The 397048-nt window shown below is 55.5% G+C and carries 345 protein-coding genes, 2 tRNA genes and 2 pseudogenes (1 of these 349 running past the window's edge); 169 read left to right on the top strand and 180 right to left on the bottom strand.

Going from position 1 to position 397048, the window contains the following annotated elements:
• Positions 1-496: 496 nt before the first annotated feature.
• From DNI29_RS15870 to rpmH, 9 genes are all read right to left on the bottom strand, one after another.
• Complete coding sequence (locus DNI29_RS15870; RefSeq protein ID WP_110979098.1) at positions 497-1801, bottom strand: serine hydrolase; 1305 nt, start codon at positions 1799-1801, stop codon at positions 497-499.
• Positions 1802-1899: 98 nt separating this feature from the next.
• Positions 1900-3111 (bottom strand): hypothetical protein, encoded by a 1212-nt coding sequence (locus DNI29_RS15865; protein ID WP_123823279.1) that lies wholly within the window; start codon positions 3109-3111, stop codon positions 1900-1902.
• A 65-nt stretch (positions 3112-3176) separates the two neighbouring features.
• Positions 3177-4007, bottom strand: a complete 831-nt coding sequence (locus tag DNI29_RS15860) for an ion transporter (RefSeq protein ID WP_110979096.1) — start codon at positions 4005-4007, stop codon at positions 3177-3179.
• An 8-nt stretch (positions 4008-4015) separates the two neighbouring features.
• Positions 4016-5350: an APC family permease gene (locus DNI29_RS15855; protein ID WP_110979095.1), complete on the bottom strand. Its 1335-nt coding sequence runs from the start codon at positions 5348-5350 to the stop codon at positions 4016-4018.
• A gap of 149 nt (positions 5351-5499) precedes the next feature.
• Positions 5500-6018, bottom strand: coding sequence for a DUF2480 family protein (locus tag DNI29_RS15850; protein WP_110979094.1), 519 nt, complete (start codon positions 6016-6018; stop codon positions 5500-5502).
• A gap of 63 nt (positions 6019-6081) precedes the next feature.
• Positions 6082-6789 (bottom strand): tRNA (adenosine(37)-N6)-threonylcarbamoyltransferase complex dimerization subunit type 1 TsaB, encoded by a 708-nt coding sequence (gene tsaB / locus DNI29_RS15845; RefSeq protein WP_110979093.1) that lies wholly within the window; start codon positions 6787-6789, stop codon positions 6082-6084.
• Between the two features lie 159 nt (positions 6790-6948).
• Positions 6949-8658 carry a S41 family peptidase gene (locus DNI29_RS15840; RefSeq protein WP_110979092.1) on the bottom strand — a complete coding sequence of 570 codons (1710 nt, stop codon included), beginning with the start codon at positions 8656-8658 and terminating at the stop codon, positions 6949-6951.
• 95 nt (positions 8659-8753) lie between these two features.
• Positions 8754-9179 (bottom strand): ribonuclease P protein component, encoded by a 426-nt coding sequence (locus DNI29_RS15835; protein ID WP_238388118.1) that lies wholly within the window; start codon positions 9177-9179, stop codon positions 8754-8756.
• Positions 9180-9219: 40 nt separating this feature from the next.
• Positions 9220-9378, bottom strand: a complete 159-nt coding sequence (rpmH, locus tag DNI29_RS15830) for a 50S ribosomal protein L34 (RefSeq protein WP_045689549.1) — start codon at positions 9376-9378, stop codon at positions 9220-9222.
• A gap of 233 nt (positions 9379-9611) precedes the next feature.
• Here rpmH and DNI29_RS15825 point away from each other — a divergent pair, with 233 nt between their 5' ends.
• Together DNI29_RS15825 and DNI29_RS15820 are read left to right on the top strand one after the other, a co-directional pair.
• Positions 9612-11345, top strand: a complete 1734-nt coding sequence (locus tag DNI29_RS15825; protein WP_110979091.1) for a M61 family metallopeptidase — start codon at positions 9612-9614, stop codon at positions 11343-11345.
• A 238-nt stretch (positions 11346-11583) separates the two neighbouring features.
• Complete coding sequence (locus tag DNI29_RS15820) at positions 11584-12390, top strand: TolB-like translocation protein (RefSeq protein ID WP_110979090.1); 807 nt, start codon at positions 11584-11586, stop codon at positions 12388-12390.
• A gap of 75 nt (positions 12391-12465) precedes the next feature.
• Here DNI29_RS15820 and DNI29_RS15815 read toward each other — a convergent pair whose 3' ends face one another.
• The 3 genes from DNI29_RS15815 to DNI29_RS15805 form a co-directional block, all read right to left on the bottom strand.
• Positions 12466-12735 carry a hypothetical protein gene (locus tag DNI29_RS15815; RefSeq protein ID WP_110979089.1) on the bottom strand — a complete coding sequence of 90 codons (270 nt, stop codon included), beginning with the start codon at positions 12733-12735 and terminating at the stop codon, positions 12466-12468.
• Positions 12736-12868: 133 nt separating this feature from the next.
• Positions 12869-13804, bottom strand: a complete 936-nt coding sequence (locus tag DNI29_RS15810) for a PfkB family carbohydrate kinase (protein ID WP_110979088.1) — start codon at positions 13802-13804, stop codon at positions 12869-12871.
• Positions 13805-13961: 157 nt separating this feature from the next.
• Positions 13962-14035: transfer RNA gene (locus DNI29_RS15805), tRNA-His, on the bottom strand.
• Positions 14036-14256: 221 nt separating this feature from the next.
• On the opposite strand from DNI29_RS15805, the gene DNI29_RS15800 reads away from it, so the two are divergent.
• Positions 14257-15687: a DEAD/DEAH box helicase gene (locus DNI29_RS15800; protein WP_110979087.1), complete on the top strand. Its 1431-nt coding sequence runs from the start codon at positions 14257-14259 to the stop codon at positions 15685-15687.
• Positions 15688-15867: 180 nt separating this feature from the next.
• Here the strand turns inward: DNI29_RS15800 and DNI29_RS15795 are convergent, their stop codons facing one another.
• The 3 genes from DNI29_RS15795 to DNI29_RS15785 all read right to left on the bottom strand — a co-directional run bounded on the left by DNI29_RS15795 (position 15868) and on the right by DNI29_RS15785 (position 18111).
• A complete protein-coding gene (locus DNI29_RS15795) occupies positions 15868-16326 on the bottom strand; it encodes a hypothetical protein (protein WP_110979086.1) in 459 nt (152 codons plus the stop codon).
• A gap of 121 nt (positions 16327-16447) precedes the next feature.
• Positions 16448-17086, bottom strand: a complete 639-nt coding sequence (gene upp, locus DNI29_RS15790; protein ID WP_438834629.1) for a uracil phosphoribosyltransferase — start codon at positions 17084-17086, stop codon at positions 16448-16450.
• Between the two features lie 62 nt (positions 17087-17148).
• Positions 17149-18111, bottom strand: a complete 963-nt coding sequence (locus DNI29_RS15785; protein WP_110979084.1) for a GNAT family N-acetyltransferase — start codon at positions 18109-18111, stop codon at positions 17149-17151.
• 120 nt (positions 18112-18231) lie between these two features.
• Between DNI29_RS15785 and DNI29_RS15780 the strand changes: the two genes are divergently transcribed.
• The 8 genes and pseudogenes from DNI29_RS15780 to DNI29_RS25350 form a co-directional block, all read left to right on the top strand.
• Positions 18232-20115: a hypothetical protein gene (locus DNI29_RS15780; RefSeq protein ID WP_110979083.1), complete on the top strand. Its 1884-nt coding sequence runs from the start codon at positions 18232-18234 to the stop codon at positions 20113-20115.
• Between the two features lie 95 nt (positions 20116-20210).
• On the top strand, positions 20211-20570 hold the full coding sequence (locus tag DNI29_RS15775; protein WP_110979082.1) for an ADP-ribosylation/crystallin J1: 360 nt from the start codon (positions 20211-20213) through the stop codon (positions 20568-20570).
• 183 nt (positions 20571-20753) lie between these two features.
• A complete protein-coding gene (locus DNI29_RS15770; RefSeq protein ID WP_110979081.1) occupies positions 20754-22601 on the top strand; it encodes an ABC transporter ATP-binding protein in 1848 nt (615 codons plus the stop codon).
• Between the two features lie 288 nt (positions 22602-22889).
• Complete coding sequence (locus tag DNI29_RS15765; RefSeq protein WP_110979080.1) at positions 22890-23330, top strand: hypothetical protein; 441 nt, start codon at positions 22890-22892, stop codon at positions 23328-23330.
• A gap of 12 nt (positions 23331-23342) precedes the next feature.
• Complete coding sequence (gene lpcA, locus DNI29_RS15760; RefSeq protein WP_110979079.1) at positions 23343-23930, top strand: D-sedoheptulose 7-phosphate isomerase; 588 nt, start codon at positions 23343-23345, stop codon at positions 23928-23930.
• 170 nt (positions 23931-24100) lie between these two features.
• Entirely contained in the window at positions 24101-25639 is a 1539-nt protein-coding gene (locus DNI29_RS15755) for a YifB family Mg chelatase-like AAA ATPase (protein WP_110979078.1), read from the top strand.
• Between the two features lie 144 nt (positions 25640-25783).
• Positions 25784-26818 (top strand): quinone-dependent dihydroorotate dehydrogenase, encoded by a 1035-nt coding sequence (locus DNI29_RS15750; protein ID WP_110979077.1) that lies wholly within the window; start codon positions 25784-25786, stop codon positions 26816-26818.
• Between the two features lie 78 nt (positions 26819-26896).
• A pseudogene (locus tag DNI29_RS25350) lies at positions 26897-27001 on the top strand (30S ribosomal protein THX); the annotation flags it as partial.
• 60 nt (positions 27002-27061) lie between these two features.
• On the opposite strand, the gene DNI29_RS15740 reads toward DNI29_RS25350, so the two are convergent.
• Positions 27062-28159, bottom strand: coding sequence for an acyloxyacyl hydrolase (locus tag DNI29_RS15740; protein ID WP_110979076.1), 1098 nt, complete (start codon positions 28157-28159; stop codon positions 27062-27064).
• A gap of 275 nt (positions 28160-28434) precedes the next feature.
• On the opposite strand from DNI29_RS15740, the gene DNI29_RS15735 reads away from it, so the two are divergent.
• The 3 genes from DNI29_RS15735 (at position 28435) to DNI29_RS15725 (ending at position 30867) form a co-directional block, all read left to right on the top strand.
• Positions 28435-29184 carry a porin family protein gene (locus tag DNI29_RS15735; protein WP_110979075.1) on the top strand — a complete coding sequence of 250 codons (750 nt, stop codon included), beginning with the start codon at positions 28435-28437 and terminating at the stop codon, positions 29182-29184.
• 264 nt (positions 29185-29448) lie between these two features.
• Positions 29449-30153, top strand: coding sequence for a porin family protein (locus DNI29_RS15730; RefSeq protein WP_110979074.1), 705 nt, complete (start codon positions 29449-29451; stop codon positions 30151-30153).
• A 111-nt stretch (positions 30154-30264) separates the two neighbouring features.
• The gene (locus tag DNI29_RS15725; RefSeq protein ID WP_110979073.1) at positions 30265-30867 is read left to right on the top strand and encodes a porin family protein; all 603 of its coding nucleotides are present in this window, start codon (positions 30265-30267) and stop codon (positions 30865-30867) included.
• A gap of 108 nt (positions 30868-30975) precedes the next feature.
• Here the strand turns inward: DNI29_RS15725 and DNI29_RS15720 are convergent, their stop codons facing one another.
• The 5 genes from DNI29_RS15720 to prmA form a co-directional block, all read right to left on the bottom strand.
• Positions 30976-32337 (bottom strand): dipeptidase, encoded by a 1362-nt coding sequence (locus DNI29_RS15720; RefSeq protein ID WP_110979072.1) that lies wholly within the window; start codon positions 32335-32337, stop codon positions 30976-30978.
• 98 nt (positions 32338-32435) lie between these two features.
• Positions 32436-32975, bottom strand: a complete 540-nt coding sequence (locus DNI29_RS24185; protein ID WP_123823278.1) for a hypothetical protein — start codon at positions 32973-32975, stop codon at positions 32436-32438.
• A gap of 11 nt (positions 32976-32986) precedes the next feature.
• Positions 32987-33628 carry a glycerol-3-phosphate 1-O-acyltransferase PlsY gene (plsY, locus tag DNI29_RS15715; RefSeq protein WP_110979071.1) on the bottom strand — a complete coding sequence of 214 codons (642 nt, stop codon included), beginning with the start codon at positions 33626-33628 and terminating at the stop codon, positions 32987-32989.
• A 189-nt stretch (positions 33629-33817) separates the two neighbouring features.
• Positions 33818-39022 (bottom strand): DUF2059 domain-containing protein, encoded by a 5205-nt coding sequence (locus DNI29_RS15710; protein WP_123823277.1) that lies wholly within the window; start codon positions 39020-39022, stop codon positions 33818-33820.
• Between the two features lie 248 nt (positions 39023-39270).
• Positions 39271-40107: a 50S ribosomal protein L11 methyltransferase gene (gene prmA / locus DNI29_RS15705; protein ID WP_110979116.1), complete on the bottom strand. Its 837-nt coding sequence runs from the start codon at positions 40105-40107 to the stop codon at positions 39271-39273.
• Positions 40108-40281: 174 nt separating this feature from the next.
• Here prmA and DNI29_RS15700 point away from each other — a divergent pair, with 174 nt between their 5' ends.
• Together DNI29_RS15700 and DNI29_RS15695 are read left to right on the top strand one after the other, a co-directional pair.
• Positions 40282-40992: a hypothetical protein gene (locus tag DNI29_RS15700; protein WP_110979069.1), complete on the top strand. Its 711-nt coding sequence runs from the start codon at positions 40282-40284 to the stop codon at positions 40990-40992.
• A gap of 14 nt (positions 40993-41006) precedes the next feature.
• Positions 41007-41333: an OmpA family protein gene (locus DNI29_RS15695; protein ID WP_110979068.1), complete on the top strand. Its 327-nt coding sequence runs from the start codon at positions 41007-41009 to the stop codon at positions 41331-41333.
• A gap of 78 nt (positions 41334-41411) precedes the next feature.
• Here DNI29_RS15695 and DNI29_RS15690 read toward each other — a convergent pair whose 3' ends face one another.
• The 4 genes from DNI29_RS15690 to uvrA (DNI29_RS15675) form a co-directional block, all read right to left on the bottom strand.
• Positions 41412-41792 carry a 7(1) septoil knot domain-containing protein gene (locus DNI29_RS15690; RefSeq protein ID WP_110979067.1) on the bottom strand — a complete coding sequence of 127 codons (381 nt, stop codon included), beginning with the start codon at positions 41790-41792 and terminating at the stop codon, positions 41412-41414.
• Positions 41793-41894: 102 nt separating this feature from the next.
• Entirely contained in the window at positions 41895-42659 is a 765-nt protein-coding gene (gene tpiA / locus DNI29_RS15685) for a triose-phosphate isomerase (RefSeq protein ID WP_110979066.1), read from the bottom strand.
• Positions 42660-42722: 63 nt separating this feature from the next.
• Entirely contained in the window at positions 42723-43535 is an 813-nt protein-coding gene (locus tag DNI29_RS15680) for a TspO-related membrane protein (RefSeq protein ID WP_110979065.1), read from the bottom strand.
• A 155-nt stretch (positions 43536-43690) separates the two neighbouring features.
• Positions 43691-46525: an excinuclease ABC subunit UvrA gene (gene uvrA / locus DNI29_RS15675; protein ID WP_110979064.1), complete on the bottom strand. Its 2835-nt coding sequence runs from the start codon at positions 46523-46525 to the stop codon at positions 43691-43693.
• Positions 46526-46686: 161 nt separating this feature from the next.
• Between uvrA (DNI29_RS15675) and DNI29_RS15670 the strand changes: the two genes are divergently transcribed.
• Positions 46687-47664 carry a hypothetical protein gene (locus tag DNI29_RS15670; RefSeq protein WP_110979063.1) on the top strand — a complete coding sequence of 326 codons (978 nt, stop codon included), beginning with the start codon at positions 46687-46689 and terminating at the stop codon, positions 47662-47664.
• 4 nt (positions 47665-47668) lie between these two features.
• On the opposite strand, the gene DNI29_RS15665 is transcribed toward DNI29_RS15670, so the two are convergent.
• Positions 47669-48352 carry an SGNH/GDSL hydrolase family protein gene (locus DNI29_RS15665; RefSeq protein WP_110979062.1) on the bottom strand — a complete coding sequence of 228 codons (684 nt, stop codon included), beginning with the start codon at positions 48350-48352 and terminating at the stop codon, positions 47669-47671.
• A 344-nt stretch (positions 48353-48696) separates the two neighbouring features.
• On the opposite strand from DNI29_RS15665, the gene DNI29_RS15660 reads away from it, so the two are divergent.
• From DNI29_RS15660 to DNI29_RS15650, 3 genes are all read left to right on the top strand, one after another.
• Positions 48697-50187, top strand: coding sequence for an alpha/beta hydrolase family protein (locus tag DNI29_RS15660; protein WP_110979061.1), 1491 nt, complete (start codon positions 48697-48699; stop codon positions 50185-50187).
• 89 nt (positions 50188-50276) lie between these two features.
• Positions 50277-50885 (top strand): hypothetical protein, encoded by a 609-nt coding sequence (locus DNI29_RS15655; RefSeq protein WP_110979060.1) that lies wholly within the window; start codon positions 50277-50279, stop codon positions 50883-50885.
• A 156-nt stretch (positions 50886-51041) separates the two neighbouring features.
• The gene (locus tag DNI29_RS15650; RefSeq protein WP_110979059.1) at positions 51042-51788 is read left to right on the top strand and encodes a copper resistance protein NlpE N-terminal domain-containing protein; all 747 of its coding nucleotides are present in this window, start codon (positions 51042-51044) and stop codon (positions 51786-51788) included.
• 83 nt (positions 51789-51871) lie between these two features.
• On the opposite strand, the gene DNI29_RS15645 is transcribed toward DNI29_RS15650, so the two are convergent.
• A complete protein-coding gene (locus DNI29_RS15645; protein WP_110979058.1) occupies positions 51872-53155 on the bottom strand; it encodes an MFS transporter in 1284 nt (427 codons plus the stop codon).
• A gap of 205 nt (positions 53156-53360) precedes the next feature.
• Between DNI29_RS15645 and DNI29_RS15640 the strand changes: the two genes are divergently transcribed.
• The 5 genes from DNI29_RS15640 (at position 53361) to nth (ending at position 56411) form a co-directional block, all read left to right on the top strand.
• On the top strand, positions 53361-53789 hold the full coding sequence (locus tag DNI29_RS15640; protein WP_110979057.1) for a hypothetical protein: 429 nt from the start codon (positions 53361-53363) through the stop codon (positions 53787-53789).
• Positions 53790-53881: 92 nt separating this feature from the next.
• Positions 53882-54457 (top strand): DUF6799 domain-containing protein, encoded by a 576-nt coding sequence (locus tag DNI29_RS15635; RefSeq protein ID WP_110979056.1) that lies wholly within the window; start codon positions 53882-53884, stop codon positions 54455-54457.
• A 319-nt stretch (positions 54458-54776) separates the two neighbouring features.
• Positions 54777-55412, top strand: coding sequence for an RNA polymerase sigma factor (locus DNI29_RS15630; protein ID WP_110979055.1), 636 nt, complete (start codon positions 54777-54779; stop codon positions 55410-55412).
• Positions 55351-55581: an anti-sigma factor gene (locus tag DNI29_RS15625; protein WP_110979054.1), complete on the top strand. Its 231-nt coding sequence runs from the start codon at positions 55351-55353 to the stop codon at positions 55579-55581. The genes DNI29_RS15630 and DNI29_RS15625 overlap by 62 nt, the downstream gene beginning before the upstream one ends.
• Positions 55582-55691: 110 nt before the next feature.
• The gene (gene nth, locus DNI29_RS15620; protein WP_110979053.1) at positions 55692-56411 is read left to right on the top strand and encodes an endonuclease III; all 720 of its coding nucleotides are present in this window, start codon (positions 55692-55694) and stop codon (positions 56409-56411) included.
• 35 nt (positions 56412-56446) lie between these two features.
• Here the strand turns inward: nth and DNI29_RS15615 are convergent, their stop codons facing one another.
• Positions 56447-57649 carry a glycosyltransferase family 4 protein gene (locus tag DNI29_RS15615; RefSeq protein ID WP_110979052.1) on the bottom strand — a complete coding sequence of 401 codons (1203 nt, stop codon included), beginning with the start codon at positions 57647-57649 and terminating at the stop codon, positions 56447-56449.
• Between the two features lie 2 nt (positions 57650-57651).
• Positions 57652-58662, bottom strand: coding sequence for a gliding motility lipoprotein GldB (gene gldB / locus DNI29_RS15610; RefSeq protein ID WP_110979051.1), 1011 nt, complete (start codon positions 58660-58662; stop codon positions 57652-57654).
• A gap of 109 nt (positions 58663-58771) precedes the next feature.
• On the opposite strand from gldB, the gene DNI29_RS15605 reads away from it, so the two are divergent.
• The gene (locus tag DNI29_RS15605; RefSeq protein WP_110979050.1) at positions 58772-59446 is read left to right on the top strand and encodes a porin family protein; all 675 of its coding nucleotides are present in this window, start codon (positions 58772-58774) and stop codon (positions 59444-59446) included.
• A 55-nt stretch (positions 59447-59501) separates the two neighbouring features.
• Here the strand turns inward: DNI29_RS15605 and DNI29_RS15600 are convergent, their stop codons facing one another.
• The 4 genes from DNI29_RS15600 to DNI29_RS15585 form a co-directional block, all read right to left on the bottom strand.
• On the bottom strand, positions 59502-61838 hold the full coding sequence (locus DNI29_RS15600; protein ID WP_110979049.1) for a hybrid sensor histidine kinase/response regulator: 2337 nt from the start codon (positions 61836-61838) through the stop codon (positions 59502-59504).
• Between the two features lie 224 nt (positions 61839-62062).
• On the bottom strand, positions 62063-63670 hold the full coding sequence (locus tag DNI29_RS15595; RefSeq protein ID WP_110979048.1) for an Rne/Rng family ribonuclease: 1608 nt from the start codon (positions 63668-63670) through the stop codon (positions 62063-62065).
• A 332-nt stretch (positions 63671-64002) separates the two neighbouring features.
• Complete coding sequence (locus tag DNI29_RS15590) at positions 64003-64902, bottom strand: tetratricopeptide repeat protein (RefSeq protein ID WP_238388116.1); 900 nt, start codon at positions 64900-64902, stop codon at positions 64003-64005.
• 83 nt (positions 64903-64985) lie between these two features.
• Positions 64986-65288 carry an HU family DNA-binding protein gene (locus DNI29_RS15585; RefSeq protein ID WP_110979047.1) on the bottom strand — a complete coding sequence of 101 codons (303 nt, stop codon included), beginning with the start codon at positions 65286-65288 and terminating at the stop codon, positions 64986-64988.
• A 198-nt stretch (positions 65289-65486) separates the two neighbouring features.
• Here DNI29_RS15585 and mutY point away from each other — a divergent pair, with 198 nt between their 5' ends.
• The 4 genes from mutY (at position 65487) to recG (ending at position 70011) form a co-directional block, all read left to right on the top strand.
• Entirely contained in the window at positions 65487-66578 is a 1092-nt protein-coding gene (gene mutY / locus DNI29_RS15580) for an A/G-specific adenine glycosylase (protein ID WP_238388115.1), read from the top strand.
• A 96-nt stretch (positions 66579-66674) separates the two neighbouring features.
• Positions 66675-67100, top strand: coding sequence for a single-stranded DNA-binding protein (locus DNI29_RS15575; protein WP_110979046.1), 426 nt, complete (start codon positions 66675-66677; stop codon positions 67098-67100).
• A gap of 139 nt (positions 67101-67239) precedes the next feature.
• The gene (gene gldD, locus DNI29_RS15570; protein ID WP_110979045.1) at positions 67240-67836 is read left to right on the top strand and encodes a gliding motility lipoprotein GldD; all 597 of its coding nucleotides are present in this window, start codon (positions 67240-67242) and stop codon (positions 67834-67836) included.
• Positions 67837-67911: 75 nt separating this feature from the next.
• The gene (recG, locus tag DNI29_RS15565) at positions 67912-70011 is read left to right on the top strand and encodes an ATP-dependent DNA helicase RecG (RefSeq protein WP_110979044.1); all 2100 of its coding nucleotides are present in this window, start codon (positions 67912-67914) and stop codon (positions 70009-70011) included.
• A 134-nt stretch (positions 70012-70145) separates the two neighbouring features.
• On the opposite strand, the gene DNI29_RS15560 is transcribed toward recG, so the two are convergent.
• Positions 70146-70361 (bottom strand): hypothetical protein, encoded by a 216-nt coding sequence (locus DNI29_RS15560; protein WP_110979043.1) that lies wholly within the window; start codon positions 70359-70361, stop codon positions 70146-70148.
• A 446-nt stretch (positions 70362-70807) separates the two neighbouring features.
• Between DNI29_RS15560 and DNI29_RS15555 the strand changes: the two genes are divergently transcribed.
• Positions 70808-72250, top strand: a complete 1443-nt coding sequence (locus DNI29_RS15555) for a hypothetical protein (protein WP_110979042.1) — start codon at positions 70808-70810, stop codon at positions 72248-72250.
• Between the two features lie 83 nt (positions 72251-72333).
• Here the strand turns inward: DNI29_RS15555 and DNI29_RS15550 are convergent, their stop codons facing one another.
• The 6 genes from DNI29_RS15550 to DNI29_RS15525 form a co-directional block, all read right to left on the bottom strand.
• Positions 72334-73758 (bottom strand): Glu/Leu/Phe/Val family dehydrogenase, encoded by a 1425-nt coding sequence (locus DNI29_RS15550; RefSeq protein ID WP_110979041.1) that lies wholly within the window; start codon positions 73756-73758, stop codon positions 72334-72336.
• A gap of 162 nt (positions 73759-73920) precedes the next feature.
• Positions 73921-75708 carry an acyl-CoA dehydrogenase FadE gene (locus DNI29_RS15545; protein WP_110979040.1) on the bottom strand — a complete coding sequence of 596 codons (1788 nt, stop codon included), beginning with the start codon at positions 75706-75708 and terminating at the stop codon, positions 73921-73923.
• A 330-nt stretch (positions 75709-76038) separates the two neighbouring features.
• Positions 76039-77217 carry an acetyl-CoA C-acyltransferase gene (locus tag DNI29_RS15540; RefSeq protein WP_110979039.1) on the bottom strand — a complete coding sequence of 393 codons (1179 nt, stop codon included), beginning with the start codon at positions 77215-77217 and terminating at the stop codon, positions 76039-76041.
• A gap of 167 nt (positions 77218-77384) precedes the next feature.
• Entirely contained in the window at positions 77385-79793 is a 2409-nt protein-coding gene (locus DNI29_RS15535; protein WP_110979038.1) for a 3-hydroxyacyl-CoA dehydrogenase/enoyl-CoA hydratase family protein, read from the bottom strand.
• 144 nt (positions 79794-79937) lie between these two features.
• A complete protein-coding gene (locus DNI29_RS15530) occupies positions 79938-80414 on the bottom strand; it encodes a MarR family winged helix-turn-helix transcriptional regulator (protein ID WP_088845435.1) in 477 nt (158 codons plus the stop codon).
• A 190-nt stretch (positions 80415-80604) separates the two neighbouring features.
• The gene (locus DNI29_RS15525) at positions 80605-82401 is read right to left on the bottom strand and encodes an AMP-dependent synthetase/ligase (protein WP_317048758.1); all 1797 of its coding nucleotides are present in this window, start codon (positions 82399-82401) and stop codon (positions 80605-80607) included.
• A 186-nt stretch (positions 82402-82587) separates the two neighbouring features.
• On the opposite strand from DNI29_RS15525, the gene DNI29_RS15520 reads away from it, so the two are divergent.
• From DNI29_RS15520 to DNI29_RS15505, 4 genes are all read left to right on the top strand, one after another.
• Positions 82588-83736, top strand: a complete 1149-nt coding sequence (locus tag DNI29_RS15520) for a formimidoylglutamase (protein ID WP_110979036.1) — start codon at positions 82588-82590, stop codon at positions 83734-83736.
• 36 nt (positions 83737-83772) lie between these two features.
• Complete coding sequence (locus DNI29_RS15515) at positions 83773-84027, top strand: cytochrome b5 domain-containing protein (protein ID WP_110979035.1); 255 nt, start codon at positions 83773-83775, stop codon at positions 84025-84027.
• A gap of 78 nt (positions 84028-84105) precedes the next feature.
• Positions 84106-84903: an N-acetylmuramic acid 6-phosphate etherase gene (murQ, locus tag DNI29_RS15510; RefSeq protein WP_110979034.1), complete on the top strand. Its 798-nt coding sequence runs from the start codon at positions 84106-84108 to the stop codon at positions 84901-84903.
• A 167-nt stretch (positions 84904-85070) separates the two neighbouring features.
• Positions 85071-85637, top strand: coding sequence for a hypothetical protein (locus tag DNI29_RS15505; protein ID WP_110979033.1), 567 nt, complete (start codon positions 85071-85073; stop codon positions 85635-85637).
• Positions 85638-85655: 18 nt separating this feature from the next.
• Here DNI29_RS15505 and DNI29_RS24495 read toward each other — a convergent pair whose 3' ends face one another.
• The 4 genes from DNI29_RS24495 to era all read right to left on the bottom strand — a co-directional run bounded on the left by DNI29_RS24495 (position 85656) and on the right by era (position 88816).
• Complete coding sequence (locus DNI29_RS24495) at positions 85656-85829, bottom strand: hypothetical protein (protein ID WP_162303632.1); 174 nt, start codon at positions 85827-85829, stop codon at positions 85656-85658.
• A gap of 142 nt (positions 85830-85971) precedes the next feature.
• Positions 85972-86208, bottom strand: coding sequence for a hypothetical protein (locus tag DNI29_RS15500; protein ID WP_110979032.1), 237 nt, complete (start codon positions 86206-86208; stop codon positions 85972-85974).
• Between the two features lie 219 nt (positions 86209-86427).
• Positions 86428-87750 (bottom strand): ribosome biogenesis GTPase Der, encoded by a 1323-nt coding sequence (der, locus tag DNI29_RS15495; RefSeq protein WP_110979031.1) that lies wholly within the window; start codon positions 87748-87750, stop codon positions 86428-86430.
• A gap of 166 nt (positions 87751-87916) precedes the next feature.
• Positions 87917-88816: a GTPase Era gene (gene era, locus DNI29_RS15490; protein WP_110979030.1), complete on the bottom strand. Its 900-nt coding sequence runs from the start codon at positions 88814-88816 to the stop codon at positions 87917-87919.
• Positions 88817-89124: 308 nt separating this feature from the next.
• Here era and DNI29_RS15485 point away from each other — a divergent pair, with 308 nt between their 5' ends.
• Positions 89125-89346: a hypothetical protein gene (locus tag DNI29_RS15485; protein WP_110979029.1), complete on the top strand. Its 222-nt coding sequence runs from the start codon at positions 89125-89127 to the stop codon at positions 89344-89346.
• A 279-nt stretch (positions 89347-89625) separates the two neighbouring features.
• Positions 89626-90672 (top strand): ferrochelatase, encoded by a 1047-nt coding sequence (hemH, locus tag DNI29_RS15480; RefSeq protein ID WP_110979028.1) that lies wholly within the window; start codon positions 89626-89628, stop codon positions 90670-90672.
• 70 nt (positions 90673-90742) lie between these two features.
• Here hemH and DNI29_RS15475 read toward each other — a convergent pair whose 3' ends face one another.
• Positions 90743-91228 (bottom strand): PRC-barrel domain-containing protein, encoded by a 486-nt coding sequence (locus DNI29_RS15475; RefSeq protein WP_110979027.1) that lies wholly within the window; start codon positions 91226-91228, stop codon positions 90743-90745.
• 27 nt (positions 91229-91255) lie between these two features.
• Positions 91256-91909 carry a hypothetical protein gene (locus DNI29_RS15470; RefSeq protein WP_110979026.1) on the bottom strand — a complete coding sequence of 218 codons (654 nt, stop codon included), beginning with the start codon at positions 91907-91909 and terminating at the stop codon, positions 91256-91258.
• Between the two features lie 155 nt (positions 91910-92064).
• On the opposite strand from DNI29_RS15470, the gene DNI29_RS25260 reads away from it, so the two are divergent.
• From DNI29_RS25260 to DNI29_RS24950, 7 genes are all read left to right on the top strand, one after another.
• Positions 92065-92529, top strand: coding sequence for a response regulator transcription factor (locus DNI29_RS25260; RefSeq protein ID WP_110979025.1), 465 nt, complete (start codon positions 92065-92067; stop codon positions 92527-92529).
• Between the two features lie 74 nt (positions 92530-92603).
• Positions 92604-92831 (top strand): hypothetical protein, encoded by a 228-nt coding sequence (locus DNI29_RS24180; protein WP_123823276.1) that lies wholly within the window; start codon positions 92604-92606, stop codon positions 92829-92831.
• A gap of 23 nt (positions 92832-92854) precedes the next feature.
• Entirely contained in the window at positions 92855-93025 is a 171-nt protein-coding gene (locus DNI29_RS24490) for a hypothetical protein (protein WP_162303631.1), read from the top strand.
• 847 nt (positions 93026-93872) lie between these two features.
• The gene (locus tag DNI29_RS15455) at positions 93873-95021 is read left to right on the top strand and encodes an HlyD family secretion protein (protein WP_110979023.1); all 1149 of its coding nucleotides are present in this window, start codon (positions 93873-93875) and stop codon (positions 95019-95021) included.
• A 54-nt stretch (positions 95022-95075) separates the two neighbouring features.
• Positions 95076-97283 (top strand): peptidase domain-containing ABC transporter, encoded by a 2208-nt coding sequence (locus tag DNI29_RS15450; protein ID WP_110979022.1) that lies wholly within the window; start codon positions 95076-95078, stop codon positions 97281-97283.
• A gap of 237 nt (positions 97284-97520) precedes the next feature.
• Positions 97521-98078, top strand: coding sequence for a hypothetical protein (locus tag DNI29_RS24955; RefSeq protein ID WP_238388113.1), 558 nt, complete (start codon positions 97521-97523; stop codon positions 98076-98078).
• Positions 97964-98410: a DUF389 domain-containing protein gene (locus tag DNI29_RS24950; protein ID WP_369073973.1), complete on the top strand. Its 447-nt coding sequence runs from the start codon at positions 97964-97966 to the stop codon at positions 98408-98410. Before DNI29_RS24955 ends, DNI29_RS24950 begins: the two co-directional genes overlap by 115 nt.
• A 73-nt stretch (positions 98411-98483) precedes the next feature.
• Here DNI29_RS24950 and DNI29_RS15440 read toward each other — a convergent pair whose 3' ends face one another.
• Positions 98484-99632: a cysteine desulfurase family protein gene (locus DNI29_RS15440; RefSeq protein WP_110979020.1), complete on the bottom strand. Its 1149-nt coding sequence runs from the start codon at positions 99630-99632 to the stop codon at positions 98484-98486.
• Between the two features lie 188 nt (positions 99633-99820).
• A complete protein-coding gene (gene glmM, locus DNI29_RS15435) occupies positions 99821-101209 on the bottom strand; it encodes a phosphoglucosamine mutase (RefSeq protein WP_110979019.1) in 1389 nt (462 codons plus the stop codon).
• Positions 101210-101373: 164 nt separating this feature from the next.
• Between glmM and mazG the strand changes: the two genes are divergently transcribed.
• The 8 genes from mazG (at position 101374) to DNI29_RS15395 (ending at position 109532) form a co-directional block, all read left to right on the top strand.
• Positions 101374-102213: a nucleoside triphosphate pyrophosphohydrolase gene (gene mazG, locus DNI29_RS15430; protein WP_110979018.1), complete on the top strand. Its 840-nt coding sequence runs from the start codon at positions 101374-101376 to the stop codon at positions 102211-102213.
• Between the two features lie 278 nt (positions 102214-102491).
• Complete coding sequence (locus DNI29_RS15425) at positions 102492-103352, top strand: MotA/TolQ/ExbB proton channel family protein (RefSeq protein WP_202910485.1); 861 nt, start codon at positions 102492-102494, stop codon at positions 103350-103352.
• Between the two features lie 94 nt (positions 103353-103446).
• The gene (locus DNI29_RS15420; RefSeq protein ID WP_238388111.1) at positions 103447-104049 is read left to right on the top strand and encodes an ExbD/TolR family protein; all 603 of its coding nucleotides are present in this window, start codon (positions 103447-103449) and stop codon (positions 104047-104049) included.
• Positions 104050-104060: 11 nt separating this feature from the next.
• The gene (locus tag DNI29_RS15415; protein WP_110979015.1) at positions 104061-104582 is read left to right on the top strand and encodes an ExbD/TolR family protein; all 522 of its coding nucleotides are present in this window, start codon (positions 104061-104063) and stop codon (positions 104580-104582) included.
• Positions 104579-105412 carry an energy transducer TonB gene (locus DNI29_RS15410; RefSeq protein ID WP_238388110.1) on the top strand — a complete coding sequence of 278 codons (834 nt, stop codon included), beginning with the start codon at positions 104579-104581 and terminating at the stop codon, positions 105410-105412. Before DNI29_RS15415 ends, DNI29_RS15410 begins: the two co-directional genes overlap by 4 nt.
• Positions 105413-105643: 231 nt before the next feature.
• Complete coding sequence (locus DNI29_RS15405) at positions 105644-106474, top strand: energy transducer TonB (RefSeq protein ID WP_110979013.1); 831 nt, start codon at positions 105644-105646, stop codon at positions 106472-106474.
• A gap of 368 nt (positions 106475-106842) precedes the next feature.
• Positions 106843-107853 (top strand): PstS family phosphate ABC transporter substrate-binding protein, encoded by a 1011-nt coding sequence (locus DNI29_RS15400; protein WP_238388109.1) that lies wholly within the window; start codon positions 106843-106845, stop codon positions 107851-107853.
• Between the two features lie 56 nt (positions 107854-107909).
• Positions 107910-109532: a tetratricopeptide repeat protein gene (locus DNI29_RS15395; RefSeq protein ID WP_110979012.1), complete on the top strand. Its 1623-nt coding sequence runs from the start codon at positions 107910-107912 to the stop codon at positions 109530-109532.
• 69 nt (positions 109533-109601) lie between these two features.
• Here DNI29_RS15395 and DNI29_RS15390 read toward each other — a convergent pair whose 3' ends face one another.
• The 14 genes from DNI29_RS15390 to DNI29_RS15325 form a co-directional block, all read right to left on the bottom strand.
• A complete protein-coding gene (locus DNI29_RS15390; protein ID WP_110979011.1) occupies positions 109602-110729 on the bottom strand; it encodes an RluA family pseudouridine synthase in 1128 nt (375 codons plus the stop codon).
• 152 nt (positions 110730-110881) lie between these two features.
• Positions 110882-111517, bottom strand: coding sequence for an OmpH/Skp family outer membrane protein (locus DNI29_RS15385; protein ID WP_238388108.1), 636 nt, complete (start codon positions 111515-111517; stop codon positions 110882-110884).
• A gap of 45 nt (positions 111518-111562) precedes the next feature.
• The gene (locus DNI29_RS15380; RefSeq protein ID WP_110979009.1) at positions 111563-112249 is read right to left on the bottom strand and encodes an OmpH/Skp family outer membrane protein; all 687 of its coding nucleotides are present in this window, start codon (positions 112247-112249) and stop codon (positions 111563-111565) included.
• A 42-nt stretch (positions 112250-112291) separates the two neighbouring features.
• The gene (bamA, locus tag DNI29_RS15375; protein WP_110979008.1) at positions 112292-114820 is read right to left on the bottom strand and encodes an outer membrane protein assembly factor BamA; all 2529 of its coding nucleotides are present in this window, start codon (positions 114818-114820) and stop codon (positions 112292-112294) included.
• A gap of 9 nt (positions 114821-114829) precedes the next feature.
• Complete coding sequence (gene uppS / locus DNI29_RS15370; protein WP_110979007.1) at positions 114830-115576, bottom strand: undecaprenyl pyrophosphate synthase; 747 nt, start codon at positions 115574-115576, stop codon at positions 114830-114832.
• Between the two features lie 146 nt (positions 115577-115722).
• Complete coding sequence (gene porG / locus DNI29_RS15365) at positions 115723-116475, bottom strand: type IX secretion system protein PorG (RefSeq protein ID WP_110979006.1); 753 nt, start codon at positions 116473-116475, stop codon at positions 115723-115725.
• A 40-nt stretch (positions 116476-116515) separates the two neighbouring features.
• Positions 116516-117397 (bottom strand): DUF6089 family protein, encoded by an 882-nt coding sequence (locus DNI29_RS15360; protein WP_110979005.1) that lies wholly within the window; start codon positions 117395-117397, stop codon positions 116516-116518.
• A 124-nt stretch (positions 117398-117521) separates the two neighbouring features.
• Positions 117522-118415: an NAD kinase gene (locus tag DNI29_RS15355; protein ID WP_110979004.1), complete on the bottom strand. Its 894-nt coding sequence runs from the start codon at positions 118413-118415 to the stop codon at positions 117522-117524.
• A 37-nt stretch (positions 118416-118452) separates the two neighbouring features.
• Positions 118453-119784: a POTRA domain-containing protein gene (locus DNI29_RS15350; RefSeq protein ID WP_123823275.1), complete on the bottom strand. Its 1332-nt coding sequence runs from the start codon at positions 119782-119784 to the stop codon at positions 118453-118455.
• A 145-nt stretch (positions 119785-119929) separates the two neighbouring features.
• Entirely contained in the window at positions 119930-120607 is a 678-nt protein-coding gene (locus DNI29_RS15345; protein WP_110979002.1) for a CBS domain-containing protein, read from the bottom strand.
• A 142-nt stretch (positions 120608-120749) separates the two neighbouring features.
• Complete coding sequence (locus tag DNI29_RS15340; protein WP_110979001.1) at positions 120750-121529, bottom strand: alpha/beta fold hydrolase; 780 nt, start codon at positions 121527-121529, stop codon at positions 120750-120752.
• A gap of 20 nt (positions 121530-121549) precedes the next feature.
• Positions 121550-122152, bottom strand: coding sequence for an anthranilate synthase component II (locus DNI29_RS15335; RefSeq protein ID WP_110979000.1), 603 nt, complete (start codon positions 122150-122152; stop codon positions 121550-121552).
• A 71-nt stretch (positions 122153-122223) separates the two neighbouring features.
• On the bottom strand, positions 122224-122745 hold the full coding sequence (locus DNI29_RS15330) for a CvpA family protein (RefSeq protein ID WP_110978999.1): 522 nt from the start codon (positions 122743-122745) through the stop codon (positions 122224-122226).
• Between the two features lie 110 nt (positions 122746-122855).
• The gene (locus DNI29_RS15325) at positions 122856-123320 is read right to left on the bottom strand and encodes a GatB/YqeY domain-containing protein (protein ID WP_110978998.1); all 465 of its coding nucleotides are present in this window, start codon (positions 123318-123320) and stop codon (positions 122856-122858) included.
• A 275-nt stretch (positions 123321-123595) separates the two neighbouring features.
• On the opposite strand from DNI29_RS15325, the gene DNI29_RS15320 reads away from it, so the two are divergent.
• The 7 genes from DNI29_RS15320 (at position 123596) to DNI29_RS15290 (ending at position 130751) form a co-directional block, all read left to right on the top strand.
• A complete protein-coding gene (locus DNI29_RS15320; RefSeq protein WP_110978997.1) occupies positions 123596-124309 on the top strand; it encodes a pyridoxine 5'-phosphate synthase in 714 nt (237 codons plus the stop codon).
• Positions 124310-124364: 55 nt separating this feature from the next.
• On the top strand, positions 124365-125423 hold the full coding sequence (gene mnmH / locus DNI29_RS15315) for a tRNA 2-selenouridine(34) synthase MnmH (protein WP_110978996.1): 1059 nt from the start codon (positions 124365-124367) through the stop codon (positions 125421-125423).
• 40 nt (positions 125424-125463) lie between these two features.
• Positions 125464-126522, top strand: coding sequence for a selenide, water dikinase SelD (gene selD, locus DNI29_RS15310; protein ID WP_110978995.1), 1059 nt, complete (start codon positions 125464-125466; stop codon positions 126520-126522).
• Positions 126523-126533: 11 nt separating this feature from the next.
• A complete protein-coding gene (locus DNI29_RS15305; RefSeq protein ID WP_123823274.1) occupies positions 126534-127127 on the top strand; it encodes a PH domain-containing protein in 594 nt (197 codons plus the stop codon).
• Between the two features lie 172 nt (positions 127128-127299).
• The gene (locus DNI29_RS15300; protein ID WP_110978993.1) at positions 127300-129201 is read left to right on the top strand and encodes a sensor histidine kinase; all 1902 of its coding nucleotides are present in this window, start codon (positions 127300-127302) and stop codon (positions 129199-129201) included.
• A 49-nt stretch (positions 129202-129250) separates the two neighbouring features.
• Complete coding sequence (locus DNI29_RS15295; protein ID WP_110978992.1) at positions 129251-130030, top strand: alpha/beta fold hydrolase; 780 nt, start codon at positions 129251-129253, stop codon at positions 130028-130030.
• Between the two features lie 13 nt (positions 130031-130043).
• Entirely contained in the window at positions 130044-130751 is a 708-nt protein-coding gene (locus DNI29_RS15290; protein WP_110978991.1) for an SAM-dependent methyltransferase, read from the top strand.
• A 65-nt stretch (positions 130752-130816) separates the two neighbouring features.
• Here the strand turns inward: DNI29_RS15290 and feoB are convergent, their stop codons facing one another.
• Together feoB and DNI29_RS15280 are read right to left on the bottom strand one after the other, a co-directional pair.
• Positions 130817-133000, bottom strand: coding sequence for a ferrous iron transport protein B (gene feoB / locus DNI29_RS15285; protein ID WP_110978990.1), 2184 nt, complete (start codon positions 132998-133000; stop codon positions 130817-130819).
• 9 nt (positions 133001-133009) lie between these two features.
• Positions 133010-133228: a FeoA family protein gene (locus DNI29_RS15280; protein ID WP_238388107.1), complete on the bottom strand. Its 219-nt coding sequence runs from the start codon at positions 133226-133228 to the stop codon at positions 133010-133012.
• Positions 133229-133538: 310 nt separating this feature from the next.
• Here DNI29_RS15280 and DNI29_RS15275 point away from each other — a divergent pair, with 310 nt between their 5' ends.
• Complete coding sequence (locus DNI29_RS15275; protein WP_162303627.1) at positions 133539-134405, top strand: carboxypeptidase-like regulatory domain-containing protein; 867 nt, start codon at positions 133539-133541, stop codon at positions 134403-134405.
• A gap of 131 nt (positions 134406-134536) precedes the next feature.
• Here DNI29_RS15275 and DNI29_RS15270 read toward each other — a convergent pair whose 3' ends face one another.
• Positions 134537-135187, bottom strand: coding sequence for an OmpA family protein (locus DNI29_RS15270; protein ID WP_110978987.1), 651 nt, complete (start codon positions 135185-135187; stop codon positions 134537-134539).
• A gap of 101 nt (positions 135188-135288) precedes the next feature.
• Complete coding sequence (locus DNI29_RS15265) at positions 135289-137805, bottom strand: bifunctional UDP-N-acetylmuramoyl-tripeptide:D-alanyl-D-alanine ligase/alanine racemase (protein ID WP_110978986.1); 2517 nt, start codon at positions 137803-137805, stop codon at positions 135289-135291.
• Positions 137806-138110: 305 nt separating this feature from the next.
• On the opposite strand from DNI29_RS15265, the gene DNI29_RS15260 reads away from it, so the two are divergent.
• The 3 genes from DNI29_RS15260 (at position 138111) to DNI29_RS15250 (ending at position 142833) form a co-directional block, all read left to right on the top strand.
• Entirely contained in the window at positions 138111-139016 is a 906-nt protein-coding gene (locus tag DNI29_RS15260; protein WP_162303626.1) for an EamA family transporter, read from the top strand.
• 74 nt (positions 139017-139090) lie between these two features.
• Entirely contained in the window at positions 139091-141664 is a 2574-nt protein-coding gene (locus DNI29_RS15255) for a YfhO family protein (protein ID WP_110978984.1), read from the top strand.
• 257 nt (positions 141665-141921) lie between these two features.
• On the top strand, positions 141922-142833 hold the full coding sequence (locus DNI29_RS15250; protein WP_110978983.1) for a 1-aminocyclopropane-1-carboxylate deaminase/D-cysteine desulfhydrase: 912 nt from the start codon (positions 141922-141924) through the stop codon (positions 142831-142833).
• Between the two features lie 7 nt (positions 142834-142840).
• On the opposite strand, the gene DNI29_RS15245 is transcribed toward DNI29_RS15250, so the two are convergent.
• A complete protein-coding gene (locus DNI29_RS15245; RefSeq protein ID WP_123823273.1) occupies positions 142841-144076 on the bottom strand; it encodes a hypothetical protein in 1236 nt (411 codons plus the stop codon).
• Between the two features lie 109 nt (positions 144077-144185).
• Between DNI29_RS15245 and DNI29_RS15240 the strand changes: the two genes are divergently transcribed.
• Positions 144186-144821: a DUF4230 domain-containing protein gene (locus DNI29_RS15240; protein WP_110978981.1), complete on the top strand. Its 636-nt coding sequence runs from the start codon at positions 144186-144188 to the stop codon at positions 144819-144821.
• A 3-nt stretch (positions 144822-144824) separates the two neighbouring features.
• On the opposite strand, the gene DNI29_RS15235 is transcribed toward DNI29_RS15240, so the two are convergent.
• Positions 144825-145328 carry a regulatory protein RecX gene (locus tag DNI29_RS15235; RefSeq protein ID WP_110978980.1) on the bottom strand — a complete coding sequence of 168 codons (504 nt, stop codon included), beginning with the start codon at positions 145326-145328 and terminating at the stop codon, positions 144825-144827.
• A gap of 231 nt (positions 145329-145559) precedes the next feature.
• On the opposite strand from DNI29_RS15235, the gene DNI29_RS15230 reads away from it, so the two are divergent.
• Positions 145560-148220, top strand: coding sequence for a DUF5686 and carboxypeptidase regulatory-like domain-containing protein (locus tag DNI29_RS15230; protein WP_123823272.1), 2661 nt, complete (start codon positions 145560-145562; stop codon positions 148218-148220).
• Between the two features lie 75 nt (positions 148221-148295).
• Here the strand turns inward: DNI29_RS15230 and DNI29_RS15225 are convergent, their stop codons facing one another.
• Together DNI29_RS15225 and DNI29_RS15220 are read right to left on the bottom strand one after the other, a co-directional pair.
• Positions 148296-148577 (bottom strand): DUF4834 family protein, encoded by a 282-nt coding sequence (locus DNI29_RS15225; RefSeq protein ID WP_110978978.1) that lies wholly within the window; start codon positions 148575-148577, stop codon positions 148296-148298.
• Positions 148577-149353 (bottom strand): FkbM family methyltransferase, encoded by a 777-nt coding sequence (locus tag DNI29_RS15220; RefSeq protein WP_110978977.1) that lies wholly within the window; start codon positions 149351-149353, stop codon positions 148577-148579. Before DNI29_RS15220 ends, DNI29_RS15225 begins: the two co-directional genes overlap by 1 nt.
• Before the next feature lie 91 nt (positions 149354-149444).
• Here DNI29_RS15220 and DNI29_RS15215 point away from each other — a divergent pair, with 91 nt between their 5' ends.
• Positions 149445-150101, top strand: a complete 657-nt coding sequence (locus tag DNI29_RS15215; protein WP_110978976.1) for a hypothetical protein — start codon at positions 149445-149447, stop codon at positions 150099-150101.
• Here DNI29_RS15215 and DNI29_RS15210 read toward each other — a convergent pair.
• On the bottom strand, positions 150098-150580 hold the full coding sequence (locus DNI29_RS15210; RefSeq protein WP_110978975.1) for a hypothetical protein: 483 nt from the start codon (positions 150578-150580) through the stop codon (positions 150098-150100). The two genes, DNI29_RS15215 and DNI29_RS15210, sit on opposite strands and share 4 nt — an antisense overlap.
• A 119-nt stretch (positions 150581-150699) precedes the next feature.
• Between DNI29_RS15210 and DNI29_RS15205 the strand changes: the two genes are divergently transcribed.
• Positions 150700-150772, top strand: a tRNA-Thr gene (locus tag DNI29_RS15205).
• A gap of 120 nt (positions 150773-150892) precedes the next feature.
• On the opposite strand, the gene DNI29_RS15200 is transcribed toward DNI29_RS15205, so the two are convergent.
• A complete protein-coding gene (locus DNI29_RS15200; protein ID WP_110978974.1) occupies positions 150893-151414 on the bottom strand; it encodes a hypothetical protein in 522 nt (173 codons plus the stop codon).
• A 126-nt stretch (positions 151415-151540) separates the two neighbouring features.
• A complete protein-coding gene (locus DNI29_RS15195; RefSeq protein WP_238388106.1) occupies positions 151541-151936 on the bottom strand; it encodes a hypothetical protein in 396 nt (131 codons plus the stop codon).
• 282 nt (positions 151937-152218) lie between these two features.
• On the opposite strand from DNI29_RS15195, the gene DNI29_RS15190 reads away from it, so the two are divergent.
• Together DNI29_RS15190 and DNI29_RS25255 are read left to right on the top strand one after the other, a co-directional pair.
• On the top strand, positions 152219-152815 hold the full coding sequence (locus DNI29_RS15190) for a C40 family peptidase (protein WP_110978973.1): 597 nt from the start codon (positions 152219-152221) through the stop codon (positions 152813-152815).
• A gap of 126 nt (positions 152816-152941) precedes the next feature.
• A pseudogene (locus tag DNI29_RS25255) lies at positions 152942-153334 on the top strand (YkvA family protein); the annotation flags it as partial.
• A gap of 492 nt (positions 153335-153826) precedes the next feature.
• Here the strand turns inward: DNI29_RS25255 and DNI29_RS15180 are convergent.
• The 5 genes from DNI29_RS15180 to DNI29_RS15160 form a co-directional block, all read right to left on the bottom strand.
• Positions 153827-154087 (bottom strand): acyl carrier protein, encoded by a 261-nt coding sequence (locus tag DNI29_RS15180; RefSeq protein WP_110979111.1) that lies wholly within the window; start codon positions 154085-154087, stop codon positions 153827-153829.
• A 173-nt stretch (positions 154088-154260) separates the two neighbouring features.
• Positions 154261-157674: an efflux RND transporter permease subunit gene (locus DNI29_RS15175; RefSeq protein ID WP_110978972.1), complete on the bottom strand. Its 3414-nt coding sequence runs from the start codon at positions 157672-157674 to the stop codon at positions 154261-154263.
• 78 nt (positions 157675-157752) lie between these two features.
• The gene (locus tag DNI29_RS15170; RefSeq protein ID WP_110978971.1) at positions 157753-158874 is read right to left on the bottom strand and encodes an efflux RND transporter periplasmic adaptor subunit; all 1122 of its coding nucleotides are present in this window, start codon (positions 158872-158874) and stop codon (positions 157753-157755) included.
• A gap of 98 nt (positions 158875-158972) precedes the next feature.
• A complete protein-coding gene (locus DNI29_RS15165) occupies positions 158973-160664 on the bottom strand; it encodes a TolC family protein (protein WP_110978970.1) in 1692 nt (563 codons plus the stop codon).
• 23 nt (positions 160665-160687) lie between these two features.
• Positions 160688-161302, bottom strand: coding sequence for a TetR/AcrR family transcriptional regulator (locus tag DNI29_RS15160; RefSeq protein ID WP_110978969.1), 615 nt, complete (start codon positions 161300-161302; stop codon positions 160688-160690).
• A 228-nt stretch (positions 161303-161530) separates the two neighbouring features.
• Between DNI29_RS15160 and ispF the strand changes: the two genes are divergently transcribed.
• Both ispF and DNI29_RS15150 read left to right on the top strand, forming a co-directional pair.
• Positions 161531-162010: a 2-C-methyl-D-erythritol 2,4-cyclodiphosphate synthase gene (gene ispF / locus DNI29_RS15155; protein WP_110978968.1), complete on the top strand. Its 480-nt coding sequence runs from the start codon at positions 161531-161533 to the stop codon at positions 162008-162010.
• A gap of 226 nt (positions 162011-162236) precedes the next feature.
• Complete coding sequence (locus tag DNI29_RS15150) at positions 162237-163934, top strand: M28 family peptidase (RefSeq protein ID WP_110978967.1); 1698 nt, start codon at positions 162237-162239, stop codon at positions 163932-163934.
• A gap of 8 nt (positions 163935-163942) precedes the next feature.
• On the opposite strand, the gene DNI29_RS15145 is transcribed toward DNI29_RS15150, so the two are convergent.
• A complete protein-coding gene (locus DNI29_RS15145; RefSeq protein ID WP_110978966.1) occupies positions 163943-164326 on the bottom strand; it encodes a hypothetical protein in 384 nt (127 codons plus the stop codon).
• A gap of 44 nt (positions 164327-164370) precedes the next feature.
• Here DNI29_RS15145 and DNI29_RS15140 point away from each other — a divergent pair, with 44 nt between their 5' ends.
• Together DNI29_RS15140 and DNI29_RS15135 are read left to right on the top strand one after the other, a co-directional pair.
• Positions 164371-165753, top strand: a complete 1383-nt coding sequence (locus DNI29_RS15140) for a LutB/LldF family L-lactate oxidation iron-sulfur protein (RefSeq protein ID WP_238388105.1) — start codon at positions 164371-164373, stop codon at positions 165751-165753.
• A 78-nt stretch (positions 165754-165831) separates the two neighbouring features.
• Positions 165832-166881, top strand: coding sequence for a hypothetical protein (locus DNI29_RS15135; protein WP_110978964.1), 1050 nt, complete (start codon positions 165832-165834; stop codon positions 166879-166881).
• 35 nt (positions 166882-166916) lie between these two features.
• Here DNI29_RS15135 and sdaAA read toward each other — a convergent pair whose 3' ends face one another.
• Positions 166917-167822, bottom strand: coding sequence for an L-serine ammonia-lyase, iron-sulfur-dependent, subunit alpha (sdaAA, locus tag DNI29_RS15130; RefSeq protein ID WP_110978963.1), 906 nt, complete (start codon positions 167820-167822; stop codon positions 166917-166919).
• A 134-nt stretch (positions 167823-167956) separates the two neighbouring features.
• Here sdaAA and DNI29_RS15125 point away from each other — a divergent pair, with 134 nt between their 5' ends.
• The gene (locus tag DNI29_RS15125; protein WP_110978962.1) at positions 167957-168409 is read left to right on the top strand and encodes a hypothetical protein; all 453 of its coding nucleotides are present in this window, start codon (positions 167957-167959) and stop codon (positions 168407-168409) included.
• Positions 168410-168488: 79 nt separating this feature from the next.
• Here the strand turns inward: DNI29_RS15125 and msrB are convergent, their stop codons facing one another.
• Together msrB and DNI29_RS15115 are read right to left on the bottom strand one after the other, a co-directional pair.
• Positions 168489-168947 (bottom strand): peptide-methionine (R)-S-oxide reductase MsrB, encoded by a 459-nt coding sequence (msrB, locus tag DNI29_RS15120; RefSeq protein WP_110978961.1) that lies wholly within the window; start codon positions 168945-168947, stop codon positions 168489-168491.
• Positions 168948-169037: 90 nt separating this feature from the next.
• The gene (locus tag DNI29_RS15115) at positions 169038-169832 is read right to left on the bottom strand and encodes a M949_RS01915 family surface polysaccharide biosynthesis protein (RefSeq protein WP_123823271.1); all 795 of its coding nucleotides are present in this window, start codon (positions 169830-169832) and stop codon (positions 169038-169040) included.
• A gap of 39 nt (positions 169833-169871) precedes the next feature.
• Between DNI29_RS15115 and DNI29_RS15110 the strand changes: the two genes are divergently transcribed.
• Positions 169872-171398 carry an NAD(P)H-hydrate dehydratase gene (locus DNI29_RS15110; protein WP_110978959.1) on the top strand — a complete coding sequence of 509 codons (1527 nt, stop codon included), beginning with the start codon at positions 169872-169874 and terminating at the stop codon, positions 171396-171398.
• Positions 171399-171412: 14 nt separating this feature from the next.
• Here DNI29_RS15110 and DNI29_RS15105 read toward each other — a convergent pair whose 3' ends face one another.
• The 4 genes from DNI29_RS15105 to pafA form a co-directional block, all read right to left on the bottom strand.
• Positions 171413-172303, bottom strand: a complete 891-nt coding sequence (locus DNI29_RS15105; RefSeq protein WP_110978958.1) for a UbiA family prenyltransferase — start codon at positions 172301-172303, stop codon at positions 171413-171415.
• A 61-nt stretch (positions 172304-172364) separates the two neighbouring features.
• The gene (locus tag DNI29_RS15100; protein WP_110978957.1) at positions 172365-173048 is read right to left on the bottom strand and encodes a DUF6766 family protein; all 684 of its coding nucleotides are present in this window, start codon (positions 173046-173048) and stop codon (positions 172365-172367) included.
• A 140-nt stretch (positions 173049-173188) separates the two neighbouring features.
• Positions 173189-173770 carry an inorganic diphosphatase gene (locus tag DNI29_RS15095; RefSeq protein WP_110978956.1) on the bottom strand — a complete coding sequence of 194 codons (582 nt, stop codon included), beginning with the start codon at positions 173768-173770 and terminating at the stop codon, positions 173189-173191.
• 131 nt (positions 173771-173901) lie between these two features.
• Entirely contained in the window at positions 173902-175614 is a 1713-nt protein-coding gene (gene pafA / locus DNI29_RS15090) for an alkaline phosphatase PafA (protein ID WP_110978955.1), read from the bottom strand.
• Positions 175615-175844: 230 nt separating this feature from the next.
• On the opposite strand from pafA, the gene DNI29_RS15085 reads away from it, so the two are divergent.
• On the top strand, positions 175845-176573 hold the full coding sequence (locus tag DNI29_RS15085) for an HAD family hydrolase (RefSeq protein ID WP_162303625.1): 729 nt from the start codon (positions 175845-175847) through the stop codon (positions 176571-176573).
• A gap of 84 nt (positions 176574-176657) precedes the next feature.
• Here the strand turns inward: DNI29_RS15085 and atpG are convergent, their stop codons facing one another.
• From atpG to DNI29_RS15045, 8 genes are all read right to left on the bottom strand, one after another.
• Entirely contained in the window at positions 176658-177548 is an 891-nt protein-coding gene (atpG, locus tag DNI29_RS15080; RefSeq protein WP_110978953.1) for an ATP synthase F1 subunit gamma, read from the bottom strand.
• Between the two features lie 104 nt (positions 177549-177652).
• Entirely contained in the window at positions 177653-179236 is a 1584-nt protein-coding gene (gene atpA, locus DNI29_RS15075) for a F0F1 ATP synthase subunit alpha (protein WP_110978952.1), read from the bottom strand.
• A gap of 6 nt (positions 179237-179242) precedes the next feature.
• The gene (atpH, locus tag DNI29_RS15070; RefSeq protein ID WP_110978951.1) at positions 179243-179803 is read right to left on the bottom strand and encodes an ATP synthase F1 subunit delta; all 561 of its coding nucleotides are present in this window, start codon (positions 179801-179803) and stop codon (positions 179243-179245) included.
• Positions 179804-179893: 90 nt separating this feature from the next.
• Entirely contained in the window at positions 179894-180388 is a 495-nt protein-coding gene (locus DNI29_RS15065) for a F0F1 ATP synthase subunit B (protein WP_110978950.1), read from the bottom strand.
• A 164-nt stretch (positions 180389-180552) separates the two neighbouring features.
• The gene (gene atpE, locus DNI29_RS15060; protein ID WP_110978949.1) at positions 180553-180813 is read right to left on the bottom strand and encodes an ATP synthase F0 subunit C; all 261 of its coding nucleotides are present in this window, start codon (positions 180811-180813) and stop codon (positions 180553-180555) included.
• A gap of 54 nt (positions 180814-180867) precedes the next feature.
• Positions 180868-181938 carry a F0F1 ATP synthase subunit A gene (atpB, locus tag DNI29_RS15055; protein WP_110978948.1) on the bottom strand — a complete coding sequence of 357 codons (1071 nt, stop codon included), beginning with the start codon at positions 181936-181938 and terminating at the stop codon, positions 180868-180870.
• 33 nt (positions 181939-181971) lie between these two features.
• On the bottom strand, positions 181972-182379 hold the full coding sequence (locus DNI29_RS15050; RefSeq protein ID WP_110978947.1) for a hypothetical protein: 408 nt from the start codon (positions 182377-182379) through the stop codon (positions 181972-181974).
• A 35-nt stretch (positions 182380-182414) separates the two neighbouring features.
• On the bottom strand, positions 182415-182663 hold the full coding sequence (locus DNI29_RS15045; RefSeq protein ID WP_110978946.1) for an AtpZ/AtpI family protein: 249 nt from the start codon (positions 182661-182663) through the stop codon (positions 182415-182417).
• 200 nt (positions 182664-182863) lie between these two features.
• Here DNI29_RS15045 and porW point away from each other — a divergent pair, with 200 nt between their 5' ends.
• The 3 genes from porW (at position 182864) to uvrC (ending at position 190444) form a co-directional block, all read left to right on the top strand.
• On the top strand, positions 182864-186019 hold the full coding sequence (gene porW, locus DNI29_RS15040) for a type IX secretion system periplasmic lipoprotein PorW/SprE (protein WP_123823270.1): 3156 nt from the start codon (positions 182864-182866) through the stop codon (positions 186017-186019).
• A gap of 89 nt (positions 186020-186108) precedes the next feature.
• Entirely contained in the window at positions 186109-188451 is a 2343-nt protein-coding gene (locus DNI29_RS15035; protein WP_110978944.1) for a transglycosylase domain-containing protein, read from the top strand.
• 166 nt (positions 188452-188617) lie between these two features.
• Positions 188618-190444: an excinuclease ABC subunit UvrC gene (gene uvrC, locus DNI29_RS15030; RefSeq protein WP_110978943.1), complete on the top strand. Its 1827-nt coding sequence runs from the start codon at positions 188618-188620 to the stop codon at positions 190442-190444.
• Positions 190445-190537: 93 nt separating this feature from the next.
• On the opposite strand, the gene porN is transcribed toward uvrC, so the two are convergent.
• From porN to lipB, 10 genes are all read right to left on the bottom strand, one after another.
• Entirely contained in the window at positions 190538-191440 is a 903-nt protein-coding gene (gene porN / locus DNI29_RS15025; protein WP_110978942.1) for a type IX secretion system ring subunit PorN/GldN, read from the bottom strand.
• A 47-nt stretch (positions 191441-191487) separates the two neighbouring features.
• Complete coding sequence (porM, locus tag DNI29_RS15020) at positions 191488-193077, bottom strand: type IX secretion system motor protein PorM/GldM (protein WP_110978941.1); 1590 nt, start codon at positions 193075-193077, stop codon at positions 191488-191490.
• 84 nt (positions 193078-193161) lie between these two features.
• Positions 193162-193977, bottom strand: a complete 816-nt coding sequence (gene porL, locus DNI29_RS15015; RefSeq protein WP_110978940.1) for a type IX secretion system motor protein PorL/GldL — start codon at positions 193975-193977, stop codon at positions 193162-193164.
• Between the two features lie 87 nt (positions 193978-194064).
• A complete protein-coding gene (porK, locus tag DNI29_RS15010; protein WP_110978939.1) occupies positions 194065-195084 on the bottom strand; it encodes a T9SS ring complex lipoprotein PorK/GldK in 1020 nt (339 codons plus the stop codon).
• 238 nt (positions 195085-195322) lie between these two features.
• Positions 195323-196330: a PorP/SprF family type IX secretion system membrane protein gene (locus tag DNI29_RS15005; RefSeq protein ID WP_238388103.1), complete on the bottom strand. Its 1008-nt coding sequence runs from the start codon at positions 196328-196330 to the stop codon at positions 195323-195325.
• A gap of 129 nt (positions 196331-196459) precedes the next feature.
• On the bottom strand, positions 196460-197278 hold the full coding sequence (locus tag DNI29_RS15000; RefSeq protein WP_110978937.1) for a uroporphyrinogen-III synthase: 819 nt from the start codon (positions 197276-197278) through the stop codon (positions 196460-196462).
• A gap of 76 nt (positions 197279-197354) precedes the next feature.
• Entirely contained in the window at positions 197355-198242 is an 888-nt protein-coding gene (locus DNI29_RS14995; RefSeq protein ID WP_162303624.1) for a DUF4271 domain-containing protein, read from the bottom strand.
• 308 nt (positions 198243-198550) lie between these two features.
• Complete coding sequence (locus DNI29_RS14990; RefSeq protein ID WP_238388102.1) at positions 198551-199621, bottom strand: MraY family glycosyltransferase; 1071 nt, start codon at positions 199619-199621, stop codon at positions 198551-198553.
• 67 nt (positions 199622-199688) lie between these two features.
• The gene (locus DNI29_RS14985) at positions 199689-200105 is read right to left on the bottom strand and encodes a hypothetical protein (protein WP_110978935.1); all 417 of its coding nucleotides are present in this window, start codon (positions 200103-200105) and stop codon (positions 199689-199691) included.
• Positions 200106-200108: 3 nt separating this feature from the next.
• Positions 200109-200918: a lipoyl(octanoyl) transferase LipB gene (gene lipB / locus DNI29_RS14980; protein ID WP_110978934.1), complete on the bottom strand. Its 810-nt coding sequence runs from the start codon at positions 200916-200918 to the stop codon at positions 200109-200111.
• Between the two features lie 234 nt (positions 200919-201152).
• On the opposite strand from lipB, the gene DNI29_RS14975 reads away from it, so the two are divergent.
• Positions 201153-201512, top strand: a complete 360-nt coding sequence (locus DNI29_RS14975) for a YraN family protein (protein ID WP_110978933.1) — start codon at positions 201153-201155, stop codon at positions 201510-201512.
• 177 nt (positions 201513-201689) lie between these two features.
• Here the strand turns inward: DNI29_RS14975 and DNI29_RS14970 are convergent, their stop codons facing one another.
• The 4 genes from DNI29_RS14970 to DNI29_RS14955 form a co-directional block, all read right to left on the bottom strand.
• Positions 201690-202643, bottom strand: a complete 954-nt coding sequence (locus DNI29_RS14970; RefSeq protein WP_123823269.1) for a toxin-antitoxin system YwqK family antitoxin — start codon at positions 202641-202643, stop codon at positions 201690-201692.
• A 180-nt stretch (positions 202644-202823) separates the two neighbouring features.
• Positions 202824-204656, bottom strand: a complete 1833-nt coding sequence (gene htpG / locus DNI29_RS14965; protein WP_110978931.1) for a molecular chaperone HtpG — start codon at positions 204654-204656, stop codon at positions 202824-202826.
• 142 nt (positions 204657-204798) lie between these two features.
• Positions 204799-205191 carry a hypothetical protein gene (locus tag DNI29_RS14960; protein WP_110978930.1) on the bottom strand — a complete coding sequence of 131 codons (393 nt, stop codon included), beginning with the start codon at positions 205189-205191 and terminating at the stop codon, positions 204799-204801.
• Between the two features lie 366 nt (positions 205192-205557).
• On the bottom strand, positions 205558-206010 hold the full coding sequence (locus DNI29_RS14955; RefSeq protein ID WP_110978929.1) for a hypothetical protein: 453 nt from the start codon (positions 206008-206010) through the stop codon (positions 205558-205560).
• 472 nt (positions 206011-206482) lie between these two features.
• On the opposite strand from DNI29_RS14955, the gene DNI29_RS14950 reads away from it, so the two are divergent.
• The 8 genes from DNI29_RS14950 (at position 206483) to DNI29_RS14915 (ending at position 216238) form a co-directional block, all read left to right on the top strand.
• On the top strand, positions 206483-206827 hold the full coding sequence (locus tag DNI29_RS14950) for a hypothetical protein (protein WP_110978928.1): 345 nt from the start codon (positions 206483-206485) through the stop codon (positions 206825-206827).
• A gap of 159 nt (positions 206828-206986) precedes the next feature.
• The gene (locus DNI29_RS14945; RefSeq protein ID WP_110978927.1) at positions 206987-209413 is read left to right on the top strand and encodes a TonB-dependent receptor; all 2427 of its coding nucleotides are present in this window, start codon (positions 206987-206989) and stop codon (positions 209411-209413) included.
• A 42-nt stretch (positions 209414-209455) separates the two neighbouring features.
• Positions 209456-210019 carry a hypothetical protein gene (locus tag DNI29_RS14940; protein WP_110978926.1) on the top strand — a complete coding sequence of 188 codons (564 nt, stop codon included), beginning with the start codon at positions 209456-209458 and terminating at the stop codon, positions 210017-210019.
• Positions 210020-210203: 184 nt separating this feature from the next.
• The gene (locus DNI29_RS14935; RefSeq protein WP_110978925.1) at positions 210204-212654 is read left to right on the top strand and encodes a TonB-dependent receptor; all 2451 of its coding nucleotides are present in this window, start codon (positions 210204-210206) and stop codon (positions 212652-212654) included.
• 85 nt (positions 212655-212739) lie between these two features.
• Positions 212740-213672: a cation diffusion facilitator family transporter gene (locus DNI29_RS14930; RefSeq protein ID WP_110978924.1), complete on the top strand. Its 933-nt coding sequence runs from the start codon at positions 212740-212742 to the stop codon at positions 213670-213672.
• Between the two features lie 192 nt (positions 213673-213864).
• The gene (locus tag DNI29_RS14925; protein ID WP_110978923.1) at positions 213865-215130 is read left to right on the top strand and encodes an MFS transporter; all 1266 of its coding nucleotides are present in this window, start codon (positions 213865-213867) and stop codon (positions 215128-215130) included.
• Between the two features lie 233 nt (positions 215131-215363).
• Positions 215364-215813 (top strand): DUF6526 family protein, encoded by a 450-nt coding sequence (locus DNI29_RS14920; RefSeq protein WP_110978922.1) that lies wholly within the window; start codon positions 215364-215366, stop codon positions 215811-215813.
• Between the two features lie 122 nt (positions 215814-215935).
• Positions 215936-216238 (top strand): DUF4286 family protein, encoded by a 303-nt coding sequence (locus DNI29_RS14915; RefSeq protein ID WP_110978921.1) that lies wholly within the window; start codon positions 215936-215938, stop codon positions 216236-216238.
• A gap of 181 nt (positions 216239-216419) precedes the next feature.
• On the opposite strand, the gene DNI29_RS14910 is transcribed toward DNI29_RS14915, so the two are convergent.
• From DNI29_RS14910 to DNI29_RS14855, 13 genes are all read right to left on the bottom strand, one after another.
• The gene (locus tag DNI29_RS14910; protein WP_110978920.1) at positions 216420-216911 is read right to left on the bottom strand and encodes a GNAT family N-acetyltransferase; all 492 of its coding nucleotides are present in this window, start codon (positions 216909-216911) and stop codon (positions 216420-216422) included.
• Between the two features lie 134 nt (positions 216912-217045).
• Complete coding sequence (locus DNI29_RS14905; protein ID WP_110978919.1) at positions 217046-217279, bottom strand: hypothetical protein; 234 nt, start codon at positions 217277-217279, stop codon at positions 217046-217048.
• 151 nt (positions 217280-217430) lie between these two features.
• The gene (locus DNI29_RS14900) at positions 217431-219620 is read right to left on the bottom strand and encodes a prolyl oligopeptidase family serine peptidase (RefSeq protein WP_110978918.1); all 2190 of its coding nucleotides are present in this window, start codon (positions 219618-219620) and stop codon (positions 217431-217433) included.
• Positions 219621-219753: 133 nt separating this feature from the next.
• Entirely contained in the window at positions 219754-220428 is a 675-nt protein-coding gene (locus DNI29_RS14895) for a hypothetical protein (RefSeq protein ID WP_110978917.1), read from the bottom strand.
• 20 nt (positions 220429-220448) lie between these two features.
• The gene (locus DNI29_RS24175) at positions 220449-220919 is read right to left on the bottom strand and encodes a hypothetical protein (RefSeq protein WP_123823268.1); all 471 of its coding nucleotides are present in this window, start codon (positions 220917-220919) and stop codon (positions 220449-220451) included.
• A gap of 78 nt (positions 220920-220997) precedes the next feature.
• Complete coding sequence (locus DNI29_RS14890) at positions 220998-222458, bottom strand: hypothetical protein (protein WP_110978916.1); 1461 nt, start codon at positions 222456-222458, stop codon at positions 220998-221000.
• 177 nt (positions 222459-222635) lie between these two features.
• On the bottom strand, positions 222636-224117 hold the full coding sequence (locus DNI29_RS14885; protein ID WP_110978915.1) for a hypothetical protein: 1482 nt from the start codon (positions 224115-224117) through the stop codon (positions 222636-222638).
• A 235-nt stretch (positions 224118-224352) separates the two neighbouring features.
• Positions 224353-227820: an acetate and sugar kinases/Hsc70/actin family protein gene (locus DNI29_RS14880; protein ID WP_110978914.1), complete on the bottom strand. Its 3468-nt coding sequence runs from the start codon at positions 227818-227820 to the stop codon at positions 224353-224355.
• 43 nt (positions 227821-227863) lie between these two features.
• Entirely contained in the window at positions 227864-228382 is a 519-nt protein-coding gene (locus DNI29_RS14875) for a hypothetical protein (RefSeq protein WP_110978913.1), read from the bottom strand.
• 26 nt (positions 228383-228408) lie between these two features.
• Positions 228409-229857 carry a hypothetical protein gene (locus DNI29_RS14870; protein ID WP_110978912.1) on the bottom strand — a complete coding sequence of 483 codons (1449 nt, stop codon included), beginning with the start codon at positions 229855-229857 and terminating at the stop codon, positions 228409-228411.
• A 92-nt stretch (positions 229858-229949) separates the two neighbouring features.
• Entirely contained in the window at positions 229950-230342 is a 393-nt protein-coding gene (locus DNI29_RS14865; protein WP_110978911.1) for a hypothetical protein, read from the bottom strand.
• 188 nt (positions 230343-230530) lie between these two features.
• Entirely contained in the window at positions 230531-231886 is a 1356-nt protein-coding gene (locus DNI29_RS14860) for a hypothetical protein (RefSeq protein WP_110978910.1), read from the bottom strand.
• A 236-nt stretch (positions 231887-232122) separates the two neighbouring features.
• The gene (locus DNI29_RS14855; protein WP_110978909.1) at positions 232123-233124 is read right to left on the bottom strand and encodes a sugar phosphate nucleotidyltransferase; all 1002 of its coding nucleotides are present in this window, start codon (positions 233122-233124) and stop codon (positions 232123-232125) included.
• A 221-nt stretch (positions 233125-233345) separates the two neighbouring features.
• Here DNI29_RS14855 and DNI29_RS14850 point away from each other — a divergent pair, with 221 nt between their 5' ends.
• The 3 genes from DNI29_RS14850 (at position 233346) to DNI29_RS14840 (ending at position 235349) form a co-directional block, all read left to right on the top strand.
• On the top strand, positions 233346-233924 hold the full coding sequence (locus DNI29_RS14850) for a LemA family protein (protein WP_110978908.1): 579 nt from the start codon (positions 233346-233348) through the stop codon (positions 233922-233924).
• Between the two features lie 121 nt (positions 233925-234045).
• The gene (locus DNI29_RS14845; protein WP_110978907.1) at positions 234046-234507 is read left to right on the top strand and encodes a TPM domain-containing protein; all 462 of its coding nucleotides are present in this window, start codon (positions 234046-234048) and stop codon (positions 234505-234507) included.
• Complete coding sequence (locus DNI29_RS14840) at positions 234504-235349, top strand: TPM domain-containing protein (RefSeq protein WP_110978906.1); 846 nt, start codon at positions 234504-234506, stop codon at positions 235347-235349. The genes DNI29_RS14845 and DNI29_RS14840 overlap by 4 nt, the downstream gene beginning before the upstream one ends.
• A gap of 160 nt (positions 235350-235509) precedes the next feature.
• Here the strand turns inward: DNI29_RS14840 and DNI29_RS14835 are convergent, their stop codons facing one another.
• The 3 genes from DNI29_RS14835 to DNI29_RS14825 all read right to left on the bottom strand — a co-directional run bounded on the left by DNI29_RS14835 (position 235510) and on the right by DNI29_RS14825 (position 237689).
• The gene (locus DNI29_RS14835) at positions 235510-236145 is read right to left on the bottom strand and encodes a hypothetical protein (protein WP_110978905.1); all 636 of its coding nucleotides are present in this window, start codon (positions 236143-236145) and stop codon (positions 235510-235512) included.
• A gap of 188 nt (positions 236146-236333) precedes the next feature.
• Positions 236334-236930 (bottom strand): DUF1684 domain-containing protein, encoded by a 597-nt coding sequence (locus tag DNI29_RS14830; protein WP_202910473.1) that lies wholly within the window; start codon positions 236928-236930, stop codon positions 236334-236336.
• A 159-nt stretch (positions 236931-237089) separates the two neighbouring features.
• Positions 237090-237689 carry a 3'-5' exonuclease gene (locus tag DNI29_RS14825; protein ID WP_110978903.1) on the bottom strand — a complete coding sequence of 200 codons (600 nt, stop codon included), beginning with the start codon at positions 237687-237689 and terminating at the stop codon, positions 237090-237092.
• A gap of 237 nt (positions 237690-237926) precedes the next feature.
• Here DNI29_RS14825 and polA point away from each other — a divergent pair, with 237 nt between their 5' ends.
• Positions 237927-240821: a DNA polymerase I gene (gene polA / locus DNI29_RS14820; protein WP_110978902.1), complete on the top strand. Its 2895-nt coding sequence runs from the start codon at positions 237927-237929 to the stop codon at positions 240819-240821.
• Positions 240822-240905: 84 nt separating this feature from the next.
• Here the strand turns inward: polA and DNI29_RS14815 are convergent, their stop codons facing one another.
• Positions 240906-241400: a hypothetical protein gene (locus DNI29_RS14815; protein ID WP_123823266.1), complete on the bottom strand. Its 495-nt coding sequence runs from the start codon at positions 241398-241400 to the stop codon at positions 240906-240908.
• 255 nt (positions 241401-241655) lie between these two features.
• Here DNI29_RS14815 and DNI29_RS14810 point away from each other — a divergent pair, with 255 nt between their 5' ends.
• Entirely contained in the window at positions 241656-242081 is a 426-nt protein-coding gene (locus DNI29_RS14810; RefSeq protein WP_110978900.1) for a DoxX family protein, read from the top strand.
• 277 nt (positions 242082-242358) lie between these two features.
• Here DNI29_RS14810 and DNI29_RS14805 read toward each other — a convergent pair whose 3' ends face one another.
• Complete coding sequence (locus DNI29_RS14805; protein WP_110978899.1) at positions 242359-242850, bottom strand: hypothetical protein; 492 nt, start codon at positions 242848-242850, stop codon at positions 242359-242361.
• Between the two features lie 159 nt (positions 242851-243009).
• On the opposite strand from DNI29_RS14805, the gene DNI29_RS14800 reads away from it, so the two are divergent.
• Positions 243010-244047 carry a YpdA family putative bacillithiol disulfide reductase gene (locus DNI29_RS14800; RefSeq protein WP_238388101.1) on the top strand — a complete coding sequence of 346 codons (1038 nt, stop codon included), beginning with the start codon at positions 243010-243012 and terminating at the stop codon, positions 244045-244047.
• A gap of 65 nt (positions 244048-244112) precedes the next feature.
• Here DNI29_RS14800 and DNI29_RS14795 read toward each other — a convergent pair whose 3' ends face one another.
• From DNI29_RS14795 to DNI29_RS14785, 3 genes are all read right to left on the bottom strand, one after another.
• The gene (locus tag DNI29_RS14795) at positions 244113-245603 is read right to left on the bottom strand and encodes an SGNH/GDSL hydrolase family protein (protein ID WP_110978897.1); all 1491 of its coding nucleotides are present in this window, start codon (positions 245601-245603) and stop codon (positions 244113-244115) included.
• Between the two features lie 18 nt (positions 245604-245621).
• The gene (locus DNI29_RS14790; RefSeq protein ID WP_110978896.1) at positions 245622-246917 is read right to left on the bottom strand and encodes an OmpP1/FadL family transporter; all 1296 of its coding nucleotides are present in this window, start codon (positions 246915-246917) and stop codon (positions 245622-245624) included.
• 195 nt (positions 246918-247112) lie between these two features.
• The gene (locus DNI29_RS14785; protein WP_110978895.1) at positions 247113-247934 is read right to left on the bottom strand and encodes a cyanophycinase; all 822 of its coding nucleotides are present in this window, start codon (positions 247932-247934) and stop codon (positions 247113-247115) included.
• Between the two features lie 270 nt (positions 247935-248204).
• On the opposite strand from DNI29_RS14785, the gene mgtE reads away from it, so the two are divergent.
• The 3 genes from mgtE to DNI29_RS14770 all read left to right on the top strand — a co-directional run bounded on the left by mgtE (position 248205) and on the right by DNI29_RS14770 (position 250808).
• On the top strand, positions 248205-249590 hold the full coding sequence (mgtE, locus tag DNI29_RS14780; protein WP_110978894.1) for a magnesium transporter: 1386 nt from the start codon (positions 248205-248207) through the stop codon (positions 249588-249590).
• A 21-nt stretch (positions 249591-249611) separates the two neighbouring features.
• Positions 249612-250319 (top strand): hypothetical protein, encoded by a 708-nt coding sequence (locus DNI29_RS14775; RefSeq protein WP_110978893.1) that lies wholly within the window; start codon positions 249612-249614, stop codon positions 250317-250319.
• Between the two features lie 69 nt (positions 250320-250388).
• A complete protein-coding gene (locus DNI29_RS14770) occupies positions 250389-250808 on the top strand; it encodes an STAS/SEC14 domain-containing protein (protein WP_110978892.1) in 420 nt (139 codons plus the stop codon).
• Between the two features lie 41 nt (positions 250809-250849).
• Here the strand turns inward: DNI29_RS14770 and arfB are convergent, their stop codons facing one another.
• Both arfB and DNI29_RS14760 read right to left on the bottom strand, forming a co-directional pair.
• On the bottom strand, positions 250850-251257 hold the full coding sequence (arfB, locus tag DNI29_RS14765) for an alternative ribosome rescue aminoacyl-tRNA hydrolase ArfB (RefSeq protein ID WP_110978891.1): 408 nt from the start codon (positions 251255-251257) through the stop codon (positions 250850-250852).
• Between the two features lie 43 nt (positions 251258-251300).
• Positions 251301-251756, bottom strand: a complete 456-nt coding sequence (locus DNI29_RS14760) for a hypothetical protein (protein ID WP_110978890.1) — start codon at positions 251754-251756, stop codon at positions 251301-251303.
• 100 nt (positions 251757-251856) lie between these two features.
• Here DNI29_RS14760 and DNI29_RS14755 point away from each other — a divergent pair, with 100 nt between their 5' ends.
• Complete coding sequence (locus tag DNI29_RS14755; protein WP_110979109.1) at positions 251857-253914, top strand: M13 family metallopeptidase; 2058 nt, start codon at positions 251857-251859, stop codon at positions 253912-253914.
• A 299-nt stretch (positions 253915-254213) separates the two neighbouring features.
• Positions 254214-254921: a head GIN domain-containing protein gene (locus tag DNI29_RS14750; protein ID WP_162303622.1), complete on the top strand. Its 708-nt coding sequence runs from the start codon at positions 254214-254216 to the stop codon at positions 254919-254921.
• Positions 254922-255010: 89 nt separating this feature from the next.
• Here the strand turns inward: DNI29_RS14750 and DNI29_RS14745 are convergent, their stop codons facing one another.
• Both DNI29_RS14745 and DNI29_RS14740 read right to left on the bottom strand, forming a co-directional pair.
• Positions 255011-257899 (bottom strand): PA14 domain-containing protein, encoded by a 2889-nt coding sequence (locus tag DNI29_RS14745; RefSeq protein ID WP_110978888.1) that lies wholly within the window; start codon positions 257897-257899, stop codon positions 255011-255013.
• A 408-nt stretch (positions 257900-258307) separates the two neighbouring features.
• Positions 258308-258883 (bottom strand): hypothetical protein, encoded by a 576-nt coding sequence (locus DNI29_RS14740; RefSeq protein ID WP_202910471.1) that lies wholly within the window; start codon positions 258881-258883, stop codon positions 258308-258310.
• A 160-nt stretch (positions 258884-259043) separates the two neighbouring features.
• Here DNI29_RS14740 and DNI29_RS14735 point away from each other — a divergent pair, with 160 nt between their 5' ends.
• On the top strand, positions 259044-259991 hold the full coding sequence (locus DNI29_RS14735; RefSeq protein WP_110978887.1) for a 3-oxoacyl-ACP synthase III family protein: 948 nt from the start codon (positions 259044-259046) through the stop codon (positions 259989-259991).
• A gap of 96 nt (positions 259992-260087) precedes the next feature.
• Here the strand turns inward: DNI29_RS14735 and DNI29_RS14730 are convergent, their stop codons facing one another.
• Entirely contained in the window at positions 260088-262202 is a 2115-nt protein-coding gene (locus tag DNI29_RS14730) for a matrixin family metalloprotease (RefSeq protein ID WP_110978886.1), read from the bottom strand.
• Positions 262203-262358: 156 nt separating this feature from the next.
• Between DNI29_RS14730 and DNI29_RS14725 the strand changes: the two genes are divergently transcribed.
• Positions 262359-263024: a hypothetical protein gene (locus tag DNI29_RS14725; RefSeq protein WP_110978885.1), complete on the top strand. Its 666-nt coding sequence runs from the start codon at positions 262359-262361 to the stop codon at positions 263022-263024.
• 47 nt (positions 263025-263071) lie between these two features.
• On the opposite strand, the gene DNI29_RS14720 is transcribed toward DNI29_RS14725, so the two are convergent.
• Complete coding sequence (locus DNI29_RS14720) at positions 263072-263986, bottom strand: DUF72 domain-containing protein (protein WP_110978884.1); 915 nt, start codon at positions 263984-263986, stop codon at positions 263072-263074.
• Between the two features lie 563 nt (positions 263987-264549).
• Between DNI29_RS14720 and DNI29_RS14715 the strand changes: the two genes are divergently transcribed.
• From DNI29_RS14715 to DNI29_RS14700, 4 genes are all read left to right on the top strand, one after another.
• Positions 264550-265368 (top strand): septal ring lytic transglycosylase RlpA family protein, encoded by an 819-nt coding sequence (locus DNI29_RS14715; protein WP_123823265.1) that lies wholly within the window; start codon positions 264550-264552, stop codon positions 265366-265368.
• A 124-nt stretch (positions 265369-265492) separates the two neighbouring features.
• Positions 265493-266143 carry a hypothetical protein gene (locus tag DNI29_RS14710; RefSeq protein WP_123823264.1) on the top strand — a complete coding sequence of 217 codons (651 nt, stop codon included), beginning with the start codon at positions 265493-265495 and terminating at the stop codon, positions 266141-266143.
• Positions 266144-266218: 75 nt separating this feature from the next.
• Entirely contained in the window at positions 266219-268678 is a 2460-nt protein-coding gene (locus DNI29_RS14705; RefSeq protein ID WP_110978881.1) for a penicillin acylase family protein, read from the top strand.
• A 49-nt stretch (positions 268679-268727) separates the two neighbouring features.
• Positions 268728-269108, top strand: a complete 381-nt coding sequence (locus DNI29_RS14700; protein WP_110978880.1) for a hypothetical protein — start codon at positions 268728-268730, stop codon at positions 269106-269108.
• A 71-nt stretch (positions 269109-269179) separates the two neighbouring features.
• Here the strand turns inward: DNI29_RS14700 and DNI29_RS14695 are convergent, their stop codons facing one another.
• Positions 269180-270400: an alpha/beta hydrolase family protein gene (locus DNI29_RS14695; protein ID WP_110978879.1), complete on the bottom strand. Its 1221-nt coding sequence runs from the start codon at positions 270398-270400 to the stop codon at positions 269180-269182.
• Positions 270401-270589: 189 nt separating this feature from the next.
• Between DNI29_RS14695 and DNI29_RS14690 the strand changes: the two genes are divergently transcribed.
• From DNI29_RS14690 to DNI29_RS14670, 5 genes are all read left to right on the top strand, one after another.
• A complete protein-coding gene (locus DNI29_RS14690; protein ID WP_110978878.1) occupies positions 270590-271015 on the top strand; it encodes a BlaI/MecI/CopY family transcriptional regulator in 426 nt (141 codons plus the stop codon).
• Positions 270978-272387, top strand: coding sequence for a TonB family protein (locus DNI29_RS14685; protein ID WP_162303621.1), 1410 nt, complete (start codon positions 270978-270980; stop codon positions 272385-272387). Before DNI29_RS14690 ends, DNI29_RS14685 begins: the two co-directional genes overlap by 38 nt.
• 160 nt (positions 272388-272547) lie before the next feature.
• The gene (locus DNI29_RS14680; RefSeq protein ID WP_123823263.1) at positions 272548-273555 is read left to right on the top strand and encodes a hypothetical protein; all 1008 of its coding nucleotides are present in this window, start codon (positions 272548-272550) and stop codon (positions 273553-273555) included.
• 199 nt (positions 273556-273754) lie between these two features.
• A complete protein-coding gene (locus DNI29_RS14675; protein ID WP_238388100.1) occupies positions 273755-274720 on the top strand; it encodes a hypothetical protein in 966 nt (321 codons plus the stop codon).
• 131 nt (positions 274721-274851) lie between these two features.
• Entirely contained in the window at positions 274852-275550 is a 699-nt protein-coding gene (locus tag DNI29_RS14670) for a hypothetical protein (protein ID WP_110978875.1), read from the top strand.
• A gap of 115 nt (positions 275551-275665) precedes the next feature.
• Here DNI29_RS14670 and DNI29_RS14665 read toward each other — a convergent pair whose 3' ends face one another.
• The 4 genes from DNI29_RS14665 to DNI29_RS14650 form a co-directional block, all read right to left on the bottom strand.
• Positions 275666-277237, bottom strand: coding sequence for a DHA2 family efflux MFS transporter permease subunit (locus DNI29_RS14665; protein WP_110978874.1), 1572 nt, complete (start codon positions 277235-277237; stop codon positions 275666-275668).
• A gap of 84 nt (positions 277238-277321) precedes the next feature.
• Positions 277322-278425 (bottom strand): HlyD family secretion protein, encoded by a 1104-nt coding sequence (locus DNI29_RS14660; protein ID WP_110978873.1) that lies wholly within the window; start codon positions 278423-278425, stop codon positions 277322-277324.
• Positions 278426-278506: 81 nt separating this feature from the next.
• Positions 278507-278932 carry a universal stress protein gene (locus DNI29_RS14655; protein ID WP_110978872.1) on the bottom strand — a complete coding sequence of 142 codons (426 nt, stop codon included), beginning with the start codon at positions 278930-278932 and terminating at the stop codon, positions 278507-278509.
• A 98-nt stretch (positions 278933-279030) separates the two neighbouring features.
• Positions 279031-280365: a TolC family protein gene (locus tag DNI29_RS14650; RefSeq protein WP_110978871.1), complete on the bottom strand. Its 1335-nt coding sequence runs from the start codon at positions 280363-280365 to the stop codon at positions 279031-279033.
• Positions 280366-280612: 247 nt separating this feature from the next.
• On the opposite strand from DNI29_RS14650, the gene DNI29_RS14645 reads away from it, so the two are divergent.
• The 8 genes from DNI29_RS14645 to DNI29_RS14610 all read left to right on the top strand — a co-directional run bounded on the left by DNI29_RS14645 (position 280613) and on the right by DNI29_RS14610 (position 292871).
• Entirely contained in the window at positions 280613-282718 is a 2106-nt protein-coding gene (locus DNI29_RS14645; RefSeq protein ID WP_110978870.1) for a sigma 54-interacting transcriptional regulator, read from the top strand.
• 236 nt (positions 282719-282954) lie between these two features.
• A complete protein-coding gene (locus DNI29_RS14640; RefSeq protein ID WP_162303620.1) occupies positions 282955-284316 on the top strand; it encodes an AAA family ATPase in 1362 nt (453 codons plus the stop codon).
• An 8-nt stretch (positions 284317-284324) separates the two neighbouring features.
• Positions 284325-285356, top strand: coding sequence for a 5-methylcytosine restriction system specificity protein McrC (locus DNI29_RS14635; protein WP_110978869.1), 1032 nt, complete (start codon positions 284325-284327; stop codon positions 285354-285356).
• Between the two features lie 141 nt (positions 285357-285497).
• Positions 285498-287147, top strand: coding sequence for a TldD/PmbA family protein (locus DNI29_RS14630; protein WP_110979106.1), 1650 nt, complete (start codon positions 285498-285500; stop codon positions 287145-287147).
• A 57-nt stretch (positions 287148-287204) separates the two neighbouring features.
• Positions 287205-288539, top strand: coding sequence for a TldD/PmbA family protein (locus DNI29_RS14625; RefSeq protein ID WP_110978868.1), 1335 nt, complete (start codon positions 287205-287207; stop codon positions 288537-288539).
• A gap of 126 nt (positions 288540-288665) precedes the next feature.
• Complete coding sequence (locus DNI29_RS14620) at positions 288666-289856, top strand: carboxypeptidase-like regulatory domain-containing protein (RefSeq protein ID WP_110978867.1); 1191 nt, start codon at positions 288666-288668, stop codon at positions 289854-289856.
• Between the two features lie 36 nt (positions 289857-289892).
• Entirely contained in the window at positions 289893-291542 is a 1650-nt protein-coding gene (locus DNI29_RS14615; protein ID WP_110978866.1) for a TldD/PmbA family protein, read from the top strand.
• A gap of 3 nt (positions 291543-291545) precedes the next feature.
• Positions 291546-292871: a TldD/PmbA family protein gene (locus tag DNI29_RS14610; protein WP_110978865.1), complete on the top strand. Its 1326-nt coding sequence runs from the start codon at positions 291546-291548 to the stop codon at positions 292869-292871.
• A 70-nt stretch (positions 292872-292941) separates the two neighbouring features.
• Here the strand turns inward: DNI29_RS14610 and DNI29_RS14605 are convergent, their stop codons facing one another.
• Entirely contained in the window at positions 292942-293874 is a 933-nt protein-coding gene (locus DNI29_RS14605) for a glycosyltransferase family 2 protein (protein WP_110978864.1), read from the bottom strand.
• Positions 293875-294096: 222 nt separating this feature from the next.
• Here DNI29_RS14605 and DNI29_RS14600 point away from each other — a divergent pair, with 222 nt between their 5' ends.
• Positions 294097-294825 carry a class I SAM-dependent methyltransferase gene (locus tag DNI29_RS14600; RefSeq protein ID WP_110978863.1) on the top strand — a complete coding sequence of 243 codons (729 nt, stop codon included), beginning with the start codon at positions 294097-294099 and terminating at the stop codon, positions 294823-294825.
• A gap of 26 nt (positions 294826-294851) precedes the next feature.
• On the opposite strand, the gene DNI29_RS14595 is transcribed toward DNI29_RS14600, so the two are convergent.
• On the bottom strand, positions 294852-295445 hold the full coding sequence (locus tag DNI29_RS14595; protein WP_110978862.1) for a porin family protein: 594 nt from the start codon (positions 295443-295445) through the stop codon (positions 294852-294854).
• A gap of 252 nt (positions 295446-295697) precedes the next feature.
• On the opposite strand from DNI29_RS14595, the gene DNI29_RS14590 reads away from it, so the two are divergent.
• Positions 295698-296321 carry a DUF4159 domain-containing protein gene (locus tag DNI29_RS14590; RefSeq protein ID WP_110978861.1) on the top strand — a complete coding sequence of 208 codons (624 nt, stop codon included), beginning with the start codon at positions 295698-295700 and terminating at the stop codon, positions 296319-296321.
• On the opposite strand, the gene DNI29_RS14585 is transcribed toward DNI29_RS14590, so the two are convergent.
• The gene (locus tag DNI29_RS14585) at positions 296310-296864 is read right to left on the bottom strand and encodes a hypothetical protein (RefSeq protein WP_123823262.1); all 555 of its coding nucleotides are present in this window, start codon (positions 296862-296864) and stop codon (positions 296310-296312) included. The genes DNI29_RS14590 and DNI29_RS14585 overlap by 12 nt on opposite strands.
• 280 nt (positions 296865-297144) lie before the next feature.
• On the opposite strand from DNI29_RS14585, the gene DNI29_RS14580 reads away from it, so the two are divergent.
• The 5 genes from DNI29_RS14580 (at position 297145) to DNI29_RS14560 (ending at position 305108) form a co-directional block, all read left to right on the top strand.
• The gene (locus DNI29_RS14580; protein WP_110978859.1) at positions 297145-298122 is read left to right on the top strand and encodes an AAA family ATPase; all 978 of its coding nucleotides are present in this window, start codon (positions 297145-297147) and stop codon (positions 298120-298122) included.
• 104 nt (positions 298123-298226) lie between these two features.
• Complete coding sequence (locus DNI29_RS14575; protein WP_110978858.1) at positions 298227-299099, top strand: DUF58 domain-containing protein; 873 nt, start codon at positions 298227-298229, stop codon at positions 299097-299099.
• Positions 299100-299359: 260 nt separating this feature from the next.
• On the top strand, positions 299360-300931 hold the full coding sequence (locus DNI29_RS14570; protein WP_110978857.1) for a BatA domain-containing protein: 1572 nt from the start codon (positions 299360-299362) through the stop codon (positions 300929-300931).
• 34 nt (positions 300932-300965) lie between these two features.
• A complete protein-coding gene (locus tag DNI29_RS14565; RefSeq protein WP_110978856.1) occupies positions 300966-303260 on the top strand; it encodes a DUF4175 family protein in 2295 nt (764 codons plus the stop codon).
• An 81-nt stretch (positions 303261-303341) separates the two neighbouring features.
• Positions 303342-305108 carry a hypothetical protein gene (locus tag DNI29_RS14560; protein ID WP_110978855.1) on the top strand — a complete coding sequence of 589 codons (1767 nt, stop codon included), beginning with the start codon at positions 303342-303344 and terminating at the stop codon, positions 305106-305108.
• A gap of 111 nt (positions 305109-305219) precedes the next feature.
• Here the strand turns inward: DNI29_RS14560 and DNI29_RS14555 are convergent, their stop codons facing one another.
• Positions 305220-305471 (bottom strand): hypothetical protein, encoded by a 252-nt coding sequence (locus DNI29_RS14555; RefSeq protein ID WP_123823261.1) that lies wholly within the window; start codon positions 305469-305471, stop codon positions 305220-305222.
• 134 nt (positions 305472-305605) lie between these two features.
• Between DNI29_RS14555 and DNI29_RS14550 the strand changes: the two genes are divergently transcribed.
• The 4 genes from DNI29_RS14550 to DNI29_RS14535 all read left to right on the top strand — a co-directional run bounded on the left by DNI29_RS14550 (position 305606) and on the right by DNI29_RS14535 (position 308277).
• The gene (locus tag DNI29_RS14550; protein WP_110978853.1) at positions 305606-306190 is read left to right on the top strand and encodes an RNA polymerase sigma factor; all 585 of its coding nucleotides are present in this window, start codon (positions 305606-305608) and stop codon (positions 306188-306190) included.
• 72 nt (positions 306191-306262) lie between these two features.
• Positions 306263-307450 carry a trypsin-like peptidase domain-containing protein gene (locus DNI29_RS14545; protein ID WP_110978852.1) on the top strand — a complete coding sequence of 396 codons (1188 nt, stop codon included), beginning with the start codon at positions 306263-306265 and terminating at the stop codon, positions 307448-307450.
• A 220-nt stretch (positions 307451-307670) separates the two neighbouring features.
• Positions 307671-307928 (top strand): hypothetical protein, encoded by a 258-nt coding sequence (locus DNI29_RS14540; protein ID WP_110978851.1) that lies wholly within the window; start codon positions 307671-307673, stop codon positions 307926-307928.
• 130 nt (positions 307929-308058) lie between these two features.
• The gene (locus DNI29_RS14535; protein WP_110978850.1) at positions 308059-308277 is read left to right on the top strand and encodes a hypothetical protein; all 219 of its coding nucleotides are present in this window, start codon (positions 308059-308061) and stop codon (positions 308275-308277) included.
• A gap of 409 nt (positions 308278-308686) precedes the next feature.
• Here the strand turns inward: DNI29_RS14535 and DNI29_RS14530 are convergent, their stop codons facing one another.
• From DNI29_RS14530 to DNI29_RS14515, 4 genes are all read right to left on the bottom strand, one after another.
• A complete protein-coding gene (locus DNI29_RS14530) occupies positions 308687-309355 on the bottom strand; it encodes an SOS response-associated peptidase (RefSeq protein WP_110978849.1) in 669 nt (222 codons plus the stop codon).
• A 136-nt stretch (positions 309356-309491) separates the two neighbouring features.
• A complete protein-coding gene (locus tag DNI29_RS14525; RefSeq protein ID WP_110978848.1) occupies positions 309492-311675 on the bottom strand; it encodes an Ig-like domain-containing protein in 2184 nt (727 codons plus the stop codon).
• Positions 311676-312402: 727 nt separating this feature from the next.
• Complete coding sequence (locus DNI29_RS14520; protein WP_110978847.1) at positions 312403-313500, bottom strand: sensor histidine kinase; 1098 nt, start codon at positions 313498-313500, stop codon at positions 312403-312405.
• A gap of 138 nt (positions 313501-313638) precedes the next feature.
• Positions 313639-314610: a cation diffusion facilitator family transporter gene (locus tag DNI29_RS14515; protein ID WP_110978846.1), complete on the bottom strand. Its 972-nt coding sequence runs from the start codon at positions 314608-314610 to the stop codon at positions 313639-313641.
• A gap of 227 nt (positions 314611-314837) precedes the next feature.
• On the opposite strand from DNI29_RS14515, the gene DNI29_RS14510 reads away from it, so the two are divergent.
• On the top strand, positions 314838-315773 hold the full coding sequence (locus DNI29_RS14510; protein WP_110978845.1) for an SMP-30/gluconolactonase/LRE family protein: 936 nt from the start codon (positions 314838-314840) through the stop codon (positions 315771-315773).
• Positions 315774-315795: 22 nt separating this feature from the next.
• Here DNI29_RS14510 and DNI29_RS14505 read toward each other — a convergent pair whose 3' ends face one another.
• Together DNI29_RS14505 and DNI29_RS14500 are read right to left on the bottom strand one after the other, a co-directional pair.
• Positions 315796-316197 (bottom strand): hypothetical protein, encoded by a 402-nt coding sequence (locus DNI29_RS14505; protein ID WP_110978844.1) that lies wholly within the window; start codon positions 316195-316197, stop codon positions 315796-315798.
• Between the two features lie 183 nt (positions 316198-316380).
• A complete protein-coding gene (locus DNI29_RS14500; protein WP_110978843.1) occupies positions 316381-316938 on the bottom strand; it encodes a helix-turn-helix domain-containing protein in 558 nt (185 codons plus the stop codon).
• A 586-nt stretch (positions 316939-317524) separates the two neighbouring features.
• Between DNI29_RS14500 and DNI29_RS14495 the strand changes: the two genes are divergently transcribed.
• On the top strand, positions 317525-317974 hold the full coding sequence (locus DNI29_RS14495; protein ID WP_110978842.1) for a carboxypeptidase-like regulatory domain-containing protein: 450 nt from the start codon (positions 317525-317527) through the stop codon (positions 317972-317974).
• A gap of 253 nt (positions 317975-318227) precedes the next feature.
• Positions 318228-318614, top strand: a complete 387-nt coding sequence (locus DNI29_RS14490) for a hypothetical protein (protein ID WP_110978841.1) — start codon at positions 318228-318230, stop codon at positions 318612-318614.
• 117 nt (positions 318615-318731) lie between these two features.
• Here DNI29_RS14490 and DNI29_RS14485 read toward each other — a convergent pair whose 3' ends face one another.
• Positions 318732-319715: a GlxA family transcriptional regulator gene (locus tag DNI29_RS14485; protein WP_110978840.1), complete on the bottom strand. Its 984-nt coding sequence runs from the start codon at positions 319713-319715 to the stop codon at positions 318732-318734.
• A gap of 192 nt (positions 319716-319907) precedes the next feature.
• Between DNI29_RS14485 and DNI29_RS14480 the strand changes: the two genes are divergently transcribed.
• The 5 genes from DNI29_RS14480 to DNI29_RS14460 all read left to right on the top strand — a co-directional run bounded on the left by DNI29_RS14480 (position 319908) and on the right by DNI29_RS14460 (position 322342).
• Positions 319908-320330 (top strand): VOC family protein, encoded by a 423-nt coding sequence (locus DNI29_RS14480; RefSeq protein WP_202910469.1) that lies wholly within the window; start codon positions 319908-319910, stop codon positions 320328-320330.
• Positions 320331-320378: 48 nt separating this feature from the next.
• Entirely contained in the window at positions 320379-320777 is a 399-nt protein-coding gene (locus tag DNI29_RS14475) for a DoxX family protein (protein WP_110978839.1), read from the top strand.
• Between the two features lie 39 nt (positions 320778-320816).
• Positions 320817-321374 carry a dihydrofolate reductase family protein gene (locus DNI29_RS14470; protein WP_110978838.1) on the top strand — a complete coding sequence of 186 codons (558 nt, stop codon included), beginning with the start codon at positions 320817-320819 and terminating at the stop codon, positions 321372-321374.
• A 68-nt stretch (positions 321375-321442) separates the two neighbouring features.
• Positions 321443-321667, top strand: coding sequence for a hypothetical protein (locus tag DNI29_RS14465; protein WP_110978837.1), 225 nt, complete (start codon positions 321443-321445; stop codon positions 321665-321667).
• Positions 321668-321814: 147 nt separating this feature from the next.
• Complete coding sequence (locus DNI29_RS14460; RefSeq protein ID WP_110979104.1) at positions 321815-322342, top strand: inorganic diphosphatase; 528 nt, start codon at positions 321815-321817, stop codon at positions 322340-322342.
• A 164-nt stretch (positions 322343-322506) separates the two neighbouring features.
• Here DNI29_RS14460 and DNI29_RS14455 read toward each other — a convergent pair whose 3' ends face one another.
• Together DNI29_RS14455 and ettA are read right to left on the bottom strand one after the other, a co-directional pair.
• Positions 322507-323472: an HNH endonuclease gene (locus tag DNI29_RS14455; RefSeq protein WP_123823260.1), complete on the bottom strand. Its 966-nt coding sequence runs from the start codon at positions 323470-323472 to the stop codon at positions 322507-322509.
• A 128-nt stretch (positions 323473-323600) separates the two neighbouring features.
• Complete coding sequence (gene ettA / locus DNI29_RS14450) at positions 323601-325268, bottom strand: energy-dependent translational throttle protein EttA (RefSeq protein WP_110978835.1); 1668 nt, start codon at positions 325266-325268, stop codon at positions 323601-323603.
• 426 nt (positions 325269-325694) lie between these two features.
• Here ettA and DNI29_RS14445 point away from each other — a divergent pair, with 426 nt between their 5' ends.
• The 3 genes from DNI29_RS14445 (at position 325695) to DNI29_RS14435 (ending at position 328196) form a co-directional block, all read left to right on the top strand.
• Positions 325695-327002, top strand: coding sequence for a DUF349 domain-containing protein (locus tag DNI29_RS14445; protein ID WP_110979103.1), 1308 nt, complete (start codon positions 325695-325697; stop codon positions 327000-327002).
• A 141-nt stretch (positions 327003-327143) separates the two neighbouring features.
• Positions 327144-327365: a DUF2795 domain-containing protein gene (locus tag DNI29_RS14440; RefSeq protein WP_019948259.1), complete on the top strand. Its 222-nt coding sequence runs from the start codon at positions 327144-327146 to the stop codon at positions 327363-327365.
• Between the two features lie 87 nt (positions 327366-327452).
• Positions 327453-328196 carry an ABC transporter ATP-binding protein gene (locus DNI29_RS14435; protein WP_238388099.1) on the top strand — a complete coding sequence of 248 codons (744 nt, stop codon included), beginning with the start codon at positions 327453-327455 and terminating at the stop codon, positions 328194-328196.
• 17 nt (positions 328197-328213) lie between these two features.
• Here the strand turns inward: DNI29_RS14435 and DNI29_RS14430 are convergent, their stop codons facing one another.
• The 3 genes from DNI29_RS14430 to DNI29_RS14420 form a co-directional block, all read right to left on the bottom strand.
• The gene (locus DNI29_RS14430; RefSeq protein ID WP_162303619.1) at positions 328214-329422 is read right to left on the bottom strand and encodes a lycopene cyclase family protein; all 1209 of its coding nucleotides are present in this window, start codon (positions 329420-329422) and stop codon (positions 328214-328216) included.
• 176 nt (positions 329423-329598) lie between these two features.
• Positions 329599-330462, bottom strand: coding sequence for an LOG family protein (locus DNI29_RS14425; RefSeq protein WP_110978833.1), 864 nt, complete (start codon positions 330460-330462; stop codon positions 329599-329601).
• A gap of 243 nt (positions 330463-330705) precedes the next feature.
• Positions 330706-331968, bottom strand: a complete 1263-nt coding sequence (locus DNI29_RS14420) for an ABC transporter permease (RefSeq protein ID WP_110978832.1) — start codon at positions 331966-331968, stop codon at positions 330706-330708.
• Positions 331969-332109: 141 nt separating this feature from the next.
• On the opposite strand from DNI29_RS14420, the gene queA reads away from it, so the two are divergent.
• Both queA and DNI29_RS14410 read left to right on the top strand, forming a co-directional pair.
• The gene (gene queA, locus DNI29_RS14415; protein ID WP_110978831.1) at positions 332110-333159 is read left to right on the top strand and encodes a tRNA preQ1(34) S-adenosylmethionine ribosyltransferase-isomerase QueA; all 1050 of its coding nucleotides are present in this window, start codon (positions 332110-332112) and stop codon (positions 333157-333159) included.
• An 84-nt stretch (positions 333160-333243) separates the two neighbouring features.
• On the top strand, positions 333244-333957 hold the full coding sequence (locus DNI29_RS14410) for a 2-C-methyl-D-erythritol 4-phosphate cytidylyltransferase (RefSeq protein WP_110978830.1): 714 nt from the start codon (positions 333244-333246) through the stop codon (positions 333955-333957).
• Positions 333958-334052: 95 nt separating this feature from the next.
• Here DNI29_RS14410 and DNI29_RS24170 read toward each other — a convergent pair whose 3' ends face one another.
• Positions 334053-334475, bottom strand: a complete 423-nt coding sequence (locus DNI29_RS24170) for a hypothetical protein (protein ID WP_123823259.1) — start codon at positions 334473-334475, stop codon at positions 334053-334055.
• Between the two features lie 542 nt (positions 334476-335017).
• On the opposite strand from DNI29_RS24170, the gene DNI29_RS14400 reads away from it, so the two are divergent.
• The 3 genes from DNI29_RS14400 to DNI29_RS14390 are packed head-to-tail and all read left to right on the top strand — an operon-like array spanning position 335018 to position 336588.
• Complete coding sequence (locus DNI29_RS14400) at positions 335018-335596, top strand: DUF4142 domain-containing protein (RefSeq protein WP_110978828.1); 579 nt, start codon at positions 335018-335020, stop codon at positions 335594-335596.
• 38 nt (positions 335597-335634) lie between these two features.
• A complete protein-coding gene (locus DNI29_RS14395; RefSeq protein WP_110978827.1) occupies positions 335635-335874 on the top strand; it encodes a hypothetical protein in 240 nt (79 codons plus the stop codon).
• A gap of 57 nt (positions 335875-335931) precedes the next feature.
• Entirely contained in the window at positions 335932-336588 is a 657-nt protein-coding gene (locus tag DNI29_RS14390) for a DUF4142 domain-containing protein (protein WP_110978826.1), read from the top strand.
• Between the two features lie 276 nt (positions 336589-336864).
• On the opposite strand, the gene uvrA (DNI29_RS14385) is transcribed toward DNI29_RS14390, so the two are convergent.
• Positions 336865-339990, bottom strand: a complete 3126-nt coding sequence (uvrA, locus tag DNI29_RS14385) for an excinuclease ABC subunit UvrA (RefSeq protein ID WP_110978825.1) — start codon at positions 339988-339990, stop codon at positions 336865-336867.
• A 261-nt stretch (positions 339991-340251) separates the two neighbouring features.
• On the opposite strand from uvrA (DNI29_RS14385), the gene DNI29_RS14380 reads away from it, so the two are divergent.
• The 8 genes from DNI29_RS14380 (at position 340252) to DNI29_RS14350 (ending at position 348235) form a co-directional block, all read left to right on the top strand.
• Entirely contained in the window at positions 340252-340989 is a 738-nt protein-coding gene (locus tag DNI29_RS14380) for a hypothetical protein (protein WP_110978824.1), read from the top strand.
• A 185-nt stretch (positions 340990-341174) separates the two neighbouring features.
• Positions 341175-341630, top strand: a complete 456-nt coding sequence (locus DNI29_RS14375; RefSeq protein WP_123823258.1) for a hypothetical protein — start codon at positions 341175-341177, stop codon at positions 341628-341630.
• Positions 341631-341861: 231 nt separating this feature from the next.
• Entirely contained in the window at positions 341862-342104 is a 243-nt protein-coding gene (locus DNI29_RS24165; RefSeq protein WP_123823257.1) for a hypothetical protein, read from the top strand.
• Between the two features lie 60 nt (positions 342105-342164).
• The gene (locus DNI29_RS14370) at positions 342165-342416 is read left to right on the top strand and encodes a hypothetical protein (protein WP_110978822.1); all 252 of its coding nucleotides are present in this window, start codon (positions 342165-342167) and stop codon (positions 342414-342416) included.
• Between the two features lie 140 nt (positions 342417-342556).
• Positions 342557-343882, top strand: coding sequence for an alginate O-acetyltransferase AlgX-related protein (locus DNI29_RS14365; RefSeq protein WP_110978821.1), 1326 nt, complete (start codon positions 342557-342559; stop codon positions 343880-343882).
• Positions 343883-344079: 197 nt separating this feature from the next.
• The gene (locus DNI29_RS14360; protein ID WP_110978820.1) at positions 344080-345399 is read left to right on the top strand and encodes an alginate O-acetyltransferase AlgX-related protein; all 1320 of its coding nucleotides are present in this window, start codon (positions 344080-344082) and stop codon (positions 345397-345399) included.
• 83 nt (positions 345400-345482) lie between these two features.
• Positions 345483-346901 (top strand): MBOAT family O-acyltransferase, encoded by a 1419-nt coding sequence (locus tag DNI29_RS14355; protein WP_110978819.1) that lies wholly within the window; start codon positions 345483-345485, stop codon positions 346899-346901.
• A gap of 23 nt (positions 346902-346924) precedes the next feature.
• Positions 346925-348235, top strand: a complete 1311-nt coding sequence (locus tag DNI29_RS14350; RefSeq protein WP_110978818.1) for an alginate O-acetyltransferase AlgX-related protein — start codon at positions 346925-346927, stop codon at positions 348233-348235.
• A gap of 137 nt (positions 348236-348372) precedes the next feature.
• Here DNI29_RS14350 and asnS read toward each other — a convergent pair whose 3' ends face one another.
• Positions 348373-349779 carry an asparagine--tRNA ligase gene (gene asnS, locus DNI29_RS14345; protein ID WP_110978817.1) on the bottom strand — a complete coding sequence of 469 codons (1407 nt, stop codon included), beginning with the start codon at positions 349777-349779 and terminating at the stop codon, positions 348373-348375.
• Between the two features lie 262 nt (positions 349780-350041).
• Here asnS and rpoN point away from each other — a divergent pair, with 262 nt between their 5' ends.
• The 3 genes from rpoN (at position 350042) to DNI29_RS14330 (ending at position 356085) form a co-directional block, all read left to right on the top strand.
• Entirely contained in the window at positions 350042-351631 is a 1590-nt protein-coding gene (gene rpoN / locus DNI29_RS14340; RefSeq protein WP_238388098.1) for an RNA polymerase factor sigma-54, read from the top strand.
• A gap of 105 nt (positions 351632-351736) precedes the next feature.
• Positions 351737-352366 (top strand): hypothetical protein, encoded by a 630-nt coding sequence (locus DNI29_RS14335; protein WP_110978815.1) that lies wholly within the window; start codon positions 351737-351739, stop codon positions 352364-352366.
• Between the two features lie 110 nt (positions 352367-352476).
• Positions 352477-356085 (top strand): PAS domain S-box protein, encoded by a 3609-nt coding sequence (locus tag DNI29_RS14330; protein WP_123823256.1) that lies wholly within the window; start codon positions 352477-352479, stop codon positions 356083-356085.
• 92 nt (positions 356086-356177) lie between these two features.
• On the opposite strand, the gene DNI29_RS14325 is transcribed toward DNI29_RS14330, so the two are convergent.
• Together DNI29_RS14325 and DNI29_RS14320 are read right to left on the bottom strand one after the other, a co-directional pair.
• On the bottom strand, positions 356178-356912 hold the full coding sequence (locus DNI29_RS14325; RefSeq protein WP_123823255.1) for a LytR/AlgR family response regulator transcription factor: 735 nt from the start codon (positions 356910-356912) through the stop codon (positions 356178-356180).
• Positions 356913-357211: 299 nt separating this feature from the next.
• Positions 357212-358588: an FAD-dependent oxidoreductase gene (locus DNI29_RS14320; RefSeq protein WP_110978812.1), complete on the bottom strand. Its 1377-nt coding sequence runs from the start codon at positions 358586-358588 to the stop codon at positions 357212-357214.
• A gap of 525 nt (positions 358589-359113) precedes the next feature.
• Between DNI29_RS14320 and DNI29_RS14310 the strand changes: the two genes are divergently transcribed.
• Positions 359114-361897 (top strand): TonB-dependent receptor, encoded by a 2784-nt coding sequence (locus DNI29_RS14310; protein WP_110978810.1) that lies wholly within the window; start codon positions 359114-359116, stop codon positions 361895-361897.
• Between the two features lie 518 nt (positions 361898-362415).
• Here the strand turns inward: DNI29_RS14310 and DNI29_RS24160 are convergent.
• The 7 genes from DNI29_RS24160 to DNI29_RS14280 form a co-directional block, all read right to left on the bottom strand.
• On the bottom strand, positions 362416-362733 hold the full coding sequence (locus tag DNI29_RS24160) for a hypothetical protein (protein ID WP_162303617.1): 318 nt from the start codon (positions 362731-362733) through the stop codon (positions 362416-362418).
• Positions 362734-362954: 221 nt separating this feature from the next.
• A complete protein-coding gene (locus DNI29_RS14305; RefSeq protein ID WP_110978809.1) occupies positions 362955-363548 on the bottom strand; it encodes an alpha-ketoglutarate-dependent dioxygenase AlkB family protein in 594 nt (197 codons plus the stop codon).
• Positions 363549-363560: 12 nt separating this feature from the next.
• On the bottom strand, positions 363561-364241 hold the full coding sequence (locus DNI29_RS14300; protein WP_110978808.1) for a hypothetical protein: 681 nt from the start codon (positions 364239-364241) through the stop codon (positions 363561-363563).
• A gap of 101 nt (positions 364242-364342) precedes the next feature.
• Entirely contained in the window at positions 364343-365626 is a 1284-nt protein-coding gene (gene kynU, locus DNI29_RS14295) for a kynureninase (protein ID WP_110978807.1), read from the bottom strand.
• 78 nt (positions 365627-365704) lie between these two features.
• Entirely contained in the window at positions 365705-366715 is a 1011-nt protein-coding gene (locus DNI29_RS14290; protein ID WP_110978806.1) for an amidohydrolase family protein, read from the bottom strand.
• An 18-nt stretch (positions 366716-366733) separates the two neighbouring features.
• Positions 366734-368062 carry a hypothetical protein gene (locus tag DNI29_RS14285; RefSeq protein WP_110978805.1) on the bottom strand — a complete coding sequence of 443 codons (1329 nt, stop codon included), beginning with the start codon at positions 368060-368062 and terminating at the stop codon, positions 366734-366736.
• A gap of 20 nt (positions 368063-368082) precedes the next feature.
• Positions 368083-368607 carry a 3-hydroxyanthranilate 3,4-dioxygenase gene (locus DNI29_RS14280; RefSeq protein WP_110978804.1) on the bottom strand — a complete coding sequence of 175 codons (525 nt, stop codon included), beginning with the start codon at positions 368605-368607 and terminating at the stop codon, positions 368083-368085.
• A 276-nt stretch (positions 368608-368883) separates the two neighbouring features.
• Between DNI29_RS14280 and DNI29_RS14275 the strand changes: the two genes are divergently transcribed.
• The 3 genes from DNI29_RS14275 (at position 368884) to DNI29_RS14265 (ending at position 372470) form a co-directional block, all read left to right on the top strand.
• Entirely contained in the window at positions 368884-369675 is a 792-nt protein-coding gene (locus DNI29_RS14275; protein ID WP_110978803.1) for an SDR family oxidoreductase, read from the top strand.
• Positions 369676-369845: 170 nt separating this feature from the next.
• The gene (locus tag DNI29_RS14270) at positions 369846-370568 is read left to right on the top strand and encodes a glycosyltransferase family 2 protein (protein WP_110978802.1); all 723 of its coding nucleotides are present in this window, start codon (positions 369846-369848) and stop codon (positions 370566-370568) included.
• Between the two features lie 66 nt (positions 370569-370634).
• Positions 370635-372470, top strand: a complete 1836-nt coding sequence (locus DNI29_RS14265; RefSeq protein WP_123823253.1) for a hypothetical protein — start codon at positions 370635-370637, stop codon at positions 372468-372470.
• 1 nt (position 372471) lies between these two features.
• Here DNI29_RS14265 and DNI29_RS14260 read toward each other — a convergent pair whose 3' ends face one another.
• The 4 genes from DNI29_RS14260 to DNI29_RS14245 form a co-directional block, all read right to left on the bottom strand.
• Positions 372472-373026, bottom strand: coding sequence for a carbohydrate binding domain-containing protein (locus tag DNI29_RS14260; protein ID WP_110978800.1), 555 nt, complete (start codon positions 373024-373026; stop codon positions 372472-372474).
• A 91-nt stretch (positions 373027-373117) separates the two neighbouring features.
• The gene (locus DNI29_RS14255; protein WP_123823252.1) at positions 373118-374461 is read right to left on the bottom strand and encodes a hypothetical protein; all 1344 of its coding nucleotides are present in this window, start codon (positions 374459-374461) and stop codon (positions 373118-373120) included.
• Positions 374462-374552: 91 nt separating this feature from the next.
• Complete coding sequence (locus tag DNI29_RS14250; protein ID WP_110978798.1) at positions 374553-376001, bottom strand: hypothetical protein; 1449 nt, start codon at positions 375999-376001, stop codon at positions 374553-374555.
• Positions 376002-376113: 112 nt separating this feature from the next.
• Complete coding sequence (locus DNI29_RS14245) at positions 376114-376653, bottom strand: hypothetical protein (protein ID WP_110978797.1); 540 nt, start codon at positions 376651-376653, stop codon at positions 376114-376116.
• 217 nt (positions 376654-376870) lie between these two features.
• Here DNI29_RS14245 and DNI29_RS14240 point away from each other — a divergent pair, with 217 nt between their 5' ends.
• Positions 376871-377824 (top strand): glycosyltransferase family 2 protein, encoded by a 954-nt coding sequence (locus DNI29_RS14240; protein ID WP_110978796.1) that lies wholly within the window; start codon positions 376871-376873, stop codon positions 377822-377824.
• Between the two features lie 84 nt (positions 377825-377908).
• Here the strand turns inward: DNI29_RS14240 and DNI29_RS14235 are convergent, their stop codons facing one another.
• Positions 377909-379363, bottom strand: coding sequence for an energy transducer TonB (locus DNI29_RS14235; protein WP_162303616.1), 1455 nt, complete (start codon positions 379361-379363; stop codon positions 377909-377911).
• 162 nt (positions 379364-379525) lie between these two features.
• Between DNI29_RS14235 and DNI29_RS14230 the strand changes: the two genes are divergently transcribed.
• Together DNI29_RS14230 and DNI29_RS14225 are read left to right on the top strand one after the other, a co-directional pair.
• A complete protein-coding gene (locus DNI29_RS14230) occupies positions 379526-380446 on the top strand; it encodes a pirin family protein (RefSeq protein ID WP_110978794.1) in 921 nt (306 codons plus the stop codon).
• A 150-nt stretch (positions 380447-380596) separates the two neighbouring features.
• Positions 380597-380857 (top strand): hypothetical protein, encoded by a 261-nt coding sequence (locus tag DNI29_RS14225; RefSeq protein WP_110978793.1) that lies wholly within the window; start codon positions 380597-380599, stop codon positions 380855-380857.
• Positions 380858-380915: 58 nt separating this feature from the next.
• On the opposite strand, the gene map is transcribed toward DNI29_RS14225, so the two are convergent.
• Both map and DNI29_RS14215 read right to left on the bottom strand, forming a co-directional pair.
• On the bottom strand, positions 380916-381680 hold the full coding sequence (gene map, locus DNI29_RS14220) for a type I methionyl aminopeptidase (protein ID WP_110978792.1): 765 nt from the start codon (positions 381678-381680) through the stop codon (positions 380916-380918).
• 198 nt (positions 381681-381878) lie between these two features.
• Entirely contained in the window at positions 381879-384104 is a 2226-nt protein-coding gene (locus DNI29_RS14215) for a S9 family peptidase (protein ID WP_110978791.1), read from the bottom strand.
• A gap of 154 nt (positions 384105-384258) precedes the next feature.
• Here DNI29_RS14215 and DNI29_RS14210 point away from each other — a divergent pair, with 154 nt between their 5' ends.
• Positions 384259-385200 carry a hypothetical protein gene (locus DNI29_RS14210; RefSeq protein WP_110978790.1) on the top strand — a complete coding sequence of 314 codons (942 nt, stop codon included), beginning with the start codon at positions 384259-384261 and terminating at the stop codon, positions 385198-385200.
• Between the two features lie 83 nt (positions 385201-385283).
• On the opposite strand, the gene DNI29_RS14205 is transcribed toward DNI29_RS14210, so the two are convergent.
• Both DNI29_RS14205 and DNI29_RS14200 read right to left on the bottom strand, forming a co-directional pair.
• Positions 385284-386780 carry an OmpP1/FadL family transporter gene (locus tag DNI29_RS14205; protein ID WP_110978789.1) on the bottom strand — a complete coding sequence of 499 codons (1497 nt, stop codon included), beginning with the start codon at positions 386778-386780 and terminating at the stop codon, positions 385284-385286.
• 80 nt (positions 386781-386860) lie between these two features.
• The gene (locus tag DNI29_RS14200; protein WP_123823251.1) at positions 386861-388168 is read right to left on the bottom strand and encodes a hypothetical protein; all 1308 of its coding nucleotides are present in this window, start codon (positions 388166-388168) and stop codon (positions 386861-386863) included.
• Between the two features lie 189 nt (positions 388169-388357).
• On the opposite strand from DNI29_RS14200, the gene proS reads away from it, so the two are divergent.
• The gene (proS, locus tag DNI29_RS14195; RefSeq protein WP_110978787.1) at positions 388358-389833 is read left to right on the top strand and encodes a proline--tRNA ligase; all 1476 of its coding nucleotides are present in this window, start codon (positions 388358-388360) and stop codon (positions 389831-389833) included.
• A gap of 87 nt (positions 389834-389920) precedes the next feature.
• Here the strand turns inward: proS and DNI29_RS14190 are convergent, their stop codons facing one another.
• Positions 389921-390166, bottom strand: a complete 246-nt coding sequence (locus DNI29_RS14190) for a hypothetical protein (RefSeq protein ID WP_238388097.1) — start codon at positions 390164-390166, stop codon at positions 389921-389923.
• A 53-nt stretch (positions 390167-390219) separates the two neighbouring features.
• A complete protein-coding gene (locus DNI29_RS14185; protein WP_110978785.1) occupies positions 390220-390738 on the bottom strand; it encodes a GreA/GreB family elongation factor in 519 nt (172 codons plus the stop codon).
• Positions 390739-390848: 110 nt separating this feature from the next.
• Between DNI29_RS14185 and DNI29_RS14180 the strand changes: the two genes are divergently transcribed.
• Positions 390849-391316: an NfeD family protein gene (locus DNI29_RS14180; protein WP_110978784.1), complete on the top strand. Its 468-nt coding sequence runs from the start codon at positions 390849-390851 to the stop codon at positions 391314-391316.
• Between the two features lie 81 nt (positions 391317-391397).
• Positions 391398-392399: a flotillin-like protein FloA gene (gene floA, locus DNI29_RS14175; RefSeq protein WP_110978783.1), complete on the top strand. Its 1002-nt coding sequence runs from the start codon at positions 391398-391400 to the stop codon at positions 392397-392399.
• Between the two features lie 123 nt (positions 392400-392522).
• Here floA and DNI29_RS14170 read toward each other — a convergent pair whose 3' ends face one another.
• Positions 392523-394565 carry an OmpA family protein gene (locus tag DNI29_RS14170; protein ID WP_162303615.1) on the bottom strand — a complete coding sequence of 681 codons (2043 nt, stop codon included), beginning with the start codon at positions 394563-394565 and terminating at the stop codon, positions 392523-392525.
• A gap of 407 nt (positions 394566-394972) precedes the next feature.
• Here DNI29_RS14170 and DNI29_RS14165 point away from each other — a divergent pair, with 407 nt between their 5' ends.
• Together DNI29_RS14165 and chrA are read left to right on the top strand one after the other, a co-directional pair.
• Positions 394973-395950: an isopenicillin N synthase family dioxygenase gene (locus tag DNI29_RS14165; RefSeq protein ID WP_110978781.1), complete on the top strand. Its 978-nt coding sequence runs from the start codon at positions 394973-394975 to the stop codon at positions 395948-395950.
• Between the two features lie 144 nt (positions 395951-396094).
• Positions 396095-397048 carry the 5' portion of a chromate efflux transporter gene (gene chrA, locus DNI29_RS14160; RefSeq protein ID WP_110978780.1) on the top strand. The gene runs 276 nt beyond the window's last position, so 954 of the gene's 1230 nt are visible here — the first part of the coding sequence; it begins with the start codon at positions 396095-396097; the stop codon falls past the right edge of the window.

Below are 397048 nucleotides of genomic sequence, written 5' to 3'. Positions count from 1 at the left end.
TTTTTCGAAGCGTTTTCTTCTCAGTACTTAGTGCCGGCTTCCGATTGAAGCGGGCTGCAAAGGTAAACAGCTTTTTGCTTTTTCCAAGTTCCAGACCAAAAAACTTTTTTTGCTTTTTGGCACCCTGGTGGCCGGCTACCCCGCTTTTACCGCTATCTAAGCAGCAAGGGGTGGGGTGCTGGTTCTTGGCTTTTCCCAAGTCCCCTCGCGGGCGTGGGCTCCGCTTCCGGCTGAATCGGGGTGCAAAGGTAGCACACCTCGTTTCACTTTCGCAAGCCCGCAAGCAAACTTTTTTTCAGCTGCCGGCTAGAGCACTGTCCGCTGGCCACTGGCCCCCTCCGCGTTTCGGATTGGGAGTGCAAAAGTGCACCGTGCCGCCCGCTTTTCCAAACCCTCTCCCACCTTTTTTCGTTTCAGGCACCGCTACAGGCAGCATAAGGATAATTTCGGGCACATATTCAGAGACTTACGCTTCTATCAATTCTTGCGCGATTCTTTATTTTATGGTCTCAAGATCAAAATCCTTCTCAAGAGTAGGCATAACAGACCGTGGTCGGGAGGTTTCGTACCGCGTTATAACTTCTCCTAAGGCTTTAAGAAAAGGTAAGCCGATAGACTCATACTCGTAAACCCCATCGTTCAGAACCCCATCCTTGTTCACGTATACCACGGCGCTCAGCATGAATTCTGTATGCTGGGAGGCATCTGCGAAGTAAGCCACGTCGGCCAGATAGCCGTGAGACATGCCTACTATATTATAGATGCGTAGGGTAGGGTTAGTAGGAACAGTGCGGTTGCGACCATAGTAGAGGTACTTCTTATAAGCATCGAAATAGTGTGAAGGTGTATATAGGCTGTATCCAGAGCTATGGGGAGTATGATGCAGATAATATCGAAGGAAAGCGTAGTCGTTTTGGGTAAGCTGAAAGCGCTTGGCTGTAGATACAGCTTGGGGGAAGAGGACGGACTTTAAGATATCGGTGATATCCTGGAGAGGTAGGTAATTAGCCGTAGTGAAATTATAGGGCCTCTGAATGAATTTGCCGCCAGCCTGATAAGCTCGTCCTTTGGCAACATGGCCTAACGGAAAGGTATATGGCTGCTGATTTACAGCTGCCGCCTGTTGGTAGCTGGGTTTACCGGTTGCTGGATTACGGAATTCGATAGGATTAGTATGCCGATTGGCAGTAGTATCACAGGGCGCAAAACGACGAATGACACGAGCTGTAGGATAGCCAAGCTGAGTAAGACGACTGTTGATGCTTTCCTGCCCTAGAAACTCATACAACCGATTATATGCTTGATTATCGCTGACGAGCAGCATACGCTTGATGTAGTTGCCAACTGTATTAATTCGATCAGAATCGGGGGAGGTGACATATGGAGACACGGTCTGACATTGAAAACTTGCTCCAGTGGCCATGGGTGAACGGCGAGTTAGCCCCGGCCGCTGGAGCCGATTTAGTTTCTCGAGGGCTAATGCGGCAATGGGTAGCTTAACCAGACTTGCCGGATTGAAATACTGACGGGCATTGAGGCGAAAGTTGTGCTGATTAAAGTGTGGCCGTTGCTCGGCGTCGCGGTTGATTTGTGTGTAGATAATTTGAACTTCATACTGAGCCGCATGCTGCACTACAGTAGCCAAGCGTGCATCGGAGTGAAGTAAACTATCCAGCAGCGGACTGTCGGGCGGGGATATAGCCTCTGTAACCTGCCTTTCCTGACCGCTCAGGTATGAGCTACTACAGAACAGCATACTTACCAGAACAAGTGCACGGGCAATAAGACGACACGGTTTCATACTGGATCAGGATTGCAGTTCTGTTTTACCTCGTATTGACAAGAAGAGCCGCACCAAAGTGGCGCGGCTCTTCTTTTATACAACGTACTTGAAAAAGGTTATTGTGCGGTGCTAGCGCGGCGGGCCAATAGCAAGTTTGACTCATTAGCGCGCCAGTTGTAGCCGGTGCCAAATGGTAGCGGGCGGGCAGGATTGGCTGAATCCGTGTAAGCTTTGGTAAGCGCCGGTTGATAATGTTTAGCGAACAGGTTAATAGGCCGTTTGTACGTTCCGTAAAAAGTGAACTGCCAGTTGGCGGGCCGGAAATACTTCATAGCAATGCCCGAATCGTCCTGGAGCAGATAGTTACTACGTTCTAAGACCAAGTTGCGGACCTTGCTAAAGTAGCTTTTGTGCATGAGGTAGGTAGCTGACTTCACATAGGTGGTCAGCGGCCCCAAGGAGCGGACGTATTGCAAGGCAGCCTCCTTCGTAGTTCCCAACTTCCAGTCACTGAGGTCAGCGGAGAAGTACAGGACGGTTTTCTCCTGGCCCTGCGCAGTGCGCAGCTTCATTTCAACCCCAGGCACCGTTTTGAGGCTAGGCTTGCGGATGAGGGCAGTATCAGCTTCGGTAAGTTGGCCTTCGGGCGTCAGTTGGACGTAGCGAACTGCTTCTACCTGATGATTGGTACGAGCTGCAAATAGCATCATGAGCGGCAGGGCACCATCCAGCTCCACTGACTTAAGATCCACAGCCATATCGTTGGTGCGGAAGAAACTGAAGTTGAGCACTGACCAAAGTGAGGCTTTGAGGGCGCTAAACAGCTTCGGATTTTCCAGGGTATTCTGGCTAGGTACAGTACCTACCGGCTCCAGACCCATGAGCACATAGGTTTGACTGTGCGGGAACATGGTAGTAACGTTCAGAAGATCGGGGCCGCTAAAGGGGTAGAAGATGGTAGGGCTGGCGGCACGCGCGGAATCCAGCTCAGTTTGGGCCCAAGCTTCAATTTTAGCGGTACGCGTGGCGTGGTAGTTCGTCCAGCTTTTCGCGCCGTCGGTGGCGTAGGCTTGCCAGGCAGGCTGGTTGGTGAGTGGCCGCAAACTACTGGCCTGACTTACGGGCAAACCGGCGAGGTAGGCGGCTACATCGTGGGTAGCGGAAGTATCGGGAGCGACGGGCTTTGGTGCGGGCGCAGATACAGCAGCTGTATCGGTGGGGGCAGAAGCAGCTTGTTCGGTGGGCTTCGACTTTTGCTCGGAATCAGAACAGGCCGCCAGGGCCATTAGCGTGACCGGCAAGAGGAGCCGGACGGCAGGAAAACGCATAAAGGTTAAAGTTTGGAGGAGAGAGCTGCAAGGTAGAAAATACGGGCCTACCCCCTCTTGGCTGCTTAAAGCTTCTCACCACAACGCCAGCAGAACTCGGCTTCAGGTCGGTGTTCGGTGGCTTGGCAAACGTGACAAATTACTTGCTTATAGCTAGGTGAAGGGGTAGACGGCGTAGCCATTTGGGCCGAAACAATACCGGTAGGAACCGCAATAATGGCGTAACCCAAAATCATCAGGACAGAGGCCAGTGTTTGCCCCAGCACCGTAACGGGCGAAATGTCGCCATAGCCTACAGTCGTCAGCGTGACGATGGCCCAGTAAATACTTTTCGGGATGCTGGTAAACCCGTTTTTGCCACCTTCTACCACGTACATCAGCGTACCAATGACGATGACGAGCGTCAGCACAGCGGTCAGGAATACCAGAATTTTGAAGCGGCTGGCTTTTAGGGCACGCACAATAAACTCTCCCTCGCCCACGAAACGGCCCAGCTTAAAAATGCGGAAGACACGCAGCAGTCGTAGCGTTCTGATAACAATCAGATACTGGCTGCCCGACAGAACCAGACTAACCAGGGTAGGCGCAATAGCCAGAAAATCGATAATACCCAGCAAGCTGAATGCATACGTCAGGGGGCGCCGCACTACTACCAGCCGGGCTAGGTACTCAAGTAGAAACAGGGAAGTGAATATCCACTCCACTATCCGGAGGTAAGGGCCATACTGGGCATTTATACTCCGGACGCTCTCCAGCATTACCACCAGCACGCTCAACACAATAGCCCACAGCAACCCTATATCGAAGTTTCGACCGGCGGGCGTATCTGCTTCAAAGATGACGCTGTAGGCTTTTTTCTTCCAAGTGAGGCCTGGCGGAGGGGCTGGTTTTTCCATACCGTAGATTACGGCTGTGAAGAAGGTTGCGGTTGACTCCATAACCGCTGGCTTACAAAATACACCAACAACCCTGCGGCCAAGGTGGCTAATCCGTATAGTGTTTCAACAGGCTTGCTTCGGCCAATAAACCATAGCGTCCAGCCATTGAGCAGCAAAAACAGCAGAGGCGTAAATGGGTAACCCCAGGCCCGGTACGGCCGTGGCAACTGAGGCTGGCGGAACCGCAATACAAACAGGCCTAGTACCGACAGGAAAGTAAACAAACTGAGCACGAATCCGGCATACAGCAAAACCTGCTCGAAAGTAGCCGTCAGGATGAAGAGCAGCGTCAGGGCCGTTTGAAAGATGGTAGCCCGCACCGGAATACCGTTTACGCTCAACTTTGCCAGTGGCCGGAGGGTAGGCAGGTCCTCCCCCATCACCTGCACAATGCGCGGTCCGGCAAATATCATGGAGCTGACCGTGGAAATCAGCAGTACCGCAATAGCCCCACCCATCAATCGGCCGGCTGCAGGCCCAAACAGTTCGGTGGCTACCACGAACCCTACCTCCAGTTGTCCGCTCAACTTACTTATGGGTGTTGAATAGAGAAAGACAAAGTTGAGGCCTACAAATAATAGGAGTACCATGCCGGTACCCAGCAGCAGAATTCGGGGCAGGTTACGTTGGGGCTGATCCACTTCGCCAGTAAGGTACACGGCCGCATTCCAGCCCGAATAGGCATAGGATACATACACCAACGACACGGCAAAAGCTGGGCTTAGCAATTGCTGCCAGTCGGAGGCACCGCGCGGCACAAACTCAATGGCCTGGGGTTTTGCCACCAGTAGTCCGGCCCCAATAAAGCCCGCCAGCACCAGCACCTTGATGGCCGTTACCAACACTTGAAACTTGCTGCCGGCCTGCCGGCTACTACTGTGTACCAATGCCAATGCTAGTACTACCCCTACTGACAGCGCCGAAGGTGACACCTCAGGCCACAAACTTTGCGCGTAGCGCCCCAGGGCCATGGCGGCCAATGCGGTAGGCGCGGCAAATCCCACCGTAGCGGAAACCCACCCCGATAGAAACCCGACGGCCGGATGATAAATGCGCGACAGATAGTGGTATTCGCCGCCGGAGCGGGGCAGTGCAGCCGCGAGTTCCCCATAGCTCAGGGCTCCACACAAGGCAATGACACCCCCTACCCCCCACAACATCAGCAAGGCAAAACCGCTCCTAATATCTACTACCTGAAAACCCAGGCTGGTAAAAACGCCGGTTCCTACCATGTTCGCCACTACAATAGCTACTCCTGTCAGGAGACTGATTTTATAAGTAGAACCGCTTGATGAAGCCATGCAGGAAAAGATTGGAGGACTAAAGATGCAGATGTTCCTCTCAAAAACTGCCGGGCTGTATATAGCAAAGAGCCTTGCGGCACTGGCTCAGACGGTTATTATAACCGGGAAACCAGCACCGCAAGGCTCTTTATTCTTATCTCCTGCGGCTAAGCCTGCGCTACCTTCGGGCGCTTGTAGAGGGGTACTGTGCTGCAGGGCTCGCCATACATAATGCTGCTCGTGACGGGTAGCAGCTTCTGCATGATGGCCACGTAAGCATACGTAGGCACTGGCTTTTCGCCACAGCCCTTCACCACCACCTTCGCGTCGCGGTATTGCTCAACCTCGATGGCAGCAATGGCTTCGTGGAACAGCTCCTGCTCTAGTGCTTCCAAATTGCCGAAAACATAGCGGTGAGCATGGTTCTGGAGTTTGGATGCCAACAGCATGTAAGCCCAAGTAGGCACAATGGCATCGGTGGAGCAGATGATGGCTACGTTCTTTCCGTCGTACTGGCTCCAGTCATGGGTTTTGATGAACTCGCGGAAGTCCTTTTCGCGCAGCATCAAGCCATGGAACAGGTTCTCTTTGATATCATATACTACCCGCTCGCCCGGATGGATAAACTCTTCCAGGTTCAGGGTAGTGAGGGCGCTTTGCGCCACGCGGTTGACAAACTCTTCCATAATGAGCGCCAATGGTTGATTAGCGAATTAGTAAACGATACCCCTGCGCAGCTCGGCAGCAACTTACAGGTTTGGCTTGCTCTTCGGGGTAGTAGTGTGTACTTCTTTGAGGTAAAAAGGCTCGTAGTATGCCACGCTCCTGAATTCCTGCCGATGATACGCCGCTACCCCCAGCGCCCCAACCGATATAGCCGAAGGCTCGATGCCAGCCAAGAAACCAGCATGCGGATTTCCGACAACCCAGGGTTGAAACTTTGCCGCTCCGCTACCAAAGAATAACAACGAATGGTGGGTCAAATGTTCGGACAGTGTGGCTTCGTCCAGAATCAAAGGGGTAGGCGCCAGCACCTCAGTACCATCGTGGCGGTAGATGGCCGCGTACACTTCCATCCTACGGGCGTCGAGCATGGGACAGTAGAGGTAGCGCTCTGATGCAGCCGTGCCGGCGGCCACCTGATGAGCCATACTTTGCAGCGTGCTTATGGCCAGCAACGGAATATCCAGCGCATAGCAGAGGCCCTTGGCTGCAGCAGCCCCAATGCGAAGCCCCGTGTAAGAGCCTGGCCCATCTGACACTGCTACCCCTGCCAGATCAGCCAAGGTGTGCAGGCTATTTTCCAACAGCTGGTTCACCAGCACGCTCAAATGAGAGGAGTGCGACTTCTCCAGCCGCAACTCCGACTGGCCTATCAGCTTGCCATCATCAATACGATGTAAAGCGACCGAGCAAACTGGTGAGGACGTTTCAAGGGAAAGCAGCAACTTCGACATGGTGCAAAGGTACGGCTGCTGCGGGTAAGCTTGGTATAGCTGTTAGAAGTGCTTTGCCTAGCAACAGCAGAGGCAGGAAACAGCGCCCTGTAGCTACCAGAGAATAGAAAAAGCAGCCCCAAAATGAGGCTGCTTTCTAGCATTTTCAATTCTCAGTTATTATTTCCCGCCGGCGGTGCTTCGCTTTGCCTCGGGGCGAGTTTTGGCTTCTAATGTGCCGGTCTTGAGCAGAGAGGTATAACGGGGCTGGTCATTCAGCACGTTTACGGCCATCAGAATGTTAGGGTCATCGTCGAAGCTGGCTTCTACGCTTCCCTTTTGGAAGTAGTAGCGTGACACAATTTCCTGCTCTAACAGCTCCCTAATTTCAGGTTTAAAGCGCATCAGGTCGTTAGCCTTATTGGTCGTTACCTTTTTGCGCATGCCTTCTAGTTCTGCCTTCACGTCATCGTAGTGCTTTTCCTCCTTCACTTTTTTGGTGAGGTCGGCCAAGGCTTTCTCAGCGTCGGTGCTGTAGCTGATGTCTTTGCCCTTGAGGTAGTCCATGAACTTCTGATAGTCGGCATCAGTGATTTTGAACTGCCGGGCTGGCACGATAGACGCATGTTCGGCTCGGTAACGGGTAGCGTAATCAAACAGGTAGCTTTTCTGCAGCAGCACCCGCGTGATATCGGCAATTTCACGGTCCTGCACTTCCACATCAGGTGCTACGCCGCCGCCGTCGTATACAGTACGGCCCGCCTGGGTTTTGAAGGCTGTCCGCAAGGAGTCGGGCACTTTACCCAGCGTGCCGTCGTCGGCCCGGTGGGTATAGTCGATTTCCTGAATGCAACGGCCGCTCGGAATATAGTACTTGGCGGTAGTCACTTTCAACTGGGAGTTGTAGCTCAATGGGCGGGTAGCCTGCACCAAGCCCTTCCCAAAGGTCCGTTCTCCTACCAGCACGGCACGGTCGTAGTCCTGCAGCACACCCGACACGATTTCGGAGGCCGACGCCGAGCGGTTACTGGTAATTACTACGATGGGAATCTGGGTATCCAGTGGAGCGTCTAGGGCTTTATAGGTCTTGTTCCAGTCGGATACCTTGCCCTTGGTGCTGACAATATCCTTACCCTTGTCAACGAACAGGTTAGAGATATTCACAGCCTCATTGAGCAAACCGCCAGGATTATCCCGAATATCAAACACTAGCTTTTTAGCACCCTGCTCTTTCAGCTTCGACACAGCCAGCCGGACTTCCTTGCCAGCATCTACAGTGAAGCCCGACAGCTGGAAGTAACCAATTTCCGGCGTCAGCATGCCGTAGTACGGCACGTTGTCTACCTGAATCTTGTCGCGGGTGATGTTGATTTCAACGGGTGCATCCTGGCCGTAGCGCGTCACCATCAGCTTTACCAGGGAGTTAGCTTGTCCCTTAAGCAACTTGCTGATATCGGAGTTAGACTTTTTGTCTACTGCCACCCCGTTGATGCTCAGAATCTCATCACCAGGCAACAGACCTGCCTTTTGGGCCGGGTAACCTTCGTAAGCCGACTGCACCACCGTACGGCCGTTGCGCTTCTGCACTACGGCTCCAATGCCGCCGTACTGCCCCGTCGTCATGGTACGGAAGTCTTCGATATCGTCCTCCGGGATGTAATTAGTGTACGGGTCCAGCGACTTGAGCATCGCATCAATACCCGTCTTCACCATTTTTGCTGGCGGCACCTCATCAACATAGTAGGTGTTCACCTCCTTGAAGAGGGTAGCGAAAATGTCGAGGTTCTTAGCTATTTCGAAATACCGCTCGTTGTCGGAAGCCGAGCGGAAGGATACGAGCAGAGCAGCTCCGCCGAGTAAGGCAACGGCTGCCAAGGATTTTTTGCGCATAAACGGGGCTGAAAACAACTAAACGACCCAACCGTTTGCCTCGTTCCCGGTCTTCATCTTCTAAATGAAAAAGCCGGACCACGAGCCATTCGTACCTAAGAACCGGCACCTCCCGCAGGAGTTGCACGGGCTTCAGCAAGCAAACGCTCTAGCCCTGAAATTAATTTTTTTTCAACCAGCGTGAAAGGCTTTTTTTCCTTCCCGGTGTAGATAATTGCCAGCCTCCCGACACAATGCCCATCGGCTGCTTCCAAGAGGCGGTACTTATTCAGGCGGTATGCCTCGCGCATTAGGCGCTTAAGGTAATTGCGGTCAACGGCGCGCTTGAAACTACGCTTACTAACGCTGACTAACACCTGCGGCGGCGCAGTACTAGGCTCCGGAGTGGGTAGCCACACCAGACGCAGGGGGTATAAACCAAAAGAAGAACCCCGGCCAAAAAGCTCTTCTATGAGCTTTTTACGACACAGATGTTCTTCTTTCGGAAACGAATAGGAGCGCACGCCCGGCATGGAGTTCATCGGACCGGAAAGCGGCGACTGCACAGAAGCCGGCAGCGGCTTAGCGCTTATGACGACCTTCGTCGGATACGGTCAGGCGCTTGCGGCCTTTGGCACGACGACGAGCGATTACGCTGCGGCCGTTAGCGGTTTCCATACGCGAGCGGAAACCGTGCTTGTTGCGGCGCTTGCGCTGCGAGGGCTGAAAAGTACGTTTCATGGTATTGTTAAGTGACTCAGTGACAGGTAAGGCCGGCAAAGGTAACGGTATGATTTGGAAAAGGCAATGCCTCTACCTGCTTTTTACTGTCCGGCTATTCGAATTCTGCGCTACCTGTGTCACAAAACTACAGTTCTTTTCCGGTGATGGCCGTATGAAAAGCCGGGGTACAGGCCCCGCAAATTCGTAGCTTTACGTCCAGGTTTACCGGCCCTTGCCGCTCCCGCGCATCCATGATTCACTACCACGTCTCATTCGAGAATCCGCTTACCTTCTACGTTCAGATTCAGATGACCTTCGAAGTAGCTACGGCAGCTACCGAAGCCCTGGAGTTGCAGTTGCCCGCCTGGCGTCCGGGCCGTTATGAACTGCAGAACTTTGCTCAGAAGCTACAGCATGTAGTAATTGAAGATGCGGCCTCCGGCGAGGCACTAACTGCGCGCAAAATCACCAAAGACCGGTGGCGTGTAACTAACGCGGCCGGCCGGACAGTGCGGGTCCGCTACAACTTTTACGCTCATCAGATGGATGCCGGGGGCTCCTGGCTCGATGAAAGCCAACTGTACTTAAACCCGGTGCAGGCCTTCATGTATATTGAAGGGCGGCAGCAGGAAACCTGTCAGCTACTATTAGAGTTGCCGGAGGGCTGGCAAATTGCTTGCGGTCTACCCCAGAGCGGCCCTAATACCCTACAGGCGCAGAGCTTTGACCACCTGGCTGACTCGCCGCTGATAGCCAGCCCTACCCTGCAGTACCGCAACTATGAGGTAAACGGTCTGCCTTTTTACATCTGGATTCAGGGAGAGTGCCCGGTAAACTGGGGGCGGCTGGTAGAGGATTTTCGGGCTTTCAGTGCCGAGCAACTGGCCTTATTTGGTTCGTTCCCGGCGCAGGATTATCATTTCCTGAACCAGATTCTGCCGTACGCACACTACCACGGGGTAGAACACCTGAACTCTACGGTTATTACCCTGGGCCCAGCTGAGCTTCTCATGACAGAAGGCCTCTACAAGGAGCTACTGGGCGTAAGCTGCCACGAACTCTTCCACTCCTGGAATATTAAGAGTATTCGGCCGGTTGAAATGCAGCCCTATGATTATGCCCGGGAAAACTACTTCCGTACTTGCTTTATTGCGGAGGGCATTACCACCTACTACGGCGAATATCTGCTGGCCCGTGCCAACGTCCGTACTGCGGAGCAATATTTCCAAGAGCTGAACACGGTACTCCGCAAACATTACGACGACTACGGCCGCTACCACCTCTCCGTGGCTGATGCCAGCATGGACCTGTGGCTGGATGGCTACAAACCTGGCGTTCCGGACCGTAAAGTATCGGTGTATCACAAAGGTGCCTTAGTGTCGCTGCTGCTGGACCTCACGCTGCGGCAGCTTTCGGGCCACAAGCGTAGCCTCGATGATGTGATGCGCCGCTTGTGGGAAGAATTTGGCAAGACTGGTGTGGGCTATACTGAGGAAGACTACCTCGGCCTTGTGAATGAAGTAGCTGGTCGCGACATGCAGGCCTACTTCGACAAGTTTATTTACGGTACCGCCCCGCTGGAAGAGCCCCTGAACCGGGTACTTGGCTTTGTAGGCTGCCGCTTGCGCATAGATGAGAATCCGTCGGTGGCAGAAGGGACCTATGGCTTTCGGGCAGTGGTGAAAAAAGAGCGCACAGAAGTAGCGGACATTCTGCCTGATTCGCCGGCTTCGCTCAGCCTGACCGTGGACGACGAGATAATCGCGGTGAATGGTCGCCAGGTAGAGATGAACCTGCAAACGCTGCTCAACGACGGCGCCGACCATCACGAACTGACCGTATTCCGTCAGCAACGCCTGCTCACGGTGCCCCTGGTGGCTGATCCGGCTCACCGCTTCTGGCAAAAGATTACCGTGGAAAAACTCGCGGCTGCTACTCTTGAGCAACAAGCCAGCTTCCGCCAGTGGCTGAAGCAAGAGTTTTAGCCCCTCGCTAACCACTTTTGTTGGCTACATCGGGTCTTTGCGTTTTCATCGTCTCTACTAACGCTACCCACCAGTTCAGGGGTAGCGACAATCATTTTCGCTCATCAAGGCTTCCTCACCTTATCCTACGAGTAGAAATTCTGCGTATTTTCTGATACGCAGAACTTTTTGCCGGCATTTTTCTTTTCGCTCCCGGTCCACCAGACGCCGCGTATTTCGATTCAACTCTACCCCTATCATGTTCCGGTTCCGAACCGTGGCGGCCGTTCTGCCGCTGGCAATGGCTATGCCTGCCTGCTCACTGCGGATGCAGCCGGCAGAAAAGGCGCGGCCGGGCGTGAGCGTACAGCCTCTGCCGGCACCAAAGCCCCCGCGTATCTACCGGCTCGAACATTTGGACACGTTGGTGCAGGTACCGGGGCGGGTGTTAAGGATTTACCCAGCGGCGCGGCCAGTCTATGAGCGGTTGCCCAGTCCTGAGTGGGTAGCGAGCAAACCAGCTTCAGCGGAGGAGGAAGATTCTTTCTTGGATTTTGCGGCTCAGGAAAAGCGCCGCCTTATGCATGCGGGCCCCCGGGTAATGCGCACCGGACGGGCACTGCGGTTGCGCCCCACAGCCGCACCCGAAGTACGCTTGGTGAACAACCCGGTGGAAGATGAGCGAAATGTAGCCTACGAATACCTTGCTACCCTCCCTGAAATCAAGCAATGGCTGGTTTCGGTGCACCTCTACGAGGGTGGGTACTATATGCTGGTAGATCAGCGTACTGGCCATCGGACTCAGCTTATGGCCCCGCCGGTTATTTCGCCCGATGGGCAGCATTTTGTGTGCGGCAATTCCGACGTACTTGCTCGCTTCGAGCCCAGCGGTCTGCAGCTTTGGACGATAGATGGGGGTAGGCCCAGGCTGCTTTGGGAACGGCAGACCGAGTGGGGCTGCACCCAACCACGCTGGCTCGACAACAAGACCATTCTATTTGAGCAAGACTTTTTTGACAAAGGTGACGTGGATACCCGGGTAGTACGCCTGAAAGTCGTGCCATAGCTTTTTCAAACGAGTCATATCCAAAAAAAGCCCTTCTGAAGAAAATCAGAAGGGCTTTTTTGTGGGGAGGGCAATCTACTTAAGTTTCTGCTGGCTTGGGTTTGGGTTGTGCCGGGGCTTGTTAGCCTGCGAAGTACGCTGCTGTTCACTATCGCCGCCGCCGGGGGCATTGTTTCGGGTATGGTTGCCGGCTTGGTTTAGGCCGTTTTGGTTGTCGTTCTGTACGTGCGTGCCACTACCCCGCGTATCGGGGTCAACCGAAGGTGCATGTTGCAAGGCATCGGGGCCCATAACCGAGTCGCTTTTTTGATTCGAAATCGGAGAATCTTTTTTATGCTTAGACATGGCAGTAGAGGCTTAAGGATGAGAAATGTATTCTCTTTTACCCCGTAGCTTTCTACAAGGTTGCCAAAAAGAAAGGGCCCTTGCCTCTGAAAAAGCTCAGAGGCAAAGGCCCTTCCGCAGAACGCCGGAAAACTTACACGTTTTGCACGGCAGTAGCGGGCACTACCGCTACCAAGTCGGCAAACTGCTGCTCACGAGCTTCAATTTCATCCTGAGTCAGGTTCAGCAGACGCTCCGTTCCGAACTTCTCTACGCAGAAAGAAGCCATGGCCGAGCCGTGAATGACGGCGCGCTTCATGTTCTCGAAGCTGATATCGTCGGTAGCGGCGAGGTAGCCAATGAAGCCACCCGCAAAGGTGTCGCCGGCGCCGGTGGGGTCAAATACTTCCTCCAAGGGCAAAGCGGGTGCATAGAATACTTTGTTCTTGTGGAATAGCAGGGCGCCGTGCTCCCCTTTCTTGATGATGAGGTACTTCGGCCCCATCGCCATGATGATTTTGGCTGCTTTCACCAATGAGTGCTGGCCGGAAAGCTGCCGGGCTTCTTCGTCATTGATGCTGAGCACATCCACCATTTCGATGGTAGTTTTCAGCTCATCCAAGGCCACATCCATCCAGAAATTCATTGTGTCCATTACAATGAGCTTAGGACGGTTAATGAGGCGCTGAATTACCAGCCGCTGAATCTGGGGCGTGAGGTTACCCAGCATCAGGTATTTGCAATCCTGGTAAGAATCAGGAATGATGGGGTCGAAATCAGCCAGCACGTTTAGCTCCGTTACCAACGTTTCGCGCGAGTTAAGGTCGTTAGCGTACTTGCCCGACCAGAAGAAGGACTTCTCCCCTTGCTTGATCTGCAGGCCTTCGGTATCTACGCCGTGCTCCTGAAGCAGCAGAATATCCGACTGCGGAAAATCGTCGCCTACTACCGCTACAACCTTTACCGGTTTCACGGAATAGGAGGCCGACAGGCCGATGTAGGTAGCAGCGCCGCCTACAATTTTGTCGGTTTTGCCGAAGGGCGTTTCCAGGGCGTCGAAGGCCACTGTGCCGATAACAACCAGACTCATAGATCAGAGGGGGAAAAGTGGTTCATGTTCTATTATTACTGCCCCGCAACACAGCGGAAGCCCAAATCCTTCCGAACGGAGCCGAAAAAGAGTAAAAATGGACCAGCAGGGGCAAAGAAAAAGGCCTCATACGTTACGTCTGAGGCCTTTCGAGGTGGGTAAGTAATGGGGTTCGAACCCACGACCTTCGGAATCACAATCCGACGCTCTAACCAGCTGAGCTATACCTACCGTGTTGAGTATTGGAGCCACAAAAGTAGCGGGCGGCAGGTTATTTGCAAATATTTGACCGAGTTTTTTTCTAACAGCGAGGATAACTATCTGGTAGGCTGAGAGCAAAGCTGGTTGCATTTCGCCTGATTTTCAGGCCCTGATCAGACGTTACATCCTTGCTGCTCGCCGCGAGCTGCCTGTATTCCCCGTACCTTTGTGGTTTACAATACGCTTTTGCCATGTCTGAGACGCCCCAGCCGCTGTCCTTCGCCGATTTCAAGCTCAACAAACAACTCCTGATGGCCGTGGAGGAGGCCGGTTTCGAGCAGCCTACCCCCGTGCAGGAGCAGACTATTCCGCTGCTGCTGGCTGGCCACGACGTGCTGGGCATTGCCCAGACCGGGACAGGTAAAACCGCCGCTTTCGGCCTACCCTTGCTCATGAAGGTAAAGTATGCCCAAGGTATTTATCCGCGGGCCTTGGTGCTGGCTCCTACCCGGGAGCTGGCCATGCAGCTGGAAACTCACCTACAGCGCCTAGCCAAGTACACCGACCTGCGCATCTTCGCTATCTATGGCGGCTTGGGCCCGAAAACCCAGATTGAAACCATTGCCAAAGGCGTGGATATTCTGATTGCTACCCCTGGCCGCCTCATGGAGCTATACTTGAAGGGTGACCTGGTGCTAAAAGAGTTGAAGACGCTGGTGCTGGATGAGGCCGATAAAATGATGGATATGGGCTTTATGCCCCAGATCCGGCGCATTCTGGAAGTAATTCCGCGCAAGCGTCAGAACATTTTGTTCTCGGCCACGATGCCCGAGAAAGTAACCACCCTGAGCGAAGAATTCCTGGAGTTTCCGGTGCGGGTAGAGGTTACGCCGGCTGCTACCTCGGCCCAAAACGTAAGCCAAAGTCTGTACGAGGTGCCGAACTTGGTCACCAAAATCAACTTGCTGGAATACCTGTTCCTGGACTGGGATACGTTCCACCGGGTTATGATTTTCACCCGCACCAAGGAGCATGCTGAAAACGTAGCCAGCTTTCTACAGCGCAAAGCGCACGGCGAGGTGCGGGCCATACACGGCAACAAGGGCCAGAACGTGCGCATCAACGCCATGGAAGCCTTCAAAGCCGGCGAGGTGCGGTTTCTGGTAGCTACCGACGTAGCAGCCCGCGGCATTGACGTGCCCCAGGTTTCGCACGTAATCAACTTCGATGTGCCGCTGGTGTACGACGACTACGTGCACCGCATTGGCCGTACGGGCCGGGCCCAGCACACCGGCGCGGCCATCACCTTCGCCAACGAAGCGGAAATGCACCACATGCACCGCATTGAGGAGCTGATCCGGCAGCAGATTCCGGTGCTACCCCTCCCGCCGGAGGTAGAGGTTGCTAAGACCAGCTTTGATGAGCAACAGAGCATGGACCGCGAGAAAGATGAGCGCCGCAAACGCGAGGACCCGACCTTCCAAGGTGCTTTCCATGAGCGCAAGGAGTGGATCAAGCCCGGCGTAACGATTGACAAGCGCACCGGACGCGAGTTTGTAGCCGGCCCTAACCGCAGCCAGAAAGGCAAAAAAGTCAACCCTTCTAAAGGCAAGGCCTCCTCCCCCGCCGCCAAAGCGGCCAAGGCGGCCAAAGGTCGCGCCGAGCACCGGCGGAAGCGGTAGTGAAGTGGGCAGGATGGATGGGCTCAATGAGGTTATTCGTCCTTGCTTCTAACAAACGACAAGCCCCTACTTCCTTATTTGGAAGTAGGGGCTTTTGCTGTATCAAGGGGGTAGGAAGTGAGCCGGGGAAAAATATTTTTTCTAGCCCTCTCTCCTCTCGCTCTTCGCTCAGTTACCAACTCACCGATAGTGGTCGAAGATGGGAAGGTGACTGAACTTAACGGCTAGCAGTGTGAAGGTGATGCCCCATAAAGCCGCGCTCCAGAGCATGTGCAGCATAATGCGCCAGCGGGGTACGTGCAATTGGGTGGCAATAACGGTTCCGCCTACCGGGCTAAACAGAATGGGCGTCAGGAACGCAATGCCTACCATGCCAAAGCGCCGATAGATGCTCACCACGGTCCGGCTGCGGCGGCTGAACAGGGGTTTGCCTTTCTCCTCGCGCCTGCGCCGCTGGTGCAGGGCCCAGCTCCGGCCCAAGCCCGAAATCAGAACTACCGTCGTCATCATTCCCGCCACCGACAAACTCCAGATCAGGACCACCGGCAAACCTGCCGCTACCCCGGCAATGGGTGCAGCCACGAACTTAAACATGCCAATGGCAAAAACGGAGGCGTATTTGAGCAGGGCAGGTAACACGGTTGAAAACAGGTAGGCGAGAAAAGAAACGTGCCAGCAGGCACCTGTGAAGATAACAGGTTTACACCACTGGGAGGTTTTCGGAGCGTTACGGATTCGCTATCAAAAGTCGCTGACAGCCCTACAGTTTGCTGCCATACGACAGGTCGCCGGCGTCGCCGAGGCCCGGGATAATGTAGGCTTGCTCGTTAAGGCCCTGGTCGATGGCGGCAACCCAGAGGGTAGCCTCAGGAATTTCGCGGGTCACGTACTCTACCCCCTGCGGCGAGGCAATAACGGCGGCAATATGTACTTGACGAGGCGTACCGAAGCGGAGCATAGCCCGATACGTTTGCACCAGCGACTTGCCAGAAGCCAGCATAGGGTCAGCCAGAATGAGCACCCGCTCATCGAGGCTGGGGGCCGAGAGGTAATCTACTTGCACTTGCACCTGGGCCGTGCCCTCAATGCGGTAAGCGGCGGCGAAGGCAGAAGGCGACTGGTCGAAGTAGTTGAGGAACCCTTGGTGAAACGGCAGGCCGGCCCGCAGCACGGTGGCCAGCACCGGAAAATCGTGGAGGAGTTTGCCGCTGGATTCGCCGAGCGGAGTACGCACGGTCTGGTCGGTGTAGCTGAGGTGGGAGCTGATGCGGTAAGCAATAATTTCGCCGAGGCGCTGTAGGTTGCGGCGGAAGCGCAGGGAGTCCTGCTGCACCGTCACGTCGCGCAGTTCAGCCAAGAAGTGGTTGGCAACGGAAGGCTCGGCGCACACCACATGCACGCGGCTGAGGTCGGAGGTAGCGGCCGAGGCAGCAGTAGCAGAAGAATCGGTGGAAGGGGGCGTCAGCGCATCCATTTCAGATACCAAGGGCGTTGGGTGAACGATAAGGCCGCGTAGGGTACGGGCTCGGCCCCGAAATTGGCGAAAAAACGGGCAATTGACGGTATCATGCCGCCTTCAAAATCCAGAATCAGTCCAGGCGTACCCGCATGACGCTGAATCACGTCGTCGAGTAAGAGCAATGGAGCTGCTGCCTTTTTCCCTTCCAAAGAAGCCGCCGCAAACAGATAAATCAACCGCGTACGGTAGCGCACAAACAGTGCCCCAGCTAGTAGCACCTCCGTGCCAGGCTCTCGAACCTCCAGAATTTCCAGCATCTGGCGCTCCTGCATAACGGTTACAAGGCGGCGCAGCTTAGTGTAGTGTTGATGCCGCAAGCCGGCTTCCGGGCCTTTGGTTTCCTGAAACAGCCGCAGCAGAGGTTCCGCCGCGCCAACTTTCTGAACTACCAGGGGGGTAGGGACCGCTCCGTTGAGGCGCAGGCGGCGGCGGTAATCGGGAGCGTAAGCAGCCTGAAGCTGCTCGTAAGGTTTTGTCAGGGGCAGATGGTAGGTTTGGCGTTTGTCAACTACAATGCCCGAGGCTGGTTGCAGCGCGGAAGAATACGCTACTTCATTCCCATCGTTGAGTTGAGTATAGAAGCGGGGGTAGCGCGGCAGCAGCCTCACTGCATCCAGTATCTGCAAGACTGACTCACCATACTCATCGCGTGTCAGGAGGCCCAGTTGCTGGGTGAAAGGAGGCTGATAGATTTCCTTACCCCAGGGCCGGCGCTTTGCGGGTAGCGGCCACACAGCTAGGTAACGGCCGGTGCCTTCCTCTAGCACTACCAGTGCATCCCAGCGGCCGGCTGTAGCCTGCAGCCACCACGAGCAGGCATAGGGCACCACCTGCCGGGCCGAACCAACGCAAGCATCCCAGGCGGCAAGGTCAATTTCAGGGTAGCGGAGCAAACGCGTGGGCATAGGGCAAAGGTACTGCAGCGTAACTTGCGGCGTTATACCCCGTGCTACCGCGTCCAATGCTGCGCAAACTCCGTAGGTTTGCCCACCCGAGCGCCAGCCCCGGCGTAAACGGCTCTGCTTATGAGAAAATCCTACCTTCTACTCCTGGCATTTACCGGCCTGCTGGCTACCTCCGCGGCGGCCCAGGACACCCCTACCCGCCCCACCGATGGCAAAGGCACCTGGCTCGATTACTCGGGGGCGCCCAAGCCCTACCGGCCCGCCGCCTGGAACCTAGACTCCGATGAGCCGGCTAAATCTACAATGGGTACTACTTATGTACCCTTGGATGCCGACGTGTACCGGCTGATTGACCGCTATGCCATTCTGCACGGCGCCGATTCATTGGTGCGACTGCACACAGGTATCCGGCCTTACACCCGCGCCGATGTAGCCCGGTTGGCCGAGCGTATGCTGCAAGACTCTACTGCCGGCCTCTCGCGCCAAGACCGTTTCAACATCCGCTACCTGCTGCGCGACAATTGGCACGATGCCCGCCTAGATTCAGCTACCAATCTGCGCGAGCAACCCATTCTCAAGTACTTCTACGAGCGCCGCTCCGACCTCTATAGCGTTGAAACGCCCGATTTCTCGCTGCGCGTGAATCCGGTGTTGGCCCTGAGCTTAGGCAACTCCGATGGCAGCAAGAGCTACAGCTTCCTGAACACGCGCGGCGTGCAGGTAGAAGGCACTATTGATAAGCGCCTGGGCTTCTACACCTTCTTGGCCGATAACCAGATGGCCGTGCCACTCTACGTGCAGGAACGTATAGCTCGCGACAGTGCCGTGGCACATGAGGGGTTCTGGAAGCCGTTTAAGAACACGCCCGGCCAGTATGATTTTCTCTCGGCACGCGGCTACCTCTCGTATGCGGCCGGCAAGCACGTAAGCCTGCAGCTGGGCCACGACCGAAACCAGATCGGTAACGGCTACCGCAGCCTGATTTTGTCGGATTACGCGGCGCCCTACCTCTTCCTGAAGATCAACACCCGCATCTGGAAGTTTCACTACCAGAACCTATTTGCCCAGATGGTGGCCGATAACCCGGCCCTTGACCGGGACTACCAGCGCAAGTACTTAGCCTTCCATCACCTGAGCTTCGATATCAAGCCTAACCTGAACGTAGGCGTGTTCGAAAGTGTGATGTATAGCGGCTATCAAACGGTGACCGACTATGTAGGACCCAATAAAACTCCGGAAAACCGAGAGCGTCGCCGCGGGTTGGAGCTACAGTACCTGAACCCCATCATCTTCTACCGGGCGGTGGAGCAGAGTGCCGGCTCCGAGGACAACGCCTTGCTTGGGGCTGACTTTAAGTGGAATATCCGGAACCGGGTGCAGCTCTACGGCCAACTGATTCTGGATGAGTTTGTGCTGAGCGAAATTCGGAATGGCAACGGCTGGTGGGCCAACAAGCAGGCTGTGCAGCTGGGAGCTAAATACCTCAACGTGGCAGGTATCCGCAATTTCGACCTGCAGGGCGAGTTCAATTTCATCCGTCCTTTCACTTACCAGCATGAGGACCGCTTTCGCGCTTACCAGCACGCGGCTCAGCCCCTGGCCCACCCCATGGGTGCCAACCTGTGGGAACTGATTGGCATTGCCAGCTATCAGCCCCTACCCCGCCTGAATATGGTAGCCAAAGGTTTCCTGGTGAAGCAGGGCCTCGACCCGGCCGGGTCTAACTCCGCTCCTACCAACTACGGCAACAACGTGCTGCGCTCCTACAACACTCGCCCCACTGAGTATGGCTACAAAGTAGGCGCTGGCCTCACCTCCTATCTCTTCCACGGCGACCTGACCGGTACCTGGCAAGCCGCCCACAACCTCTGGCTCGATGGCAAGCTGGTGTACCGGCACCGCACCTTCGACGGACCCGTAGCCCCCAACTTCACCGCCGACGGTGGTGTGCTGGCTTCCGTGGCCCTACGCTGGAACATTGCCCAGCGCCTGCATGAGTTTTAATTTTTAAGGTGATAAAGTGATGTGATGATAAAATCACGGAAAAACTGCCCCATTCACCTCATCACAGTTCACGTCCATCACTTCACCCCAACAGAATGCGCCACGAGCCAGCAGCCAGGCTACTCTACCGCCCCGTAAACCAAGCCGAACTAGACCTGATTGCGGCTTCGGGTTGGCTGGCGTTTCCGCCGCGTCTGCCGGAGCAGCCTATCTTTTATCCGGTCCTGAATGAACAGTACGCTGCCCAAATTGCCCGCGACTGGAACGTACCTTACTATGGCGTAGGCTATGTACTCCGCTTTGCTGTAGAAGCTGACTACGCCGACCAGTTTCCGGTGCAGAATGTCGGCGGCCGGGAACATGACGAACTGTGGGTTCCGGCGGAAGAATTGGCTGAATTCAACCAGCACATCATAGGCCAAATTGAGGTAGTGGGCGTGTTCAAAGCCGAATAAGATTTTCGTCCTTGACTTGAGGTAACTCGCACAAAAGCCCTGCTCCGGAAATGGAGACAGGGCTTTTGGCTTTTCAAGGGGTAGGGTATTGAGTCGCCACTGGCGGTAGGCCTCCCGCCGCAGGAGGCCATCTGGCTCTGCACCGTTTGGAGCCACACTGAATGCCATACCTTTGTCTTTCCGATGAAGACCTACCTCCGAATTCTGCAGTACGCCCGGCCGTGGGCCGTATTTCTGCCTCAATACCTGCTGTACACCGTGCTGACTATCATTTTCAGCATTGCCAACTTCACCCTCATCATTCCGCTGCTGAAGGTGCTGTTTGACAAGACTGGCACCGTTGAAATGCAGGCTCCTGACCGTATTCCTGCCTTTCGGCCTACCATCCAGTGGGTGACGGACACCTTCAACTATTTCTTCGCCGATGTGCTGGCCGACCGGGGCAAGCTGGGCGCCTTGGCTTTTGTGTGCCTGGTGGTGGTAGGCTCGGTGCTGCTCAGCAACGTGTTTCGCTACCTGAGTTTGCGGCTGCTGGCCAAAGTGCGCGCCCGCGTCATTCGGAACCTGCGCCGCGACTTGTACCACCGCATTATTGGGCTACAGCTGGGCTTTTTCAGCGGGGAGCGGAAAGGCGACCTGATGTCGCGCTTTACCTCAGATGTGCAGGAGGTGGAAACTTCCGTGGTAAATACGATGACGGCCGTTATCAAAGAGCCGCTGACTATTATTGCCTACTTCGCAGTGCTATTTCACATTTCGCTGCCACTAACCTTGTTCACGCTAATTCTGCTGCCTATTTCGGGCGGCATTATTGCCACGGTAGCCAAGCGCCTGCGCACCCAGGCCAAGCAAAGCCAGAGTACGCTGGGCACTATGCTGTCGGTGATTGACGAAACCCTGGGTGGTATACGGGTTATTAAGGCGTTTAATGCCCAGGACTACATCAAAGGCAAATTTGAAGACCAGAACGACCGGTACGCCCGCACTTCCCGCGCTATCGACAACACCCGCGACCTAGCCTCGCCGTTTTCGGAGTTTGCCGGTGTTTCGGTGGTAGCCGGCTTGCTGTACTTCGGTGGCACACTGATTCTGGGCGGACAGTCGGACCTGAACGGAGAAACGTTTATCGGCTACGTGATTCTGTTTTCGCAGGTACTCACGCCGGCTAAGGCCCTATCATCCTCCTTTGGCAACATTCAGCGCGGACTGGTGGCCGGTGAGCGGGTGCTGAGCATTATCGATACCGAGCCGCTGATTCGGGACAAGCCAGAAGCGCGGGTCCTACCCCCTTTCGAGCAGCAAATCGAGCTGCGTAACCTGCAGTTCAGCTACGGCGACACGCCCGTGCTGCAGGATATCAACCTGACAATTCCGAAGGGAAAAACTGTGGCGCTGGTAGGCCCCAGCGGTGGTGGCAAAAGCACCCTAGCCGACTTGCTACCCCGCTTCTACGACCCAACAGGCGGTCAGCTCCTCATCGACGGCCAAGACGTGCGCGACTGCACTATTCACTCCGTGCGCGACCAGATGGGCATCGTAACTCAGGAAAGCATCCTGTTCAACGACACCATTTTCAACAACATTCGCTTCAATACCCAAGCCACCGAGCAGGAGGTGATGGAAGCGGCCCGTATTGCCAACGCCCACGACTTCATCATGGCCTCGCCAGAGGGCTACCAGACGGTAATTGGTGACCGGGGCAGCCGGCTTTCCGGGGGGCAGCGGCAGCGCCTGAGCATTGCCCGCGCTATTCTGCGCAACCCTCCCATTCTAATTCTGGACGAGGCCACCTCGGCCCTCGACACGGAAAGCGAGAAACTAGTGCAGGAAGCCCTGACGCGCCTCATGCAGAACCGCACCTCCCTGGTAATTGCCCACCGCCTCAGTACTGTGCAGCACGCCGATGAAATTATTGTGCTCCAGCACGGTCGCATTGTGGAGCGAGGCACCCACGAGCAGCTCCAACGCCGCGAAGGGGGCCTCTACCAGCGCCTAAGCCTAATGCAAACCAGCAACGCAGCCTTGGTATAGCTAAGGAATACAGGATTGCAAAACAGAATGGGACATCTGAAGCAGCACTGCTTCGGATGTCCCATTCTGTTTTGCAATGGAAACCGTTCCTTCCCTGCCACTTACCCACCAAGCTCCTACCCCCTTTCGGGTGAAAAAGCCGACGCAGAAATGCGCCTGCCAGTTGCTGGCGTCGGCAAGCTGAACCGCAGGCCCTATTTCCATCGTGGAAAGCCTATATTTAGTCCGTGAATTGGGCTGCTCCGTATGAGGGCTAGTTCTGTACTCCACCACAACCTGCAACTACTCATGCTCGCTCTCAAACGTCTGGTTACAATTTTGGTGATGGTATTCCTGCTGTTAGCGCTGCTGGTACTGCTGTTGCCCTCGGTGCGCGCCAGCTTTGTAGGCATGGCCGGCACCCCGGAAGCCCTCTACTTTGCCTTACTCATTGCGGCCGTAATTCTGCTAGGACTGCAGCTCATCACTGAAAACCTGGATAGCGTTCTGCTGCGCCGCGAAGTGACGGCCCGCGACGCGAAAATTAATGAGCTGAAAGCCCGCCTCTATGACTACCAGATGGAGCAACGGACTACTGCCGAGCGGGCCCCTGGTGCCCCCCGTACCGGCACCACTACCTACCCCGATGGGGAGCCCCGCTCTGGTTATTCCTCTGCTGACCCTGGCCTGAGCAATGCCCCGCGCCCTACCCCCCTCTCACCGCCCGATGCTCCGAACCGGCCAGCCTAGTATCTTTGAGGCGTGACTCAACTCCCGCTTTCTGACCTCATTCGGGCCGAACTGACCGAAGCGCAGTCGGTGCTCGACCGTTTTCTGCAAGACCCCGCCAACCTCCAGGCCATTGAACAGGCAGCCCGCCTGATGGCTGCTTCCCTGGACCAGGGCGGTAAAATCCTGACTTGCGGCAACGGCGGCTCCCTCTGCGACGCCCAGCATTTCGCCGAAGAACTAACCGGCCGCTACCGCCAAGACCGACGGGCCCTGGCTGCCATTGCCCTCACCGAAGCTTCGCACATGAGCTGCGTGGCCAATGACTTTGGCTACGACCGGGTATTCAGTCGTTTCGTGGAAGCCCTGGGCCGCCCCAATGATGTACTGCTAGCCATCAGCACCAGCGGCAACTCGCCCAACGTGTTGCTGGCTGCCGAAGCCGCCCGCGCTGCCGGTATGCAGGTAGTTAGCCTCACCGGCAAGGACGGCGGTAAGCTAGCTTGTCTCAGCGACGTGGAAATCCGGGCTCCTCACTCCGGCTACGCCGACCGGATTCAGGAAATCCACATCAAGGCCATTCATATCATGATTATGCTCATTGAGCAGTTGGTGAAGTAACACTCAGCAGCTTTAGAATAGACCAGGGCCTCATGGGTCTGCTCGCGTTGCCTTCCTCATACTCAAGGGGGTAGGGCACGGGCGGAACTGTGAGGCCCTGCGGCATTTTATAGGACGCTAGCCGGCGGAGCATTATCTTCACCGACCTTTTATTTAGCTTACTCTATTCTATGCTTACCAAGGCCTACGGCTCGGCCGTTCAGGGAGTTAACGCCAATACCATCACCATTGAAGTTGTAGTATCGCAGGGCACGGGGTTCTTCGTGGTGGGCCTGCCTGATAACGCTATCAAGGAAAGTCAGCAGCGGGTAGAAGCGGCCCTCAAGTTCCGGGGCTACCGTATGCCGCGTACCAAAGTGGTGGTGAACATGGCGCCCGCCGATATCCGCAAGGAAGGCTCAGCCTACGATTTGCCTATTGGCCTTGGTATTCTGCATGCCTCCCAACAGCTCACAACGGAGCGCTTGGGAGAGTACATCATCATGGGTGAGTTGGCGCTGGATGGCGAGCTGCGCCCGATTCGGGGAGTGCTACCCATTGCTATTCAGGCCCGCAAAGAGGGGTTTAAGGGCTTTATCTTGCCCCGCGGCAATGCTCAGGAGGCGGCCATTGTGAACAACCTCGACGTAATTCCGGTGGACACCATGCAGGAAGCCGTCGATTTTCTGGAGGGCCGGCTGGAAATTACGCCTGTAACAGTGGATACGCGCAACGTATTTCAGCACACCGCCAACCAGTACGCCGCCGATTTTGCCGATGTGCAGGGCCAGGAGAACATCAAACGGGCCTTGGAAATTGCGGCGGCCGGCGGCCACAACGTCATTATGATTGGCCCACCGGGTGCTGGCAAAACCATGTTGGCCAAGCGTCTGCCCAGCATCTTACCCCCGCTAAACATGCAGGAGGCGCTGGAAACCACCAAAATCCACTCGGTGGCGGGCAAGCTGGGCGCCAATGCTTCTTTGCTGAATACTCGCCCATTCCGCTCCCCGCACCACACTATTTCCGATGTAGCGTTAGTAGGTGGCGGAGGTAATCCGCAGCCTGGAGAAATATCACTGGCTCACAATGGCGTGCTGTTCCTCGATGAATTGCCGGAGTTTAAGCGCACGGTGTTGGAAGTGATGCGCCAGCCGCTGGAAGAGCGCCGCGTGACCATCTCAAGGGCTAAAATCAGCATAGATTTCCCAGCGAATTTTATGCTCATCGCCTCGATGAACCCGTGCCCCTGTGGGTACTATAATCACCCGGAAAAAGAGTGCGTGTGCGGACCGGGGGTAGTGCAGCGCTACCTGAATAAAGTGAGCGGACCATTGCTGGACCGCATCGACCTGCACGTAGAGGTTACACCCGTTACCTTCGACCAAATGACGGAAAGACGACGAGCCGAGGACAGCCGCTCGATTCAGGAGCGGGTAGAGAAGGCCCGGCAGCGCCAGGCCGAGCGGTTCCGAGAGTTTCCGGACATCCACTCCAACGCCATGATGCCCTCTCAGATGGTGAAGGACATTTGTCGGGTTGATGCGGCAGGGCTGGCCCTACTCAAAACGGCTATGGAACGCCTCGGCCTCTCGGCCCGCGCCTACGACCGAATTCTCAAAGTAGCCCGCACCATTGCTGACCTGGCTGGCACCGACGACATCCAGCTTCCACATCTGGCCGAAGCCATCCAGTACCGCAGCCTCGACCGGGAAGGCTGGGCGGGGTAGCGCAAGGGTGGTGGTTAAGTAGCTGCCAGCAGTAGTCGTCCGGCTAGTGTTGCCAAGTAGCTCTAGCGGGGCTAACCGCTAAAGCTAACTAAACCCCACTTTACCAGCTACTCATTCACAATCTCTCGCCACCTTTGTGGTACCATGTATAAAGCGCTGCTCAAACCGCTCTTCTTTCGGCTCGATGCGGAGGAAGCTCACCATCTGGTATTCAACAACCTGAAGCGGGCCCACCGCCTGCCGGGCGCGGCCGCCTTGCTGCGCAGCCTCTATGACTACCAGCACCCGAGCCTGGAGCGGGAAGTATTTGGGCTTCCTTTCCGCAATCCAGTAGGCATTGCCGCCGGGTTCGATAAAAACGCGGAGCTGACGGATGAGCTGGCGGCCCTGGGCTTTGGCTTTGTGGAAATAGGAACCGTTACGCCCCGGCCCCAGGCTGGCAACCCCCAGCCGCGCCTGTTCCGCCTGCCGCAGGACGAGGCCCTAGTAAACCGAATGGGCTTCAATAACCAAGGCGCCGAAGCGGCTGCTGCCCGCTTGCGCAAGCGCAGCAACCGGGACCTGATTATTGGGGGCAACATTGGTAAGAACAAGGACACGCCCAATGAGCTGGCGGCCCAGGACTACGTGGCCTGTGTAGAGGCCTTGCACGAGGTAGTAGATTACTTCGTGGTGAACGTATCATCGCCGAATACCCCTAACCTGCGGCAGCTGCAGGAGCGCGAACCCCTAATTGCCTTGCTGCAGCAGGTGCAGGAGCGCAACCAGACCCTGCCCACCCCGCGCCCCTTACTGCTTAAAATTGCTCCTGACCTCACCGACTCCCAGCTCGATGACATTTTGCTGATTGCCCGGGAAGCCGAGCTGAGCGGGCTGGTAGCTACCAATACTACCATCAGCCGGGCCGGGCTTACTACCCCCGAGGCGCAGGTAAATGCCCTAGGGGCAGGTGGCCTGAGTGGGCGGCCTCTGCGCCAGCGAGCCACGGAGGTAATTCGCTACCTCAGCCGCCAGAGCCGGGGTCAGATGCCCATTATCGGCGTAGGCGGCATTCACTCAGCCCAGGATGCCCAGGAGAAGCTAGCCGCCGGCGCTGCATTGGTTCAGCTGTACTCGGGTTTCATTTACGAAGGGCCTGCTCTAGTAAAGCAAATCAACCGTACTCTAGCAGTTTCCTGATACAATCAGCCTGTTGCTTCAGCGTAAAAAACGGCTAGTTTTCACCTTCTAACCGTACGTAGCACCACGGGTAAAGGCGACATCAAAACTAAGCGCGGCAAGCGCAACAACGACAGCTTTGGCGTGCATCGTAAAAAGAAACAAGCCACCAAAAGCACCGCTAAGCCTTCCGACAAAAAGTAACTTCTGAAGCCCTGGGCGCCTGCTCAGGGCTTTTTTCTGCGAGCCAGCCAAGCGCCCTACCTAGAGCTTTACGCCCAATCGGCACTCAATCACATCGGCGGCGCCGCGGTGCACCTTTAGGTCCACGTTGCCGAATAGGCGCTCGGTGAAGTGATATTTCAGCCCAAGTCGCTCGTAGTAGAACTTGTTGGACTTGTAAGGATTATAGAGGTAGAAACCCAGGTGCGACACGAAAGCCAGCCGACCGAACAGCAGCTCGTGCCCCACGTACACGCCGGCCTTCTTCACGTCGGGTAAGTTGTCATCTACGCGGGCAGTATCGCGCAACTGGGCCTGCAGGCTACGGTCGTAGAAGCCCTCCACACCCGCCACTAGGGTACTTTTCCGATTCAGGCGCCTGCCCACCGCCAGTGTTACCGAGTTGACGAGGTAACGCCGCGAATCGGTTTCGTTGCGCTGCTTCCAGCCCACCGAGGAGCTCAGGTTCAGGAAGGTGTGGCCTACATCGGCGGGCAACGGTTCCGGCGGAGTATTAAGGGGGCGCACGGGGCGCTGCTGGTGGTAGTTAAGGCCTAGCAGCACGGTTGGCAGGTTAATGCCGAAATTGGGCTTGGTGGTAGCACCGTTGGAGTAATGGTTCAGCCCTACCCCCACCAGCAGCCCCAAGTGCTCAGTCAAGGCCACATCGTACTCCAGCCGGGTTTGAATGGTGGCGTTGAGCCGAGAGCTGATGATGGTGTTCTTGTGGTTAGTATCCTGGTCATATCGGCTGGGGAAGTATCCTACCCCTGTCCCGATACGAAAGCTAACTTCTTGGCGGTGAGTCCGCCAAAAGGCTTTATTGATGTACGCAGTGGCTGCGTATGATTTGCCCAGCACTGGATTGTGGTAATCGTAATACACGAGGGCCAAACCTACTTTGGGGTAGCGGTACCAAGCATGCCAGGGCTCAGAGCCGTTGGTTTGCCGTTGCATATTTAGCTCGAAACCAGTGGGATGCGAAACGGCCAGGTGCTTTACGGCCGGCGTGTGCGCAATAATGAAGCTCCCCTGCGCGTAGGCTCCCACCACCAGCGGGCTAGGCCCCAGTGCCTGCGCACTTCCTACCCCCGGGCTCGCCAGCAACGCAGCCAGCAGCAGTCCGTCCCGAATTCTCATAAAATGCAGCTTTCAAAGGCCGGCCTAAAGTACTAAAACCGGCTGTGCTTCCCGGAAACTTAGCGAAGAAGCCGGGCCGGTAAGATGCTTCTACTGTTGGCGTTTGCTGGAAACGAACAAGTTATCCTTTCTTTATTTCTAAAGAAAAGCCCGCTCGTCCGCAACCTTGGGGAGCGAATTTGCGCTAATAGGCCCAGAAATCCACACTGCGCGTGGTAGTTGCGTCTGACATTGTGTTGTTGACCGCGTCCCCTAACTCCTTCTCCTCTTTTGTTATGAAAAAACTTGCAGCCCTCTCGCTTGCACTCGTATCAGCCGCTTCTGTTGCTCAGGCACAGGATGCCGGTGGCTTCCGTATCGGCGTAAAAGTTGGCGGAACCTACTCTAATATTTCCGGCGACAACGTAAGCCAAATCACTGGTCCCGGCTACAGCACCGACCTCGGCGACTACAAACTGGGCTACAACGCCGGCATCGGGCTGAGCATTCCGCTGAGCAGCGACGGATTCTTCTCCTTCGCGCCGGAACTGCTTTATAACCGCAAAGGCTACGAAATCCAATCGAAGCAAAACGGCAATTTCCCTGCTGGTTCTAACATTGAGAGCATAGAAGTGGAGCAAAAGCGTGTGTTGCACTACTTAGATGTGCCGCTGCTCGCTAAAATCAACGCAGGAGGCTTGTTCTTCGAACTAGGCCCGCAGGTAAGCTACCTGTTTGGCTCGAAGAACAAGCAGCAGACGACCACCAAGTTTAGCAACGGCACCAAAGACAAAGTTGATAACGACAGCGGTTTCCGTGACTACACGGGCATCAGCCGTGACGAAGCCTATAAGTCTGACCTAGCGCAGTTTGACATCAGCGGTGTAGCTGGCGTTGGCTATATGACCGATGGCGGTATCAGCCTGGGCCTGCGCTATGCCCGCGGCTTCAACTCTCTGATTGACACGAAAGACCAAGACAACGAGCCGAAAGCGTTCAACAATGCCTTCACTCTGCAACTGGGCTACCTGATTCCGACCAAGTAATCCACTTCAGGTCACCTTCACAAAAGGCTACCTCCGTACATATCGGGGGTAGCCTTTTTGTTTTAGCACCGGCTACCAACATATAAAGTTATACTCTAAAGCACTATGTAATCAGAACTAACCCAAATACATATAACTAAAATTCAACTACTTATTCATCTAAAACTACAAAGACGGGAACTTTTTCAGAAAATCAGGATAAGGCTGGCACACTTTTCGAGCGTAGCCTAACAGTGCAACTTTCCACTCAATCCTATTTGCACCATGAAAAAGACCGTCTTTTTTGCCGCTGCCCTGTTGGGTGTAGCCGCTGTTTCCTCTTCTTCTTACGCCCAGGGCGTGCGTCTGGGTCTGCGCGCCGGCGCCAACTACTCCAACCTAGCTGGCAACATTCGCAACGAGAACACCTTCAATAACAAGTTCGGCTTTATAGGCGGTGTAATGCTCAACGCCGATGTAACCGGCGACGGGTTCTTCTCCATTCAGCCTGAAATCCTCTACTCCCAAAAAGGCTTCGAAAACAAGCCTACTGAATATACCAACACCGTACTGGGGGTAGGCTACACCGAGAAACGGGAAGGCAAGGTGAACTACAACTACCTTGATGTACCTGTGCTGCTGAAGGTGAATGCCGGCGGCCTGATTGTAGAGGCAGGTCCGCAGTACTCCTACCTGCTCAGCGCCAACGATGAAACCCAGATAACCCGCACGCGCCAACCCAACGGCACGCCTCAGGTAACCGAGGTTCAGAATAAAAAGGACGTCAGCGGCTTCAAGCGGAGCGAGTTGGGCTACGTAGCGGGGGTAGGCTACCAAGCCGACAATGGCCTCAGCCTAAACCTACGCTATACCGGCGCCTTCAGCGACTTTGTAAAGAGCGACAATGGCAGCTACTTCAACGGCGACCTAGCCAATGCCCGTCACTCGGCGTTTCAGCTTTCCCTGGGCTACCTGATTCCCAATAAATAAGTACCTGTCTCACCTCAGAAGCTAGGCCCTAGTTGCCCCGTTGTGGGTAGCTGGGGCTTCTTTCTTCTAGATTCACCCTACTTTTGCCCTATCGTTCATATTATCTTCCATATGAAAAAGGCTCTTCTTTCAGCGATGTTGGTGGCTGGCGTAACTGGTTTAGTGCAGGCACAGTCGGTGCGGGTAGGCATCAAGGCGGGAGCTACTTTAGCCAAAATCAACGGCGACGATGTTGTTCAGGATTATAAGAATAAAGTAGGCCTCAACGCCGGCATAATGATGCAGTTTGGGTTAGAGCCGAAAAACTTCATTGCCTTACAACCGGAAATACTGTACTCGCAGAAAGGCGCGCGTACGGAAAATGGGGCAGATGAATCAAAAACCACGCTGCACTATATTGATGTGCCCGTGCTGCTGCGTATTAATGCCGATGGTCCTTTCTTCGAGTTGGGTCCGCAAGTGGGTGTTTTAGCGGGCGTAAAGTACGAACTGAAAGATGGTACCGGCGCTGTGATTGGCAATGATAAAAGCCTCTATAACACAGTGGACTTCGGTGGTGTAGCCGGGGTAGGCTACCAGTTCCGGGGTGGTCCTAGCATTGGTGTCCGCTACAACATGGGCTGGGCTTCCATTTACAAAGACGTGGCTGGCATCAAGACTAAGCAATATAACTCGGCGTTCCAGTTTCAGCTGGGCTATATGATTGGGCAGTAATTCGCTATGCCGCCTAAAAAATATTTAGTGACAAATAACCCACTTGAGCACATAAAAAAGGACCGTTTCTGGCATCAGAAACGGTCCTTTTTTATGTGCTCAAGTGGGTTACTTCGCGGCGGCCGCGTAGTTGCGGTAGAAGTGCGGAATGGTTTCGATGCCTTTCAGAAAGTTGAACACACCATAGTGCTCGTTGGGCGAGTGGATGGCGTCGGAGTCGAGCCCGAAGCCGAGCAGCACTGAATCCAGGCCCAGCTCCGTCTTGAACATGGCCACAATCGGGATGGAGCCACCACCACGAGTCGGGATAGGGCGCTTGCCGAAGGTGGTCTCCATGGCATCGGCTGCAGCTTTGTAGGCCACCGAGTCGGTAGGGGTAACCACCGGCTCGCCACCGTGGTGGGGCTTCACTATTACCGTTACGCCGGCGGGGGCGATGCTTTCGAAGTGCTTCTGGAAGATTTCCGTGATTTCGTCGGAGGTCTGGTGGGGCACTAGGCGCATGGAAATCTTGGCGTAGGCTTTGGAGGCAATTACGGTTTTGGCGCCCTCACCGGTATAGCCACCCCAGATGCCGTTCACGTCTAGCGTAGGCCGGATACCGATGCGCTCCACGGTGGTGTAGCCTTCCTCGCCGTAGGTAGCGGGCAGGCCGATGCTCTGCTTAAATTCCTCGTCGGAGTGGGGCACGCGGTTCAGTTCGGCGCGCTCCTCTTCGCTCAGTACCGCTACCTTGTCGTAGAAGCCGGGAATGGTAATGTGGTTGTTCTCGTCGTGCAGGGAGGCAATCATTTTGCAGAGCACGTTGATGGGGTTGGCCACGGCGCCACCGTAGAGGCCGGAGTGCAGGTCGCGGTTGGGGCCTGTTACTTCTACTTCGTGGTAGCTCAGGCCACGCAGGCCTACCTCAATGCTGGGCTGGTCGTTGGCGAGGATGCCGGTGTCGGAAATCAGGATGACATCGGCCTTGAGCTTCTCGCGGTTGTTGCGCACGAAGATGCTCAGGTTGTTGGAGCCGATTTCTTCCTCGCCCTCAATCATCACCTTCACGTTGCAGGGCACGCCGCCTTCCTGGTTCATTACTTCTAGGGCCTTTACGTGCATATACACTTGGCCTTTGTCGTCGCAGGCGCCGCGTGCGTAAATATTGCCGTCTTTGATAACGGGCTCAAATGGTCCCGAATCCCAGAGTTCGTAGGGGTCGGCGGGCTGCACGTCGTAGTGGCCGTACACGAGTACCGTGGGCAGCGCGGGGTCAATGATTTTCTCGCCGTACACAATGGGGTTGCCGGCCGTGGGGCACAGCTCCACGTTCTGAAGGCCTACTTCTTCAAAACGGGTTTTCAGGTACTCGGCGGCGCGCAGCACGTCGCCATGAAACTTGGGGTCGGCGGATACGGAGGGGATGCGGAGCCAGTCAATCAGCTCACTCAGGAAACGCTCTTGGTTCTGCTCAAGGTAGGAAGCCATGCGGCGGTGGGGTTGGTTGGAAATGTGGGGGTAAAAGTAGTAGGCCTTACACGAACACTATAATTCAGCTAAACTGTTTTCTATACACTGACTGCGTCTTATTCAAAACGCATTGTCAGTAAATTGTAGAACAAGATTTTTCTTTTAGCAGCTACCCTAGGATCTAGTTCGGGTGTAATACAAACCCTTACCTTCTTGGAATTAACGTATTCTACACCGCAAGCCCTCTCAGTTGAAGTGACGCTTCGGGAAAAAGATGAAATAGGGAAAGGGCTAAAGTCTTTGAGCGAATAGCTTCGGCCTAGCATTCCTCTGGGGCCATAAGCAACAAACATATTGACCCCACGTCCCACAGAACCCCAATTGTCCAGTGCTATGATGGAACTACCGTCTGGGGCTACAACTGCACTTGCAGGCGCTTCTTTATTCAGAAGATTTCGCTGCCATTTTAGCGCTACAGCTTTTGCTCTGTTTTCATATACTTTCACATAGCAAGCAGTGGCACGGTTTGCTGGAATGACATCGGCAAAATATGCACGATTAGAGGAATAATAGCGCTTCTTCTGTAGTTCCGGCCACTCGTCGGCGAAGCTGTATAATGATAAACAACACCAAAATAGACATAGGCTAATCTTCATATTGCTGGCTTTTACTTCTTATCCCACGGCATGGGCACGCGGCTTTCAGTGCCGGCGCGCAGGCGGCCAATGTTGGCGCGGTGAGTGTACACGAGCAGAGCGGCCAGCACAAAGCCAAACCAGAGCAGCAACGAGTTATCGGGCTGGAACTGGGGTAGCAGCTGGAGCAGGGCAAACACGATTCCGGCCGTCATGGAGGACAGGGACACGTAGCGCGAAATCAGCAGCACTGTGATGAACACCAGAATGCACACACCTACCGTAGCGGGAGCAATGGCCAGCATCATGCCCAACACGGTGGCCACCCCCTTCCCGCCCCGGAACCCGGCCCAGATGGGGTAAATGTGCCCTACTACCGCCAGTACGCCGCAGGCCAGTTGGTAATACAGTAGCTGATCGGGTAGGATGGCACCTTGGTTGAGCATGACCTGAGCTAGGGAGGTAGCGGCCCACCCTTTGAGCACATCCACGGCCATTACGAAGGAACCGGGCTTCTTGCCCAGCACCCGGAAGGTATTGGTGGCCCCGGAGTTGCCCGACCCATGCTCCCGGATATCGAGCCCGAAAAACGCCCGGCCTACCCATAAAGCCGTTGGGATGGAGCCAATGAGGTAAGCGGCCACCAACAGGCCAAGCACTAAGGGGAGATTCATGGAAGGAGCGGGTAGCAGTTCGTCGATATAGGCAAAGATACGAGCGGAGTAGGGTGATGTTTGTTAAGTTAGATAGGGAGTATAATCTGAGCGGGATGAGCGGAAGCACAGCCGGTCCCCAAGGCCCTATATCCCCTACTCCTCGGTTCAGCAAAAAGCCCCGGCAGAAAATCTGCCGGGGCTTTCAGGTTATTCGTCGCCGAAGGGGTCGTTGGCGTCTTTCTTCTTTTTCTTTTTCGACTCCTTTTTGGGGTCTTCGGCGGGGGCGGTATCAGCAGGAGGGGTGGCTTCTACTGCCTCATCCTTTTTCTTCTTTTTCTTGCCGGTGTCCTCGGCCGGAGCTTCGGTAGGCGCGGGGGCCGTTTCTACGGGCTCGTCTTTCTTCTTCTTTTTCTTGGAAGAGGGTTCTTCCTCCGCCGGAGGGGTAGCATTTGGGTCGGATTGGAGCGCCTCTTCTACCGCGTCTTTCTTCTTCTTTTTCTTTTTGGAGCCTTCCTCCATGAAATCGAAGTTTCCGGTGCTCTGGGGTTGGGTGGTGTTTACTTTCCGTTTGCCACTCTCCTTGAGGTAGTCTTTGCGGAAGTGGTTGAGGAAGGTTTGCACCTCCATGTCGTCGCCGAGGTAGAAGCCGTATTCCGTGGCTGTGTTGTAGTCGCCTTTGGCTTTCAGACCAATGATTTCATCAAAGGAACCATGCTGTGCCTTGGCCAGCACCACATTGTTGGAGTACTTGATGTAGTACCAGGTTTGCGGTTCAGCTTCTAGGTACAGTTCCACGGCGTCGCCGGTGCTTTCCTTCTTGATTTCGATGTAGCCGTCAATCAGGGCGTTGATATCCTTTTTGCCTACGCTCACCAAACCAATTTTCCCTACCGAGTGCCAAGCCTTGAACTTCTCGTTCCAGCGCAGATTCACTTGGTTGAGCACTACCGTGTGCAGGAACTTAGCCGATACCTTCTGGAGCGGCATGTACCCACCCTTGCGGGTGCTATAGTCTTGCACCACTTTGCTGCCCACAAACTCGCCCATTTTGTAGAGCTGTGCTGGCGAGCCATCTAAGGCTTCCGGCGCGCCTTTGGCGTTGGTTGCCAAGTCGGCAGCCATAGCTTCCACAGCTTTATCCGGCAGGTTAATGTCGAAGGCCAGGAAGGTGTTCAGGTCGTAGATGGCGCTATCGGGCTTGGCGTAGCCCAGGCCAGCGGCCGTGAGGGTGTAGTCTTTGTTGGAGTTGATGAGGTTGAGCTTGCCCCGGAAGTCCAGTGCGCCCGTTGAGTCAGTCAGCGTCATCACAGCCCCCTCGTACACATCGGGGTTGGCAGGGTCGTGGCGACTGATGGTGTACTGGCCGCGTTTCTGGTTGAAGCGCAGGTCACCATCTACCTCGAACAAGTTCATATCAGTTACGCCGGGCTTGGTAGCCACAAACAGCGGATACACCTTGCCCGTACCTTCAGAGAGGAACAGGCCTGACAACATCGGCGTACCATCCTCCGCTTTCGGCTCGTTGAGCTTAATGCGGATGCCTTTGGGGTCGATGGTATCCTGCACGGCAAACCAATCGGAGGCCGTCGTTGATTTCACGAAATTCAGCTTGGCCTGCCCATCAAAGGTGAAGCCCTTCTTCTTGGAGTTCATGGTCACGCCACCACGGTAGGCAATGCGCGGAGCCAAGTGAAACTTATCGGTAGCCTGCAGGGTAGCTACGGCAATGGTCGGCGGCGAAGCCAAAGGCTCATCGTCAGCAGGACCGCGCTTCAGCAGGCTTTTCACCCCGCCTTTACCACCTCCGTTTTTACCCAACGAAGCCGTTAGGGTCGCCGCCGAATCGACGTGGAAGTTGCTGAACTTAATGGCGAATGAGTCGGCGGAGGCGTTTTTGTAGTTGTAGAGGGCGTTGCCTGAGAAAGCCAGGCGCGAAAGTACCCGCACCTCACCCTTATACAACTGGTGATAGCGGTGCAGGGTGTCCATCACGATACCAGCGTTCTGGAAGGCACGCATCTCGGCATTGGGCAGGATGTACACTTTACTGGAGTCAGGCGTAATCCAGGCATCGGCAGCGGAAATACGCGGTACGCCGCCGGCTACTAGCCGGTAGCGGCTCAGGTCGTACTGGCCGGTAGCAGCCTGAAACTTGAGGCCTTTCTGCTCGGGCTTGGTGCTGTAGAAGAAGGAGCGCGAAGAGTCGGCGCCGGGGGCCACGCGCAACTGCACCAGCTTCTTCTTGAAGTCCCACTTACCCCCCGAAAGCGTAGTGCGGTACTGCGAGTAGGGCAGCTCAATGCTCGACTTGTTGTCGCCTTCTTCGCGGGCAAAATCCGTGTTGCCGGCCTTCAGATCGTAGGTAAAGTTTACGTTGTTGGCCGTTAGGGCCGGCTTGTTCACTTCAGCCGACTTAATATTTAGAGTGGCCTTTTTGCCGGTGTAGCGGGTAGGCTTGAAGGCAAACTGCGTGGAGCGGATAAACGACTGCGGGCCATCCATACGGCCGTCGCCGTAGAGGCCGCCGGGTGCATAAGTGAGCGTGCCCTTGAAGCCGTTAACGTTGTCATAGAGCTTAAACGACTCGCCCTGGGCCTGGGAGGTCAGGTACATAGAGTCCTGCTTCACGGCCCACTTCATCTGGTAGCCCGGCAACAAGGTTACTTTAGCAAACTCGGTCCCATTAAGCGGCCCTGGCAAAATAGTACCGGTTTTGCCTACCGTCACCACCGAGTCGCGGTAGAACACGAATTGCTCGCTATTAAAGTCGCCGGTTAGGTATTTGATGTTTCCTACCCCCTGGAGACCTTGGTTGTTCATGCGCACCTTGTTGTAGAGGCGACCTTTGCCCCCGTACACCGGAAAGCCCTCTTTCGGGACGTTGTACATGAAACCCAGCGAGCCGTCTTCCTGCATACTGAGCTTGGTCTGGAAATCGGGCATAATGCCGCCCGAAACGAACGTGCCTTTAAAGCCTACTGCTACCCGGTTTTTGTTGTTCAGGGAGTCCAGCTTGAAAGGCGGAATGTCGAAGTACATGGTGGTGTCGTAAGCACCGCCCAGCACTTCAGGCTTATCGAAGTACACGTAAGCACCGGTACTAGCGTCGAAGGTGGGGTAGGCCCCCAGTTTCTTGCGGCCCGACTTATTGTTGGGCGCGTTGATGTAGAGGCGGCCGGCCGAGTTCTTTTTCTTGTTGGTCAGGGTCCAGTCCACATCCTTGCGGGCCCGCATCACGGAGCCCTTCGAGCCTTTGCCCTTTACAATAATGGAGTCAATCTTGACCAGATCAATATAGAAGCCGTCGTAATCAAACTTAAACTCCTTGCCCTTGAACACGAAGGCTGAGGCCACTACCGTACCATTGAACAGTACGCCGCGGTTTTTCTGAATCCGGATGATGCTGGAGTCAGGCTTCACGAACACCGTTACAGAGTCATCGGAGAAGTTAAAGCGGTCCACGCCCCGCACAATCAGGTCGTTGGAGTTTAGGTCGAGGGTAGCGTTTTTTCCTGAGGGCGAAAGGCTCTTGATAGCAATGTGGTCGTAGTCCTTCTTGCCGCGCGAGGAATTAACGTAGTGCAGGGCTTTCGGCAGCAACACTACCTGGTCAGTTTGTGGGTACCATGCCACGTAGCCGTCGCGGGCTAGGCCAGCCACAGCAGTTCGCACGTTATCGGGCTTGAGCTGGCGGAAGATGGCTACCTCCTGAATGGTGAACAGCTTTTTATTGCCATTCTCCATGCTGTAGCCCACCACCATTTGCAGGGGGTGGAGCTTGTTGATGGCCTTGATCTGCTGGTAGCGGGTGTTGGTGTAAAATTCTTTGGACTCGAAGTTGGCGGTTACCTGGTTCTTGGCCGTCAGAATAGAGAAGTCGATGTAGGGCGTGCGCACGGGCCAGGTCAGCAGCTCGGCCGTCACTTCCATCTGGTGGTAGGAGTCGTAGAAGGGCGTTGTTTTGTAGAGGCCACTTTCGCGAGCCAGCTGCAGCACCTGGTTGTTTTTGGTGTAGCGCAACTTTACACCGGGGTGAGTGAGCGAGTCCTGCTTATCCTGGTAGATGGTTACTGCGGCGTGAGCAGCCGTAATGGTAGAGTCGCCCAGTTCATACACCCGCGAGGCTGCCCGGAACTTGGGCTTGCCGTCTACATCCACAATAATGCGCGACAGGGCCCCGTCCAGCGACGATGATAAGGCGCGGTTACCGGACAGCGAGAAGCCCCCAAAGTAGCGGATGTTCTCGCCGATGTTTTTCACCCGCGCGTCGTTGGTATTGGAGATAAAGCGGGGATAGCCGGTGTCGGTGGTAGGGGTTTTGCGCTTCACGCTCCGATAAGCCAGCCAGCCCTGCACGGGTTGCTCCAGCACTGCGGGGTAGGAAAGCGTAACTGGCTGGGCCGTAAACTCTGGTCGGGTTATATCGAAATTATAAGTTGTTAGATCAACGGTAGCGGGGTTGGTGCCCACCTGCCAGGCAAACTGGCCGCCATAGCCCACAAACTGGTTGCGGGTAGGCACCACTGCCCCACTGGTTTTGCGGATATATACCGAGTCGCCGGAGGAAGCCAAGAATAAGTCGGCGTCTTTCAGCACCAGCACTGGGCCCTTGGTAGAAGGCGCAACGTACGTGTTGTAGGAGGGCGCTTGGTCGGCCCAGCCATTGTCGGCGGGCTTAGCGGCAGTACCCGCTGCTTTTTTGGGCGTATCCCAGCCGTTGTCGGAGCCCCAGGGGTCTTCATCACCCCAACCACTGTTTTTCTTGGTGGCTTTGGTGTCCAGCTTCTTGGTAGAAACCGTAGCCGGGGTTGGCGCTACCGGAGCCGCAGGGGCGGGCGGGGCCATAGAGGGCATATCTGTTTCGTTGTAGGCAAAGCTGAAAGTACCGCCTACCACCCGCAGGGTACTGTAGCGCGAGCGGTATAGGAATTTGCCCTCCAGAAACTGCGCGGCGCTAGCCAGAAACTTCTCGGCATCGGCTACCTGCTCTTTCTCCAAGGCTTTGCCCGCTACACTCAGAAACTCCGTCATCTGCTGATCAGAGAAGTTCTGGGTCAGGGTGCCAGCGGCAATGGCCGTGTAAAAGTGCTCGAAGTGGGGTTTGGGCCGGAACTTACGGGCCAGCATATACTGGCTCAGCGACACTATGTAGCGCTGCTGGGTAGCCGTGAGCCGGTTACTAGCCCACACCTGCAGCAGGCGGTTGCCAGTGGCACGAGCTGTACCGCTGTTGGTGCTGGCCATCATGGCTTGCACATCCAGCATAAACTGCTGGGGCTCCGAGCTGAGCTTGCCCGTCCATTTTGGAGGGGCAGCCGCCGTGCCGGCAGGTTGTGGCTTCTGCTGGGCCCAGGCCGGAGCGCTCAATCCCAACAGCAGCGCGCAAACCCACCCAAAAAGAGTACGCTTCATATCAAATTCGTCAAAGCCTAATTATTCGCCTACAATTTCGACAAAACCCCGCACTTTTCGCGCCGGATTTCCCCTCCCCCCGTCACAATCATAAGGCACCCTTTTTTTGTACCATTCTGAGGCTCAAGCAGCTTCAAGGCAGCTACTCCAGGCCCAGGTGCAGGCGGGGCAAAACCTAAAAACGACGCCGCCCGAGCAAAATTGCTGCTCAGGCGGCGGTACGAAATAGCAGGAAGGAACCGAGCTACTTAGGCTGGCTGCCGGAACACGGCCGATACCCAGTGGTTTTGGGTGCGGTGGCTTTCGTAGCGAAAACCGGCTTTTTCAGCGGCCTCCTGAATCAAAGGCAGGTCATCTTCATAAAATCCCGAAAACAGAATGGGGCCGCCAGGCTTAAGGTAGCGGGCGTAGGCGCCCATGTCCTCCAGAAGCACGTTACGGTTGATGTTGGCCAGGATAATATCGAAGGGCTCCTCCCCTTTCAGAGCGGTTACATCGCCGAGGCGCGCTTCCACTTTATCCTGCACGTTGTTTTCAGCAGCATTGTCGGCGGCGTTTTCAGCGGTCCAGGGCTCCACGTCCACGGCCAGTACGTAGTCGGCGCCTAGGTGCACAGCCATTACGGCCAGAATGCCGGTGCCACAGCCCATATCTAGCACGCGCTTGCCCTGGTGGTCGATGCCAAGCTGGTTGGTAATCATGAGGGCGGTGGTATCGTGGTGGCCGGTGCCGAAGGACATGCGCGGCATAATCACGATTTCATACTCCAGGTCGGGGCGCGCCTCATGAAAAGGAGCCCGTACGGATACTTTATCGGCAATAACCAGGGGCTGGAAGTTCTTTTCCCACTCGGCGTTCCAGTTCTGACGGGTAATTACGCGGTGCGAAAACTCTAGCTCACCCAGGGCCTCGTAGCGGCTCATCACCTCGGCCACGGTATCATTAGAGAACTGGTCTTCGTCGATGTAAGCACAGAAGCCTTCGTCATTATCCTCGAAGGTATTGTAGCCTACCTCGGCTAGTTCGGCCACTAAAATATCCGCCAACTCGCGGGGCGCTTGCACGCGCAGTTCAACGTAATCCATCAGATCTGAGCAGTTAGGGTTGAGGTACCGGGCAAACCGGGCCTGCAAAGGTTGCAGGAAAACGCGGGGCTTGCGCGGACTACCCGCAAAAGGATAATAACATATGCTATGTTTAATATTTGAATATTTGCTTCATTTACTCCCTTATTCGCTCAACCCTACCCCCTCCTTTCCATGAAACGAACTTTCCGTTTGGTAGCCTCGGCTATTGCCTTTGGTAGTCTGCTTACTGCCTGCTCTTCGAAGGACGCTGCCACTGAGCAATCTGCCAGCAACCCTACCAGCGAAACCACTGCTCCTGCTGCTTCTGCCCCTACCCCCTCCTCGGAGGCAAACCAGTCGGAAGCTCCAGCAACTACAACTGCCAGCAGCTTCGACATCAACGAGATTCCGGTTTCTACTTCCAACCTGGGCCAGTTCCCCTACTTCGGCCCTCTGAAGGGCTACGAAATACGGTACGACTCTGACAGTGTGGCCTACGAGTTTGACCGCTCTTACCTGTATGATGGACAGGCCCTGGCTAGCGTAGAAGGCCGGGTGCTGCGGCGCAAATACCATCCCGCTGATAAGCAGAAACAGGCTTCGGACCTGATGATCCGGCGCAACTACGAGAACCTGATAACCGGCCTGGGCGGCGTGAAAGTATTCTCGGGTGAAATCCCGGATGAGGCCATCAAGAAAGTAGGCAGCAGCACCGCCGAAAAAGGAGGCATTACGGGCTACTCCGGCGAGTATGACATCTACGTGATTCGCCAGAAAGACAAAGAAATATGGGTGCAGGTGCAGAAGCCTAGCATCGACAGTTACTACTTGAGCGTGACGGAGAAAGCCGCCATGCCCCAGCAGGTTTCGGTTATCCCGGCCACGGAGTTAAAAAAAAACTAGATACGGAAGGCCGCGTGGCCCTCTACGTGAACTTCGACACCGACAAGGCAACCATCCGGCCTGAGTCGGAGCCCACGGTGGCGGAGGTGCTTACGCTGCTGCAGCAGAATCCCAAGCTGCGCTTAGCCGTGCAAGGCCACACCGATAACGCCGGCACCAGCCAACACAATCAGCAGCTTTCCGAAGCACGGGCAGCGGCGGTGGTAGCATCTCTCAGCAAAGCGGGCATTGCCGCTACCCGTCTGCAAGCCGCCGGGTTCGGCCAAAGCAAGCCGCTGGCCGATAACTCTACTGAAGAAGGCAAAGCTAAAAACCGCCGCGTGGAGCTCGTGAAGCTATAAACTCCCTCCCCCCTCAATCAACAAAAAGCCCTTCTGCTACTAAGCAGAAGGGCTTTTTGTAGGTGCAGCCGCTTAACCCTACTGCTTCCGGCAGCCGGCAAAGGAGCGCACTTTGGTGTAGTGAAAAGAGAAGTCAGCCAGGTTGCGGTTGTCCGTTACCAGCAGTATGTAATCGGCGAAGTCACGGGAGTCGGTCAGGTACCACAGGCCAGCCTTATCGGCGAAGAGCTTATTCGTTTCCTGATACACCAGCACATCGGCAAAAGCCTCGTCGGGCTCTTGGTACACTACCCCAAATGCCTGGCTACGGCGCCGTGGGTCGGTTTCCAGATACACCGAGCCATAGAGGCGGCACGGGTCCACCGAGCCCAGTGCCACAGGCGTGGCCAATGGCACTGTCGGCACCGACCGAAACGGATTCAGGGCAAGTAGGCCGGAGAGAAGTAAGGTAGTAAGCATGAACGCTTGACGCTGGCAAATCAAAAAACGTTTGTCATCCTGAACATGAGGCTTAATTCGCCAAACGCTCAGGATGACAAGAGCAAACTTGCTGCCGGATACTTAAAACGACTTGATAATCTCAGTAAAGTCGCGCGATTTGAGGGAAGCACCACCGATAAGGCCGCCATCTACGTCGGGCTGGCTAAACAGCTCACGCGCGTTCTGGGCGTTAGCCGAACCACCGTACAGGATGGTAGTGTTGTCGGCAGCTTCTGCGTCGTAGGCGCGGGCAATCTGCTCCCGGATGAAGGCGTGCACTTCCTGGGCCTGGGCGCTGGTAGCCGTTTTGCCGGTCCCGATGGCCCAGATGGGCTCATAGGCTATTACTACCTGGTCGAACTCCTCGTTGGAGAGGTGGAACAGACCATCTTTCAGCTGCTTGCTGATGAAGTTGAAAGTCTCGTCGGCTTCGCGGGTTTCCAGGCTTTCGCCCACACAGAAAATGGGCTTTAGGCCAGCGGCTAGGGCAGCTTTCAGCTTCTGGCTCAGCAACTCGTCATCCTCGCGGAAGTACTGACGGCGCTCCGAGTGACCCAAAATCACGTATTCAGCGCCTACCGACTGCAGCATCTTGGCCGATACTTCGCCGGTGAAAGCACCGGTTTCCTTTTGGTGGCAATTCTGAGCGCCAAGGTGGAAGCGGCCACCTTCGGGCAGTTGCTTGCCGATGGCCGACAAAAACGGAAAGGGCGGGCATACGACTACCTCTACCTGGGAGCCGGTTACTTCGTCCTGCACCATGTTCACGATTTCGGAAATCAGCGCCTGGCCATCCTGGAGGGTGGTATTCATCTTCCAGTTACCGGCCACAATATTCTTACGCATAGCGGAAAGGATTGAGGTTGGGAGTTGAGCCGCAAGTTAGCAGGAAGGGCAGTAGCACGGCTCCTACTTCGTTACTGCTTGCCGCCTACCCCACCATGCCAGCCCAAGCCCTGCCACCGCTACTAGGCCGGCGGCGGCCAAAGCCATCCAGGCTAACACAACGGTATCGGTTTCAAAGCGGCGGGCGGCCCAGATACCCATCAGCCCCCAGGCTACGGTGGCGGGGTAGGCCAACTCCCGGAAACGGCGGGTTACGTTTAGGGCCAAGCCAGCCGTGATGCCCACCAGCACAATGGCTATTTCGATGCTTTCCTCGGGGCCAGGCTGCCACTGGGTGCCCAGGGTTAGCGTGGTATTGACTACCGTTGCCACCGAAATCCAGCCCAGATACAGGCCAAACGGCACGCTAGTGTACCAAGGCGCTTCTTGGCGCCGCACAAAGTGGCGGGCCCTTCCGTACACCACCGCCAGACTAACCAGAATCAGCAGCATTACTACTGCACTCGGCACCAGCAATTCGTAGGCAAATACCACCAGCCATAAGCCCGTTAGCAGGTTAGCAAGTACCAGAGGCCGTGCTACCGCGTCGGGCAAGGGGTTTTGGCGCTGATTAGGCAGCAGCTGCCACACGGCATAGAATAGCAGACTCAGAAAAATCAGCCCCCAGATGCTGAAGGTATAGCCCGCAGGCGTCAGCACCGTTGGATATTTGTAAGATACCTGAGCGTTAGTCTGCCCATTGAAGGGGTAGCGCTGCGACACATAGTTCAGCGCAATGTTGCCGACAATAGCCGCCGAAGCAGCCCAGCGCCACATCCGGCTCTCCGTAGGAGCAGTCAGGACGTTGAAGGTTTCTTGAGGGGTAGCAAAGTTCATAGGGCGAATAACTGGGAAATACCCGATTCTTCCCTTTACGAAGTCACAATGGTTTTGACGGTTGAGCTTACCTGTTTTCCTACCCCCCGCTTACAACACAAAGCCCGATTACGCCAAGAAAGCATAATCGGGCTTTATAAGAGGTTAGGCTGCGCTTACAGCTTCTCTGCCAGGAAGCGGGCAGTGTGGTTGGTATCCTTGAGTTTCACCATTTCCTCAGGGGTGCCTTCAAACAGCAAGTGGCCGCCGTTGATGCCGCCCTCGGGGCCAAGGTCAATAATCCAGTCGGCGCACTTGATGATGTCCATGTTGTGCTCAATGATGAGCACAGAGTTGCCTTGCTCCACCAGCGCATTCAGGGCCGTCATCAGCTTATTAATGTCGTGGAAGTGCAGGCCAGTGCTGGGCTCATCGAAGATGAACAGGATTTTATCGTTCTGCAGGGTGTTGCCTTTGGTCAGGAAGGAGGCCAGCTTCACGCGCTGAGCCTCGCCGCCGGAAAGCGTATTGGCCGACTGCCCCAGACGGATATAGCCCAGCCCTACGTCGTCCAGAGGCTTCAACCGCTCCACTATTTTGGGCTGGTCCTTGAAGAACTCGATGCTATCCTCAATGGTCATTTCCAGCACCTCGTTGATGCTCTTCTCCTTGTACTGCACGTCCAGGATATCCTGCTTGAACTTGCGGCCTTCACAGGCTTCACAGGTCAGGTAGATATCGGCCATGAACTGCATTTCAATCTTTACCTGGCCTTCGCCCTGGCACACCTCGCAGCGGCCCCCATCAATATTGAAGGAGAAATGTGAGGGTTTGAAACCGCGCGCTTTGGCCAGCTGCTGATCGGCGAAGAGAGTTCTGATGGCGTCGTAGGCCTTCACATACGTAACCGGGTTCGAGCGGCTGCTCTTGCCGATGGGGTTCTGGTCCACGAACTCGACGTGCGTTACCTGCCCGTTCACACCCATGAGGCGGTCGAACTTGCCAGTAGCTTCGCCCGCGCCGCCACCAAGCTGCTTGAGCAGGGCCGGAGCCAGAATCCGCCGGATCAGGGTAGACTTGCCCGAGCCGGATACGCCCGTTACCACCGTCATCACGTTCAGCGGAAACTTCACCGATACGTTTTTGAGGTTATTTTCGCGGGCACCGGTTAGCTCCAGGGCGTTACGCCAGGGGCGTCGTGTTTTGGGCACAGCTACCTCCATACGGCCGCTCAAGTATTGGCCGGTATAGGTGTCGGAGGTCAGGACCTCGGCATAGGTGCCCTGAAACTGCAGGGTACCACCGCCGCTGCCGGCCTCGGGCCCGATGTCGATGATCTGGTCGGCCTGCTCCATCATCTTGTCCTCGTGCTCCACCACAATAACGGTGTTGCCGAGTTGCTGCAAGGAGCGTAGCACGCCAATAAGCTGCTCTGCATCCTTGGGGTGCAAGCCAATGCTGGGCTCGTCGAGAATGTACATGGAGCCTACCAGCGCCGAACCCAGCGAGGTAGCCAACGAAATTCGCTGGCTTTCCCCACCCGACAGGGTGCTGCTTAGGCGGTTCAGGGTGAGGTAGCCCAACCCTACCCGGTTCAGATACTCTAAGCGGTTGGTAACTTCCGTCACAAGGCGCTCGGCTACCTTGGCTTCGTGTTCAGGCAGGTCAAGGTTCTGAAAAAACTCCAGGGCCCGGCTCACGGGTAGTAGCACCAAGTCAGTGATGCTCTGGTCCTGAATCTTGACGTACTGGGCGTCTTTGCGCAGGCGCGTACCACGACAATCGGGGCAGGTAGTGCGGCCGCGGTAGCGGCTCTGAAGCACCCTGTACTGGATTTTGTGCGTTTGTGTTGATACCCAATTGAAGTAGGCATCGAGGCCGTCGAAGTACTTATTGCCTTTCCATAGCAACGTCCGCTCAGCCTCGCTTAGCTCGTTGTAGGGCCGATGAATAGGGAAATCGAAGCGGATGCCATTTTTGAGCAGGGGCTTGAGCCATTCGCTCTGCTTGTCGGTGCGCCAGGGGGCAATAGCGCCTTCGTACACCGTCAGGCTCTTGTCCGGAATAACCAGGTCCTCGTCGATACCCAGCACTGAGCCGAACCCCTCGCAGGTTTGGCAGGCACCGTAGGGGTTATTGAAGGAGAAAAAGTTGACACTGGGCTCCTCGAACACCATGTCGTCTAGCTCAAACCGGTCGGAGAATGTGCGGGTCTCCTCATCTAGCTTCACCAGGCAAGTGCCGTGGCCCTCAAAAAAGGCCGTTTGCACCGAGTCCGACAAACGGAACATCAAATCCTCGTCGCCGGGCTGAATTACGGCCCGGTCAATCATGATGTACACATCACCCTGCACCTCAGGCTGGCCTTCGGCAATCAGCTCTTCAATAAAAGCCGTTTCGCCATTCACTACCACCCGGCTGTAGCCTTTCTGTAGCAATAGATCCAGCTCCTTACTCATGGGCCGCCCATCTTCGGCGGGCAGCAGAGGCGAGAGTAGCATCACGCGGGTGCCTTCGGGCAACTTCATGAGGTAGTCCACCACATCGGCCACATTATCCTTGCGCACCTGCTCCCCACTTACGGGCGAGTACGTGCGGCCTACCCGCGCGAAGAGTAGCTTGAGGTAATCGTAAATCTCCGTGCTGGTGCCTACCGTAGAGCGGTTGTTCTTGATGCTAACTTTCTGCTCAATGGCAATGGCTGGCGAAATGCCCCGGATGTAGTCCACATCGGGCTTGTCCATGCGGCCCAAAAACTGGCGGGCGTAGGAGCTCAGGCTTTCCACATACATGCGCTGCCCCTCGGCATACAGCGTGTCGAACGCCAATGAAGACTTACCCGAGCCCGACAGGCCCGTGACAACAATAAACTTATTGCGCGGCAACGCTACACTCAGGTTCTTAAGGTTATGAACCCGGGCATTTTTTATCAGGATGAACTCGCGCGGGTCGAGCTGGTCAATGGGGTCTGCTGCGGGGGCAGCTACTTGCAAAGCGGAGTTATCGGCCATAGGTTGGTAAACAACGACGGCCGGGGGTTTGGTTTCCGGCTGCTGCGGTTTGAATTAGCGAAGGTACGGCAGATGGGTGGGGTAGGAAACCGCAGACCCAGGTACTACTCGTTGCTGCCCGCAAATTCATAACATTGCAGGGCCGCTTATTTATCAGCTCAATGCCTTTTTCTAGTCCGTTAGCTTCGCTCTATACCGTTCTTCAATCCGTTTGCGCCAGTGCGGAAACCAACGCCGCCTTACTTCGCAAAAACGAAGCTGCTACCCGCGCCGCCCTCATTGACCCAGTACTGCGTGCGCTGGGCTGGGATACGGCCAATGTTCGGATGGTGGAGCCGGAAAGAACGATAGGAGGCGAGTTACGGGTAGATTATTTGCTGCATAACGCCGCCGGCAACCCTCAAGTAGTTGTGGAAGCCAAATGCCTGGGGGCCAGCCTCGACAAGCACGGCTACGTGAGCAAGGTGCTGGGATATGCGCTCGGATTCAAAGTACAAACCGTCTTTATTACCGACGGCCTGCAATGGCATTGCTACTCCAACCTACACAAAGGCAACACGGAGGCAACTACTTTTTCCTTGGCTGAGGGTGACTTACTCCCAGCTGCGCTACAACTGGTTCAGTGGCTGGATGCAGCTCAAAGCGGTCATGGAATCGTAGAATCTCCTCCCCCTCTTCCCGCTGCAAACCACATAGTAAAACAACTTCACAAGCCGCTGAAGAAAGCTGTTAGTAAGCCCTTAAAATCTGTTAGCTCTGATCAGGAGAATTTTATTGAGCTAACCCAAATCAACACGCTGCAACTAGAGCCAAATCAGAAGCCTAAGCGGCTGCGGCTGCCGAATGGCTCTGTCAGAAATATCAAGTCGTGGAAGGATATTTTACTAGAAGCTTGTCATTTGCTCCTCCAGAAAAACACGAATATTTCATTGCCATTACCGGATAAATCAGGTAAAAAAACTGCCTTATTTTCTCGGCAGAAACCACATAAAGGAAGTAGCCACACCGTTACTTACCAAGGCCAGCCGCTCTACATATACACTAACTATAGCGCACCATCCTGCCTGGCTAATGCGCTGTATGTGTTCAATAAGTTGCCCGATCATGAAAAGCAATACGCTCCGGCGGTAGACTTTTAGCGCTCTACCTCCCCAACGCCTTCCCTACTACCCCCTTCCATACCTCATAACCGGCCGGGGTCATATGCAGACTGTCCGAGACGTAGAACTGCGGGCGAGGCCGGCCATTAGGCCCGAGCAAAGGGGTAGCCGTGTCCACGTAGCGTAGGCGCTTGGGGTGCTGCTCAATGTACTCCCGAATAAGGCGGTTGGCTTCCTGCACTTTGGGGTACAGCGCCCAACGTGAAGGACTAGGCTTGATAGCCAGAAACACGACCGGAACCTTTGGCAACTTCTGTTGCATCAGCTTTTCGAAGGCAAGGAACGAATGGAACACTTCCTGGGGGGTAGCGCCGGAGCCAATGTCGTTGTCGCCCTCATAGAGTACTACCTGCCGGGGCTGGTAGGCCACCACCAGCTTATCGAAGAAATACAGAGCATCGGGGAAGCGGGAGCCGCCAAAACCCCGATTCAGGACCGGGCGGCCAGGAAAGTCCTGCTGCAAGGTTTCCCACTTCCGAATAGAGGAGCTACCATAGAACAAAATGGGCCGCTTGGGCGGAGGCGTAAGGCTGTCTTGGCGGGCAAAAGCACGCAGCTCGCCGGTCCACTGAGCGGGGTTGATGGCCGGTGCCTGGGCATGCGCAGCAAAGCCGGCAACCAGTGCTAGCAGGCTTGCCCCAAGTCGGCGAAGGAGAGAACAGATCATAGAAACGGAGTAAGGCAGATGGCAAGGTAGCAGACCTCACCCAAAAACTCTTTTCAGAAACTTCAAACAACACTTCCCAACAGGATGCTTCCGGTAGCTATAGTGTCTCCTATAATCAACCGAATTTCTGCCGTCCATCGGTAATCTACCATATATGGCCTACATTATATATAAAAGCTGATCAGTAGACCGTAATGATTGAAAAATATTAGCCGTTACCGCAGCCATACGAGCAGTTCTGAGGTTATACGTGTAACTCTGAGTGGCATGTATGCGTCAAGTTTGATATTTTCATTCTTGGCCTGCCTTCAATACGGTAGAATACCGGTTCATAATTTCATTTTATGAAGAAAACCTTACCCGCGTTTTTCCTGCTCTGGCTGCTATATTGGTTACCATCCGTAGTATTTGCGGCAGGTGATCAGCCGACTGCTCTGAATGGACAGTGGAAAGGGCCACTTAAGGTTCCGGGGGGCCAGCTGACCCTAATTATTACCCTGGTTCCGCTCTCCAACGGCAGTTACTATGCAGCCCTCGATGCGCCTCAGCAACGCATCAGCCGCATGCCAGCTGAAGTGACGCTCAAAGGCGCTGACCTTACCATTAGTATAGAGCAGGCCGGCAGCAAGTTTATAGGGAAGGTGAAAGACGGTGGGGCTACCCTGCAGGGCACCTGGACCCAGCCAGGTTTGAAGGCTCCGCTCGTGCTTACCCGCATGAAACCGTCGCAAACACCCGTAGCGGCTGGCAAGCCTCGCCTTGCACCGCCCTACCGTGAGGAGGAAATCAAGTTTCTGAATACCCAAGCCAACATTGCCCTAGCCGGTACTCTCACTACGCCAGCTGGCCCAGGGCCTTTCCCGGCCGTAGTGCTCCTTTCCGACAATGGCCCCCAAAACCGTGACGTAGATCAGCAGGACTACCGCATGTTCGGGGCCCTGGCCGACCACCTAACGCGCCGGGGCATTGCCGTGCTTCGGTTTGATGACCGGGGGGTAGGCAAGTCACAGGGTAACCACTTTACCGCCACCACTGCCGACTTAGTAGGCGACGCGCAGGCTGCTATGGTGTATCTGCGCGCAAAACCACTCATTGATCAGCGCTATATAGGTTTGGTGGGCCACGGTGAAGGTGGTAACGTGGCTCTGCTGGCCGCCGCTGAGCAACAGCCCGCAACTCCAGCCTTCGTGGTATCCTTGTCGGGCTATGGTGTTCCGGGGCGCGATGTTATTATGCGCCAGCAAATGGAAATTATGCGCCTTATTGGCTCAAACCCGGCGCAGGTGAAGGCAGCTCTGGAGCTGCACAAGGAGATGGTGGAAATCATTCGGCAGACGCCCAACGACAACCAGGCCCGCGGTAAGGTGGCCGCCACTCTCCGCTTCAACAATACTGACCTGGACCCGCACATGGCCCGCGCCCGTGCCGTGCAGCTTACCTCGCCCTGGTCGCGCTACTTCCTCGATTTCGATCCGACTCGGAGTTTGCCGGCCGTAAAATGCCCGGTGCTGCTGCTGGGGGGCGGCAACGACTTGCAGGTGGACCCAGCCCAGAACATGGCCCCACTGAAAAAAGCCCTGAGAAATGCTTCTGTACGCTCGCAGAAGCTAGCCGGTGTAAATCACTGGTATCAGCCGGAGATGAAAGAATGGCCCCTCGTTAATGGTGAACAGCAGCCCGTTTTTTCGCCCAAAGCACTAACAGCAATCCGGGAGTGGATTTTCGATAACACCGAGCGGCCCCGCCCCCTACCCACCTCCTCTGATGTAAAGGCCGCAGCTACCTCTTCTCGAGGCTTTAAAAAAACCGCCAGCTCGCCTCAGGCCAGCCGCTAGCATCTTACCAGTTCAAAAGAAAGCGCCGGGGCTCAGCTTCGGCGCTTTTCTTTTGAACCTCTCCCACTGGTTTGCACTTATAGTCCAGTATGCTGCCCCTGCGCACCGACCTGCACGATATTATTTCCTTTGGAATGCTGAGCCGCCACACGCTCGATATTCTGCGGCATAAGCATGGCGTAAGTGAAGGCGAGCTGTTTTCGGCGCTCATGCAGGTGCTGCGCGAGCAACGGGCCGGGCGTGAGCAAGCCAGCAGCCCACCGGTTTCCGGCCAATTGATTTGCGGAGCCGATGAGCACATTTGCCGGCACTGCGGAGAAATCCTGCGCAAACGCGACGCCATGAAGCACCTTTGGCAGGCCCATGACCTGGTAGTCCGCCACGCACCAGAAGCGCACTACACCTCCGATGTGCGCCTAGCAGCCCTCTACCGGGAGGCGCGAGTTGCCGGCACCGATCCGCAGCCGCTGGTAGCGGCCTGGGCTACGTCGGAGCAGTTTGATAGCCAGTTTGCGGTGCTTCAAAAGCCAGGTCTGCGGCGGTATTTGGTGCGGCGCCGCGGTTATACGATGCTAATGGTAAGTAGCACTTCACTGAATGGGGCCTACCATCGGCAGGATCTGAACCGGGATAGTCAGCGCCAGGGTTTTACCCGTTGTCTGCAGGGGACTTTTATTCTGGTCCCGATGCGAGCCTGAGCTAGCATTGACTTGAGTGTGGAAATTGTGCATAAGCATAGGGTTATCCACATACTTATCCACAATTATCAAAGCAGGCCGGGTTTGGTTGCGGTTTCTGTATCTAATGGAAAGCGAGCTGCGTAGGAATTTCACCTCCTCTATGAATCTCCTACTATGACCTTTTTCCGCTCGTTTCTGCCTATTGCCTCTGGGTTGTGTCTGCTTGCCGCCTGCCAGGGGCGGGAGCAGGGCTTCAACACCGGCTCTGAAAATAATGCCCCCGATAAAGATGCCGGAGCGGCTACCCTACCCCTAGCTGGCGTGTACGCCGATACCGTGCCTTGTAATGACTGCCAAGGCATTGCCACCCGCCTGATCCTCAAACCTGATAGCCTGTATGAAATGCAGGAAACGTATCTGGGCCGTCCCTCGCCTGCTAACTATCGGCGTGGCCCCTGGCGGGTACGTGGGCAGGTAGTTACCCTGGAGCCGAGCGGGAATGACCCCGTACGGCGCTACTCCGTAGAAGCCAATCAGTCGTTGCGGTTGTTGGATGCCACGGGCAAGCCTATGTCCGACGGCGCGCAGGACTATACCCTAAACCGCACCTCGGATAGCAACCTAAGCGAGGTAGGTACGCGCCGGGAGTTCACAGGTAAATACACCTATCAGGCTAATGCGGCCAGCTTTGTGGAATGCGGCACCGATAAGCGCTACACTATTGCTCCAACCAGTCTCAACGCCGACTTAGAGCGGCGCTACGGCACTACGCGTAAGCAGGAGGGCCAGGCCGTTTTCGTACGAGTGGAAGGGGTTTTGCAAAACGCGGGGGGTAGCGAAGCCCTGGCTGTGGAGAAGCTCTTAGAAATGAAACCGGACCCTATTTGCCCACAAAACCAGAAGCAAGCTTTTCAGAAGTAATACTTCACAATATAAACGCTAAGCCGAAGGCCCCTGAAAATCTGGTTTTCAGGGGCCTTCGGCTTAGCGTTTATATTGTATTCTTAAGCTTTCTGCTTTTCTGGGGTCATGTCTAGCCGGCGCAGCTTGTCGGCCAGCACGGCGGTTATTCCTACCACCCCGATGGTCATGAACCCGCCGAATATCACGGAGTTGACTACCCCTAGCACCCGCGCGGCTACCCCCGATTCGAAGGAGCCAATTTCGTTCGATGAACCAATGAAGATGTTGTTTACTGCCGACACGCGGCCCTTCATGTGCTCCGGGGTGAAGGTATGTAGCAGCGTGGAGCGTACGATCACCGACACGGAATCGAACATGCCGGTAAGGAACAGCAGGAACAGAGAAATCCAGAAGGTATCGGACAAGGCAAACAGGATGGTAGCTGCCCCGAACCCAGCCACGGCCCACAGCAGCTTGCGGCCCGCATGCCGCCGTAGCGGAAAATACGTCAGCAGCGTCGCCATCAGCACGGAGCCAATAGCCGGCGCCGACTCCAAATGGCCTAACCCAGCAGCTCCTACCTTCAGAATATCCACGGCAAACACCGGCAGCAAAGCCACCGCTCCGCCAAAGAGCACTGCAAACAAATCAAGGGAAAGCGCGGCCAGCACCAACTGGTTGCCCCAGATAAAGCGCAAACCACTTAAAATACTTTCCTGCAACCCAAGCTTGTCGCCCTCAATGGGGGGTAGGGGCCGGGAGGCAATAGCCGCGAACTGTACCAGCGCCACAATTAGTAGCACCGTGGCTACCGTGTAGGAGTTTGCTACCCCCAGATGCGCCACCAAGTAGCCCCCAATGGCCGGCCCCAGCACAGCAGCGGCTTGGTAAGTAGTGCTATTCCAGGTTACGGCGTTGGCCAACTTCTCCCGGTCGGCTATCAGCTGGGGCATAAACGAAAATAGCGCCGGCCCCAGAAAGCCGCGGGCAATTCCGCTCACGAAAATGACCGTGTAAAGCGGCAGCGTATACCAGGTTTCTCGCGTGAGCAATTGCAGCCCCACCGGCGAGGCCAGCAACGCCAGCGCCACCGCACACAACACCTGAGCCGCCACCGTGGCTACAATAATATTTTTGCGCCGCACTGAGTCAGCTACGTGGCCGGCATATAGCGAAACGCCAATACTCGGAATTGCTTCGGCTAGCCCAATCAGGCCCAGCGCCAGCGGGTCGCCGGTAAGCCGGAAAATCTGCCAGCCTACCACCAGTCCCTGAATTCGGGTAGCAACGGTCAGGCACACGCGGGCGGAAATCAGCCGCCGAAAGTCCGGAATCCGAAGAGCAGCGTAAGGGTCATGGCGAGGGGTAGCAGAAGAAGCAGACATAGAGCGGGGTGCCGGAAATACACGGGCCCGCAAAGGTAGCCGCTGATTATGGGCTGGGCAGACCAACCTCCGTACTTTTGCAACTGCCCCAGGCCCGGCCCCTCCTACGCAAGCCCTTTTCGCTTCGTTACCGTATGCCCAGGTAGGGACCACATTCGCCGTATTTTCCGCCTTCCTAAGCGGCAGCTTTTTCCAACGACTCGCCATGCCTGCCTCCGTTCCTGCCCCTACCCCCGAGTTTCTGGAGTTTCAGCGCCGCGACGAGCAAGGAGTGCTGGTAGTGCGCTGGACACGGCCGGTTTCGCCCTTAGAGCTGCAGCAGAGCTACGCAGCCACACTTGCGCAAGCGCAGGCAACTCGCACTCGCTTTTGGCTGGTTGACTTGCGGGGCCGTGGCTCAGCCAGTGAAGACGACACCCATTGGGTACTTTCAGAGTTTGTACCACAAGCCTTTAAAAAGCTAAAAGGACGTGTGTACTGGGCTTTCCTGGTTCCAGCGGGCCAGCTCGGCCCCGAGGAGCAACAAGCCGGCTCGCCCATGGTCATGAACGAAATGGCGCACGTCCGGCTGTTTGGAACCGAAGAAGGCGCTCTGCATTGGCTTACCGGCCGCCAGCACCACGACAGTGTTTAAGCGGGCACTACCTACTTAGGCGTAGCCACAACGAGGGCTTCTGCGTATGCTGCTATGCGTTTCGGTTTTTTCCTCCGTAGCAGCTTTTCTCTATGCCACATCTTACTACCTACGCCCGCTCGATTGCGGTAGCTGCATTGCTGGGCTTAACCAGCTTACCTGTTCTCGCTCAAACCAAACCACGTACCGCTACAACAGCTCCTACCCTCAAGGATGGTGCTTTCCGGCGTAATGGTAAACTATACCGGCTGCAGGCTGGCAAAGCCTCACCGCTGACTGCATCTGTACGCTTCAATAATGGCTCTACGCTGCTCTCTAATGGCACGCTGGTCAGCAAATCTGGCGCCCGCCGCCAGTTGGGCGAGGGCAAAGCCGTAAACATGCAGGGTGATATAGTCATTTACCGCGACGACATGATGACGGCCCAGGCTATTGAGCAACATGATGAGGTAACGACGGGTGCCAAGCCCACAGTAGTAGAAATACCGGTTGCCACCAACCTCACAGCCCTGAATACAGAGCTGCAGCGCACCAGCCAGCGGCTGGAGCAACTGCGGCAACTTACGAACCTGCTTTCAGAGCGAGCTGCCGCAACAGCCGCCGGCACCACAACCTCTGCTGCCACGGAACAACAGATTCAGTCGCTTAGCCAGCAACTCAGACCCTAAGCACTAAAATTAGTTTACCGTTATTCCTTGTGCCGAAGTTCTTCTTATCTTAGAAGGGCTTCGGCTTCGCTTTTATGGCATAACTCCAAGCCGGCCCGATATACTGTACCATAGCTCATTTGGTATATTATATATCCTAGTTTCACGATGGGGTGAAAAAATTTTGGCTTTTGCTTGGCTTAGGCATTGTGTTTGGGCCGGCGGTTCTCTACATTTGATTTCACTAGGTTCTTCATCTTCCCTTCACCTCTCCTACCCCTTCACCGGCAACTGCACTCTATGGCCTAAAGCTCTACGTCCCCTAACTCTCGTAGTCTTTATGGAAACCATGCAGCCGAGCGACTCCGCTCTTATTTCGCTCTATATTGCCGGCCAGGAAGAAGCCTTTGCTCAATTGCTTGAGCGGCACAAAGCCCGCGTCTTTACCACCATCATGCTGATTGTGCGTGATGAGGACGTGGCCGAAGACCTCCTGCAGGATACGTTTATCAAGGCCATTCATACCATGAAGGGCGGCCGCTATAACGAAGAAGGCAAATTCTCGTCCTGGATCTGCCGGATTGCGCATAATCTGGCCATTGACTGCTTCCGTCGCGAAAAACGCAGTCCTTTATTAAATCTTGATACAACAAGTCACGCCTTTAATTCGTTGTCGTTGGCAGAAGAAGGTGCTGAAGCTGCGCTAACCCGTGAGGAAACTCATGCGCGGCTTCGGGAGCTGATTCAGGAGCTGCCCGCGGCGCAGAAAGAAGTCCTGATCATGCGTCATTATGGCGACATGAGCTTTCAGGAAATTGCCGATGCAACGGGGGTCAGCATTAATACAGCGCTAGGGCGGATGCGTTACGCGCTGATTAACTTGCGGAAAAAGATGGCCGCGCAACCCGTTTTCTATGATCAAAACCTTTACCCACGAGAAGCTGCTCCGGTACGTGTACAACGAATTGCCGGCTAATGAACAGCAAGAAGTAGAACAGGCCCTGGTGCACGACGCCGACTTGGCCGCTACCTGCGCCGACCTGCTGCTGGCCCAGCGCGCCCTCAATGGGGCTCGTCGCACTCCCAGCAAGCGCACCACCGATTCTATTTTGCAGTACTCCCGCACCTTTCTTAAGGCCGGGTAAGCAGTTTCTTAGGGGAAAAGTATAGTCCTTGCGTGCAGGAGCTTCTGGCAGCTTCTGCACGCAAGGACATTTTTTTGCCTGTACTTTGCAGAGCACTTCACCTTTGCCGTATGCGTAAGCCCGAGCGGTTCCGCCACTTCCTCGATTATTTCACGACCAATTTTCCGGAACCGAAAACGGAACTGGTATACTCCAACCCCTACGAGCTGATTGTGGCCGTGGTGCTCAGTGCCCAATGCACCGATAAGCGCGTAAATCAGATTATGCCGGCACTGTTGGAGCAATTTCCTACCCCCGCGCACCTAGCAGCCGCATCTGCCGAGGAGATATTCCCCTTCATCCGCAGTGTCTCCTACCCCAACAACAAGGCGAAACACTTGGCAGGGCTCGGCCGCCTGCTGATGCAGGAGTTCGGGGGCGAAATACCCAGCACTATTGAGGAGTTGCAACGCCTTCCAGGGGTAGGCCGCAAAACGGCTAACGTAGTGGTGTCGGTTATCTATAACCAGCCAGCTATGGCTGTGGATACGCACGTTTTCCGGGTGTCGCACCGGCTAGGACTGGTGCCGCGCTCAGCCACTACCCCCTTAGCTGTGGAGAAAGAGTTGGTGCGTTACATTCCGCAGGAGTTGGTGCCGAAAGCCCACCACTGGCTGATTCTGCACGGCCGTTACATCTGCGTAGCTCGAAATCCAAAGTGCAGTATCTGTCCGCTTAAAAGCTGGTGCAAGTATTACACTGATGTGGTATCGAAACAGGAGCTTACCCCTGATAAAAAACCTGTTAAACAGCGTCAAGCCCCACATTTGCCAGGCAAAAGCACAACTTAGTACATAAGTAGCACTAAGAAGTATATACACCAAAATCATTGATTCGCGGCACCTTCCAGAACCCTCTGAATTGTCGCCCCAATATGCAGTCGGTTGAACTGCGCCTCCGCTACTTTCAGGCCGACGGCTCCTGCCGCTAGCAACTGGTCCGGATGCTTTAGCAGATCAGCTAGTAGCTGGCTCATTTTAGCAGGCTCACTGGCCGGGGTAAACCAGCCGCAGCCGTGCTGCTCCACCAAGGCTTTCGTCCAGCCCTGATTCGTGACGATAACCGGTGTACCCACGGCTAGGCTGTCATAGAACTTAGCCGGAGAGTTGGCATCGAGCACGGGCAGCCCCAAAAAGGAAACTACTGCTACATCGGCCAGACGGAACCAGGTGAAGACGGCGTGACGTGGCTGAGCTGGTACCAGCCGGATAGCAGGACAGCGTACAGCTGCAGCTCTCAACAAAGGCTCATCATACCCATGCCCCATAAACAGCCAGATTGCCTCGGGATGCTGCTGGCTCAACTGTTCGGCAGCGGCTATTAAGGTAGGAATATCATTGGCCCGCCCAAATGTACCCGCGTACAAAATCACGCGCCGCCCTACCAAGCCATGCTGCTGCCGTAGGGCCATCACAGCCTCTTCCGTGGCCCTAGCGGCCAGATCCAGGTCTGTGCCGTTGAGCACGGTCGTCAGCTTCTCAGCGGGTAAGCCTAGTTGCCGCACGTAGGAGGTCATGTCTGGCGAGAGGGGTAAGACATGGCGGGCCGATTGGTACAAATTTTTCTCCAAGGCGTAGAGCTGACGTTGAGCCAGCTTGCTAGGGACGGCCCCCATGGCAATCGGGAAGGAAGGCCACAAATCCTGCACCTCAAATACCCACGGCACCCGACGCAGACGTGCAACCTGAGCCGCGGCCCAGGCCGCCGTTAAGGGGGTGCTGATGCCCCAGATGACGTCGGGTTTATCAATGCGCAGCCCTTCTCGTAGGGCATAGGCAGCATACCGGCCAAAGGATAATACCCGCCGCGCTACCCCCATTTTATTTTCATACGGTACCGCAGCAGCCCGCATTTCTACGCCCTCTGGTAGCCAGGGAAATGCCTGCGTTAGGCGTTGCGTCTCCCAGGTGCGGGTAGTAATTAAGGTAACCCTGTGCTTTTGGGCCATCTGCGCCAGCAGCGAGTAGTGCCGACTGGTGGCAGGGCAGTCGGGGTTTGTGTGATACTGGCTGAAGACGGCAATGTGCATGGCTAGCTGAGGCGGCCCCGGTTCTGCTTAGGCCGGTAGCGCGACTCGTTCAGAATGCGCTGGGCATTTTTTTCAGCCATCAACTGCTTTAGAGTCACATTGGGATGCTCGGCCATGTATTTGCGCACAATCTGCCAGCCAATCCAGGCCCCTACCCTACCCGGGCACGTCTTGTCAATCTCCGGAATGTTGGGCCGCTCTCCAATGTATTTCTGAATAGTGAAGGGAGCCGTGTTGTAGAGCAGATTTTTATCAATGAAGTGAGCCCAGATTTTGCCTTCGTTAAAGACTACTCCGGCCATTTCTCTATCGGTATAGCCCATAATTAGCGAATCGGCGGTGCAGGGCAGCACCTTTTCCGCGAAGTACAGCGACTTACCGAACTGCACCATTTCGCTTAGCATGGTTTGGTTGGTGATCTGCTTCTGGTTGTACTTACTGCTGATGGCCAGCGCGGCGGTAGGTAGCACATGCTCCTTGGTGTAGCGGCGCTGAATGTAAACCGGCACATTAGGACGGTAAGCTGCTTTCGGACCCACAAAAAAGTCGGTACTGATAACCAGCAAGCTGTCATTCACAAATAAATCCTGGCTCAGCCCACTGACAAACGTCTTTACCGGGGGGACCCGGAAATCGGGAAAGTAGTAGCGGATATGCTGGAACATGGGCTGCAGTTGCTGCTGCAGCTGTTCTGTGCGGAAGGTAGTATCGGCCTGGGCACCCAGCTTCTGAAGACCGGCATTGGTAGCCAAGCGCGCCAGGGTAGCACTAAGCACACTGGCCGGGTATTGACCGCTCTGCAAAAACTGCCGCGCAAAAAGCCCATGCTCTCGCAGGAAGCGTTCCGCATCAACAGGGTTTTTAATCTGGAAAAACGGCTTCTCCAGGCGCTCCACCGTTACCGGAGCCGAAACCTTGGCAACTTCAGGGTCCAGTTCACAGCTTTCTTGGCCGCGGGAACAGGCACTTAGGCCTAGTCCGGCTACCAGCAGGGTCGCGAGGAGGGCCCGCATACGGGCAGGAATGTGCATCACGGTTCTATCTTTAAGGCGAAATTAGCCAAAACGGAACGGCCAACCGCCGTGGCATCGTGTTTCCCCTACTTGTAATTCCGTAACTGCCATGAAAAAAGCTTTGCTTGCCCTTGTTATCAGCGGCGCCACCATTGGTGCTGCCTCCGCTCAGGTTGAAATTGGGTTGAAAGTTTCGCCTTCCATTACCCACCTCCGCGCCAACTCGCTGGAGAACGGGTTGCAAAACGAAAAAGCCAAGCTCGGCATTGGTGGTGGCATCATCGTCGATTACTTTTTCGGTGAGAACTATGCCTTCAGCACTGGCTTAGAGCTCACCGGCAAAGGCGGCACCGTGAGTTACTTCGACCCTACCCTGAACCCGCAGCGGCGGGCGGAGCAGAAAATCGGGCTGCAGTACCTGCAGGTACCCGTCACGGTGAAGCTATTCACGAACGACATTGCTACCGACACGAAGCTCTATTTCCAGCTTGGTGGCTCTCTGAATGCTGCCATTGCCGGCCGCATAGGCGGCGACAAGTATTACACCGACCCCGCTACACTGGAAAAAACCAAAGCTGCCAAGCACGTTATTATTCCGGATGTAGGCCTGCGGGCCGGGTTTGGGGTAGAGCGTCAGTTGGGTAAAAGCACCCGTGTACTAGCGGGTTTGAGCTACCACCGTGGCCTGCTCAACATCGACAACTACTTCGAGGATGAGCGCGGCTTCAAAGATGTAGAACTGAAAAACAGCGAATTCGCCTTGGACCTCGGTATGAAGTTCTAGCTCGCCACGTAATGAACAAGGCCCGCGCATCCTTTATGCGTGGGCCTTGTTGTTGCTATCCTATATCACGAGTAGCAGGCAATTCCTGCGGTAGTTCATGCAGGGCCTGTTGGAGCCGGGCAGCTACTTGGGCTACGGCCGCGCGCCGGGCCGGCTCCGTAAACTCAGCATTCTGCTGCTCTAGCTGCTGCATCAGGGGTAGTACTTCGCGTATGCCCAACGACTCAACTCCAGGCTTGATATGGTGAATGATGGTCGCTACCTGAGACCAGTCGTTGGCGGCAGCGGCAGCATTCAGTTGGGTCAAGCTAGCGGGCATGTTGGTCAGAAACGACCGGATGATCTTTACCACAAAAGCATCGCGACCATGCGCCAGGCTCCGCAGTTTGGTTAGGTCGTAGCTGGCAGGAGCGGTAGAAGTTGCCTCTGCTAGCAAGCTTTCGAGGTGTTGATAGAGGTCCGCTTCTTCGAAGGGTTTCGTCAGGCAGGCATTCATACCGGCGGCTAAGTAGCGGGCATTATCGGCCCGAAAGGCGTTGGCCGTGAGAGCCAGAATGGGCACGTTAGCGCGAGCCGGGTCCGGTAGCTGCCGGATGACGGCTGTAGCCTCCAGCCCGCTCATGCCCGGCATCTGAATGTCCATGAGCACGGCATCGTAAAGTTGGTGCTGTAGCATTTCTACCCCTACCTGCCCGTTTTCGGCTTCATCTACCTCAACTCCCCACTCTTCTAACAGCATACGGGCTACGTCGCGGTTGATTTCGTTATCTTCTACTAGGAGCACCCGACGGCCGCGTAATGCACCAGTATCGAAGGAAGAAACAGTGGGCTCAAGCGTTACGGCGGGCGTGCGGGGTAGGGTCAGTACAAACCGAAAGGTACTACCCTTGCCCAGCTCACTTTCCACCGTCAACTCACCTCCTAACTGCTCAACAATGGCCCGCGAAATGCTCAGGCCTAGCCCCGTACCGCCAAAACGCCGGGTCGTATCGGCATAGGCCTGCGTGAAGCCTTCGAAAATACGGGTCTGTTGCTCCGGCGGAATTCCAATGCCGGTATCCGCAACCAGAAACTCCACCTCCAGCGCGTTATCTGTGGCGCCCAACTGCCGGCTCATTACTGTGATGTGCCCTCCAGGTTCTGTAAACTTGATAGCATTGGCCATCAGATTAATCATTACCTGATTGATTCGGTACGGGTCGCCGGTTACCCAAGGCAAAGGGCACGAGTCGCGGAGGGGGGTAGCAGCTACCGTCAGGCCTTTTTCTATTGCCTGCATTACCAAGGGCTGAAGAGCCTCGCCTAGTGAATCGCAGAGGTTAAAGGCAGTTTGCTCAAACTCTAGCTTGCCCGAGGTAATTTTAGCCATGTCTAGCACATCATTGATGATGCTAAGCAAATGCTGGCCGGAGCTTCGGATGATGCGGACAAATTCCTGCTGCCGTCCATCGAGGCGGGTTTTCGCTAGCTGTCCGGCCATACCTAGCACTCCGTTCATGGGCGTACGTATTTCATGGCTCATGTTAGCCAAGAAATTCTCGCGCGCTTTCAGAGCCGCCTCAGCCTCATCCTTAGCGCGGTTAAGTTCCTGCTCGGCCAGAATGCGTTTCGTAATGTTAACGAGGTAGATATTCGCATAGCCTTCTTCGGCAAAGGGCGCCACAAAAGCCGCGAAGAAACCTTCTCCTACCGAAATATCTACCTGCCAAGGCTGACTGTGCGCCAAGGCCGTAGAAGCCAAGCCTTGCGCTTTAGCCAATAACCTGTTTTGGTCGGCATCGGCTAATGATTGGAATAAGCTATTGGCGGCCGGATTGGTGTACAGCAATTGGCCCGTTACATCGAGCCGGAAAATAGGGTTTGGGTTCTGGCTAGGAATACTGGCTATCGCGCGCAATTGTGTCATCGCGCGGTGGTATTCAGTAACGTCCCGCAGCCGGATTAGCACATGCATAGTATCGTCGGGGCCCGCTTGCATGGGCATGAAATCCCGCTCCAGCACCCGCCCATCTACCAGCTCTACCGGATCGTTGAAGACAGGCTCCCCTTTTTGGCGCTTCTGGTGAACCTGCTGCTCAAAAGCCGTTGGGTCAGCCGTTAGGGGCACCAACACCGCCGCTAGTTCCTGCCAGGCCCGCCCCAGCCAGTACGATGCCGGCTCATCCAATTCCCATAGCTCGCAAAACCGCTCATTTATCAAGTCGATGCGGCCGGCTTTATCCGTTAGTAGAATCCCTTCCTGGAGGTTATTCATTAACTGACGTAGGCGTCTGGAGGTGCTATCAGCACGGCCCACGGCGTCATTCAGCGCAGCCTCCAACTCCTGAATTCGCAGGTGAGCCTGCTCTAAGCTCAAGTACGAGGGGGTAGTGCCGAAAGAGGGGGTAGACATAGGAGAAATGGTAGGGCGCCCTCCAAAGTACCAGTATCCTCGCCCAACAGTTTCTCTTTCTGGATGAATACGCGGTTTTACCCAGCTAACCAGCAGTTCAAGCAAGCGAACAGTTGCGCTATTCTTTCTGCTCCTACCCCCTGCTGCTATGAAAAAGCCCGCGTTACTGGCTGTAACGCGGGCTTTTCTTCTATCAGGAGGAGTTTTCTCGCAGAAAAAATCCGTCAGTCAGTTATTTCCACTTCCCGGTCCTGCAACCGGCTCATGGCCGCCGCGGCCGAGTGCAGCTCGATTTCCTCGCCGTTCTCGTCCTCGATGCGGTACTCGGTGAGGCCCAGACTAGTGTCTTTCATCACCTTCACCCACTTATAATACTTCAGGTACCATTTCATCTGTCGGCTCACCAACCCTTTGGTATAGTAGGCATGCAGGAAAGGGTGCACTGAAAGCGTAATACCCGACTGGTTTTGCGCTACCAGCAGGTCGTCAATGCTGTTGTCGATTTCGTCCGTCACGAGGATGGAAGCCGAAATCTTGCCCGTGCCACCGCAGGTAGGGCACACCTCACCGGTGACAATGGCTTCGGCCGGCCGCACGCGCTGCCGGGTAATCTGAAGCAGGCCAAACTTGGTAATGGGAAGAATGGTGTAGCGGGCTTTGTCCTGCTTCATGATGCTGTGCACCGCGTCTTCCACCTTTTTCCGGCTCTCGCCCGATTTCATGTCAATGAAATCGACGACGATAATGCCGCCCATATCGCGCAGCCGAAGCTGGCGGGCTACCTCTTTGGCGGCCGCGAGGTTTACGTGCAGGGCTGTAGCCTCCTGGTCGCCTTCCTGGTTGCTCTTGTTGCCGGAGTTCACGTCGATGACGTGCAGGGCCTCCGTGTGTTCAATGACAAGGTAACCGCCGCCGGGCACTGTTACGGTTTTGCCAAACAGCGTTTTCAGCTGCTTTTCAATTCCGTGCTGCTCGAAGATTTTCACCTTGCCGGTGTGCAGCTTCAGGAGCCCCAGCTTATCTGGCGCAATCTGCTGCAGGTAGCTGCGCATCTCCTCATACATCGTCGTCGAGTCCACAGTAATGGCATCAAACGACTCGTTGAGCATGTCGCGCAGCATGGAACTCGTGCGGCCCAGTTCTCCCAGCACCTTGTCGTTGGGCTTGCCCGTGCGCAGGTTCTGGAAGAGGGTCTCCCACTTGCTCACCATGCTTTGCATATCCTTGTCGAGTTCAGCCACCTCGCGGCCTTCGGCCACAGTGCGGATGATCACGCCAAAGTTGTCGGGCTTGATGGAGGCAATAAGCCGCTTGAGCCGCTCTCGCTCCGTCTTGCTGACAATCTTCTTGGATACGCTGATGGTATTTGAAAACGGAACCAACACTAAGTAGCGGCCAGCCATGGAAATATCCGTGGACAGGCGCGGGCCCTTAGTAGAGATAGGCTCCTTCACTATCTGAACCAGCAGTTGCTGGCCCTTCTTAAGCGTGTTGTCGATTTTACCGACTTTGTCGAGCGTCCCATCAAACTGGAAGGTTTTCAGGGGGCCAACGGTAATTTTCTGCGATTGTACGCCTTTGCCCCACTTCACTAGGGAGGGAAAATTCTCCCCCAAGTCGCCGTAGTGCAGGAAGGCGTCTTTTTGATACCCAATGTCAATGAACGCGGCGTTCAGACCGGGCATAACTTTCTTGACCGTGCCCAGGAAAATGTCACCCACCGAATAGGCGGTGTCGTTGCGGTCGAAATGATATTCGATGAGCCGCTTGTCCTGTAGCAGGGCAATCCGTTCTCCGTCCTGAGTAGAATTAATGATTAATTCGTTACTCAATGGATTAAGCGGTTAGAAAAGGGGCTCTGAAATAAGCCATCAGCAAAGCTGCTACCCCCGAAACCCGCAAAGGGAAGCCAGCGCACAAAGCGCCAGCTTCCCTTTTAAGCCACGGGGAAAGCAAACTTCTGGCCACTCTCAGAGAACCTAAGTGAGAGATAGACGGACATTCTTCTAGTGAAAAGATGCCGCCAGCAAACCCCGGGAGGGCTTACTTCTTCTTGTGACGGTTCTTGCGCAGACGCTTCTTCCGCTTGTGAGTGGCAATCTTATGACGCTTTCTCTTTTTACCGCAGGGCATGAGTTGAAGTGGTTAAGGGTGTAAAAAATACTTAGTTCAGCTTCTGGAGTTGCTCATCAACCGACGCAGCCAAGGCTGGGTCAGTGCTGAGGCTTTTTGCCTTCTGAAAGGCTTTCCGGGCTTCCTCTTTAGCACCAGTCTGGGCTAAAGCGACGCCAAGATAAAACTGTCCGTTGACGTTTTCGGCGTTAACCTTGATCAATTCCTGGAAACGCTCCACAGCCCGATCAAACTGGCTGCTCTGAATCGCCAAGAAACCAAGGTTATACAGCGCTTTTTCGTTTCGAGGATCAGCAGCTAAAACTTCACGTAGCAGCGTGATGCCCTGCACCGGATTGGAGCTGGCCATATACGCCATGCCGAGGTTGGTTTTAGCATCAAGGTTATCGGGGTTGTTTTTCAACACCTTCCCGTACAACTCTTGGCACTTAGCCCCCAACAGCTTCTGCCGTTCTTCGGTAGCCGCAAAGCTGTAGGCTTCGAAGTATTCGTCAGCAGCCCGTTTCCAAGCCTGCTCACCAGGGCGAGCCAAGGCTACTTGCTCGTAGTAGTAACCAGCACTGTCGAACTTTTCAACGGCTTTGTACTTAGCTGCCAGCTCTTGGGCCAGCCGGAGTCGGCCCGTCAGATCAGCGGAGTTTGATGCCTTGTACTTAGCCAGCAGCCCATTGATTTCGCTGCGCTGGGCAGCAGGAATCGTCATATGCGGCTGTTCGGCAGTAGCTCCTACTGGCTTGCCCATGGCATCTACAGATGCTACGGACGGAGCGGCCGCACCGTTGTCGCGGTTGGCAGTACGGGCACCATCCTGGGCCAGGGTGCCTTTGGCTTCCTTGGGCTTGACGATTACTTTCGGCAACAAAAACAAACCGGCTACCAGCGCTACGGCTAGAGCCAGAATTAGAAGTTGGTGCTTGGAAGTAGTAGCCATCAGGACGAGAAAAAAGCAGGCCGCCGGGCTTCCCAGACGGGAATTCCCAGCGGCTCAGCCGGCAATATTACAACAACAGGTGATTAGGCAGCCAGTTCTTTGATCTTCTTGCTGTTCTTGATCTTGCCAATGAAGGTCTTGGACGGCTTGAAGCTTGGGATGAAGTGCTCGTCGATGATAATCGACGTGTTTTTCGAGATGTTACGGGCTACTTTCTTAGCGCGTTTTTTGTTCACGAAGGAGCCAAAACCACGCACATAGATGTTGTTGCCTTCGGCCATGGAGTCCTTCACAACTTTGAAGAAGGCTTCTACGGTAGCCGAAACGTCTGCTTTCTCGATGCCGGTTTTGTCGGCAATTTCGGCGATTACTTCTGCTTTAGTCACGCTGGTAAGTGTACTAGGGAGTGAAAAATGTTCTGCTGGCAACTTATGCCATTCCCCAAAACGTAAGCACTTGCCCGGTAAGAGTTTGCCTACGTTTTGAGGGGCACAAAGGTAGCCTCCTTTTTTGGTTTTACAAATGGTTTCCCTGCATTCCAGTGGGCTTCCCCGGTTGCATCCAACTTATTCTTTCTCAAAGCCTTGACTTTTCCTCAAACAGCGTCTTCCCAACCTTGGTTTGCAACAGCACTGCTTAATTGGTATCCGCGCCACCGCCGCGACCTACCTTGGCGCCATACGCGCGACCCGTACGCCATCTGGCTGTCGGAGGTGATTCTGCAGCAAACCCGCGTGAAGCAGGGCCTACCCTACTACCTCGATTTTATTAGTAGCTACCCAACTGTGCATGACCTAGCAGCAGCTCCGCAGGATGAGGTGCTACGTCATTGGCAAGGCTTGGGCTACTACTCGCGGGCCCGCAACATGCACCATACGGCCCAGCAGGTAGTGCAGGAGTTTGGCGGCGTATTTCCGGGCACTTATGATGGATTGCTAAAGCTGCGGGGGGTAGGACAATACACAGCCGCCGCCATTGCATCGTTTGCTTACGATGAGCGGGTAGCCGTGCTTGATGGCAATGTATACCGGGTGTTGGCGCGCGTGTTTGGCCTGACGCAGGATATTGCTGCCCCGGCCAGCCGCAAAGTGTTTCAGCAACTGGCCGACACACTGATTCCCGCAGAGCACCCGGCTGAGTTCAACCAGGCTATTATGGAGTTTGGCGCTATTCAGTGCACTCCCGTTAAACCTGACTGCTTGTTTTGCCCCTTACAAAGCCAATGCTATGCGTTTCAGCATGGCATGGTGCAGGAGTTGCCAGTAAAAAGCAAAGCCAAGGCCTCGCGCACCCGCTATTTTCACTACCTAGTGCTGCGCCACGAAGACACCTTGTATATGCGTAAGCGCGGCCCTAAGGATATTTGGGAAGGCTTATATGACTTTGCCCTGCATGAAGCTGACACGGCTGACCTACCAGCTCAGCATGTGGTTGATGCGGTAGAGTTATTAGGCGGTCGGTTTGTGGCGAATGGAGCAGAGGAGCCAGTGCACAGCTTGCGGCATGTGCTAAGCCACCAGAAAGTAGAAGCACGTTTTCACCTGGTGCAATTAGCAGAGCCTCTACCCCCTCAGGCACTAGCAAAGGCAGGCTTAGCAGCTTACCGCGCGGCAGATATTGAGGCGCTACCTAAACCCATGCTTATAACTAACTACATTAGTAAAATCAGGATTTAAACACCTAATATACTTGGCAATTTAGATCTTATTTAGTATATTTATATCTGTAAAAACTCTCTATTCTTCTCTTTCAAGCAACTAACCATCAAGCATATGGCAGGGGTAAACAAAGTTATTTTGATAGGAAATCTAGGCAAGGATCCGGAGGTTCGCCATCTGGAAGGAGGCACTAGCGTAGCTCATTTTACCTTGGCAACCAACGAGTACTACAAGGATAAGCAGGGCAACCGCGTAGAGCGCACAGAGTGGCACAATATTGCGGCTTGGCGCGGGTTGGCTGAGCTAGCCGAGAAGTACTTGCGTAAGGGCCAGCAGGTGTATGTAGAAGGCAAAATCCGAACCCGGCAGTACCAGGACAAGGATAACCAGACCCGCTACATCACCGAAATCATAGCTGACGAAATTTCCATGTTAGGCGGCCGGCCACAGGGCGCTGAAGGGGCAACTGCTCCTGCAGCGGCAGCTGAAGCACCTACTACCTTCCGTCAGGAACCAGAGCTGGATCAACTGCCGTTTTAGGCGGGTCCGGCACCTGTGCACGAAAGCCCCGGTTTTGCCGGGGCTTTTTGCGTTGGTTTGGCGCACCGTTGGGGATAGCAAGCCACGGATGCGCACCTATTCTTACCTACCTTTGATAGTTCATTTGCTTTTGCATCGCATGGCTGTTTCACGAATGCTACGCGCCGGAGGCGCGGTTTTTACTCTCTTGGCTTTGGCGGTGGGGTGCACCTCTACCCCCGATTTCACGCCCAAACCCAAAGGATACAACCGCATCGACCTGCCTCCCCACGCGTATCAGATGCTGGCGCCGGGGCACCCGTACCGGTTTGAGTACTCGCGCTATGCTAAGGTGCTGCGTGACTCCTCTTACTTGGCTCAGCCTCACTGGATCAACATTTACTACCCCTCCTTGCAAGCCAATGTGCAGATTACGTACGCTGACTTAGCTAGAAAGCCACAGCTTTATGGCAAGATGCTGGAGGACGCGCGTAAGCTCACCAGCAAACACGAAATCAAAGCCACGGCTATTGATGAGAACGTGCTAAAAACGCCAAATGGCATGCGCGTTTCCGTGTTCGAGCTACAAGGCGAAGTGCCCAGCCAGTTTCAGTTTTACACTACCGATAGCACCAAGCACTTCTTCAGGGGTGCCCTGTATTTCCGCACGGCTACAGCCAACGACTCGCTTGCGCCGGTTATCGAGTATGTGAAGCAGGACATTGTGCGGATGTTGAATACGTTGCAGTATCAATGAGCCCGGAAGGATAGTGGAGATTAAGCTGCCACCGCTTCTTTACTCCTCATTCCTGGGGCTCATTCTCATAGCTATATGAGTAACTTTTTTCAGACCAAATTAGAGTACCTCCGCGGGGTAGGATTACAGCGGGCTCAACTGCTGCAGAAAGAGTTGGGGCTGTTTACCTACGGCGACCTTATTCAACGCTACCCCTTTCGCTACCTCGACCGCACTCAGTTTTATAACATCTGCGACCTGCACGACGACCTGCCATACGTGCAGGTAAAGGGCATTCTGCGTAACCGGGAAGTAGTAGGCGAAGGCCCCAAAAAGCGCATGGTAGCCAAGGTAGCCGATGCCAGTGGAGAGTTGGAAGTAGTTTGGTTTAAGGGCGTAAACTATCTGGAAAAGGTCATTAAGAACCACCAGGAGTACATTGTTTTCGGTAAACCCACCATGTTCCAGGGCCGCCCTCAGATGGCTCATCCGGAAATGGAAGAAGTAACCGAGCAGAAGGCCGGCCAGAGCTACCTACAGCCGGTGTACAACACCTCCGAAAAGCTTAAGAACTACCACCGCGTCGATAGCAAGGCCATTGCCCGCATGGTGGCCGATTTGCTCAAGATTGCCCTCCCTCAGGTTCACGAAACACTGTCGGAAGATCTGATCCGGCAGTATGGCCTGATGAGCAAAGCCACTGCTCTCCAGCAAATTCACTTTCCGCAGAGCACTGAGTTGTTGCAGGCGGCCCGTTTCCGGTTAAAGTTTGAGGAGCTGTTTTATGTGCAGTTGAAGCTGCTGCGGCAGAAAGATCAGCGTAAAGTCACGCTGGCGGGGCAGATTTTCAAGGAGGTTCCTACCCTGGTGCACTTCTATAAGAACGTGATGCCTTTTGACCTTACGGGGGCACAGAAGCGGGTGATTCACGATATATACAAGGATTTCTGCTCGGGCCAACAAATGAACCGCCTGCTGCAGGGCGACGTGGGCTCGGGTAAAACCATTGTGGCCTTCATCAGCATGCTCATGGCCGCCGACAACGGGGCTCAGAGTTGCCTAATGGCCCCTACCGAAATCCTGGCCGATCAGCACTACACTGGCCTCAAGCACTTCGCTGATATGCTGGGACTGAAAATTGGCAAGCTCACGGGCAGCACGCGAACCGCCGAGCGCCGAGTACTGCACGAGCAGCTTCGCTCCGGTGAAATGCACATGCTGGTGGGCACGCACGCACTGCTCGAAGACGTAGTGCAGTTCCGCAACCTGGGCCTCACCATCATGGATGAGCAGCACCGGTTTGGGGTAGCGCAACGCTCCAAGCTCTGGCAAAAAAATCCGCACGTCATTCCCCATGTGCTGGTCATGACGGCGACGCCCATCCCGCGCACCCTGGCCATGACGCTATACGGCGACCTGGATGTATCGGTAATTGATGAGTTGCCGGCTGGCCGTAAGCCCATCGTTACGGTTCACCGCTTCGATTCCAACCGGCTGAAAGTATTCGGTTTCCTGCGCGACCAAATAAAATTGGGCCGGCAGGTGTACATCGTGTACCCACTCATTGAGGAAAGTGAAACCATGAGCGACTATAAAGACCTCATGGATGGCTACGAGAGCGTGGCCCGTGCCTTCCCGGAGTTTCAGATCAGCATTGTGCACGGTCGCATGAGCGCCGCCGAGAAGGATGCCGAAATGCAGCGCTTTCTTAAAAATGAAACTCAGATTATGGTGGCTACCACCGTTATCGAGGTGGGCGTGAACGTGCCCAATGCCTCGGTAATGGTCATTGAAAGCACCGAGCGGTTCGGTCTTTCGCAGCTGCACCAGCTCCGGGGCCGGGTAGGACGCGGGGCCGAGCAGAGCTACTGCATTCTAATGAGTGGCTACAAGCTCAGCAAGGACTCCCGGACCCGCATTGAAACCATGGTTCGCACAAACAACGGCTTCGAAATTGCCGATATCGACCTGAAGCTGCGCGGCCCTGGCGACCTGATGGGTACCCAGCAGAGTGGTGTGCTGGACCTGCTCATTGCGGACCTGGCCAAGGACGGCCGTATCCTGACTGAAAGCCGCGCTGCCGCTCAACAACTTATCAATGACGACCCTGGCTTGGCCAAACCTGAAAACGTTGCTATTCGGCGGCACATTGAGAGTTTGCCCGCAACTGCCGTTAACTGGAGCCGCATCAGCTGATTTCGCAAGTCTACCTGTCAGAATAAAAGAAAAGCCCTACCCCCCACGCTTGGGTACAAGCGTGGGGGGTAGGGCTTTCCGTTCTGGGTAGCTCATAAAAAAAGCGCCTTTAAGAAAAGACGCTTACCGCAGAACTACTCTAAGCTAGTGGCATGAACCGTAGTGGGAGCGGTGGCCTGCCAGAAGTGGTTTCCCCCACCCTGGTTGGTCTTTCGCTTGACGGCGGTCTGGCTTTCAAAGAAAGAAGCGTTCTGAGCCGGGATTTGCCAAACGGTGCGGTCAGCCGATGCGGAAACAGAAGCTGTATGGCTCTGCCGAGTCAGCTTGCCGGCAACGACCAGCGCAATCATAAGAACAAAACGAAGTAAAGATTTCATAATTAGTTTACCAGATGATGACGGTGCCGACGTGTTACAAATTTTAAGCCAACCCTACCTCTCGCTCGTCTTTTGCAGCAAATGGAGGTAGTAAACCCAAAATCTTGTAATACCACAGACGAATTTCTACACAGCGCGACCTACCCGAGGCTAGAGTATTCAAATTTTCATATTATTCAAATCCCCTATCAGGCTCAGCCGGCTCCATTTATGGAATTGCCTAATGGTATTTTCCTGCAAAGAACGGCATCCATCCTCAGAACTCTACCTATTGGGCATTAAGAAAATATAAAGTAGCTGTGAAGCTATAAAGAGGGGTAACTGCTGCAAGGCTAAAGCCGGAGTACAAATGAAGTTAGGTACCTTTGGAGAATCCAGTTTTCCTACGGACTTCTGTTTCACCTAACTGCTTTTACTCCGTGCGCTTTTCTTTTCTGCTTGCGGCGGGCCTTACGCTGGCTAGCTTTCTTGCTACCCCAGCACAAGCCCAACGAGTTAAATCGGCCCCTTTTAGCTACCTGCCCGAACGTGCCGATGACCGCTACAACCAGCGTGTAACGCGCAAAGCCCTCCCCCTGCCGGCTGGTGGCTTCGTAATTCTGGCGCACAAATCGGCTAGCGAGTACGCCATTGAGCGCTACGACACTGACCTGAAGCGACTATGGAGTACTTCCCTACCCCTTGGTGCGGGCGAAACCGTGGATGCTTTCATGCGAAGCAATGGGCAGGCAACCGTAGTAGTTCACGCTACCGGAGCAGCCCAGCAGCTATTAGCCTACAGCTTCGACTTAAGCTCTGGCCAGAGAAATCCCGCCAAAAAACTTATCGAAGCCGGCGTGCGCGACCGTCGCCCCGGCGCAGCCTTTTCACCTGATGGTACCAAGCTGGTGGTATGGCGCTACCTCACCCGCGACGAGCAAATCAGGGCGGTGAATGCTACAGTGTTCGATGAGAAGCTGACGAAACTGAAAGACCGCACGTACGATTTTCATGACCAAGGTGCCTTCTTCTCTACCACCATCCACGTCGGAAACGATGGCTCGCAGTTCGTGACCCTGATCAGCGACGGCATGAAGAAGCTGGCAGTGCGCCGCTACCGCAACGATTCGCCGGAGGTTAAGGTGATGTCGGTGGCCGTGGGGGGCACTTTCGGCGGTAAGGAAGTGAACGTATTTGACTCGCGGTTTGCCGTGCAGCCAGATAATACTCTGTACGCGGCTGCCATCTGCAACGAGCGGGAAACGGGTTTATATCACAGCCTGAAGCTGGTCAAATTTGATTTCTCTGCCGAAGGCGACATGAAGTTTGCCCCAGAGGTGAAATTCACGCCCGAATACATAGCCGAGGTCAACAAAGCCACCAACTCTACCGCAAAGCGCCTGGAAGATGTGTATCTGACCGATCTGCTTCTGACCGATGAAAAGCAACTGGTAGTGATAGCTGAAAAGAAGTACGAAGAGGGCGGTGACGAATCACCCGGCCACACCCGCGAACTGCACCTATTCGGCTACAACGAGTTCCAGACCCCAACCTGGCACCGCATTATCGCAAAGGATCAGGTAGCTCCCGCTGCCGAAGGGTTTAGCAGCATCGGGTATCGGGCGGCCTTGTTTGGCTCGGAGCTGCAGGTAGTAACCTGGGAGAAGATCAAAAATAAGTCTGACCTGTTTCTGCGCCGTGTGAACGCGCTTAATGGAACGGTACAGGAGCCCAAAGGCCTTAGCCTCAATGTAGCCTCCGACCAAAATCCTTCTTACGTGAAAGACTTCACTACTTGGCTGGATCCTAAAGTCATCATTGGGGTAAGCCGCCCGAACAAAAAGTCTGCAGCACTTATGCTGAACAAGATAGCCGTAAAGTAAGGCTTAACTCATCTGCTATATATGCAAAAGCGCCGTACCCAGCTTGGGTACGGCGCTTTTCTTTGAGGGCGTTGCTGAGCAGTTTATGGGAAGATGCCCAATGACTGATAGCTCACCCCAATCTTCTCAATGGCAGCATAAAATGCGGCAGTACGTAGGTCAGTAATGCCTTCCACTTCGTCCAGAACTTGGCGAATAGATTGATAGGCGGTAATCATGGTATCCTCTAGGCCGGAACGCACGAGGTCGATTTCATCGGCGCCGTGCACAATTTGCTGACGTTCCTCTGGGGTAATAGTCTTGCCCGTAGTCCGCTCGATGGTAGCCACCAGGCGGCGCATAGCTCCTTCCTCAGCCCGTTTACCCATGCGACCAAAACGCACGTTGGACAGGTTTTTCAGCCACTCGAAATAGGATACCGTTACGCCGCCAGCGTTCAGATACAGATCAGGGAGGATGATGATGCCTTTCTCTAACAGAATCTTCTCGGCGCCTTGCGTGGTAGGCCCATTGGCACCTTCCGCAATGATTTTAGCCTTAATGTTGGCCGCATTGCCCTCGTGAATTTGGTTTTCCAACGCTGCCGGAATCAGCACATCACATTCATACTCCAGCAAATCCAATGATTCCGTCACGTCTTTCGCGCCGGGGAAACCCAGGATAGAACCTGTTTCCTGACGGTGCTTGAACACGGCGGCCACGTCTAGGCCAGTCTCACTATAGATGCCGCCTTCACGCTCTGCAATACCAGTAATAAGGCCCCCATCCTGCTGGCAGAAATGAGCAGCGTAGTAGCCTACGTTACCTAGCCCTTGCACAATTATGCGCTTACCGGCCACACCGCTAGTCAGGCCAGCTTTTTTAATCATAGGCTCATCCAGTAGCAGTTCTCGCAGGCCGTAGAACACACCTAGGCCAGTAGCCTCGGTCCTCCCGCGAATACCGCCTTGGCCCACAGGCTTGCCAGTTACGCAGCCTAAGGCGCTGGTATCGCCATATTTAAAGGTCATGTATGTGTCGGCAATCCAGGCCATTTCCCGGCCGCTCGTACCGTAGTCCGGCGCAGGTACGTCCATGCCTGGGCCGATAAGATTCTTCTTGATTAGCTCGGTAGCATAGCGGCGCGTAACGCGTTCCAGCACATGTACTGGGGTAGTGCGCGGGTTGATTTTCACGCCGCCTTTAGCTCCGCCGAACGGTACATCTACTAAGGCGCACTTGAAGGTCATGAGTGTAGCCAAGGCCATAACCTCTTCCTCATCTACATACACACTGTAGCGGATACCACCTTTGCTGGGTAGCTTGTGATGACTGTGCTGCACCCGGATACCTTCGAACACCTGCACATGACCATCTATCTCAACCGGGAAGTTGACCTTATAAATGCTATTGCAAGCTCGAATTTGAGCAAGGATGCCGGGGTCCAGCTTCGAGAAGCTTGCCGCGTGGTCGTAGAACCGCAACACGCTTTCGTAAAAGTCCTTACCCTGTACCTGTTCGTTGGCCATACCTAGTGGGAGTTGAAGGTGGAGTATCTACCTGCAAACGAATAGCCCAACAATCCGTTGTGCCAAAACGCAACAAAGCCGCCCCTGCAACAGGAGCGGCTTTGGCAAAGAGGATTACCGAATGAATTCAGGCAATCCAATTAATCTAGCTAAATCCGTGACTTAGAAAGCGTACTCATTGGCAGCAATCAGCACGTCTGCAATGCGACGACGGGCATCTTTGGCGTTGAATAGGTCGGCTTTGGTAAAGCGCTTCAGGCCCATAGCCAGCAAGCGTTGCTCGTCACCTTCCGTCATGGAAGCAATAGCGTCTTTGCCGAACTTGTTTACCTGGTCTACGGTGTCGTAGAGGTACACACGGGCAATGTCGATTTGTGCTGAAACAGCCTCTTCGCCTTTTACACCAGCTTCTTTTTCTACACGGAGCAATGTGCTTTCGGCAGTGTATACCTTAATGGCCATGTCAGCAATGTTCATTAGTACTTCCTGCTCTTTAGCGAGCGAGTTCATGTACTTCTGAACGGCCGTGCCAGCTACCATCAGGATGGCTTTTTTCAGCTTGGCAATGGTTTTTTTCTCCGCGGCGAACAGGCCGGTTTCTTCTTCCAGGTTGAAATCCGGAATAGCCATCAGCTCCTGCTGTACGGCCTGAGCGGGACCCATCAAGTCCAGTTCGCCTTTCATGGCCTTCTTCAGAATCATATCAACGGCCAGCATGCGGTTGATTTCGTTCGTGCCCTCGAAGATGCGGTTGATGCGCGAGTCGCGGTAGGCGCGGTCCATGGGGTAGTCGGCCGAGAAGCCATAGCCGCCATACACCTGCACACCTTCATCCACTACATAATCAAGCACTTCAGAGCCCTCTACTTTCAGCATAGCACACTCCACGGCGAATTCACGGGCGGCACCCAGCAAGGCTTCATTGTGGCTCTGGCCTTTGGCCAGCAATTCCTGCTCCATGCGGGCAATGTCCATACCGGCGCGGTAAATAGCCGACTCGACGGCATAGATACGCACGGCCTGCTGAGCCAGCTTATACTTAATAGCGCCAAACTTACTGATGGGCAGCTTGAACTGCACCCGCTCGTTGGCGTATTTCACGCTCAAGGTAGCCGCCATTTTGGTAGCGCCCAGGCAGGCCGCCGCCAGCTTAATGCGGCCAATGTTCAGAATGTTGAAGGCAATCAGGTGGCCCTTACCAATCTCACCGAGTACGGCTGATTTTGGCACTTTGGCATCTGAAAGGAACACCTGGCGAGTTGAAGAACCCTTAATGCCCATTTTGTGCTCCTCGTTGCCGAGGCTGAGGCCGGGCGTGTTTTTTTCCACGATGAAACCCGTGAACTTGTCGCCATCTACCTGCGCGAAGACCACGAACACATCGGCAAAGCCGGCGTTGGTAATCCACATTTTCTGGCCGTTGAGCACGTAATGCTCCCCGTCTTCGGTTAGGATGGCTTTGGTTTTGGCGCCAAGAGCGTCGGAACCAGAGCCGGGCTCCGTGAGGCAGTAAGCGCCCATCAGTTCACCGCTAGTCAGGCCGGGCAAGTATTTAGCCTTCTGTTCCTCGTTGCCGAAATATAGAATGGGCAGCATAGCAATGCCCGTGTGGGCCGCGAAAGCCACCGGGAACGAGTGGCCACCGCCTACCGCTTCGGTCACGCGCAGGGAGGTAGGGAAGTCCATATCCAGCCCACCGTACTGCTCCGGAATGCTCACCCCGAACAAGCCTAGCTCGCCCGATTTCTCCATCAGGTTGCGCATCAGGCCCTCTTCGTGGTTGTCGAGGCGCTCCACAAGGGGCATCACTTCCTTTTCCACGAAGTCCAGAGCAGTCTGGTGCATCATGTTCTGCTCCTCCGAAAAATCGGCGGGGGTGAATACGTCCTGCGCAGCGGTTTCTTTGATAATGAACTCGCCGCCTTTCACAAGCTTGTTAGTTACTTCCATGACCGGGTGAGATGTTGGGGTTGGAAAAATCGAAGTCAAAAAAGGAGAGAAGATGCTCGGCTTGCCTACTATTAGGCCCACACAAGTCTCTTCTAGGTGGGATACCGAAAGATAACAAATTATGTTATGCTTGCCGACTACTTTCCGAAAAAGAAACCCCAGCGTCCGGGGTTTCTAATCGTTAGAAGCAGAATGGCTTACATAAGTATCTGGTTCTGAAAACGGAGTCTATCCGGCGGTCGGTGCCGTGGGCCAAGTGAGTTTTCCGTTGAAAAACGCTGCCACGCTTTTCGGCGGCGCACGTCACCGACTGCCGGATAGGATACTGAATTACTTCAGCAACTCATAGATGCCAGCCACGCCCTGGCCGCCGCCTACGCAGGCCGTTACCATGCCGTATTTTTGTCCCCGCTCGCGCAGTTCGTGGAAAAGCTGAATGCTGAGCTTGGCGCCGGAGCAACCGAGTGGGTGACCTAGCGCAATAGCACCGCCGTTTACGTTCAGCTTGCTCTCGTCAATGTCCAGCTCGCGGGTAATGGCAATCGACTGCGACGCGAATGCCTCGTTCAGCTCAATCAGGTCGATGTCTTGGAGCTTCATACCAGCCTGCTTCAGCGCCTTCGGAATAGCCTTGATGGGGCCCATACCCATAATGCGCGGGTCGATACCTTCGGTGGCGTAGGTAATCATGCGGGCAATAGGCTCCAGGTTCAGCTCCTTCACCATGCGCTCTGACATCACCAGCACGAAAGCGGCCCCGTCGGAAGTCTGGGAAGAATTACCAGCGGTTACCGAGCCATTAGCGGCAAATACCGGCTTCAGCTTGGCCAGCGCTTCCAGGGAAGTATCGGCCCGGGGGCCTTCGTCGGTATCGACTACGTAGGAGCGGGTTTTCTTCTTGCCAGTGGCCTGGTCGAGATAGGTTTCCTCTACCGTGATGGGCACAATCTGCGACTTGAACTTGCCTTCCTGAATGGCCTTGATGGCCTTCTGGTGCGAGTTGTAGGCAAACTGGTCCTGATCCTCGCGCGACACTTTATAGTCTTGCGCTACGGCTTCGGCAGTCAGGCCCATGCCGAGGTAGTAATCGGGGTGCTGCTGGGCTAGTTTGTAGTTCGGCACCGTTTTCCAGCCTACCGTTGGTACCATGCTCATGCTCTCGGTACCACCGGCCACGATGCAGTCAGCCATGCCCGCCGTGATTTTGCTGGCAGCCATGGCAATAGTTTCCACGCCGGAGCCGCAGTAGCGATTCACGATGAGGCCCGATACATTCATGGGCAGAGCCAGCAGCGAAATTAGGCGGCCCATTTGCAGGCCTTGCTCCGCTTCCGGTACCGCGTTCCCTACCATTACATCATCAATACGCGATGGATCGAGGGCAGGCACGGAGGCTACCAAGTGCTTGATGACGTCGGCGGCGAGGTCATCGGGGCGGGTAAAGCGGAAACCGCCGCGGGTGGCTTTGCCAACGGCCGTGCGGTAACCAGCTACGATATATGCATTCATTGTAGTGAGTCTTGAAGAAAGTAGTGGGATTAGAGCTAGTCTAGTTTAGTTCCTCTTGGGGTAGGATGGTTATTTAACTAGAACATCTAATAACGGTAGGTTCGTTCTAGGCCAGTCAACCACCCCTAACCCCTCCTCATCTGAGGAGGGGAACTAGGTTTCTAGCTCTAGTTTCTCAAGGGTTTGCCAGTGGTCAGAATAGACTGGATACGCTCCAGCGTTTTCCGCTCGCCGGTGAGGCTGAGGAAAGCTTCGCGCTCCAAGTCCAGCAGGTACTGCTCCGAAACTTCGGTGGGGCTGCTGAGGTCGCCACCGCACATGATGTAGGCCAGCTTGTTGGCAATCTTCACGTCGTGGTCGGAGATGTAGCGGCCTTCCTTCATGGCGTGCACACCGGTCATGAACATAGCCAGCGCCCCTTTACCGTGCACCTTGATATTGGTTTTCTGGGTAGGCTGTGTGTAGCCATCCTCAGCCAATTCAATAGCGGCAGCTTTGGCTTGCGCAATAATGCGGTTGCTGTTTACTACAACCTCGTCTCCGCGGCGCAAAAAGCCTAGGCCAAAGGCTTCAGCCGCCGAAGTCGAAACTTTGGCGGTGCTGATGGTCATAAAGGTGTTGCGGAGCAGGTTGAACTCCGGCTCGCCTTCTTCATACTTGGCCGCGGTGCGCAAAGTCATTTCCTTGGTACCGCCGCCGCCGGGAATCAGGCCTACGCCGAATTCCACGAGGCCCATGTAGGTTTCAGCACCCGCTACCACCCGGTCGCAGTGCAGGTTCAGCTCGCAGCCGCCGCCCAGAGCGAGGCCGTGCGGAGCACCTACCACCGGAATGCTGCTGTAGCGCATGCGCATCATGGCCTGCTGGAACTGGGCAATCATCAGGTTCAGCTCGTCATACTCCTGATCCAGCGCGAACATGTACACTAGGCCTAGGTTGGCACCAGCGGAGAAGTTCGGTCCATCATTACCCACAACTAGGCCGCGGAAGTCCTTTTCGGCTAATTCCACGCCTTTCATTAGGCCCTGAATTACGTCGGAGCCCAGCGCGTTCATCTTGCTGTGGAACTCTACGTTCAGGATTCCGTCGCCCAAGTCGAGTACTGAGGCACCTGCATTTTTCCATAGCACTTTGCCAGTGGCGCGCAGGTTATCGAGGATGATGAAGTTCTCCACGCCCGGAATGGCTTTGTAGGCCTTCGACTCGATGTCGTAGAACTGCTTCACGCCCTGCTCGCTCACCTTATAAAAGGTAGCGTTGCCGGCGGCCAGCATTTCCTGTACCCAGGGAGCAACCGTCTTGCCTTCGGCTTGAGCCAGCTCTAGCCCTTTCTGTACGCCTAGGGCATCCCAGGTTTCAAACGGCCCCATCTCCCAACCAAAGCCAGCGCGCAGGGCGTCGTCAATCTTGTAGAGCGAATCGGTGATTTCCGGAATCCGGTTGCTCACGTAGGCAAACAGGCCCGCAAACGTCTTGCGGTAGAAGTCAGCGGCTTTGTCTTTGCCGGCTACCAGCACCTTGAAGCGGTCGGCCAGCTTCTCAATAGGCTTGGTGGTTTCCAGCGTAGCAAACTTCACCTTGGCGCTGGGCTTGTACTCCAGGGTATTCAGGTCGAGAGCCTGAATTTCCGACTTGCCGCCTTCGCCACGTACTTTCTTGTAGAAGCCCTGGCCGGTTTTATCACCAAGCCATTTGTTCTCAGCCATCTTCTTGATGAAGTCCGGCAGTTGGAACACGGCCTTGGCTTCGTCGTTGGGCAGATTCTGGGCCAGGCCGTTGGCTACGTTAATCATCGTGTCCAGACCTACCACATCCGAAGTGCGGAAGGTGGCCGACTTGGCGTGACCGATAACGGGGCCGGTGAGCTTGTCTACTTCTTCTACTGATAGGCCTAGCTGGCTCATCACCTGTACCACATCCATAATGGCGAAAACGCCCACGCGGTTGGCGATGAAAGCAGGGGTGTCTTTGGCTAGTACGGTAGTTTTGCCCAGGTACAGGTCGCCGTAGTGCATCAGGAAATCCACTACCGCCTGGTCCGTGTCCGGAGTCGGGATGATTTCGAGCAGCTTCAGGTAGCGCGGCGGGTTGAAGAAGTGGGTGCCGCAGAAGTATTTCTTGAAGTCGTCGGAGCGGCCTTCCGTCATCATGTGAATCGGGATGCCGCTGGTGTTGCTGGTGATGAGCGTGCCAGGCTTGCGGTATTGCTCCACAAGCTCAAACAGGCTCTTTTTAATATCAAGCCGCTCTACTACCACCTCAATCGTCCAGTCGCAGGTAGCAATGTCCTTGAGGTTGTCGTCGAAGTTGCCGGTCTTGATGCGGCTGGCTTCCGACTTACGGTAGAGCGGCGAGGGGTTAGCGGCCACAGCGGCTTGCAAGGAACTGTTTACAATGCGGTTCTTCACCGCAGGGTTGTCCAGCGTCAGGCCTTTGGCTTCTTCAGCAGGTAGCAGCTCTTTGGGCGCGATGTCGAGCAACAGCACTTGCACACCGATGTTGGCGAAGTGGCACGCAATGCGCGAGCCCATCACACCGGAACCCAGTACGGCTACTTTTTTGATGGTACGATTCATTCTTGGGGAGGAATGAGTGGGTGAGAAATGAAAGAATCAGAAAGGAAATCGGCAAGCAAACTACTCGTCATGCCGAGTTTATGGTCACATGAACAACCTTACTTAGAAGGAAACTCTATCAGCAAAAAGCCCCGAACCACTGGCCTAGGCCGGTGACTCGGAGCGCAAGGGTTTCGGCTTGAAATCGTCGTAGAGGGTTTTGCCCTCAATCATCCCAGTTATCTGGCCTACTACTTTAAAGAATACATTCAGCTCGCTCTGCGGGATTTTCTCGCGCACCTTCAGGTTAAAGTGGCGCACCGTTTGGCGGGAAATTTCCTTGCCACGCAGACCTTCCTCCGTCAGGAAGATGCGCACCGAGCGTTTATCCTGGGTATCAGCCTGTTTGTAGATTAGGCCTTTCTCTTCCATGCTGCGTAGAATACGAGTCAGAGAACGGGTTTCGAGGCCTAATAGGGGCGCTATTTTGGTAGCTGGCGTTCCGTTCTCCTGGTCGATATTCAGCAGCACGAAGCCAATACTGGTGGTGATATCGTGCTTGGCGGCCTGCGTATTATACATACGCGAAATGGCGTGCCAGGCAACCTTTATGTTATAATCAACGGTTTCTTCGGGTGTCATGGGTGGTAGGAGCAAGTCCGGTAAACATACAGAAATATGTTATGCTTGCATACTAAGTTACACAAAAAAAGTTTGGCTTTTCCTACCCACATAACCTGCCGGAATGAACCGAACCGGCTTCCTATATTTGGCTTACGGCTAGAACCACAATAAAGGCCCCACTACTTTGCTAGTGGGGCCTTTGTGTTTGTTAGTGCTGGCTGTGCTGATGATACAGGCTTTCGATAAGTTCTTTATTGTTTGCCGTGATGACTTTGCGCTTCACCTTGAGGGTAGGCGTCATCTCGCCAGTTTCAACGGTCCAGAGGCGGGGAAGCAATACGATTTTCTTGACTTGCTCCCACTGCGCAAAGCCTGTGTTGTACTTGTGCACGAGGTCCTCATACATCTTCACTACCTTCTCATTCTTCACCAACTCCTCGTTGGAGCAGTTGCAGTCCACGCCGTTGCGCTTGCACCAGCCTTTCAGGTCGTCGAAAGAGGGAATGACAAGCGCGGAAGGGAATTTCTGACCGTCGCCGACGACCATACACTGCTCCACCAGCGGCGACTCTTTCAGCTTGCTTTCAATCACCTGCGGGGCAATGTATTTGCCGCCCGAGGTCTTGAACATTTCCTTTTTGCGGTCGGTGATTTTTAGGAACCTACCCTCTACTATCTCGCCAATGTCGCCGGTGTGGAACCAGCCTTCCTCGTCGAACTCCTTGGCTGTTAGCTCGGGCTTATTGTAGTAGCCTTTCATCACCGATTCCGACCGGGTCAGAATTTCACCATCAGACGCAATTTTCACCTCCGTGTTGTCGATAATGGGGCCTACCGTGCCAATCATATTGTTTTTAGGCTCATAGCCGCCTACGGCAATTACCGGCGAGGTTTCGGTGAGCCCATAGCCTTCCATTACCGGAATACCAGCCGACCAGAACACACGAGCTAGGCGCGGCTGCAGGGCACCACCTCCACTTACAATGCAGCGCAAGTTTCCGCCTAAGGCTTCACGCCATTTGCTGAAGATAAGCTTGTTGGCCAGAGCCAGCTGGGTATTGTAAAAGAAACCGTGGTCTTTCTGGTTGTCGTATTTGAGGCCTAGGTTAAGGGCCCAGAAGAACAGTTGTTTCTTTACCCCCTCTAGCTCATGGCCCTTGGCTACAATCTTATCGTAGACCTTTTCCAGCAGGCGCGGCACAGTGGTGAAGATTTGTGGGTGCACCTCGCGCAGGTTGTCGGCAATGGTTTCCATGCTCTCGGCGTAGTAGATGCTCACGCCGTTGATGAGGTAGATGTGCGTTACCATCCGCTCAAAAATATGGCACAGCGGCAGGAAGCTCAGGGCCTTGTCGTGCTCCGTGACGGGCACGAACCGCTGGGCGTTGCGGCAGTTGCTAAGGATGTTGTTGTGCGTCAGCATTACGCCCTTAGGCTGCCCGGTGGTGCCTGAGGTGTAGATGAGCGTCAGCAGGTCGTCGGGCTGTACGGCGGCCTTCAGGGGTTCTAAGTCGGCGGGGTTACCTTGCTTGCCCAGTTCCAGCAGCTCCGAGAAGTGGCGGGCACCTTCCACCTTATCGAAAGTGAAAATGTTCTCTGCCGGGATATTCAGGTCTTGAGTAGCCTCGCGTACTTTATCGAGCAGCTTTTTGTCGGATACGAAGATGGCTTTCACGCCAGCATCGGTGAAGATGTACTTGTAATCTTCTACCGTAATGCTGGGGTACATTGGTACGCTAGTAGCGCCGAGCTGGGCAATACCAAAATCGGCGAACATCCACTCCGGCCGATTCATCGAAATCAGTGCTACCTTATCGTCTTTCCCGACACCCAACGCCCGCAGGCCCAGGCTTACCTGGTTTACTTGCTCAACAACAGAATCGGTGCTGATGGGCGCGTACTGGCCGTTTACTTTGGCGGCAAAACAATCGGGTTTATTATACTTCTGCTGGAGCTGGGCCAGAATATCAAAGGTGCGGCGAATGTCCATACGGAGAGAGGGCACGATGGTGGGAGAGGCGAATTAGAGAGGTCTTTTTGTCTGCTGCACAACCTGCAGAAAGAAGGTGAACAGGAAACGCTGCTTAAATAACGTTTTTTTCGTGGTAAAGCTGCCATGCACGCGCGAAAGCCGGTAGGGCCGTGCCGGGCTTTTGCGTAGCTTTGTCGGAGTCCGCCTCCTTCGCGCACGATGAATCTGGCTATCTTTTTTGATCCGCTTACTGAGGAACTGGTTGGGCCAGCCACGCCCCCAACCACGCTGGCTGCCTACGTCTCACCGTTTCTGGACACCTTCCCAGACTGGAGGTCCTCAGACATAGCGCTGATTGGCCTAGATGAATGGCGGGGCAGTGCTAGCGGAGCCCCCGCCGCTCATGGCGCTAATGCCGTTCGGCATCGGTTTTATCAACTGCAGAAGGGCACTGGCGCGGTTCGGGTAGCCGACTTAGGCAACCTGCGGCCTGGCCTCACTTTGGAAGATACCTATCAGCGCCTCCGCGAAATTATTGCGGCGCTGCTGGAGCACAACACCGTGCCTATTTTGCTGGGCGGCTCCCATGACCTGGATTACGGTCAGTTTCTAGCCTACGAAACCTTGGACCGGGCCGTTAGCTTCGCGACCGTGGATGCCCGCGTGGATATGGCAGAACTGGAAGGCGCCTGCCCCGAAGAAAGCCACCTGCGGCGTATGCTGCTGCATGAGCCTACCTTTCTGTTCAACTTTGCACAGCTGGCGCACCAACAATACTTGGTAGCTCCCGATGTGCTGGCGGCACTGGAAAAGCTACACTTCGAAACCCTGCGCCTGGGCGCTATTCATGCCGATGTGCGCCAAGCTGAACCCCTGCTCCGCCAGGCTGATTTCGTCAGCTTCGATGTAGCAGCTTTGCGTTGGAACGATGCGCCTGCGTACTGGCCGGCCAACCCCTTCGGGCTTACCAACGAGGAAGCGGCTCAATTGGCTTGGTACGCAGGGCACAACGATAGTCTGACATCCTTTGGCCTCTACGGCTACCGCCCTGAGTACGACCCACACGGTCTGGCAGCTGCTACCTTGGCTACCATGCTCTGGTATTTCGTGGAAGGCTACTACCACCGCCGTCAGGAAACCGATTTCCAGAGCCGCCGCTTCATGCGGTATGCCGTGGGTTTGCCAGGCACGCCGGCAAAACTTGTGTTCTATAAGAGCAAGCGTACCGAGAAATGGTGGTTAGAAGTAGAAAGTCTGGCCGACAGTGACATCAAGCGCATTGTGCCTTGCAGCTACCAGGACTACTTGCGCGCCGCCCAAGGCGACCTGCCTAACCGCTGGATTCTGACGCAGGCGCTGCTGGGCTAAAGCATACATAAGGCGTCCCTGGCCTACCCCATCAACATGAGTCAAACCCCCGACCCTACCCTTCCTGTTTACACCAAGGCCCAGCTAGCTCTGCGTAACGGCCAGGACCGTGACGAAATTTGGGTGGGATACGAAGGGTTGATTTACGATGTAACTCGCTCCCGCCTCTGGAAACGTGGCAACCACTATGAGCACTGGGCTGGCCAGGACCTGACCACCGAGCTCAACCGCGACGCGCCCCATACGCCTAATGTCTTTGATAAATTCGCCGTTATTGGGCGCATAGCCTAACTATCGAAAAAGAGAAAATGCGGCAAACCACGAGCCGTGTTTTTCTTCCCCGCTCCCTACCTCCCTTTCTTTTCAACCATGAGCTCCACCGAAAGCGCTTCTTTATTCAATAACCTCGAAACCCTTTCGACGCAGGAGCTGCTGCAAGGGATGAACAGCGTTGACCAAACGGTTCCGCAGGCCGTAGCTCAGGCTCTGCCGCAGCTTGAAGCCTTGGTGGAAGCCACGGTAGCGCGCCTGCAGGCCGGAGGAAGGTTGTTTTACATTGGTGCCGGCACTAGCGGGCGCCTGGGCATTCTGGATGCTTCAGAGTGCCCCCCTACGTTTGGGGTGCCGCAGGGGGTAGTAATCGGGTTGATTGCTGGTGGCGACACGGCCATCCGGAAAGCCGTAGAAAACGCCGAAGATGACGCCCAGCAAGCCTGGCTCGATTTACAGGCGCACAACATCAACGCGCAGGATATCGTGGTAGGAATTGCTGCCTCCGGGCGCACGCCCTACGTAATTGGTGGCCTGGAGCAGGCCAGCCAGCATGGGGTAACCACGGGCTGTATAGTGTGCAACGCGGGCTCGCAGGTAGCAGCCGTAGCTGAATTTCCGGTGGAGGTAGTAACCGGGCCCGAGTTTGTAACGGGCAGCACCCGCCTAAAAGCCGGTACGGCCCAGAAGCTGGTGCTCAACATGCTCACTACTGCTACGTTTATTCGGTTAGGTCGCGTGAAGGGCAATAAGATGGTGGACATGCAGCTTTCCAACGCCAAGTTGGTGGACCGTGGCGAGAAGATGTTGATGGACGAGCTCGGCATTTCTCAGCCGGAGGCGGCAGAACTGCTACAGCAACATGGCTCTGTACGAGCAGCTTTGGCCGCGCGGTAGCAGGTAGCAAAACGTAGGCTCAAGCGTGGTACCGACGGAACTCCTACCTCCTTTCCGGGAGTGAAACCTGCTGCATCAGTTCGGAGTTAAGGCAAAAAGCCGATAGCACTTATTCGTCGGCCTTGCACCGGCACAAGCTCCGGCGTGTGCTTCACTCTTACTTTGCCATGCATACCATTGAGCCGCACTACGCCTGGATGGAGCAATACTCTGCTTCTGAAGATCCTCGCTCTCCCCTCTTTGAAGCCGAAAACAGCCTGGATGCATACGTCAATACCATCTATGGCTACTATATCCATCCCCAGTGGGACAGTCTGGAGTCGGATACTCTGTACCTGAAAATCCTGTTTGTGGATTACGACCTGGGTATTGGCATCATTGAGTTCATTGGCGAGTGGAATGATGCCATTGAGAACGACATCATGCAGCTCAAGCGCAACATCATTGACCTGATGACGCACGAAGGCATCCGCAAATTCATCCTTATCGGAGAGAATGTCTTCAACTTCCACGGCTCCGATGACTCTTACTATGAGGAGTGGTTCGAAGATGTAGAAGACGGCTGGATTGCGGGCATCAACTTCCAGGAGCACGTTATCCGGGAGATGCGCCAGTATAACATTGATAACTACGTCAACTTCGGGGGACAACTTGATGAGCTGCCTTGGCGGACTTACCCACCCCGCAAGCTGTTTGAGGTGGTAGATAGTCTTTTGCAGCGCCGCCTAGGGTAGGGAAACCTATTGGCCGGGCTACCGGTGGCTCACCGAATCGGTAGCCATTTCCTGCGCTGCCGCTTTGGCCTCGGCAGAGTCGCGCACAGCATCGGCCTTGGCTTCCAGGGCTTTTTCGTTTCGGGTGTCGCAGCTAGCCAGGGCTAGAGCCAGAGCGGCTATCACTATGCTGAAGGTTACAATCTGTCTCATAGGGTAGGACTAGAAAAGGACGTTGAAACTTCTATGGCTATTGAGCTTATAGCTACGCTGATGGCCCAGAGTAACCTATCCGTACAAACAAAAAGGCTGCCCCGGTAGGAGCAGCCTTTTCTGTGTGCTAAAGCGGGACAGACTACTTAGCGTCGGTCGAGTCAGCAGCGTTTTCCATTTTGTCGGCAGTAGCTTCGGTAGCGTCTTCTACAGAGTCAGCAGCAGCTTCGTTGCCAGCGTTTTCCAGAGCGTCAGCCTTAGCTTCGCCAGCCTCTTCTACTTGCTCAGCGTTAGCCTCTTGAGCGTTTTCGGTTTTGCTGTCGCACGAAGCGAAAGAGAACGAAGCAGCAGCCAGAGCAAGGAACAGAACCTTTTTCATGATGGGGATTGATGAGAGTGTGTAAAAAGTCGGTTTGAGAGAAAATCAGCAGCCTTTCCAACTGAGCAGCTATCTGATTCGGCCCTTTATACCTCGACCTTAAGAAGGTAACCCCGACAGTAGAAAACTTTTTATCTTTTTTTATTCTGGCTAGCAAGCAGCAAAAAAACCCGGCTGCACCTAGGCCGCAGCCGGGTTTCTGAAGCGAAGCATTGCGTTCTACTTTTTGCGGAATACAATGCCGATAGGCACGCCGGTAAAGTCGAAATTCTCGCGCAAACGGTTTTCGAGGTAGCGCGCATAGCTTTCCTTCACGTACTGCGGCAAGTTGCAGAAGAAGGCAAACACCGGGTTATGCGTGGGCAGCTGGGTAGCGTACTTGATGCGCACCATCTTGCCTTTTTGAATTGGCGGTGGGTACTTTTCAATTTCCTTGAGCATTACCTCGTTCAGCTCCGAAGTCGGGATTTTGCGGCGCTTGTTCTCGTATACATCAATAGCCGTTTCAATGGCTTTATGAATACGCTGTTTGGTGAGTACCGAGGTGAAGATGATGGGTGGATAGCTGATGGGCGCAATCTTCTCCCGAATCTTTTCCTCAAACTCCTTGGCCGTATTGGTTTCCTTGTTCTCGATAAGGTCCCACTTGTTTACCAGAATCACGATGCCTTTGCGATTCTTGTCGGCCAGCCCAATGATGTTCAGGTCTTGGGCCTCAATCCCGCGGGTAGCGTCCAGAATGACGATGCAAACATCCGATTCTTCCAGGGCCCGAATAGAGCGCAGCACGGAGTAAAACTCCACGTCTTCGTGCACCTTGGTTTTGCGGCGCAGACCGGCCGTGTCCACCAGAATGAATTCTTTGCCGAAGGCATTATAGCGTGCCTGAATAGAGTCGCGGGTAGTGCCCGCAATGTCTGTAACGATGCTGCGCTCTGTACCGAGCAGCAGGTTCACAAAGGACGATTTGCCAACGTTCGGGCGACCTACCACGGCAATTTTGGGTACGCCTGCGTCGGGTTCTTCTACTCCTTCTTCCTCAAAATGGCTTACTATCGCATCCAGCAGGTCGCCGGTGCCAGAGCCGCTTTGGGAACTGATGGGATAAATTTCGCCGTCGCCAACCCCCAACGCATAGAACTCGCCGGCGGCGTGAGCACGGGCGTTGGTATCGGCTTTGTTGGCAACAATGTAAATAGGCTTTTTGCCCTGGTAGCGGCGCAGCACATTGGCAAATTCCTCGTCGAGGGAGTGCAGGCCAGCATCCACGTCTACCATAAACAGGATTACGTCGGCCTCGTCGATGGCCAGTTTTACCTGCTTGTTGATTTCGCCCTCGAAGATGTCCTCGGAGTTGTGTACGTAGCCGCCCGTGTCAATCACGGTGAAGTACTTGCCGGTCCAGTCGCCGTAACCGTAATGCCGGTCACGGGTCACCCCCGATTCGTTGTCCATGATGGCCTTGCGCTGGCCTACCAGACGGTTAAACAATGTGGATTTGCCCACGTTTGGGCGCCCCACAATGGCAATGGTATTTTTCATTGGGTCTGACTCCAGCCGCCGGCCCGACCAATTTCGGCAGTGCCCGGAGTAGTTAAGTGAAGTATGGTCGGAGAGTTCTAAGGTAGGCGGTTGTGAGGGGAGGAAAGGATGAGTTGAAGTTCAGGGCAGATATTTTCTACCCCCTTTTTCTTCTCTTCTGCCTACCCTACTGATTATACCCAAACCGGTTTAACGCTTTGGGGTCGGTACGCCAGTTTTCGTTGACTTTGACGTGGATTTCGAGGAAGACTTTTTTCTGGAAAAACTTCTCCATTTCCTCGCGGGCCCAGGTACCCACTTTCTTCAGCGCCATGCCCTGCTGCCCAATGATGATGCCCTTCTGGCTAGCGCGCTCCACGAAGATGGTAGCCCGCATCCGAATGATGTCATCCTCCTCCTTAAACTCCTCAATGGCTACCTCACAGCTGTAAGGCACCTCTTTCTTGTAGAGCTTAAAGATTTTCTCCCGAATCATTTCAGCCGCGAAAAACCGCTCCGGTTTATCGGTTAGCTCATCTTTGGGGTAGTAGGGCGGGTGCACCGGCAGGTAGCCCAAAACCAAATCCAGCAACTCACCGGTTCCAAATTTCTCTAATGCTGAAATAGGCAACACCCGCGCCGCATTTGGCAGGTGCTCGCGCCAGTACTCTACTTTGGCTTCCACCTCTGCCTGGTCGGCTTGGTCGATTTTATTTACCAGCAGCAGAATGGGCGTATTCTGCATTTTGCGCAGGCGCTCCACTACTGGCTCCTCGTCGTGCTTCTCGTAGATGTCCGTCACGAACAGAATCACGTCGGCATCTTCCAGTGAGGAATACACAAACGACATCATGGCATTGTGCAGCTCGTATTTGGGCTGAATGATGCCAGGCGTATCAGAATACACCAGTTGAAAATCGTCGCCGTTGAGAATGCCTAGAATGCGGTGGCGCGTGGTCTGGGCCTTGCTGGTTACGATGCTAAGCCGCTCACCCATTAGGGCATTCATGAGGGTTGACTTGCCCACGTTGGGCTTGCCGATAATGCTCACAAAGCCAGCACGGTGCGGAGTTGGTTCGGTATTCACTTCAGAATCTGAAATTTGGCCTGCAAAGGTACAGTTTTACAACGAGGCTTGCACGCTACCCCTAATCACTGAGTGCTACCCTCAAAAAGCACTGAACCCCATAAGTTAGGCTGACTGCTGTTTTTGTAGCTTTTTAACTTAGTTTACTACCCCCATAGTTCATTGTCAACCGCTTATGGCTCGTGCTGCTACTCTGTGCTTTTGCCTTCTTATCCCAACTCTAACCTCTGCTGACCGGCTGGAGCAATTGCTATATCCCAAATCCTACCTCTCATACTAGGCTTTCTTCTGGTCGGCACACAAAACGTATGGCCAACGCATGGTCAATTCCTGTGACCGGCTCGGTGGTGGCTGTTTTATATAAGGTGTTTTTATATACGACGACCTTCTGGGTGAGCCGTCCTGAGTGGGAGCCCAAGTTCTTACCAGAGCAAGCAATACGGCTGCTTCTATATTGTGCTTTTGGTTTTCTGGTAATGGCAGCTACCATCTGGATTTCGCTCACCCAGCAACCTAAGCCGCAGGAATAAGAATTGTCTGCGGCCACCTTTCGTGAATTATTAGACCTACAAGGCAGACCAGGTCCGCAGAGCTAGCTTCGGCTTACCACCCCATTATGCTAAGGCACTCAGCAACGAAACATAGCCCCTGGCAAGATTGTCTGTACCGCAAAGTGAAAGATGACATAAGTCAGGTTTCACTTTGTGATTCGTTGGCGAACTTTGTAGTTCAGTAAAGCAGCTTATTTGCTTTCTCTTACGTTTTCTGACGACTCGCTCTGGTAACATCCCACGGCGTTATAGCATTCTATGCCCACCACCCCTTCTTCTACTAAAGGCCGCATTGGTGTCCTGCTCGTCAACCTTGGCACGCCGGATTCCCCGCAAACCAGTGACGTTCGCCGCTACCTCAATGAATTCCTGACCGATGCCCGCGTAATTGATATGCCGGCAGCCGTGCGCTACCCCCTATTCCGCGGCTTGGTGGTGCCTTTGCGCGCACCTAAATCGGCTAAAATTTACCAGCAACTCTGGACGGAGCGTGGCTCTCCCCTGCTCTATCACGGCCTAGACCTGCAGAAGCTGGTGCAGGAGCAACTGGGCAAAGATTACCTGGTAGCCTTTGGCATGCGCTACCAGAAACCCAGCATCGAAAGCGCCCTGCAGGAACTGCGCGACGCGGCCGTAGAGCGCATTATTGTGCTACCCTTGTTTCCGCAGTACGCGGCGGCCAGCACTGGCTCGGTGCAGGAAAAGGTGATGGAGTTGGTGAGTAAGTGGTGGGTAGTACCTAGCATTAGCTTCATCAGCACCTTCGTCGACGACCCAGGTTTTATTAACAGTTTTGCCACCCTAGGCAAAGAGGAAATGGCCAAGCGCGCCTACGACCATGTGGTGTTCAGCTACCACGGCATTCCGGAGCGGCATGTGCTCAAGGGCAGCCACAAGGGGTATTGCAAGCTGGGCAACTGCTGTAACAACTACAACAAGAACAACCGCTACTGCTACCGTGCTCAGTGCTTCGAAACCTCGCGGCAGCTGGGCCAAGCCCTAGGTCTTACCCCCGATCAGTACACGACTTCCTTTCAGAGCCGCCTGCAAAGCCGCCTGCGCGACCCATGGTTGCAGCCTTATACTGATGAGGTACTGAAGGAAATGCCAGCTAAAGGCATCAACAACGTACTGGCCTTCTCCCCCGCTTTTGTGGCCGACTGTCTGGAAACGACTATTGAGGTAGGCGAAGAATTCAGAGAAATGTTTGAGCAGGCTGGTGGTAGCCACTGGCAATTGGTGCCGTCGCTGAACTCCCGCCCCGAATGGGTGGAAGCAGTCGTTAACATGATTCGGCAGAACTAACCGGTTCGCTTCCACAAAAAAGCGGCAACTCTTTCGTAGGAGTTGCCGCTTTTTTGTGCACTTGCAATAGTTAAGACAACCGACGACGCTGGTAAAAGGATTGGTCGTCGTAGCCAGGCTGATTGTAAAAATCGGAGGTGGTGGCTTGGGGCAAGGGTAGGTCTAGCGCCCGCAGCATGGCTTCTTCGTATTGGCGGGTAATCTGAATCTCGACGAAAGGCGGATAGTCCAGCACTCGTTGCGAGGTTAGGGAGGGCACAAATACATTGTCGCCATCTTCGTCGAGAGCCGCTACCCCGATCGGCAGCAGGATATGACGGTCCCGCTCGTTGATGTGGAGGCTATCATCAAGCTCAACATCGAGGTAGCGCACCTTCAGGGCTTCCATGTCTACTATCAACTCGTGTACTTGGCCAAACTGGCGGCCATCGGCTCCGCGCACCGACCAGCCCCGTACATCCGGGTTACCGTCGGCGACTTCGAATTCAGTGAGGTCGCGCAAACGCCGTAGGTGCATGCCTTGGCCGGAAGGAATTGGATCGGTAGTAGGTTCCATAAACTAAACAAGCGAAGGTGATGCTGCCTAGCGAGCAGAAGGTTGATTCAGAGCCGTTACAACAGTAGCTGCCCGAGTTAGGTACTCGCGTAGCTGCTGCTGATCCTGGGAGGTAGCGGTACGGCCACTGAGAGCCGTAGCCTGGCTGGTGAGCTGGTTGATATCGGCTTCGAGGGCGGGGTAGGCTTTCTGCTGCATGGCCTGCATGAGCGCCGTAGCCGCCACGTAGCCCGGCCGCAGACTACTACCTTCTTCCTCCAGTCGTGCGGTGGCGCTGGTAAGTTCGTCGCGACGAGTAACAATGGCTGGGTCACGCAGATCGTCGCGGTCAGCCAGGCTTACCAAGGCAGAGGTAAGCAGGCGCAACCCTTCCCGCCCGTACTGAGGTTGAGTAGGGTCGCTCTGGACAAAGGAATCCAGCACCTCCGGGGTTACGGGTACGGGCTCTGAGGCCATATCACCTACCGCATCGGCGGCGGGCGCTGGACCTGTTTCAGCGCCCGTTGTGCTATCCGGTGGGTTCGGCACACCGGCTCCGGCTGGTACGGGTTCCGGCACCGGTGCTTCAGAATCGGCGTGCAGCAGAAAGTATGCTGCGGTAGCTATTACCGCCAGCACCAACAAAATCAGCAGCCAAGGGCTGGGAGAAGACTTTTTACGCTGGATATTGATTTCTGCCATAAAAACAAGGAAAGGACATTGGATTTGCCGTCTACGGCCAACTCAGCAAATAGGTGTTATAAAGCGCAGAATGCTTGCTCAGTTCAGATATATTTGTTCATCGCTCCTCTTCTATAACACCTATTGCTTTATGAATTCATCTCTTTTTTACGCTTATGCTACTAGAATCATCCTCACCTGCCAGCCTCGCCGATAAACCTATTCAGGATTTGCTGCAGAGCTGCCACGCCCTCCAACAACACTCCGACGAGTACCTGCTGGTCCTTATAAGGAAACAGGCGCCTTCATTAGCGGATGCGAAGGCCTTTCATTACTTGCGTACACTTCGCCTGCTGCTGCAGAGTGGAGTATATCTATGGCAGCTACACGCCCCAACCGGGCCACTTACCGCAACAGACGAGCTTCAGCCAGACGAGAAGGCTGTTAGCAACCTGTCGCTGCTAAGCTCAAGAGAGCTGGAGATATTGCCTTTGCTGGCCCAAGGCTATACGCTTCCGCAAATAGGCGAACAGCTTTTCATCAGTTCCGCTACCGTGAACAACCACTGCGCCCGGATACGGGAAAAACTGGGACTGAAGGGAAGAAATGCATTAATAGCATTTGCGGTTAGTAATGTATGAACATCTATTTGGGTAGCAAACTACTATTGTTACTAGTAGCAGTTCAGTAGCTGTTTTGTAACGTAAACAGAAGTATGTGTCGCGACCTATTAGCTGTTATCATTCATTTCACCATTTCATCCAAAAACATGCAATTCGAATCTCTCAATCTAACTTCGCTTACTGAAAGCGAAGAAGTTTCAATAACGGGTGGTGAAGGCAACCCTTATGGCGCCGGCGCCAATCTGGATAATATTGGCCCCAACATTCATGCCATCGGAGATTTCTTCCGTGGTTTTTATAATGGTCTCACCGGCAAGTAATTTTGTCATAAAACAAAGTACTCATGTATAACTTTGATTATATCGGCGTTTGTAGTATTGCCGAGGAAGAGCTTGCGAGTATTGAAGGTGGCCATGATGGCACAGCTTATGAAATCGGCCATGAACTTGGCCGAGCAGTAGCAGCTGTGGGTGTTATTTGGGGGCTGATTAGTGGCTCAGTAAATAGATCATAATTAAAGTTTGCTCAAAGTATAATACTTTTCTGGAAAGCGACTGAACATTCTGCGTTCAGTCGCTTTTCTAGTAGCAGCAACGCCATATGAACAACGATACCACCTTTCTGTCCTCTGTTCATCATTTTTTGACACACCCCCAGTATTACAGAATACACAAACATAGTATATACTATAACATAAAATTTTTATTGTACTCCTTTCTTTTGTGCGCTTTAGGAATCATTCTATCAGGAGGTTTCATCTTACTTATTGACAAACTATTTGTTTATTATACAAATAATGAATCTATTTATCAGCAAATCAAGTCCACTACTCCACCACTTAGGAATACCTTTGGAGTATATACTTTCGTAGTAATTGTTTTTATAGGACCTTTCTTCGAAGAAGTTTTATTTCGTTTACCACTTGACATTAGAAGAACTCATATATCTATATTCTTTTTTATACTCATCTTTCACCTATTCGGCAATTCGATTTTACAAATAAAGTTAACAGAAATATCATACATTTTCGGTTTGATTTTTGGATTAGCCTCTTTCCTTTTCATACAACTATTCACAAATGAATTGACATTAAATAAAATCAAAAATGATTATTATTCCTATTGCATTTATGCATCCATCCTATCATTTAGCTTATTACACATAACTAACTTTAAAAATATTCAGTACAAGTATTTTCCATTCTACATACTACTCACACTGCCCCAATTTATAATGGGCATATTCATTACGCATATAAGATTAAAAAGAGGCTTTATTTGGGGATTTATATTACATGCATTAATTAATACTATTTCTTTTCTATAAAATAAGAGCAATAGCTCAACATCTTACAAGAGCTCATGAATAAACTTAACTCAACTCTTGCGTTGTCTCCCCAAAAAACAACAGCAGAAAAATACAATATCATTTACTCATCCACTGTGCTATTTATTGTAATGTTCGCTCTAACCTTGCCAATCATTTACATTCCTATCTCCTCCCAAGCTCCCGGTATCCTCCGCCCACTGGCTGAAAAAACTGAAATCCGCCCGTTAGTAGCTGGCACAATTACCCGGTTACACATGAAAGAAAATCAGACTGTACGGAAGGGCGACACGCTGCTTGTATTACAGTCGGGTACGGTAGAAGCCCAAATGGCCCTTAATCAGAAACAACAAGCGGAAAGAACCGCTTTCATAATTGATTTAAAACAATTAACGCAAGGTATTACAGTTCCTGTAGGTGGCCTACGTACCCAGCTCTACGGCCAGCAGGCAGCGCAATTTCACTATCAGCAGCAGCAACTGCGTAGCCAGCTAGAGAAAAGTAGCAGGGATTTGGCTACCAGTCAGCGTTTGTTCGCAGGGAGAGTTATTGCCCGTATCGAGCTAGAGGATAAAACTTTCGCGCACCGCAAGCTGCTGGACGAGGCTCGCGTGCTAACCGAAACGCAACGCAGCCAATGGCAAGCCGACCTTAACGCCCACCGCGTCGCGCTGGCGGAGCTGCGCGAGCGGCAGCAGCAACTAAGCCAGGAGCGGCAGCTTTATGCCCTTACAGCCCCGGTGGCGGGCACAGTACAGCAGTTGGCCGGCAAATATGCGGGCAGCTACGTGCAGGCTGGGGAATTACTGGGCAGCATCTCCCCGGATGGCGACCTGCTGGCGGAGTGCTACGTGTCGCCCAAGGATATCGGCTTCATGCGCGTCGGGATGCCGGTGCGCTTTCAGATTGATGCCTTCGACTACAACCAGTGGGGCATGATAGAAGGGCAGGTAACAGATGTAGCGCGCGATTTCACTTTACTGAAGGAGCAACAGCCTGTTTTCAAGGTGCGCTGCAAACTGAGCCGCTCGTATCTGCAACTCAAGAGCGGCTACCGGGGCCAGCTGCGCAAGAGCATGACGGTGCGGGCGCGGTTTCAGTTGGCCGAGCGCAGCCTCTGGCAGTTGCTGTTTGACAAGGCCGATGACTGGCTGAACCCAACGCAGAACGGGGCCAGCAGCTAATTCACATAACTCATTCCCAACAAGCGCGAGGCAACAGCTTGGCGCTTTTTTCTTATGCGAAACGCTATCAAAATACGCCAGCGCGACATTACGGATTGCGGCGCCGCTTGCCTGGCCTCCGTAGCGGCACACCACAAGCTGCTGCTGCCCGTGGCACGCATCCGGCAGTATGCCACCACCGACCAGCGCGGCACTAACATGCTGGGGATGGTGAAGGCAGCTACCAAGCTGGGGTTTCAGGCGAAAGGCGTGAAAGGAACCGTCGAGAGCCTGAGCAAGATTCCGTTGCCGGCCATTGCCCACGTCATAGTAACCGAGCAACAGCTGCATCACTACGTCGTGGTGTACCGCGTGGCCAAAGGCCGGGTAACGTACATGGACCCCGGCGACGGGCAGCTTCACCGCGTGTCGGTGGCTGAATTTCAGCAGCAATGGAGCGGTGTACTGCTGCTCCTATTACCCGATACTTCTTTTGTGCCCGGCGACCACAAAAGCTCTACGCTGGGCCGGTTCTGGAAACTTGTACAGCCCCACAAATCAGTGATGGTCCAAGCGTTGTTCGGCGCTGCGGTGTACACCGTGCTGGGGCTGGCCATGTCTATCTACGTGCAAAAGGTAGTAGACCACGTTCTGACCGAAGGCAACCGTAATCTGCTGAATCTGCTGAGTGTGGGTATGCTACTGCTTCTGGTCTTCCAGCTGTTTATCGGGGCCATGAAAAGCCTGTTTGCTCTTCAAACCGGCCAGCAGATTGATGCCCGTCTGATTCTGGGGTATTACAAACATCTACTACAGCTACCCCAAGCCTTCTTCGATAGTATGCGCGTGGGAGAAATTATTTCCCGTGTAAATGATGCAGTCAGGATTCGTGCTTTTGTAAACGACGTGGCGCTGAATCTGCTGGTCAATGTGCTTATCGTACTGCTGTCTTTTGCACTCATGTTCACCTACTACTGGAAGCTAGCCGTGCTCATGCTGGGTATTTTGCCGCTTTACGGAGGTATCTATTGGGTGCAAAATCGTCTGAACCGCCGCTACCAGCGTCAGCTTATGGAGCAAAGCGCAGAACTGGAAGCCCAACTCGTGGAATCGGTGACAGCTATGGGCACTATTAAGCGGTTTGGGATGGAAAGCTTCGCGCAAGAGCGGACCGAAACCCGGTTTATCCGGCTGTTGCAAACCGTTTACTATTCCGGCAAGCATGGTATTATCAGCGCCTCAGCATCGGAATTTGTGTCGCAACTGTTTCGCATTGGGCTGCTATGGACCGGCTCTTACTTCGTGTTGAACAATGAGTTGACGCCTGGCGAACTGCTCTCGTTCTATGCCGTGCTCGGCTACTTCACCGGGCCGGCCAGCAGCTTGATCGGGGCCAACAAAACTGTACAGGATGCGCTCATTGCCGCCGACCGATTATTCGAGATTATTGATTTAGAACGGGAATCGCACGACAACAAAACCGACCTTCTGCCAGATCTTGCTGGAGATATTCATTTGCACAATGTGACGTTTGCTTATAACACGAGAGGCACAGTTTTTCAAGACCTTACACTACACATTTCTAGAGGCTCCATCACAGGCATCGTGGGCGAGAGCGGATCGGGCAAAACCACCTTACTTTCTTTACTGCAAGGATTATACCCACTCGCAGGCGGCAGCATCACGATAGGTGGCCTAGATATTCGGCACTTAACTTTGGAGAGCCTGAGGCGAGTAGTAAGCGTTGTTCCTCAACAAATTGACTTATTTACGGGCAGTATAGTTGAAAATATTGCCATTGGTGATATTGAACCAGATATGCGTCGTATTATCAGCATCTGCAAGCAGCTTGGCATCCTAGAGTTCGTGGAGAAGCTTCCCCATGGGTTTGCTACGCAGCTGGGCGAACGAGGGGCTGGCTTATCTGGAGGACAGAAACAGCGTCTGGCTATCGCTCGTGCTCTATATCGCTGTCCAGAAATTTTGATCTTGGACGAAGCTACTTCTGCCCTCGATACTGTATCCGAGCAATATGTACAGCAGACGCTACAACAGTTGCGAGACGAGGGCAGGACTGTTATTCTCATCGCGCATCGATTGAGCACAATTATGCACGCCGACAAAATTGTGGTGTTGGGAGCCGGCAAATTATTGGAAGAAGGTACTCATAATGAATTATTGCACAAAGTGGGTGCGTACTACACTCTCTGGCAGCAACTAATACCCAGCGCAGTTTCAGCACCATCTCTGGCAACTCAGGAGTCTCTTGTTGGGCAGATTTGACCAAAACAATGCTCAACCTGCTAACTTAAAACAAACACCAGCAGCCAAGGGCTAGGAGAAGATTTTCTCCGTTGAATATTGATTTCAGTCATACTGCAGATACAAGGTAAGTGCCTCCATACGAAGGACAACTCAATTCCGATGCCTTAAGCCAAAGCTTGGGCAACAATCCCGGGCCCTGATCGGCCCACAGGTCGTTTTCTACGTACAGCCGAGCTCATACCCTGGCTTAAGCTTATGCATCGTAGTATTGCCCTTACCGTTCCCCCATCTGTTACAGAAACTTTATCCCGGCAGCTGACCGAAATTGACGAGGTAGTAAGCCTGAGCGTGCAGCCTGGGGCTTCGCGCAAGCCTCCCGGCGACATCATTACCGTGCAAGTGCTGAATCGGGGAGCCGATGAGGTGCTGCGCCGGGTCCGCGACGTTATTCCCGACTTGCAGGACCTATCAGTTGCCACTGCCGAACTGAGCAGCATTATTGATCTTTCTAAGGGAGAGAAAATCCTTAATGACCGGGACGAGGCTATTTGGGAAGAGGTAGAAGCCGGACTGCGCCAACAGGGGCGGCCGACCCCCAACTATGCGGCCCTGATGGCACTAGGTGGAGTTGTTGCGGCCATAGGCCTGGTTTCAGACCAAGTGCCACAGGCAGTTGCTTTCATTGCCTCCAGCATTATATCTCCCGGATTCGAACCTATAGCCGCTATTCCGCTTGGTGTTGTGCTACGGCCCTGCCACGTGGTAGGGCTCGGGCTGCGGTCCGTGCTGATTGGTTACGCTTTGTTTATTTAACCGCAGGCAGCACCATGCTCGGGCTGGTTGGCGTCGGTGAGGCATCTGCCCACGATTTGTTGACTAACCCCGAAGTGCACAATATCATCGATCCTGGCGTAAAGGAATTGCTGGTTTCGGCTTGTGGAGCAGCAGCTGGGGTAGTCATAATTGCGGCCTACCGGCGCAGTGTTATTGCTGGCGCCCTCATTGCACTGGTTCTGATGCCAGCGGCCGCGCTGCTAGGGAGCAGCATTTTGGTAGGAGAATACCAACTGGCACTCGGCGCCCTGAAACGATTCGGCCTCGTTGTTGTGCAGTGGGTAACGCACCAGCGTTCAGTGCTGGAGTAGCAGTTACCTACTGCACAACAACGAGGGGCCCGGTAGCAGATTGCTACCGGGCCCCTCGTTGTTGCCTTACCGCTCAGACTTTCAATTGCTCGCGGCGGTACATCTTCGCAAGTTGTTCCACGGCGTAATCTACCTCCTCAGCCGTGTTGTACTTGCTCATGGAGAAGCGGATAGTACCACGGTCCGGGTCAGCATTGAGGGCACTAAGCACATGCGAACCGGCGTTGGCCCCGCTGGTACACGCCGAGCCCCCCGACACCGACACCTTATTGATATCAAGGTTGAAGAGCAGCATTTCATTCAGGGCCGATGGCGGCAGGCTTACGCTCAGCACCGTGTACAAGCTTTGCTCTGCCTCAGCTGAGGTACCATTGAACTCCACCCCTTCTATTTCAGAGCGTAGTTTCTGAATGAACCGGTTTTTCAGGCCCTGAATATGGCGCTGATGCTCGGCCATGTCGCGGCAGGCAATTTCCAACGCCTTAGCCAGCCCAATAATACCGTATACATTTTCAGTGCCGGCGCGCTGGTTACGCTCCTGCGAGCCCCCATGGATTAGGGCATCTACCAGCAGCCCAGAGCGTCGGTACAAAAACCCTACCCCCTTCGGGCCGTGAAACTTGTGGGCAGAACCAACCAAGAAGTGCGCTTTTAGCTGCTGTACATCATGACGATAGTGCCCCATGGTTTGAACAGTATCCGTATGGAACACCGCATTGTGCCGGGCACAAATATCCCCAATGGCTCCAATGTCGTTAAGGTTGCCGATTTCGTTGTTGGCATGCATCAAGCTCACGAATGAGCGTGGGTGACTAGCCAGTAACTCCTCCAGATGGTCTAAATCGAGGCGGCCTTGCACATCATGACGGAGGTAGCTCAGGGAAATGTTGCCGGCCTTTTCCAATGCCTGCATGGTGTGTAGCACTGCATGGTGCTCCAGCGGCGAGGTAATAGCGTGCTTCAGCCCTAACGTACGTACGCTGCCAAAAGCGGCGTAATTGTCGGCTTCCGTACCGCAGGAAGTAAATACGATTTCAGCCGGAGCCGCATTGATGAGGTGAGCAATTGTCTTGCGGGCATTCTCGACCGCCGCGCGTACCTGCCGGCCGTGGCCATGGATACTGCTGGGGTTGCCAAAATGGTCGCGCATAAAGGGTAGCATGGCGTCCAGCACTTCGGGGTCCAGGGGCGTGGTAGCGGCATTATCGAAATACACATTCATGGGCAAGACAGGTGCATAAGCGTGAATACGTAGAAAGGAAAGCGTTGCAAAAATACAGGTTTCCAACGGGCAAGCCGGAATTCTGTACGTTGGCATCAATGCTACTGTCTACAACAAACAAAAAGTGCACCCGGGGCGCGCCATTGGCATCATCCTGAGTGCACTTTTCTATATACTTGGTAAACAGCCTATTTGCTTATGATTTCCTTGATGTCCCCAATGATTTTGTTTGCCAAGTGCTCAGCCGTTGCGTTGGAGTCTGACTCCGCATAAATTCGGATGATAGGCTCGGTGTTCGACTTACGCAAATGCACCCACTCTTTGTCAAACTCAATTTTCACCCCATCAATGGTGTTAATTGGGTGCTTAGCGTAGCGCTCCTGCATCCGCACCAACACTTCGTCGGTATTGATTTCAGGCGTAAGCTCAATTTTGTTTTTCGAGATGAAGTAGTTAGGATAGGAAGCCCGCAAGCGGGTCATGGTCATACCTGTTTTAGCCAAATGGCTTAAAAAAAGCGCAATGCCTACCAATGAATCACGCCCGTAATGTAGCTCAGGGTAGATAATACCTCCGTTGCCCTCACCGCCAATTACGGCGCCGGTTTCCTTCATTTTGTTTACTACGTTCACCTCGCCTACTGCGGCGGCAGCGTAGCTACCCCCTTGCTTCTCGGTAACGTCGCGCAAGGCGCGGGTGCTGCTTAAGTTGCTCACGGTGTTGCCGCCACCCATGCCCTGCAGCACGTAATCAGCCACGGCTACCAGGGTATACTCTTCCCCGAACATCGTACCATCTTCGTTTACCAGGGCCAGCCGGTCCACATCAGGGTCCACTACGATTCCTAAATCGAAGGAGCCTTTTTCGAGCACCCGCGCAATATCACGCAGGTTTTCGGGCAACGGTTCCGGGTTGTGCGCAAAGTCGCCGGTAGGCTCACAGAACAGCTTCTCAATAACTTCTACCCCCAGTTGCTCCAACAGCATTGGCACGGCAAAGCCACCTGAAGAATTCACGGCGTCTACAACCACCCGGAAGTTCTTGGCTTTAATGGCATCCTTATCAACCAAAGGCAGCGCCAGAATAGCGTTGATGTGCTCCTGCAGGAAGGTATCGTCGGTGGTGTATTTGCCGAGTTTGGTAACCGGAGCAAAGTCAAACGCTTCTGAGTCGCCGAGGGCCAGTACCTGCTTGCCATCTTCATCAGAAATAAATTCGCCGGTAGCATTAAGCAGCTTCAGCGCGTTCCATTGCTTCGGGTTATGTGAAGCCGTCAAGATAATACCTCCGCCAGCTTGCTTGGCAGGAACGGCCATCTCTACGGTTGGGGTAGTGCTCAGGCCCAGGTCAATGACGTTGATGCCTAAGCCCTGCAAGGTAGCGGCTACCAACCTGCTCACCATATCTCCCGACAGACGAGCGTCCCGGCCGATAACGATGGTATTGTTCTGCGTTTTTTGCAGCACCCAGGTGCCAAAAGCAGCGGCGTATTTAACCACATCAATAGGAGTCAGGCCGTCACCGACTGCTCCTCCAATGGTTCCTCGTATGCCCGAAATGGATTTTATCAGTGCCACTGTGCTGTCTGTATGTTGAAGTAGTTCGGATTCTCAAAAGGAAAGGCAAAAGTAGGTAACTACCCCTGCTTTCCCTAGGTGCGAATGCTCTAAGTAGCCAACATCCCTTAGTTGGCAGCAGGGCCTTTCCCTACCCTTGACTTTCAGGTTGTATATTTGGTCTAATGGAATACAATACTTCTGCTCGCCGTTCTGCTCAACTTGAAGCCTTTGGTCGCTTGCTCGATGTACTGGACCGCCTGCGCGCCGAGTGCCCCTGGGACAAAAAACAGACTCTGGAGAGTTTGCGTCACCTCACCATTGAGGAAACCTACGAACTCAGCGACGCCATCATCCGTGGCAACTTGCCTGACTTGAAAAAGGAGTTAGGCGACGTAATGCTTCACCTTACGTTCTACGCCAAAATTGCCAGTGAACAAGGTGCTTTCGACATTGCTGACGTGCTGAATGCGCAATGTGAAAAGCTCATTTTCCGTCATCCTCACATCTACGGCGACACCAAGGCCGAGAGTGAGGATGACGTGAAGCGAAACTGGGAACAGCTGAAATTGCAGGAAAAAGGGAACTCCTCGGTACTAGGAGGCGTACCTACGTCGTTACCTGCCTTGGTGAAAGCCATGCGCATCCAGGAAAAAGCCAGAGGTGCTGGCTTTGACTGGGAACGACCGGAGCAGGTTTGGGAGAAGGTGCAGGAAGAGCTGCGGGAGTTTCAGGCAGAGTTTGCCGTTCCGGAACCTTCCGATATCAGCCAGCAGCGAGCCGCCGAGGAGTTCGGGGATTTGCTTTTCTCCCTTATCAACTTTGCTCGGCACGCAGGCATTAATCCAGAAGAAGCACTGGAACGCACAAACCGCAAGTTTATTCAGCGTTTCCAGTACCTTGAAACGGCTGCCGCCCAAGATGGGCACCAACTCCGCGACCTGACGCTTGCCCAGATGGATATCTACTGGGAACGGGCCAAAACCATACCCCCCGTTTCACCCTCAACTTCGGGCAAAGAATAGCCCGGAAAAGATGAGCATATTGTTTTAAAGCGTTTAAACCCATTTTTCATTTGGCGGCACACATGTTTTTAGTTAGGTTTGCCAAGGCTAGATCTATTTTCGAACTAGGCCCCGCGCACGAGCAGACCCATGCTATTGTGGCTTTCAACGGCCCAGCGTGCGGGTGAGCGGGGTTTTGCCGTCTATAGACTAGCCACCTGTTTTCTTTTTTTACACATACGTTCAACCTTTCACCAACAACCCCCTAATTCTCCGGAACAATGGAACAAAAGAATGCCATGAACAAGCCCGCGGCTCGGCCCGCCGCTGCTGCTGCGCCGAAAGGCGAAGCCAAGGGCGGTGGTTCTTCGATGTTTGCCATTCTCGCCATCGTGTTGGCGTTTATCGTAAGCGTAGTAGTCTACAAATTCGTATTAGGTAATGGCAGCCACTTCCAAGGCGGCAACAACGAAAACAACCCCCTCCCCGGCGACTACTTTGGTGTAGTTTACAAAGGTGGCCCGGTAGTACCCGTGCTGATTACCATGTTCCTGTGCGTAATCATCTTCTCCATCGAGCGCGCCCTGACCATCAGCCGTGCTAAAGGCAGCAAGAGCATTGAGTCTTTTGTACGCACTATCCGTCAGAAACTGAACGTAAATGATATCACGGGCGCTATTGCTGCCTGCGATCAGCAGAAAGGTTCGGTTGCTAACGTAGTAAAAGCTGGCCTGGTGAAGTACCAGGAAATGGCACGTGAGCGTAACATGGAGAAAGACCAGAAAGTATTAGCTATCCAGAAGGAGATTGAAGAATCGACTGCTCTGGAACTGCCCATGCTGGAGAAAAACCTGGTTATCATCTCGACCCTTGCTTCTATCGCTACCCTGGTAGGTCTGATCGGTACAGTACTGGGTATGATCAAGGCCTTCTCGGCTCTGGCACAAGGTGGCGCTCCTGACGCAGTAGGTCTGGCTAACGGTATCTCGGAAGCTCTGATCAACACCGCTCTGGGTATCAGCACCTCGGCTCTGGCTATCGTAGCTTACAACTTCTTCACCAGCAAAATTGACGAGCTGACCTACAGCATCGACGAAGCTGGCTTCAGCATCATTCAGACCTTCGCTGCTCAGCACGGCGAAACCGAGCACGTTGCCTAATTTTAGTGCTCCTACGCACTAAATATCTGGCAATTCCGTTTCTGAATTACGCTAATCAACAACACCAGCAATGCCTAAAGTAAAGCCTCACAGAATGTCACCGTCGCTGGATATGACCCCGATGGTGGACTTGGCCTTCCTGCTGGTGACTTTCTTCATGCTTACCACCAAATTCGCCCCGGAAGAGGCTGTGGTGGTAGATACACCCTCATCTACATCAGAAATCCGCCTGCCGGAGTCGCACGTAATTACTATTGCGGTTGACAAAGACAAGCGCGTATTTTTTGGTCTGGATGATGACGAAATCAAAGGCAAGCTGTTAACCCAGGTTGGTGCCAAGTATGGGGTGAGCTTCACCGCAGAACAGGCTAAAAACTTCCGTGGCGTAGCAGCTAGCTTTGGAACTCCTATCGAGAAACTGCCTGCTCTCCTCAATCTGGATGGCGAGCAGCGTAAGCTGGTTAAGCAGGAAGGCATCCCAAGTGACTCCCTGAACAATCAGTTGATCGAATGGGTAGTAGCAGCACAGTCGCTCAGCCGTCAGCAGTTTGGTAAGCCTTCGTATGTGGCTATCAAGGGCGATGGTAACGCAGATGTGCCGACGGTGAAGAAAGTCATCAAACTGATGCAGGAGAAGAACATTAACCGGTTCAACCTGATTACTGACCTGGAGACTAAACCCACGGCCAGTAACTAATCCGCACAGACATGGCAGAAATCCAACAATCAGCTGACTCCGGTAAAGGAGGTAAGAAGCGGGCCAAAAAAATGTCGACCAAAATCGACATGACACCTATGGTGGACTTGGCCTTCCTGCTGCTAACCTTCTTTATGCTCACGACGACCTTCAGCAAGCCTACGGTGATGGAAATCAACATGCCCGTAAAGCCGAAGGATGAAACTGAACAGTCGCCTATCAAAGCTTCCAATGCCTTGACGCTGCTGCTCGGTGAGAATAACAAGCTCTACTATTACAATGGGCTATTGGCTGCTGATGCTCCTAAACCAGAGCTGAAGCTTTCTAGCTACGATGCGAATGGAATCCGGAAGGTTCTGTTGCAGAACAAGAGCAACCCGAACTTAGTAGTGCTGATCAAGCCGGACGATAAGTCCAACTACAAAAACATGGTTGACATTCTGGATGAGATGAACATCACCGACTTGAAAAAGTATGCGCTGGTAGACATCTCAAAATCGGACCAAGACCTGATTAAAACTTCTGGATTATGATGGACAACGCACAGTTGGCCAATGCATCTCTCGATGACATAGTCTTCGAAGGGCGCAATAAGGCCTATGGAGCCTACGTAATCCGGCGTGTGTACGGTAAGCACGTTACCCGTGCAGTACTTATCTCTGTTGCTCTCTTTGCTCTCATGATTGCCTTCCCTCTGTTGGCACGCATGATGAAGAAGGAGGAGGTAGTGAAAGATGATAAGATGCTGAAGGCAAACGAGCTGATGGAAGCCCCGCCGCTGGATGCAACTAAGCCCCCACCCCCACCTCCGCCTCCACCAGAGGCGCCACCACCACCCCCACCAAAGCTTTCTACTATTAAGTTCACCCCGCCCGTTGTAAAGAAGGACGAGGAAGTTCAGAAGCAGGAAGAAATTCCTGATCAGGACGAACTGAAGGATAAAGTGGTGGCTTCTGAAACTGTAAAGGGCAACACCGACAACCCTGCTGACTTAGCTGGTTTGGAACCTGGTGAAGGCACGAAAGCAGTAGAAGAAGTAGTGGAAACTAAGCCTTACACTTACGTTGAGCAAATGCCCGTTTTCCCTGGCGGACAAGAGGCCCTGCTCCAGTACATTGCTAAGAACATCAAGTATCCGGCAATGGCACTGCGTAACCAAGTTGAAGGTCGCGTTTTCATCAAGTTCGTAGTAGGTCCTGACGGATCGGTTACGAACGCCGAAGTGCAAAAAGGTATTGGCGCTGGTTGCGATGAAGAGTCGCTCCGCGTAATCAAGAACCTGCCGCGCTTCACGCCTGGTAAGCAGAATGGTCGGGCTGTATCGGTGTACTACACCGTACCGGTAACCTTCGCTATCAAGTAAGTTTCGCTACCCCTGGTAGCAATGCGAAACCCGAATCGGACTCCGGTCTGATTCGGGTTTTATTTTTTGGTTGTATATAAAATAAAAAATATAGTAGGCGAGCATAATAATGATTGCCCAATCTGCGTTTAATCATTGAAAGCCAGGAGGTGAGGGGGCAAGCAGTATAGGATATGGCTTGGGAAGTTTAAGTGCGAATTCTGTTTCTGTTCACTTTATATTCTACATCCCATGACCACATCCACGCACACCTCCCTACCCTCTCTCGACGACATTGTCTTTGAAGGACGAAACAAAGCCTACGGAGCTTATGTGCTCCGCCAGTTGTATGGGCGCCATGTTACTACCGCAGTAATTCTTGCAACTGCTCTAGTAGCTCTGTTGATTGCCATACCCTTGGGCATCCGGCATTTTTGGCCGGAAGCAACTACAGTTTCTGGTATTATTGATATCACCACAGATCCTCCACTAACGGTACTCACGGATGTAAAAATAGAGCAGCCTGTACATACGCAGCCTCCAGCAACAGCTACAGTTGTAGTTCGTTCGCCTCAATCATTGCCAACGCGGGTTGTGCCTGATGAGCAAGTAAAAACCGAAGTGGCTGTAGATGTGACGGCCCCTGTTCCCGATGGCCCCGTGGTAGTAGGTGAAATACCGCAGGCTGGGAATGGCGGCATTGTAGTAGGCCCTACTGTAGGCAACAGCAATGACACCTCAGCTAAGCCGGCAGCACCAGCCGTAACACAGCCATTTATACACGCTGAGGTTATGCCCGAGTTTATAGGAGGCCAGGCTGCCCTGATGAAATATTTACAACGGCAGTTGCGCTATCCTTCACAAGCACTACGCAATAGCATTGAGGGAAAAGTTTTTATTTCCTTCACGGTTAACACAGATGGTACCATTCAAGATGTGTCGGTGCTGAAAGGGCTTGGCTATGGCACAGATGAAGAAGCAGCGCGGGTAATTCGGCAGATGCCTGCTTGGAAACCAGGCTATCAGAACCAGCATGCAGTACCAGTGCGCTACACGCTACCCATCACATTTAAGTACGAATAGAATAAACAGGCTATATATTTATTTTTAAATTGATCTTTGGGCGCTCAGGAATGGCCGGCTACTCATGCACCGGTCATTTCTGAGCGCTTTTGTCGCTTCTAATAATTAGCAACTGACTGCTTTAAGCGAACAAACCATACTTGATCTGGCGTTTAGCTTTTACACACTGATCAAATTGCACATGCTCGACCTACCCACCACTGAAGAAAGATTAGACAACCATAAGCAACAATCCTTGGTACGCTATTTCACCCTATTAATGTCTCTGATATATGTAGGGCTGGGAATATACCTTTGGTTTGCAACGGAAGGGGCGCTAACATTGGCAGACACTCCTCGGCGTTTGTTAGCTGCCGTTTTCATATTTTATGGAATTATTAGATTTGTCCGTACTTACCGGCAACATTTCAAAAAAACTCGGGATGACGTACGCTAATTTTTGGGGTTTGAGCTTAGCTTTTTGCGTAGGAATAGGGGTAGTAGGTTGTGGAAACAACTCTACTCCTGAAGCGCAAGCAACCGATACTCCTACCAGCGGCACAATTCGCATCGGAGTCGACGAAACGTTTGAACCAATCCTCAAATCACAAGTTGATACGTTCCAGAAGCTATATGCTTCTGCCAAAATTCAAGCTGCGTATCAGCCCGAGCGCTCAGTAATGGAAGCTCTTTTGACGGATAGCGTTCGGCTGGCTGTTGTTTCTCGTGACCTAACCGCTCAGGAACGGGGAGTGTTTGAACGCTTAAAGCTGGTTCCACGTTCTATCCGTATTGGTGTAGATGGAGTAGCCATTGTTGTGCATCCTAGTAATCCGGATTCATTACTAACCTTGGCGCAACTGCGTGGCATCTTCACAGGTCAGCAACAACAGTGGTCGCAACTCAGCCCAAACAATAAATTAGGGCCGATTACCGTTGTATTCGACAACAACAATTCCAGTACCGCACGTTTTGTACAGGACTCTGTTACACGCGGAGCCGCCCTTACGAAAGGGGCCTTCGCATCAAAATCGAACCCGGCGTTACTAGATTACGTTGCTAGTCATCCTAACGCTATTGGAGTAGTTGGGGTAAATTGGATTAGCGACCGGGACGACGCCGCAGTTCAAAAGTTTCTGAAACGGGTAAGAGTGGTTGGAATCAGTGCAAAAACCACAGGCTCTAAGCCCGAAGATTACATACAGCCTTACCAGGGATACCTCGCCCAGAAGACCTATCCCCTGCGCCGCGAGCTATACATCATTAGCCGGGAAGCACGGGCCGGACTTGGCACCGGTTTTGCATCTTTTGTCGCTGGTAATAAAGGGCAACTGATTATGCTAAAAGCTGGTCTGATGCCTGCAACCGGACAGGTTCGTCTTATTGACGTAAAGCCTTAGTACCTGCTTTAGCTCTTATTTCCTTTCCTCACGCATTTCCACTAACCTTTTTGCTCATGAATCTTAAGCCCTGGAAGCTCACGCTCCTCGCTGCTTTGTCTGTTTCGGGTTCTGCTGCCCTTGCTCAAACCTCGGGTGCCCAAAAAGCCATTGAGATGGAGCGTTACAGTGAAGCCCGTGCGGCTTTGCTGCGCCAAGGTCAGTCAAACGAAACGTCGTTTGAACTGGGCCGCTTGTACCAATTGCGCGGTATGCCTGACTCAGCCGCGTACTACTTCAACCGCGTTACTCTGAATTCCAAAGATGCTTTTACCCAGGTAGCCGCCGGCCGTGCCGCGTTGGCTCAGGGCAAAACTGCTGAAGCGGAAATTCAGTTTGATAACGCTGTTAAGTCCTCGAAAGGCAAAGACCAGAAGGTATACACCATGATTGCTCAGGCGTATGCTGAATCGGATATCAAGGACATTAATAAGGCGCTGACCTACGTAAGCGCTGGCGAAAAGCTTGGCAAAGGCAAGGACGATCCGGCGCTGATGATTGCCCGCGGCGACTTGTATCTTAAAACGGAGCAAGGTGGCGGCGAAGCTATGAACAGCTACGAGCGTGCTACCCTCGCTGATCCGAACAACGTGCAAGCCTACGTGCGGAAAGGTCAGCTGAACATGCGGGCCCGTACCTACAACGAAGCCAAAACGAACTTCGACAAGGCTATCAGCATCGATCCGAACTATGCTCCGGCTTACAATGCCCTAGCTGAAACGTACTACTTCGCTGGCCGCTACGATGATGCATTGGCTCAGTTCCAGAAATACTCCTCACTGGCTGAGAAGTCTTCTGACACGGACGCTAAGTACGCCTCGTTCCTGTACCTGACCAAGAAGTATCCGGAAGCATTGGTAGAAGTAGACAAGGTTCTGGCTAAAGATCCGAACAACCTCACCATGAACCGTCTGCGTGCTTATTCGCTGTATGAAACGGGTAAGAACGATGAAGCCCTAGCAGCTATGCAGAAGTACATGCAGTTGGCTAGTGCTGGCAACAAAGTGATTACCGAAGACAACGTTTACTACGGTAAAATGCTGATCAAAGGCGGTAAGACCACTGAGGGCGCAGCCATCATCAAGAAAGCTATTGATGCTGATCCGAAGAAAGCCTCTGAACTGCAGAATGAGCTAGCTCAGGCTTACCTGGCAGCCAAAGACTACCCGAACGCTATTGCTACCTTGAAAACTCGGATGGCTGCCACTAAAGGCGGTGAGCTGACTGACAAGGTATATCTGGGCCGGGCCTATGAACTGAATGGCCAGTATGCCCAAGCTGATAGCCTCTACGGTCTAGTTCTGGCAGAGCGTCCGACTTATGTTCCGGGCTACCAGATGCGTGCTCGTGCTAACGCTAACATCGATAAAGACTCGAAGCAAGGCCTTGCTAAGCCTTACTATGAGAAATACATCGAGGTAGCAGGCTCTTCAGCTGACGCTGCTAAGTATAAGTCGGGTCTGGTAGAGGCAAACAAGTACCTTGGGTACTACTACTATCAGAAAGGCGACAAGGCTACTTCGTTGCCCTACTGGCAGCAAGCTCTGGCCCTGGACCCCAACGACCAGCAGGCAAAGACAGCCATTGCTGATATCACTAAGCCAAAAACTGCTGCTAAGGCACCGGTTAAGCGTAAATAGTCAAACACTTGCTTGAGCCAAAAAAGGCCTGCTACAAATTGTAGCAGGCCTTTTTGCGTTTATAAAAAATCAGTCAATAGTTTTCAAGTACTCCTCCCATTTAGCTAACAACTCTTCAAAGTCAGAAGGTAGCTCGGCTTCGAACTGCATGTGCTCATGCGTAGTTGGGTGCTCAAAACCGAGTGATTTTGCGTGAAGCGCTTGGCGGGGCATAGCCGCCAGCATTTTTTCGGCAAGCACTTTATAAGAGCCCGTCCGCTGCCCATACACAATCTTATCGCCGCCATAGGTAGCGTCGCCAAACAGCGGGTGCCCTATGTGCTTCATGTGGGCACGGATTTGATGGGTACGGCCCGTTTCTAGGTTGCATTGCAGCAGCGCTGCTTTACCGCCGAAAGCTCGAAGTACTTTATAATGCGTCACGGCATGTTTGCCGTGTTCCCCATCTGGATACACGGCCTGTACTTTCCGGTCTTTCAAACTGCGTCCAATGTGGCCCCGGATGGTTCCCTGCGGTTCCTTAGGTACCCCCCACACTAAGGCCAGGTAGGTACGCTCAATCGTGTGGTGGAAAAACTGGTTTGAAAGATGGGTCATAGCCCACTCTGTTTTGCCAATCACAAGCAGCCCGGAAGTATCCTTATCAATGCGGTGCACGAGTCCCGGCCTGATCTCCCCATTCCGGCCCGTAGGGAGATTCTGCAGATGGTAGGCTAGCCCATTCACCAAGGTACCATTCCAGTTGCCATACGCAGGATGCACGACCAGCCCCGCCGGTTTGTTTACTATCAGCAGCTCCGCATCCTCGTAGCGGATATCCAGATTCATGGCTTCCGGCACTACCTTGAACTCTCGTGGTGGCTCGGGTAGCGTAATGGTAATAACATCAAGCGGCTTGACGCGGTAATTTGACTTTACCGGCCGGTCGTTTACTTGCACTGCCTCTGCCCGGATAGCATTTTGAATTCGAGTGCGAGAGGTGCTGGGCAATCGGTTCAGCAGAAACTTGTCTAGTCGCAAAAGCTCTTGCCGTTTATCTGCTCGGATGCGGTGGTGCTCATATAGTTCATCACCCTCCTCTTCATCCGCTTCCTCCTCAAGTGAAGCATTGGCATCAGCAGATAGCGCATCGGACGTACCCTCCTCAACAGGGGCAGATTGTTCAGATAATTCGTCTTCTGGGTTTTGGCAGAGCATGGGGCACTGGATGGGGGTAGGGAAAGTAGTCAGGCGCGGCAGCCAAAGCTACGCGTCGGTTCGGACAGGCATCTATATAAACACCACAGCCGGAGCAAAGCCCCGGCTGTGGTATAATAATCCAGAATAGAGCATCGCTGCTCAAGCACGAATTACTTTTTGGTTTTAGTCTTGGTTTTAGTGGCGCTAGCAGCAGGAGTGGCTACTGCTGAAGAGGCAGCAGGCGTAGCTACTTTCGGAGCTGCAGCGGCGGCACCAGGAGTAATACCCATTTTTTTCAGAATCAGGTCAGACACATCACCATCCTTAGGACCGTGCAGCAACAGTGGGCTATCACCATCAGAGTTCAGGATGTAGGTGTAGCCATTCTCGTCGGCCACGGCATCAATGTTTTTCTGCAGCTTATCCAGAGCTGGCTTCAGCAAAGTTTGCTGCTTTTGCTGGAGCGAAACCTCGGCGTTCTGCTGAAACTCTTGGATTGACTGCTGAAGGTTCTGCAGCTCTTTCTCTTTATCGGCCTTCACAACCTCCGTCATGGTAGCGCCGCCCTTTTGGTAGGCTTCTACTTTAGTACGAAACTCATTACTCTTGGCATCCAACTGGCTTTTAAGTTGGGTGCTGTAGTCTTTCAGCTGTGACTCGATCTGCTTGCTCTCAGGCATTTGGCTCAGCACATACTGCACGCTAGTGTAGCCAATTTTCAGCGGTGCGGCCGTCTGTGCCATCGAAACCGTAGCCGTGGTGAAGGTGAGGGCGGCAGCAGCCAGTGCAACGCGGAATTTGTTCATGGTGGTCATCAAAAGGAAAAATGTCAGAGAGTTGGATGCGTAAAGTTAGTTTTTTCGGGTTGCTGGCCGCGGGGTAGTAGTGCGGGTCGGTTGCTTAGCACGGGAGGGAGTAGGCTCCTCTTCTACAGCAGCTTCCCCGCCGGGAGCCTGAGGCGTAGTAACCGACCGAACAGCTCCTTTCTGAGCCGGTTGGTTGCGTTCTGCCGAGGCCAGCCCCAGTTCTTCTAGCACGAACTCCGTGTAGTCGTGCACAGGATTCGTGTACAGCATGGTCAGGTCGCCCGATTTATCGAACACAATAGCCAACTGTTTCTTCTTGGCTACTTTCTCAATGGCTTCGAAAACCTGATCCTGCACTGGTTTGGTAAGTTCCTGCCGCTTCTTAAATAGCTGGCCTTCAAATCCGAAGATTTTATTGGAGTAGGCTTTGATGTCCTGCTCCTTCTTCAGAATCTCATCCTGCCGCTTCTTTTTCATCGGCTCTGTTAGAACCACTTCTTCCGCCTGATAATTCCGATATAGCTTATCAAGGTCTTTTTTTTGCGCCTCAATATCTTTCTGCCAATTAACTGAGAGCGTATTGAGTTCCTGCTGAGCCTGAGCGTAGGCCGGCAGCTTGCCCATGATAAACTCGGAATCTACGTATCCGAACTTTTGCGCAAGTGTGGCTTGTGGAACCGCCACCATCAGGAACAGCACAGCGGCCGCTACCCACGAAAACATCTTGTTCATATGGTAAAAGAAGATGAAGTGTCGCTGGCCGCGCCGCCTGGCTTAGCGGATCTGCTGACCAATGATAAAGTGGAACATACCCTTGTCTTGCTTTTGACCGCGGGTATAAGCGGGCACTTTGTCGAAGCCCCAACCATAATCAAACCCTAGCAAACCAAATGCCGACATAAAAATACGGGCCCCTACCCCCGCTGAGCGGTACAACTTATAAGGGTTGTAATCGGTGTAGCGCTCGAAGGCATTACCAGCTTCCGCGAAGCTCAGCACATACACCGTAGCCGCAGGGTTCAAGCTGACGGGGTAGCGCATTTCCAGTACGAACTTGTTGTACACTACGCCCCCATCATTTCCCTCCCGCGCCGTAGGCAAAGAGTTCTGGTCATTCGGGTCAGCGTAACCGCGCAGACCCACGTACTCAGTACCAGCAACGAAGTTGGTAGAACCGCCATAACCTAAGCCTGAACCACCTAGTTTGAAGCGTTCAAACGGCCCAATCTGCCGACTGCTGTTATATGTACCGATGAAGCCAAAGTGAGCACGCGTATTCAGCACCAGCTTTCCTACCACCGGCGAAAACCACGAAGCATCAAACATCCACTTGTGGAATTCTACCCACTCACTAACGCTAGGGTGCGAGCCAGGGAACAGAGAATATGGAGGCGTCAGGTTTACGCTTAAGGCAAGGGAGGAGCCTCGCCGTGTAAACGTAGGATTATCAATACTATTGCGGCTTAAAGTAGTATTGAAAGTGATGTTGTTGGCATTGCCCGTACCATTAGGAAAGAAGTTCGAGCTAAGCAAACTATAGTTGTTTAGCTTGTATTGGGTAATTGACAGCGCGTTGCTTAGTGTGAAGTAGTCGTCAGGCCAGCGCAGGCGGCGGCCTAGGCTCACACTGGCACCGTTGGTTTTGAGGGAGCTGCCCGTTTCAGTATTAAAATTGGTTCCGATGCGGTATATCGTCTTAGTCAAACTCACTGAAAGAGAGTTAGGCTTGCGCCCACCCAACCAAGGCTCCGTGAAAGAGAAGGAGTAGGCCTGGTACTGCAGACCGTTGGCCTGTACGTTCAGAGCCAAGCGCTGCCCGTCGCCGGCCGGTACCGGCGTCCAGTTGCGCAGGGAGCCCGCTTTGCGCAGAGAGAAGTTGTTGAACACGAGGCCCACCGTACCGATAAAGCCGGCGTAGCCACCCCAACCGCCCGAAAGGGTAATTTGGTCGGAAGGCTTTTCTTCTACGGTGTAGTTGATGTCTACTGTGCCATCAGCCTGATTAGGCACAGGATTTAGGCCAATTTTCTCCGGGTCGAAGTAGCCCAGTGTGGCTATTTCCCGCTGGCTGCGGATAAGCTGCTCCCGGCTGAAATTATCACCCGGCAAGGTGTAAAGCGCCCGGCGTACTACGTGGTCGGAGGTTTTTGTATTACCGGCAATATTCACATCCTTGATGCGCGCCTGTACTCCTTCCGAAATTCGCATCTCGATGTCAATCGAGTCGCCTTCCACCTTAGTTTCTACAGGTTCGATCTGGAAGAAGAGGTAGCCGTCGTTCATATAGAGCGACGTCACGTCCTGGCCCGTAGGATTATAGTTTAGGCGCTTATCCAGCGTTTCCTTGCTATATACGCTTCCCTCCTTAATGCCCAGCACTGAGGCTAGGGTTTTGTCGTCGTAAAGGTAGTTGCCTTTCCAAGTGATGTTGCGGAAGTAATACTTCGGCCCCTCATCTACCTTAACAACAAGGCGCAACCCATCCCCTACCCGCTCCAGCGTATCCGACAGGATTACGGCATCACGGTAGCCCTCGCCATTGTAGAATTCAATAAGCTTCTGCTTGTCGTCGGCAAACTCTTTGGTCTGGAACTTACCCGAGTTGAAGAACTTGGGAAACTTTTTCTCCTTGGTCTTCTTGAACTTGCCTTTCAGCTTGCCATCCGAATACGCAGTGTTTCCCTCAAATACGATGTCCTTAATCTTGACTTTGCTGCCCTTGTCAACCTTGATGTTCAAGGTAACACTGTTAGACAAAGAAGAATCCGGAATTTGAGTAATCGTGACTTTGCTGTCCAGGAACCCCTTATTGGTGTAGAACTTCCGCACTTGGGCGCGGGTGTTGCTCAACAAGGCATCTGTAACGACTTTACCCCGAATCAGTTTGATCTTGTTTTTCAGATCATCAGCCTGCCCTTTTCCAATGCCGGAAAACTCGAACTTAGAAAGCCGCGGACGCTCCTTCAGGTTGAAATCCAGGAAAATGCGGGTGCCTTCGGTGCGGGCAATGCTCACGCTTACGTCGCCTAAGATGCCTTGATCCCAAAGCCGACGGATTGCTTTACCTATTTCTTCGCCAGGAATAGTAATTGGGTCACCTATTTTCAACCCAGTGAGCCCAATCAGCGTATTAGTATCGAGGTAGCGCGCGCCACTGACGGTAATACCCCCTAGGGTATAGCGTTGCGGCTGCTCACCAGTAGCAGAAGGCTGAATTTGCGCCGTGGCGCCACCGGTTGGTGCAGCACCCAGCGTTAGTGCCAGCGCAGCCACCGGAAGAAGCTTATGATAGGAAGAACTCATGTTCTGTAATTACGAAACGGTTAGCTGCTCACTGGTTTTCCCGAACCGACGTTCCCGCTGCTGGTAGGCTCGCAGGGCGTCATAGAAGTGCTCACGCCGGAAGTCAGGCCAAAGCAGGTCGGTAATAAACAGTTCCGTGTAGGCCAGCTGCCACAACAAGAAGTTACTAATACGCTGTTCACCACTGGTGCGAATCAGCAACTCAGGGTCTGGGATACCAGCTGTTGAAAGGTAGCCCGCCACTGTCTGCTCTGTTACCTGATCAGGCTGCAGCCGGCCAGCGGCCACTTCCGCCGCTACTCGTTGTGTAGCCTGGGTCAAGTCCCAACGCCCACTGTAGCTCAGAGCTAGCAGCAGCGTCATCTGCGTGCCGTCTTTGGTCAATTCAATAGCTTCCGCCAGTTCCTTCTGACAGGAAGCTGGCAGGTTTTCAATCTGGCCAATGGCTTGCAGCCGGATGCTGTTTTTCAGAAGGGTAGGCGTTTCCTGCCGAATCGTGTGCACCAGCAGTTGCATCAGCGCCATTACCTCATGAGCAGGCCTCGACCAGTTCTCGGTTGAGAAAGCATACAACGTCAGATAGCGCACACCTATTTCAGCGGCTGCCTCCACCGTTTCACGCACGGCCTTGATGGCGCTTTGGTGCCCAAAAATGCGTAAGCCACCCTTCTGTTTGGCCCACCTACCATTACCATCCATGATAACGGCTACGTGGGCAGGAATATTCTGGGAATCGATTTCGGACCGGACGGCCATCAGTACTTTTTGCGTAAAGAGGCTGCAAGTTACGCAAATGGTTGCATTCAAGTCTGCCCAATAATGTGTTGTGCTCTACGTCCCTAATACGAACATCCCCCGGCACTTAGTATAGTATGCCGAGGGATGTTCAGATAAGGGTGCTCTTAGTCTCTACGTCCGGTTGCTTGCCCATTCTCAGGGCAGCGAATCTTATAGAAAGTGTAGGAAACGCTTATACCATTGTAGTAGTACCAATCTTTATCATGTGGGTTACCTACCAAATCATTCTGTTGCCTCGACTTGCCATCAACATGATCCAAGTCGTCGGTAAATGTTTTACGGGCACCCGCTTCCAGCCCTAGGTTCCAGTGTTCAGACAAAGCATACTTGAACCCAAGACCCGCTGGTATAGCCAGACTGATGAGTCCTCCCTTTCGGTTCAGGGCAGTGGTGCTGCTAGTAGTTTCCGTACTAGCATAAAAACCCGCTAGTCCCACAAATACATAAGGCGTAAAGTGCACTTTGTCGCGGCGGTTATGGTAGTCGAAGAAGTTATATTCTACTACCCCCGAGGCTTCTATCAATCCTCCTTTTGTATTGGCCTGACGGTACCGGGCTAGAGGAGTAACTTGCTTCGTCACACCCTTCACATTGCCATCGTTGGCTCGCAGGAAACCTGCGGTTAACCCAGCACGCAAGGATATAGGTACCGAAACATCCTTACGGTAGAAGGCCGTTAGGGCTGGGCGGTTATTACGAAACTGGTAATGTGGCGACAATTCGCCCTTATAATTCAGACCACCTAAGCCAATTCCTAGCTCACTGGTATTCTGGGCGGCTGCAGTAAAGGCAAAAAAAACACTCCCCATCGGCAGTAAGCCAACAAGGAGTGTTTTGAAGCGTTGCGAATAAGTCATTAGACTGGCTGTTGGTGAAAATCGACAGCCAGTTTACTGGCTATCGGAACTTGGGGCTTCTTACTCGCGGAGCGAGAATATAGTTTACCGATACACCCAGAGTAGTGTACCAATCTTTCTCGTTGCTCTTGCCACGCATCTGGCCACCTTGGATGCCTTTGGTATAAGTACCGGGCAGTTCTTTGGTGATGTCCCAGCCAAAATACCGGGCAGCGTCGCTCGAAAGAACAGAAGGATTAGCTACGTAGTTGCCACTTACGTCGTCAAGGTAGTCAGTAAAGGTCTTACGGAAGCCGAGTTCCAGACCGATATCGAACAGCTTGTTGAGCTTGTAACGAGCACCAGCACCGAACGGAATTACAAATTGCGTTTGTGAGTAGGCCTCTGACTGTCCTTCCGTTCTTAACGGCTGAAGAGCAATATAATTGCCATTCGCATCCAAACCTTTGGGGTTGTGGTGAATTACACCAATACCAGCGAATACGTAAGGAACAAAGTCAGGACGGCGGATGTAGTTATTACGGTTCTCAATCAGGTCAAATACACCAGTAGCTGCTAACTCCACAATGTCATTGCGGAAGTTCATATTCCGGTTGTTGCGAAATTTAGCGTCCGGATCATTTACATCGGCTGCTTTAGAATCATCGCCGCTGATACGACCGTAGGTAAGCGAAGCACGACCAGAAATACGCGGAGCAAATCGACGTGTAAACGTCAGGCCGGCGTTGAGGCGGGTTGCTCCCGGACGGAAGCTCGGGATGCTAGGCTTTGGAGTAATGTCACCAAAGTAGTTCATGCCACTTATGGTCACTCCAACGGAATTATACTGTTTCCGCTTGCTGAATTGCTGCGCACTCGCTTCCGTCGCTACCAGTGCGAGGACCAGCAGCAAGGCCGTAGTGTAGGTGAAGAATTGCTTCATATTAAGCGAAGGTTAGAAATATTCAGGTTGAGGAACGCGAAAATTGTACGGACACGGTCGCAGTCAGCAACAAAAGTAGAAGATGACGTCAACTTAAAAAACTATTAATGGAAAATCTCTATGCTTAGATAGGTATGCCTGCCGGATTTCGTCGGTCAAGGCCCCAGTTAAGCTTACTGCGCAAGGTACTCAGGAAGTTAACGTGGTTCAGCTTTACCAGACGAGCATTGAAATTTTCCCGGCGAACAGCAATCTGAATTCCGGCCTCCACAGTTTCAGAGCGTGAATCGAGAGAGAGCAGGAAATTGTTACTCCGGCCCTCAATCTCGAAGGAAATGACGCTACGGTCTGATACAATTAGAGGTCGTACGTTCAGATTGTGGGGACATACGGGAGCAATGATAAAATTGTTTGTTTGAGGGAGCATTACGGGGCCGCCACAGCTTAGCGAGTAACCAGTGGAGCCCGTTGGGGTAGCAACAATCAGTCCATCGGCCCAGTAAGAATTCAAATACTCTCCATCAATGTATGTGTGTACCACAATCATGGAGGAAGAATCCCGCTTGAGGATACTGAATTCATTGAGGCCGAAGTTGATAGATCCGAATGTATCGGGGTCGGTATCTACCCGAATCAGGCTGCGGTCTTCCAGCACAAAGTGCCCTTTGAAGAGTGAGTCAAGAGCAGGCGAGATTTTATCGGGCGAAATGGTGGCCAGAAAGCCTAGACGGCCAGTATTGATGCCCAAAATTGGAATCTGGAGCGGGCCTACGTAGGTAACTGTATCAAGCAGGGTACCATCTCCACCGATGCTCAGGACGAAATGTGTCCCTTTTAGGGAGTCGCCGCGGCGGAAGGTGCTGATGCTTTCAGGTAGTTCTATCCGTTCGCGAAGACAGGCATAAAAGGATTCCAGAATGCAGACCTCTGCCTGACGTTGGATCAGCTCAGTAACCATCTCCTGCATGAAGGGGGTCAGACTATCGTCAAAGGGCTTACCCAGAATGGCAATTTTCATAACAAAAACATAACCTGGCTGATGGGCAGCAGGATGGCTAAATAGGAAACTGCGTACGGAAAAAGAAGCCTCCTTGCTGTTCCCGGGTGCGGGCGTATTCTAGCGTGAAAACCCAGTCGTAATAGGTGACCAAATGGAGCGCAACGCCACTGGAAGCTAATAGGCGATTCGCCAACCGGTTGGTTGGCCACAAAGTAGGCTGCCGAACATAGCCTATATCAGCAAAAGTATTCAGATAAAACACGAGTGGAATCGTGTTGAACTTAGCTGTACGCAGCCCCTGTATCCGCAGCCGGCCTACATCCAAGAGCTGGTACGTTACCCCCTGTTGCAACAAGCCAAAGTGGCGGCCATCTATAACGTACGCATCATAACCTCGAACCAGTGTTTCGTAGCCTAGGGCCCGGTTGTCAGCATAGCTCACAGCGCGAGCGAGGCGCACCTGCGCCTGTGCTCCAACGCTATAGTAGAACGGACCGCCCAGAGCTATATAGCGGGCATACCGCCCTCGTAGCGTAAGGATGTCTGGGGTACCACCCGTTAGGAAAGTGCGGTAGGACAGACCGACTTGGGCATACTGCCCTGTGAGGGGGTAGGCAAAGGTATTTCGCTGGTTGAGGGTGCTGGTTAAGCTAACCTCTACGTACTCACGGCGCGGGCCATGGAGATAGTAGCGAGGATTGTAATACAGTACAGAATCGGAAATCCGCTCGCGGTGATATGCTACATCGAGCGCCGTGAGGTGTTGCACGGTGCGGCGCCAGCGCAGGCCCAGACTACCGTACTGCCGCTCGATGGGAAAACCTTCTTCCTGACGCAGGTTGACGAGCTTGTCCTGCACGGTGGCATAGTCGAGGGCGCGGCTGCGGTAATAGGAAAAACCCGCACCGAACCCAATTCGGCGGCGCCGACCGTAGCCAGGGGCCTCATAAAACAGCTCGTATTTCCGATTGAAGCCTAACTGCAGATTTCCCAGCAGTTGCTCGTTGCGGCCCCGAAAGTTGCGACGCACCAGATGTAGGCCGTAGTCAACACGCTGCCACCGGTCAGGGCGGTCGAGCCAGGAGCGGAAGTTGCGGTCAGCTAGAGAGAAGATTGGGACAGGGAAAAGATACCACCGCTCCTGTACGCTATAGAGCACAGTCAACTCGCCGTTGCGACATACCGCCTGCACCAGCACCTGGTGAAACAGCTGCAGGTTAAACAAGCGTCTTCGGTTAGCTTCTAGCCGTTTACCAAGGGTAGTAGCCGAAAGAGTGTCACCTTCTCGGAAATCCAGCTCTGCCCTCAACACGGTTTCCTTGGTGATTTTATTGCCGACGAACAGGATGTTGGCTACCTGCAGGGTAGTATACTCCGGACACTGCACACGTACCAGGCTATCGGTAGAAGTTCGGCGTAACGAATCAGGAAGCGTAGTCTGGGATATGCTTGTTGGCGTAGCCCCTACCGGAGCTGACGGCAGCAGGCCGAGCAATAAAGTCAGTAAACAAATCAGCACTTTGGTTTCCGCCTCAGATATTCAGGTAGCGGAGTAAGGCATCGTAACGCTGCTGCTCGTCTTCGCTAACCTCTTCGGTACCGCTGAACTGGGCCGTGATGGAATAGTTAAAGCGCTCGAGGGTAGCAATAATGCGCGTGATGTTGGGCGTGTTCAGCTTAAGCGTAAGCCGAATTCGGTAGGGGTCGTGCTCGTCCTGCGCGACGTGGGCACTTATGATCTTTGCGTTGTTTTCCTCTACGTAGCGGCTGATCTGGGTCAGAGAATAATCTCGCTCTTCCATAGCCAGCACAATAATGCCTTGCTGACTGCTAGCCACAGGCACTTTTCCAAAAGCTGCCAGCGTGTCGCTCACGGTTACTACCCCCAGATACTCGTGCTGATCGTCGAGCACGGGTACCAGCTGCACTTTATTCTGGACGGCCAGCTCAATAATGTTGTAAAAATGCTGGTCGCGCTGAACGTGTACGTTACTGAACCGCAGCGTCATGTCCCCCAGAAGTCGGGAGGCAGCTTCTTGGTCCAGCAGATCGGATTCCGTGATGAGGCCCCGGTAGCTTCGGTTATCAAGTACGGGCAGCTGACCGACGTGAAACTCTTCCAGCCAGCGAGCCGCCTTCTCCATTGAGTCCGTCACCTTCAGGGGCGGAATCATTTGATTCAGTAAATCTTCGGCAATAATGGAGTTCATGGGCGCAGCGAAGGGCAGAAAAAGCGTAGGAACACTACCAAAAGAACAGGATTCAGCTTTACATACGTAGGGAGCTTGCTAAAAGAACACCACAGCCGGCTCAATAGCTGCCTGTAGCGGACGAACGAACCGACAACCAGGGTTACCGGTCAGCTACGGCTACCCCCGTACGAACCAGAAACTGTTGCAGCAACTGATTAAACTCCCGGGGACGCTCCATCATGGGTGCGTGGCCGCAGTGGTCGAGGAAGCGCAACTCAGAACTGCGGATGAGGCGGTGAAACTCATGCGCTACTACCGGCGGAGTAATCGTGTCGTTCAGGCCCCAGACTAACAAGACAGGAATGCGGATGTTATGAAGCTCCTTAGCCAAGTTATGCCGTTGGGCTGAGCGTGCGATGCTGATAATGCGCAGGCACTTGGCGTTGGAGTTCGTGACACTGAATACTTCATCAACTAACTCCTGAGTAGCCACGGCGGGGTCGTAGAAAGTGTACGCCACCCGCTCCTGCACGTAGGCGTAGTTACCGCGCTTGGGGAACGAGCCGCCCATGCTATCCTCAAACAAGCCGCTGCTCCCCGTCAGGACTAGACGCGACACGCGCGCAGGGTTGCGCAGGGTATAGACTAGCGCAATATGACCTCCCAAAGAGTTGCCAAGCACCGTACACGGCTCGTGCAGGTCAATAGCGGACAGAAAATCTTCGACAAACCCTACCAGGCCCGGCACGCCGGCTTTAGTTAGGGGCATATCATAAATTGGTAGCAGCGGAATAAGCACCCGGTAGCGGGGGCTGAACTCGGCCACTACGTCCTGCCAGTTGCTCAGAGCCCCGAACAGGCCATGCAACAGCAGCAATACCTCACCGGTACCTTCGTCCACGTACTGAAAACCGGTTTTCTCCTTAATCTGCAACTCCATCTTCTCGGGGAATTTACTGCTTAGGCCAGCGGGGCCGGAGCAGACTGTACAATGATACAATTCTTGACCCAATTGCCTAACAAAGCCAAGCCATTGGGGGTAAGCAGGGCCTCCGGATGAAACTGGACTCCATACAAAGGCAGCGTACGGTGCCGCAGCGCCATAATTTCACCCTCTGAGGCGGTGTATGCCAGCGCCTCCAGAGTGAAAGGCAACTGCGTCAATACAAGGGAATGATATCGGGTAACGGGCATCCGGATTGGTAAATCCGTGCTTAGGGGGCTGGGCCTCACCCATTCTATGTCCGATACTTTACCGTGCATGGGCTTTTGGCTCCGTTGTAAGGTAGCCCCGAAGAACTCGCCCAACGCTTGATGACCCAAGCAAACGCCTAACATCGGTACTCTCGTATGATACGCCTGTATAAGCTCTGGCATGACGCCCGCCGCGGCCGGTGTGCCGGGCCCCGGCGACAACACAATACCGTCGAAAGAGAGCTGCTGCAGTTCGGCTAAGGGAGTGTTGTTACGGCGTACTTCTACCTCGCACCCTATTTGCCGAAGATAATCGAGCAGATTATAGGTGAAGGAATCGAAATTATCTAGCAGCAGCAAACGACACATACGATACGAATAGCACGAGAGCCTTATAACTACCCCGGCGGCTTTACCGCTTGCGGCTGGGGTAGCCCCGGCTAGAAAACCTCCTTCAGTTTATCGAGTAAGCTGCCCGCGAAGGGTAACACTACGCCTACGATACTCAGAGCCAAGGGGGTAGCCTCACGCACCACGGGCAACACCTGCGACTCGGCAAGAAGCTGCGGCGAAATCAGCTGTAGGCCGGCCATCCCGATGCCGTGCAGTAACAGGCTCAGGCCTAGCACCCATTTCAGCACCCCACTAACAGCGCCGCCTAGGCTATCGAGCGTGCCGAAGGGGGTGAGGTGCACAGCCGTCCGGATAAAGCCACTCAGCAAGTGTACGCCCCAGCCGATTGCCACAAAAACCAGTACGAAGGATACCAAGGGCAGCAGTCCGAAAGCTTCGCCTACGTAGTGGCGCACCAGCGGAATGGCATCGTTGAGCAAGGCAAGCCCGCCTACTACCCCTAGCACCAGGGCCAGCAAGGAGGCTACTTCCAGCAACAGCCCCCGTCGGTACCCTTTTACCGCCCCAATACCTAACGGAATAAGTAGCAGAATATCAAAGGCAGACATGGAGCAAGCTGGTGAACTGGGGAGGAGAAAGTTCTGGTAGCTGAAAACGTGCTACGCTGCGTAAGTTACACCATCAGAAAATCGGGCACACCAGTTCACCGGCTTACTTTTTACACGTTGGTGTTGTTAAGCAAATTGTTGACAACCTGCGAAATCTGACGGCCATCGGCTTGGCCAGCCAACTCGCGGGCTGCTACCCCCATTACCTTGCCCAGGTCGGAGGGGCCAGTGGCGCCTACACGCTGAATGATGGAAACCAGCTTCTCTACCAAGTCGGCCTCGGAGAGTTGCTGAGGCAGGTATTCTTCAATGATGGCCAGTTCCGCCAGTTCCACTTCTTCCAAATCGGAGCGGAATTGCTTCTGGTACATTTCGGCGGCTTCGCGGCGTTGCTTGGCGGCTTTGGTCAGGAGCTTCATTTCGGCATCAGCCGTCAGGGCCGCGCCATGCTGGCCTTCGGCAGTTTCGGCCAGCATAATCTGAGATTTAATGCTGCGCAGGGCCGTCAGGCGCACTTTGTCCTTGGCCAGCATAGCCTTTTTGATATCGGCGTCGATGGTTTCTTTCAGAGCCATAGCTAGGGGGATAATGAGGGTACAAGATTACGGCTTATTCCCGACAACCGGGGTAGCAGGACAGGGTTGCCTGTGTACCAGCCGGCTTAGCGCGTCAAGCAATATGGTCGGCTGCTTTCTGGCTTAAGCTTCTGCTTATTCCACCGTTCCAGGCCAAACTCGTAGTAAAGGCATTGGCTCCGGCCGGAGCAGCTACCGCAATCCTACAGTGGTAAACGGAAAGCAAGGCCGCTTGTTTGCGGTTGTATCTTTGTCTGATTCACCTTTTCTCAGCTATGACCAAGCTCAGCGTAAACATAAACAAGATAGCTACCCTGCGGAATGCCCGCGGCCATAACCGCCCTGACCTCCTGCAAGCCGCCCGCGACTGTGAGCGGTTTGGCGCCCAGGGTATCACGGTTCACCCGCGCCCCGATGAGCGGCACATTCGCTACCAGGATGTGCGCGACCTGAAGCGGGTAGTCGGCACGGAGCTAAATGTGGAAGGCAACCCTACCCCCGATTTTCTGGACTTAGTGCGGGAAGTACGACCCGAGCAGGTTACGCTGGTTCCTGATGCTCCAGACGCCATTACCTCCAACGCAGGCTGGGACACCGTTCGGCATCAGCAGTACTTACAGGATGTAGTGGCTGAGCTAAAGGGCTTGGGAGCCCGTGTGAGTATTTTTCTCGACCCTGTGGTGGAATTGGTGCACGCAGCAGCCAGCACCGGCACCGACCGGATTGAGCTATACACCGAGGACTATGCCCGCCGCTTCCACGCCGACCGTGAGCAAGCCATCCGGCCCTACCGCGAGGCGGCGGAGGTAGCTCAGCAGTTGGGCCTAGGCCTGAACGCGGGGCACGACCTCGACCTAGATAACTTAGCTTATTTGCAGCAGAACCTACCAGGCCTCGCGGAGGTTAGTATTGGCCATGCCTTAATCTGCGATGCGCTGTACATGGGGCTTGAAAATACCATTCAGCTCTACCGGCGGCAGTTGCAGTAGTCTGGCGTCGCTTCTCCTGTTTTCCTGCTGCTCAACTTCGCGTTAGCCTCTTTTTATGCCCCGTATTACGGTTCCTGAGTTTCTAGAAGGTCCCGCCGAAGCCCCCATCTTAGATGTGCGGGCACCGGTGGAGTATGCGCAAGGGCACATTCCCGGAGCCGTAAGCTTTCCTTTGTTTACCGATGAGGAACGGGCCCGCATTGGAACCACCTACAAGCAGATGAGCCAGGAAAAGGCTGTGTTGCTCGGCCTCGATTTCTTTGGCCCACGCATGAGCCAGATGGTAAAATCGGCTCAGAAACTGGCCCCGCACAAACAGGTGCGCCTGCACTGCTGGCGGGGCGGCATGCGCAGCGGGGCGGTGCTGTGGCTGCTGGAGCTGGCCGGCTTTCAGGTTCACCTATTAAACAAAGGCTACAAGGACTACCGCCATTGGGCGCTGACCGAGTTTGGCAAGCCTCGCTCCTTGCTGGTATTGGGTGGCCTCACGGGTTCAGGCAAAACCGATGTGCTGCAGGCCTTGGCCGCCACCCAGCAACCCGTGTTGGATTTAGAAGGGCTAGCCAGTCATAAAGGCTCAGCTTTCGGCAGCATTGGCCTACCCCCTCAGCCTACGCAAGAGCAGTTCGAAAATGACCTGGCTGCGGTGCTGGCAACTTTGCCGGCGCAAACGCCTACCTGGGTTGAAGACGAAAGCCGCACCATCGGGAGTGTGCACGTGCCCCCTCCCCTGTTCGCGCAGATCCATTCCTCTCCGCTGCTAGTGCTGGAAATTCCGCGCGATGTGCGGGTACGCAAGCTGGCTGAAGAATACGGCCGCCACGACCCGGCTGCCCTCGCCGCTAGCATTCTAAAAATTCGGAAACGCTTGGGCGGGCTGGCCACCAAGGAAGCTCTGGCCGCCATTGGAGAGGAGGATATGGAAAAAATGGTCAGCCTTGTGCTCGATTACTACGACCGCACCTATAGCCATGGCCTCGAAGGCCGGCGGGTGGTGCGCGTCAACTCCGAAACTGCCGACCCACTGGTGAATACAGAACTGGTGCAGCAAGCGGCGCAGAGGGCCGGTTTGCTCTCCCCTACCCCCTCAGAACAGGTCAACCCTGGCGCCTGATCTAGCCTACCGCTTCCCTTCCATTCGTATTCCTTCTTCTATGTCTCTCGCCCCCGAAACCACCGCCCAAGTTCGTCTTACGCAATACAGCCACGGTGCTGGCTGCGGCTGCAAAATTGCGCCCAAGGTACTCGATCAGATTCTGCACACCAGTATTCCGCAGCCTCATGATGAGAAGCTACTGGTAGGTAACTCTTCCCGCGACGATGCAGCTGTGTATGACATCGGCAACGGGCAGGCGCTCATCAGCACCACTGACTTCTTCATGCCCATCGTAGATGATGCCTACGACTTCGGGCGGATAGCTTCGGCCAACGCCATTTCCGACGTGTATGCCATGGGTGGACGGCCCGTTATGGCTATTGCGGTGCTGGGCTGGCCCATTGACAAGCTGGCGCCCGAAGTAGCTCGCCGTGTAATTGAGGGTAGCCGCAGCATCTGCGCGGAGGCCGGTATTCCGCTGGCTGGCGGCCATAGCATCGACTCGCCGGAGCCGATTTTTGGTTTGGCCGTAACGGGCATGCTCGACATCAAGAATCTTAAGCAGAATGATACTGCTACGGCTGGCTGTGAGTTGTACCTAACCAAACCATTGGGGGTAGGCATGCTGACCACTGCTCAGAAACGGGGGATTTTGCGACCTGAGCACGAACAGATTGCCCCGCAAAGCATGATGCAGCTCAACAAAATAGGCGAGCCGCTGGGCAAGATAGAGGCCGTGCGCGCCATGACCGACGTGACGGGCTTCGGGCTGCTGGGACACCTTTCGGAGGTGTGCGAGGGTAGCAACCTCACGGCTGAGGTGGACTTCAGCAAAGTGCCGTTGCTGCCGGAAGCAGAGGAATACCGTCTCCAGAGGTCGATTCCGGGCGGCACAGTGCGCAACTGGGATTCGTACGGCCATAAGATCGGGGAGATTACGGAGGAGCAGCGCCAATGGCTCTGCGACCCGCAAACGTCGGGTGGGCTGCTCGTGTGCGTGGACCCTGCTGGCCGGGCTACTGCACAGGCAGTATTTGCCGAGTACGGCCTCAGCCTAGAGCCTTTTGGGCGTCTGCGGGAGCACACGGCTGGTGAGCCCTGGATTCTGGTACGCTAAGCGGGCCCTGAATGAAGATATTACCCTTTTTAAAGCCGCTACTGGAAGCAGCCGCGGCCGTTACGCTTATGGCCGTTGGCCTACGCGTGATTACCAACTTTTTCACCCGCAAAAGCCGTGTGTACCGGCCCACATTTTTGCGGCAGTTTGCGCTGCTGTTCTGGCCGCTGCTGTGCTTGGGGGTAGGCATGCCGTTTCTGGTATCCTTTTTTTACCTCAGTACCCTCGCTACCTATGAGCTGGTGCTACTAGTTGCCATAGCAGCAGTAGTGTTGGGGTTTTCGCTGCCAGCTTTTATCCTGCACAGCCAATACTACGCCCGCAACCTACATACTACCCTTGTTTTTGACCCCAAGCAGAATGTGTTAGAAGTGTATGAAGGCAGGGTGCGAATTCCTTTCGGTAAGAGTGACCTTGTAAAGGTGGAGCGAGTTACCTGTCAATCGGAGCGGCTTTTCTGGAGCAACTACACGTACCTGAAGCTGCACCTACAAACCGGCGAAGTGTTAACGCTCACTTCCCTGTTGACCAACCTGGAGCCAGTAACAGATTTTCTGCGCAATACGCCTCTGGAGAGAAAGCAACGCTGGTTTTGCTGGGCCTAGCATTAAGGCTTTCAGTAGTACTAAGGGTAGCATTCTCAGTGCAACATTAAGCCGATTCAATTGCTCACAACGTTATATTTTATAGCTACTCTTCTATATTACAGAACCTAAGTCCCGCTCCCTCCGAGAATTCTATCTGGAATTCCTGCCATCCTATTGCCTATCGTTGCTGATGCAGCGTCTGTTATTCCTCTGCTTTCTGCTCTGCGCGGTTGCGTGTACTACGGTAGCTGCCCAAACAGCCCCGGAAGCCAAGCTCTTACGCAAGTTGCGTACTCAGCCCTCTGACACCGGTAGGGTGCGGCTGCTGAACGCCTTGTGCTATGAGCTGCACGACAATGCTCCTACCCAGGCATTGGCCTACGGTGAGCAGAGTGTGGCCCTGGCCCGCGGCCTCCAATACCAGCCAGGACTACTGCGGGCATTGCTGAATCTGGCGAGTTGTTACGCCAACCTCGCCGATGGTCCCTATGCCCTGCAGCTTCAGCAGGAGGCCTTACAACTGGCTCGCCAGCTCAATGACCCAGATGGCATTGTGCGCAGCTATGCTGGCATGGGCGGCGTATACCACGAGCGCAACGATACGGCAGCAGCCCTGCGCAACTACCGCCGCGCCCTGAAGCTGGCCTACCAGCCACGGGTGCGCGTACGTACCCAGATTATGCTGTTTGGCAACCTGGGCAACCTATACTTCTACCTGCGCCGTCGGCCTGAAGGCTTGGTTTTCACGCGCCGGGCGCTGCAGCTAGCCCGCCGCACCGGCGACCGGGCTGGCGAATCGCTGTACCTAGCCGATCTGGGGTCCTTCTATATGCAGATGGACCAACTGGAAACTGCCGAAGGGTTGATGCGGCAGGCCGTAACGATAGTTGAGTCGCTCCAAAATCACCGCTTTGAAGCTGGGCACTTGGAGCTTCTTGCCACCGTGCTGCTCCTGAGGGGCAATCTGGAAGAAGCAGAAGAACTTACTACCAAGGCGCTGCAGTTGGCCCGGCGCATTAATTACCAGGAGCGTGTATTGGATGCCTACCATCTGATGGCGGAGATAAATGCCAGTCGGCGCCAGTTTGAAACGGCCTTCGACTGGCAAAACCGCTTCCGCGACCTGAATGACAGCCTGAACAGCCGCTCCCGCGTGCAGACCCTCACGGCCCTGCAAACCCGTTATGAAACGGCCGAAAAGGAAAGCCAGATCCGGCAGTTGACAGAACGAAGTAAGAGCTCCCAGCAGCGCAACCGGGCCTTGTGGGTAGCTATTGCGGCACTCTTGCTGGGCTTGGGTGGGGTAGGGTTATTCTATGTGAAGCTTCGCCGCAGCCAAGCGGCTCTGGCTATCAACCATCGTTTTCTGGAAGAAGCCACCAAGGAGCTGCGCCAAGTGGCAGAATCAAAAGACCGGCTGTATGCTATTGTGGCTCACGACCTGCGGGGACCCGTTACCTCGTTCGCGGGCGTTACCGAGCTGATTGATTTCTACCTCAAGCAAGGCGACGAACAGGGCCTACGCCGTTTGCCCAACTTGGTCCGGCAGTCCGCCCATCAGCTCAACCACCTACTCGACAACCTCCTAAACTGGGCCGTCAACCAAAGCGGCGAGTTAGCCTTTCGCCCGGAACGTTTGTCGGTGGAGTCTCTACTCAGTCAAACCATACAGCTGTACGCCAACACCGCAGAGGCCAAACAGATAACGCTGGAGCTTGACGCTTCAGAGGAATTAGCAGTATGGGCTGATGCCCACATGACCCAGACGGTACTGCGCAACTTAGTCGGCAACGCCCTAAAGTTCACCCCAGCCAACGGCACTATTCGGCTGGCCGCGGAGGCGTTGTCAGGATCAGGGGTACGCCTGAGTGTTACGGACACAGGCACAGGCATGGAGGCCAGTCAGGTAACTGCCTTGCTCACTGATGCTGGCCCCAATACTTCTACACGGCGTGGCCCACGCTCTGGCACGGGCCTAGGGCTGCTGCTGTGCCGGGCCTTTGTGCAGCGCCAGGGGGGTAGCCTCGATATTAAAAGCGGACTAGGCCAAGGCACTACGGTAGCCATTACACTACCTGCTGCCCGGGCCTAAACCTCTGGAAGGTTTCTGCTAAAGCCAAAGTCCGCATCTTTGCAGGGTTATGCTGCAACTTCACTTCCGCGAAATGGGGCAGGGCTCCCCACTGGTTATTCTGCACGGCCTGTTCGGCACCCTCGACAACTGGCAGACGCTGGCCCGCCGGTGGGCTGGGGCCGGTCATCGGGTTATTGTGGTGGATTTACGCAACCATGGCCGCTCGCCCCACGCTCCGGAGCATACTTACGCCCTCATGAGCCAAGATGTGCTCGGTCTGTTCGATCAGCTCCAGCTTGGGCCCGATACAACTTTGATGGGCCATAGCATGGGCGGCAAAGTAGCCATGCGCTTCGCCCTTGATTACCCCCAACGCTTGGGTAAACTTGTTGTGGTGGACATTGCCCCGCGCTTTTCCGACATGCGCCACCAAGACGAAATTGTTGCCGGCCTGAATGCCGTGCCACTGGCTGCATTAGAAAACCGTCAGCAGGCCGACGACGCCCTGGCTCAGTACATTCGGCAAGTAGATGTGCGTCAGTTTCTACTCAAAAACCTGTACCGCCGCGACGACAACTCCTTTGCCTGGCGCCCCAACCTAGCGGTTCTGACTGCCGAAATGGAGGACATCGGGGCAGAAATCAGTGCTGAGCAGCCGTTCCTTAAACCTACCCTGTTTATTCGGGGCGGCAAATCGGACTACGTTACTACCGAAGACAAGCTCTACGGCATCCCTACCCTGTTCCCGAACTCGCAGGTAGAAACCGTAGCGGACGCGGGCCACTGGGTACACGCCGAAAAGCCGGAGGAAGTATTTGGGCTGGTGAAGGCATTTATTGAACAGTAAGCCGCCCCCTATTTTGAAAGGCATACTCTACCTTATTCCTACCGTATTAGCCGAGGACACCGCTGCCCAGGTGCTACCCCCTCAGGTGGCCGCTCAGGTAGCGGGTTTATCGTACTTTTTGGTGGAAAATGCCCGCACGGCGCGGCGCTTCATTAAGAGTGTAGCTCCGCAGCAGATAATTGAGGAGCTGCGCATCAGCGTCATCGACAAAGACAGCACCGAAGCTCAAATTCAGGCAGCGCTGGCCCCGGTAGCAGCTGGCCAGAACGCCGGCGTTATTTCCGAGGCCGGCTGCCCTGGCATTGCCGATCCGGGTGCGGAGTTGGCCCGACGGGCCCACCAGCTGGGTATTCGGGTGGTGCCGCTGGTAGGACCGTCGTCGTTGCTGCTGGCCCTGATGGCCTCCGGCATGAACGGGCAGAGCTTTGCCTTCCACGGTTACCTGCCCATCGAGCGGGCCAAGCGGGTGGCTACCCTCAAGAAGCTGGAGCAACAGGCCCTGCAGCAGCACCAAACTCAACTGTTCATCGAGACACCCTACCGCAACCTGCCACTACTGGAAGACCTACTCCAGACTCTGCATTCTGGCACTCGGCTATGCATAGCCGCCAGCCTTACCGCCGAAAACGAGTTTGTGCGCACGGATACCGTAGCAGGCTGGAAGAAAGCCGGGCTGCCGGACATTCATAAGCAGCCCGCCGTTTTCCTGATTGGACACTAAGCCAACCATAACGTCAACGGCCTGCTGAACTGAGTTCAGCAGGCCGTTGACGTTATAGGCAAATCTTACTTTAGCAGTTGATACACCAGCAGGGAGGAGACGTAGGCCAGCCCCGTCATATAGAACATCTGGAGCAGAGGCCATTTCCAGCCCTTGGTTTCGCGGTAGGTAGCAGCCAGTGTGCTCATGCACTGCATGGCAAATACGTAAAACACCAATAGCGAGAAGGCCCGCGCAGGCGTGAAGAACGGCTGCCCGCTGTCATCCTTTTCGGCGGCCAGTTTCTGCTGCACGGTGAGCTCTGTAGCATCCTGCCCAACGCTATAAATTGTGCTGATGGTACCCACGAACACCTCACGGGCAGCAAAGGAAGTAAGCAAGGAAATGCCGATTTTCCAGTCGAAGCCTAGTGGGCGGATGGCCGGCTCGATAAAGTGGCCGAAGTGGCCGGCATATGAGCTTTCCAGCTTCTCGGAGGCTACGCGGCTTTCGACCTCTGCGGGGGGTAGGGATTGAGCAGTAGCCTCGGCGCGGGCCTGCGTTTCGGCCTGCTCCATAGCGGAACCCGGACCATAGGAAGCTAACACCCACAATATCACGGAAATAGCCATGATAACCTTGCCAGCCTGGAACACGAACGCCTTCACCTTCTCGACGATGGTGATGCCCACGTTTTTCCAGCGGGGCCACCGGTACACCGGAAACTCCATAATGAAGTAGCTCCGATCTTTGGTGCGCATCAGCAGCTTCATGGCCCACGCGGAACCCACTGCCGACACAAAACCGAGCAAGTACAAGCCCATCAGAGCCACCCCGCGCAGGTTGAAAATTCCTAGCACCGTTTGGTCAGGCACTACCAGCCCAATCAGCACTGTATACACCGGAATGCGCGCCGAGCACGACATGAGCGGCGTCACGAAGATGGTAATGAGCCGGTCTTTGCGGTTTTCGATAGTGCGCGCGCTCATGATGGCTGGCACGGCGCAGGCCATACCCGAAATCAGGGGCACTACGCTTTTGCCGTTCAGCCCAAACTTGCGCATGATGCGGTCCATCATGAACGTGACGCGGGCCATGTAGCCGGTTTCCTCCAGCACAGCAATGAAGGCGAACAACAGGGCAATCTGCGGGATAAAAATCAGCACCCCGCCCAGGCCTGCCAGAATTCCTTCTGTCAGGAGGTCAATCAGTGGCCCGTTGAAATGCTCTTGAATTGTCCCGTTAATCCAGGCCACCCCAGAGTCAATCAGCTCCATGGGGTAGCTGGCTAGCTCAAACACGGCCTGAAACAGCAGAAACAACACAGCCAGGAAAATCAGGTAGCCCCATACCTTATGGGTCAGCACCCGGTCAAGGCGGTTGCTATAGGGCTCGTTCTTCTCCGTGCGCGTCACTGACACACAGTTGAGCAGAATCTCGTTGATGCGGGCGTAACGGTCAATGGTCTCCTGGGCCTGCCGGGCGGTAGGCTCAAAGCCGTACTTTTCCGTCAGCTCCTGGATATACGCCCGGTCGTCGGAACTCAGAAAGCCGATGTGACGGTACTGGTGCGCATAATGCAGGGCCAGATAGTCGTTGTGCAGGTTGAAGTAGTAGCGGATCTGCCGAATCATAGGCAGCAGCTCTTCATCGGGCACATAAAAGCGGGTGGCAGGCGCATCCAGCGTCTGCGCCATCACAATCTTGAGGGCAGTGATGCCTACTCCCTTACGGGCATTCATCGGAATGATAGGGACACCCAGCTCTTCCTGCAGTGCGGACACGTCAATCTTGACTCCGTGCTGCTCGGCTACGTCCATCATATTCAACGCCAACACGGCTGGCAATCCCATATCCGCTAGTTGACTGAACAGCAGTAGATTCCGACGCAGGTTGCTGGCGTCGGCGGTCACTACCACAAAGTCGGGGTACTGAGGGCTGCTCTGGTCGTAGAACAGGTCCGTAATCACCTTTTCATCCAGGCTCTTGGGGTAGAGCGAGTAAGTACCGGGCAAGTCAATAATCTCGGCCCGGTGATGAGGCGTGAGTTGGCTGATTCCGGTTTTACGGTCTACCGTTACGCCCGGAAAGTTTCCTACCTTCTGGTTGAGGCCAGTAAGCTGATTGAACAGCGAAGATTTTCCGGAGTTGGGGTTGCCAACCAGCGCAATGCGTGTCAGCGGCCCCGGATGACGCAGAGCGCTACTTTCCAGTTGGGCTGCTGATACCCCTACGCCGGCCCGGCCAGAAAGTAATTGCCCGCCTACCATGTACTCAGGTTATTTCAGAAGAATAGTTGCGGCTTCACTTACGCGCAACGATAAGGTGTAATCGGCCATGTCGCCTACCACCACTGTGATGGGGCACCCCAGAGGAGCCCGGCTATTGAGCCGCACCTGTGTACCCGGAATGCACCCCATTTCCAGGAGCTTCAGCGCCATTTCAGGATCTTTCAGGCAGCAGATAGTGCCGCTCTCCCCTAACTGGAGGTCTTTCACGCTACGGGGCGTGGTCGGCGACGGGGCAAGGGATGAGCGCTTCGACACAGGTGGTTTATTTAGACTTACTTCAAACAAAGGTACCACCCTTTTAGGTTTCGGCCAAAATCAGGTTTTTATAGAAGCTTGCATTTCCAGGGTTCAGTTACTGAGCCATAACCGCCTGATTTGTAATTATTCCGAAGACAAATTGCATTGGTATAAATATTCTCAGAACACTTGCATTTAGTGCCCGGATTCATTGTAATTTTGGGATATCATATACTGTCTGCATATGCTTCAACGCGTACTTTCTCTTCTCTTCTTTGCTTTGCTTCTTCCGGCACTGAGCTTTGCTCAGGAGAACAAAATCTCGGGCCGCGTCGTCGATGAAAAGACTAAGGAGCCGATTCCCTTCGCCTCTATCGGCCTGAAGGAAGAACAAACTGGTGCTCTGACCAATGAGTACGGCTATTTCCAGATTGCCATGCCCGAGAAGAATCCGCAGGATTCGCTGGTAGTGGTTGCCCTGGGCTATTTCCACAAAGCCGTTCTGATCAAGCCAGGCATCAAAATCCAGGACATGATCATCGAGGTTCCGAAGCGCGCCATTGAGCTGAAGGAAGTAAAGGTGGTCAGCAGCGCTAAAATCAAGAACCTGGACCTGGGTTCGAAGTCGAACACCCCTGGTGAAGGCATGATTCAGGGTATGCCAGGCAGCCAGTACGCCTTTTTCGTGAAAAACGATAAGGGTAAAAAGCTGGGCAACGTGCGCTCGGTATCCTTCTACATTGGTGAAAACGGCTTCCCGCGCGAACCGTTCCGGGTGCGCCTCTACAAAGCCGATGGTAACTACAACTCGCCCAACACCGACCTACTGACCGAAAACATCGTGGTATCGGCTCCTAAAGGCGGCGAGTGGTACACTATCGATTTGACCCAGTATAACATTGAAGCACCGGTAGAAGGTTTCTTCGTGGCCATGGAGTGGATCGTGAGCGGTGACAAGTTCTACACCACGAACTTCATGGATAACTATACTCCTTACGGTCAGATCTTGCGTCCTACCTTCGAATTTAAGGAAAGCCGTACCTGGAACTACACCATCGGCCGTGGCTGGAGCCTGATTACACTCGCCAACAATGGCATGCGCTACAATGCCATGATCCGGGCCGAAGTAGACCAGATCAAAGACTAAATCACGGATTTAGAAGGATTGCACGGCTTTTAAAGTTGCTTTCCTACCCTATCCAAACAAAAAAGGCTTGCTAGATGGCAAGCCTTTTTTGTTTTCTAACAGATTCGAGAAATCTGTCTGAATTCGTAATTCTATTTGCGCACAGCAATTTCTACGCGACGATTTTCCTGGCGACCAGCAGCCGTAGCGTTAGAGGCAACTGGGGCTGATTCGCCCATGGGCTCCAAGCTGACCTTGTCGGCTGCTACCTGTCCATTGTTCACCAACCAGTCGCGCACGGCGGCGGCCCGCTGGGCGCTTAGCTCCCGGTTGTAGTTCTTATCGCCACGCGAGTCGGCGAAGCCCATTACCTGAATGTCTTTGCCACGGTAACGACGGGCAATAGAGGCACTGATTTCAGACAGCGCACGGGTAGCAGTTGGCTTGATTACGGCTTTATCGGTATCGAAAAGCACTTTTTCTTCCAGGCCATACACGTTGTACTGGTCGTCGCTGCGCACATTGATTTCGGGCAGGTCAATTTCTTCCAGCTTGATATCGGCTAGCTTGGCTTTGGTCATATCCCAGGCGTTGCCAACGGCATTGCCGGCTTTGTTGGCAGCATTACCGGCTGCATCGGCAGCAGAGCCAGCGGCATCACCGGCGGTCTGACCGTCGCGGTACACCACGGCAGTATCGGCAGTAGCTTCCTGGGGCTGGTCTTTTTCCTCTGGTTTTTTCAGGTCGGAGCAGGAAGCCAGCAGCGTGGTAGCGGCCAGCAAAGAGAGAAGGTGCTTTTTCATGGATTAGGGAAATAAGATAGGAGAGCTACAAGTACGTAAACAAAGGCTACACGGTAGTATTTGTGCGAAAGTTTAGAATTTTCGGCGGTAAGCGTCTACCCTTATTCTGCAATAAACACCCGTTTAACCCGCTCGCTCACATTGGTTAGCAGTTCATATGGAATGGTGCCAATGCGCGTGGCCAACTCCGCAAGCGGCAACTCTGCCCCGAATATTAGGGCTGAGTCGCCGGCTTGGGCTTCCAGAATGGCAGTTACGTCTACCATGCACATATCCATGCATACGTTGCCGATCAGCGGCGCCCGGCGGCCCCGAATTACGACTTCCCCTACCCCCTTGCCGAAGCGCCGGTCGTAGCCGTCGGCGTAACCAATGGCCAGGGTAGCAATGCGCCGCTCATAGTCGGTGGCTTGCCCATGCCGACCATATCCTACCGTAGCGCCGGGGGGTAGGACTTTAATCTGAGAAATGGCCGTGCGTAATGCACTTACCGGCCGCAGCGCATCGGGCTCCTGCCCACTAGCCTCTACCCCATACAGACCAATACCTAAACGCACCATACTGTGCTGGGCCTCGGGGAAGCGCACAATACCCGCCGAGTTCAGGGCGTGCTGCAGAATGGGGTAACCTAAAGCGGCTTCCAGTTGGGGCGTCATGCGCTGGAAAGCTGCTAGTTGTTGGCGGGAGAAGTCATTGTGCTGGGCTTCATCGGCGCCGGCTAGGTGGGTGAGGGCGCTGGCCACGCGCAGATGGGCAGCATTGTCGCGCAGAGTTTGGCAGAGCTCAGGCAGATCTTCTTCCGTAAAGCCCAGGCGGCGCATCCCGGTATCAAGCTTGAGGTGAATGGCCGGTAGGGCATGTTCACGCGCCGCAAGGAGGTAGTCGTGCAGCCGCTCGAAGGAGTAGATTTCAGGCTCCAGATGGTACTGGCGCAACTTCTGGAAGGCATCGGGCGAAGGGTTCATCACCATGATGGGCACGCTGATACCGTGCTGGCGCAGTTCAACGCCCTCATCAGCATAGGCCACGGCCAGGTAATCGACGCGGTGAAACTGCAGTAGGTTGGCTACCTCGTAGGAGCCGCTACCATAAGCAAAGGCCTTCACCATCACCATCAGCTTCACACCAGGCTGCAAGCGCCGTCGGTAGAAGTTCAGGTTATGCACCAGAGCATCGAGGTTGACTTCCAGCACCGTGCCATGAATCTTCTGCTGAAACGCGGCCACAATCCGCTCGAAACCATAGCGGCGGGCTCCCTTCACCAAAATGGTTTCGCGCCGAAACTGGTCGGGCTGAAAACCTGATAGGAAAGCCTCGGTATCTGGATAGAACACAGACTCTATTCCCTGAAACACCGCCCCATACTGACTGATTTCGGGTCCAATGCCAATGAGGCGCTCTACCCCATACGTAGGTAGCAAAGCCGCCGTGCGGGCGTAGAGCTCAGCTCCGCTCAGCCCTGACTCCAACACATCGGAGAGGATGAGGGTGCGGCGGCCGCGGCGGGGCTGGCGCGTAAGAGCATCCAGGGCCAGGCGCAAACCGGCGAGGTCGTTGTTATAGGTGTCGTCGAGGACGTAGCAGTCGTTGAGGGCCTGTTTCATTTCCAGGCGCATGGCTACCGGCTGCAAACGGTCGAGGCGGCGTTGAATCTCAGCGGGAGCTACCTGTCGCCACAGCAGCACGGCTAAGCCGTGAAGGGCGTTTTCCACGGAAGGCTCATCGGCGAAAGGCAGCGTGAATGTGTATTCCTGGGGGCGCGGCCGGGCGCGCTCTACCCGTACCACGGTACGTTCGGCGGAGGCTTCATGAATGGTCACGAGCAGGTCTGCTTCCTGGGCGTCGAAGCGGGCCCGTTGGCGCGTCCAGGCGCTGATAATAGTGCGCTCCGGCCGCAGCTGCTGGCGGGCGGCCGCGTGCACCAAGGCATGGTCGGCGCAGTAAAAAAGCGTATCTACGTTTTCAAACAGCCGCATTTTCTCGGCCACTTTCACGGCGGCGGAGGCAAAGCCGGCATCGTGGGCCGTGCCTAGGTTGGTGAAGATGCCGAGGGTAGGCTGGATGATACGGGCGAGTCGCTCCATTTCGCCGGGCTCCGAAATGCCGGCTTCGAAGATGCCTAAGGTGTGCGTTTCGTTCAGCTCCCATACGCTCAGGGGTACACCCACCTGTGAGTTATAGGAACGCGGACTTTTGCAGATCAACTCATCGGGGCTAAGCAGTTGAGCCAACCACTCCTTGACAATGGTTTTGCCATTGGATCCCGTAATGCCAAACACCGGCAAATGAAAGCGTCGCCGATGGTCAGCCGCAACGTGCTGCAGCGCCGCCAGAGCGTCAGAAACCAGCAGGAAGCTAGCCTCGGGGTAGGCCCCTACCCCTCCATTCGGGATGGAAGCTTCGTTATCTACTACAAACAGCCGCACGCCTGCTTGGTAGAGCTCGGGTAGGTAACGGTGCCCATCGTGCTGGGGGCCGCGCAGGGCAAAGAACACGCTGCCAGCTGGCGTCGTGACTTGTCGGCTGTCCAGCAGCAGCCGGTGTATGGGGGCACCCGAAGCGGGCAGTTGAAGCAGGATTCCGCCGGTTATAGCGGGCAGGTCGGAGAACTGAAGCATAGCAGCGCAAAGGTAGAAGCAGAACAGGGCCGGCTCGCGAAGCCAGCTCCGGCTGCAAAGCAAGGTAGTAACCGCAAGTCCTTCCTTTTGTCAGGGCAATGCCCGCCCAGCCCCTGACGCTGCGGTCCGTTGTACTCCATTTGCCCAATGCTCATAACGTAGGGCCGGTTGCTACCTGCGCTGAGCGGATTAGTCTCTACCCCCTGGTACGGGCTGAACCCTCAGTAGGGATGGGGCCGGGATGGAGGGGTAGCGAACTACGTTAGGCGGTATCTTTGCCGGATAGTACACTTACCTTTTTCTTGTTGAAACTCTCTTCTCATCATCTGGCTGCCTTGGCAGCCTTTCTTATCTGGGGCTTTTTCCCGGTTCCGCTGCGCTGGCTGGCCGGCTATGCCAGTGGACAGATTCTGTTTTTCCGTATTTCTATTTCTCTGCTTTTACTGCTGCTCATGCATGGGGTAGGCCGGCGGACTACGGTGCAAAGCGTGTGGCGGCAGTGGCGGAGCGCTCCGGCCGGGGAGCGGCGGCGGGTGGCCCTTAGCACAAGCACGGGCGGCTTGCTTCTGACCTCTAACTGGCTCCTCTTTATTTATGTAGTAAACGAGGTAAGTGTGCAGGCTGGCTCGTTTGCTTATTTAATTTGCCCCATCCTGACGGCCCTGCTGGGGTTTGTAGTGCTGGGCGAGAAGCTGCGCGTTAATCAATGGGTAGCTATTGGCCTGAGTGCGCTTAGCTGTGCCCTGCTGGGGGTAGGCGAAATTCGGACGCTACTTATGAGCTTGGTGGTGGCTTCTACCTACGCGGCCTATCTCATCAGCCAGCGCAGCCTGCAGGGCTACGACCGGCTGGTACTCCTGACGGTGCAGTTGCTGCTGGCGGCCGTGCTGGTGCTGCCCATAGCACAGCTGCTGGGCGCACAGCCGCTAGCCGGCCTGCACGATACGCACCTGTTGCTAGTTACAGGATTGCTGAGCCTAGGCTTCACTGTTGTACCACTTTTCCTGAATCTGTATGCCCTGAACGTGCTGCCCTCCGGCACTGTGGGCATCATGATGTACCTGAACCCACTGGTCAGCTTTGGGTTGGCATTTCTGTATTTCGGAGAGCGGGCCTCCACTACCCAGGGGGTAGCGTATGGCGTAATTTTACTGTCGGTGGTGCTGTATAATCTTGCTTTCCAGCGCCGCATGCAGCCAACAAACACCTAAAAACGGGTACCTTCGGGCTGTCTGACCGGGCCGTGGGGCGCCGGCGGGCAGTTTTCCGACTTGTTTTAAGCCGAATGACAACTCCTTTCCGTCCGGCCACCGCGCCGCTCTGGCGCCGGGTGCTGCCGCACCTGCTGGCCGTCCTGTTTTTCCTGGTGCTGGCCGCCGTGTACTTCTCGCCCATCCTGTTTGATGGTAAGACCCTGGCCCAGCACGACATTGTGCAGTTCAATGGGGGTGCCCATGAAGCCGCTCAGTACCGGGAGCAAACCGGTCAGGAAGCCCTCTGGACCAACTCCATGTTCTCGGGGATGCCCACCTACCTGATTAGCACCCGCTTCCCAGGAGACCTGAGCGTGTACCTGCACCAATTATTTACCCTGGGCTTGCCTGCGGTGGTAGCTAACTTGTTTCTGGCCCTAGTCTGCGGATACGCCTTGTGCGTGGCTTTGGGCCTTTCGCCGCTGATCAGTGTGGTAGGCGCCACTGCCTTGGGCTTCACCAGCTACAACCTTATTATTCTGGCCGCTGGCCACAACACCAAGAGCCTAGCTTTAGCCTACGCCCCGCTGGTGTTGGCTGGCTTATTGGTCGCCTTCCGACGCAATAAATGGCTGGGCACGGCGCTGTTTGCTTTGGGACTGGCCATGAACGTGCGCTCCAATCACCTCCAGATTACCTACTACCTACTACTGCTCGTGCTGGTATTTGGGGTAGTAGAGCTGATTTTCGCGGCCCGTGAGAAGCGCCTCCCCGACTTTTTCAGCCGCACCATACTACTAGCAGTGGCAGCACTATTGGCGGTTGGTGTAAGCTTTGGCCGTCTTTACACTACCCTGGAATACAGCAAGTACAGCATCCGGGGTAAGTCGGAGCTGAAAACGCCGGCCCCTACCGCACCAGGTCAGGCCCCTACCTCTGCCAACGACGATGAAGGCACAGGCTTGGGCAAGGAGTACGCATTCAGCTACAGCTACGGCATCGGCGAAACCGCAACCCTGCTTATCCCCAATTTCTACGGTGGTGCTTCGCAGATGAAGCTGAGCGACAACTCGGAAACTGGAAAGGCCTTGGCCGCGGCCGGCGTGCCGCCCGTGCAGCTTTCCGACTACCTAGCCCAGATGCCGACCTACTGGGGTGACCAGCCTATTACCAGCGGCCCAGTGTACGTGGGCGCGGTAGTGTTCTTTCTCTTCGTGCTGGGCCTGATGGTGGCCGACCGCCGCACCCGCATTTGGTTGCTCGCCGGCACTTTACTGTCGATACTGCTGGCCTGGGGCAAGAACTTCGAGACGTTTAACTACTTGATGTTCGACTACTTCCCCGGCTACAACAAGTTCCGGGCAGTGAGCATGGCCCTAGTTATTGCCCAATTGGCCATGCCGTTGCTGGCCGTGCTAGCCCTGGCGCGCGTACTGCGCGGCCGTTCGGTGGCAGCTCCGGCAGTAGCGGCCAGCACGCACCCCAGCCTGGCAGCCCTGACTAGTAAACCCACCGATGATGCCGATACGGCGGCCCTCAAAAAGCAAGTACTACGGGCTTTGGCTATTACTGCTGGCCTGTGCGCCCTGGCTTTCCTGGCGGGCCTGGTTTCCGATTTCGCGGCGCCTATTGATGCCCAGCTGCAGCAGCAAGGCTTCCCCCTTGATGCGCTCCGGGCCGACCGCGCTTCGCTGCTGCGCACCGATGTGTTCCGCTCTTTGTTCTTTGTGGCTGCCGCTGGTGGCGTGCTGTGGTTTTTTCTGCAACGCAAGCTTTCGGCCAGCCTCGCCGCTACGCTGGTAGGCTTACTGACCTTAATTGACCTTTGGGGCGTGGATAAGCGCTACCTCAACGACGGTAACTTCCAGCAGGAAACTATTGCCGAGCAGTTTGTGCCCACCCCCGCTGATCAGCAAATTCTGCAGGACAAGGATCCGAACTACCGGGTGCTCAACGTGCAGAACCCATTTAATGAGGCCCAAACGTCTTATTTCCACAAGAGCATTGGGGGCTACCACGGCGCCAAATTGCGTCGCTACCAGGATTTGATTGAGCGCCAGATTTCGCAGAACAACACCCAGGTGCTCAATATGTTGAATACGCGCTACGTTATCGTGCCGGGTCAGCAGGGCCAGCCCCAGCAGGTGCAGCGCAACCCCGGCGCCTTGGGCAATGCCTGGTTTGTAAGCTCGGTGCAGAAGGTGCAGAACCCCGATCAGGAAATCAGCGCCCTGACCAACCTAAACGCCGCTACCACCGCCGTAGTAGATGCGTCCAAGTTTCCCCAGGTGAAGACCTCCTACCCCACCGCCGGCTCCAGCATCGGCCTGACTAAGTACTCGCCTAATGAGCTGACCTATCGGGCAAATGCCGCGCAGGATGGGCTTATCGTCTTCTCCGAAATTTACTACGAAGACGGCTGGAACGCGTATATTGATGGAAAACAGGTGCCCCACATCCGGGCTAACTACGTGTTGCGCGCATTGCCAGTGCCGGCCGGTGTGCACACCATCGAGTTTAAGTTTGAGCCCACGGAATACGCCCTCGGCAACACGGTTTCCATGGTATCCTCCATCCTATTGATTGTTGGGTTGTTAACAGCTTTATACTATGCCATCAAGAGTCGTCCGCAGCCTCATACCATCCAGGACACCATGCTGGCGTAGTAGTGAAATGGGGGGATTGATTAGCCGGTAATTTTGCCATCCTAGTGCGTAAAAGCCCTACCGGAGCGGCCTATAGATAGCCTGCCTACCCCTCCTGCTTGCCCAAAGCCCCAGTGGGGCAACACTTGTCGTTGAACGATAGGCGTTGCCCCACTGGGGCTTTCATCAAACAACCCGTCTATTTTCTACTGATATACTCACCCGTTTAGGCTATCCTTCAAGAGTCAGCGAAACGGTAAACTCAGCAGTTCACTACCATGCTACTACAGCAACTTCAAGAGGCAGCTGCCGACCGGGCCGGGGTACAACTCTTGATGCTGCGCGACGACCTGAACCACCCGGAGCTACCGGGCAACAAATGGCGCAAGCTCAAGTACAACCTGCAGCAAGCCCGGCAGCAGGGCCATACAACGCTGCTAACCTTTGGCGGTGCCTACTCCAACCACATAGCCGCCGTGGCCGCTGCTGGCCGCCTGACTGGTCTGCGTACAGTGGGGGTAGTACGGGGAGATGAACTCCGTAGCCGCCCGCTTAATTCCACTCTGGCCCAAGCGCAGGCAGACGGGATGGCACTCCACTTCCTTGACCGGGCTACCTACCGCCGCAAGCACGAACCTGAAGTAATAGCCGAACTTTTGCAGGAAATCGGCCCGGCCTACGTACTGCCGGAGGGTGGCTCCAACACCCTGGCCCTCCCTGGCTGCGCGGAGCTGATTCCGGAACTTCTTGCCCTCACTGATTTCGATACGATTTGCGTAGCCTGTGGCACAGGTGGCACGCTGGCTGGTTTGCTGGTTGGCTTAGATGGGCAGCGCACGGCCCTGGGCTTTGCGGCCTTAAAAGGGGCCGAGTTTCTGCGCTCCGACATTAATACGCTAACCCAGCAGGCTACCAGACAAACGTATGCCAACTGGGACCTCCGCACCGAGTACCACGGGGGCGGCTATGCGCGCCTGAATCCTGAGCTGCGCCAGTTTGTGCACGAGTTTCAGCAGCGGCACGGCATCCTGCTTGACCCCATTTATACCAGCAAAATGATGGTAGGGGTTCTGGACTTGCTAGAGTTGGGCTACTTCCACAGAGGTAGCACCGTGGTTGCAGTACATACCGGTGGGCTGCAGGCCTGGGCAGGTTTCGGCGGTAATGAGGGGGTAGGCAGTGTGGCTTGACTGTGCTTTAGTGAGCCTCTGAAGCTAATGAACCAAAGTTTCCGGCTTTTAGCTGCAACCAGCGCTCCATTTTTTGCCAGATGGGCATAGCTCCCAGGGCGGCCAAGGCAAACATGTAGGGAAGGACGGGACCAGAGAAACGGACATCGTAGTCTTCAACAGTCAGGGTCACAATGCAGGCCTGCAGCAAAATTACCGCGGCCAGAAACACTCTCATGGTTCGGGCTACCTGCCGCAAAGCCAGGGCGCGGATGGCCAACCAGTACAGTACTGGCAGCACCGTCAGGTTCCAAAGAATATGCAGGGCTGAGAAGTAAGGTTTTGGGAAACCCATAAAGAAAATCAGCTTCCAGATAGCCAGCTGCCCGAAATAGCGAGGGTTGTGCAGAATGAAGTACGCTAACCGCAATACTGGCGCGGCCTCCGGTGGTGGTAGAGTCAGCGGCTCCGTAGGGTGCATCAGGATATCCTTGTACATGAAAATGACCATGCCCTCCTGATAGGTAGCAATCAGCCTGAAGGTAAGCAGCAACTGATTCAGGGCTATCCAAGCCACGGGCAGAAGCAGCACGCATCCAACTCCGACTGACCACTGCACCCGGTGTGAGGCTCGCTGCCTGATTAATATAGCTACTACCAGCACGGCAGCCGCCAAGGCCACAAAACCATTGGGCCGGACGCTGACTGTTATCAGCAGGATCAGCAGGGCAGTTGCCCACCCGGCCTTTGTGCGGGCCCTACCCACTGCCCAGAACGAAAGCAGCAGCAGGCTGGTAAACACTGATTCCGTGAGCAGAAAGGCATTGAAACTCTGAACTTCAAACCACCCGATGTATAGTGTTGTTGCCAGAAATGCCGGCTCCCAAGCACCTTTGGCTAGTTGTCGCACAGCTCGGTACAACGCCACCGCGGCCAAACCTGATAAAGCATATTGCCCCAACGCCATAGCGGTAAGGCCCAGCCCTAGCTTCAGGAAGACACTTAGAAAGAGGGCATAACCCATGTAGCGGTTATGGTGCTCCCTCATAAGATTGCCCTGATCGGCTATCTGTTGGGCATATCTCAGGTAGTGCCCACTGTCGCCGTAAGGGTGGGGGCTGTGGTTTACGTGCCAGCTGATTACCTGGGTCAGCAGCCATAGCAGAGTCAGCAGGGCTATGTGGTAGCGGGCCAGCCAACGCAGCCCCCGCAACGCCCAAGCAGCCCCACTTGACCCAACCATACCGGAAACAGGAGTAGCCATCAGCAGAGAAATGAATTCTCAAAGCTAGCTCGCCTGCTCTGAACTCTCAGGCTGGCCGTCATCTTTCCGGTAGGCTGCGTATATAGGGCCTGTACTGCTCTGCTTCCGTATGCCCCTACCCCGTTTGCTGCGCCGAATCCTGCCCCTGATTTTTTTGCTGGGGCTGGGCTGGTTTCTCTGGACTAAAGTTCGCTCAAGCCTGAGCAGTTTCGAAAACCCGCTTACCCCTACCCCTCAGATTACCGTTACGCACAACACGGTGCTGGAAAAAGTGGAAGGCCTGGGCCGCTTGGAGTTGGTGCGCTACCAATTCAAGGATGTAGTAGAATACAAAAAGAGCACTTACCGCTTTTTGCCCGATGCTAAAGTGGCCCTCATTGTGGCTGGAAATGCCGTGGGCTGCCTTGATCTGCGCAAAGTACGCCCCCAGGATGTAGTGTTGGAAGGCGACTCCATCCTGCGGCTGGCCCTACCCGCCCCCGAGCTGTGTACGTGGCAGGTAGATCATAGCAAGAGCAAAGTATACAGCGTAGAAAATGGCTTTTTTCAGGATGCCGAGCTGGTAGATGCCGGCTACAAATACGCCGAAGCCAACGTGCGTACCGCCGCCCTACAATCGGGAATTTTGGCCCAGACGGAGCAAAATGCTGAGCAAATCCTGCGCCCTATGCTCGAAACCATGACTGGCCGCCGGGTTATCCTGACGCGCCGAATGGAGCTGCCATTGCTGCCTAAGCGGCAGTAGTGGCTAGTCCTCGTCTTCGGGTTCTTTTTCTTTGCCGAAGTCGTCGAGGGCCATTTTAATCAGGTCCGACTCGTAGCCTTTGGCCGTGAGGAACAGTTGAATTTTCTGGCGGCGCAGGCGAGGGTTACGCTCCTTTTCCTGGCGGTCCTTTTTCTCGAGCACGTCCAGCAGGTTCTGGTAATACTCGTCGCCATCAATTTCCTTCATACCGGCCTTAATGCAGTAATCAGACAGGCCCTTTTGCTTTAGCTCCTGCAGAATTCGGCGGCGGCCCCACTTTTTCTGGCGTACGTGGCCCCGCACAAAGCTTTTAGCGTAGCGCTCCTCGTCCAGAAAGTTTTCCCGGCTGAGCCGAATCATGATTTCGCCAGCTTCGTCCTCATCCAAGCCGTATTCGCGCAGCTTGCTTTCCGTTTCCTTAAAGGTGCGCTCCTGGTAGGTGCAGAAAGCTGCAATTTTCTGGAGCGCTTCGGCCGGCGTATAAAACTTCTTCTTAGGTTGATTCATGGCGGGAGGGTAGGGAGAATAGCAACCAGAGCAACAACGCGCCGCTAGGCTAGATTCCGTTCGGCCAAATCTACTACGGCCAACACAAGCGGGTTGCTCTACCTAACGCTAGCTAAGCTGTCAGCCATCTGCTACTGGCCACACTCCTACCCCTATTTGGAGCCTGAACTTGGGTAGTGGCATAGCAATTTTCAACCTTAGACAACCATTGCCCTTGCTATTTCCTCTATCTTGATACCATCTGTGACCAATTATCTGATGCAGCGCTATTTCCTGATTTTACTTTTACTGCTGACTGCCGTAGCGCCCGCCACCGCCGGCATTATCCGGGGCCGCATCACCGACAATAAGGGCGAAGGGCTGGCCTTTGCCAATGTGGCCGTCAGGACGACAACGACCAGCACGGCTTCCAACGAGCAAGGCAACTACCAGCTCCGCCTACCGGCCGGTCGCTACGAGTTAGTATTTCAATACGTAGGATTTAAGCCTTTGCTGCAAACCGTGCAGGTAGCCGGCGGCGACACCGCTACCGTGCTCAACATCACGCTCAGCCCGGAAAGCTACCAGCTGCGTGAGGTAGTGGTGCGCTCCACCGATAAAGACCCTGCTTATACTATTGTGCAGCAGGCCATGCAGTGGCGGCGCTACCACCAGCGCGAGGTAGCAGCCTTCAAGGCGCGCACCTACATCAAGACCCTGGGCCGGTTCACGGATGTACCCGGCAAGATTCTGGGTTTGGTGAAGGTAGGGCCCGATATTAAGCCAGGCATTTTCTACCTCTCCGAAACGGTATCGGAAATGAGCTTCCGGCAGCCCAACGTGGTGCAGGAGCGCATGATTTCCTCACGGGTGAGCGGTGACACCAAAGGCATCAGCTTTAACCGGGCCAGTGCAGGTAGGGGGCTCAATTTCTATCAGAATGTGCTAAAAAGCGGATTTTCGGAGCGGGGCTTTGTTTCGCCGATTGCCGCCAATGCCCCACTTTTTTACCGCTACGAGCTGGAAGGCAGCACCCGCCAGGGCACACTGCTAATTCACAAAATAAAGGTGACGCCACGCCGCCGCACCGACCCTGTATTTGCGGGCCACATCTACATTGTAGATGGTACCTGGCGGCTACATTCCGTAGCCCTCGACCTGAACAAAGATGCCCAGCTTGATTACGTGGATAACCTTCATATCGAGCAGATTTTTTCCCCGGCCCCCGGCCCTTCAGATGTGTGGGTGATGCAATCACAGAAAGTAACGGTAGGCTTCACGGCATTTGGCTTCAAGGGCAGTGGCTACATCACAGCCATTCTTTCCAATTACAAAGTCACGCCAACCTACCCCAACCGCCCCGCCCCTACCACTCCAGCTCCTACCCCCGACGCCCCCGATGAAGCGCCCGTAACCCGCGAAACGGTGGCACAGGTGAAGAAAGAAAAACCCAAGCTGAGCGGCCTCAGCAAGACCATACGCCGGGAAAGCCGCCAAGCGGCCTCCCGCGACACGGCAGGCCTCGGCCTGGGCAAACTGAAGCGGGGGGAAGTGATGCTGGTAGAAAAAGGGGTGAATGAGCGTGACACCAGCTACTGGGCTACCATTCGTCCTGTGCCCCTTACGGCAGAAGAGGAGAAAGACTATCAGGTGAAGGACAGCACCGAAGTAATCCGCAATTCCCGGCCCTATCAGGATTCGTTGGACCGCAAGCGCAACGAGCTCAGCGTAAGCAAGCTGGTCCTGACGGGCTACTCTTACAATAATACCTTCCGGAAGCGCCAGTGGTATATAGCACCGGTATTCAACATTGTGAATTACAACACGGTGGAAGGCTTGGTAGTAAACCCGCAGGCTACCTATACCCAGCGCACCGATGACCGGCGGACGTGGTCAGTGACACCTTCGGTGCGGTACGGCTTCAGCAATGAGCTGCTCAGCCCCAGCATAGCTGCCTCCTGGCAGCTCGATGCCGTGAAACTCTCACGCCTAAGCCTAGTGGTTGGCCGCACCATCGAGAACTTCGACCCTACCAGCCAACTCACACCCTTTATTAACACCTACTATACGCTGCTGGAAAACCGCAACTATGCCAAGCTCTACCGCCGCGACGGGGTGCAGCTGGGCTATCAGTGGGAACCACTCAATGGGCTGACGCTGCAAACCACTGCCAGCTACTTCACCCGCCACGAGCTGCAAAATACTACCTATAAGCTGCTCCGTGACCGAGAGGGCCGAGCTTTCACGAGCAACGAGCCCGTCAATGCCGAGCGCCCCGACGCCACCCGCTTTGGCCGCAACCAAGCCCTCACCACCGAAGTGGTAGCTTCCTTCCGGCCAGGCCAGCGCTACATTACCCGCCCCGATGGCAAGTTCAACCTGGGCTCCAAGTATCCTACCTTCTCGCTTACCTGGCGGCAGGGGGTAGGCGGTGTGCTAGGCTCCGATGTGCGCTATACATTGCTGGAAGCCGGGGTGCGCCACTCAGTTAGTTTGGGCTTGCTGGGCACCAGCAGCTACCGGGTAGCGGCCGGGGTATTTCCGGGCTCCTCCACCCGTTTGTCGTTTATGGATTTCCGCCATTTCAGCGGCAACCGCACCTACCTGACAGAAGATTTCAGCAAGTTTCAGCTCCTGGATTACTACCGCTTCAGCACCGCCGATAAATTTCTGGAGGCACACTATAACCATCATTTCAATGGTTTCTTGCTGAATAAAGTCCCGCTGTTGAGGCGCCTGCAGTGGCAGGAAGTTGCCTCACTTAACTACCTTACTACCCCCACGGCCAATCACTATCTGGAGCTAGGGGTAGGCGTAGAGCACGTATTCAAGGTTCTTCGCGCCGACTTTTACACCAGCTTCCAATCGGGCCAGCGCGCTGGTACCGGCGTACGGGTAGGCATCGGGTTTTAGCCTACAAAAAGCCCCCGGGAATACGACAGCTACTTTGCTACCGTATTCCCGGGGGCTTTTCTTAAACGCGGCAACCTATTTAAGCTCCTCGAAATCAACGTACTCCCCACCCTTGAATTCCTTTGGCTTCTGAGGTTTGGCGCGGGGTGGTACATAATCGACGTGCACCTCACTGGAAGAAGCTGAGCTAGGCCGCTGCTGCGGGCGGGGCGGCGTGAAAGGGTCGCCACCAAACTGTTGACCAAAACGTTGGGCTTGTTTTTTCATCAGATTGCCAACCACCAGCCGGAGCACTACGGGCATCACGTAGCGCATTATCAGCCAGAGAATCAGCAGGACGAGCAGGAATTTGACCATTAGCGAAGCTCCGAGCCCGGAGCTGGGGAAACGGGTTGAAAGTAGAAATCAGCCGTGACGGCACTGTTTAGCTGCGCTTCAGAACACGGTACAAGCTCAGAACGCTCGGAAAGTACAAATGGTTTATAGCCGAGCTTGGCCAGCAACCCTGTTACAGCCCGCCGGTTTTCCAGACCGTTCAGCTCCGTCTGGATAAGCGGCCGAAACTGGCGTAGCGTGGCCTGCATATGCCGAAACACCTCGTACTCAAACCCTTCTACATCACACTTTACAAAGTCAAGGCGAGGTAGGGTTTTGAACAATTCATCGGGCACGCGCATGGGTACTTCGTAGGTGCGGGCGTAGCGCTCCTGGGTATTACTGGCGGCTACTTTGGTCATACCGTGGTGCAGCAGCCCGTCGCGCTCCGGCGTACCCATTTGTACAGTGGTGTTCTCTCCACCAAGGGCATATGGCAGCAGCGTAAGGTTCTGGTAGCCGCTCAGGCGCACGTTATCTTTCCAAATTGCCTGAAAATCGGGAATGGGCTCCACGGCCAGCACTTGCCCCTGCGGCCCCACCAACCGCGATAACGCCACGGAGTAATAGCCTAGGTTGGCGCCAATATCCAAGCACACGAAGCCGGGCTTCACTATTTGCTGCAGAAAGAACAGCTCTGGGTATTTCTGCCGGCCCCAGCCCGCTCCTACTAGGCGCAGATACACGCGGCTTACCAACCGAATGTACCGTTCAAAACCTAGTGTGCGGATCAGCAGCTTGCGCAGTTGTTTCATCATAGCAGCGCAAAGATGCCGGAAAGCCGGGAATTCATCTGTTTTCTCCTTACTTAGCAGCTGCTTACTACCCCTATCACATTACGTTAACTCTATGTCCTTACCACAACCTACTCGGTTCTTTCTGGTACTTCTGGGCTTGCTGCTGAGCCGTTATGCTCAAGCCCAAAAACCTGTTCCGGGCTACGTTATAACGGCCGGCCGCGACAGTTTGCGAGGTGCCATTCAGATTCACGAGGAAATTGATCAGCAACTGCGCGTCGAGTTCATTCCGCTGTATGCTCTACAGCCTATTTTTCTGGATGCACATCAGTTAGCAGCCTACGGGTATATTCACAAGAAAGACACCGTTCGGTATGTGGCCCTACCCATTTCCTTTAGCAAAAGCCAGCCGCCTTTCCGGGTATTTCTGCGGCAGCTGGTGGCCGGGCCAGTAGCACTGTATGACTACCGCTATAGCCACGTGCCCTTGCGCACACGCCCCTATGGTAGCAACACCCTACCCATCTTTCGGCCGCTAAGTCGCCAGACTAACCTTTACACCAACTTCACCCTGGTAGTGCACCGGGAAGGCGAACCAAACCTGCAGGACGTGCGAGGGTGGGACTTTGCCGCAGATGGGTCCCGTTACTTCAGCGACTACCCTGAGCTAGCCGCTGAGCTCCAGGCGAAGAAGTATCGATCTGACGATGTTGCCAAAGTGGTGCGCCGCTATAATGGCTGGCGCCGCAGTCAGCCGCTACAGCCTTAGTCAGCAGTTGCTCTGGCACTCCGGGTCCACCCCGCCGAGACGGCCGCCGCTACCACTCCACCGAGCAGGTACCACGCTACCGTCATAGCTTTGGTTTGCGAAGTGCGGTTGCTGGGCCCATCACCTAACCCCATGGGGCCAGGAAGTACCACCCCGCCTACCCCAGCTGCCAGGCCTAAGGCCACACCTCGCCACCACACATGCCGGCCACTACCTACCAAACTATAGTATAAGCCGTTGCTAAGCACGTCGCCGGCCAGGGTGAGTACATAAGCGCTCTGCTTATCGGGCTGTGGGGCGTTGGCCTTGAACAGTAACCGACGCAGGCCCCGCTCTCCCAAAATATCCATGCGGGGCGCATCCACGGGGCGCAGGTGCCGCACTGTTTCGTGCACTACATTTAGAACTAAAGCACCTACCAGGCCGCTGACCAGCGCCTGCACAGGGTTCGAAGAGGAAACAGTGGTGGTCGGCTTCATAAGAAAGTAGGGGGTAGCACTCAGGGTTGGTTTTCCTAAAAAATTACGGGGAGGGCTTGCGTGTTGTTCGCGGGGCTTTCTATCTTTGCTGCCCCTGGCAGGAATGCTGCCGCGGAAATGCCTCTTTAGCTCAGTTGGTAGAGCAGCTCATTCGTAATGAGCAGGTCGTTGGTTCGAGTCCAATAAGAGGCTCTGAAACGCCGCTTCCCCATCAGAAGCGGCGTTTTTATTTTCAGTTAAAACATAAAAAGCGGGCGGCAAGAATGATTCTTGCCGCCCGCTTTTTATGTTTTTTGGCTTTACACTGCAGGCTTACAGGTCGGCAGCGTAGTCATCTTCGCCGTAGCTGCGAGTAGCGCCACGATAGACTGAGTCGTTGGAGCTATTCCACTTCGAAGACGACGAGGAAGAATCGTTTTTGCTGTCGGCAGAGGAGCCCCGGTATGCGCGGTAGGTTTCGCCTTTTGCGCTGCTGCTTTTCGAACGCAGTGCCAGCCAGCTCAGGCCACCAGCCAACAGAGCGCCGCCAATTACCTTTTGGGTAGGGCTCATCTTGTTTACCTGGCCTATAGCTTTAGTGCCCAGATCTTTGATCTGCTGCACATCAATATTCTTCAGCCACTGCTGCTGATCCAGCCACGACTGCTGCCCGGATGGGCTCTGCTGCTTTGACTGATCTGCTTTAGCGGACTTATTCTGGCTACCGCCGGCACTAGGCTCGTTGTAGGCCGAAGAAGCCGAGTCGTCGCCACCCTGAGAGGTTTCGTTGGCGGGCGTAAAGGTGATGTGCTTATGGGCAGGAGCGCCGGGCTGGGAAGATTTTTGCGTGCTCATGATAAGGAGAGGTTAAGGTTAAGTCGTATCTAAACCAAGCCATTGGCCGGTTCCCTCCCCTATTCGTGAAAAGCCAGTTGAAGGTTATAAAGCGTCGTCAAAAAATAGCTGATAACCGCTATACTCTTACTTGGCTTTGGGGGTAGGATGCCGCTCTGCTGCGCTAGGCAGGGGTAGGCCCGCAGCGTACAAATGGGCATCGCGCTCCGCGGCTTCCCGGGCCGCTACCTCAAACGGAATATTATAGTAGCCATGCCGTGCCCAGTCGCGGAGGTAGCGTACCAGAAAGCCTAAGCGCCCATACTGCTCAAACTGCCGGATGTGTTCCATCTCGTGGGCAACCCAAAATGGGTCGCGCAAAAACTGTTCTTTACTGGCACCGCTCAGGTGAATGCTTCGGCCCAGCACCATTGCCACCGAAGTAGCGCCTAATTTAAGGCGGGCTAAACGGGCAAAAGGCGAATTCTCAACAATGCGCGGAAGCTCCATAATCAGGTAAAAATTGGGCCGGATTATACGCATAGTATTTTGAAGGGGTTGAGAAACCGAGCATGATTTTTCTTAGAATTCGCTGCTTTATAAGAAGAACTTTATCCAAATTTGAGACGAAAGCTTGGCAGTTCCGGATTTTTGAGGCTAGCTTTATCCAACAGTCATCGAACTGAACAGTAGTTTCGGCGACTTCAAAGACGATTTATCACCCTCTTTTGTCATCCGGTTAGCCCGGTTGCCTATCGAAAAAAAGAAGCACGCTTACACTGCCCGGTAGCCCCCGGCAGTGCTTTTACCACCTCCCGACGGACAATGAAGAATAGCATACTGTATTGCCTCGCCGCGGCCTCGATGGTCCTCTCTTTTTTCTTCGAAAAATCTCCCTCTGCTGCTTCGGCAGCTCCCACAGTTCAGGAAGCTTCTTTCCTCAGCGGTTTGCTCTCCGGCGACGACGATGAGCCCCGCCTCCTAACAGCCTCCGATTCTTTGGCCTATGACAAGGCCGCCCATCGGTTGGGCATTGACGCCAGCTACACCGAGGATAAATCTTTGCTGGAAACTGTGGTATCGTGGTTGGGCACCCCTTACCGCTACGGCAGCAACAGCAAAAGCGGCACCGACTGCTCAGGCTTCGTGACCCGCGTATTTAAAGAGGCATACGGTATTACCCTGCAGCGCAGCTCCCGCTCCATGTTCAGCAGCGTGAAGCATGTGCAGAAGGACGAAATGCAGACCGGCGACTTAGTCTTCTTCCGTCGCGGACCGGGTCAACCCATTTACCACGTCGGCATTTATCTGAAAGACGGTAAGTTTGTTCATTCCGCTACCAACGGGGGCGTTATGGTAAGCTCCCTGAACCAGGCCTACTACAGCCGCAATTTCTACGCCGCTGGCCGCGTGGAGCACTAAACCCCGATTTATTGGCTCAGGCTCTCAAGCGCCTCGTTCTGCGGAACGAGGCGTTTTTTGTTATTTGCTATCCTCTTCCGACAAAAAACCATTTCGCCCTATCGGAGTATAGCACACCGCTGGGGCATGGTTCTGCTCCATCCACTTTCCTCTCCCTCTACCGTCATGGACAAGCACAATCCCAAAGGCGACCAAATTGCCTCTTCCCCGCTCTTCAAGAAGTTTTTGGGGAAAGCCGAAGAATACATCAAGAAGCCCACGCGCATGAAGCAACTGCTGAATGACGCCTATCAGAAAGCCAGCGAGAAAAACGATGTAGGCTCCATTGCCCACGACGCCTGGCAAACTATGCAAACCTTGTTCCGCCTGATTCGCACGTCGATTTCCGGGGAGTACACGGGCCTACCTACCTCTACTGTTATTGCGGCTGTAGCGGTTACTATTTACTTCCTGAGCCCCGTCGATTTGATTCCGGACTTTATTCCGGTGTTAGGCTTACTAGATGACGTAGCCCTGGTCGCTTGGTTCAGCACGACTATTAAGGAAGAACTAGATAAGTTTCTGGAGTGGGAACGGACCCACCCATCCATCATCACCGATGCCGTGATTGTGGAAGATAAAAAAGCTGCGGAGCCCTCTATGCCACCCGTGGAAGCCCCAGACGTGAACAACCCCACCGGTTTTTCCAATACCGATTCTGGCATTAGTGCTCCTGATAGCAGCAAACCTGCCCCAGCCAGCATTACCGACGTTCGGCCCGGCGAGTCTACCTCTCACCCCGACGCCAATGCCAACACTACTGACAGCAGCCGCGAGCCGCGCTTGAGCAGCGACTCGGGACGCCCCAATGGCGGCGACCCAGGCGGCAACGTCCGCTAGCCCCCTACCCCCTCTGAACAGACGAAACCCCACCGGGTACCTCAACATATAGTTGGGCGCCCGGTGGGGTTTCGTCTGTTCAGAGGGGGTAGGAATGTGGCTTCAGGGGAGAAACCACGCCTGGAGCTAGAGTTAAGCGGCCTTAGCGTGCGAAGCTACATAGTCCACAAAGTCGCCGACGGTAGCCAGGGGCACTTCGTCGGGGATGGTAATGTGGAAGTTTCGCTCCAGTTCCAGAATAATATCTACCACATCTACCGTGTCGAAGCCCAGCTCCTGGCTGAGGCGGCTACCGATACGCAGGCGGTTGGCCTTGATTGCCTTCCGCTTGCTGATGATGCGCAGCACCTGCTGCTGAATTGATTTGGGGGCAGTAGTCGTTGAGGTAAACATAGGGAGAAACGACAGAGTACGAAGGGGTACTAAAAAACCGGTGGGCTGGGCCACTACCCCGCCCATTTGGGCGAATGAGTGCGCAGCCAAAGCAAATGGTTGCAGGCACCACCGTAAAATCTGGCGGGTGAGGTAGGCCCGGACCGAGTGGCCCGGGCTACTTCACAAGTCGCTTAATATTCAGCCAGCACCGGAGGGCGGGCAGCCTCGGTTTCTTCCGGGGTGGCGTGGGTATCGGGGGTCTTATTCAGGCGCAGCTTCAGGCTTTCCGTCAGCAGGTACATTACCGGTACTACTACCAGCGTAATCACCGTCGCAAAAACCAGTCCGAAGATGATAGTCCAGGCTAATGGTCCCCAGAACGTTACCGACTCGCCACCGATAAAGAAGTGAGGCTCAAAGGAGTTGAACATCTCATAAAAATCGACGTTCAGACCGATAGCCAACGGAATCAGGCCCAGCGTGGCGGCCGTAGCCGTCAGGATTACGGGGTTCAGACGGGTCCGACCGGCCAGCACAATGGCTTCGCGGAGCGGCATACCCTGGCTGCGCAGAATATCGGTGAATTCAACCAGCAGAATACCGTTTTTCACCACGATACCGGCCAAGGCAATAATACCTACGCCCGTCATTACAATGCTGATGTTCATGCCCGTGATGGCCAGGCCCAGCATTACCCCAATCACCGAGAAGATAATTTCGGTCAGGATGAGAATGGGCTTGCTGACGGAGTTGAACTGCATTACCAGTACCAAGAAGATGAGGGCGAAGGCACCCAAGGCAGCTACCCCCAAGAAGGAGCTTGTTTCCTGCTGATCTTCCTGTGCGCCACCCATCCGGATGCTGTAACCGGGAGGCGTGGGGTAGGCTTTCAGGGTCGTTTCAATCTGCCGTACTACATCGGGGCCTGTGAAGCCGCTGAGCACGTTAGAAGAAATGGTGATTACGCGCTTCACGTCCTTGCGCTTGATACCACCATAGGTAGTACCGTAACGCACATCAGCCACAGAGGAAATGGGCACCTGCCGCACGGCGCCGGTAGCGTCGCGGAAGGTCAGGGGCGAGTTCAGGATGGCGTCCACATCGGAGCGGTAAGGCTCGGCGTAGCGCACCTGAATCGGGTATTCATCGTCGGGGGTCTTGAATTTGCTGGCTTCCGTACCGTAGATGGCCGTACGAACCTCCGAGCCGATCTGAGCCGTGCTAATGCCTTCGCGGTTAGCCCGAATCCGGTCGATGTCTACAGCAATTTCCGGGTTCCGGTCTTCCAGGTTCGAGCGCAGCTGCTCAATACCACCGATGTTCTTTGACTCGATGTAACGGGTTACGTCTTTGGAGAGCTTGATGAGGGTAGGATAGTCGTCGCCGGCTACCTCAATAGCAATGGGCTTACCCGTAGGCGGGCCACTCGCTTCCTGGTCAACCGAGATTTCAGCTCCTGGGATACCTTTCACCACGTCCCGAATCTTGTCCATATAGGTCCGGGTTTCGGGGCCGGTCCGCTCGCTCATCTCCTTGAAGGCCACGGCAATCTTGGCCAGGTTCGACTGCGAGGTACCTGAAGCCGAGGCCTCACCGGGGTCGTTGGCGCCAATAGCCACGTTGGTAATCACCGATTCCACATCGTGGTTGTCTTTCCCAATTACGCCGTAGATGCGGTTTTCCAGCACACGAGCTACCGAGTCCGTTACCTCTACGCGAGTACCCACTGGCATCTTCAGATAGGTGTAGATGAACTTGGGGTCACCGCTGGGGAAGAAGTCTACCTTGGGGCTACGGGCACCTACTGCGAAGACGGACACAAAGAATAGTACTACCATGCTGATCATGACCAGCGCCGGGTGGCTTATAGCCCAGGTAACTACACGGGCGTAGCCGTTCTGGAAGCGAGGCAGCACCTTGGTCTGGAAGCCCGCAATCCAGTGCACGAACACGAACTTATCGAGGAAGCAGAACAGAATGATGAATACCGTCAGGTTGCCCACGAACGGCGAGCCAGCGATGTAGCCAATCACGGCAATCAGGGCTAGCACACCCATGGCAATCAGGAAGTTCTTGGTCAGCTTAGGCTTCTCGCCGCTGTGGTGGTCTTCGCGCTCCATGAACGACACGGCAAATACCGGGTTCATGATGAAGGCTACAACCAACGACGACATCAAAGTCAGGATCAAGGTAACCGGCAGGTAGAACATGAAGCTACCTACTATCCCCGGCCAGAACATCAGCGGCACGAAAGGAGCTACCGTCGTCAGGGTACCGGCCAGAACCGGAATGAATACCTCACCGGCAGCGTACTTAGCAGCTTGGGCTGTGGTCAGGTTGGGGTGCTCGTGTAGGAGTCGGTGGGTGTTTTCGATAACCACAATGGCGTCATCCACCACAATACCCAGGGCCAGCAGGAAGGCGAAGAGCACAATCATGTTCAGCGCAAACCCAAAGCCTGGCAAGAGCACGAAGGCCAAGAACATGGAAATTGGCACGGAAAGGCCCACGAATAAGGCGTTGGTGGTGCCCATGAAGAACATCAGAATCAGCGTTACCAGAATAAAGCCGATGATGATGGTGTTAATCAGGTCGTGGAGCGTCACACGGGTGTCGCTGGAGGTATCACCGGTTACGGTAATGGTCAGCTCCTTGGGGAGGGTCTGCTTCGACTCGTCAATAATCTGCTTGATCTTGTCGGAGGCGTCAATCAGGTTTTCGCCCTGGCGCTTGATTACGTTCAGCGTAACGGCGGTTTTGCCGTCTAGGCGGGCGTAGGATTCCCGGTCTTTGAAGGCATCCGTAACGGTCGCAATATCACCGAGGCGCACGGCGGCGCCGTTTAGGTTTTTCACCTGGATATTGGCAATGTCGGCGGCCCGCACATACTGGCCCGCTACGCGCACAGCCCGCTTCTGCTCACCCACGTTGATAGAGCCACCCGAAATGGTGATGTTCTCACGAGCAATGGCGGCGCTTACGTCGCTGAAGCCCAGGCGAGAAGCCCGCAGGCGGTTCAGGTCCACGTCTACGTTTACCTGCTGCTCCAGGGCCCCGATGATGTCGACCCGGGTAATTTCGGGCAGGGCCTCAATCTTATCCTGGAAGTCGTCAGCGTACTTTTTCAGCTGGCTGGTGGTCAAGTTACCGGCCAAGTTGACGTTCATGATGGGCAGCTCCGAGAGGTTTACTTCCTGCACGGTGGGCGGCGAGGGCAAATCGTTGGGCAGCTCGTTGCTGGCCTTGTCCACGGCGTCCTTGATGAGCTGCTTGGCATACTGCACGTCTACGCCCGAGTTAAACTCCACGTCCACGATGCAGTAGTCCTGGTTCGAGGTCGAAGAAATCTTCTTCACCCCGTTTACCGATTTGATTTCCTTCTCCAGCTGGCGCGTCACCAGGTTTTCGATGTCGGTGGGAGAAGTACCGGGGTAAATCGTGGCCACGATGATACGCGGAATCACGATATCCGGAAACTTCTCCTTGCCCAGCTTGATATAGGAGAAAATACCCGCCACGCAGAGCAGCAGGGTGATAATGTAAATACTGGTTTTGTTGTCAATCGACCAGGAGGTCGGCTTGAACTCTTTCTCTAAATCCTGCATGAGTTCTGGTTTTGACGTTCTGATGGTAGCCGCGCTCCTAGCCTACCCCCACCGGAGGAAGCCAATGAGCGGCAGCAACTACAGGCTAACAGCCTGGCCTTCATTCAGATTCTGATAGCCCGCAGAAATTACCTGGTCGCCGGGTTGCAGGCCGCTGGTTACTTCCACTTTGCCGTTATAGGTATTCCCGGTCTGGATAACGCGCTTGGCTGCCACTTTCTGACTGCCTTTGTCGCCTACCACCAGCACGTAGCTGTTCTGCTCATCTTTCTGCACCAGATCAACGGGTAGTACCGTAGCGTTCTGGCGAGCGTAGTTCTGGATGCGCACGTTCACCACCATGTTAGGACGCAGCTGGCCCGCTTTGCTGGGGTTGTCGAGGCGCAACTCGGTAGTAAAGGTTCGGCTAGTGGGGTTAATGGTGCTGGTTACTACCCGCACTGTGGCCGACATTTCTTCGCTGCCCAGGTCCGGAATAGTAATCAGGGCTTTGTCTCCAGCCTTGATGCGCGAAGCATAAGCTTCTGACACATCTACCACAATTTTGCCGTTGCCGCTGCCGCTGAGCAGCTTCACCACGGGAGCACCGGGAGCTACCGTTTCACCCAGCTTGGGCAGTACATCATCTACGGTGCCGCCAAAGGGAGCTACCACGTTGTAGAGGGCCCGCTGCTGGTTCAGGGAAGCTAGGTTGCGCTGCAGAGCCTGGTAGTTGTTTTTAGCCTGCAGGTACTGAATCTCAGTTCCAATTTCCTGCTTCCAGAGGCGGTCCTGCTTTTCGTACACCACGCGGGCCAGGTCCATACGAGTGCGCAGCTCGGCAATGCTGGCTTCCAGCACCGAGGCATCTACGGTAGCCAGGGTTTGGCCTTTACTCACCCGGTCGCCGCGCTGCACACGCACGCTGGTAAGGGTACCGGCCGCGCGGGCCGCTACCGTCGCATTCTGGTCGAAGTCAACCCGACCCTGTACTTCGAGGTAGCTCTTGAAGCTCTCAGGAGCCACTTTGATTACCGATACGGGGGTAGTAATTACTGTATTTGCACTGGGGCCAGCCTTGGCTTCCAGCTCGGCAATCTTGGCCTGGTTGGCTGCTTGCTCTTGTTTCAGCTTAGCCAATTCAGCCTTCGGATCTTTCTCTCCGCCGCAGGCGGTCAGCAGGCCCAAAGTCAGCAGAAAGGCAGAAGTAGTGTATTTCATGTCGGGAGAAGCTAGTAGACTAGGAGTTAGGAGCTAGAAGAGATGGTAACGCGGTTGGGTCAGAAGCTTCTAGCTCCTAGCTTCTGACTCCTGACTCCTTATTGCTTGGCTTGGTTGTATAGCTCGCCGGTGGCTTTGTCGCGGTCCACTTTGGCTACCAGCACGTCGTAGAGGGCGGCGTAGTAGTTGGTCTGGGCCTCGCGCAGGGAGGTTTCGGCAGTTACTACCTCTAGGTTAGAGCCTACCCCCTCCTTGAACTTAATCCGCGATACACGCGCTACCTCATCGGCCAGCTCCAGATTCGCTTTCTGGCTATCCAACACATCGAGGGCGTTGATGAGGGTAGTGCGGCTTTGGGCATCCTGCAAGTCGATGCTCTGGCGCAGGGTTTCGAAGCCACGCTCCAGGGTTTGCTGCTGAATGCGGGCCTGCTGCACTTGGTACTTGCGGCGGAAGCCATCAAACACCGGAATCTGCAGGCTCAGGCCCACGTTGCCGAAACCAAACCAGTTCTGGTTCGGGAAACCATTAGCCGCCCGCGAGTCGGGGCCACGAAAGGCAAACAGGTCACCACGGTTATTAGCCGAACCAGTGAAGCCGTACGCAGCCGTCAGGAGCAGGCGGGGGTAGGCGCCAGCCCGGCGGTTAGCCAAGTCGAGGCCCGCCAAGGCCTGCTGGGTTTCCAGCGTCGAAAACTCAATGCGGTTGTTGTAGTTGAACGTCGCCGCCAACTGCCCTGGGCGGGCACCGCTGAGGGCCGTCTGCTGGTCTTGGCGGTTTTGCGCGTCGGCGTTATCAGTGGTAGGGGCCGGGGTCGTAGGAACTCCGCCCAAACCACTAACCCCACCTCCGGTAGCAAAACTGGCTACCCCCAAGCGCTGGCGCAAAGCTCCGGCGTCTACCACGGCGGAGTTCAGCGAGTCGGTGAGTTGCACGGCCTGCTCCTGGGGCAGGCCCATCTGGAACTTCAGCAGAGCTACGCTTAGCTCCGTGAGGCGGGCCGCCTTTTGTTGCTCCACCACCAGGTTGTTGCGCTGCACCTGCAGGCGCTGCACGTCCAGCTTCTCGGCAAAACCTGCCTTGAACGTCTGGTTGGTTTGGTATAGAATAGTATCGAGGCGCTGTACGTTCCGGGCCAGCAGTTGCAGCCGCTCCCGGGCTACCAGGGTGCTATAGTAGGCTTTACTCACCTGCTCCACCACGTCGATTTCTGCCTGCTGGGTTTGCTTCTTGGCCAGATCCTCGTACACCTTCGCGGCGCGTAGGCCAATCAGGTAAGCCCCATCGAACAGCAGCTGCGACACGGAGGCGCTGGTGTTGCCTGCGTGACGCAGACCAAACGCCAGCGCCTGCGGCGGCACCGGCTCCGCGGGCAGCGTAACCGACGACAAGTTTACAGTTTGTCCGCCTTGGGCGGCCGCTAGGTCGCTGGGGGTTAGCTGAGTAGCCGAAGAGCCGCCGGCAAAAGAGCCAAAATCCACTAGGCTTTTCTGCAGCTTGAAGTTATCAGCCAGGTTCGCTGCTACGCTCACCTGCGGAAGCCCGGCAGACCGGACCTCGCCTACCCGCGCACGAGCCGTCTGCTCACCCAGGCGCGTAGCCAGCAACGATGACTTGTTCTGGATAGCATATTCAACGGCCTGTTGCAAAGACAGGGGCATATTGCCCACAGCTGCCGGCTGTCCGACCGACGCCGGCCGCGTGGCTGGCGTCTGCGCCAGTGCGGCACCAGCGGGGGCCAGCAGGCCCGGGCCGGCGGCCAGCAACAAAACGCGAAGATTGTTTTTCATATAAGGAAAGCAGGTGATGAAGCTTATTCTTCTTCCGTCACATGACGGTACTCATTAATGAGCTTGTGGCCTTTCAGGGTCACCATGCCCAGCAGGAAATGCTCGTTGCAGGCCATTTGCACGCGCGGCTGCTCGAATTGGGCATGCGGGAAAATTTCGGGGTCGAATAACACGTCTATTTGAGCCAAGCGCAGGCGCGAAAGCACTTCAATGTCCAGATCGGCGCGGTAGAGGCCCTCGGCTACTCCCCGTTTCAGGTTGGCTTTGATCTGGCTCAGGATGTACTTGTTTTTATGCGCGTGAAACAGGCTCCAAGCCTCCGGATAGTACTTGCGCAAATCGTGAATGGCGGTGGGATTAACGTTAGAAAATTGGCGCTTGGCCCAATCCATCATCTGCACCATCTCATCCACGGCATTCTCCGCCTGATTGACAATGCCTTCGCACTCGCCCTGCACTCCATTCAAATGACTGGCAATGCCGGCTGACACGATCTGGTCCTTGTTTTCAAACCACTTGTACAGCGTCTTTTTCGAGATGCCTAGGTGGCTGGCAATATCATCCATCGACACCCCTTTAATTCCGTTGCGGGTAAAGAGGTGGAGGGATTCCTGTAAGATTCTGTCCTTAATTTCCATGACTGCGGGAGCAAAGATACGACGGAAACTTTTAATGATTCCATAGTTTCCATTAATTCTTTACTATCCTTTCGTGGACTTGTCCTCACCGACGTAATGGCTTGGCTTTTACTTTATTTATCCGGCACTTTTTTTCACTACCCCCACCATGGGCTCTAGTGCCCCCGGCCGCCCCCGTTGCGGACATTGCCGTACCTTGCCACTACATTTCCCTTTATTCACTACCCCATGAAAATCCGGACTGGCTTCGGCTACGACGTTCACCAACTGCGGGAAGGCCTGCCCTTCTGGCTCGGCGGCATTCAAGTGCCTCATACTCATGGCGCCCTCGGCCACTCCGATGCCGACGTGCTCATTCACGTTATCTGCGACGCGCTGCTGGGCGCAGCCAATCTGCGCGACATTGGCTTTCATTTTCCTGACACCGACCCGCAGTACAAAGGCATTGACTCCAAGCGGCTGCTGGCTGAGGTAGTGCGTCTGCTGCAGGAGCGCGGCTACACCATTTCCAACATCGACTCCACCATTTGCCTGGAAGCGCCGAAAGTGAACCCACACATTCCGGAAATGCAGCGCGTGCTGGCCGAGGTGATGGGCATCCCCACCGACGATATCAGCATCAAGGCCACTACCACCGAAAAGCTGGGCTTTGTAGGCCGGCGCGAGGGGGTAGCTGCTTACGCCTCCGTGCTCATCGTGCAACCCTAAGAGGTAAAATGGTGAGTTTGTGAGACGGTGAGTTACAACACCGCCGTGCAGTTGACTTCGTGCCTAATAGATCACCCACACACCCTTTTGTCATCCTGAGCAGAGCGAAGGACCTCTACAGAAGGTAATTACTAGCGGTAGAGGTCTTTCGCTCTGCGCAGGATGACAAGTGGATAAGAAGCATTTCCCTACCCCTCCTACTCTTCCCAACCTCTCTTTATTTTTTATGAAGAAACATTCCTTTCTGGCTTTTCTGCTGGCAACTGGCGTAGCTACCTCCGCCGTAGCCCAGCAGGCGCCCGAGAAAATCAAGGTAAAAACTAAGCGCAAGGCTAAAACCGAAGCCCCTGCCGTACAGCAGGCAACGGATGCAAGAGCTGCCGCCGCTCCGGACCCCGCCGACCTACCCCGCACCTACGCCGAAACCATCACCCAAGCCGACCTACGCCAGCACCTGACGGTACTGGCCTCGGATGCTTACGAAGGCCGCGAAACCGGCGAGAAAGGTCAGAAAATGGCCGCCGAGTACATTGCCAACCGCTTCAAGGAGTTGGGTCTGCAGGGCCCCGTGCAGGGCAGTGACAACCCTTACCTTCAGCACTTCACCATGGTGCGCAGCACCTGGGCCGATGGTGCTACCCTGAAAGTAGGCGGTCAGACCTTTAAGTGGCTGACGGATTTCTACGCCGCCGGCAGCGGTGGCTTTGCGCAGGAAACAGCCATTCAGCCGGTATTTGCCGGCTACGGCATCGAGCAGGACGGCTATTCCGATTACGCTGCCCTCGGTGATGTGAAAGGCAAGGACCTGCTGATTCTCATTGGTGAGCCTCAGAACGACAAGGGGGCTGCGCTGCTTGGCAAAGATGGACAGGGTAGCAAGTGGGGCCAAGATTACCGGGCTAAGCTGCAAATGGCTAGCCAGAAAGGTGCCCGCTCGGTATTCTTCGTGGACTTCAACCCCAACAGCAACTTCGAGAAGATGGCGGCGCGCATGACGCCCTACATCAGCCGCCCCAGCATTGCTTTCAAAGATGCTGCTCCCGGCACGGCGCGCGCTACGGCCTTCTTCGTGTCGCCGGCCGTTGGCTACAAAATGCTGGGTAGCAACGCGGCAGCCGTAACCAAGTACACCGCTGGCATTAATAAAGCCGGTAAGCCTACGGCTACCCCCTTCAAACCCGCCAAAGTGCTGGTGAAAGCCGCCAAGAAAACCGAAGATTTCACCACCGAGAACGTGCTGGGCTACCTCGAAGGCACCGACAAGAAGGATGAAATCATGGTGCTATCGGCCCACTACGACCACATCGGCATCATTAACGGCGAGGTGCACAACGGTGCCGACGACGATGGCTCGGGTACGGTAACAGTGCTGGAAATGGCCGAAGCCTTCGTGAAAGCCAAGGCCGAAGGCCACGGCCCACGCCGCAGCGTGCTGTTCCTGACGGTAACGGGCGAGGAAAAAGGCCTGCTGGGCTCGGAGTACTATACTGACCACCCCATCTTCCCGCTGGAGAAAACCATGGTGGACCTCAACACCGACATGGTGGGCCGCACCGACAAGGAGCACGAGGGCAAGGGCGACTACGTGTACGTCATCGGTTCGGATAAGCTCAGCTCCCAGCTCCACCAGATTCTGCTGGACCAGAACCAGAAGTACATCCAGATGGACCTCGACTTCCGCTTCAACGACCCCGAGGACCCGAACCGCTTCTACTACCGCTCCGACCACTATAACTTCGCGAAGCACCGCATTCCGGTAGCCTTCTTCTTCAATGGCGTGCACGATGACTACCACGGCGCCGGCGACGAAGTTGAGAAAATCGAGTTTCCGAAGATGGAGAAGCGCGCCCGCCTGGTGTTCTATACCGCCTGGGACCTAGCCAACCGCGACCAGCGCATCGTGGTGGATTCGAACAAGAAATAAATAAGCGGCTACGCGCTTAGCACCTGCTGAGCTTCCGCTGTTAATGCAAACCCTCGCCTGTGGCAGAACCGGAGTAACTCCCGGGCAACTGCCGCAGACGAGGGTTTGACGTAATACGTCGTGCTGTCGTCGTGGAAGGACAAAATGACCTTTTCCCGGCGCAGAAAGCCTTCCGGTTCATAATCTACCCGCTTTAGTGCCGTATATTCGTGGTAGGTGGTTTGCGTAACCTTCACCTCCAGGCGCGTTGGGTGCAGCACCAGCCGGGGGCTAAGGTCGTTGCGGGAAGTGCCCGGAATAAACCCCAGCATCCGGAAGCTGCTTTCAATAGCATCGATGGGTACCGGGACGCCCTGGGTGGGAAAGGGGTCAGGAATCTGGAAAACAGTCATTAGTAAACTAGCGGAAATAGGTGATGGAGCAACTCTCGAAATCTGTGCTGACGAAACCTAGTCAATTTCAGAAAGACAGCGAGGCCAAGGCCTTCGACTTGGAGCACCGACGTAAAATCCGCTTCAACATTGGCAAGTACAACGCGGCTGTGCAAACCGGTCTGGGCTTCTACCAGGACCACGAGCTGGCGCGGGCGCGGGCTTCCTACCTCAAAACCCAGGTCATCAATCACCTGGACGAATACCTGCTCCAGTTCGAGGAAAAGTTTACGGCCAGAGGTGGCAAGGTCATCTGGGCCCAGAACGCGGAGGAGGCTCTGTTTGAGGTCGGCAAGATTATGGAGCGCCGCCAGGCCCGTACGGTGGTGAAAGCCAAGAGCATGACCACCGAGGAAATTCACCTGAACAAGTACCTCGAGAAGCGTGGCATTGAGTCGGTGGAAACGGACCTGGGCGAGTTTATTGTGCAGCTGAACGGAGAGCGGCCCTACCACATCGTGACGCCGGCCATGCACCTGAGCAAGCTCGACATTGCTGATATCTTCGTGAAGCATCTGGGCATTGAGTATACCGACGATGCTCAGAAGCTGGTGCTCACGGCCCGCCACTTGCTCCGCGACAAATACACTTCGGCCGAGGTAGGCATTACGGGCGGTAACTTCATCATTGCCGATACCGGCGCTATTGCTGTTACCGAAAACGAAGGCAACGCCCGCCTTTCGGCTACCTTCCCCAAAACCCACATTGCCATTGTGGGCATTGAAAAGGTGATTCCGCGGCTGCAGGACCTGGATTTGTTTTGGCCCCTGCTGAGCACCAGCGGCACAGGCCAGCAAGTGACGGTGTACAACACCATTTACACCGGTCCGCGCCAGCCCCTAGAAAAGGATGGGCCGGAAGAGATGTTCGTGATTCTGCTCGATAATGGCCGTACCAACCTGCTGGCCCAGCCCGACAAGCGGGAGGCCCTGAATTGCATCCGGTGCGGGGCCTGCCTGAACATTTGCCCGGTGTATAAGAACATCGGCGGCCACACTTACGAGGCTACCTATTCCGGCCCCATTGGCTCCGTAATTACGCCCCACCTCTCGGGCATGGCCGAAAATAAGCACCTAAGCTATGCTAGCAGCCTGTGCGGTGCCTGCACCTCGGTGTGCCCGGTAAAGATTCCTATCCATAATATTCTGCTCAAAAATCGGCAGCAGAGCGTGCAGGAAGGCTTCACCGACAAAGAGGAACGCCGGGCTATTGGGCTGTGGCTGCATGGCATGAAGCACCGTTGGGTGTGGGACCTGGCCCCGGCTTCAGCCAAAAACTGGGTACTAAGCCGCTTGCTAGGAGAAGTGGGCTGGAGCAAGCGCCGCGATGCCGTACAGGTAGCGCCCAAAACTTTCCGGCAACTGTGGAAGGAGCGTCCAAAGCAGTAAAGTCCCTACCCCCTCAACTTCCGGCAGGGTTCAGTAGTAGAAGGCAGGCGGCGGGAATGCCGCACTTGCTTTATCTCTATGCTATTCGCGCTCAAAGGGCTGGCCTTGCTGGTTGGCCTGTTCCTGGTGACTGTCACGGTACTGGCGGCCGTTCGTTCCTTCGTGCTTCCGCGCAACGAATCCGTACTCCTGAATAACTGGGTTTTCACGAGTATCCGATGGGTTTTCATGACTATGGCCTCCTGGGGCCGCACCTATGGGCAGCGCGACCGGATAATGGCGCTGTACGCACCAGTGGGCCTAGTAGCCCTGCCCATTGCCTGGTTAGGGGTAGTTAGTTTCGGGTACACGGCCATCTTCTGGGCCCTGGGCGAAGGCGACCTGGACCGGTGCTACCGTATCAGCAACAGCTCTCTGCTCACGTTGGGGTCGGAGGAACCCAGTGAGGGAGTGGTGGCTACGGTCATGTCGTACTCCGAGGCTACGCTGGGGTTGTTGCTCCTGACACTGCTGATTTCCTACCTCCCTACCATCTACCAAGCCTACTCCCGCCGCGAACTAGTAATAGCCCGCCTTGATCTGCGCACGGGCACTTCCAGCTCAACAGTAGGACTAATTCAGTGGGTGCACCAAACCGGCTCCATTTCCGATGAGAAGGAGCAATGGCAGCAGTGGGAAGAGTGGTTCGTGGAAATAGAAGAAAGCCACACTTCCCTTCCTATTCTTTCCTTTTTCCGGTCGCCGCAGCCGGGCCGTTCCTGGGTTATGGCTTCCGATATTATTCTGGAAACGGCTGCCCTGCTACTGAGCGTAGTGGATGCACCGCGCAACCCCCACATGGCGCTGTGCTTCAAGGCGGGCACTCTGGCGGTCAATCGGGTGTCGCGCTTTTTCAAGTTTGAAGCCGAAACCAGAGAGCCCGAGCCGCCCAGCACTAAAGAGCCCGTAGAAGACCCAAAGTACCAGGACTTTCAGAAGGCCTACCAGGAACTACAAGAGGCAGGCATTCCGCTGCAGGCAGATCAGCAAGCAGCCTGGCGCAAATACCAGCGGCTGCGCGGCGAGTACGCTGGCGCCATTCACTACCTGGCCAACCTGACCATGGCCCCGCAGATCAAGCCGCTTTAAATTGCTTTACCGGGCAAGGAGAAAGGCAACCAGACTTACTGTGCGTCTTCGTCGGGCAGAATCTGCACATCCTGCACCAGCACCATTTTTTCGATTTCCCTACCCCTGGTGGTGTTGGCAAGGCCACCTAGGGCCGTTTCCTTGTAGCGGGTTTCCATGCTCTGGCCGACTTCACCGAGGGCCGCCACGCACTGATCTACAGGAATTACCGGATCGACGCCAGCAATTGCAATTTGGGCGGAGCTGAAGGCAATAGCAGCTGCCGAAGCGTTGCGCACTACGCAGGGAACTTCTACCAAGCCGGCCACTGGGTCGCAGACCAGGCCTAGCATGCACTGAATAGTAATGGCCACGGCCGCGAAGGTTTCCTCTACCGACCCGCCCAGGCAGTACACAATAGCCCCACTACCCATGGCCGCGGCCGAACCAGTTTCCGCCTGGCAGCCGCCTACGGCTCCGGCCAGGGAGGCATTTTGCTCAATGATGAGGGCAATACCCGCCGCTACCAGCAGCCCTTCCAGAATGGCCCGATCCTCCAGCTTGTGCAAGTCCTGGAGGGTAACCAGCACGCCCGGCAGAATACCTGAGGCCCCAGCTGTGGGAGCTGCTACTACCCGGCCCATGCACGAGTTTACTTCCTTAGCGCCCAGCGCCCGCGTAACCAGTTGCTTAAACTCCGGCGACAACACAGTAACCGGCGAGGCGGCAATTTTCTTGGCACCGTTATTCACCATGCCCGAACGCGACGTCATATTCTGAGTGAGGCCGGTGTGCACGGCGTCGCGCATCACGTCGTAGGCTCGCTGTAGGCCCGCCCATATTTCTTCCTCCGTGCGGCCTTTCTGCTCAATTTCGTAGGCCAAAACGGGTTGATACAGCGGCTCGCCGGTAGAGGCGCAGTGAGCTTGCCAGCTGGCAAAATCAGTGAAGAGCAAGGACATGGGTGGGGTGGGTAGTGGGGTGAACAGCAGAACAAGAAGACCAGATTGGGTTTCTATGACGAAGCTCGTATTTTGGCAGGTAGCAAACCAATTGGTCCTACTATTCTGCTCGCTGATTTCGTTTCTCTTTTTTAATGAAAGCTCATTTTATTTCCTACGGTCTGGTAGGAGCCGTACTTTCCGGCCTTACTGCCTGCCACTTCAATTCTTCCCGTCTGAATAGCGAACAGGATAAGGCAATAGCTGACAAGTTGATGGTGGATTATTTTTCTAACCAGAAGTCCAACCAGACCCAAACAAACATGCAGCTATTTTCATCCCGTTTTTGGCAAGTGGCGTCGCGTGATGAAATGAATCAGATTTTCAAAAAGCGCGACGAAGTGTTGGGGCAGTTGCAAGACGCTTCCCTGGAAAAATGGCAAACCAAAGTTACTAGCGGCACAAAACCTTCGGGTGAGTACCAGTTACAATACAAAAATACGTACACAAAAGGTGAGGCCATAGAAACGTTCAGGCTGGAACGCGAGGCCAACGACTCCTTGAAAATTGTGTACTATAACATCAACTCGAAGGAATTCCTGCGGTAATGTTCAAGATAAAAGACAAAAACCGAGCCGCTGACATAGCATTAGCGGCTCGGTTTTTTATATTCCCATAGTTCGTTTCCTATGCTTCCTGCTTTTCACTCACCAGCTTGATGGCTGCCGAGTTGATGCACAGGCGCAGGCCGCTGGGGGGCGGACCATCGGGGAAAACGTGACCTTGGTGGGCGTCGCAGACGTTGCAGAGCACTTCCACGCGCGTCATGCCGTAGCTGGTGTCCTTCTTGTATTTGATGGCATTTTCCTGCACCGGCTGCGTAAAGCTCGGCCAGCCCGTGCCCGACTCAAACTTAGTGCGGGAATCATAGAGTGGGGTGCCGCAGCAGACGCAGGCATACAGGCCGGCTTCGTGGGCCTCGCAGTACTCGCCGGTAAAGGCCCGCTCGGTGCCGTGCTGGCGAGTGATGTGGTACTGCTCGGGCGTGAGTTGGGCGCGCCACTCGGCGTCGGTTTTTTCTACGCGCTTATCGGGGGCCGGGCTGCCGTGGTTGGCCAGCCGGATAACATCGTTCCAGGTTTGCATGGGTTGTGAAGATTTGGATGAAAGGGCGGGTGTAGTGGAAACGCATCCGTAGGGCCAGAAGTTTAACGCGGCCCTACCCCTGCAGCCAGCTTACAACTGCTCCCCATGATCTTCCAGGCTCCACTTGCGCCATTGCTGGCGAGCGTAGCGGAGTAGTTCCGGCGGAGCTCCCCGGAAATCTTTTTCGTTTTGGTAGCGCCCTGCGTACAGCGTGTACCCTTCAGGGGCATCCAACTCGGCTTTACTGAGCGTATCAACGCAGCACGGATTGGCGGGCGCGCGCTGGGCTACCGTCACGGAGTCGTACTGTACCACCGTTTGGCCCCGCAGAGCATATTTCTTGCGGCCAGCATGCATAATCAGCTTCAGATCGGAGGGGCTCACGTCGCTGCGACAGGTGAGTTGGTATACCAGCGTGGTTTCTGTTTCGCCGTCAGCATTCAGGTCGGTAACGGAGGTAGAGCCTGGCAAGGGTCCCAGCCACATATCGAAGGCGCAGTTCCGGATGGCATCCTGCATGTGCCAGAGCTCCTGCCAGCGGCCAGCGGCCTGCCGCACGTACTGCCGGGCAAACAGCTCCACGCCCGACTCCTCATCGGTGTATTCGGTTATCTTCTCATCAAACGGACCGCGCCGGGTGATTACCAGCAGGTTTTCGCCGTTACGGTCCTGCCACTGCCGCGCTTCCAGCAGCTTGCCGGGTGGAAGTAGGGTAGGGTCTAGAATCTGACTGGCCTTTAAGGTGCGGACGTGAATTGAATTGGGGGTGGTGGGGGCCGCCGACTGAGCGGCTGGTGCTGTGCTGGCTGCTGAGGTTTGTGGTGGATTATCGGAACAGGCGCCTACCCCCAGCAGGAGCGCAAACCCCAAAGAAAATTTTCGCATTATCGTCCTGGTTGGCCGTATCTCAAGTATAGGCAAGCTATGAAAATCCTGACTGCTGCCCAGACCCACCAAGCTGATCAAGCCACTATTCAGGCCCAAGGCATCCGCTCCGAAGAACTTATGGAACGAGCTGCCGCAGCCTTTGTCGAGTGGCTGCTGGCCCGCCTCGCCGCCGATCCGGCTCGTCCACTTCATATCTTCTGCGGCCCCGGCAACAATGGCGGCGACGGACTAGTCATTGCTCGGCGGCTGTACCAAGAAGGGTTTCGGGCCCAGGTTTGGCTACTGCCGGCCAGCAAGTATTCTTCTGACTTTCAGCTAAACCGCCAGCGCCTACCCCCAGAATTGGTTTGCCAGGAGTTAAACCCCGAGCAGCTGCCCCCACTCCCACCTAATGCACTGGTTCTGGATGCTTTGTTCGGCACGGGTCTGAGCCGGCCCCTATCGGACGCTGCCGCCCAGGTAGTGCAGCACCTGAACAACTCCGATGTTTGCATTATAGCGGTGGATATTCCGTCGGGACTGTTGGCCGATGCTCCGCAGCCATCCGACAGTGTTATTGCCAACGCCCGCTACACCATCAGCTTTGAACTGCCCAAGCTGGCGTTTCTACTTCCCCAGAACGCCGAATACGTAGGCGAGTGGCACGTCCTACCCATCGGCCTCGACCAGCATTTTATCCACAATGCATCTGTGGATAACTTTTTCGTAGATGAAGATTTTCTTTTAGGTCGCTTACCTGCCCGGAGCAAGTTCAGCCATAAGGGCACCTTTGGGCACGCGCTGCTGCTGGCCGGTAGCAGAGGCAAAATAGGAGCCGCAGTGCTGGCTTCGAAAGCCTGTCTGCGCGGTGGGGTTGGGCTGCTTACAGTTCGGGTGCCGGCCGTGGGCTACGATATTCTGCAGACAGCAGTACCCGAAGCTATGGCCCTGACGGACCCGTCAATGGATTTCGTAACGGAGCTGCCCGACCTGAAATCATATGCAGCCGTTGGCATCGGGCCGGGCTTAGGGCAGGAAGAGGCGACCCGAGAAGTGCTGCGCCAGTTGCTAGGCAAGGCCACCGTACCGCTGGTGTTGGATGCCGACGCCCTGAATCTGCTGGGTGCCAATCCTGATCTGCTCAGCTTGCTACCCCCCGATTCTCTGCTAACCCCTCACCCCAAGGAATTTGAGCGCCTAATAGGTGAGCCTGCCCGCGACGACTACCATAGGCTGGAGCAGTTGCGTGCTTTCGCCCGAAACCACCGCTGTTACTGCGTATTAAAAGGCGCTTACACGGCCCTGGCTACCCCCGATGGTATGCTTTACTTCAACAGCACTGGCAACCCTGGCATGGCCACGGGCGGTAGCGGTGACGTACTGACTGGCCTGCTGCTGGCTTTGCGAGCTGATAAGCGCCTTACGCCCTTGGATGCAGCCTTGCTCGGCCTCTACGCCCACGGCCGCGCTGGCGACCTGGCTGCCCAAGAAACCGGTGAAGCGGGCCTCGTAGCTGATGACATTACCCGATTTATCGGCTCGGCTCTCCTAGAACTGACTACTTCCCTACCCCCTCAATTGTAATCGACCCAGCTCTGCTACAGCCCCGCCGCTTGCGCGTCGGTTACCCACCACACGGCCAGAAACTGAATTAGCATGACGCCGTCAGTGAGCAAGGCAAAGTAGTAATCGGTGCGCGACTCCTCGGCAAACCAGATTACCCCGGCAGCTACTAACAAGGGCAGCGCCAAGGCTGCCTCGTGGCCGGGCGGCGCCCCCGGCGGCACCAGCAGAGCAGCAGCCACTAGCGCGGCCAAGGCTATGTATTTGGTTGCTTGTACGCCAAAAATCCCAGGAAAAGTGCGCGTACCGGTCAGGCGGTCTTTGGTATAATCCCGGATATCAAACACGAAGGCCAGGGCCAGAATGAACAGGAAGCGGCGAAGAAACAGAATCAGCACCACCGGCTCCAGCAGTTCCCTACCTAGGTACAGCGCCGGAATCCAGACCGTCACGGCCGCCCACACGTAGCCGATCAGGAACACTTTGATCAGAGGCAGGTCGCGCAGGGCCCACCACCGCCCGCGGCGCTTAAACAAGGGCATGGAGTATAGCACCGAAATGGCGCCCAGGTGTCCCAGAAACAGGGTCAGGCTCAGGCGGGCATCGGTAAGAAACAACATCCCTGCCACTCCGCCAGCCAGTATGGCCAGCAGCAGCAGCGCCCGGCGGTGCTGGCGCATCCACTGCTTGCGCTTAGAGAGGCCGGGCTGCTGGTTTTGTTTGTAGGGAAGTACGCTGTCGAGGTTGTAGAGAAATAGCGTCGCCGAGAAAATTAGCGCCCCGAGCCGGAGCGGAATGTGCACCCGCCAGAACAGGAACGTGGCCCACATCAGCCCCAGTGCCGCCAGCGAGAGCCAGACGCTGCTATACAGCACGGCATCTGTCAGGCGCTTGGCGCCCACGCCCAACAAACGGAATGATGGCATAGAGAACTTCTCAGAACACGAAGCAGCAATTGCCCTCCGCTACCCCGAAGATACAGGATGACTACTTCCCGGTTTCGCTGTGGGCGGCATCTAGTTTCTTCGATTCTGGGGAGCCGTGCTGGCGTAGGAATATCGAGAGTCCTACAATGGATACAATAGACAAGAACTCACTTTGCCAGTTCTGAAACGACTCAAACCAGAAGCGGCTGGTAGCTATGTAGCCTAGCGTATCGAGAGCGGGTTTGCCCTGCTGAACCTGTTCAATGCTATACACTTCGGCCCCGCCTTTAGCGTGCAGCCACAGAGAGGCAAAAAACAGTAGAAAAAAGGCGATGCTGAGCGAACGACGATAAAGAGCCAGCTGCCAGCCCCCGCGCTTTACCGGTACAGGCGCGTCTTCCTTAGCAGGGTCAGGCTCTTGGTCCACTTCCTCTTCCTCATACAGCTTTTTCGATTCGGAAGAGCCACGCTGCCGGAGCCAGACAGTTAGGATAACATACAGGCCCATCTGCAGAAACTCGCTTTCCCAGTTCTCGAAGGTAGCCTCCAAAAAATGACCCGAGCTGAGATACTGGCTCAGGGACAGGGCAGGTAAACGCATTTCTTCCAGATCAGCATTGTACTCGTGCCAGCCCGTGAAGACCTGCCCCACTAGAGTGCCTAGAATCAGTAGTGTGCCAACCAGTAACAGGCTGTTTTCATACAGAAAGCGAAGTAAGCGGGAAGTAGGGCGTTGAATTGACATACAGGCGTCATACGCAACACTACCCTGAAAAAGATGCTACCCTTGAGCTAGGCACCCAAGCAGCTCTCCTAAAACGCAGCAGCCCCCGGCGCCAAATGACGACCGGGGGCTGCAGTGGTGTGCTTGTGTAGAGGTAGGGATTAGCTCAGGACCTCTTGTACGGTGGCTTCCGATTGAGCGTTGCCTTTCGGGAAGGTTTCGTTGTAAAGCTTGATGCTTTCCTCAATGATGCGGTACGCATCCTCGCGGCCCATGAAGCGCTCAACGGTTACTTGCTTGTGCTCCAAGGCTTTGTAATCCTCGAAGAAGCGCTGCATTTCCAGCAGGGTGTGGGGCGGCAGGTCGGCAATATCGTTGTAGTGGTTTACCGATACGTCGTTCGCAGCCACAGCAATGATCTTGTCGTCTTCCTCGTTCTGGTCGATCATCTGCATTACCCCAATCACCTTGGCATCAACCAGGCACATGGGTACAATATCAACAGAGCACAGCACCAAGATGTCGAGCGGGTCTTTGTCGTCGCAGTAGGTCTGCGGAATAAAGCCATAGGCAGCCGGGTAGTGTACGGCCGAGAACAGCACGCGGTCCAGCTTCAGCAGGCCGCTTTCTTTGTCCAGCTCGTATTTGCCTTTCGAGCCTTTCGGAATTTCGATAATACCATTAACAACTCGGGGAGCGTCTTCGCCACGCTCTACGTCGTGCCAGGGGTTAAAATGAGCCATGTGAGAGAAATATCAGGGTAAGATCTGTTCCTACCCTCTGGTCGTTGTAAATAAACGGTTGTACGCGTTAAACGGCAAGCTGCTAAAATAGATGTAGCCTCTTTCCGCAAGTATGGCCCCTGGTTCTTAGGTTACCAGCCCAGCACCTCCGGTAAGGGTTGCCCGGTGCAGCCGTCGGGCTCCTGAATGTGCAGCCAGCGGGCCAGCGTGGGTGCAATATCGGTAATCTTTGCCGGAGCCGAGGACTGCCCATGCTTTACGCGCCAGCCCCAGAACACGACCGGAATATGGGTATCGTAGTTGCCCGACGAGCCGTGGGTTGTGCCCTTATTGATGGGGTACTGATACGACTCCAGCCAGCCCGGCTCTAGCACCACCAGCACGTCGCCGCTACGCTTAGGGTAATAGCCGTTTTCCAGGTACATCAGCATTCCGCTTTCCCAGTGCGACTTTTGCACATCTTCGGCGGCCAGGGCACGCGTTACGCCCGTAAAATCCAGCATGATACCAGCTACTTCGCGTTGCATCTGGTAGAGGTCCAGCTTCTTTTCAGCAATTAGCGGACGGTTCAGGTACACCTGTTGGTTTTCGTAGCTGAGCACCCATTTGCCCGGGCCATGCAGGCTCACCAGCTTTTGCTGCAATGAGTCGCGCATGCGGCCTGGCCCTACCGATCCGGCCGGAATTTTCTTGTCAATCAGGAAATTGGGCGAATGAGCCGCGCCGTGGTCGGCGCTCAGAAACACCAGAGCCTGCTTCTTGCCCACTGTTTTATCGAGGTAGGCAAACAGGCGCTCTAATTCTTTGTCAAGGCGTAGGTAGGTATCCTCGGCCTCAATGGAATTCGGGCCAAACTGGTGTCCGACGTAATCGGTGCTGCTAAAGCTTAAGGCCAGAAAGTCGGTTTGTCCGCGTTGGCCTAACTGTTCGGCTCGAATGGCTTCCAGCGCGAAATCCAGGGTCAGGGAGTTACCGAAGGGGGTGGAACGAATCAGATCCAGGTTGCGGGACGTGGCCTCCGGAGCCTTTTCGCCGGCTGCCTGCATGTTGCCCTTCACGGCGGCACTAGGCGCGGCACTCAGGGTAGGCAAATCGTGCGGAAATACGGGCTTTGCCTCACCTTTGAAGGCGCCCTCCCAGGCCACATCGTCGGGGGAGCTTTCGATGTACTGCGCAATGGGCAGCAGCGTATTCCAGGCTTGGTCCAAGTATTTGGCTGCCCGATTTTCACCGTTGAATTTCACTACCCACTCCGGCAGTTGCTGGGTGTAGAAAGTGCTTGTGATAAAGGCTCCGTTGCCTCCATCGTACCAATATGCCGCGTTGGCTGCGTGTCCGGCAGGTAGGATGGAACCCCGGTCTTTAATACATACCCCAATCACCTTGCTCTGGAAATTGGTAGCCAGGCGCAACTCATCGGTGATGGTAGTGGTCAGCATGTGGCGCGGCGACTGTTGCCCTGCCGACACCGAGCCGCCTACCGGCTGCACAGTCTTGTCCTCTGTCACGTAGGTGCCTTTCCCCTCTTCGCGCACCAGCCAGTTGTTGCCGACTATGCCGTGCACTGAGGGGGTAGCACCCGTATAGATGCTGGCATGGCCCGGTCCGGTGTAGGTAGGCACGTAGTTGTAATGGGCATTTTCGTAGCTGAAGCCTTCGCCCAGCAGGCGACGAAATCCGCCAGCGCCGTACTTATTCCAATAGCGGTACAGATAATCGTAGCGCATCTGGTCTACCACTATTCCTACTACCAGTTTGGGCCGGTCGAGGGGTTTTCCAGATTTCTGCGCAAAGGCGGGCGTCACCAGCATAGCGGCCAGCAGCAGACTCAGACTTTTTTTCAAGGCGAAAAGGAAGAGTAAAAGTAGCCGGGTTGGCTACGCAAGGGTTGGAAGCCCAAAGATAACCCCTCGCTGTCTGGAATCAGCTCGTCCAGAGCCAAAAGGGCCGAATGGCCGTAGGCAGTAAGGAGCACCTCGCATCGGGGTACCAGCCTGCACTACCGGTGACATGCCGCGGCTTGCTACCTGCTTTTCCTCGTCCAATCCCGCCTACTCGGCGCTACCATCTCTCTATGCTCCCCGATTCTCAGCAGTATGCCCTCATATTCGATATGGATGGTACCATTATCGACAATACGCCTTTCCAGGCCGAATCCTTTCGGCTTCTATTCCGCGACTTAGGCCTGACAACCGACGCCCGCCGTCTGCTGGACCGGCTGAACGGAATGCCGGCCTCTAAAATTCTGCAAACTGTTTTCACGAATCCGGTTCCAAAGAAAAAGTTGGAGGAATATGCAGCTCAGCGGGAGTTCCTGTACCGAGTGCTGTACTGGGATAAACGCAAGGAAATAGCTGGCCTCACCCCATTCTTGCAAGCAGCCCGGGCAGCGGGTTTCAAAACAGCTCTTGGCACAGGCTCCGCCTCCGACACTATCAGCTACATCATCGACCACCTAGACTTGCGTCGCCATTTTGACGTGATAGTTGGCAAAGACGATGTAGAGCGGGGCAAGCCCCATGCTGATACCTACACCAGCACGTCTCAGCAGCTCGGCATCCCACCGGAGCGCTGCCTGGTGTTTGAAGACGCTATTCTAGGAGAACAGTCAGCTTACAAAGCCGGGATGCGCTGTATTACACTAACGACTACCCTCAAGCCAGAGCAGTTTCAGGCTCCTCTGCGGGTTATTAAGGATTTCATGGATATCACACCGGAACAGATTCTGGAACTATTGGAGCAGCAGCCCGCCACTCCCAAGCCGAGTAAGGAACTAGCGAAACGGCAGTACATGCAGTTGTAGAGTTATATAGACACTGACGTTACAGATACAAAAAGGCCCGTTTCCTTCCGGAAACGGGCCTTTGCGTTCTGAGAGTATGTAGTGCTACCGACCAGCAGCCAGTGCTTCAGCACCACCCACGATTTCTAGAATCTCGGTGGTAATGGCAGCCTGACGGGTACGGTTATACGTCAGCTTCAACTGTTTCAGCAGCTCACCAGCGTTATCAGTCGCCTTATCCATAGCTGTCATGCGGGCACCGTGCTCCGAAGCGTTGCTTTCCAGCACAGCCTTGTAGAGCTGCACCTTTAACGACTGCGGAATTAGGGTACGCACAATTTCTTCTTTCGAAGGCTCGAAGATGTAGTCCACGTTCGAGGTGGCCGGCGCGCCAGCTGGCTGCTCAGCAGGTACCAGTGGCAGCAACTGCTCGGTACGCACAATCTGGGTAGCTACGTTCTTGAACTCGTTGTACACCATCACGACCTCGTCGTACTGGCCTGCGCGGAAACCGTCCATAGCTTGCTCAGCTGCTTCCCGTACCGTATCAAACGAGAGCTTACCGAAAACATGCTGGTAGTTGCCTAACAGCGGCAAGCGCTTGCCGAAATACTCGTGCGCCTTACGACCAATGGCCAGCACTGTAACGTTGCCAGCCGCCGCTTGGGTAGCGTAGCGCTCCTGCAGTACAGCATTCACCCCTTTGAAGATGTTGCTGTTAAAGGCGCCGGCCAAACCACGGTCCGAGGTAATAGCAATGATCAGCACGCGGCGCACATCGCGCACCACGCCGTACTCACTTACTACATCCTCGCCAGCCAGAGCAGTTAGGTTGCTCAGAATGCTGTTGAGCCGCTGGGCATACGGGCGCATACGCAGGATATTATCCTGAGCCCGACGCAGCTTGGCAGCCGCCACCATTTTCATGGCTTTGGTGATTTGCTGCGTGCTCTGCACCGATGTAATGCGGCTCCGAACTTCTTTTAAGCTAGCCATTTCTGTGAAAATAAGTTGTCAGTTGCTAGTTGTCGGTTGTCAGCATGGAGCGGGTTAGAAACCTTTTCCTGACAACTGACAACCAACAACTGACAACCAATGAATTACTTAGAAGCGTAAGCAGCCGACAGGTCTTTGGCAACCTGACGGATAGCACCGGTCGTCTCGTCGTCGAGCTTACCAGCCTTCAGGCCTTTCAGCACCTCGGGGTGGCGGGTATTCATCACTTGGGTGAACTCCTTCTCAAACTCTCGAACCCGGTTTACGGGCACTAAATCCAGCAGACCGTTAGTAGCGGCATAGATGATAGCTACCTGATCCTCCACCTTCTGAGGCGAGAACTGAGGCTGCTTCAGGATTTCGAGGTTACGACGGCCGCGCTCAATCGTGAGCTTAGTCGAGGCATCAAGGTCAGAGCCGAACTTGGCGAAGGCTTCCAGCTCGCGGAACTGAGCTTGGTCAAGCTTCAGGGTACCGGCTACCTTCTTCATCGACTTGATCTGAGCGTTACCACCTACGCGCGATACCGAGATACCTACGTTAATGGCCGGACGCACACCCGAGTTGAAGAGGTTGGTTTCAAGGAAGATCTGACCGTCAGTAATCGAAATTACGTTGGTCGGGATGTAAGCTGAAACGTCACCAGCCTGAGTTTCGATGATGGGCAGAGCCGTCAGCGAACCACCACCTTTCACCAGAGGCTTAATGCTCTCGGGCAGGTCGTTCATGTCCTGGGCAATGGCGTCGGAAGCATTGATCTTCGCAGCACGCTCCAGCAGGCGGCTGTGCAGATAGAATACGTCACCAGGGTAAGCTTCACGTCCGGGAGGACGACGCAGCAACAGCGACACTTCGCGGTAAGCTACAGCCTGCTTTGACAAGTCATCGTATACCACCAGAGCCGGACGGCCCGTGTCGCGGAAGAACTCCCCGATAGCAGCACCCGTGAAGGGAGCAAAGAACTGCATAGGAGCAGGGTCAGAAGCCGAAGCCGACACTACTACCGTGTAGTCCATAGCACCACCTTTGGTCAGCGCATTCACTACCTGCGCTACGGTCGAAGCCTTCTGACCTACGGCAACGTAAATGCAGAAAACCGGCTCGCCGCGCTCGTAGAATTCGCGCTGGTTCAGAATAGCGTCAAGGGCTACCGTCGACTTACCCGTCTGACGGTCACCAATTATCAACTCACGCTGGCCGCGTCCAATCGGAATCATGGCGTCAATAGCCTTGATACCCGTTTGCATGGGCTCGTTTACTGGCTGACGGTAGATTACACCGGGAGCCTTACGCTCCAGGGGCATATCGTAGGTAGCGCCCTGGATAGGACCACGACCATCGATAGGCTGACCGAGCGTGTTTACCACGCGGCCGATGATGCCGTCACCTACCTGAATAGAAGCAATTTTATTGGTACGACGTACCGTAGCGCCTTCCCGGATTTCAGAGTAGTCACCGAGCATTACGGCACCTACGTTGTCTTCTTCCAGGTTCAGCACAAGGGCCTGCAGGCCATTTTCAAATTCGAGCAATTCCCCCGACTGGGCTTTGCCCAGGCCGTAGATGCGGGCTACACCGTCACCAACCTGCAGAACCGTACCTACCTCTTCGAGTTCGGCTTCGGTTTTGAAGTTAGAGAGCTGCTCCCGCAGAATGGCGGATACTTCATCCGGACGTACTTCTGCCATGGTGGGTTATAGTTGGGATTGGTAGGGGTTCTTCGAGAATTCGGTGCGCAGCTTGCGCAACCGGTAGCTCACCGAGTCATCAATGAGCCGGTCGCCGATACGCAGCACAAAGCCGCCAATCAGCGAAGGATCTATCTTTTCGGTGAGGGTCACCTGCTGCTGTCCCGTTTGCTGGCGAACCAGCTGGACTACTTGCAGGCGGGTAGGAGCATCCAGCGGAGTAGCCGTAGTTACTTCCGCCAGCTGCACACCGCGCAGTTGGTTATACTGGCGCTGAAACTCGCTGCCAATAAACTCCAGGGCGCTTTCACGGTTTTTCTGCGTGATGATGGTGAAGAACTTACTGGTCAGCTCTGATACCTTGCCCGTGAACACGGCGTTCAGAATAGCCAGCTTTTTGTCGTGCTTCACAATTGGGTTGCGCAGTAATAGGCGTAGCTCACGGTTCTCGTCCAGCACTTTCGTGAACAAGTCCATGTCCTGCTTTACCTGCTCCAGCGTCCCACGCTCCTCGGCCAGATCCAGCAACGACTTCGCGTAACGGGAGGCAACTCGTAGTTCAGACATTGATTTCAGTATTGAGTAGTTGGTAGTGAGTACTGAGTAGATTTCATTTAGCTGAGCCAAATCAGACTACTCAATACTCGATACTCACTACTAATTCAATTTCACTTCTTTCAGATACGAGTCCACGAGTTGCTGCTGAGCCGGTTGGTCGGTCAGTTCGCGGCGCAAGATGCGCTCGGCAATATCGATGGAAAGCTGAGCAGCGGTATTTTTCACCTCCGCCAGAGCCGCGTTTTTCTCGTTCTGGATGGCTTCACGAGCTTGCAAAATCATGCGGCTGCCTTCTTCGGTAGCCTTGTTCTTCGCCTGCTCAATGAGTTGGTTGGAAACGTCGGTAGCTTCCTTTAGAATACGGTCGCGCTCCAGACGGGCTTCGGCCAGCAATTTTTCGTTGCCGGCTTTCAACTGCTGCATTTCCAGCTTGGCTTGGTCAGCCATGCGCAGAGCGCCTTCAATGGAGCTTTCCCGCTCTTTCAAAGAGCTCAGAATGGGTTTCCAGGCAAAGGCACGCAACAACAGCAGCACGATGCCGAAAATCACCAGCTGCCAGAAAATCAGGCCTAATTCGGGCGTTACAATTTGCATCGTAGAAACTAGTAGGTAGTGAGTAATGAGTACCGAAAACCGTGATACTAAGAGCAGATATTCCGCTAGTTATCAACTTGTGGTACTAAGAAAGCCAAGACAGCCCGCTACGCCGTGCGCTGAAGCGACGCGCGCAGCGGGCTGCTTGTGTACTACCTCTATCCCTAGAGATTGAACGAAATCAGCAGGCAGACTACTACTGCGAACAGTGCCAGACCTTCAATCAGAGCAGCTACAATCAGCATAGCCGTTTGGATGCGGCCCGAAGCTTCTGGCTGACGGCCGATGGCTTCCATTGCCTGACCACCGATACGACCAATGCCGAGACCAGCACCTAGAGCAACCAGGCCAGCACCGATAGCAGCACCGAATACGGCCAGACCAGCAGAATTAGTAATGGCCTGCAACAACAGAGAAAGAAGCATAAAAAAGAAGTTTGTGGGGAGTGAAAAACAAAAAAATCAGGGGGTGAGAAAGGCTTAGTGAGCGTGAGCATGTGCCTGCTCCGGGCCGTCGCCACCGCCTATCTGGTAATCAGCGTCGTGGTGTTCTTCTACCGCGCCACCGATGTACATAGCCGTCAGCAGGGTGAAGATGTAGGCCTGCAGAATAGCAACCATCAGTTCTAGCGTATTGATAAACAGGCCAAACGCCAAAGAAACGGGAGCAACACCAATGTTGCGGAAAATAAAAATGAGCGATATAAAGCTCAGCGTCACAATGTGACCTGCCGTGATGTTGGCGAACAAACGCACCATCAGGGAGAAGGGCTTTACAAAGATGCCGATGATTTCTACCGGAATCATGATAGGCAACAAAGGCTTCGGTACGCCGGGGGTAGCGAAGATGTGGTGCCAGTAATTCTTATTCGAGCTGAAAAGGGTGATGAGCAGTGTCAGTACTGCCAAGGTCAGCGTCACGGCAATGTTACCGGTGAGGTTAGCGCCACCGGGCACCAGACCCAGTAGGTTGTTGAACCAGATGAAGAAGAACACCGTCAGCAGATAAGGCATATAGCGCTCATACTTCGGGCCGATGGACTTCTTAGCTACCTCGTCGCGAACAAAGACGATGATAGGCTCAAAGAAGGATTGAATACCTTTTGGAGCACCAGTACCACGCTTGGCGTACCCACCAGCCACTGAGGTAAACACAATCAGCAGTAGCGCAGCACTCAGCATAAGCGAGGCCACATTCTTCGTAATCGAGAAATCGTACACCTTGCTGCCATCTTCTGACACCAGATGCTCGTGCTCCAGCTTCAGGCCCTGATATTCTTTACCCTCAGCCAGCTGCGAGGAAGAGAATATGCTCAGGCCTTGAGAAGGACGGTAGGCGATAACAGGAAGCGGAATTGTTAGGTGCGTGCCGTGCTCTTCGTCGCCCAGGGTAGCGAAATGCCATTCGTGCGCATCGCCAATGTGATGCAGAATCATGTCGCCTGGGCTGAAGGCCTCCTTATCCGTGGCTTCCTCTTGCGTAGAGGTCGGTTCGTTGGCATACACCGAGAACGAGAACAGGCACAAGAGAGCTAAAAGTAAGCGCTTCATTCAGAGGGGGTTAGGGACATTTTCACAAAATCTTCATTTTGTGGTTTCACCCGGTTTTGAAAACGGGCGCAAGTTAGTCAGAACGCTCCAGACTTCAAACCCAGTAAAGAGAAAATACAACAGGAAGAAGCTACCCAAAAAAGCCCACTGGCCAGTGCCTTCCCGGCCTCCACCTGCAAAAAGGTACACCAGCACCAGCGTGAGCGATAAAAGCAGGCGTGCAACCATCGACCCGAAATAGGCGACCATAAAATTTTGCGCGTTAGCCTGCACCAATTTTGCCGTCAGCCAATAGGTAAGCAGAGTCAGGAGCGCGAAGAAGCTGAAGGTGTACACGGTAAAAGGGTGCACAATGCGCGAGCCGAACTGAGAATACACGGCATAGAGCCCAAATCCCAGCAGTAGGCAAAAAATAAAGTACGGGCGCAGAAATGACTTCAAGGAGAAATAAGTTGACGTGAGAGAAGACCAAGAGTCTACTCCTTGGTAAGGGAGCGAATGACGTTATACATAGCGGCAAACAAGCCCAGTAGCATAAGTCCCAGGGTGAACCAAGGTGTTTTCGTCTTGAAATGCCCGTCGAGCCAGTAGCCGGCCCAAGTGCTCAGGCCGATAGTCACCATCATTTGCGCAGCAATTCCGGAGTAGCGGGCCACGGCACGCATCCGGTCGGCGTTGCCTTCGGAATCGGGGCGCGGCTCTGAGGGAGGAACAGGAGCAGACATACAGGGGCAGTTGGGGTAGGAATACAAAACTACGCGGTGCGGAGTTAGGAGTTGATGCGGCGGCTACCTCAATGGCAGGTCCGGGCAGAAACCTGTACTTTTACTCAGCTTGCTACGTTGTGGAAAGCACAACCCACCGAACGATTTGAAACGGGGGCTGTGTTTTCTGTCTGCCTGTTTTGCCCTCAGCTTCTGCTGCTTTGACGACGACAACCTTTCCGCTTCTGCGCTACCTGTCTGCTCCGGCAGCAACCCTCCTGCTAGCTACTGGTATAGTTGGGTGCGCCTCTGAGCGACCTTCTATTGTTGGTCACGCTTACGATAATGTGGTGGCCCGCGACAATGCGTATTTCCTGGCTCATGAAAAAATGAAGGCCACGGAAGCTACCTTATATAAGGCCCGCATCAACGACTACAACCGCACCCTGCCCCTATTTCCTACCTTGGATGATGCCACCGTTGCGCGCGTAACGGCCGACCTGGACGATATCATCAAGAAGGCTTCCCTACCCATTCAGCACCGTCCAGGCTCCGACTGGACGGATGACAGCTACATCCTGATTGGTAAGGCACGCTTCTATAAAAAGGAGTACGAAGATGCGGCCAAGACCTTTAAGTATATTAATACCACCAGCAAGGATGTAAATGCCCGCCACGAAGCCCTGATCTGGCTGATGCGTACATTCCTGGCTACTAAAGAGCTCGAAAACGCCGCAGCCGTATCGGATATCCTGGACAAGGAGCAGGGTACTGAGCCCAATGCGCGGGAGCTGTTTTTAACCCGAGCAGAGTTTTACCTACTCAGAGCAGAGCCAGCTCGTGCCATTGAAAATCTGGAGAAGGCTATCCCTTATATCGAGCCTAAGAATGAGCAGTCCCGGACGCGCTTTATTCTGGCCCAGCTTTACCAAGCGCTGGGGGAGGACAAGCAAGCATACGCGCAGCTTAATCAGATTCTGAAAAAGAATCCGCCCTACGAGCTGGACTTTTTTAGTAAGCTGATGTTGGGTCAAGTATCAGATCTGAACCAGACGGACCGCGCCCGACTTGATAAGTATTTTGCCAAGCTGCTTAAAAACGCAAACAACAAGGAATACCGCGACAAGATTTATTACGAAATGGCGCGGCTGGAGTACCGGCAGCAGCGCTACCCCGAGGCCCTAGCGTTACTGCAGAAATCCGCCCGCACTCCTTCCCCTAACCGGGCACAGAAGTCTTATGTATACCTGCTCAGCGGGCGCATCTATTACGAAAACCTGCAGAAGTACCGCCTAGCCGCACTTTACTATGATAGCACGGTGCAGGTACTACCCCGTGAGGCACCGGAATACGCCGCCATTGCCGAGCGTGCGGCTATTCTGAAAGACTTTGCTCAGCAACTCACTATTGTAGAAACCCAAGACAGCTTACAGACGCTAGCCCGGCTGGACTCCGCAACGTTGCGCACCCGCCTAACCGCGTATGCCCAAGCAGAGCTGGATGTTCAGCGCAAAGCTGCCGAGCAACTAGCAGCTCAGCAGGCTCGGCAGGAACAGCGCGGCGGCCAGCAGTTGTCGGGTATCAGCTCAGGCCGGGATTTGCAGCCCGACGTGAATACCGATGATTTCCTAGCTGCGAATACCGGAGTAAAGTGGTACTTCGATAACCCAACAGCCTTAGGCACGGCTCGCAACGATTTTATTCGGCGCTGGGGCGACCGGCCGCTGCAGGACAACTGGCGCACCGTCAGCCAAGCCAGCAGTTCGCCGGTTACCGCCCGTGGGGGTAACGTGCCCGTGAGTATTGCCGGAAACGCTAGCACTACAGTAAACGGAACAGGTACGCCAACCGAAGTTACGCCCACTGACCCAGCAGTGCAGCTACAGGCCTTGGTGGCTCGGTATCGGCAAGACATTCCAGTAACGGAAGCGCAGCGCAAGCAGTCTGACTCTCAGATTGAGGAAGCTCTGTATTCCCTGGGAGGTATTTACAAGCAAGAGCTGCGGGAGCCGGAGCGAGCCATCGAAACGTACGAGAACTTACTGACGCGCTACCCCCAGGGCACTCACACATCCGAAACGCTTTATATTCTGTACTTGCTTCACAAGCAGCAGAACAATGCTAGCAAGGCTGAAAGCTACGCGGAGCGCTTGCGGCAGGTGTATCCTACCTCCTCCTACGCCCGCTTGGTTGCTGACCCCGAGTATTTGCGTCGGACCTCGGTAGTGAATGCGAAGGTGGCAGCACTGGTAGACTCTGCCTTTACCCTGTATAAAAAGCAGGAGTTTACCAAGGCAGGCGCCGTACTGGACCAAACGCGGAAGCAATACCCGGAAAACGACTTAAACGACCGGGTAGCCTTCATTTCCACTTTGCTTACTATTCGGACCCAGCCGCCACTTACGGCAAAAGCAGCAGTTGAGAAGTTCTATAAAGACTACCCGGAGAGCCCGCTGGCACGCCAAGCTGCTACCCTACTTACTACCTATAAACAGCAGGCAGAAGGGCAAATTGCCGGGGCCTTGGCTTCCACCGATAAACCGGTAGTGTCGTCGTTCAAGCCCGGTGAAGTAGAAAACCGCATGCGAATTTTCTACGGCGAAAACGAGTCGCCGGCAGCGCCGGCGCCCCGGACACCAGCCCCTGCTGCTCCTGTACCAGCTGCTGTTCCTGCTGTTCCGCCGGCTTCGGTTCTGCCTACCCCTGTTCCATCATCAAACCCTGCACCAGCTCCTACTCCTGCGCAGCCAGAACCAACCTCAGCTTCAGCCCCTGCCCCTACCCCGGCTCCGGTGGTTGATGAAGCTAAGGCTGCCCGTATGGCCGCAGCGCAGGCACGAGCTCGAGGCAAAAAACCTGTACCTCCTTCTAAGTCAACATCTCCTGCTCCTGGCAACAGCACGCCCACTCCAAATACTTCAGCGCCCGCCACGCCTACTGCAGCACCATCTGCTACCCCGTCGCCGGCGCCAGCACCGGTAACGCCCCCGGCTCCTGAGGCCGCTACCCCTTACAAGGCCGACGTAAATACCTCGCACGTTGTTGTATTGATGATGGCGAAAGACGCTCCGTTCCTGAAAGACCTGGCCACCCAATTGAGCACCTATAATGGGCGCTATTTCAAGGCTGGCAGCTTACAAGTTCGTCAGCAGGCTTTGGGGGCAACGCAGGAGGTAGTAATAGTAGAGTCGCTGCCAAACGCGAAAGTGGCCCAGAGTTATGCCCTGAAATTGCGGGGCCCACAGTCGCCGCTGAGCAAGCTGCGCGGCGCGGGTTACCAAACTCTCATTATTAGTATTGATAACTTGCCGCTCCTGCTCCAGCGTCAGAATCCTGAAGAGTATCAGCGTTTCTACCAGCAGAGCTACTCTAAATAATTGTTCGGGCTGTTGCCACAGGAGTAACCTTCCAGCCTACGGGCCAGGAAATACTTAGTGACCAGCAGCACCTAGTACGTTTTCTTGCAATGGCTCAATCCGCCACAAAATCAAAGTCTTCCTTTCGCAAAGCCAATCAGCCAGGGCGCTATACAAGTTGGGCTCGCCTGCTCTGGATTCTGTTCGGCGCTGGCGTGCTGGGCTTAGTTCTGTATGTACTGGCAGTCAGCGTCAATTTTCTGAATCTGTTTGGGCGCATGCCTAACCTGAAGACGCTGGAGAATCCCCGTAGTGAACTGGCCTCCGAAATTTATTCGGCCGATGGGGTGCTCATGGGTAAGTATTTCCGGGAAAACCGCACTCCGGCAGAGTACGAAGACCTGCCCCAACATCTGGTAGATGCCCTCATTGCCACGGAAGATGCCCGTTTTGAGGAGCACTCCGGCATTGACCCCAAGGCTACCGGTCGGGTAGCGGCAGGCCTGCTTACTGGCGGAAGCGGCGGCGGCGGCTCTACCCTCACCCAGCAGTTAGCCAAAGTACTGTTTCGCACGCGCGAAGACCTCAATGATGGCCGGCTGAATGACGTGCCGGGCCTGCGGATGCTTATCACCAAGACCAAAGAATGGATTTTGGCGGTCCGGCTGGAGCGCAGCTACACAAAGCGCGAGATTTTGCGCATGTATTTGAATACCAATGATTATGGCTCCAATGCCTTTGGTATCAATACGGCTTCTCATACCTTCTTCAGCAAAGCCCCTAAAGCCCTGACCCGGCCCGAAGCTGCTACCCTAGTAGGGGTGCTGAATGCTCCTTCGCGCTTCAGCCCAAAGTTTAATCCGGGTCGTTCGCGGGCGCGCCGCAATTGGGTGCTGCGCCAGATGCACAAGTATGGCTACCTCGATGGCCAAGCACTGCAGGCCGATACGCTGAAGCCCATTGTGCTACGCTACAATGTTGAAAACCAAAATGAGGGCATTGCACCTTACTTCCGGGTAGAGGTAAGCAAAATGCTGCGGCAATGGGCGAAGGAAACCGACCACGACCTATACGCCGACGGCCTGAAGATTTACACTACCATCGACTCGCGCATGCAGAAGTATGCTGAGTCGGCGGTAGCGGAGCACATGAAGCTGCAGCAGAAGTGGTTTGACGCCCACTGGAAAGGTCAGCAGCCATGGCGCGACGAAAACGGCCGGGTGATTCCCAATTTCCTATCCACTTCCATTCAGCGTACAGAGCGGTACCGGTCCCTCACCAACCGCTTCGGCGACGACAAGGACTCCATCAAGTACTACCTCAACAAGAAGTACCGGATGAAAGTGTTTACCTGGAATGGGGGCGAAAAAGAGGTGCTGATGTCGCCTTTAGACTCGTTGGCTTACTACAAGCGGCTGCTGCATTCGGGTTTCATGGCTATGAACCCTCTGAACGGCCAGGTTAAAGCCTGGGTGGGGGGTATCAACTTCAAATACATCAAATACGACCACGTAAAGCAAGGCCGCCGACAGCCAGGCTCTACGTTCAAGCCCTTCGTGTATGTAGCAGCCATCGACCAAGGCTACTCGCCGTGCTACCAGCGCCCCGACGTAGCTACCACCTTCCCAGCAGAACGGGGGCGTCCTGCCTACACCCCCAAGAACTTCGAGGGAAGCTACTCTGGCCGTATGTTTACCCTTCGGCAGGCGCTAGCCCGCTCTATGAACTCCATCACAGCATGGCTGGTCCAGAAGCTAGGCCCAGAAACTGTCGTCAGCTACGCCAAAACTCTGGGCATTACCTCTCCTATTGAGGCCGTACCAGCCGTAGGCTTTGGCTCGTCGGATGTGAGCATTTATGAGCTCACCGGAGCGTACAGCACCTTTGTCAACAAAGGCATCTGGACGGCTCCAATGATGGTGACGCGTATTGAGGATAAGAACGGCAACGTACTGCGCGAGTTCATACCTCAGACCCGCGAGGCTCTTCGTGAGGAAACGGCCTATCTGATGACATATATGCTGCGGGGAGCCACCGAAGAGCAAGGTGGCACCAGCATTATTCTGAAGAATGGTTTCAAGTTCCCATATGAGATGGGCGCCAAAACCGGTACTACTTCTAACTACTCCGATGGGTGGTTTATGGGTATGACACCGGACTTGGTCTGCGGCATGTGGGTAGGCGGCGAGGACCGAAGTATTCACTTCCGGACAGGCACTTACGGGCAGGGCTCACGCCTAGCTTTACCTATCTATGGTCTGTTTATGCGGAAGGTATATGGTGATAAGAGCCTTGACATTAACAAGGGCTCCTTCCCGAAACCTACCAAGCCGCTGGATATCGAAATTGACTGCTCCCGCTACTACAACGGCGCCGGTGCCCGCGACACGATTCCGTATGAGCAAAAGCTCAATCAAGTGGAGCTAGAGGATCTAAACACAGAGGATATTTAATTGGCCGTTTTTCAGTGCTTCTTACGTAACGTGGCCGGGATTTCCTGGCCACGTTTTTTGTTACCTACCCGTGGGTACTAGCTTCAGGCTGAACCTCAGCCGCTGTGGCCTGCGTACTTCTTTACATCATTCGTTACGCCTGAATACGGCGTTGCTACCCCCTCCTATGGCCGCCAACTCTCAACTGCAAGAACAGATTCGTCAGCTGCCCCACCGGCCTGGTATTTACAAATACTTTGGCGACGAGGATACTATCATTTATGTGGGCAAAGCTGTGGATATCCGAAAGCGGGTAAGCAGCTATTTCACCAAGCAAGACCACAATAAGAAAACCCAGCAGCTCGTCAAAAACATTCGTCGAATTGAGTTTACTATCGTCGACTCAGAATCCGACGCTTTTTTGCTGGAAAACAATCTCATCAAACAGCATCAGCCCAAGTACAACATCCTGCTGAAGGACGGGAAAACGTATCCCTACCTCCTGCTAACCAATGAACGCTTCCCTCGTCTTATCCCAACGCGTAATAAGCGACCTGGCGAAGGGCGTTACTATGGGCCTTATGCCAACGTAACGGGCATGAATCTGCTGCTGGAGCTGATTAGGGCTTTGTATCCGCTTCGAACCTGCACATATAACCTAGCGCCCCAGAACGTAGAGGCCGGAAAGTTTAAAGTGTGCTTGGAGTATCACCTAGGCAATTGTAAGGGTCCCTGTGAGGGCTTGCAGGACGAGGAAACCTACAACCAATATGTTCAGCAAATCCGTCAGATCTTGAACGGCGACCTACGTCTGCCCAAGCAGTATTTCCGCGAGAAAATGATGCAAGCAGCGCAGGAGCAGCAGTACGAACTGGCGCATCAGCTGAAGCAGAAACTGGATAAACTCGACGAGTTTCAGGCCAAAAGCACCATTGTCAATGCCAACCTCACCAACATTGACGTATTCAGTATTGCTTCAAACGAAAAATCAGCCTTCATCAACTACCTCAAGGTGATGAACGGCAGCATCATTCTCACCCAGTCCGTGGAGGTGCAGAAAAAGCTGGATGAGCCCGACGACGAAATTCTAGCCCCCATGATCATGCAGATGCGGGAGGAATTTGAGAGCCAGTCCAAGGAGATTCTGACCAACGTAGCCGTTCCCGACCTCCCGCTACCAGGCGTAACCATCACGCAACCGCAAATTGGTGATAAACGCAAGCTCTTAGAGTTAAGCATCAAAAATGTACTTTACCTGCGCAAGGAAAAGGAGAGCATGAATGACCGTAGCAAGGACCTGAATGAGGTGCGCATCATGGAAACCATGAAGAAGGACCTGCGCCTTACGGAGCTACCTAAGCATATTGAGTGCTTCGACAACTCCAACTTCCAAGGTGATAATCCGGTAGCTGCTATGGTGTGTTTTCGCAACGCCAAGCCCAGCAAAAAAGACTACCGGCACTTTCACATTAAAACAGTAGTAGGTCCTAACGACTTCGATTCGATGTACGAAATTGTGACCCGGCGCTACCGTCGTCTACTTGATGAAGGCACCAGCTTACCTCAATTGATTATCGTGGATGGTGGCAAGGGCCAATTGGGTATGGGAGTGAAGGCTTTGAAAGATCTAGGCCTATGGGGTCAGATTCCTATTATTGGCATTGCCAAGCGGCTGGAGGAAATCTATGTACCCAATGACCCCCTACCCCTCTACATTGATAAGAAGAGTGAAACCTTGCGTTTAATCCAGCGCATGCGTGATGAAGCCCACCGCTTTGGTATCACCTTCCACCGTAGTCGCCGCGACGCTGCTACCCTGAAAACAGAGCTGACCGACGTAAAGGGTTTAGGCCCCGTTACAGCCGACAAGCTGCTGACCAAATTCAAATCGGTCAAAAAAATCAAGGAATTAACAGAGGCACAACTTATCGAAGAAGTTGGTAAAGCTAAAGCTCGCATCCTGCTAACTTACTTTGAGGAGCAGGAGAACAATCAAGCAGCTTCAACTGATTAGGCTTTTGCTACAATCATAAAAAAAGCCCCCACTGTAATAGTGGGGGCTTTTTTTATGATTTGTCAACTTAGTGCGATTACAACTATTAAGCTTTTAGAAGCTCCACAGGTTGTATTCGTACTCGATCAAGTCGGCAGCGGCCTGCTGAGAAGCCAAAATACCTTGCTGCTGACCACCATAGATTTCGTCAAGACGAGAATCGTTGGGGTTCGAGACCTTCACGATGTACGAGTTGAACAGCCACAGTTCGAAAGCATCTGCCAGGTTCTTATGTTGAGCGTCATTCTGTGGGTTAAACCAGATAGCTTTATCTGGATTAGCCCGGAATACACGCACCAAGTCGCTGTACTTGAAGTAACCAATGGTTTTCTCAATCCCTGAAGTATTAGCGCTCAAGGTTGAAGGTACCAGCAAGCCGATAGCTTTGATATCATGATACATCCGCGACCGTTTCTTGTCGAAGATCATATCCTCCTTGATTTCCATCTGATAGATGTCCTTTGGACGGTATTCATAGCTGGGCGGAGCAACAGGTGCTTTCGGAGCTGCTTTCGCAGTAGACTTGCCCTTGCCTTTCTTAGGAGCAGGAGCTCCCCAACCATCATCACCGCCACCAAGGTCGCTATCCGAGAAACCAGCTGCCTTTTCCTCGTCGCTCAGGCCAGCACTAGCTTCCGCATACGACATATTGGAAACTACCTCTGCCGATGACAGCGTAGTAGTCAGCGAGTCGTTACGGTAGGCCTGCAGTTCACCACGTTTTACTGCTTCCAGAATTACGCGGCTAATTTCCTTACCCTCCGAGAACATCGGCTTATTCTGCTTCTCTCGCAAGTCGACTGCACGCCAGATAGTCTTACGGAACATGATGTCCGAATTCGGAATCGGGCGGTACGAGCCATTGCTGCTCGCGGTGGTAGCTTGTTCCTGAGCCGAAGCTGCCACCGACAGCGTCAGGCCGGCCGTCAGAGCGGCGAAGGAGAGGAATTTGTTCATACCGTGATAATCAAAAAAGCGCAAGACTTAGTTCAGATAAGCAACGCTTAGATCAGCGGAATATTGAAGGTCTTCGAAACGTTTACCGACTCGGTATTGCCTTGGAAGTTCATACGCTGCACCTCTTTTACTTCGATGTACAGACGATCACCTTCACGGGCTGAGTTTACTACGTCGCTTAGATTTGCCTCCGGACCGTTGACAGAACGCGTTGGCAGGGCTGGACGCTTACCACGTACCAACGTAACTTCATAACGAGTCACACGGTAACGAGCGTCGTCAGGCAGGAAAGTAGCGAAGCCAGCATCAGCAATAGCACGGAGCTGCATGTTACGCACAGCTGTAATAGGAGTGCCTTGCTTTTCGTTTGCCTCCCGGCCACCTACCACACATTTGATATCGGGCTTAGGAATCGGACGAACCTGGAAGGTTTGCGAGCCGATGGGGTTTCCACCACTGCTTACGCTCAACGTTACTTCACGTGAGTTCGGAATTAGCGTTACCTCACCTTTAGCCGAACCTTTAATGGTAGCAGCACCGGAAGCCGAGAAGCTAGGTTCGTACTGAGCACCCAAGGCAGGTACTTGTACACTCAGCTTGTTACCGCACTTGAAATACAAAGCCTGAACCGAAGCCGATTGGATCTGCATTACCGGCTTGGTTACCGTATAAGGCACCTTCACAGTAAAGGTCGTGTCGCGGCCATTTTGCTTGAAGCGGATGGTACCTGTCCACTGAGCTTTAGCATTACCGGAAGCATCAAATGCACCCGGACGAGCCGTGAATTCTACCTTACCTTTACCATCGGGACCTACTGAAAGCGGCGAGCCATTCAACGTCATGGAAGGACGTAAATCGGAAGCCGAAGCAGTTAGAAACAATTCAGCCTTGTATTTCGTACCAGCAGCAACCGTGTTCGACTCAGCACTAGCAAAGGCACCAATTTTGTCGAATACAATGGTAGTAGCACCTACTTGAGCTGCTAGCTTGTTCAAGGCATCAGCCTCATACTTCAGTACCTCTGTTTCTTTCTGCGACAGAACAGCCAGTGCAGCAACTACTGGCGTATTCTCGAAGTTGAGCTGAGCGAAATCCTTAGACTTTTGGTCTGGGGTTACGCTTGGGTCATCCTTTGCATCCAAGGCAAGAGCCGGAGCTGTGAAGCCAGGAACAATTTTCTGCAGTTCAGAAGCATAGGCATTCAGCTCATCCTTCATTTTGTAGCCCAGTCCATTGCGGCTGCCGGCTCCACCGAGCATCACGTTAGCCACCTTGTCGCTGGCTTCCATGTTTTTATACTCGTTTTTGTTCTTGTTCTCCGTGGCATCCAACAGCTTCGTGCGGATGTCACGCAGATAAGCTACCATTTTGGCAGTCCGCTCACGAACCGTTTCACCTTGCTTCAGAATAGCAAGGTCTTTTGCTTGGTTGCGGTTGCGGGCTACAATTTCCTCGATGCCTTTAACGGCACCCTGGTTGGTTTTAGCAGTCTTATCGTTTACTCCGATAAGGCTATCGTCTAGAAATTTGAACTTCAGCAGAATAGCTGAATTTACTTGTAGGGCTAGAAGAGCAGTCAGTACTAGGTACATCATGCCAATCATCTTCTGCCGCGGAGTCTCTTTTGCTCCCGCCATCGTATCTCTCTGTGTCTATAACTACCGTGTAGGAAGAAGAGCGCCTGAAACGAATTCAGGCACCATCACTGCAAACCTGACAAATTAGTTGGTGGCGCGCATTGCGTTCAGCATGTTGCCGTACACGCGGTTGAGCGAGCTGAGGTTCGAAGTCAAGCTGGTTACTTCCTGCTTGAACTGATCCGTCTCTTTGCCGGCTTCGGTCAGGTTTTCCATGGCCTGGGTTAGGGTACCATAGAATTTGTTCATCGACTTCAGGTGCGTATTAGCATCCTGCAGTTCCATCTCATACACAGCATTCAGAGCGCCCAGATTTTTGGTCACATTCTGCACCTGTACATGATACTCACGAGCGTCGTTAGTAGCATCGGCCATAGCAGTCATAGCTTGAGCCGTGTGCGAATAAGCTTCGTTGATACGCTCCAGAGACTGAGCGGCTGAACGCACTTTCGAAGTGTACTCTTCGGTAGCGTTAGTAGCATCACCGAGGGTGGAGAGCTGCTGAGTGGTAGTGCTCAGGCGATTCAGACCTTGGCCCAGAGAGGCAATAGCTTCAGGCGTCACGTTAGCATCCTTCAGCATGTCGTCAAGCTTACGGGTCAAGCCGGTGCCGCCATTGTCGATAGCGTTAGTGCGGAAGCTAGCGTTGCCAGTGGAGGGGTCATAGCCTTCGCTCAATTCTGGATACACCAACGACCAATCTACCTCTTTTGGATTAGGCTGGAAGGCACTCAAGAAGAAAATCAGTGCTTCAGTACCCAGACCAACGATGAGCATCTCGTCAGCACCCTTCAAGTGAAGAATTTTAAATAGAGCCCCGATAATTACGACTGCAGCCCCAATGCCGTAGATTTTCGGCATTACCACATCGTAGAAAAAGTTACCGCCCTTTGCTGCCATGTTGTAGAAAATTGAAAAAAGAAGGTAGTTGGAGTGATTAGAAAACTCAAAAAGAATTAAAGAGGACGCAGAGTAAAACCCACCAGCTTAGTTCAGGCTGCCGTTAGTACCCATACCAATCTGGATCATGGCTGTGCGGAAGCCGATGTAGGAACGGGCTGAGTCTTGATACTCGAAGTTGCGGGTGCCTGTCTCCAAGAAATAGGCAATGTCTTTCCAAGAACCGCCGCGCACTACTTTGCGGGGTTCGTTGTCATCAGGGTTGGTTGGGTTCATGTCCCACACAACAGGAACAGAAGCCTCCATGTAAGCATCATCGCACCACTCTGCTACGTTGCCTGACATATCGTACAGGCCAAAGTCGTTCGGGAAGAAAGCACCTACCGGCGACGTGTAAGCATATCCATCGGAAGCGTAGTCGCCACGGCCAGGCTTGAAGTTAGCCAGCATGCATCCTTTGGAGTTACGCAGATAAGGACCACCCCAAGGGTAAGTAGCTAGGTCACGGCCACCACGAGCGGCGTATTCCCACTCAGCCTCGGAAGGCAGGCGGAAATTTGGCGTAGGTGCCAGACCTGCTTCGGCGTTAGCAGCATTCTTGTTTTTAGTGCGCCAGTTGCAGAAGTACTTAGCTGCAAACCAATCCACCCCTACCACTGGATAATCATCAAATGCCGGGTGGGTGTAATAATATTCCATCAGGGGGTCACCCATGTGGTAGGTAAAGTCACGCACCCACACGGTGGTATCCGGGTAGAGCTCCGTCATCACATACTCCTCGCCGAGCACGTCAATGGAGTCCTGCCGAATAGCATTCATGAACTGACGGTATTCATTATTGGTGATTTCCGTTTCATCCATGTAAAAGCCGGCAATTGTTACCTGCTTGTTCATGTTTACCATCGAAGCGGAAATATCTTGATCGGTCTGACCCATGTGGAACGTACCGCCTGGGCAAGGAACCATACCGAACGGCACCTCTTGGGGATTGAACTCAGGACGGTCCTCCGCCCCGACCAGGTCGCCTTGCGGTCCTTTACCAAAACCACAGCCCCCCAGGATAAGCGTCGATAGCGCGACGAGAGGCAATACGAGAAACTTGTTCATGTGAGAAAGAAAAAGACTGTCTAGGCGGCGATACCCAAAGATTACAATTTTCTGAGCTGGCAAATCTAGTGAAACATCTGCTCGCAAACAAGCCAATCGGCCAACAGTAACAGTTTGTCTACGAATCACTTTCATAACCTGCTCAACGAAGAAGGCCGATGTTTTATTGAATAGGCTGTCTTGGTAGGATAGGCAAACAATTAGTGAATGGCTATTTTCCCATTAATCGCCTTAAAAGTTAGAAGCTGTACCGTGGAGTGTGAATTGCTGGCTTCAACCGAGGCCCTGGTTTGGGCAAGCGGTAGGCAAGCAGTATCTCAAATGAACTAGATGCTTTCGCATCTTGGCCAAATGCAATTAAGTCATAAGCCAGTCCCAACCGAATAGCATTGTCTTTCGCAAAGCTTATTCCTCCCAAAGCCGTAAAGGCATCCCCAGAACGGTACCCAATCCCCCCCCAATACCTATCATCAAATGTGGCCCGCGCTCCTAGCTCATAGGAGTTATTGCGCAGCGAAAACTTGTCGTCATCACCGAATTTACCGGGTAGTACCATCTTCACAAGTGCAGTCGGTGTCAGAACAACGGATGAAGTGAGCTCAATATTATAACCTGCTGTCAGATAGGCATGATTCTCATTCAAATACCGGGCCGAACGCCCGCTTGTTGCGACCTGACTATTGAATTTATACTCCGAGCGTAGCAGATTGTTAACACTTAGCCCAGCGTAAAGCTTAGGGCTTTCATACCAAGCCCCTACCCCTACGTCAAACTTTCCGTCTGACCCTTCTTTCGGCACGAAAATATCGTCAGTCTCATTGGGCCGGTAACTTCCTTGATAGATATTATTAAAGACACCTTGCACGCCCAAACCTAAAGCACCTTCCCCGATGGTGATGTGCCGGGAATAAGAAAGCTGCACATTTGTTGTGTTGAGCTGAGCTATTCTATCTCGATATATACCGATACCAATGCCACCAGCTAAAGCTGGCACGGGCAGAGAGGCTGTCAGCGAAGCAGTTGTAGGAGAACCACCATCATCAAAGGTAGGATCATAACCAAAGTACTGCACACGCCCGATAGCTGTTACTTCCCCATACCCCTTTACGCCCGCGTAGGCAGGGTTCAGATTCATTCCATTAAAACCGTAATGGCTGAATTGAGGTTGTTGCTGAGCTATAGCTTTGCCCACTAGCAGCACTGCGCAGGCGCAGAGTATACTTCTCTTCATAACGATTCGCGACAAGCCAGGAACAGATGGAAAAGAGCAGGCAGGGCGTTTTCAAATGTAACGAAAAACTCCCTCCATCATTTCACGGCGTATACGCAAGAGGAGCAGTAGTGGCTGCTCCTCTTACTCTATAGTTCAGATACTTTACTTTGCGCTTTTCTTCTCCTTTACCGGATCAGCGCCATGATGATAGCGGATGTAGGCCTCAATGGCTCCCGTCATGGAGGGAGCATTGGGATGAGGAGCTTCAATATCCAGTTCCAGACCAGCTTCAATTACTGCCTTTGCCGTAGTGGGACCAAAAGCAGCAATGCGTGTTCCGTTCTGTTCAAAATCAGGAAAATTGATAAACAGTGAACTGATACCGGAAGGACTAAAGAAGGCAATGCAATCGTACTTCACATCCGACAGGTCAGACAGGTCGCTGGCCACGGTGCGGTAGATGACGGCTTCGGTAAACTTGAAGTTGTTGGCCCGCATAAACTCCGGAATGTCATCCTTGCGGATGTCGGAACAGGGATACAAAAACTTCTCGCCCTTGTGCTTCTTGATAACCTCAAAGAGGTCGGCGGCGGTGCGCTGGCCAACAAACAGCTTGCGCTTACGCAGTACAATGTACTTCTGCAGGTAGTTGGCCGTCTGTTCGGAGATGCAGAAATACTTCATTTCCGCAGGCATCTCGATTTTAGCCTCCTGGCAGATACGGAAGAAATGGTCAACGGCGTTACGGCTGGTGAAGATAATAGCCGTATGCTCGAGAATGTTAACCTTCTCTTTACGGAAGTCCTTGTAGGAAACCGGCTGAACCTCGATGAACTCCCGAAAATCTACCTTAATACCGTATTTCTCGGCAATAGAAAAGTAGGGAGAAACGTCGTTGGCGGGCTTTGGCTGGGTGACAAGAATGCTGGAGATACGCTTGGCATGACGGCCCGTCCCCGGTTTGTCTTTGCTCTCGGCCATAAGGTAGGAAAAAGGTAAATCTAAGGCTATAAGGGGCGTTGCAGGCAGTACCGGTGCAGGCCGGCAGAGAAGTACTTCAGTAGGTAAAAACGATCAGCTTAAGCAGAATGATCAGGGGAATCACTTCTGTGGCGCAAAGGTAAGAAAACAAATGCAGATTCAGCAGTGAAGTCTTATGATGCAAGGTCCGCGCCACGCGGATCAATGTTCCTATCAACAGCAAGGAAACCACGCCATTGGATACCCAAAGCACCGTTTCGGGCAGCCGCTGATTCAGACCCAAGTAGAGTAGCATCACAATAGGTAATACTAATCCAATAAACAGGATGGTACGGATAAATTCGCGGTACTGAATAGTCACTAGTTCAGCTACGTCGAAGATGTAGCCCATTAACTCTAAGAATAGGTATTTGCCTAGCACGAACCCCGCAACTAAGGCTGTGTACAGAAGTACCCTAACAACAATAGCTGATTCTGCGACATCGAAAAGCTGCCGTAATATGACGATATTCTGAATGTTGGTATGAATAGCAACCAACAACAAAGCAAAAGACAGAGCAAACAGCAGCACCAGCCCTAGGTTCAGCCAAGTTAGGGTAGGTTTAATCAAGAAATCCTGCTCCGTAGAGCCCTTACCCCACAATCCTTCCAACTGATAGATTCGGGCGAAACCAGGTTGATATGAGGCTCGCAGACTACCATAACAAAGTCCGATCAGGAGCAGAAAGCCTACAAATACGTTCTGCCCTTGGTGCCCTCGTGGGCGTGGGTTAGCAGCCAGCAATGGAGAACTAGGCTTACCGACTTGAGGAGCCACAGTCGGCACCGCATTCACAAAAGAAGACAGATTAGGCGGGCCATCGGGCTGCCAGATACAAAGCAGATGGGGACCTGCAGTGCTCCCTTTGGGCAGGAGTTTTGCGAGGTCAACAGTATAAGAAGCCGGAGCGTGAGCGGTGAACACCAGCCGGTTATCTATAAACAGACTTAGGTTGGGACGGGCTGTAAAAGTTATAGGTTGCGCTTTACCGGGCCGAATGGATAGCCATTGATAATAAGCCCGGGTGGGAGCGTGATAATCAGAGAGGTAGAGTACGAGACGGTTGCGAACCTCGTCGTAAATCAGCCAATCTTGTGTGAGGCCTGCACGGGGCGCGGGGGGTAGGGGCTGATACTCGGCCGCCTGTAGCAATATCGGTAGCAGGCTCAGGCTCCATAGCCAAAGCGACGTCAGGATTAGACGGAAACGGCTGCTACGCACGATAACGTGGGCTAGTTAGAGGCTACCCGCTGGCGCTCAGCACGGCTATGATACACGCCTAGGAAAACGCTTAGCACCAAGGAAAATGCTACCAGTGCGCATATCAGCAGGGTGTTACCAAGGTAAGCGAAGTTAATCACGAACAGGATGACTACTAGATTGAGCAGACCCAATAGCACCACAGTACTGATCTGCTGAAAACCCATAGCAAGGATCCGATGGTGCACATGGTTTTTATCGGGCGAGAAAGGTGAGCGCCCCGCCATCATGCGCACAATGAACACTCGCAACGTATCGAATAACGGAACAAACAGAATACCCGCTGCCACTGATGGAGCTGAGGAAGCAAAGGGTTGCCCCACTTTCAAACCCATCTCGATAAACTGAATAGTCAGAATGGACACAATAAAGCCACAGACCAAGGAGCCAGTGTCGCCCATAAAGATGGTGGCCTTGTGGAAATTGTAACGCAAAAAGCCTAGCATCCCCCCTACTACACAAACCGACACAAACACGTAGTTACCATACTGCTCGCCACCATACTGGTAGAAGTAATAGCCAAAGGTGCTAACGATAATCAGGACAATAGAGCCCGCCAGACCATCCAATCCATCAATCAGGTTGATGGCATTGGTAATACCAACAATGGCGAAGAACGTGAAGGCATAGCTGATACCAATAGGCAGCTCCTGCACGCCTAGAATACCCTGAAAACTGGTAATACGTACATCGGCCATAATCATCACGATGCCCGTAGCCAGCAGCTGACCCACAAATTTCTTGGATACTGAGATGCTCACTAAGTCATCCTTCAGCCCCACGAAAAACAACACGATACACCCGGCCAGCAACTGTTGCACCCCGTTATTGAGCGGAGCGAAGATGGTAAGAGCTGACATAAACCCGGCAAAGACGGCTACCCCACCCAAACGCGGGGTCAGAGATTCATGCACGGTGCGCACATTAGGCGTGTCGAGCATGTTTTTCAGGTGGGCAATGTAAATAATGGACGGAACGGCGAACAAAGCCACCAGAAACGCCCACAGGGAGGACAGGCCCAACTGAATTCCGAGTGCACTCATTGCGGATCGGCTCTTATGGTAAAGGTGCCCCAAACGGGGACAAGGAGGTATAAGGCAAAGATACGGTTTAACTGTGCAGCACCCCCGGCTTATCAAGGAGAGCAATGTGCGTTAAGTTATCCGTAATGATGGAATCGGGTACGAAGATGAACTTCTTATCCAGGATTTTGGAGCCGATGTAGTAGCTCACCCAATATTGGTTATTGAGGTGAAACAGAGCCGGGTCGATGGGCTCAATGGGAACAGCGGAGCGGGGCTCTACCTCCAGAATCACGTGCCGCAGAGTCGAAGTACGAATTGCCTCTCCCTCGGGGCTGCTGCCGTAGCCGTTGGAGCTGACAATGACGTTCTGAATGGCAAAGTCGTTGTGGTTGAGCAGATAAACTTGCCACGCTGGCTGGCCTTCCGCAATGGCGTCTCCACCATCAGGCACTACCGCCACAGACACTCCTTCAACCGGATCGAAAACAATATCTTTTTTCATGAATCAGCTAATCGTGTACAACTCGGCGCCTAGTAGAGCAGCCAAGTGAGGTAGCAAACGCTCCTGCACTTCCGCTACCGGAACCGTCCGACCCAGTTCCTGCTCCAGCGAGGTCACGGCCTTGTCAGTAATACCGCAGGGTACAATGTGACCGAAGTACGTGAGGTTGGTATTTACGTTGAGGGCAAAACCGTGCATGGTCACCCAACGGCTGCATTTCACGCCCATGGCACAGATTTTACGGGGGTTGCTGGCCCCCTCTTCAAAATCGATCCAAACACCGGTAAGCCCGGCAATACGCCCGGCGCACACACCATACTCAGCCAGGGTGAGGATTATGGCTTCCTCTAACACACGCAGGTAGCGGTGAATGTCGGTAAAGAAATTATCGAGGTCGAGAATGGGGTAGCCAACCAGCTGGCCCGGACCATGATAGGTAATGTCGCCGCCGCGGTTGATGCGGTGGAAAGTCGCCTCATGAGCTGCCAGACCAGCATCATCTAGTAACAAGTGCTCAGGCTTGCCACTTTTGCCCAAGGTATATACGTGCGGATGCTCGCAGAGCAACAGATAGTTAGGAGTAGGCCCTGCTGGCAGTCCAGCCTCGATCGCCTCCCGGTTGCGCCCCTTGAGGGCCAGAGTATCGGCTAGCAACTGCTCCTGCAAGTCCCAAGTTGGCTGGTATTCCACTTTACCCAAGCGGCGTACCTCAATCCGACGGTTTTGCCCGGCAATAGCCTCGGGACAAGCTTCCACTGAAGCCGGGGTGTTCCCCACAGGCAGCGGACTTACGCAGGCAGAGTATGTAGTCATAGCATACAGCAGAAAAGAGTAAGGCGGAAACCGTAGCTGGCAAGGGTCACCTGTATTGCAGCAGAACGCTACCCCTCAACAGGTTATCAAGCACAGCAAGCATCACGTAAGTGACAAATTTGCCACAAATGACAACGCAACCTACTCAAATAGAAACATGCAAAGGTACTAGATTTAGTCCCACGCTAAGCTACCCGGCAGCGCCTACCCTCTACTCATTCCGCAACCTATACTATGCTGATACCATCTCACCAGCTCGGTCATGATGGCGAAGAAGCGGCCCTGCACCATCTGTTGGCGCAAGGCTATGAGCTAGTGCAGCGCAACTACCGCTACCGCCGGGCTGAGGTAGATTTAATTGTACGGCGGGGGCAGCAGCTATTAGTTTTTGTGGAGGTGAAAGCGCGGTCCTCTACTCAATATGGGCACCCGGAAGAGTTTGTCACGGAGCGGAAGCGGCAACTACTACGGCTCGCCGCCGAACAGATGCAAGAGGAGCTAAGCTGGACCGGCGACATCCGCTTTGACATCGTAGCTCTTCTACCTGCTGCCGATGGCTTGCGCATCGAGCATTTCGAGGATGCCTTTTTTTGAAACGGTGAGTTTGACGTTCAGCCTGTCCGCAGGGGGTAGAGCAGCACCTTAGTAGTCACGAGGAGAAAATAAAAAATAGAGCCTCAGCCGAGCAGCAGGAATTATTGAGTAATTCGCGCTGCCCAGCTAGGGCTCTAGCTTATAGAATTAACCAACGTCTAATTCGCTATTTCACCTCTACCGCAGACCAGGGCGTGATGTATCGGGCTTGTCGCGGTTGTCGAACTTATCTTTCTCGAAAATGGCTACCCCGTTGCGGTTGTACTCTTTAACCAGCACAGGCTCGGCTACTTCTGGGTCGTAGCCTGATTCACCGTATTCATACTCGTAGCGCAGGCGGTTGCGGGTATTGCGAAAGCCCCAATAGCGGTTCCAAGTTCCTACCCGCTTGCCGTTCTCAAACTGCCCTACCCATTCCAGCTGGCCATTCTCATTGTAGCGCACGTAGTCGCCCTCCAGCTTGCCGTTTACATAGGGAATTACCTCTTTCACCTGCTTCTGGGCTGCATCATAGTACGTGATGTTAGCATCGCGCGGGAAACCCATTTCGTAATGGGTTTTGCTGACCAGAATGTTGTCGCGGGTAAACCGCTCCCAGCGTAGGTGGCGGGTGCCAACGGCATAGTAGCCGGTTTCAATCACCTTACCGCCTTGCAGCTTCTTATAAGGGCCGTGCAGCACTCTTACCTGATTTCCGTCTATCTCGCCGGGTGCTGCTTTCACAATACGGCGTCTTTTCGGGTCGAAGACGTAGCGGGCTGGTGCGTACGGGTTGGGTTGCTGAAAGGTGCGGAGGTAGTAGAAAATTTCTACTACCTGGTTCTTTCCCTTTGGGCCTGACTTTGCGTACCCCTTCTTTATTCGCTCACCCAGAAAAATGTTCTTTTTCTTGCGCGGCTTTCGTTGCGCGGCCTTCTCCTTTTCCTTAGCGGCGCGCTCCTGCTCCTTGGTCATGGCCGTTCGCTTGGCTTCGAGCGAGGGTGCAGCCGTGGTGTCGCGGGCCGTGGTAAGCGTATCGGCAATAGCTAGCTGACTGCCTGCTTCTGGGCGGCTATTAAAGGAAACGGTCTTCTTGGAGCATGCTCCTACCGCCAGAGAAGCCAGCAGCAGGTATAGATGAAACGGGCGCATTGCAGTAATAGGCAGGATTCGCAGCATCGAACGTAAAGATAAACGGATTTGGTGCCCACATAAGGGTAGTAACCCGACATGTCAGTTCAGGCTTGTGTCTACGCCCCTTAAACAGCAAAACCCTAACGACTGAAGCCGCTAGGGTTTTGTACTACTTAGAACTTTTTAGACTTACTTAGACTACTCAACCGCCAGTAAATCAGCGCTACGCTTCACAAATGCGGTTAGCGCCTCACCTTTGAGCATACCTAGAGCCAGCAGAGCAAGGTCAAAAGCTTGGCGGGCCAGCTTGGAACCTGCTTCGCCTTCAGCCTGCAACACGCGCTGAGCTACGGGGTGGTTGGCATTTACGCTTACTGTATAGGAGTCGGGCAGGGAGCCAAACATCTGCATGCCGCCTCCACCGCCTACCCGCTGCATATCTTTCATGCGGCGCATGAACTCAGGCAGAGTAATAATAACCGGCGCATCCTGAGGTGACAAAGCCTCCACCTGCACATGCATGCTTTCGTTGCTGATGGCCTGCTTGAACACGTCCTGAAGCTTGGTCTTGTCGTCGTCGCTCAGTACGCTTTCCGTGGTTTCCTCCTTTTCAATCAGTTTGCTGACGGTGTCGGCATCTACCCGCTTGAAAGTGGTTTTCTCTAGCTTCTGCTCCAACTGGCCAATGAAGTGCGGATCAAGTACAGCGTCGAGTTTCAGAACGTCGTAGCCTCGTTCCGTAGCGGCTTGCACGTAGGCGTGCTGGGCCTCAGGATCGGTGGTATATAGTACTACTGTCTGCTCGTTCTTACCCTTCTGGTTTGCCTGGATAAACTCTTGGTACTCCGATAAGGTGAAGTACTTACCAGCTGTGTTCTGTACCAGCGCGAAGTCCTTGGCTTTATCGTAGAACTTCTCATCGGAGAGCATGCCGTATTTCACGAACAGCCCGATATCCGACCATTTCTCCTCGAAGCCTGCCCGGTCTTTGCGGTACAACTCAGCCAGCTTGTCACCTACCTTCTTGGTGATGTAGGTATTGATCTTACGCACATTCGAGTCGGCCTGCAGGAAGCTGCGCGACACGTTTAGTGGAATATCCGGCGAGTCGATAACGCCGTGCAGCAGCATCAGGAACTCGGGCACTACATCCTTCACCTCATCGGTAATGAATACCTGACGCGAGTACAGCTGAATTTTATTACGCTGGAATTGCAGTTCGTCCTTCACCTTCGGGAAATATAGAATGCCCGTCAGGTTGAAAGGGTAGTCTACATTAAGGTGAATCCAGAACAGCGGAGGCTCCGAAAAGGGATAAAGCTCCTGGTAGAACTTGGTGTAGTCCTCATCGGTCAGCTCCGAGGGCTGCTTGGTCCAGATGGGCGCGGTTTGGTTAATAACCTCACCTTCAAACTCAATTTCAACAGGCAGGAACTTGCAGTATTTATTAAGGATACCCTTCAGGCGTGCGGCCTCCAGAAACTCATCCGAATCTTCGGCTACGTGCAATACTACATCGGTACCGCGGTCTGCCTTCTCAGTGGTTTCGAGGCTGAACTCGGTGCTACCATCGCACACCCAGTGGGCGCCTTCGGTGTCATCTTTGTAGCTCTTGGAGAAGATTTCTACTTCTTTGGCTACCATGAAAGCCGAGTAGAAGCCTAAGCCAAACTGACCGATAATCTGGTCTTTAGCGGCGGCATCCTTCTCCTTGTATTTCTCCACAAACTCAGTGGCACCGGAGAAGGCAATCTGGTTGATGTATTTCTTGATTTCCTCGGCCGTCATGCCTAGGCCACGGTCGGAGATGGTAATGGTGCGGGCCTCCTTGTCCACGCTCACTTTCACCTTCAATTCCCCCAGTTCACCTTTGAACTCACCCAGCTGGCCCAAGCTTTTTAGCTTCTGGGTAGCATCCACTGCGTTACTTACCAGCTCACGCAGGAAGATTTCGTGGTCAGAGTACAGGAACTTCTTAATGATGGGGAAGATATTCTCGGTGTGAATCGAGATGCTACCTTTCTCTTGCATAACAGGGTAGGAAAGTTGAATGAAACCGAAAACTATGACGATCTGCCAGCCTCAAGGCCAGCCCATCATCGGATTTCAATCTTTTCAAACCTTGTTCCAGCCCCAAAACTGCTGTCAGCTTGACAGAGGGGACCGACGTTTTTTAGTAGAGTTGTTTCCTGCTGGTCTGCTGGTAAAGGGTGGGTGTTGTATTCATTTTAGCTACCGCCAACGCTGTGGGCTGCCGTATCCACTCCAGAGCCGTTGCGGCGTCATCAAACACCTGAATGTCAAAAGAAGGCTGCTGCAGCGTGCTTTCCAGCAGCATCTGATGCTGCATATAGGAAGTCAGGACCAAGGCTACTTGTTGCAAAGGCAGCATAGGCAAGGCCAGTAGGTAGTTGGTCTCCAGCAGATAAGCATCCAAAGCAGAAAGCTCCGGCATACCATCTAGGTTCAGCAGCACCCGCTGGATATGCTGACGCTGTATCGTTTCCAGGGTCCGCTGAAAACTGTCCTTGGCGTAGTGAATGGAAGAAAACGCTCGCCACTGCAAGCACAGCAGCCTGTAAGCAGGCTCATAACGTTTATGGAAGCAGTCGTGGCTACCCCTTATTCTATCCGACGCATTCATGATTTCGCTACCCCACTCACGTTTATGAAACGAATAATAAGTCAATATTACTGGCTGCTAGAATTGGGGTAGGGAGCAAATCGCTCACCCATGCTAAAAACCCGGTCAATTGCACCTTTTTACGGACTAATTATTCCTATTCACTCTATAGCAGGCCTCTATACATTCACTCTTTAACTTTCCTAAGTCAGGTTTTCGCTAGTGTTCTACCCTAGGAAATAGCAGTAAATCCCGCTATAGCGTTTCGCCTCTTACTTATTCCCTACTTCGGATATGAATTTTGGGAGCCTACCCAAGCTGGCTGGCTTTACCCTGCTGCCATTTCTCTTCCAATTGCTGAACCTGCTCATCTGAGGAGGCCAGCCAATCAAGGGCAGCTTCTACCTCCGAGAAAAACTGCACATCGACCCGTGTATAGCGGCGGCCGTCGGCCAGCACGTTCTCCACTACCAATTGGTTATGCAGGCTCACAGGCTCGATAATAGCCAGACAGGCAATGCCGACGGCCGCGAAATGCTGCAGCCAAGCCTCGCTAAGCCAAGCCTGCTCATCGGTGCCGACAAGCGGCATTAGGGAAATATCGGCCAGCCACTGCGTAACGCGGTGGGTGAGAGAGCACTCAATTAAACTCTCAAAAGTCGACTGGAAACCTTTACCATTGGCAGCCCCTACCCACTCCCAGCGCAATAACTCTAAATCAGGCTCCAGCTGCGCTATAGCCGAATCAAAAACAAAAAACATAATAAAAGACAAAAAACTGACTTTAGCAGCCAGCTATTTGCCTCAAAACTAATAGCGAACCTGTCCAGATAAAATCACATTTAGCTCACTTTACCCATCTACTCGGTAAAGAGGTTTATTTTACCTCATAAACTAATAACAGCCGTGTACCCACCGGATAGTCCCGATTGTTTCCACAGAACTAGAAACAATCATTTGGCTAGGTATGCTAGATAAACAGCGGCTCTGATTGCGGAAGAGGCTGCGCGGAAGTAGTAGGACGAAGGCGTTGCGCCAAGCGGCGAAGCATAAGTCGAGTGAATTGCTTCATGACAATTTTGGCAATTGGTTATATGAACAAAACTAGTATTGTATTATTTCTATAATATTACGCCATAATCAAGGTTTTGTGATGTCATAATTTTGATTGACAGGAATAGCCAATTAATAACTTTAGCTGCTACATTTGTCAATACCTGATACTTTGTTGCAAATGCACGCTTTCCGTTCTCGTCTGGCTTTTGTGCTGCTCCTGTGCTTTGTGCGGGTGCTGCTGCCCGACGCGTGGGTACTAGCCCTGCACCAGCACGAGCACACCATAGAGGAGCCGACCCGAGCTACCACTTGGCCTAAAGGCAAAGCGCTACTATCCGCCAAGCATCAGCACTGCGACGCCGACCAGTTTTTTAAATCGTCGTTTGAACCGGCTCCAACAGCAGAGCTAACTACTCCGGCAGATCTTGTTTTCTCGTCTGCACGAGCCCAGAGCATCGTCGTTATCGGGCATCTGCTGCCCTTAGTCACGCCCGATCTGCGGGGCCCACCCGGCGCCTGCTAAACCGCGTGTACCTCGCAGTAGCGGCATGGGCTGGCTTATCAGTTGCCAGCGCCGTTACCCAGTAAATCTGTGTTGATTAAGGTTGGAGCCTTGCCGACTCCGCAACCTTACGTGCTCCTGCGAGTGGTTTGATTTCCTTCGGCAGTATCCCTTTTTTTTATGCTTTTCCGCGCTCCGGGCCACTCCTGGAGCCGCCTGACTCGGTGGTTGCCGGGAGTAGTGCTGCTGTGCACGCTACCTCTCGGGCAATTAGCGGCCCAGTCAGCGGCTCCTAGCGGGTGCTCCCTGCTGCTAAGTGGCCGCGTGCAAGACCATGAGTCGCGCGGGGCCCTGGCCGGGGCTACGGTAGTAGTGTTGGAAACCCAGCAGGCTACGCAAACCGAACCCGACGGCCACTACCACCTCGACCTCTGCCCTGGCGTGTACCATGTGCAGGTATCCTTTGTGGGTTTTACTCCCGAAACAGTAGAGGTGCGTGTAGTGGGCGCGGTACTCCGCGACTTCCAACTGCACCCCGATGCTATTGCCCTGAAAGGTGCGGTGATAGAAGGGCAACACATAGACGTTCCTACCCCCCAGGCTACCGGCAATCTGAGCGGACAAGCCTTGCAGCAGACGCGCGGGCAAGCCTTAGGAGAAGCTTTGCAGAAAATATCGGGGGTAACAGCCATTCAAACGGGTCCAAGCATTTTCAAGCCGATGATTCATGGGCTGCATTCTAACCGCGTGACCATTCTGAATAATGGCGTGCGACAGGAAGGGCAGCAATGGGGCCAGGAGCACGGACCAGAAATTGACCCATTCATTGCCTCTCAACTTACGGTAGTGAAGGGAGCGGCCAGCGTACGGTATGGTTCCGACGCCATTGGGGGGGTAGTGCTGGTACAGCCTAAAGCCCTCCGCGACTCTGCTGGCACTGGGGCCGAATTGAACTTGGTGGGCATGAGCAACAACGGGCTGGGAGCGGCTTCGGGTACTCTGGAGGGCAACGTTCGGCAACTGTCGGCGCTGAGCTGGCGGGTGCAAGGCACCGTCAAGCGGGCCGGCACGATGCGGGCTCCGGGTTATTACCTGCGCAATTCAGGCTTTGAAGAATACGACTTTTCGGCGGCGGTGGGCTGGCGTAAGGCAAACTACGGCCTAGAGGTTTTCTACAGCCAGTTTAACACCAAGCTCGGGATTCTGCCGGCTGCCCACGCCGAAAGCCCGTCAGATTTGTACGCGGCCATTGCGCGACGCCGGCCGCTTGAAACCTCTGGCTTCAACTATGCTATCAACCGGGCTTACCAACAAATCAGTCATGATCTGCTAAAAGCCACAGGCTTTGTGCGGACGGGCACTGCGGGCAAGCTAACGGCTACCCTGGGCCAACAGACTGACTACCGCGACGAGTACGACCTGTACAGCGCCCGCAACGCCGACCGAGCCGCACGCAATCGGCCCGCTCTCAGCTACTCCAACCGCACCACTACCGGGGAGCTATTCTGGGAGCACCGCCCTTTAGGAGGGTTTACCGGCAGCGTGGGGGTAGCGGGCACCTACCAGTTTAACCGCTACGCCGACGGCACTCGCGGCTTCATTCCGTTCTACAACAATACTATTGCCGGGGCCTTCGCTATTGAGCGCTGGACGCGCAACCGCTGGCAGTTGGAAGCTGGCATTAGGGCCGACTACCGCACCCTTGAAACTCGCCGTGGCACCCGCGATACGCTGGGGGTGTATTATGTAGACCGACGCGAGTTTACCTACCTGACGCCCGCCGCCTCGCTGGGAGCCATTTTTGATGCTACTCCTCACCTCACCCTCAGCCTGACAAGCAGTCTGACCCAACGCGCCCCGGCCGCGAATGAGCGGTTCAGCGACGGCGTGCACAATGCCCAGTACGAGCTGGGCTACGACTTGGTGCCTGGTAATGAGGCTTTGGGGCCCGAAACGGCCTACCACACCGGCCTAACAGCTAGCTGGCACGACAATCCGCGCCTGAACGGGGAGCTGACTTTGTACCAGACTACCATTGACGGCTACATCTACCAGCGGCCTATTCTGCCGCCGGTCATCAATATTCGGGGCACGCTGGTTAGCTGGCAGTACCAGCGCACGAACGCTGTGCTGCGAGGCCTGGACCTAGGCGCTACCTACCGGTTGGCGCCCCAATGGGAGGTAGGCGGCAAAGCCTCCATCGTACGGGGGCGCGACACGCAGGAAGATGAATGGCTCTTTTTCATGCCCGCTGACCGGGCCGAGCTGTCGGTGCGGTACGCGGTGCCCGAGCGGCCGGCCACGCGCCTGACGGGTAGGTACGTGCAGCTGGGCTCCTACGCAGTAGCCCGCCAAACCCGCGTGCCCGCTGATTATACCGCCAAAGACTATGCCCTGCCGCCCGCGGGCTACGTGCTGCTGGGGCTAGAGGCCGGCGCCACTGTGCATTGGGGGCGGTTGCCGCTCAATATCAGCCTCGCGGGTTCCAACCTTCTCAACCAACGCTACCGCGACTACCTGAACCGTTACCGCTACTTCGCCGACGAAATGGGCCGCAACGTGACCCTGCGGGTGCAGGTGCCTTTCGAGCTTAGTCGGCAGCACTAATTCCTTTTTCAATTCACTTCACCCTTTTCTTTTCTCCTTCTTATGAACACTCCCCTTTTCCGTCCTTTCCTGCTGGCGCTGCTGGCTTCTACTACCCTACTTTCTGCCTGTAAGGATGACAACGAGGATCCCACGCCCGACGAAGACAACGAGCAAATCACGACCTTAATCTACACCCTGACGCCGGTGGGCGGCGGTACGCCCCTAACGGTGCAGTACCGTGACCTGGATGGTGATGGTGGCACGGCTCCTACTATTGGCACACTCACGCTGGCTCCCAACACCACTTACACGGGCACTCTTGAGCTGAAGGACGAAACCAAGACGCCCGCCGAAAACACCACGGCCGAGATTCAGGAGAAGGCCGAAGAACACCTGTTCTTCTACGAGCCCTCAGGCACTAACCTGACCGTGACTCGCACTGACAAAGACAAGAACAATCTGGAAATCGGGCTGACGACACGGGCCGTGACGGGCGCAGCCAACGCTACCGGCACTACCGGCACGCTCAAAATCACGCTGCGCCACCAGCCTGGCTCCAAGAACGGCACATTTACGCCCGGCAGCACCGATGTGGAAGTAAACTTCCCCACTGTGGTGCGCTAGGTGCACAATTCAGGAGAAGCTGGCTGCAAACGGCTTCCCTACTCTCTTTTCTCCCGTTTTGGTTGTGGAGAAACTCCAGGAAGACGCCGGCCTTTGGTCGGCGTTTTCTTTATTATTAGTAGGAGGGCCGTGCAGCTTTTACATCGCCGGTTCCGTTCATTGGCTTCGTGTAATTTGCACTTCTATGTCTCAGCTCTCCTTAACTGCCGGCCTGCTTCTGCTGTCCGGGAGTGTACTGGCCCAAATCCCTACCCCCGCCACAGGCCCCAACCCTATCCGGGCCACCCGGGTAGCCACGTCTGTTACCGGCCGTGTTACTGATGCCGCTAGTGGCGAGGCGCTGCCGGGCGCTACCATCGTCTTTCCCGATCTGAGGCAAGCCACAGTGGCGGGCCCCGATGGCAGTTTTCAGTTTGCTAACCTGCCCCGTGGGCGGTTTCTGATGCAGGTGCGCTTTGTAAGCTACACCACCGTAGTGCGTACCGTGGATACCAGCACAGGTCAGCCCTTGGACATAGCCCTCACCCCGGCCGAAACAGAAATCGGGCAAGTAATTGTGACGGGTGTATCGGCGAGCACGGAAATGCGCCGCTCTCCGGTACCAACCAACGTGGTGGACCAGACACGCCTGCGCCAAACGGCCGCTACCAACGCCGTGGATGCTATTGCACACACGCCCGGCCTAAACCAGATTACTACCGGCGCGGCCATCAGTAAGCCCGTCATTCGGGGTCTGAGTTCGAACCGCGTTATCACGCTCAACAACGGGGCCAAGCAGGAAGGCCAGCAGTGGGGCGATGAGCACGGCATTGAAATCGACGAGTTTAGTATTGATAGGGCCGAAATCATTAAGGGCCCTGGCTCCCTGCTGTATGGCTCCGATGGGCTGGCGGGCGTTATCAATTTCCTACCCCCTGACCCCGTAGACGACGGTCGTATTCTGGGTTCCGTTACGGCGAATTATCAAACCAATAACTACCAGCAGGGCTACTCTCTCTGGAATGCCGGCAACCTCAACGGCTTCAACTGGCAGGTGCGCGGCTCGGGCAAAGTAGCTGCCGACTACCGCAACCGCTACGATGGCCGCGTGTACAACTCCGGTTTTCGGGAGCTAAACGGCAGCGGCTACGTGGGTCTGAACAAAAGCTGGGGCTACTCTCACCTGACGTTCAACAGCTTCAACCAGATTCTGGGCCTGATTGAGGGCGAGCGGGATTCGCTGTCGGGCCAGTTTTTGAAAACCAATAGCCTAGGTGAGGAAGAAATAGTAATGGGCCGCGGCTTCTCGGGCTACGGGCTAGATGTGCCGCGTCAGCAGATCAACCATCTGCGCATCGGCACCGACAACAACTTCATTCTGGGCCAACACCGCCTGACGCTGAATGTGGGCTGGCAACAGAACCTGCGCCGGGAGTTTGGCAACCCTGAGGATTACTACGAGAAGTCTCTATTCTTTCAGCTGCGCACCCTGGATTATGCCCTGCGCTGGTTTCTGCCGGAAATGAACGGCTGGCATACTACGGTAGGGGTGAGCGGCATGCAGCAGCAAAACCGCAACAAGGGCGTCGAGTTCCTGATTCCGGAGTACAGTTTACTCGACGGCGGCCTGTTCGGCGTGACGAAGAAATCGTTTGGCAACCTGGACCTCAGCGGCGGGCTTCGCTATGACCTGCGCCGCATCACGGCCGATGCCCTCTACCTCGATGAGGACGAGCAACCCGTTCCGGCTGGTTCAGGCGAGGAGAAATTCCCGTATTTCCGGAGTACGTTCCGCAACGTGAGTGGCAGTGTGGGTGGCTCGTATAGCTTGGGCGAGACGTGGGTAATAAAGGCCAACGCAGCTCGCGGCTTTCGTGCCCCTAACATCGCTGAACTCGGCTCTAACGGCATTCACGAGGGTACTACCCGCTACGAAATTGGCGAACCGGATCTAAAGGCTGAAACCAGCTTCCAGCTCGACGGAGGCGTTAGCTTTAACTCCGACCACGTCAGTGTATCGGCCGATGTGTTCCGCAACCGCATCAGCAATTACATTTTCCCCCGCCGCATTTCGGCCGCTGATGGCTCTGACTCTTTATCGGTGGAAGGTGACCGGGTATTCCGCTACGGCCAAGGCGATGCGCGGCTGGCCGGCGGCGAAGTCAGCATTGACATTCACCCTCACCCGCTGGACTGGCTGCACTTCGAAAACTCCTTTTCTATGGTGCGGGCTATTGAGTTCGACCAGCCGGCTGGACAAAAGAACTTACCCTTTATTCCGGCCGACCGGTTGCAGTCGGAGTTGCGGGTAAATTTTCGGAAGGTAGGCAGTTCGCGGCTGCACAACCTATATGCCCGGGCTACCATGGAGCATAACTTCGAGCAGAACCGCATCTTCTCCGCCTTCGACACCGAAACGCCTACCCCCAGCTACACGCTGTTTAATGCCGGACTCGGTACCGATGTGGTATCAACGAAGGACCGGACGTTGTTTTCTATTTACCTGGCCGCCAACAACCTGTTCGATGTGGCTTACCAAAACCACCTGAGCCGATTGAAATACACCGCCGTTAACTACGCGACCGGCCGAACGGGCGTGTTTAATATGGGCCGCACGATGAGTGTAAAGCTGCTGATTCCGCTTTCGTTTAAGTAATTAGGTATCTTTCATGTAGTGGTTCGGGGTGAATGTCCACCGCGAGCTACTGCGTTATTCACTCCGAACCACTGCGTGAAACCTCATGGCCCACGACCACCACGACCATTCGCACCACCATCACGGCCCGCCCGCTGATGGAAACTTCAGCCAGGCCTTTAAGTGGGGCATTGTCCTGAACCTGGTTTTCGTGGCCGGCGAAGCGGCCGGTGGTTTTTGGGCCAATTCCTCGGCGCTGCTCTCCGATGCCGGACACAACCTGTCGGATGTGTTAAGCTTGGCGCTGGCCTGGGGCGCGGCGCTGCTAGCCAAGCGGCAAGCCACAGAACGCTACACGTATGGCTACAAGGGCGCTACTATTCAGGCGGCGCTACTGAACGCGGCGCTGCTGTATCTGGCCTTGGGCTTTATCCTTTGGGATACCATTGACCATCTGCGCAACCCAGCCCCCGTGAACGGCACAGTAGTAATGGGCCTGGCGGGCCTAGGCATTGTGGTGAATGGATTCACGGCTTGGCTGTTCCGCCACGGCCAGAAGGGCGACGTAAATGTGCGCGGCGCCTACCTGCACATGCTGACCGATATGCTGGTTTCGGTGGGGGTAGTAGTGGGTGGGGCGCTCGTTTACTTCACTGGCTGGCACTGGCTCGACCCAGCCATCAGCTTCGTTATTCTGGCAGTTATAGCATTCAGCTCCTGGTCGTTGCTGCGCGAAACAGTGCAACTGGGTCTGCAAGCCGCTCCCGCCGCTATCGACGTGGCTGCGGTGCGCCGATTCCTGCTTAGTCGGGCCGGCGTTACGGGCGTGCATGATCTGCATATCTGGCCTCTTAGCACCCAGGACACCGCCCTTACGGCGCACTTGGTGCGGCCTGGCGGCCAGAACGGCAATGTGTTTCTGCGCGAGTTGCAACACGACTTGCTCCATGAATTCAACATCAATCATTGCACCGTGCAGCTCGAAGACGACCTACCCCTAATGGGCGCCCACGGCTGCTGCGACCAACAGGTAGCGTAAGGCCGCCCCCGGCCCGACGCCAAAAGCGCCCGAGTAATTGATGCCGGTACCATCTGCCTACCCCTAAACCCGAGCCAAGCCCAACTGAATTGGAGTCAGCCTGAAGCTAACCAGTTAGACGGCAGCACCACTGGGCCGGGCTGCTGTAACCACAGCAAAATTCCGTAATCTGCGGTTCTCAATTCCCACCGCATGCAAACCGCTACCCCTCCTACCCCACCCAAAGCCGCCGGACTGTTCAGCGCCATTGTGGTAGTAGCCGCCCTAGGCTATTTTGTTGATATCTACGACCTGATTCTGTTCAGTATCGTGCGGGTTGACAGCCTGAAGGACCTCGGTATTACCGCCCCTGATGCCGTCACGAACCAAGGCCTTTACCTGATAAACATGCAGATGGGCGGCATGCTGCTGGGCGGTATTCTGTGGGGCATTCTGGGCGACAAGCGGGGTAGGCTTTCAGTACTGTTCGGCTCCATTCTGATATACTCCTTGGCCAACATTGCCAATGGCTTCGTGCAAACCATTGAGCAGTACGCTTGGCTGCGGCTGATTGCTGGTATTGGCTTGGCCGGCGAATTAGGCGCAGGCATTACCCTGGTTTCCGAAACCCTACCCAAGGAAAAGCGCGGCTACGGCACTATGATTGTGGCTACGGTGGGCGTATCGGGGGCTATGCTGGCGTACTGGGTTGGCCAGAAGCTGGGGTGGCGCAACGCTTATTTTGTGGGTGGGGGCCTGGGGCTGGCGTTGCTGGCCCTGCGAGTGGGTGTTTATGAGTCGGGGATGTTTGAGCAGACCAAGAAAAGCGAAGTGGAGCGGGGCAACTTTCTGGCCTTGTTCACCAATGGCCCGCGCCTGACCCGCTATGCGAAGTGCTTGCTTATTGGCGTGCCGCTCTGGTTTGTAGTCGGCATCCTGATTACGCTGGCTCCAGAGTTCAGCCGTGCCCTAAACATACAGCGCGAAGTGGGCCAAGAGGCTGATGTGACGGCCGGCTTAGCCGTGTTCTGGTGCTATTTTGGCCTAGTTTTCGGTGATTTTGCCAGTGGCACGCTCAGCCAATTGCTGCGTAGCCGTAACCGGGCCTTGCAGCTCTTTCTGGCGTTCTGCGGTGTTTTGGTGGGAGTATATCTGTTCGGCATTCAAGGAGCCTCCACCTCCGTATTCTATGCGGTGTGCTTTGTGCTGGGCATTTCAGTAGGCTTCTGGGCTCTGTTCGTGACGGTGGCCGCCGAGCAATTTGGCACAAACCTGCGGGCCACTGTGGCTACTACAGCGCCCAACTTTGCTCGCGGCTCGGTGGTACTGCTGGTACCACTATTTCAAGCCCTGCGCGGTCCATTTGGGCTTATTGGCAGCGCCGCTATTTTGGGATTTGCTTCGCTGGCTATTGCGTTCTGGGCGGTTGCTACCCTGCCAGAGAGCTTTGATAAGAACCTGGACTACGTGGAAGAATAGCTGGTATTTGTCTGCATTCTACTGCTGAACAGTAGCAGGAACGAAAACCAGACAACTCAGAGGCAGCCTTTTCACGTTTGATGCTAATAAGCTGGTCAGTGGCTAGGGTTGACCTGCTCCTACCCTTGCGCTACTGCCCTCTGCAGAACCCTACGCCCGGTAGGGCCTCTCTGCTCCCTACGGGTCGGTTAAGTCATCTGCTTCTTTCTCTATACCTGTTTTCCTGTTCGCTTATGCCTGCACAACCTACCCAAAACAAACCCATGTACTACCCGCTGCACCACTTTGTGCTACTGCCCGCGGCGCTAGTGCTTACCCTGTATAGTATCCGCCGCTACCTAGCCGTGGCTGGCGACGACTCTGAGGTTTCGCGGCTGTGGTTTACAGTGATGCTGCTGGCCATTGTTGGGTTCGGTACGTTGGTAATGCTGCGGCAACACTACGCTCTCACGCTGCAGGACCGCCTCATTCGGCTGGAAATGCGGCAGCGCTACTTTGAAATTACTGGCCAGAGCCTACGGCCTTTGGAGGAGCAGTTGCACCTGAAACAACTACTGGCCCTACGCTTTGCTGGCGATGATGAACTACCAGGTTTGGTACAGGCTGCTATCCGCGAAAAGCTTTCTTCTAAAGATATTCAGGCCCGCATTCAGGATTTTCACTTCGACCACATGCGCGTTTGAGGGGTAGGCCGTAGGCAGACAAAAGGAGGCCGCATGGATTTTTTGGCCGACTTTTGTGTTATTCCATACCGCCGCTACACATATTATTGTTGCTGTAGCGCTCCACCAAGCCCCTACCCCCTATGATTCTTTACAACGTCACGACCAGCCTCGATCCGGAAATTGCCGATCAGTGGGTGGAATACATGCGCGATACCCACATGCCCGACGTCATGGCGACTGGCTTCTTTCTGAAGAGCCAGCTGTGCCGCCTGCTCAACGAAGAAGATAACGGTATCACCTACGCCACTCAGTATTACTGCGTGAGCCTAGAGCAATTGCAGGAGTATCAGAAAGTAGCCGCCCCGGCCTTAATTCAGGAGATTGAGAAGCACTTCGGCGGCCGCTACGCCTCTTTCCGCACCATGCTGGAAGTGGTAGACTAGCAATGACTGAGTAAGCTACCATGGCGAGCAGAACGATGCCCTCTGTTCTTCATGAAGTTCCTACCCCCTACTAAACGGACAAGCCCTTATTTCCAGCGCGGAAGTAAGGGCTTGTCAGCTTAGTAGGTTCATCCTTGAAGAGAAAAACGGCCTCTCCTCCTGATGACAACTTGCTTAGTCACTATTGAACCACCTCGCAGGGGTAGGCCATAAGTTGCTCGGCGGTGAGGTTGCCATTGTGCCATTCGGGGTCGAGGTTGGCCCCAATTTTCTTGTAGAAGCCAATGGCGGGCTCGTTCCACTCCAGCACCTGCCATTTCATGCGGTTGGCGCCGGTGTGGCGGGCCTCGGCCACTACGGCATCGAAGAGGCGCTTGCCAATGCCGGTGCCGCGCAACTCCTCTGTTACCACTAGGTCTTCGAGGTAGAGCATGCGCCCTTTCCAGGTAGAGTAGGCCGTGTAATAGAGCGCAATGCCAATAATGCGACCATCGGGCTGCTCAGCCACGAAAAACTTGAAGATGGGCTCTGGTCCGAAGCCGTCGCGCTGCATGTCGGCCAGCGTGTTCGTTACCTCGTGCGGGGCGCGCTCAAACTCAGCCAGTTCCTGAATCAGGGCCAGCACCTGGGGTAAATCGGCCTCCTGGCCGCGGCGGATTGTGAGGTTTGACATAGAGACTAATGTAGGGTAGAATTCTCAGTCAACGCGGAGTAAAATATCGGTACTGACTAAGTGAATGCTACAAATAGCAACGCCCTTCCGCAGGGTTGCGGAAGGGCGTTGCTATTTGTAGCACAAGGGCCAAATTACATGGTAGGCTGCATCTTCTTGATGTCCTCGGTAGCGTTTACCGCGTTGATTTCGCGGGTAGCTTCATTGGCTGAAGGCGTTTTACCACCGGTAGTGTCGGGAGCAGCCGGGATGGGAGGCAGCGGCTGGGTAGCTACATCTTCATCCGATTTAATATCGGGGTTGCTGCATGAGGTAGTAGAGAGCAGCAGCGAACCGGCCAGCAGACCGAACAGGAACGTTTTTTTCATATCTGAAAGCAAAAGAACAGAGGCAATTACGGGAGTTGCGGCCGCGAAGATACGGGAAATCAGTTGTGAGTTATCAGTTGCTAGTTGTCAGTATGGTCCTTGTTCGTACTGACATCTGATAACTGGCAACTGACAACTCGCAACCAGCAACTCATTTTTTAAACGGCTTCACGCCCATGCTCTGGTAGGCAAACGCCCAGATGTCGGCCCATTCCTCAATTTGGAGCTTGGTGCTTTTGCCGGCGCCGTGGCCCGCATTCACATCTACCCGAATGAGTTGGGGGCGTGGGCCTTCGTTTGCGGCCTGCAAGGCGGCGGCAAATTTAAAGGAGTGGGCAGGCACTACCCGGTCGTCGTGGTCGGCAGTGGTAATGAGGGTAGCGGGGTAGCTGGTGCCGGGCTTGAGGGTGTGCAGGGGCGAGAAGCGGTACAGGTTCTGAAACTGGTTGTAATTATCGGAGGTGCCGTACTCAGGTGCCCAGTTCCAGCCGATGGTGAATTTTTGGTAGCGCAACATGTCCATTACGCCTACGGCTGGGAAAGCCACGCCGCAGAGGTCGGGGCGCTGGGTCATGGTAGCACCCACCAGCAGGCCACCGTTAGAGCCGCCGGCCATGGCCAGCTTCTCGGTGGTGGTGTAGCCGGTTACTTTTAGGTACTCGGCGGCGGCAATAAAGTCGTCGAACACGTTCTGCTTGTTGGGCGTCATGCCGGCCTGGTGCCAGGCCTCGCCGTATTCGCCCCCACCACGCAGGTTCGGAATGGCCAGCACGCCGCCGTTTTCTAGCCACAGCATACGGGCCACGCTGAAGCTGGGCGTGAGCGAAATATTGAAGCCCCCATAAGCGTAGAGGTAAGTAGGGTTCTGCCCATCGAGCTTTATCCCTTTCTTATGGGTGATGAACATAGGCACCTTCGTTCCGTCCTTGCTCCGATAGAACACTTGGTTAGTCACGTAGTCCTCGGGCTTCACATCTACAGTAGGAGCGCGGAACACGGTGCTGGTGTTCGTGGCCAGGTCGTACTTATAGATGGTGGTGGGGTAGGTAAATGAGGTGAAGGCGTAGTACACCGTTTTAGCGTTGCGACGCCCACCGAAACCAGCTGCCGTGCCAATAGCTGGCAAGGCCACGTCGTGCTTAAACTCGCCCTTCTCGGAGTACACCTTCACCAGAGAGCTGGCATCCTTGAGGTAGGAAGCCACCAGGTAGCCGCCTACCTGGTCCACGCCCTCGAGCTTGTTCTCGGTTTCGGGCAGCACCTCTTTCCAGTTGGCTTCCTGTGGCTTTTTTGGGTCGATGAGCACCACACGGTAGCGCGGCGCTTTATAGTTCGTGTACACCAGCAGCTGTCCGCCCACGTTGCCTACCACGGAGTTATTGTATTCGTAGTTGCTGATGAGGGGCGTGAAGGTGTTGGCCTGCTTGGGGTCGGTCAGGTCGCGGACGGAGAGGCGGTTGCCGTCGGCTTTGCCATCGGTGAGGTAGAGCACCAGGAAACGCTCATCCTCGGTGGTGCCCACGGTGCGGAAGCCCAGGGGCATCTTGGGGTTCTCATACACCAGCTTGTCCGCGCTTTGCGGCTTGCCGAGCTGGTGGTAGTACACCTTATGAAACTCGTTTTTGCCGGAAAGCTGGTTTTGGCCCTTCTTCGGCGCATCGTAGCGGCTATAGAAAAAGCCATCCTTATACCAGGCCGCGCCAGATACTTTCACCCACTGCAATTCATCAGAAAGGGGCTGGCGGGTTTTCAGGTCCAGCACCTTCATCTGCTGCCAGTCAGAGCCGCCGCCGGAGGTAGCGTAGGCCAGGTAGCGGTGGTCGTGGGAAAAGTAGGTGCCGGCCAGGGCCGTAGTGCCATCCTCAGAGAACTTGTTGGGGTCAAGCAGCACGTCGGGCTGACCTTCCTGGCCATTTTGCTGCACGTACAGTACAGCCTGGTTCTGGAGGCCGTCGTTTTTGCTGAAGTACAGCTGGCCGCCTTCTTCCTCGGGCACCCCAAACCGCTCGTAATTCCAGATGGTAGTAAGCCGCTCCCGGATCTTGTCGCGGAACGGAATCTTCTCCAGGTAGCCAAACGTGACTTTATTCTGGGCCTCAACCCAGGCTTTGGTTTCGGGCGAGTCGAGGTCTTCTAGCCAGCGGTAAGGGTCGGCCACGGTGGTGCCGAAGTAATCGTCTTTGACGTCGCCTTTCTTGGATTCAGGGTATTGCACAGCGGAAGAAGATGAAGTAGCAGCTCTTTTGGCGGAGGCAGTTTCCGGCGCAGCAGTGCCCGACTGCGACGAGCGGCACGAAGCCAGCGCGGCCAAGGCTAGTACGGGAACAAACAGTTTTTGCATGAGGATACGGTAGGAATGCGCCCAAGATAAACACGCTACCTGAAGCCGCCGAGCCCACCAGCCATTTGTGCCTCGCCAAGAAGCGACAAATATCCCTACCCCCTCTGCTACTCTGAAGCCAAGCGGCATGCGGCTAGAACCGGCCCACCTTCGGAATCACCTGAATCAGAAAGCGTTTGTTATCGCCCTCGCGGCGGCCGCTGTAGCGGCCGGTACCATAGAACCCACTACCCCCAATAATCAGCTCAATGCTGCGGTCCTGACTGAAATTTAGGCCATTTTGCTTCCAGAGGTTCAGTAGGTTCAGGGCGCGGCGGTAGCTCAGTTGGTAGGTTGTTTGCTCCTCGCGGGCGTTCCGCGGGTCGCCTTGGGGGTAGCGCGCCGCCATGCCTTCCACAATCACGAGGTAGCGCACGGGCTGGTCGGTTTTGATGTTTTTGAGCACGGTGCGCAGGCGGCGGCCCGCTTGCAGGAGGGCTGGTTTGTAGCTGTCCTGAATTTCGTCGCGGCCGGCCTTGAACTGTACCGGTACTAGCAGCTCGTGCCGCTCGTTGGCGGGGTCATAGCGGAAGTAGCGGCCCTCCAGTTGCTGCAGGGAGTTGCGGATTTTGGTAATCTGCTCCAGCTCGGCGGCTTTTACTTTCAACTCGCCGTTGGCCTTCTTCAACTCCCCTTCCCGGTCTTTGAACAGCTTGAAGCTGTACACGAACAGCACCAGCATTACCACAAACAAGGACGTCATCAGGTCCACGTAGCTGGGCCAGAAGAAGTCGTTGCTTTGGCGGTTGTTGGAAGTGGAGTTGTTCATGGAGTGAAGAGAAAACCAAATTACGATCCGTATCTTAATATTGATGGAGTATATATTCCTCTCATCCTTCCTTTGTTATAAAAAAGTTTATTTAACGAGCCATGCACTTCAGACGAATCCGTGAGCAAGTATTTGATAATTATATTCGCGATACGCAAATCAACTTTATAAACTAAATTATTGTACATAATATGATTCCCGCCTCGATCTATAAATATTCTTTTAGTTTTATTATTTGCCATTTTTACTACATAGCATACCCTTGTCATATCATAGCCAAATTCACTTACATCAACTTTTTGAGCTTTACTCACAGCATCATTTAATTCAATAACAAACATATTATTTACCCGTGACAAATAGTGATACTTATCTGTGATAAACGAAGTATCAATTGGCAGCTTTGTTGTAGTATAAAGACCCATATGATAAAGCCGTATATTCAAAACTCTTCTACTATCAACAAAAGCTTTATCTTTTCTAACTAGCATACAAGTTGAGACAAGAAATCCAATCACTGAAACTAATATTAGTCTAATCATAATACTTTTTACATAAAAACAATTTATTTACTGTGGCCGCACGCCCCCGAATAGCTTATCCATAAACCGCTGGAAACGGTTTTTAGAGGTAGCCTTTACCAGCACCGTGTTCAGGTTGGAAAGCTCGGAGAGCAGCTTGGCTTGAATCTGCGAGTCGAGCTCGATTTTGCGCAGTAGCTCGCGCTGGGTGGCCGTAACGTCGCGGCTGAGGTCGGCTTGCTGGGTGTTGAGGTTTTGGAATGGCTCCAGCTGTTTTAGCAGCTTTTCGAAGACGTTGTCGGCATTGAGCTTATCGAAGTACTGCTGCCATTTCTCGTAGGCCAGTTGGGCTTGCCGCTCGTTGTAGGCCAGGCGCTGGTTCATGACCTCGGCGAGGCCTACCCCCGCCTGGTCGATGTGCTGCTCGGCGCGGTCCTTGAGGTTGCGCAGCTCTACCTGGTGCTTCTGGAAAAAGTCGAGCATCAGCTGCACTGAATTATTGTTGCCGCCGATGTACTGACCCAGGTCGTTGATGCCCTTCTCGAAGCCTCGCAGCCGGTCCAGGATGCTGTTCACGCTCTGCGCCGACTGGTAGCCGTTCTGCAGCATCTCGTTCAGCCGCTGCTGGTAGCCGGTGAAAGCGGCAAACATCTCCGCCGACTCGCGCACCTTTTCGAACACCAGAATATTGGCGGCGGCCATCTTGTCGTAGCCAATGGTATCGAGCCGCTCCAGAAAATCACTCTGCACCCGGATGTTCTGGGTCACCTTGTCCATGAGCGGGTTGAACAGCTCCACCTGGCCCACAAACTGCTGGTTAAACGCATCCAGCACCGACTTTAGGTTGGTGAGGGAGCTGGCCATATCCGCGTGTAGCACGGGTAGCAAACGGGCCTGCAGGAAGGTATAGTACTGGTTCTGTAGCCGGTCGAGCTGTTGGCGGGCCTGGCGCAGCACGCCGTTGCCGAGCAGCGTCAGGAGCAGGCCCACGAAGGAGCCTGTCATAGCAATGAGCACGCCGGTGAGAAAGGGTGTCAGGGCATTTTCATCGGATACGCCGTTGCGAGCAATGCCCACAAGGCCCAGAATAACACCCAGGAAGGTACCCAGCAGCCCCAAATACAGGGGCGTAGCCACGGTGGCCTGCACCTCGTTGTCCAGCACCTCACTCTGCCGCTCCGATATGTCCTTGAGAATACCGAAATCGGCCGCGGCGCCTTTGTTGTGGCGCAGGTAATCGTTGGTATCGAGCAGGATTTCCTGGAATTGAGGCGAGGCGTTTTCGGCCTTTACCAGGCTGGTAGCAAAGGATTCGGGCGGGGCGTCGGCGGCGTACTCGGGCAGGTCGCGGCCGTCGGGCAGCACAATGCGGTGCTCCACGCGCAACGTTTCCTTGGGCGGATACAACGCCGCCAACCGCAGCGCATTGGCCCGCGTCCGCAGAAACGTCCGGATCTGCAGACCTACCACCACGGCCACTACGGCTACTTCGAGAATGATTTCAAGCATACAAGTACGAAGCTACGGCTAAAAGCTAGTTCCCCTCCTCAGCTGAGGAGGGGTTAGGGGTGATTGATGACCATTAGAACGAATTTTAGATTTCTAGATCTAAAAACGTTTTATGCCAAGTCAACCACCCCTAACCCCTCCTCAGCTGAGGAGGGGAACTAGCTTTTAACCTTTTAGTTACTCAAACCGGATAGCGGCCTTTTGCTCAATCTGCCAGGCGCCGGCTACTTTGCGCAGCACACCTTCTTCTTCCGTTACGATGCGGGTAACCGGGCCGGCAGGCTGCTGGTACTTGCAGGCTTCACGCAGGGAATACTGCGCACTCTGGATGGCGTAGGCGTGCACGGCGGGGTTGGAGGTTACGCTGAAGGTAGCCAGTTCAGGCCACTGCGGATCGAGGTAAATCTCGTAGATACTGTCGTGCTGGGGCTCTTCGCTGAAATCATACTCGCTGAACGCTCCATTCACAGGCACCTTCACGTAGCGCGTCTGGGGCTGGTTGGCAGGGTTTGGCGCGACCGGGGGGGTAGGGAGCTGCACGGGTGGCACCAGGCTCTCAAACTCATCACGCGGAGAAGCAGCAGAGGCCTCCGTAGTCGATAGTGGCGGCACTGCCGACAGTTCGGCGGGTTGAGCGGGCGCAGCATACACGGCCGCCACGGGAGCAGCAACCGGCTCGGCGGGTGGCGCAACTACCGGAGCTGGGGTTGGAGCTGGCGCAGGGGTAGGCGCAACGGGTGGCGCAGCCATAGCGGCTGCCGGTGCGGTACTTAACTGCCCACGTAACTTCTGAATTTCTTCCTCTACCCGCTGCTGCACCATCTTTTCTACCTCGCGCTGCTGAGCCGGCGTGAGTCGGTCGGCGGCGGGCGAACCGGCAGTTCGGGCACTCCCACCAGCTGGGGAGTTCTGCAGGGCCAGAATCTCGTCGCGGCGCTTGTCGATGCGGGCGCTTAGCTCCTTCTGGAAGGCTCCGATGTTTCGGCGCATCAGGGCATACAGCACGAGGCTAAGCAAAGACAAAATCAAGGCCAATGGGCCGAAAAACTTGTTCATTAGGCTTTCTCCTGCTCCGGTGTTCGTTTGGGTAACGGGGGTAGTAACACCGGCCTCGTCGAGGCCCGCGTCACCGGGGGCGGCGGCCGTAGCCTCGTCGGTGGCAGCGGTGGTATCTACAGTTTCGGGAGCTGCCTCTGCCGCGGCCAGTTCGCCAATAGGGGTCCCGTTGTCGACGTAGTTTTTCAGGGCCGTTTCCAGGCTCGTCACGCCCTGTAGCCGCACCGCATTGCCCTTACGGGTGGGAGAAGTACGCAGCCGGTTGATAATTTCGCGCACCAAGGTTTGCAGGCGGGAATTGTCAGACCCCAGCCCTTTATACATCACACCTTTCACTTCCAGCGGCTGATACAGCGCCGAGTACACCCGCTGGTTATCCGATTTGATACTGTTTTCCAGCGCCTTCAGCGTGCCGCCGCACTGCAACTGATTTTTCAACTCCGGGTGGCCGGTATCCTCATACACGAACCGGGCAGTAGCGCACCAAATCTGCACCTTACGCTCCTCTAGCGTCGGCTGACCGAGGGGTGTTTGGGCGTGGCTGCCCGCCGCCAGTAGCAGCAGACCGGTAAGCAAAGAAGCAGCGCGACGGGAAAGGGTCATAGGGTGTTGGTTGGGAAGTTCGGAGTGAAGCCAGAGCTAAATCTAGTTTCTATCGGGAATAGCAAAACGCACCTGGGTTTTCTGACTGGCATAATCGATGTCATGCCTGATCTGGCGTCCGCGCAGTCGAAGCATCTCTACCGCTGGCTAACTCCTTTCTGTGAGGACGAAGCGGTAGAGATGCTTCGACTGCGTAGACGCCAGATCAGGCATGACAAAGACTCTTCAATTTGATCTACGCCTGCAGCTCGCGGCTCAGGTTGTACAGGGCCTGTTTCAGAGGTAGGAAGAACAGGGTCTCCGGCAGGGTTTCGTCGGAGGAAAGCTGGCGCTGGAACTGGTGCAGGCCTAGGCTTAAGCTGTCCTCAATTTCGCGCTGCAGAATGTCCTTCACGCGCTGACGGTCCACGTCTACGCCTACTTCGCGCAGGTAGGGCGCTACTTCGTCGCCTTCTAGCACGAGAGTGAGGTAGTGACGTACGTTTTCCAGCACCTGGTCTTTCAGCGCGGCATCTACCTGATTCAGTTTCAGGCGCTGCTGATTTAACTCAGTGCCTTCCACGGCACCGCTGTACTTCACCGGCTTGATGCTGTCGTAGTCCGAGGTATTCGACTTTTCCTCAAACAACACGCCGCCGTTCGTAGTGGCCTCCTTAGGGTTATCGGCCAGGATAACGCGGAAGTTGTGAGGCGGCTCGGTGCCGGTTACGGCGTGGAAAATGGCTTTCGTAATCTTCTCGATGGCCACCAACGAGCTACCACCGGCTAGCAGGCGCAGATAGAGGCTGCCTTTGCCCGAGAAGCAGAGGTAGCGCGGCGTTTTCAGGCCGAGGTGCTTGGTGAGCTGCGCCGTGTGGTAGATGATGCTGGTGTAGTGCAGGTAGAACAATACCCGCAGCTGCCGGCCTTTGCCGAGGCCTAGGGCCTGGGTAAAGCGTAGCGCATCATCGTATTTAAACAGCAAGCTAGTCACGTCAGCAGAACCAAAGTCGGTGTTACTGAGGGCGGCACGCAGGTAGCCCTTGTACTCCTGGTTTTGCTCGGAGTCGGGTAGGCTTTCCACGTGGCCTACGCCGAGGCGGAGCAGACCGTTCTGCTTGGGCGCGCCCTGCACGCGTGCGTACCCGTCACCCCACAGGTCGTCGCCGGCGAAGCGGAATGAAGTGCTGTAAGCCGGTTTCTGGTCGGCGAAGAGCAGTAGGTCCGTGGTGCCGCCGCCGATGTCGATGTTCACCACGTTTTCGTCGCGGTTGGGTACTACTTGGTTAGTGGCCGTGAGGTAGTAATACGGCGCCACCGACTCGGTGAGGCAGATGGTGGGGCGGCGCGTCTTGAACACCTGTTGGAACGACTCGTCCCACACCTGCTGGAACTGGTTGCGCAGGAAGCCATCGAAGCTCAGCGGCGCAAACCACACCACACGGGTATCTTCCAGAATACCACCGTGCAGGGCCGCCTTGTGACGGAGCAGCAACAGGATTTCCTTGAAGAAGGCCTCAATACGCGACACGCCCTGCGGGTCCAGCTCCGCTGACCATTTCAGGTTGGTAATGAAGCGGTTCTGGGGCAGCTCCGAAGCGTTTTCGGTGTTGATGCTGAAGCCGATGTTGATGTTGCTGAGCACCTTGGCGGGCTCGTTGGCGAACGACGTGGTTTCGCACACAGCTGTACGAATCGGAAATTCATACACCGAGCCTCCTTCACCCACGAAGGAGGGCACAAACTCGCGGTTTTGCAGGGTAGCAATGTAGGTCCAGATCTGCCCGGCGCCCGTGCGGTAGCGCTGGGCAGCCGAGAGGCCGGCATCGGCCACTGGTGCGTGCAGCCACTCTACCTGCACATCGGCCTCCCCAATAGTCAGCGGGCGCGGGTGCGCGGTGGGCGAATCGGCGTAGGCAATGTGGGTGTTGGTGGTACCAAAGTCCACCGCGAAGGTGAAGCGGCGGGTACCACGGTCCAGCTCACGCCAGCGCGGCACGAACAGGCCGCGGGCTGGCTCCGCGCCAATGGTGGCAGGCGGGCAGGTCAGTTCTACCAGGTCGAAGTGGGTGCCGGTAACCTCATAATAGGTGCTGCCGGCGGTGGCCATGCTTTTTTGGGTGCGCTCGTAGCGGGTGGCGCGGCGGGCGGCGCCCTGCTCCGTAATTCGCTCCCCGTTCACGAAGAACTGCAGGTCGTAGCGGCGGCTGAGCATGGTGGGCGAGTTGTCGGCATCCACCAGCATCACCTTGTAAAGGTCGTTGTACTCGGGCTGGTAGCGCACCTTATAGAAGGGGAACACGCCCACACCCACGGTGGCTCTCACAATGCGGCCCTTCTCCAGAATCTCGCGGCCCTGGGCATCCTTCGGGTTTTGCGGATTGGTGTAGTAGCTGCGCTCAAACGTGATGAAGCGGCCCGCCTGCACCGGCACCCGCAGCTGCACGCGCACATGGCTGAGGTCGATAGTAAAGGTGAGCAGCTCAGCTAGCTCGTTCTCCGTGAAGTACTCGAAGAAGGCTTGCTTTAGGGGCAGCAGGTAGGGAAAACGTGCCCGGCCTTGCCCGTCGGCCCCGTACTGGAACGTGACTTTACCGGTGTGGAAGCGCTGGGTGTTCAGTTCATAGGGCAGTTCTACCAGCGAATCTTCCAGTAAGTCGCCCACGGTGAGGTAGGGATACTTGAAGCCTTTGCCGGGCAGCACGCGGTTTTCCAGGGCTACTTCGTCGTGGTAAGGTACGGGCGTGCGGTCGTCCCAGGGCTGACCGTTGAGGTAGTTAGCGCCGGGCATCGTGAGGTTGGGGCGCAACACCAGTGGCCTAGGCCGGCCAGCAATAGCCTCGCGGGTGGGCTGGATGAACAGGTCGGAACTGGTTACGGCCGATTGGTCAGCGCGGCCGGGCAGCGGCACGTTCTTCACACTCACCAAGTTGCCATGCACATCTACCAGTGCGGGGTAGCGGGCAGCAAACTGTTGCGCGCTCCGGTCGCCCTGCATCTGGAGCTGGTTGATTTTGCTGCGGTCGAGCGAGGCGTATACGCTGCCGGCAAACTCGCGGCGCTGCAGCTGCGGGTAGGCCAGGAACAGCTCGTACACGAACTCGCGGAATTGCGGGTCACGGTCTTCGAGCAGCACGGTTTGCTTGTCGAAGTAGTGGCCGCGGGCCTGGGGACGCTCCAGGTCTAGGGGCTTCACCTCGGGACCGGTGAACAGGATAGTCAGCGGCGAGGTGCCGCCCAGTAGGCGCGTACCACCCGCTAGCTCCGGCGACTCATAATACACCAGGTACATATCGGTGAAGTCGCGGAACCGCTCGTCTTGCATGTATAGCTGCAGGGTTTCGCCCAGCAGGCGGGTGCCCTCCTCCTGCCGCATCCGACGAATTTCCGCCTCGGCATTCCAGCGGCGCAGTGTGATTTTGCGACCGGCTTGGGTGTATAGGTGGTAGTTGTAGAGCAGTTCCAGCAGGTCCCAGAAATGGGTCGTCAGCTCGTGGTACACCGAGCCGGGGTTGCGCTGCCCTTCGCGGGCCAGGAAGTCGAACGCCGTTTCAAACAGGTGCATCCGCGCAAACGGCGTCGGGATGCTCACGGCCAGGTTGCGGGACTTGCCGCCAGCCGGGTCCGTAACGGTATTGATTTCGGTGCTCGTTACCGGCGCCGTTTTCTGCCAGCCTTGAACTTGCTGGGAGCCATTATTATGTAAGCGAAGGACTTTGGCCATGTGCTGAGGAAGGACGTGTCAGTGGTAATGTTTGACTAATAGTCTATCGATATTTCTGCAATACCTTACTTATATTCTGATGTCTATCAGTTGCAAAATATGATTGTAAGCCTAGTCCAACATTCATTTCTTGAGTTGGAATAAATACCATGTCTGAAAAATCGTTGTGGTAGACGTACGAGTCTATCATACTGCCGTTGTTCAGTAAAAAAGTTACTTGAACCTGCCAACTACCTGGCAAGCGCCCCCGACCAGGCTTATACTGATCAAGTGTGCTAAAATCAGTAACTAATCTGCTGATAGTGGCTACATCCTTGATAATTACTGTATCATGAACAAGCGACGATGAACCAGCACTAGGCAAGAGAGCTACCGACTTGATTTCGGAGTTTTTGAGCACACGCAGTATTTCTCTAGCCTGCGTCATATGAGTTTCAGTGCTGCTGGCGTCCGTTATTATGCTGACAATCACAACTATCAAGACAACAATAGGACTTGCTACAAACAGGATTCGACATATTAGCTTGAATCCAAGCCAGACAAGCTTGCCTGTTTGTAGCATCCGACCAGAAGGCATATACCAAATACCTACACCACCTTTACCTTCTCCGCAAACGCCTTGTCGGTCACATCATAGAACAGCTCCAGCATCTTGCGGAAGTTGTCGGGTTCCTGGATGGACTTCTCGGTTTTGTTGAGGTTATCGAGGAGGTAGTTATGGCTGAGGCCTTTGTTAAAGAAGTCGTTCCACTTCTTCTCGACGGGCTTGCCGAGGATCATGGCGTTGAAGTCGTCAGTCTGCAGGTCGAAGGGACGGAAAGAACGACGGTTCTGGGCTAGCTCCTGCAACCACTGATCCACGCCCGAGTCCTGGCTGTGCAGGAAGCTATTCAACTCCCGGAAGATAGGCTCGTTGCGCATGGCATAGTCCAGCTTCAGGTTGTCGGCGTAGGGCGCCTTGTCGGTGGGCAGGTGCTGCTTGTGGTAGCGCGTGAAGTACAGGAACTGCGTGAGTTGCTTGGCAATGATTTCGCGCGACTCATCAGGCAGGTGGCTGAACTGGATTTCCGGCGCGTCGGCCTGTAGGCCATATTCGTGGAAGTGCGGGCCACCGGTGCGCAGCTCGGCGGGCGAATAGCGCATGAAATCCACGATGCTCAGGGCCGCCAGCAGTTCAATTACGTGCGCTTTGTTCTTCTGCTGGGTACCGCCGGGCTGATTTTCGTAGGGTGTATCGGGCGTGTCGGCGAGGTAGTACAGCGCGTCGAGGCCCTGAAGGTTGTGTTCGTAGTAGCTGAGCGCCGCTTTCGTTTTCGTCAGGAAGTTGTTGGAGTCGATGACGGCGTTGTCCTCGCTCTGCAGGGCGAAGTAGGGCATTACTGTTACGGCACCCGTAGGAGCGTCGCGCAGGTAGCGTGCATTGCTGAGGCGCGTGTTGGTGTCCTTCAGGTTCTTGAGCATGAGCGGGAAGCCCGCCGCGCCCGTACCGCCGAAGATGCTTGACACGAAGAATACCCGGTCGCCATCCTGGAAGTTATCGGCGAAGAACCGCATTTCGGGGCTTTCCACCAGCTTGTTGAGCACAATACTGCCTACGTTCGGGGAGCCGCGGAAGCCAATAGTCAGGGGGCTTTCCAGGTTATCTTGGGTGAAGAGCAAGTCCACCAAGCCTTTGGAGTCCACCGACAGGCCGTCGTAGCTCAGGTACTGCCGGAAGCTCTGGTTAATGCCGCCGAAGTCGAAGATGAAGGTATCCTTCACCGAGCCGTTCACATCCTGCGAAATGCCGCTCAGGGTGCTGATATCGGTCTTGAAGAAGCCTTCTTCCCGAGGGCCGAGACGCTTATAGATCTGCTGGTAGCTCTGCAGCAGCTGCACCGTGCGGTTCATGTCGCCGTTGTGAGCGTCGGGGTCAATGATGATAGGCACTACCCGGTCGCAGTTGGGCAGGTCAACGCCCGCGGCCAGCAGCATGGTGAGCGAGCGAATCACGCGGGAGCCCGTGCCGCCAATCCCGAATAAAAAGAGTTTAGCCATGATGGAGAGCTTAGAAGTCAGAACTTAGAGCTTAAACTGTATTCCCGTTATGCTCAGGGCAAAACACAGCTTACGCTCTCACTTCTAATAATTTAAAAAGGAGTAGTGCTGGCGTTGGTGGAGCCTTTGCGCAGAATCAGGGAGAGAATGAAGAACCAGAACACGCCCAGAATGGCATTCCAGGTAGCCAGCCAGTAGATGTAGCTATGCTCGGTTACTTGCTGGGCATTAGCCTGCCAGATGGCCACCACAAAGGCAATCAGGGCGTTCAGCACCAAGAAAATAGACCAATGGCGGCCCTTGTTGAAGGTAGCCACCCCTAGCGCCCGGTTGATGAGGTAGTAGAATACCAAAACCAGCGCCAGAGAAATACCCAGGTTCAGCAGGCCAATATTGGGGAAGATAACGTCGCGGTAAACGGGCGTATCGGCGGGCGGCTGGGGAGCACCGATGATTTCGTAGATGGAGCGGAACAGTGCTTTCATGGAAGGACGTTGCGCGAAGCTGCACTTCGCGAAGGGTTGAACGATGGGGGTTGAGCGAAATTGTAGGGGTAGGCGCCCACAGGCTTTTCGGCTGGGAGGCGGTGTACTGTTCTGTGGTTGAACGAAAATCGTTCCAACTGGTACAACCAATTGCGCTAGCCCCTGACGAGAAAACGGTTTGCGCTTTCTTACTCAGCGGGTTGTAGCGTCATGGGCAGCTCAAAAATTGAGCGTTTCTCCTCCCCTTGTTGCTCCAGCCCATCCAGAAGTGAGCTTAAGGCGAAGGTTTTAGGAGCGGGGGTGGCGTCGTTCTTGGTGGTCCACTGCGCAACCCAGGCCGGGCGCTGGTCTTGGAGGCGCAGCACGAGGGGGCGGGCCGCTTTGGGCTGCTTCGTCAGGCCTACCTTGGCAAAATGGGTGAACTTGCTTTCGGGGCCACTGCTGGCGCGGTTCTGATCAGAAGCGGCGAATACATCAAGCAGCCTGGCATCGGTATCCACACCCTGGAGTTTAAGGTTTTGCTTGAGGTAGGCCACGTCGCGGTACTGGCCAGGTAGGCCGCTTAGGTCCAGGCCTACTACAAATTCCACGGGTTGTTGGGCAGAGGCTTCGCTCACCGATACAACCCGATAGGTATCGGCGTTGCGCTTGCTGGCCCCGGCGTCGCCGTAGTACCAGCTGCCTTTGTTCTGAAATTTGTTGAGCAGGGAGTAGGTAGGCTGCGGGTACGTAACGCCAAAGTGAACCTGCTTAGCCGGCTGCTTTTCTAACAAGGCCTGATCAAACTGCCGCACCGCAGCAGCGGGACCCACGACCCAGATGTAGTAGGGAATTTCGGTGTCGCAGCAGTTGGTTTTCTTGCCTGAGGCTACTAGTGCGGGGTAGTAGGTGCCACGGAAATTCGAGGTGTATCCGTACACCGACACGGCCAAATCCGACTTCTCTCCGCTGCGGGAAAGAGCGTCGGCAATGTCGGTTTTGATGTAAGGAATGGCGCCAGCGTTTTTCGGAGAATAGATAAAGTCCGAGATGAGCACGCTCACGGTGCCCGGCCGGTAGTAATTCGTCATCAGCGTATCCAGCACCGAGGGAATGTCGGTGCTCTTGGCGGGCTGTTGAATGCCACTGCGCACGGTGCCGGAAATACCCTGGTAAGAATCCTTGTAGGGCTTCTCCTTAATGCGGAAAAACGTCTTCTGTCGGGCTGCTGAGCTGCGGTTTACCTCCGAAAGAAACTGTGCTACGTGCTGCTGAAACTTGGTATTCTCACCCCCTACCCCGGTTTTTGGCATAAACCCTTCCATTGAGCCCGATACTTCCAAGAACACGTTCACGGCCTGCAAGGGCTGATCTGCGGCCGTAGCTACTGACTCCGGTGTGCGGGCCGGAACCGCGCCGGGTGCTTCGGTGGGCGGCACGTTTTGGGGTATCTCGACGGCTCCTTCCTCCGACTTCATATCGGAGCGGGAGTAGCAGCCAGGCAGCAAAGCCAAGGTGAGGCCCAGAGTGGGCAACAGGCGGGAAAAGGAAGGTAGATGGCGCATCGGGCTAAAGTAACGACAATATGCGCTGCGCGGATACATATTTGGTGCACAAGTGAGCTGTTCGGTATGTAAGGCATCAAGCCGGTACCACGGGCGCCCCTCCTGAACAATCCCTACCCTTTCATAATCTAACAAGCCCTTGATGTGCGCACATCAAGGGCTTGTTAGATTATGAAGGGCCTAACAGAAGAGAATAAATGACTTCGTCGTGCCTTCGCGCCATGGCCGAACTGCGCCTAGCTATAATCTATTTCTGTGTTGTCGCCGATGTTAAGGCTGTGGCGGGTGCCTTTGAACAGAGCGTCGGAGCCCACAATACAGTCGTGCATGACGGCAGAGCGCAGCTCACTGTAAGAACCAATGATGGACTCGCTCAGGATAGTGTTCTTGACGATGGTCCGGTCGCCAATGGCCACGTTAGGACCAATGATAGAGCCTGAAATCTGGCAGTCGCGGCCGATGCTGACCGGCGGGATGATGATAGTATCCGGAAACTCGGGAAACTCGCGGCGCTTCAGAAACTCGGGGCGGTTGAGCAGGCGGGCGTTGGCTTCCAGCAGGCTGTCTTTGCGGCCGCAGTCAAACCAGTTATCCACCGAAGTCGTCACCATCTCGGCCCCATCCTGAATCATAAGCATGAGGGCATCGGTGAGCTGAAATTCGCCGTGTGTGCGCTGATCTTGGTCAATAATGCGCTCCAGGGCCGAGGCCAGCCAGTCGGGGTTAGCAATTTTGTAGAGGCCAACCAGCGCGTAGTTCGACTTCGGGATGCGGGGCTTCTCTACTACCTTGGTCACGCGGCCATTGGTGCCGGTTTCTACCAATCCGAACAACGACGGCGTTTTTACTTCTTTCACGGCCAGCACATTGCCGGGCGTGCGCATCATCTCGGGCAGGTCGGTGTCCACGATGGTGTCGCCAAGCAAAATTAGGATGCCTTCCTGCTCGTAGCGAAACTGCTCGCGGGCCAGCCAAAGGGCATGGGCAATGCCTTCGCGCGGTTCCTGAATAACGAAGGTGGAGCGCAACTGCGGATACTCGCGGCGCACATAGCTTTCCACCTTCTCACCGAGGTAGCCAATGATGAACACAAACTCCTGCACGCCAGCCTCCACCAACCGGTCGATGATGTGACCCAGAATGGTGTTGCCAGCCACCGGAACCAGCGTTTTGGGTTGGGTGTGCGTGTGCGGGCGTAAGCGTGAGCCGATGCCGGCTACGGGAATAACTGCTTTCATGCGAGAGAAATCGGGGAGCACCGACGCGCAAAATACAGAATCGGGGCGGAGCGCTACCTATCACAACCGCTCGGGTTTGAATTCGTACTTTGCTGCGGTGCCATGATGAAGCAACAAACATGGGATTTGGTTTCAGGAAATTACCCTAACTGCTCAAATCACCGTTTTACTGACTGGCTATCCTGCAGCTTAACCCTTTTACTTTTTACCTCTCCCAACTCATGAAACGTTTTCTGCTCTACTTCGCCGGTCTAGTGCTGCTGCTCTCGCAGTCCTCGTGCGGCTATAACTCCATGGTTCAGAAAGACCAGGCTGTGAAGGCTCAGTGGGCCAATGTGCAAAGCGCATACCAACGCCGCTCTGACCTGATTCCGAACTTGGTAAACACTGTAAAGGGCGCCGCCAACTTCGAAAAATCAACCCTGACGGATGTGGTAAACGCACGGGCCAAGGCATCCAGCGTTCAGCTCAACGCCGACCAATTGACGCCCGAAAACATTCAGCGTTTCCAAGAAGCTCAGAGCCAACTGAGCAGTGGCCTGGGCCGGTTGCTGGCCGTATCGGAAAACTATCCTGAGCTGAAAGCCAACGCCAACTTCCAGGAGTTGCAGGCCCAGATTGAAGGAACTGAAAACCGCATCAACGTGGAGCGTAACAAGTTCAACACCGTCACCAACGATTACAACGGGTACGTGAAGAGCTTCCCGAATAACCTCTTTGCCGGTATGTTCGGCTTTGCTGAGAAGCCTTACTTCGAGGCTGATGCCGCCTCACAGAAAGCACCTACCGTACAGTTCTAAGCTGGTTTGTTGGGGACTTGGGGACTTTTGCGCACGAGAACAGCCCGCCAGTGCGGTGTTATTTCTTTACGTTTTGAAGTCCCCAAGCCCCTAAATTCCCCCAAGTCCCCAACAGCCACCCATGACTAACCCTATTACCCCTGAGCAGGAAGCGGCCTTGGTAGCCGCTATTCGACAAGCCGAAATGCGCACCTCCGGCGAAATCCGGGTGCACCTGGAAGACACCTGCCCTACCCCCGAACCCCTTGACAGAGCCGCCCAGGTATTTGCCGAGCTGGGCATGCACCGTACCGCCCAGCGCAACGGGGTGTTGTTTTACCTGGCTTGGCAAAGCAGACAATTTGCCGTTATCGGCGACGCAGGCATCAACGCGGCCGTGCCTGATGATTTCTGGGAATCGGCCAAGGAGTCGGTGCTCCAGCTGTTTCGGGCCGAAAAGTACGTGGCAGGTCTGGAGCAGGGTATCCGGCTGGTGGGCGAACAGCTCCGCCGCTATTTCCCTTATGACGCCGCCACTGATAAAAACGAGCTCGACGACTCCATTTCGTTTGGCAGCACCCCGCCCCCGTCTCCGAGCGCATGAAGCCGACTCCATTCCGTTTGCCTTTCCTACCTATCTGGCTGCGGTCAGGCCTGCTGGTCCTTTTGCTGGTGCTTGCCCAGCTGGAGGGCCTGGCCCAGAACGTACCGCCCCGGCCTAACCCACCCCGCCTTGTCAATGACCTAGCGGGCATGCTGCGCCCCGATGAGGTAGCTCAGCTAGAGCGCAAGCTGGTGGCGTACAATGATTCCACCTCCTCACAGATTGCAGTAGTAACCGTGCCTACCCTCGGCGACTACGACATCTTCGATTACGCCCAGCAACTTTACCAGACTTGGGGAATAGGCCAAAAGAGCAACAACAACGGTATTTTGCTGCTGATTGCAGAGCAGGAGCACAAGGCCCGAATTCATACCGGCTATGGGCTGGAAGGTGCCGTGCCCGACGCCCTAGCCAAGCGCATCATTTCCAATACCATTGTTCCGGCTTTCCAGAAAGAACAGTACTACGCTGGCCTCGACCGGGCCACTGACCAGCTAATTGCCTTAGCTAAAGGCGAGTATAAAGCTGACCCTGCCACCCAACCCCAGGCCCGGCGCCGCTCCAATGATGACAGCGGCTCGGGCTGGATGTTCTGGCTGATTATTGGGGCGCTGATTCTGTTTATTCTGCTGCGCAACCGTGGCGGCGGAGGCGGGGGCTATGGCCGCCGCAACCGCGGCTTTGGGGGCACCTTCATCCCGCCCATCATCTTCGGCGACTTCAGCGGCGGCCGCGGTGTGTTCGGTGGCGGAGGTGGCTTCGGAGGGGGTGGAGGCGGCGGAGGCTTTGGCGGCTTCGGAGGGGGTAGCTCCGGTGGCGGCGGTGCCTCCGGCGACTGGTAAGCGAGATTGTACTTAGTATCATAAAAAAGTAGCCTCTACGCCGATTGGTGTGGAGGCTGCTTTTTTATGCTACGTGATTAATGTGCTTTGCGACAGGCAGTTAGAGCAGCATGTATTCTGGACATATCAGCTAGACAGGGTAAGTGAAATAGGTAAGTCTCTATTTCGCATTACGCTGGGCTTGGTAAAGCAGTGCTACAACTAGAATTATCAGTGTACTGCAGAATACATATAGGAGCAAGAGCGAGGGACCTTGTGTAGTCATTTTACTCCGATAGGTAGTCAGAATAGTGTACTCACTCAACCAATTATGCATAAATAAAGCGCTTTGCCGGAGTTGCTGGTCTTCCATAAGCTTGTGCTGAGCAACTGAATCTAGCAAAGCACCCGGTTTAGGAGGAACGAGTGATAATTCAGGATGTGTCAGGCTACCGGAGAAGGAACAGGCATCAATGGCAGGGAGGCTACCATCAGGAGCCAAGGTGGTGTAGAATATCCATAGTCCTTCTCTTACCGACGTGGCACAACTGCTATAGCCATTGTAAGTTCCTACGAGCACCTGTTGATCAATCTGTCCTTTAAATACATCCAGGACCTTCACTTGAAAGGAGTGGTTGGTATGCGAGAGAACTTGTCCAATAAAAACGTGTTGGTTTTTCCTAAGCTGCTCTTCAACGTGAGCGTAGGACCACTTTTCGCCACGAAGCAGTTGACACTCGCAAGCGCTGATAGCAGAACAGCGAAACACGCAGAGAATTATAATAAAAAGGATACGCGTTAGAATAGAATCGAGCATAAGCTTAACGGGCTATCTGAATAATAGCATGCCGAAAACGGCTGAACCTAGTAGATCGTGGCGAGGTGATATTATCATACTGCAGCAGTACGAGTCTGATTTGAGCGATACTTCTTGGCCGATAGTAGCATCAAACTTTAGCCATCCATTCCTTTCAAAGGGCCGAAAAGGCTGACAGAGCCTACTGCCTAATGGTCGCTCATGACACCTGCTTGTATTGCCAAGGGCAGGCGGTTTTCAGGGGGCGGAACTGGGCAAGAATAAAGGGGACTGTAGGCACAGAACGGGTTGTAAGCCTGGTTGAAGTCCAGTACGGCGTAGCCATTTTGAATTTGACCCTGGCGCATATCGAGGTAGCGGCCGCCCCCATAGCTGCCGTGGCCGTTGGTGCGGTCAGTGAAGGGAATGAACAGATAGTCTTGGTAGCCGGGTTTCTGTTTCAAGTCCAGGCTTTGATAAACGTTTAGCCTGAGTGCTTTGCCTTCCAGCGTAAAGTGCAGCTCTCCGTACTTCTGGTAAATCGGCCGGCGAGTAGTGCTGGTGGGCATAGGAAAGGGGGCTTGAGATGAGTCGCGCACGAAGCGGGCCACCACGCAGACGCTGTAGTTCGTGGGAAAGAAATTCAGGCCCGTAAACTTCTCCCGCACCGCGGGCGGCAGCGGCGACTCTTGGGGGTTGCGGTACTCCGCATTCAAGGTCTGCTGAAAGCTGATTACAGCTTGGGCGTGCTCAGTGGGGGTAGGGCGCGGCACTTGGGCAACACCAACTACCGAACAAAAAAGCATGAGCGCTAGCAGAAAGCAGGAATAAAGCTGATCCATGTCCGCAAGGTAGCACCGAAGCCCTCCCTCCTGTTGATTTCTACTTGCCTACAAGGCAGCGCGGAGCCAGCATCGACTGAAATGAAAATTCTGCTCAGCGGCCCAACTGTTTGGATACTCAGCCTACTCAGTTACGCGTTTGTACACCGGTAGCTCATAGAACGGGCGCAGCAGCTGCACTACATCTAGGGCATCGGCTAAGGCTTCGTGGGCCACCGTGTCGTCCTCGAAGCCGGCGCGGGCCTTGCAGGTTTGCATAGTAGGCAGGCGGGTGTCTTTGCGCCAGTTGAGGTAGAAGGCTGCTGGATCGAGCATAGCAGGCTCGGCGCGCACTAAAGTACCATAGCCGGGTAGCTCACGCAGAAAACCCAAATCAAAGGAGGCAATGTTCTTGCCGGCCATGGTGGCAACTACGCAGTTGTGCTTATCAGTTTTGAAGCCATTGGCCAGCAGAAATTCCCGGAGTTGAGGCAGCAACTCTTCCGGGGTGCAGAGTTCGGGGTTGGGCTCTTGTCGGGCTAGCTCTTGCAACAGGCGCGCATTCAGGGCCAGAGCACCGGCCGTGCCCACATACTCCGGATGACGCACCACCCGCCGAAAGGTTGGCAACTCGGGCAGGGGTAGCAGCTTCCTAGTATCTTCCACCACGGCGGCCAGTTCCAGAATCTGATGGCGCTGGGGCTTGCCGCCAGAGGTTTCAAGGTCAAGGGATAGGTAGCGCATAGAGTGAACCTGTACGCGGCACGGTGGCTAGGTGTTGGGATACTGTTGATTGCAAAGGCTATTGCTCTGCGATTAGCTTAAACAGTGCCCGTTTTAATCTAGCAGCTTTTGTAAATTAATAGTTTGCGGCAGGTGAAAAGCGGCTAAGAATAGGCACTGGTATGAATTGGTAATGCCTATAGCATCCCTACAAAGCCAGTAACGTAGAGCTAATTCTGCCTTCCGTACCTTCGCCTCATGACCGATTCTGCCGCTGCCCAGCCCCACAAGCTTTTCTTGCTCGACGCTTTTGCCCTGATTTACCGTGCCCATTTTGCCTTCAGCAAGAATCCGCGGGTGAACTCTAAAGGCCTCAATACGGGCGCTATTTTGGGCTTCACCAACACCCTGGTAGAAGTGCTCCAGAAAGAAAAGCCTACCCACATCGGCGTGGCCTTCGATGCTCAGAAGAAAACCTTTCGCCACGAGCAGTTTGCCGAATACAAGGCTCAACGCCAAGCTATGCCCGAGGATATTGGGTTGGCTATTCCCTACATCAAGCGCATCATTCAAGCCTTCAACATTCCCATTCTGATGGTGGATGGCTTCGAGGCCGATGATGTGATTGGCACCCTGGCCCAGCGCGCCGAAAAGCAGGGCTTTGGCGAGGTGTTCATGATGACGCCTGACAAGGACTACTGCCAGCTCGTGACGGACTGCATCAAGATTTACCGGCCCGCCTTCATGGGCAACGCTGCCGAGGTGCTGGACGTGAAGCACGTGCTGGAGCGCTTCGAGATTGAGCGCGTAGAGCAGGTAATTGACATTCTGGGTCTGCAGGGCGACGCCTCCGACAACATTCCCGGCATTCCGGGCATTGGCGAGAAAACCGCCAAAAAGCTGGTGCAGGAGTTCGGCTCGGTGGAAAACCTGATTGCCAATGTGGATAAGCTCAAGGGCAAGCAGCAGGAAAACGTGCGCAACTTCGCCGAGCAGGGCCTGCTAAGCAAGGAGCTGGCCACCATCCACCTCGACGTACCCATTGAGTTTCACGAGGAAAACCTGCGCCTGGAGCAGCCCAACGTGGAGCAATTGCAGCAGCTGTTCGAGGAGCTGGAGTTTCGGCAGCTGGCGGCTCGGGTGCTGGGCGGGGGTAGCGCCGCTGGCACCGCGGCTGCGCCTGACCGGGCCAACCCACGAGCCGGCTCACGCCGTCCGCGCGTGGCGGAGGGCCAGGGCAGCCTGTTTGCTTCCTCAGCCGATGCGGCCGTGGGTATTGCTGCCGAAGAAGGCGAAACCGGCTCCTTCGGGGCGCCTGCCGGTCCGCGCCTAACTCTGCAGGACGTACCGCATCAGTACCATCTCATCGACACGCCCGAGCTGCGCCAGAGTCTGCTGAAGTTTCTGCTCCAGCAAACTGAAGTCAGCTTCGACACCGAAACCACTGGCCTCGACACCATGACGGCCCGACTGGTGGGCCTATCCTTCTGCTGGCTGCCCGGCGAGGCCTATTACGTGCCCGTTCCCCACGACGACCAGGCCGCTGCCCAGACCCTGGTGGACGAGTTCCGGCCCTTCTTCGATGCCGAGCAGATTATGAAAGTGGGCCAGAACATCAAGTACGACCTTACCATCCTCAAGCACTACGGCGTAACCATGCGCGGCAAGCTGTTCGATACTATGCTGGCGCACTACCTGCTGGAGCCCGACATGCGCCACAACATGGATGTGCTGGCCGAAACCTACCTGCACTACACGCCCGTGAGCATTCTGGAGCTGATCGGCCCGAAAGGCAAAAACCAGAAAACCATGGCCGACCTACCCCCCGCCGAAGTGTCGGACTATGCCTGCGAGGACGCCGACGTGACTCTGCAACTCAAGCACGTGTTCGAGCCCATGCTCAAGGAAGTAGGCTTGCTTGACTTGCTGAACGAGGTAGAAAACCCACTAGTGCCCGTGCTGGCCGACATTGAGTACGAGGGCGTGAAGATTGACTCCTCGGCCATGGGCGAATATTCGGCCGAGCTGCAGGGGTACATCCAGGACATCGAGAAGCAGATTTTCTCAGAGGCTGGGCAGGAGTTCAACATTGGCTCCCCGAAGCAGTTAGGCGAAGTCTTGTTCGATAAAATGGGCCTGGGCGGCGGCAAAATCAAGAAAACCAAAACCGGCCAGTACGCTACCGGCGAGGAAATCCTGAGCCAGTTGGCCGCCGACGCGCCCATTGCTGGCCTGATTCTGGAGCACCGCCAGCTCACCAAGCTGCGCTCTACCTATGTGGAGGCCCTACCCCAGCTGGTGTGCGAAACCGATGGCCGGGTGCATACCTCCTTCAACCAGGCCGTAACGGCCACTGGCCGCCTCTCCAGCACCAACCCCAACCTGCAAAACATCCCAATCCGCACCGAGAAAGGCCGGGAAATCCGCAAGGCTTTCGTGCCGCGCGACGAGCAGCATGTGCTGCTGGCCGCCGACTATTCGCAGGTAGAGCTGCGCATTATGGCCGACTTCTCGGGCGACCAAACCATGATTGAGGCCTTCCGCCAGGGCCTCGACATTCACACCAGCACAGCCAGCAAGGTATTCCACGTGCCTCTGGACCAGGTGGATGGTGAGATGCGACGCAAGGCCAAAACCGTCAATTTCGGTATCATCTACGGCATTTCGGCCTTCGGGCTGGCCCAGCGCATCGGCATTTCGCGCAAGGAAGCCACCGACATCATCGACACTTACTTCGAGGAGTTTTCGTCGGTGAAGAAGTTCATGGACGACAGCATCAACAAGGCACGGGAGTTGGAGTACGCCACTACCCTGCTGGGTCGCCGCCGCTACCTCCGCGACATCAACTCGCGCAACGCTACCCTGCGCGGCTACACCGAGCGCAACGCCATCAACGCTCCCATTCAGGGCACTGCTGCCGACATCATCAAGAAAGCCATGATCAATATCCATGAGTGGCTGATTCAGGAGAAGCTCGGCACCAAGATGATTCTGCAGGTGCACGACGAACTGGTGTTCGACGCCGTGCAGGAAGAGGTAGAGTATATCACGCCCAAAATCAAGGAGCTGATGGCTACTGCCCTGCTCCTACCCCATGGCGTGCCGCTAGAGGTGGAGGTAGGCACCGGCCGCAACTGGCTGCAGGCCCACTAAATCCGCACCCTTTCACCGCAAAAAGCCCCGTTCCGACTGACTAGACAGGCCGGCGCGGGGCTTTTTCTGGGACCCAGGATTACTTTACTGCCGAACAAACCGGTAGGTATACGTCATGATTGAATCTGGGGTCTGGATTTCGGGCGTTTCCAGCAGCATGGTGGTAGCATTGAGTTCCCGGATATGCAACGGTCCTGTTACGGCTCCGGTGTAGGGAAACTGCACTCTTCCCTGATGGTTTATAGACAGCTTGGTATCTTGCTCCAGCAGTTGCCAGGTGCCCCACTCTACCAGGGCAGGCTGTGGCGTTGTGCAGAGCGTGCCGCTTTTGTCCCACTGTAGCTTACTGGTTGCCTCGAAGCGGTACACGTCATCTGCCTCGCATTCCCTCCCGGTTATAAATTCCAGATGGATGGGGGCTTTATCGGCTGCTGCGCGCGTATTGTACGTGTAGTTGGTCATCCGCCAGCCACCTGCTGAAAGCCACGTCTCGCGTTGGCTAAGCACAGTTTCTTTTTTGGAGCAAGCACTCAGGCCGAGTAGTATGGCAAGGCAGATACTGGATTTTCTAATCAACATAGGTCTAAGAATGAAGTGAATGTCGCTTTGTTTCCTCTTGACCGGACGCTTGGCATTGCATGCCCGCCCGGTTATTTATTGATTTGATTCGTCCAGGAGCGTCGGGCGGTATATCCGACCGGGTAGCTTAACGCGGCGCTTCAGGCACCGGACCCTGAACCTCACCAGAAGCGGAGTCCCATCTTCAGGCTAGAGTATCCGCCCCGGTCAGTTAGGCGTATAGCCTACGGCCGGGCTTATCCTGGCGCAACCTATATGCTGGAGAACTCACACACAACCACCTTGCAAAACGTTGCCCGCGGCGTATTAGGGTCTTTCATGATTGTAGCCGGCACGGGTCACCTCACCTTTGCCCGCCAGGAGTTTCAGGCCCAGGTACCCGACTTTGTACCCTTAAGCAAGGACACTACTGTGCTGGCGTCGGGGGTAGTAGAAATCGGGCTGGGACTGGCGTTGCTGGCATTAAAAGGACAGAATCGCGTACGGATGGGCATCGGGTTGGCCGCGTTTTACGCCGCTGTGTTCCCGGGCAACATTCACCAGTACACCCACCATATTTCTGCTTTCGGCCTCGATACGGACGCCAAACGCTTCGGGCGGCTGTTCTTCCAGCCGGTGCTAATGGGTTGGGCTTTGTGGTCTACGGGAGCAGTAGCGACATTGCGGAAACACCGTAATTAAATCTACTAGCAGGTTACACATACAATCTACCAGCATCAGGGCCGCGCCTTCACACAGCTTGTTGTGAGGCGCGGCCCTCATATTTAGCAGTCACTTACTCAAGGCAGACGGGTAAATGTAGCTTGTTCAATCCCAAGGCAATCGTAGTTGAGCTCGTTGTAATTAGGATCAATAAGCTACTTAAGTAACGCGGCAGCTAAACTATAAGGAGTCTTTATTGTAAGTAAAGTGACCCGTTATTTTTTATTGTAATAGCTCACTACGGATTCTACTTACACTATTTTACTCTCTTAAACGTAAGCTCCCTCGTATAAAGAGTATCCTGATTAAATGATTTGTATTGGCGCGTCATTATAATATGCGAATCATCTAATTTGCTTGATTGATAATCGTAGCCCATTTCCCAAGCTACCCATCCCCAAGTGGATTTAATTTGAAGCTTGGTATTAGTATCGCATAAGTGCCACGTACCTATTGCTTCGTTTTTGCTTTGCTGGGAGAAATTAAGGCCGTGAGTACAGGTACCATCCAATTGTGTCCATAGAACTCGGCCATCACTGGCTAAAGTGTACTCATCCAATCCAAAGCAGGGCCTAAAAATAGTTGTTAATTGGCTATCGCTGCTATTGATAGCCTTTGCTTCAATTGTGTATTCAGATAGGCGCCATGTGGAACCGTTTAGCTCTTCACCTGGCAATATTTTATCCTTTTTGCAAGACATTATAGCGGAGCTTGCGGTAAGCAGAAATAAATGCAGTCGAAGTTTCATGGAGAAGGGATAATGATCTAAAAACAATTGTGAGGGCATGACCATAGCCTAATGTCAATAGTTGCACCAGTGCTGTTAATTTCTGTTTCCGTTAAATAATCCCTTGCTTCCACATGAAATATGCCCATAACCTGTAAGGCTATTTCGAGTTTAAGCTTTATGATTAATAGAGAAATGCAACAGCCTGGCGCTTCGTTTGACGTAGTGGTAATTGGGGCCGGACCGGTAGGATTGGCATGCGCCTTGGAAGTGCAGCGCCGCGGCTTTTCCGTAGTGACCGTGGACAAGGGCGCGCTGGTAAACTCTATCATCGGCTACCCCAACAACATGGAGTTCTTCTCCACGCCGGAGTTGCTTGAAATTGGCGGACACCCCTTCCCGACTAGCCACTACAAGCCCCTGCGCGAAGATGGCCTCGACTATTACCGTCGGGTAGCCTTCACTGAAAACCTGAACCTGCGCCTTTACGAGCGGGTAGTAAGTCTGGAAGGTGAGCCGGGCCGCTACGAAGTAGTAACAGAGAAAGCCCGCATTGGCTGCCGCTACGTGATTATAGCTACGGGTTTCTATGATGTACCTAACTATCTGCATGTACCCGGCGAAGACCTTCCCCACGTTACGCACTACTACAAAGAGCCCTACCCCCATACCGGCCAGCAGGTGGTAGTGGTGGGGGCGAAAAATTCCTCGGCCAAAGCCGCCCTGCAGTTGCTGCGCGCCGGCGCCGACGTAACGATGGTGGTGCGCGGGCCGGAAATCAGCCAATCGGTGAAGTACTGGATCCGGCCCGACCTCATCAACCGCATCAAGGAAGGCCGCATCAAGGCGCTTTTCAACACTAGCATCCAGCGCATCACCCCGGAAACGGTGGAGGTACAAACTCCGGAAGGCCCGCAAATCTTGCCGGCTACCTACGTGTACGCCCTCACCGGCTACCACCCCGATTTCGAGTTCCTGGCAGCCTTGGGTATCACCTGCCAGACTGATGCTGCTCAAACTCCCACTCATGATGCCGATACTCTGGAAACCAACCGCCCCGGCGTGTACTTGGCCGGCACCGTGTGCGGGGGCCTCAACACCAGCCGCTGGTTTATCGAGAATGGACGCTACCACGCCCAAGTAATTGCAGCGCGCCTAGCCGGCGAAACCCCACCGGAGTTACCCGAAGTACTACAACCGGTACAGCTGAGCGAGTAAGAACAATCAATAAAAAAAGCCTTCCTGCAATAGCAGGAAGGCTTTTTAGCGTAACCGAGAATAGCTTACGGGAACCGCACGCCCCGATAATCGTTCGGGTTTACAGTTTGTATGCTAGAGCCATACTTGGCATTGATGGCATTAATCATTTCGTTAGCAATAATGGCGTAGCCGCGGGGCGTGGGGTGCACACCATCCAGTGAGAACAAGTTACCGGAAATGAAGGCTGCCGTATTGTTTACAGCATCCGATACGATACCCGTAGTAGCAACACGGGAGAAGAAGGCGTTGGCATCGAAGATAGCCAGTCCTTTTTCGTTGGCTTTAGCGGTTAGCGCATTGTTGAAAGCTGTGGTAGCTGACTTTACCACTGCCTGCTCTGCATCATCCAACACAAGCGTACTCGGGAAGGGATTCTCGGCGGAAGCCCCAAATGCCTTAGTGGTATCAACGCCTTGAATAGCCAAGAACACACCTAAGGTGATAGTTGGGGGTAGAGAAGTGCGTGCTTGATTATACACGTCGCGCCATGCTTTGCCATTGTTGGGCCGGCCAAACAAAGTTACATAGGGCGACGCCGTAAGGGTAAACAGCTGCTTGCCGTTACCGTTTGCATCTCTGATATCCGTAACAGGAATGGATTTGCGGGTAGCAGGAGTACCCGGCGTTGTAGAGAAAGCACCAGTGGTAACTACAATAGCAGGCACATTAGCCGCCGCCAGGGTAGCCCGGAAGGCAGGGCCTACCGTGGTAAAGAAGGGCACGTTCGTGACATCAGGGATGGTAGCAACCAGCCCCTTGGCACCATTGGCAGTCAGTGCATTGATGAGCTTGCTGTTCTTATCCGTGAAGTCAGCCAGTGGTGTCAGGAAGCTAGCCGCAGCGCCGGCTGTAGCATACCCGAGCACGTCATTATTTCCAACCCAGCTAGTGAAGAAGGTAGGGTTAGAGGCAGCCACCCGCTCCAAGTACGTCTGGTCGCTTCCGGCAGGCGTAATACGCTCAAAGTAGGAGTTGAAAATAGGAGTTGGCGCCAACAGGTTTCCGCCTGTTGAAGCAACATTACCAAATCCTTTGGTTTCAATATCTGACATGCGAATACCGGGCACACCTAAGTTGTTCACAGGCTCGGTATATTTCGTATAGATCAACTGAGGGTTAGAAGCCGGGCTTGTGCGTGTTACTACCCTATCCCGCACAGCTAAGTTAGTTGTTACGTTCGCCGTAGTAGGAGAGCCAGTGCTGGTGAAACCCGTAAGACGCAGGTAGCCCGAGCCATTCTCCTGTCCCGTCTGGAATAGAGGCTGGGTGAAGTCTCCACCACCAACGGCTTTGAACTGTTGGGCCAGCAGGTTAGGGTAGGAGCTTTGTTGGCCCTCTAGGTAAAGTCCACCATCGGAGAAACCGGCCGTGAGCGAGTTACCGACGGCAATGTAGCGGGTGAAATCGGCGGAGCCTTTGCTGGTTTCGATATCGTCCAGCTCAGGCTGGCAGCTAACCAAAGCCAGACCCAGCAGAGACAGGGCCGGTGCGGTGCGTTTGAAGAAAGTATACATGGGAATTCTGGGGAGAGCTTAGAAAGTGTAGTTCAGGCCAATGCCCGGAATCAGAACGCGGGTTTTGTAAGTACCTGCTACTCGGTCGGCAGTGTTGTTAGCTACCAAGTCAGCTTCGGTCTGGGTGCGCTTTTTCAGATCCACGAACTGGCCCGAAAGATCTACCCCAAACTTGCCGAACTTATAAGAAGCACCCAAGGTCAGGCCGAGGCGGTCAGCGTCGGGGGTTTCTGGCGTCACGAAACCGTCTTTCACCGGTGAGAAGTCATAAGAAGCACCACCGCGCACGGTCAGGCCGCTGGTAAGCTGGTACTGGCCGCCCAGGCGCAGGGTCACAGCATCCTTATACTCGCGGCGCGATACGCTTATGTTAGAACCACCTACTTGGCCTGAGGTAGATACCAATCCACCGGCGCCGTTGTTGCCACGGAAATCAAACTGCAGCGTTTTGTAGGCGCTCCACTCCACGTAGTTTACGTCTACCCCAATGGTCAGCTTTTCATTGGGCGTAATACCAACTCCCAAGCTATAGGTAGCGGGCAGGGGTAGGGTAGCATCAAATTCGTTAGCCGTAAAACGGCTACCTAGGGTAGTAGGTACATTGCTGAACTTTACGTCGCCGCCTTCTACCTGCGCATCGATTTTAGAGCGGTAGCTGGCGCCTACGCTGATCTTATCCGACGGGCGGTAGTAGATACCACCATTGAAACCAATTTTGGTGGTAGCCTTGCCGTCGAGTTCCACGTGGGCCGGGCCGCTGCCAGGAGCACCCTCCACCGGAATATCCTTCTGCAGATTTACTGCTCCGTAGGCCAGAATCACTACCCCCGCACCTACGCTCAGGCGGTCAGTAATGGCATAGCTCACAGTGGGCTGCACATAAACCGATTTCAGATCAATACCGGTAAGGGAGTAGCGTCCTTCCCAGCCATCAGCATACTCGACTTTATTACCGAAAGGCGTATAGACAGCAATACCAGCGGCAAACTTGCGGTCTTCGGAGGTGAAGCCAGCGTACAGGTTGAAAGGGGTTACAACGTTGTTTTTCAGCTCGCGCTGCGGACCGCCGTACTGCGAGCGGAAGGCCTGCCGGGCAATAGTAGCATTTACACCTACCTGAACGCCACGCTCTTTGGCCATAGTTAGGGCGCCGGGGTTGTAGAACATGGCCGCTTGGTCCAGCGACAAGCCTACGCCTACGCCGCCCATGCCGTTGTTCTTCTGGCCGGCCAGGGTTACCTGGTAGCCACCCGCCGAAGCCGCCGTACCCGAAAGTAGCGCCCCTCCTGCGAGGAGTAGAGATTTTAGATTCATACGAATGAAATGAGTGAGAATTTGGGGGGTTTGTGGCCTAAATGTAAGTAGAAAAACGAAGTTTAGTCGGCGTGCCGAGTAAGTTTAAAATCGTGTTTGAGCACCTGTAACCGCTTTTTTTCGCTACCGTTTATTAGGCACAAGCTACCCTGACCTCAATAGCCTGTTTTTCGATAAAAATACGATAGTAAGTAATTACTTACCACCAGCAGCCGTTATTGTCCGTGAGGCCAGATCCAATTGTTGACCGGCTACTAGCAAATGTACCCGGAAGTTCTGCCCACTCACTGGCTCACCCCGCCTGACTTGGGCGAGGTTGCTTTCCTGCAGCTCACTACCATCCACTGCCATCACCACCCCATCGCCGAATACTTCCGCGTAGCGCCCGCCCCGGATGATAATACCGGTTTCCTCGGCCAGCCCAACCCCCAGGCAGGTGGGGTGCATGAGTAACGCATGCGCCAGCCGCCCGAAGCGCCCACGCTCCACAAAGTGCTGATCTATAACAAGCTCTGACACGAGGCCCAGGCCGGCACTGGTTTGCGTGCCACCCTTGCGCAGGGCTCGCCAGCCGTAGCCCTGCACCACCATATACTCAGGCATGACGGCGGCGCCGGCGCTAGTGCCTGCAATAATGAAGTCCGCATCCTGCTGATACCGCTCCCGCAGAACGCGTAGAAACTCGGTTTCCTGCAAAAAATCGGTGATGCGCTCTTGGTCGCCGCCGGAGAAGAACACAAGGCCTGCCCGCCGCAGACGGCGCAGCGTATCGGGGGCATCGGCGGGGCAGTTTTCATTGATGCGTAAATGGCAGGCACCGGTGCAGCCAAGCTCACGCAGAGCCCGCACGTAGGCCCGGCCCGAGCGGGTATCGTCGCGGGAAGCCACAGTAATAATTTCAACCGGCACGCTAATATCCGGCAGCAAGTCGCGGAGCAAGGCCAACATGCCGTCATCGTCGCCGCCACCGAGGGCTACGAGTGTACCGAGAGGCGAAGCAGCGGAGTGGTGGGCCATAAGAGGAAAGCAAGAAGGGGGCTAAAAGTAGGCAGTGAGCCGGACTGAGGAACTGCGAGCAGGCTGGGAAGGTTACGGTTGAGCTTGGGACACCGACTGATTTACGCTGCGTAGCTCACAACCGGCCCCTACCCCTCTCCCGTACGTAAAGGCTCAGAAATATCCTGTTCAGGCTACCAACCCGGACCGGAAAAGGCTACTTTTGCGCGCCGGTTCGGCGCTCCTCACCAATTCCCTTCTGCCTAGCGAAAAACACCCCTCTTGCAGTTCATGAATCAGCACCCGACTACCGACCACATTACGTCCCTGATTCAGGAGGGCGAGTTTTTCAAACTCAAGGAAGTACTCAAGCGCTTCGAGCCGAACGAGGTAGTAGAGCTGATTGAACAGGAAGAGGAACGCGAGCAGCTGATTATTTTTCGGCTGCTGCCCCTGAGCCTTGCTACTGAGGTATTCGAATACCTCGACCTCGAGATTCAAAAGCACTTTCTGGCCAACCTGAGCCAGGATAAAATAGCCGACATTCTTAACGAAATGTCGCCCGACGACCGCACGGCGCTGCTGGAGTTCCTGCCCGATGACCTGGTGCGGGAGCTGATCCAGACGCTTTCGGAGCCGGAACGCCGCGTGACGCTGGAGCTGCTGGGCTACCCTGAGTACTCGGTTGGCCGCCTGATGACGCCCGACTACATTGCCATCCGCGAAAACTGGACCGTGCAGCAGGTGCTGGACTACATCCGTCGCCATGGTGGACAGTCGGAAACGCTGAGTGTGATGTACGTGACCGACGAGCGGGGCGTACTCATTGACGACATTGGCATTCGGGAGTTTCTGCTTTCCCAGCCCGACCGGCGCGTAAGTGAGCTGATGGACCGGCGCTTCGTGAAACTTAACACGATGCAGGACCAGGAGGCGGCCATCGATGTGTTCCGGAAAAACGACCGGGTAGCCCTACCCGTCGTCAACGACGAAGGTGTGCTGTTTGGCATTGTGACCATCGACGACATTCTGGACATCCGGGAGGAGGAAGATACCGAGGACATCCAAAAGCTGGGCGGCTCCGAAGCGCTCGACGAGCCTTACCTGGCCACCTCCATCTGGAGCATGGTAAAGAAGCGGGCCGGCTGGCTTGTGATTCTGCTGCTGGGCGAGATGCTAACTACCTCGGCCATGCACCACTTCGAGGACGACTTGCAGAAGGCGGCGGTACTGGGCTTGTTTATTCCGCTGATTATTTCGGCCGGCGGCAACGCGGGTTCTCAGGCTACCTCGCTCATCATCCGGGCCATGAGCCTGGGCGAATTCTCTTTGTCGGACTGGTGGCTGGTGATGCGCCGTGAGCTGCTCTCGGGCCTGCTGCTGGGCGGTATTCTGGGAATAGTAGGTTCTATGCGCATTGTGCTGTGGGCCACCGTAGTAGACCCTGGCTACTTCGGGCAGTACTGGCAGCTGATTGCCGTGACGGTGGGCTTCTCGCTGTTAGGTATTGTGCTATGGGGTGCCCTGGCCGGGGCCATGCTCCCGATGCTGCTCAAGCGCCTGGGCCTGGACCCCGCTACGGCTTCGGCACCTTTCGTGGCAACGCTCGTGGACGTTACCGGCCTGATTATTTACTTTTCGGTAGCTACCTCTGTGTTAAGCGGCACCTTGCTGTAGGCAGCCTTTAGCTCGTTGATTATGCGCGGTATTCTGCTCCTGCTTGCTACTTCGGGTGCACTGCTGCTTGGGGGCTGTGCTGCCGTAGGTCGTTTGCCCACCTTAGAACCGGGCGACTATCAGGTATTCCGCACCAACGACCCGGCCCTGGCTGCTGCCATAGGCCAGGAGCGTGCCTTCTACGTGGAGCAGCATCAGGACTCGCTGACGTTCGTTTCTCAGCAGGCCGCAGACGCCACGCCGCGCCGCTTCAACTACGGCCTGCGCCGGGGAAACCACGTTATCCTGCTCAACCGGAAGTTTGACCTCGACGTTTTCACGATTCCTTTTAAGGCCCGGCCACCCCAGGGCCCGGTGCCGGTGCAGCTGAACACCAATTTCAACGCGGCCCTGTACTTCGGGCGGCGGCTCGACTTTTATCATGTGAACAGCAAAGCGCTGTTAGCCGGGCGGCATGAGCCCCAAGTCCGAACGGTAGGCTTGGGCTACGGTCTGTTCACAGGCTTGGGGTCAACTATCATTAACGCCGACGTCACCAACCAGCAAACCCGCGTGGCAGAGTATGAGGGTTTTGTAGTACATGCTGGGGCAGCAGCCATCTACGATGCCCGCATCTTCAATCTGGGTTTGGCCGTGGGGGCCGACCAACTGTTGGGCCCTGATGGCAGCTTCTGGATTTATCAGCGGAAACCCTGGTTTGGCGTGCTGTTCGGGTTGGACCTGAACTGAAACCTCTGGCAAAGGGTTAGCGTCTTCTTATCTACCCTAACCCACGCCTGCTTATCGGCTTCTTTGTACATGCTGCTGGACGAACTGCAATCCTCCCTGGGCAAAACCTACCTTACTATTCATTACCGCCCCGAGGGCCCCTGGATTCATGCCGACTGGATTGGCTACCCCACCGGTACCAGCGTACTGCACGGAGCGCTGGCCTACCTCGACCACATGAAAAGCCAGGGCTGCCACGCCGTGCTGAACGATAACCGCCGCCTGGTAGGCCGCTGGGACGCTTCCCTAGAGTTTCTGGAGCAGCAATGGATTCCGCGTGCTATTGCCAATGGCTTGCGCTACTGGGCGCACCTCGACAACCCCGGTTCCTTGTCCGAATCCTCGGCCGATGCACTGCGGGCACGGGTAAGGGACCGGTTTGAAATTCAACTGTTCGAAGACCAACTGCAGGCCGAAGACTGGCTACGGGAGCGGTTGCGCCAGCAATAAAGGGTAGGCGCTTGCCGAGCTTCCGGTCCTGCTAGGCGCTCTTAATAGTCAACCCGGCCACGGTTGGCTTTCTTGTCGCCGTGCTTTCTCTTGGATTCGAGGCGCTGACGCACGGCCCCCTGGCTGGGCCGGGTGGCTTTACGGGCTTTGGGTTTGTGCAGGGCTTTCTGCAGGGTTTCGTAGAACTTGCGCAGGGCGGTTTCCTTGTTGCGCAGCTGGCTTCGGTCTTCCTGAGCTGCTACCAGCAACTCGCCCTCGGTAGTCAGGCGGGAGGCCAGCTTCTGCAGCAGCGTTTGTTTCTGCTCGTCGGTGAGCAGCTCGGAATCCGGAATGCGGAAGCGCAGCTCCACCCGGCTTTCCACTTTATTTACGTTCTGGCCGCCGGGGCCGCTGCTACGGCTGGTCTGGAAGGAAAGCTCGGGGAGGAAGGCGTCGGGTGGGGGCAGCATTGGTGAGGAGGTCAGGGGTAGGGAATAGAGGCAAACGGATAGCTTAGCTGGCGGTTTCGGGCGCAAAATGCAGCATTTTCCAGAGCTGCCAGCCCAGCAGCAGCGCCCGGAGGGTCCAGGCCAGGGTGCGCGGCCAGTTAGTACGCACCAATCCATCGATGGCCACGTAGTCGTAGCCCTCGGCGAGGCGATTATGGAAAGGAACCGAAATAAAGAACGTAGCAGCCCACACCAGCACTACCAGCAGCAACTGCCACCACCGGCACAAGCCCAGCTCATGGCCCTGCCAGGCTAGCGCCAGGGCCAACAACAGCTCCAGCACCATCGGCCCCACCACCAGCCAGCTAATACGGCGGGAATGCTGCCGATGAAAGCTGATGAAGGCCTCCCGGTCGGCCTGCGCGAAGCCGGGGTAATGCACCAGCTGCACCGTCCAGATAACCCCGGTGAGGTAGGCAGCCAGCAGAAAGTTGAGCAGGAGTAACTGGGGCAGATTCATCGGCAGGCAACGGCAAGGAAGGAACGGCTGTCTTTTTGCCTACGTGAACCGGCTGGTTCGCGCTACATTCGCCTACCTGTTCCTTTTTACCAAACCCTTCATGAACTTCTCCCCTACTCTGCGGCCCTGGCTGCTGGTGGCACCTTTGCTAGGCTTAAGCCTGGCCAGCTGCCAGCCGGGCGGCGGCTCGGCCTCCAACCAGCCTGATCTTATTCAGGCCAACCTTGATACCACTGTGCGCCCCGGCGACGACTTTTACACGTACGCCAACGGCACCTGGTTTAAGCAGCATCCTATTCCGGCTTCGGAAAGCAACTGGGGCATTGGCAAGGAAGTGCAAAACGAAATATATGCTCGCCTGCGCAAGCTGAACGAGGAAGCTGCCGACACCAAATCGGCTAGCGGCTCCGTGCGCCAGAAAATTGGCGACTTCTGGGCTACGGGCATGGACAGCGTACGCATCAACCAGCAAGGCGTGGCGCCGCTCAAGGCGGAGCTGGCTCGCATTCAGGGCATGAGCTCCATGGCCGACGTGCAGGCCACCATTGCGCACCTGCAGACCATTGGCGTGAATGCGCTTATCGGGAGCTATGTGGGCCAGGATGCCAAGAACAGCGACAAAATGGCCCTGCAGCTGTGGCAGGCGGGCCTGGGCTTGCCCAACCGCGACTATTACTTCAATAAGGATGCCCGTACCAAAAACATCCGCCAGGAGTACAGCAACCACCTCGTGAAGATGTTCACGCTGCTGGGCCAGGATGCCACTACCGCCCAAGTTAGCGCCAACCGGGTGCTGCAGCTGGAAACCCGGCTGGCCGGGGCCTCGCGCAAGCTCGAAGCCCTGCGCGACCCTTACGCCAACTACAACAAAATGGCGGTTTCGGGTCTGGACAAGCTCACGCCCGGTATCACCTGGAAGCCCTGGCTAACCCAAATGGAGCTAAGCCAGGTTGATACCGTAATTGTAGGACAGCCCGAGTTCTACCGCGAAGCTGGGCGCCTGCTTACCTCCGCCCCCCTCGACGATTGGGAAGCCTACCTGCAGTGGCAGCTGGTGCACGCCTATGCCCCTACCCTCAGCCAGGACTTCGACAATGAGAATTTCCGCTTCTACGGCACCATTCTGCAGGGAGCTAAGCAGCAGCGGCCCCGCTGGAAGCGCGTGCTCGATGCCGAGGAAAATGCCATTGGTGAGGCCCTCGGGCAGTTATTTGTGAAGGAATACTTCACCCCGGAAACCAAGGCCCGCTACGAGCAGCTGACCGAAAACGTGGTAACGTCCTTCCGGGAGCACATCAACGCGCTGGACTGGATGAGCGACTCCACCAAGAAGAAGGCCCTGGTGAAGCTCACCAAAATCACCCGGAAAGTAGGCTACCCCGATAAGTGGAAGGACTACTCTACCCTCCCGATTGACCGCAGCTCCTACGCCCAAAACGTGATGCGGGGTAATCTGTGGGCCTACCGCTACAACATCAACAAGCTAGGCAAGCCCGTTGACCGTACCGAGTGGGGCATGACGCCCCAGACCTACAACGCCTACTATAACCCCAGCAACAACGAGATTGTGCTGCCGGCCGCCATCTTCGCTATTCCGGGCCTGGTAGATGCCAACGCCGACGATGCCATCATTTATGGCTACGCGGGGGCGAGCACCATTGGCCACGAACTGACCCACGGCTTCGATGACGAGGGGAGCCAGTTCGACGACCGGGGCAACCTGCGCAACTGGTGGACCAAGAAAGACCGGCAGCTGTTTCAGCAGCGTGTAAATGGCATTGTGCGCCAGTTTAACGGCTACACCGTCCTCGATTCTTTGCACATCAACGGCAAGGCCACGGCCGGCGAGAACATTGCTGACCTGGGCGGCATCGTCATTGCGCTGGATGCGTTCAAGAAAACAGAGCAGTACAAGAAGGGCGAGAAAATTGGGGGCCTTACCCCGCTGCAGCGCTACTTCCTTGGCTATGCCCTAGGCTGGCAGGTGCACCAGCGCGACGAGCGTCTGGCCCAGGCCATCCTCACCGACGTACACTCCCCGGCCCAGTTCCGCATCAATGGCCCCTTCGCCGATGTGCCGGAGTTCTACGAGGCCTTTGGGGTGAAGCCCGGCGACAAGCTCTACCGACCCGATTCGGCGCGGGTTAAAATCTGGTAACCCTACCCCTTGTTCACTTATGAAACGGCCTTCTGCGTGATGTAGGAGGCCGTTTTATTTGATGAGAGGGGCGCCTTTCCTTATTCGTTCTTATAACTTGTAAAAACTATATTTTGAAAGCTTGATACGCTTAGTATTCAGTGGGTGGAAAAAGATTATTTTATTCTATTCATCTACTTCATGTTCAGTAGCTTAAATATCAATACTGATTTTCTAATATTCTTTTGCGAATACAGGCAACGGTTGGGAAATTAAGACCATCTTATCACCGAATGTTCCATCTTAACCTGCTTGCTGTCATGAAAATCCTTCGCTTACTCGTGCCGGGGCTGTTGCTTGCCGTGTTGCTGTTATCAGGCTTTCGGGCTGAGGCCTCGCGTGAGGTCCGTTCCGTCGATGCGTTTACCTCAGTGAGCTTGGGCGGCTCCATGCGGGTAGTACTCCGTCAGGGCAGCCCGCAGCGGGTGGAAGTGGAAGGCGACGCCACTGACCTCGCCCACCTGGAAACCGTAGTGAGCAACGGCAAGCTGCGCATTAACACCAAGAAGGAAGGCTACTTCAGCTCCTACAACTACAAGGGCAACGTGACAGTGTACGTGACCATGCCCGTTATTAAAGGACTGGCCGTGGGGGGCTCGGGCAGCATTAAAGCCGCCGACCCCATTAAGGCCGATAACCTTGGGCTAGCAGTAAGCGGCTCGGGCAGCATTCAGCTCAGCAGCGTTACAGCCAACAAAATCGACTCTTCCTTGTCGGGTTCGGGCAGCATTCAGGCCGCTGGGGCTGCCTCAGCCCACGACATCAGCGTGAGCGGCTCGGGTGGCGTGCAGGCTCCCAAGCTCCAGAGCAAAACGTGCAGCGTAAGCATCAGCGGCTCGGGTAACTGCCGGGTGCAGGCCAGCGACATGTTAGCGGCTAGCATTGTGGGCTCCGGCGACGTGTACGTAACCGGCAATCCGCAGGTGAAAAGCTCGGTGGTAGGCAGTGGCCGCGTCCACCGCGAGTAGCCGGTTACTACCCCCATCGTTAAGAGCAAGGCCCCGATTACCAACTGGTAATCGGGGCCTTGCTTTGTAAGGAATTGTTGGCGAAATGACTACCGGATTTCCAGGCGCTGCGTGATGGTGCCTTGGGCCGAAGTGAGCCGCACGATGTACACCCCGGTCCGGAGCTGGCGGGTTGGGAACGTGTGCTCTTGACTGGCAGCAGCCGACAGGTTCTGGCTGTACACGGTCCGGCCCGTAAGATCTAGCACCTGTAGTTGAGCCGCAGCAGCAGCCTCCTGCTCCAGGCGCACAGTGCAGGTGCCCGTGGCCGAAGGGTTGGGGAATACGGTCAGTTGGGCTTCCTTGGCGGCTTTGTTCCACCGCACCGTTACTACCCCCGACAGATGCTCTGAACCATCGGTATCAAGCTGGCGCAGGCGGTAGTAGCTCAGGCCGCTAAGGGGGGCCCGGTCGGTGAAGGAGTAGGACTGCCGACGGTGGGTACTGCCCGCGGCCGCTACCCGCCCAATGGGCTCGAACACCTGCCCGTTGGCCGAGCGCTCCACCACGAAAGCGGCGCTATTCAACTCCACAGAGGTTTCCCAACTAACGCCTACCCCCGCCGCACCGGCCTGAGCCTTGAAAAGCGACAGCACAACGGGCAACGGCGCATCGGAACGCGACGAGCACAGGCTGGTTACGGGCACTACCTGGCGGGCTATGCCGGCCGCCGTATTTTCGTATTCCAGGCGCAGCACGTTGGTGCCCACATTGTCGCCGTACACCACCAGCATATCGTGCAGGCCGGCGGTAAGGGTAGCAGTAGCCGTGAGGGTAGTAGCGGGGTGGCCGCCCCGGTTATCAATGAGCGCATTCTCGATGGTAGGACCGAGGGCCGCGCCGTCCAGCCACATCAGGGAGCCGTCGTCGGAGGTGAGGTAGAAAGTATACTCGCCGGCCGTCGGAATCTGAATGCGACCCTGGAACCGGGCACTGAAGCCATCGGGGTTTTCCAGGGGGGTAGTGGCCACGTCGGTCAGGTCGCCCCAGCTGTCGGCGCTGTCAAAGTTCAACTCGTTCTCGGTACGCGCCATCAGTACCGGCGCCGTATTGAAAAAGGAAATGTCTTCGTTGAAATAGCCGGCGTAGTAAGTAGCATATAGGCCGGAGGAGGCCACGGTTCCGCTAAGCGAGAGGCCACCGCAGCCAGTTGGCGCAGCCGGAGCCACTACCACCGACAGCGCGCGGCTGAAAACACTGGTGCCTTCAGCGTTACGTGCCGCCACCGAAATGGGGTACCGGCCCATTGCTACCCCACTTTCTACCGAAACCTCGCCGGTTTGCGCGTTGATGGCAATGCCCTCGGGCAAAGCCTCGTCGTTTACCATAGCGAATCCCGTTATGGGTGAGGCGCTCGTGACCGTAGGCATGCCGGAAGTGCTTCTGGTGCCAATGGCTAGGCGCAGGGTGCTGGAGCGGTAACGCAGGGTAGTAGGGGCTACCACGGCCGGCTGCGCCGAGGTGCAGAATAAACCGGCTGGTACTACTTGCCTGGCAATGCCCAACCCTGCGCTTTCGTACTCCAGCTTCAGTTCATGCAAGCCGACTCCGTCGCCGTAGAGGAGTTGGAGGTTGTGCAGGCCGGCGCTCAGCGTTACGGTAGCGGCTATGGTTTGTACCGCACGGCTGCCCCCATTCGAAACAACGGCTTTGTTCAGCGTCGGCAACGCAGCCAGGGCTTCGTTGCCAAGCCAGAGGTAGGAGGCATCGTCGGAGGTGAGATAGAAGGTGTAGGTACCAGCCTGCGCCAGGTAAATACTACCCCGGAACCGGGCGCTGAAGTTGTTGAGGCCGGCCGCCGTGCTACCGGCTACAGGCAGTAGGTTGCCCCAGCTTTCATCGGTAGCAAAGTTGAGCTGGGCATCGGTGCGCACCAGGCCGGGGGTATTGTTGGTAAAGAACGAGACGTCATCGGCAAAATACCCTGCAAAATATTCGGCATAGAGCCCGGCCGTGGCCGGCTGCCCGCCAGGGTTGGTGCCGCCGCAGCCGCTGGGCAGCGGTGCGGTTACCACAAACTGGAAGGCGTTGCGGAAGATGCTGGTGCCGTTAGCATTGGTGGCCGCCACCGCTACACTATATGAGCCCGAAGGCACAGCAGCACTGATTGCCAGGGCCCCGGTAGCAGCGTTAATGCTGATGCCGGCAGGCAGGGTGCTGGCATTGGCAACAGCGTAGCTGGTTACAGCGCTGCCCCCGTCGGTTACGGAAGGCGTGGCGCTAGTGCCAGTGGCGCCGGGTGCGGTAGTTAAGGAGGCAGGGCTATACGCCAGGCTGCGCGGACTAAGCGGCGCGGGCTGCACGGCCGTACACAGCACTGAGGCGGGTACCACTTGCCGCGTAATGCCAGGCCCATCGTACTCCCACGTCAGGGAATTGACGCAGCAGGAGGCTCCGTAGTGAATCAGTACGTTGTGCAGGCCCGCCGACAATGTTACCGTGGCAGCTATGGTCCGGACGCTGTGCCCGCCACCATTGTCGATGAGGGCTGTAGCCGAACTGGGGGGTAGGGCCACGGCTTCTCCATCCAGCCAGAGGTAGGCGCCATCGTCGGCGGTTAAGTAAAAGGTGTACTCGCCGGGAGTTGTAATGCGGAGGCTGCCTCGCAGGCGGGTGCTAAACGACTCCGGAGCGTCCGCCGTGCCGCTGGCCACAGGTAGCAGATTGCCCCAGCTGGCAGAGGTAGGGAAATCGACCTGAGCTACTACCTGCTGTTTGGCTGGCAGGTTCTGCAGGTCGCTGAAAAACCCTTGGTCATCGTCAAAATACCCGCGCCAGTATTCTGCATACAAGCCATTAGTGGCAGGTTGGCCGCTGGGGTCAGTGCCGGAACACGTTTGGGCAAGGGCCACGCGGCCGTTGAACACCAGTAGTAGGACCAGTCCCATCAGCCACCAGCCCATGGAACGTCCATCGGATAAAGTAAAGATGTTTTTCATCTTACTATGATTAGGTATAACAAAACCAACACAATCCAGACGGGAAAGGTAGGCGTTATAAACTTAATTATTGAATGATTTCTATTTTATATTGTATTAATTATGAAAGGCTGATGTAATTATTCCAAGCGCTGTGCCCAGATAGTAAGCCACAAAACTCCCTCTAACGCTTCTAAAGCACGAAAACGCTTTACTTCACTACATCAGAAAAAATAGGGCAAAACGAAATTTGAGGCGCAATAGCCTATATGCAACCTACACTGACACCGCTTAACTCCCCTAACACCTCTACGCTACCAACACAAGAATAACACAAGCAACTAGCACAAACCCAAAGCAGGCCCACTGACTTCCTCCTGAAGAGGGCTTTGAGTCAGGGGCCTGCTTTGGGTTCGGGTTTCCGCGCCGTTAAAAGTCAAACAAACCGCGCCGGGTGTTTTTCTTGGGCTTCAATTTTTCCTTCTTCTTGTCTTTGTCGCCGCCAAACATACCGTTGAACAGCCCGTTATTCTTTTCCTTCACGAAGATATAGCGCACAGAAAAAGCCGTAGGGAAACGAGCCCAATCATCGGAGTTAAACTCTACAGTCGGCTTGAAATCGAGGCTGAGCACGAACGAGGTAAACGCAATTTTATACTCTACCCCCGCCAGCGCGTCGAGGCCCCCAAAACCTCCGGTGTCCTTGTTATTGCCTAAGTGGCCACCAGCCCCAAAGTAGTAGTTGAGGCTGGGCCCCAGGATGCCGAAGTGACGCTCAGCCAGCAGCGTGGCGCTTACCTCCCTTGAGCCTACCAGCGCCAAGCCTTCGAGGGTAGTTTTGTCGAGGATTTTCTGCTGAACCGTGAGGCCATAATTATTTTTGCTGAGGCGCAAGCCAGCGGCAGTGCGGTACTTCTGGGCCTGAGCCGGCAGGGCCAGGCCCGCGCTGGCCAGCAGAAAAGTTGCTACCAGGCACCGGGAGCGAAGAGAGAGGGGAAACATCATAATCTTATAGCAGAGGCCCTTAACCCCAACAACTGGTACGCGTTGAACGAGCAGAACGGGCGCAAAGTACGGGCCACCCTCGCAAAAGCCCGCAACTTGCCTCGCAAGGGCGTACCTTTCCGCCTTCTTTCTGCTTTGCTCCACCCCTGCTTTTCTTCCCGTGTACATTCATCAGGTGGCGGCCTATCTGCCCGCCGAAGTTATTACCAACGACCATTTTACGCGGCTCAATGGCCTCTCGCACGAGTGGATAACGGAGCGCACCGGCATCCGGACGCGGCGCAAAGCGGCCCCCGGTGAGAATACAAACACAATGGCGCTGGAGGCTACCCGCCGGGTACTGGCCCAAACCAGTGCCTTCCTGCCCACCGAAGTTGATTTGATTGTGGGTGGCACTTATACGCCCCACGACACAATTTACACCGTAGCCCACGCCGTACAGCGGGAGCTGAACGTATCGGATATTCCGGTAGTGAGCATTTCTTCGGCTTGCTCTTCGCTGCTGAACGCCATTGAAATTGTGGAGGGCTATTTTGCCTTAGGCAAAGCCCGGCGGGCGCTGGTGGTGGTGAGCGAGCACAACACGGCTTACAACAACGAGCAAGATACTGTAGCGGGCCACCTCTGGGGCGACGGCGCCTCGGCCCTTCTCCTAACCACGGAGCGCCTGGCTCCCACTGACCTGCACGTTCGTTCCGTCCTGACGGGCGGGGCTGGCAACATCGGCAAAGCCGACCACTCCGTAACCCTCAAGCCGGTTGAGCGGGGTATTGTGATGCCCCACGGCAAGGATGTATTCCTGCACGCCTGCACTTACATGACGCGCGTGACCCAGCAAATAATGGAGCGCAATAATTTGGCTGTCAGCGACATTTCCTTCTTGATTCCGCACCAAGCCAACTTACGCATCACCAAAAATGTGCTGCAGCAGTTGGGCTTGGCCGAAGATCGGGCAGTTTCCAACATAGAAGAGTTAGGCAACACTGGTTGCGCGGGCGCCGCCATTGCCCTGGCCGACACCTGGGCTCAACTGCAGCCCGGCAATAAAGTAGTAGTTACAGTATTTGGCGGCGGTTACTCCTACGGAGCCATGCTGCTGGAGCGCTAACCAGTTCTCCCTACCCCTAATTAAGAAGCCCAACCGGCAGCTGAAGTACAGTACTTCAGCTGCCGGTTGGGCTTCTTAATTAGGGGTAGGGAAATCTTACTCTACTTTAACCAGTGGGATAGTGCCCTTCGGTCCGTTGGAGTCGTTCCAGCGCAGGAGGTAGTAGCCGGCTCGCAGTGGTGGAGGCACCACCGTCAGGCGGTTCAGCCCGCGCTGGTACTCAACCACAACCCCATTGAGGTAGCGCCCTACGGCATCGTAGAAGCGCACGGTAAGCGTTCCGGCCTCGGCGCCGAGGTACTGCAGCCCGAGGGGCGAGCCGTCGTTGGGAATAGGATTTGGAAAAACCTGCAGGCCGCTAACAGCAGAAGCATCATCGGTTGTCCCTACGGGTGGGCCGGTATCCAGGCTGTTATCTGGTCGGCGCAGGCGGAGGCGGTAGTAGTTCAGGCCGGCCGGCGCCTGAGCATCCAGGAAGCGGTATTCGCCGTTGGCGGCGCCGGCCGCTACAGTGCCTACCGGCCGCCAACCGGCCGTGGTATCGGCGGGCGCGCGCTCCACCACGAAGCCACTTACAAAGCACTCATCCCGGGTCGACCACTGCACCGTAGTGCCGATGCCGGCTACAAAGCCGGCGCTCTGGCCTGTAAGCGGGGCCGGTAGCATAGGGGGCTGGCTGCAGACAGGGGCAATAAAGCTGCGCGTCCGGAGCACGTAGCGGCCCCCAGCAATGTCGCTGACGGCAGCTAGCGTTCGGCTGCGCTGCCCACGGGCTACGGCGTAGTGCATAACGGCCGTGGGCAGAATCAGGTGGGAAAGCTGCTGGGCATGCCCTAACTCGTGCACGGCCACCGACTCAAAATCAAACTGCGTTATGGAGGGAATACCGGGCCCAAACTGCCAGTTCACCCCGTCGTCAAACTCCATGTCAATTTCCTGCACATAGAAGGTTACCCCGCCGCCGGGCAGGTAGCAGCCCCGGTAGTAGCTGGTGGTACGCCCCAGCACGTTGGCAGGCAGCCCGGTACCTGAGTCGAAGCCCACAGCGTTTTCGCCATCTTCCTTAACACCTTCACTAGTGCGCGGCTCCCCTACCTCCCAGTTGATGCCGGTCTGGCAACGCCATGTAGCCAGCGCCCGCTGCCAGGCGGCATTGGCGGCATTGTTAGCCGTAAATCGTGGCTCAAAGCGAAAAGTGATGCCCCCGGTGCTGTTCTGATTTCGGTGCGCCGGCACGGCCCGCTGCTTGGTGCGCGTGTCCTGCACGTTGGCAACGGCGTACACAATCTGCACGGCTACCGGGCTTACTACCTGCTGCTGATCGGTGGTGGTAACGCGCACCGTGCCCGTACCGGCGGGGTTGCCGCTGGCACTGGCAGAGGGCACGCGCACCCGAATCTGGGTATCTGACCAGCTGACGTAATCGTCGTCGTTGGCTTTGGTGTACGTGCTCCCGCCGTCATCGGCGTTCCGGAACTCCACCCCTCCACTACCGCGGGCCGGGCCAAACCCTGAGCCCGAAATGGTGAGCACGGCGTTGGTGCCAGCCGTAAGGCTGCGTGGCTCTAGCAGGGCAATAAGCGGGGCCTGGCCTTTGGCAGCCACCGGCGGAGCAGCTCGCCGGGCCTGGGCTTTCCGCAGGGCAAGGTTGGGCGCTACCTCACGCGGGGCGGCTTTGGCTACCTTCTGGTAGAACTCGGGCCCCACCAAGGGGTAGGAATGGAAAGGCTCAGTAGCCGTAGCCGTGCGCACATCATACTCCACAAAGCCCTGCTGGCTGCCGTACACGCTCCATCCGGCGCCGGCGGCTACCCCAGCAAAACTGGCAGGTTCCAGAAAAAACAACCCCTGTTGACCGGGCGAGAGGCGCAGCGTATTGGTTAGCTCATGCCGGTCGAGGCCCACGGTACCGCCTTCAGTCAGCACGGTTAGCTCGGCACGGGTCTCCCCTTTCAATTGCTTGAATACCCGCAGTTGGTGACGAGTGTAGATGCGCCCATTAGGAGCCCGAAAGCCTTCGGCGGTCAGCACCTCCGCTTCTACTATCAAGGGCACATGGGCCGCCCTGGCGGCGGGGTCAAGGGGCAAAAGCAGGCAGCGGGTTTCGGCGGCTGCGGCGGCATCATCGGCAGGCGCAATCTGCTGGGCCTTACCAGATAAAGCCAACCCACTTAATTCTGAAACCAGGTAAATAAAGGGTAGAAATTTCATAGAGAGGTATGTAGTCCGTGGGACTTGCCTGAAGATACTGGATTCAGCGGCCGAACGGATGAGCTAGTTCGCTTTTTAGATTCTACCCCTGCTACGTGCAACCATTCATTGGGGCTGCCTCTCTTCTGCCCGATCCTTCTTCTTACTCTTTATTCTATGTTTTCTTTTCGTTTTACAACGTGTGTTCTAGCAGCCGGGCTGGCCCTCTTGGCTTTACCAGCTCTGGCTCAAACCACCGACTCTATTCCGTCTTCAGCAAGTGTGCCTACTGCTAGCTCAGGTACGCTCCTCAAGCTGGGTACAGGCTTTACCCGTGGCCTCACGATAGGCGGCTATCAGGGAACCTCCCTACCCCTGGTGCTAGGTGCTGAGCACCATCTTTCGCCAGCCGTAGCCGTGTATGCCAACGCCTTTAGTGGGTTCGACCTGGGCCGCCGCCCGCGCTACTTTGATGGCTCCCGCCCCAGCCTGACTACCGAATGGGGCTTTGATGCTGGTGTAAAGTACTACTACAACCAAGAGAAACGCCGCCAGAAAGGCCGGGCAACAGGTCCTTTTGTCGGTAACTATTTTTCGTTGCAAACTACCTCGGCATTCCGGTCCCGCACGGCCTACGCCGCCTACGACTACTCCACGCTTACGCTCAATTGGGGTCTGCAACGACGCATTGGCAAGTACGGCTGGTTTGATGCCTACATTGGTGCCGGGGTAGGCCGAGACCAGCTCTACCATTACGCCACTAAGAAGGCAGCCCAGGCGCGTTATGGTTTCGCCCCGGAACTGGGCATCAAGTTCAGCCTAGGCAGTCAGCTTACTCATTAATACCCAAAAAAGCGGCTTTCGATGAGGATCATCGAAAGCCGCTTTGCTTAAAACAGACTGCCTTGCACCGGCTGCGGAATGATGCGGGGCGGCTGCACTGCCATGCCCGTCAGCTCATGTAGGCGGCGCAGAAAATGCTCAGCCCACAGCGGCGCGTGCATAATATCTTTCTGATGAATGAATACATAGGCCGTGTGCAGGCCAGCCTCTAACCACCCCGCCACGCGCGCGGCCCAATCGTCGGCGCGGCGGAAATCGGAGTCTACTAACCCGTGTCCGTTAATGCGCACGAAGGCCGTGGGGGTAGTTAGGCGCATATGCAACACGTCGCGGCGGCCGGCCACGTCGCTGATAAGTAAGGGCTTGTTCAGCGCTTCCAGCATGGCCGTTACGGAGGCCAGCAGTTCGGCATCGGTAAACCAAGCCGGGTGGCGCAGCTCCACCGCCAGCGGCACGAAGTCGGGAAAATCGAGAAGGTAGCGCTCTAGCCGGGGCAAGTGCTCAGGTCCGAACGTAGGTGGCAGTTGCAGGAAGGCATGGCCCAGCGTGGGCCCTAGCCCTTCAATAGCCCGGCAGAAGCTTAGAGTCAGCTCGTCGGCATTGTACAGAGCCCGGTCGTGGCTGATGGACTGGGGCAGCTTGGGGCAAAACCGGAAGGTAGTGGGTACAGCCTCGCGCCACCGCCGCACGGTAGTAGCGTCAGGAATGCGGTAATGGGTAGTATTCAGCTCAATGCTATTAAACTGCCGGCCGTAATGGTGCAGGTAGTCGGCCTCCCGGATGCCCTGCGGGAAGTAGCTTCCCAGCCAGGCCTTGTTGGTCCAGATGGGGCAACCCACATACACGCTCGGCGGAGCCGGCTGCGAAGGAAGAGCACGGGCTAGCACCCGCGGGGTTTCGGAGTGGTCGGGGGGTAGGCGGAAGTTTACGTAGCGCAGGTCAGAGAGGCGGCCAAAATCCATATCCCGAAGGTACGGCAAAACCGGCGCTACCTGATGCGGTGCCAGAAGCGGCCATTACATAGATTTAAAACGCTGCTTTGGTGGCTGCGCTAGCTTTGGTCAGCCAGAGAAGACAGCAAAAGTGCTTTTGCTACCCGGCCTGCGGGCTATTCATATCGGCGTTGCATTCCATTAGAGAGGAGGCCGGGACTACCAGAAAGCGCGGGTACTTCACACCGAGCTAATCAGGAAGTGAGCGGTAGGAAAAGAGCTATTACCCTTAGAACATTTCCGTGACTTTTGCAACCCGGCTCTAAGCTTGTGCTGTCCTTAAAGGACAAAATTTTTTAAGCCGCGGATAGTCTTATTTCATGTGCAGACTTTAACCAGACTAAAAAGAGTGCAAATCATGGCTTAAGGAAACACAATCAGGTATTTCCCGCTGATACACTTGATTATTTAAATGCAATAATTCTTCAAAAAAGCCAACTACCAAACATCTTGCCTACCTCATATACAGAGCCGAACGGAAGCAGTGTGGTGAGCACTCCTAGCTTTGTCGTACTCACCAACCAAGAGAACGAATGAAGTTGAATCTACGACTGCATGTCTCGGGCTTGATGATGGCCATGCTCTTTGTGCTGCTGACGGCCTTCTCGGCCTCAGCCCGCCCGGCAAGCATACGTGAAGATGAAAAAGCCCCCGCCGCTGCCGCTAAAAAGGCAACGGTAATGCGCGGACGAGCCTCCTGGTACGGCCGCGAACATCAAGGCCGCCGCACCAGCAGCGGCGAGCGGTTTGACCGCAACAAGTACACCTGCGCCCACAAAACTCTGCCTTTCGGCACCAAGCTGCGCGTTTCTAACCCTGAAACCGGCGAATCGGTAGTAGTGCGCGTTACCGACCGGGGTCCTTTCCGTCACCAGCGCATCCTGGACCTTTCGGAGGTAGCGGCCCGCCCTCTGGGCATTGTTACGCACGGCGCAGTTTCGGTGGTAGCGGAGGTAGTAGCTCCCGAAACACCCCTAGGCCCCACCGACGCTCCTGCTGACCTAGCTACTCTGGCCGCCGACTCTACCGTAGCGGTAGGCCTGCTGGCCGACATCCGCCCTGGCTCTTCAGAAGCCGAAGATGTGACCCTCACGCCCGAACCCGAAGCTACCTACGTGATTCAGGCCGGCACTTTTGGTGATGTTCGCAACGCCCGCGCCGTAATGGACAAAATCCAGAGCGTGGAGCCCAAGCTGTTGGTAACCACCGTAGCCACCAATACCCCCGACGGCAAAACCCTGAACCGGGTGCTCGTTGGTCGCTTTGCTACCCCCGCCGAAGCCGATGCCGTACGCTTACGCCTGTCTAGGATAGGGGTAGCCGGGCTAGTCCGACAGGGTGAGAACTTATAGATACCCCACTGCACATAAAAAGAGCCATTTCTGCTTAGAAATGGCTCTTTTTATGTGCAGTGGGGTATCTACTTTACTAAATATTGCTTCTGCCCGATACTTAAGTAGTTCCTATTAGAGTTCATTGATCATCTTTGACTCAATAATTCTTTTATCTCTTCTCTACATGTTAAAAGCATATTGCCTGCTAGCACTAGGCCTCACTGTATGTACTGCCGGTACAGCCCTAGGCCAAACCACAAAGGGCACGCGAGTGCTGGGCCTGAGCGCCGGAAACATCACCTATCAAAGCAATGGTGGAATTCGTCGGATTAGTGGGCAGCTTTCGCCTTCAATCGGCACGTTTGTAGCCGATAACGTAGCTCTAGGCATTGTTGCACCAATTGGCTATTCATCGGTGAAATATCCGGCAGGATTTGGCCGTGCGGCGAAGCAGCGCAACCTAGAGTTGGGGCTTTTGCCATGGCTTCGATACTATTTGCCGTCCAGCAGCAAGCACCGGGTATTTGGCGAGCTAAGTGTAGGTGGAGTTTTGGACAGCTATCGGTCTGGGACGAACGACTATACTATCAAAGGCAACGATGTTAGCCTACTTGCCAGTCTGGGGGTAGGGTATAACTACTTTATTACGCCCAATGTAGGACTGGAAGCGTTGGTAAAATACGCTGCTAATACAGGCAACTCAAATGCATTTGGTCGAAACTACCTTGATATAGCTCTAGGCTTCCGGGTGTACCTGCCAAAGGGTGGTGCTGCTACGGTTCCGGCTGAGTAAGGGGGTAGCACTTATCGGCTAACGATAGAATACGAAGCATTTACTACCTTCCGGGCCCTTGCTCTCTGGTAGTTTATGCTTCGTATTCTTAAGCCCGGCCTCGCCCTGCTCGTTACGCTTGCCCTTACCTGGGCCCTCAATACCAAGCTCGGCGATGTGCCGCCGGTAGCGCGCCTGCTCAGCCCCTACCGCGGCATCTGGCAAAACGGCGAAGCAGAAGCTGACCTTGCAGCCCAGCAAACCCTACAGCTACCCGGCCTGCACCAGCCCGTGCGCGTGCGCTTCGACGATAGACGCGTACCCCACATCTTTGCCGAGAACGAGCACGACCTGTATTATGCCCAGGGCTACCTGACGGCCCATGACCGGCTCTGGCAAATGGAGTTTATGACCCGGGTAGCCGCCGGGCGCATTTCAGAGGTAGTAGGACCCAAAGCCCTGGAGTACGACCGGTTTCAGCGCCGCATGGGCCTGCCTTACGGGGCCGAGAACACCCTGCGGGAAATGCTGCGCAACGACACGACGCGCCTAGTGCTAGAGTCGTACTCGGAAGGTGTGAACGCATACATCAACAGCCTTTCTCCCAAGGACTACCCCTTCGAGTACAAGCTGCTCGACTACGCCCCCGAGCCCTGGCAACCCCTGAAAAGTGCTTTGCTGCTGAAGCTGATGGCCTGGGACCTGAGCGGCCGTTCCGACGACCTGCGCCTGAGCAACGTCCTGAGCAAGTACGGACCGGATGTAGTGCGTGACTTATTTCCCGACTACCCCAACCGCGAAGATGCCATTGTGCCTCCCGGTACCCCGCTGGAGTTCAAGCCGCAGCCTCTACCCCCTACTCCGCCTTCCTTTACAGCCGCCATGGCGGGCAAGTTGCCCCAGCGGGAGCCCGACCCTGAGCTAGGTTCCAATAATTTTGCGGTGGCGGGCAGCCGCTCGGCATCCGGTCTGCCGCTATTGGCCAACGACCCCCACTTGCAGCTGAACTTGCCCAGCATCTGGTATCAGGCCCAGCTACACGCACCGGGTGTAAACGTGTACGGCGTAACCATACCGGGCGCGCCTACCATTATCATTGGGTTTAACGAGGACGTAGCCTGGGGCGTGACCAACGTGGGCGGCGACGTGCTGGACTGGTACCAGTTGAAGTTCCGGGATGCCAGCCAGCGTGAGTACTGGCACGAGGGCCGCTGGAAACCCGTGCGCCGGGTAGTGGAGCGCATTGTCGTGCGGGGCCAGCCTGACCGGCTCGACACCGTGCTCTACACCCACCACGGCCCCATTGTGTATGACCAAAACGAGAAGGTTTTCAACAAGCAGACCCCCATCCGGCACGCCATGCGCTGGACCGCCCACGACGGCGGCAATGAGGTATTGGCCTTCTACCGTCTTAACCGCGCCCACTCCTACCCCGATTACCGTCGCGCCCTGCGCACCTATGCCTCACCGGCCCAGAATTTCATCTTCGCCGACAACCGCAACGAAATTGCCATTCAGCCCAACGGCCGCTTCCCGCTGAAGTGGCCCGACCAGGGCAAGTTTATTCTGGATGGCACCGATGCGCGCTACGACTGGCAGGGCTGGATTCCGATGGAGCAGAACCCGCACGTAAAGGACCCGGCCCGCGGCTTCGTATCGTCGGCCAACCAGCCCTCCGCCGGCCTTGATTACCCCTACTACCTCGGCTGGGACTACGCCCCCTCCGACCGGGGACACCGCATCAACGAGCGCCTGACACAGATGCGCGGTGCTACCCCCGACAGCCTGCGTAACCTTCAGAACGACAACCTGGGCGTGAATGCCCGCCAGATGCTGCCTTGGATGCTAAGCGTAGTAGCGGGCAATGCTCCCGCTGCAACGGCCACAGCTCCCTGGAAAGATGCGGCCCAGCAGGTACTGCAAAAATGGAACTACCGCTACGAGGCCGATGCTATAGCCGCCAGCATTTTTGAGCTATGGTACAACGACCTAGTGAAGCGCTTATGGGAAGATGATTTTGGGGCGGCCACCGGGCTGGAAATGCGCTACCCTTCCCGCGCCCGCACCAACCAGCTTCTACTCCGAGAATCGGGCGCATCTGCCTGGGTTGATAACCGCACTACTGCAAAGCGTGAGACGGTGCATGATCTGGTAACCGCATCCTTGCACTTTGCCGTCGATTCCCTTACTCGGAAGTTTGGGCCGCTGGGGCCGAAGTGGGCCTGGGCCAACCAGAAAAGCACCGACATCAACCACTTGGCAAACCTGACCGGCTTTGGTCGGCAGGATATCGACTGCGCCGGCAGCCCAGGCTCGGTGAATGCCATCGGCCCCCGCAACGGCCCCTCCTGGCGGATGGTAGTAGCACTAGGCCCGCAAGTGAAAGCCTACGGCATTTTCCCCGGCGGCCAGAGCGGCAATCCAGCCTCCGCGCACTACGACGACATGATTGAGCCCTGGCGGGTAGGCAAACTCGATGAGCTGATATTCCTGCGCGCCGCCGACGAAAACCACCCGCGCCTACAAGCTGCCTGGCGGCTGGAGGCCCGGCCGTAGCTCGCTTCAAGCTGCTTTTCTACCCCTACTAACTGCACCTCCTTCTGCCATGCCCCGCTTCTGGCTTTCCACACTTCTGATGTTCGTCCTGGCTTCCTTGGCTCAGTTTTTCCTACCCTGGTGGGTGCTGGTGCCCGTGTGCTTTGGCGTGGCGGCCTGGAGCCGCCTTGGCGGTGGTCGGGCGTTTCTAGCCGGGTTGCTGGGGGTAGGGCTAAGCTGGTGGCTACCGGCCGCCTGGTTTACTACCCACGGTGCCGAGCGGCTAGCCTCCCGCTTGGCAACGCTGTTACCACTAGGTGGCAACGCCTGGACCTTAGCGCTGGTGAGTGGGGTAGTAGCAGGGCTGGTAGGCGGCCTAGCAGCTCTGAGCGGTGCCTGGGCGCGGCAGGCGTTGCAGCCGGAATCAATCCGCACGCGGGCTGTTCAGTAGAGAATGACAGCAACAAAAAGCCCGCTTGCCAATGGCAAGCGGGCTTTTTGTTGCCACCTCTTGGAGGGTATTTAATATTGCGAAATGAATGCGAAAGCCTGCAACGTGTAGGTTGCCACGGAAGTGAAGTGGTTGCCGCCTTGAATAGGCTTTAGCTGCACCTGAGTAGCGCCGCGGGCACGCATGGCATTGTAGGCATCCTGGGAGTTGAAGTAGGGCACATAATCGTCGGCGGTGCCGTGGAAGAGGGCAACCGGCGCGGTGGGCTTCCAGTCGTACACATCGTTATCCTTGAAAGCGGCCGTGAGGGCGGCATCTGTGTTGTTGATAACGGCCTGGCGGAAAGGCTCGGCAAATAGGTCCGAGGCTTTGTTGGGCACCGAGCTGAACGGATCGGCCTGCAGGCGGGTAGCATAGGGCTCCTTAAAGTAAGCCGACAGTGGCCGGTTCAGGCCGTACACGCGGTTGTAGGTGTCCAGCACCCACACGTAAGTGCTCAGGAAGTTCAGCGGCTGCTCCGATTTCATGATGTACTGAGCGAAAGCCGTTTTGTGGTAGGCCCCGGCGCCAGGCGCACTCGCCGCTACCGGCAGCTCCGTTGCGTACTTCTCTTCCAGCAGCTTGTGCAGCGACATGGTAGCGTAACCGCCCTCGGAATAGCCCAGCAGGAAGTTTTTCTGGTTAACGGCTATGTTCTCTTTCTTGCAGAACTCCCGAGCAGCCCGCAGCATATCGGCTGAGGCTGAAGCCAGCGACGGGCCGTGCTCGTACGGGTGCGGCAGCGCCTTGGATGCGCCGTAGCCAATGTAGTCGGGGGCTGATACCACATAACCCGTAGAGGCCAGCACAGAAACCGCCGACCACAACTCGCTGCTGGAGCTGTAGTAAGAAGGAGCCCGATTCTCCTCATCAGGCTGCAGCGTGCCGTGCTGGTAGCTGATGACGGGCAGGGCCTGGCTGGTTACAGGCACCAACAAAGCTCCCGAAGCAGTAACGGCTTTGCCGTCGGTATTGGTCGTCGTATAGGTGAGTCGGTACACCTTGAGGGGGTAGCGCGCCAGGGAGCCAATGAGCGGAATGTTGCCTACCCGACCAGCTAGCGTGGTAGTGCTGTACTCTCCAATTAAGGTGCTACCAACCAGCACGGGAGTAGGCGCCGGTGGAGCCGGAGGCGGGGTAGTAGTGGAAGCAGCCGGTTCGGGCGAATTGCTTTTGCAGCCCAGAGCTGGCAGCAAGAGCGTCAGTAAGCCCAAAGCCCAACCAGCGGTAAACCGGCGAAAGTTAGATAGCATCACGAAGCAGAAAATTAAGGAAGATGTGGTAGTGGAAAGAACACCCGCAGCCGCGGCCTCGTTCCGCGCGGCAGACGCTTATACTTTCTGATAGAAAGGATTACGTACATATTTTTATCATTACTACAAACTTAGTTTTGAAACTAATTTTATAGTTGTAACTTAGGAATCAGTTCTCAACTCCATTTTATGTCAGACTCTTCTTTTCCCGAACTCACCCGCGCCGAGGAGCAGGTAATGCAGGTGCTGTGGCAGCGCGGCCCGTCCTTTGTGAAGGACGTGGTGCCCGAGCTGCCGGCCCCTACCCCTGCCTACACCACCGTATCCACCATCATCCGGATTCTGGAGCAGAAGGGCTTTGTGGGCCACGAGGCCTTTGGGCGCACCCACCGCTACCACGCCTTGGTTGCCCAAGACGAGTACCGCCGCTTCTCGTTGCACAAGCTGTTAGGGGGCTACTTCGGCGGGTCCTTCTCACGGCTGGTTTCCTTTTTTGCGAAAGAAGAAAACCTGGACGCCGCCCAGCTCGATGAGCTGCTACGCCACGCCCAGGCCTCATCCCCTACCCCTCCCGACGATGTCAATCCTGCCCCCGAGTCTACCCGCCCTGCTTAGCGGATTAAGCCAAAGCACCTTGCTTCTCGGCGCTGGGTGGCTGTTTTACTACCTGGTTTTGCGGCGCGAGCGGTGCTTCCACTACAACCGCCGCTTTCTGCTGCTAGTACCCTGGCTGGCCCTGGCGTTTCCGCTTTTGTTAGGGGTAGTAGGGCCAGAGTTCCTACCTGCCTGGGCGCTCCCAACGAACAGCCCCCTGCTAGCGGGTGGCTTGCTGCCTACAGTGCAGATAACCGCGCAACCTGGTGGCCTACAGTCGTTTTCTGACAATGCGCTATCAACCGCCCTGCTGCTCTACGGGGCCGTGGCACTACTACTGCTAATCAGGCTGGCGGTGCAGGCGTTGTGGGTGTGGCTAAGCACGCGCCACTGGCCCCGGCAAGAGGGCCCTGGGTACACGCTGGTGCATACGGGCGGGCAGCGGCCGGTCAGTTCTTATGGCAAATGGGTGTTCTGGGATGAAACGACTGTGCTTTCTCCGGCGGAGGCAGAGGCAATACTAGCCCACGAGGTGGCGCACGTCCGGCAAGGCCACTCCCGGGAGCGGCTGCTGCTGGAAGTAGCCCGGGCCTTGCTTTGGGTGTGCCCATTGGTGCACCTCTTCCCGCGGGCCCTGGCACTTACTCACGAGTTTCTGGCCGATGAAGCGGCCCTGCGGCAGCCCCAGCCAGCCGCCACTACCCCCGAAGCCTACGCCAGCCTACTCGCCCGGACCGCTCTGGGGCAATTCTACCCTCGCCTACCTCTTACTCATTCATTTACGCAATCCTTCACTCTTACGCGTATCCACATGCTAACTTCCACATCACCCGTCCGCCGCTGGAAACAGTGGTTGGCCCTACCCCTGGGGGTAGCGCTATTGTTTACCGTGGCCTGCGAAAAAGCTGCCGAGCAACCGACGGCGTCCTCGAAGCCTACCGCAGTAAGTGTAAGTAGCAGCCACACGCTCTCCTCGCAGCCCGGCGCCCCCTACTTCTACGTGGAAAACATGCCAGTATATGGCAGCGGCCAGGAGCAGTTACTTCAGGACTTAGGTAGCCAGTTGAAGTATCCGACGGAGGCCCTGTTAGTCCGGCTCGAAGGTCGGGTATTTATCAAGTTTGTGGTTGGCTCCGACGGCACGTTGCAGGACTTTGACCTTCAGAAGGGCATAAAGGCACCAAAGGGACAAGAGGCTGCCGCCCAGGCAATGAACGAGGCTGCTCTGCAGGCGGTGCGCAGCCTGCCCGGCAAATGGACACCGGGTACCCAGGGTGGCAAGCCCGTAGCCGTGTCTTATACCGTCCCGATCAATTTTGTTTTACAGAAGGCTCGGGTAAATGCTCCTGGGAATTATTTCATGCCCATCATGTACCCGGCGCCTCAATGCTAGTCGGCGTTTTGTCCTGAAGCCGTCGTCTGTTCTACTTCAGGCGGCGGCTTTTTTGTGGGGTAGTTTATCTTAACGGCTTCCGAATATCATAACTAAAGCCGCGGGAGGTCGGTTACCCCAAAGGCGACCTCCAACGGTTTTTGGTCTGACTCGTGCGTTGATGTGCTACTCTCTGGAATTTCCTTTTTCTTCTGACGGATTGTGGCTGGCTTCAGTACGCCGGCTATTGTGCTTGCTACTGGTAGTATTGGGCTTAGCATCATGCAACTCCCAGCCCGACCGGAAGCCTAAACAAAGCCCGGCCGCTACGGCCTTGCAGAAGCGTGAGCTAGTGCGTCGCGACTCTCTACGCGCCGACTCTATTGCTCGTGCCGGCGAGCAGCTGCCAGGGGCAGTGCTGCCCGACAGCCGCATTGTAGCCTTTTATGGCAACCCTCTGCACAAGGGCATGGGCATTCTGGGCGAGTTGCCGAAAGACCAGATGCTGGCCCGGCTAAACAAGCAGGCCGCCGAATGGCAGCGGGCCGACTCGCTACCCGTGCGCCCGGCCTTACACCTGATTGCCGTTATTGCCCAGCGCGACTCCGGAGCCGATGGCAAGTACCGCCTGGCCCTGCCCGACAGTACCATTCGGCGGGTGATTAAGTGGGGCCAGGAGCATAACACGCTCGTTTTTCTGGATGTGCAGGTAGGCCTTTCGGACCTGAAGCATGAGTTGCCACCTCTGGCAAAATACCTGCGCCTACCCTTCGTGCACCTCGGCATCGACCCGGAGTTCTCTATGAAATCGGGGCGGCGACCTGGCACGGAGGTAGGCGAGTTCGACGCTGAGGACATCAACTATGCCCGGCAGTATCTGGCCCGCTTGGTCAGCGAGAACGGCCTCCCACCCAAAGTGCTGGTAGTGCACCGCTTCCGCCAGGATATGGTCACTAACTACCAGGATATCAAGCTCGACCCCCGGGTGCAGATTGTTATGCACATGGATGGATGGGGCACGCCTAGCATCAAGCGCAGCTCCTACCGCAAATTCATCCGGAAAGAGCCCGTGGAATACACAGGGTTCAAGATTTTCTACCGCAACGACCGCAAAGGGGAGTCGCGCCTGATGACGCCCCGGGAGGTAGCCGCCCTAACGCCTACCCCGCTCTACATTCAATATCAATGAAGAGGTAGGGATTTCAGCTATTGGTGTAGAAACATGGGTAGTGAGCTGCCAGTAAGCTCCACAAAAATTACGGGCAGCCGCACCGTAGCTGCGCCGGGAAACATGTAACTTTCCGGCAACTCTCTCTTATTTACGTTCATCCGTGCGGCATTTTTCTGTTTTTGGCGCTGGTCTCACCACCCTGGGCCTTGCTCTTTCTTTGACTACTCTACCCGGCTGCGGCTCCCGCTCGGGCACCGAATCTGAAAACACCGCGGCTGCGGCCGATACAACCAAGCCGGTTGTGGTGGACACCGTGGCGCTGAAGCGCCAAGCCATGATGCGCGACTCGCTCAAGGCCGACTCTATTGCCAAGAAGAACGGACAGCTGCCCGGGGCTATCCTGCCTGGTCACCGCATCGTGGCGTTTTACGGCAACATCCGCGCGAAAGGCATGGGTATTCTGGGCCGCGAGCCGAAGGAGCAGATGCTGGCCAAGTTCCGGAAAGTGCAAAAGGAGTGGCAAGAGGCTGACCCCAGCCTACCCATTCAGCCGGCCCTGCACAGCGTAACCATCACGGCCCAGGCGGCCGCCGGCAAGGACGGCAAGTACCGCCTGATGAACTCTAAATCCACCATCGACGAAACGATTCAGTGGGCCAAGGACAACAATTGCATCGTGTTTCTGGACGTGCAGGTGGGCCTTTCGGACCTGGAGCACGAACTGCACAAGCTGGAGCCCTGGCTGAAAGACCCTATTGTGCACATGGGCATCGACCCGGAGTTTGCTATGCAGACCAAAGGCGTGCGCCCCGGCAAGAAAATCGGGACCTACGATGCCAAGGACGTGAACTACGCCATCAACTTTCTGGCCCGCATCGTGAGCGAGAACAAGCTCCCGCCGAAGGTGCTGACGGTACACCGCTTCACCCAGGGCATGATTACCAACTACAAAAACATCAAGCTTGACCCCCGGGTACAGGTAGTGATGCACATGGACGGCTGGGGCAACCCAACCCTGAAAAAGGACTCCTACAAAGCGTACATCGAGAAGCAGCCCGTGCAGTATACTGGCTTCAAGCTCTTCTATGAGTACGATGCACGGCCCGCTCCCCACCACATCATGACCCCCAAGGAAGTGTTGGCCGAGCTGAACCCCAAGCCGCTGTACATTCAGTACCAATAGCCACTACGTTGCCCTCAGCCCCTGGCTTTACTACGCATAGTGAAGCCAGGGGCTGCTTTGTGCCCGGCGCGGTCTGTTGATTTTTGCTTCACGCTACCCCCTGTATTTGACGTCACGCTTACTTTTTTCTAATGTCTTTTGCTCTACCTGCCCGGTGGGGCGGTGTCTTCGTGGTGTGTCTGCTGCTGAGCGGCACCGCCATTGGCCAAAATGCTGGCTTACCCGCACCCAAGCGAAACATCATTAAACTGGCACCTCTAGGCTGGATTCATGGTCAGTTGCCCTTTTCCGTGGAGTCGAGGCTGGGCTATGAGCGGGTGGTAGGCAACCGCAGCAGCGTAGCCGGCAGCTACTCCTATCTGGGCACCAACTACCCCTTCAACTTTATTAGCGGAGCAGCCCTGAGCGCGGCTATTACTACGGCCTTGGTCACCAACGGCTACGGCCACGTTGCCTGGACGGAGGTGAAGACCCACACCCAAGGGCACCGCTTTCAGGTGCAATACAAGCACTACCTCACCAAGCATAAGCCAGCGCCGGAGGGCTTTTACCTCTCGCCTCACTACTCCTACACCACAGCCACCTACCACTCCGAGGTGAAGGACCTGGGCATCCGCTTCGGCATCAAAACCACCAACCACAACTACAACCTGCTCTTCGGCTTTCAGGAGGTGCTGGGCCGGCACTTCGTGGTCGATGTGTTTACCGGCCTGGGCTACCGCAACAAAACCGAAAAAACCTACGACGCCAACGACCAATACACCGGCACCGCCGACAAGGAAAGCCCCCTGAAAGTATCATCGGGGCTGAACGTTGGCTGGGCTTTCTGACGCTGGTTTCCTACCCCTGGTTATATGTAAAAAGCCCCGGCAACAACATTGCCGGGGCTTTTGCATGGAGAAGCAGTGGTTAAACAAGCATTTCTCCGGGGGTGCTGCTTACGGGTTAGTGAGCAGCGTTGAGGTCTACTTTCTCGCCAGGTTTGGGGCGCTTAATAATGAGCACCAGAGGCACGCAAATCAGGAAGAAGGTGCCAATCATCAGGAAGATTTGACCATAGGTGATAATGGAAACCTGCTTCATCAGGGTGCCTTCCAGGGCTGCGTAGGCCTGCTGCTGGGCCTGCACGAAGCTGGCACCCTTGGCCATAAAGCTGGCCGTGAAGGCCTGCAGACGCTGCTGCGTTTCGGGGTCGTAGAGAGAGATGTTGGGTAGCAAGGCCACCCGGTTTTTAGCCACCGAGCGCTCCAGGTAGGTACCCACCAGCGCTACCCCAAATGAGCCGCCCAACTGACGAATCATACCCGTGAGGCCGGCCGCCTGGCCCGCGTCCTTCCCACTGATGCCGGAAAGCGACATTGTGGTGATGGGTAGGAAGAGCAGCGCCAGCCCGAAGCCGCGCAGCATTAGGGGCCAGAAGAAATCATGCTCGCCGGCAGTAGGCGAAAGCTGCGTGCTCATCCAGTAAGAGAAGATGAAGAAGATGCCAAAGCCTACCGGCAGCATAAACTTCTGCGGTACGCCGGCCTGAATCATCTTACCCACAATGGGCATCATCATACCCGAAAGCAGGGCGCTGGGCAGCAGAATAAAGCCTGTTTGGGCGGCCGTAAAGCCCAGGATCCGCTGACAGAAAATCGGGAAGACGAACACGGAAGCAAACAGCCCGAAGCCCAGCACAAACGACAGGAACGCGCCAATAGACAAGTTGCGGCTGCGGGTAAGCACGCGCAGATCCACAATAGGGTCTTTGGCGGTTAGCTCCCGCACAATAAAGCCTACCAGCCCTATCACCGCTAAACATGTGAACGTCACGATGTAGAGGCTTTCAAACCAGTCCTCCGTTTCGCCCTGTTCCAGCACCAGCTGCAGCGAGCCTACTCCCAAAATCAGCAGGAAGATACCTGCCCAGTCGATTTGGCTAAGCGGCCGCCGGACGGCATTTTTGATGCGCTCCGGGTCCCGAATGAACAGCATGGTGAAGATGGAAGCCAGGATGCCCACCGGTACGTTCACGTAGAAAATCCAGGGCCAGTCGTAGTTATCTACAATGTAGCCCCCCAGCGTCGGGCCAATCGTCGGGCCGATAATCACACCCATGCCGAACAGGGCTTGGCCTAAGGCCAATTGCTTGGGGGGGAAGGTATCAATCAGAATAGCCTGGGAAGTGGCCATCAGGGCACCGCCGCCTACCCCTTGGATAAAGCGGAAGGCCACCAGTTCCCAAATGTTCGTGCTTTGTCCGCAGGCCATAGAAGCCAGCGTAAACAGCACCACGGAAAAGAGGTAGTAGTTTTTGCGGCCAAACTGCTCGGCCAGAAAGCCCGTCATCGGAATTACGATAACGTTGGCAATGCCGTAAGAAGCTACTACCCAGGTTACTTCCTGCTGCGTGGCCGAGAGGTTACCCATCATCTGGGTGAGGGCCACGTTTACGATACTGGTATCAATGAGCTCCAGCAAGCAGCACATCACCACCGTAATGACGATGATCCACTTGGTAAATCCGGTTTCCATATTTGGTCAGTTGCCAGTTGCCGGTTGTTCGTTGCCAGTCCTGCAATAGGAACAGCTAGCAATTAACAACCGGCAACTGATTGATTACTTGGTTTTCACCGTCGCCACCACGCTCATGCCGGCGCGGAGGGGGTGCTCGGGGTCAACCTTATCGAGCACGATTTTGACGGGTACACGCTGGGTTACTTTCACGAAGTTACCCGAGGCGTTATCGGGAGGGAGCAGAGCAAAACGAGCACCCGTAGCTGCCGAGAGCGACTCGATGTGGCCCGAGAATTCCTCGTTCGGGTAAGCATCTACCTCAACCTCCACTGGCTGGCCCACTTTCATATTCTCCAACTGGGTTTCTTTGAAGTTGGCGATAATCCAGGTGTTGCCGCTGGCTACCAGGCCCATCAGCTGCTGGTTGGGGCTTACAAGCTGGCCGGGTTGCACGTTCTTCTTGCTTACAATACCATTGGCCGGAGCCGTAATGATGGTGTAGCTCAGCTGCAAACGAGCGTTATCGAGGTCGGCCTGGCGCTGCTTTACTACGGCTTCCGCTACGGCTACCTGCTGGCGGGCGGCTTCTACCTGCTGCTGGGCTACACGCACTTGCTGCTGGGCAGTAGTGCGCTGGGCCGTCGTCGATTTCAGGTTGGCCTGTACGGCGTCGTACTCGCTTTGCGGGATGATGTCCTCTTTACGCAGAAACTGGCTGCGCTTCAGGTCTTTCTCCAGGCGGGCACGGTTAGCATCACTAACGCCGATGGTGGCCTGAGCGGTGCTTACGTTGGCTTGGGCAGTACCTACGGCAGCGCGGGCGGCTACCACGTTAGCCTGGGCGGCGGCTAAGGCAGCCTCAGCGGCGTTTACACGCTGCTGATAGTCGGCGGGGTCAACGGTTACCAGTACGTCGCCTTTTTTCACCTGCTGGTTATCTTCTACCTTCACTTCCAGCACCGGGCCAGATACGCGGGGCAGAATGGGATACACGTCGCCTTCTACCTGGGCATCATCGGTATCCTCGTGGGTTTGCCCAAATTGGTAGCGCTGGTAGCCGAAGTAGCCACCTACCAGCAGCAGCAGGGCCAGAATAATAAAGATAATCGGGCGCTTCGAGCGACCTTCTTGTTCCTCCACCACCGGCTCGTAAGCGGCAGATGAGGTAGGCGCTACGGCCGGATCGTGTTGAACGGGAGTTGCCATATGGGTACTTGGTTGTTCGGTGTCGGGGGTTGTTGGGGAAAGGCAGGTAGTAGGGCAAAGCCCACTTCCTACCTCTATTAATTACGCCGATTGGCGGTATGCATTCGGGCAGCCAGGCTTTACCAGCAGCGTCACGCACGGGGCGGTGCGCACTACTGTTTCCGCAGTACTACCCATCAGAAAGCGCGTAAGGCCCGTTTGGCCATGAGCACCTATAACAATAATATCAGCCGGATGGCGCCGGGCTTCCTCTACGATTTCTCGCGAGGCGCTACCCGAAACGATGGCCGTAGTCACCTGAGCACCAGTGGCCAGCGCCACTTCCCGATGCCGAGCCAGCCGCTGAGCCAGTTCTACATCGTTCACGGGAGCCGTGGTAGCGCGAGGTTCCGGCTCCAGCACATGCAGCAGCCGTAGTTCAGCACCCGTACCCGCCGCCAGCGCGGCCGAGTACTTCACCACCGCCTCCGTTGCGGCAGAAAAATCAATCGGACACAGGATGGTCATACAGTGGATGAGCAGTTGAGTAAATGAGTGAAGTGATGGAGCGAATAAGGAGCCCGAAAAAGCAACTCACGCATGCCCTCATCTCTACCCATTCATCGTTACCAAATCTGCTCGCCGGTAGCCCGGCGGAGCTGGTATTGGCCGAGGGTGTAGTTGTAAATGGCCTGCAGGCGCGAAAGGCGCGACTGAGCCAGCTGCGTTTCGGCGTCCAGCACATCAAGGTTGCTACCTACGCCGTAGCGGTAGCGAGCCTGAGCGCGGGTAAGCGCGTCGGCTGCCTGACTGATTTGGACCTCAGAGTTATCGTAGCGCGCGGTACTCGACTGCATGTTGTTCACAGCCTGCAATACATCGGCGCGCACTTGCTCCTGCGTGTCCTGGGTGCGAGCCTGTGCTCCTTTAATAGCCGACTGAGCCGCAAGGCGCTGATAACGGTTCCGGTCGCCATCGTAAATCGGGATGTTTAGCTGGGCACCGGCTACCGTATTAAAGCGGACGCGCTCCAGATTAGGCACGATGTAGCCGTTTTTGCCGCCAGCTTGAGCCACCACGTTTAGGGTAGGCTTGTTGCTGGTTTCGGCTACGCGCAGCTGTGCAGTAGCCGAAGCCTCTGCATCCTTGGCCAAACGAACCTCAGGGCGGTTTTCGGCGCCTTTAGCTAGGGCCGCGGCCACGTCCACGGCTTGGGGGTTGTACTCAAAGCGGCCGCGCACTGGCACCACTTCCGACTCAGGACGGTGTAGCAGGCGGGCTAGCTGAATCTCTTGGTTGCGGAGTTGGTTCTGCAGGTCGATTTTGCGGTCCTGAGCCTGGGCAATGCGCACCTGGGTAGTCGTCACATCAAAGTTGGTGCTGACCCCACCCTGTACCCGCTTCTCCATTTCACGCTGGTGCTGGCGCAGGGAAGCAATTTGGGCATCCTGCACCCGAATGGCTTCGCGAGCAAACAGAATACCATAGTAGCTCTGGGCGGCAGCAAACGCTAGGTCGCGGCGGGTTACGTTGATTTGGTCGGCGGCCGTAAGAGTTCGACTCCGGGCTGCTTCAATGGCAGCATTGGCGCGACCAAAGTCGAGCACCGTGTAGCGGGCCGTTACGTGGCCATCGTAGTTGTTGGCCGGCGCTAGCTGGAAGGTGGCGTCGCCAAGCGGAATTTTTACTACCGGGTCGATGCGGGTGTAACTCACCGTACCTTCTACTACCGGGCGCAAATAGGTACGGCTTTCTTCGAGGCGGCTTTGAGCTTGGTTTACTTCTTCTTGCAGAGCATTGATGGCCGGGTTGGCATCCAACACCGAGCGAACGGTAGTTTCCAGCGTCAAGGAGTCACCCGCCGTTGCGGTAGCAATGGGTACTTGGGCATGGGCCGCACTACCTACCAGCAACCCCAAGGTCGCGAGTAGCGGTGCAGCATATTGTGGTCGGAAAAGCATATCAAAAACAGCTTAAGGATATTCGCCTTTTACCTAACCACGTGCCAACCCGTTAAAATCATTTTAATCTTCAGAGAAAACCCTCTTTAGAGCTCGTAAAGGCCGAAAATATTTTTTGTACACTGCCAATTGCACTTTGTACACATTGTGCTTTTTTCCTTATATATAAGGATATCCTCAATGTTATTCCTGATATTTAAGCAATATTTACTACACTTCTGCTTTATCTTAACTGTAGCGCTTTGCCATGCCAGACCAAGATGATTCGCTGCTTTTGTATCTGAATGATGCCATTGCTACCACCCGAAATAAAGAGGACTTGTTCCGGAGCGTCACGGAAAAGCTGCGCCTAATTTTCCCCTTCGACGCCATCACCATTCTGACTCTCGATGCTGAGCAGCAGTATCGTCGTGTATTTCTGCGCGACTACCTAGGCGAGTTGCTGCTACCCCACCAATCTGGCCCCGGTGGTGGTAAGCCTATGCGCGGCCCTATTGAAAATACGCCCATCGAGCTATTTGTGCGTCAACATGGCCTGCAGCAGTACGACCTGCAGGAACTGCTTACCAGCTATCCGGACTACCAGCCCTTCTGTGCCCTTCTCGACAAAGGCATGCGCTACTCGGTGGTAGTGCCGCTGCGCACGGGTGGCCACTTTGTGGGGCTGCTGTCCTTGGTGGCCCGGCGCCAGCCAGACTTTTCGGCCAACGACATTGATTTGCTGGAAAAGATTGGAAGCTTGGTAGCAGTGGCGGTGACTAATACGTTGGCTTTCGAAGATATAGCTCGCCGGGAGCAGGAAAAATCCATGCAGCTAGCTCTAAATAACGCGTTGCTCAGTATCAAAGAGCGAGGAGAGTTATTCCGCACCATTGCCACCGAAATCAGCCACGTAGTGCCATGCGACTATTTTGGCGTGCGTGTGCGCAAGCCTAGCTCCCCGGTGCGAGCCCTGGCTCAGTTCAACAAACAGCCCGACGGCACCTTCGCACCCGTTGACGAGAGCCGCGCCGACGAGATGCCGCCGCTGGAAGCCAGCCAGCAGGCAGTGGTGGAGCTGTTTTCGAAGCCGGGTGTGTACGTGGGCACCGATTTAGAGGAATTGGCCAACCGCTACGAGCTGCTGCGCTACATCCGCGAAGAGCGGGGTACGCAGTCGTTGCTCTGCGCGCCGCTGAAAACTGGCGACGAGCCCACTGCCGCCCTCATTCTGGCCAGCCGCCAGCCTTTTGCTTTCACCGAGGAAAACCTGGAGCTGATTCAGACCCTGGTACCGCAGATTCGGCTAGCCATCCAGAACGTGCTAGCTTTTGAGCAGATAGACGCGCTGCGGGCTCAGCTAGAGCGGGAGCGGACTTACCTCATCGACGAAATCAATACTACCGCCGCCGCCCGCCTCGACGACTTTGTGGGGGGTAGCGCCGTGATGCAGCAGGTGTACACCCGCCTCTCACAGGTAGCCCCCACCGATACCACCGTGTTGATTACGGGCGAAACCGGAACAGGTAAGGAGCTAGTGGCGCGGGCCCTGCACAACCTCTCGCCCCGCAAGGAACGGGCGCTCATCAAAATCAACTGTGCTGCTTTACCTGCTCAGCTTATTGAGAGCGAACTGTTTGGCCACGAAAAGGGCGCCTTCACCGGGGCCCACGACAGGCGCATAGGTAAGTTTGAGCTGGCCGATGGCGGCACCATTTTCCTGGATGAAGTGGGTGAACTACCCCTCGACTTGCAAGCCAAGCTGCTGCGGGTATTGCAGGAAAAGGAGTTTGAGCGCATTGGCGGCCGGCGCGTTATTCATACCGATGTGCGGGTTATTGCGGCTACCAACCGGGTGCTGGAAGATGAGGTAGCTGCCGGCCACTTCCGCGCCGACTTATATTACCGCCTCAATGTGTTTCTCATCCGGCTGCCGGCCTTACGCGAGCGGCCCGACGACATTGAGCCCCTGATGCGGTACTTCCTGGAGCGCTTCACCAAGCAGATGGGCAAGCCCGTGCGCGGACTGCGTGAGCGAGACCTGAAAGCGTTGCGCCAATATGGCTGGCCCGGTAATGTGCGCGAGCTAGAGCACGTACTGGAACAGGCAGTCATCGTCAGCCAGGGACCATTTCTAGAGTTTGCGGGCTTCTCGGCCGCCGCGCAGGTAGCCCCCGCCACGCCCGAAACCGGCGGCCCGCTTAAAACCCTCAAAGACCAGGAGCGCGACCATATTCTGGCAGCCCTGCGCCGCACCAGCGGCCGCGTCAGTGGCCCCAACGGTGCCGCCGTCCTGCTCGACATCAACCCTAAAACCCTGGAGGCCCGCATGAAAAAGCTGGGTATCCAGCGGACGGTGGAAGTGGTGAAATAGTGAAATGGTGAGTTGATACGCTTGTCATCCTGAGCGGAGCGAAGGACCTCTACTAAGGGTAATTACTATCGCAACGAAGCAGTAGAGGTCCTTCGCTCCGCTCAGGATGACAGCCATTTCTTTACTACCTACTTACTTATTTCCAACCACCAACTCACAAATTCGCAACTTCACTATTTTACCGCCTGGGGAGCAAACGCGGCGGCAACGGTGTTTTGCCTGTACTTTAGAACCGGATGCCGACTCCCGACCTCGACCCTACCCACCTTACCCGCGACCAGGTTATTGCGGCCCTTCGTCAGATGGACCACGAAGGTCCCCGTATGCCCCTGAGCACCGTGTACGATCTGGTTTTCAAGGGTAAGCGCTACGCCCCGCGGGCTGTGGCCCAACTAGCGTTTCGGTTGGCTACCGGCGTTGCTGATGCGCCCTGGCCGCTACCCGCCGGCGCGCCTACCAACCGCGTGCTGGAGCAGCTCGATTTCACCATTGCTACCAAGCGCCCCACCCTCGAAAACTCCTCCTTGCTCGATGGTGACGTGGCTGCTCAGGAACAGATGCAGGAGCTTTACACCGGCACCACCCGCGAAACCCCACCAGCCAAGGGCAAAAAACAGGGGCGCCCTACCCCTCCCGATGCCGCAAACGAGCCGGAAGCAACGCCGGCCCCTACCCCCTCTGAAGTACACGAACCCGCGCCAACGTATCAGCGGCCCGCCCCAGAGCCCTACGACCGGAAACAGGCGCTAGCCGAGCTCTTTCTTTCCGAAGAAAAGCTGGACACGACCTTGGCAGCCCTACGTCGGCGCCGCAACCTGATTCTGCAGGGTCCGCCCGGCACAGGCAAAACGTTTCTGGCTCGCCGCCTGGCCTGGCTGGAGCTAGGCGCTACCGATGCCAGCCGGGTAGAGTTGGTACAGTTTCACCCCAGCTATAGCTATGAGGACTTCGTGCAGGGCTTCCGACCTGATGGCGCCGGCAGTTTTCAACTGCAGGATGGCATTTTGGTAGACTTCTGCCACCGCGCCGCACAGGATCCGGAACGTCCCTATTTTCTGCTAATTGACGAGCTGAACCGCGGCAACGTGGCTCGTATTTTTGGGGAGCTATTACTGCTACTGGAGGCCGATAAGCGGGGGGCTGGGCATGCCGTGCGCCTACCCTACGCGCAAGCCGGAAGTCCGCCGTTCTTTGTGCCTGATAACGTGCACCTCATTGGCACCATGAACCTGGCCGACCGCAGCTTGACTCCGCTGGATTATGCTCTGCGGCGCCGCTTTGCCTTCGTAAATCTGGAACCCGAGTTTGGCGGACCCCTGCAAGATTTTCTGAAGGCGCAGCAAGTTCCTGCCGCCGTCGTCAGCCGCCTTACTACCCGCCTCACGGAGCTAAACCAGGTTATTGCGGACGATCCTGAGTTGGGCCCCGATTTCTGCATCGGTCACAGCTACTTCTGCCAGCCGCCTCCTACTCCTGCTGCGGCCCCAGAGTGGCTGCAGCTGATTCTGGAACAAGAAATTGCGCCCTTGCTGGACGACTACTGGCTCGATCAGCCGGCCAAAGCAACTCAGCAAAAAAAGAAGCTGCTGGCCAAGTAGTTTACCAAATGATTCCTATCCAGAACCTCTACTACCTGCTATGCTACGCCTGGAACCGGCTGCCGGAGCGAGAGGAACTGCTGGCAACGGAAACTGGCGCGTTTCATCGGCCCCTGGAGCTGCTTACGCGTGTACTACTTGTGGCTACCCGCCGGCAGTTGCGGCAGGGGCTGCCGGTAGCTTATACAGAGCGCACTGAGGAACTAGGAGAGTTGCGGGGCCGCGTGCAACTGGCTCCTACCCTTAGCCGCGACCTGCTACGGCGCGGGCGGATAGTGTGCGAGTTTGATGAGTTAGGACCCGATACAGCGCTAACTCGTTTAGTGCTGGGCACTCTACAGCAGCTCAGCCGCACCCGCAGTTTGCCAACTGCCTTGCGCCACGAAGTACGGGTAGTAATGCGCCGCTTCCCAGCAGCAGTAACACCCGAGTTGCCTACTGCCGCTACGTTGCGCGCTGTGCGGCGATTGAGGCCGGTCGGGCAGTTGGGCTTCTTATTGAGTGTGTGTGAGCTAATTTATCAGAGCGCTCTACCCACCCCAGATGCAACCGGGGCTACCCGCTTCCGCGACTTCCGCCGCGACGAGACCCTGATGGCGCGTATTTTCGAGCAGTTCGTGCGCAATTTTTACCGCCTGGAGCAGCGCCGGTTTCGGGTATTGAGCGAAACGATTCAGTGGCAGGCCGAAGCCGAAGCACCCGATGCCCTGCATCTGCTACCTACCATGATTACCGATACCTCGCTCGAAAGTCCAGAGCGAAAAATTATTCTGGATACCAAATATTACGCAGCGGCCCTTAAGCCCCGCTACAACCAGCAAAAGCTGATTTCGCCCCACCTCTACCAGCTCTACGCCTACCTGCAAAATCAGCCCATAGCCCCTGAGCAGCAATTAGAAGGCATTCTGCTGTACCCAGCCGCGGCCCAAGCTCTGGATGTGCGCTACAGTCTAGGGGGACACCCCGTGCGCATCATCACGCTGGACCTTAGCCAGCCCTGGCAGCAGATAGCAAATGAACTTTTGCGGCTGATTGATTAAGGAATTGGCAACGAATTCCGAGGTTCTTTGCCTATAATGCAGCCCCGCTACGGTAGTTGCGTCAATTGGTTACAATTGGCGGGCCTCCGGCCTGCATTTTCCTTTGCTTTCCATTCCTCCATCACCCAAACTTTTACCTTCTTGAAACGACGCGACTTCGTGGGGCTGACCGGCCTCGCTACCGGGGCCATGTTTCTGCCCTCGGTTCCGGGCTTCGGCGGCGAGCTGATAGACCCCGCCCGCCTGCTCGAACAGGTGGACCCGGCCATCAAAAAACGCCTAGCCGACGCGGCCCTGAACGCGGCCAAATCGGCCGGTGCCACGTATGCTGACGTGCGTATCGGGCGCTACCTCAACCAGAGCATCTTCACCCGCGAAAAGCAGGTGCAGAACATTGCCAATGGAGAAAGCTACGGGGCTGGGGTGCGCGTTATTGCCAACGGCACCTGGGGCTTCGCGGCCACCAATACAGTTACGGAAGCGGGCATGGCCAAGGCCGCTCAGCTGGCCGTGCAGATTGCCAAGGCCAACGCCAAAGTGCAGAAAGAGCCCGTGAAGCTGGCTCCGCAGAAAGGCTATGGCGAGGTGACCTGGAAAACCCCAATTCAGGTAAACGCCTTTGAGGTACCCATCAAGGACAAGGTAGACCTATTACTGGCGGCCAACGCCAAGGCCCTCGACAACGGCGCCAACTTCGTGAATTCGGCCCTGTTCCAGATCAACGAGCAGAAGTATTTCGCCTCCACCGACGGTTCCTACATCGACCAGGACGTGCACCGCATCTGGCCGACGCTCGGCGTGACGGCTATTGACCGGGCTTCGGGCAAGTTCCGTACCCGCGAAGCCCTCAGCTCACCCATGGGCATGGGCTACGAGTACATGCAGCCCAAAGCGCAGGACAAAATTGCCGGCCCCGCCGGTACGGGCCTGGTGGGCTACAAGTACAGCTACGATATCCTGGAAGATGCCACCCTGGCCGCGAAGCAGGCTAAGGAGAAAATCACGGCCAAATCGGTAACGCCGGGCAAGTTCGACCTCGTGCTCGACCCGAACCACCTGGGCCTGACCATCCACGAAACCATCGGCCACGCTACCGAGCTGGACCGCGTGCTGGGCTACGAGGCCAACTATGCTGGCACCTCTTTCGCTACCCAGGAATGGAAAGCAAAAAACCAGCCCTACGGCTCGAAGCTCGTCAACATTGTAGCCGATAAGCTGCAGCCTGGCTCCCTGGGTGCTGTAGGCTACGACGATGAAGGCGTGAAAACCAAGCAGTGGGACATCATCAAGGACGGCAAGCTGGTAGACTACCAAAAGATTCGGGACCAAGCCCATATCGTGGGCCAAAACGAATCGGATGGGTGCTGCTATTCGCAGTCGTGGGAAGATGTGCAGTTCCAGCGCATGGCCAACATCAGCCTCAAGCCGGGCACCGAGAAAATGAGCGTAGATCAGATGATCAGCAATGTGGATAAGGGCATCTACATTGCCGGCCGCGGCTCCTTCTCTATTGACCAGCAGCGCTACAACTCTCAGTTTGGTGGCACGGTGTTCTATGCTATTGAGAAAGGCAAAATTGCCGGCATGCTCGAAGATGTGGCCTACCAAACCAACACGGTAGAATTCTGGAACAGCTGCTCTGCCATCTGCGACCAGAATGACTACCGCCTGTTCGGCTCCTTCTTCGACGGCAAGGGCCAGCCCCCGCAGGTATCGGCCGTGAGCCACGGCTCCGCCACTACCCGCTTCAACGCCGTGAACGTCATCAATACTGCCCGCAAAATTGGATAATCGGTGGCCCTGTTAGCTTCTCCACGAAGCTAGCCCACCATCAGCATATCAACCTATATGGCAATACTTTCTCAAACCGAAGCCCAGGCTATCCTGAAAAAGGTGCTGAGCTTCAGCAAAGCCGACGAGTGTGAAGCCACGCTGAACGGCCAGACGGGCGGCAACGTGCGCTCGGCCCGCAACGCCATCAGCACCAGCGGCGGCATCGATAACGTGGCCCTCACCGTGGAGTCGCGGTTTGGCAAACGCTCGGGGGTAGCCACCTGCAACCAGTTCGACGACGCTACCCTGCGCAACTGCGTGCAGCGGGCCGAGGAAATTGCCCGCCTCGCTCCGGAAAGCCCTGAGTACATGCCCCTGCTGGGCCCCCAGAAGTACCTGGCCTCGCCCCAAAGCTTCGCTAAATCTACTGCCGACATTACGCCCGACTACCGCGCTACCCAGGTGGGTGCCAGCATGAAGCTCTGCGACGAAAAGAAGCTGACTTCCGCAGCTTTCCTGAATGACTCGGCTGGTTTCGTGGCCAAGCGCAACAGCAAGGGCCTCGAAGCCTACCAGCAGGTATCGGGCCTGGAGTTTAGCATCACAGTGCGCACGCCGGATGGTACCGGCTCGGGCTATGCCACCGCTGACTACAACGATTCTAGCAAGTTCGATGCTCGCCGCCTGACCCAGATTGCCGCCGACAAAGCCGCTGGCTCGCGCAATGCCCAGGCCCTGGAGCCCGGCAAGTACACGGTTATTCTGGAGCCCGCGGCCCTGGTGGCCAACACCGACGCCTCCTTGCTGGCGGCCCTGATGGGCGCCCTCGACGCCCGTAACGCCGACGAAGGCCGCTCCTTCCTGAGCAAAAAAGGCGGCGGTAACCGCAAAGGCGAAAAGCTGTTCGATGAGCGGGTAACCATCTACTCCGACCCTACCCACCCCGAAATTGCCGACCTCACCTTCTCGGGTGACGGCCGCCCCCAGCAGAAGATTACCTGGATTGAGAAGGGGGTAGTAAAAAACCTGTACACCTCGCGCTACTGGGCTCAGAAAGCCGGCATCCCCGACATTCCGCGCCCCGGCGGCTGGATTATGGAAGGCGGCTCTCAAAGCACCGCCGACCTCATCAAAGGCACCCAGCGTGGTATCCTGGTAACGCGCCTGTGGTACATCCGCCCCGTTGACCCGCAGACGCTGCTTTACACCGGCCTCACCCGCGACGGAACCTTCTACATTGAGAACGGCAAGATTAAGCACCCCGTGAAGAACTTCCGCTTCAACGAGTCGCCGATTATCATGCTCAACAACCTGGAGGCTATTGGCAAGCCGGTGCGGGTAGGTGGCAACCTAGTGCCCCCGCTCAAGATCCGCGACTTCACGTTTACAAGTCTGTCAGACGCGGTGTAGGCCATGCTTTAACCTGGGCGACGCGACCAGTTGCGTTGCCCAGGTTATACTATGATAGGAGCGTCCGCCACAAGGTTATCCAAGCAGTTGCATTCGTATTTTTCTACTCTATACCAGTAAGTTATTATGCCTACTATTCGCTCTTGCCTCTGGGTAGGATTGCTACCCTTCATCAGCTGGAGCGCCTCTGGTCAGGACTTGTCTGGTAAGGTGCTGGATGCGCAGACGGGCCAGCCCGTTTCGTATGCTAGCGTGAGCCTTATGGGCACCACTCAGGGCACTAGCAGCAATGCGGAGGGCGAGTTTAAACTACCAAGGGCAAAGCTGCCGGGCCGGCTACTAGTCTCGGAGCTAAGCCACCGCACCGATACCCTAACGGTGACAGGGACACAGCTCGTATTAGTGCGGCTGCAACCTAACACCGTTGCTTTGCCCGAGGTACAATTGGGCAGCTACACAACAGAAGTGCTTAAAAAGGCTTACCGGCAGTTGCAACGAACCCAGGAGCAAAAGAGCTACAGCCAAGCCTTTTACCGCCAAATTACTACCCTCGACCAAGACCCTACTGAAGTACAGGAGATGATCTGGCAGGCGAAATCGGGCAATGCCGGAGTGGAAGGCACCGCCATGGCGCAGGGACGCTACGCCAAAAAGAAGGCGCTGCTCAATTTCAAGGACTTCTCACTTTATACCCGCAGTATAGCCATGGCCGCCTTCACCGCAGACTCGTCGGCCGGAGTAATGCCGCTAAGCCTTAACCCGGGCGCCAACAATACCCTGCGGTTGGTTGGTGTAACGGAGAATGGCGAACGTCAGCTGGTGGAAATTGGCTTCCGCAATAAAGCGCAGCCGGAAAACGAATACGGCAGTGTGTTAATTGATGCGGCTACATATCAGGTGTTGCGCTACCGCACCACTACCCAGGCTCTCAATGTGAAGGTGAATAACCCTGCCTTCAAACTTACCGGACAGACATCTACCCTGGAGTGGGTATTTCGTCCGGTAGTTGCCGGAGCCCCCATTCTGGACCATGTAAAAGTAGAGTACCGCGGCATTCTACACCGCCCTATTAAAGCTGACGTACCCGTGCAGGCTTCTTCTTTTCTATTTCTCTACGATAGTCAACGCGAAGCGCCTAGTTCTGTCACATATCTGCCGGCTAAGAAAGGTATTACCGACTTAGAAGCCATTAAGGCAACATCATATAATGCTGCTTTCTGGCAAAACAACTCCGCTGTGAAGCGGACGCCGCTGGAAGAAAAAATCATCGCATCATTTGAGCAGCAAGGCGCTTTCGGCACCATGCTTACTCCTTAGCTTCAACCCTACTTCTCACTTCCAACATCTACTCCTTTGAACAGACGTGATTTTGTGGGCGTAACTGGCCTGGCGGCCGGGGCGCTCTGGCTACCCTCGCTGCCCAGCCTGGGTGGCAACCCCGTTGACCCGGCCCGCTTTCTGGAAGGGGTAGACGTAGCGGTAAAAAAACGCCTCTCCGACGCGGCCCTGAATGCGGCCAAATCGGCCGGTGCTACCTATGCCGACGTGCGCATTGGGCGCTACCTTAACCAGGGCGTGTTTACCCGCGAGAAGCAGGTGCAGAACATTGTGAACTCTGAGAGCTACGGGGCTGGGGTGCGCGTTATTGCCAACGGTACCTGGGGCTTCGCGGCCACCAACCAAGTGACGGAGGCTGGCATGGCCAAGGCCGCCCAGCTGGCCGTGCAGATTGCCAAGGCTAACTCTAAGGTACAGAAGGAACAGGTGAAGCTAGCGCCCCAGAAAGGCTACGGCGAGGTATCATGGAAGGCTCCTATTAAGCAGAATGCCTTTGAAGTGCCGATTAAGGATAAGGTGGATCTGCTATTGGCTACCAACGCCAAGGCCATGGAAAACGGCGCTTCCTTCGTGAATTCGGTGTTGTTCCAGGTGAACGAGCAGAAGTACTTTGCCTCCACCGACGGCTCCTACATCGACCAGGACATTCACCGCATTTTCCCCACGTTTGGGGTAACGGTGGTGGACCGCAGCTCCGGCAAGTTCCGCAGCCGACAGTCCTTGAGCTCGCCCATGGGCATGGGCTACGAGTACCTCACCCCAAAGGCTGAAGACAAGGTAGCGGGCCCGCAAGGGTCCGACGTGGTGGGTTACAAGTACAGCTATGATATGCTGGAGGACGCCGCCCGCGCCGCCAAGCAAGCCAAGGAGAAAATCACGGCCAAATCGGTAATCCCGGGCAAGTACGACCTCGTGCTGGACCCCCACCACCTGGGCCTGACCATCCACGAGTCGGTGGGTCACCCGCTGGAGCTGGACCGCGTGCTGGGCTACGAGGCCAATTACGCCGGTACCTCGTTTGCTACCATGGAGTGGAAGGCCAAAGGTCAGCCCTACGGCTCGAAGCAGGTAAACATAGTGGCCGATAAGCTGCAGCCCGGTTCCCTGGGCGCGGTCGGCTACGACGACGAAGGGGTGAAAACCAAGCAGTGGGACCTGATCAAAAACGGTATCCTGGTGGATTACGAGAAGATCCGCGACCAAGCCCATATCGTGGGGCAGAATGAGTCGGATGGGTGCTGCTATTCGCAGTCGTGGCAGGACGTGCAGTTCCAGCGCATGCCAAACGTGAGCCTGCGCCCCGGCACCGAAAAGATGAGCGTGGACCAGATGATTGCGGGCGTGGACAAGGGCATCTACATAGCCGGCAACGGCTCCTTCTCCATCGACCAGCAGCGCTACAACTCCCAGTTCGGCGGGCAGGTATTCTACGCCATCGAGAAAGGTAAAATTGCCGGTATGCTCGAAGACGTAGCTTACCAGACCAATACTCTGGAATTCTGGAACAGCTGTGCTGCAGTTTGCGACCAGTCGGACTACCGGTTTGCGGGCTTTTTCAACGACGGCAAGGGTCAGCCCAGCCAAAGCTCCGCGGTAAGCCATGGCTCCAGCACTACCCGCTTCAACGGCGTGAACGTCATCAACACCGCCCGCAAAATCGGATAAGCTATGGCCATTCTTTCCAAAGACGAGTCTCAGGCTATCCTGAAGAAGGTAGTGGGCTTTACTACCGCCGATGAGTGCCAAGCTACCCTGCAGGGCCGCACCAGTGGCAACGTGCGCTACGCCCGCAACTCGGTGAGCACCGCCGGGTCCCGTGACAACGTGTCGCTGGTAGTAGAGGCGAGGTTTGGCAAGCGAGCAGGGGTAGCAACGTGCAATCAGTTCGACGACGCTACCTTGCGCCGCTGCGTGCAGCGGGCCGAGGAAATTGCCCGCCTCGCCCCCGAGGACCCTGAGTACATGCCCCTGCTCGGCCCCCAGCAGTACCTCACGCCTGTAAGCTATGCTGCCAGCACCGCCGGTATTACCCCCGACTTCCGGGCCCAGGCCGCTGGCGACAGTATCGCGCTGTGCGCCGCCAAACAACTGACGGCTGCTGGCTACCTCGAAGATGGTGCTTCTTTCTTGGCCCTGCGCAACAACAAGGGGCTGGAAGCCTACCAGCAAAGCACCAACCTCGATTTTTCGGTAACGGTACGCACGCCTGATGGTACCGGCTCGGGCTACGCCGTGGCCGACTTCACCGACGCCAGCAAGTTCAACGCCAAGGCCCTAACCCAGATTGCCGCCGATAAGGCGGCTGGCTCGCGCAATGCCAAAGCCCTGGAACCCGGCAAGTACACCGTCATTCTGGAGCCTGCCGCGCTGGTTTCCGACGAAGGCCTGCTCAACAACCTGGTGTACAACTTCGGGGCCCGCGAGGCCGACGAAGGGCGTTCCTTCCTCAGCAAGAAAGGCGGCGGCAACCGCACCGGCGAGAAGCTCTTTGACCCGCGTATTACCATCTACTCTGACCCCTTGAATGCCCAGGCTCCCGGTGGCGTGTTTGATGGCGAAGGGCTGCCGGTGAAACGCATGAACTGGGTGGAGAAGGGGGTAGTAAAAAACCTGTACTACACTCGCTACTGGGCCCAGAAAACCGGCAAGCAGCCCACAGCCTTTTCCGGCAACTTCATCATGGAAGGCGGCACCCAGAGCGTGCAGGACCTGATCAAGAGCACGGCCAAAGGAATTCTGGTAACACGCCTGTGGTACATCCGCGACGTAGACCCGCAGACGCTGCTGTTTACCGGCCTGACCCGCGACGGAACCTTTTACATCGAGAATGGCAAGATCAAGCACCCCGTGAAGAACTTCCGCTTCAATGAAAGCCCGGTGATTATGCTTAACAACATCGAGGCCATTGGCAAGCCCGTGCGGCTGGGCGGCAACCTGGTGCCCCCGCTGAAAATTCGGGACTTCACGTTTACGAGTCTATCAGACGCGGTATAAATAGTACGAAAACGGCCGATGCTTCTCTCTAGGAGCATCGGCCGTTTCTCGTAAAGCGCTTCAGAGGAAACTACTCATTATAGTAGTGCTGCACGAAGTAGAGCGGACGATTTTGGTTTTCGCGGTAAATCCGGAACACGTATTCGCCCATAATGCCGAGAAAAACCAATTGAATAGAGCCCAGGAAGTAGAGGCTTAGCCCCAACGACGACCAGCCAATCAGGGCGACGCCCATGATTTTGCTACCCAGCACGTACATCCCAGCCAGCATAAACACCAGAATACCAAAAATCCCGGTGTACAGGCACACTTTGATAGGCAAGTCGGAAAAAGAAAACAAGGCATCCAGAGCCAGGGCAAACAGGCGCTTGTACGACATCTTAGGCACGCTGCCATCGGGGCGAGCTGCCCGGGAGTAGGCCACGCTGGCCTGCCGGAAGCCAATAAAAGAGCGTAAGCCGGGCAAGTAGCGGTTCTTTTCCTGCAGAGATAAGAAAGCCGTCAGGGCGCGGCGGTTCATCATGGAAAAGTTACCCACGTTGTCAGCTTCCTGCAACTTTGAGAAGTTCTGGAACAAGGCATGGAACCCCTTAATCAGTAGCTGCCGGCCCCACCCTTCGGCCCGGTCTGTCCGATGCCCATATACTACATCATGCGCATCGTGGCGCAGCAACTCCCACATGCGCGGCAAAATCTCCGGGGGGTCCTGCAGGTCGCCATCCATCATGGCTACGTACTCGCCCTGGGCAGCGTGCAGCCCGGCCGTGTAAGCCGCCTGGTGCCCAAAATTCCGGGAGAGCACCAGCACTTTTAGGCGCGGCTCCGTAGTCCGCGCGGCCAACAAACGAGCCAGAGTCTGGTCGCGGCTACCGTCATCAACACAAATAATCTCGAAGTCGGCGCTAATTGCCGACAGAGCGGCAGAACACCGCGTAACCAGCGTGTCAATTAAATCCTCCTCATTGTAAACGGGAATAACAACGGATAAAAGCGGTGTCGCCATAGCCGTAAAGATAGGATACACCGGCGTATGAGGCTTAACAGGAGACCCTGCGCTCTAGAAGTGGAAAACTGGAAAGGCTCGTTGGTACGGGCCATTTTTAGCAGAGAAAATCTGTATTTCTACCTCTTTCTGGCTCCTTCACCCCGGCAAGAAGCGAAGCGGATACCACTGCCCCCTGCGTATCTTGCCGGCCGCTAAGCCCCTACCCCCAATTTTACCTTCATGCCTGCTCCCGCTAACGATACCTCGCACTATATCGGTGATGAACTGGCGCTGTTTGAACACGCTACCCACTGGAAAGCCTATTACGGCAACCGGTTGCGGCCCTATCTGCGGGGTAGAGTGCTGGAGGTTGGGGCTGGTATAGGCGGTACCACCCGCACCCTGTGCGATGGTAGCCAATCTGATTGGCTATGCTTGGAGCCCGACGCTTCCCTAGCCGGCCGCATCACTCAACTTATCGGTCAGAAAGAGCTGCCGGACTGCTGCCGCCTGCACGTTGGCACCCTTGAAGACCTTTCGGAAACGGAAGGGCTGTTTGATGCCATCCTGTATATCGATGTTATTGAGCACATTGAGGACGACGCAGCGGAGTTACGCCGCGCCTACGCCCGCCTGGCCCCAGGCGGCACTATCCTGATTGTAGTACCGGCTCATCAGTGGCTTTATAGCCCCTTCGATAAGGCCATCGGGCACTTCCGGCGCTACTCACGGCCCATGCTTCGGCGAGTACTGCCGGCAGGCAGCATTACCCGTCAGCTGGTATACCTTGATAGCGTAGGCCTGCTTGCTTCGGCCGCCAACAAGCTACTGCTGCGCCAGAGCTACCCCACCCTCGCCCAGATCAAGTTCTGGGACCGGACTATAGTACCCGTATCGAAAATTGCCGACCGGGTTGTGGGGTTCTCGCTGGGCAAATCGGTGCTGGCAGTGGTGCAGAAGCCCGACTAAGGTACCTCTGCCCCACCACCTAGCCGTTACTTTCCTAGCTGCAGCGCCACATACCCCTGAATTACGCGGTTGCGCAGGCGCGGGTCGTTCGTGCCACTGATGTTACGTACGTCATTGATATCATTGACCCCGGCGTTGAAGCGCCCTCCTACCAGGAAGTAGCCCAGCTTCAGGCCCGCGCCGGCGCACAAGCTCAGGTCGCCGCGCTTGTAGCTGCTGTAGGGGCCATTCCCGGAAGAGGACACATTCACGTCGCCGCTGGCATCTTTGGAAACCAGAAATCCGAATTGCGGCCCAGCCTCCACGAACACCGGCCCCACGGTTACTTTGGCCAGTATAGGCAGGTTCAGGTAGTGGAGCTTGGCATCGTAATTTCCTAGGGCATCTTTGAAAGAGCCGCCCTGCAGGGAGTACAGCAATTCGGGCTGAATGGAGATGGGCCCAATCAGGTCAGCCTCGTAGAAGATGCCAGCATGGTAGTAGGTTTTGTACTTGGTGGACGTAGAGCCGAGCTCATCGCCGTTAAGTACAGCCCCGTTGATGCCGGCCTTTATGCCCAGCTGAGCGTGTGCGGAAGCAGCCAGCAGCAAGGCCGCAAACAGGAGTGAAGTACGTTTCATAGCGCAGGTAGTAAGGGGGTTAGGTCATAGTGCTTGGGGTAGTAACGTAAAATAATTGGCCTAGGGTACGTCAGAATTCAGACCTGCAGGTGTAGCTGGGCGCTAGCGTAACTCCGTAAGCTCCACGCTATTTCCGGGGAATTCTCGCCGCTGCCATGTCAAAACTTCCCAACTTTCCAGCACCTTGCATGCCACCTGGGGGTAGTGCCCCGTGTCTTTGCGACGAATTGTTTCTTCTTTCCACTTTACTCCATGCCCGCTCCTTTCACCTTCGTGCGCCTACAATACCGCTCCGGCGACTGGGATGCCGTGGATGAACGGATGCCGGCTAACCTGCTGCACTCCCTGGTGCAATACACCAAAGTGCCCGTAAATGCGAAGGAGAAAGTAGTAGCCCTTGATTCGCCGGAACTGTTTCGCTACCCCTTCTGCTACCTCTCAGGCCACCGGCTGGTGCAGTTTTCGGCCCCGGAGAAAAAAAATTTCGAGCAGTACGTGCGCGGCGGCGGCTTCGTATTTGTGGATGACTGCAACCACGACATCGACGGGCTCTTTGCGCGCTCTTTCGAGGAGCAGATGCGCGTGTGCTTTGGGGCCGGCGCCCTGAAGAAGCTGCCCAAGACGCATCCCATCTACTCGCAGTTTTTCAAGTTTCCGGAAGGTCCGCCCAACACCGGCTTCGAGCTCAACGGCTGGGGTGACGACCTGGTGCATGACTACCTCAAGGGCATTGAAATCAATGGGCGCCTAGCCGTACTCTACTCCAACAAGGACTACGGCTGCGAGTGGGACTACGATTTCCGCAACAAACGCTTTTTGGCCGAGGACAATACCAAATTTGGGGTCAATATCATCCTGTACGCCCTAACGGCGTGAAGAGCCCCAGCGGTAAGCTACCCCCAGGCGGCCATCGGGCAGGATGTGGTTTTTCTCATACATACCTTTCTCCTGCTTGATGCGGGTAGTAGGTGGAGAATCAGCAGAAAGCGGAACCCAAAAGCTCACGCCTAGCGCCACATCGAGGCCCCAGCCGCTCCGGTTGAATTTTTGCCAGCCCATTGATACACTCGGCCCGGCCCAGTGCTGCTGCCAGTTGCGGTACCCTAGGTCGGTGCGCACCCACCGATACTGCAGGGCTCCGGCTAGGTAAAGTTCCTCGGCCTTTGGCTGCAGGTTCCAGAAGTAGTAACGGCCCTGCACACCCGTTCCCCATCGCACGTCCGAAAGTCCTCCACCCCAAAGCAGTACTTCACCGCTTATGCTCACACGGGGCTTAATCACTCGCTCATAGGATAATAATACTGGCACAATCGGCTTGAAGTAGCGTCGCATAAAGTTGTACTCAGCTGTATAACCGAGCGGACCTCCTATATCGAACCGAATGATATTACGACCATCAATAGAATCGGCGGAAGACACAGGTAGAGTTTGGGCTTGAAGGGAGTTCCCAGCCAAGGCAAGCAGAAATATCAGGAAAACCTGTTGGGCTGGTCTAAAATTGCGGAGGTAGTTGTGTATCATGAACCGAAATAGATACTGGCAAACAGGACCGGCAAACCATTCGGCTACTCCATTAGACTTTACCAATTCAACAAAAAACAGGGTCAAAATCCACTCATCAAGCATCCTTGCGGGACTATATCTGACTTTGTGTTAATATTCCTAGCTTCTCTCCCGACTTCTCAACATTCTACTTTCCGTGACCGAACAAGACGTAACTCGCCTACTTCAGAAAATACCGCAGCTTAAACAGGAAATCGGGAAGGTGATTGTGGGCCAGCAGCAGGTGCTGGATGAAGTGTTGGTGGCCCTGCTGGCCGGGGGCCACGCTCTGCTGGAAGGGGTACCTGGTTTGGCCAAAACGCTGCTGGTGCGTACCCTGGCCCAAGCCACCGACCTACCCTTTCGCCGCATTCAGTTTACGCCTGACCTGATGCCTACCGATATTCTGGGCACGGAGATATTGGAGGAAGACCACGGCACGGGGCACCGTTCATTCAAGTTCAACGAAGGACCTATTTTCGCCAGCCTGGTCCTGGCCGACGAAATTAACCGCACCCCGCCCAAAACGCAGGCGGCCTTGCTGGAGGCCATGCAGGAAGGGCACGTTACGTACGCCGGCCAAGAGCACGCCCTGCCCAAGCCGTTCTTCCTGCTGGCCACCCAAAACCCAATTGAGCAGAGCGGCACCTACCCCCTGCCCGAAGCCCAACTCGACCGATTCCTGCTTTACGTGCGCATTGGCTACCCCACCGAGCAGGAGGAACTGGCGGTACTGAGTGGCACCACCGGCACTAGCCGCCAACAGGTGCAGCCGGTGCTGGGCGGCGAGGAAGTGCGGCAGCTCCAGCAGCTTACTCGTCAAGTGAGCATCAGCGAGGAACTGCTGAGCCTGGTGAACCGCTTGGTGCGCGCTACCCGGCCGGCTACGTCGGAGGTGAAGTTTATTCGCGACTATGGCCGCTGGGGAGCGGGTCCGCGCGCGGGCCAGGCTCTAATTCTGTGCGCCAAGGCCCGGGCCCTCATTCACGGTCGGTTTGCCGCTACTCTAGAAGATATTCAAGCTCTGGCCCCGGCCGTATTGCGCCACCGAGTGCTGCTCAACTTCAACGCCGAAGCCGAAAACCTGACGCCCGACGATGCCGTGCGGGAGCTGCTGAAGGCCGTACAGGTTTGAGTTGCCGGTTATCAGTTGTTAGTTGCCAGTATCATCCTTGGCAAAAGGTGCGCGCAGCCGACAACCCTTAACCGACAACGCACAACTGACAACTGATAACCAACATGCTGACACCCGAACTCCTGCACGCTCTGCACAACCTGCCCTTGGCGGCCAAACGCGCCGCCGAAGGGCTACTGCACGGCGCCCACGCCAGCCGCCGACGCGGCGCAGGGCTGGAGTTTAGCCAGTACCGCCCCTACCAGCCCGGCGACGACCTGCGCCGCCTCGACTGGCGCCTAGCCGCGCGCTCTGACCGCTACTACCTGCGCGAGTCGGAGGTAGATACTAGTCTGGTGGTTCATTTGGTGCTAGACGCTACGGCCAGCATGAACCACCGCGACGATAACGGCCTGACTAAGCTTGATTATGGCCGGCTGCTGTGTGCGGCATTGGCCTACGTGGCTAGTCAGCAGGGCGACGCCGTAGCCCTGACCATTCTGCACCCGGCAGGCCTGCGCCACCTGCCGCCCCGCGCCGATGCCCGCCAGCTTCCGCGCCTGTATCACGCCCTGGAAACAGCCGAAGCCACCGGCTCTTTTCCTGACGCAGCTACCCTGGCCCCGCTCACGGCCCGCCGCCAGCCAGCCCTAATTATCTGCATCAGTGACCTATATGAAGAGGAAGGCGAGATTGAGCGGCTTCTGACCCGGCTGCGCGCTGCCTCCGGCGAGGTGCTCCTGCTTCATTTGCTGGCCCGCAATGAGTTGGAGTTCACCTTCAGAGGGGCTGTTACCTTCGAGGATCTGGAAACCGGCCGTACCCTCCAGCTCGATGCCGACCAGCAGCGCCGCGCCTGGCAGCAGCACCTGCAACAGTGGCTCCGCGACACGGCCCAGCGCGCCCGCACCCACGCCTTCGACTACTACCAACTCAACACTTCCGAACCCCTCACTAATGCCTTACGCGAATTTCTGCGGCGGCGTAGCCGGGGCTAGATTACGGGAACTTACACTACCGTTCTAGGCAAAACTTTGCGGTGCTCGGTACACTTAGTCAGGTAATAGCACTGGAAAGTCACGCTTTATCATTCTATAATTAGATGGGGAAATAGTTGCCAACTTTCTAAGAGAAGCCTGATTTTCCCGCAACACTTGAGGGTAAAGTTGTGTCTGTATTTCTGTTTTACCTACTTTCCAGCGGAGGGTAGTGCTTAAGACCTCCCCTATACTTCGCCACCAGAAACCAGAATCGTTACTTGCCTGCGTTGTTCTTTCACCATGCCACCGCCGGATGGCTGGCTCTGCTGGGGCTGGTTGTGCCGCTGGCTATTTACCTCTGGAACCGCAGACCGGGGCGCGTGGTGCAGGTGGGCAGTGTGCGGTGGCTGGAAGCAGCCGCTAACCGCCGGCTACGCAGCATAAAGCCTGAGCAGCTACTGCTGCTGCTACTTCGGGCCGCCATACTGAGCCTATTGGCACTGGTAGTGGCCGAGCCCGTTCAGCAGCTGGCGCTACCCCCGCGACATGGGCAAGCGCTATTGAGTGAGGCTGCCACCCCGGCGCAACTGGCGGCGGTACGCCCCGTGCTGGACTCCTTACGTCGGCAAGGCTACCAGCTCCGGCGCTTGGGGCAGGCGGTAAGCGCACCGCAGTCATGGGCTACTGTGGGCCTGGGCGAACCCGGTGAAGCCGCCGACACGACCCAAACTTCTTCCCTACCCCTGACCGCTTGCGCAACCTCATTCAACCTGTGGAGCGCCGTGCGCCAAGCAGCCGACTCCTTGCCCAACCGGCCTTTCGTGGTGCTGGCTCCGCTTACGCTGGATGCTTTTTCGGGCACGCGCCCTGCCTTGCCAGCCCAGGTGCGCTGGGTACCGCTCCCTACCCCCGATTCTGCCGCGTGGCCGGTAGCGGCCTGGCGCCCCCAGCCCGATAGCCTGGTTTTGTTGCTGGCCCATGGTTCCGAAAATGGCGTTTCCTTCCGTCGGGTGCGGCGCTCGTGGCCAGCGGCCAGCGGCCCGATAGCCGGTTTAGGCACCGATGTAGAGGCGGCCTTTGACGCGGCCCGAGGAGAATTCACTACCCCAACCAGCTCCAACTCCCGGCAGCCCCTACCCCTTCTGACCAAGCCAATCCGTTTGGCCGTGAGCTACGATGCGGCGCATGCTCCCTCGGCGCGGGTGCTGGGAGCGGCCTTGCGGGCTGCTGGTTCCGTGCTACCCCTCTCGCCCCGCCTAACGCTGAGTAGCGCGGTTCCTTCCCCTGCTGACTCTCTGGACTGGCTTTTCTGGCTCCGGGAAGCGCCGGTTCCGGCGGAGTGGGCTGGGCAGGTAGCGGCCGGGTTACATATCTGGCAAGAAGCACCAAACCGCAGCCCTGCCCTGGCTGGCAGCTTCGGCATCACGGGAAATGCGGCTCCTGTTCAGCTGCAGCGCCTGGATACCAGCAAGCAAAAATCGGCGGTGGTTGCCTGGCCGCTGGCTACGGGTGGTCCGCTACTTTCTACCCGCACTAGGGGCACTGGTGCTTGGTACCGCCTGCATACTCGCCTTGACCCAACCTGGAGCAGCCTGGCCGACAGCCCCGAGCTGCCTGCGCTACTACTTCCACTCCTTCTTCCCGCTTCGCCCCCTATTCCTACCCCCGATCCACGCGCCATGCCGATCAGCCAGCTACAGGGGCGGCCTGAAGTTGCTCCAGTAACTGGCGGCCCCGCTACCTCTGCCCCCATCCGCAACCTGGCGCCTTGGGCTGCTGCCGCGGCGGGGGTGCTGTTTGCCCTGGAGCGCCTGCTGGCTGCCCGCCGACTCGGCCAGAAAGCAGCCTGAACTCCCGCTCCCACTATAGCCCTTATTCTCTGCCATGAGCCCGCTTACTGCTAATGTTTCTGCTCCTCCTGCCGCCGCGCTGCGGGAAGCTCATCGTGCGTGGGCCGGGCGGAGTACGGCGGCCTTGCTGCTGCCGGCCCTGGCCGGTGGCATTCTGGTAGTGGCAACGTACCTCGGCTGGCCAACGTGGCGGCCGGCAGTGCTGGTGGTAGCCGGATTGGGCCTGTTGTTGATAGCTGGGCTGCTTTGGCGCCTCTGGAAAACGTCGTTACCACAAATTGCCAGCCGCCTCAACCGGCAACACTCGGAGCTGGAAGACAGCAGCGCCCTACTACTGCGTGACGCTGCCGGCCTTAACCTTCTAGAAGAGCTTCAGCAGCAGCGGCTCCTCACGCGCCTACCCCAATTAGCCTCGTCAGGCCCCCTCCTGCCCGTCGATTTTCGGCGCCCTTCTTTGCTGGCCGGCCTACTGCTGGCGCTGGCAGCCGGAGCATGGTGGGGACGCCCCGGCACGGCTTCTGCTCAGCCATCGGCCGATAAGGCCGTGCAGCTTGCATTCGAGGAGCAGAAGCCCCTACCCCCTTCCGCTCCCCGAATCCTGGAAACCCGCCTGCGGGTGCAGCCACCTGCTTACACGCGTCAGCCTAGCTTTTCACCCTCGGCGGCTTCGTTTCGGTGTTTGCAGGGCAGCCAAGTGCGCTGGACGGTGCGCGTGAACCGGGCCGCCAGCAGCGCGCCAGTGCTGGAGCTGGGCACGCGGCGCCTACCCCTGCGGGCGGTGCCAAGCCGCCCTATGGAGTTTGTAGTCGAAGCCTCACTAACAGCTTCGGTGCTGTACCGTGTGCGGCTCGGAGAGCAGATTTCAGAGGAATACGCCATCGAAGTTCAGCATGATCAGCCGCCAACCATCCGGCTTATTACCCCTAAAGCGTACACGTTGGTAGAGTTTGGGCGCCCACCCCAGGTAGCAGTTCGGGCTCAGCTTCAGGATGATTTCGGCCTGACGCGCGCCCGCTTGGTGGCCACCATTGCCCAGGGCCAGGGCGAAGCGGTGAAGTTTCGGGAAGTGGTAACCGACCTGAGCGCCGCTCTGCCGGGGCAGCCTACTACCGGCACCTTACAGCACCTGCTGCGCCTACCCGCACTAGGCCTCACCTACGGCGACGAAGTGTATTTCTACCTGCAGGCCTGGGACAACCACCAGCAGCTCACCCGCTCCGATACCTACCTGGTGCAGTGGGAGGATACCACCGTGCAGGAAAGTGCCCTGGATGTATCGTTGGGGGTGAGTGCCAAGCCGGCTTATTTCCGCAGCCAGCGCCAGATCATTATCGACACGGAAAAGCTACTGACCGAACAGCGCGGCTTGTCGGCGGCTACCCTACTGGAGCGCTCCAACGGCATCGGCTTCGACCAAAAAATCCTGCGCATGCGCTACGGCAAATTTCTGGGTGAAGAGGCCGACGAAACCATCGGAGGTGCCGCCCCCGGCCCGCCCGTAGCTGACGCGCCCGCTGAGGAGCCGGGCCTAGGCTCCGTTGTGGCCGAAGACCATACCGAAGCCACCACGCCTGCCCCGGCCGTGCCCGAAGGCCACTCCGCCGACGACGGCCACGACCACAGCCACGCCCCTCCGTCGGCCCACGATTCGCCTGGCGAAGCCCTCACGGCTGAGCTCATGGACCCCTACATTCATCACCACGACGATTCTGAAACCGCTGATTTTCTGGAGCCAGCCGTGAAGGCCAAGTTGCAGGCTGTGCTAAGTCAGATGTGGGAAGCCGAACTGCGCCTGCGCACTGGCCGCCCCAAGGAAGCGTTGCCCTTTGAATACAAAGCACTGCGCCTGCTCAAGCAGGTACAGCAGCAAACCCGCGCCTACGTCAAGAAGGCCGGCTTCACGCCCCCGCCCATGCCCGAAGCCACCACCCGCCTGACTGGTGACCTAACCGGTGCGGCTGCCACCCGACGCCAGCGGCAGCTGGAGGCCCCGGCCCGGCAGCCCATAGTGCGGGCCGCTTTGCGGGTGCTCACCCAGCTCCGCGACCAGGGGCAGCCGGTAGCGGGCGCAGCCGCTGCACTTGATCAGGCCGGGCAGGAGCTGGCCCGCGCCGCCCTGCAAAAGCCTGGCACCTACCTCAGTGCTCTGCGGGAGCTTCGCCGCGTCAGTACAGCCCTGCGCACGAAACAGCCAATAGATACCCAAAGCCTACCTGGTATAGAGCGCGCCCTCACCAATTTGCTACCTCCTGCGCCGGCTGCCCCCGCCCATACTGTTTTACCTGGCAACCGCTTGTCTCGAAGCTATTTGCAAGAGCTAAATAAATAACGTGTTGTAACTGAATGCTCGCATTTCCGCGCTGACGTCTCGCATCCTTGCCCCAACTCTTCCTGCCCGCTTCTTTCCCCGATGGCCTACTTTCTTGCTTTCTGCCTGCTCCTAGCTGTAGTCCTGACCGTAGCGGCCTGGCGTCGTCCGGACCATCGGCGGCGCTTGTTGCGGCTGGGGGCTGGGTGGGCAGCCGTAGTAGGCCTGTGGCTGGCAGCATTTCCCCCGGTCCGCACCCAGGAGCAACCCGCTATCCAGACCGCCGTGCTGCTCACCGACGGCTACTCCCCGGATACCCTGCGGCAGTTGCTACGCCAGTCAGCTCCTGGTACGCCGGTGTGGCGCTACGCTGCTTCCGCTCCTGACACGCAAACGGTCAGCAACTTACCTGCTCTGCGCCAACGCCTGCCTTTGCTGCGCACGCTCCACGTCGTGGGTCAGGGCCTACCCCCTACCGATGCAGCAGCCCTGTGCGGCTTGCGGGTGCTAGCTCACTCCACCCTGCCGCGGGCCGGCTTCCGTTCTGCAGCCTGGCCTCGTCAGCCTGAGCTGGGGCAACCCTGGGCGGTAGAAGGAGCTTTCGGTGGCAACCAAACGCCGGCTTGGGTTAGTCTGCGGGCCGCGGGTGCTTCGCGCGACTCGGTGCGCGTGCCGGCGGGGGGCGGTCCTTTCCGGCTCCAGTTCTCGCCGAAGGCCGAGGGGCGGGCTGTCTACACCTTGGTAGCTCGTTCGGCCGAACAGGTACTGACCCAGGAGCCTGTGCCCTTGGAGGTTCGCCCTACCCGACCGGTGCGCGTGTTGCTATTGGCCGCGGCACCGTCCTTTGAGATGCGCTTTCTGAAAAATTTCCTGGCATCTCATCAGCACGCCGTGGCCACACGCACGGGCATCAGCCGCGGACTTACCCAAACCGAATTTCTTAACGTTCCTACCCCTCCCGACCTCTCTAAGCTCACGCCTGCTTTACTGACGCGCTTCGAACTGGTAGTGGCCGATGCCGGTTCCTTGGCGGCCTTAACGGGCTCCGAGGCTGGGGCACTAACTCAGGCAGTGCGAGCCGGCAACTGCGGCGTTCTGCTACTCGCCGATGCGCCTACGCTTCCGCGGAGTTTACCGGGCGCGGGCTCTTTTCAGTTGGTAGCCCGCCCGGCGGCAGCTACTACCCCTCAACTGCTTTCGTGGCCTAACGCCCCCAGCCGCCTAACGGCCCAGCTGCCGGCTACCTTGCGCCCTACGGCCGAAATGCGCCCGGTGGTGCTGGCCGCTAACCAGCAGCCAGCCGTTGCTACCCGCCGCATTGGGTTGGGTCAGGTGGCCGTTACTACCCTCACCGAAACCTTCCCGTGGGTGTTGCAAGGGCAAGCAGCCGCCTACGCAGCCTATTGGAGTCATCTGCTCACTGAGCTGGTCCCGGCCCTGAATGCCTCCCCTTCTATACAGCTGAAAACGGCTTGGCCCCGTCCTAACACGCCAGTAATGGTGCAGGTAACCGGAGCTTCTGCCACGAAGCTGAGCCTGCGCGAAGGCACCGCCGCCGTACAGGTAGCCTTGCGCCAAGATGCACTGGTTCCGGAGTGGGCAACGGCCCCCTACTGGCCCACTACCAGTGGCTGGCACGAGGCCCAGGCTGGCGCGGCGCGGCAATGGTTTTATGTGTTCAAAAATACCGAGTGGAGAGGCCCAGCTCAGCAGGAATGGCTGCAGACTGCCACTACCCTAGCCTCCGACGCGAAGCTGGCCCCCGAAGCTACTGCCACTTTCACCACTCAAACGGCTTGGCAGCGCTGGTGGGGCTTCCTTGTTTTCATACTGGGCGCAGGTCTGCTCTGGCTGGAGGAGAAATTATAGCTAGTGGCGGAGCAGCTAGAATTGACTTGATTTTCAGCAACAAAAAAGCCCGAGCTCCGCGGTGCGGAACTCGGGCTTCAGGAAAAACGTACCGGCCAAACCGGCGCGTAATTACTTCTGCTCGGTAGCAGTAGTAGTGGTGGTAGCTTCCGTGGTAGCGGGAGCAGCCGTGGTAGCACCTTCAGTAGCAGCAGCAGCCGTAGTGTCGGTGGTAGCAGCAGCAGCGGTGTCAGTGGTAGCCGGAGCTTCTACCGAAGTAGTTTCGGTCGAAGTGGTAGTTTCTTCAGCTTTCTTCGACTCGCAAGAAACGAGGGTAGCAGCGAATACAACGGCCAGAGCGGATACCTTCAGGAGGTTCTTCATTTTGGTAGTAGGTTTGAAAAATTTTGTCCGAAAAACGCCCTTCATACCGGCAGAAGCGAATGGTAACCCAACAGTAGAAAATATTTTTTCACTGGGTTACCCCGCGGGGCTCACCGTATTAATCAACAAAGCGAATGGGTAAGGGACAACCTACCTACACCGACGAGGAATTTGTGGCGGCCATCCGCCGCGACGACGACCGGGCGCTGGCACAGCTCTACCGGCTGCACTTCCCCATGATTTCGCACTACGTGTTGCAGAACAGCGGCACCGAGGACGAAGCCAAGGATGTGTACCAGGAGGGCGTGATGGTATTCTATGAAAAAGTACGCGAAGGCTCCCTGGAGTTAAGCTGCCAGATCAAAACCTACCTCTACGCCGTGTGTCGCCGCCTCTGGCTGAAACGACTCACCGAGAAAACCCGCTATGGCGGCCGCCTCGATGACCACGAGCCCTACCTCGAGACCGGCGCCGAAGCCGATCTGGAAGTAGCTGAGGAACGCGACCGGCAGCTAGGCACTATGAGCCAGGCGCTGGAGCGCATCGGGGAGCCTTGCCGCTCGCTTTTGGAAGGATTTTACCTGCTCGATAAGTCGATGCAGCAGCTTACGGCTGAGTTTGGCTACACCAATGCCGACAATGCCAAGAATCAAAAATACAAGTGCTTGGTGCGGCTTAAAAAACTGTTTTTCAGCCAATACCAGGAACACGAGACCTAGCCCCGGTGGTTAGCACTCGGATAGCAGGAAGACCTTTTCTTGCTTTCTAGGTGCTGACTGCTACCCCCGGACATGAAAACCGAAGCTGATTACTACGCCTTATTCGACGCTTACCGCGCGGGAACCCTGCCCGACGATGAGCGCACGACGCTGGAGCGCCGCCTAGCTGCCGACCCGGAGCTGGCCCAGCGCCTCCAGGAGTTTGAGGAGCTAACGGGCACGCTCACGGCCTATGGCCGCCGCTTGGCCCTGCGCCGCAAGCTGCACGCCATCCACGCCGACATGGACGCGGAGCAAGCCGTGCGCCTCACCCCCTTGGCCAAAATAGCCGAGGAGGACGAGCGCCACGAGCGGTTTGCCAGCGGCCAGGCCCCGCGGCCCATGCTGCGCATTTCGCGCACCGAGGAAAAGCTACGCGCCTTCTGGAATGGCCACCGCGCTACCATGATGGTAGCTGCCTCCGTGGCTATCATGGCCGTGTTTGCTACCCTGTTGGGCTTGGAGTGGTGGCGGGCTTCTCAGAAGCCTTCCTTGTATGGCTATACTGTACTCCGCCGCGAGGTAGAGCGCATCAAGCGTACCCAACGCTCCATGAACCGCACGCTCAATCAAATTGAAGCTCAACCGGAGAGGAGCAACCCAGGCAAATTCAGCGGTACGGGCTTCGCGCTTACCGCCGATGGCTATTTGGTAACCAGCTACCACGTTATTCAGGGGGCTGATTCGTTGCTGATTGAGGGCCGTGACCGGCAGCGTTTCCGCGCCGAGCCAGTGTTTACCGACGTGGCCCACGACCTGGCCATCCTGCAGATCAAGGACAAGACCTTTAAAGGTTTTGGACGCCTGCCCTACTCCTTTAAGCGCGGCCAATCCGATCTGGGCGAGAAGGTGTATACCTTGGGCTACCCCCGCGAGGACCTCGTGTTTAACGATGGCTCCCTGAGTGCACGCTCAGGCTTTGAAGGCGACACGGGCTTCTACCAAATCAGCATTCCGGTAAACCCCGGCAACTCCGGCGGACCGCTCCTCGATGATAAAGGCAACCTGATCGGCATTATCAGCGGCCGGCAAATGGATGTGCAGAGCGCCGCTTTCGCCACCAAGTCGTCGTACCTCATGCGCCTGGTTGACTCATTAGGGGCGGCTGGCGCGGGGCAGTCGTACAACCTGCCGCGCACGAACCAACTGGCTGGCACCTCGCGTCCGCAGCAAATCCGCAAGCTCCAGGATTACGTTTTCGTAGTGAAAGTGTACGAATAACCTTTGGCAGATAGCACTTCTCATTTATAGCAGCAGCGCCCGGTCTAACAGACCGGGCGCTGCTGTTTCCAGCGGTTTTGGTTACCAGCGAGTTCTTTAAAAAAGCACGCGCAATTTCCGGCTCAGCCATATCAAAAGCGCCTTGTCTTCCGTAGAGGCTTTCGGTGGCACGCCACTACTCTCTCTGACCCTTCCTTCACCTGTTTCTTATAAGCCCGCTATGAGCACTCAACTGCCCCAAGAAATCGAAAAAATTGCCCCCGAGGAAATCATCAACACCCTGCAAAGTGCTTACAAAGTATTTCAGGGTGAGCACGACCAACTTGATGACCTTCTGAAGAATGGTGGGCAGCTGTTGCGTAAAGTAACCAAGCGCTTCACCCCTACTCAGCTCATCGTCGGTATTGCCGTAGTTGCTAGCGTGGCTGTTATCGTTGCCGCACGGGCTATGGATGCTGAGCAAGAAGAAGCAGCTTAGAGCTACCTCACATAGAAGCTGAAGCCCCTCACTGTGTGAGGGGCTTTTTTGTTACTATTTATTAATATGGTTTTTTAAATAAATAATTTACCTTATACTTGTCAGCATACAAACCAATATCCGCAAGCTTATGAAAACATCTACCGTAGCCCTTCTGGGTATTGCCCTACTGCTGGGCACTGATGCTGTAGCTGCCTCAACTGCATCAGAAATGGAATCGGTTAAGCTAGTTGCTACCACTTCTATCGTAGCGGAGAAAGCCGCAGGTATAGGGTCTGGCAGTTGGGTAAAGCGCAAGAAGCGCAAGATTTCACCAGCTTACCGCCGGAATATGCGTCGGCACAGATAGCTGCCAGTGTTACTTAGCCACAGAGGAGGGAACCGATAGAGGGAAGTAGCCTCTCGGTTCCCTTCTTCATTTTGAGCGCAGCGAGGTATCAAGGCCATAATATTATTATAGTATATATTGAATAAATAAAATTATTACAGTAGCATTGCCTTCATATTCAATTATATGTATGCAAAATACCATGAGCAACGTATTCTCGTCACTCACCTTGCTAGCAGCTTTGACCTGTGCCAGCATTGCCGAAGTCGAAGCAAAGACTCCAGAACCCAATAGCCGCGTGCGGGCTACAACGGGTTGGTTTGGGAAGCTATTCCAGAAAAAGCGGCGGCCACCGGTGCTTCCTTACGAGCGAGCACTGCGCCGAAAAGAGGTATTCCGCTCTTAGTATCCTGAACTAGCTGCCCTCACGCTAGGCAGCTGGTGCTAGCACAGCTGGTTCGTTGTGCGCCGGCGAGTTTACTAGAGTACTAACCATATATTCGCGCATACTTTCCGCCGCGTGTGGGCGCAGGAGTGCTTGGTGTTCCGGTACGCTCAAGCTGTCATCAAGCCACGCCAACTCCGCAGCCCGGTCTGGTAGTAGCACCGGCATACGATTATGAATGCTGGCCATCAGGCTATTCGGTTCCGTGGTGATGATGGTAAAGGAAGGTAGCACTTCACCCGTCTGGCGGTCAAGCCACTCGTCCCAAAGGCCTGCAAATGCAAAAGGCTCTTCTGAATTCAGTAGCATCCGGTGGGGTACTTTGCCACTGGCTGTTGCTTGCCACTCGTAAAAGCTGTCGGCCAGCACCAGAGCGCGGCGGCGCTGGAGCAGTGTCCGGAAAGAAGGCTTATCAGCTAAGGTTTCGGCGCGGGCGTTGATGGGCTTTGGAGCTTTCTGCACCTCGCGCACCCATCCTGGTACCAGCCCCCATTGCAGGAGCTGAATGCGGCCGGGCTCGGTGTTCAGGATAACGGGCAGGTGCTGGGAAGGTGCTGCGTTATAGGAAGGCCCGGCAGATGTGCCGGCGAAAGTGGCCTCAAAACGAGCTTCCAGCGCAGGAGCAGGCGAAGTAATAGTGTAGCGGCCGCACATAAGCATGAGTGGGTTGGTAAAGTCTGTTCTACGCAGTTTCGCACTTGTCAGCCACAAAAAAGCCCCCGACCGCCATAGGGCAGCCGGGGGCTTTTTGCGTTCTAACAGTCCTGAGTAGTCAGGCTTCAGCCGAGGCTTACTGCTGCACCAGGGGTAGGCTTGTAACGCCTTGGGCACCTTTCACCTGCACGATGTAGGTGCCAGGGCGCAGCCCGCCTATGGCCAGCGGATTACGGTGAGCTCCTTCAGCAGTAGTTTCCCAAACTACCCGGCCCACTACATCGCGCACCTGCACAGCATACGAGCCAGCCGGCAGGCCCGACAAATCCAGGGTTGGAGCGGGGGAGGATTGCTGATGCGGATTGGGGTAGAGCGTGGCAGGAGCGACTATATTACGTGAAGTGAAGCGCACAGTCTGCACGCTGCTGTAGTGCGCCTGGCCATCCGTATCAACCTGGCGGAGTCGGTAATAAAGCACCCCGTTTGCGTTACGGCCAGCGCCAGCATCAAGGTATTGGTAAGAGGTAGGCCGGGTGGTTGTGCCCTGAGCTTGCACACGGGTTACCAGTTCAAAATCTTTGCCGGTGCGGGAACGCTCTACCTCAAACCGGCTGCTATTGTACTCTAAAGCCGTATTCCAGTTGAGCATCACATCGGCATCGGCGGCTACAGCCGTGAAGCGTACCAACTCTACGGGTAGCGGCGCGCCTACTCCAGTGGTTACGGAGCTGATGTTGTTGGTAGTTTCCGGGTCCGGCACGTCCGACCACACTTCCGCCTGGCTGACCAGATTAGTCATATCCTTGGTGGGTAATGTTACGGTTACGGCATTCAGTACGGCGGGGTCAGCGGCGGTCAGGGAAGCAATTGTCGCAAACGTGACTTTACCCGTAGCTGCATCGTAAGTACCACCGCTGGTAGGAGCCACGGAAGCCATCGGCAAATTGGCGGGCAACTGAATAAAAGGAACCGTGTTCAGTGCCGTTAGGCTGCCCTGGTTGGTAGTGGCCACGGTGTAGGTAACCTTTTGTCCACCATTGGCAGTCTTTGGTCCGGTAAGGGTAGCCTTCAAATCGGCGCCTCGCACGGTTACGTTGATGTTGGCCGGGCTGGAGGCATATTCATCCCCTAGCACGGAGCGCATGGTGTAGAGCGCCGAAACACGCCCCGCAAAGGTGCCCAGCGGCGTGAACGTAACCAGCCCAGTTTCATCTACACTAAATGTTCCTTTGCCCGGCACCTCCAGTGTACTTTGCAGACCCGTGGTAGCAGGGTCAAGGTCAACGGAATTGGGGTCGATGGAGCTGCCGGGCGCTACATCGTTAGCTAGCACAGAAACTTCAACTGCGCGGTTATAAGCCGTTTCAGCGACATCGTCGGAGGCAAAGGGCACCTGCACGATATTCAGGTTCCGAATCTCGTGAATGTTGGTGTTACCGCCTGTAGAACCTGAGAAGCCCAACCGCAGCTTGGCCGGTGGCGTGGGTACTACAAAGTTCTCTACCGTCGTCCGGACCTCAAGGCCGTGCTGAATACGCACCGTAATGCGGTAGGTCGTCGTTTCCCCTACCGTGGTAGGCACTACGTCGATGTAGGCCCGACGGTAGTCGGCACTGCCGCTTTGAGCGCGCGCCGTGGGTACGTCGAGGGAGAAGCCCAGGTCTCCGGGGTTCGTACCGGTTAGGAAGGGGTAATCGGTAGCAGCCGAGCCATTGCCCGCGCCGCGGATTGCTACTCCATCGGGCACCCTACCGTCAGTGTTCAGTGCGGCGTTGCCGCCCGAACGCCCTTCTCGGTTGTTTGAATAGTTACCGAACTCGTCGATACCAATTCCGATGTAGCCACTTGATACCCCAGGAGCTATCGGATCGACTGTTTTTTGGGCGTAACCCAAGGAGCCCCCCGTGGCACCAATTCGGAAGCCAGAGGAGGGCTGCTTGTCGGCATCAACCAGGAAAACGCTGAATCCATCGGCACCGTCGCCGCCGTAGGAGAAGAACTCAAAGGAAATTGAAAAGCCTGCTGATGATGGAAAGCCCACGTTATCAATAACGTAGCCAGCCTGGTGGTTAACATCATCAGTCAGGCGCAGGTAGCCTTGGCCTACCGGGTCATTGCCGGTGGTACCTACGCCCGTGAGACGAGCAGCTCCCCCGAAAGTGAAATTGGAGGCAGAGTTTCCTTTGAAGGTTTCGTTGCGCGGGAAAGCGGGTGGAGCCGTTTGGGCCAAAGCCGGCACTGCTGCTGCGCTGCAAAGCAGTAATAGCCCACGGCGGAAGGATGCAGGGTTTACAATTGTACTGGTAAACAGTGTTTTCATAGAGCTATACTGAAGAGGTAGTAAAGAAACGCAAGCACGTACGCAACGCCGAAGAAAGCCCTACTACCCTTTACCACCAATAGCCTATGCAACTAGCTTATATAAATAATTATATTTTAACTTAATTTTCACAATGTTGTGATGCTACAACACAAAATGCTTATATTATTAAATCAGCATCGATACAATTTTTTATAAATCAGACTGATATGATCTACACCCAATGTCTCTATTAGGTTTTAACCCATGTATGAACATACAAATTTACACTCAATCATCTGCATCGGGTACCAGACTAGTGCAATTTTATGACTTTCCCCAGACGTAGGATGTACGGTAGCAAATAGAAACTACTACGCAGTACACATCACGGCGACGCACAAGGCAGAGCTTCGAGTATTCGTGTACAGTACACCACCTTTCTAAACATTGTCGCCCCGCTTGTATCCGATGATTAGCCGCTATTCTGGTTTGTGTCACAGCAATAGTCAACTCGCTGAAACGCCTGAGCCGGCTACGGCCGCCCTCGACTCTGGAAAAGCTGACGCGAATTGCGTGGACAGAGACTAGCTGGGGCAGGCTACCCCACCATCAAAGGCAGTTCAGGAAAATGAGCAGCTCATTTTTCGTCTGTAGCCACCGCAGGCTCTACCCCTCTTCTATGATAGAAGGCTTAATAGAGTAGTAAAATGGTCACGTTGATGACTGCTGTTAGCCAGCCGGTAGACTATGCAGGCTCTTGGCGGGGTAGGGAAATGAAGAAGGTAGTACCCTGATTTTCTTGGCTTTCAAACCAGATCCGACCTCCGTGCAGCTCCACAATGGTTTTGATGATGGACATGCCTAAGCCCGAAGTTTTTTCGCCGCGCAGGCCAGGGCGCCGGGCCGGCGTAAACCGCTCAAACAACCGACTTTGCGACGTTGCTGGAATACCAATACCGGTGTCCTGAACGGTTATCAACACCTCGGCGCCCTGGTCTTGGAGACCAACGTGAATGCGGCCACCATCGGGGGTAAACTTGATGGAGTTGCTGAGCAGGTTATTTATTACCTGCATAAACTTGTTGCGGTCGAGGTGGAGGTAGCAGGTTTCTGGCCCGCTAAAGGAAAAGTGCTTGTCAATATCCGCTTCCGACTTTTTGAACTCCTCTACTATTTCCCGAAGCTCCTGACTTAGGTCGGCCCGCTCCAGCTTTATATCCACGTTCGAGGACTCCAGAAACTCATTGTCAACAAAGTCCCGAATCAGGTTTACGCTGTCTTGGCAGGTAGTCTGCATGGACTGCAGCAGTTCGGAGAGCTGGGTATCCTGCAGGCTTTCAATTCGCTCCCCTACGTAGCCGGCTACCTGCTTAATCATGATGAATGGTCCCGCCAAATCATGCGACAGAATTTCAAGGGTCGTGTTCTTCTTCTTGTTGTAGCGGTCAGCGTTATCCATGTACTCGCGGGCACGAGTAGTATCCTGCACGGTGCCGCTGAGGTAAGTGTGGCCAGGGCCCTGCTCAACGCGCCCTGCCGTGACGCACAGCCACTGGGGCCGACCGGCCGGGCCAGGCGTAGGCATTAGGCGCAGCTCTACATCTTCTACAAAGCGGCCATTGCGTAAGTGGTTGAAGCGGGCTGCTGCATATTCCTGGTCGTCGGGGTGGAGGCGAGCCAGCAAGCTGGGTAAGTCCTGGTTAACGTTTTCCGGCGGCAGGTCCAGCACACTTTCGTAAGCAGAACTCACGTACACCACCTCCCTGGCCTCCAGATGGTACACAAAATACAGTAGCTGACCACGGTCAGCCAGCGGGCGAAAAAGGGAGGCAAAATCTAGCATAGCGGCTTCATTAGAACCATCTTCATACGCAACCTTGCAAGCGGCGTTTTCAGCCCATACCTACTGAAGCAGATCGGATACCTACTGGGGGCCGAAGAGTATAACAGCGGCGCCACTCCCTCTACCCCCTGAAGCTGCCTAAACCGCAGTTACGGGCTGGGCCTGCTCTGGGTGCGACGGGGTCATGGGTTCTATGAATAAGTGCTGAATGTCGGTGTATTGGGCCTGAACAGCTGCTTGCAGACGTTCAATGGCTTGGCTTAGCTCTATAGCAGGTAGCTGGGGCTGAAACTCTACGCGCAGCACCAGCAAAATATCATGCGGGCTGAGGTAGGATGAGAGCGGCGTGGCCGTGCTCACTACCGCCGCATCAGCCTGCACCAACTGAGTTACCTGCTCCAGTAGCGCCGCTTCGGCGGGCTCACCCAGCAGTAGGCTTTTGTTTTCGCGCAGCAGCAGGCCGGCCACTATCACCAAAATCACCCCAATCAGCAGGGAGGCTACCCCATCGAGGTAAGGGTTCTGCAGCTGATGCCCCAGAAACACCCCCAGGAAGGCCACCAGTAGCCCCAGCAAATCGGCGGCATCCTCGAAGAGCACCACAAAAACTGAAGGGTCTTTGCTACCCCGGAACGCGGCCCAGAACCGGCGCTGCCCTCGGTGGGCGTTGAACGTGCGCCGGGCCACCAGAAACGAGGCCCCATCGAAGAGAAATGCCACTCCTAATACCACGTAGTTCCAGGTGGGCTCGCCGGGCGGCACCGGGTGGCGCAGGTGCTCAATGCCTTCGTACATGGAAATGCCGCCTCCAATGGCGAAGATGCAGATGGAGACTATAAACGACCAGAAATATAGCTCCTTACCATAGCCGAAGGGCCGCTTTTCTGACGCTGGTCGCTGGCTCTGGCGCAGCCCTAGCAGCAGCAACCACTCATTGGCCGTATCTACCACCGAGTGAATGCCCTCGGCTACCATGGCGGAGCTGCCCGTGAAGGCCGCCGCCACAAACTTGATGATGGCAATGGCCAGATTAGCCCCCAGCGCCGCCACAATGGCTACTTTGGAAGAAGGCGGCTCAGCGGGAGTAGCAGGAACAGGAGTAGTACGCACGGGATAAGCAGGTTAGAAAGCGGAATAAGCAGGCACACAGGAAGCAGGAATAGCACTACTACGGGCTAAACGCAAGCCATGGCTACCCCACGTTCACTCTCCCGCAGGGGCTTTATGTGCTACTGTGCAGCTGTCTGATGGCCATTCCGTACTATTACCACGTACCAGAGGGGTAGCTCGTTTTGCTTTCGTTTGCTTCTCTGGTTTGTCTTTATTCTTTGTCTGGCATGAAGTACCGTTCCATTCTGTATCTGGCGCTGCTTGGCACCGCTGGCGCCACCGCTTTTCTGCTGTTCCCTCGGCCTGCCCATTCGCAAGGTGCATTGCGTGGTGCCGTTAGCGCTCCAGGCACCACGCCCAAACTGGTAGCCCGGCAGTTTAAGTTCACAGAAGGCCCAGCCGTAGACAAGGCAGGGAACGTGTTCTTCACCGATCAGCCCAACAATAAAATCTGGAAGTACAGCACCGATGGCAAGCTGTCGGTTTTTCTGGAGAAAGCCGGGCGTGCCAACGGCATGTACTTCGATAAGAAAGGCAATCTGCTGGCCTGCGCCGACGAGGAAAATCAGCTTTGGTCCATCAGCCCGCGGGGCAAGGCCACAGTGCTGCTGCGCGATGTGCAGGGTCACCGCCTCAATGGCCCCAACGACCTCTGGATTCACCCGGCCACAGAAGGTATCTACTTCACGGACCCCTACTACCAGCGCGACTACTGGACCCGCACCGCCCCCGATCCGGGGCTGGGCGGCCAGAAGCTGTACTACCTCCCAAAGGGCCAGCAGCAACCCGTGGTGGTGGATGATCAGCTACAGAAGCCTAACGGTATCATTGGTACTCCCGATGGCAAAACCTTGTACGTAGCCGACATTGAGGCCAATAAAACTTACCGCTACCAAATTGGTCCGCAGGGTGAGCTAACCGACCGCCAACTGTTTGTGGCCCAGGGCTCCGATGGCATGACCCTGGACAGCGAAGGTAACGTGTACCTCACAGGCAAAGGGGTACTGGTGTACAACCCCGCCGGGCAGCAGATTGAGCACATTCCTATTCCGGAAGAGTGGACCGGCAACGTCTGTTTTGCGGGGCCTGATCGGCGCACGTTGTTTATTACTGCTTCCGAAGGCGTGTACACCCTCCCGATGCGAGTAAAGGGCGCGCAATAGCCCTAACCTGTCGGCCCTCTTTCTAGCGAACAGCTTGCCGCTGCAGCCAGAGGTAGGCCGAGGCTACATCGTCGAAGGTGCTCACCACTGGGCGCTGAATGGCCAGTAGCGTAGCTTCGGTAGCCTGACGGGCCTCAAAGTTGCGTGGGAAAACCCAGGCAATGTACTGCAGCCCGGCGCGCATCATTTCCTCTAGCCACCACGCGCCCCACAGGCTTAGTTGCACCGTAGTGCGAGTAATGTTGGAATTATCGTTCAGGATTTTGTGGCAGGGCCGGTTTCGCAGCGCATCCAGCATGAGCAGGCAGGCCGCCTGCGACGAATCTTGGTCATGCTCGCCCTGCCAGTCCACGTACAGCCACTGATTATCCGAATCATAGCCAATAACAATACCGGGCGTTTCGATAAGGGGATGAATCTGCATGTGATGCGAATAAGAGAGGGTAGAAGTGCTAACAACGGTTCAGTGCGCACTAAAATTACAAGACCGCTCCGGGCAAATTACATCCCCTGCTTCTGCCTCTGTCCTGACAGATTTCAGTCCGAAGCGGAAGCAAATTAGAGAGCCCTTCGGTAGCCCCTACCCCACCAAGGCGCGGCAAAGCCACTACATGGGCAAGTCGGTGGCGCGGGCCAGGCGCAGGGCTGCCTGGCCCGCCTCATATTCCAGGGCCTCGATGCGCAGCTCCAGCAAGATTTGGGCGGCCGGGTCGCTGCGTTTCAGTTCTTCTGTTGCTTCGGTTTCTCGTGCTTTCAGCCAAGCCTGGTCGGTGGTAGCCTCAGTTGCCAGGGTTTGAGGCGAAAGCAGGGGTAGGAGTTCCAGCACAACGGCTTGGTGCTGGGCTGCCTGCGCCCGCAGCTGTGCCAGCTCCTGCCGAAGCTGAGCTGCCTGCCGACTACACTCCCGCAAGCGGTGCTGTAAGGCCTCGCGGCTGGCGCTGTCTAGGTTAGTAGTGACAGCCGCCGGGCTGGGAGTAGGAGAGCTCAAAAGGTCGGTAAGCGGCTGCAGTTTGGCCCACGCAGCGGCCGTGAGCGTGCGTTTGCCCTGCTCCGCCATGGATACTTGAGCGCGGGAAACCGAAAGATATTCCGCTAATTGCGCTTGCGATAAGCCATAGCGGGTGCGCAGCGTTTGCAGCAGGAGAGAAGGAGTACCAGAAGCCATAGTCCTGCAACGGTAACCGCTACATTTTGTGTCACTTTTTATCTAATTATATTAATTGACACACATGTATGTCATGCATTGCATATTTGCTTTATATCGACACAAGACATTCTTCTGGTTCCGGGCAAAGCTTGCTTACAGCTGATTAGCTGGAAATAAAAAAGCCACTGCCTGAAGCAGTGGCTTTTTCCGTCGCATTGACCGGCAAATGTCATTCATCCACCCTACTCCTTTTGCCGGCGGTCAACACTTCGCGGTACGAGCCTTCCTTTCCATAAACCCTACGCGCGCTGGTTAATTACTAAGTCAAAGGTAAGGCGGCCCTTTGTGCCCTCGCTGGCCTACTAGGCCAATAGGCCTTCATTACCAGCCAATAGCGTCTTCTGCCCGATGAAAAGGTTAACGCATAAGCTCAATTGACGAGCCGCAGAATTGCCAGGCTAATTACCAAGCTTAGATTACTTCCGAAAGAAGCCTTGCTGTGGCATGCAATATTTTGCATTAATCCAACTCTCATTTAACTATATTCGGTTTATAGCGTTAAAGGCTGCACGTTGTAATATCCCACCCTTGCTGCTTCTGCCTTATGCGTCGTTCCTTACTACTTGCTTCAATTTCCGCTTTGTTCGCGCTGCCTTTTGCTACGAACGCCCAGAGTTCCCGGCCGGCTACCCGTCCCTCGTCTGAGCGCATTGCTATGGCTGCACCAGCCGCTGCTACTGCTCCTGCACGACTGGCGTGCTCCGGCAAATTTGTCGGGCAGGTTCTCACGGCTGCTGGCAAGCCTCTCACCGGGGCTACCGTGCTGGTAGATGGTAGCCGATTTCCCGTCATCACCAATTCCGAAGGCCGCTATATTATTGAGGAGCCCGTGTACCGGGGCCAGGTGATACACATTGCCGCCGCGGGCTACGTAGAGCGCGATGTTACGCTGACCACTTGTGAAAGCCCGATAGTAGAGCTGGAATTGGCGGAGGGCACGCGCATCAAGCGCACAGGTAAGCGGGCTGGCCAAATTGTGCGTTTGGGTCAGTAGAACGGTAATAGCCTCCAGAAGCAGGTCTACGCAATACCTCGCCCTACCCCCTTATAACTTTTAAAGCCGCCTCCGGGCGGCTTTTTTCTTTTCGGTGCTATGCTAAGCTACAGGAGAAAATACGCGGGATGTAGCTGAACTATACGCAAGAGGTTCTGCCGCTTCGGCAACTAGAGGCATCCAACTACCTGTAAGACAAGCCGTATAGCTTAAGCATTACCTCACTTATCATCACCCTCACGCCTCCTACCCCATGAGCCAGAACGAGCATAACCGCACCCAGGCCCAGGCCGCCAACGATGGCACCGATACGCCCCGCCCCGAAAACGCCCACGGGGTAGGCGGCCAGCAGCAAGGCGCCGCTACCCAAACCACCGACAAGCCCAACGATACCAGCGGTCGGCATGGGGGCAACCACGGCAACGATGGCGGCGCCACCACCCGCGACGCTAAAGGCAGCAGCCACCGCGGCGACGAGCCCAATGCCGAATCCAACAACACCGGCGGGGGCGACGACAACCAGGGCAAGCATCATACCCAGCACAACACCAAGGACCAAACCAGCTACGGCACCGGCAACGCCGTGCCCAGCTCGGCCAACGATGGCGGCAAAATAGACGACGCAAATAACGCGAGCTAACGCCTACCCCCTACCACAACCGATAACGCCAAAGCCTCCGTACGCATCGTACGGAGGCTTTTGTATGCGGACCTATGGGCTTCATAAGCTGGCAGGCTAAGCAGCACCCCCGATGGCTTACGCGGGAACGGCTGCCTCGCGCTGGTACTTGCTCCGGTACTGCTTCGGCGACAGGCCCGTAATGCGCTTAAAGGTGAGGCGGAAAGCTTTGGGGTCGGTGTAGCCCACGTTGTACATTACCTCCGTTACGTTCTCGCGCGAGGACTCCAAGCTGCTTTTGGCCACCTCCATCTTCACCCGCTGAATGTACTCGACCACCGAGTTGGAGGTAGCTTTCTTGAACCGGCGCTCCAGGTTGCGACGCCCCAGGGCCAGCATAGACGCCAACTGGTCCACGGTTATTTTTTCGCGGTAGTTGGTTTCAATGTAGGTCTGGGCCTTTTTGATGGGTTCGTCTTCGTGTTCTTTCTGACCATTGAACACCACAAAGGCCGACTGACTGACCCGTTCCATATCAATCTGGAATACTTTGGCACAGAACACAGCCATTTCCCGGTTCACGTACTTCTCAATGAGATAGAGCACCAAGTTGAGGTAGGAAAAAGCGCCTCCGCTGGAGTAAATGCCGTGCTCGTCCGTGATAACCCGGTCCTCCAGCAGCTCTACCTCCGGAAACATACGGCGGAAATCGGGGGCAGCGGCCCAATGGGTGGTGCACTGACGGCCGGTTATCAGGCCCGTAGCGGCCAGCAGGAAAGCTCCCACACACAGGCTGGCTACCTCGGCCCCTTCTCGGTACTGCTTTACTATCCAGGGCAGAAACGCCTGATTGTTTTCCAGCGCCTGCGCCAAGTCGCCATCCACGGCCGGGATAATCACTAAGTCAGTGTTAGTAACCTCTGGCAGGAGCGCATCGGGGGCTACGGTGTAGCGGCCGCCGCACACCGCAGTGGCGTGGTCGAGGCCTACCAGCTGAATGGCAAACAACGCCGGCTTGCCCATACGCTGTAGCAGGGCATTCACTTCCGAAAACACCAGTCGGGGACCCTCAATGCTCCCCAGAATAGCGCCCTTGGGCACCAGAATGGATATGTGTTTCATGGCGTAACGCTTTCGTGATACGATGTCGCAATTAACCCCGAATTAGTCGGAATTGCCCCGCTATATACCAACGCACTAATACTAATTTTGTTGGCACCAAGTAACAAAAAAGCGGGCATTAATACTACTCATGTTAGCTCAGCTTAAAGCCCTGTTCCTCTGCCATCTTTTCCACTTTCATTTCATCTGTATATGAACATGCCCATGCTCACTCCCTACCTCTGTTTCGATGGTACCTGTCAGGAAGCCATGACTTTTTATCAGCAATGCCTGGGCGGCGAACTGATGGTGCAACACTTCGCGGGCACGCCAGCCGCCGAGCACGTAGCCCCCGAAGCCCAAAACGGCGTGCTTCATTCCGTGCTCAGCACCGACCGATTTACCCTAATGGCCTCCGATGCGGGCATGCAGAAAATCACGAAAGGCAACATGGTGTCCTTGTCCCTCGACTGCAAAAGTGAGGAGGAAATTACGCGCTACTTTACGGTCCTCTCAGAGGGCGGCACCGTGACCATGCCCCTGGCCGATACCTTCTGGGGCGCCCTTTTTGGCATGTTCACCGATCGGTTCGGCATTGACTGGATGGTGAACTACGACAAGCCAGCTCAGTCCTGACGCTACTACCCCTACTACCCCACTAAACCCGCGCGAAGCGCCACCGCTATGAAAAAGACTAACATATTCTACTGGATTTCTACCGGCCTGCTGGCCGCCCTGATGCTGATGTCGGGCATTTCGAACGTGATGGTAGACGCCGCGTCCGTGGAAGCCTTCCGCCACCTGGGCTATCCGGTGTATTTGCTTCCCTTTCTTGGTATTGCCAAGCTGCTGGGGGTAGCGGCCATTCTGGTGCCGGGCTTTCCGCGCCTGCGGGAGTGGGCCTACGCCGGCTTCGTATTCGACTTAAGCGGGGCTATGTACTCGCTGATTTCGGTGGGCGAACCGGCCAGCGTGTGGCTGCCCATGACAATTGGCTTCCTGCTGATTGCGGCTTCCTACCAGCTTAACCGCCGGCGGGCAGAAGCTACCGATGCAGCCCCAGCTACGCCCAGCATTGCCTGATTTGCTGGTTTTTCCTACCCCCTGTTATTTGCTAGAGCCATGAGAAAAGTAGTGGTGGCCATGTACCTGACGCTGGATGGCGTTATGGAAAACCCGGCCTGGACAACCCCTTATTTTGATGAGGAAGTAGCGCAGGCGCAGCATGCCTTGCTTTTTGCCAGCGACGCGCTGCTGCTGGGCCGCGTCACGTACCAGGGCTTTGCCACCGCTTGGCCCACCATGCAGGATGAGCAGGGCTTTGCTGACCGTATGAACGCGCTACCCAAGTATGTAGCCTCCACTACCTTGAATACGCTGGAGTGGAATGCCACCCTGCTGCAGGGCGATGTTCCTACCGCCGTGTCGGAGCTGAAGCAGCAACCAGGCCAGCAGCTCTTGGTGTACGGCAGCGGTGAGCTGGTTCGTACGCTGCTAGCCCACGACCTCATTGATGAGTATCGGCTCATGGTACACCCGCTGGTGCTGGGCAGCGGCCAGAAGCTGTTTACCGACGGCGACGCTGCGACCACGCTGCAACTGGTAGCCAGCACGGCTACGGCTTCGGGAGTGCTTCTGCTCACGTATCGGCCCGCCCCCAAAGCTATCCGGGGGATCTAACTCAGGAGCTATGGCCGCAGCCTTGCTCACTTCTTTTTTAACTTCCTCCTAACCAGCCTGCCTTTGCTATGGTAGAAGTTTTTAAAACCAATGTGACTGCCCGGCGGCATGCCCAACGTCTGCTGACTCGGATTCATAAAACCTTCCGGCACTACCGGGCCAACTTCGACCTGGAAGACTGCGACCGAATTCTGCGGGTAGAAAACAGTGCCGGTCTAGTGCATCCAGTTGGCCTGATTAGCCTGCTGCAGGAAGCCGGTTTTCAGGCCGAAGTGCTTCCCGAAGATGCGTAACTCAACTGCTCCTAATGAGCCGCGCCACCGATGCCAGCAGCTTATCAGGAGCCTAACAGCGTGGTCCCGGGCCTCTGCTTCCTTAACCCCGACTATAACGCTACCCCTCCCCCGGGCCGTAAGCAGGATGAACCTTGCACTCCGCTCATGCCCACTCCCCTCGATAAGTTGCCGGCCCACGCGGCCCACTCCCGCACCCATGTGCACGTAGTAGTAGAAACGCCCAAGGGCGAACGAAATAAAGTGGCCTACGAGCCCGACCTGGGCGTGTTCATGCTGAAAGGCGTGCTGCCCGAGGGCCACAGTTTCCCCTACGACTTTGGCTTTATCCCTTCAACCAAAGCTGAAGACGGCGACCCGCTCGATGTGCTCTTGCTGCTGGATGCGCCCACTTTTGCCGGCTGTGTGGTAGAAGCCCGCCTCATTGGGGCCCTGGAAATTGAACAGCTGGAGGATGACGGCTCCCGCGTCCGCAACGACCGGCTGCTGGCCGTAGCTGCCAACTCGCGCCAGCACAAAGGCCTGCACGAAATCACGGACCTCTCCCGGGAAATGCTCCACGAAATAGAGCACTTTTTCGGCTCCTACAACTCCGTGAAAGGCGGCGAGATTACCGTGCTGCACCGGGTAGGTTCCAAAAAGGCCCACGCTTTATTGGGGCAGGCGCTGGTGTAAGAGGACTTACTGACCTTAAATAGAACGTCATGTCGAGCTAGTCGAGACATCTTGCGTGCTGACGTTGAGCTACTATCACAACATCAGCACGCAAGATGTCTCGACTAGCTCGACATGACGTTCTATTTGGGCGTTACCAACAAAATTCACTACCCCCTTCTACCTCAGCAAACCTCCCGCTTCGCGCGCAGATTTTCCAGCCGTGGCCACCATGCCCGTTCCGTGGGCAACTGTAGGCACTGGCCTTCAAACTGTAGGATACCGTAGGCGGCCCCGGCAGCTTCGGCAAAGCCCGTGCTGCACCGCACAGTATACTGCTCATCTATCCAAAAGAGGTGCCGATCAAAGGCCCGGTGCAGGTTGGGGCACAGCGCCAAGCCGTTGCCGATGGTATCGTCGTGGGTAAGGGCCCAGGGCACAATGTGGCAGGCATCCAGCAGCGGATTAAGCGCCGCCGTGTTCGTGCTGACCAGCTTCAGGCCTGATATGGCGCAGGTATGGTCGTAGGCTTCCAGCACCACGCGCTTAAACAGTCCGCTCCGCACGGCTGCATCCAGCTCATCGGTAGCGGCGGCTAGGGGTGCGTAGGTGGCGGCGGGCTCCTCCAGCATCTGCCGCCGGAGCTGCTGCACGGCCTCGGTGCCAGCGCGGGGCTGGTACCGGAAGCGCGTCTGCGGGAAGTAGCGGCGCAGCAGGGCCTGGCGCAGCTCCTCGCGGGCCACTGGCTCCTGCAGCAGCGCCCACAGAGCGGCATCAAGGGTAGCATACTCCACGGTTTCGCGCAGACTCCGCAGGCTTTTCACGGAGCGTGAAGCCGTCAGCACCATCTCCATACCGGGCAGGGTGCGCAGGTGCCAGAATCCGTCGCCGGTGAGGTGGTAAAAGGGTAGGGAAAAGTCGTTGGCCCGAAATAGCGCTGAGGTGCTCAGGTCGTGGCAGAGGCTGCGGAAGGCGGCCAGCAGTTCCGGAGTAATATAAATGCGGTTGTCCCGAATGCTGCCGTCTTCAATGCCATCGAGCACAGCCAGTAGCAGAGCAGGCTTGTACGGGGCCTCGCCGTGCTGGCGGCTGCGCGCCACCCGCAAGTGGGTAAAGCGGTGTAAGTAGATATCAGGTATGGATTTTGGCACGATTGACCTAGCAGCAGATTCTCTGCTTAATTATAAGACGTAAGCGGAAGCAATAAGCATCAAAAAAATCCCCACCTGCAACCAAGTGGGGATTTTCTGTGCTAAAAGGCAACGCTTTTTGTCAAATGCTACCCTAGGCTCCGGTACCGAACCCGCTTGGGCTCCACGTCGCCGAGGCGCTTGCGCTTGGCTTCTTCGTAGTCGGAGAAGTTGCCTTCAAACCACACTACCTGCGAGTCGCCCTCGAAGGCCAGGATGTGGGTAGCGAGGCGGTCGAGGAACCACCGGTCGTGGCTGATGATAACGGCGCACCCGGCGAAGTTCTCCAGGGCGTCTTCCAGGGCCCGGATGGCATTCACGTCCAGGTCGTTGGTGGGCTCGTCGAGCAGTAGCAGGTTGGCGCCCTGCTTGAGGGTAGTAGCCAGGTGCACGCGGTTCCGCTCCCCACCCGACAGGCTGCCAACTTTCTTTTCCTGGTCGCCGCCGCGAAAGTTGAAGTTGCTCACGTAGGCGCGGGAGTTCACCTGCCGGCCGGCCAGCAGCATGGTTTCCGTGCCGCCCGAAATAGTCTCGAATACCGACTTGTTGGGGTCCAGGGTATCGTGCTGCTGGTCCACGTAGGCGGTTTGCACCGTGGGGCCCACCACGAATGTACCGGCATCGGGCTGCACCTGGTCGGTGATGAGGCGGAAAAGGGTGGTTTTACCGGCGCCGTTCGGGCCGATGATGCCCACAATACCGCCCTGGGGCAAGTTGAACGAGAGGTTCTCGAACAGCAGCTTGTCGCCGAAGGCTTTGGTTAGCCCCTCAGCCTCAATTACCTGGGCGCCCAGGCGCGGACCGTCCGGAATGAACAGCTCCAGCTTCTGCTCTTTCTCGCGGGAGTCCTCGTTTACTAGCTTGTCGTAGCCGGCGAGGCGGGCCTTGCTCTTGGCCTGGCGGGCTTTCGGGGCCATACGCACCCACTCCAGCTCGCGCTGCAGCGTTTTCTGGCGCTTGCTCTCGGTTTTCTCTTCCTGGGCCAGGCGCGAAGCTTTCTGCTCCAGCCAGCTGCTGTAGTTGCCCTTCCACGGAATACCCTCGCCGCGGTCCAGCTCCAGAATCCAGCCAGCCACGTTATCGAGGAAGTACCGGTCGTGGGTTACGGCAATTACGGTGCCTTTGTACTGCTGCAGGTGCTGCTCCAGCCACAGCACGCTCTCGGCATCCAGGTGGTTGGTCGGTTCGTCCAGCAGCAGCACGTCGGGCTCTTGCAGGAGTAGGCGGCACAGGGCCACGCGGCGCTTTTCCCCGCCCGAGAGGTTGCCGATGATGGCATCGGCCGGGGGCGTGCGCAGGGCGTCCATGGCGCGCTCCAGCTTGCTGTCGAGGTTCCAGGCGTCGAGCTGGTCGAGGCGCTCCTGCACGGTACCCTGGCGCTCCAGCAGCTTGTCGAAGTCGGCGTCCTCGGCCCCGAAAGCCTCGTTGATCTCATCGAATTCCTTCAGCAGAGCCACGGTTTCGGCGGTGCCTTCTTGCACTACTTCCAGTACTGTTTTGGTCGGGTCAAGTTGAGGCTCCTGCTCCAGATAGCCCACTGAGTAGCCCGGCGACCATACCACGTCGCCCTGAATCTGCTTGTCTACCCCGGCAATAATCTTGAGCAAGGAAGACTTACCCGAGCCGTTAAGGCCGAGTACGCCGATTTTGGCCCCGTAGAAAAACGAGAGGTAGATGTTTTTAAGAACCTGCTTCTGGGGAGGGAAGATCTTGCTTACCCCCGCCATGGAGAAAATAATGGTGGGTTGGTCGCTCATAGTGGAGTTAGGAAAGTGCGGAATCAAGTGGGCCGAAGCCCTTACGTACTGAGGTAAAGAGGTTAATTGAGCCGTAGGGCCATGGCGGGGTAGCTTGCTAGTTCAGCGGAGGTTTCTATTTTGCGCAGCAATACGGCAGCGGGCCGTATCGGCAGCCCAGTCCGGCAAGGGCCTAGCTGCCTTCTACATTTCACGCGTAATAACCACACTCGCTGTCCGTTCGTAGCTTCTCCCGCGAGTAGCTACTACCCCAGCTCCAGCCGTTAACCTCTGCGTTGGCAGCCGGAATGCCAAAGGTAGGCAGCTCGCGCAAACATTCCGCAGCCAGGGCCAGGCGGCGGAATTACCCGACAACTTGTAAACTTGTACAGCTTTTTGGCCTCAACTCCCGACCTCTCCACCTATTCGCTCCCCCGCTATCTGATTATGGAACAACAAGACCACTTGCTGGCCGAAGCCCGCCGTTATGGCTACATCGAGGGCGACCAGGTGTGGCTTCGCCCCTTATTGGATCTGCCCGCCCGCCAGGTTGGGCAGGTGAAGGAATCCGCTGATGCTTCCCTGATTTATTTCGCCCAACGCTTTAATCTCTTTCGCACTAAGGTAGAAGACCTACTCCAGAAGATTGAGGAGTCGGACAACAAAGGCTCCTTCCTGATGAAGGCCCTGCACCTGAAGGAACAGGTAGCCTCCTACGATGCTCTCGGCGACTTCGAGAGCCTGCACCGCCGCCTGACGGAGGCCGAAGAATCCATTAAGGTTACCATTAACCGCAACCGTGAGAAGAACCTGGCCACTAAAATCAGCCTGATTCAGGAAGCGGAATCCCTGCACGACACCATTGACTGGCAGGGGGGTAGCGAGAAGCTGAAAGACCTGCGCCAAGGCTGGATCAAGACCGGCCCCGTGGAGAAGCACCTCACCGACGAGCTGGAAACCCGCTTTCAGGCTGCTGTGGATGCTTTCTTCGCCCGTAAGAAGGAGTTCCTGGCCGAGAAGAAGGCCATGACCAACCGGGTATATGACCGGTACAAAGAACTGATTCACAAATCCGAAGCCCTACAGAACTCCACCGAGTTCGAGGACACTACCCGCAAGCTCAAGCAGCTGCAGCAGGAGTGGAAGGAAATTGACGGCACCCTACCCCGCAAGCAGGCCAACGACCTCTGGACGCGGTTCCGGGCGGCGCACAACCACTTCTTTGAGCGCCTGAAGGTGCACATTGAAAGCAAGCGCAACGAACCGGCTGCAGCAGGCGGGGGCGAGGACAACCTCAGCCGCAAGCGCGCCCTGGTGGCCGAAGCGCAGGCCCTGCTGAATCAGCCTATGTCGCAGGCCGTGGCCCGCGCCAAGGAACTGCAGGCGGCCTGGAAAAAGGTAGGCCCCGTGCGCGGCGAAGAATCCGACAGGGTATGGGAGCAGTTTATTCTGGCCTGCGACAAAGTGTTCGAAATGAGTGCCCTGGAGCACTACATCCGCAAGCGCCAGCCCGCCGGCCCCGATGCCTCCTCGCCCCGCGACCAAGCCAACCTGCGCATTCAGGCCCTGCGCGACTTCATCAAATTTGACAAGCAGGAGCAGGAAGTGCTGGAAGAAAACCTGGGCAAGCTCAACGACTCGCCGGGCAATGAGGCCTTCCGCACCATGCTACAGGGCAAAATCCGGGCGTTCGAGCGGAAAATCCGGACCAAGAATGAGCTGATTGCTATGTTTCAGCAGCGCATTACGAGTTAGCCCAACTTTCCCGTGTATTTTACGTTGTCGTCAGCAAAATGCAACCCTGGGTCGGTAAAGGTGTCATGCCTGAGCCACCGGCCAGATTTTTGCTGATGGACCTTTACCTTTCGACCACTTTTTTTAGTAGCACACACGACTATGTACTGGACTCTGGAACTTGCTTCGTATCTGGAAGATGCCCCCTGGCCTGCCACCAAGGATGAGCTCATCGATTACTCTATCCGCTCAGGCGCCCCGATGGAGGTAGTAGAAAACCTGCAGGCTCTGGAAGACGACGGTCAGCCTTACGAGAACATTGAAGAAGTATGGCCGGACTACCCGACCAAGGAGGACTTCATGTTCAACGAAGACGAGTACTAGTAGACCTTGGACTGTCAGGGCTTAGAACTCAGACCACGTTTTTGCTTTCTAGTGGTTGAATCCTCTATGAAAAAGGTCTAGGTTTTCATGTCTGACATTTCAGTTCTAACGATTGACAACCTGATTGCGGGGTATGGACAGCGCGTCCTGCTCCGCAATTTGCGTTTTACGGTGCCGGAGCCAGCCTTTGTGGCCATTGTAGGGCACAACGGTTGCGGCAAAACCACCCTCTTCCGGGCCCTAACGGGTCAGATACCCTACCAAGGCTCGGTGCAGGTACTGGGCCAAGAGCTACGTACCGTGCCCCGGCCAGCGGCCAGTGGCCTGCTGGCTCACCTACCCCAGCGGGGTAGCGTGGAGTTTTCTATTCCGGTGCGCGAGTTGGTGGTCATGGGTCGTTTCCGCCACCACTGTTTCCTGGGCGCTTACACAGCTTCAGACTATGCTCTGGCTGATGCAGCTCTGGTACACGTAGGTGCTGCGCACCTAGCTGACCAGGATTTTACGGTGCTGTCGGGCGGAGAGCAGCAGTTGGTGTGGCTGGCCCAGCTGAGCCTGCAGGATGCCCGCCTTTACCTCCTCGATGAGCCTACCCAGCAGCTTGACGTGTACTACCGTCGTCGCGTCTTCGACCTGCTGCACTCCTGGGTCACGGAGCAGCAGAAAACCATCCTCTGCATCACCCACGACCTCGACAATCTGGCGGGGCTGCCTGGTTTTCTACTTAACCTCTCTGCCCCTACCCCTGTCCTGGAGCCTCTAACCTACGCTACCGTTCGGGCCGCCCGTGAATACCTGGAAAGCGAAGAAAGCCTAGCGAGAAGGCGGTGATGAAATAATTCGCTTACTTATTCAGCTTCTTCCCGCTTTCCTGGCCGGCCGCGTAGCACATGCCAGATGGAGCGCAAGAAGGGCCACGGAGTCACGGAGTTCATGATCTGAAAGTTTTCCACCCAGGTGGTGCGCTCGTCCAGAAAATCAAAGATGCGCTCCACCGGGTTTTTCCGAAACATGTCGGCGAAGATGTCGCGCGTGATTTCGCCACGGCGCTGCATAATATCCAGCAGCAGGGTATCAAACAGCCGGAACTGCCACCTGTCGCCGTTAAGGTTCCGGGGAGGGTGACCGGTAGCTGCCAAACCTTCTACGAGCCGCGCCGAGTGGACCTGAATGCGCTTAAAGGCATAGCCGGTGCTGGGCTTGGCCCGCCCGGCTCTAACGCCCAAGTGAATGATTCCTGGCCCGTTGCGCGAGGGCAGAGGGTGGTCCGTCATCGGAATAGCTCCTACTTCCTCGGCCGTTATCTGAAACGCGTTTACCCCCAGCTGCTCCCGCAGGTAGCGCCGGATTTCGGTTTCGTATTCAGCCTTTGGCAACACCTGCCCCGAAAAGAGTGTGTATTCTACCAGGGCTCGGCGCTTACTGAAGGGTAGCACATACATGAAGCGGGGCTCCTGGTGCTGCTCCCCCCGAAAGTCCATAAACTCCTGCGTCGTAGGATCAAATACGTCGTGGTTCGTTTCCACTTCCCAGCCTACAAAGTGCTGTAGCAGGTAGCGGTGTTTGTGGGGTTGCTGCAACTCCCGCAGTTCCGGCGGGCGGCTATCGAAGGCATAGTGTCCGGTGAACTGCTCCCCGGTTGTGGTGGTGGCGCGCACCCCGCCCGCTGGCAGGTTTTCGAGGGTAGCGACGGGGGCAGCTACCCGGGTAAACTGCGGGTTGTTCGCCAAGGCTGCGTGCACGAACTGATAAAAATCCAGCCCCCGAATCATCTTATACCGATGGCGCTGCAGCGAAAACACCCGCTCGAACTGGGGGCTCCGAAAGGCCAGTTGCTGCCACTCGTGCGCTACAATCCCATCAAAGAGCATAGGCTCATCCGTCCAGAACGACCAGGTGCGGTCGTTTTGGTTCTTTGCCTCCGGTTCCAGCAGCAGCACCCGCTTAGAGGCTAGCCGCGGCTCCTGGCTGATGTGGTAGGCTAGGCTTAAGCCCGCCGCGCCACCACCCACAATCAGGTAATCGTACTCAGGTAGTGAAACAGGTTTCTCGGGCACCACGGCAGCAGGGAATAAGTGTGCGGGGAACAGAGCCGCAACTAGTAAACAAAGGAACATGAAAAAGGCCGCTTCCCGGAGGAGCGGCCTTCATCAGTGGCTTAGCAGGAGCTCTGGCTGCCGGAGCAGACGTCATCCGCATCCGTACAGTCCAAAAAACCTGTCTGAATCCGTGATTAGAAGTTGGGCGAGAGCAGGTATTTGCTGTAGAAATCATCAATGATTTTCACCGCCGACTCAGCGTCATCAACCAGCTGCACCAGGTTCATGTCCTCGGGCGAAATGTTGTGCTCGTCTTCCAGCATTACCTGCTGAATCCAGTCGAACATGCCCTGCCAGTAGCGCGTGCCCACCAATACAATGGGGAAGCGGCCGATTTTCTTGGTCTGGATAAGGGTAATAGCTTCAAACAGCTCATCCAAGGTGCCGAAACCGCCCGGCATGCCAATGAAGCCCTGGGCGTATTTCACGAACATTACCTTCCGCACAAAGAAGTAGTCGAAGTTAATCACCTTGTCGGGGTCGATGTAGGCGTTGTGGAACTGCTCGAAGGGCAGCTCAATGTTCAGGCCCACCGACTTACCGCCTTCTTTATGAGCGCCTTTGTTGCCGGCCTCCATGATGCCGGGGCCGCCGCCGGTAATCACGCCGTAGCCGTGGCGCACCAGCTTGGCCGCAATTTCCTCGGCCATCTGGTAGTAAGGATTATCGGGCTTGGTGCGGGCCGAGCCAAAGATGGACACGCAAGGCCCAATCTTGGTCATTTTCTCGAAGCCCTCTACAAACTCCGCCATTACCTTGAAGATCTGCCAGGAGTCGGCAATCTTGATTTCGTTCCAGTCCTTGTCTACGAAGGCTTTGCGGATGCGCTGCTCATCGTCGAGCTGCACGGTCCGCTCGCCGTGCGTTTGCTCGCGGATATCACTGATGGTCTTAACCTTATTGTCGTTGACGTTGGGCTGGACGATGGTTTGGCCGCTACCGGCATTCAGAACCTGATCGGCCGCTTTGGTCCGGCTGGTTTTTTTGAGCTTCGACATAATAAGCTACGCTAAAAATGGGCGCGGAGAGCCGGCTGGGCCGTAGGCTGCCGACCAAGGTGGGAATGAATCCGGGCCCGGGTAAAAAAATTAAGAAAAGGGCAAAAAGAAAGCCGCCCCACGGAAGGAAGGGCGACCCAAGGTAGTGGCTGGCAAGTTAACAATTTGTTAACATTACGCTACCTTTTTGGAGCAAAGACAGATGCATCAGCCCGCAGTAAGCCTAGCCGATTGAACCGCAGGCTATTTAGCTCGGATGGCAATAACTGGGTCCAGATTGGCGGCTAGCACCGCCGGGATAATACCGGCCAACACCCCAATCACCACCGACACAATCAGTCCCAATGAGATATTGCTCCAGGACAAGAGCAAGGGTAGGGTTTCTTGTGGGATTAGTGTGATCAGCCACACCAAGAAAATACCGGCCGCTCCGCCTAGCAGGCACAGGAATACGGCTTCGAACAGAAACTGAAACAGCACAAAGTAGTTTTTGGCGCCCAAGGACTTCTGAATCCCGATGATATTAGTGCGCTCCTTTACCGACACAAACATGATGTTGGCGATGCCGAAGCCGCCTACCAGCATGGCAAAAGAGCCGATGACCGCACCTGCTACCCCAATCACCGAGAACAGCTTCCCGATGATATTGGCAAACATTTCGGGGCGGTTCAGGGCAAAGTTGTCTTCCTCGCGGGGGCGCAGGCTGCGGATGTTGCGCATTAGCCCCCGCATTTCCGACTCCAGATCCAAAAGCCCTTCGTCTTCCTCCTTGCCCTTCACAGCAATGGTAGGCGTAATGCCGAAGCCGTTGCCGGTACTCAAGGTGAATATTTTGGTAAAGGCCCCGAAGGGAATTACCACGTTATTGTCGTTGCTGGGCGTGTCAATCAGCTTTTTGCCTTCTTTCTGCACTACCCCAATTACTGTGAAGCGCTGGCCTTTCGCTTTGAACTCGCGCCCTACGGCCGTGCTGTTCGGGAATAAGTTGGAAGCTATATCAGCCCCAATAATAGCCACGTTTCGTGCCGACTCTACCTCGCGCTGGGTGAAATAGCGGCCCTCGGCAATGGGTAGGTCCGAAACGTTGCGGAAGTCGTAGCTCACGCCCTGCAGGGCAATGCTTTCCATGCTGTTATTGCCGGCCCGCAGCGTATTGCCGCCGGCAGTGGCAAACACCGCTACCCCCCGGTTATTGTCGCTTAGGCTCTTACGCAGGGCGTTGTACTCGCGCACCGTGGGCACCGGCCGCCCGAAGTACTTCCACCAGGGGTAGTCGGGCTGGTCGAAAGTCCAGGGCATCTTCATCACGTAAATCACCTTGTCGCCCACAAAGCTCATACTCTGGCGTACGTTGGCCTCTAAGGAATCAACGACGGTGAATACGGCAATGATGGCGAAGATACCGACCGTTACTCCCAACAAGGAAAGAATGGTGCGCAGAAGGTTGGATTTCAGGGCTTGCCACGCAAAGCGGAAACTCTCCAAGGTTAAACGCAGCGCTTTCATGCAGGTAGGGTATTCGGCGAAGGGCGTAGCAAGGGCAATAAGCAGATTTCGGACGAAAAGTAACGATTTATTCGACGCGAGTCCGTACTTTTGCGGTTCGATTTTTTTATTAGGTTCCCCTCCTATTGCCCTGTCCGGCCCATGAAACTGTCTGAGTTCAAATTTGACTTGCCCGAAAGCCTGCTGGCACAGCACCCCGCCAAAAACCGCGACGAGTCGCGCCTGATGGTGCTGCACCGCGACAGTGGCAAGATTGAGCACCGCGTGTTCAAGGATATTATTGAGTACTTCAATGACGGCGACGTGTTCGTGGTCAACGATACCAAAGTATTTCCGGCCCGCCTCTACGGTAACAAGGAGAAAACCGGCGCTCAGATTGAGGTATTCCTGCTCCGCGAGCTGAACAAGGAAATTCACCTGTGGGATGTGCTTGTGGATCCCGCCCGCAAAATCCGGGTAGGCAACAAGCTGTACTTCGGCGAGTCGGATATGGTAGCTGAGGTTATCGACAACACCACCTCGCGCGGCCGTACTATCAAGTTCCTGTTCGATGGCTCCGACGAGGAGTTTTACAAGGCGCTGCACGATTTGGGCGAAACCCCGATTCCGAAGGAATTTATTTCGCGTGAAACGGAAGCTGCCGATAAGGAGCGCTACCAGACCATTTACGCCAAACACACTGGAGCCGTGGCCGCCCCTTCGGCCGGCTTGCACTTCACCCGCGAGGTAATGAAGCGTCTGGAAATTAAAGGGGTCGATGTAGTGCCGGTAACGCTGCACGTGGGCCTGGGCACCTTCCGCCCGGTTGACGTAGAAGACCTGACCAAGCACAAAATGGACTCCGAGAACTTCATTGTCCCTGCTGATTCAGCGGTAGTAGTGAACCGGGCTTTGGATGCCAAGAAGCGGGTGTGTGCGGTGGGCACTACCTCCATGCGCGCCATGGAATCGTCGGTATCAGCTCACTCCCGTCTGAAGCCCACGGAAGGCTGGACTGACAAGTTCATTTTCCCTCCCTACGATTTCAAAATCTCGAACGCGCTGCTCACCAACTTCCACACCCCGGAAAGCACGCTAATGATGATGGCCTCGGCTTTTGCCGGCCACGAGCTGCTGATTGAAGCGTATCAGACGGCCATCAAAGAGAAATATAAGTTCTTCAGCTACGGCGACGCCATGCTGATTCTGTAGCCGTAACTCAAAAGTTCGGCCCTGAATAAAGAAGGCCCTGTTACCTTGCGGTGACGGGGCTTTTTTTAGGCCCTCGCTCTTAGTATGACTTCTGCTGATACCCCTCTGTCTGCTTCGTCCGCACCCCGATTTGCTATTCTGGTAGCAGGAGGCAGCGGCACCCGTATGGGCGCCGACCGCCCTAAGCAGTTCCTGTCCCTGGCCGGTGAGCCAGTGCTGCTGCATACCCTGCGCCGCTTCACTGACCCGGCATTGGGCGTGCAACAGTGCGTGCTCGTGCTACCCCCCGATCAGTTTGAAACCTGGCAGCAGTTGTGCGCAGAGTACGCTATTACGCTGCTGCATACCGTTGTGGCAGGCGGAGCTACCCGCTGGGCCTCAGTGCGCAACGGCCTGGCAAGTCTGAACAGCCCCGAGGGGGTAGTGGCCGTGCATGATGGCGTACGTCCGCTCACGCCCGCCAGCGTGATAGAGGCCACCTATCTGGCAGCCCAAACACACGGCGCAGCCATTGCCGCGGTAGTACCTAAAGACTCGGTGCGGGGCCTGAATCAACAGGGTTCTTACGCCCTAGACCGGTCACGGCTGCGGCTGGTGCAAACGCCGCAGTGCTTTGAAATTGGGCTGTTGCGCCGTGCGTATCAGCTGCCAGAGCTGCCTACCTTCACTGACGACGCCAGCGTGGTAGAAGACCTGCACCCTATTCACTTGGTAGCGGGGGATTATCGGAATCTGAAAATTACCACGCCCGAAGATCTGCTGCTGGCGGAAGCCATTCTGGCTCACACTCTGGGGTAGGCGCTCCAAAAACGCACCATATCACACATCATAAATAAAAGGGGGGTAGGCTGAAAATTCAGCCTACCCCCCTTTCATGGTTACCTGATCAGAAATTACAGATTGATGTAATCCACGTCGATGGTGTTGCTGGCAGCATTATACCGGCCACCAACCCAGCTGTTGACGCCGCTTTGAGTGGTGAACTCTAGGCTAAACGGATAAATACCGTCGCAGCCTTCAATACCAACAATAACGGCGGTAGGTATCCAGCCACGGCTGCGGGCATATAAGTTGGCCTCTCGGGTAATACGAGATTTTATGGTGCTAGTAGGCGCCACACAAGTAGGCGTGGTGCCACCGCCCCCTCCTCCGCCCCCACCGCCGGATGGACAGTCGCCGTCGGGGCAGTAGGGCGGCGCGTTATTGGCCGAGTGTTTGGCAGTGAGAGGAGCCGCTGGCTCGGGCGTAACCGAACAGCTACCAAGGATGAAGGTTCCTAGGGCAAAAAGCGCTTGGGCCAAACGAGCATGCTTCATAAAGGAAGGGGATAAAGGTGGAAGTGCTTTCACAAGAAGCAGCCTTCCTACCCCCACCGGCAAGGACAACTCTGCCCTATTTGTGACAAGCCGCTTACACACTCTTTTATTCTGCTAATCAGCAGTTTAAAACCATACCCTAGCCGAATCGCACGGGTATCTCCGTTGATGGTAGAGGGGCTACGTTGTCGCAGACCTGAATGCTGGTGGAGTCGTGATTCAGCTGCACGCTTTCCTCCCAATAGTCTGGTTGCACGGCACCCGACACGGCAGTGCGGGGAGCAAGCTTTTTCAGCCGCCTCTGCATGGTGGCTATGTAGCTTATGTCTCTGGGTTGGTGCCGGTAGTCCAACCGGTTAAGCTGTACTCGTCATTCAAAATAGTGCGGGTAGCAGCGCCGTAGGTGCGCGTGAACCAGGGGCCTTGGTCACACCTGAAGTTTAACTGCGAAGGAAACTATTCCAAAAGTGGAATCCCAACCTGAACGGGCGGCGCGCGTATAGCCATGCAAACCTTTTGGCCTTTGCCAACCTACTGACTTTATGATGCTTTCCTCCCGCTTATATATGCTGCTTTTGGCCTTATCAACGGCAGCCTGCTCCTCTGGGGAAAGCAATAAGGACCCCCTCTTCAGCGCTAAATTTCAGAATGAAAAACGCGTGGGCGAGGAAGCAATTACCAAGCGGCAGCTGCAGGACGCAGAGTTTCTGGTAGAAACGGCCAGCCGCAAAATGGAGCTTCTGGAAATCAGTCAGATTGCCCAGCGCAAAGCCAGTTCGCCCAACGTGCGGTCTGTGGCCCAGAACACAGTAGCACAGCTTACACCTCACCTCCGCGAGTGGCAAACCCTAGCTCAGCAAAAAAACCGAGTGCTACCCTCTGGCCTGGGCGAAGACCAAGCCAAGCAGGTTGGTGAGCTGACTGCTCGTAATGGCGCCGCCTTCGACCAGCAATATGCCCAGCTACTCAGCTCCGTTACTGCGGCCGAAGTAGACGCCAACGATGATATGACGGATGATGCCTACGACGGCGACATCAGGGCCATGGCAGCACGCCAACTACCGATTTTAAAAGAGCTGCACACTGCTGGTGAAACACTGGAAGACCAGTTAAAGCCCTAAGATTTCCGACCCTATTCTTTCCATTCTTTCCACTACTCATGAAAACCCGAATTCTTCCTTTCCTGACCCTGGCTACTGGGCTACTGCTGGCCAGCTGCGGCGACGCCGAAAAGCGCACGGATGGCACTGCCGGCGAAGCCGTAAGCGACATGGACAAAGCAGCTCAGGACGGCGGTGTACAGGCCGATGCTGTCGTAATTGACAACGATGCCGGCCCAACCGTAACGGCCAACGCCGACTCGGCCGCCGCTACTGACTCGACGGGCACCAACCCGTAATCCGCTGGCAAACCGCCCGGTAGATTTTCACCTCTCTTCACTCTCACCAATTCTCCTATGAAACGCATTCTGTTATCAGTTGCCTGCTTGGGCCTGCTGGGCCTGGGCGCCTGCGGCAACTCCGGCAACGAGTCGGCTAGCACTGAAAGCACGGCCGGCGCTGAATCTTCTGCTTCCTCTGCCGATACGGCCATGGCTTCTGCCTCCACTATGCCTTCCTCGGATTCCGCCTCCACAGGCATGGCCACCGATGGCCCCACGGCTCCGCATTCTACTGACCCAGAATTTATGATGTCGGCCGCACACAGCGACCAGAACGAGATTCAGCTCAGCAAAATGGCGCTGGAAAAAGGCGTAACCGGCATGGTGAAAGACCACGCCAACAAAATGATTACCGACCATACCAAGTCAACAGCTGACTTGAAGCCGATTGCCCAGAAGAAGGGCGTGACGCTGCCTACCGACATGGATGCGGAACACAAAGCTATTGCCGCGCAGATGAAAAACCTGTCGGGCAAGGAGTTTGAAACCCAGTACATGAATCAGATGCTGCTGGACCACCAGAAAACGGTAAACACCATGGTGGCTCATCAGAAGATGACGCAGGACGCTGACTTGCAGGGCTTCATTACCAAAACGACGCCTGTAGTACAAGCTCACTTGGCTATGTTCAAGCAGCACTCTTCTATGGCTACCTCCAACGGTAACATGTAAGGTCCTTTTGCTAACAAAAAGGCCGCTGCTTCTCGGAAGCAGCGGCCTTTTTGTTTTAAAGCATAAGCTCCGCATCAGGCTTGCTGTCCCTTACAACATGCCATTTGCCGCAGCCAAGTTCAGGCTGTTGATCTTAATACGGAAGGTGCCTTTGGAGGATTAGAAGGGGGTAGTAACAATAGTATCAGCAGGGGTAATAGCAAAAGCTTCCTACCCCAGTCAACCTCTTGAAGGCAAACCTGAAGTAAGAAGCTTGTATTGTAGCTTATAAAAACGCTATGCCGCTTTATCAGGCTTTTCCTCGGCGTATTTGCTAGTGCGCAGTTCTTCGGCCAGGAAGCGGCTGGTATGCCCTTTACCCGACTTGGCTACTTGCTCCGGCGTGCCCTGGGCCACAATGGTACCGCCACCCGCGCCGCCTTCGGGCCCGATGTCGATGATGTGGTCGGCTACCTTAATCAGGTCCAGGTTGTGCTCGATGATGAGGACGGTATTGCCCTTGTCGGCGAGCTTGTGTAGCACTACGGCCAAGTGGTTGATGTCCTCGAAGTGCAGGCCGGTGGTGGGCTCATCGAGGATATAGAAGGTTTTGCCGGTGTCCTTCTTGCTTAGCTCGGTGGCTAGTTTCACGCGCTGGGCCTCGCCACCGGAAAGCGTGGTAGCTTGCTGGCCCAGGGTGAGGTAACCCAGCCCTACCTCGTTCAGGGTCTGAATCTTGCGCAGGATGCGGGGCTGAAACTCGAAGAACTCCACGGCCTTCTCCACCGTCATGTCGAGCACATCGGTAATGGACTTGCCTTTGAAGCGCACTTCCAGGGTTTCGCGGTTGTAGCGGCGGCCTTTGCAGGTTTCGCAGGGCACGTGCACATCGGGCAGGAAGTTCATTTCGATGGTGCGCATGCCGGCGCCCTCGCAGGTTTCGCAGCGCCCACCTTTCACGTTGAAAGAGAAGCGCCCCGGCCCGTACCCCCGGATTTTGGCCTCGGGCAGGGAGGCAAACAACTGCCGGATTTCGGTGAACACGCCCGTGTACGTAGCCGGGTTGGAGCGCGGCGTGCGCCCAATCGGCGACTGGTCCACCTCGATTACCTTATCGATAAACTCTAGCCCTTCGATGCCAGCGTAGGGTAGCGGCTCGCGCTTAGCGTTGAAGAAATGCTGGTTCAGGATGGGGTAGAGTGTATCGTGAATGAGCGAAGACTTACCCGAACCCGATACACCCGTAACGGCAATGAGCTTACCCAGAGGGAACTTGGCCGTCACGTTCTTCAGGTTGTGGCCTTTGGCACCTTTTAGCACCAGCTCGTTGCCTTCGCCGGCACGCTTTTTCTTGCGCAGCTCAATGTGCTTTTGGCCGCTGAGATATTGCGAGGTAAGGGAGCCGGAGTTGAAGATTTCCGTGGGCGTGCCTTCGGCTACAATCTGCCCGCCGTGGATGCCGGCACCAGGACCAATATCCAGTACGTAGTCGGCATGCAGAATCATGTCCTTGTCGTGCTCCACCACAATCACGGAGTTGCCCAGGTCGCGCAGGTGCTGCAGGGCCTTGATCAGCCGCTCGTTGTCGCGCTGGTGCAGGCCGATGCTGGGTTCGTCCATGATGTAGAGTACGCCCACCAGCTGGGTGCCGATTTGGGTAGCCAAACGAATGCGCTGCGACTCGCCGCCCGAGAGCGTGCGTACCGAGCGGTGCAAATTCAGGTAGTCGAGGCCTACTTCCAGTAGGAAACCGATGCGCTTGCGGATTTCCTTGAGCAGCTCGCGCGCAATCAGGTTCTGGCGCTCCGAGAGGCGGTCTTCCAGCCCCTCAAACCAGCCGGCCAGTTCATTCAAATCCAGTACCGACAGCTCCCCAATGTGCTTGCTGTCAATTTTGAAGTGTAACGACTCCTTTTTGAGGCGGTAGCCGTGGCATTCGGGGCACTCCTGAGCTTGGGTGTACTGCTGAATCCACTCGCGGATGTTCTCCGAATCGGATTCCATCTGGCGGCGCAGGAAGGGAATAATGCCCTCGAAAGGCTCCACGTAGTTGGCCTTTTTAGGGTCGGCGTCCTCGTCCTCGGGTACGCCGTGCAGCAGGCGCTCTACCAAGTCCTGGGGCAGCTTCTCGATGGGCGTGCTCAGGCTGGCTTTGTGCTTTTTTACGATGAGGCCCAATTGCTGGAAAATCCAGATGTCACGGTACTCACCCAGGGGCGCAATGCCCCCACGACTGATGCTCAGCTTCTTATCCGGCATCACCGATTCTTCGGTGATTTCCTGCACTTCGCCCAGGCCGTTGCAGGTAGGGCAGGCCCCGTAGGGCGAGTTGAAGGAGAAGGTGTTCGGCGCCGGGTCGTCGTAAGCAATGCCGGTAGCCGGGTCCATCAGGAAACGGGAGAAGAACTGGGTGTTGTCCTTCTTTTTGTCGGGGTCCAGCACGAGCATGGTGCCTTTTCCCTGGGTCAGGGCATTTTGCACCGAGCCGCTGAGGCGGAACCGGTCTTCCTCCTTCACCACTAGCCGGTCAATCACAATTTCGATGTCGTGGATTTTATAGCGGTCCACCTGCATCTTGGGCGTGATGTCGAGCAGCTCCCCGTCTACGCGCACCTTGGTAAAGCCCAGCTTGGCAATCTGCTGGAACAACTCGCGGTAGTGTCCTTTGCGGCCTTTTACTACCGGAGCCAGCACCACCAGCTTACGATTGTCGTACTCCTTGAGAATATAGTTGATAATCTGGTCGTCGCTCTGCCGGATCATCTTCTGGCCCGTAGCATAGCTGAACGCCTCGGCGGTGCGGGCGTAGAGCAGGCGCAGGAAGTCGTAAATCTCGGTGATGGTGCCGACGGTGGAGCGGGGGTTGCGCGAGGTGGTTTTCTGCTCAATGCTGATTACCGGCGACAAGCCCTCAATCTTATCCACATCAGGGCGCTCCAGCCCGCCCATGAAAGAGCGGGCGTAGGCCGAGAAGGTTTCCATGTAGCGGCGCTGACCCTCTGCATAAATCGTATCGAAAGCCAACGACGACTTGCCCGAACCCGAAATGCCGGTGAACACTACCAACCGCCCGCGCGGAATCTGGATGGATACGTTCTTGAGGTTATGTTCCCGAGCGCCATACACTTCAATATAAGGCGCTTCCAGGTCGGCGGGGCCGGTGAGCTGGCCCGTTACCCGGCTTTCTACCACGGCTTCAGCTACCTCTTCCAGCCGAGGTATGGCCTGAACAGCGGCGGTAGTATGACGCTCAGCGTTGTCAGCTACGGCAGCGGCGGCTTTGCGGGCCTTAGTGGGGGTAGCCGCAGGGGTATCAGAGGCCTTCGTCTTCGCCGTTTTGGCCGGGCGGGCAGCTTTAGGAGCTGCTGCGGGTTTGCTAGCAGCGGAAGAGGAAACAGAAGCGGCAGTTGTTTTTTTAGCCATGCAACAGCGAAGCGGATAAGTCTGCAAAGGTACGCAAATCAGGTCCCAACAGCCACCCCGAATAGCTTATTTGCCAAGCCTGTTAGCGGGGTGCGACCGGACCCGGGAAGCGGGCAGATGGGCTATAACACGCTCCGGCGGGGAAATGTCCCGGATAGGAATAAACTTATTTTAAACCCTACCTCCGGTTTTCGTCTAAGCGGTGAATTATGGTGCGGCTTTTGCCTTAACGTCAGCATCTCCCTTTTGCTTTTTGCACTTATGAAAACCTTGCTCAAAACTGGTCTGGTACTGGCGCTGGGGCTGCTGCTGCACAGCAGCCGCGCGCAGGCCCAAGTACAGATTCAGGTGAATGCGCCCTACTGGGGCCCGGCCGTAGGTCCTAACGTACAGTACTACTACATCCCGGAAATAGACGGCTACTACGATTTGTATTCGCAGATGTACGTGTTCTTCGATCCAGTGTATGGAGCCTGGGTTAGTTCGCCAGTATTGCCGCGAGCCTATGCCTCCTACGATCCGCGCTTTTTCCACCCGGTAGTGGTGCAATACATAGGCCGCCAGCCCTGGGGCTACCTCCGCGACCACCGCGCCTACTGCGACCGGTGGGGGGTAGTACCGGGCCGGTACTATGGTGCCAACTGGCCCGGCCGGGGCTACGTGGTGGCTCCGCGGCCCAATTACGGCCCTGGTGGCTATTACAATGGGCGTCCTTACCCCCACAACGGCTATGCCCAGCGTGACTACCGGGATAACCGTGACTACCGGGGTAACTATGGTGGTGGCTATGACGGGCGCCGCGACGACAACCGCAACGACCGAGGTGGCTATGGCGGCTACAACGGCCGGGATGACAACCGCAGCAGCAACGACCGATACGAAAACCGCGGCGGTAGTAATGACCGCGGCGGCTACAATGGTCTCGGTAACCAGGGCAGCCCGCAGCCGCAAAACCCTGGCAATTCCGGCGGGGGCCGGGGTCGGGGCCGGATGATGTAAAAAGCTCCTGCTTTCCTAAAAAGCCTTCTGCTATCTGGCGGAAGGCTTTTTGTTTTCCTACCCTTCCAGCCTAACCCAACCGTAGATGTTTGCGTGAAAGGCTGCAGCGTGGGCACATAGGATACTTGGCCTTGTTCTTGCCTTGCTCATTTCATTCTTCCTTCTCTCACCCTAATCACTACGCTATGCAACCGCGTCTTAAATCTGTTTTATCGGGCTTGGTAGTCGTTGCTTTTACCAGCTCTACCCAGGTTGCCCAGGCTCAGGTGACCATCAATGTAAACCCGCCCTCCTGGGGGCCAGCAGCTCCGGCGGGTACACAGTATTACTACATTCCGGAGGTAGGCGGCTACTACGATCTGCGTGACCAACGCTATGTGGTGCAGCGCGACGGCAAATGGGCCCGGCTGGCCTCTCTTAATGGTTACTCCACTAGCTCCTTTCACCCAGTGGTAATTGATTATGTAGGAGCTCAACCCTGGGTTCAGCTTAGCCGCCACCGCCAGCTTTACCCAGCCAGCCTGCCACCCGGCCAGGTCAAACGCCTGCAAAGTGGTAAGGGCCTACCCCCCGGCCAAGCCAAAAAGCTGGGCTACGGCCACCCCGGTGGCGGCAAAGGTAACGGTCACGGCAAACACTAAACTTTGTTCTTCTATCATCCATCAACTCAGAAAGCCACCCGAGTATCGAGTGGCTTTCTGAGTTGATGGGGGTGTGCCCGAGAGTAGTTTGTAGAGCCGTCTTGCGCTATTATGTGCAGAGTTGCGGGGTCCACCAGGGGTAGGCGAGACTTATCAAACCAATTTGGTGGCTCTTGCCGTATGGTAGCTGATTAGCCGCATCATTTTAATATTCAATTCGTTCAGTTAGCCATGTCCGCTACCCAGCATATTCTGCATCGACGACTGCCCATAGAGTTGGAGGCGTTGCTTGGTGAGGGTCGGCGGTGCCTGTTGGTGTACCGCACGCCCGGTACCTCAGCCGAGTTTAGTGTGCGGGGCCAGTTGCTGGGCGTGCTGCGCCGAGGCCAAACAGACTACCTGCGCCTAGCCAGTGGCTGCGAGCTGCGCCTCGACTGGTTAATTTCTGTGAACGGTCACCGGGTAGCGAGTTGAGTTACTTTATCTCCCAGTGTGGATTTGCCGTAGTAAGAAGGTACCTGTTTCCTATCTTCTATGTCAGCTCCAACTTACCGCCCCATCAGCTGTTCCTTCTACGACGAGTTAGAGGCCCGTGCCACTACTGGCCAGCCCTGCACCCTCACCTATCGCACTGAGCCCGACACGCCCCCGAGCACCTACCACGGTATCATTCAGGACCTTTACATCAAGGATAAAATAGAATACTTACGCCTGCAAGATGGCTTCGAGCTACGCCTCGATGCGCTGGTGGCCGTGGATGATAAGGAGCTACGGAATTACTGCTAGACTAAAGCTTAGCAGCTGTTTCCTGCCCTAGTAGTATCTTAGCCACAGTATTGTCTCTTCTTGGAGCACAAGAGTGCACAGTTTCTACTCCTCATCTAAGAGAGGCTGTCATGAGTTTCTTTGCTTCTACTTTTTAAAAAGTGGCCCTTTCTTCTCGCGCAGTAAAGCTTCTGTTACTTGCCTTACTGCTGCTGCCGCTTCTCTTGCCAGCTCTGCAAACCAGCTTCCCTATCGTTCCGCTGGACAGAATCAAGCTTCAAGGCTACGCAGAGCCAGTGCCTCGACCGCAACTCAACTGGTCGGCCCTATTAAATAACACTTACCAGCCGGCGCTTGAGCACTATCTAGAGAGCCACCTTGGGTTCCGCGAAGTGTTCATCCGGCTGCGTAATCAGGCAGCCTATACATTCTTCAGAGTCTGCAAGGCCAATTTCGTTCTGGTTGGTGAGGATGACGTGCTGTTGGACGAGAACTCCATTCTCGCATATCTGGGCAGAGACTTCAAAGGTGAGCAAACCGTCCGGATGAATGTGCGCAAGCTGAAAGCCGTGCAGGACACGCTGGCTGGGCGCGGCAAGTTGCTCATCTTCGCTATTGCCCCTGACAAGGCTAACTACTTTTCTGAGTATCATCCCCCCCGCTTTCGGCAGCAGCCCCGCTCGCAAACCAACTACGCCGCGTATGCCCGCGAAATGAAGCGGCAGAGAATTAATGTCCTGGATCTGGCAGCTTTGTTCCAGCAATGGAAAGACACCGTTTCCTACCCCCTCTTCCCTCGTGGAGGCATTCACTGGAGCGGCTATGGCATTACGCTGGCCGCTGATACCCTACTGCGCTATATGGAACAGCGGGCACACGTTGATTTACCTGATTATGTTACCTTGAGCCGCACCGTCACGCACAAGCCGCGTGACACCGATAATGATATTGCTCGATCCCTAAACTTGATCTGGAAGCCAGAAACCTATAAAATGGTTTACCCCAACATCCAGTTTAGGCCTCCTACCGCTGGGCAGCGCCGGCCTAACGCATTGTTTGTTGGCGATAGTTTTGTTTGGAGCTTTTTGGAGTTCTATCCATACATCCCAAACTTGTTCGGGAGCAAAACCCAGTTTTGGTACTACAATATGAAGGTGGATTACGGAGCCCGCGCCGATATGCCGGCTGACTGGAACGCATGGACCCTAGACCGCAAGGCCGAAATATTGTCGCAGGATGTTATTGTGCTTTTATTTAACCAGGGTAACCTAGTCAATTTCGATAGTGGCTTCAGCGCCAACGCCTACGAGCTACTGTGCCCCTACCCCCCTACTGAGCTCAAACGCATTGAGGCTCTTGAGCAGGAATTGCTGAAGTCGCCCAGCATCCAAAAAATTCTTTGGGAACGGTCGGCTGCATCCGGCCGAGACTATAATTCCCTTATCCGCGAAATAGCTATAAACCAGTATGAGTTACAGAAACCATAGCGCCTACCTCATTTCGAGCCTACTACTATAACGGAGTTGCTACCTTGCGTGTGGTTTTATCTGGCTACCTATGGTCTTTAACAGCACGCTGACCCTATTCATACCTTATTTTTCTTTTCCAATGATAATCAGCGGGTGTGTAGTCTATTGCTCCATCCACGCTTCGTTTTAGCCATTCGCGCGCTGCCCACCCCCTGATGAAGCACGCTATTTTCGCTCTGTTGTTTATTCTGTTGCTGGCGCCAGCGCTCCAAGCAAAACTGCAGTGGTTTGAAGAAAAGCCCCTAACAGGTGCCTTTGTAGTAGCCCCTCATCCAGAGCTACGTGCTGATAGCCTGTTGGCCGGCCGCTACCAACCCCGGCTAGAACGTTATCTGGAAGACCGCCTTGGCTTCCGGCCCTTGCTTATTCGGTTGCGAAACCAGCTTTCCTTTTCATTTTTTGGTCTAAGCCGCACAACCGACGTTATTATTGGCCGGCGGGGCATTTTGTTTGAGCCTCGGCACATTGAAAGCTATTCCGGCCATGACTTGCTAGATCAGGAAGAGGTCCGTTTTCGGGTGAGACGCCTGCGAGCCATTCAGCGCGATTTAGCGAAGCGAGGTGTTGTGCTACTGTTTGTGATGGCACCCAACAAAGCGCGGTTTCAGCCCGAAGACTTACCGGCCGCCATGCGCCCCCGACCAGGCACGCTAACCAACTACGAGCTATACGTGCGGGCCATGCAGGCCGATACGGTTGCTTTGCTGGACATGGTACCGCTGTTTGCTCAGTGGAAGGACACAAGCCGCTACCCCCTATTTCCGAAGGGAGGCACGCACTGGAGCGGCTACGGGGCTTCGCTAGCCGCCGATACTCTATTGCGCCGCTTGGAATACATAGGCAACTTACGGCTCCCAGCAGTACGCGCCGTGGGCCCACCTCGCATTGTACATTCCACTGATTCTCTGCGGGGTAGCGACAAAGACTTGGTCGATCCGCTGAACCTGCTGCAGAAACTCGAGGCCACTCCTTTGGCTTATCCACGGTTGGTTATCGATGCCCCACAAACCGGTCAGGTTCGCCCTCCTACCCTTTTTGTCAGCGACAGTTTCACTTGGGGGCTAGCACAGTTTACTCCTTACATCGTGCGGGAATTTTCCGATGATACCCGCGTGTGGTACTATGGCTATGGCATTCACATCCCTGATAGTACCTTCCGGGATACAGGTGTAATATGCCAATCCCTTGATTTGCAAAAGGAAATTGAGTCACGCCGGCTTATTGTGGTGCTACTTACGGAGCATAATCTGCCTACCTACGAATTTGATTTCACCCGCCGGGTGTACCAGCTGTATCACCCGTTTTCAGCAGCCGATGAGGCCGCAATAAATCAACTGAGCGAGAAATTGATGGCAGAGGCTAATGCCAAAGATGCTGACGCCGTTTGGCGGGAGCAAGCCAAAGATGCGGCTGGGTACGCACAGCGTATCCGCAATAAGGCGGAGGAGCTATACGAGCGACAGGCAACTCGCTAGGCTGCCGACGCGCCATAGCGCACAGCCTAGACTTAATACTATAGCGGAGTTACTACCTTGCAAGCAGTTTTATCTGGCTTCGTATGGTCTTTAGCAGTACGCTGTTTCTATTCTATTTCCTGCCGGGGTTTCTGCTCCTTTATTTCCTTACCCCTACCCGCTTCAAGAATATTGTAGCGCTGGTAGCCAGCATTGGGTTTTACGCTTGGGGTGGGCTCAATTTTCTGGCGCTGTTTATTGCATCGGTCATTATCAACTTCTTCCTGATCCGACTCATGGATAAGGCAGAAGGGTGGCAAAAGCGCATTTACTTGATTATCAGCATCTGCCTTAACGTGGCTATGCTGTTCTACTTCAAGTATGCTAACTTCTTTCTGGAAAACTTCAGTGCCGTCAAGACCTCACTAGGCGGTTCGGCCCTGACGTGGGAGAAGGTTGTACTGCCCATCGGCATTTCGTTTTTTACCTTCGAAAAGCTCACGTACACTATTGATGTGTACCGGGGAGTAAACAAGCCGCTGCGGAGCTTCTGGGACTTTCTGCTTTATATCATGCTGTTTCCCAAGATGATTGCCGGCCCTATCGTGCGCTTTCATGAAATAGCTGGGCAGCTCACCGACCGCGCGGCCTTCGATACCATTGATCATAAGCTAGCGGGATTATTCCGGTTCGTGGTAGGCCTCTCAAAGAAAGTTTTAATTGCCAACGTGCTAGGTCAGGAGGCCGACCGAATATTTGGCCTGCCGACCACCGAGCTATCGGCCCCACTGGCCTGGTTAGGTGCTGTGGCTTACACCTTCCAAATTTACTTTGACTTTTCGGGCTACTCCGATATGGCCATCGGTTTGGCCCGCATCATTGGCTTTCAGTTTCCGGAGAACTTCAACAACCCCTATATTTCACGTAGCATCACAGAGTTCTGGCAGCGCTGGCACATTACGCTGGGCCGCTGGATGCGAGACTACCTATATATTCCGTTGGGTGGTAACCGGGTTTCTACCGGCCGCCTGTACGCCAACCTCTGGACGGTATTCATACTCTCGGGCTTCTGGCACGGTGCTGCCTGGAATTTTATTGCGTGGGGCGCCTTTCACGGCTTATTCTTGATTCTAGACAGGTTGTTTCTGTTGCGTGTATCAAAGCGGTTGGGCATACTAAGCATTCTGCCAACCTTCATTATTACTGTGGTGGGTTGGGTGCTGTTTCGGGCTGAAAGCCTGACTGCTGCTTCTGCCTATATCAAGCAGATGGTAGGGGGCTCTTGGGTTGCATTGCCCTATTTTACCACCGAGTTCTGGGCTACACTAGCTTTGGCCACAACCTTTTCCTTTATGGCGGCCCTACCCCGCGTGGAGCGTTGGGAAGTAGGCACCTTTGCTGCCGAAAGCCTACCCTTGCCCCGTGTCATTGCCATGAGCTTGGTCACGGCAGTCCTTCTGGTGCTTAGCTCAGGCTACATCATTGGCAGCAGTTTCAACCCCTTTATCTACTTCCGGTTTTAGCGCCTGCGCTTGGCCCATTCGTGATGAAGCACGCTGTCTTTGCCTTGTTGTTTGCTTTGCTGCTGGTGCCTGCACTACAAGCTAAGTTTAAGTGGGTTACTGAAACCCCGCTCGATGGGGCCTACACCACTGCCCCGCGTCCGAGTTTAACATTGCCGGGCTTGTTGGAGAATACCGTTCAGCCCCGCTTAGAACAATATCTGGAAGATAGACTTGGCTTCCGTACTTGGCTGATACGGCTCCGTAATCAGCTGTCCTTCTCGTTATTTCACGTTGCCCGCTCTTCTGACCTGCTAGTTGGACGCGACTTGGTGTTATTTCAGCCCGGCCCATCCAAAGCGTACCGAGGTGATGATTACCTAGGTGAGGAAGAAATTCAATTCCAAGTGCAGCGCATGGCTATTGTACAGCAGGAGCTAGCCAAGCGCCATATCCCGATGCTGTTTGTGATGGCGCCTAATAAGGCCCGCTTTCAGCCTGAGGACTTGCCTGCTCACTACCGCAATCCAGAAAACCACCCAACCAATTACCCATCGTTTCTGCGGCAGCTTACCGCCGCTGGTATTCCTACACTGGATGCACACGCTCTTTTTCAGCAGTGGAAAGATACAAGTCGCTACCCCCTATTCCCGAAAGGCGGTACTCATTGGAGTGCTTATGGAGCTACCCTGGTAGCAGACACTCTTTTCCGAAGCATAGAACAGCTCGGGAAGTTTGACTTGGCTGACTTTCGCCAAGTGGGTCGCCCAGTTATACTCCGTGATTCGCTCCGCAAAACCGACGCAGATTTAAGTGGCGCCCTGAACCTGATATTTCCTTATCGGCCCTATCCAGCAGCCTACCCTACTATTGTCTTCGACTCACTGCGGGCCAAGCAACAGCGTCCTAATCTTCTTATTGTGGGCGACAGCTTTACTTGGCAGTTCATGCAGTTCACGCCTTATCTGCAAACCTTATTTTCTCCTGATTCCCGCTTCTGGTACTACAACAAAACTGTTTTCTTATTCCGCGACGATTATACCCAGGAAGGTCATCAGCCCCAGCAGCTAAATCTTCAGGAAGAAATCCATAGCCGTCAGTTTCTCTTGTTCATTGTAACTGAGCACAACTTGGCGGAACGTGAATTTGGCTTTATAGATGATCTGTACCACCTGTACTTTCCTTACTCTGAAGCTGATCGGGCGCGTATTTCACAGTTAGAACAGCAACTCATGACGAGCCCCCAGTACGAGCAACGGCTCTGGCAGGAAGTGCACTCTGGTAACTGGAGCCTCGTGGAAGAACTGCACCAACAAGCTGTAAGGCAATACGACCGGCAGCTACGATTAAATTGAGCACAGCCTGTATTCCTACCCCCTCATGGAGCTGCAAGATATAACTACCTGAGAAGACAGTACATATTAATCCCTATGCTACAACGGCCGCCCATATGGGCGGCCGTTGTAGCAAATAGCATACGTCAATCCGTATTTTAGAATTCCGCGCTTTTTGGGAAGCGGGGGAAGGGAATTACGTCGCGGATGTTGGCCATGCCGGTGATGAACAGAATAAGGCGCTCGAAGCCCAGGCCAAAGCCTGAGTGAGGTGCGGTACCGTATTTGCGTAGCTCTAGGTACCACCATAAGTCATGCTCCGGGATGTTCATTTCGGCCATGCGCTTGGTGAGTTTCTCGAGGCTTTCCTCCCGCTCTGAGCCCCCAATAATTTCGCCGATGCCGGGGAAGAGCACGTCCATAGCCCGCACGGTTTCCTCGTCGTCGTTGAGCTTCATGTAGAACGCCTTGATGTCCTTGGGGTAGTCCGTCAGGATAACTGGCTTCTTGAAGTGCTTCTCCACGAGGTAGCGCTCATGCTCGCTTTGCAGATCGGTGCCCCAATCCACAGGAAACTCGAACTTCTGCTTGGCAACTTTCAAGATTTCCACGGCCTCGGTATACGTCAGGCGCTGGAAGTCATTGTCTACCACAAACTGCAGACGGCTCAGGAGCTCCTTGTCATACTGCTCATTCAGGAACTTAAGGTCGTCCTGGCAGTTTTCAAGGGCGTAGCGCACTAGGCTCTTGAGGAAATCCTCGGCCAGGTCCATGTTGTCGCGCAGGTCGTTGAAGGCTACTTCGGGCTCAATCATCCAGAACTCGGCCAAGTGGCGGGCCGTGTTAGAATTTTCAGCCCGGAACGTGGGTCCGAAGGTGTACACCTTGCCCAGCGCCATGGCCGCTACTTCACCCTCCAGCTGTCCGGAAACGGTGAGGTTGGTTTGCTTGCCGAAAAAGTCCTGCTTGTAATCCACGCCCGACTTATCTTCCGTCAGAGGAGGGTTCTGGTCGGGCAGGGTCGTTACCCGGAACATCTGGCCCGCGCCTTCCGCATCGGAGCCGGTAATGATGGGCGTATGGACGTAATAGAAACCTTTGCTGTTGAAATAGTTGTGCACAGCAAACGCCATGGCGTGCCGGATGCGCAATACCGCACCGAAGGTGTTGGTGCGAGGGCGCAGGTGAGCAATTTCGCGCAGGAACTCCAGGGAGTGCCCTTTCTTCTGCAGGGGGTAGGTAGTCGTATCGGCCGAGCCGTACACGGTGATTTCTGAGGCCTGAATTTCCACCGTCTGGCCTTTGCCTTGAGAGGCCACCAGCTTACCGCGCACCTGCACGGCAGCACCGTTTTCTACCCCGTCCGCCTTCAGCTTTTCCTCCGGAAATTCCTCGGCGTTGGCTACCACCTGAATGGAATTAAAGCCGGAGCCGTCGTTGATGGCAATAAACTGCACGTACTTGTTGCCGCGGCGGGTGCGCACCCAGCCTTTTACCAGCACTTCGCGGTCCAGCTCAGTGCTACGGAGCAAATCCTGCACGCTGGTTCTTCGGAGGTCGGACATGGGAAGGTTGTGTTCTTGCTAAAAAGGTAAATCCTGTAGAGAGGACAAAGGTAGAGGATTTGGTAGCGCAAAACTGCCGGTTTCTGCAGGAAGGCCAGCGGCAAACAGCATCAGCTTTGCACGGTAGCATCGGGAGGGCAGGGAACCCGAACTCCACCAGGCTTCCTACCCCAACTTTTTCCGCTAAACCCAAGTACAGAAAGGGCTATATTTGGCCTAATCACCCCGTTTATAAACCGGCGGGGCGTACGCGTTTTAGAGTATGCAACGACTGGACATGAAACAGCTTCTCTCGCAGAAGCTGTCACCCCAACAGATACAATTCATTAAGCTGCTGCAGATTCCGACGGCAGAGCTGGAGGCGCGCATCAAAGAAGAACTGGAGGTAAACCCAGCTCTGGAAGAAGGCGACGAGCCCGAAGATGAATTTGAAGACCAGGACCGCGACGATTCCGGCGACTCAGAGGACGACTTCGACAACGACCCGGACGCGGAGTTTGATAACCCGGACAACACCCTCGACGAGGATTTCGATAACGACCAAAGCGAGGAGCAGCCCGAGATAGAGCTACCCACGAAGGAGGAGCCCACGGAGGTGAAAGAGTCATCGGACAACGATGACCTGGACCTGAGCGACTACCTCCACGACGACGAAATAGCGGGTTACAAAATGCAGGGCGACGGACCCGGCGAAGACGAGGATGACCGGGAAATGCCCCTGGCTGACACTAGTGGCTCCTTGATGGACAGCCTACTGGACCAGTTGGGCTTTGCCAACCTCGACGAGAAGCAGGAAGCCATTGGCCGCCAACTGATTGGCTCTATTGATGGCGACGGTTACATCCGCCGCGACCTGTCGGCGATTGCCAACGACCTGGCGTTTTCGCAGAACATTGAGGCCTCGGTGGCGGAAATAGAAAGCGTGCTGCACGTCATCCAGTCGTTTGACCCGGCTGGCATTGCCGCCCGCGACCTGCAGGAGTGCCTGTTGCTGCAGCTGGAGCGCCGCCCTCAGGATGAGGCTACTGAGCACGCCGAGCAGATTCTCAACGAAACATTCGACGAGTTTACCAAGAAGCACTACCCCCGAATTCAGCAGAAACTGGATCTGGAAGATGATGAGTTGAAGGACGCCATTGCCCTCATTCTCAAGCTTAACCCCAAGCCTGGCGGCACTGGCCCCGTGGGCATGGGCAAGGTGCAATACATCATCCCCGACTTCATTCTGACCCACGACAACGGACAGTTCAACCTGACGCTCAACTCGCGCAACGCCCCCGATTTGCGTGTGTCGCCAGCCTATACGGATATGTTCCGGGCTTACGACAAGGCGGCCAAGAAGGACAAGAAAATGAAGGAGGCCGTGACCTTCGTGAAGCAGAAGCTGGACTCGGCTAAGTGGTTTATTGATGCCATCCGGCAGCGCCAGAACACGCTGTTGCGCACCATGGATGCCATTGTGCGCTACCAGGCCGAGTTTTTCGCGGAGGGCGACGAGAGCAAGCTGCGCCCCATGATTCTGAAGGACATTGCCACCGAAATTGGCATGGACATCAGCACCGTGAGCCGGGTAGCCAACTCCAAATCGGTACAAACAGAATTCGGTATTTATCCGCTGAAGTATTTCTTCTCCGAAGGCATTGCCACCGATTCGGGCGAGGATGCCAGCAGCCGGGAAGTAAAGCACATTCTGAAGGAAATCATTGAGGGTGAGCAGAAAAACCGTCCACTCTCCGACGACAAGCTGGAAAAGATGCTCAATGCCCGCGGCTACAATATTGCTCGCCGCACGGTGGCCAAGTACCGCGAGCAGCTAAATATTCCGGTGGCTCGTTTGCGCAAAGAGCTATAAGATTTGTGACAATGCATAGGGGTAGGAGCGCCCAGGTTTGCGGCTGGCTCCTACCCCTATGCATTGTCACAAACCCTTTCTTATTCCCCACTCAAGCCTCGCCTTTTGAACAAGCAGCTGGCCACGACACTCTCGGCGGTATTTCATCCGCTGCTCGTGCCGTTCTACCTGTTCTACGTCGTTTGCTACCAGCTTCCGGGGGTGCTTTTGTACCCGGCCCTGCCCGACCGTTGGCTGGTGCTGGCGGTGGTGGGAGGCTTCACGTTTTTGCTGCCTAGCCTTGGGGCTGCGGGGCTGGTGTACTACGGGCTGGTTGATTCCTTGGAAATGCCCCAGCGTCAGCAGCGAGCCTGGCCTTTGTTGCTGGCCACCACCAGCTTTGCAGCGGCGGCTTGGCTTTTGCACCGCCCCGGTTTGTTCGACCCGTTGCTTTACTACATGATGGCCGGCATGGCGGTGGCCGTGCTGTTGACCTTTTTGATTACACTGCGCTGGAAGATTTCGGCCCACGGCGTGGGTATGGGCGGAGCAGTAGGCTTATTGATGGTACTGTACCTGGGCGGTACGGCTGGCCTCGTGGGTTTGTGGTGGCTGGCAGGCATAGTGGTGGTAGCCGGCGCGGTAGGAAGCGCCCGCTTAGCCCTGAATGCCCATACCCCGGCGCAGGTGTGGGCCGGGCTGGCCTTGGGCGCGGGGTTGGTACTAGGATTTGGGGCGGGCTTGGCCTTGGGCTAGCCCAGATTCCTTGCTATCTTTCCTGTATCAACCAGGTGTGTGCCCCCATGCGCCGGCCTTTCCTCGCCCGATAGTTGGTTCCTTCGCGCCCTACCCTGAACCCGCTGCCTATGCCTACCCCCGACTCTACTACGGATACAACGGCCCTGGCCGAACAGCTGGCCCAGGAACGCCGGGAACGCATAGCGGCGGAGCAGCAGGTGCAGTCCCTGCGCCGCCACCTGAACGCCACGCAGCGGGTAGTAACCCGCCTAACAGGTAGCATCACGCGTCTGACCCAGAATCTGCGGGTAGCCGTGCTGGTAGTGCACCAGAACGGGCGGGTAGTACTACTGAACCAGGAATTCTGCGACCTATTTGGGCTAGAAGATGCCGAGCCGGGCATGCAGGAACAGCCCGCCGATCCGCTGCTGGAAGCGTTCATCAACCAATCGGTGCAGCCGGAGAACACCCGACAGCGGCTTGAAAACCTGCGCACGGCCAACCAGCGCGTACTGGGAGCAGATGTGGAGTTGTCTGACAGTACCGTACTGGAAATGGACTTCATTCCGCTCAGTGGGCAGGATGATTTGGTGCCCTCGGGCTACATGCTGTCTTTCCGCGACGTAACCCAGGCGCGCCGGGCCGAGCAATACTTGAACTCCTTGTCCCGGATTCCGGGCCAGAACCCGAACCCAGTGCTGCGCCTGCACGCCAACGGCCGCGTACTGTATGCCAACCCTGCCGCCGAGGAGCTTCGCCAGGAGTACGTGGCTCCCCAGACCGAGCCCGATTTTGCGCGGCAGCTCTACCAGGCTGCGTCGGAGGCACTCACCGCGGGCCAGCCCATTCAAACCGAAATCGGCTTCGACCACCATTGCTTCCAGCTGGCCATCGTGCCCTTCGTGAATGACCAATACGTCAACCTCTATTTCACGGATATTACCCAGGTAAAGGACGCGGAAAAGCGCTTAGTGGAGCAGCAAGAGTTCTACGAAACGGTGTTGAATCAACTGCCTGCCGATGTGGCCGTGTTCGACACCGAGCAGCGCTACCGTTTTGTGAATCCGGCGGCCATCCGGGATGCCAGTCTGCGCGAGTGGATTATCGGGCACAACGATTTTGAGTACTTCGAGTACCGACAGCGCCCCCTGGAGCTGGCCCAGCGCCGCCGGGCTATTTTCCAGCGGGCCATTCAGCAGCGCGGGGCCGTAGCGTGGGAAGAAACGCTGGACACGCCGGAGGGTCAGCGCCTGTCGTTGCGGCACATGCAACCGGTTTTCGGTCCCGAAGGCGAGCTGCGTATGGTCATTGGCTATGGGCTGGATATTACCGAACGCCATGAGGCCGAGGAAAAAGTCCGCCAAAGCGAAGCCCGTCTGCAGGAGCAACAAAACTTTGTTCAACAGGTAGTTAACACTACCCCCATCATCATCTGGGTGTGCGATGAGGAAGGTAAGATTCAGTTTTCAAACCAGGCGTTTGAGGATCTGATTAAAACAGGCCGCCACCGCTCTACTACCTCCCGAAGCCCTCACGACCCGGTAGCCACCGAGATTTGGGCGCACGAGCAAAGCATTAAGCAGGTCCTGAAATCAAGGCAGGAAATAGCCTATGAAAGCTCTTTCACTCAGCTCGACGGCTACGTCCGCTACTTCCAAACGGTAGTGCGGCCCCTACCCCGCGCCGATGGCAGCATCAACGTGATGGGCGTTAGCACCGACATCACGGAGATGAAGCAGGCAGGCAACACCCTGGAGCGCACGGCCAAGCAGTACCGCGACCTGATGCACTACTCCCAGGCTCTGATCTGCACCCATGATCTGGAAGGCATTATTCTGTCAGTAAATCCGGCGGCGGCTCAGCTGGTAGGGGTAGTACCCGACCTCCTGATTGGACGCACGCTTTATGATGTTCTGACACCCGACCTGCACCCGCAGCTGGAGGTGTATCTGAAGCAAGCGCATCAGCAGCAGGAGCTAACCGGCCTAATGACCCTGCGCGGCCCCGACGGCCGGCCCCACCATCTGATTTACAACAACTACCGGGTAGAAGAGCCCGGTGAGCTACCCTATGTAATTGCCTACGGTCAGGAAATTACGGAGCGCATTCAGGCCGAGCACGAACTGTTGCGAGCCAAGGAAGCCGCCGAAAATACGGCCCGCGCGAAGGAAAACTTCCTAGCCAACATGAGCCACGAAATCCGCACGCCGATCAACGGGGTGCTGGGCATGGCAGGGCTGTTGGCTAAGTCGCCTCTTAACCCAACCCAGCAAGAACACCTGCGCATTCTGCGCAACTCGGGCCGCCACTTGCTCACGGTTATCAACGATGTGCTGGACGTAGCCAAAATTGAAGCTGGCAAGCTGGAGCTAGAGCAGATGGCCTTCGACCTCAACCAATCTATTCAGGATGGAGTGCAAAGCCTAGCGTTCCGGGCCGAGGAGAAAGGCATCGGATTCCGGCTGGAGCTGGTGCCCCTACCCCACCCCGTAGTTATCGGCGACCCTGGCCGCATCAACCAGATTTTGCTGAACCTGCTGAGCAATGCCGTGAAGTTCACTACCCAGGGCGAGGTAGTGCTGGCCTCGCGCTTGCTGGAGGAAACGGATTCGGAGTTGGCCCTGGAGTTTGAGGTGCGCGACACGGGCATTGGTATTCCGCCCGAAAAGCAGGAGGCCATCTTTGAGAGCTTTTCGCAGGCCTACGCCGACATTTCGCGCCGGTTTGGCGGCACCGGCTTGGGCCTGACCATCAGCCGGAGCCTGGTACAGCAGCTGGGGGGCCAGATGTGGGTAGAAAGTGAGCTAAACCAGGGCAGCCGCTTTTTCTTTTCCCTAGCCTTACCCAAGGCTCATCACTCTCTGCCCGAGCCTACCCTTCTGCCTCCGCCCAACTACAGCCACCTGCGCGGCAAGCGGGTGCTACTGGTGGAAGATCATCCGGTGAACCAGCAGCTGGCCATGATGATTCTGGAGGGTTGGGAAGTGGAAACCCACGTAGCATCCGACGGCTTGGAAGCTCTCGATCAGTTAGAAGCCCGCCTCTACGACGTGGTGCTCATGGACATTCAGATGCCCGGCCTCAGCGGCCTCGACGTGACGCACCGCCTGCGCCAGCACCCCGATCCGCTGCGGGCCACTACCCCCGTTATTGCTCTCACGGCCAACGTGATGCGCTCCGACGATGAAACATATCGCGCGGCCGGACTTGATTATCTCTCTAAGCCCTTCGAGGAGGATGACCTGTTCCGGAAGCTGGAAGCCAACTTGCGCCCCGTGCCCGTTGATGAGCTGGAAGGTCAGGCCCTACCCCCCGGTTTGCCTGCACCCCCGCAGCCAGAACCGCTCCATACTCCGGCGGCGGCGCCCGTTCCAGAGCCCGATCCATTGTTCGACCTGACCATGCTGCGTGATACGGCGCATGGCAGCACCATCTTTATGCAGAAGATTGTAGGCTCGTTCCGGGCGCATACGCCCGTAGCCGTAGCTCAGCTCCGGGAGGCGGCGGCGGCTGAAGATTGGCTGGCCGTGGGCATGGTAGTGCACAAGCTGCGGCCCTCTATGCAGCTGCTGGGCATCCAGGCTGCGCAGGAAGCGGCCGCAGTTCTGGAGCCACTTTCCCGGCTGGCGCCTGATGCAACCCTACCCCCTTCGGAGCAGCTAAACCCTGCGGCCCAGCAGCTTGCCGATTTGCTGGAAGCCGCCGTGGAGCAGCTTGCCAACGCTCACATCGAGTAACATACCACTCCTAATGAATTCGCCCGTCCTTGTTCTGTATCAGCATACAAAACAGGGCCGGGCGAATTCGTTAGGAGTGGTATACTGGGAGCCTAAATACGATTAAGCTTGCGGAAAAAGGCCTCCTGGTACGATTTACCGATTGGGACGTGCTGACCGCCCGGCACTACGGCGGCGCCATCCTCAATGGCCTCGATGCGGCGCATGTTCAGGATGTAAGAGCGGTGTACGCGCACAAAATGGTCGAAAGGTAGGCGCGCGTCCAGGGCTTTCATGGTGGTGTACACAATGTACTTCTGCTTGTCCGTCACGATGATAACGTAGTCCGACAGGGCTTCGATGTAAAGTACTTCATCGAAGTTGATGCGCACCATCTTGTTGTTCACCTTCACGAACAGGTCGTTGTCTGGCGGGACCGTGGGGGCCGCCACGGGGGTAGTGGCCGCCATGGGGGTAGCGTGCTGCTGCAGGGCCCGCTGCACGGCCCGGCTGAAACGGGCGTAATCGAAGGGTTTTACCAGATAGTCCGTTACGCGCAGGTCGAAGGCATCAACGGCAAAATCTTCGTGGGCTGTGGTCAGGATAACGATGGGTGGATCGGAGAGCACACGCAGCAAATCTAGGCCATTGAGCTGGGGCATCTGCACGTCCAGAAACAATACATCTACTTTATTGCCCGCCCGAAAGTAGTTGAGCCCCTGCAGGGCATCATCCAGCGAAGTCACCAACTGCAGCGAGTCAGTCAGAGAAATGTAGTGCTCCAGCGTCAGCCGGTTGATTTCTTCGTCATCAATGATAGCACAAGTCAGAACGGGGGCGGTAGCCATAAGCAGTGGAAAGGGCGGAGTGGAAATCAGGTCGTGGAGGCCCCGAAGGTAGCTGATGAGCTGAATTAGCCTAGCAGACAAGCATTTCGGAGCAAATTGAGTAGCTAAACTACTCTACATCGGGTAGCCAATCAAGTTAAATATAGCAGCCGGCCCGTATTGTCTCAATTCCGGAAGAGCTGAGATAGAGTTTAGCTATTGGAAGAGCGGCTCTGCAGGGTTGGGCACAGCTGAGAGGGTAGGCGTTGCACAACTTTTCCCAAGTTAGGATGAATGCCAGCGGCCCATAGGGCAAGTAGTTAGCCCCGACGCGCCATTTCAGCGGCCACCATCTGCTGCACCTCTGGGTGCTGGTAGTCCTCCTCCGACTGAATATGGGCCATCAGGCGCTGCATAATTTGATCCTGCGCCTGCCCATTAGCCCAGGCTTCGGCATAAGGCAGGTGCGAAAACGTCACCTGTGAGTAAAGCGGCAACCACTTATCGGGGTACTGCGCCGAGATTTTGCTTTCAATTTTCTTTTGAAGCAGAAACCGCGGGTCGGCCACCCGGTCGCGCATCTCCTCGAAGTTGTACACGGCCAAATCGGCCATGGCATCGGCGTTCGGCTTGCGCTCCTGCTGAAACTCCCGGAAAATGCTGGTCCAGTCGTGGCCATAGCGGGTAAGCAGCTCGTGCAGCACGGTGCAATCCTCGAAGCCTGCGTTCATGCCCTGCCCATAGAAGGGCACAATGGCGTGGGCCGCGTCGCCGAGCAGCAGCACAGCATCGTGGTAGGTCCAGGGGTAGCAGCGCACGGTAACGAGGGAGCTGGTCGGGTTTTCGAAGAACTCCGTTTCCAGCTCCGGCATCAGGGGCACAGCATCAGGGAATACTTCCTCAAAGAAGGTGCGCACCTGAGCGGGTGTCTGCAGCATTTCAAAGGAAACCGGCCCCTCAAACGGAAAGAAAAGCGTACAGTTAAAGGAGCCGTCGAGGTTGGGCAAGGCTATCATCATGTACTGCCCGCGGGGCCAGATGTGCAGGGCATGCTTCTCCAGCGCCCACTGCCCTTCGGGTGCAGCGGCAATGGTCAGCTCCTTATAGCCGTAGTTGAGGTAGTGTTGTGAATAATTGAACCGGTCGGTGCGTTGCATGGCGCCGCGCACGGCGGAGTATGCCCCATCCACCCCGAAAAGCCGACTAAACGACACTGTGCGGCTCTGGCCTGAGTCGATATCCAGCATTTCTAGGGTGTGGGCGCGCAAATCCACGCGCTGGCACTGCTGGTTGAAGGCCACCTCGATAAGAGGGTTTTGCTCCACCAAATCCAGCATGCGGCGGTTCAGGCCGGCCCGCGACACGGAGTAGATGGATTGCCCCTCCTGACCGTAGGGCTGGTATGTGAGTTGCCCCTGCACGCTGTGCATGATGCGCCCGTGCATGGCAATAGCCACGTCGCGCACGGCTTCGGCAATGCCTACCCCCTCCAAGGCGCGCCAACCCCTATCGGAGAGAGCCAGGTTGATAGAGCGGGCTTCCACGGGACCAGACTTGCGAATGTCGGGACGGCGCTCAAACATCTCCACCGCGTGTCCGTGCTGGGCCAGATACAGGGCCAGTAAAGAGCCAACGAGCCCGCCGCCCATTACGGTAAGAGCTTCAGATTCAGCGGCAGGAGCAACAATATCGGCCATGGGGCACAGGAGTAAGCAGTGGGGGTAGGAGCAGATCCAAACAACGAAAGTAACCGATTCTGGTGGCATCAGGGGGCCAGGGAGCCAGTTTAGCTTAGTAGCCGGTTGCTAGAGTTAAACGAAATACGCCGTGCGGGGTCAGGAATACAGCTACTATTTGATTGGACAGCCGACTGCACCCACCAAAGCCAAGGGCATACGGTGGTTTTCATAATCCAAACGACGTGGCCCTACCCCTTCGCCATAAACGAGGTGGTAGAAGAGCTGCCTAGCCTAATTTTCTGCGGTTGCAGTGGCCCGTTATGATCTATTCAACAACAGATTTTCGGCTGGGCCGCTCCACCATCAAACTGTATCAATTTGGGAAAAATCCTCTAAAGACAGGATTGCAACTGTTGAGCTTAGCCGGGGTAATAGGTACGTTGACCCATGTTGCTACCTTGTTCAGCGAAAAGCTCCCAGACGCGGTAGATAGCAGCGGTAGGTTTGTAGCCCCATCTGGCTTACACACACCGCAACTTTAGTATGAAACCGCTCTACTCGTCTGTATTGGCCGCTATGATGCTTCCGCATCTGGCAGCAGCTCATACCGGCACCAACAGCTCGCTGCCTTCCTCTCTGAACTATGTAGCCGACCCAGACCCGGCAGAACGCTCATTGGCCGGTCAGGTTTTAACTGCAACCGGAGAGCCTCTGCCCGGCGCTACGGTCTTTATCAAGGGTAGCTTCATTGGCACTAGCACGGACCAATATGGGAAATTTGCACTCAATGCCAGCTTCGAGAATGGCCCGGTTACGCTGGTATTTTCTTACGTTGGCTTCGACACGCGCGAAGTCGAGTTGAAGAACCCGGAACTGGCCCTGACCATTGGCCTGACGCCTAGTGCTACCCTGCTCAACGAAACGGTAGTATCGGCTTCCCGTGTAGAGGAAAACATTCTGCGGGCCCCTGTAACGGTAGAAAAGCTTTCTACCCGCCAAATCGAAAAGATTACTACCCCCGAAATTCTGAGTGGCCTGGGCCAGCTGAAAGGGCTCGACGTAAGCTCGGCTTCGATGTTGTTTACCAGCGTGAGCACGCGAGGATTTAACACGGCCAAATCGGAGCGTGTAGTACAGCTGGTGGATTATATGGATACCCAGCTGCCCTCCCTGAACTTAAGCCCCGGTAACCTGGTAGGCATTCCAGAGCTGGACATGGAGAGCATTGAAATCATTCACGGCCCGGCCTCGGCCCTGTATGGTTCTAACGCGCTAAGTGGCGTTATCCTGTTCAACTCCAAGGACCCGTTTGTGTACGAAGGGCTGAGCGTGCGCCTACGCGGCGGCGAGCGGAACCTGCTGGATGGCCAGATTCGGTACGCTAAAAAAATAACCGATAAGCTGGCGTTTAAAATCAATGCTAGTGCCTTCCGGGCCAACGACTGGATTGCCGACAACATGGAGGCCACCCGCAGCTCGGTTAACCCACAGGGCTCTTCGCTGGGCTATAATGCCGTGAACCGCTACGGCGAACAGAGCTACACCTTCAGTCCGAAAAAACTGGCTGACGATACCGCCCCCAACCAGGAGCTATATGGCAAAACTGTTTACATGCCTGGCTTCACGGAGCGGCAGCTAATTGGAGAAGATAACCGCACTACCTCTTACCGAGCTCAGGGCGCCCTCTCCTACCTGCTGCGTGACGACTTGAAGCTGACGGTAGAAGCAAAGTATGCCCAAGGCACTGCTACTTACCAGAACATCAGCCGTTTCCGGGTAAAAGGCCTGGGCACCACCCAGTACCGCGCCGAGCTGAAAAGCCGCAAAGGATTTCTGCGACTGTACTCCACGGAAGACTTCACTGGCAGCTCTTATGAGCTGAACCAATTAGGCTCGCTGATTCAGGATTCGCCGATGGCAGAAGGAGGTAGCACAAGCTATTCTCAGCGTTTCTTTAGTGTGTACAACCAGCAGTACTCCAATGCCCGGAAAGCTGGTCAATCGGTAGAAGCGGCGCTGGCTACGGCGCAAGCGGCTGCTACTGCTGTCCAACTTACCCCATCTGACCCACGCTATGCTACTCTGCGCGAAAAGCTTGTTGACGACAAGCAGCCAGGACGCGGGGCGCAACAGTACTTCAACTCTTTCCTGCACGACATCAGCGGCCAGCGCACGTTCCAACTTTCTGACGTAGGAACCGAGCTGACGGTGGGCGCTGCTTACCGCGAGTTCCGCCTGGGTTCCGACGGTCTGCTGTTTTCCGACCGAAATGGGAAGCGTATCCGCAACTACGAGTACGGCGGCTATGGTCAGCTGACCCAAACTCTGCTGCAGGAACGCCTGAAGCTGGCCCTGGCCGGTCGGGTCGATGACTTTAAGAACTTCAAGCCCTCTTTTTCGCCGCGGGCCTCGGCGGTGTATTCCTTGGGCGAGAATAAGCAGCATAACTTCCGGGCCAGCTACGGCCGAGCATTCCGCTCGCCTTCGCAAACCGAACAGTATTTGCACAGCGACATCCGCATAGCAATACTAACGGGGAACGTGGGTAATGGCTTCCAAGGCTATAATCTGGCATTGTTTAGCTCCCCCCAACTCCTGGCGGCGGCACAAAGTAACCCTGCCGTACTCAAGCCCTACGAGTATAACATTAGCCCCCTGAAGCTGGAGCAGGTAACTACCGCCGAAATCGGGTACAAAGGCGCCTTGGTAGGCAACCTCTACGCCGACGTAAGCTACTACCGCAGCCGCTACCAGGACTTTATCGGGGCCCAGACGTTTGTGGGTAATACCGATGGCTCTCGGCCTACCCCTCAGCAGCTGGCCGCTGGCGCCAACAACGCCGGTAGCCCCTACTCTGACCAGAGCAAGCCCACGCGGATACTGTATGCCTACTACAACAGCAACCAGGAAGTGCGCACCCAAGGCGTAACGGCGGGGCTGACGTATTACTTCCATAAGGCCTTCAACCTCACCGGCAACTACTCTCTGAACGTACTAGACCGCAGCAACTTACCAGAAGGCTTCCAGACGTATTTCAATACGCCCAAGCACAAGTACAACGTAGGCGCCAACGGCCAGGCCGGTAACCTGAGCTACTCCGTGAACTACCGCTGGGTGCAAGGTCATTTGCAGGAAATGCCCTTCGCAGTAGGCACCATCCGCGACTATAGCACCACCGACGCTTACCTGGGCTACACTATTCCAAAACTGGGTAGCACCCTGCAGGCAGGGGTATCTAATGCCTTCAACGCCAACAACGTGCAGGTATTCGGCGGCCCCCAGATCGGGCGTCTTGCCTATCTGGGCCTGCGCTTTGATGTGAAGTAGCCTACAATAAACCAGTGACCTTGTGAGTTAGTAGGTTCAGAAGGATTTCCGCTGCCCTTTCCTTCTGGTAGGAAAACTCACTACCCAGACGAGCCCTTTCCTCTGCCCCGAGGTGAAGGGCTTGTCGCGTTTTCAGGGGGTAGGAAAAGGTCAACTGGTTTCAGGCTTGCTTCTTCCTATCTCAGCTTTCGATTGTATTGCCTCAGTAGCGCAGCATGGCTTCATCAAAGGATGTTTGCGAGTAGGCAATAGCCAGAACGCTCATGATGTTATACATCTAATGCAATGATAGAATTACAAACATCACTAAACTAAGTTCAGCCTTTAATTATACTCCTGACAACAAATTAAGTACGCGCACAGTTAATCTAACCAGAATTTCACGCTGCCATTATTAATTATATCACGCTTGCTACATACAAATCCAATCTAGATTATATATGCAGTACACTAACCATCCACATAATTTGTCATTTTCTATTATATCACTACATGAAACTACAGAGGAATATATTAGTCTATATTTGCAGACTACTTCCAAGAAAGGCATTTACATTTGTCGTTTTCCCATTTTTCACTTTTAAGTTCTTTATTTTTAGACCCAAGCTATTAGAAGATGAAATATCTAAAGTGTATAACCCTTGCTCTAAATTAATTTCTACTACCCCATTAATTACTTCGGCTTTATTTTTAATATCATTATTAATAAAAACAACGCCCTCACGAATAGGCTTTCCGTTGGCCCTGCTACTGACATTAATTTTTATACATCCACTATTAACAAATTGAAAATTAGAATATCCGAGCAAACAATAATCACTTTTTACAAAATGCACCTCATTAATATTAACATATTTTATTATGCTCGTTTTAAAATAGCACGCATGGTTTATTGAGCAGCCCTGCAGAAGCATAATTAAAAACACACTAGCAATTCTAAGCATTATACTCTTTATCGTTTTTTGATTTTGTGTTGCTCGCGGAGTGCTCCCATTAATACCCACTTCATTTAATGTATAATATTTTATTGCTAATGCCTACACAACCTTTCGACTCCTTACTTAACCAAACGAAACGTAAGGTTCAGGCGGGGGCCGACGGGGCGGGTGGTTTTGGGTAAGGCATGCAGCCAGTAACGCTGGGTAGGACCACGCATCAGGAGCAGGCCTCCGGCCGTGAGGGGAAGCGTGACAGGAGCGTGGGCAGTAAGGTTTGGGTCGCGGGGCTTCAGGCGGAAGTTGCGGGTAGCCCCCAACGTAACTGAGGCAATAATCGGCTCGGGACCCAGTTCCGGCTCATCGTCGGCGTGCCATCCCATGCTGTCCTGGCCGGAGCGGTAAAGATTGAGCAGCACACTGTTAAAGGCCGCACCGGCCGCTGCTTCTACCTGCCCGCGCAACTGTAGCAGGGCAGGTGTCCAGGGTTGGGGCTGTAGTTGCAGGCCCGAGTAGCGGTAGGAAGCGCCCGCGTCGCCGTGCCAGGCCGTGAGGCGGGGCTGCATCACCTCACGGCCAAATAGCTTAATGGGCTCGTGCTTCCATACTATGCTGCTAGTAAGTTCCGCGAACAGGGTTTGGGCCTTCGCTGGGGGTAGGAAGTCCGGGTCGAGCAGCAGCTCAGCGTTAGGCAGGACGATGGGGCTAAGAGCCATCAGCAGGGTTTCTTACACCGCCGGGCTTACGCCGAACCGCAGGTACAGAATGGCAAACACCATCATAATCAGGGCACAGATGAGCAGCGCCCCACCCCAGGGCCGACTGCGGTAGGGCTGCAGTCCAATGTACCTAGGCCAGAAGAAGAGGTTGTATAGTACAATAGCGAGGATATTGAACACGGAACCTAGCCAGAAATACTGGGTGCCATAGTTCTCCAGAATCCACTTCATGGAATACTGCGCGCCTATCCAATACCCTAATGCAAAGAGCAGAACCAGCCACGAAAGTCCAAACCGGCGCAGCGTACGCAGATTAAGGGCCAGCAGTACGCCACCCGCTACCATACTGAAGAGCACCGAAAACACGGTGATGGTACTAGGGGAATACAGCACCGGCCCGGTTTCCTCTGCAGCTTCGGTAGGTATTTCTTCGCCCCGCATGCGCCGGCGGGCCTGCTCCCGTTCCTCTTCCTGGGCACGAGCGGCCGATTCGCGGCGGTTGGTTTCCTGCTGGCTGATTTGGAGTTCCTGAATGATGGTAGCCGCGGCCGGCTCCGGGGTACCGCGACGTTCCAGTTCCTCTAAGGCAGCCAACACGGCCTCCTCGCGGTACTGGTAGCGGTTATCCACGTAGTCGCGCAGCTCAGCGACGGTTTTGCGGCTCATTTTTGCCGCGAAGTCTTCAGCCATGGTATTCAGGTCAGCGAAATCAAAACGAGCTGGGAACCAGCATCCCTATTCTTACGCAGAACAGGTATTTCCAGCGAAAAACTTTCGGCTGGTGCCAAATTCTATTCGGCTTGGCGGGCCCAGCCGGCCAGCACCTCGCCTACCCGGTACACATCCTCGAAGGTGTTGTAGAGCGGCACCGGAGCCAGCCGAATCACGTTGGGCTCACGCCAGTCGCCGATAACGCCTACCCCCATCAGGTGCTCAAACAGGTTGCGGCCGCCTTGGTGCACCAGCAAAGAAAGCTGGCAACCGCGCTGGACCGGGTCCTGAGGGGTAATGATTTCGAGGCGGGTTTTCGGCAGGTTTAGGCGGGTAATAAGGAATTCCAGGTAGCCCGTCAGCAGTTCACTTTTGCGGCGCAGAGCCTCCATGCCGCCGGCCGCTTCATGAATAGCCAAGGCGGCCTCGTGCACAGCCAGCGTCAGTATGGCGCCATTGGAAAGTTGCCAACCAGCCGCGCCGCGCATAGGCCGGAAGCCCTTTTTCATCTGGAAGCGCTCCTTATCATCGTAGCCCCACCAGCCAGCTAGGCGCACTAGGTCGGGGCGGTCGGCAAACCGCTCGTGCACAAATGCACCCGATACCCCGCCAGGCCCCGAGTTCAGGTACTTATAGGAGCACCAGCAGGCAAAGTCCACGTCCCAGTCGTGCAGGTGCAGCGGAATATTACCAGCCGCGTGGGCCAAATCAAAGCCCACCATAGCGCCTACTCTATGGCCTGCCTGGGTAATAGCGGCCATATCGTACACCTGCCCCGTGTAGTAGTTGATGCCGCCCATCAGAATGGTGCAGAGCGAGTCACCCAGTTCCTCAATCTTGGCCAAAATATCCTCAGTGCGCAGGGTATGCTCGCCAGGGCGCGGGGTTAGCTCCACAATAGCATCATTGGGGTCGAGGCCACGCATGCGGACCTGGGTTTCCAGAGCGTATTGATCGGAAGGGAAAGCACCGCCTTCCATCAGCACCTTGTAGCGGGTGGCAGTGGGCTGGTAGAAGGAAATCAGCAGCAGGTGTAGGTTGGTGGTGAGGTTGTTCATCACGACGACCTCCACGGGCTTGGCGCCCACAATGTGGGCCGAGGCTGCCTCCAAGCGCTGGTGGAAGTGCATCCAGGGGGTTTCGCCCTTGAAATGACCTTCCACGGCTAGCTCCTGCCAGTTCTGAAACTGCTGCTCAGCGGCGGCACGGGCCGTGCGGGGCTGCAGCCCCAGCGAGTTACCACAGAAGTAGAGGCTTTCTTCGCCGTTGGGCGCGGGCGGAATCAGAAACTGCTGGCGAAAGTCGCGCAGCGGGTCCTGCGCATCCAGTTGGCGGGCAAAGTCGAGGGTGGGTTCGAAGGTCATCGGGGCAAAGATACCAATGGGGAGTTGGTGATAAGGTAAATGGTGACAGGTGAATGGGATGTCGCCAGTTCGTTGCTCCTACACCCGAAACAAACTGGCATCCAGCCCCAGCCAATCCAGCGCATTCTGGCCGAGCATGCGAGACTTTACCTCCTCAGAATAGGGCAGGGAACGGATTAGCTCGCCGGGTACGGCTTCGCCCAAGGGGAAGGGGTAGTCGGTGCCGAGGGTTATTTTATCGGAGCCGAGGGTCTGGACGAGGTAATCAAGCAGGCGCGGGTCATGCACCAACGAATCAACCCAAAACCGGCCCAGATAATTGCGCGGGTGTACGGCATTATCGACGGCGCACAGGTCGGGCCGCACTTCAAACCCGTGGCCAATGCGCCCGATGGTGGTAGCAAAGGTACCGCCACCGTGGGCCGCTGCTACCCGCAAACGAGGCAGACGCTCTAGTACACCCCCGAAAATCAGGGAACAGAGGGCGCGGGTGCTTTCGGCAGGCATTCCCACCAGCCAAGGCAGCCAGTACTTGGGCATCTGCTGCTGGCCCATCATGTCCCAGGGATGAATAAACACGCAGGCCCCCAGCTCCTCAGCAGCCTGAAACACCGGAAATAGCTCCGGCGCGTCCAAGTTCCAGTCGTTAACGTGGGAACCGATTTGTACGCCCGCCATTCCCAGCTTCATGCAGCGCTCCAGCTCCCGAATAGCCAGGTCAGGTGCCTGCATGGGCAAAGTGCCTAGCCCCACAAACCGGGTAGGGTAGCGCTGTACCACGTCGGCAATGTGGTCATTCAGCAGCTGGCTCAGGTCTAGGGTATCGAGGGGGCGCGCCCAGTAGCTGAACATCACGGGCACGGTGCTGAGTACCTGTACCTGAGTCCCGAGCTGGTCATACTCTCGGATGCGCACGGCGGGGTCCCAGCAATTGTCCTGGATTTCGCGAAAAAACCGGTCGTCCTGCATCATGCGGGCGCAGCACGGCCGGTGGTGCTCCAGCCGGATAAAGCCGCCGTACCCGTACCGCTCGCGCAAATCGGGCCACCGCTCGGGCAGAATGTGGGTATGAATATCGATACTGAGCACGGCAGAAGCGGCAGCGGGTTAAGGAGTGCGCAAATCTGGGGGCATTTGTTTCAATGAAGTCAAGAAGAAAGTTCGCCAGTAGCGCTCAGCCGTCATACTATCCCAGTGTAGAACACCAGCATTATACTGATACGTTTGCCATAAATTCAATAATATACATAGCCCTAAAACCACTCGTAATGTTATTTGTGAGGGATTTCGCCACTTTGCTGACTGAGCTAACAGGGCTGCTAAACCAAAGGCCAGCAAAGGGTAAACGCTAATTAGAGGGCGAGCCCCGAAGCTACCGCCATACCACCACTCTCGCCAGCTAAACGTGATGTAAAGCAACACCGGTAAGGTAAGCAGAGCCGCTCCTCCTACACCGCGCAGCCGGGAGGGTAGCACCAATAGCCCAAGCAGCGCTATCCCAGCCACTGGAGTATATAGTAGCCAGCCTTTCTTGAAGCTAAATATTCCTTCAAGAATGTGGGGGTGCCCGAAGTCAAAGCCTTCTCCAGCGTACGTGTCTACCCACCAATGGCCGCTCACAGAGTGCCAGAACACAGGTTGCCACACTACTATTGCAGCAGCTACTACCATTGCCAGCACTACTTGCCCGAAGCGTGACTTTACCCATTGTACCCAAGGTAGTAAACCACCTTGTACAGCAAGTCCCCATCCTATAGGCACAAGTGCATACAGAATTTCCGTTGGCCGTGTCAGGACAGCCATTCCCATCATTAAACCAAGAATAATGGCCCAACGCCTGCGGCCGGTTTGGTACCACTCGCCAGTGGCCCAGAGCAGCCCAGTATGCCATAGAAATAGAGCACTATGCGCCATAGGGCTGTCATAGCTAGCATAGTTAAACCAATTAGTGCCTAAACCTATTCCTGCCAGGGCCCATGCTACTACAGCATCATCAGAGGGAAAGTAACGCAACAGTAACTTTCGTAACAGCCACAGTCCAAGTAGCCCGTGAAACAAGCCAGACAGCATAATGGCTTGCTGGTAAGGACGTGAGAACCCATCAGGGGGTACTCCTTTTAGCACCGCCCAACTGTGGGCTCCCCAAAACCAGGGAGCCTCTGCTACTGCTACTCCTAGAGGATACTTCGATATTATTTTGCCATTCGGCAGGTGCAGCAAACCCACATACGGACGCTGGCCAGGATGATACGTTTGAAGAATAGTTAAAAGAGAATCTGCCCGGCCAGCATCCTTATAGATAAAAAAGGTTGGCAGATACACGTAGTACCCCCCAGCATCATTGTCAAAAACATCCAGTGGCTTCCAACGCTTATCGTTGAAGGTAGCCAGAATGAGTAGGCCGGCAGTAAGCCAAAAAACAATACGAGACTTCACGCAGCTAATACTTGTAATGCCTACTCTGAAGCCTTGGGCGGAGCCTCCATATAAGTTCCGCAAACCTGGCAAGTGCGCAGCTCATCAGAAGCCCAAAAGCGGTTCATGATGGGTGGTAACTGGGCTACAATGTCGGTTATTTCGGCAAACTCTTCGTGGAGCTTGTTGCCGCAGTTTTCGCAATACCACTGAAACCCATCTAGCTCGCCAGGTGTGCGGTAGCGCTCCAGTACCAAGCCTACGGAGCCAGCCGGACGGCGCGGCGAATGAGGCACACCGGCGGGCAGCAGGAACATGCTGCCGGCTTTAATTTCAATATCAACGGGTTTGCCATCTTCAATGACCTTTACCACAATGTCGCCTTCCAGCTGCAGGAACAGCTCTTCGCCCTCGTCTACATGGTAATCTTTGCGGGCGTTGGGCCCGCCCACCACCATCACGATGAAGTCTTTGTTGTCCTTGTATACCTGCTGGTTGCCAACGGGCGGCTTGAGCAGATGGCGATGCTCATCAATCCACTGCTGAAAGTTGAAGGGCCGGATCATTAGGAGAGTTGTGGAGGTGAAAGGGGGTAGGGCACGGATGCACTACGACAAATAACGGGATTCCCGTGTATGGCGCCTACGTATCTTGCCAAACCAAGGGGTAGGAAACCTGGATGCTCGGTCCGGCACCTCTGGCAGCAAGGCCACTTCTTCTCGCTTCGCTAGTACGGCTACCGGCTCCCTACCCTCTCATTAGCCCTCAGCTTGCAACCGATCAAGTGGACACCTCCGACGTTGAAATAGAGTAAGCATCTTCTTCTCTGTCTTTTTACATCCTTGCTCATGGATCTTCTTTCTTTACACGCTCTGGTGGGCGGCAGTACTCAGGGTATTGGGCGAGCAGTAGCTGAAGCATTGGCCGAGCGCGGCGCTACCGTGACTCTACTGGCTCGCAACGAAGTAGCCCTGCGCGAGGTAACAGCGGCCCTACCTACCCCTGCCGGGCAACAGCACAATTTTCTCGTGGCCGATTTTAATCAGCCGGCTGCCATGCAACAAAGGGTAGTGGAGTATCTGAGTCAGGCTACACACAACTTTGATATTCTGATAAATAACACGGGCGGCCCAGCCGGCGGACCAATTCTGGAAGCTCCAGTGGAGGCATTTCGGGACGCTTTTGAGCAACATCTGGTATGTAACCACTTGCTGGCGCAGGCGATAGTGCCGGGCATGCGGCAGCGCGGGTACGGGCGCATTATCAATATTATCAGCACCTCCGTGAAGCAGCCGCTGCCGGGGCTGGGTGTTTCCAATACCATCCGGGGAGCGGTGGGCAACTGGGCTAAAACCCTGGCCAACGAATTAGCGGCTGATGGCATTACGGTGAACAACGTGCTACCGGGAGCCACCGTAACCCAGCGCCACACCTCTCTTATTGCCAAAAAAGTAGAGCAAACCGGCCAGGCCACCGAAGAGGTGGAAGCGGCCATGTTGCGTGGCATTCCCGCTGGACGATTTGGGCAGGCGCGGGAGGTAGCGGCGGCCGTAGCGTTTCTGGCCTCGGAGGCGGCGGCCTACATTACGGGCATTAATATTCCAGTTGATGGTGGCCGCACGAGCAGTTTGTAGAAGGATGCCTATTACCATAACTCACCAAGGCGCTACCGCGCCGCGATGAGCAAACCGCATTTAACCACAGCGTATGAGGGGGTTGGCGGGTTCGGGTATGTCAGATTTTGCTGGCTCTCGCAAGCAGAGCGGCTATATTTGACCGTTTTCTATGACTAGACCTGCTCCGCTTGGTACACTTTGCTACACTTTCCATCATCATTCCGGTCTACAATGAGGCCCGCACAATTCACCAGATCTTGGATCTGTTGCGCGGTCTGGAGCTGATTAATCAGATCAAGAAAGAGATTATCCTGGTTGATGACTGCTCCACTGACCGCTCGGCCGAGGTGATTGAGGCATACGCAGCCCAGCACCCCGAAATGGGTTTGCGCCTGCTGCGGCACGCGGTAAATCAGGGGAAAGGAGCCGCGCTACATACAGGCATCCGGCAGGCCACCGGTGACTACGTTATTGTGCAGGACGCAGACCTGGAATATGACCCGGAGGAGTATAACCTCCTGATTAAACCTATTCTGCGGGGCTTTGCTGACGTGGTGTTCGGGTCCCGTTTTATGGGTGGCAACCCCCACCGGATTCTGTTTTTCTGGCACAGCATCGGCAACGGAGTGCTCACGTTTCTGTCCAACATGTTCACCGACCTGAACCTGACGGATATGGAAACCTGCTACAAGCTGTTCCGCCGCGACATTATTCAGGGCCTAGACCTGAAGGAAAAGCGCTTCGGTTTCGAGCCCGAAGTAACAGCTAAAGTCTCACGGGTGCCTAATGTCCGCATCTACGAAGTAGGCATCAGCTATTATGGGCGCACCTACGCCGAAGGCAAAAAAATCGGCTGGCGCGACGGTTTCCGGGCTATCTACTGCATTATCAAATACGGGCTGTTCGGCTGATAATCGCGCCGACGATGTTCCCCGCCCACTGATGACTTTAGCTGGTAGCTACTCTACCTCTCTTCTATGCTTCTTTCTAAACAATATGCTTCGCGCGGACCGCTACGCCTAGCCTTGGCTACTATGCTGGTTTTGCTCCTGTTTGCCTGGCACTTTTATCTGGAGCGGTCAGCTTACTACGACTTAGCCTATCATTTATTTATTTACCTAAAGACCAAGTCTTTATTTGTTCAAAACCGGCGTTTCGTAGCCATCGTCACCCAGCTTCCTACTCTGCTGGCCATCAAGGCGGGCCTGCCGCTCGATGGAGTACTACGGCTGTACTCGGTTGTCTTTATTGTCTACTACCTAGCCGTTTTTCTGGCCTGCGCCTACTGGTTTCGCAACGAGCATGTGGCCCTGGTAATAGCCCTGCTGTATGTATTGCTGGCTTCCCGCACCTTTTACTGGGCGCAGTCGGAATTGCCACAGGGGTTGGCGGCTCTGTTGCTTTTCTACGGGGGGGTAGCGCGGCAAACCCCTCTGCCTTTTCGCTTTAGCACGCTGGCACTGGCCGCGTTGGTGCCTGTGTTTGTGTTTGGGCATCCGCTTATTATCCTGCCCTTCCTGTTTATCTGGGCTTATGACTGGGCGCTAAACCGTCGGTTTAAAGACTGGGCTTACTACGGTATGCTGGTGCTGGCACTGGCCATGTACCAGTTGCGGGCAATGCTGATTCCGCCGGGCTCTTACGAGGCCACGCACATGACCTTCACGCCCAACCTGATTAAGTTCTTCCCTAACTATCTGGCCATTGGCAGCTTCGATAATTTCTGGCAACTATGCAGCCGCAGCTTTTTAGCGCTGCCGGTGCTACTGGCTGTGCTATCGGTATTTTACCTTCGGCAGCGCACTTGGTTGGCCTTGCTTCGTTTGGTGCTGGTATGGGGGGCTGTAGCGGGCTACACCTTCATTATCAACGTCTCCAACCCTGACTATACTGAGGCTACTTACCTCGAAAACCTTTACCTGCCACTGACCTTGTTCGTGGCCATTCCTTTTGCCCTGGAGCTACTGCCGGCCCTGGAGCGGGGCTGGGGTAGCCGGGGCCCGGCTTTGGCTACAGGCCTTCTGGCGTTGCTGCTCGTGGCCCGTTTAGGACTCGTGTGGCAGCGCCATATACCCTATACGGCCTATCAGCAGTGGCTGCGTCAGTTACTGACGTACACTAGCCAGTTTCCGGAACGCAAGTTCATTATGTATCCCGATAACGTGGATCCGCACCGCCTGCGAGCTGGGTGGCCCTGGTGGGCATCGGCCAGTGAAACTATGATGGCTAGCGCCCGCCAACACCCTGACTCTGTGCAAACTGTGCGCGTAGGCTGGGATATTGATCAACTGGCCGACGCTGGCTCGAAGCTGGGCATATTGCTTGGTCCCTTTGAAACTATGAATACGGCTGATCTGCCAGCCAATTACTGCCGCTTCCCGAACACAGCTTACCGGGTGCTCAATACCCTACCCCCCCTAGACACAGCAGCCCTCCGTTCTTACATTGCCGCTCACCAGCAAGTGCGGCTCACCCTTCCGGGTGCAGTGCCCGCCACCTGGCAAGCCAGCCGCCAGCACACGCTGCCAGTGCAGATAACTGTACCAGCAGCGGCGCAGCCTCTGCACTCAGGCACGCGGGTTCCTCATCCTACCCTCCTGCGCACGGCCTTCTATAAATCGCACGACTGGCCTTCCGATACCAACCCTATGGAAGTAGCGCTGGAAGTAGATGTCTGGCAGCCATGGGTACAGACTGTACCACTACAAGCACCTCGGCAGCCCGGCCATTATACCCTAGAGGTCAGCCTGATCAGCAAGGATTATCAGGATTGGCCAGTACGGGTGCGAGTGCCCGTGGAGGTAGTGGAGTAGCTTATTTCTGGTTGGCCAAGGAGATGCTCAGGTCGTCCATATACACCGGCTGCCGGCTATCAGCGCGCCATAGGTACACCAACAGGCGACTGTTTGCGGTGGCAGCGGGGGGCAGGGTAACGGTATGCTCCACGTATTGCCACTTATTGTACACCTTCACTGGCTGAGTTATAGCTAGGCCTTCCCAGAACAAGTTGGCGCTGGCGCTGTTAGTTTTCTTTATTTCAACTACCAACTTGGCGGTGGCTTGCTCGTTCGGCACATATACCCAAGCTCCTATAGTTAGCTTGCCAGGCCAGTCGGGGGCTAAGCGGCTAAGCGGATTGCTGTAGCCCAGACTGAACTCGTGGTTAGGACCCACCATGGTGCTATACTGCCCTGTATGCGCTTTGTCGCGGGTAAGCGAGTAGAGAGCTGGGGAGTCGGCCAGCCAGCCGTCCAAGTTTTCAAAGCTAGTAGCTGCCAGTGGACCGCCTATGGTTTTACTATCTGTTTTCTTAGAGCACCCAACGGATAGCAGCGCAAGGAATAAGATAACCGGGGCAGGTTTTAGCATAGGGAGAGAAAGCAAGTAGAGGAAAGTAAAGGTAGCGGACTACCTCAGCGGTTGTATATGTGCTCTGGCCTGAAGCCTGGGTAGGCGCCTCTTAATGATCGAAAAAGTGCTCTTTATAGCGTGCCCAGTCCATATTACAGCAATCTACTACTCCCCGGGAGTACTGCCAGCTTTGTCGCACGCTCAGCAATACCAGCACCCCTACCACGCAGGCCATCGCTACAGCCCGAGCATTCCACCATCGAGCCCAAAAGCTAGCCATACATATACTCAGCAATGGGTATAAGCTAATTAATGGTCGACAGCCGTATCCACCGCCATAGGTCCAGTCCCACCAAGTGAACGTGACGTAAACGACAGCAGGCACCAGCACCACCGCTACAGGTACCAAAGCCGGGGCTGTTTGGCGCAGCCAGAAGATTCCGAGTAGGGCAAATACCAATACTGGGCTCCAAAACAGCCACCCTTTGCGCACGCTGAATAGGCCATCGAGCAAGTGTGGTTCAAGCAAATAAAATCGTTCGCCCGCGTAAAACTCCATCAACCACTGTCGGCCTGATACGCGCCAAAAAATCAACTGCAAACTCCCTACAAAGCCTATTATAGCAACCATAATTAGCAGTTGAGGCCAGCGGCTTAGCCAAAAGATAAACCGTTGAGAAACTGCTGTACGATTAGTAAGACCCCACAACATCGGGACTGCTATCATCCAAAGCTCCGAAGGCCGCACTAACATCATCATTCCAAATACCAGTGCCAGCTTACTACCTTCCTGCCAACGGCCCGCTTGGTACCACTGCCGCGTGTAGCGTAGCAGCAGTACGTTCAGCAGGAACAAAGTTCCGTGGGACATGGGCGAGTCAACGGTGGAATATATCAGCAGGTTGGTACCTAAGCTGATAGCCAGCAGGGTCAGGGCTGCGAGATGGTCTGGCACATAATGGCGCAGCTCTTTTCCTAACATCCATAATCCCAGTAAGCTATACACCATACACCCTAGGGCAATGTAGCGCTGATATGGTTTTGAGTAGCCATCTGGCGAGAAGCCCGCCGTTAAGGCGTACACATGCGCCACCGCGAACCATGGCGAGTATGCCACAGCCATGCCTATAGGGTACTTAAATACTACTCGACCGTTGGGCAGGCGGATGAAGCTGTGGTCGGGGTCCAAGTCGGGGCGATATTGCCCGCGGACGTAAGATAGAAATGAGCCCTCGCCGATATCCTTGGTAATAAAGGTGACGGGCAGGTATAGATAGTAGCCGCCAGCATCCCACACCAGCACATCAGAGCGGTTCCAGCGCGAGGCGTCCTTCATAAGGGCAATGTGCACAATGACAATCATCAGCCAGACAAAGCCTACGTGCGTACCAGGTAACCAGCGTCGCCAAGTAGCTGTAGGAGTAGATATAGGCGGCAATACTTCTGCTTGCATGCGCTTGGAAAACGGTAGTGGGTGTAATGAATAATACCTGTGCAACTGGACGTTAGCTATTGCTAAATGAGGCAGCCTACACCTATTGATATTACTGGTAGTAGCGCTTCGGACGGCTAGTTATGCCCCAATACTGCAGCATCTGCCCCTGTAGTTCTGATTGACCAGGGTCAGTTATAGTACCCCAACTCAACAGGTTGCAAAGAGGGGATATGCGCACTTCCGTTTCTGGGGCTCGGGCCAGTTGGTCCAGCGTCCAACGCTCACAATCGTTGTTATAGGTCAGTTTCGGTGTAGCATCAGCGTATACAAAGACTGCCAGGAATAGAGCTACCACCACTGCGTATACGTTGCGCGCTCGGTTCCGCAGCTGAAACAATAGCACGTAGGTAGAAACACCGTAAGCGTACATCATACCTAGTATTACTGGCAGAATCGAGTCGCCTCGAACTAGGTAGGGCCGGTAGTCACGGTAGCCCCCGAACGGAAGCAGTACAATAAATACCACTGCAAAGAGTCCCACGAACTGCAGACTACGGAGCGACCATTCACGCTCCACTGAAACGGGTAGAAGTCGGCGGATCAGTTGAGCATTCAGCAGGATAAGGCCCAGCAGCAAGGGTAGGCCCCAAGCATGTTTCAACTCCAGATACACTCCCGTTGGCAATAGTTTATACAGCTCACCCAGAGTGTGGATGTGTGAATTTTCCGAGTTGTTGCGCCCAATATACAGGGAGTACATACTCAGCCCAGCCAGCAAGGCCAGCAGAACCAAGGCCTGGCCTGACAGCCAGTTACTCCTCCTCACTTGGCTCTCTGCCGGTTTTACTATAACCCGGCGCCACTGCTGCCACGCCCAGTAAAGACCGATGCCCAACAGCAGCACTGCTACCGCGGCCGTGGCAATAGGACCGTTAAAGGCAATTACTACCATCAGCAGCGCCAGCAGTACTAGCCGCACCAGAGGCAATTGAAAGGGCCGACCCTCCCGCGCCGCCCGAAAAAAGGGCCACAGAAGAAGAAGAAGAAGGCCGCAGGGAAAAGCATAGAAGAACGTATAAGTAATAGCTGCGTTCGTCACGCCCATCTGCTGATAAAAACCATCTATCTGAAATAAAGGCGTCAGCAGAGCAGCAGCAACCCAAAAACCCCAACGGCCTTGGTGACGCCCACCTCCTAACCATACGTAAGCTGCCAACGCAAATAGGACTAGCAATTGAACCAGGGTATTGAATAAGGCGCTGGCCAAATACAAACTTTCGATAGGGGTAGTAACATATTGGAGCAGACGCGGCACCTGTTTCCAATACACCCCCATAGCTGCGTGTGCAAAAAAGCGATTAGTGCCTGCGTACACTGCGTTTTTAGTAAGCACAGCCCACCCAAAAGGATCCTGTAATACCTGGGTGTACCAGGGGGCAGGAAAGACAATTACCACCAAGTCGCCGTCGAGAGGGAGCTGACGGCTCTGCCAAAAGGTAAGCGCCGTATCCAATAGAACAAACACAATCAACAAGCTCGTTAAGAAGCGCTTATTCATCCGGGCAGCAGGTTTAAGGCAGCCATTGGGCCATCAAAATAAAACAGGATGCTAAGTCAACTCCGCGCTATCGGCTTGACACCCCACCAAAGAAAATCGGAGCCTCAGGCTCCTATTCCTTAACGCTCAGCTTCACATCGTCAACCAGCACGTAGTCGCTGGCGTCGGCTCGCCACAATGAGAGGCGAATATGCTGGATGGCTGTGATGTTGTCTGGCAGGGTAATATCCTTGCTGATATGCACCCACTCGCCGTATGATTTTACTACTTCCCCAAGCCGGATTCCGTCGCCAAAAACCTGCTGCCCGGTGCCAGAGTCCATAATTTGGATACCGAGCATTCCGGTTGCCCTTTCACTGGGCAGGAAGGCCCAGGCTTCCAGATTAACGACTTTGATTTTAGTAGGGGTAGCTTGCCCCAATACCATGTCGAAGGTCAGACTAAACTCGTGCCCTTGATCAACCTTAATGGCATACTGGCCAGAGTGGGCACGTCCCCGATCCAGATAGCCCGGATCAACGTTCCACCCCGCTGTCGATTCAAAGTCATTGGCCGTAATGATTTTTGCGCCTGAGAGGCCGCTACCTGCTTTTTGATCAGCGGAGCAAGCTCCCAAAGCCATTAATCCTAGCAGGAGAATAAGTTGTTTCATCTAAGGCAAAAGAATAGGGTATGATGCCTGCACCAGCCCTGTGGATAGACGAGCCAAAGGTATAAACTCTTATAGTCAGGCAGCTACTGTGTCGCCAAAATGCCTACTTCCTCCCGGCAGATAAGCGCAAAGGGCTATTGCGCAGCTAAAGCCTAGCACAACAAACTAATCCATATACTTTCACCATTTTTACTTCTCGAATTCACCACGCTTTCCCTTGGACTTATCTATCATCATCCCCATTTATAACGAAGAGGCAAATATTCCTGCCCTCTATCAAAGGCTACTCGGGGTTCTGAACCCCATGGAGCTAGCGTACGAGTTTATCTTCATTAATGACGGCTCGCGTGACCGTTCACTGGCACTTATTCAGGAACTAGCCGCGCAGGATTCCCGGGTGCGCTATGCTGATTTCAGCCGCAATTTTGGTCATCAGATTGCTGTAACTGCTGGCCTTGACCTATCGATAGGGGAGGCTGTAGTTATCATCGACGCGGATCTGCAAGACCCACCGGAACTAATACCGGACCTATATGCCAAGTTGCAGGAGGGGTATGAGGTAGTATATGCCAAACGCCGTACCCGTCAAGGCGAAAGCGCTGCCAAGCTTCTCACTGCTAAAATGTTCTATCGAATTTTGGCAAATATCACCCACATTTCTATACCTGTTGATACCGGCGACTTCCGCATTGTGTCACGCAAGGTGGTGCGGGCTCTTAAGCAGATGCCGGAGCAGAACAAGTTTATCCGGGGGCAAATTGCCTGGGTTGGCTACCGACAAACTTATCTAGAATATGACCGGTCCGTCCGAGCAGGGGGAGCCACTGGCTACACCTACAGCAAGATGATTCGGCTGGCGCTGGATGGTATCACGGGTTTCTCGGATGCTCCATTAAGAGCCGCTACCATAAGTGGCTTTGTAGTATCAGGCATATCTTTTCTGGTCATGCTTTATACGCTCTACTCACGATTTGTAAGCGGCGACTATGAGCATGGTTGGGCTTCGCTGATGGTTAGTATCTTATTTCTGGGTGGGGTACAGTTGATTGCCATCGGTATTATTGGCGAGTACATTGCCCGCCTGAGCGCCAACGTGCGTCAGCGGCCGCTTTATATTATATCCGATACCAACGTACCATCGGTGCTGCCCGAGACAGAAACCGCTCATTAGTCGTAGCTACCAAGGCCCTGTTTGGCCGTATGAAGCCCTAGTGCATAACTGGTCTAGGGCCCGTAGGAAGCATACTTCTCCTACCTAATCTAGCCGAGTCAGAGCCGCTTCCAAATCGGTTAGGGTTGTTTCCTGAAAGCGTAGCGTGTCGGAAGGAGCATTGGTGGTGGCTTCGCGTCGGGCCAAGAAGGGCGTTCCGTTCTCGTAGCGCAGGCCTAGCACCATCACCGCGGTGCCGCTGGGAGCACTGGTGAAGTGGTAGCCAGCGGCCTGGGGAGTGCCGGCCAGCACCATGCGGCGGCCAGGCACTAGCAGGCGCACCGCGGTATGGTCGCCGTCGGCGGGGGTAGCAGTAGGGATAAACAAAGCGGCCGCCGAGCCAGACCAGGGGCGCCCTACCGCCAGCCATCCAAGTTTAGTAGGCTGCAGAGCATTGGGGGCGGGCGCCAATTCCTCTTGACTAGTAGGCGTCTCGGAGGCAGCTACTGACTCAGTTGGAGAGGTAGCGTCGGGGGCAGTAGCCAGCCCAGCCTGGAAGTTGAACCGAATGGGCAACACCATTTTCACTTTTACGAAGCGGCCGTCTTGCTGACCGGGCGTCCAGCGGCCGGAGGTTTGGCGCAGCACCCGTAGTACTTCCTCGTCGCAGCCGTCACCGAGGCCGCGCAGAATACGGGGGCTTTGCACCCGCCCGGCTTCATCAACCACAAACGAGGCAAAAACCAGCCCCTGTGTCTGGCGTTCCTGGGCTTGGCGGGGGTAGCGAATCAGGCGGTTAATGTCGGCGGGGCCTTGGCCGTAGCGGGGCATCTGCTGGGCAGTGGTGTACACTTGCTCAGAAAGTGCAGCCGGGGCCTCACCTTCTAGCCAGCGCACAGGCGCCGCTGAGTTAGTAGACTGCCCATAAAATAACGGGTTTGAGCCCCGGCTACCGGCCAGTTCCAGCTGCAGGCTGCGCCCGGCAGCCAGTACCAGCTGCTGGCCGGCAGCGGTAGCGCGCACTAGCACGGCTCCGGTCAGCTCCAGGGGGGCGCCGGCAAGCGTTTCAGTGAGCAGATTAGAAAGCAGCATGTCGGAGGCGGCATAGCACTCCTTCAGCTCTACCCACACGGCACCCGTAGCTGGCCGCTGCCGGCTATCAACCAGGGAACCTGCCGGAATGCGGACTACAGTTCCCTCGCGGCCGCGCACTTCGGCGGCTTTGGTCGGGTCAATCTGAAAATACTCGCTGGCTTTTAGGGTTAGGTCCTGCAGACGCGCTTCGGCAGGTGGCGCATCGGTTCCCAAAGCAGCTGGGCGGCGGGTGCTGCCTCGGTATACAATTAACGGAGCCCGGCGGCTGGTGGGCTGCTCCACCCGATGCCAGTCGCGGCGCACAGGGGTAGCAGCTACAGGGGTTGACAGCGAGTCGAGGGCGAGCGTATCGGCCAGAGCGGGAGCAGTGGCTGGGGCAGGGCGCTGGGCAGCACGCTCCTGCTGGCAGGCCACCAGCAGGGCTCCACTCATGGCCAGATAGAGGAACCGAAGCGAGGTAAACATGGGCATAGGACCACTCTACGCGAAAAACGACGGATTTATTGGCCTAAGGTCACATTTTTCTGCTAAATAGTTGAGGCACGGACGGTTTACTCCACTTTCTTTTCCTACCTCCTCTGTGGGCCGCAACCTGTTACTTTCCCCTACCCCTTTCTTTACTACTTTATGTTGGATCAAGTAATTGAAGCGCGCCAAGCGGCGCTTAGTCCGGGGTTTGAGGTACGCCGGATCTTGCCTTATCGCCTGCGCCGCATGCTGGGGCCGTTTATCTTCATGGATCATGCGGGTCCGGTAAATTTCGCACCGGAGAAGCTACCCGAGCTGGACGTTTTACCTCACCCCCACATTGGCCTGTCTACGGTCAGCTACCTGTTCGGGGGGCAGGTAACGCACCGCGACAGTCTGGGCGTGCAGCAGGTTATCAGACCAGGCGAGGTAAACTGGATGACAGCCGGCTCCGGCATTGCCCATTCTGAGCGGTTCGAGGACCCGGCAGCGTTGGCCGGCGGCGCCCTGGAAATGATTCAGACCTGGGTTGCCCTACCCGAAAAAGATGAGGAAAGTGCCCCGGCCTTCACCAATTATCAACCTCACGAACTGCCGGTCTTTACGGAGCCCGGCGTGTGGATGCGCCTGATTGCCGGCGACGCTTTCGGGCTGCGCAATGAGGTGCAAACTCACTCGCCTCTGTTCTACCTCCACGTAGTACTTCAGCCCGGCGCCCGGTTTGGCCTGCCTCGCGGGTACCCCGAGCGCGGCGCCTACGTAGCCAAAGGCCTTGTTGAGGTGAACGGACGAACCTACGGCCCCGGCCAGCTGCTAGTATTCACGCCCGGCATCGACCCGGTGCTAATAGCCCGCGAGGCCAGCACGCTGATGCTGCTGGGCGGCGAGCCCCTAGGCGAGCGGTATATCTGGTGGAACTTTGTGTCGTCGCGCAAGGAGCGGATTGAGCAGGCCAAGGCCGACTGGCAGGCTGGCCGCATTGCCCTACCCCCCAACGATAACGCAGAGTTTGTCCCCCTACCCCAAGACAAAACTCGGCCAGCCGGCACCGGCTCACCACCGCCTCAAGCCCTATCCTAAAATCAACAATAAATCCTTCACCTGTTGCAGTTAAGCACCGGGTACCAAGCTATTTACTTACTATTAAATTGTACTAAATTATTTGGTTTAAACACTAATTTTATTAGCTTTGAATTCAAGTAATACCTGCCGCCTCCTTTTCTTACGACTATGAAAAACGAGCCTCAGTACATGGTTTGCTGCCAACTGACCTTGGCCGAACTTCAATGCGGACGAGTAGTAAGCACCCGGCAGGTTAAGCAGCTGGTGGCCAGCCCGACGGCCGAACTCCCCGAGCTGTTCACTGACCTTTATGAGCAATTTCGAAGCCCTGGGCTAGTAGGCTTACAAATTACTTCTATCCGGTATCGCAAGCCGGCCAACAGCCGCATCCATGAGGAAACGCCTGTAGAAGAGATGCAGGAATACTAAAAGCATGTTCCATAAAAAAGGCCCCTCCGTAGAGGGGCTTTTTTATGCTTAGGAGCTGCTATTCCCAAATGTGGTTTGCCTCCGTTAGAATAAGAGGCTGACCATCAGTAATGACAACGGTATGCTCGTGCTGAGCTACAAAGCTGCCGTCTTTGGTGGTTAGGGTCCATCCGTCGCTGAGCTGATGAGCTAGTGTGGCGCGGGTAGAAATAAACGTTTCTACCGCTACCACCGAGTTTTTCTTGAACCGCTTCAGGTTGTGGCGGTCATAGTAGCATGGAATTTCGCTGGGCTCTTCGTGCAGGCTACGACCTACGCCGTGTCCCACCAGATTCTTAATAACCCGAAAACCTGCTTTTCGTGCTTCTGCTTCGATCAGTCCGCCAATATCGGCAATGCGGACGCCACCGCGAATGCGGCTAAGGGCAGTGCGCAGGATATGGCGGGAGGCATCAACCAACGGCTGGTGCTGGTGAATATCAGTCCCAAGCACGAAAGAACCGCCATTATCGGCCCAGTAACCGCCCAGCTCCGCCGATACGTCGATGTTTACCAGGTCACCTTCCTGCAGCACTTTACGCGCCGACGGAATACCGTGCGCCACTTCGTTATTCACGCTGATGCACGTCCAGCCCGGAAACCCATAGGCAAGCTGAGGGGCCGATTTAGCTCCCAGAGCCGCCAGAATGCGGCCACCATACTCGTCCAGTTCCTTGGTGGTCATGCCTGGCTGGGCATATTCGCGCATCTGCCGCAGGGTAGTGCCAACGGCTTCGCTGACGCGCTGCAGGCCGGTTAAATCTGCTTGGGAGGTGATGGACATAGATGAAACGTTTGGTTTACTAAGAGCAGGCAGCTTCAGCTAATTAACAGGCAGAAGACAGCAGCGGTTTGTGTTAGTCGAATTTCAGGTTTGCTACCTAAACAGGCTGCGCTTCTGTACTCAACGCGCGTCATGTAAACAGGAGCGAGTAGGCCGTTGGGTGCAGCAGCAGTTTTTATTGCCACCCCGCTTCTCTGACTACAGGTTTTTCAGCACGAAGTCCGTCATCTGGCGGTAGAGGTGCAGGCGGGTGTTTCCTCCGTAGATGCCGTGGTTGCGGTTGGGGTAGTACAGCGTCTGGTAGTCTTTGTTGGCCTTAATCATGGCGTCGGTGAAGGCTACCGAGTTCTGGAAGTGCACGTTGTCGTCGCCGGTGCCGTGTACCAGCAGGAGCTTTCCTTTCAGCTTCTCAGCGTGCTGCACAGGCGAGTTGTCGTCGTAGCCCTGGGGGTTTTCTTGGGGCGTTTTCAGGAACCGCTCGGTGTACACGGAGTCGTAGTAGCGCCAGTTAGTAACGGGTGCCACCGATACGCCCATCTTGAACACATCGGCATTTTTGGTTAGGGCCAGAGCCGTCATGTAGCCCCCGAAACTCCAGCCCCAAATGCCGATGCGCGACTTATCCACGTAGGGCAGGGTAGCGAAATACTTCGCGCTTTCGGCTTGGTCAATGGTTTCCAGCTTACCCAGGTTGGCGTAGGTGCTCTTCTTGAAAGCCGCGCCGCGCGCGCCAGTGCCCCGGTTATCCACCGATACCACGATGTAGCCATTTTCCGCCAGCAACTGGTGCCAGAGGTAGTTGGTGAAGGCAATTCCTCCGCCCGCGTCGTCTTTTACCGTCTGGGAGCCGGGGCCGCCGTACACGTACATCAGCACGGGATACTTCTTGCTGGCATCGAAGTTGGCTGGCTTTAGCACCGAGGCGTTCAGTTCTACCCCTTCCGCCGTCTTGAACTTGATGAACTCCAGCTTGCCCAGGTTGTATTCGGTCAGCTTCTGACGCAGCTTGGCGTTGTCTTCCAGCACTTTCACCAGCTTACCATCCTGACCGTTGCGCAGGCTTACTACCTGGGGCTGACCGGCCTCAGAGTGGTAGTTGAGGAAGTAGCGAGTATCGGCGCTCATGTTTACTACGTCGTTGCCGGTACCGGCTTCGCTGAGACGGGCTTTGCCCTTGCCTTTCAGGTCGATGCGGTACAGGTGGCGCTCTAGGGGCGAGGCCTCAGTGCTGGTAAAATATACTACCCCCTTCTTCTCATCGAAGCCGTCAATGCTGGTTATTTCCCAGTTGCCTTTTGTGAGCTGGCGTACCAGCTTGCCGTTCATGTTGTACAGGTAGAGGTGGCGGTAGCCGTCCTTTTCGCTGCTAAACAAAAACTCCTTGCCGCCCTGGAGGTAACGCAAGTCGTCATTGACCTCTACGTAGGCCTTGTCAGTATCCGTCAGCACCACCTGGGTTTTACCGGTGCGGGCATCGGCGTGCAGAATTTCCAGCTTGTTCTGCAGGCGGTTCATGCGCCGAATGCTGAGCAGGTTGGGCGTTTGGGTCCAAATGATGCGCGGAATGTACTGGTCCTGCTCGGGGCCCACGTCCATTTTAGTGGATTTGCCGGCCGCCACATCATAGGCCGAGATGCTGACGATAGAATTTTTCTCGCCGGCTTTAGGGTATTTGTAGCGGTAGTCTTTGGGGTAGAGCGGGCCCCACTCCTGCATGTTGTACTCGGGCACCTCCGTTTCGTTGAAGGTATAGTAAGCAATCTGGCGCGAGTCGGGCGACCATTGAAAGCCCTGCGCAAACTCAAATTCCTCCTCATACACCCAGTCGGTACCGCCGTTGATGATGCGGTTCTGGGCCCCATCCGTTGTCACGGCTGTTTCCTGCATAGTTGCCAGGTCCACCACAAACAGGTTGTTGTCGCGGACGAAAGCTACCCGCTTGCCATCCGGCGAGAAGGTAGCATAGAGCTGCTTGCCGGCGTTTTTGCTCAGGGGCACTAGTTGCTTGTTGCCTTGGTCGTACACGAAAAAGTACGACTTGCTGCTGCGGCGGTAAATCGGCTCCGTATCAGTGCTGAACAGGATTTTTGTCTCATCGGCGTTGAAGCTATAGCCATCCACGGCCAGAGGCTGAGCTTGGCCGGGTAGTTTCAGATCAGTGCCAGCTACCAGGGTTTTCACGGGCTGGCCCGTAGTTACGTCGTTCTGGACAAGGTTGCCCTGGCTGAGCGAGGAGTAGTAGCGCCCGTCCTTCATCCAGTTGAAGCCCGGCACCGAGCGGGCCGAGAACGTGCCTTTCTGCCAGATGTCTTCGAGGGTAATGTTTTGTTTTTGCTGGGCAAAAGCGGCCGGAGCGGCACCGGGCAGCAACGCCGGGCTGGCCGTAGTTAAAAACAGGGCGAGGCCCAGAGAACGAAAATTCATGCAGAGAAAAGTAAAATGTCGGCGGGAATCAGCCGTTAAGGTAGGAAATCGGGCTGCAGGGTTGCATACAGCACAGGAGGCGGGCCGGGGCCGGCTGGGATGCCTAACGCTGCACGCTTCCGATTCGCGTTCAAATCCCGACCTTTACGAGGCTATGCGTTTTCGTTCTATTGCCCTGCTCCTACCCCTGCTAAGCGCCTTAACCGCCTGCGAAACCAGTTTGTCGCCGGGGCCGCGCGTGGACCTAATCAGCAGCACCCGCTTTAACACCGCCGACCGCCGCCTGACCCGCCCCGCCGACACGGTAGCGGCCAAGATGTTCGCCGAGGCTAAAGGCAGTCCATTGCGTCGTCTGGTTATTTCAGCGGAGTATTTCCCGGTCCCTGAGCCTATTATTTACCCAAGCAACGCCACGGCTCCCCCGGACACTTCGCGCCGGCTGGTGTACCTCGACTCTACTCTTGCGTCGAATACCGAAATTAACCAGGCTGCCCTGACGCATGTACTCAGTTCCCGGACTACCTCGGGCCTCGAAGTATGGCGTTTCGAGGCCACCGATGCGGAAGGCCGCACCGGTGTGCGCAGCTTCAACCTGCGCTTTAGCCGTACCGATTCGGCTCAGCAGGTACACAGCTATTCGATACCCGTGCAGGCACCGGGAACTAGTGGGCGGCGCAGCTTTCTGGCCCTACGCGAAGGACTGGCATTCCCGAAGTTTTCGGTGCGTACACTGGCCGAGAACCAAGCCTTGGTAGACTTGGTCTATGTCACCGACTCCACCACAGGGGCCCCTACGCTGGCTACGGTTCGTGATGCCAAGCTGAAATTGCCTTGGAGTACGCGCCGGGGCACCGTCATTCGTAAAACCACGTTCAACGCTTCCACCTATGCCAACGTCACCAACTACCTGACGTCCTTCAACCAAGGCACCCCCTTCGACACTCCTACCCGTACCGGCCCGCTCGCCAAGGGCCAGGTTATTGCCTTTGAAATTCCGCTTAATGCAACTGAAAGCGTCTATGGCCTCATTCTAGTGGAAGAGGTGGTTATAACAGGTATTCGCACACTGGTATTGCAAGTGCGCTACCAGAAGTAACTGCATAGGCTACCCCCCTTTAATGCACAAAAGGCTTCTCAACTGCTGAGAAGCCTTTTGTGCATTAAAGGGGGGTAGGCCGGTTAGAATAGGAAACCAGCTGTAAGCGTCGTGGTGAAGCGGTCATCGTCGATGGTGACGCGGGGAGTACGGGAAGCATTGTTCAACTCGTAGGGAGTATATACTTGGCTACCTGAGCTGTACACACCTGCTATGTCCAGGAAGAAGTTCTTCTGACGCAGGCCGGCACCGGCCGTATAGAAGTTCTGGCTACGGTCGGCTAGGCTGGTGTTCTTATAGGGGTCGCCATAATGCGCGAAGCCCGCCCGCAACCGGAAGACATCCAGGCGCAACTCGCCACCTACCCGCAGGTTCACGGCTGAGCGGTACTGGTCCCGAATGCTGTTGTTGGCCGGGTCCAGGTCATCGGGACCCGGCAGGTCGGTGCTCGTGTCGTAGCCGAACCGAGCTTTGCCGTAGTTCACATATTCAGCATCGGCGCTCAAAAAACCGCTTTTGCCTACCACTACCGCCACACCACCGGTAGCCCGGAAGGGCGAGGTAATGGTGTACGCTATGTCTTCGGCCGGAAAGTTAGCGTCGCCAGAGCTTGTAGTGCCGTTGTCTGTATTAATCGTACCATCATAGGTAGCCTGCAGCGAGGCGCCATAGGTATCCACCACCGATGAGTAAGTAGGCGTCTGGACGGAAGCCCCAATACGCACCACATCCGTTGGCCGGTAGATAACGCCCAGGCGAGCATTGATGCCGGTAGCACGAATGTCGCTGCTCTCACGCAGCGTCAGGCTCCCGAACTTTCCTTCAGGGTCATTGCTCGGCGGCGTGGGGTCAATCGCTGTCAGGGTCGAAATCGTGCTGTAGCGTGTGGACACGATTCCAATGGCCCCCCCGATATAAAGCTTGTCGCGGTAGCTGTTGCCATAGGCAAAGTCGAATTGCGTCTGGCCGCCCTTGCGCTCAATTACTTCGCGCTGAGTCAGGGTACCCGTATTCTGGAAATCCTCTGGGATGTATGTGCCATTCCCATCACGCTCCGTAATCAGGGCCTCATAGGCGAGGTCATCCAGAATAGCTCCCTGGTCCTCACTTAACCGCTGCAGAATATCTGCCTCCAGAGGAGGAGTAGCCGTGTAGCGGACGTTCTGGTTGAAGTTATTGGTTCGATTCAGGCCGAAGGCAAAGCTGCCGCCGCGCCAAGGGCTGGGGTTCTGGTCATCGGGCCGCCGGTTTGAAAGCACAATGCCAAAGCTCCCGACCTGGAGGTTACTCCGCGAATCGGTATTGCGGGTACCAAAGGCCTGGGCCGTAGTGTTGCTGCTGGCAAATCCCGGTGAAAAGCTGATTTCGGAGCGTTGGAACAGGCCTACCCCCGCCGGGTTCGTTACAATACCGCCAAAATCGGCGCCTACGGCCGAGCTGGCACCCCCAATGCCCAGGGTGCGGGCCGTACCGGTGGGGAAGTTCTGGGAAAAGCGCAGCGCATCAGCTGAGCTTTGGGCAAAGGCGTAGCCAGCCGGGCTTAAAAAAGCCACGGCCAGGTAATATTTCAGGTTTTTCATGTGGGAGAAAATGAGCGCCGGCCCCTGGCAGAGCCGGCGATACACACGGAATAGAAGCGAATAGCTACCGAAAGCTAGCGTTAGTTGCCACGGCCACGGCCGCCACCGCTGCTCCGGCCTCCTCCGCCTCCGCCACTGTTGCCACCCCCACCGCCATCAAAGCTGCGCGAGGGTTGCGAGTAGGAACGTGAAGGCTCCGAGTAAGAGCGGGAAGGCTCAGAATAGCTACGCGAAGGCTGGGAATACGTGCGGGTAGGCTCCGACGACTGCGAGGGCTGGTCGTACACGCGCTGGCGGCGAGGCTGGCTTACTACCCCACCGGCATCAGTAGATTGGCTGCGCGTGCCCCCTACATTGTCCCAAGTGCGGCGGCTGCGGCCAGTTTCTACTCCCGTTCCTGTTCCGGCAGGAGTTCCACCATTTTCACTTAGCACACGCCAGCGACGAGCGGGCTGCGTGCCGGGCGTCGTTTCGGCCGTTTGGTTGCCGGAAGAAGCGGGTGCACTGGGCTGCACGCCACCGGTTACTACCTCCCGGCTCCGACCACGGCCCCGCCCTTCCAAGGCAGAGGAGGGGGTAGGCACCGCGGTAGCATTGGAGGAGGCGGAAGTGCTGCCGCCTGGTGTTACCAAGTTGCCTTCCATGGTTCCGCGGCTGCGGCTACCCGTAATCGGACGTACCGAGTTTTCGCTGTAGCTATTGGCAGCTTCGGCCATGCGGCTGCGCGTGCCCGTTACCACGGAGCGCTGAGCGCGCGGGCCGATGATATAACCGCCGCCACCACCGTAGTAGCCGTTGTACAAACCGCCGTAGTAACCGCCACCGTAATAACCACCCCAGGGCCTACCGTAGCCATATGGGCTATAGCCGTAACCATAGTCATAAGCACCGTAACCGTACCCATAGCCTCGCCATGGACGGTACCAGGGGCGGCCAAACCCAATGTTGATGTTTACGAAAGAGCCACCCCAGTATGGGCTATAGAAGGGGTCATAGAAGGCACCGGGGCCCCAAGCCGAGTACACCGGCCCACCATACCAGAATGGGTCGGTATAGGCAAAGTCGTAATAGCCCAGGCCCAGCCCGCGGTATGCCGGCTGGTGAAAGCGCCGCAGGCGTGCGGCGTAATAGTCATCGTCGTAGTACTCGGTGCTGCCGCTTTGTGCGTTGGTAGTACCCGCGTAGTCGGGGTTAGCTACATCGCCGGTTTCTTCTACCGGAGCCTGTTCCGTGCTGGCTACCGCCGTTTGAACCGGAGCCGTTGTGCGGTCTTTGGAGGAATAATATACACCGTCGCTCTCCGTAGAGGTGAGAGCTGCGGTACCCGCGCAGCTACCGAGCGTAAGCAGGGCCATAGCGGGTAATACGGATGGGAATAATCTTTTCATGGCTGCTTACGCGTAAGGAATGATCCGGAAGATGAAGAGCGAACAGGAATCCGGCGGCAACATGGCCGCAAAGTGGCCCTCACCTCCGAATTTAATAACGTAATTTGGACCCGAAACGGTGCCCTGTTTTGTACGACAAATCTTGTACCAAAAAAGGAACTTTTTCGCTACCTCTAAGATACTCTGAATATGAGCAAAAGTTTGCCCAAGCGCAGTGAAGATTACTCGCTGTGGTACAACGAGTTGGTAAAGCGCGCTGGTTTAGCTGAAAACTCCTCGGTGCGGGGCTGTATGGTGATTAAACCGTACGGCTACGCCATCTGGGAAAAGATGCAGCGCACCCTCGATGATATGTTCAAGCGCACAGGCCACCAGAACGCCTATTTCCCACTGTTCGTGCCCAAAAGCTTGTTCGAAGCCGAGGAGAAAAACGCCGAGGGTTTCGCTAAGGAATGCGCCGTAGTAACCCACTACCGCCTGCAGAATGACCCCGACAAGCCGGGCAAGTTGCGCGTGGACCCCAACGCCAAGCTGGAAGAGGAGTTGATTGTGCGCCCCACCTCGGAGGCCATCATCTGGAGCACGTATAAGAACTGGATTCAAAGCTACCGCGACCTGCCCCTACTCATCAACCAGTGGGCTAACGTAGTACGCTGGGAAATGCGCACCCGTCTGTTCCTGCGCACCGCCGAGTTTTTGTGGCAGGAAGGTCATACGGCCCACGCTACTGCTGAAGAGGCCCTAGCCGAAACCCGCCAGATGCTGGAGGTGTACGCCCAGTTTGCCGAGGAGTGGTTGGCCCTACCCGTAGTAAAAGGCGTAAAGACTGAAAACGAGCGGTTTGCCGGCGCCATTGAAACCTACTGCATTGAAGGCTTGATGCAAGATGGCAAGGCCCTGCAAGCAGGTACTTCGCACTTCCTGGGTCAGAACTTCGCCAAGGCTTTCGACGTGCAGTTCACCAATAAAGCCGGACAGCTGGAGCACGTATGGGGCACCAGTTGGGGCGTGAGCACCCGCCTGATGGGCGCCCTAGTAATGGCTCACTCCGATGATGAAGGCCTGGTGCTACCCCCCAAGCTGGCCCCAATCCAGGTGGTCATTGTCCCTATCTACAAAACCGGCCAGCTCGACGAGCTAATGGAGCGCATCCGCCCCATGCAGATGGGCCTGATTGAGCGCGGTATTTCAGTGAAGGTAGATGACCGGGACACCGAGCGCCCCGGCTTCAAGTTTGCTGAATGGGAGCTGAAAGGCGTGCCCGTGCGCATTGCTGTGGGTATGCGCGACCTGGAAAATGGCACTCTGGAAGTAGCGCGCCGCGACACCAAAGAGAAGATGACCCTACCCCTGGCTGACATTGTGAACAGTGTGGACCAGTTGCTGCAGGATATTCAGCAGAACATCTACCGCCGCGCCCTCAATTTCCGCGAGCAGCACACCACCCGCGTGGAAAGCTACGAGGAGTTCAAGCAGGTACTCGACGGTAAAGGCGGCTTCGTGGTGGCGCACTACGATGGCACTTCCGAAACCGAGGAGCGCATCAAGGAGGAAACCAAAGCCACTATTCGCTGCCTGGCCTTGGCCGAGCCGGAGGAAGAAGGTATCTGCATCGTGACGGGCCGCCCCTCCAAGCGTCGCGCCCACTTTGCCCGCGCATACTAAGCCTTAACGCGCCGAAAGGTTAGCATTGTAAACAGATCAGGCCCCGCTACTATACCAGTAGCGGGGCCTGATCTGTTTATGCAACGACTACTGCGCGGCGGCAATAGCCTGCGCCAGCTCATCATCTGAAAGATTTTCCTGCCAGTCGGGGGCCAGCTCCAGCCGCACGGTTTGGGCGCCACCGCTGGGGGTGCATACCACTGTCACGCCGCTGTCCTCGGACGTGCTGCGCTCTACGGCCTCGGCAGTGGCGGCCGTTTCTACTCCGGCGTACGCTTGCACGCAGGTCCAGGTGGTATTGTGGGAGTCGGTTACTTCGCGTTGTGTCATCATGCGGGGTAGTACGCCGGGAGCGGGTGCAGGTTCTCTACTTCTGCGTCGGGACGCTACTCTTCGCTGTACTGAATAGCGGCTACTTCTACTTCTTCTTGCTTGGCTCCCAGCCGCACCTGCACGCGCTGACCCAGTTTGGCGCCCTGCACGGCTCGGGCAATAGGTGCCACAAACGCTACCTTGCCCGCCGCTACCGAGGCTTCATCTACGCCCACAATGGTAAAGCGGCGCTCGGCCCCTACCCCTGCTACCGGCCGCAGCGTCACGGTAGCTCCAAAGCGCACCTCCTGGGGCGGCTGGCTGCGGGGGTCCACTACTTTGGCGCTGGCAATGCGGGCGTTCAGGGCGCTGAGCTGACCGTTAAGCACCGTCAGGCGGCGGGTGCGGTCGGCTTCGTTTTCGCGGTTGGCTTCGGCCAGGGTGCGCTCCGCTTCTAGGGCCACCAGTTCCTGCCGCAGCTGCTCCAGGCCTTCCGGGGTTACGTAGTTGGGGGTTCCGGGGGGTAGGGCGGGCCGGGGCGGGATGATGGGGGCCTCTAGCGAATCGTCTTCTTTGGTGAATGCTCTACTCATAGCCCTTGCTAACGCGCCAGCCGGAGTGGGGTTGCGGGGCCTGCCACCCCAACTTGCTGCGCTACTGAGCTGGGTTCTGCGTATCTTTTCTCAACTAAACTTCCTACCCTATGGACTGGCTCACGATTGCGCTGCTACTTGTATTTGGCCTGCTGTTTCTGGTGGCCGAGGTCATTTTTATTCCGGGCACTACGGTAGTGGGGCTGGTAGGCTTCGGCTTGCTGGCAGCAGGTATCTGGTTCAGCTACCGCGACCTGGGGGCTACTACCGGCCATATTCTGTTGGGTAGCTCCACGGTGGCCATTGGAGTACTGGTGTACCTGGGGCTGCGGCCCCAAGCCATCAACCGGGTGGCCCTGACCAGCGTGAACCATGCCCGCGTGCACGATGCACGCCACCCCGATGTGCAGCCCGGCACTACCGGCCGCGCCTTATCGGCCCTGCGCCCAGCGGGCACTGTCCTGTTCGATGATGACCGGCGGGAGGTAACCACGCGGGGCGAATTTGTGCCGGCTGGCACACAAGTGCGGGTACTAGGCATTGAGCACAACCGCATTGTGGTAGAAGGCGTGGCGTGAGCAGCAGCTTAGTTCTCGCTTTTTGTTGTTAGTTGCCGACTGCAAGCCTCCCTACCCTCTTCATCTTCTCAAACCTCCTGCATGGACTTTCCTTTCTTCCCGATTATCGTCGGTGGCATTGTGCTGCTGGTGTTCCTGTATTTCTTCCCCATCAGCCTCTGGATTACGGCGCTGTTCTCGGGGGTGCGGGTGAGCCTGTTTCAGTTGGCCTTTATGCGAGTGCGCAAGGTGCCGCCGTCCCTAATTGTCAACTCCCTGATTACCTCTACCAAAGCCGGACTAGAACTGACAGCCAACGACCTGGAAACTCACTACCTGGCGGGCGGTAACGTACCCAGCGTCATTAAGGCCCTGATTTCTGCCGACAAAGCCAACATTCCGCTGAGCTTCAAGCAAGCTACTGCCATCGACCTGGCCGGGCGCGACGTGTTTGAGGCCGTCACCACTTCGGTGAACCCTAAGGTGATTAACACGCCCAACGTGGCCGCCGTAGCGCAGGATGGTATTCAGCTTATTGCTAAGGCCCGCGTGACGGTGCGCGCCAACATTGCCCAGCTAGTGGGTGGCGCCGGCGAAGAAACCATTCTGGCCCGCGTGGGCGAAGGCATCGTGACTAGCATTGGCTCGTCTCGCTCCCACAAAGAAGTGCTCGAAAACCCCGACAAAATTTCTAAGCTGGTACTCAGCAAGGGCCTCGATGCGGGTACGGCTTTCGAAATTCTCTCTATTGATATTGCCGACGTAGACATCGGGGAAAACATCGGGGCCAAACTCCAGACCGACCAGGCCTCCGCTGACCTGCGCGTGGCCGAAGCCCGCGCCGAGGAGCGCCGGGCTATGGCCGTAGCTATGGAGCAGGAAAACCGCGCCAAGACCCAGGAAGCTAAATCCCGTGTGGTAGAAGCCGAAGCGGAAATTCCGAAAGCCATTGCGGAAGCCTTTCGCTCCGGCAACCTGGGCGTGATGGACTACTACAAAATGCGCAACGTACAGGCCGATACGGATATGCGCGACTCCATTGCCAACCCCGGCAACCAAAGCAGCAGCACCAAACCCGGCCGCGACGAGGGCCGATTGAGTTAGAGTTGTCCTACCCCTAGAAAAGCATCAAGCCCTTACTCCAATATGGAAGTAAGGGCTTGATGCTTTTCTAGGGGTAGGACACGCTGATAACAACTGTGGCCTGCCCTTTATCTAGCGCAAAGTTTATTTCTTGGTAATCCGGAATTCCACACGGCGGTTGAGCTTGCGGGTTTCTTCCTGTTCATTGCTAGCAATGGGTTTGCTACCCCCGAAGCCTTCGGTCGTGATGCGGTTACCACTGATGCCTTTGCTTACTAGGTACCGTTTCACCTCATTCACGCGGTCCTGGCTGAGCTTCACGTTCAGCTGCGGGTCGCCTTGGTTATCGGTATGGCCTTCCAGCTTGATTTCTACCTGGGGGTAGTCTTTCAGAATGCGTACTAAACGCAGCAGCTCAGGGTAGGAGTTTTCGCGCAGGTTATACTTACTCTGGGCAAAGAAGATGTTATTCAGCTTGATGGTCTGGCCCACAGCGAAGGGTACCAGGTACAAGTCCTGGTTTACCTCTGAGTATTTCTGGCGGTCCGTCACGTCCAAGTTGTCCGATTCGGCTAGGTAGTCCTTGGCTTCAGCCCGATAACCATAGTGTGCACCTGAGGGTAGCACAATCGTATAAGAGCCATCAATCGGGCTGGTTTCAGCTACCCCAATTTCTTCACCTGTCAGCAGGTTTTCATAGCGAATAGTGGCTGCCACAGGCTTTTTAGAAGCCGCATCTAGCGCCTTGCCGCGTACCAGCGTTACTACTTCCGGGCGGAAGGTGGGGGTAAGGCTGATGCGGAAGATATCCTTGGAACCACCAATACCGTTGCGCGCCGATACCAGGTAGGCATCCTCACCCGCCGCCGATACGGTGTAATAGGCATCAAAATCAGGAGAGTTTACGCTGGCCCCTAGGTTACGGGGTTTGCTCCAGTTGGTCCAGGTATCGTCGAGGCGCTTGGCATAGAACACGTCGCTCTTACCGTAGCCGCCGTGGCCCTCCGAAGCGAAATAGAGGGTTTTCCCATCGGCAGCTAGGAAGGGGGCAAACTCGGGCTTTTTGGTATTGATACCAGCGCCCAGGTTACGGGGTTTGCTCCATGTTTTGCCATCCGATTTCAGGAAGCTCACGAAAATGTCCTGCTCGCCCTGTCCGTCGCGGCGGTCCACGGCCATTAGGAGCACTTTGCCCGAGGTAGCGAGGTAGTAATCAACGTGCTCCTGGTCGTTGTTATAGAAATCTTCGATTTCAATTTTCACCGGTTGGCTCCACCCGGTCTTGGTGCGCCGGGTCATGCTCAGCCCCTTGGGGTCAAGGGAGCCGTCGGGGTTGTACACGTTGATGAGCACGGCCGTATTGCCATCGGAGGAAACCGAGGCCAACCCGTTCGGGCCGGGTGTATTAATAGGGCTGCCAATATTCTTGGCTTGGCTCCAGGATTTTTTCTCGGCATTGGTCAAGGTGCTGAACCATACGTCCTGCACGTCCTTGCCGCCGCCCACGTTCTGAGGGCTTTCTTGGCGAGCGAAAAACAGGGTACGGCCATCTGGCGAGATAACCGGGTGAGTATCTACGTACTTAGAATTGACGTTAGGACCCAGGTTCACCATGGCCGAGTCGAAGCTTACGCCCGGCTGCTCGTTCTTAAACTCCTTTTTCACCATCGATTCCGCCACGTCGGCAATACCGATGGCGTCAATCTGGTTCACGCCGTTCACGGCTTTGGTGTTCATGGTCACTACTACCCCAATGGTGCGGTAGGTACCCGGCGAAAACGTCACCTGCAAGGAGCGAAACTGCTCCGGAATAGGCCCCGGACTGTCGTTGCTATATACCTGGTGCTTGGCTCCGCGGGTATCCACCAGCTCAATTTTGGTAACTGACCCTGGGTTGAAGTTTTCCACCACAGTCACCTGTTTGGCTATCAATGACTTGCCAAAGCGGACTTCAATAAATTCGTTGTTACCTTCCTTTTTGGGAATCCAGGCTTCATTGCTGGCTTGTCCGAGGGGGGTAGCGTTGGGCTCACCCAATACTTTTTCTGGTGAGAATGCTTCTTTGCCTTCTGCCTTCTGCGACGACACCGCCACAATCTTCGACGCCCAGACGGCGTGCTGTGCTTTTGCCAGTGTGTTCACCCCTACCACCAACCCCAGCGACAACAGTAATTTTGTAACGTTCATACAATCAAGGCCAAAACAAAAGCTTTCGGGACGACACCTACTGCCAGAGGCAAGTTCAGAACTCTGAAGACGTCCTGAACCCTCCGGAAGTTTCGGTGCTTCTCGAAAGCTGTCGCAAAAGTACCGCCTATATAGCGGGACCTGCATTTATTCGAGGCTGAAAAGTGCAAACACCTTGTCTGCATCCATAAGCTTCGCCCAACTAGCTGCTGAAATCTATTAACAGCACCTGGAATCCGACAAGATTAACAGTTTCCGTAAAACCCAACATTACCAGACACGGTTTTACCGCTGGTGGTTGCACCTGGTCTGCCGCTGTATAGGGCATCTGGCAGGCTACATCGGGCATTTTTAAGTACCTTGCAACCCTCGTTCCCGTCCCCCCACACGTACATTTTGTCTTCACAATGGAAGAAAAGCTGCTGGAGGAAATTCCCTCCCTCGATTTGGCTGATTTCCGCTCCGGTGATCCTGAGCGCAAAGCCCGTTTCGTACAACAACTCGGCGAAGCCTACCAGAACATCGGCTTCATTGCTCTTAAAAACCACGGCCTCACCGAAGAGCAAACCGAGAAGCTCTATGCCGATGTAAAATCCTTTTTCGCCCTGCCCGACGACGTAAAGCGGCAGTACGAAAAACCGGAGTTGGCCGGCCAGCGTGGCTACGTAAGCAAAGGCAAGGAGCACGCCAAGGGCCGCAACACCGGCGACCTGAAGGAGTTCTACCACGTAGGCCAGGAGGTTGATGACCAGAACGACCCTATTAAAGCAGAGTACCCCGACAACATCTGGCCGGCGGAGGTAACCAGCTTCCAGAACACCTCGCTGACGACATACAAAACCCTGGAAGCAGCCGGCAAAGACGTGTTGCGCGCCATTGCTTTGTACCTGCAGCTGCCCGAGAACTACTTCGACGACAAGGTGCGCAACGGCAACAGCATCCTGCGCCCGATTCACTACTACCCCATCGAAAACCCCGATGAGGTGCCCGCTGATGCGGTTCGAGCTGCTGAGCACGGCGACATCAACCTGATTACCTTGCTGATGGGTGCCTCGGCCGACGGCCTGCAGGTGCTACGCCGCGACGGTAAGTGGATTCCGATTACCGCCCTACCCGACCAGATTGTGGTAAACGTGGGCGACATGCTGCAGCGCCTGACTAACGGCGTATTGAAGAGCACGATTCACCGCGTGGTAAACCCGCCCCGCGAGAAAATGAACTCCTCGCGCTACAGCATTCCGTTCTTCATGCACCCACGCTCCGAAATGAGCTTGGCTGCGCTGGAAAACTGCGTGACGCCTGAAAACCCCAAGAAGGAAGCCGACATTACCGCCGGTGATTTTCTGACGGAGCGCCTCATTGAGCTGGGCCTGAAAAAGAAGTAAGCCAGCACCTTTCATGCTACTTTATAGTATGATCCTGTAGCTGAACCATTGCCGGCCCCGACTGCCTTGTGTAGCCGGGGCCGGTTGTTTTTCCGGGTGGTTTCTGCTTCTTTGTCAGAACCCTACTTGCTTTTGCCTTTTCTCTTGTCCCCACACGAAGACACCCAGCTGGCTCCCCCCTCCCGCCGCTCGGAGCGGGTGAAGCGGGTGCGCAACCTTATTTTTCTAAAGGACGTGGCTGCGCTGGGCCTGTCGGCTTTCGGCGGGCCGCAGGCGCACATGGCCATGATGCTCCGGTTGCTGGTAGATAAGCGCCGCTACCTCACGGCCGCCGAGTTGCTGGAGCTTACGGCTCTCTGCCAGATTCTGCCCGGTCCTACCTCTACCCAGACCATTACGGCTATTGGCTTCCGGCTGGGGGGGCCTAACCTGGCTTACCTTACCCTGCTGGTTTGGATGCTGCCGGCCGTGTGCATCATGACCAGCGCCGGCCTCACCATCAGCTACCTCGATAAAGCCCAGGTAGGCCGGCTAGTGCAGTACGTCCAGCCCGTAGCTATTGGCTTCGTAGCGTATTCGGCCTATAAGATTGCGGAGAAGGTTATTCACACCAAGACCTCGGTGGCCCTTATGGTGCTTTCCGCCATGCTGGTGTATCAGTTTCAGGTGCCATGGTTAATGCCCTTACTGCTGTTGCTGGGTGGGCTGGTTACGACTTTCCGCTACCGTAAGCTACCTCAAGAAAGCAAAGTGCCACTACGTATTGAGTGGTCGAATTTCGTGCTGTGGCTGGGGATATTTATCGGGGCTGCCCTGCTGGGCCACTATACCCAGTTGCTACCCGTCCGGCTGTTTGAAAACTTCTACCGAAATGGTAGCCTCGTGTTCGGGGGCGGGCAGGTGCTGGCGCCACTGTTCTACACAGAGTTTGTAGAGTTCAAGCGTTACCTCACCCCCGAGGAATTTCTCTCAGGGCTGGGCATGGTACAGGCGTTGCCAGGCCCTAATTTTTCGTTCGCCTCTTACATCGGAGCCCTTGCCATGCGCCGGGAGGGTAGCGGGCTCGATGGTCAATTGCTCGGCGCTTTGGTGGGAGCA

The organism is Hymenobacter sediminis (assembly GCF_003231285.1).
Taxonomy (GTDB): domain Bacteria; phylum Bacteroidota; class Bacteroidia; order Cytophagales; family Hymenobacteraceae; genus Hymenobacter; species Hymenobacter sediminis.
Note: the sequence above shows the minus strand (reverse complement) of the source record. Positions and strands in the feature narration are given on the sequence as shown.

Excerpts from the sequence above, each read along its gene's own strand:
- atpE (WP_110978949.1), bottom strand. The coding sequence starts at position 180,813 with ATGCTTCTTTCTCTGTTGTTGCAGGCCATTACTAATTCTGCTGGTCTG.
- map (WP_110978792.1), bottom strand. The coding sequence starts at position 381,680 with ATGTCCATCACCTCCCAAGCAGATTTAACCGGCCTGCAGCGCGTCAGC.
- DNI29_RS14755 (WP_110979109.1), top strand. The coding sequence starts at position 251,857 with ATGAACTTCTCCCCTACTCTGCGGCCCTGGCTGCTGGTGGCACCTTTG.
- DNI29_RS15600 (WP_110979049.1), bottom strand. The coding sequence starts at position 61,838 with ATGTCTACCCCCTCTTTCGGCACTACCCCCTCGTACTTGAGCTTAGAG.
- DNI29_RS14725 (WP_110978885.1), top strand. The coding sequence starts at position 262,359 with ATGTTTTCTTTTCGTTTTACAACGTGTGTTCTAGCAGCCGGGCTGGCC.
- DNI29_RS14610 (WP_110978865.1), top strand. The coding sequence starts at position 291,546 with ATGGCCATTCTTTCCAAAGACGAGTCTCAGGCTATCCTGAAGAAGGTA.
- DNI29_RS14940 (WP_110978926.1), top strand. The coding sequence starts at position 209,456 with ATGAACACTCCCCTTTTCCGTCCTTTCCTGCTGGCGCTGCTGGCTTCT.
- DNI29_RS14605 (WP_110978864.1), bottom strand. The coding sequence starts at position 293,874 with ATGGCGACACCGCTTTTATCCGTTGTTATTCCCGTTTACAATGAGGAG.
- kynU (WP_110978807.1), bottom strand. The coding sequence starts at position 365,626 with ATGACCTTCGAACCCACCCTCGACTTTGCCCGCCAACTGGATGCGCAG.
- DNI29_RS15840 (WP_110979092.1), bottom strand. The coding sequence starts at position 8,658 with ATGCGCAAAAAATCCTTGGCAGCCGTTGCCTTACTCGGCGGAGCTGCT.
- DNI29_RS14745 (WP_110978888.1), bottom strand. The coding sequence starts at position 257,899 with ATGAAAAACATCTTTACTTTATCCGATGGACGTTCCATGGGCTGGTGG.
- DNI29_RS14600 (WP_110978863.1), top strand. The coding sequence starts at position 294,097 with ATGCCTGCTCCCGCTAACGATACCTCGCACTATATCGGTGATGAACTG.
- DNI29_RS15720 (WP_110979072.1), bottom strand. The coding sequence starts at position 32,337 with ATGGCTTCCTACCTTGAGCAGAACCAAGAGCGTTTCCTGAGTGAGCTG.
- DNI29_RS14500 (WP_110978843.1), bottom strand. The coding sequence starts at position 316,938 with ATGGCTTCTGGTACTCCTTCTCTCCTGCTGCAAACGCTGCGCACCCGC.
- DNI29_RS15255 (WP_110978984.1), top strand. The coding sequence starts at position 139,091 with ATGACAACTCCTTTCCGTCCGGCCACCGCGCCGCTCTGGCGCCGGGTG.
- DNI29_RS14730 (WP_110978886.1), bottom strand. The coding sequence starts at position 262,202 with ATGAAATTTCTACCCTTTATTTACCTGGTTTCAGAATTAAGTGGGTTG.
- DNI29_RS15200 (WP_110978974.1), bottom strand. The coding sequence starts at position 151,414 with ATGAGCACGCAAAAATCTTCCCAGCCCGGCGCTCCTGCCCATAAGCAC.
- DNI29_RS14255 (WP_123823252.1), bottom strand. The coding sequence starts at position 374,461 with ATGCAAGCAGAAGTATTGCCGCCTATATCTACTCCTACAGCTACTTGG.
- DNI29_RS15325 (WP_110978998.1), bottom strand. The coding sequence starts at position 123,320 with ATGGCTCTGAAAGAAACCATCGACGCCGATATCAAAAAGGCTATGCTG.
- DNI29_RS15775 (WP_110979082.1), top strand. The coding sequence starts at position 20,211 with ATGCGCCACGAGCCAGCAGCCAGGCTACTCTACCGCCCCGTAAACCAA.
- DNI29_RS14205 (WP_110978789.1), bottom strand. The coding sequence starts at position 386,780 with ATGAAAAACCTGAAATATTACCTGGCCGTGGCTTTTTTAAGCCCGGCT.
- DNI29_RS14475 (WP_110978839.1), top strand. The coding sequence starts at position 320,379 with ATGAAAAAGACTAACATATTCTACTGGATTTCTACCGGCCTGCTGGCC.
- DNI29_RS15810 (WP_110979088.1), bottom strand. The coding sequence starts at position 13,804 with ATGAGTCTGGTTGTTATCGGCACAGTGGCCTTCGACGCCCTGGAAACG.
- DNI29_RS15500 (WP_110979032.1), bottom strand. The coding sequence starts at position 86,208 with ATGAAAAAGGTTCTGTTCCTTGCTCTGGCTGCTGCTTCGTTCTCTTTC.
- DNI29_RS14280 (WP_110978804.1), bottom strand. The coding sequence starts at position 368,607 with ATGATCCGGCCCTTCAACTTTCAGCAGTGGATTGATGAGCATCGCCAT.
- DNI29_RS15575 (WP_110979046.1), top strand. The coding sequence starts at position 66,675 with ATGGCAGGGGTAAACAAAGTTATTTTGATAGGAAATCTAGGCAAGGAT.
- DNI29_RS15305 (WP_123823274.1), top strand. The coding sequence starts at position 126,534 with ATGAAGATATTACCCTTTTTAAAGCCGCTACTGGAAGCAGCCGCGGCC.
- DNI29_RS14190 (WP_238388097.1), bottom strand. The coding sequence starts at position 390,166 with ATGATGACACAACGCGAAGTAACCGACTCCCACAATACCACCTGGACC.
- der (WP_110979031.1), bottom strand. The coding sequence starts at position 87,750 with ATGAAAAATACCATTGCCATTGTGGGGCGCCCAAACGTGGGCAAATCC.
- DNI29_RS15560 (WP_110979043.1), bottom strand. The coding sequence starts at position 70,361 with ATGATTGCGCTGGTCGTTGCCGGCAAGCTGACTCGGCAGAGCCATACA.
- DNI29_RS14910 (WP_110978920.1), bottom strand. The coding sequence starts at position 216,911 with ATGTCAAACCTCACAATCCGCCGCGGCCAGGAGGCCGATTTACCCCAG.
- DNI29_RS24495 (WP_162303632.1), bottom strand. The coding sequence starts at position 85,829 with ATGAGACAGATTGTAACCTTCAGCATAGTGATAGCCGCTCTGGCTCTA.
- DNI29_RS15115 (WP_123823271.1), bottom strand. The coding sequence starts at position 169,832 with ATGCGAAAATTTTCTTTGGGGTTTGCGCTCCTGCTGGGGGTAGGCGCC.
- DNI29_RS24185 (WP_123823278.1), bottom strand. The coding sequence starts at position 32,975 with ATGAAGATTAGCCTATGTCTATTTTGGTGTTGTTTATCATTATACAGC.
- mgtE (WP_110978894.1), top strand. The coding sequence starts at position 248,205 with ATGAATCAGCACCCGACTACCGACCACATTACGTCCCTGATTCAGGAG.
- DNI29_RS14955 (WP_110978929.1), bottom strand. The coding sequence starts at position 206,010 with ATGTTTTTTGTTTTTGATTCGGCTATAGCGCAGCTGGAGCCTGATTTA.
- DNI29_RS14800 (WP_238388101.1), top strand. The coding sequence starts at position 243,010 with ATGATTAATAGAGAAATGCAACAGCCTGGCGCTTCGTTTGACGTAGTG.
- DNI29_RS14575 (WP_110978858.1), top strand. The coding sequence starts at position 298,227 with ATGCTGACACCCGAACTCCTGCACGCTCTGCACAACCTGCCCTTGGCG.
- uvrC (WP_110978943.1), top strand. The coding sequence starts at position 188,618 with ATGGCCGCCAACTCTCAACTGCAAGAACAGATTCGTCAGCTGCCCCAC.
- DNI29_RS24170 (WP_123823259.1), bottom strand. The coding sequence starts at position 334,475 with ATGAAGCATGCTCGTTTGGCCCAAGCGCTTTTTGCCCTAGGAACCTTC.
- hemH (WP_110979028.1), top strand. The coding sequence starts at position 89,626 with ATGCCCACCACCCCTTCTTCTACTAAAGGCCGCATTGGTGTCCTGCTC.
- DNI29_RS14435 (WP_238388099.1), top strand. The coding sequence starts at position 327,453 with ATGTCTGACATTTCAGTTCTAACGATTGACAACCTGATTGCGGGGTAT.
- DNI29_RS15590 (WP_238388116.1), bottom strand. The coding sequence starts at position 64,902 with ATGGCTACTACTTCCAAGCACCAACTTCTAATTCTGGCTCTAGCCGTA.
- DNI29_RS15505 (WP_110979033.1), top strand. The coding sequence starts at position 85,071 with ATGCATACCATTGAGCCGCACTACGCCTGGATGGAGCAATACTCTGCT.
- DNI29_RS15110 (WP_110978959.1), top strand. The coding sequence starts at position 169,872 with ATGAAAATCCTGACTGCTGCCCAGACCCACCAAGCTGATCAAGCCACT.
- DNI29_RS15860 (WP_110979096.1), bottom strand. The coding sequence starts at position 4,007 with ATGGAAAAACCAGCCCCTCCGCCAGGCCTCACTTGGAAGAAAAAAGCC.
- DNI29_RS14750 (WP_162303622.1), top strand. The coding sequence starts at position 254,214 with ATGAAAATCCTTCGCTTACTCGTGCCGGGGCTGTTGCTTGCCGTGTTG.
- DNI29_RS14925 (WP_110978923.1), top strand. The coding sequence starts at position 213,865 with ATGCAAACCGCTACCCCTCCTACCCCACCCAAAGCCGCCGGACTGTTC.
- DNI29_RS15470 (WP_110979026.1), bottom strand. The coding sequence starts at position 91,909 with ATGGCAGAAATCAATATCCAGCGTAAAAAGTCTTCTCCCAGCCCTTGG.
- DNI29_RS15665 (WP_110979062.1), bottom strand. The coding sequence starts at position 48,352 with ATGATCTGTTCTCTCCTTCGCCGACTTGGGGCAAGCCTGCTAGCACTG.
- prmA (WP_110979116.1), bottom strand. The coding sequence starts at position 40,107 with ATGGATTACGTTGAACTGCGCGTGCAAGCGCCCCGCGAGTTGGCGGAT.
- DNI29_RS14620 (WP_110978867.1), top strand. The coding sequence starts at position 288,666 with ATGCCTACTATTCGCTCTTGCCTCTGGGTAGGATTGCTACCCTTCATC.
- DNI29_RS15065 (WP_110978950.1), bottom strand. The coding sequence starts at position 180,388 with ATGCAAATTGTAACGCCCGAATTAGGCCTGATTTTCTGGCAGCTGGTG.
- rpoN (WP_238388098.1), top strand. The coding sequence starts at position 350,042 with ATGCAACGACTGGACATGAAACAGCTTCTCTCGCAGAAGCTGTCACCC.
- DNI29_RS15145 (WP_110978966.1), bottom strand. The coding sequence starts at position 164,326 with ATGACTGTTTTCCAGATTCCTGACCCCTTTCCCACCCAGGGCGTCCCG.
- DNI29_RS14390 (WP_110978826.1), top strand. The coding sequence starts at position 335,932 with ATGAAACGCATTCTGTTATCAGTTGCCTGCTTGGGCCTGCTGGGCCTG.
- polA (WP_110978902.1), top strand. The coding sequence starts at position 237,927 with ATGACCGATTCTGCCGCTGCCCAGCCCCACAAGCTTTTCTTGCTCGAC.
- DNI29_RS14250 (WP_110978798.1), bottom strand. The coding sequence starts at position 376,001 with ATGAATAAGCGCTTCTTAACGAGCTTGTTGATTGTGTTTGTTCTATTG.
- DNI29_RS14325 (WP_123823255.1), bottom strand. The coding sequence starts at position 356,912 with ATGGCTACCGCCCCCGTTCTGACTTGTGCTATCATTGATGACGAAGAA.
- DNI29_RS14865 (WP_110978911.1), bottom strand. The coding sequence starts at position 230,342 with ATGAAAGCACTGTTCCGCTCCATCTACGAAATCATCGGTGCTCCCCAG.
- DNI29_RS15270 (WP_110978987.1), bottom strand. The coding sequence starts at position 135,187 with ATGAAAAAGCACCTTCTCTCTTTGCTGGCCGCTACCACGCTGCTGGCT.
- DNI29_RS14525 (WP_110978848.1), bottom strand. The coding sequence starts at position 311,675 with ATGAAAACACTGTTTACCAGTACAATTGTAAACCCTGCATCCTTCCGC.
- DNI29_RS14490 (WP_110978841.1), top strand. The coding sequence starts at position 318,228 with ATGAGCCAGAACGAGCATAACCGCACCCAGGCCCAGGCCGCCAACGAT.
- DNI29_RS14370 (WP_110978822.1), top strand. The coding sequence starts at position 342,165 with ATGTCAGCTCCAACTTACCGCCCCATCAGCTGTTCCTTCTACGACGAG.
- DNI29_RS15100 (WP_110978957.1), bottom strand. The coding sequence starts at position 173,048 with ATGTCAATTCAACGCCCTACTTCCCGCTTACTTCGCTTTCTGTATGAA.
- DNI29_RS14235 (WP_162303616.1), bottom strand. The coding sequence starts at position 379,363 with ATGTTTACCTCGCTTCGGTTCCTCTATCTGGCCATGAGTGGAGCCCTG.
- DNI29_RS15825 (WP_110979091.1), top strand. The coding sequence starts at position 9,612 with ATGATTCACTACCACGTCTCATTCGAGAATCCGCTTACCTTCTACGTT.
- DNI29_RS15345 (WP_110979002.1), bottom strand. The coding sequence starts at position 120,607 with ATGAACTCCATTATTGCCGAAGATTTACTGAATCAAATGATTCCGCCC.
- DNI29_RS15650 (WP_110979059.1), top strand. The coding sequence starts at position 51,042 with ATGACCTTTTTCCGCTCGTTTCTGCCTATTGCCTCTGGGTTGTGTCTG.
- DNI29_RS15550 (WP_110979041.1), bottom strand. The coding sequence starts at position 73,758 with ATGGCCAACGAACAGGTACAGGGTAAGGACTTTTACGAAAGCGTGTTG.
- DNI29_RS15725 (WP_110979073.1), top strand. The coding sequence starts at position 30,265 with ATGAAAAAGGCTCTTCTTTCAGCGATGTTGGTGGCTGGCGTAACTGGT.
- DNI29_RS15515 (WP_110979035.1), top strand. The coding sequence starts at position 83,773 with ATGAGTCAAACCCCCGACCCTACCCTTCCTGTTTACACCAAGGCCCAG.
- DNI29_RS14885 (WP_110978915.1), bottom strand. The coding sequence starts at position 224,117 with ATGACCCTTTCCCGTCGCGCTGCTTCTTTGCTTACCGGTCTGCTGCTA.
- murQ (WP_110979034.1), top strand. The coding sequence starts at position 84,106 with ATGAGCTCCACCGAAAGCGCTTCTTTATTCAATAACCTCGAAACCCTT.
- proS (WP_110978787.1), top strand. The coding sequence starts at position 388,358 with ATGAGCAAAAGTTTGCCCAAGCGCAGTGAAGATTACTCGCTGTGGTAC.
- DNI29_RS24175 (WP_123823268.1), bottom strand. The coding sequence starts at position 220,919 with ATGCTAGTTAGAAAAGATAAAGCTTTTGTTGATAGTAGAAGAGTTTTG.
- DNI29_RS14870 (WP_110978912.1), bottom strand. The coding sequence starts at position 229,857 with ATGGCTAAACTCTTTTTATTCGGGATTGGCGGCACGGGCTCCCGCGTG.
- DNI29_RS14395 (WP_110978827.1), top strand. The coding sequence starts at position 335,635 with ATGAAAACCCGAATTCTTCCTTTCCTGACCCTGGCTACTGGGCTACTG.
- DNI29_RS15780 (WP_110979083.1), top strand. The coding sequence starts at position 18,232 with ATGAGAAAATCCTACCTTCTACTCCTGGCATTTACCGGCCTGCTGGCT.
- DNI29_RS14990 (WP_238388102.1), bottom strand. The coding sequence starts at position 199,621 with ATGAGTGCACTCGGAATTCAGTTGGGCCTGTCCTCCCTGTGGGCGTTT.
- DNI29_RS14635 (WP_110978869.1), top strand. The coding sequence starts at position 284,325 with ATGATTCCTATCCAGAACCTCTACTACCTGCTATGCTACGCCTGGAAC.
- DNI29_RS14550 (WP_110978853.1), top strand. The coding sequence starts at position 305,606 with ATGGGTAAGGGACAACCTACCTACACCGACGAGGAATTTGTGGCGGCC.
- DNI29_RS15390 (WP_110979011.1), bottom strand. The coding sequence starts at position 110,729 with ATGCTCTGCCAAAACCCAGAAGACGAATTATCTGAACAATCTGCCCCT.
- DNI29_RS14855 (WP_110978909.1), bottom strand. The coding sequence starts at position 233,124 with ATGAAAGCAGTTATTCCCGTAGCCGGCATCGGCTCACGCTTACGCCCG.
- DNI29_RS15045 (WP_110978946.1), bottom strand. The coding sequence starts at position 182,663 with ATGTCTGCTCCTGTTCCTCCCTCAGAGCCGCGCCCCGATTCCGAAGGC.
- mnmH (WP_110978996.1), top strand. The coding sequence starts at position 124,365 with ATGCCCCGTATTACGGTTCCTGAGTTTCTAGAAGGTCCCGCCGAAGCC.
- DNI29_RS15870 (WP_110979098.1), bottom strand. The coding sequence starts at position 1,801 with ATGAAACCGTGTCGTCTTATTGCCCGTGCACTTGTTCTGGTAAGTATG.
- DNI29_RS14185 (WP_110978785.1), bottom strand. The coding sequence starts at position 390,738 with ATGAGTAGAGCATTCACCAAAGAAGACGATTCGCTAGAGGCCCCCATC.
- DNI29_RS24490 (WP_162303631.1), top strand. The coding sequence starts at position 92,855 with ATGTATAACTTTGATTATATCGGCGTTTGTAGTATTGCCGAGGAAGAG.
- DNI29_RS14180 (WP_110978784.1), top strand. The coding sequence starts at position 390,849 with ATGGACTGGCTCACGATTGCGCTGCTACTTGTATTTGGCCTGCTGTTT.
- DNI29_RS14265 (WP_123823253.1), top strand. The coding sequence starts at position 370,635 with ATGCTTCTTTCTAAACAATATGCTTCGCGCGGACCGCTACGCCTAGCC.
- DNI29_RS24180 (WP_123823276.1), top strand. The coding sequence starts at position 92,604 with ATGTGTCGCGACCTATTAGCTGTTATCATTCATTTCACCATTTCATCC.
- DNI29_RS15680 (WP_110979065.1), bottom strand. The coding sequence starts at position 43,535 with ATGAACTTTGCTACCCCTCAAGAAACCTTCAACGTCCTGACTGCTCCT.
- porK (WP_110978939.1), bottom strand. The coding sequence starts at position 195,084 with ATGAACAAGTTTCTCGTATTGCCTCTCGTCGCGCTATCGACGCTTATC.
- DNI29_RS15250 (WP_110978983.1), top strand. The coding sequence starts at position 141,922 with ATGCTACTACAGCAACTTCAAGAGGCAGCTGCCGACCGGGCCGGGGTA.
- DNI29_RS14510 (WP_110978845.1), top strand. The coding sequence starts at position 314,838 with ATGAAGTACCGTTCCATTCTGTATCTGGCGCTGCTTGGCACCGCTGGC.
- DNI29_RS15170 (WP_110978971.1), bottom strand. The coding sequence starts at position 158,874 with ATGAAATACACTACTTCTGCCTTTCTGCTGACTTTGGGCCTGCTGACC.
- DNI29_RS15450 (WP_110979022.1), top strand. The coding sequence starts at position 95,076 with ATGCGAAACGCTATCAAAATACGCCAGCGCGACATTACGGATTGCGGC.
- DNI29_RS15165 (WP_110978970.1), bottom strand. The coding sequence starts at position 160,664 with ATGAAAAACAATCTTCGCGTTTTGTTGCTGGCCGCCGGCCCGGGCCTG.
- DNI29_RS14360 (WP_110978820.1), top strand. The coding sequence starts at position 344,080 with ATGAAGCACGCTATTTTCGCTCTGTTGTTTATTCTGTTGCTGGCGCCA.
- DNI29_RS15540 (WP_110979039.1), bottom strand. The coding sequence starts at position 77,217 with ATGAATGCATATATCGTAGCTGGTTACCGCACGGCCGTTGGCAAAGCC.
- DNI29_RS15415 (WP_110979015.1), top strand. The coding sequence starts at position 104,061 with ATGGCAGAAATCCAACAATCAGCTGACTCCGGTAAAGGAGGTAAGAAG.
- DNI29_RS14835 (WP_110978905.1), bottom strand. The coding sequence starts at position 236,145 with ATGCTCGATTCTATTCTAACGCGTATCCTTTTTATTATAATTCTCTGC.
- DNI29_RS14225 (WP_110978793.1), top strand. The coding sequence starts at position 380,597 with ATGAAAAACGAGCCTCAGTACATGGTTTGCTGCCAACTGACCTTGGCC.
- DNI29_RS14830 (WP_202910473.1), bottom strand. The coding sequence starts at position 236,930 with ATGCTTTTTTGTTCGGTAGTTGGTGTTGCCCAAGTGCCGCGCCCTACC.
- atpB (WP_110978948.1), bottom strand. The coding sequence starts at position 181,938 with ATGAAGCGCTTACTTTTAGCTCTCTTGTGCCTGTTCTCGTTCTCGGTG.
- DNI29_RS15520 (WP_110979036.1), top strand. The coding sequence starts at position 82,588 with ATGAATCTGGCTATCTTTTTTGATCCGCTTACTGAGGAACTGGTTGGG.
- DNI29_RS14760 (WP_110978890.1), bottom strand. The coding sequence starts at position 251,756 with ATGAATCTGCCCCAGTTACTCCTGCTCAACTTTCTGCTGGCTGCCTAC.
- DNI29_RS15150 (WP_110978967.1), top strand. The coding sequence starts at position 162,237 with ATGAAGAAACATTCCTTTCTGGCTTTTCTGCTGGCAACTGGCGTAGCT.
- DNI29_RS14260 (WP_110978800.1), bottom strand. The coding sequence starts at position 373,026 with ATGCTAAAACCTGCCCCGGTTATCTTATTCCTTGCGCTGCTATCCGTT.
- DNI29_RS15180 (WP_110979111.1), bottom strand. The coding sequence starts at position 154,087 with ATGTTTACCTCAACGACTACTGCCCCCAAATCAATTCAGCAGCAGGTG.
- DNI29_RS15125 (WP_110978962.1), top strand. The coding sequence starts at position 167,957 with ATGAAAGCTCATTTTATTTCCTACGGTCTGGTAGGAGCCGTACTTTCC.
- asnS (WP_110978817.1), bottom strand. The coding sequence starts at position 349,779 with ATGTCCGACCTCCGAAGAACCAGCGTGCAGGATTTGCTCCGTAGCACT.
- atpA (WP_110978952.1), bottom strand. The coding sequence starts at position 179,236 with ATGGCAGAAGTACGTCCGGATGAAGTATCCGCCATTCTGCGGGAGCAG.
- DNI29_RS14170 (WP_162303615.1), bottom strand. The coding sequence starts at position 394,565 with ATGAACGTTACAAAATTACTGTTGTCGCTGGGGTTGGTGGTAGGGGTG.
- DNI29_RS15295 (WP_110978992.1), top strand. The coding sequence starts at position 129,251 with ATGCTGCAACTTCACTTCCGCGAAATGGGGCAGGGCTCCCCACTGGTT.
- DNI29_RS15710 (WP_123823277.1), bottom strand. The coding sequence starts at position 39,022 with ATGAAGCGTACTCTTTTTGGGTGGGTTTGCGCGCTGCTGTTGGGATTG.
- DNI29_RS14300 (WP_110978808.1), bottom strand. The coding sequence starts at position 364,241 with ATGGCTGAAGACTTCGCGGCAAAAATGAGCCGCAAAACCGTCGCTGAG.
- DNI29_RS15530 (WP_088845435.1), bottom strand. The coding sequence starts at position 80,414 with ATGACACCCGAAGAAACCGTTGATTATAACATAAAGGTTGCCTGGCAC.
- DNI29_RS14770 (WP_110978892.1), top strand. The coding sequence starts at position 250,389 with ATGCTGCTGGACGAACTGCAATCCTCCCTGGGCAAAACCTACCTTACT.
- DNI29_RS15700 (WP_110979069.1), top strand. The coding sequence starts at position 40,282 with ATGAAACGAACTTTCCGTTTGGTAGCCTCGGCTATTGCCTTTGGTAGT.
- porN (WP_110978942.1), bottom strand. The coding sequence starts at position 191,440 with ATGAACAAATTCCTCTCCTTCGCCGCTCTGACGGCCGGCCTGACGCTG.
- DNI29_RS14715 (WP_123823265.1), top strand. The coding sequence starts at position 264,550 with ATGAAGTTGAATCTACGACTGCATGTCTCGGGCTTGATGATGGCCATG.
- mazG (WP_110979018.1), top strand. The coding sequence starts at position 101,374 with ATGGAATACAATACTTCTGCTCGCCGTTCTGCTCAACTTGAAGCCTTT.
- DNI29_RS15380 (WP_110979009.1), bottom strand. The coding sequence starts at position 112,249 with ATGAACAAGATGTTTTCGTGGGTAGCGGCCGCTGTGCTGTTCCTGATG.
- DNI29_RS15625 (WP_110979054.1), top strand. The coding sequence starts at position 55,351 with ATGATCAAAACCTTTACCCACGAGAAGCTGCTCCGGTACGTGTACAAC.
- DNI29_RS14165 (WP_110978781.1), top strand. The coding sequence starts at position 394,973 with ATGGAAGAAAAGCTGCTGGAGGAAATTCCCTCCCTCGATTTGGCTGAT.
- DNI29_RS14555 (WP_123823261.1), bottom strand. The coding sequence starts at position 305,471 with ATGAAGAACCTCCTGAAGGTATCCGCTCTGGCCGTTGTATTCGCTGCT.
- queA (WP_110978831.1), top strand. The coding sequence starts at position 332,110 with ATGAAACTGTCTGAGTTCAAATTTGACTTGCCCGAAAGCCTGCTGGCA.
- DNI29_RS15740 (WP_110979076.1), bottom strand. The coding sequence starts at position 28,159 with ATGAGAATTCGGGACGGACTGCTGCTGGCTGCGTTGCTGGCGAGCCCG.
- DNI29_RS14465 (WP_110978837.1), top strand. The coding sequence starts at position 321,443 with ATGGTAGAAGTTTTTAAAACCAATGTGACTGCCCGGCGGCATGCCCAA.
- DNI29_RS15735 (WP_110979075.1), top strand. The coding sequence starts at position 28,435 with ATGAAAAAACTTGCAGCCCTCTCGCTTGCACTCGTATCAGCCGCTTCT.
- DNI29_RS15265 (WP_110978986.1), bottom strand. The coding sequence starts at position 137,805 with ATGCTTCAGTTCTCCGACCTGCCCGCTATAACCGGCGGAATCCTGCTT.
- DNI29_RS15535 (WP_110979038.1), bottom strand. The coding sequence starts at position 79,793 with ATGAATCGTACCATCAAAAAAGTAGCCGTACTGGGTTCCGGTGTGATG.
- DNI29_RS15615 (WP_110979052.1), bottom strand. The coding sequence starts at position 57,649 with ATGCACATTGCCGTCTTCAGCCAGTATCACACAAACCCCGACTGCCCT.
- DNI29_RS14530 (WP_110978849.1), bottom strand. The coding sequence starts at position 309,355 with ATGTGCGGCCGCTACACTATTACTTCGCCTGCTCCTGCGCTGGAAGCT.
- DNI29_RS14695 (WP_110978879.1), bottom strand. The coding sequence starts at position 270,400 with ATGCTATCTAACTTTCGCCGGTTTACCGCTGGTTGGGCTTTGGGCTTA.
- DNI29_RS15660 (WP_110979061.1), top strand. The coding sequence starts at position 48,697 with ATGAAGAAAACCTTACCCGCGTTTTTCCTGCTCTGGCTGCTATATTGG.
- DNI29_RS14660 (WP_110978873.1), bottom strand. The coding sequence starts at position 278,425 with ATGGCAACTCCCGTTCAACACGATCCGGCCGTAGCGCCTACCTCATCT.
- ettA (WP_110978835.1), bottom strand. The coding sequence starts at position 325,268 with ATGAGCGACCAACCCACCATTATTTTCTCCATGGCGGGGGTAAGCAAG.
- DNI29_RS15770 (WP_110979081.1), top strand. The coding sequence starts at position 20,754 with ATGAAGACCTACCTCCGAATTCTGCAGTACGCCCGGCCGTGGGCCGTA.
- DNI29_RS14650 (WP_110978871.1), bottom strand. The coding sequence starts at position 280,365 with ATGCTTTTCCGACCACAATATGCTGCACCGCTACTCGCGACCTTGGGG.
- DNI29_RS15035 (WP_110978944.1), top strand. The coding sequence starts at position 186,109 with ATGGCTCAATCCGCCACAAAATCAAAGTCTTCCTTTCGCAAAGCCAAT.
- DNI29_RS15855 (WP_110979095.1), bottom strand. The coding sequence starts at position 5,350 with ATGGCTTCATCAAGCGGTTCTACTTATAAAATCAGTCTCCTGACAGGA.
- DNI29_RS14245 (WP_110978797.1), bottom strand. The coding sequence starts at position 376,653 with ATGAAACAACTTATTCTCCTGCTAGGATTAATGGCTTTGGGAGCTTGC.
- DNI29_RS14210 (WP_110978790.1), top strand. The coding sequence starts at position 384,259 with ATGCGTTTTCGTTCTATTGCCCTGCTCCTACCCCTGCTAAGCGCCTTA.
- DNI29_RS15835 (WP_238388118.1), bottom strand. The coding sequence starts at position 9,179 with ATGAACTCCATGCCGGGCGTGCGCTCCTATTCGTTTCCGAAAGAAGAA.
- DNI29_RS14380 (WP_110978824.1), top strand. The coding sequence starts at position 340,252 with ATGAAAACCTTGCTCAAAACTGGTCTGGTACTGGCGCTGGGGCTGCTG.
- DNI29_RS14740 (WP_202910471.1), bottom strand. The coding sequence starts at position 258,883 with ATGATGTTTCCCCTCTCTCTTCGCTCCCGGTGCCTGGTAGCAACTTTT.
- DNI29_RS14685 (WP_162303621.1), top strand. The coding sequence starts at position 270,978 with ATGTCAATCCTGCCCCCGAGTCTACCCGCCCTGCTTAGCGGATTAAGC.
- DNI29_RS14400 (WP_110978828.1), top strand. The coding sequence starts at position 335,018 with ATGATGCTTTCCTCCCGCTTATATATGCTGCTTTTGGCCTTATCAACG.
- DNI29_RS15405 (WP_110979013.1), top strand. The coding sequence starts at position 105,644 with ATGACCACATCCACGCACACCTCCCTACCCTCTCTCGACGACATTGTC.
- DNI29_RS14935 (WP_110978925.1), top strand. The coding sequence starts at position 210,204 with ATGTCTCAGCTCTCCTTAACTGCCGGCCTGCTTCTGCTGTCCGGGAGT.
- DNI29_RS15215 (WP_110978976.1), top strand. The coding sequence starts at position 149,445 with ATGTCCTTACCACAACCTACTCGGTTCTTTCTGGTACTTCTGGGCTTG.
- DNI29_RS24955 (WP_238388113.1), top strand. The coding sequence starts at position 97,521 with ATGCATCGTAGTATTGCCCTTACCGTTCCCCCATCTGTTACAGAAACT.
- DNI29_RS14705 (WP_110978881.1), top strand. The coding sequence starts at position 266,219 with ATGCTTCGTATTCTTAAGCCCGGCCTCGCCCTGCTCGTTACGCTTGCC.
- DNI29_RS15240 (WP_110978981.1), top strand. The coding sequence starts at position 144,186 with ATGCCCCTACCCCGTTTGCTGCGCCGAATCCTGCCCCTGATTTTTTTG.
- DNI29_RS14810 (WP_110978900.1), top strand. The coding sequence starts at position 241,656 with ATGCTGGAGAACTCACACACAACCACCTTGCAAAACGTTGCCCGCGGC.
- DNI29_RS15335 (WP_110979000.1), bottom strand. The coding sequence starts at position 122,152 with ATGTGTCGTTTGCTGCTGCTAGATAATTTCGATTCCTTCACCTATAAT.
- DNI29_RS14795 (WP_110978897.1), bottom strand. The coding sequence starts at position 245,603 with ATGTATACTTTCTTCAAACGCACCGCACCGGCCCTGTCTCTGCTGGGT.
- DNI29_RS15175 (WP_110978972.1), bottom strand. The coding sequence starts at position 157,674 with ATGCAGGATTTAGAGAAAGAGTTCAAGCCGACCTCCTGGTCGATTGAC.
- DNI29_RS15000 (WP_110978937.1), bottom strand. The coding sequence starts at position 197,278 with ATGGCCGAGAGCAAAGACAAACCGGGGACGGGCCGTCATGCCAAGCGT.
- DNI29_RS15190 (WP_110978973.1), top strand. The coding sequence starts at position 152,219 with ATGAAGAATAGCATACTGTATTGCCTCGCCGCGGCCTCGATGGTCCTC.
- DNI29_RS14895 (WP_110978917.1), bottom strand. The coding sequence starts at position 220,428 with ATGAACAACTCCACTTCCAACAACCGCCAAAGCAACGACTTCTTCTGG.
- DNI29_RS15135 (WP_110978964.1), top strand. The coding sequence starts at position 165,832 with ATGCTATTCGCGCTCAAAGGGCTGGCCTTGCTGGTTGGCCTGTTCCTG.
- DNI29_RS15815 (WP_110979089.1), bottom strand. The coding sequence starts at position 12,735 with ATGTCTAAGCATAAAAAAGATTCTCCGATTTCGAATCAAAAAAGCGAC.
- DNI29_RS14840 (WP_110978906.1), top strand. The coding sequence starts at position 234,504 with ATGAAGCCGACTCCATTCCGTTTGCCTTTCCTACCTATCTGGCTGCGG.
- DNI29_RS15330 (WP_110978999.1), bottom strand. The coding sequence starts at position 122,745 with ATGTCTGCCTTTGATATTCTGCTACTTATTCCGTTAGGTATTGGGGCG.
- DNI29_RS15300 (WP_110978993.1), top strand. The coding sequence starts at position 127,300 with ATGCAGCGTCTGTTATTCCTCTGCTTTCTGCTCTGCGCGGTTGCGTGT.
- DNI29_RS15865 (WP_123823279.1), bottom strand. The coding sequence starts at position 3,111 with ATGCGTTTTCCTGCCGTCCGGCTCCTCTTGCCGGTCACGCTAATGGCC.
- DNI29_RS15630 (WP_110979055.1), top strand. The coding sequence starts at position 54,777 with ATGGAAACCATGCAGCCGAGCGACTCCGCTCTTATTTCGCTCTATATT.
- DNI29_RS14425 (WP_110978833.1), bottom strand. The coding sequence starts at position 330,462 with ATGTCGAAGCTCAAAAAAACCAGCCGGACCAAAGCGGCCGATCAGGTT.
- lipB (WP_110978934.1), bottom strand. The coding sequence starts at position 200,918 with ATGACTACATACTCTGCCTGCGTAAGTCCGCTGCCTGTGGGGAACACC.
- DNI29_RS15640 (WP_110979057.1), top strand. The coding sequence starts at position 53,361 with ATGCCTGCCTCCGTTCCTGCCCCTACCCCCGAGTTTCTGGAGTTTCAG.
- DNI29_RS14460 (WP_110979104.1), top strand. The coding sequence starts at position 321,815 with ATGCCCACTCCCCTCGATAAGTTGCCGGCCCACGCGGCCCACTCCCGC.
- DNI29_RS14890 (WP_110978916.1), bottom strand. The coding sequence starts at position 222,458 with ATGCTTGAAATCATTCTCGAAGTAGCCGTAGTGGCCGTGGTGGTAGGT.
- DNI29_RS15410 (WP_238388110.1), top strand. The coding sequence starts at position 104,579 with ATGATGGACAACGCACAGTTGGCCAATGCATCTCTCGATGACATAGTC.
- recG (WP_110979044.1), top strand. The coding sequence starts at position 67,912 with ATGAGTAACTTTTTTCAGACCAAATTAGAGTACCTCCGCGGGGTAGGA.
- DNI29_RS14520 (WP_110978847.1), bottom strand. The coding sequence starts at position 313,500 with ATGCTAGATTTTGCCTCCCTTTTTCGCCCGCTGGCTGACCGTGGTCAG.
- DNI29_RS14645 (WP_110978870.1), top strand. The coding sequence starts at position 280,613 with ATGCCAGACCAAGATGATTCGCTGCTTTTGTATCTGAATGATGCCATT.
- DNI29_RS14920 (WP_110978922.1), top strand. The coding sequence starts at position 215,364 with ATGCCTGCACAACCTACCCAAAACAAACCCATGTACTACCCGCTGCAC.
- uppS (WP_110979007.1), bottom strand. The coding sequence starts at position 115,576 with ATGGCCGTCCGGTCCGAAATCGATTCCCAGAATATTCCTGCCCACGTA.
- rpmH (WP_045689549.1), bottom strand. The coding sequence starts at position 9,378 with ATGAAACGTACTTTTCAGCCCTCGCAGCGCAAGCGCCGCAACAAGCAC.
- DNI29_RS14560 (WP_110978855.1), top strand. The coding sequence starts at position 303,342 with ATGGCCTACTTTCTTGCTTTCTGCCTGCTCCTAGCTGTAGTCCTGACC.
- DNI29_RS14505 (WP_110978844.1), bottom strand. The coding sequence starts at position 316,197 with ATGCAGATTCATCCCCTTATCGAAACGCCCGGTATTGTTATTGGCTAT.
- DNI29_RS14785 (WP_110978895.1), bottom strand. The coding sequence starts at position 247,934 with ATGGCCCACCACTCCGCTGCTTCGCCTCTCGGTACACTCGTAGCCCTC.
- DNI29_RS14420 (WP_110978832.1), bottom strand. The coding sequence starts at position 331,968 with ATGAAAGCGCTGCGTTTAACCTTGGAGAGTTTCCGCTTTGCGTGGCAA.
- DNI29_RS14590 (WP_110978861.1), top strand. The coding sequence starts at position 295,698 with ATGCCCGCTCCTTTCACCTTCGTGCGCCTACAATACCGCTCCGGCGAC.
- DNI29_RS14775 (WP_110978893.1), top strand. The coding sequence starts at position 249,612 with ATGCGCGGTATTCTGCTCCTGCTTGCTACTTCGGGTGCACTGCTGCTT.
- DNI29_RS15440 (WP_110979020.1), bottom strand. The coding sequence starts at position 99,632 with ATGAATGTGTATTTCGATAATGCCGCTACCACGCCCCTGGACCCCGAA.
- DNI29_RS14665 (WP_110978874.1), bottom strand. The coding sequence starts at position 277,237 with ATGGAAACCGGATTTACCAAGTGGATCATCGTCATTACGGTGGTGATG.
- DNI29_RS14975 (WP_110978933.1), top strand. The coding sequence starts at position 201,153 with ATGCTGATACCATCTCACCAGCTCGGTCATGATGGCGAAGAAGCGGCC.
- DNI29_RS15485 (WP_110979029.1), top strand. The coding sequence starts at position 89,125 with ATGGCCAACGCATGGTCAATTCCTGTGACCGGCTCGGTGGTGGCTGTT.
- DNI29_RS15385 (WP_238388108.1), bottom strand. The coding sequence starts at position 111,517 with ATGAACAAATTCCGCGTTGCACTGGCTGCTGCCGCCCTCACCTTCACC.
- DNI29_RS14545 (WP_110978852.1), top strand. The coding sequence starts at position 306,263 with ATGAAAACCGAAGCTGATTACTACGCCTTATTCGACGCTTACCGCGCG.
- porM (WP_110978941.1), bottom strand. The coding sequence starts at position 193,077 with ATGGCGGGAGCAAAAGAGACTCCGCGGCAGAAGATGATTGGCATGATG.
- DNI29_RS14915 (WP_110978921.1), top strand. The coding sequence starts at position 215,936 with ATGATTCTTTACAACGTCACGACCAGCCTCGATCCGGAAATTGCCGAT.
- DNI29_RS14805 (WP_110978899.1), bottom strand. The coding sequence starts at position 242,850 with ATGAAACTTCGACTGCATTTATTTCTGCTTACCGCAAGCTCCGCTATA.
- DNI29_RS14900 (WP_110978918.1), bottom strand. The coding sequence starts at position 219,620 with ATGCAAAAACTGTTTGTTCCCGTACTAGCCTTGGCCGCGCTGGCTTCG.
- DNI29_RS14880 (WP_110978914.1), bottom strand. The coding sequence starts at position 227,820 with ATGGCCAAAGTCCTTCGCTTACATAATAATGGCTCCCAGCAAGTTCAA.
- DNI29_RS14330 (WP_123823256.1), top strand. The coding sequence starts at position 352,477 with ATGCCTACCCCCGACTCTACTACGGATACAACGGCCCTGGCCGAACAG.
- DNI29_RS14305 (WP_110978809.1), bottom strand. The coding sequence starts at position 363,548 with ATGGCTCTTAGCCCCATCGTCCTGCCTAACGCTGAGCTGCTGCTCGAC.
- DNI29_RS14825 (WP_110978903.1), bottom strand. The coding sequence starts at position 237,689 with ATGCGCTACCTATCCCTTGACCTTGAAACCTCTGGCGGCAAGCCCCAG.
- bamA (WP_110979008.1), bottom strand. The coding sequence starts at position 114,820 with ATGAGTTCTTCCTATCATAAGCTTCTTCCGGTGGCTGCGCTGGCACTA.
- DNI29_RS15730 (WP_110979074.1), top strand. The coding sequence starts at position 29,449 with ATGAAAAAGACCGTCTTTTTTGCCGCTGCCCTGTTGGGTGTAGCCGCT.
- DNI29_RS14320 (WP_110978812.1), bottom strand. The coding sequence starts at position 358,588 with ATGGCCGATATTGTTGCTCCTGCCGCTGAATCTGAAGCTCTTACCGTA.
- DNI29_RS14875 (WP_110978913.1), bottom strand. The coding sequence starts at position 228,382 with ATGCTACAAACAGGCAAGCTTGTCTGGCTTGGATTCAAGCTAATATGT.
- ispF (WP_110978968.1), top strand. The coding sequence starts at position 161,531 with ATGAAAATCCGGACTGGCTTCGGCTACGACGTTCACCAACTGCGGGAA.
- DNI29_RS14970 (WP_123823269.1), bottom strand. The coding sequence starts at position 202,643 with ATGCGCCCGTTTCATCTATACCTGCTGCTGGCTTCTCTGGCGGTAGGA.
- DNI29_RS14640 (WP_162303620.1), top strand. The coding sequence starts at position 282,955 with ATGCCGACTCCCGACCTCGACCCTACCCACCTTACCCGCGACCAGGTT.
- porG (WP_110979006.1), bottom strand. The coding sequence starts at position 116,475 with ATGACTTATTCGCAACGCTTCAAAACACTCCTTGTTGGCTTACTGCCG.
- DNI29_RS14200 (WP_123823251.1), bottom strand. The coding sequence starts at position 388,168 with ATGAAAAGATTATTCCCATCCGTATTACCCGCTATGGCCCTGCTTACG.
- DNI29_RS14355 (WP_110978819.1), top strand. The coding sequence starts at position 345,483 with ATGGTCTTTAGCAGTACGCTGTTTCTATTCTATTTCCTGCCGGGGTTT.
- DNI29_RS15850 (WP_110979094.1), bottom strand. The coding sequence starts at position 6,018 with ATGGAAGAGTTTGTCAACCGCGTGGCGCAAAGCGCCCTCACTACCCTG.
- DNI29_RS14985 (WP_110978935.1), bottom strand. The coding sequence starts at position 200,105 with ATGAAAAAAGATATTGTTTTCGATCCGGTTGAAGGAGTGTCTGTGGCG.
- DNI29_RS15220 (WP_110978977.1), bottom strand. The coding sequence starts at position 149,353 with ATGATGAAACAACTGCGCAAGCTGCTGATCCGCACACTAGGTTTTGAA.
- DNI29_RS14310 (WP_110978810.1), top strand. The coding sequence starts at position 359,114 with ATGAAACCGCTCTACTCGTCTGTATTGGCCGCTATGATGCTTCCGCAT.
- DNI29_RS15210 (WP_110978975.1), bottom strand. The coding sequence starts at position 150,580 with ATGAAGCCGACCACCACTGTTTCCTCTTCGAACCCTGTGCAGGCGCTG.
- DNI29_RS15420 (WP_238388111.1), top strand. The coding sequence starts at position 103,447 with ATGTCACCGTCGCTGGATATGACCCCGATGGTGGACTTGGCCTTCCTG.
- atpG (WP_110978953.1), bottom strand. The coding sequence starts at position 177,548 with ATGGCTAGCTTAAAAGAAGTTCGGAGCCGCATTACATCGGTGCAGAGC.
- DNI29_RS14470 (WP_110978838.1), top strand. The coding sequence starts at position 320,817 with ATGAGAAAAGTAGTGGTGGCCATGTACCTGACGCTGGATGGCGTTATG.
- DNI29_RS14845 (WP_110978907.1), top strand. The coding sequence starts at position 234,046 with ATGACTAACCCTATTACCCCTGAGCAGGAAGCGGCCTTGGTAGCCGCT.
- DNI29_RS15655 (WP_110979060.1), top strand. The coding sequence starts at position 50,277 with ATGCTGCCCCTGCGCACCGACCTGCACGATATTATTTCCTTTGGAATG.
- feoB (WP_110978990.1), bottom strand. The coding sequence starts at position 133,000 with ATGGTAGGCGGGCAATTACTTTCTGGCCGGGCCGGCGTAGGGGTATCA.
- DNI29_RS15545 (WP_110979040.1), bottom strand. The coding sequence starts at position 75,708 with ATGGAAGTAACTAACAAGCTTGTGAAAGGCGGCGAGTTCATTATCAAA.
- DNI29_RS14625 (WP_110978868.1), top strand. The coding sequence starts at position 287,205 with ATGGCAATACTTTCTCAAACCGAAGCCCAGGCTATCCTGAAAAAGGTG.
- msrB (WP_110978961.1), bottom strand. The coding sequence starts at position 168,947 with ATGCAAACCTGGAACGATGTTATCCGGCTGGCCAACCACGGCAGCCCG.
- DNI29_RS14860 (WP_110978910.1), bottom strand. The coding sequence starts at position 231,886 with ATGCGCCATCTACCTTCCTTTTCCCGCCTGTTGCCCACTCTGGGCCTC.
- DNI29_RS15645 (WP_110979058.1), bottom strand. The coding sequence starts at position 53,155 with ATGTCTGCTTCTTCTGCTACCCCTCGCCATGACCCTTACGCTGCTCTT.
- uvrA (WP_110979064.1), bottom strand. The coding sequence starts at position 46,525 with ATGGCCGATAACTCCGCTTTGCAAGTAGCTGCCCCCGCAGCAGACCCC.
- DNI29_RS14815 (WP_123823266.1), bottom strand. The coding sequence starts at position 241,400 with ATGTTGATTAGAAAATCCAGTATCTGCCTTGCCATACTACTCGGCCTG.
- DNI29_RS14535 (WP_110978850.1), top strand. The coding sequence starts at position 308,059 with ATGAAAACATCTACCGTAGCCCTTCTGGGTATTGCCCTACTGCTGGGC.
- DNI29_RS14655 (WP_110978872.1), bottom strand. The coding sequence starts at position 278,932 with ATGACCATCCTGTGTCCGATTGATTTTTCTGCCGCAACGGAGGCGGTG.
- DNI29_RS14410 (WP_110978830.1), top strand. The coding sequence starts at position 333,244 with ATGACTTCTGCTGATACCCCTCTGTCTGCTTCGTCCGCACCCCGATTT.
- atpH (WP_110978951.1), bottom strand. The coding sequence starts at position 179,803 with ATGTCTGAACTACGAGTTGCCTCCCGTTACGCGAAGTCGTTGCTGGAT.
- DNI29_RS14680 (WP_123823263.1), top strand. The coding sequence starts at position 272,548 with ATGTGCTACTCTCTGGAATTTCCTTTTTCTTCTGACGGATTGTGGCTG.
- DNI29_RS15670 (WP_110979063.1), top strand. The coding sequence starts at position 46,687 with ATGCCTTTTTCTAGTCCGTTAGCTTCGCTCTATACCGTTCTTCAATCC.
- DNI29_RS15455 (WP_110979023.1), top strand. The coding sequence starts at position 93,873 with ATGAATAAACTTAACTCAACTCTTGCGTTGTCTCCCCAAAAAACAACA.
- DNI29_RS15355 (WP_110979004.1), bottom strand. The coding sequence starts at position 118,415 with ATGAAAATTGCCATTCTGGGTAAGCCCTTTGACGATAGTCTGACCCCC.
- plsY (WP_110979071.1), bottom strand. The coding sequence starts at position 33,628 with ATGAATCTCCCCTTAGTGCTTGGCCTGTTGGTGGCCGCTTACCTCATT.
- DNI29_RS14700 (WP_110978880.1), top strand. The coding sequence starts at position 268,728 with ATGCCCCGCTTCTGGCTTTCCACACTTCTGATGTTCGTCCTGGCTTCC.
- DNI29_RS15320 (WP_110978997.1), top strand. The coding sequence starts at position 123,596 with ATGACCAAGCTCAGCGTAAACATAAACAAGATAGCTACCCTGCGGAAT.
- DNI29_RS15605 (WP_110979050.1), top strand. The coding sequence starts at position 58,772 with ATGAAAAAAGCTTTGCTTGCCCTTGTTATCAGCGGCGCCACCATTGGT.
- DNI29_RS15105 (WP_110978958.1), bottom strand. The coding sequence starts at position 172,303 with ATGCCATCATTCCGTTTGTTGGGCGTGGGCGCCAAGCGCCTGACAGAT.
- DNI29_RS14440 (WP_019948259.1), top strand. The coding sequence starts at position 327,144 with ATGTACTGGACTCTGGAACTTGCTTCGTATCTGGAAGATGCCCCCTGG.
- DNI29_RS15160 (WP_110978969.1), bottom strand. The coding sequence starts at position 161,302 with ATGGAAATTAAGGACAGAATCTTACAGGAATCCCTCCACCTCTTTACC.
- DNI29_RS24165 (WP_123823257.1), top strand. The coding sequence starts at position 341,862 with ATGTCCGCTACCCAGCATATTCTGCATCGACGACTGCCCATAGAGTTG.
- DNI29_RS15475 (WP_110979027.1), bottom strand. The coding sequence starts at position 91,228 with ATGGAACCTACTACCGATCCAATTCCTTCCGGCCAAGGCATGCACCTA.
- DNI29_RS15800 (WP_110979087.1), top strand. The coding sequence starts at position 14,257 with ATGTCTGAGACGCCCCAGCCGCTGTCCTTCGCCGATTTCAAGCTCAAC.
- tpiA (WP_110979066.1), bottom strand. The coding sequence starts at position 42,659 with ATGCGTAAGAATATTGTGGCCGGTAACTGGAAGATGAATACCACCCTC.
- DNI29_RS25260 (WP_110979025.1), top strand. The coding sequence starts at position 92,065 with ATGCTACTAGAATCATCCTCACCTGCCAGCCTCGCCGATAAACCTATT.
- DNI29_RS14540 (WP_110978851.1), top strand. The coding sequence starts at position 307,671 with ATGAGCACTCAACTGCCCCAAGAAATCGAAAAAATTGCCCCCGAGGAA.
- DNI29_RS14215 (WP_110978791.1), bottom strand. The coding sequence starts at position 384,104 with ATGAATTTTCGTTCTCTGGGCCTCGCCCTGTTTTTAACTACGGCCAGC.
- sdaAA (WP_110978963.1), bottom strand. The coding sequence starts at position 167,822 with ATGTCCTTGCTCTTCACTGATTTTGCCAGCTGGCAAGCTCACTGCGCC.
- DNI29_RS14375 (WP_123823258.1), top strand. The coding sequence starts at position 341,175 with ATGCAACCGCGTCTTAAATCTGTTTTATCGGGCTTGGTAGTCGTTGCT.
- DNI29_RS14350 (WP_110978818.1), top strand. The coding sequence starts at position 346,925 with ATGAAGCACGCTGTCTTTGCCTTGTTGTTTGCTTTGCTGCTGGTGCCT.
- gldD (WP_110979045.1), top strand. The coding sequence starts at position 67,240 with ATGGCTGTTTCACGAATGCTACGCGCCGGAGGCGCGGTTTTTACTCTC.
- DNI29_RS15225 (WP_110978978.1), bottom strand. The coding sequence starts at position 148,577 with ATGGTCAAATTCCTGCTCGTCCTGCTGATTCTCTGGCTGATAATGCGC.
- DNI29_RS14790 (WP_110978896.1), bottom strand. The coding sequence starts at position 246,917 with ATGAATCTAAAATCTCTACTCCTCGCAGGAGGGGCGCTACTTTCGGGT.
- DNI29_RS15785 (WP_110979084.1), bottom strand. The coding sequence starts at position 18,111 with ATGCCCACGCGTTTGCTCCGCTACCCTGAAATTGACCTTGCCGCCTGG.
- selD (WP_110978995.1), top strand. The coding sequence starts at position 125,464 with ATGTCTCTCGCCCCCGAAACCACCGCCCAAGTTCGTCTTACGCAATAC.
- DNI29_RS14945 (WP_110978927.1), top strand. The coding sequence starts at position 206,987 with ATGCTTTTCCGCGCTCCGGGCCACTCCTGGAGCCGCCTGACTCGGTGG.
- DNI29_RS14595 (WP_110978862.1), bottom strand. The coding sequence starts at position 295,445 with ATGAAACGTACTTCACTCCTGTTTGCGGCCTTGCTGCTGGCTGCTTCC.
- htpG (WP_110978931.1), bottom strand. The coding sequence starts at position 204,656 with ATGCAAGAGAAAGGTAGCATCTCGATTCACACCGAGAATATCTTCCCC.
- DNI29_RS15635 (WP_110979056.1), top strand. The coding sequence starts at position 53,882 with ATGCCACATCTTACTACCTACGCCCGCTCGATTGCGGTAGCTGCATTG.
- uvrA (WP_110978825.1), bottom strand. The coding sequence starts at position 339,990 with ATGGCTAAAAAAACAACTGCCGCTTCTGTTTCCTCTTCCGCTGCTAGC.
- porL (WP_110978940.1), bottom strand. The coding sequence starts at position 193,977 with ATGGCAGCAAAGGGCGGTAACTTTTTCTACGATGTGGTAATGCCGAAA.
- DNI29_RS14670 (WP_110978875.1), top strand. The coding sequence starts at position 274,852 with ATGTCTTTTGCTCTACCTGCCCGGTGGGGCGGTGTCTTCGTGGTGTGT.
- DNI29_RS14495 (WP_110978842.1), top strand. The coding sequence starts at position 317,525 with ATGCGTCGTTCCTTACTACTTGCTTCAATTTCCGCTTTGTTCGCGCTG.
- DNI29_RS15095 (WP_110978956.1), bottom strand. The coding sequence starts at position 173,770 with ATGGCTCATTTTAACCCCTGGCACGACGTAGAGCGTGGCGAAGACGCT.
- DNI29_RS15425 (WP_202910485.1), top strand. The coding sequence starts at position 102,492 with ATGAACAAGCCCGCGGCTCGGCCCGCCGCTGCTGCTGCGCCGAAAGGC.
- DNI29_RS14480 (WP_202910469.1), top strand. The coding sequence starts at position 319,908 with ATGAACATGCCCATGCTCACTCCCTACCTCTGTTTCGATGGTACCTGT.
- DNI29_RS15400 (WP_238388109.1), top strand. The coding sequence starts at position 106,843 with ATGGAATTATTAGATTTGTCCGTACTTACCGGCAACATTTCAAAAAAA.
- DNI29_RS15245 (WP_123823273.1), bottom strand. The coding sequence starts at position 144,076 with ATGGCTACTCCTGTTTCCGGTATGGTTGGGTCAAGTGGGGCTGCTTGG.
- DNI29_RS15235 (WP_110978980.1), bottom strand. The coding sequence starts at position 145,328 with ATGAATCAACCTAAGAAGAAGTTTTATACGCCGGCCGAAGCGCTCCAG.
- DNI29_RS15360 (WP_110979005.1), bottom strand. The coding sequence starts at position 117,397 with ATGAAGCAATTCTTCACCTACACTACGGCCTTGCTGCTGGTCCTCGCA.
- DNI29_RS15820 (WP_110979090.1), top strand. The coding sequence starts at position 11,584 with ATGTTCCGGTTCCGAACCGTGGCGGCCGTTCTGCCGCTGGCAATGGCT.
- DNI29_RS14950 (WP_110978928.1), top strand. The coding sequence starts at position 206,483 with ATGCACGCTTTCCGTTCTCGTCTGGCTTTTGTGCTGCTCCTGTGCTTT.
- DNI29_RS14690 (WP_110978878.1), top strand. The coding sequence starts at position 270,590 with ATGTCAGACTCTTCTTTTCCCGAACTCACCCGCGCCGAGGAGCAGGTA.
- DNI29_RS14230 (WP_110978794.1), top strand. The coding sequence starts at position 379,526 with ATGTTGGATCAAGTAATTGAAGCGCGCCAAGCGGCGCTTAGTCCGGGG.
- DNI29_RS15195 (WP_238388106.1), bottom strand. The coding sequence starts at position 151,936 with ATGCGTATAATCCGGCCCAATTTTTACCTGATTATGGAGCTTCCGCGC.
- DNI29_RS15340 (WP_110979001.1), bottom strand. The coding sequence starts at position 121,529 with ATGGAGTTGCAGATTAAGGAGAAAACCGGTTTTCAGTACGTGGACGAA.
- DNI29_RS15085 (WP_162303625.1), top strand. The coding sequence starts at position 175,845 with ATGCTCCCCGATTCTCAGCAGTATGCCCTCATATTCGATATGGATGGT.
- DNI29_RS14930 (WP_110978924.1), top strand. The coding sequence starts at position 212,740 with ATGGCCCACGACCACCACGACCATTCGCACCACCATCACGGCCCGCCC.
- DNI29_RS15755 (WP_110979078.1), top strand. The coding sequence starts at position 24,101 with ATGCTTACCAAGGCCTACGGCTCGGCCGTTCAGGGAGTTAACGCCAAT.
- arfB (WP_110978891.1), bottom strand. The coding sequence starts at position 251,257 with ATGCTGCCCCCACCCGACGCCTTCCTCCCCGAGCTTTCCTTCCAGACC.
- DNI29_RS15395 (WP_110979012.1), top strand. The coding sequence starts at position 107,910 with ATGAATCTTAAGCCCTGGAAGCTCACGCTCCTCGCTGCTTTGTCTGTT.
- DNI29_RS15750 (WP_110979077.1), top strand. The coding sequence starts at position 25,784 with ATGTATAAAGCGCTGCTCAAACCGCTCTTCTTTCGGCTCGATGCGGAG.
- DNI29_RS14720 (WP_110978884.1), bottom strand. The coding sequence starts at position 263,986 with ATGGATTTTGGCCGCCTCTCTGACCTGCGCTACGTAAACTTCCGCCTA.
- DNI29_RS15690 (WP_110979067.1), bottom strand. The coding sequence starts at position 41,792 with ATGCTTACTACCTTACTTCTCTCCGGCCTACTTGCCCTGAATCCGTTT.
- nth (WP_110979053.1), top strand. The coding sequence starts at position 55,692 with ATGCGTAAGCCCGAGCGGTTCCGCCACTTCCTCGATTATTTCACGACC.
- DNI29_RS14565 (WP_110978856.1), top strand. The coding sequence starts at position 300,966 with ATGAGCCCGCTTACTGCTAATGTTTCTGCTCCTCCTGCCGCCGCGCTG.
- gldB (WP_110979051.1), bottom strand. The coding sequence starts at position 58,662 with ATGCGGGCCCTCCTCGCGACCCTGCTGGTAGCCGGACTAGGCCTAAGT.
- DNI29_RS15765 (WP_110979080.1), top strand. The coding sequence starts at position 22,890 with ATGCTCGCTCTCAAACGTCTGGTTACAATTTTGGTGATGGTATTCCTG.
- DNI29_RS14445 (WP_110979103.1), top strand. The coding sequence starts at position 325,695 with ATGGAACAACAAGACCACTTGCTGGCCGAAGCCCGCCGTTATGGCTAC.
- DNI29_RS14850 (WP_110978908.1), top strand. The coding sequence starts at position 233,346 with ATGAAACGTTTTCTGCTCTACTTCGCCGGTCTAGTGCTGCTGCTCTCG.
- tsaB (WP_110979093.1), bottom strand. The coding sequence starts at position 6,789 with ATGTCGAAGTTGCTGCTTTCCCTTGAAACGTCCTCACCAGTTTGCTCG.
- DNI29_RS14485 (WP_110978840.1), bottom strand. The coding sequence starts at position 319,715 with ATGAAACACATATCCATTCTGGTGCCCAAGGGCGCTATTCTGGGGAGC.
- floA (WP_110978783.1), top strand. The coding sequence starts at position 391,398 with ATGGACTTTCCTTTCTTCCCGATTATCGTCGGTGGCATTGTGCTGCTG.
- DNI29_RS14905 (WP_110978919.1), bottom strand. The coding sequence starts at position 217,279 with ATGAAAAAAACGTTCCTGTTCGGTCTGCTGGCCGGTTCGCTGCTGCTC.